This is a genomic window from Pseudomonas sp. 21LCFQ02 (assembly GCF_024129895.2).
Lineage (GTDB): Bacteria > Pseudomonadota > Gammaproteobacteria > Pseudomonadales > Pseudomonadaceae > Aquipseudomonas.
Window position 1 is genome coordinate 3723376 of the sequence record NZ_CM178749.1, and the last position, 446279, is coordinate 4169654.

Sequence of the window (446279 nt, forward strand, 5' to 3'; positions counted from 1 at the left end):
CCGGCGTCGGCTTTTTGCTTGGCAGCTTCGGCGGCGCAGCCATGGCCGCCATCCACCGGGCGATCAAGGCTGCTGACCTGTGGGCACTGATTCGTCAGAAGTTCGGCGGCGGTAACCGCTAAGCCAACACACCCCTTTCATCTGTAACACCCACCCGTACCCGCCTTCGAGCGGGTTTTTTCGTTATATGGAGAGTGAAACATGAGCAAAATGGCCAACGGCTCCGCCGTCGAGACCTACTACATCGAAGAAGTGAGCGGCGCGATTGCGGCCAATCCGGCCTGGAAGCCGATCCGCTTCGTCAGTTCCGGGCTGACCCCGAACATCAACCAGATCGACACCGCCGAAATGAACCAGTCCCGCCAGCGTCCGCCCAGCCGTGGCGGTACCTACAGCGTGGCCGGCGATATCGCGGTGGAGCTGTCCTTCGCCAGCTTCGATGACCTGATCCAGTCGTCTGTTATCTGGAGATCAATGAATGTCCCATATTCAACTGAGCAACACCGCACGTGCGCCTCCGCGCATACGTGTGCCCAAAAAAGCATCTGCTGGCTGTAATGGCCAAAGCAATCGATCACGCACCCGACTGGCGCTATAGTGGCACTTCTGACGACCCATCTTCATGTGCAGGAGCAGCCCTATCCCCGAACTCGCCAGTCTGTTTGCCTTTGCGCTCATTTGTCTGGTGATGGTGCTGACGCCCGGTCCGAACATGGTCTATATGTTCTGCGCCGCGCAGGGGATCACCGCACTGGTCATGGCGGTGCCTTATGCCTACGACGCTTTGCGCCTGGCGGGTGCCCTGTATCTGTTGTACCTGGTCTGGCAGTCGGTCAAGCCCGGCGGCCGCTCACCGTTTCAGGTCCGTGACCTGCCTAAAGACAGCCCGCGCAAGCTGTTCATGATGGGGTTCATCACCAGCCTGCTCAATCCCAAGATTGCCGTAATGTACCTGTCGCTATTGCCGCAGTTCATCGCGCCGGAAGGCCATGGCAGTGTGCTGGCGCAATCGTTGATCCTGGGCATCATCCAGATCATAGTCAGCATCAACGCGCTGATCGTGGTCATGGCTGGCGCCATCGTGCTCTTTCTTGGTGAGCGTCCGCTATGGCAGGTGCTGCAACGTTGGCTGATGGGCACGGTTCTGGCCGGCCTGGCGGTGCGGATGCTGGCAGAGGGGCGGCGCTGAGCGGTGGTGAGGTAGAGTCTCATGTGCTCTGCGACTTCCTGTTAAACTATGCGCCTTTCGTCAGGTGTCGTTTACGTCGCCTGATCTCGCTTTCTGACGTGCCGAACTGCAACCGTGACTATCCAGCCCGATACCGCCGCTTCTCTCAAACCCACCAAGCCCGAACCCTCCCGCCGCTTCTCCGTGGCGCCGATGATGGATCGGTTAGATTATGTGTTATGAGCGCCGTATTTGTTAGGATTAATCTGTTTTTACCTTGCGAATGTACCAACTTTTAACCAAACATTCGTAAGGCGTGAGACTGCATTACCCTGATCATTGGCTTGTATTTGACCTGGTAAAGCGCTTGCATCGGACGGGATCAGCCCAGAGATCGGCGCGATGCGGCCCTGATGCCGTCGGCTGCAATCGGCCGATTCTGTTGGAAAAGTTGGTTTCGGTTTCCATGGCAGAAAAGTAAGCATTTGAGATTGAAATCTGTGTTCTGCGCAGAAGGTTCAGGGCTCAGATTTCACGTAGCAGCGTGGAAAAAGTGCGCTTTCACCGCTCAGTGCATCGGTGCTCAGGCCGGGCTGGCTTTTTCAGCACGATCGGACAAAAGTAGTCGTTAGCAACTGCTTCCGATCACCGACTGCCCGGAGTCCAAGCAAACTGGCCGGTCCAGTCGATAGGTAACTCCTACTGGTGTATACGAAGAGCAGTTCGTGATGTCCGTTGACTCCGATTGTGATACCGTTTTGCCTTCAGCGTCGGAAGAGCCTCAAATGATCATTGACGATATTGTAGCGAAGATAGATGAAGGTGGGTCAAACAGTTATTTTGCTTTTGAAACTTTCATTATTAATCTATTAAAACACCACTTGGCACTTCAAAAAAAACCTCTGCTAATCACTGAATGGCAAGATCATCTTGGTGATGCGTTGGCTCCCGAAGGCATTGATGGCTTTGAAGGGCCAGTAGTCTTCGAGATTAAGCTAAATTTAGAAAGCAGCAGAAAAAAGTTTATTGATGCCCAAATATCTCGCTTTATAGACTACAATAAAATTAATTACTCTGAAGCGAGACCAAAAAACTTAATATTTATAAGTGCAAAGCCTTTATCGAAAGAATTTAGGTCCATAATGCCGGCAGGGTTTCAAGTCAGTGCTGATTATTATGTCGGAATAACGTATTGGGGTCCTGAGGATATAAATAAGATTGTAAGTCAGCACAGGGCGAAAACCACTGAAATAGTTAATAACCTTTTTTCACTTCGTATAGAAGCTACAGTTACTAAGAAAGCGTCAAGCTGGAATGCTGAAAGGGCGGGGATTTTAGCGAAATTGAAAGAGAGTTATAATCGAGGTCAGTTTACGCTATTTCTTGGTGCAGGGGTTTCTAGTAGTGCAGGGATGCCTAGTTGGGATAATCTTCTTAACTCGCTTTTCGTAGCCTACCTGACTCGGGAGTTTGACAAGGATAAAGCAATCGATGGCTCGGATATAAGTGAGTTGGTAAGTCGCTTAAATAAAGTTTCGGAATCTTCTGCGCTAATGGGGGCGAGATATCTTAGAAAAGGTTTGGCCGGAAATTCTGCGGAGACGCACAGTTTTGTGGATGCGATAACTAAAAGCTTATATGAGTTGCGAAGCAAAGATCTCTCTACAGACTCTCGATTACTTAAAGCAATTGCAGCGACCTGCATGCCTCGGCGGACTGGGGCTCGGGTACGCTCCGTTGTTAACTATAATTTTGACGATTTGTTAGAAAAGCAGCTTGCCAAAACTGGTATTGCGCATCGTAGCGTCTACACAGAAACGGAGATTTACGACCCGGATGAACTGCCTGTATATCATGTACACGGGTTCCTTCCTGAAGATCGCTCAAAATATAGCGCGCTAGAAAATTCTACGCTAGTCTTCTCAGAGGAAGGATACCATCATATATATACAAACGCTTATCACTGGTCGAATTTAGTACAGCTTAACTGCTTGAGAGAGAATAGCTGTCTAATGATCGGCTTATCTATGACCGATCCTAACCTAAGGCGGCTTATGGATATATCGGCACGTAGTCTTGAGCAAAAAAAGCATTTCGCATTTATGAAGCGCCTTTCTATCGATGATTTTTGTTATGACATTACTGAATCAGGTAAAAAAGCCGCAATACGGAATATCGATGGTGCAGAGAAATTTTTAGATACGCACCATGCACTTAATGAGTCATTGATGAGAGAGCTAGGCGTCACCATTCTCTGGTACGAAGGCTATGATGAAATTCCTGAGATTTTGGAGGAGCTTATAAAGTGAAGGTTTGTATGTCGCCCTATTAATTGGAATGTGACGTTAGGGCGATGACATGAAATACAATAAGAGAAAGGCTCTTTTCGGCGACGAATATATGATCGTTCAATCGGCAAGCACTTGAGCCGCTCCCGTATCTGTGAGAGTTTGAAGGCTGTTTTTGGCCGGCTTCAGTCGGTCGAGGGTGAAACTATTTTGGTTAAAATAAATGCGTCACTTGCTAAGCTTGAGCACAAATAGGTGGCCAGGTGCTGTTTTTCACTTGAACTTTTGCCGCATGAAAAACCCGCCTTCTAGTGTGGCGGGTTCGGAGTTAAGCAGCTCTTCCCATCAATTTGTTCTGCTCTTTTGCTGCCTTCTCTCGCTGTCGGTCGATGTAGTCGGCTAGGTCTTTCAGGTGGATGCCAAGCGCGGCCTTCTGGCTGTCAGCACCCAGGCGTACGACAGGAATATCGATTTCCCCGTCCAACCTTTTGCGTTTGAATTTTTCCACAGTCAGGTGCATATAATCAGCGCACACGCGGTCGAGGGGAATGACCGCTTGGCCTTCGTAGTGAGCCATCAGAAGAAACAATGTGTTCATGCTGCCTCTCCGGCCAGGTGCTGATTGATGGTTTGGGCTACTGCTGCGCGGACCACCGCGACGTTGCTGCGTGAGACGACAATCGGGTCAGTCACTCCATCCAGTCGCACAGTCGCAGGTTCTCTGATGCGCGCCTTCTCGCCTTGAAAGCTGAGCAGGCGGTCTCGGGCGATCAAGGTGTTTCTGTGGGCCCGCACAAACCTGTGGCCGTAGGCATCCTCCAGCGCTGTGGTGGGGGAGTTGAGCATAAGCTCACCACCGTCGTGGTAAGCGACCACGTACTTGCTATCTGCCTTGAAGTAGCTGACGTCCGCGATGGCTACTCGAACGATATCGCCCCGGTATGCCGACTCGATGTAATCCGCGTGCAGTGTTTCGTGCGTGTTCATGCGGCCTCCAGGGTCAACGTTAATTCGCCTTCGTCGCACAGGCCGTAGGCCGAGCTGCAGGCCGTAGCGTCGGTTGCGATCAGCAGGTCATACTGGATGCCCCCTCGGGCAGTCTTCGACCATTCGACGGCCTGGCGGATGCTCGCAACTTCCATGACCTCGAGGGCGGTCATCTCAGTAATCGGCCCCTTGGGGTGCTTGGTACTTGCTCCCGCAAAGAAGGTCGCTGCACCACGTTTGCTGGCTTGCTGTACGATTCGTTCCCACCGCTCAATACGCTCAATGACTTCCGGGAAGCGCAGGGCAATCGCCCGCAGTTCGGCCTTGTTGCAGTTGATGCATGGCATGCAGCCGACTCGGCTCATGCCTTGCGAGTAAAGAGGGTTGGGTTTGATTCCCATGTATGTGTGGGCCTCAAAGACTGTCGGGACGTCCCACTTGATGATCGGGCGATAATTGAACAGGCCGCCTCCTGCTTCGTCACACTCGGGGAGGTAGCGACGAACAATCGATTCATCAGCCCGGACGCCTTGCCAACTCATGATCATTGTCTCTGGGCCCATGAGCGGCAGCACAACCTGTTCCAGCATCGGGTCGCGCTTCAATTCCATGGTGCAGAACTGGGCGCGCCGGCTGGGAAAGCGGCCTTTCCAGATGCATAGATCGAGGAAGGGATTGCCGGTCGGTTGCAGCACCTCAAGCGCGGCGAGGACGACGAACTCATCCACCCCTTGCTCGCGCCACTTGGTCTCAATGAATCGCCGTTTTCCGGCGATCCGCGTGGTGAAGTCGGCTTGGACGCGGGTGATGCTTACCCCTGTGGCCTGTTCCAGGTAGTCGAGGTATTCGATTGTCAGTTCATGTTCGTTGCCCGTGTCAGCGAAGACGGCCTGTAGGTTTTCGGTTTCGAGAGCCAGTGCGAGCAGCAAGGTGGCGGTGCTGTCTTTTCCGCCGCTGACGCTCACGATGTTGTGAGTCGTCATGCCGCCTGCTCCTTTACTGTGGCCTGGGCGCGCTCGGACAGGCGCGTGTTCAGATCGGTCAGCTTCTGGTGCACGTTGCTGGCCTTGCGGGCTGTCGGTTCAACGCCTTTCAGTGGCGCCCAGGTTCTGTGTGCCAGCTCGATGATGTTGGCGGCCTGGATCAGTACACCGATCTCCTGAGGTGTGACGGCGACGATCTGGGCTTTTTCGGCCTTCAACTCGTCGATCACGGCGTTTGCAGTATCGAGTTGCTGCGTTGCCTGTGCCTTCTGCTGCTCCATCTCCTGGCTCATAAGGTCCAGGCGCTTCCACGCTGCATTGGTAGCGTCCAGCTGTTGCGATGCTTGAGCGCTCATCTGCTCCAGTTCTTGACTCAAGGTATCCAGGCGCTGGTTTGCGGAGCGAGTCGCGGCAGTTTGGTCAATCATCGCCATGTCATGATCGAAAGCGGCTGCGTTGCTCCCGGCTGCGTAGCCGCGACGGTGGGCTGTCGTGATTGCGCGATACAGGAAGTAGGTGAGCAGAGCGGCACCCAGTGCATAGAGGCTGAGCGTGATGACGATTTCGTTTTGCATACGTTGATTCTCTGTGTGGCCGCCGGTGTTGTGCCCGGCGGCGGTGATTAGGCTGCTTTTCCGATGCTGTCGAGGTACGTGGCCAGGTCGTTGAGGTACACCACTGGTAGTCCTTGGCGGCTACCGCCGGTGCGGGTGACCTTGAGGTGGATCTGTCCGCGATTGATCCGCTGTAGCAGTGCGCGGTTGTTGCCAAGGTGCGAGAAATAGCGCTCCCGTACTGCGCTCAGTGTTGGGCAGGGGGTCGCGAACTCTTTGCGCAACAGTTCAAGCGTCTCGCTCACTGAAGATCCTCCCCGGCCCCCGCCGGGTTGGGCCTGGCCAACTGCATTCGTATCAGTTCGGCCAGCCCTGCTGCCGACTTGCCTACCGCAGTGGCGACCAAGCGGCCTTTGCCATCAGCGACGACTGCGCCGTATGGATGCTCAGGGCTTTTCGTCGGGGTCACGTAAGCGGTTTGCCCTTCATGCACGGCGGCATCGACCAAGCGGAATACCTCGGCCAGCTCGCTGGTGACGGCTGGCAAGCCTTCGAGCATTGCCAGTGCTTCGCTGGTGGCGCCGATCACAGTTGAACGGCTGACGATGGTCGGGTGGTTCAGATGCATCGGTACAAGCTTGAGCGCGCCGATGGCATGAGTGATTACGGTCTGTTGAGTCATGCTGCACCGTCCTTGGATGTGTCTGTGATCGTGATGCCCAGTTGCTTTGCCAGCCACTTGACTCCGGCCTCGGTGACCATGACGACCGAGTAATGGGTGTAGGTGCGGATGGCAGGATTCCAGCGGCTGCGGGGATCGGCGAACAGGTGCCCTTGACCAATGTGTCGGGCTGCCAGATCGCCGGTTTGGGTCAAGATCCCGCGTTTGCGGAGTTCCTGACGCAGGGTGCGGGGCTTGATGCCCAGCACCGCTGCGGTTGCGTCGAGGTTTCGATTCATGGATGGCCTCAGGCTGCGTGCTGTGCTTGATTGCGCAGGGCGCTGAGGACGCTATCCAACTGCGCGAACAGATCGGCAAAGTCCGCATCGTTGTTGATCACGACGTCACAGGGCTGCACGGCAACTCCCAGCTCGCTGACGTGCGGGTTGACCGCTGCGGCGTCGGGGCGCTGGACGTGAATGATCAGCCCGCCACGCTGGCGAACGAAGTCGGCTTCGTTCTCGAATCGCACGTCACTGATCACGAAACCAGGTGCCTCGGGGTACAGCTCGGCCAGGTTGCCGAGGTTCTGTTCGGCAAGGTCGAGCCAGATTGAGGCGCTGATCATGTCGCGGCCCCACTCAGTTCCGAGGAGTTGCATCAGTTGGCGGGGGGAGCGCCCGAGCCAGTCGATAGGCTGTTCTTTGCCGGGGCCTTCGATGTCTTCGATGCTCAGGTTGAACATCGCTGCGATGCCTTCCTTGAGCGGTGTCATGAAGGCGTAGGTTTCGAAGCTGTGTTCGGTGGCCAGGTGGCTGGCTGCGGTGGATTTGCCGGAGCGGGCAAAACCGGTGAGGCCGATGAGGATCGGTTTCATGCTGCGTCACCTCCCCATGGACCAGTTGGGGCTGGTGCAGCAAGTGCGGCACGGCGCTTGGGGCTGACGAGAACGACCAGGCCGGTGCTGGCCTGGATCGCTGCGATGGTGAGGGGGTTGGCTGCTGCCGGGTGTAGGTACACCGGGCAGCGGCTGTGGGGCTTTGTTGTTTGCATCACAAGTACTCTTGGTGAGAGATGTGATGCAAAATTAGCAAAAGCTAAATTTATGCGCAATAGCGTTTGCTAATTTGCTGCGTCAATCTTTCTGAGGTACCTCCCAATGGACCTTGGCGCCGCCATCATCCTGAAAAACCACATGCACCCCATCTGTATCATTGATCGCGTCAATGATTTGGTCCCAATCCTCTTGCATCTCTTCAGGGGCCTTGTAAAGAACTGCACAGCGGTTCTTCTGGGCACTCGGTGAATTGATGACTTTCTGAAGTCGAGCTCCGAGCAGTTCGATGGAACTCGGCAATCTCTGTGTCTGTGATTGGGGCTTGGCCATGGGGTACTCCCTTTATACTGTATTTATATACAGTAATTAAGAGTCCGACGAATGGCAAGATAGCCACATGGAAATTCTTGCTAATCCAGGCACATGAGTGGAGTAGCTACTGCGTGATATCATTGGGGCATCATTCAGACAGGGAATACCAATGAAACGGACGTTTGCTGCGCTTTTTTGCCTTGGATTAGCTCTGAACGCTCATGCCGAAAAAAAGCTCGAAGTCATCGACCTAGCGCCTGATGCGCCCGAGAGTGCCGAGGCGGCTGAACGTGGCCGCAAGTACGTGGAAGCCCAAGAGGCTGCGGCAAAGATCACTCCAGATCAGGCAATGCAGTTTATGCAGCGCTTAAGTAAAACTGTCGACCAAGGACACGCACAGGCGAAGTCGGGAGCCATGGATGGAAAGGCGATCCGTAACCAGGCAATTGCTTTGAACAAGCTTCAGGATGAGGGCTCACGCTATCGTGTGATGTTTGCCCGATTCAAAAGCTGTGGTGATGCCTCGACGGATGCGGCCTTTTCTTGGCAGGGGTTGGTCGGCAACAACTCTGCACAGTTTGTTGAATACCACCAGAAGTACATTGCAGCCGCCACGGAGTGCATTCAGGCCGCTCAGCTCGCATCGACTAAAGGCTGAGCTAGGCATGAAAGGCTCGTCTTGTAAGACAGGACGGCCTCTTGCTTTCGCGTCCAGGGCATGAGGGTTTGCGAATCCATCGGTTCTGAAGAGTGAGGCTTAGAGATTAATAGGTGGGAGTCAGTCAGTTCAAAGCTTTCTGGCGTTCCATACGAGCAGTACTCGCGCTTGGATGTGTACCTTTTCCAAGTCCGCACCTTCCAACGTAATCGGCTTATACGCTGGATTATCGGAGATCATCAGCAATGATCCTCGGGTCATCCGCTGGAGCCTTTTGATGAATAGCTCTCCGTCCAGTGTGAAGACGTATATCGCATCAGTCTTTATCGTGGTGATACCGCGGTCGACTAGAAGAGAGTCGCCATTGCGGAAGGTGCCCTCCATGCTATCGCCGTCACCGGTGATAATTGCCAGATTATCAAGGTTGGTGAAGGCCAAGCCTTGGGTTTTCAGCCAGTCATAGTGGACGGTGATGTCACGAATCACCTCTACCTGATGTTCAGGGATGCTGCCATGGCCCATTGAGGCAGCGACGTTCAGGTGCGGGATTGTGATGAACCCTAGTGTTTCCATCAGCTGTCGCTTGTCGAGCAGTGGTTTGGGCACAGGCTCACGGTTTTGCTCGCGTTCGCTCTCGGAACTCGGAGTGACCAGACTCCCTGAGGGAAGGCCGATCTTCACTTCGAGTGAAGCCGCAGCCTTCTCACCAAGATTGCGGTGTCCGTTCAGTAACTGGGACAGATAGGACGCATCCAAACCATGTAAGTTGGCGAAATCTTTTTGGCTTAGGTCGCCCATTGAATGGCGGAGCGCCTTGATACGAAGCTGTTTGATATCCATCCCCCAATCATCGTCATCTGTTAGCAAACAGTAAATTACGGTTTGCTATTGCGATTAAAATTAGCAATTGCTAATCTTCTGGCTCGATAGGAGGTGCACATGACCCTGTACGAGTATTTGAAAGGCTTGGATAAGCCATCTGCTGATGCATTTGCCGAGCGTTGCAGGACCACATTTGGACAATTGCGTCAGGTTGCCTATGGCAATCGCCGGGCCAGCGCAGGATTGGCTGTTGATATTGAGCGTGAGTCTGGTCGAGCTGTCATTTGCGAGGAACTTCGCCCGGATATTGACTGGGCATATTTGCGCAGTTCAGACGCAGCTTGAAGCTGCCACGCCAGGAACCTCCGCAGGCCACCTGGCATGGCATTGACAGCGACAAACGCTGTCAGCACCGTCGATCAGGATCTCTCACCACAAGTTACCTGGTCGGCTCGAACGAAACGCCGTGCCTACTTAGCACGCAAACACAACTTTCGGTCGTGGCTGAAGGATAGGGCGTGCCTTGCTCCTTGGCTACACCGTTAACCAGGAATTAACGGTATGAGTCGTACAGACCTGTTGCCGGATGCAGGGCCGGTTCTCCCCCTGCGGCAAGCGCTTTACCGCGCGGGCCGCGACTACAAGGGCGGGCTTACCGCTTTGGCTTTCGCGCTCGTGATGGACACCGATGCTATCCAGAAGAAACTCCACCCGACTGAAGAGCGCCGCTGGCCCACGCCGGATGAGCTCGAAGAAATCATTCGTGAGACGGCTAACCCTCTGTTACTTGATGCGTTGGTGCGGCCAGCGGGTGCAGTTTGGTACAAACCTGTACCGGTGCCAGCTACCCAAGAGGCGCTGAAGGCCGTCGGTGCGATGCTCGCTCGGGCCGGTCACTTCGTTGGCACGATGCACGCCGGTGCTGCTGACAATGTGTGGGAGGCGCATGAGGTCGCTGCCCTGGAGAAGGCTGGCAACGACGTTATGCGCGAAGTCCTCGGCATCATTGCCGGTGCGAAGGCTGCGATGGAGGCCACCGACAATGGCTGATGAAGTCGACCAAGCAAACGATCAGGTTGAATACCTTGTCCGCGTTGCCCTGCACCGCAGGCCTGCTCTGTCTACCGCTGTAAGTGCGACAGAGTGCGAGGATTGCGAAAGCCCCATCCCGGAAGCTCGTCGCGCAGCGGTCTCGGGCTGCATGACATGCATTGATTGCCAATCGCTCCGGGAGCGACGTGGATGATCGACGCGGCCGCTCCAATCTCTTCCTTTGCCCGCTACTACATCGAAACTCTCAACATGGCCTTGGTCCCGATCTCACCCGGTGAGAAGGGGCCGAAGGGCCAGCGCTGGAATCAGCCTGGCGGGTACTTCGTGGATGCCGCTGCCGCTGAAACATTCTGGCAGGAGAATCCAACCTACAACATGGGCGTGGTACACGCACCCAGCCGGGTCTGTTCGCTGGACGTCGATGACGTGCGATGGACACGTCAGGTGCTGTCCGATCTGCTTGGCCTTGATCTGGATGCTATGGCTTTGGTGTATCCGACGGTGGTCGGTAACCCCGAGCGCTTCCGCATCATGTTCCAAGTACCTGACGGGGTTGAGCTGAATAGGTATGCGCTTGCGTGGCCTAATGAGAAAGACCCGGACGGGTCGAAGCATAAAGACCTGCTGCGTAAGGCGCGTGAGGCAGGAGTAGCAGGTGACAGTCCGCGTGAAGCTCTGTATCGCGCCGAGGCGCAGCAATACGCCCGGCTGACGGTGTTTGAGCTGCGCGCCGGCCTGTCTCAGGACGTCCTGCCGCCGTCGATCCATCCTGGTACAGGCAAGCCCTATTTCTGGCGTACTGCACCAGATGCAGACGGCCTGCCGGTCCTGAATGTCGATCTGCAAAACATCTGGGCAAACTGGGACATCTTCAAGCGCGACGCTGAGGCCGCATGCCCTTGGGCGCCCAAACAGAAAGAGCCTCCTGCCAAGAAGCGCCGGCCGGTCAAGCCGACTGGCGACAAACCTTCGGTGATTGATGAGTTCAACCGCAGCCATAACGTCACCGAGCTGCTGCGTGCGCACGGTTACACGCGCAAGGGCAGCAAGTGGTTGTTTCCGGGCAGCGGCACTGGGTTGCCGGGCATCACGGTTGACACCGATGAAGGCCGGGTCTACTCGCACCACGCAGCGGATCCGCTGGCAAACGGACACAAGAATGACGCCTTTGAGGTGTACTGCATCCTTGAACATGGCGGTGATCAGGCGAGGGCAGTGAAAGAGGCTGCGCGGTTGCTGGGTATCTCGAACAGCACCTCGGTCTCCAGTCCCAACCCACCGCCGCTGGGTGAGCTTCCCCCGACCCCAACCGACAACGGCGAACCGAGCCCTGCCGGCGACGCGCCTGAAAGCGGGGGGCAGGGGGAGGCGTTCCCGCTGGAACAGGTAGTGCGGCGGTTCGCATTGATCGAAGGCACCACGTCTGTATGGGACGTCGACAAGTCGATCCGTATGAAGAAGACGGCATTCGAGGCGTTGATCAGCAAGCCTACTGCGAAGGCGTGGCTAGACGATCCGAGTCGCAAGTTGATTGGTGATGACCAGGTCAAAGAGCTGGAGCGCGCGCGCAAGAACGCTGGCAAGAAAGCGGGTGCGCTGGGTATGTCGCCTACGGATCGCTATGTCTATATCGACGGTACCAAGGACGTCTGGGACCGGGAGAAGAAGCGTCGTATCCCTGAAGGCGCGCTGAAGATGGCCTTGGGCGACTTCTATCAGATGTGGCTGAACAGCCCGGATCGGCGGGTCGTTGACGTCGATCACATCGTGTTTGATCCGACTCTGACAAAGGATCCAGCCGTCTACATCAACACATTCGAGGGGCTACCCCTTGAGCCGATAGACGACCCGGCAGCCTGCGAAAATATCCTGTGGCTGATCAAGTCCCTCTGCAACCATGAGGATGAGCCTTGGCAATGGTTGTTACGTTGGCTTGCCTACCCCTTGCAGCACGTTGGCTCGAAGATGGATACCGCAGTGCTAATGCACTCAACCATGGAAGGCTCGGGTAAAAGCCTGATGTTCGCTGACATCATGGGCCGCCTGTATGGGCAGTACGCTGCGACGGTTGGCCAAGCCCAGCTTGAGGGTAACTTCAACGTGTGGCAGAGCCGCAAGTTGTGGGCGGTCTTTGAAGAGGTCGTGTCACGGGACCAGCGTTACAACCAGGTGGGCAAGATCAAGCATCTGATCACCGGCAAGACCGTGCGCATGGAGTCGAAGTTTGTGAACGGCTGGGAAGAGTCGAACTTCATGAATGCAGTGTTTTTGTCGAACGAGATCCTGCCGTGGCCGATCAGCGACAGTGACCGGCGGCAGCTGGTGGTTTGGCCCCTTGAAACACTGTCGGTTGAGAGACAGAAGGCTATCGGGCGTGAGCTGGATGGCAATGGCGTTGCCGCTCTGTACGGCTGGCTGTTGAAGGTCGATCTGGACGACTTTGATCAGCGGACCCGGCCACCTAAGACCGCTGCGCGTCAACGACTGGTGGCGCTGAGTCGCTACGCTTGGCAAACATTCCTGCACCTTTGGCGCACCGATGAGATTGGGCAGAACATGTGGGGTGCATGTTTATCCAGCGACCTGTACGCGTTGTTCCTGGAGTGGTGCAGCAGAGGCAAGGAGGGATCAGTAACTCAAACCAAGTTTTCCGAGTTCATCAGTGCTGATGTGCCGAAGACTGATAGGGGTGTTCCGTGGACGGATGGCAACACGCGGCGACACGGTGTCTTCTTTTTCCCCGATGACGAAAAGGCTTCCCTGCCCCCATCAATGAGGGCGGCCGATCTAGGTCAGTGCGTGGCCGCTTGGCGAGCTGCTGCGAAGCTTGCGGGTTGGAACGTCGACCACTGGGATCACGTCAAGGCGGTGGCCGCATGAATACGTCTGTAAGTGTGTTGGGTGTGCAGGGTTGTGTAGGGTTTGTGTTGACTGGTCTGCACAAGGAACATCCGCTGTTTTCGCGGCCTGCCGGGGTCTGTGTTGGGTGTGTAGGGTTGTCGCGCGCACGCGCGCATGCGCACGAAATTTATCCGGCAAATCAGCCTGCAAAAAAATCTCCATGCGAACCCCAAAAAGCCTGCACACCCTACACACCCTGCACAATATTGGTTAATTCATTGAATTTATTAGGTTTTAAGTGTGTAGGGAGTGTGTTGGGTTGGGCTGTTTGTGTGTTGGGTTGGGATATGCTGGGGGGGGGCAGGTCATGAATGCTGAGATTGAGGGACTGATGCAGCATTGGGGAGAGCAGCGCAACCGGCTCGGCCAAGGTTCTGGCGTAGGTAGCCAGATGGGTTCGATCATGGAATGGAAGGGTCTGCCGCCAAGCGGTACACCTGGTTCGCGGATCCTCAAGAGTGGAACCGGGATTGACCACATCGCCAGTGAAATTGAGGCGGCCATAGCCGAACTGGAGCGTCGGCCTGCAAAGTCTCGCGGGCCGCGACTTGCTCAACTGGCACGCAGCCGTTACCTACATCGCATGACCCAGCGTCAGCAAATGCAAGAGGTGGGTATCGCCGAGGGCCAAGATCGGACCTTGCGCAACTGGGTAACTGCCCTGCATCAAGAGGTGCTTGCGTTTCTGGTGCTGCGCAACGGGCCGAATCGACGCGCTGCTGGCCGGCTACAGCTCAAGCTTTCGGCGACCGGTCATGACCGTTCGTCTGAGTGAAATGCACAACTCGGGTACAAGTGATGCACAACTGATGCACAACTCGATCCAACCGTTAAATGACCCTTTTCGGTTTTTCCGAACACGGGTACAAAGTCGCCACTATCTGCGAAATCCGCTTTGGAACGCTGGTTGTGAAGTGAAGTAGCCATCGCCTGAGTTTGGTCACCCAGGCATTAAAAACCCTGCCACTCGGCGGGGTTTTCTTTTTCCAGCATTCCATGAGGTCGCCATGACTGACGAACAGCAGGCTCTGGCAGAGATGCCGATTTGGTTGGTGATTGTTCTTGCCCTAGTGGGCGGTGTGTCTGGTGAGATGTGGCGTGCTGACAAGGACGGTGCACGAGGCTGGGCATTGGTTCGTCGACTCGCGTTGCGTTCCGGTGCTTGTGTTGTCTGCGGACTTGCCGCGCTGATGTTGCTCTATGCGGCGGGGGTATCGATCTGGACTGCCGGGGCCATCGGCTGTCTCACCTCGCTGGCCGGTGCGGATGTGGCCATCGTTCTCTACGAACGCTGGGCTGCCCGCCGGTTGGGCATCCCTCCAATTCAGCCAAGTGGCGGAGAAACTGGCCAGTGATGGCCGGCCCGTCCCGAAAAACCGGGGGGACCCTGGCGGTTTCTGGGTGGTACGGGTACGGGAACTCGCGGGAAAGCGTTAGCGAAGGGTTCACCAGCTTAGTGAACTGGAGTTAACAGGTGAACAGATTCAGGTTTACCCGGTGAACTGGAGCAAATCCATGACTGTTATGAGTAAGTCGGAGTTCGCGGCGCGCCGGGGCTGGAGCAAGTCCTACGTCTCAAAGCTGGCCAGTCAGGATCGGCTGGTGCTGACGCCTGACGGCAAGGTCGAGTTGGAGGCCACAGAGGCTCTCTTGGCTCAGTCCGCCGACCCCAGCAAGGCCGCTGTTGCCGCCAGGCACGAAGATGAACGGATTCAACGCGGTGTCAGGGACCATGTTGCACCGCTGGCCGACACGTCGCCGGCCCTTCCTGCTCTCCAGGTTGCCGGGGGGCAGGGGGCAGATTTCCAGCGTGCGCGGGCTCACCGCGAGTATTACCTGGCGCAGTTGGCCGAGACCGAGTTCCTGAAAGTGCAGGGCGCCTTGGTCGAGGCCAGCACGGTTCGAATGGCTGCCTTTGATGCAGGCCGCATGTTGCGTGATGCCCTGCTGGGCCTGCCTGCACAGATTGCCGGCGAGCTCGCCTCGCTGACCGATCCGTGGGAGATCGAGCGCAACCTGACGACGGCATTGCGGCGAGTGCTCGATGACACTGAGCGCCTGGCCACCGCTGACCTCAACAAATCACTGACCACGTCGGACTAACCTTATGCAAACGGAAATACCTGATGGTGCAAAGGTGTACCGTGAGGAGTATTTCCGAGGCTTGAAGCCCGACCCTGATCTGTGGGTTGATCAATGGGCTGACGACTTCATGCGGATCCCTCGGGACACTGGTGCTGCCGAGCCTGGGAAGTACCGCACCGCGCGGACGCCCTACGCGCAAGAACCCATGCGCTGCCTATCGCCGGCGCACCCCTGCAAGCGGGTCATCACCATGGTGGCCTCCCAGCTCATGAAGACCCAGATCGCGCTTAACTGGATCGGTGGTCTGATCCACATGGTGCCGTCGAACATCCTTACGCTGTTGCCCAGCCTGGGCCTGGCTAAACGGGTTTCGTCGCGGATCAGCAAGACTATCGAGGTGGTGCCTGAGCTGAAAGAGCGGGTCGCTGGCACCCGCTCCCGAGACACCCGCAACACCCTGGACACCAAAGAGTTTCAGGGTGGCTCGCTGTACATCACCACCGCTGGCTCTGCGGCCAATCTGTCTGAACTCTCTGCCCGCTACATCTACGGCGATGAGGTTGACCGTTGGGACGTGGACGTCGGGGAGGAGGGCGACCCCATCGAGCTAGCCGAAGCGCGCGGCTCGACGTTCGGGCGCCGGGCCAAGTTCTACTTTTCTAGCAGCCCGACGATCAAGGGCGCGAGCCGCATCGCTGACCTGTTCGACACCAGCGACCAGCGGCACTACTACGTGCCATGCCCGACTTGTGGGCACATGCAGACGCTGGAGTGGGAGCGGCTGATCTACAGCCCAGGCTCCAGCCTCGTGCATTACCAGTGTGCAAACGCAGCCTGTGACGTGCTGATCGAAGAGCATCAGAAGAACGAGATGCTGGCACGTGGTGAGTGGCGGGCGCATGCCGTCGGTGACGGTGAAACCGTGGGCTTCACCCTCAATGCACTGTATGCGCCGCTGGGTTGGCAGGATTGGGACTCGCTCGTTAAGCAATATGAGCGTGCCAAGAAGAAGTTGGCTCAGGGCGACACTGAGCCCATGCAGGTGTTTTACAACACCCGGCTAGCCAAGGTCTGGGACAGTGCCATCGAGCAGACCAAAGCAGAGGTGCTGATGAAGCGCGCCCGGCTGGAGACCTATGGGTTGGGCTCAATGCCGGCTGGTGTGCTCATGCTCACCGGGTCCGTGGACGTTCAGGCCAACCGCTTGGAGTTCATGGTCATGGGCTGGGGCGTCGGGATGGAGCGCTGGGTGGTGGACTTCCAGGTGATCTCTGGCGATCCGGCAGACGAGCGCACCTGGGCGGCGCTGGATGAGCGCTTGAAAGCCAAGTACCGGCACCCTTGCGGTGTCAGCTTGGGCATCCTGGCCACGGGCGTTGACAGTGGTGGTCACCACACTGATGAGGTGTACCACTTCTGTCGCGTACGTCGCTGGCGCAACGTCTTCGCGCTCAAGGGGGCGAGCAAGCCGGGTCGCCCGGTGATCGCCCAGCGGCCGTCCATGGTCGATGTGACCTGGAAGGGCCAGACCGAAAAAAGCGGTGCTGAGCTCTGGTTCGTCGGTACCGACACGGCCAAGGACTGGATCTACAACCGCTATCCGTTCGAGGAAGGCCCAGGCGCGCTGCACTTTGCCAATGACTTGCCAGACGAGTTCTTTGCCCAGTGTGTGGCCGAGCGCAAGATCGCTCGCTACGTGCGCGGTCACAAGCGCGTCGAGTGGGTCAAGGGCAAGGCCGAGCGCAACGAAGCGCTGGACCTGATGGTGTACAACCTGGCCATGGCCCACTACTTGGGCATCAACCGCTACAACGAGTCGGACTGGACCCGAGTGCGCGGCGCGCTGGCTCAAGCCGGCCTGTTCGACGAACCCGCCGCGCCAGTCACAACGGTTACGCAATCCCCCCAGCCCGGCCTAGCGGCGGCACCCGCCGAAGCTGTGGCGGCTGCGCCGGTAGCCAAACCGGCGACAACCATCCCCCCACCGCGACGTACCACGCGAAGCGGCTACCTGAAGAGGCGCTGACATGTCCTTTACCACCAAGCACCTTGAGGCAGTCGAGGCGGCGATTGCTCGCGGCGAAAAAGTCGTTCGCTACGCTGACCGTACTGTCGAATATCGCGACGTCGATGACCTGCTCAGGGCCCGCGAAGAGATTCGCAGTTCCCTTGCCAGCAGTGGGCCGGCGCGTCCACGTGCGTTTCGCCTGCAGCATGGCGGCAGGGGGATCTGATGGCGCGCTACCCAACGCTGACCCGCCAAGGGTTCCTGCTGCCGTCGAACATCAAGGCCAGCTACGAAGGTGCCGGAGAAGGGCGCCGCTCGGCGAACTGGGACGCGCCTGATCACGGTATCAACAGCTTGCTGATGCCGGCGCTGAGCAACCTGCGGGCCCGCTCGCGCGCTGCACTGCGCAATGATCCCTATGCCTTCAACGTCATTGATCGTCGTGTCAGCAACCTGATCGGCACGGGGATCACGCCCAGGCCGCTGATTGCTGACTCCGAACAACGCAAGGCCCAGCAGGTGCTGTGGGCTGACTGGGTCGACGAAGCCGACGCGGATGACCGCAGCGATTTCTACGGCCTCCAGGCGCTGGTGGCCAAGACGGTCGAATCCTCAGGCGAATGCTTTGTTCGCCTGCGGCCACGGCTGCTCAGCGACGGTTACGCGGTGCCGCTGCAACTGCAGGTGCTGGCCCCTGAGTTTGTGCCGCACGACAAGTTCGAGATCGCCCGGTCGGGCAATGTGATTAAGGCCGGTATCGAGTTCAATGGCGTCGGCAAGCGCGTGGCTTACTGGATGTACCGCTCGCACCCTCGCGATGCGTCCTCGCTCAACGGCGGTTACAACCAAGTGGTGCGGGTGCCGGCTGCGCAGGTGCTGCACATCTTCGAACCCCAGGAGCCCGGCCAGTTGCGTGGGCTCCCGCGCTTGGCGCCGGTGCTGAAGCGACTGCGCAGCCTGGACAACTACGACGACGCAGTGCTGTTTCGGCAAGAGGTGGCGAACCTGTTCGCCGGATTCATCAAACGGCCCGCACCCGACATGGGGCCAGCGCCGCGCGACCCGATCACCGGCGCGCCACTGAACCTCGATGGTGATGGCTTCACGCCAATGGTGGCGCTGGAGCCTGGCACGATGCAGGAGCTGGCGGCCGGTGAAGAGGTGGAGTTCTCCACTCCGCCGGATGCCGGAAACAACTACCCCGACTTCATGCGGCAGCAATTGATGGCCGCTGCGGCTGGGGCCGGTATCCCTTACGAACTGCTTACAGGCGACATGCGCGGCGTTAACGACCGGGTCATGCGTGTGGTGCTCACCGAGTTCCGGCGGCGTCTGGAACAGCTGCAATTCGGTGTGTATGTCCATCAGCTGTGTCGCCCCGTGCGAGCGGCCTGGATGGATATGGCCGTGCTTTCCGGTGCGCTTGACCTGCCCGATTACGCGCAGCGGCGTCGTGAGTACTTGCGCACTCGTTGGATTCCGCAGGGTTGGGCCTACATCAACCCGGTGCAGGACGTTCAGGCGCGGATGATGGAGGTCAACGCAGGCTTTGCATCGCGTAGCGAAATGGTACTGCGCACCGGCTACGACGCTGAAACCGTCGACGACGAGAACGCGGCGGACGTCGCCCGCGCCAAAGCGCTGGGCCTTCAATACTCAACGCTCGTCACCGAGCAACCAGAACCCGAGGAAATCCCATGAGTAAAGCGGTCGCTCCGGTGTTGTACAACAACGCCGGAAAGAAGGTGCAGGTCAACGCTGAGCACTGGTATCAGATCCAAGCCTCGACCGAGGCTGGCCAGCCCATCGAGGTCTTTGTCTACGGCGAGATCGGCGGGTGGGGCGTCACAGCCAACCAGTTCGTGCAGGACCTGCGGGCTGTTGACGATGGCCTGTCTGAGGTCATTGTCGCGTTCAACAGCCCAGGCGGCGACCTGTTCGAAGGCCTGGCCATCCACAACGCCTTGGCGCGACTGGGTGAGCGTGGCGTCGGCCGCGTTGATGCGCTTGCTGCTAGTGCTGCAAGCGTGGCGGTGTGCGGCGCGCACAAGGTTGTGATGACTGCCAACGCCATGATGATGATTCACAACCCATGGACCTGGGCGGCAGGGGATGCCGATGACCTGCGCCACGTAGCAGGTGTGCTCGACCAGACCCTGGAGGCCATCGTCGCGGCCTATAAGGCCAAGGCGCCCAATATCGATGAGGCTGAACTGCGGCGGCTGATCGACGCCGAAACCTGGCTCACGGCCAATGAGGCCAAGGCGCTCGGGCTCGCAGACGAGGTTGGCAGTGGTGTTGAGGTCAAAGCCTGTCTCGGGCAGGGCCAGGCCATGAAGCGCTTTCGCAACACGCCCAAGTCTTTGAGCGAGCCCGCTGAGCCCAGTGGGCCGGATAAGCCAGCCGAGCCTGAAACCTCCCCGGTGCTGGCTCTGTTGGTGACTCAGACCTGCCGTGATGCGGGCATCAGCAATCTGGTTGATCCGATCATCAGCAATACCAAGCTGGCCAGCGAAGCGGTGGTCAAAGCAGCACTGACCCAGGCCAAGGAAGTGCACAACCTCTGCGTTGCCGCACGGCTGCCGGAGTTGGCCGCCGAGTATGTAACGGCAGGGCTGGACACTACCGCAGTCCGGGCGCGGCTGTTCGAGAAGGTCGTCGGCTCAGGCAAGGGCATTGAGATCGACAGCAGCCTGCCTATCGAAGATGACCCAGCTACCAAGCCTCAGGCGAAACAGCCTGACGTGCACAGCATCTACGCGGCGCGCCGGGCGGCACAGCCCGGCAATCAACAATCCAACCGAGGTTGACCAGCATGACCACCATCAAAGAATCGATCCATCCCGGCGAGTTTCTCCTGTCCGAAGGTGCCGGCAGCATTTCCCGTGAAGCCATCAACGTCGCGGCAGGTGAAGCCCTTCCAGCCGGCCAGGTCCTGGGTCTGGTCTCTGCCTCGGGCGAGTTTGCGCCCTACAGCCCCGCCGCCGAAGACGGCAGCGAAGTCGCGGTAGCGATCCTGTTCGCAGGCCTGGCCTCTTCCGACATCGTCCGTCGTGGCCGCGCGGTGGTACGCCTGGCCGAAGTCAGCGAAGCGCACCTGACTGGCCTGGATCTGGACGGCGAGAAAGCGCTCGGCAAGCAGTTCATCATCGTTCGTTAAGGCCAGCGTCGCCTTTCGCTACTGTTTCATCAATTCCCTACAGCCCCGCCTTTGCGGGGTTTTGCGTTTCTGGAGAAGGATCCATGGCTGAAATCAGCATTTTTGAAGAACTGGTGTTCGGCGTGCCGGCACTGACTGTCGCGATCAACGAGCAACCGTATCTGCCGGGGCGCATCGGTGCCTTGGGCCTGTTCCAAGAACAGGGTATTCAAACCCTGACCGTACAGATCGAAAAGGACGGCGACACGCTGGCCCTGGTGCCTGCGGGTGAGCGTGGCACTTCCGGTCTGGTGGTGGGTGCCAGCAAACGGGATCTGATCCCGTTCAACACCGTGCACCTGCCGCAGCGTTTCACCATCAAGGCCGATGAGATTCAGAGCATCCGCGCCTTCGGCAGCCAGACCGAACTGCAGGCGGTGCAGGATGTGGTCAATGCTCGTCTGGCCAGGGCCCGCCGTCAGCTCGATGCCACCCATGAGTTTCAACGCATGGGTGCGCTCAACGGCGTGGTGCTGGATGCCGACGGTGAGTCGGTGCTGCTGAACATCTACGATCGCTTCGGCGTTCAGCGACAAACTCTGCCGATGAACCTCAACGATCCGGCCACCGACGTGCGGGTTCGAACCGGTGAAGCGCTGGATATGCAAGAGGATGCGCTGGGGAACGTCACCAGTTCCGGTTCGCGAGCGTTCTGTGGCAAGAACTTCTGGAACAAGCTGATCGGTCACAAGTCCGTCAAGGAAACCTATATCGCGACCATCGCGGCGGCTGAGCTGCGTGGCGATGCCCGCGAGAGCTTCGAGTTCGGTGGCGTGATCTGGGAGCGCTATCGTGGCAAAGTCGCGGGCGTTTCGTTCGTGCACGATGACGAAGCCCGCCTGGTGCCCGAAGGTGTACCTGACCTGTACATCTCGGCGTTCGCGCCTGCCGACTACATGGAAACGGTCAACACCCTGGGCATCCCGTACTACAGCAAGTTGGAGACCCTGCCGTTCGGTAAGGGCGTTGCCGGTGAAGCACAGTCCAACCCGTTGCACCTGTGCACCCGGCCGCGTGCCCAAATCCGCCTGACGCTGTAGCCATGGCATTCCGTGATCTGATTGCTGACATCGATGAGGCCGTCTTCGACACGCTTTCCGATGCGGGCACCATTGAGGGTCGACCCGTCGCTGGAATGTTTTCGGTGCCCTGGCTGCAGCCGCGTATAGGGCGACAGCCCACTGCACTGCGTGAGCCTTCTTTCGTCATTCGGGTGAATGATGCAGATGGGGTCGAGAAGGCTCAGACGGTTGAGATCGACTTGCCTGTTAAAGACGGGGGTGGGCGGTACACCGTTATCGGCGTCGAGCCTGGCGGGGATGGTCTTGTCACCCTTGTACTGAGGATCAAACCATGAGCGTGGGATCGCATTTCCGCACCTCGGCCTCGACCGGGGAGATCACCATTCAGGCCACCAAGGCCGATCTGCAAGCCTTCTCTGCGTTTGTATCAGCGGTGCCAAAGGCTGCCGCCAATGCGCAGCGTCGAGCGATCAACAAGACCCTGGGCTGGTTGCGCACGCACATCGCCCGGGCCGTGGGTCAGAAGGAAGGCATTGCCATGAAGGCCGTGCGGCAACGCCTGCGTACGTACCTGGTTCGGGGCGGCACCATGCGCGGCAAGCTCTGGTTCGGCCTCAACCCCTTGGAAGCCTCGCGCACTGGTCGGGCACGACAGACCCGCACTGGCGTCTCGGTAGGGCGTCGTCGTTACGCGGGGGCGTTTTATAAGAAGGTGTATGGCGGCGCTCCTGACATCTGGATCAGGACGGGCAGTAAGCACTTCTCTGCTGACGACTACCCGGCCAGCGACGTGTCGGGTGCTGGTGGTCCCAGCTCTGGCTGGATCTCTGAGAACGACAGTCGCTTTCCGTTGGCGAAGGCCAAGATCGAGCTGGACGATGTGCTGCCTCTCTTTCGTTCCTGGACCCAGCAAGCGGAGAAGCGCTTCCTTGAATTGCTCAAGCAAGAGCTGAACTTTGAACTGCAGAAGCACAGGAGCAAGGGCCGTGGGTGACGACGAACCGCAACCGCTGGAACTCAACGCGCTGTACGCAATCATTGAGCAGGTCATCCGCGACCGGATCACGGGTTTGGAATTCGTCGAGTTCTGGCCGGCCGGGTTGCCCAGTATTCCGCTTCCGGCAGTTCTGCTGGAAATGCCGGAGTTTGAGCCTGGCATTGATGACGGCACAGGATGCACTGCCTTAGTGGCTCGCTTCGAGGCGCGCTGCGTTGTGGGTTCCGAGGTACATGAACCCGAGAAGCAAGCCTGTCATATCGCAACCCAGTTGGCGGTGTTGCTGCATGGCCAGTACTGGCAGGGCAGCGGGCTAGATGCTGCGGAGTTGGTGCAGGCCGTCCAAGACTGGACCAAGCCTGAACTGGACGGCTACATCGTCTGGCTCGTGGAGTGGACCCAGCCCATCAAGCTGGGCGAGGAGGAGTGGCCCTGGCCTGATAATCCTCCCGCCACATTGACCCTCGGGCCTGGTGACGATGCGGCAGACATCGCTGGGGTGTTTCCGTGAGTCGGGCGGTTGTCGGTGAGCATGACCGGATGATCGCGGCGATGATCATGTCGGGCAAGGTCAGCGCCGTCGACCTCAATGCCGGCAAGGTGCGGATGGTCGGCCAGGATGGCTGGGTATCTCCATGGGTGAAGTGGCATGGCCAAGCTGCTGGTAAAGCCCGCCACTGGCGGGCACCGACCGTTGGTGAGGGCGGTACGCTGTTCAATCCGAGCGGTGTACCTGGTGCTGGCACATTCGTGCCGGGGCTGTTCAGTGATGCGGGTACCGCTCCAGATAACCGCGATCATGTGGAAGTTTGGGAGTTCGATGATGGGGGCCGGATCGTCTACGACTGGAATGCAAAGACCTACGACATCAATCTGCCGACCGGCACCGTAACCATCAAGGTGGCCGGGTCGACGGTCACTGTGGCTGATGCCGGTATCACCCTTGAGGCACCGACGATCAAGCTTGTCGGGCCTACCGAAATTGATGGGACGCTGCACGTCACGGATGCGGTGACTGGCGCATCGACGATCATTGACGCGGCCGGTAACAGCAATAACCACAAGCACTGACGTGCGATACCGAACCATTCACTACCCGCGCTCTGCGGGTTTTTTATTGTCTGGAGAAACTGATGACGACTACGAAAATCGACAAGGCCGTCGAGGTCGGCGTTCTGGAGCCGGTCGAGGCAAGCCTGCCAGCGGCTACCCCGCTTGAGCCGATGCGCATGTTTCGTGACAAGGCTTACATGTCGCGCACGCTGATCATGCCTGATGGCCGTGGCCTCGATGTTCGCGGTGGACAGGTCGGTGCCTTTGGTGACGAACAGTTCGCTTTCCTGAACGCACACCCTGACCTCGAACGCATCGTGGAGTGACCTGATGATCGGAATGGATCGCCGAACAGGTAAGCCGCTCGCGGGTATCGACCACCTCCGGCAGTCCATCGAAGACATCCTCACGACTCGCTTGGGCGAGCGCCGGATGCTGCCTGACTACGGTTCCGGCCTCTGGCGCTTCGTCGACCTGCCGGTTACCGAAGGCTGGAAAAGTTCGGTACAGGCTGAGGTGGCCAGGGCGCTGGGCCGGTGGGAGCCACGTATCAAGCTGGAACGGGTGCAGGTCACCGCCGTGATGGACGGCAAGATCACGATGACCTTGACCGGCGAATACCTGGGTGACTCGGCTGTGATTGAGGTGAATGCATGAATCAGCTCGATCTTTCAAAGCTTCCGGTACCTGACGTGATTGAGACCATCGATTACGAAACGGAATTTGCCGCGGTGCTGGAGCGGTACCGGGTACTGATGGGTGACGACTGGACTGCGACCGTTCAGTCCGACCCGGTGATGAAGCTCCTGCAGGACGTGGCCTACGAGAAGATCACACTGCGTGCGCGTGTAAACGCGGCGGCCAAGGCGGTGCTGCTCGCTTCTGCGAATGGTGCTGACCTGGATCATGTGCTCTCGCTGGTAGGGGCTGAGCGGCTGGACGGTGAGTCCAATGATGCATTCCGCGAGCGCGGGCGTCTTGCTCCCTACGGGTTCAGCACAGCCGGCCCTGGCAATGCCTACCGCTATCACGCGCTCAGTGCGCATGACGACGTACTGGATGTCTGGGTCGATTCTCCAGAGCCGGGTGTCGTGCGCGTCACGGTGCTGAGTCGATCTGGCCAGGGTGTGCCGGGCGATGAGGTGCTAGCGGCTGTGCGTGAGCGGCTTAACGCTGAGGACGTGCGGCCGCTGAGCGATACGGTCCTTGTCGAGCCGGCGCAGGTCGTGCTCTGGGAACTGATCGCAACCTTGCACTTCCCCAGCGGTGCAGCAACGGAGCCGGCAGTTGCTGCGGCGCATGTGGCTGCTGAAGCCTACGCGACGGCGTCGCGGCGGCTTAACCGGCCGCTGCGGCGCAGCATGTTGATTGCTGCGCTGGGCGTTTCGGGTGTTATCGATGTCGAGCTGTCCAGCCTGGCCGATGACATCCCGGCCGGCGTGCAGGTTGCACCGTTCTGCACGGCGATCAAGCTGACCTCGGTGGTGGACTATGGCTAGCGTCTATCTCCCCAAGAACAGGACTGTCTTCGAGCGGGCGGTGGCGGATTCTGGTGCGTTCCGTGAGATCGATCCGGATGTCATTCGCACGCTGTACGACGTCGACCAGTGCCCGCCGGAGTTCCTGCCTTACTTGGGGTGGGCGCTGTCGGTGGACTTCTGGGAGCTGGCTGCCGACGACGATCAGCGCCGTGACTTGATTCGCAATGCGATCACCTGGCACCGCAAGCGGGGCACGCCTTGGTCCATCAAGGCAGCGCTGGCAGCCTTCGGTTATCCGGTTCTGGAGCTGATCGAGCAGCCTGAATACCACCGGCAATGGATCGCGGCGGGTGGCCGGGTGTTGGATGGGACCTGGCAGACCGATGGAGCGGTCACGCTCGATGCGCCGGGCACTGCAGTCACAGGCCAACTGGTGCGCCGAGTTGCCCTGAACCATTGGGCGGAATATGCCATCCGGCTGAATGCTGCGGTGGGCATCTGGACCCGCGAGCATCAGCGCAAGATTCGTATGGTCGCTGAATCGTTCGCCCCGGAGCGCAGCCATCTGGCTCGACTGATCGCTGGTGTCGCTCTGCAGTTTGACTCGCGGATCAGCATGACCGGGCCTTCACCCAAGCTGACCGTCTCATTCAACTGCTGCCAGCGCTTCAAGCCAGTTGAGCGGCTGATGCTGGACGGCTGCTGGAATCTCGACGGTGGGTACGTCCCCTTGGGGCTGGATGGCGGGTGGACGCTTGACGGGCGGGTCTTGAATGGCCGAAAGCCTGTTGGCCGGCCACTAGATCGCGGCCATCTTTCGTTCGGATCCACCATCCGCATGAGCCTTGGCATGCACATCGGCGGCTCCTTCAGTGAGCCGCTTGTAGTGCTCGGCAACTCATGGCGAAAGCTGGATGGACGCTGGCACCTCAATGACCCGCTCCTGCGCGGGTGGCCTCTGTCCGAGGGGCTGAAGCTCGGTGACAACCGGCTCAGCCGTTTAGCTATCCCTCACCTCGATGGTACCTGGCTGCTGGGAGGGCGGCGTGGTGGGCCAGGCATTCAGTTCGATGGCGTGGTCCGGGTTCGGAACGCGGGCATCACGACACAGGAACCTTTCATGAGTACGCCGCAAACAACCCCTGTTACCCATGCATATCGCAACCATGTTGCGACCGCAGCGCTTACGGGCGGAGCCATTTCGAAGGCCGCCTGGATGGCATTCAGCGAAAGCGATGCTCCGTATTCGCCCGAACAGGACACAGCCCTGCCGGGTGAATTTGTGAGGGTACCCATCGACGGCGCTGTCACCGGTCCGAACCTGAAAGCGGTGGGCCTGTTGACCGGCGAATTGGCGGGCGATCGCGTGGTGCGCGGCGTTGCTGTGTTCACCGATTCGGGGCTGCTGATGGGGCGCCGAGTGCTCAAGCCCAAAGAGCTGGAGCAGGGCAGCACCATGGAAATCGACATCACATTTACTTACTGAGGTGAGCTATGCCGCTGAATCCCAGCGATAACCCCGTGTTCAGTGAACAGCTGCCGAAGCTGGACGAAAATAGTACCAGCCATGCAGATACCTGGAACCAGGTGCATCAGCCGTTGCTCGATAACGACGTTTTCTTGCGTCGTTCTTTTCTGGACCTAAGCGAGAGTCTGGGGGGGCGGATGACTGATATGGACAGTCGCGTGGCGGGCATCGAATCGTCCAGCGCCGTGTCCGTTCAAAGCGCCGTCGCCTTGGACTGGCTGTATCGCGGCAACAACGTGCGCTTCGAGATGTTCGCCAATGGTTATACGCTGATCGACATGGCCGCCTTGGCGGTCATTCAGGGCGTCAACGGCGATGACTCGGTCGACGTTACCAGCACTGAGAACCTGCGCGCCGGTGACTTCTATGTCTTGAGCGACAAGGCGGCGCAGGTGTCCGCGCTGGTGCAGGTCAAAACGATCCTGTCGGGCAGCCGTATTCGTTTGGCTGCGAACCTGACTCGCGACTGGGGCGCAACCGCGACTCTGAGCCGTTGCAGCTTCGACGTGCAGGCAGCCAGTAAGGCATTGGCACTGCCAGGCGATATCTACCTTTCGCGCTCGATCAACATCGGCACCGACCAATCCGGTGGCGCTGTGGTGATTCGCCGAACGCTGAACTCGGGCTTGGCCCGTCTGTACTACCGCGACGGCTACCAGCCCGACTGGAAGGAGTGCGGCTGGTCTACCCGCCGCACCGCTGACGTTCCTGCGGGCCTTGCGGATTATGAGTACATCCTGCCGATGCGCGGTGATGGCTGGTTGCGGCTAAGCGTTGAAGGCGAGGGCATGACTATTGCCCACATCGTGGCGCTGGGTCAGGCGACGGGGCTGGGCGGCTTCATTAACCCGGAGCAGCGCCCGAACACGCCGGTAACGACGTCGCCTGTCAATGCGGCGGTAAACGTCATGGAGCGCCCGGCGCTCGCGCTGGCGTCTTACTCGACCCCAGCCGGTAATGCCCAGGCAGCGGTCCAGTTTCAGCTCGCGACGTCGGCCGCGTTTGCGGTGGTTCAGCATGATTCCGGCGCGCTGGCGGCTGGCCTGTCTTATACCCCGGCAGCAGGTGTGCTGGCAGCCGGGACAATGTACTACTGGCGCGGCCGTGTGCAGGACGTTGCGGGGCTGTGGTCTGAATGGTCGACAGTGTCGAGCTTTTCCACGGCTGCATCGTTCGTGTATGTGGCTCCTCCCACGATCACCGGCCCGGTCGCCAATTCCACGGACGTGCCTGAACAGCCCACTGTCACGCTGTCGGCCTTCTCGGTTATCGGTGGCGCTGACACGCACAGGTCCAGCCAAGTGCAGATTCGTTCGGCAGAGGGCACTTATGCCGCGCCGGTGCACGACAGTGGCGCGGATACGGTCAACAAGCTGAGTCAGGTTGTTCCGGCGGGTAAGCTCAAGGCGGGTTTGTCGTATTACATGCGTGCGCGTCAGGAAGGCACGAACCGCGGCTTTGGCGAGTGGGGGCCAGAAATAAAGATTACGACCAAGGCTCAGTTCGCGAACATTATCGGCTTAGCCTTGCTGAGTCAGGGTGGTGGTGCGGGAAGCTGGGCGAGGGTTGACGAGGTCGGCGCTGCAAAGGTTACAGACGCATCGTTTTTTAGCTCGCATGCTATTTACGGAGCAATTCAAGAGCAGGTGATTGACGGACAGTCGATGATTCGTGTTCCTGCTTTCTATGTAAAGCGAGGGGTTATCCTTTCTGGTCCAAACTCTGGGAAAAAGGCAATTTGGGTGTCCGATCAGCCTGCTGCCGGTTTTACATTACATCCAGCATTCAAAAGTGCTGAGCAGAATATTTCTCAGTTCTGGGTTGGTAAGTATCAGGCCACTGTAGAAGGGACTAAGCTCGGTTCAAAGGCTGGGGCGACATCGGCCATTCAGATGAATGCTGATGTTTTAAAGACACGAGCTGAAAACCGAAATGTATCGGGAATTACCGGGTTTTCTATCTGGTCGATCTATCAGCTCTCGGCTATCCAGACGCTCGCACTTGTAGAGTTTGGCGGCCCTGATGTGCAGGCACTTATTGCCCCAGGTAATGTTTCAGGTGGGCAAATGGAGGTCGTTGACGGGCCGTTGAATGCCAAGGCGTCATGGAGGGGCCTGACTGGTCTGTGGGGGAATGCTTACCAGCTTGTTGACGGATTGAAGACGTCTTCGACGAGCGAAATTTTGATCTGGGATCGGAACGGTAATAAAGGTTTTGTAAGTACAGGGCAATTTGCACCAAGTTACGGATACACGGTAACTATGTCTGATGCTTCCGGCGTCGGTTACGATCTTCAGGATGTGTTCGTGGGGTCTGCTACAGACAGCAATAAAGCAAATGGTACTTATGGTGATGATACTAATATTAGGCCTAATGCGATTGCGTACCACGGTGGCAGTGTTAACTCTACAACGGCCGCGGGTCTTTTCGCTTTGACTGTTTTCTTTGAGTCAAACTTCTCTGCCAGCGATATCACTAGCCGTTTGGCAAAGATTTAGTATTTCCACATTCAAAGGTGCTTGTCTTGAAAATCGAGAATGGAAAACTGACCGTCGATGACGGCCGGGTAATTGCGGTGCCTGCGATTCAGGCCGATGCCGTTGCCCGAGTGTGGGAGGTGCCGAAGGAATACCGCGACAACGGCCTGTTTGTTGCTGTGGTGTTGCCGGGCCAGCCGCCCGAGATTCCAGCGTGTGACCAGGCGGCGGCGATGTTTCTGGGTGAAGTCGAATACCCAGCACCGGAGTCTGGCAAGCTGGCCGCCGCAAAGGTCGCCAAGCTGATCGATCTGAATGCGGCCTGTGAGCGTGCATTGGGCGAGCTGTCCAGCGCGTATCCGCCGGCCGAACTACAGAGCTGGCCGCAGCAAGTTGCTGAGGCCGCCGGCTTGCAGCTCGATCCACCGGCACAGGCGCCGTTGCTGACGGCTATTGCCGAGGCGCGAGGTGTAGCGGTTGCCGAACTTGCAGGCCGGGTGCAGCAGAAAGCTTTGGCTTACGCTGAGTTCTCTGGGGTGATCATCGGCAAGCGGCAGCGGCTCGAAGATGAGCTGGACGCCGCTGAAACCCTTGAGGCTGTGAGTGCCATTTCATGGTAGCCGCCGTTCTTCTGCTGTTTGGATGGGCGTGGCGCGTTGGGCTCGGCCTGCTGTTGCTTCTGCTGTGTGCGCTGGCGGCGGGTGTTGGCCTGAGTTGGATGCTGATTGCAGTCATCTGCAGCAGCGCCCGAGCCTGGCGCCTTGCCGTGTCATTCGACCAGCTAGCAAATGTGGCCTTCGGCGGCCATGAAGACGAGACGATCAGCTCCAGGGCTGGCAAGGCCGCGAGACGTGGCAAGCGCTGGGGCTGCGTGTTGTGCAGGTTCCTCGACCTGTTCGAGCGCAATCACTGTGAGCTGAGCATCGAGCCTGATCGCGGTAAACCGCTGACCTGATTACCGCCTTCACTCAAAACCCTACCGGCCCGCACTGCGGGTTTTTCGTTTCTGGAGAATGCCTTTATGGCGAATAGCACTGACTTCTTCCATGGCGTCACTGTGACGGCCGTGAACAGCGGCGCCCGAACTATCGCAACACCGTCATCTTCGATCATCGGCCTGGTCGATACTTTCACGCCAGGCGTCGGCCTGGCTTTGCCGGATGTCGCCGTGATGGTGACCACCGAGCGCGAAGCGATTGCTGCCTGGGGTGAAACTTCTGCGATCACCCGGGCCGCCCAAGCGGTGCTCCTGAAAGCCAAGGCGATGATCGTTGGCGTGGGTGTGGCCAAGCTCGCTGACGCGGCTGCGCTCACCTCTGCGATCATCGGTGGCGTGAAGGCCGATGGTACGCGCACAGGCCTGCAGGCGCTGCTCGACGGCAAGAGCAAGTTCAACGCCCAGCCGCGATTGCTGGCGGCGCCGAAGCATTCGGCCACGCATGCGGTGGCGGCCGCAATGGATGTACTGGCTGAGAAGCTCGGGGCCATTGCGATCATCGATGGGCCTGGCGCGACCGACGAAGCCGCATTGGCCTACGCCGATCTGTTCGGCAGTAAGCGGCTCTTTATGGTCGATCCTGGGGTGCAGATGTGGGACACCGCGCTGAATGCCACGGTCGACCATCCAGCGTCGGCGTTCGTGGCGGGTATGTTCGCCTGGACCGATGCTGAGTATGGCTTCTGGGCCTCGCCATCGAACAAAGAGTTCGCCGGTATCACCGGTACCACGCGGCCTGTCGAGTTCCTCGACGGCGACCCTACCTGCCGGGCGAACCTGCTCAACCGGGCGAATATCGCCACCATTATTCGTGACGACGGCTACCGCCTGTGGGGCAACCGCACGCTGTCTTCCGATTCGAAGTGGGCGTTCGTTACCAAGGTTCGGACTCGGGACATGGTCATGGCCGCGTTGCTGTACGGCATGAAGCCGTTCGTGGACATGCCGATCAGTCGCGGCTTCGTGAAGAGCGTCACCGAGACTGTGTCTGGTTTCTTGCGTGACTTGAAGGCCAAGGGCGCCCTGATCAACTTCGAGGTCTACCCGGACCTTGAGTTGACCACGGCTACCCAGTTGGAGCAGGGCAAGATCTACTGGCAAGTCCGCTTCACCGATACCCCGCCTGCCGAAAACCCCACGTTCCTGGTCGACGTCACGAACCAGTGGATTACCGAAGTTCTGGACACTCGCTCTTAAGGAGGGCGTTTACCTATGTTGGCTCCTCAGACGCTGTACAACATCAACGCCTTTATCGGCGGTATCAGCTTCGCTGGCGACGTGCCGTCGTTCACCCTGCCGAAGCTGACCCTGAAAACCGAAGAGGTGCGTAACGGTGGCATGGATGCCCCCATCGACATGGATCAGGGCATGAACAAGCTCGACCTGAGCTGGACCATGACTGGTATTCGCAAGGACGCGCTGAAGATCTACGGCCTGGCCAGCGGCTCTTCGCTTGAAGCGGTGTGGCGTGGTTCGTTCAAGGCCGGTACCGAGCGCGTTGGGGTCATCGTCACCACGCGCGGGATGATCACCGAAGTGGACTTTGGTGACTGGAAGTCCGGCGAGAAAGCCGAGTTCAAGTACGCGGCCAACCTCAACTACTACAAGCTCGAAATCGACAATGCGGTGATGTACGAGATCGACATTCTCAACTGCATCCGAATCATCGATGGCGTGGATCAACTGGCGGTTGTGCGCGAGCACCTGGGCATTTAAGGAAAAAACATGAGCTACGAAGCAGCGAATATCCCCGACTGGATGACCATTGACCACGACAGCGTCACGATCCGATTGCGTCACCCGCGTGACCTCAGCGGTGTGAAGACCGACCGTATTCGCATGGTGTCGCCGAGCATCAAGGTGGTACGTGTCTGCCGAGCGGCACACCCTAAAGATGAGGAAGCCGAGGAACTGATGCTGTTTTCCAGCATGTCACAGGTTCCGGTGGAAGATCTGGAAAAGCTGGATATCAAGGACTACGGCCGCTTGCAGCAAGGCTATTTTCGCCTTCACACGGACGACGGGCTTTGATTACGGGCTGCTAGAAAAAGCCGCTCGGCGCCTGGCTCGGGAGACTGGGTTCACGCGTACCGAAATCGAAGAGATGACTCTGTTTGAAATGGCCTGGTGGTTCATCGAATGAATCGCCTCGCCTTGAGGTGGGCGCATGGCGAGCGAAATGAAAGTCGGCCTGGTGCTGGGCGGCGCGGTCAGCCCTTCGCTGGGTGCCGCGTTCAAGGACGTTGAGGGCAAGATCAAGCGGCTGGATGGCATCAAATCCAAGCCGCGCGCTCTGCAGTCCATGATTGGTGAAACCCGGCGCTTGCAACAAGAGTGGCGGCAAGCGCACCTCGCTGGCGCCGCTGGGGCTGATGGCCTTCGGGGTAGGTTGGAACGCAATCTCACTGTGCTGCGTAAGCAGGGCGTGGAGGTGCGTAACCTCGGTAAAGCGTACATGGATGCAGGCCGTCAGGCGCGTGCGCTGGAATTGAAGGCCGCCGGCAAGGAACAACTGCAGCAGGGCAAGGCTGGGTTCGCCCAAGCCGGTATGGTAGGGGCCGCTACCGTTGGGGTGGCGGCTGCAACAACCAAAGTCTCTGCAGAATACGGGGCAATTATCAGGGATATCGCGATCAAGGCTGGTATCGCTAACAAGCCCGAAGAGCATCAGATGTCTCGCACCATCATCGACACGTCGAAGGACACCGGGCTCGCTCGCAATGATGTGGCCGATGTTCTGAACTCCTTGGTCGGCGCCGGTATGGATTTGAAGCAGGCGCTGGAGTATGTGCCGGTTGCTTCGAAATTCGTGGTGGGTCAAGGCGCTGGCGGTGTCGATACGGCCAAGATGATCAACGCTCTCGGTCAGAACGCGAAGATCACTGATCCTGCGGAAATGCAAAAAGCCCTGGAGGCGATTGCCTACCTTGGCCAAGCCGGATCGTTCGAGGCGTCGGACATGGCCAAGTGGTTTCCTGACCTGCTCGCGCAGATGGGCAACATGGGGATCACGGGCACCGATGCCGTCACGCAGCTCGGCGCGATGCTTCAGGTGCAGATGAAGACGGCCGGGTCGTCGGATGAAGCGGCGAACAACTTGAAAAACTGGATCGGCAAGATCGGTTCTGGCGATGTCGTCAAGGCTTATAAGGACGCTGGCATCGACTATCAGAAGTCCATGAGTACGGGCTTGCAGAAGGGTAAGTCCACCCTTGAGACGTCTTTTGCATTGGCGCAGAAGTACGTCGAAGCAACGGACCCAAAGAAAGCCAAGCAGATGGCCGAGGCCATGGCCGGCATCAGTAAGGAAACTGATCCGAAGAAAGCCGAAAAGATGATCGTTGCCTTGGAAGGTGCGCTGCGCACTGGCGACTTGTTTGCTGACATGCAAGTGAAGGCTGCGCTTACTGGCTACATGCAGAACAAAAAACTGTATGAGCAGCAGAAGAAGGATGCCAGCGGTGCGGCGGGCATTCTGGACAAGAACCTGGCTGAGCGTCGAGAGACGTCAGCGCAGCGCTGGGCAGAGACGGGCCAGGCGATGAACGATGCGATGCGCAGTATTGGCGATGCATTGCGCCCCGTGACAGATGTTGTGGCCACGTCGTTGACCAAGGTCGCTCATGCCATCACGGCGGTCAGTGATGAGACGCCTGGCTTGGCGCTTGGCCTTGTCGGTGCTGGTACTGCTGTTGCCACCGTGCTGTCTGTTCTGAGTACGGTAAAGATGGGCAAGGGATTGCTCAGCCTGGGCAGGAGTGCCCTGCTGAAACGTGGCTATGGCGACGGTGGTGACGCTGATGATGGCGATAGCAAGGACAAGAAGGCTGACAAGGACGACGGCGATGACAAGCCCGGTAAAGCTGACGCGCTCAAGGGGCTGATGACTGCCGGGATCAGTGCCTATAAAGGAAAGGCGCTGAATGCTGCCAACGACGGTGCTGAGGGTGACGCGGCCAAGCCGGGCGAGTCACTGATTGATGCTGGCTTCAAAGTATTCGAAGCGTTCTCGGGTGGCAAAGAGGATGAAGGCGGGGAGGGTGGTGACAGCGATCCGCAGGAGGTCTTCGTTGTGAACGCCTCGGATATCGCTGGCGGTGCCGCTGGTGCGGGTGCTGGATCGGCGGGAAATGGCGGTGCTGCTGGTTCACGACGCAGACGTCGGCGCCGCCGTGGCGCTAATGGTGGTAACAACGCCGATGCTGGTGGTGCAGGACGGCCACCAGCTCGGCCGCCGGCCCCTCCACCTCCTCCAGCGCCGCCTGCCCCACCACCGCGAGTGGGTGCTATGGCTCGACTTGGCGGCGTTGCCACGGGTCTCGGTGCGCTTGGCAAGGCAATACCGGCTGGATCTTTGATTGAGGCCGGGACCAAAGCCTTTGACACATTCCAAAACGCTGAGACCCAGGATGAAAAAGCCGAGGGGTATGGTTCTGCGGCCGGTGGACTGGCCGGAACTATGGCCGGTGCAGCGGCGGGTGCGGCTATCGGGTCGGTTGTACCGGTGATCGGTACGGTTGTTGGTGGTGCTATAGGCGCGTTTCTCGGCGGAATGGGCGGTGAAGGACTGGGCGGATGGGCTGGCAAAAAGTGGTTCGGCGGTGATGAGCCAGAGGCCGCTGGTGCAGCAGCGTCGCCGGTGCCTGGAGCGCCTGCTGTTCCGGCGCTAGGTGATGTTGCGCGCTCCTTTGAAAGATCGAGCGGTACGACTACACCGTTGGTGGCTGTCACCCAGCCTGCGCCGGCTGCTGCCGCTACCCCGGCGCCTGTTCAGCAGCAGAATGTCCAGCTCTCTCCAAGCGTCAGTCTTGTGGTTCAGGGGGATGCCAAGGATCCAGACAGCATCCTCGACAAGCTCATGCCTCGGTTGGAGCAAATGATGCGTGATGTCGCCAGGCAGGCCGGGCGCAGCAGCATGTACGACGAAGCCCATGTGCAAGGAGGTTAAATGGAGTATGTAGACAAGCTCCAGAGTGGGCTGAAGTACATGGTCGAGGCGGGCGAAGCTGGGCGCAAGAACCTGGCCGGCATGGTCAGCCCAGTGGCTGGTGCGATCAGCTCGATCTCGTCTGCGGCTGACGACCTTGAAAGTCTCCCGTTCGTTGGGGGACTGATCGGTCAGAAGCTGCAGCGGGTGACCGGCGCGATCAGTGCCGCGCAGTCGACGATCAACAATGTGGTGTCGACCTACAACAAGGCCGCTACCGGGCTGACGCAGGTGCAAGATGGGATCGGTAAGCTGGAAGAGCAGCGTGCCCGTGCGGTTGCGGCGGTCGACAAGCTTGTCACAAAGCCAGGCACTAAGATGGAGGTCGTGCTGCCGACGGCGGCCATGGCCCCCAAAGTGACCCCGGCGCCGGAAACCGTTGGCGGGCATGCTCACCTGATGATCATGCAGTTCCTCGACACCAAGTCCGGTATCCAGCCGTACTACTTCAACCTCGACACCGCGGCTTTTGATGAGCTTCGGCGGTCGTCGCCTTATCGCTGGGCAGAGCAGGAGCGGCTGATGCGGCGACCTGCCCAGCAGGCGGTAGGGGTCGGTACCGAAAAGCTGAGCATCAAGGGTGCGATCTTCCCTGGCGTGCGCGGTGGGCTGAAGCAACTTGAGCGGTTGCGTAGCTTCGGCGAGCAACTGAAGCCACTCCTGCTCACCACGGGCTATGGTCTGGTGTTAGGCCATTGGTGCCTGCTGAACGTTGACGATGAACAAAGCGCGCTGCTAAGTGGCGGCGCGCCACGCAAACAAGGTTTCAGCCTGGAGTTCTCGCGCTATGGCGACGACATGCAGAACGTCTGATGGTGACATGCTCGACACCATCTGCAACCACTTCTATGGCCATCTACGCGGCACGGTCGAAGCGGTGCTGGCGGCGAACGAAGGTCTGGCGCGGGAGCCGCAACCGTTCCGTGCCGGGCTGTTGATCGTGTTGCCTGATATGCCTGCGGCGGTTGCCGCCGCGTCCATCGCGCTCTGGGACTGACCCGCAGCGATCTGATAGCCATCTCACACCAGCCCGCCCCGTGCGGGCTTTTGCATTTCAGGAGGATCGATGCGCCCTGTGCATCGCATTGTGGCAAACGGGCAGGACATCACTGACCTGCTCAATGACCGACTGTTATTGGCACGTACAGTCGACAAGCCTGGTATCGACTCTGACGAGTTTGAGCTGCGGATCGATGATCGTGACGGCGCTGTCGCGTTGCCCCGTAAAGGGGTCAAGATCGAGGTGTGGCTGGGCTGGAAGAGCGACAAGCTCACATTGCTCGGCACCTACACCGTGGATGAGGTCGAGGTGTCGGGGCCGCCCGATACAATCGTGATCCGCAGCAAGTCCGGTGAGACGCGGGGCAGCGCAAAAGAGACCCGGAATGGAAGCTGGGAAGGCGTCACCCTGGCCAGCATCGTTGCGGATGTCGCCAAGCGCAACAACCTGGAGCCGGTGTGCACCGTCGAAACCCTGGTTGAGCGTGCAGACCAACTGGGCGAAAGCGACATCAACTTCATCACGCGGCTGGCCAACCAGCACGGCTGCACTGCAAAGGTCGCAGATGGCAAGTTGATCGTGCTGCAGAAAGATGAAGGCAAGAGCGCAACCGGCAAGGATCTGCCGACCATTACGATCAACCGAACGGACGTCAGCCGCTGGCAGTTCAGGTTTTCTGACGAGGGTGTCAAGAAAGGCGCCCGGGCCGGCTACAAGGATGAGAAGGGCGACCTGAAGGTCATCGACGTCGGCAACGACAGCGCGCCTGCTGGTACCCCGCCTGTGCACACCGACCGCCACCTGCACCCCAACAAGTCCGCAGCCGAGGCCTCGGCCAAGGCCCGAATCGATGCTTTCAACCGCTCAACGGCCAGCGTTAGGTTGGACATGAACGGGCGCACCGACGTGTTCGCCGAAAGCAAGATCACTGCCCAAGGTTTCAAGGAAGGTGCTGACGGCACGTACCTGGTCGAGTCTGTCGAGCAGACATGGACCCAGTCAGGCTGGACCACATCTGTCGAGTGCAACGCCGGCAACAAGGGCAAGGCCGATGCCAAGGGCAAGAAGGAAAAAGGCCCGCTGAAGGTTATCGACGTCGGGTAATCACAACGATTCACACACCGCCGCGCATGTCGCGGCTTTTTTTCGCCTGGAGAAAACCAATGGCACTCTCTGAAAAGCAACTGTTGCAGATCCTCCCCAATGCTGGCCGACAGGCCGCTCTGTTCACGCCGGTGCTCAATGCTGCGATGGGCAAGTACGGGATTGTCGGTCGCTTACGTGTGGCCGCGTTCATTGCCCAGATCGGCCACGAGTCGGGTCAGCTGCGCTACGTGCGCGAGCTGGGCAGCGATGCCTACCTGGCGAAGTACGACACCGGTCGTCTGGCGGACCGCCTTGGCAATACGCCCGAGGCTGACGGTGACGGCCAGAAATACCGTGGTCGCGGCCTGATTCAGGTCACCGGCACCGACAACTACGAAGCCTGCAGCGAAGCGTTGTTCGGTGACAGTCGCCTGCTGGCCACGCCGGAGCTGCTGGAGCATCCGCTGTACGCATCGATGTCTGCCGGCTGGTACTGGCAGAAAGCCGGCTGTAACACCCTGGCCGACAAGGGTGACTTCCTGACAGTCACAAAGCGCATCAACGGTGGCACCAACGGTCTGGCTGATCGCCAAGCGCTGTACGAGCGTGCGCTGAAGGTGTTGCAGTGACTGCGCTGATGGTGGCCGGCACAAGTCGGCTCTGGCTGTGGCTGGCCGGCGCGGGGCTCGGACTGGCGTTGATCTTCGGGGCGTTGTGGCTGGCTTACAGCCACGGTCGGTCTGTCGAGAAAGGCGAGTGGCAGGCACTCTGGAATGATAGGGACGCCCGTGACGCCAAGGCCAAGCTGACCGCAACCGAGGTGGAGCGGGGAAAAGAGCAGGCCCATCAACGGGCCATCGACCAGGTGCAACAAGATGCTGAGAAACAAATCGATACGGTGCTCACCCAGGCTGCTGATGCTGCCACTGCTGCTGACGGGTTGCGTCAGCGAGTCAACCAGCTACTCGCAGCAGATCGAGCGCGCCGCAGTGCCTGCGCTACCGCCGGCAGCACGGCAGCCGAAAACCCCGGCAATCTGCTCGCCGTCGTGCTCGACAAATCTGTCGCAAGAAATCGAGATCTGGCAGCGCTCGCTGATTCTGCCCGAATAGCGGGGCTTGCTTGTGAGGCTGCGTACAACGCGATAAGGGCTTCGCCCTGATCAGGAGGGCGAACGACTCAGCAAGGCCAGGTACCTCCTTTCTATATAGCCTGCTTCCCAGGGGAGCGGGCTATCGGCCTGGGCCCTGTCGAGGCAGACCTGCGCCCAATGACGGCGGTCATAGACAGTGTCGTTACCCAGGCTGTCGATGTGCCCGATCAATGTGGCCAGGCTCAGGTCGGGGCGTAGCCGCATGATCTTCTCCGCAGACCGAATCACGTCGTCCATTTCATCAGCCATGGGTACTGAGTTCATTCTTCAGCTGTGCCCGCTCGACGTACATATCCGAAAGCTTCCTGCTCTGGTCTGAGACATCGCGCCGCAATGTGTCGCGTTCGTACGTGGCCAGGCGAAGCATCGTGATCAGCTTCGCCTGGTTCGCCCGGTAGCGTTCCACCTCCGCGCGCAACAGATCGTTCTCCGTTTCAATGAGCGACAGCTGCTGCCGCAGCATCTCTTCCGGTGCTGGGTTTCCGAACCAAGCTTCGGCTTCGAAATCAATGTCCATGAAGAGGTATCCAGTAACTGTTTTTATATACAGTATTTCGAGAATGGGTATCTGTATAGACCCTTGCGACAAAAGGAGCGACCCGTCCCGGTGCGTCAACACCGGGGCGGGCCGCCGAACCCGCAGACCCTTCCTGCAAGTCCAGCCGTGGCCCCTGCTTCGTGCACAAAGCGCCGCGAGCCTATCACCTGTTTATCCATACAGTAAAGACTTGCAATCTATGACATCTCCTATCGTTCCCTGGATGGGTGGTAAACGCCGCCTGGCCGACCGCTTGATCCCTCTCTTTCCCCCTCATGAATGCTACGTCGAAGTCTTCGCCGGCGGTGCCGCGTTGTACTTCATGCGACCCCAGGCAGCGCCTGTCGAGGTGCTGAACGACATCAACGGTGACCTGGTCACCCTTTATCGCGTGGTGCAGAACCACCTGGAGGAGTTCATCCGCCAGTTCAAATGGGCCTTGTCCAGCCGCCAGATCTTCGAGTGGCAGAAGATGACGCGGCCTGAAACCCTGACCGACATTCAGCGCGCTGCCAGGTTCTTCTACCTTCAGCAGCACGCCTTCGGTGGCAAGGTAAGTGGGCAAACCTTCGGTACCGCGACCACTGGCCCGGCGATCAACCTACTGCGGATCGAGGAAAACCTTTCAGCTGCGTGGCAACGCCTGGCCGGTACCTACGTCGAGAACCTACCGTGGCTGGAGTGTGCCGAGCGCTACGACCGTGCGCACACGTTCCACTACATGGACCCGCCTTACTGGCAAACGGCCGGGTACGGTGTCGGCTTCGGGTTCGACCAGTACCTGGCCATGGCCGACTTTATGCGCCGCTGCAAAGGACGGGTGATGGTCAGCGTCAACGATCACCCGGAGATCCGCCAGGCGTTTGAAGGGTTCCACTTCGAGACCCTGGATATTCGATACACGACCGGAAATCAGCGAACCAGCCAGGCCGGGGTGAGCGGTGAGTTGGTTATCACAAACTGGGAGCCCACTGTCCTAGCGCAACTGTTCTGAATCCAACGTGTGGCTAGAATCACGGCAGGTAATTTGGCGGTTACGTTGATTCGTGCGCGTGTTGAACGCTGAGAGGTGAACCCACATATTGAAAGAGTGATGGTGTTCTGATAGCGTCCTCTGCTTGAACAAGGAGTGGTCAAGTGTATATAAAATCTATTGCTTATGATGAATTTAAATTTAAGCCTACTGAGTGGCAAGTAGAGAAAATTGAGTTTGATCAGATAAATCTAATTGTTGGTAAGAACTCCAGTGGCAAAACGCGAGTAATAAATATAATCCAGGCCTTGGCATCGATGCTTGCCGGTAGAGGCGGAAATTTTGTAAGTGGTCACTGGCAAGCATCCTTTATTAGGAGTGTGGGTGCCGCTAAAGAAAAGCAAGAGTATCGTTTAAAAATTGACGATGGTGTGATTGAAAGTGAATTATTTAAAATAAAAGGGGGTATAATTTTACAGCGAGACTCGACAGGGTACGGCACTGTAGCTAAGAAAGCTGGAGCGAAAGTTGATTATAAGGTAGATAATTCCCAGCTGATGGCCGTTGTTCGAAGTGATCCTATTCAACATCCGCAGTTTGCCGATCTGCACGCTTGGGCGAGAGGCGTATGTATATATAGGTTTGGTTCTGAGTTTGGTAAGTCAAATTTCACTGGTGGTTATACCGCTCCGCCTGACCCATTGATGAAGCTTGATTGTAGTGTAATGCCTGATAACGTTTCTGGTGTATATTTAAATACTCATGAAAAATTCAAGGCTGAGTATAATTCACTACTAATTGAAGCAATGGCGGAGATCGGCTACCAGATTGAAGATGTCATGCTGATACCTGTGAATGAGTTTAATTTTCATGGGATGGCGCCACTTGCTATTGCGGTTAAAGAAAAAGGCGTTAGATGCTTTGTAAATCAGGGTGGCTTGTCTCAGGGTATGTACCGTGCACTTGCAATTTTGGTGCAGTTTTATGCAAATATTTTGTGGGCTAGGCATGCTTGTGGGGGGAGGCAGTTACAACTAGGTGATAGTCCTTTGATTTTGATTGATGATATCGGTGAGGGGCTTGATCACGAGCGTGCACGGAAGATGATAGGCTTGTTAGTTAGTGAGTCTCTTAAGTATAACATTCAGATAATCATGTCCTCGAATGATCGATATGTCATGAATTATGTTCCTCTTGAGAATTGGACTGTGCTTTCCCGAAATGGGTCGAAAGTCTCATCAATTAATTATAATAACTCCAAAGATGTTTTTGATGAGTTCTCGTACTCAGGGTTGAGTAATTTTGACTTCTTCTCGGGTGGTCATTATGTCAAGGAAGATGTCTGATGAGAAAAGTTGCAGTATTCGTTGAAGGGCAAACCGAGCTTCATTTTGTAAGCCGTTTGATTACTGAAATAGCTGGCTATGGCAGTGTTGCTATCGAACTCTGGTTGCATAGAGGCGGGGCCCTCAGCAAACTGAGGGCAGAGGGTGCTTCGCTTGAGGTGGCTGATGTCTTCATTATGATAGTGAATTGCTGCGGGGACGGCGTTAAAAGCTCTATAATTGAAAAGAAATCTAAGCTATTTGCTACAGGCTTCGATACGATTATTGGTTTGCAAGATTTGTACCCCAAGCCGCTGCAGGATTTACAAAAATTTCAAGCGGGCCTTGATAGAGGGCTTGCCGGTGAGGGGGAAAATGTCCAAATATTCTTGGCCGTCGGAGAGGTTGAGGCTTGGTTTTTGAATGAGTTCACTCATTTCGAGAAGCTTGATTCCAAGCTGAATGCTGCCTACATACAGCAGCAGTCCGGCTTCAATCCTGAAAGTCAAAATGCTGAGACGGATGTTAAGCATCCAGCAGGTAAGTTAAAAGAAATATATTCACTTGCAGGGATACGCTACCGTAAGAGGGAGGGTGATACCCATCGCCTTGTATCACATATAAGCTACGAAAATATCTATCTTTCGGTCAGAAGTGTATCGAATTCCTTGGATGCTTTTCTGACAGGTTTGGAAGGGGCTATATTTTGTTCTGCGGCGAAATAGTCTGTGCGCAAAAAAAAGACTGAAATTTTTTTGCTTGATGCGATACTGCCGGGCTCTAGGGTGTTTCTAAAGAGCACTTACGTCATCGCCGCAGCGTTGAAAACAGGCTCGGTTTGCTAATTTACTACTACAATCAGTAACTTCGCTTTCTTTCCTGTTTCGCCTCGCGCTCTATGTTTCGCCTGCTATTTTGCACATCCCTTGGCCAGATACCGTCAGGGCCGCGGGGTCAAAAATGGGGCAAACTGCACGCCAAACCATGCCATCTTGTGCCCTCAGCGCAATATTGCTGAACTCATAAAACTGGCCGGAAGTCCCTTTTAATGGGGACTTCCGGCTTTTTGGGCTGTCTACTGCAACACAATCGGGATATGTGGTGTCCTATTCCTCGTTGAACGTGTGACCGCAAGTCAGGCACTTAAAATTGTCGAGGACATGTTCATCAACAGCACGGCCCGCGATAGCTCCCACAGCTGCACCCGCAGTGCCTCCCGCCAACGCGCCGGCGATAGCTCCCGTGATAGCACCGATAGTCGCACCAGCGGCTATACCAACCGGGCCTGCTAGCGCGCCAATCGCTGCACCTGCTTGTCCTCCAGCGGCTGCTCCGCCCAACGCTGTTGCTGCGCCGCCTGCCGCGCCGCCAATACCACCGATAGCTGCACCCGCACGCTTTCCATAGTTGCGTTTATCGATATTTGTGGATTTACAGCTAGGGCACGTCGTCATAGTGAAGTACATCCAGATGATGGTCGGCATATCTTATCAAGTAAATTGCGCTGTGATCTGCCCCAGCCTCAAAGCGTTGTGCTTCTGCTTCTGCTATTTAGCCTATTGCCTGGAGCGATGGTCGGTCCACTGATCGCGCGCTCAATCCACTCCCAGTCCTGGTACTTGTCCCCGTCTCCTCTGAGGTGGGTGTATCGTCTCATGGAGTTCCAGTCTCTGTGCCCGGACACAGAGGCCGCTTTTGGGATATCCCATCCAATCTCAAAGAGCCGGCTTACACCGTCATGGCGCAGATCGTGGAAGTGCAGGTCATCGATCTCCAGAAAATTGCAGGCTCTGGTGAATGATGCGGATACTGACTTTGCGTTGTAGGGAAAGGGGCCATCCGACCCGCGCGGCATTGATTTCATTATCTGCCATGCTTCATCGGGAACATGACACCACACATCGTTGCCGTACTTCTGGCCTGGATTTTTCATGTCCGTGATGAGGACGCGCTGCCGGTTCTCATCCATCAAACTCCATTTAATGCGTGTGATTTCCTCTTGTCTCCTGGTTGAAAACAGGGCGAACAGCACGACCCTCACCATGTCGATTTCTTGCTTTCTTCGGTCCCGCATTTCCTCAAAGTAGTGCAGGATGCGGTCCAGCTCGTCCAGTGTTGGTCGCCGTTCGCGTTCTGCGCTGCGGGTTACCGCGCCCATCTTCCTCAATACCTTTCGTGCATCAGGCATCGCCATGGGGTCGATGATGTATCCCCACGCCGGCCTGGCCACAGCAAGTACGGCCCCTAGATGGGCCAGGTCATTGCCTACGGTTTGAGGTTGGATGCCGTCTCGCTCTATCCGGCCGAGCGCATATTCGACCAGCTTTTGGCTGGTTATCTGTTCGTCATTGAGGTCACCCAGCCACGTCTCCTTGATCGCATTCAAGGTTGCGCGTTTGGTTCGGCCTAGCGGTCTCAGCTTCTCGTACTCATCCAGGTACCGGTCTATCATCTGCCTGACGGTGGCACCTTTGCGATTGGCTCGCTCAATGGCCCCTGGTGCCGCCAGTTCGGTTTCCCGTCGCTTGATCCAGGCTTGCGCGACCTGCTTGCGGTCGAAGGTCTGGCTTTCCTGATAAACTGTTTGACCATCTTGATTGATACGGATCTGCGCAGAAAAGGCAATCGTGTTGTCGCTTCGCCTGCGTTGTCTGATTGTGCCCATTTTTGTGTTGGTACATTCGCAAATTGGATTGGTACATTGTACCAATCGTTTGTAAAAAACAAGCAAAAACGGGTAAAAACCGCTGTATATAAGATCAGTAAAAATGACTGTCGAAAAAACTGAAATCCCCGTAAATGCTGGTCTATCCCGGGCTGAGCCCTCCCGCCGCTTCTCCGTGGCGCCGATGATGGATTGGACGGATCGCCATTGCCGTTACTTCCTGCGCCTGCTCTCCAAACACACCTTGCTCTACACCGAAATGGTCACTACTGGCGCGGTGTTGTTCGGTGATCGCGAGCGGTTTCTCGGTCATCACGAAGCCGAGCACCCGTTGGCCCTGCAACTGGGCGGCAGCAATCCGGCGGATTTGGCGGCTTGTGCGCGTCTGGCCGAAGAGGCCGGGTATGACGAGGTCAACCTGAACGTCGGTTGCCCCAGCGACCGGGTGCAGAACAACATGATCGGCGCCTGCCTGATGGGCCATCCGGCACTGGTCAGTGATTGCGTGAAGGCCATGCAGGATGCCGTGGCGATTCCGGTGACGGTCAAGCATCGGATCGGTATTAATGGTCGTGACAGCTATGAGCAACTGTGCGATTTCGTCGGCCAGGTGCGTGAGGCGGGGTGCCGCAGTTTTACCGTGCATGCGCGGATTGCGATTCTCGAAGGGCTGTCGCCCAAGGAGAACCGCGAGGTTCCGCCGCTGCGCTACGACGTGGCTGCGCAATTGAAGACTGATTTTCCAGACCTGGAAATCATCCTCAATGGCGGTATCAAGACTCTGGAAGACTGCCATGCGCACTTGCAGACCTTCGATGGCGTGATGCTGGGGCGTGAGGCTTACCATAACCCTTATCTGCTGGCCGAGGTCGATAGCCGGCTGTTTGGCGTGCAGCAGCCGCCCATAAGCCGTGCCGAGGCCATGGCGGCGTTGCGTCCTTATGTGGTCGATTATCTTGGGCGCGGTGGCAACATGCACCATATCACCCGGCACATCCTGGGCCTGGCCGTGGGTTTTCCGGGGGCGCGGCGCTTCCGGCAGATTCTCTCTACCGATATCCAGAAAGCCGAACAGCCACTGGCGCTGTTTGATCAGGCGGCGCAGATTCTGGAAGGGCGTTAACCATGTAAGCCCGGTGTCGTCTTGTTGAGGCGGCACCGGGAAAACCGATTTACGCGCATGCATCAGCCATTCATTTAATACCACCCCTTAAGCTTGCGCGGCTCAGGATTCCATCCCTGCCTGAGTGCGCCCGGTCATCAAGTGGGGCGGGGCGCTAATAACTATATTTCACCCGCTGTTGTCCTGGATCAAGGCGGCGCCGGAACGCACTGGCTGCTGCTCGGGCATGGGGCTATGTTCAATACATACCCACTTGCAGGAGAGCAGTCATGCACAAGGTTCTGGTTCCTTTCGATGGTTCGGCCCACGCCCGGCATGCGCTGGACTATGTGATCAATCTGGCAGGCCAAGTCGCCCGGCCGCTGGAAGTCCATGTGCTCAACGTTCAGTCCAGCCCGATGGCTTATGGCGATTATCTGGCACCGGACATGATCGAAGGTGTGCGGGCCGGTTTGATCAATGAGGCCATGGGCGTGCTGAACAAAGCCAGTGCGCAGCTTAATGCCAGCGGTATCGCCCATGAGGTTCATGTCGATATGGGCAATGTCGCCGAGCAGATTGCCGATGCAGTCAAGAAGCTCGGGTGTGACACTGTGGTGATGGGCACTCGTGGGCTGGGCAGTTTCGGCGGTTTGCTGTTGGGCTCGGTGGCCAACCGGGTGATCCATGATGTCTCGGTCCCGGTGGTGCTGATCAAGTAGTCATTGCGCTCACTGCTGCACCGGCGTGCTGCGCGGGTGCAGCAGTTCGATATTTTCCGCCGGAATCAGCTGGCGCAGCCGGTTGTACAGCGCCCGGGTTTCCAGCAGGTTCCAGATCCGCAGCATGGTTTCCAGGGCATCGAGCGGTTTACTGATGAAGTCCCGGGCGCCGAGTGCCAGGGCGCGCAAGCGTGTATCGCGGGTCGCATCGGCGGTCAGGACCAGAATCGGCAGGTAGTGATTGGCCGGAATGCGCCGATTCAGCTGTTCCAGCACCGCGAAGCCGTCGAACTCCGGCATGTGCAGGTCGAGTATCACCAGGTCGGGCTCAAAACTGTTGAACAGGTCCAGGGTACGAAGCGGTTCGGTGCTGCTCAGCACGTTGCGCAGGCCTTCACGCGCGAGTAACTGTTCCATCAGATCGAGGTTAGGACGTTGATCGTCGATGATCAGAATTCGGAAATCTCCGTTCATGCAGGCTCCGGTAGATACTGGTCCAGGTGATCGAGAAACGCCGGGATGTGCAGCGGCTTGGTGAGAATCGCGCTGGCACCGGCGGCACGCAAGGCGCTTTGGGTCAGGTCGCTGGCATCAGCGGTCATCATCAGCACCGGCACATTGGCCGTGGCCGCCGACTGGCGCAGCCGCTGCAGAACTTCCAGGCCCTGCAGGTCAGGCAGGTTAACGTCCAGCAGGATCAGGTCCGGTGCATGCTGGCGTGCCAGGTCCAGGCCCAACTGGCCGAGCATGCTCGACAGCAACTGGATGCCGGGGCGGCGTTGCAGCAGGGTTTCGATCAACGCCATGCTCGACAGATTGTCTTCAATGCACAGTACCTTGCCGCGCACCGTTGCGGCAGTCGGTGTCGGTATTTCCTGGCGCAGGGCGGGCGGTTGTTCAATGGCTCGCTGTGGCGCTATCTGAGCGGCGGGCAGTTGCACAATGAAGCTGCAACCCTGGCCTGGCCGGTTGTTCACCAGCAAATCGCCTTGCATGGCTTGCAGCAGATTACGACTCAGCGCCAGACCCAGGCCGGTACCTTCTACATTAGGGTCGTTGCCCAGGCGTTCGAAGGGTTTGAACAGGCGATCCAGCCGCTCGACAGGGATCCCCGTGCCGGTGTCGTGGACGGTTATCGTCATGCAGCCGGGTTGTTGCGCCACCGTGATCCACACCCGGCCGGCGCTGCGGTTGTATTTGATGGCATTGGATAACAGGTTGAGCAGCACTTGAATCAGGCGTTGCCGGTCTGCTGTCACACCCCAGTCCCGAGGCAGCGCCGGTGGCTCGCTCAGCTCGATCCCGGCGTCGCTTGCCATGGGCCAGACCAGGCTCAGCGCTTCCTGCAACACCTCGGTCAGGGCAACGGGTTCAGGGTTGAGGGGCAGGCGTCCGGCTTCGATGCGGGCAATGTCGAGAATCTCGTTGATCAGGGTCAGCAGATGCTGGCCGGCACGCAGGATATGCCCGACCTGAGCGCGGTGCGCGGGGCTGGCATCCATGTCCAGCAGCTGCGCGAACCCAAGGATCGAGTTGAGTGGCGTGCGCAGCTCATGGCTCATCCGCGATAAAAACTCGCTTTTGGCCCGGCTGGCACTTTCTGCTTCCTCACGGGCCGTGCGCAGGGCAATTTCAGCGCTGCGCCGGTCGGTGATGTCGCGGGTAATCTTTGAGAAACCGCGCAGCACACCGCTACCATCGTATTGGGCGGTGATCACCACGCTGGCCCAGAAACGGCTGCCGTCCTGGCGGCAGCGCCAGCCTTCTTCCATGTAGTGGCCTTGGCGGGTGGCTTCGTTCAAGGCCATGGCCGGGTGATGCGGACGCTCCTCGGGCAGATAGAACAGCGAGAAGTGGCGACCGAGGATCTCCTGCTCGGTGTAGCCCTTGATGCGCTCGGCGCCGGCGTTCCAGCTGGTGACCCGGCCTTTGGTGTCCAGCGCGAAGATTCCGTAGTCCTTGACCCCGTCGATGATCAGGCGCAAGCGTTCTTCGTTGTCACGCAAAGCGCGTTCACGCTCGGCCAGTAACTGCCCGGCTTCCACCAGGCGGCTACCCAACTGGCCAATTTCATCGTTTTCAGGGGGCTGCGGATGCAGCGGTTGGCCGAGCGCCAGGCGCTGGGCATTGCCTTGAACCTGCTGGACCCGAGTGACGATACCGCGCGACAGTAACAGCACCGCGACGATCGCGCCGAACAGGCCGCAGCCGGCCGCCAACAAGGTCGACAGCAACAGCCGTTGGCGGGTGGCAGCCGCGTCGGCGGTGCGCTCGTCGAGCAGGGTGTCCTCGCGGGTACGCATCAGGCTGATGCGTTCGCGCAGCTCGTCGAGGATGTGCTTGTTCTCAACCAGAATGGCGGCAACGGCCTGGCCGTCGGCATCGTTGAGAGTGCGCAGCACGGCCAGGCCCTCAACCTTGGTCTGGATCAGCGGCTCGATGGCTTCAAGGTGGGCGCGGATCTGCGCATCGCGCACGTTCTGATCGAGCCGTTGCAAGGCGGCGTCTATCAGCGCTTCGGCACGCAGGTAAACCGGCAGAAAGTCTTCGCGGCGGGTCAGCAGGTAGCCGCGTACGCTGGCGGCGGCTTCGGCCAGTTGGGTGTGCACGGTCTGGATATCGCCCTGCACCAGCAGCACCCGGCGTACGTCTTCTTCGGCGCGGGCGGTCTGGCGTTCGGTGATGTAGATCAGCACCAGTGAACAGAGCAGCAGCACCAGCGGCAGGGAAATCGCCACCAGCGCCTTGCCGCGCAAGGGCAGGTCGGCCCAGCGACTGGCCGGGCTCTGTTTGGCCGCAGCAGGCGGTTTTATGTCCATTGGCTGGGCACCAGGCCGAGCGCGACACCGCGCACCGCCGCTTGGGTGCGGTCAGCCGCACCGAGTTTGCCGATCACCCGCTCGACGTGGGCTTTGGCCGTGCCGGTGGTGATGCCTAGGCGTTCGCCGATTTCCCGGTTGCTGCAGCCGCCGGCCACCAGTTCAAGCACCTGACGCTCACGGGCGGTGAGGGTTTCGAGCGTCGGAGCGGCCTGTGCGCCGCGCTCGGCCATGCGCCGCAACAAGCGGGCGCTGACCGCCCCATTGAGGGCCTCTTCACCACGGGCGACCCGCTGCAGGCTGGCAATCACCTCATCACGGCTGGCGTCCTTGAGCAGATACCCCACTGCGCCGGCAGTAATCGCCGCTTCCAGATGATCAATGCTGTCGTCCATGGTGAAAATCACCACCTTCAGCGCAGGCATGCGTTGTTGCAGCAGGCGCGCTGCCCCCAATCCATTGAGCACCGGCATGCGGATGTCGAGGATGGCAATGTCTGGTTGCAAGGCTTCGCACAGGGCTACGGCCTGCTGGCCATCACTGGCCTGGCCCACCACATCAAACTCCGGGTGCCCGGCCAGCAGCGCGACGAAACCGGTGCGGGTGACTTCGTGGTCGTCGGCCAGGACCAGGCGCAGGGGTGCAGTCATGAGTTTGCCTTGTTGTGATGGGTTAACGGAACAATGGCGCGTAATCGGGTGCCGCCCGCCGGGCGACTGGTACAGCTGAAGCGCCCGCCCAGCAGGCCGGCGCGCTCCTGCATGGCCACCAGGCCCAGCGACTGACCGCTCGCTGGCAGGTTGCTGTCGAAGCCACGACCGTCGTCTTCAAGCAGCAGTGCGACATGGCTCTGGTGCAGCTCCAGCTCCAGTTTGACGTTGGCGGCCCCGGCGTGCTTGAGGATATTGTTGATGCCTTCCTGGGCAATCCGAAACAGCGCGATCTCTACATGGCTGGGCAGGCGCGAAAGTGAGCGGGAAAACCAGTGCACGGTGATGCCGGCCTCGCGCAGCCGGTCGACTTCCTTGTCCACCGCCTGGAACAGGCCGAAGTCGTCCAGCACGCTGGGGCGCAGGCCGCCAATCAGGCGCCGGCCTTCGCCCACGCAATGCTGGGCCAGATCGAGAATGGCCTGCAGATCGTCGTCCAGCGGCGCGTTCAGCGGTGGGCAGCGCCCGGCAAAACCTTGCAGACGCTGATGCAGGCCGGCCAGGGTCTGGGCCAGGCCGTCGTGCAGGTCATAGGCGACCCGCTTGCGCTCATCCTCCTGGGCACTGAACAGCCGATTAACCAGCTCGGACATGCTGCGTTCGCGCACGATCAGCGTCTGCAGCAGGCGGCTGTTCTCCAGATGCGCAGCCAGCAAGGTAGCCAGCAGATGCAGCGATTCGATGTCTTCGCTGTCGGGGGCACCAATCGGTACGCTGTTGGCCAGCAACAGCATGCCGAACGGGCGGTCATCGGCGCCGCGCAACGGCAGGCACAGGACGTTGGGCAGGGCACTGTCGAGTCGCTCCAGCCAGCGCGGTTCCTTGGCTGAAGTATCGGCCTGGCCGGCCAGCTCGCTCAGCTGTTCCTGATTGCCCACGCTGGCAGTGGGTTGCACGGCCTCTTCAACATCCCATTCCAGCAACAGGCCGTGATCCATGGCGACAAACGCACAGGCGCGCTGGACCACTTGCTGGCGCATGGCCTGCGGAGCCAGCCGGGTCAGCTCCCTGCCGGTGTCGACCAGCAGGCGCAGTCGTGCGGCGCGGCTTTGTGACTGGCGATACTGGGTACGGATTGCCAGGGCACTGGCGGGGTCATGGGCTGAACTGTGCATGCAGAAGGCTCCGGAGGGGCGCCCGCCCGGGCGCCAGAGTGCTATTAGAACCCGGCTGGCAGGGTATTGCCCATCTGCCGAATGGCATAGGCAAATAACCCCGGTTGGCCGATGGCTGGCTCAGCGCGGCGCGGCAAAGTACAGCCCATACCAACCCGCAGGAATCACCGCGATGAAACTGAAAACTACTGTTCTGGCTCTGACCCTCGCCCTTGGCGCACCCTGGGTGTCTGCCGCTGACCCGATTGCTCCTTATGTGTACCGTACGGTGGCCGAGTTGCCGAGCAATGCCAAAGAGCGTGAGATCGCCAGCCTGTTCGATCAGTGGAACGCGGCCTTGAAGACCGGCAGCGCCCAGCAGGTGGTCAGCCTGTATGCCCCGGATGCGGTGTTGCAGCCGACCGTGTCCAACCAGGTGCGCAATACCCCGGCGCTGATCACCGACTACTTCGAGCACTTTCTGGCGCTCAAGCCGGTCGGCCGTATCAACTATCGGGAAGTGCGCCAACTGGGTAATGATGCGGCGATGGACAGCGGGGTCTACACCTTCACCCTGACCGACGCCAACGGCAAGACCCGTGAGGTGCAGGCCCGTTACACCTTCCTGTACGAAAAAGTCGGCGGCCAGTGGAAGATCCTCAACCACCACTCATCGGCCATGCCGGAGCCGCAGCCAGTGATGCACGCCAGCAAGTAAGGCAAAAAAAACGGGCGGCTCGCACAGCGAACCGCCCGTTGGCTTTTCAGTGCAGCGGTTCAGCCTTTGGTCAGCGCCTTGATGAGCTGTTCTACATCGCTCTGCAGCCCGGTCAGTGGATCTTCGGCTTCATTACCGAGCACCAGCAATTGACTGCCGGCGGCACTGATCGCCGCCTTGACGGCCTCTGGTGGCTCACGATGGTCAAGCACCACCGCCACCTCATTGTCCTTGAGTGTTGTGCTCAGGGTGTTCAGGGCCGCAGGCGTCCATTGGTCGTCAGCCAGCACCTGGCGGCCGACCTGCTCAAGGTTCAGGCCGCTGATCAGGTAGCCCAGCCGTTCGGAAAGGCTGACCACCGCCACACTGTCGGCCTGGGCCAGGCGTTTTTCGCTGTCGGCACTGAGTTTCAGTAGCTGCTGCTTGAGGCCTGCCAGATTGCTGTCGATCTTCGCCTTTGCCTCGGGTGCCAGGCGCACCAGGTCGGCGGCCAGTACGTCGGCCATGCGCCCGAGGTTGTGGCTGGCCAGCCACGGCTGGCTGTTCAGGCCATCGATGCTGTCGCCGGGTTGCAGGGCCACGCCGGGCAGGGCGCCGTCCACCGGGCGCGCCGCATCGATCTCGACGATGCGGATATTGCTGCGTCGGGCGTGGGTGTACAGCGGGTCTTCAGTCCAGATCGAGCGCAGGCCGATCACTGCATCGGCCTGGTTGGCCAGCTTATGTAGAGCCTCGGCGCCGCGACCGCTGAAGTAGGCGCTTTGCCGCGAGCCGGGCAGGTTGGCGGCGGCGGCGCGCTCCAGCACCACGCCGCTGTCTTTGAGCAGCAACTGACCGAGGCCGTAAGTGATCGGCAGGCTCGCCAGCACCCGCACCGGCTTGGCGGCCTGCTGCTGGGCCGGTGGCGGCGTAGCGGCCAGCAGGTGAGGGCTGAACAGACCGCCAAGCGGCAGTGCCAGGCTGATTGCGAGGCTGATTGCGGGGCTAAGGGTACGCAGGTTGGGCAGGTGCATTATCCGATGTTCCCTTTCAGGCTGGGGAGGGTGCCACGGGCGATGGCGGCCAGGGCGAAGGCCGCCCCGCAGACCAGAATGATGGCAGCGCCGGAAGGCACCGGCAGGTCGAAGACGATGGGCAGCAGGATCCCGCACAGGGTGCTGACCGTGGCGATCAACACCGAAATCCAGAAAAAGCCCTTGAGCGACTGGCTGAGCAGGCGGGCCGCCGCTGCCGGAATCACCAGCAGGGCGCCGACCAGAATCGCGCCGATGACTTTTACCGCCGCCACGGTGATCAGGGTTACCAGCACCACAAACAGATAGTCCAGCAGCTTGACCGCCACGCCGCGCACCGCAGCCAGTTGCGGGTTGAAGCTGGCCAGCATGATGCGGTTGTAGAGCGGCAGGCTCAACCCCATGACCAGCGCGCCGACCACGGTCAGCACCAACAGGTCGTTGCCATTGACGGTCAGCACCGAGCCGAACAGTACGTTTTCAAGGATATGCACGTTGATCTTGCCGGCCAGTACCAGCAGCAGGCTGGCGCCCATTGCCAAGGATACCGACAGAAATACGCCGATCAGCGTGTCTGGCGTCAAGCCGGTGCGGTTGCGCAAATAGTTGAGCACGATGCCGAACAGCAGGCAGTAGGCGAACAGGCTGCCGTACGGGCCGGTGTAGGGCTCGCCGAGCAGGATGCCGATGGCCACGCCGGTCAACGCGGCGTGGCCGACTGCTTCGGAAAAGAACGCGAAGCGCTTGACCACCACCAGGGTGCCCAAACCGCCCAGCACCGGACCGATCAGCAGGCCGGCCAACAGGGCGTTGACCACAAAACCATAGGCCAGTGCTTCAGGCAGATAGCCGGTGCTGGCGAGGTCCTGAACGAACAGGCGAAAGTTCTCGTAAGACATCACGCGTCACCCCCGCTGCTGCGTGGCTGGGCAGAAAACAGCGTGAGCAGCCGCTCCGGGGTCAGTGCAGTCTGCGCCGATTCATCGAACAGCACCCGGCGATTCAGCCCGGTGACCCGATCAGCCAGGCGCTTTACCGCGGCCAGATCGTGCTCGATCCACAGCACTGTGATGCCGCTGCGTCGCCAGTCGGCAAGCAGCCGTTCGAAGACCTGGATGCCCGGTTCGTCGAGGGCTGACATGGGTTCGTCGAGCACCAGCAGTTGCGGGCTGGGAATCAGCCCCTGGGCGAGCAGCACGCGCTGGCGCTCACCACCGGACAGCGCGCCCATGCGTCGCTTGCGTTTGTCGTGCATCCCGACTCGCTCCAGCGCCTCGCCGATGGCGGCGGCGTAATGCCTGGACAGGCCGAGAAAGGCCGGGCGGCGTTGGCACATGGCGGCCATGAAGTCTTCGACGGTCATCGGCAGGCCACGGTCGAACTCCAGCGCCTGGGGTACATAGCCGATCACGCCTTGCGCGGCGGGCCATTGCAGGCAGAGTTGACCCTGGTGCGGCATCTGGCCGAGCAGGGTTTTGATCAGCGAGCTTTTGCCGCCGCCGTTGGGGCCGACCAGTGCGTGGATATTGCCGGGTTCCACCGCGAAGCTGATACGGTCAAGAATCACCGTGCGGCCCAGGGTCAGGCTGACCTGGTCGAATTCGATGGCCGGGCCGTTGCGGGTCCGCTGGATCTGTTCGGCTGCGGTCATGCGCCACTCTCCTGAATGGCCCGGACCACGGTGTCGAGGTTGCCGGTCATGTCCTTTTCATACTTGTCGGCGGTGTACTCGCCGTAGGAAATGTGCGACAGCGGGTAGAGTTTCACACCGGACTCGCGCTGGATGGTATCGACATAGCTGGAAGGGAAATCCATTTCGGAAAAGATCACCTTCACGTCCAGCTCGCGCAGTTGGTCGATGGTTTTTTTCAGCTGGCTGGGGCTTGGTTCGATGCCGTGGGCCGGCTCGACCACTGCGGTGACCTCCAGACCAAATTCGCGCAGCAGGTAGTCGTAGGCGGCGTGCACCGTCGCCACGCGCAACTCGGCATTGGGTGCCTGGGTCAGCTTGGCCAGGGCGTCGGCACGCATCTGCCGCAGCCGCTTGGCGTAGGCCCGGGCGTTGGCGGTGTAGGTCTTGGCGTTGTCCGGGTCGAGCTTGCCCAGTTCACGGGCAATGTTATTGACCTGGGCGATCGAGGCGCTGATCGACAGGAAGGTGTGCGGGTTGACCACCTTGCCGGCGCCGCGGGCGGCAATACCGGTGGCGGCCAGTAGCGGTACGTCGGCGTTCGCTTCGATCACCGGGACCTTGGGATTTTCGCTGGCCTCGATCATGCGGTCAGCGAAATCGTCGTGGCCCACGCCGTTGAGCACGATCACGTCCAGCGAGCCGATCCGTTTGATATCTTCGGCGCGAGGTTCGTAGGCGTGCGGGTTGAAACCGGCCGGGATCAGCGGCACCACCTCGGCCTTGTCGCCGACGATGTTGCTGACATAGCTGTAGTACGGGTGCAGGGTGATGCCGATGCGCAGGCGTTTGGCAGCCTCGGCGCTGGCTAGTGATGGCAAAGTGATGGCGAACAGGCCGGCCAGCAGGACGCCCAGCAGAGGGCGACGGGGGAGCGAAATAGGCATGGTCAGGCGATCTTCTGTGCGATGAGTGCGTGGGTTCAGTGCCGATGCTGACGGGTGACACCCGCATCGAACTGGCTAACGACCTGCTTCCAGCCAGCGGCGATCAGGCTCGCGTCGCTCAGGTCGGAGGGGGCGCTGAGGCGCGCGTTACGGTTGATCCAGATGTCCGCCGGGGCGTCGGCAGTTTGCTCGGCGTGGCGCTGGTTGCGCAGCAGAAACGAGCCGGCCACCTCGCTGGCCTGGCTCAGGCCCAGCCAGGCGTCACCGGCCATCTGCCATTGATGCGCACCACGGGTGGTGGCGCTGACATCCTGCACGAACGGCGGCAGGCCTTCTTCAGCCAATTGCTCAACGCTCACCGGGGTTTGTTGCTCCTGGGCCAGCAGCCGCGCTTCATCGAGGCTGACCCGCAGGTCGGCATAGATGCCTTGCTCGGCGGCATTCAGGTCACGGCGGGCATCCAGTTGATGGCTGGCCACGGCCTCGGGCTCATGGCGTTCACCGCGCAGGCCGATCACCGCGCTGGCCACCGCGAGAATCAGCAGGCAGGTCAGCAGCACGTAGAGGGTTTCATGCCCGGCGCCGGCCGGGCGGACAATCTGGCGCGTCTGGGTACTCATCGGGAGGCGATATCCGCCTGGTCGATTTCCACCACGTGGCCGGGGCCTGCGTCAAACAGTACGTAGAACTCGGCTGCCGGCTTTTTGAAGGTCAGGGTCGAATCGTTGCCCAGTTTGCCGGGCAGCAGGATGGTCTCGTCATAGCCGATCACATCCAGGGTCACGCCAGCGGCTGCGCTGCCGTCGGAGAAACCGCCGGTGCAGCGGATGTTCTCGCTGTCGATCTGCTCGCATTCACAGATCGGGTTATGCGCCAGGGCCGTACCGCTGACGCCCAGAATCAGCAGGGCACTTGCCGCGACGCGGCGCAGGGAAAATAAACTCATTTTTTGGCTCCTTGGGTTTTCAGCCAGGCCACGGTTGCCGGAGAGGCTTGTGCAAGGGGGATGGAGGCTTGATGGACGGCACCGTCCCAGCCTTCCATGGTGATCCACAGCTCGGCATCAAGCGGGCTGTTCTCGGGAATCTGCATAAAGGCACCCATGCGATAAGCCGGGCCGAAGAAAATCGCGCCGGCAGTACGCAGGCTGCGCGGCTTGCCGATGCGCAGGTAGGTGGCTTTGACCTGCTCGGCGCATTCAGTGCACAGCGCGGCATTGAAGCTCTTCATGTAGCCGACCGGCGCATCCAGGCGCGGCGCTTCATCGCGCAGTTCGGCCACGCGCAGACTCCAGGGACCGACCTGGACCTGACCGATATCGCGCTGGCCAAGGCCGGCGTCGCCGCGAAACAGTGCCGCATCGGCAAAATACTTGGGCATGAACCCCAGCGGAATCAGGATCAGCAAAACATTGATGTGGAAGCGCCACTTATGCCAAAGACGGCTCAAGGGCGAGCGTTGCTGTTGCACGGTTGCAGCCTTGCTCACAGGGAAGTCTCCGCAGGTACGTGGGGCACGGCAGGCTCGGGCCTGGCCTTGGCCTGGTTGGCGGTCTTGGCCTCACGCTTGAGGGCGTTGAGGGTTGCCAGCGCGGTGCGCTTGCTCCAGATCAACAGGCCGCTGAGCACCATCATGCTCAGCACCAGGCCGAAAAACGCCCAGATCAGCTTGATCCAGATACCGCCGAAGTCGCCGGTGTGCAGCGGGCGCATCGACTCGGTGACGAACTCTATCTTGTTACGGTCCGACAGCAGATGGGTCGACGCCACTTCACCGGTGTAGGGGTTGATCTCTGCGGTCTGGAACATCAATGGGTACCAGCTGCGACCGGCGATGCTCATGTTGCTGTAGGCGTTGAGTGGCGGGCTGATGAAGCTGGCTTCAAGACCCGGAATATGCTGTTGGGCGATTTCCATCGCCTTGTCCAGGGAGATCATCGGGACTGGCTTGCCATCGGCGGTCAATGGCACCGACGCGTGTGGCAGGATCGAGGCTGCCGGTGCGCGGCTGGACAGGCTGATATTGTTATCGCCCAGAATGGCCTGGATCAGGAACCAGATACCGGTCACCGAAATGACCAGGATGAACCAGATCGACCAGATGCCGCTCAGGCGGTGGAAGTCGCCCCAGAAGATCCGTGCGCCGTGGTTGAAACGCAAGGTCGGCTTGAAAAAGCCTTTCCAGAATTTTTTGTAGACCACCAGGCCGGTGATCAGCGACACCAGCATCGGAATGCCCAGCAGCGATACCAGATACCAGCCCCAGGAGTAACCATTGGTGAACGGCACCAGCCACCAGCCATGCAGGGCGCGGGTGAATTGGCGGAAGTCGAACGACGCGGCAAAGCCCTGGATGGCCCCGGTGTAGGGGTTGACGTAGGCATTGGTGGTGCGACCCTCAGGAAAGGTAACCCGCACATTGAGGGCGAAGTAGTCCCCGTCGGGCTGCGAAATGAAGCCTACATTCAGGTTGGGTTCGTTCTGTTTGATGGTGTTGCGGATCTGTTCGAAACTCAGCCGCTGTGCGTCGTCCGAAGGTGCCGTGGCGCGAACCTCAGGGTAGGCCAGCCACACGATCTCCTTGCTGACCACGGCCAGGGTGCCGGTCACGCACACGATCAGGACAAAAAACCAGATAGGCAACGCCACCCAGCTGTGCACCAGGAACCAGATTTTTGAGCGGGATTTCTTGGACATTGGAAGCAGGTCTCGATTCACGGGTCGGAGCCTTCTGAAGCGAGACTCCGGTAGACGCCATTTGGCCGCAACGATAGCAAACGCAGCCGGTGTATCTAGATAAAGACGAATGAGAACGAAATACCCGCATCCAACATTGGCTGAAATATGTAAAAAAATATTTCAAGAAGGATGGGGTAGCCGCTAAATGGGCTGGCAAGGTGCCGCAGGCATCAATGGATGCCTGCGGGGAGGGAGGTCAACGGCAGTGCTTAAAGCACCTGGATAATCGCCTCGCACACCTGATCGATGTTCTTCTGGTTCAGCGCAGCGACGCAGATACGTCCGGTGTCCAGTGCATAGATACCGAACTCGTTGCGCAGACGCTGGGCCTGGGCGGCGGTCAGCCCCGAATAGGAGAACATGCCCTGCTGGCGAGCGACGAAACTGAAGTCCTGGCCGACCGGGTTGTTGGCCAGGCGCTCGACCAGCGCTTTGCGCATGTCTTTGATGCGTACACGCATTTCAGCCAGTTCTTCTTCCCACATCGCGCGCAGTGCCGGGTCGTTGAGAACGGCGGCAGAGATGATTGCGCCGTGGGTCGGCGGGTTGGAATAGTTGGTGCGGATCACACGCTTGACCTGCGATAGCACCCGGCCGGTTTCTTCTTTGGAGGCGGTGATGATCGACAGCGCGCCGACCCGCTCGCCATACAACGACAGGGACTTGGAGAACGAGCTGGAAGCGAAGAAGGTCAGGCCTGAGTCGGCGAACAGGCGCACGGCAGCGGCGTCTTCGTCAATGCCCTGGCCGAAGCCCTGATAGGCCATGTCGAGGAATGGCACGTGGTTTTTCGCCTTGACCACTTCCAGAACCTTTTTCCAGTCGTCCAGGCTCAGGTCGACGCCGGTCGGGTTATGGCAGCAGGCGTGCAGAACGATGATCGAGCGCTCTGGCAGGTTCTGCAGGTCTTCGAGCATGCCGACGCGGTTCACGTCGTGGTTGGCGGCGTCGTAGTAGCGGTAGTTCTGCACCGGGAAGCCGGCGGTTTCGAACAGCGCGCGGTGGTTTTCCCAGCTTGGGTCGCTGATGGCGACGGTTGCGCCCGGCAGCAGTTGCTTGAGGAAATCTGCGCCGATTTTCAGCGCGCCGGTGCCACCGACCGACTGGGTGGTCAGCACGCGGCCGGAGGCGATCAGCGGCGAGTCGGCGCCCAGCAGCAGTTTCTGCACCGCCTGGTCGTACGCGGCGATGCCGTCGATTGGCAGGTAGCCGCGTGGCGCATGCTGGGCGACGCGGATCTCTTCGGCCTTGGCCACCGCGCGCAGCAGCGGGATGCGCCCGTCTTCGTCACAGTAGACACCCACGCCCAGATTGATCTTGTTGGTACGGGTGTCAGCGTTGAATGCTTCGTTGAGGCCCAGGATAGGATCGCGTGGTGCCATTTCGACAGCGGAGAACAGGCTCATTGTTTGCGGCGGCTCTGAGTAGGAAGAAGAAAGGACGCACGCTCCGGTCCGAATGCCCCAGAGCAGTGCACAAACGGGGAATGAGTATAGTGAGCAACGCCGGATACGGCGACGGCATCCGGTGGGTTTTTTCCAAATATTTCGCTTTTTTGACCGTTACTTTTGTTGAACCACCGACAGCCACCGGCCTCAATCCTTTATCAGGGGTGCAAACGCTATCAGAGGGTGTATATCCTTACAGGTGCGGTCAAGCAGGCCGTGATATTTTTCGCAAGCGATCACCCAAGAGGCCGGTCATGTCTGAGTTCCAGCTCGTTACCCGTTTTCAACCTGCCGGCGACCAGCCTGAAGCCATCCGCCTGATGGTCGAGGGCATTGAGGCCGGGCTGGCGCACCAGACCCTGCTCGGGGTAACCGGCTCCGGCAAGACCTTCAGTATTGCCAACGTGATTGCCCAGGTGCAGCGCCCGACCCTGGTGCTGGCGCCGAACAAGACTCTGGCAGCGCAGTTGTACGGGGAATTCAAGGCGTTCTTCCCCAACAACGCAGTGGAATACTTCGTTTCTTACTACGACTACTACCAGCCTGAAGCCTATGTGCCGTCGTCGGATACCTTCATCGAGAAGGACGCCTCGATCAACGACCATATCGAGCAGATGCGGTTGTCGGCGACCAAGGCATTGCTGGAGCGCAAGGATGCGATCATCGTCACCACGGTGTCGTGCATTTACGGTCTGGGCAGCCCGGAAACTTACCTGCGGATGGTCTTGCACATCGACCGGGGCGACCGGCTTGACCAGCGCGAGCTGCTGCGCCGCCTGGCTGACCTGCAGTACACCCGTAACGACATGGACTTTGCCCGCGCCACCTTCCGGGTGCGCGGTGATGTGATCGACGTCTACCCGGCAGAATCCGATCTGGAAGCGATCCGCATCGAGTTGTTCGACGACGAGGTCGAAAGCCTCTCGGCATTTGACCCGCTGACCGGTGAGGTCATCAGCAAGTTGCCGCGCTTCACGTTCTACCCCAAAAGCCACTACGTCACGCCGCGCGAGACCCTGCTCGAAGCGGTCGAGGGCATCAAGGTCGAACTGCAGGAGCGGCTCGACTACCTGCGTGGCGCCAATAAGTTGCTGGAAGCCCAGCGCCTTGAACAACGCACCCGTTTCGATCTGGAAATGATGCTGGAGCTGGGCTACTGCAACGGTATCGAAAACTACTCGCGCTACTTGTCTGGACGTCCGGCCGGTGCGCCGCCGCCGACCCTCTACGACTACCTGCCGGCCGATGCCCTGCTGGTGATCGACGAGTCTCATGTCAGCGTTCCGCAGGTCGGTGCCATGTACAAAGGCGACCGCTCGCGCAAAGAAACCTTGGTGGAATACGGCTTCCGTCTGCCATCGGCGCTGGATAACCGGCCGATGCGCTTCGATGAGTGGGAGGCGATCAGCCCGCAGACCATCTTCGTTTCTGCAACGCCGGGGCCTTATGAAGAAGAGCATGCCGGGCGGGTGGTCGAGCAGGTGGTGCGACCGACCGGCCTGGTCGACCCAGGGGTGGAGATTCGCCCGGCGCTGACCCAGGTCGATGATCTGCTCTCGGAAATCCACAAATGCGTGGCCGTCGAGGAGCGCGTGCTGGTGACCACCCTGACCAAGCGCATGGCCGAAGACCTGACCGATTACCTGGGCGATCACGGGGTCAAGGTGCGCTACCTGCACTCGGATATCGACACCGTCGAGCGGGTCGAGATTATCCGTGACCTGCGGCTGGGCACCTTTGATGTGCTGGTGGGCATCAACCTGCTGCGCGAAGGTCTGGATATGCCCGAAGTGTCGCTGGTGGCCATTCTTGATGCTGACAAAGAAGGCTTCCTGCGCTCTGAACGCTCACTGATCCAGACCATCGGCCGGGCGGCGCGCAACCTCAATGGCCGGGCGATTCTGTATGCCGACCGGATGACCGGCTCCATGGAGCGGGCGATCAACGAGACTGAACGCCGCCGCGAAAAGCAGGTGGCGTTCAACGAGGCCCACGGCATTGTGCCCAAAGGTGTGTCGCGGGAAGTTGCGGACATTCTCGAAGGCGCGGTGGTGCCCGGTGCACGCAGCAAGAAACGCAAGGGCGCCGCCAAGGCGGCCGAAGAGCAGGCGCGGGCCGATGGGCAATTGCGCTCGCCAAGCGAAATCACCAAGCGCATCCGCCAACTGGAAGAGAAGATGTACCAGCTGGCTCGCGACCTGGAGTTTGAAGCGGCGGCGCAGCTGCGCGACGAAATCACCAAACTGCGCGAGCGGCTGTTGACCGTGTGACATTCCCTGTCATGCATCGGTAGGAGCGAGCTCGCTCGCGAAGCTTTTTTTCGCGGCTAAAGCCGCTCCTACGGTGTGCGCTGGAGCCACGAGGCTCCGGCCTGCTAATATCCCCGGTTTGATCGACCTGAACCGGAATTATCCATGACCACTGTCCGTACCCGTATCGCGCCGTCGCCTACTGGCGACCCTCACGTCGGCACAGCCTATATCGCGCTGTTCAACTACTGCTTTGCCAAACAGCACGGCGGCGAGTTCATCCTGCGCATCGAAGACACCGACCAGTTGCGCTCGACCCGTGAGTCCGAACAGCAGATCTTCGACGCCCTGCGCTGGCTCGGTATCGAGTGGAATGAAGGCCCGGACGTCGGCGGTCCGCATGGTCCGTACCGGCAGAGCGAGCGCGGCGATATCTACCGCCAGTACGCTCAGGAACTGGTCGACAAAGGGTACGCCTTCCCGTGCTTCTGCACGGCAGAAGAACTGGACCAGATGCGCGCCGAGCAACAAGCCCGTGGCGAGACGCCGCGCTATGACGGTCGCGCCCTGCTGTTGTCGCCTGAAGAGGTCCAGCGCCGCCTGGCTGCTGGCGAGCCGCACGTGATCCGCATGAAGGTGCCGAGCGAAGGCGTGTGCGTGGTGCCGGACCTGCTGCGTGGCGACGTCGAGATCCCGTGGGACCGCATGGACATGCAGGTGCTGATGAAGGCCGACGGCCTGCCGACCTACTTCCTGGCCAACGTGGTCGACGACCATCTGATGGGCATCACCCACGTGCTGCGTGGCGAAGAATGGCTGCCATCGGCACCCAAACTGATTCTGCTTTACGAGTACTTTGGCTGGGAACAGCCGCAGCTGTGCTACATGCCGCTGCTGCGTAACCCGGACAAGAGCAAGTTGTCCAAGCGCAAGAACCCGACCTCCGTGACCTTCTACGAGCGCATGGGTTTTATGCCCGAAGCCATGCTCAACTACCTGGGGCGGATGGGCTGGTCGATGCCGGATGAGCGCGAGAAGTTCACCCTGCAAGAAATGGTCGACAACTTCGACCTGTCGCGTATCTCGCTGGGCGGGCCGATCTTCGATATCGAAAAACTGTCGTGGCTCAATGGCCAGTGGTTGCGTGAACTGCCTGTCGAGCAGTTCGCGGCGCGGGTCCAGCAGTGGGCGCTCAACCCTGAATACATGATGAAGATCGCCCCGCATGTGCAGGGCAGGGTAGAGACCTTCAGCCAGATTGCACCGCTGGCCGGGTTCTTCTTTGCCGGTGGCGTGACACCGGATACAGCGCTGTTCGAAAGCAAAAAACTGTCGCCTGAGCAGGTTCGGCAACTGATGCAGTTGATCCTCTGGAAGCTTGAGTCGCTGCGCCAATGGGAAAAAGACGCCATCACCGCCTGCATTCAGGCGGTGGTCGAGCATCTGCAACTCAAGTTGCGTGATGCCATGCCATTGATGTTCGCCGCCATTACCGGCCAGGCAAGCTCGGTATCGGTGCTCGATGCCATGGAGATCCTCGGCCCGGACCTGACGCGCTTCCGTCTGCGTCAGGCGCTGGACCTGCTTGGCGGTGTATCGAAGAAAGAAAACAAAGAGTGGGAAAAACTGCTGGGTGCCATTGGCTGAGCGGGTTTGGCAATACCTGAACACGGCTGCCAGAGTTGTTTCTGGTGGCCTTGCGGTAAGCGGGTTTGTGGGGCGGGGCAGGGCAGGTAAGTGATTGTTCTGTCGAAAAAAGTTTTTGATTTTTCGCGAAAATAAATTTGACAGAACATTTAATCGCTCTTAATATGCGCCCCGTCCACTGATGTGGGGCTATAGCTCAGCTGGGAGAGCGCTTGCATGGCATGCAAGAGGTCAACGGTTCGATCCCGTTTAGCTCCACCAAATTAAAGGTTCAGAGTCATCCAGCAATGACTTTGAATCGATCGGCGCAAGCCGGTCATGAAGGTTTTGTCCCCTTCGTCTAGTGGCCTAGGACACCGCCCTTTCACGGCGGTAACAGGGGTTCGAGTCCCCTAGGGGACGCCAGTTTCATTGGGTCAGGCGCAAGTCGGGCTCCGCCGCAGGGCGTAAAATTCGGGGCTATAGCTCAGCTGGGAGAGCGCTTGCATGGCATGCAAGAGGTCAACGGTTCGATCCCGTTTAGCTCCACCAATTTGCCGGGTTCGCTCAATTGCGAATCTGACTGAAGGTTTGCGTCCCCTTCGTCTAGTGGCCTAGGACACCGCCCTTTCACGGCGGTAACAGGGGTTCGAGTCCCCTAGGGGACGCCAGATTTATAGATGAAGAGTTAATGAGTGAGGCGCAAGCCGAACTCCGCCGCAGGGCGTAAAATTCGGGGCTATAGCTCAGCTGGGAGAGCGCTTGCATGGCATGCAAGAGGTCAACGGTTCGATCCCGTTTAGCTCCACCAATTTGCCGGGTTCGCTCAATTGCGAATCTGACTGAAGGTTTACGTCCCCTTCGTCTAGTGGCCTAGGACACCGCCCTTTCACGGCGGTAACAGGGGTTCGAGTCCCCTAGGGGACGCCAGATTTAGAGATGAAGAGTTATTGGGTCAGGCGCAAGTCGGACTCCGCCGCAGGGCGTAAAATTCGGGGCTATAGCTCAGCTGGGAGAGCGCTTGCATGGCATGCAAGAGGTCAACGGTTCGATCCCGTTTAGCTCCACCAATTTGCCAGGGTTCGCTAAACTGCGAATCTGACTGAAGGTTTTGCGTCCCCTTCGTCTAGTGGCCTAGGACACCGCCCTTTCACGGCGGTAACAGGGGTTCGAGTCCCCTAGGGGACGCCACAATTTTCCGCTTATGCGGGCCCAAGGGTCATTCGAATGTTGAATGGCCCTTTTGTTTTTCTGGCGTCCCGATTTTCCTCCCGACGCCGTCTGCGGCTCTGGGCCGCGCTTACTACACTGCCTGCGATCAACGCCATTACCGCAGGAGCACGCATGGTCTGGGACCAGTCAACGCCCTTCATCATCGATCTGAACGTCGCCGCAGAAGATATCGACGGTCTGGGTCATGCCAATAACGCTGTGTACGTCACCTGGCTGGAGCGCTGCGCCTGGCGGCACTCTCAGTATTTGGGCCTGGATCTGACCGAATACCGTCGGCTCGATCGTGCCATGGCGGTGGTCCGCCATGAAATCGACTACCTGGCCAGTGCCTACGAGCATGACCAGTTGCAATTGGCGACCTGGATCGTGGATTGGGACAAACGGCTGAAAATGACCCGGCGCTTTCAGTTGCGTCGCCCGGTCGATGGCGTGACCTTGCTGCGGGCGCAAACCACCTTTGTCTGTATCGAGTTGTCCAGCGGGCGGCCCAAACGCATGCCGCAGAGTTTCATTGATGGTTACGGCGCAGCGATCCGCCAGGACGGCATTTCCAATCCCGGCGTTGACCAGTAAACTGCCGGACTTTTTTCGAGTGTGACCCATGCAAATTGCCCTGGCGCCCATGGAAGGGCTGGTCGACGACATCCTGCGCCATGTGCTGACCCAAATGGGTGGCATCGACTGGTGCGTGACCGAATTCATCCGGGTCACCGAACGGCTGATGCCCGCCGCCTACTTTCACAAGCTTGCCCCTGAACTGCACAACGGTGCCCGTACTGCATCCGGGGTGCCGATGCATGTGCAACTGCTGGGTTCTGACCCGGTGTGCCTGGCGGAAAACGCTGCGTTTGCCTGCGAGTTGGGCGCGCCAGTACTCGACTTGAACTTCGGCTGCCCGGCCAAGACCGTCAATCGTTCGCGGGGCGGTGCCATTTTGTTGCGTGAGCCTGAGCTACTGCACAGCATTGTCAGCCATGTGCGCCGTGCGGTGCCTGCCGATATCCCGGTCACCGCCAAGATGCGGCTGGGCTATGCCGACACCGATCAGGCTCTGGATTGCGCCAGAGCGCTGGTTGACGGCGGTGCGGCGCGCATTGTGGTGCATGCCAGAACCAAGGTCGATGGCTATAAGCCGCCGGCGCACTGGGAATGGATCGCCCGCATTCAGGAGGTGGTCAAGGTGCCGGTGGTGGCCAACGGCGAAATCTGGACCGTCGAGGATTGGCAACGCTGCCGTGAAGTCTGCGGTGCACAGGACTTCATGCTCGGTCGCGGTCTGGTGGCGCGACCGGATCTGGCGCAGCAGATCGTCGCGGCGGCCGCCGGTCAGCCCGTGCAGCCGATGAGCTGGGACGCGCTACAGCCCATGCTGCGCGAGTTCTGGGCGGCGTGTCTGGTCAAGCTGACACCCTTGCAGGCCCCTGGCCGCCTCAAGCAGTGGCTGGTGCTGTTGACCAAGAGCTACCCTGAAGCCACTGCGATGTTCGGCCTGCTGCGCCGCGAAACCGATTGTGCGCGTATCAGTGATCTGCTCGGTTATCAGCCTCAGTCCTGAGCGCTGTCAGGGTCAGCCCTCGGTGAGCGGCTGCAAATGGCCCTGCAGGCGTAGCAGGGCCTCGAAGGCCGGGTCTTCAAGCGGCTCGCTGAACAGATAACCCTGATACACGTGGCAGCCGGCCTCTTGCAGAAAGCTCAGTTGGTCAGGGTGCTCCACGCCTTCGGCGATGACATGCAGGGCCAGGCTTTGGGCCATGGCGATGATTGCGCGGACTATTTCGGCGTCATTGGGGTCGGTGGTGGCGTCGTGGACAAATGACTGGTCGATCTTCAGTGTGTCGATCGGCAGGCGCTTGAGGTAGGTCAGCGATGAATAGCCGGTGCCGAAGTCGTCCATGGCAAAACTGATGCCCAGTTTTTTCAGGCGCTGCATTTTGTCAATCGTGTCGTCGATATTCTGGATCACCATGCCTTCGGTGATTTCCAGCTTGAGCATGCTGCCGGTCAGTTGCCAGGTCAGCAGGTGGTGTTCGATACGCTCGACAAAGTCGCTCTGGTGAAACTGTCGTGGGCTGATATTAACGCCCATTTTGAAGCCATGGCGGTCGATCAGGCCGCGCCGCAACAACTGCGAGCAGGCTTTGCAGGCCTGTTCCAGCACCCGCCCGCCGACTTCCAGAATCATCCCGGTTTCTTCCAGCACCGGCACAAATTGCGCAGGGTTGAGCAGGCCGCGCTCAGGATGGTGCCAGCGCACCAGTGCCTCGGCGCCGATGATGCGCTGGCTGCGGGCATCGACCTGGGCCTGATAGCACAGGTAGAACTCGTTGCGCACCAGCGCTAGACGCAAATCATTTTCCAGTTGCAGGCGTTCTACCGCCGCTTGCTGCATGCGCGGGTGGAACAGCTGCGAGGTGTTGCGGCCCGAATCCTTGGCGCGATACAGGGCAATGTCGGCGCGCTTGAACAGGTCGGCTGAATGGGTGCCATGATCGGGAATCAGCGCAATCCCGATGCTGGGGGTGACTTGCAGGCGATGGCCATCGAGAAACATCGGTTCGGCGAGCAACTGGCGCAGCGCATCGGCCTGTTCGCGGATTTGCCGCGTCACCTGTTCACGGCTGCCTGCCAGGCCGCTGATCAACACCACAAACTCATCGCCGCCCAGCCGCGCCACCGTGTCTTCCTGGCGCACGCTGGCTTCCAGGCGTGCCGTGATGATTTTCAGCACGCTGTCGCCGACCGGGTGGCCCAGCGAGTCATTGATGTGCTTGAAGTGGTCCAGATCAAGAAACATCAATGCGCCGCGCAACTGGTGATGGCGCAACAGCGAAACCTGCTGGTTGAGACGGTCGGTGAGCAGTGCGCGGTTGGGCAGGTTGGTCAGCGGATCGTGGTAGGCCAGGTGCTGAATCTGCGCCTGGGCATTCTTGAGCTGGGCGATGTCCCGGGCGGTAACCAGCAGGCAATCGACCCCGTCGAGGATCATCGGCTCGACACACATGTCGAGGATCAGTTGTTCACCCAGTTTGTTGCGCCAGAGCATTTCCCGATGATGGATACGACCATGGTCCTCCAGGTAGACGATCATCTGTTGACGCTGCTCGGCGCTGCCCCAGACGTTGACTTGCGCGGCCGTACGTCCCAGCACTTCGTCGGGGCGATAGCCGGTCAACTGGCAGAAGCCCTCGTTGACCTCCAGATAGCGGCCGCTCTGACGTTCGGTGATGGTGATCGAGTCGGGGCTGGAGTAGAACGCCCTGGCAAAGGTATCCCGGGTGTTCTGCAAATCGCTTGCCGGGGCCAGCTCGCTGATGTCGCGCAAGATGCCCAGCAGCCGCAGCGGGTTACCCTCGGCATCGCGGTGCAGACGTATCCGCGTTTCCAGCCGGCGCGGGCTGCCGCTGGCCGATCGACACTGTAGGTGCTGAGCAACTGCGGGGTCTGAGCTTCGATCAGCGTACGGCAATCGTGCAGCAGGCGTTGTCGTTCGACTTCTGGCAGTGGTGCAAAGAACGTTTCGCAGGGCTGTGATCGCGTTTCGGCCGACCCGCCATGCAATTGTGCGGCGCGTTGGTCGGCTTGCAACTGGCCGCTGGGGATATGCCAGTCCCATAGACCAAGCTGCGCCGCCTCAAGGGCTAGCTGCAGTTGTTCGCGGGTCTGCCTGAGCGTCTCTTGCAGGGCTTCCCGGCTTGGGGGCTGCTCGGACAACTGCAACGCCATACTGTCCATTGGGTCGGGCATGAGATCACGAGCCTGTATGAATAAAGCTGGTAATTCGATCGTTCAGCGTCCGGTAGCCCTTCAATGAGGGCTGGCTTGTGCGTCGAGCAGGGCCATGAACGCTCTGGCGGCATTGGATAGCGTGCGCTCGGTGTGCAGGATGTAGCCTAGCTGGCGATTGAGCTGTATGCCCGGCAACGGGATGCGCGCCACTTGTTCGTCGAGCATGGTGCGCGGCAGTACGCTCCAGGCCAGGCCAATGGAGACCATCATCTTGATGGTTTCCAGATAATTGGTGCTCATGGCGATGTCCGGCTTCAGGCCGCGGGCCTCGCACAGGCCGCTGACAATATGGTGGGTAAAGGTGTTTCCGCCGGGAAACACCGCCGGATAGCGCACAATGTCTTCCAGGCTTACCGGCCCGCTGTTGGCCAGCGGATGTTCCGGGGCGGCGACGAAGTCCAGCGGGTCCTCCCAGACTGCGACCGCCCGCACCAGGGTGTGGGGCGTGGGTGCCAGGGTGATCACCGCCAGTTCCGCGCGGCCATGGAGGATTTCTTCGTAGGCGATTTCCGAGTCGAGAAACTGGATGTCCAGCGCCACCTGCGGATACAGCCGGGTAAAGGTGCGCAATACCGGCGGCAGACGGTGCAGGCCGATATGGTGGCTGGTCGCCAGAGTCAGCCGGCCGCTGATCTCGCCGGTCAGGTTGGTCAGTGCCCGGCGGGTATCGTCCAGTACATTGAGAATCTGATAGGCGCGGGGCAGCAGGGCGCGGCCGGCCTCGGTCAGGCTGACTTCCCGGCCGAGGCGGTCAAACAGACGGACGTCAAGTTGCTGTTCCAGTCCTGCGATGCGTTTGCTTATGGCCGGCTGAGTCAGGTGCAGGCGTTCACCGGCACCGGAAAAGCTGCTGGTTTCGGCCACAGCAATAAAAGCGTTGAGATTGGCGAGATCCATGACGACGGATTCCAGTTGGTTATCCAAAGCATAAAAATTATGAATTGGAGTTATTTAAGCACATTCCATAGCATTGTCCGCACAAGCCAAGGGGTCATCGAGCACGATCACCCAAGGGGCTTCTAAAACGCAGGTAGTTTTTAGAGGTGCCCTCAAGGCATAGAAAGACGTTGATGAGGATACCGTCCGATGGCTGGCAAAACGCTTTACGACAAGTTGTGGGATTCCCATGTGGTCAAAGAACGCGACGACGGCTCGTCGCTGATCTATATCGACCGCCATATCATCCATGAAGTGACCTCGCCGCAGGCGTTCGAAGGTCTGCGCCTGGCTGGCCGCAAGCCATGGCGGGTAGACTCGATCGTCGCCACCCCGGACCACAACGTACCGACCACCGCCGAGCGCAAGGGCGGTATCGAGGCGATTGCCGACCAGGTCTCGCGTCTGCAGGTCCAGACTCTGGACGATAACTGTGACGAATACGGCATCACCGAATTCAAGATGAACGACCTGCGCCAAGGCATCGTCCATGTGGTCGGTCCGGAGCAAGGGGCCACCTTGCCCGGCATGAGCGTGGTCTGCGGCGACTCGCATACCTCGACCCACGGCGCTTTTGGTGCGCTGGCCCACGGTATCGGCACTTCGGAAGTCGAGCACGTGATGGCCACCCAATGCCTGGTCGCCAAGAAAATGAAAAACATGCTGGTGCGGGTCGAAGGCACGTTGCCGTTCGGCGTGACCGCCAAAGACATCGTCCTGGCTGTGATCGGCAAGATCGGTACCGCTGGCGGCAACGGCCATGCCATTGAGTTCGCCGGTAGCGCGATCCGTGACCTGTCGATCGAAGGCCGCATGACCATCTGCAACATGTCCATCGAAGCCGGTGCCCGTGTCGGTATGGTTGCCACTGACGAGAAAACCCTGGCGTACGTCAAGGGACGTCCATTCTCGCCCAAGGGCCAGGACTGGGACCGTGCGGTTGAAGTGTGGAAAGACCTGGTGTCTGACGCCGATGCCGTGTTCGACACCGTGGTCGAGCTGGACGCAGCGCAGATCAAGCCGCAGGTCAGCTGGGGCACTTCTCCGGAGATGGTCCTGGCCGTTGATGACAATGTGCCGGACCCGGCGCAGGAGCCGGACCTGGTCAAGCGTGGCTCTATCGAGCGGGCGCTGAAATACATGGGTTTGAAAGCCAACCAGCCGATCACCGATATCAAGCTCGACCGTGTGTTTATCGGCTCGTGCACCAACTCGCGGATCGAAGACCTGCGCGCTGCTGCAGAAATCGCCAAGGGCCGCAAGGTTGCCGCCACGGTCAAGCAGGCCATGGTGGTGCCAGGTTCTGGCCTGATCAAAGAGCAGGCCGAGAAAGAAGGCCTGGACAAGATCTTCATCGAAGCCGGTTTTGAATGGCGTGAGCCAGGCTGCTCGATGTGCCTGGCCATGAACCCTGACCGCCTGGGCTCTGGCGAACACTGTGCGTCGACCTCGAACCGCAACTTCGAAGGTCGCCAGGGCGCCGGTGGGCGTACCCACCTGGTCAGCCCGGCGATGGCCGCGGCGGCGGCGGTGACCGGTCGTTTCATTGATGTTCGCGAATTGATCCAGCACTAAGGAGTCCAGCATGAAAGCTTTTACCCAGCTCAACGGCCTTGTGGCACCTCTGGATCGTGCCAACGTCGACACCGACCAGATCATCCCCAAGCAGTTTCTCAAGTCGATCAAGCGCACCGGCTTCGGTCCGAACCTGTTCGACGAATGGCGTTATCTGGACGTGGGCCAGCCTTATCAGGACAACTCCAAGCGTCCGGTCAATCCGGAGTTCGTGCTTAACCACGCGCGCTATCAGGGCGCCAGCGTACTGCTGGCCCGGGAAAACTTCGGCTGCGGCTCCAGCCGTGAACACGCACCGTGGGCGCTGGAAGAATACGGCTTTCGCGCCATCATCGCGCCGAGCTATGCCGACATCTTTTTCAACAACAGCTTCAAGAACGGCATGCTGCCGATCATCCTGACCGAGCAGGAAGTCGACGAGTTGTTCAAGCAGGTAGAGGCCGAGCCAGGTTATCAGTTGAGCATCGATCTGCAGACCCAGACCGTGACTCGTCCTGATGGCAAAACCTACAGCTTTGAAGTCGATGCGTTTCGCAAGCATTGCCTGCTCAACGGCCTGGACGACATCGGTCTGACCCTGGTCGACGCCGATGCCATCCATGCGTTTGAAGCCAGGCATCGTGCCAGCCAGCCGTGGTTGTTCCGCGACTGACAAAACCTGCAACTAATGTTCTGCCCCGTGGTAGGAGCGGCTTTAGCCGCGAAGAGCCATTCGCGGCTAAATCTATTCGCTGCTAAAGCGGATCGCCGCCCGGCCGCTCCTACCGCATTTCACCCAAGGATCCAGGCCATGACCCAATCCGTGCATACCCAGGTTGTCCAGCGTCAATTCGGCGAGCAGGCGTCTGCCTATCTGAGCAGTGCCGTGCATGCCCAAGGCAGCGAGTTTGCGCTACTGCAGGCCGAGGTGGCCGGGCGCAGTGACGCGCGGCTGCTGGATCTGGGTTGCGGTGCGGGCCACGTTAGCTTTAATGTCGCCGCCTCGGTGGGGGAAGTCGTGGCCTATGACCTCTCCCGGCAAATGCTGGATGTGGTCGCGGCGACCGCGCAGGATCGCGGTTTTAGCAATATCCGCACGCAACAAGGCGCCGCCGAGCAGTTGCCATTCGCCGATGGCGAGTTTGATTTTGTGTTCAGCCGTTACTCGGCGCATCACTGGAGCGACCTGGGCCTGGCCCTGCGTGAAGTGCGGCGGGTGCTCAAGCCGGGCGGGGTGGCGGCGTTTGTCGATGTGATGTCGCCGGGCAGCCCGTTACTGGACACCTATTTACAGAGCGTCGAAGTGCTGCGTGACACCAGCCACGTGCGTGATTATGCGGCGGCCGAGTGGCTGCGCCAGGTCAGCGAGGCCGGGTTGTTCACCCGCAGTCACAGCCGCCAGCGGCTGCGCCTGGAGTTCACTTCCTGGGTTGAGCGCATGCGCACCCCGCAGGCCATGCGGGTAGCCATCCGCGAGCTGCAACAGGCGATGGGCGCCGAAGTTCGCGAGTATTTCGAGATTGAGCAAGATGGCTCGTTCAGCACCGATGTTCTGGTGCTGTGGGCCGAGCGATAAGTTTTTGCCCGCCCGCAGCGTTTACTTAAGGCACGTTGCGCGGCGCACACTACCGAGGATGTTATGAGCAAGCAGATTCTGATTCTCCCAGGCGACGGTATCGGTCCGGAAATCATGGCCGAAGCGGTCAAGGTGCTGGAGCTGGCCAACGATAAATACAGCCTGGGCTTTGAGCTGAACTTCGACGTGATCGGTGGCGCGGCCATCGATAAGCACGGCGTGCCGCTGGCTGACGAAACCCTGGAGCGCGCCCGTGCGGCCGATGCAGTCCTGCTCGGCGCTGTCGGCGGCCCGAAGTGGGACACCATTGAGCGTGACATTCGTCCTGAGCGCGGCCTGCTGAAAATCCGTTCGCAACTGGGCCTGTTCGGCAACCTGCGTCCGGCCATCCTGTATCCGCAACTGGCCGAAGCGTCCAGCCTCAAGCCTGAAATCGTGGCCGGCCTGGACATTCTGATCGTCCGTGAGCTGACCGGCGGCATCTACTTCGGCGCACCACGTGGCACCCGCGAGCTGGAAAACGGCGAGCGTCAGTCCTACGACACCCTGCCATACAGCGAAAGCGAAATCCGCCGTATCGCCAAGGTCGGCTTCGACATGGCCCGTGTGCGTGGCAAGAAGCTGTGCTCGGTCGACAAGGCCAACGTTCTGGCGTCCAGCCAGCTGTGGCGTGAAGTGGTCGAGCAGGTTGCCAAGGACTACCCGGACGTTGAGCTGAGCCACATGTATGTCGACAACGCCGCCATGCAACTGGTGCGTGCGCCCAAGCAGTTCGACGTGATCGTCACTGACAACATGTTCGGCGACATCCTGTCCGACGAAGCCTCGATGCTCACCGGCTCGATCGGCATGCTGCCCTCGGCGTCGCTGGATTCGAACAACAAGGGCATGTACGAGCCTTGCCACGGTTCGGCTCCGGACATCGCCGGTCAGGGCATTGCCAACCCGTTGGCAACCATCCTTTCGGTATCGATGATGCTGCGCTACAGCTTCAATCTGACCGATGCCGCCGATGCCATCGAGAAGGCCGTCAGCGTAGTCCTGGATCAGGACCTGCGCACCGGTGATATCTGGTCGCAAGGCAAGCAGAAGGTCGGCACTCGTGAAATGGGTGATGCGGTAGTCGCGGCGCTGCGAAATCTGTAATCTCTCTGGCCCGCCGTTGTTTGCCTGGGGTAATGCGGCGGTCCCACTTTTAGTTAAGGTGTTGCGATGAAACGTGTAGGTCTGATCGGTTGGCGTGGCATGGTCGGTTCCGTGCTCATGCAGCGGATGCGTGAAGAACAGGACTTCGACCTCATTGAACCGGTGTTCTTCACCACCTCCAATGTGGGTGGTGAGGCCCCGTCGGTAGGCAAGGACGTGGCTCCTCTGAAAGATGCGTACAGCATCGAAGAGCTGAAAACCCTCGACGTCATCCTGACCTGCCAGGGCGGCGACTACACCAACGAGGTGTTCCCCAAGCTGCGTGAAGCCGGCTGGCAAGGCTACTGGATCGACGCGGCTTCGAGCCTGCGCATGCAGGACGACTCGGTGATCGTGCTCGACCCGGTCAACCGCAAGGTCATTGACCAGCAGCTCGATGCCGGTACCAAGAACTACATCGGCGGCAACTGCACCGTCAGCCTGATGCTGATGGGGCTGGGCGGTCTGTTCGAAGCCGGTCTGGTCGACTGGATGACGGCCATGACTTACCAGGCGGCTTCCGGTGCCGGCGCGCAGAACATGCGTGAGCTGATTCGCCAGATGGGCGGCATCAATGCGGCGGTCGCCGATGACCTGGCCAACCCGGCCAGCGCCATCCTCGACATCGACCGCAAAGTGGCCGAGGCCATGCGCAGCGATGCGTTCCCGACCGAAAACTTCGGCGCACCGCTGGCCGGCAGTCTGATCCCGTGGATCGACAAAGAGCTGCCAAACGGCCAGAGCCGCGAAGAGTGGAAGGCCCAGGCCGAGACCAACAAGATCCTGGGCCGCTTCAAGAACCCGATCCCGGTCGACGGTATCTGCGTGCGCATCGGCGCCATGCGCTGCCACAGCCAGGCGCTGACCATCAAGCTGAACAAGGACGTGCCGATCGCCGACATCGAAGCCTTGATCAGCCAGCACAACCCTTGGGTCAAGCTGGTGCCGAACCACCGCGAAGCCAGCATCAAGGAACTGAGCCCGACTGCCGTGACCGGCACCATGAGCGTACCGGTTGGCCGGTTGCGCAAACTGAACATGGGTTCGCAATACCTGGGCGCCTTCACCGTAGGCGACCAACTGCTGTGGGGCGCGGCCGAACCGCTGCGTCGCATGCTGCGCATCCTGCTGGAGCGTTGATACCCGGCTACGGCCCCGTATAAGCCAAACCCGCGCCCTGAAAAGGCCGCGGGTTTTTTTATGGGCGCAGATTCTCGCCGCCGCCGCCGCCGTTGCCGTTGCCGTTGCCGTTGCCGTTGCCGTTGCCGTTGCCGTTGATTTTGATCTTCGTACAGAGATGGCACAAACGACGCGAGTCGCGACTTGGGCGCTGGCCGAGGGTAGGCGTCGATTCGGGGGAGAAACCGGCAGGGAAGCCGGTTTCAGGTGCGCTGGGCAGGACGCCCATCGCGCCGGCCCCCGAATCGATGCCGGACGGAGGGAAGTTCGCCCGCAGGGCGGACCCAAGCCAGGAGCAAGCGGTTTTCCCCTATTTTGCCAAGCACAAAATAGGGTCGCCCGTCGGGGCGAAACCCGCAGTCCAGACAACCGCGGCAATGATCCTTGCACAAAACGAAAGACCAATTCGCGACCATTCCAAATCATTGCGGTGCAACGACTTAATCCCTATATATGGGATGTAAATTTATATATTGAGAATTTATCCGCTCCGGGTTTATAGTCCGCCTCGCAGTCACTTAGAAAAACAACAGGTGAAGCGATGCAGGCGCAACTCATAGCGCTCGACTGGGGAACCACTTCCCTTCGGGCCTACCGACTCGGCCACCAAGGCCAGGTCCTCGAACACCGCTCTCTGAGCGCGGGCATCATGCAACTGCCCAGCACGCCCCGGCAGATCGCCGGGCAACCATGCAGCAACGGATTCGAACTGGCCTTCGATCAGGCCTGTGGTGACTGGCTGGATGCCGAGCCGCACCTGCCGGTGATTGCCTGCGGTATGGTCGGCAGCGCCCAGGGCTGGCGCGAAGCCGCCTATCAGCCAACCCCGGCCAGCCTTGACGCCCTGAGCGCCACACTCACCACGGTGCGCAGCGTGCGGGGCGTCGACATCCACATCATTGCCGGGGTGATCCAGCACTCGGCACTGCCTAACGTCATGCGCGGCGAAGAGAGTCAGGTGCTGGGCATCCTCGCCGGGCAGGGCAATGCTCAGTCACTGCTGATCGGCCTGCCCGGCAGTCACAGCAAATGGGTCCGGGTCAGCGAAGGGCGAATTGTCCACTTCGATACGTTCATGACCGGCGAGGTCTACGCCGCGCTGTGCGCCCACACCTTGCTGGGCCGCACCATGCAGCCGGGCGGCGAGTTCAACGTGCAGGCCTTCGAGCAAGGCGTTGCGGTGGCGTTATCCAGTGCAGGCCAGGCCGGTCTGCTGTCGACCATCTTCAGCAGCCGCACCCTCGGCCTGACCGGGCAACTGGCACCCGGCGCCCAGCCTGACTACCTGTCCGGGCTGCTGATCGGCCACGAACTGGCGGGGCTTTGCGCCTCGTTGCGCCAGCAGCAGGCGCCGTTACCGGCCGTGGTGCTGGTGGGCAGCGACAGCCTGTGCCAACGCTACCGGCAGGCTCTGGCGCTGGCCGGTTTTTCCTCCGTGACGCTGGCCGAGCAGGCCACCGAGCGCGGTCTCTGGCAGGTGGCGCGGCAAGCAGGCCTGTTGAGCTGCGCCGATTCTGTTTTGCTCAAGGAGCTCTGACATGTTTTTGCAAGCACTCAACAGCAACGCCCTGGTCGCGATCCTGCGCGGCCTGCGTCCCCAGGAAGCGCCAGCCATCGGTGAAGTGCTGTACGAGGCGGGCTTTCGGGTCATCGAGGTGCCGCTCAATTCGCCATCGCCGTTCGACAGCATCAGCCTGCTGCGGCGCAGCCTGCCCGCCGACTGCCTGGTCGGTGCCGGCACAGTGTTGCAGCCCGCGCAGGTGCAGCAGGTCAAGGACGCCGGAGGCCAGTTGATCGTGATGCCGCACAGCGATGCCGCTGTGCTGCGGGCCGCTAAAGCGGCCGGGCTGTTCCTGTCGCCCGGTGTCGCCACGCCGACCGAAGCATTCGCCGCGTTGGCCGAGGGCGCTGACGTTCTGAAGCTGTTCCCTGCCGAGCAAATGGCGCCGGCGGTGGTCAAGGCCTGGCTGGCGGTGCTGCCGGCGGGCACCGTGTTGCTGCCGGTGGGCGGCATTACGGCGGACAACATGCAGCCCTGGCTGGACGCCGGTGCGCGGGGCTTCGGGCTGGGCTCCGGGCTGTTCAAGCCGGGCATGAGCGCCGCTGAGGTCGCCAGCCGCGCCCAGGCGTATGTCGCGGCCTGGGCACGCAGCAGCGCCGCTTAATTTTCTGGCGGGCGCGGTAGGCGCCCGCATCGATAACAAGAGAGATCACAACGATGAAAATCACCAAACTGACCACCTTTATCGTTCCGCCACGCTGGTGCTTCCTCAAGGTTGAAACCGACCAGGGTGTGACCGGCTGGGGCGAGCCAGTGGTCGAAGGCCGCGCCCACACCGTCGCTGCGGCAGTGGACGAGCTGTCCGATTACCTGATTGGCAAAGACCCGCGCAATATCGAAGACATCTGGACCGTGCTCTACCGTGGCGGCTTCTATCGCGGCGGTTCGATTCACATGAGTGCCTTGGCCGGTATCGACCAGGCGCTGTGGGACATCAAGGGCAAGGCGCTGGGAGTCTCGGTCAGCGACCTGCTCGGTGGTCAGGTGCGTGACAAGATCCGGGTCTACTCGTGGATCGGCGGTGATCGCCCAGCCGACACCGCTCGGGCAGCCAAGGAGGCGGTGGAACGCGGTTTTACTGCAGTGAAGATGAACGGCACCGAAGAGCTGCAGTTTCTGGATACTTTCGATAAGGTCGACCGCGCGTTGGCCAGCGTGGCCGCGGTGCGCGACGCGGTGGGGCCGAACGTCGGTATCGGCGTGGATTTCCATGGCCGGGTGCACAAGCCCATGGCCAAGGTACTGATGAAGGAGTTGGACCCGTTCAAGCTGATGTTCATCGAAGAGCCGGTGCTCAGCGAGCACTATGAGGCGCTCAAGGAACTGGCGCCGCTGACCAGTACACCGATCGCGCTGGGCGAGCGGCTGTTCTCGCGCTGGGACTTCAAGCGGGTGCTCAGCGAAGGTTACGTCGACATCATCCAGCCCGACGCCTCGCATGCCGGCGGCATCACCGAAACCCGCAAGATCGCCAATATGGCCGAAGCCTACGACGTGGCGCTGGCCCTGCATTGCCCGTTGGGGCCGATTGCCCTGGCCGCGTGCCTGCAGCTGGATGCGGCTTGCTACAACGCCTTCATCCAGGAGCAGAGCCTGGGCATCCATTACAACGAAAGCAACGACCTGCTCGACTACGTCAAACACCCGGAAGTCTTCGACTACGAAGCCGGCATGGTGAAAATCCCCAACGGTCCGGGCCTGGGCATCGAGATCAACGAAGAGTACGTGCGCGAGCGCGCGGCCGTCGGCCATCGCTGGCGCAACCCGATCTGGCGGCATGCTGATGGCAGTTTTGCCGAGTGGTAAGAGGCGACCTGTGCGGTACTACACAAACTCATACAACTCCAATAAGAGGCAAACCTCATGAGTTCCCGGGCATTCGAATCGGCGGCGTCGCTGGCCACGCCGACCCGCAAACGCTATTTCATCATGGTGCTGCTGTTCATCACCGTGGTCATCAACTACCTGGACCGCAGCAACCTGTCGATTGCCGCGCCGGCGCTGACCAGCGAGCTGGGTTTGACGCCGGTCGAGGTCGGCCTGATCTTTTCGGCGTTCGGCTGGACCTACGCGGCCATGCAATTGCCCGGTGGCTGGCTGGTCGACCGTGTACCGCCACGGATTCTCTATACCGTGGCGCTGATCTCCTGGTCGGTGGCGACGGTGATGCTGGGTTTTGCGGCCAGCTTCATCGCCTTGTTCGTGCTGCGTATGGCGGTGGGGGCGCTGGAGGCTCCGGCCTATCCGATCAATAGCCGGGTGGTGACCTCGTGGTTCCCTGAGCGCGAGCGGGCCACGGCCATCGGCTTCTACACCTCCGGGCAGTTTGTCGGCCTGGCATTTCTGACTCCGGTACTGGCCTGGCTACAGGCCCATTACGGCTGGCACATGGTATTTGTGGCCACCGGTGCAGTGGGTATCCTCTGGGGCGTGATCTGGTATCTGGTGTATCGCGAGCCGCGCGACTTCAAGGGCGCCAATAACGCCGAGATTGAGCTGATTCGCGAAGGCGGCGGGCTGGTGGATATCCAGGCTGATACCGCCAGGCAAAAAGCCGGGTTCAAGTGGGCCGATCTCGGCATCGTGCTCAGTCAGCGCAAGCTGTGGGGGCTCTATCTGGGGCAGTTCTGCCTGAACTCGACCCTGTGGTTCTTCCTGACCTGGTTCCCTACCTATCTGGTCAAGTACCGGGGCATGGACTTCATCAAGTCCGGGTTGCTGGCTTCGTTGCCGTTCCTGGCAGCGTTCGTCGGCGTGCTGTGTTCGGGGGTCTTCTCCGACTGGCTGATCCGCCGCGGCCACAGCGTGGGGCTGGCGCGCAAGCTGCCGATCATCACTGGCCTGCTGATCTCCACGACCATCATCGGTGCCAACTACGTGGACTCGACCGGGCTGATCATCGCCTGTATGGCGGTAGCGTTCTTCGGCAATGGCCTGGCGTCGATCACCTGGTCGCTGGTATCGACCGTTGCGCCGGCGCGGCTGCTGGGCCTGACAGGGGGCACCTTTAACTTCATCGGCAACCTGGCGGCCATTGCCACGCCGATCATGATCGGTTTTCTGGCCACCGGTGATTCGTTCGCGCCGGCCATTACCTACATCGCCTGCCTGGCGTTGTTGGGAGCGCTGTCGTACATCCTGCTGGTGGGCAAGGTCGAGCGGATCGAGCTTTAGTTGCTGGTTCTGAGGCGGCTAGATGCCCATAATGCTGCCAGCTTTTTTGACGGAACCAGACCTGATATGGACAAGGCTTCAATGGCAGACGCCGATAAAGAACCGGCGCTGGCGGGTACGCAAACTCTGGTACGTGGCCTGGCCGTGGTTCAGGCAGTCGCGGCAGGTGCCCGGGACCTCAAAGACATCGCCAAGGCAATTGGTACCACCCGCAGCACCACCCACCGGTTGGCCAGTTGTCTGGTGCTGGAGCGCTATCTGCGGGTGGTGCCACAGGTCGGCTATCTGCTGGGGCCCAAGTTGATCGAGCTGGGCTTCCAGGCTCGGGAAGAATTGCCATTGGCGATGCTGGCCAGGCCCTATCTGGACCGGCTTTCGGAACTGACCGGCGATACCGTGCATCTGGCTGTGCGCGACGGCGATGAGGTGCTGTACCTGCACAAGAATCCAGGTCGCAACGGCCCGGAGATGCGCTCGCGGGTCGGGCACCGCATGCCATTGGTGCGCACCGGGATCGGCAAGGCGTTGTTGCTCGACAGCGCCGAGCAGGAATGGCAGCGGCTGTTCGACATCAGCCAGCCGGTCGCTGGCCGTGCCTCGACATTGCCGGCTCATGAGCCGCAGACCTGGGAGCAGTTGCGCCAGCGCCGCGAGGAGTATGTGCAGGGCGGCTATGCCTTCGACCTGGAAGACAACGAGCCGTCGATCCGCTGCGTTGCGGCGCCGGTGCGTGACGCCAGCCGACAGATCGTGGCTGGCATCAGCATCGCCAGCACTGTGCCGTATATGCCGCTGGAGAAAATGGCCGAACTGGTGCCGCTGATCAAAGACCTGGCGGCGCAGCTGTCGGCCGAACTGGGCGCGGTGTGATCAGGCCTTGAGCGTCGCCATGTCGATGACGAAGCGGTACTTCACGTCACCGGCCAGCATGCGTTCGTAGGCCTGATTGATGTTGCGGATGTCGAGCATTTCGATATCGCAACGGATGTCGTGTTCAGCGCAGAAATCCAGCACTTCCTGGGTTTCGGCGATGCCACCGATCAGTGAGCCGGCCAGTACCCGGCGCTTCATGACCAGGTTGGCGGCATGTATCGGTGGGTCGATCGGTTCGATCAGGCCGACCAGAATGTGCACACCGCCGAAGGTCAGAGTGTCCAGGTAGGGATTGAGGTCGTGCTGCACCGGAATGGTGTCGAGCAGGAAATCAAAGCGGCCGGCGGCGGCTTTCATCTGTTCGGCATCGGTGGACACGATCACATGGTCGGCACCCTGACGGCGTGCCTCGGCCGCTTTGCTGGCAGAGCGGGTGAACAGCGTGACCTCGGCGCCCATCGCCTTGGCGAACTTGATCCCCATATGGCCCAGGCCGCCCATGCCCAGCACGCCGACCTTGTGCCCGGCGCGCACGCCATGGAGCTTGAGCGGCGAGTAGGTGGTGATGCCGGCGCACAGGATCGGCGCCGCGGCTGCCGCATCGAGTTGTTCCGGGATGCGTACGACGAAGTGCTCGCTGACCACGATGCTGCTGGAGTAGCCGCCCATGGTGTTGCTGCCATCGACCCGGTCCGGGGTGGCGTAGGTCATGGTCGGGCCTTCCAGGCAGTATTGCTCAAGGTCTGACTGGCAGGCGCTGCAGGTGCGGCACGAGTCGACCATGCAACCGACACCGACCAGATCACCGGTCTTGTAGCGGGTGGCCTGCGGACCGGTGGCAGTGACCCGGCCGACGATTTCATGGCCGGGCATCAGCGGGTAGACGGCAATCCCCCATTCATTGCGGGCCTGGTGAATATCTGAGTGGCAGACGCCGCAGTAGAGGATTTCGATGGCCACGTCGTCAGCGCGCAAGGCGCGACGTTCGAAGGTCATCGGCGCCAGCGGCGCGGTAGGGGATTGAGCAGCGTAACCGATAGCGGTGTACATCAGAGGGGCCTCGCAAATGACAAGCTGTTGAGGCGGTGCATTGTCGTGCGCTACGCCGCGCCCGGCGATGGCGAATTCTCCGTGATTCTTGCCTGATTCTCCGGCGTATGCTGTATCGCTGCTCAGATCTGCGATGATAGGCGTGTCTGTTTCTCTGTCAGTACTGTTTGATGCAATTGACTCGATACCTTGAAGCCAATACGACGCTTGTGGCCCTGATTCGCTCTCTGGCGCCGCAGCCGGGTTGGGCGTATACCCGTTTGCCGGACGTAAAGCTGATCAGCGCGTTCAGCCATATGGGCAGCAGCCCGCAGATCTACGAGCCGAGCCTGATGATCGTCGCCCAGGGCAGCAAGGTGGCGTTTCTGGGGTCGCGGACCTTCGAGTACGGCGCCGGGCATTACCTGATCCAGGCCTTGTCGGTGCCGTTCAAGTGCGAAACCTTCGCTGCGCCGGACATGCCGCTTTACGGTGTGTCAGTGGCGATTGATCGTACCGTGCTGGCCGAACTGGTGCAGGCCATGGGCCCGACGGCTGCAGGCGAAAGCCGGATGCAGACCCCTGAGTCGATGAGTTCGGTGCAGTTCGACGTGGGCATGCGTGAGAGTGTCGAGCGGTTGTTGCGTTGCCTGCACGATCCGCTGGAGTGTCAGGTGATGGGCCAGGCGCGGGTGCGCGATGTGCTGTACAGCGCGCTGCGCGGTCCGCAGGCGGGTGTGCTGCGGGCACTGGTCGAGCAACAGGGGCAGTTCGCCCGGGTCGCCGCGGCGGTCAATTACCTGCACGATCATTTCGCCGAGCCGCTGAATGTCGAGACCCTGGCGCGTTGCGCCAATATGAGCGTGTCGACCTTCCATGAACACTTCAAGCGCAGCACCTTGCTCAGCCCGGTGCAATACCTCAAGCGCCTGCGTCTGCTGCGTGCCCAGCAGATGCTGGTCAGCGACGCAATGGGTGTGGCTCAGGTGGCATTGCAGGTGGGCTATCAGAGTGCCTCGCAGTTCAGTCGCGAGTACAAGCGCTACTTCGAGCGCAGCCCGGGGCAGGAGAGAGGGGTTTAGCGTCACGGTAGGAGCAGCTTTAGCTGCGAAGCTTTCGCGGCTGAAGCCGCTCCTACGGTGCATTACATGTTGGGGTAGTTGGGCCCGCCTGCGCCTTCAGGTGCCACCCAGGTGATGTTCTGCGCCGGATCCTTGATGTCGCAGGTCTTGCAGTGCACGCAGTTCTGGGCGTTGATCTGAAAGCGTTTCTCGCCGTCTTCCTGGGTCACCACTTCGTACACGCCGGCCGGGCAGTAGCGCTGTGCAGGCTCGTCGTAGAGTGGCAGGTTCTGGCTGATCGGGATGCTCGGGTCTTTGAGCTTCAGGTGGCAGGGCTGTTCCTCTTCATGGTTGGTGCTGGAGAGAAATACCGAGCTGAGCTTGTCGAAGCTGAGCTTGCCGTCCGGTTTCGGGTAGTCGATCTTTTTGGAATCGGCAGCGAGCTTCAGGCAGGCATGGTCCGGCTTGGTGTCGTGCAGGGTAAAGGGCAGCTTGTTGGCGAAGATATTCTGCTCAAGGAAGGCAAAGCCGGCGCCGAGAATCGGGCCGAACTTGTGCATCGCCGGGCCGAAGTTGCGTGAGGCGAACAGTTCGTCGTGCAGCCAGCTGGCCTTGAAACCCTCGACATAGCCGGTCAGTTCGTCGCCGCCTTGGTTGCCCGCCAGCAGTTGCTCGGCCACCGCGTCGGCGGCCAGCATGCCGGACTTCATGGCCGTGTGGCTGCCTTTTATTTTCGAGAAGTTCAGGGTGCCCAGGTCGCAGCCGATCAGCGCGCCGCCGGGGAACACCATCTTCGGCAGCGAGTTGTAGCCGCCTTTGACGATGGCGCGGGCGCCGTAGCTGATGCGCTTGCCGCCTTCGAGGTACTGGCTGGCGACCGGATGGTGCTTGTAGCGCTGGAATTCGTCAAATGGCGACAGGTACGGGTTGCTGTACGACAGGTCGATGATCAGGCCGACCACCACCTGGTTGTTCTCCAGGTGATAAAGGAACGAGCCGCCCATGTTGGCGTTGTCCAGCGGCCAGCCGGCGGTGTGCACCACCAGGCCCGGTACGTGTTTGGCCGGGTCGATTTCCCACAGTTCCTTGATACCGATGCCGTAATGCTGCACGTCGGCTTCGCTGTCGAGTTCAAAGCGCTTGATCAGTTGCTTGCCCAGGTGGCCGCGGCAACCTTCGGCGAACAGCGTGTATTTGCCACGCAGTTCCATGCCGGGGGTGTACAGGCCGTCCTTGGGCTGGCCTTCGCGGTCCACGCCCAGGTCGCCGGTGATGATGCCGCGCACGATGCCGGCCTCGTCGAACAATACTTCCTGGGCGGTAAAGCCTGGGTAGATCTCGACGCCCAGGTTCTCGGCCTGCTGGGCCAGCCAGCGGCACAGGTTACCCAAAGAGATAATGTAGTTGCCTTCGTTGTGCATGGCTTTGGGCACAAAGAAATCAGGCACCTTGATCGAACTCTGCTCGCTGCGCAGGACATAGATGTCATCGCGCACCACGGGCGTATTGAGCGGGGCGCCCAGTGCTTTCCAGTCGGGGAACAGCTCTTCCAGGGCGCGGGGTTCGAATACCGCTCCGGAGAGGATGTGGGCGCCAACTTCGGAGCCTTTTTCAACCACGCAGACGCTGATTTCCTGGCCGGTTTGAGCGGCCTTCTGTTTCAGGCGGCAAGCGGCGGAAAGCCCGGAGGGCCCGGCTCCGACGATGACCACGTCGAATTCCATGTATTCGCGTTCCACAGGCTATCTCCTACAAATGGCTCACGGTGTCTTTATAAGCTCTGGCGATAAACGACAGCGGCAACAGTCGATTTCGCGGCTTCTTTCTAAGTTCAGGCAGTATATCTACACCATCGGCAAGGTCCAATACAAACGTTTGTTTGAATCGGTTGAAACCCTTATAAATCCTAGCGGCGGGACTCATGACTGGCCGATATGTCGTATTGACCGTCCGGGAGGTTGCAGTCAAGATACGGGCGGTTTGGTACTGGCTGCAGGTCGATAAAACTCGACCAGACCTGTAAAGGCGTGCGGCCGTGAAGTGTGGTTAAACACTTCGTGCCTGTTTGTGCGGCGCATTCTACACGGCCTTGCGGCCATTGGCCGGCTAAAAATCGGCCTTGTAATGCGTGTGCACGCCCCAGGATTGCTTGTTGAGGACGCATTCCAATCGCCTGGCCGTGTCCAGGCGGCTTCTATTCATCGGAGAGTAACGAGGAATCCATGAAGGTTCTTGTAGCTGTCAAAAGAGTGGTCGACTACAACGTCAAGGTTCGCGTCAAGGCGGACAACTCCGGCGTCGACCTGGCCAACGTCAAGATGTCCATGAACCCCTTCTGCGAAATTGCCGTCGAAGAGGCCGTGCGTCTGAAAGAGAAGGGCGTTGCCAGCGAGATCGTCGTGGTCAGCGTGGGTCCGTCCACCGCTCAGGAACAACTGCGCACCGCGCTGGCGCTGGGCGCCGACCGTGCCGTACTGGTTGAGTCCGCTGAAGAACTGACCTCGCTGGCGATTGCCAAGCTGCTCAAGGCGGTGGTCGACAAGGAACAGCCGCAACTGGTGATCCTCGGCAAACAGGCGATCGACAGCGATAACAACCAGACCGGCCAGATGCTCGCCGCGCTGAGCGGTTACGCTCAGGGCACCTTTGCCTCCAAGGTCGAAGTCAATGGCGACAAGGTTGCTGTGACCCGTGAGATCGACGGCGGTCTGCAGACGGTTGCGCTGAACCTGCCTGCCATCATCACCACCGACTTGCGACTGAACGAGCCGCGCTACGCATCCTTGCCCAACATCATGAAGGCCAAGAAGAAGCCACTGGAAACCCTGACCCCTGAAGCGTTGGGTGTTTCCACAGCCTCGACCAACAAGACCATCAAGGTCGAGGCGCCAGCAGTGCGCAGCGCCGGCATCAAGGTCAAGTCGGTGGCTGAACTGGTCGAAAAACTGAAGAACGAAGCGAAGGTAATCTAAATGACTATTTTGGTTATCGCTGAACACGACAAGGGTGCGCTGGTTCCGGCGACTCTCAATGCTGTAGCGGCCGCCCAGAAAATCGGCGGCGACATTCACGTGCTGGTCGCAGGTGCCGGCGTATCGGCGGTTGCCGAAGCGGCCGCCAAGATCTCCGGTGTGGCCAAGGTGCTGGCTGCCGACAACGCAGCCTACGCTCACCAGTTGCCGGAAAACGTCGCGCCACTGATCGTCGAGCTGGCCAAGGGTTACAGCCACGTGCTGGCGGCTGCGACCTCCAATGGCAAGAACATCCTGCCGCGCGTTGCCGCGCAACTGGATGTTGACCAGATTTCCGAAATCGTCTCGGTCGAGTCGGCAGACACTTTCAAGCGTCCGATCTACGCCGGTAACGCTATTGCCACCGTGCAATCGAGTGCAGCGGTCAAGATCATTACCGTGCGTACCACCGGTTTCGACCCGGCTGCCGCCGAAGGTGGCTCTGCTGCTGTCGAAACCGTGGCTGCCGCGCACAATGCCGGTACCTCGAGCTTTGTCAGCGAAGAGCTGGCGACCTCTGACCGTCCAGAGCTGACCGAGGCGCGGGTGGTGGTGTCCGGCGGTCGCGGCATGGGCAACGGTGACAACTTCAAGCACCTGTACAGCCTGGCCGACAAGCTCGGTGCTGCGGTCGGTGCCTCGCGTGCGGCCGTTGACGCAGGCTTTGTGCCTAACGACATGCAGGTCGGTCAGACCGGCAAGATCGTCGCGCCGCAACTGTACGTCGCTGTCGGTATTTCCGGGGCGATCCAGCATCTGGCTGGCATGAAAGACTCCAAGGTGATCGTTGCGATCAACAAGGATGAAGAGGCGCCAATCTTCCAGGTGGCTGACTACGGTCTGGTAGCCGACCTGTTCGAAGCCGTACCGGAGCTGGAAAAGCTGGTCTGATCCGGCATCCTGCCCTATAAAAGAACCCGCCCGGTTTGGTGACGAACCGGCGGGTTTTTTGTTTTCTGATACCAGGGGTTTTGCATGGGCGCCTTTCGAGTTCTCTGGCCGTGCGTGCTGGCGGGCTGGCTGATGTCACCCGCTATGGCCGCAGCGGCAGCCAAGTGCGAGCGGCTGATCGCCAGTGGCAGTCCGGATGCGCCACCGTACCTGTGGCGCGATCCGCAGGACCCCAGGCAACTGATGGGTGCCAATGCCGACCTGCTCCGGCAGGCCGCGCAGGAGTTGGGCATCACCGTAGAGATGCTCTACGCCGGCAAGCGCAGCCAGGCACAAGAGGAAGTGCGTAGCGGGCGGATGGATCTGCTGGTCGATGCCAGTCTGAATTCGGCGCAACTGGAGGCTTTCGATTACCTTCAGCCGGCCATCAGCCATAACGAAATCGTGCTCTGGACGCGTGCCGATTCCGGCCTGGCCGCGCAGAGTCTTGCTGATTTGCAGGGGCTCTCCGGGGTGCGCTCTCAAAGAACCCGGCTGACGCCGGAGTTCGAGGCGCTTGCCGGTGCGCAGCTACAGTTGCAAACCGTGGGCGGCCTGACTGCGGCGTTGCAGAAGCTGGCACTGGGTGAGGTCGACTACGCTCTGGCAGGGCGCTACGCAGGCCGGGTGCTGGTCGAGTCGCTGGGCCTGGCGGCTGACTTGCAGGCGCTGGGGCTGGTGGTTGATCGGCCGGGGTTTCATCTGGCGTTATCGTCCAATTCAGCCTGCAACGACCCTTGGTTGCGCGGACAACTGACGAAAAAGATGACAGAATCGGCAGCTTCGGGCCTTGCCGATGAGGCCATAAAACGCAATCTGGATCTGTGGAAACGCCAGTTGCAGCAGCCCGTTTCCAAACAGTAGGAATGGTTTAGTGAGTACTCGCTTTTTGGTCGCCGGCATGGCGGCTGTCATTGTGGCCGGGTGTGCGAACGATCCGGCGCCCACCGAACAAATGAAACTGACCGAGCAAGCCATTGCCCAGGCCAAGGCAGTAGGGGCCGAAGGTGAAGAGCTGCCGCAGATGCAGCAGGCCGAAGAGCGCTATGCCGCCGCGCGTGCCGAGCTGCTCAAACAGTCCTACAAGAATGCGCGCATGCAGGCCGAGCGGGCTGAGCTGGATGCCCGGCTGGCCGAGGCGCAAACCCTGACCCTCAAGAGTGAAGAGCAGCGTGCGCAACTCGAAGCTCGCCTTGAACGTCTGCGCAAGCAGTTGAAGGAGGCGCAATGAGTCGTCTGCCGCATATTCTGAGTGTCTGTGCAGTGCTGGGGTTGGCCGGCTGTGCCGGCCAGTACTCGGGCGATCAGGCTTTACACAAAGCCAGTGCCGATTTTCAGCGGGTCAAGGAAGATCCTGATGTGCTGCGCAGTGCGCCCAAGGATGTGATTCGCGCCGGAGAATCGCTGGGGCGTGCCGAGCGGCTGTCGAGCTATCTGGGCAGTGGCGCGGATGTTGCGCATTACGCTTACCTGAGCAGTCGCTACAGTGAAATTGCCCGTGAGCACACTAATCTGGCGCTGTCGCAAGAGCGTATGGCCAGGATGGAGCTTGAGCGTCAGCGGCTGCAACTGGGGTTGCGTGAAGCCAGGCTGGCCGGTGCCCGGCAGCAGGGCAAGTGGGTCGAAGAGCAGATCATGCTGGCCACTACCCAGAGCGATCGCGGTCTGGTCATGACCTTGGGCGATGTGTTGTTCGATCAGGGCGATGCGCAGTTGAAGAACTCCGCCAATCGTACCCTGCTCAAGATCGTCCAGTTCCTGCAACTGCACCCGCGACGTGTGGTACGCATTGAGGGTTACACCGACAACACCGGCGAGCGTCAGGACAATCTCAAGTTGTCCCGGGATCGTGCCCAGGCCGTTGCGGATGTGCTGATCGACCTGGGAGTGGAAGAAAAGCGTGTTGAAGTCATTGGCTACGGCGCGCAGTTTCCTGTTGATGTGAATGCGACAGAGCGGGGCAGGGCGCAGAATCGTCGGGTTGAAATCGTCTTTTCCGACGATAAAGGACGGCTCGGCATTGCCCGATAAACACAGGGTCCAAAAAAAGCCCGAGCCCGGTAGGGTGCTCGGGCTTTTTTTGGCCTTAAGACCGCTGCTTTTGGCATTTATGCCATCCAAATATTTCTGTCAGGGTGCACAATACGGCTTCTGTGCCAGAACTGTCCCAGTACAATTGCAAACTGTTACGGTTGTTTATCCTACAAGAACAAAATGCCGGTCGCTGTGAGGCCGCTTCATGACCAATCTTCTGTTGTATCAACGTATCGCCCAGCAGCTTGCCGAAGATATTCGCCGCGGCGTTTATCAGCCGGGTGAGCGTGTCCCGTCGGTGCGCAAGATGAGCCTGCAGCTCAATGTCAGCCATGCCACGGTGCTGCAGGCCTACGCCAATCTTGAGGATCAGGGGCTGATTCGCGCCCGGCCACAGTCAGGTTATTACGTCCACCAGACTCCGGCGCTGACCGCATCGACGCCTGATATCGCCCGGGTCGAGCGGCCCAGCCTGGTGACTCGTAGCACCATTATCCAGCAGGTTTTGGTTGAATCACGACGTGAAGGGGTATTTGCTCTGGGTGCGGCTGTGCCTCATGTCGATTATCTGCCGGTCCGTGCACTGCATCAGCAACTGGCCAAAGTGACCCGTTTTCAAAGCCCGCGAGCCTTCAGCTACATGTTCAGCCCAGGCTATGAGCCGCTGCGGCGCCAAGTGGCGATCCGCATGCGTGATGCCGGGGTGGTGGTCGATCCTTCTGAGGTGGTGATCAGCCACGGTTGTGTCGATGCGCTGCAGATGGCTTTACGAGTGGTGACACGGCCGGGTGATTTGATTGCTGCCGAGTCGCCGGCTTATTACGGTCTGCTGCAACTGGCGGATTTGCTGGGGCTGAAGGTCATCGAGATTCCCAGTGATCCGGTCACCGGTATCAGTCTGGAAGCCTTGCAGCTGGCGGCCAATCAGTGGTCGATCAAGGCCTTGGTACTGACTGCCAGGGTAAGCAACCCGCTGGGGGCGACCATGCCCGAGGAGCGGCAGAAGAGTCTGCTGCGGCTGGTTGGCGATTTTGATATCCAGGTCATCGAAGATGATATCTATGGCGAGCTCATGTTCGAAATCGGTCGCACCCGTGCGCTCAAAGCCTTTGATCGGCATGACCGGGTCATCTACTGCTCAAGCTTCTCCAAAACCCTGTCGCCGGGAGTGCGCATTGGCTGGATGATTCCAGGCAGCAAGTACCTGGCCGAAATCCAGCGATTGCAGACCTTCAGTACCCATTCGGCGTGCAGCGTGACCCAGATGGGAGTGGCGGCCTACCTGGAGAATGGTGGCTATGATCGCCATCTGCGGCATATCCGGATTGAGTACCGCAAGAACCTGAGCGCCTATCAATTGGCCGTGCAGCAGCATTTTCCCGAGGGCACCCAGATGAGCCGGCCATTGGGCGGTTTCATTCTATGGGTCAGTTTGCCCGGCAGGGTCAATACTCAGGAGCTGCATATTCGTGCGCTGGAGCAGGGCATCAGCATCGCCCCAGGGCTGATTTTCAGCAATACAGAGCAGTTCAATCATTGCATTCGTCTGAACTGTGGGATGCCGTGGAATCGCGAAGCGGAGCGCTCTCTGATGACGCTGGGAATGTTGGCGCGGCAGTTGTGTCATGAGGCGGCCGCAGGATTTTGACCTATAGGCATGCGCTCTTTTCGTCCGATATTGGTCTGCTGACTTGTCAATCGGGTTGTAAAGGGCCAGCATGTTTATTTCTGCCCAAATCATTGTTCGCTTATGACTGTCTTTCGCCTTGCTGGATTGTTAGTCGTCGTGTTGTTGTGCGGTTGCGATGCTCGGGAGCCGTCTGCGCCCAGACCCAAAACAGAGGCTGCCTCGGCGGCTGTTGCGGTGCCTGAAGCGCCTGCGCGGCCGGTTGCGCCATCGACTGCCGAGAAGCCCGTTGCGCAGGTGGTAAGCGGCGCTGTGGCGGACAAGCATGAGCCTGCGCCGGTGCACAGCCTGGCGCCCAGCGTGCCGGTCAAGCCTGTGGTGCTCGACAAGAATGATTTTGGTGTGGCCAGCAAGCCTGTCGCCGCGCATGCGCAGCCTGAAAAGGCGGCGAAGGCGGTTGCCGGTGCCGAGCCTGGCAAGCCAGGTGTCAGCAAGTCTTCGACCAAGACGGTTGCCAAGGCCGATCGCAAGGAGTTGAAGGCCAAGGGTGACAAGGTGCCGGCCAAGAATGTGCGCATTGGCAATGCCAAGCTGGATCTGAGCCTGCCGCAGGAGTTGGTGCGCGAGCTGGAGCCGCCAGCCAATGTTATCAGTGGTCGGCGCAAGCCACTGCTGCCGCCGATGTTTGGTGATAAGGCGAATTCTGCCGAGTCAGGCTCGTTCGAACTGGGTGGTCGGATTATCAGCAACGAAATGCAGCTGCAGATGCGCAACGACAACCGCCGGGATGTCGACGGCGCGGCGCTGGACTTCAAATTCAGGCAGTAACGCCCTGTCTGCCCTGTGCTATGGCAGTTACAAGCCTTTGTGGCTGCCGCTAATATCGCTACTCTTTTTTCGTATTCCCAAGGTGTATCGCTTCATGGACTGTCGTTCAGGTTGTGGTGCGTGCTGCATCGCGCCGTCTATTACTTCGCCCATCCCCGGCATGCCTGATGGCAAGCCCGCCGGTGTGCGCTGCCTGCATCTTTCTGTGGAGATGCTCTGTGGATTGTTTGGTCGTCCCGAGCGGCCTGACGTGTGTGGGGGCTTTGCGGCGGATGAGGAGGTCTGTGGTGTTGACCAGGCTGATGCGATTCGTCTGATTGGCTGGTGGGAAAGAGCTACCGCTACCACCTGAGTCCGGGTGCTGGCGGTTCTATCGTAAGCAGAGGAGTGGAACGATGAAATCGCTGTACCGCCTGGCTGTTGCGTGTGGTGTAACTGTACTGTTCACGGGCGTTGCACACGCCGAAGACTGGCAGTTGGCCAAGGATGAACAGGGTATCAAGGTGTGGCTCAGTGAGGTGCCGGGTTCGAAGTACAAGGCCTATCGTGGCGTAACCGTGATTGATGCCAGCTTCCAGCGACTGCGTGCCTTGCAGGAAGATGTGGCGGGCGCCTGCGCCTGGATTCATGAGTGTGAATCGCAGAAGCTGCTCAAACACGAAGGTGACAAGGCCTGGACCTACACCCGCTTCAAGACGCCTTGGCCGGTTACCCCGCGTGACTCTGTGTTGCAGGTCAGTACCGTTCAGCAAACCGATGGCAGCCTGAGGCGCAACCTGCTGGCACAGCCGCGCTACATTCCTGAAGAAAAAGGCTACGTGCGGGTGGCGAGTGTCGACGGGTACTGGCAATTGTCGCCGAAGGGGCCTGATCGTACCGAGGTGACTTACCAGGTGCACACCGATCCTGGTGGCAGTGTGCCGTCATGGTTGAGCAACAAGTTCGTGGTCGATGCGCCGTTCAACACCCTCAAGGCATTGCGGGAGAGGGCGCTAAAGCCTTGAGGGCTGGCTGCAAAAACAAAGGGCTGCCCTTGGGCAGCCCTTGTTCGTTGCGCTGAAGCTTACTTGCGATCCGGCAGCGAAGTGATATCGCGTTGCTGCTCGCCGGTGTACAGCTGGCGTGGACGGCCAATCTTGTACGGGCTGGAGAGCATTTCTTTCCAGTGCGAGATCCAGCCGACGGTACGGGCCAGGGCAAAGATCACGGTGAACATGCTGGTCGGAATGCCGATCGCCTTGAGGATGATCCCCGAGTAGAAGTCGACGTTCGGGTACAGCGAGCGCTCGATGAAGTAAGGATCGGTCAGGGCGATCTCTTCCAGGCGCATGGCCAGTTCCAGCTGTGGATCGTTGTGGATGCCCAGCTCGCTGAGGACTTCGTCGCAGCTCTGCTTCATCACGGTGGCGCGTGGGTCGCGGTTCTTGTAGACGCGGTGGCCGAAGCCCATCAGCTTGAACGGATCGTTCTTGTCCTTGGCCTTGGCGATGTACTTGTCGATATTCGACACGTCGCCAATTTCGTCGAGCATGGTCAGGACCGCTTCGTTGGCGCCGCCGTGGGCAGGGCCCCAGAGTGCAGCGATACCGGCAGCGATACAGGCGAACGGGTTGGCGCCCGAAGAGCCGGCCATGCGTACGGTTGAGGTGGATGCGTTCTGCTCATGGTCGGCGTGGAGGATGAAGATCCGGTCCATTGCCTTGGCCAGTACCGGGCTGATCGGTTTGATCTCGCACGGGGTGTTGAACATCATGTGCAGGAAGTTTTCTGCGTAGCTCAGGTCGTTGCGCGGGTACATCATGGGCTGGCCCATGGAGTACTTGTAGACCATGGCGGCAAGGGTCGGCATCTTCGCAACCAGGCGAATGGCCGAGATTTCCCGGTGCTGCGGATTATTGATGTCCAGCGAGTCGTGGTAGAACGCCGACAGGGCGCCCACTACGCCGCACATGACCGCCATCGGGTGGGCGTCACGGCGGAAACCGTTGAAGAAGGTCTTGAGCTGTTCGTGGACCATCGTGTGGTTTTTGACCACGGCAACGAACTGGGCCTTCTGTTCTGCGGTTGGCAGTTCGCCGTTGAGCAGCAGGTAGCAGGTCTCCAGGTAGTCGGACTGGCTGGCCAGTTGCTCGATCGGGTAGCCGCGGTGCAGCAGGATTCCCTTGTCACCATCGATATAGGTGATTTTCGACTCGCAAGAGGCGGTCGACATGAAGCCTGGGTCGAATGTGAAGCGGCCGGTGGCGGTCAGGCCGCGTACGTCGATCACGTCAGGACCAACAGTGCCGGTCAGAATTGGCAGCTCGACGGGGGCGGTGCCCTCGATGATCAACTGCGCTTTTTTGTCAGCCATATGGCCTCCTGTTTATGCTTCGAATCATCAGACAGGCCCCCCACGCAGGGCCCGCATCACTATAGTGAGATAAATTCTAAAGTCAATTTGCCTAAAGTCGTGTTCCAAAGCGGCTTTGGCTATCCATATTTTCGTATTATTCCGACTCCTTTACCCCTTTTGCGCAAGCTGTGCAATCCGCCGTAGGCGGGTGGTCTGCGCGTTGTCATTAGTGGCCTAACTGTCTATACTCGGCGTCCGAGCGCCATGGGCTTTGCAGCCAGTTTCAGGCGCTCGTCACTTCGTGGGTAGTGGGTACCTGACCAGTGCACTTCCCAACAACTTGCCCTGTTGTTCAAAGGGCTCTTCAGTGTGAAAAAAAGCCGTGAAAAGCCAACGACCTGTAAATCTAGACCTAAGGACAATCAAGCTCCCAGTCACTGCTTACACGTCCATTCTTCATCGTGTTTCCGGTGTCATTCTCTTCGTCGGTGTTGTCATCATGCTTTATGCATTGGACAAATCCCTGGCGTCCGAGGAAGGCTTCGGTGAAGTCAAGGCGTGTCTGACCAGCCCGCTGGCGAAGTTTGTCATCTGGGGCTTGCTGTCTGCCCTTCTGTATCACCTGGTGGCCGGCGTGCGTCACCTGATCATGGATGCTGGTGTAGGCGAGACGCTGGAAGGCGGCAAGCTGGGCTCCAAAATCGTAATCGTTGTTTCTGTGGTGCTGATCGTGCTGGCGGGAGTCTGGATATGGTAACCAACGTCACTAACCTTTCCCGCTCCGGCCTGTATGACTGGATGGCGCAACGTGTGTCGGCAGTTGTGCTCGCGGCTTATTTCATCTTCCTGATCGGCTACCTGGTGGCCCACCCAGGTATCAGCTACGCCCAATGGCACGAGCTGTTCTCCGCCACCTGGATGCGTATTTTCAGTCTGCTGGCCCTCGTTGCCCTTGGCGCTCACGCCTGGGTCGGCATGTGGACCATCACCACCGACTATCTGACGCCGATGGCGCTGGGCAAGTCGGCGACTGCGGTACGTTTCCTGGCCCAGGCAGTATGCGGCATTGCGATGTTCGCCTACTTCGTCTGGGGCGTGCAGATTCTTTGGGGTATCTGATTAATGGCTAGCACAAAAACTCTTTCTTTCGACGCCATCATTGTTGGTGGTGGCGGTGCCGGTATGCGTGCTGCGCTGCAACTGGCCCAGGGTGGTCACAAGACTGCTGTGGTCACCAAGGTGTTCCCGACCCGTTCGCACACCGTTTCGGCCCAGGGTGGCATCACCTGCGCGATCGCTTCGGCGGACCCGAACGATGACTGGCGCTGGCACATGTACGACACCGTCAAGGGGTCGGACTACATTGGTGACCAGGACGCAATCGAATATATGTGCCAGGAAGGTCCTGCTGCCGTATTCGAGCTCGACCACATGGGTCTGCCGTTCTCGCGTACCGAAACCGGCCGTATCTACCAGCGCCCGTTCGGTGGTCAGTCCAAGGACTTCGGCAAGGGTGGTCAGGCTGCCCGTACCTGCGCAGCTTCCGACCGTACCGGTCACGCGCTGCTGCACACGCTTTATCAGGGCAACCTGAAAGCCGGCACCGTGTTTCTCAACGAGTACTACGCCGTTGACCTGGTAAAGAATGGCAATGGCGATTTCGTTGGCATCATCGCCATCTGCATTGAAACCGGCGAAACCATGTACATCCGCTCCAAGGCGACCGTACTGGCGACCGGCGGTGCAGGCCGTATCTATTCGTCCACCACCAACGCCCTGATCAACACTGGTGACGGTGTCGGCATGGCGCTGCGCGCCGGTGTACCGGTGCAGGACATCGAGATGTGGCAGTTCCACCCGACCGGCATTGCTGGCGCAGGTGTACTGGTTACCGAAGGCTGCCGTGGTGAAGGTGGATACCTCATCAACAAGCACGGCGAGCGTTTCATGGAGCGTTACGCGCCCAACGCCAAGGACCTTGCCGGTCGTGACGTCGTGGCCCGTTCCATGGTCAAGGAAATCATCGCCGGTAACGGTTGTGGTCCTAATGGCGACCACGTGATGCTCAAGCTCGACCACCTGGGCGAAGAAGTACTGCACAGCCGTCTGCCAGGTATCTGTGAGCTGTCCAAGACGTTCGCTCACGTCGACCCGGTTCTGGCGCCTGTTCCAGTGGTTCCGACCTGTCACTACATGATGGGCGGCGTTGCCACCAACATCCATGGTCAGGCCATGACCCAGGATGCTGAAGGTAACGATGTGATCCTGCCGGGCCTGTTCGCTGTGGGCGAAGTGGCGTGCGTATCGGTTCACGGTGCCAACCGTCTGGGTGGCAACTCGCTGCTCGACCTGGTGGTATTCGGCCGCGCTGCCGGCCTGCACCTGGAGAAGGCTCTGGCTGACGGCGTTCAGTATGACGAAGCCACCGAAGCCGACATCAACAGGGCGCTGAGCCGTCTGGACGCGCTCAACGGCCGTACCGAAGGCGAAGACGTCGCGACCCTGCGCCGCGAGCTGCAAAGCTGCATGCAGAACTACTTCGGTGTGTTCCGTACCGGCGAGTACATGCTCAAGGGTATCGAGCAACTGGCCGAGCTGCGCCAGCGCATTGCCAACGTCAAGATCAACGACAAGTCCCAGGCCTTCAACACCGCGCGTATCGAAGCGCTGGAGCTGCAGAACCTGCTGGAAGTTGCTGAGGCCACGGCCATCGCAGCAGAAGCCCGTAAAGAGTCGCGCGGCGCTCACGCCCGTGAAGACTACGAAGATCGTGACGACGAAAACTGGCTGTGCCACACCCTGTACTACCCGGGTGTCAAAAAGGTCACCAAGCGCGCCGTCAACTTCGCGCCGAAGACCGTGCCAGCGTTTGAACCAAAAGTCCGGACTTACTAAGGGTGGCCGCTATGTTGAAAGTCGAAGTTTATCGTTACAACCCCGACACCGACTCGGCGCCCAAGACTCAGGTGTTCGACGTCGATACCGGTGGCAAGGATTTGATGGTGCTTGATGTATTGGCGCTGATCAAAGAGCAGGACGAAGGTTTCTCGTATCGTCGCTCGTGCCGTGAAGGTGTTTGCGGCTCCGATGGCATGAACATCAACGGCAAGAATGGCCTGGCATGCATCACGCCGCTGTCTGCCGTGGTCAAGGGCAACAAGCTGGTGCTGCGTCCGCTGCCTGGTTTGCCTGTCATACGTGACCTGGTCGTCGATATGAGCATCTTCTACAAGCAGTACGAGAAGGTGAAGCCATTCCTGCAGAACGACACGCCGGCTCCGGCCATCGAGCGTCTGCAGTCGCCTGAAGAGCGTGAAAAGCTCGATGGTCTGTACGAGTGCATCCTGTGCGCTTGCTGCTCGACCTCGTGCCCGTCCTTCTGGTGGAACCCTGACAAGTTCCTGGGCCCTGCGGCACTGCTGCAAGCCTATCGTTTCCTGGCTGACAGCCGTGACACTCGCACTGCCGAGCGTCTGGCGTCGCTGGACGACCCGTTCAGTGTGTTCCGCTGCCGCGGCATCATGAACTGCGTCAACGTTTGTCCGAAGGGCCTTAACCCTACCAAGGCTATCGGTCACGTGCGCAACATGCTGTTGGGTAGTGGCGTCTGATTTACTGCTGTAACCCGCTACATCGTTGCAACCGCTGCGGCGCAGACATACAGTCCGTGCTGCAGTTTTAACCAGGGCAGGGCTCGCAAGGCCAGTGCTCTAACTTTGAAGAAATGAGACCAGCAGGGGCATTCGGGCTGGTGCCCGGACTATCTGCGTGATCCTTAGTGGCTTGTTACGGTCGCTGCACACGACCGTCTCAGACTCGCTCTGTGTCTTCGCCGGTGGTGTCCCCTTACCGAGGGTGACCAAGCATGCAAGAAAGCGTGATGCAGCGCATGTGGAACAGCGCCCACCTTTCCGGTGGTAACGCTGCCTATGTGGAAGAGCTCTACGAGCTCTACCTGCACGACCCTAACGCTGTGCCAGATGAATGGCGCACCTACTTCCAGACGTTGCCGATTGAAGGTAGCGCTGTCACCGATGTATCGCATTCGACAATTCGCGACCATTTCGTGTTGCTGGCCAAAAACCAGCGCCGCGCACAACCGGTATCCGCCGGCAGCGTGAGCAGCGAACACGAGAAGAAGCAGGTTGAAGTGTTGCGGCTTATCCAGGCTTACCGTGTACGTGGCCATCAAGCGGCCCAGCTCGACCCGCTGGGGTTGTGGCAACGTCCCGTGCCGGCTGATCTGTCGATCACCCATTACGGCCTGACCAATGCGGACCTGGATACCGTGTTCCGTGCCGGCGACCTGTTCATCGGCAAAGAGGAAGCGAGCCTACGCGAAATCCTTGAATCGTTGCAGCAGACATATTGTCGCACCATCGGCGCCGAGTTCGCCCACATCGTGGATTCCGAACAGCGCAACTGGTTCATGCAGCGCCTGGAAAGCGTCCGTGGCCGTCCGGCGTTTTCTGCCGAGAACCAGGGTCACCTGCTCGAGCGCGTCACTGCGGCCGAAGGCCTGGAAAAGTACCTGGGCACCAAATACCCGGGCACCAAGCGTTTCGGTCTGGAAGGCGGCGAAAGCCTGATTCCGATGCTCGACGAGCTGATCCAGCGCTCCGGCTCCTACGGCGTCAAGGAAGTCGTGATCGGCATGGCCCACCGGGGTCGCTTGAACGTGCTGGTCAACACCTTCGGCAAGAACCCGCGCGAGCTGTTCGACGAGTTCGAAGGCAAGAAGATGGCCGAGCTGGGCTCCGGTGACGTCAAGTACCACCAGGGCTTCTCTTCCAACGTCATGACAGCAGGTGGCGAAGTTCACCTGGCCATGGCGTTCAACCCGTCGCACCTTGAGATCGTCTCTCCGGTGGTCGAGGGTTCCGTGCGTGCCCGTCAGGATCGTCGCAACGATTCGACTGGCGAGAAGGTCCTGCCAGTTTCCCTGCACGGCGACGCCGCCTTTGCCGGCCAGGGTGTGGTGCTGGAAACCTTCCAGATGTCGCAGACCCGCGGTTTCAAGACCGGCGGTACTGTGCACATCGTCATCAACAACCAGGTTGGCTTCACCATCAGCAACCCGCTGGACGCGCGTTCCACCGAGTACGCCACCGACGTTGCCAAGATGATTCAGGCGCCGATCCTGCACGTCAATGGCGACGATCCTGAAGCTGTGGTGTTCGTCACCCAACTGGCGATCGACTACCGCATGCAGTTCAAGCGCGACATCGTCATCGACCTGGTGTGCTACCGTCGTCGCGGCCACAACGAGGCCGACGAGCCAAGCGGCACCCAGCCGCTGATGTACCAGCAGATCAACAAGCAGCGCACCACCCGTGAGCTGTATGCCGAGCAGTTGATCAAAGCCGGTGTGTTCGACGAAGCGACTGTACAGGCCAAGATCGACGACTACCGTACTGCTCTGGACAACGGTCAGCACGTGGTCAAGAGCCTGGTCAAGGAGCCTAACCGCGATCTGTTCGTCGACTGGCGTCCCTACCTGGGCCATGCCTGGACTGCGCGTCATGACACCCGCTTTGACCTCAAGACCCTGCAGGAGCTGTCTGCTCGCCTGCTGGATCTGCCAGAGGGTCTGGTGGTTCAGCGTCAGGTCCAGAAAATCTACGAAGACCGCCAGAAGATGCAGGCCGGTGGCTTGCCGATCAACTGGGGCTACGCCGAGACCATGGCCTACGCCACGCTGCTGCATGAAGGCCATCCGGTGCGTATCACCGGTCAGGACGTCGGCCGCGGTACGTTCTCGCACCGTCATGCCGTGCTGCACAACCAGAAGGACGCCAGCGCCTATGTGCCGCTGAAGAACCTGTCTGCCGAGCAGCCACGTTTCGAAATGTACGACTCCTTCCTGTCCGAAGAAGCCGTACTGGCCTTCGAATACGGTTATTCGACCACCCAGCCTAACGCGCTGGTGATCTGGGAAGCCCAGTTCGGCGACTTCGCCAACGGTGCCCAGGTGGTGATCGACCAGTTCATCACCAGTGGCGAGCACAAGTGGGGTCGTCTGTGCGGCCTGACCATGCTGCTGCCGCACGGTTATGAAGGGCAGGGGCCGGAGCACTCCTCGGCACGTCTGGAGCGCTACCTGCAATTGTGCGCCGAGCACAACATCCAGGTTTGCGTACCGACCACACCGGCCCAGATCTACCATCTGCTGCGCCGTCAGGTGATCCGTCCGCTGCGCAAGCCGCTGGTGGTTCTGACGCCGAAGTCGCTGCTGCGCCACAAGCTGGCCATCTCGACGCTGGAAGATCTGGCCGAAGGCTCGTTCCAGACCGTGATCCCGGAAATCGACAGCCTCGATCCGGCCAAGGTCGAACGCCTGGTACTGTGCAGCGGCAAGGTCTACTACGACCTGCTGGAGAAGCGCCGTGCCGAAGGTCGTGAAGACATCGCCATCGTGCGTATCGAACAGCTGTATCCGTTCCCGGAAGATGACCTCATGGAGGCCATTTCGACCTACACCAACCTCAAGCATGTGGTCTGGTGTCAGGAAGAGCCGATGAACCAGGGCGCCTGGTACAGCAGTCAGCACCATCTGCGTCGCAGCATCAGCAACCACAACCGTAGCCTCGTTCTCGAGTACGCCGGTCGTGATGCTTCTGCCGCGCCAGCATGCGGTTACGCTTCGAAGCACGCCGAGCAGCAGGAAAAACTCCTGCAAGATGCCTTCACTGTTTAACGCCTTCGCGCATTAGAAACCGAATTAAGGAATTACAGATAATGGCTATCGAGATCAAAGCCCCCTCTTTCCCGGAGTCCGTTGCCGACGGCACCATCTCCAAGTGGCACAAACAACCGGGCGAGGCGGTAAAGCGCGACGAACTGCTGGTCGACATCGAGACTGACAAGGTGGTCCTGGAAGTCCTGGCCGAAGCTGACGGCGTGCTGGCATCGATCGTTAAAGGCGAGGGCGACATCGTCCTGTCCAACGAAGTGATCGCGACCCTGGACGCGGGTGCTACCGCATCGGCTGCTCCGGCTGCCGCTGCTGCTCCTGCCGCTGCACCAGCAGCAGCTGCTGCTCCTGCCGCTGCACCAGCAGCAGCTGCTGCCCCGGCTGCCGCTGCTGACGAAGACGCCATCGCTGCCCCGGCAGCGCGCAAGCTGGCTGAAGAAAACGGCATCAACCTGGCCAGCGTCAAAGGCACCGGTAAAGACGGCCGGATCACCAAGGAAGACGTGGTCGCAGCTGTTGAAGCGAAGAAATCCGCGCCGGCCGCTGCGCCTGCTGCCCAGCCGGCCGCTGCCGCTGCTGCTCCTGTGTTCGCTGCCGGCGACCGCACCGAGAAGCGCGTGCCGATGACCCGCGTGCGTGCCACCGTTGCCCGTCGTCTGGTCGAAGCCCAGTCGAACATGGCGATGCTGACCACCTTCAACGAAGTCGACATGACCGAAGTCATGGCACTGCGTTCGAAGTACAAGGATCTGTTCGAGAAGTCCCACAATGGCGTGCGCCTGGGCTTCATGTCGTTCTTCGTCAAGGCTGCTACCGAAGCACTGAAGCGCTTCCCGGCCGTTAACGCCTCGATCGACGGCAACGACATCGTGTACCACGGCTATGCCGACATCGGTGTTGCCGTTTCCAGCGACCGCGGCCTGGTGGTTCCGGTACTGCGTAACGCCGAGCACATGAGCCTGGCTGAAATCGAAGGCGGCATCGCCACCTTCGGCAAGAAAGCCCGCGACGGCAAACTGTCGATCGACGAAATGACCGGCGGCACTTTCACCATCACCAACGGCGGTACTTTCGGTTCGATGATGTCGACCCCGATCGTCAACCCGCCGCAGGCCGCTATCCTGGGCATGCACAACATTCTGCAGCGTCCCATGGCCGTCAATGGTCAGGTTGTCATCCGTCCGATGATGTACCTGGCGCTGTCGTACGACCACCGCCTGATCGATGGTAAAGAAGCTGTAACGTTCCTCGTTACCATCAAGAACCTGCTGGAAGATCCGTCTCGCCTGCTGCTGGACATCTGATCAAGGCAGCCCCGGGTGCCAGGCTTGAAGCTGCCATCATCAGCAGCGGGGAGCGGTGCTTGAGGCTGTAACCTTATCTGATTATCGTGTTGTAATGCCGGGCTGCGTCTACCGCAGCTCAGCTTGCAGCTTGCAGCTGATAGCTCGAAGCTAAAAAAGGAATCTTTTTATATGTCTCAGAAATTCGACGTAGTAGTGATCGGCGCGGGCCCTGGTGGCTACGTAGCGGCCATCAAGGCTGCCCAGCTTGGCTTGAAAACCGCCTGCATCGAGAAGTACCAGGACAAGGACGGCAAGCTGGCGCTGGGCGGTACTTGCCTGAACGTCGGTTGCATTCCTTCCAAGGCTCTGCTGGACAGCTCCTGGAAGTACTACGAAGCGAAGAAGAGCTTCAACGTTCACGGTATCAGCACCGGTGAAGTCGCCATCGACGTGCCGACCATGGTTGGCCGCAAGGCGACCATCGTCAAGGGTCTTACCGGCGGCGTTGCCAGCCTGTTCAAGGCCAACGGCGTCACTTCCCTGCAAGGCCACGGCAAACTGCTGGCCGGCAAGAAAGTCGAACTGACCAAGGTTGACGGCACCGTTGAAGTGATCGAAGCCGAGCACGTGATCCTGGCTTCCGGCTCGCGTCCGATCGACATCCCACCGGCCCCGGTCGACCAGAATGTCATCGTCGACTCCACCGGCGCCCTGGAATTCCAGCAGGTTCCTAAACGCCTGGGCGTGATCGGCGCTGGCGTGATCGGTCTGGAGCTGGGCTCGGTCTGGGCCCGTCTGGGTGCTCAGGTTACCGTTCTGGAAGCACTGGAAAAGTTCCTGCCAGCCGCTGACGACGCTGTTGCCAAAGACGCGCTGAAGACCTTCACCAACCAGGGTCTGGACGTCAAGCTGGGCGCCCGTGTGACCGGCTCCCAGGTCAACGGCAACGAAGTCGAAGTCACTTACACCGACGCCAACGGCGAACAGAAGATCACCTTCGATCGCCTGATCGTGGCCGTGGGCCGTCGCCCGGTGACCACCGACCTGCTGGCCGCCGACAGTGGCGTGACCCTGGACGAGCGTGGCTACATCTACGTTGACGACTACTGCGCCACCAGCGTACCGGGCGTTTACGCCATTGGCGACGTGGTACGTGGTCTGATGCTGGCTCACAAAGCTTCCGAAGAAGGCATCATGGTGGTTGAGCGCATCAAGGGTCACAAAGCCCAGATGAACTACAACCTGATTCCGTCGGTTATCTACACCCACCCGGAAATCGCATGGGTTGGTAAAACCGAGCAGACCCTCAAGGCTGAAGGCGTTGAAGTCAACGTCGGCACCTTCCCGTTCGCTGCCAGTGGTCGTGCCCTGGCTGCCAACGACACCGGCGGTTTCGTCAAGATCATCGCCGACGCCAAGACCGATCGCGTTCTGGGCGTTCACGTGATCGGCCCAAGCGCTGCTGAACTGGTTCAACAGGGTGCGATCGCCATGGAATTCGGCTCCAGCGCCGAAGACCTGGGCATGATGGTCTTCTCTCACCCGACACTGTCCGAAGCGCTGCACGAAGCGGCACTGGCTGTGAATGGCGGCGCCATCCACATCCAGAACCGCAAGAAGCGCTAAGGCACAAGAAACCTCGGCGCGCTGCCCGTCGTAAGACCTGTTCGCAGGTCGCACCGCGGAAAGCGCGTCGGACTCGACCTCTCAGGCGGCAGTGGGATTTCCCGCAGTCCACCCGGAGTAGCGGTCACAGGTGGTGCGGCACACATGCGGTGTGCAGCATCGAATGCGTAATGTCTAAACACAGACGGTAATAAGCATGAATCTTCACGAGTATCAGGGTAAGCAGCTGTTCGCTGAATACGGCCTGCCAGTATCCAAAGGCTTCGCAGTAGACACCCCGGAAGCAGCCGCAGAAGCTTGCGACAAGATCGGCGGCACAGAGTGGGTCGTCAAGGCTCAGGTTCACGCTGGTGGCCGTGGTAAAGCGGGCGGCGTAAAGCTGGTTCGCAGCAAGGAAGACGCAGCAGCTTTCGCTCAGCAGTGGCTGGGCAAGCGCCTGGTGACTTACCAGACTGACGCCAATGGTCAGCCAGTGACCAAGATCCTGGTCGAATCCTGCACTGACATCGCCAAAGAGCTGTACCTGGGCGCTGTAGTCGATCGTTCCAGCCGTCGTATCGTGTTCATGGCCTCCACCGAAGGTGGCGTGGACATCGAGAAGATCGCTCACGACACTCCTGAAAAGATTCTCAAGGCCACCATCGATCCACTGGTTGGCGCTCAGCCATTCCAGGGTCGCGAGCTGGCTTTCCAGCTGGGTCTGGAAGGCAAGCAGGTTGCTCAGTTCGCCAAGATCTTCACTGGTCTGGCCAAACTGTTCCAGGACCACGATCTGGCCCTGCTGGAAGTCAACCCGCTGGTGATCAAGGCTGACGGCGACCTGCACTGCCTGGACGCCAAGATCAATATCGACGCCAACGCCATGTACCGTCAGCCCAAGCTGAAGGAATTCCACGATCCTTCGCAGGACGATCCTCGCGAAGCTCACGCTGCCAAGTTCGAACTGAACTACGTAGCGCTGGAAGGCAACATTGGCTGCATGGTTAACGGTGCGGGCCTGGCCATGGGTACCATGGACATCGTCAACCTGCACGGCGGCAAGCCAGCCAACTTCCTCGACGTAGGTGGTGGTGCAACCAAAGAGCGCGTAACCGAAGCGTTCAAGATCATCCTGTCCGACACCAACGTGGCGGCAGTACTGGTCAACATCTTCGGCGGTATCGTTCGTTGCGACATGATTGCCGAAGGCATCATCGGTGCAGTGAAAGAAGTCGGCGTGAAAATCCCGGTCGTTGTTCGCCTTGAAGGTAACAACGCTGAACTGGGCGCTAAAGTACTGGCAGAAAGCGGCTTGAACATCATCGCAGCTACCAGCCTGACCGATGCTGCTCAACAAGTTGTCAAAGCTGCGGAGGGCAAGTAATGAGCGTTCTGATCAATAAAGACACCAAAGTCATCTGCCAAGGCTTCACCGGCTCGCAGGGTACTTTCCACTCCGAACAAGCCATCGCCTACGGCACCAAGATGGTTGGCGGCGTGACTCCAGGCAAAGGCGGTACCACCCACCTGAACCTGCCAGTGTTCAACACTGTGAAAGAAGCTGTAGCGGCCACCGGCGCTGACGCCTCGGTTATCTACGTACCGGCTCCTTTCTGCAAGGACTCGATCCTGGAAGCTGCTTTCGGCGGCATCAAGCTGATCGTGTGCATCACCGAAGGCATTCCGACCATCGACATGCTGGAAGCCAAGGTCAAGTGCGACGAACTGGGTGTTACCCTGATCGGCCCTAACTGCCCAGGCGTTATCACTCCGGGCGAGTGCAAGATCGGCATCATGCCAGGTCACATCCACTTGCCAGGCAAGGTCGGTATCGTTTCGCGCTCCGGCACCCTGACTTACGAAGCCGTCAAGCAGACCACTGACGCCGGTTTCGGTCAGTCGACTTGCGTCGGTATCGGTGGTGACCCGATCCCAGGCTCGAACTTCATCGACATCCTGAAGCTGTTCCAGGAAGACCCGAAGACCGAAGCGATCGTCATGATCGGTGAGATCGGCGGTTCCGCTGAAGAAGAAGCTGCTGCGTTCATCAAAGCCAACGTGACCAAGCCGGTCGTGTCCTACATCGCTGGTGTGACTGCCCCTCCAGGCAAGCGCATGGGCCACGCAGGCGCAATCATCTCCGGCGGTAAAGGCACTGCAGACGAGAAATTCGCTGCCCTGCAAGACGCTGGCGTGAAGACCGTTCGCTCCCTGGCTGACATCGGCAAGGCCCTGGCCGAGCTGACCGGTTGGGAAGTCAAGAAGTAAGCATCGCTTGCCTTGACTGAACACAACAAAGGCCACCTTCGGGTGGCCTTTGTCGTTACAGGAGTTTGGGTGGATGCGGGTTGTGGGCAGCAGATCATCCGCCGTCTCGGCGTCGCGCTGTCGCGCAGCAAACAGGGAACCTCGTAGGAGCAGCTTTAGCTGCGAAAGCTTCTTAGCTAAAGCCAAAACTGGTCAGTTAGACCGGTGGGAGCCAGCTTGCTGGCGAAGGCGGCGGCACATTCGCAGCAGATGTAGTGTTTTTACTGGCTTCTTCGCGACCAAGGTCGCTCCCACAGAGATTTGTGATGACTAAATGATCAGTACTGCAGCTAAGGCTGCTTCTACAGGCGGATCGCCGCCCGGCCGCTCATACAGAATTGTGCGTAATAATCGGGTTAGCTGCTCAAACCAAGTACAGAATCGCGACAAAGCAGTGCAAATCATCGGCTGGACGCCCTTTGCTAGTGCGTTTTGTGCGCAATTTGTTTAGCCTTGCTGCCTTCGCGGTGCAGCCCGGCTCCCACAAGGAACCCCAGCCCTGCGCCCCTGCTTCACAAGAGCGGCAGATCATCCTTTTCGTTCCTGATTCGGCAGTGTGGTTTTCTTAGATGAAAGTTTTGAAAGGCCAGGACATCCTGGCATTGGGCTTCATGACGTTCGCGCTGTTCGTCGGTGCCGGTAACATCATTTTCCCGCCTATCGTCGGCCTGCAGGCCGGCCCCCACGTATGGATCGCTGCATTGGGCTTTCTGGTCACCGCCGTGGGCCTGCCAGTGCTCACCGTGGTCGCCCTGGCCCGGGTGGGTGGCGCCATGGACAGCTTGAGCAGTCCCATCGGCAGAGTCGCCGGGGTTGTCCTGGCCACCGTCTGCTACCTGGCCGTAGGCCCATTCTTCGCCACGCCACGCACGGCAACGGTGTCTTTCGAAGTCGGTGTCGCACCGCTGACCGGCAACAGCCCGACCGCGTTGTTTATCTACAGCCTGGTGTATTTTCTGCTGGTGCTGATGGTCTCGCTCTATCCGGGCCGCCTGCTCGACACCGTCGGCCGGGTCTTGGGGCCGTTGAAGATCGTCGCCCTTGGCGCATTGGGCATCGCGGCCTTCATGTTGCCGGCCGGTGACATCGGCTCGGCCCAGCCTGCTTATGCCGCTGGTGCGTTCTCCAAGGGCTTTACCGAAGGCTATCTGACCATGGATACCCTGGGCGCTCTGGTATTCGGGATCGTGATCGTCAATGCCATCCGTTCTCGTGGTGTCGAGTCCCCGCAACTGATTACCCGCTATGCAATTATCGCCGGCCTGATCGCTGGGGTAGGGCTGGCGCTGGTGTATGTCAGCCTGTTCCGCCTGGGCTCGGGCAGTCATGTGATCGCCGCCGGCGCGAGTAACGGGGCAGCGGTGTTGCATGCCTACGTGCAATACACCTTTGGCTCACTGGGCAGTGGTTTTCTCGCGGTCCTGATTGCTCTGGCTTGCCTGGTCACGGCGGTGGGCCTGACCTGCGCTTGCGCGGAGTACTTCAGCCGTCTGCTGCCCCTGTCGTACCGCACCCTGGTGATCGGTCTGGCGGCCTTCTCGCTGCTGGTGTCCAATCTGGGGCTGACCCGCCTGATCGAGTTCTCGGTGCCGGTGCTGACCGGCATCTACCCGCCGTGCATCGTGCTGGTGGCGTTGAGCTTCTGTCAGGGGGCATGGCACAGCGCAACCAGAGTAGTCGCGCCGGTGATGCTGGTGTCGTTGCTGTTCGGCACTGTCGATGCGCTGAAAACGGCGGGTCTGACCGCCTGGCTGCCGGAGTCGCTGGCCAACCTGCCACTGAGCGCAGAGGGGCTGGCCTGGCTGGTGCCGTCGGTCATTACCCTGGCCGCTGCGGTCGTGGTCGATCGGATGATCGGCAAGCCGCGCGAAGTACTGGCATAACGATGAGTCATTTATAGGGAAGTGTAAGTTTTCGGCCTCCCCAACTGTAAGGCTTACATGACGCTACAAATAAATAAGGCCCGCATTGAGCGGGCCTTATTTATTTAAGCCGGGTAATTAAGGCTTGGTGCCGGTTTCCGGAGTGGTGGCCGGTGTCGGAGTGGTCGGTACCTGGCTTGCGTTTTCCTCTGCACGTTGCTGAGCGGCCTCGCTGTTCTTCTGGGCCGCTTCCTGGCTTTCCTTGGCCGCGTCATTCACTTTTTCCTGAGCCTTCTGCATCGACTCCTGGGATTGTTCGGCGGCTTTGTTAGCCTCTTGCTGAGTGTTTTCTGATTTTTTGTCGCAAGCAGCCAGGCCTACAGTGGCAGCCAGCATCAAGGCATAAGCAAAAGATTTACGCATGAGGTGTTTCTCCTTATTGAATACCTAACGTGGCTAAGAACGCGGTGTCACAAGGGAAGTTCCAACGCATTGTCAGAATATTAAAATGCTATGATCGGGGAACTTTCTCGTGTTTCCATTACTTTACAAACGCCGAAAATAGCGTCGCGCTGACAGTGTCTGGAAGCTGGTGTGCGCGGCCCTGTGTGCCCAGCTGCAATCTGCCCCTTGAAATCCTGCGCACCGCCCCCACCTAGATGACAACCCGCTGCCAGCCGTGGTGCTTCCGGCAGCTCGTACCATCTGATTGGAGTTAGATGACATGAGTGTGGAAACTCAAAAGCAAACCCTGGGCTTCCAGACCGAGGTGAAGCAACTGCTGCACCTCATGATCCATTCGCTGTATTCCAACAAGGAAATCTTTCTGCGCGAATTGGTCTCCAACGCTTCCGACGCCGTCGATAAACTGCGTTTCGAAGCCCTGGCCCGCCCTGAGCTGCTCGAAGGTGGCGCCGAGCTGAAAATCCGTGTCAATTTTGATAGCGACGCCAAAACCGTCAGCATCGAAGACAATGGCATCGGCATGAGCCGTGACGACGTGATTGCCCACCTGGGCACCATCGCCAAGTCCGGTACTGCCGACTTCATGAGCAACCTCACCGGTGATCAGAAGAAGGACTCGCACCTGATCGGTCAGTTCGGTGTTGGTTTCTATTCGGCGTTTATCGTTGCCGACAAGGTTGATGTCTACAGCCGCCGTGCCGGTGCCCCGGCCAGCGAAGGCGTGCATTGGTCGTCCAAGGGTGAGGGTGACTTCGAAGTTGCGACCGTGGAAAAGGCCGAGCGTGGCACGCGCATCGTTCTGCACCTGAAAAGCGGTGAAGAAGAGTTTGCCGATGGCTGGCGTCTGCGCAACATCGTCAAGAAATACTCTGACCATATTGCCCTGCCGATCGAGCTGCCCAAGCAGCAGGCTGCTGCCGCTGAAGGCGAACAAGCGCCGAGCGAAGAATGGGAAACCGTCAACCGTGCCAGCGCGCTGTGGACCCGTCCGCGTACCGAAATCAAGGACGAGGAGTATCAGGAGTTCTATAAGCACATCGGCCATGATTTCGAGAACCCGCTGAGCTGGAGCCACAACAAGGTCGAAGGCAAGCTGGAATACAACTCGCTGCTGTACGTACCGGCCCGTGCGCCGTTCGACCTGTACCAGCGCGAAGCGCCACGCGGCCTGAAGCTGTATGTACAGCGTGTGTTCATCATGGACCAGGCTGAGTCGTTCCTGCCGCTGTATCTGCGCTTCATCAAGGGTGTGGTCGATTCCAACGACCTGTCGCTGAACGTGTCCCGCGAGATCCTGCAGAAAGATCCGATCATCGACTCGATGAAGTCGGCGCTGACCAAGCGCGTGCTGGACATGCTTGAGAAACTGGCCAAGAACGAACCCGAGCAGTACAAGGGCTTCTGGAAAAACTTCGGTCAGGTCCTCAAGGAAGGTCCGGCCGAAGACTTCGCCAACAAGGAGAAGATCGCCGGTCTGTTGCGCTTCACCTCCACTGCAAGTGAGGGCGGCGAGCAAGAGGTGTCGCTGGCCGATTACCTGAGCCGCGCCAAGGAAGGTCAGGACAAGATCTACTACCTGACCGGCGAGTCTTATGCGCAGGTCCGTAACAGCCCGCACCTTGAAGTCTTCCGCAAAAAGGGCATCGAAGTACTGCTGCTCACTGACCGCATCGATGAGTGGCTGATGAGCTACCTCAGCGAATTCGACGGCAAAGGCTTCGTCGATGTCGCTCGTGGTGACCTGGACCTGGGCAAACTGGACTCCGAAGAGGACAAGAAGGCTCAGGAAGAGATCGCCAAAGACAAGGAAGGCCTGGTCGAGCGGCTGAAAACCGCACTGGGTGAATCGGTCAGTGAAGTGCGGGTTTCCCATCGTCTTACCGATTCGCCAGCGATCCTGGCCATCGGCGAGCAGGACCTGGGTCTGCAAATGCGCCAGATCCTCGAAGCCAGCGGTCAGAAAGTCCCTGACTCCAAGCCGATCTTCGAATTCAACCCGGCCCACCCGCTGATCGGCAAGCTCGATGGCGAGCCGGATGAAGACCGCTTTGTCGAGCTGTCGCACATCCTGTTCGACCAGGCGGCGCTGGCTGCCGGTGACAGTCTCAAAGACCCGGCCGCCTACGTGCGCCGTCTGAACAAGCTGCTGGTCGAACTGTCGGTTTGATGAGCGCTTAAAAAAACCCGCTTCGGCGGGTTTTTTTATGAATCCAGTAATCAGGAGTCAGTCATGAGCAAACTGAGTGTACGTTCCGTTATTTGGCACATCGAAGGCCAGGCATTTGAAGGGCGTCTGGTATATGACGCAGACGCCGCGCAACTGCAGCCGGGCCTGCTGATGGCGCCGAACTGGATGGGTGTCAGCCAGGGCGCTGAAGACATTGCCAGGCAGGTGGCCGGGCAGGGTTATGTGGTGTTGCTGGCCGACCTTTACGGGCAGGATGTGCGCCCGGCCAATGGCGATGAAGCCGGGGCGGCGATGATGCCGTTGAAGAATGATCGTGGGCTGTTGCGCCAGCGCATGCAGGCCGCGCTGGCGCAGTTGCTGGCCCAGCAGGATGTGCATCTGGACCCGCAGCGCATCGCCAGCTTCGGCTTCTGCTTCGGCGGCTGCTGCGCACTGGAGCTGGCCCGTAGCGGGGCCGATCTGAAGGCGGCGGTGTCGTTCCACGGCACGCTGGATACACCGAACCCGCAGGACGCCCAGAACATCAAAGGATCGGTGCTGGTGTTGCATGGCGCTGCCGACCCGTTGGTGCCCAACGAGCAGCTACCGGCGTTCGAGGCCGAGATGGACGCTGCCGGCGTCGATTGGCAACTGCTCAGCTACGGTGGCGCGGTGCATTCGTTTACTGACCCGGCGGCTAATGTGCCCGGCAAGATTATGTACGACGCCAGGACCTCGCGCCGGGCGTTTGCCAGCCTGTACAACCTGCTGGATGAAGTCTTCGCCCGCTGAGGCGCAGACTGGCGCAGGAATGGCTTGAGCCGCGAAGGCTCCCTGACGTTCGCAGCTAAAGCCAATACTGTTCAGTTAAGTACACAAATCTCGGTGGGAGGCAGCTCTGCTGGCGAAGACGGCGGCGCATTCGCTGCGGATGCTGGGACTTTACTGGCCTCTTCGCGAGCAGACCGGAGCGCCGGCCGGCTCTTCCCACCGGGTCCGCAGTGCTTATCTGAAAAGTATTGCAGCTAAAGCCGCTATCGGGGTAATTCGATCCGGCCGGTCTCGCCCGGCACCTGCGGCCAGTCTCCGGCGGCCCAGCGTTGCCGGGCGCGGTCGATCAGGGCGATGTCGCTGGCGACGAAGTTCCAGTTCATCCGGCGTGGCCCGTCCAGCGGCGCGCCACCGATCAGCGCCGCATGGCAATCACTCTCGGCGCACAGGTTGATGATCTGGCCCGGTGGCAGGACTGCCAGGGTGCGTGGCAGCAACGCTTCGCCGTCCAGCGAGGCCTCGCCGGCCAGCAGATACACTGCGCGTTGTTCGTGTTCGCAAGGGATGGCCAGTGTGGTGGCGGTGCCCAGATGCAGTTCGGCGTACAGTGTGGGTGACAGCACCGGGACCGGGGAGCTCAGACCAAAGCCGTGGCCGGCGATCAGTCGAATGCGAATGCCCATGGCGTCGCTGACAGGCAGTTCGGTAGCCCGGTGATGGCTGTAATGGCCGGCACCTTGTTCATGTTCTTTGGGCGATGCCAGCCAGACCTGCAGCCCGTGCAGCCGTGAGCCGTTGTGCAGGACTGCCGGCGGGGTACGCTCGACATGGGCGATGGCTGCGCCGGCAGTCATCCAGCTGACCTCGCCAGGCCCCACCGGCTGGTCGCTGCCCAGGCTGTCCTTGTGCTGCAGCTGGCCCTCGAACAGGTAGGTGAGGGTCGACAGGCCGATATGCGGATGCTGCAAGATGTCCATGCCGTTGCCTGGTGCATAGACGTGGGGCAGCATGTGATCGAAAAACACAAACGGGCCGACACTGCGGCATCCTGCTGACGGCAGCGGACGCAGGATGGGCTGGCCTTCGACGGTTTCAGGGCGTGGGGTTACGATCAGCATGGCGGCTTATCCGTACGGTTGAACATCGCCTGATTTCAGTAGGCCAGCGCGACTTCCACACCGGCCGGGGCCGCGTACTCGGCCATGCGTCGGCGTGACAGTTCGAAGTGGGCGCGCACCACTTGGGCGGCGGTGTCCGGGTCGCGCTGCTCGATGGCCTCGATCATCTGGTCGTGCTGGGCACAGGCCAGTTCCAGGTCCTGCTGCATGTCACGGGTGGTGGGGTGGCGGTAAAACGTCTTGCCCAGCCGTGCGTGATCGATCAGCAGGCGGCGCAGGCTCGGCATCAAGTAATCGTTGTGCGCCATTTTGCCGATTTCAAGGTGAAATTCATCGTTGTAGATGATGCGGTTTTCCACGTCCTTGTCTTCGATCGCCTGACGGAAATTTTCCTGGATGGTACGTAGCCGGGTGATCTCGGCAGGCGTGGCATGCAGTGCAGCCAGTTGGGTGGTGGCGATGTAGATCAGCGGCGCAGACAGGAAAAAACTGTGCAGTGACTCGTGGCTCATGGCCGCCACGCGAGGCGCGCGGTTGGCCTCCAGCTCGATATAGCCCTCGGCCGCGATCTGGCGCAGCAATTCACGCACGGGCGGGCGCGACAGGCCGAACTCGTCGCACAGAGCCAGTTCATCGACCACCGCGCCGGGGGCCAGCTCCATGCTCAAGATGCGCCGACGCAATGTATCGCCCAGTACCACTTTACGGTCCGGAGAAATGTCGCTGCCTGCGGGTTCGGCATCGGCATGGGCTTTGATCGCGGGTTTTTTGCTTGCCATGGTTTATTGTCTACTTTTTGTATTACGGATATTGAGAGCTGCCGGGTTGCCTGTCTAGCGTTTTTTTAAAGCGCATCCGGCCATCGTCGTCCGGGCGAGCAGGGCGGTATTTGAGCATATTCCGGCGATTGGCCGGGCAGGCTCATTGCAATGCCGGGTGTTTCAGATATCAAGGCCAGAAAAAGCATAAATAGATGTTGGTGAAAGCGACTGGATCATATCCATTAGCGACATGCCCGAGGCGGTTTTTTTCCACCCTAACGCCTTGAAAGCCATGAAAAATACAGCTTCTGATGTATTTGTGTTGAATTTAATAGGTATACACAAAGAATACATTCCCATTGACCGGCGTCGGTGCGCATGCGAGTCTCATCGCATCCGCCATCGGCAACGGCCTCTCGCAGCGCTCCACAGCATGCCCGCGCCTTGCCCATAGATGGCTGCGGCACCACGACAACAGGGTTGTGTTCTCTACACCGATCGTTGCTTCTCTGGGCGCTGATAATCGGGCGTAAGCCTTCGAGCAGAACAACAAGAATATGCAGAGCTGCGGCACCCGCGGGTCTGTTTTTGAAGAGCAGGGCTTAACGCATAAAAGCCCGGACAGCAGTGTGTCAACCAGAGGATGAACCATGAAACGTTTATTGAAGACGCTTTGTGCAATGACGGTCGTCGGCATGACGGTAACCACCGTCCAGGCCGAAGAAAAAGTCATCAACATGGGCACGATTTCTTATGAGGACGTGACCCCGATCACCGGGATTACCAAGAAGGTTCTGGAAGACTCTGGTTACACGGTCAAGGTCACCACCTTTTCCGAATGGGGCATTGCCTACGCGGCCCTGAGCAAGGGTGATATCCAGATCCTCGCTTCGCAGATCGACTACGTGGCCCAGGACTACTGGAACAAGAACAAGAACCGTCTGGAGAAAATCTCCCCGGTTTCCCACGGCCTGTACCAGGGTGTGGCCGTGCCGGCCTACGTTCCGGTCGACTCGCTGGAGCAGCTCAACGATAACGCGAACAAGTTCAATAACCGGATTGTCGGCATCGAGCCGGGTTCGGGTCTGATGAACGAGGCGAGCACTGCGGTCAAAGAATACGGCATCAAGCTCAACCTGATCGAAGGCAGCAGCTCGGCGATGAGCGCGGCGCTCAAGTCGGCTGTCGACCGCAAGGAATGGGTCGCCGTGACCGTCTGGGAGCCGTCGTGGATGGCCCAGAAATATGAACTTAAATTCCTTAAAGATCCCAAGGGTATTTTCGCCCCGCCACAAAGTTACTACTGGATTGGTCGCAAGGGCTTCTCGGCCGAGAACCCGCAGGCGCGTGAAACCCTGGCCGGTATCTATGTACCCCTGTCGGTGATCACCGCCATCAATGGCGAGGTCAAGGACGGCAAGACCATGGACCAGGCCGTCAAGGACTGGACTGACAAAAACGCCGACCTGATCAAGCGTTGGGAGAATATCAAGAAGTACTGACTGCGCCTTGCGCCTTGGCCTCTAGCTTTTTAGAGGCCTCTTAATCTGCCGAACTTGCTATCAATAATTAGACCAGAAGCTTCTGGTTCGACGGGTGTGAAATGAATACAGTCAAAAATGACACTGATGAGGTGTTGGTCAGCTGTCAGTCGGTCTGGAAAGTGTTTGGCGACAATGCCCAGACCGCCATGCAGGCTTATATAGAGCGTGGCTTGAGCAAGAAGCAGATCCTTCAGGATTTTGGCTGTGTGGTGGGGGTTTCCGATGTCAACATTCAACTGCGGCGTGGCGAGATTTTCTGCATCATGGGCTTGTCTGGCAGTGGCAAATCCACGCTGATCCGCATGCTCAACAAACTGATCGCACCCACTAGCGGACAGATTCTGGTCAAGGGCAAGGACCTGGCCAAACTCGATGGCGCCGAGCTGCGTGATATCCGTGCCCGGCACATCGGTATGGTGTTCCAGAGCGTGGCGCTGCTGCCGCACCGCACGGTGCTGGAAAACGCCGCCTTCGGTCTGGAGGTGCGTGGGGTTGCCAAGGCCGAGCGGCACAAAGTGGCCGAGCAGGCGCTGGCCAAGGTCGGGCTATCCGACTGGGCCAACCGTTACCCCTCTGAATTGTCGGGTGGCATGCAGCAGCGTGTCGGCCTGGCGCGGGCGATTACCTCCGATCCTGAGGTGATCCTGATGGACGAGCCGTTCAGCGCCCTTGACCCGTTGATCCGTCGCCAGTTGCAGGATGAGTTCCGCGAGCTTACCAAGTCGCTGGGCAAATCAGCGGTGTTCATTACCCATGATCTGGAAGAGGCGATCCGTATCGGTGACCGCATCGCGATCATGAAAGACGGCATGATCATTCAGGAAGGCACTGCTGAAGAGATCGTCCTGCACCCGGCCGACGATTACGTGGCCGAATTCGTGGCGGGTATTTCGCGGCTGCACCTGGTCAAGGCCGAGGCGGTCATGACGCCTATTGCAGTGTGGCGCGCCGCGCATCCGCAAACCGATCTCAGCAGCCTGCCGGTAGCGGACATCCAGGCTGACCTCGACGATCTGATCAACCTGCTGATTCGCAGCGATTGCGAAGCTCTGGCGGTGGCTGACGGCGGCGTTGTGCAAGGTGTCGTCAGCCAGCGTGATCTGCTGCGCGGGGTACAGGGCAGCGCCAACGAATTCCAGGACCTCGCCCATAGCCCGGCAGTGGAGTCGACGCCATGAATCCCGCCGATTTTGCCTCGGCGTTCGATGAGAAAGTCGACGCCGCCCTGGAATGGACGGCGGAAAACTGGTCGACCGCATTCGATGCCCTCAACGATGCCTTGAAGAGCTTGTATCAGGCGGTCTACTGGGCGCTGGCGGTAGCCCCCTTCTATGTGGTTGCAGCGCTGATCGGCGCGCTGGCGTGGCGTCTGACCGGCAGCTGGAAATTTGCCGTCGGCACGGCGCTGAGCCTGTGCTTCTGCGAGCTGATGGGGCTGTGGCCGGAAACCATGAGCACCTTGGCACTGGTCTTGACGGCCACCAGCCTGGCGCTGCTGGTCGGGGTGCCGGCGGGGGTGGCGGCTGGCTTGATGCCGGCACTGGATCGGGTGACCGAGCCGACCCTTGACCTGCTGCAGACCTTGCCGCCCTACATCTATCTGTTGCCGGCCATCGCCTTGTTGGGCTACGGCTCGGGCACCGCACTGGTGGCGACTTTCATCGTGGCCGTGCCACCGGTGTTGCGCCTGACGTGCCTGGGTATCCGGATGACGCCCCGCCAGTTCATCGAGCTGGGCGAAGCCAGCGGCACGACGGGCTGGCAGCAATTCTTCAAGATCCGCTTGCTGTTTGCCTTGCCGAGCATCATGGCCGGGGTCAACCAGAGCCTGATGATGGCGTTCGGCATGGTCGTGATTGCCGGCATCGTCGGTTCCGGCGGGCTAGGTGAAGCAATCTATGCGGCGATCCGGACCCTGGATATCGCCAAATCGATCAATGCGTCGATTGCCATTGTGGTGCTGACTCTGATTCTGGACCGCATGACCCAGAGTCTGATCCGTGGCGATGACGCTGGAGGCCGCCCATGAGCCTGTCCGATATCAGATTCTCTCCAGGTCAATACCTGGCACCGGTGGTGGACTGGCTGAACGCCAACCTGCACCCGCTGTTTGCTGCGATCAGCCGAGTGATCGAGTTCATCCTGGGTGGTTGCGAAGCCGCATTGCTGGCGCTGCCGGCCTGGCTGATCATGCTCGCCGTGGCCGGGCTTGCGTACTTTTTCATCAACCTGCGGGCGGCTTTGCTGGCGCTGGTGATGCTCGGCTTCTGCCTGATTTGCGGGCTCTGGACCGCGTCGATGCAGACCATCGCGCTGGTCACGGTGTCGGTGCTGATCTCGGTCAGCGTGGCGTTCCCGCTGGGTATCCTGGCGGCGCGCTACAAGCGCATGGACGCTGCGGTCGGCCCGTTGCTCAACGTCATGCAGACCGTACCACCTTGGGTCTACCTGATTCCGGCAGTCATGGTGTTCAGCCTGGGCAAGGTGCCGGCGATCATCGCCACCATCATCTACGGCGTGCCGCCGATGATGCGCCTGACCACGCTGGCCTTCAAACAGATCCCCAAGGACTTGCTGGAACTGGGCCAGGCCATGGGCGCGCCGCCCCGGGCGATCCTGTTCAAGATCGAGATTCCGGCGGCCATGCCGACCCTGCTGGTGGGGTTGAACCAGTGCATCCTGTTGTCGCTGGCGATGGTGGTACTGGCCGGCCTGGTCGGTGCCGGTGGCCTGGGGGCGGAAGTCACCCGTGGCCTGACCCGCATGGAAATGGGCCTGGGGCTGCGCGCCGGGCTTGCGATCGTGGCAGTGGCGCTGCTGCTTGATCGTCTATCACGCGGTGCGCTACAGCGTAGCAACATGTCGTCCGCAGACCAGTGAGTGTCGGCCAGCGGCGTATGATGCTGCGGGTCACGATCAAACAAAGCCGGGTAACCGGGCCAGTTGTGCCGGGCCCGGTTTTCATATGAATAACAAAAGTGTGTAGAGGCCGCGATTGGTCGAGAGAAGACAGTTCAGCGGAGGCATGCAAGGGCAGAACCTCCGCTACGTGGGCGAGAAGAGTGAAGCGCCACGCCAGGCTCGAATCGGTTTTCTGCTGCTTGAGCATTTCTCGTTACCGGCCTTCACCCAGGCGCTGGACACCCTGGTGACGGCCAACCTCATCAAGGCTGGCGTGTTCGCCACCCGAACCTTCAGCCTTGATGGAGAGTCAGTGACCAGCGACCTGGGCCTGGTGATCTGCCCGAACTCAATTGTCGACCCCGCCCAGGTGCAGGATCTGGACTTGCTGGTGGTGTGTTCCGGCTTGCGCACGCCATTGCGCGCCAATCCGCTGCTGACCCATGTGCTGCATTTGGCTCAGGACAAGGGCGTTGCCCTGGCCGGGCTATGGAGCGGCGCCTGGTTTCTGGGGCAGGCCGGGCTGCTCGATGGCTACAAATGCGCTATTCACCCTGAGCAGCGTGCTGCATTGGCCGAAACTGCCCGCGAGAGCCAGGTGACCAGCGAAAGCTACATGGTCGACCGCGACCGGCTCACCGCGGCCAGCCCCACCGGCGCCTTTAATATGGTGCTGGAATGGATCAATAAACTGCACGGCCGCGGTCTGGTGGATGCGGTCATCGATATCCTCGCCTTCGAAGAGTCGCGCTATCGCCGGGCGCGCCCGTCGCTGCACGAGAAAATGAGCGAGCCGCTGCGTGAAGCGATCAACCTGATGAGCGCCAATATCGAAGAGCCGTTGAGTCAGGACCAGCTGTCGACCTATGTCGGCCGTTCCAAACGGCAGATCGAGCGCCTGTTCAAGGAACAGCTCGGCACCACGCCGGTGCGTTACTACCTGGAACTGCGCATCACCGAAAGCCGCCGCCTGCTGCAGCATTCCGATCTGCCGATCGTGGAAGTCGGAGTCGCCTGCGGGTTTGTTTCACCCAGCCACTTCAGCAAGTGCTACACCTCGTTCTACGGCTACCCGCCGTCACGCGAAGTGCGCTTTGGCAACGTCAGCGGCTTGCGCACCGCCCGGCAGCGGGCGCTGGCCAAACAGGCTCAGTAGCGCTTATGCCGATCGCTTGACCGTAGGAGCGGCCGGGCGGCGATCCGCTTCAGCTGCGAAGCCTTTCGCGGCTAAAGCCGCTCCTACGCCGATCCCGTTGCCCTTGATTGTCGCCTGTGCCCGTGCTCAGGCCGCCGTGTCCAGATAACGCCCTACCGGTTTGCTGCCTTCGGTGTCGTAACGCTCACCGAGGGCGGCAATCATCCGGTTCAATGCCTGAGTGTCGAGCTGGCGGGTATTGCTGCTGTCAGCGTCGGCGGCCTGGTTTTGCGCGGGCGGCGGGCCGGCCGGTGGCTGCTGCGGTTGCAGGGCGGCGGTCAGTTCTTCGAGGCTGACTGTGCCGTCTTCGTTGCTGTCCAGGGCGCTGAACACTTTACTGCTGTCGGCGCTGCTGCCGGCATTGCTCAGCGCAGTGGTCAACTCATCATTGCTGACCGCGCCGTCGGCATCACTGTCCAGTGTACCCAGCAGGTCTGTGGCCAGGCTGGCGACATCGAAGCCTTCCCGGCCTGGCGGTGGTGGCGGGGTGAAAGCGGCCAGTTCCTCTGCGTTGAGGCTGTCGTCTGCGTCGCTGTCCAGCGAACTGAATGCCTGGCTCAGGCTGACACTGATACCGTCCTTGCTGTCGTTGCTCAGCGCGCTGCTCAGTTCATCCTTGCTGATACTGCCGTCTTCGTCGGCATCGAGTTTGGTGAGCAGCATTTCCTGAAAACGCTTGCTCGGGTTGCTGGCGACATTGCTGGTACTGGTGTAACTCGAATAGTTGTTGCTGATTGCATTGATCATCGGACTGACTCGCTCGGCTGATGGGCGCCGATAACCAGTTATCGGCCCATACAGGCTCAGCGATCCAGGTGTCGCCGCGATGTAGGCTGTGTATCGACGCTGCTACAACCGGCCTCAGGCGCGCGGCAGGTTCAGCACGGCAGTCAGGCCGCCGCCCGGTGTCTGGCTCAGTTGCAGGTCGCCGCCCATCCGCCAGGCCGCTTCGCGGGCGATGGTCATGCCCATGCCGACCCCGCCGGAATTGCGGTTGCGCGAGCCTTCAAGGCGATAGAACGGCTCGAATACGCTTTCAAAGAACTCCGGGGCGATACCGGGACCGTTATCGACCACCGCGATGCGTACCCGATCAGCCTCATCGAGGATGTCGACGTGGGCGCTGCCGGCATAGCGCAGCGCGTTGTCGATCAGATTGTGCAGGCACGAGCGCAGCGCCATCGGCTGGGTCTTCAGTGGGCGGCAGATGCCCTGATAGGTCACCTCGTCGCCGTTGTCCTGGGCGTTTTCGGCCAGCGACTCGATCAGTGCCTGCACATCGAACTGCTGCATGGCCTCGCTCTGGCGGTTCTGGTTGAAGTAGCTCAGGGTCGCATCGATCATGCCGATCATGTCGTTGAGGTCCTGGCTCATCTGATCATGCAGGCGCTGATCGTCGATTTGCTCGACGCGCAGCTTCAGGCGCGCCAGCGGGGTGCGCAGGTCGTGAGACACGGCGGCCAGCATGCGCGCGCGCTGCTGCAACTGTTCGCGGAGCTTTTCCTGCATCAGATTGAAGGTCTGCGCGGCCTGGCGCGCTTCGCGCGGCCCGGTGATGGCCAGTGGCGGGCTGTCGAGGTCGTCCGACAAACGCTCGGCCGCATCGCTCAGGCGCCTTACCGGGTTGGCCAGCGCTTTTGCGCCATACCAGGCAGCAATCACCAGGGTCACTAACTGAAAGACCAGCGGCACCACCGGCCCGCCAAACAGCGGCGGCTTGGGTCGCCCGGGCGGTGGCCTGGAGCTGCCATCATCGGCGCGTAGCTCGACAGTCGGCGCATCATTGCGCGGCGGCGGTGGCGGGCCGTAGTGGGTAAACCAGGCAAAGGCCAGCAGATGGGCCAGCAGGATCGCGGCCAGAGCCCCGCCAAACAGCCGGGCAAACAGCGTGTCGGCCGAACGGATCAACTCAGCTCCCGGGCGTCGAACAGGTAGCCTTCACCGCGCACGGTCTTGATCAGTTGCGGATTTTTCGGGTCTTCACCGAGTTTCTGGCGCAGGCGTGAGACCAGCAGGTCAATACTGCGATCGAAGGCTTCGATGGAGCGCCCACGTGCGGCATCGAGCAGTTGCTCGCGGCTCAGCACCCGGTGCGGGCGCTCAAGGAATACCCGCAGCAGCCGAAACTCGGCGTTCGACAGCGGCACCACCAGGCCATCTGGCGCAATCAACTGGCGCAGCACGCTGTTCAGGCGCCAGGCGTCGAACCGTATGGTGGTGCGTTGATCACTGCGGTCATCACGGATGCGGCGCAGCACGGTCTGGATCCGTGCCACCAGCTCACGGGGTTCGAACGGCTTGGCCATGTAGTCGTCGGCGCCCAGTTCCAGGCCGATGATCCGGTCAGTCGGTTCGCAGCGTGCGGTGAGCATCAGAATCGGGATGTCAGAGCTGCTGCGCAGCCAGCGGCACAGCGACAGGCCGTCCTCGCCGGGCAGCATCAGGTCCAGCACCACCACATCGAAGCTGCCATCGGCCAGGGCCTGGCGCATTTGCACGCCGTCGGTCACGCCAGTGGCCTGGATATTGAACCGTGCCAGGTAATCGCACAGCAGTTCACGAATTGCCACGTCGTCATCGACGATCAGGGCGCGGGTGGTCCAGCGCTGTTCGTTGGCTGAGTCGTCGGCGAGGCTGTCGGAGAGTGCTTGCATATGCGTTTGCTGCCTGAAAGGGCGCCTGAACAGGCGGCGAGTCATGATCGAGCGGCTGGCCATTATGGTGCCAGCGAGCGGTGCGCAAGCTTGCCGTCGGGGAATGTCTGGCGAATGTCGCCAATGTATCAGGCCTGACACATTTTGCCATGGCCAGCCAGCGCTATGTGCAGCGTCAAGCTGGCAGAACCGGGAGTGGGGCGCGCTGGCGCGGGCGAGTTAACTGTCAGGTCTGGCAGCCGCGGTGCTGCCTGGTTTTGTCGATACCTATCAGCAACCGCCCAGGAGGCACTGCCCATGGACACGGAACAGAAACGCAACGCCCGCAAGACCCGGGAAAACTACCTGCGCAACCGGCCGCTGCTGGAACTCGATGTGGCGCACATCGTCGATGCCATCACGGGCGATCCGGATGGCCTGATGCCGGTGGCCAAGCTTGGCGAGGCGATCCAGCTCGAGTTGAGCAACTGGATGGACACCATTCCGCCTCCAGGGCGTAGCTACGGGTTGAGGCTGTGGTGGCGGGCCGAGGGCGAGCTTGATCCGGTACTGCTTCATGAAGAAATCCTGTCGGCGCCGGTGCAATTCCCGGTCAAAGAGCAGATTCTGGAGGCACATTTCCGCGGCCGTGAGGGCCGGTTTACATTCTGGTACAGCGTACGCAACTGGAATGACACTCAATTCACCGATGCGCCGCAGCAGTTCATCACCCTCGATCGCACACCGATCTGGGGCCAGGATGACCCGCCAGCGGTGGAAGATCCTGGCCCGGTCAACGAGGCGGTGCTGGCCGCCGACGGCGGTGTGTGGCTGACCGTCCCGGCGTTCGAGGAAGCGAAAAAGGACAGCGTCAGGGTCTCGCTGGTCTGGACCAACACCGTTCCGGACCCCGATCAGCCCATCAGCCCGTCGATTGTCGAACTGCTGCCTGAACAAACCCGCCGCGTGCTGATGCCGCGCAATGTCATTGATGCGCTGGGCTCGGGCGATCACTACGTTGCCTATGAGCTGTACGACAAGGCCGGCAACCGCAGCCGGGTGTCGCGGGTACGTCCGGTCCAGGTGGTGCTGGGGCCGGTGCCGGAAAACCTCAAGCCGCCTTTCGTGCCGCTGGCCCCTGGCGGTGCCGATACGCTGATCGACCTGGAGGACGCAAACCTGGGCGTCACGGTTGAGATCGCCGAGTACACCGGCCACCAGCCCAATGACTATATCGTGGTCCAGTGGGGTGTCGGCGAGTTGCCTGCGCAGCGGGTCGGTGGCGGTAACCCGCTCCTGGTATCCGTACCGGTGCCCTGGGACCATCTGGACACCGAATACACCGACGACCCACTCGATCAGGTTACGCCGGTGACCTACACCATCCTGCGTGGCAGCGCGCCTTTTCCGTTGCCGACGGCTGATGCCATCAAGGTCGATGTCAATTTTGCCTACACCGGCCCCGAGAACCCCGACGAGCCGGACCCGGTAAATCCGGCGCTGGATCTGGTTGTGGTCAAGGGCGATTCCGGTCAGGAAAATCACCTGGTTCCCGGCGATGCCAACCTGCCGGCAACGGCCAGCTTCACCCTCTACGACCCCGTAACTGCCGGGGATGTCATCACCCTGTTCTGGAAGGGGGTCGCGGTGCAGCACGTCATCACCTTGGTGGGCAGTGAGACGCCAGGCACTCCCATGACCTTTGACGTGCAGTGGGATGAAATCGAGGGAGGCGGCACCGGGGTGGTCGAAGTGCATTACAGCTTGAGCAACCCTGCCTACCCCAACGATGTCCGTTCCAGGCCTACCGCTGTCACGGTGCATGCCATCCCGGTATTGCTAGATAAGCCGGAGTTCCCGGATATCGTTGATGTTGGTGGCCTGCCGATTCTCAACTGCTCGGCGCTGCGCCGCCGCAGCAGCGATGGCGCCATCGGTTATCGGGTGCAGGTGCCGCCGTCTGCCTATCTGGTGGCCGGCGAGCAAATCAGCTTGCGCTGGGTGTTGTATGAGTATGGAACGTCCACTGAAGTATCCGGCACCGAGCTGCTTGAAGACCTGACGATTGCCGCCGGCGCGGAGGTCGTTGGGGTGGAGTGGTTCGTGACCCCTTACGACCTGCACATTCTGCCGGCACGGGAGGACACCACTGAAGGCTACGCGACAGGTCATCTGGCTTACACGCTGACCATCAATGCTGCCCCAGTTATTTCTGAAGCGGCTGAAGAACTTGTTTCACCCGAGCAACTGGGTACGCCGGATGGAACTTGTGATCTTGGTGTAGTGCCGGGCATGCCATGAAGTAGCGAGTGCCACTAATGGCGAATTAGTTATCGATGAGGGGTTGTTTATTAATGGTCTCAACAGTAGGAATATTCCTACATTAGTTGCGGATTGATCTGATAGCTCGTGGAGTGGTGTCTTATTAGTCTTGGCGCCCCTTCGTAATTGGCCGGCTCGTTACAGTATCGAGCCGGCTCTTTCAATCTGGAGACGCCGTAATGTCCTTTCGCCCGCCCTTTCGCCGAGCGCCGCTTTCTGCTGCCCTGCAACTTTTACTCATGACGCCTTTGCTGCCCGCGCTGTTGGTCGCGCAACAGGCCCGCGCCGAAACAGTACGATTTGACAAGACTATTGACGCCTCGACGGCAATTACCGATTACCGGGTCATTAATGGCGCCACTTTGACAAGCAATGGTGCCAGCACTTCTGCGATCAAGGTCGAGCGTGACTCGGCACTGGTGTTGAACAACTCCAGTGTCACCAGCACGACGCAAGGTATCTATCTGTCTGCCGCCACTGCCAACGTGACTGGCAGCACCATCCGTGCCAGTGACACCGGCCTGTTCATGGGGCGTGACGCCACCGATGCCGAGGGCTCCACGGCCATTGTCCGTGACAGCATCATCCAGGGTGGCGACACCGGTGTCAGGGTTGGCAGCAAGAACACCTTTACTTCCTTCGACACCCAGATCAGTGGTGGCGCCTTCGGCCTGTGGATCAACAATGGTCAGGCTTCGGTGCAAGGCGGCTCGATTACCGGCGACATCGGGGTGCACTTCAATCCGGGCGAAGACCTGTCGCGGCCGGCCAGCCTGGTGCTCGATGGCGTGGCCGTGGAAGGCACCGGTGGCGCCGCCATCGAGGTCGGTGACTATGGCCTGGCCTCCAATCCGGTGGACATCCAGGTCAATAATGGTTCGACCCTCAAGGGGGCCAATGGCGTGCTGCTGAACGTCACCACCGGCGCCACTGCCAACATGAGTGTCAGCAACAGCCAATTGACCGGTGATGTCCACGCCGAGCAGGGCTCCACAGCCAACCTGAAACTGCACAATGCCGCCAGTCTGACCGGCAACCTGTACAACGTCGCCAGCCTGGCGGTCGACAGTGGCGCGCAATGGGTGATGGCCGGCGACAACCAGTTGGCCAGCCTGAGCCTGGACGGCGGCAGCGTGCGTTTCGGCCAGCCTGATGCGTTCCATACCCTGTCGCTGGGGGAGCTGTCTGGCAAGGGAACCTTTGCCATGCAGGCCGACTTCATTCAGGGCCGCAACGACTTTCTCGATGTGACCGGTCATGCCAGTGGCAACCATCAGTTGGCGGTCACCGCCAGCGGTCAGGACCCGCTCAAGGATGCCAGCCTGCACATGGTACGGATTGCCGGCGGTGACGCGCAGTTCAGCCTGCTGGGCGGGCCGGTGGACCTCGGTACCTGGTCTTATGACCTGCTGCGCCAGGGCAATGACTGGTATCTGGATAGCACCACCAAAGTCATCAGCCCGGGCACGGCGTCGGTGCTGGCCCTGTTCAATGCCGCGCCCACGGTGTGGTACGGCGAGCTGAGCAGCCTGCGCACGCGCATGGGCGAGCTGCGCCATAACCCTGGCCAGGCGGGCGGCTGGATGCGCGCCTATGGCAATAAATATGACGTCAGTACCGATGTGAGCTACCGGCAGACCCAGCAGGGCTTGAGCCTGGGGGCTGATGCGCCGCTGCCTCATGGTGACGGGCAGTGGCTGGTCGGTGTGCTGGCCGGTTACAGCCAGTCGGACCTTGACCTGCGCAAGGGCACCAGTGGCAGTGTCGACAGCTTCTACGTCGGTGGCTACGGCACCTGGCTGGATCAACAGAGCGGTTACTATCTGGACGCGGTGATCAAGTTCAACCACTTGCGCAACAAGGCCGATGTCGCCATGAGCGATGGCCAGCGCAGCAAGGGCAACTACCACAACAATGGCCTGGGCGCGTCGCTGGAGTTTGGTCGCCATATCAAACTGGACGATGGCTACTTCATTGAGCCTTTTGGTCAGTTATCGGCGTTGACTGTCAGTGGCAAGGATTACCGTCTGTCCAATGGCATGCGTGCCGAAGGCGAGCGCAGCGGCTCGGTGCTGGGCAAGCTCGGGGCCACCGCCGGGCGTGATTTCGATCTCGGCCAGGGCCGCACGGTACAGCCTTATGTGCGTGCCGCACTGGTGCATGAGTTCAATGACGACAATCAGGTGCGGGTCAACGACAACCGCTTCAACAACGACCTGTCCGGCTCGCGGGGCGAGCTGGGTGTCGGCCTCGCCATGTCGTTTGCCGAGCAGTGGCAGGTGCATGCCGATTTCGACTACAGCAACGGCAAACGCATCGACCAGCCATGGGGGGCCAACGTGGGACTGCGCTATAACTGGTAAGCGGTTGCCGTCGTCCATATAGAGTCAGTCTCAGAGCATTGGCAGCCAGCCTGATGGTTCTGCCAGTGCCGCACCTCGGTGTACAGCGGTTAAATGGTCTTCAGCCACCCCCGCACCGAGGAACCTCCAGCATGAGCCCGTCTGATCAAGTCCCGTCTGTGATCACCTTGCCGGCACCTGAGGTGCCGGCCTTGTTGCCCGACGACCCGCAATGGGATGAAACCGGCCTGCTGCCGGCGGCCGATGCCCAGGTAGAGGTGCCGGTAGAGGTGCCGGCCTGGCAGCACACCCCCATTTCTGGCAGGACCACCACCCTGCGCCTGTACTGGACCACCGGTATGAGTCACCATTTACTGGAGACGCGCCAATGGCCCAGCGACTCGTACCCGGACATTCCGCCGCAAGATCGGCTCTTTAAAGTGCCGGTAGTGCGGCTTGCCCAGGGTGAGCATCAGGTCTGGTATGAGCTGACCACCCCCAGCGAATTCTACCCCCACTCGCTGGAGCAGAAGGTCACCATTGACCTCACCGCGCCGGTACTGGGCAACAATAGCGGGCGGCTGATCTTCGACACCGACACCATTACCGAGCAGTACCTGATTGACAATGGCCAGCAGGTACTGGCGCAGGTGCCGGTTTACCAGTTGGCGGCGCCGGGTGATGTGATCACCTGGTACTGGAGCCTTGATCCGCAGCAGGTTGTGCCAACTGATGAAGTGGCCAGCCGGCCCTTGCCGCGTGGCACCGTCCAGCCCATCAGCCTGACGTTTGCCGGCCAGATGATCCGCGATCGCGGTGATGGTGAGCGCTATGCCTGCTACCAACTCAAGGATCGTGCTGGCAATACCACGCCCTATTCCAACCCTGTGCGCCTGACCGTGCGGGCCCAACCCGTGGGGCGTGTATTGCCGCCGCCGACGGTGGCCGAGGCTGTCGGGTCAGGCAGTCAGAGTTCGCTCAATCCTGACTCCGCGCGCAGCGGGGCCACGGTGGTGATTGCGCCTGAAGCGGTGCTCAAACCTGGCGATGTCATCGAAGTGTTCTGGGCCACGCCCGGCACCCATGGCGCCTACCAGACGGATGATGCTGAAGCCGAACGCCGCTACAAGGTGCCCGCCGAGTATGTGCCAGCCCACATGGGCAAGCAGATTGCGGTCTACTACCGGGTCAGTGGCAATGGTCCGGATGAAGAGTCGCTGCATCACACCCTGAGCGTGCAGCAAAAGGCCAGCGGTTGGCCGACCATCCAGTGCACCCGGCCCACTATCGCGTCAGGGCGTCTGAGCCTGGCCACGGTCACCGACCACGCCACCTTCCGGCTGCCGAAATGGATGTTCATGGCCCCCGACCAGCGTTTGACTATCAGCCTGCTCGCCAGCGGCACCACTCGGGTATTGCTTGATGGCTATAGCGTCACGCCAGGCGATGTCGATGCCGCTCATGTGTCCACCAATGCGCTCAAGAGCCTGCTGGAGGGTCTGCCGCTGGGGGCGCTGACAGTGCAGGTCAGGGTCAGCTTCGATGGCGGCAGCAGCACCGTCACCTTCCCGACCCTGAACCTGCAATTGGTGGCATGAGCGGTCACTGGTAGCTGATGGTGAAGCTCAGTGAGCCTTTGGCCTGGCCGGCCTTGACGCCATTGGCCTGAGCGGTCTGGTAATAGCGGGCACTGAGGTCAAGTACGGTATCGCCAGGGGTCAGGGTGGCGATCGGTACCTCTTGCTGCAAGGCAATCGGGGTGACGCCATCGCCGCGCAGAATCTGGACCGCGACGCCCTGGGCGGTGGAGTCGCTGTTCAGAGAAAAGGCCCCTTCCACCCCCGGTACCGGGGTCGAACCGTTGACGCCGTCCAGACGCACCGTGGCCCAGGCGAGATTGTCATCATTGGGGTCGCTGTCACAGTTGCTCAAGCGAATGCTGAACGGCGTGGGGGTAGTGGTGGTGCCCGGTGCGCTGAACTGCGTGGCGCGCCATTCACCGAGCTTGACCGGATCGTCACTGACTGCCGCAGCGTTGCACTGGGCCTGGATCACATTGGCGCGGATATGGAAGTCGATGGCGCGCGGCACCAGGCTGAACTGGCCATGAAACAGTGCGGTGTCGACCATGTGCGGCCCCGGCGCGATCGGGCCGGTCTTGACCAGTGTCACCTGGCCCTGCAATGGGGTGATCGGCAAGGCCGCAACATTCGCGCGCAGCAAGGCCATGAACGGCACCAGCGGCTCACCCTGCGGCTCAAAGGCGTCCGCCGCCAGGCCATCGAACGGATGGCCCAGGCGGATCACTGCACCGATGCCCGGCACACCGGTCTCGTACACCTTGCCATTGAAATCCTGGCCCAGCACCGGTGGCAGGCTGCCGGGGAAAATCGGTGCCAGCGAGCGGGTAATGAAGGTCAGTACCGACACGCCATCGTTCTGGCACTCTACATAGCGGCCCTCATTGGAGGTCAGGCCAAATGGCTGCTCGAAAATGCCAATAACACTGCCGGCGACCGCGTCCCTGGGTACATACACCGCGCCCAGATTAAGGTCGTAGGTCATGCCCGGGTTGTTATCGGGCCTGATCCAGCAGGTACTTTGCGCCATGGCCGGCTGGATCTGTAACGCGCCGACCAGGGCAAAGGCGCCCAAAGCGCCTCGTGAAACAGGTTTCATAGGGGCAATCCTGTAGAGCGCCAGGCGGTCCTGGCGCAGGGTAAGAAAGTCAGCCACGGCAGGTCAGCGCTTGCAGGCGATAGCCCTGGCGCTGCTGCATGGTCGCCGGGTCCAACTGCAACTGGCAGCGTTGCTGATGCTGTTCACCCCAGCGTACCTGTAAGGTCTGTGGCTGCTCGTGACTGACCAGCAGCACCTGGCCGCCCTGGCCGGCGCTACCCAGCAGCGTGCCCTCGGCATCGAGTACCTGGGCGCCGAATGGCAACGGCTGGCCGTTGTCCAGGCTCAGGGTCAATACGAAGCGGTTGACCTGACGGGCGCTGAAGGTGTTCTTGATGACCGCGCCCCGGCGTGGCACCACTTGCGCTGCACCATTGTCGATTTCCACGTCGGCACTCAGTGCGTCGGTATTCAGCGTCAGCTGGTTGACCCGGTAGGGTCGCAGGTGCGGCATCAGCGCGTAGCCTCGGGCATTGGTCCTGACCCCGGCCACGTTATTCAGACCGACGCCGGGGATGTCCGGCACATGGACCAGCGCGACGGTTTCGCCCAGGTGCGGGCCCAGCTCGATACCACCGCCATGCAGCAACACCGAGCCGCTGGCGTTGACCGAGGTACTGCGGTAATCGCGGCCTTGGGTGAAGCCGGCGCCCAGGCTGGCAAACGGTGCCTGCCAGGTGGCGGACAGCGAGCCTGACTGGCCGCTGTGTTGGTCATTGGCCAACGAGGTGGCGTAGTTCAGGCGCTGATCCATGGCGCTGCCGGTAAGGCGTGCGCTTTGGCTGTGGCGGCCGCCGCTGTCGAGGTGGCCCAGCGTGGCGCGGTTGGAGTGGCCCAGGTCCAGCGGGAACGACAGGGTTATGCCGAACTGACGGTCCTGGCCGGAGCGGCTGTCGTCTTGCAGGGCTTGCGAGGCGAACAGGTTGTAGCTGACCCCGCGATGCACATGGCTGAAGTTGAGCTGGAACTGACGCTGCTGGTAGGTGCTGTGCCAGAAGTCTTCCTGCGACAGGGTCAGGCTCAGGGTGCTGGCTTTGCCCAGATTCTGGAATACTGAAGCCTCCAGGCGACTGCGGCGGCTGCCGCGCCAGGTACTCTCGTGGCTGCGTTCGCGCACTGCCTCGGCAAAATCGCGGTAGCCCTCGGTGGAGTAGCGGTAGCCGGCGAAGCGCAGGCTGGTGTCGGTGGCAAACGCTTTACCGTATTTGAGCGCGTAGCTTTGGCCCGACACGCTAGTGGTGGCGCGGTTATCGATATCCGCCGCCGAATGGCTGACGTCCAGCGCCAGGGCGCCGAACTGACCCAGGTCGCGGGCCACGCCCAGGGTGGCGGCGCGATAGAACCCCGCACCTTGCAGGCCGCCGTACAGGGTCAGGTCCCAGGCGGTGCCCAGCGCCATGCTGGCTTGTGCCAGCAGCGGGTCGTCGAGCCTGCCCGCCGGGTTGTAGCGGCCCAGCGCCAGGCCGTAGCGCCACACCCCCTCGCGCATCAGGTTGCCAAGGGTCGAGTAGGGCTGGGTAAAGCGCCGCACCTGGCCGTCGGCTTCGGTCAGCACCACTTCCAGCTCGCCACTGCCGCCGCCGATGCTCAGGTCGTCGATCAGGTAGGGGCCGGCGCTGACATAGGTGGTGTAGATCGGATAGCCGTTGTTGAACACCTTAAGCCTGGCGCGGCTGTTGGCCACTCCACGGATCACCGGGGCGTAGCCTTGCAGCACGTCGGGCAGCATGGCCATGTCGGTGGCGATCACCAGGCCCTTGATCGGCAGGCTGCGGAACACGTCGCCGCCGGTCGAGGTCTCGCCCAGGGTCAGGTTGGCGTGGGTGCCCGGCAAGTCCCGCTGCGCGTAAGTGTAGGCGCGGGTCCAGTGGCGCTGGCCTTGAGGGTTCTGCCGCAGGGCCTGGCTGCTGCGCAACCGCCACTGGCCGAGGTTGAAGCCGCCATTGAGGTACAGGTCGTCGCTGTTAAGGCGCGCGCCGTTACGCCCGCTGCCTTGTTGCGCCGCCAACTGATAGTTGACGAACGCCGCATTGATGCCGCTGTCCCAGCGTGCCGGGTCGATCTGGCCGCTGACTTCGCGGCGCATCGCCACTTGCGGAATCGACAGCGCCAGGCTCAGGCGCTGGCTGTCGAACCGGACACTGGCCTGGGGAATCAGGCGCGGCAGGTCGATACAGGTGTCGGCAGTTGGCAGCGGCTCGGCCAGCGCCGCCAGGTTAACGCCGATGTCTTCTAGCAACTGCGCTGGCAGGCAGGCGGTCAGTTGCCCGTTGGTTTGATCGAGATGGAAATCCAGGCTGCGTTGCTCGAACGGCTTGAGGTTGACCGTCAGGCTGACCGGGTAGCGGCCCGGCACCAGAGGGCTGTGCCCGCTCAGGTTCGACAGCGCCAGTTGTGCGGCGGCCGCACCCTCGGTGCCGGCCTGGCGCATGAAGCCGGCCTGGAATTGGGTCGCGGCGGCGATGGGCGAGGTTAAACAAACACAACCGCCACTGACGCCCAGCAGTAATGTCAGGCGCAAGCGGGCGGTCAGACCCGTGGGTCCGATAAGCAAAAGCATGTGGGGATATTCCTGGCAGTACGGCTGGAAAGGCTCAGGGCCTGAACTGAAGTGCTGCGGTGTGATCGTCGCTGACACCGCCATAGTCATTGATTGCGGCGAACGTGACCTGCAGGCCACTGGCGGCCTTGATGCCCGGTAGCGGGTAGCTTTGCTGGCTCATGGGGGCGACCATCGGCGGGCTGTTCAGGCGCTGCTTATGGCCATTGCCGCTGATGTCCATGCGGGTGAACGACACATGGAAGGGGCTGGGGTTGTCGACCTGCAAGCGGGTCTGGCCGCCGACCTGCTGCACTGACCACTGCAGTTCTTTGAGCCGGCCGGTGGGCCCGCCCTTGAGCCCGGCAGGGCGATAGAACAGCTTCAGGCGGGTGCGCAGGGCGATGTTGAGCAGGTTTTGCGTGCCGGCGTCATGGGCCTGGGGAATTTCCTGGACATTGAAATAGAACAGCGACTCGCGGTCTGTGGGCAGTTCGTGAGGCAGCTTGTTGAGGATCAACTGTTGGTCTTGCCCAGAGTCGAGCCGAAACAGCGGCGGGGTGATCATGAAGGGCACGGCGGTGGTGGTGTCGTCGGCTGCGGTATTGACCCAGGTCTGCACCGCGAAGGTCTGCTCACTGGGGTTGGACACGATCAACGACACGCTGTTCTTGTCGCCGGGAAACACCACGCGGGTGCCACTGACCGTCAGCGCGGCGTGGCTGGCAGGAAGTTGACCGAGCAGCAAGGCACCGGCCAGCAGGGCGGGGCGGGCCCTGGCCATGAAAGACAAAGACATGGAAGTACCTGTGGAAGGTAAAAGACCTGGAGGCAGGCGGCGCCCGGCGCTGGCACGCCGGGCGGGCCCGGGCATCAGTTGATGGCTACCGAGAAGCGTACGTCAGCCTTGGTACCACCAGCGGTTACCGTGGCGCTCTCGGAGCGGTGGGCGACATGGAACACCATGTCGGTGGGCAGCGTGTCGTCCAGGTCGAAGTCACGCGATGGCTGGCCGTTGAGCACCGGATCACCCAGGTCGTCACGCAGGGCGGCCACCACGCCGCCGGCCGGGCTGTCGACCGGCATGAAGCGGAAGTAATTGCCGGTGGTGTCCTTGGTGCCGGTGAACGTGACGTTGGCGACCGCGCCCGGCGCCACGGTGCAGCCGCCACCCGGGGTCAGGCGCAAGCCGAAGCGGGCGTTGCCGATTTCCTGGCCGGCGGCGGTGAATTGGCTGGCCGAAACAATACCGATGTTCACATGGCTGCCGGTCGGGTTGCCGGTCACCGGGTCGATGATCTGGATCGGGCAGGTGGTGGCGGTGATGGCGCCGTTGAAGTTGATGGTGCCGGTGTTGGCCAGGGCCGAATTGGCGCTCACGCCCATCAGCAGAGTCAGTGGCAGGGCGAGTAAAGCACGTTTCATTGAATCTTCCTTTTGAGAGCTGAAGCCAGAACGCTGCGAACTAACGAAACGTCTGATTGCGCTTTGATATTGCGCGTGGATACCTGTAAGTGAATTACCAAACGGTTGTAAGTAACGTCCTACAGGGCGGCGCAAAGAGTAGACGTGGTGCGCGAAGGTTGATATAGGAAGGTTCCGCGCGAAAGTAGGAAAAATTCCCGTAATTGTGTAGGAGGTCGCTCGCCGCCTCGGCGCCGCGCTGCAAACTCGGAACCCCGTAGACCGGCTTTAGCCGTAATACTGTTCAATCAGGTACTGTATGCCCCCGGTGGGAGCGAGCTCGCTCGCGAAGAGGCCGGTAAAGTCACAGCATCTACTGCGAATGTGCGGCAGTCTTCGCGACCAAGGTCGCTCCCACAAAGGCATGCCACGCTTATCTGAACAGTATTGCGGCTAAAGCGGATCGCCGACTGGCCGCTCCTAGATATCCATTAAAAATCAATAGTCTGCATTTTGTTTGATGAGCGTTATATTGCCGCTAAAAGCCATTGCCTGATTGCATTCTGCTTTCATTTTGAATGCGCGCTCAGGATGGCTTTTGCTGGACAATCGTTAACCTCTTGAAGTGCTCTTGACGAGCAGATCTGATTGGCTCAGTGCTTTTTTCTCAGCGTGCCCGCCTTCATTACCGTATCGTTATTGCCGTACATGGTATGGCCGTATTTCATGTACTTGCCGACCCTCTCGTTAAGTGTGTTCCCTGCAGCAACCGGAGAAGGCGGTGGCGTCAGTGTGGGCGTTGGCGTCGGCGTCGCAATGGGCGAGGCGGCAGGGCTGGCTATCATTTGATCAGGGGACGATCCGAGTGCCGCATGTGCCGATCCTCCACGGGCGCTGGACGTTAGCGACGTCGAGCCCAGTGTCGATGCAGACCCGCTCCTGGGCCTATTCATGGAAAAAAGATCCAGGTCAACGTCCAATGGCCCGCTGGATCTTCCCGCGCGATGGGGCAGCGCCATCTGCTGGTCAAGTGAAAAGCGTTTGAACATCTGCGTATTGGTCGTCGCATCCATGACATCTGCTGTTGCCTGTGCTCCCACACTGCTCAGGCTTGTGCTCGACGCACGTCTGAACAACGTTTTGCCCATGCTTTGGAGCATGAACACTGCGCCGATAAGCCCCTCCAGGCGATGAGCGGCTGTAGCGACATCATTCAGGTTCTTGGCCTTTTTCGGGTCGCGCTCCAGCATGGCGGCAGTCATGAAGCCGGTGCCGATCACGCCGGCGCCGGCGCCGACGATGCTGATGGCCATGATGAACGGCGTGGCCGAGCCCAGGGTGCCGATGGCAAGACCTGTGAAGACCGCGCTGATCAGCAGGTTCAAGCCGATGCCGCCGACGTTGGGTTTGAACTGGCTGTATTCGAGCTGGCCGACGCTGTGGCCGCTGGGGTCCTGAAATGCCACCGGGTTGCCCAGGCAATAGGCATAGGGGTTCAGCCCGCCGGCGCCGAACGGGCTCAGGTTGTCGGGGCTGTGAAAGCGCATCAGCGCCGGGTTGTAGGCGCGGTAGCCCTGGCCCAGCAGGTAGCAGCCGGTCAGTGCATCCTGCGGTTCGCCGTTGAAGCCGGCGGTGCTGAGCAGCGGCTCGTCTTGCCCGCTGCTGCGCTCCCCCCAGGCGTTATACAACGCATGACGGTACTGCTGATCCTGCAGCTCGGCCACCACACTGTTTGCGGCGTTGCAGGCCAGCAACAGCGCCGGTTCGCTGTCGTTGCGCTGCTGCGCCAGAGGCGTGCCGCTCTCGCTGAGGTAATGGGTGTGGGTTTGCGCCTGGACGGTGCTGCCCAGCCCCTGTTCATCAAAGAAATGCCAGCGCGGCTCGGCGTTGTCTTCGGTGACGCTCAGCAGGTTGTTGTGACCGTCATAGCGGTACTGCCCCAAGGGTTCGCCGGCGGGGCCGTGCAGGTCCAGCAAGCGGCCCTGGCTGTCATAGTGCAGGCGGCGGCCGTGCTGGTCATTGAGCTGGTTGCCGTCGGCGTCGTAGGCGAAGTCGATGTAGGCCGGGTAGCTGGCGTGGGTGTGGGTGACCCGCTGCAAGCGGCAGGGGTCGTCGACCGCGTAGTGGTAGGTGGCACGGTCAGAGGTTGTGTCGGCAAACCGGCTGATGCTCAGGGTCGGGTTATCCAGCGCATCGAAGCGAAACAGCTGCTGCTCGATGCGGTTGCCCTGTTCGTCGGCGGGCAACTGGCTGCCGCTGCAGCGGCAGTCGATCAGCCGGCCACGGTTGTCATAGTTGAATGTTTCATGCAACAGGCTGGTACCGGCCTGCTGCAGATGGCGTTCAAGCAACTGGTCATCATTGCGCCAGGCCTGGCTCAGGGTCAGTGCCGATTGGCCTGCGGGGTAGAGGGTGCGCAGCACCTCGCGTGAGTGCTCGTCGTATTCCAGGCGGGTGTCCAGGCAGTTGTCCGGGCTGCTGGTGACAATTCGGCTGGGCCGGCCTAACGCGTCGTACTCGAACGCGGCCTGAATAGTGCCCTGGGTCAGTGATTGCAGCCGGCCTTGCGCATCATAGTGCCGGTCAGTGTACAAACCGTCGATGCCGCTGCTGTGCAACGCCCGGCCCAGCAGCGAGTGCTGGTACTCAGCGGTCCAACTGCCCTGTGCGGTGTGCCAGCTGGCTTCACGTAGTTGCCCGGTGCTGTCGTAACGGTAATGGCGGCTGCCCTGGCTGTTGCTGGCGCTGAGCAACTGCGCGCTGAGCCGGTCGTAGTCGAAGCTCACCTGCTCATCGGGGGCTTCGGTGCTCAGCGGCTCGACGGTCAGCCCCGGTGCGTAGCGGTAGTGAATCGACGCACCGGCGGCGCTGATCCGCTCGCTGGCCTGGGCCTGGCCGGGCGCATAGCGATACTGTTCGGTGCGCGTACCGGTCTTGAGCCGCACCACCCGCCCCAGGCTGTCGTAGTCCTGCTCGCCCACGTTAATCGCTGTCAGGCGTGCATTGGCCGGCAGCACTTGAAGCTGACTGGGCAGCTCGGCGCTGCTGTGCGCGGTGAACTGGCGCAGCACCTGGTCGCCATTGGGCAAGGTGGTGCACAGTAGCCGGTCAAAGGCGTCGTAGCGGTAGGATGTGGTGTAGCCCTGCAGGTCGACGCTTTGCACACAGCGGCCCAAGCCGTCATAGAAGTTCAGTTGCTGGCCCAGGCTTTGGCCGTTCAGGTCGAAACGCTCAATGCTGTGTGGCTTGCCAAAGGCATTAAGCTGGCTGATGGTCAGACTAAAGCGTTCATTGGTGGCGGCATTGGGTTGTTGCCAACTGAGCTGGGCCGGCATATAGGCGCCCTGCGGATCCAGCCAGCCAAAGGGCTCGTTCAGGCTGAAGCTGAGCACCCCATCGGGGCCGGTTTCGCTGACCGCCTGGCCCCAGTCGTCGTAGCCCAACCGGCGGGTCAGGGTCAGGTTACGGCTGCCCAGCCAATCGTGGTCGGTCTCGCTGGCCAGCCGGCCGCGGGCGTCGTACTGCGCGGCATAGGTACGCCGCAGGGCGTTGTCGCCGTCGGCGTCGCGGCGTTGTTCTTCGATGACCCGGCTCAGGCCGTCCAGCTCGCTACGCCGGGTCACCCCCTTGACGTCGGCGACTTCCTGCCAGGCCGTTTGCCCGCCAGCGCCCACCAGCCCATAGCGGTATTGGCGGCTCGCCTTGTACTGCGGGTCATCCGGGGCCACGGTCTCCAGGGTCACCCGTTGCAGGGCATCGTACTGGTAGCGGATCTGCACATCGTTGTCGGCCTCATGGGTCAACAGCAGCAAGCCACTGAGTAACGAATGCTCCAGGCTGATCAGCTTGCGCTCGGCATCCAGGCTGCTGCTGAGCGTCTGTTCGGTGTGCAGCACGCGCAGGTCCGGGCTTGTGCTGTAGCGGTAATCGGTGATGCGGGTCACGCCATTGAGGGTCAGGCGCTCCTGCTGCAGGCGGCCATGCCCGAAGCGGTCAGCCGGTGCGTCGAGGTAGCTTGATTCGATGCGTTGCAGCAGCGTCTCACCGCTTTGCTCCACTTGCAGCAACTGGTCTTCGCTCATCACCAGCCAGGGCTGGCCGGCGTCGGCAACGCTGGCCAGGGCCTGGTAGCGATAGCGATGGCGCAGCACCGGGGCGGCCTCGCCATGGCTGGATGACGCAGGGGTCACGGTGCTGCTGGCCAACTGGCGCACGAAGCCTTCAGGGTCGGCTGGGCACTGGCCGGGCTCACCGGTTGCCGGGTACCAGCTGCGGGTTTCGCTGAGGCCGCTGGCTTGCACCTGCTCAAGCAGGTTGCCAAAGTCGTCGTAGCGGGTTTTCACTGTTTCGCTGCGCACCCGGTTGGGGTCGTCGAGGTCGTACCAGCTGTCGGTAACGGTGTCGGGCAACTGGAAAAAGGCAGGTTGCCGGTCGAAATCCAGGTCGTCGCTTGCGTGGTAGCGCGTGGCGCTGCGGCGTACCTTGTGGCCTTGGGTGGTGAGCTGTTCGGTCAGCAGATGGAAGCGGTTGAAGGTGCGCTCGATGGTGCGCACCGGCTGGCCGCCCTCCAGCAGCACTTCGCTGCTGCCGTAAAGGTAGCTGCCGGTGATCTTGTACAGGTTGTCCAGGCCGTTGTCTTCCCACACCAACCCTGGGGCATTGAAGCCAAGAAAGTTCTGCATCGCCGGTACGTCACGGTTGCCATAGCTGTAACCCACTTCGATCGGTGGCTGACCCCGGCCAGGATCGGTGCTGTGCCCGGTCACCCGGCGCAGGTTGGGCCGCCCGGCGGAGCCGGGGAAGGCATGCCCGGCATCGTCGTAGCGCAGGCTTTCATGGGCGCCGCTGGGGGTCCAGACTTCGCTGACGTGCAGCAGGCCGCCCAATGCCTGGTATTGCAGGCGCCAGCCGGCCTGCTCAACGGTGGGCAAGCTGATGCGTTCGACCCGGTTGTCCGCACCGCTCAGGGTAAAGCTGAACAGCGCAGCACTGTGGTCCGGGTCCAGGCTCAACAGCACCTGGTTGCTGGTGCGTTGCAGGGTCAGCAGGCGCCGCCGCTGGTCACGCACCTCGGCCAGCAGCGGCTGGCCGTTGAAATACTCGTAGCTCAGGGTCACCTGGCGGCCATCGGCCGACTGGATCTTCACCGGCAGCGCAACCGGGCGCTCATCGCTGCCCATTTCCTGCAGGGTCTCGACCAGCCCGGACTTGTGGGCGATGCGGTACTGATTGCCGACTAGCTCGGCAGCATGAAAGCTGTCGAGCTTTTTCTCTTTCATCAGCATTTGTCCGCGGCCATCGACCTCGGTGACCTTAAAGGTCTCGCCGGTGCTCAGCGACAGGATCTGCGTATCGCGGTTGTAGCGGCTCAGTTGCAGGCTCCAGCCCAGGCCCAGGCCGGTGTCTTCGTTATTCAGCGGGCTGAAACCCAGCGCCAGCGGCACGGCAGGGCCGGCCAGATCATCGCTGTGCAGTTCTGGCAGGTTGACGCTGAAGGTATACAGCCCGGTGCGTGGGTCGACACCTCCTTCGATGAAGCTCATGAAGTTCAGAGCGTTGGAGTGCAGGGCAGTGGCCATGGCGGGCACCTCGCGGTAGGGGGCGGCTCAGGGCCGAGGTAAAGGGACGGAGGGCACCGGTGCATCGACCTCAATCTTGACGCAGGAGGTGCGGCGTTTCGGTGTGCTACCGGGTGGGTTCTGGTAGTAGTCGATCACTTGCACCCCGGGCGCGACCACCGAACCTCGAGGGGTGGCAACGATGTCGTCGAGATCGATGGGCGGCACGCTGACGTCTTCCTTGATGGTGCGCAGCATGATCCAGAAGTAATTGCCGGGATTGTCGGTGGTACAACCCGGCGTGCCGCTGACGGCGTCGTCGTCGGTGAGCAGAATGTTCGAGGCCGACGGCGCATGTTCCAGCTCGATGCCCACCGCCTGGTCGTTTTTGCACGGGGCACTGTCTTCGAAGCGGTACTCGGCGGTTTCGAAGTTCAGGGTGCAGTGGTTGGCGCCGTTGGCGCCTTCGAGGGTTAGCTTGGGGGGCGCTGCGGTTGCAGTGGTTTGAAAATCGATCCGGACGAACTCAATGTTGTCCGGATTGCTGGATGCGATGTATTCGTCGTAACCGATATATCTGACACCGGGAGCGACGACGCTACCGGCCGGCAATGTTCTAAGGTCGGCGATGGCAACGGGGGTGGTGATAGTGGTCGGCTCTTTGATGGTTTTGATTTGTCGCCTGTTATAAATACGCAGCCCCCAGTCGGTCATGAGTTGGTGGTAAAACTGAATCTGCACGGTGGAAGGTGCATGGGTGATTTTGAATGTACTGCCCCGTTGCAGATAGGCGCAGTTGTTATGCGAACTGCCTTCTTCAGCAAAATAGATATCGCGCGAATAAATCTCGAAGCTGCACTGTTGCGAGCCGTCGGGGTAATAGAACGTGATCGTTCCTTGTGAGCGTGGATCGGCTTGTGGCGCTTGTGCAAAGCTGTTCGCAGAGCCTGCCAGAAGCGCCGCCAGAATGAAGTTGCGCAGAAGTTTTATCGTACTTTTATTCATGGCGAGTACCGTCTGTTGTTTATCGGAACACTCATGGAACCAGACTTTAAATAGTGCACCGCAGAACACCACCTGCGGACTTTGCTAGGTAGAACTGCGCTGCTCTCTGGCTTACAAGTTCTGAACCATCAGCCAATGTCACGCGGCCACTGAGCCATGTCCTGGCTGCGCGATCAGAAGGAGCCGTCAGATGCAAAACACACTGCCAGTAGCCCAACTCAAGGAATCCCACGATCTGCACCTGGACCCGGACCTGCCCGGCGCCAGCTTCACCCTGGCCATCGCCCCCTATCCGCGCATGAGCAGCGGCGACCGGGTGACCCTGACCTGGCAAGGCTACTTCCACGATGGCAGGGAGGATCAGCCGTGGCAGCACACCCTGACGGTGACGCAGCCCGGCCAGGTGTTGAGCACCGGGCTGGACAGCACTTACGTGATATTTATTGCCGGTGGCCATGCCGAGCTGGGCTACCGGGTGCAATATGCCAACGCTCCAGACGGTAACGGGCAGCGCGACGAGGACCAGGCACCGATGCAGCGGCTCGTTATCACCGCGCCGGCTGCGCCGCTGTTGCCCGCCGCAAGCATCGACGGCCATACCGGCCCGGCTCTGGACCCGGAGGATTTTCCGCAGGGCCTGGTGCTGCGGGTGGCCGCCTGGAACGGCATGCAACCTGGCGATCAGGCATTGCTCTACGCCACCAGCAGCCGGGCCGGGCAGAGCCGGATCCTGGCGCAGCGGGTTGGTCAGGAGCAGATCGACGCCGGCGCGTTGCTGTTCAGCCTGGCGGCCGACTGGCTGACGGCGCAGCTCGATGCCAGCCTGAGCTTCACCTGGCAATACGCCAGGGCTGGTGCGGCCGGCTCCTCGCACAGCTTGCCAGTGGCGGTACGCGCTGCCTGGCGGCCGGCCGCGCCGATCGTCGTCAACGCGCTGCCGGAACTGAACGACCCACAACCGGGGCGTGGCTACATCGAGGCCATGCTGCTGCGCAGCGGCGCCAAGGTGCGCATCGCCAATGACGTCGAGCTGGAGCCTGGCGACCAGCTGCAGGTGCACTGGCAGGGCTTTGGCAGCACGGGCGATTACCTCGCCGAGCAGGCCGATGCCAGCGATCCGCGGCAGTTCAGTATTCCTGCCAGTGCGGTGCCGGCCAACATGGGCAAACGCCTGAATGTGCTGTACCGCGTGAGCCGTGCCGGCCAGCCGCAGGCCACCTCACGGCCCTTTGACCTGCGGGTGGTGGCGGTGCCCAGAACGCAGTTCAGCACTGTGCAGTGCGCCTGCGTCAGCGCCGGGCAACTGAGCCTGGCCTGCGTGCCGCCCGCCGGCGTGCAGGTCACCCTCAATCGCTGGATGTTCATGGCGCCTGGCCAACAGGTCACGATCGTGGCCGAGAGCAGCCGCAACGAGATGGTGCTGGACGCCGCCGTGGTGACCGACGAGCAACTGCAGGCCGGCAAGGTGCTGGCCACGCTGTCGCGCGCCTATCTGCTGGGTTTGGGCAGCGGTGCACGGTTGACCCTGCGCGTGCAGGTCAGCTTCGACGAAGGGCATTCCGAGCTTGAATTCCCTAGCCTGGTGTTGACCCTGGCTGCCTGACCCACGTCATCCATGCAATCAACAGGAGGCTGCAATGACCAGCCCGTCGACAAGCCGTCTGCTGGACCTGATGGGTACCGGGCCGCAAACCCTGGGCTGGGGCGCCATCCTGGCGTTCAGCCGCCATGACCTTGACACGCTGCTCGAGCAAAGCCAGCTGGCGCGCTACGGCCGGGCACTGCACCTTGCGCCGTTCGAGGGGTTTATCGGCGATCGCCAAATCGCCGGGCAGTACTTCGACGCCTGCACCTTCGGTGGTGCGCATGTGTCGTTAGAGGGCGCTGATCTGCAACAGGATGCGCCAGGCCTGCGGCTGAGCATGCAGCTGACCGGCGGTCGCCAACTGACCCTTGAACAGGTTCAAGGGCACCTTGAGGTGACCGGCCTGTGGCTCTTCGATGCGCTGCATGGGCCGCAGTTGAGTCTTGAGCTGGCGTTGCACAATGCCCTGCCGGATGCCAACCGTGCCGGGCAGGTGCTGCTCGACCTGCGTGAGGGCAGTGCCCTGCGGTTCGGGTTCAGCGACCTGCCGCAACAGCGCTTTATCGACACCGCATCCTTCGAATGCCTGTTCAAGAGTCTGGACGCTGTGCGAGGCACACTGCCGTTGGTGGGCATCGGTCGGGCCGCCGGGCAGGTGATCGAGCCTGCCCGCTTGAGTATCCGGACCCAGCCAGCGCCACCGGGTCAAGCGCAGGCGGGCGAAGGGGCGTTGCTGCTGTTGGTTGCCATGCACGGGCAGCCCGAGGGCGAGGCACCGGGCGCCGATTTTCCCTGGCTGCTGGCAGATGAAGCGGGCGCGCCGCGGGGCACCAGCCTGGTGTTGAGTAACCGGCTGCTGCTCGACACCCTGGTGGGTGCGCAATGGCTGGCCGCGACCAACGGTCAGGCCCGTTGGCAAGTGCTCAACCAGGCCTCGGGGTTTGTGCGTCTGCAGCCGACTGCGGGGTACTTCATGCTGCGGCCGGTGTTCTATCACGACCCGGTCGAAACGATGTGGGCAACCCCCGTGGTGTACCTGGATGCAGGCGCCCAGGCCTGGGCCGAGGTGTCTGAAGAGCAACTGTGCTTTGAGCTGATCGGTCATGTCACCCAGGCAGATACTTCGCTGAACCTGAAAAGCAATCAGCGTCTGTACGCGGCCCTGATTGCCGATTGGCACCTGCGGCTGCGCAGCGGGCTGGCCGTGGACCCGGTGCTGCGTGCGCTTGAACCGGTCTACCCGGCTGCGCCGCAGGTCGAACTCACTTGGCAGCTAGACCCCAGCCATCCCCATGACCCGCAGGCATTGCAGGCTGTAGCGCCCAGCGCGGCAGACCGCGATGAGCGGCTGCGTGAATTTCTGGCTTCGATTTGCACCCAGACCCTGGCCGTAGCTCCGGCACTGCAGACGTTTATCGAGCAAGTGCCGGCGTTTGATGCGCCGGCAGCGTTGCTGGCCGAAGAGCTGCTGTTGCCCGGTGATCTGCTCATGCGTGCCCGTGCCGGGCCGCCCCCGGCGCGCTTCTGGCTCGACCCGCCGCAATCGCTGCTGGGGCCCGGTGAACGCCTGCAACTGCGCACTACAACCCCGGGCTTGAGCGGCTTGAACTGGACCGTGCGCAACGTATTCGATAGCAGCGATGCGCCCGGCAGTATTTCCCCGGACGGCCTCTACACCGCCCCCGACCAACTCAGTGGCACCGGCCTGTCGGTCTGCGTCACCGCCCAGGCCAATGGCCACAGCGCCTCGGCGCTGATCCAGCTGGTGGCCAACGCCATCACCATCAACCCGGTGGTGCAGATTGTTCAGCGCGGCCAGCGCTGCCTGTTGTTGGCGGCGGCAAGAACGCCGGGGCCACTCACCTGGTCGCTGGCTGATGACAGCACTGGCGGCCGGCTGATACCCGGGCCAGAGGGAGTCTGTGCCTATCAGGCCCCCGACCGCTACCAGCTGCCGGAGTACAGCGTCGAGCAAATCATTGTGCGCGATGAACTGACCGGGCACAGCCAGTCGGCCTGGGTCATGACCCTGTTTGCATTAATGACCCACAGCATCGTGCCCGACTATACAGGTCAGCGTACCGCCCGGCTTGCACCCGGCCAGCTCAGGCTAGAGGTGCTGCACGGTGGCAACAGCCCGGTCCCCAGCCACCAACTGAGCTGGCAAGTGCTGGCCGGCGATGGTGAGGGCGTGGTGGTGGATGCCGACGGCATTTACACCCAGCCGTCGGTGCTGCGCCACCACTTCGTTTTGCTGCTGGCCACTCAGCGCCAACCCGGGCGGGTGTTCAACGGCTGTCTGCTGCTGCCATTGCCGTTGCTCAATCATCAGCAGACCCCTTCACCCGGTTTGAGATTCAGGGCGGTTTGAACCGGCCTTAACCTTGTCTGCAACAAGAGGACCGCCAACATGGCCGGCTTATCCAAAAGCGAACTGATCAACTGGCTCAAAGAGGGACCCAAGACCCTGAACTGGGGCGCGATTCTGGCGTTCAACCGCAGTGATACCAATACCGTGCTGCTGCAGGAGTACATCCAGCGCTTCAGCACCAACAACTACCTGCCACCGGTGCAGGGCTATATCGGCGACAGCGACACCGTCGGCCAGTACATCACCGACTACACCCTGGACTTTCCGCGACTGTCGTTCGAGATCGCCAACGTCGGCAGCAACAGCGCCGATGCCAAGCTGACCATGAGGGTGGTCGGCGGTACCCATATTACGTTCAAGGATGTTCCCGGCGGCCTGGAGCCGACCCGCGTCGAAGTGGTCGACCCACTCAACGGCCCTGAGCTGACCCTGGAACTGCGGTTGAATGATGTACCGGGTACGGTGACCCGCGCAGGGCAAGTGGTGCTGGACCTCAGGGACAGCTGGAATTTCAAATTGAACAATTCGCCGCACCTGCGTGAGCAGCGGCTGGGCGGGGAGTTCTTCGAGCGATTGTTCAAAGCACTGCCCAATGAAAAACGGGTGATGGTGATCAGTGAAATCAGTAAACCGGCCAACAGCACCATCAAGCCAGACAGCATCATTTTGCGCACCCAGGCCGCACCCGGCGCCAAGCTGCGCAATGCCGATAACTACGGCGACGGCGCGGTGCTGGTGTTCGTGGCCATGGAGGGGCAGGTCTGCGGCGGAGAACCGGATGAAAGCTTCAAATACCTGATTCCCAATGACCGTGACAAGAACTACAGCGCCACCTTGCTGCTGGGCAACAGGTTTCTGATGGAGACGCTGACCGAGGAGCTACTGGGCCGCAGCTACATTGGCACAGGCGCATGGAACTACCAGATCAATCCTGAAACCAGATTCTGGAAAATGAACCCTGACGGCGGCAGGTTGCCGGCCAGCAATTATCTCTTTCGCTGGGGTAGCGGCAGTTCCAATTCGGGCTCGTTCGACCCGCCGTTCAACTGGGAGCGAGGCCAGGGGCAGTACGTCCATTTCCAGATCAAAGATGGCGCGATTCGGGTTGATTACCAGCGTGACGCCACCAACCATTGCTGTGTCGCCCGCTGCTGGGCCGGTGCCGGGCCCATGGATGCCGGGGTGTATGCCGTTATCGATGCCCGGGTGTCCAGAGCTTACCGACTCAATAAGACCTCCCAAGTCATCGAGCCAGAACCCGTCGTAGTAGCGCCTGCCCAGCTTCAGCTCGGTATCGCCTCGGACTTTTCTAACCATGATCAGGCCGTCACCCTCTTCAACCAGGAGCGAGCAGCTTATACGGCGCAGAACCTCCAGGATCTACAGTTTTATTTTCCCAAGTTCCTCAGTTATGTGCCGCCCATCGACACCTTTGCGTTGCATTCGTTGCTGTTTCGCAACACCGATGCCGTGGTCCTGGACGATATCGCCCTGCCTGGCGATATGGCCTTGTTTGGCTGGGTAGGTCCGTCGCTGACCAAATTCAAGGTCAAGCCGTTGCAACCGCTGGTGGGTACTGGCGAAAGTCTGGAGTTCAGTGTCGAGCCGCTGGGCGCGCCGCAGGTGACCTGGAGCGTGCACAACATCCTGGGCAGCGACGAGCCTCCCGGCAACATCAACAGCGCTGGACGCTACACCGCACCGGCCACTGTCAAGGGGGCGTTTCTGCGGGTCAGGGTTACCGCCACCGCTGGCAGCTACAGCAGCTCGGCGCTGGTGTCGGTGGTGGTCAATGACATCACTGTCAGCCCGCTGGTGCAAACCTGCGACGGCGGGCATAGCCGCACCCTGTCGGCCGGCACCCGCTCAGGCACCCTGAGCTGGTCGCTCAAGACCCCGGCCAACGGCGGCCGGCTTGAAGCACTGACAGGTGGTAAATACCAATACACCGCACCCACCACGGTCGGTGACAAGGAATTCATCGTCGAAGAGATCGTGGTCCGCAATCAGGCGACCGGCAAGACCAAGTCGGCCTGGATCATGGTATCGCTGTTCATTCTGCCGCTGGCGGTCCAACGCGATCGTTCAGTGTCGCTGCCTGCCAACCAGACCAAGCTGCTGCTCAAGTCCGGGGCTCACACGATTCCCGAGGCTGAGGTGCAGTGGCAAGTCGTGACGGGTGTGGGTTCGATCAGTAATGGAATTTTTACCGCGCCGGCCACGCTGACGCAGCGTTTTGCCTTGGTGCTCGGCTCTGCCACGGCCTGGGGGGAAACCAAGTATGGCTTTACCGTGCTGCCGCTGCCGCTGTTCGACTACCCGCAAACCCATAGCTCCGGCTTGGCATTCATGGACGTTTGAGCCCTGCGCGCCACTTGATAGGAGAAATCAAAGATGAGCAACTCCAGGCAACAATTACTGGCCCGTATGCAGCAGGGCGAAACCACCCAGGGCTGGGGCGCGATTTCGGTGTTCGGAAGGGCTCGGCTCAACCGCCTGCTCGAGCAGCAGTTCGTGGCCGGTTTCGATGAATTCAGTTTCCTGCCGCCGTTCAGCATGGAGCAAATCTACCTCAGCGACGACCAGAGCGAGTGGATGCAATTGCACGCGGTGGTACTCAGCAAGCCGCTGCTGTCGTTCGAAACCGCCTCGCTCAACAACTCCAGCGCTACCCTGACCCTGGGCATCATGGCCGGTACGGTCACCACCTATTCCAAGCCCGTCGGCAAGCCCGTCACTCTGGTGTCCAGTTACACCCTGGCCGAGCAGCAGGGCTATAGCCTGATCATGAGCATCAACCTGTCGATGGTGGTCGGCCAGGTCGACCACCGCGGCCGGGTGACCCTCGACCTGCGTAACAGCCTGTCGTTCAAGTGCACCCTGGCCGAGCAGCTGCAGGCGCAGAACCGCATCGGTGAAGCCTTCGAGGGTTTTATCAAGGCGTTGCCACGCCACAAGCGGGTGTTCGAGCTGGGCACCCTGGACCTCAAGGGCTACAACCCCTTGACCCCCACCACCTTTTACGTGCGTACCCAGGCGGCGCCGGGGGCCAAGGATGCCAGGGCGGCGAACTACGGTGAAGGCGGGGTGCTGATTTTCATCGCCCTGCGCGGCAAGCCTTCACCTGGCTACTTTCCGGGTGAAGGCAGTGGCTTTCCGTACTTCATTCCGGATGACCGCGACGGCCAGGGCAATGATCAATATTCTGCGGCCCTGGTGCTGTCGCGGGACATGATCGAACATGTCGAGCAAGAGCGCCTCGATATCCTCAACAGCTTGCTGTTCCCTGGGGAAAACGTCTTCGTTGAAAGCTCGCGCCACGATCCCCATGACCTGATCGTGTTCGGCAATATTGACCCGGCCCTGACCAGCATCACCCTGGAGCCGTTGTTCAAGGTGCTGCAGGCCGGAAGCCGCCAGACATTCACCGTACGTCAGGCATCGCGCAGCCTTGATGCGGCCAGTGTGCAGTGGAGCGTGCGCAGCCTGAACACCTTGAACGCGGCCGGCAGCATCGCCAATGGTGCCTACACCGCCGTCGCGCCTCAGCAAATGGGGCGGCAAACCGTGCGCAATGTCGTGACTGCGGAGTATCGTGACCCGCAAACCGGTGAGCAGCGCCGGGCCAGTGCCCTGGTGTCAGTGGTGTTCGACGCGATCAGCCTGGCCCCGCAGGCCTCAATCCACTATGTGACGGGGGCCCCCAGGCCGATGCGCCTGGCGGCTGCCAGCCTGGGCGGTGGCGAGCTGTCCTGGACCCTGCTCGAACCTCGTTATGGCAGCCTCAGTGGCAGCGGTAACCAGGTGACCTACACGCCACCCACCGAGCTGTCGGGGGCCGAGGGCCTGGCTGTGCAGCGGATCGAGGTCAAGGACACCGGCAGCGGGCAGACAACCGAAGCCACGGTGTTGTTGCTGGCCTTTAACCAGTCACTGGCCGTCGATCCCCCGCATGTGAGCGGGGTGGGGCGCAGCGCCCAGGTGCAGCTGACTGCGCCGGCCAACATTCCGCCCGAGGCCTTGCGCTGGAGCATCGCCAGCGGCCCGGGCAGTGTGACCCCGCAAGGGCTGTTCAGTGCGCCGGCGCAATTGTCGGCGCCGACCAGCGTGGTGCGCTGCGAGGCGCTTAACAATGGCATCGTCTGGATGAGTGGCTACAGCATTATCAGCCTCAGCGACTTCGTCCAGGCGCAGTCGTGGCTGCGCCTGAAAAACTTCCAGCTCACCGCCGCCGCCAATCAGGTCCGCGCCACGGCCAACGGCTACCAGCAGATTGCCGTGGATGTGGAGATCGAAACCGAACCGGTCGACGGTGTCGACTATCCAGTGACCGAAGAAGAGCTGAGCAGCCTGACCCTCGTTCACCGTAACAGCGGCCAGGCGCTGGACTACCTGCCCCTGACCCAGGAAGGCATTGAAGGCGATGTGCATTACGACTGGGCGGTCAGTATCGAGGCCAATCGCTTCAACCGGCTCGACGCCATGGCAAGTGCTCAGGCTTTTGCCAGTTACCAGGTGCAGGGCGCCATTTCCCGGCGACAGGTGTTCGTGCACACCAGGGCCAGAGACCCGCAAGTGCTGCATGCCCGTTTCGCCGATGAGTGGGGTGGCGAGCACAACTCCAACAAGCACAGCAATCAGGTGCCCTACGTCATCGAGTTGGTGCCGGTGACCCCGCCGGCATTCGAAGCCCGTGACTATGCCTTTGCGCCCAGGCGGGTCGCCGGTGGCGGCAACACCCTGCCGCAGCAGGAAGACTATGACTATTTCCTGATCACCACCGACTACTGGTACCTGGAGTTCACTGGCAAGGATGGCAAGACCGTGCGCTTCATGCGCTGCGAGTTCGAAGCCAACCAGTCGCTGATTCAGTGGGAGAGCCGCCGGGTTAACGAAACCATGTTCAGCTACACCGGCTACCTCTTCAACGACGAGCAAAACCAGCAAGACCCGCGGCGGATGCTGTACGACGCGCGTCTGGCCAAGGTGATGCCCGGCAAGACCCTGGACTCCAGCATCATTGCCAGCGAAGAGGTGGGTGAAGGCCAGTTGCTGGTCAGTCTGTTTCGCACTGACGACGTGCGCTACATGGGGTCGGCCGACGCCAGTGCTCTGGAGCAGTCGCTAAAGGTCGACCTGCTGGACAAGAACGGCAACGCGCACCGGCTGGCCATTGCCTTTGCCCCGATGGAAGTCGCCGACAGTCGCAATACCCTGTTGCTTAGTGTTTTGTAACCCCATAAGGGCGCGGCCATGCAGTGGGGCCGCGTCATCGGCCATTGCTTTTGACCCGAGGTGCAGCATGACTGCCTCTACATCACTGCATTCCAATGCATTCAACTTCATGAGTTTCATCAATGGCGGCGTCGACCCACGTACCGGTTTGTACACGCTGTCGATCAGCCTGCCGGAGCTGCAAAGCGACGAGCTGGCCGGCCCTGCGCTGCCGCTGACGCTGGTCTTCAATCCGCTCAACAATCAGGACTCCGGCTACGGCCACGGCTGGAACCTGCAACTGTCGCAGTACCACCCGGCTTCGCAGATGCTCTCACTCAGCAGTGGCGAGAGTTTCAAAGTAACCGGGCACGCCAACGGTCAGATGCTGATGAAGGAGAAAAAGCTCGACAGCTTTCATGCTGCCGAACTGGTCGGCAATCAGTACCGCATCGCTCACAAGTCAGGCCAGCTGGAAATTCTGCAGGCCATGGGGGGCGACAGCCCGGCCTTGCCAGTGGAAATCCGCGCCGCCAACGGGCGTCGCATCAGCCTCAGCTACAGCTACTTCAATGGCCAGGCGCTGCTGGCCGAGGTGCGCGATAGCCAGCGCCGTTTGCTGACCCTGGAGCGCTCCGCCAGCGAGGTGGTGTTGACTCTGGACCCTGACCAGTCAGCCGCGAAATTCACCTTTACCTTGAGCGGTCACGATAACCGGGTGTCGCGTATTACCTTGCCCACTGCCGAGCAGGCCGGCTGGCGCCTGGGCTATCAGGAGCTTGATGGCCTGTTGCATGTGACCGAGGTCTGGACCCCTTCCGGCGCCCACGAGACCCTGCGCTACGATGACGCCGGGCATGCCTTCCCAGGCCAGAGCAGCCGCCCCAATCTGCGTCGGGTAACGCGGCACATCATTGACCCCAGTCCGGTCTCCGGGGCACCCCAGGCGCCACAGCAAAAACACCAGGCCACACGTCAGCCGCCCATCGAGGTGGGCTACAGCTATGGCACTGGCACGGTCAACCCGACGCATAACTTTCTGGGCCACAACGCCTCGGGCCTGGTGTGGGAGGACAACGGCCAGGACAACCTGTACAAGATCACTGGCAGCTACCTGTACGGCAGCAGCGAAGAGCTGCTGGAGGGCGGCCAGCCGGTACGCACCATCGAGCGCACCTTCAACCGCTTCCATCTGCTGACCGAGCAACTCACCACCCAAGGCCGCAAGGTCCGCCGCAGCGCCACGCGCTACCACGCAAGCGACGACCTGGACTTCGACGGGCAACCTGCCTTTTTCCAGTTGCCCGACACTGTGACCGAGAGCTGGTACGACCTCGACGACCCCAACCGGGCGCGCAGCGAAACGGTGAAAACCCGCTACGACGACTTTGGCAACCTGCTCGAAGAAATCAAAGCCAGTGGTATCACTGAAACCCGCAGCTGGTACCCGGCTGCCGGTGAGCCCGGCCAGTGCCCGGCCGACCCTGAAGGCTTCGTGCGCCAGTTGGCCAGCAGCACCGTGACCCCGGCCTCGTCCAGCCATGGCGAGGCCGCCCCGGTGCTGCGCCAGCGCTACCGTCATGAGGCCCTGCCGGCGGTGGGGGGGACTGGCCAGCCGTGGCTGGCGCAAACCGAAGAACGTCTGCTACAGGTGCACGGCAGCACTGAAACCTTGCTGCAAACCGGCGCCTCGCGCTATTACAACGCACCGACCGACAGCTTTAACCACGGCCGGTTGCTGCAACAGAGCGTCATCCTCAACGGCATCACCAACCTGACCGACTACAGCTACCGGGTCAGCACCGGCCGCGCCGGTGGCACGGTGTTGCACACCACCGAGACTCGCAGCAGCAGCCTGGATGCTGAGCGCAAGGTGATCGAGCTTGAGCAGTCGCTGGTCAATGGCCTGGCGCTGCTGACCCGTGACGACACCGACGTAGAAATTCGCTACCGCTACGATGCGCTGCAGCGGGTGCTGAGCGAGACCGTGGCGCCGGGCAGCGACTATCAAGCTGCCCGCCAGTACGCCTATGGGCTGGTGGCCGAAACCGGGCAGAGGGCCTGGCAGCAAGTCACGGATGTCAAAGGCGTGGCCGTGCGCAGCGAGCTTGATGGCTTGAGTCGAGTGGTTGCCGAACAGCGCCAGGATGCCGATGCCGACAATGCCTGGCGGCGTATCTATGCCGCGCAGTATGACCGCCGCGGGCAATTGAGCAGCGAGACCCTGTACGACTGGCTGGGTAGTGACGAGCGCACCCTGACCACCACCTTCACGTACGACGACTGGCAGCAGTCACTGAGCCAGACCGGCCCGGACGGCGTTGTGAGCTTCGAGCAGACCGACCAGGCCGCCAGCCCCAGCGGGCCGCTCAAACGCCAGTGGCGGCAGCGCTCGGCCAGCGACAACAGGCGCTATGAGTTGACCGAAACTCAGGTGAACCTGTTCGAAGAGCCTGATTATGTTCAGCGTGATACCCACGACGGGCAAAGCCTGGGCCGGCATCTTTACCACTACGACGGATTGGGGCGGCTGGCCGAAGAAATCGACGCGCTGAGCCATGTCACCGGCTACCGCTATGACGCTTTTGATCGCCAGCTTACGTTGATCCTGCCAGACCAGAACGAGGTGCGTCGGCGCTACGCCGCACACAGCCGCGCGGACTTGCCGGTGAGCATCGCCGTCAATGACGTGGAGCTGGGCCAGCAGGCATTCGACAGCCTGGAGCGCCGCTACCTGTTCACCGTCGGTGGCCGTGAGCAGTCGTACAGCTTCGAGCCGGGGCAAACCCGGCCCGCCGCAGTGTTGACCGCCAGCCGGCAGCGGATCGAATACCTGTATGTACCGGCGCTGGGTGAAGACCCGCTGGTGCGGCGTATTCCGGCCAGTAACGTCAACGCCAGCTACGAATATGACCCGCAAAACGCCCGGTTGCTCGATTGCACCGAACAAGGTCAAACGCTGAAGCGTACTTACTACAGCACCGGCGAACTCAAGAGTGAGCAGCGCATTGACGACACCGGCGAGTATCAGATGCAGTACCGCTACAGCCTGCAGGGCCTGCTGCTGGAATACATCGATGTACTGGGCCACACCCAGAGCCTCAGTTACGACGCCCATGCCCGCTTGCAGAGCACCGGCCTGGGCCAGACCACCGCGACCTTCAGCTACGACGATCTGGGCCGGCTGGCGCGCATCGATACCGTCGACGACCAGCAGCGTCTGGGCACCGGCCTGGGCTACGACGACCATGGCCGGGAGATCAGCCGTGAATTTGACCTCAATGGCGTGATCCAGACCCTGACCCAGGTGTATGACGACACCGACCAGCTCAAGCAGCGCACCCTCAAACAGGGCGATACACTGCTGCGTGACGAGATTTACGGCTACGACCGGCGCGGCCGGCTGACCAGTTACATCTGTGACGGCAGCCAGTGCCCGGTAGACCCCTACGGCAAAACCATTGCAACGCAAGGGTTTCGCTTCGATACGCTGGACAATCTGACCCTGGTACGCACCACCTTCGCAACCGGCAGTAACAACGCCGAGTATTACTATGATGGCGATGACCCGGTACAGCTGAGGCGCGTCACCAACAATCACGCCGATTATCCGGCGCAAATCCTGCTCAGCTACGACGACGACGGCAACCTGATCCGCGACGAACAGGGCCGTACCCTGAGCTACGATGCCCTCAACCGCTTGTTGCAGGTCAGCGGTCCTGCCGGTGACGGGCACTACCGCTATGATCCGCTGGACACGCTCAGTGCCCAGGATGACCAGCAGCGGTTTTACTGCGCCGGGCAACTGAGCACCGTCACCGATGGTCAGCAGGGGCAACACTGGTTATGGGGCGACGACAGGCTGCTGGCCCAGGCCGGGCAAGGGCCGCTGGCCACCGATACCGCCAACACCGTGCTGCAGGAAATCGACGCCAGCGGTGGGACCACCAGTGCCTACACCCCCTACGGCCACCGGAGCCTGCGCCCCCAGGCTGAAGGCGGGCCGGCGTTCAACGGACAGTACGCCGAGCCCGCCACAGGATGGCAACTGCTGGGTAATGGTTACCGGGCCTTCAACCCGGTGCTGATGCGCTTTCACAGCCCCGATAGCCTCAGCCCGTTTGCTCAGGGTGGGGTGAATGCGTATGCGTATTGCGAGGGCGACCCGGTGAATGCGAGTGATCCGACGGGGCATGGCAAAGGATTGCTAGGGCGCTTTTTTGCCTTTTTCAAACGTAAAGGCTCCAGTGCTGCCGGGATGGCGCAAGACAGTGGTGCACCACGATTAGTTGCCGTTGCAGGGGTAGCTGAGGTGCAGACATTACCGGGAAATCTGAAACAACATGGGAAGTACTTAAAGTCTCAACGGCAGCAGTTAAAGACAGATTTAAAATCCACTCAGAAGGAAATTAATAAACAAACCAAAGCCCATTTAAAGATAGATCCGTCGGGTGATATTGACGGCTTGCTTGCCAGAGAGTCGAGCATCGATGCTCTTAATTCACAGCACGCGAAGTTAAATCGGGAACTTCAAACAGTTCAGGGTAAGCTCAAGGCTGCCAAACCGAGTAAGCTGACCAGGCGCGAGGCTCTTGCGGCAGTGATGGATAAAGAACTGGGTAGATCGTCTTCAGGCCGGGCCGCTTATCAGGCTCGTGTCAGGACCCCGGCTGGCACTGTCGATTCACTCAAATCCATTCGCCAATCTGGGCAAATACATTACCTTGGCTCAAATCCGTAGCCATGGCATGCAGGGGCCTTTATTGAAGTGCCCCTGCGGCTTTTAAATGTGGGTCAACTGTTACCTTACCCCAACTCGACAATCCCCATTTCAATCGCCTTCACCAGTGCCGTCCGCATATTGCACACGCCGAACTTGCGGCGAATGTTGCCCTGATGAAAGTTGATCACCGCTTCGCTACGCCCCAGGATCCGGGCGATTTCCCAGGCGGTCTTGCCGCGTATCACCCAGTGCAGGGTCTCCAGTTCCTTGTGGGTCAGCCTGACGGGGAGGGGGGTGTCGCTAGCGCAGCCGTTTGGCGGTTGCTGATTACGGTTCATCGCAAGGTCCTCATCCATGGAAACCTGCGGCCCAGCATAGCGCTGATCATTGCATCTGAAACCTGACAGAAATGACACTGCCTGGTGTGCCAGCCGGTCCGCGGCGAAGGCGCTGGCGGGCGCGCTCGCCGCGCAGCAATCAGCCAGCCACAGCCTGCGCGAGCGGGCTCGCCGCGACCGATTGTGCCGCCGCCACTTCGCCAATCACCAGCACTGCCGGGCTTTGCAGGGCAAATGCCAATGCATCGCGCTGCATGTTGCCCAGGGTGCTGCGGCACTCGCGCTGGTGCGGCAATGAGGCGTTTTCGATCATCGCCACCGGCATGTCGGCACGCATGCCGCCGGCCAGCAACCCCGCGCAAATCCCGCTCAGGCGGGCCACGCCCATATACACCACCAGCGTGGTGCCGCCCTGCGCCAGCGCCTGCCAGTTCAACTCACTGTCATCCTGGGTATGCGCCGTCACCAGCGTTACGCCACGGCTGATGCCGCGCAGGGTCAGCGGGATATCGCATTGGGTGGCCCCGGCAAGGCCGGCGGTGATGCCGTTGACCAGCTCTGCTTCAACGCCGCGTTCACGCAGCCACTGCGCCTCTTCGCCGCCACGGCCAAAAATGCACGGGTCACCGCCCTTGAGCCGTACCACGCACTTGCCCTGCCGGGCATAGCGCAGCATCAGCCGGTGAATGAACGCCTGCGGCGTCGAGCGGCAGCCGCCACGCTTGCCGACCTTGATCACCCGGGCCGCCGGGCAGTGCTCGAGCACCGCCGGGTTGACCAGATCATCGATCATCACCACATCGGCGCAGCCCAGCGCCCGCACCGCCTTGAGGGTCAGCAATTCAGGATCGCCAGGGCCTGCGCCCACCAGCCAGACTTTTGCGCTCATCAGGTATTCCTCATTCAGGGTACGGCGACCAGATTGATCAGGCGTTTTATTTCCGGCACACAAGACCCGCATTGAGTCCCGCAGCCTAATTGTTGTTTGAGTTCATCGAGCCCCAGCCCGCGTTCGATCCCGGCGCTGATCGCGCTCTGGCTGACGTTCATGCAGTTACACAGAACCTTGTCGCGGTTCTGGAACGCGCTTTTGCCAGGCTCGCTGCTTAGCGGGGCGAGCATCCAGCGCCGCAGCGGCTGGTCGGCCCGGCCTTCGAGCCACAGGTTCTGCAGCCAGTGCTGAGCCAGGGTTTCGCCGGCCAGGCGCAGCGAGGTTATCCGGTTGTGCTCGATACGGACCCGTTTGCCGACGCCATGTTTGGGGTCGTCGTAGGCAATCACCGGGCCGTGGTCCAGGTTCAGCAGTTGATCGATCTGCGCCAGCAGCGCGGCATCTGGCGGCGCTGGATGCGCAGCGCGGATCACCAGCGCCGCACGCTCGCGGCCGATCAGGCTCAGGCTGGCGTAGCCGAACGCCTCACACAGCGGGCGCAGCGCCTGCAAATGGCGCTGCACGTCACCCTCGATCAGGGCGAACAAGCGCCACGGCAGGTTGGCTCGCTCCAGGCGCACGCCGGCGTGTTTCAGTTCCGGCTGTTTGGACAGCGGGTCATAGGCGGGCTGGGTCAACTGGTTGACGCCGCCTTTGAGGAACCGGTCGCCCCAGTGCATCGGCAGGTAGACGTGCCCGGCCCGCAGACTGTCGTCGGCGCTGATGGGCACCACCAGGCTGCCGCGCCGGCTATGCAGTTGCACCAGGTCGCCGTCCTGCAAGCGTTGGCGTTGCATGTCGTCGGGGTTGACGCTCAGTACCGCTTCACTGACATGGCCGAACAGCCGCGCTGCGGTGCCGGTGCGGCTCATGCCGTGCCAGTGATCGCGCAGCCGGCCGGTGTTGAGGGTCAGCGGAAACCGGGCGTCGCGGCGCTCGACCGGGGCTGCATAGGCGTCGCTGACAAAACGCGCCCGGCCTGTCGCGGTCGGGAATAGCCCATCGGCATACAGCCGCGCGGTGCCTGCCGTGGCACCCTCGGGAAATGGCCATTGCTGCGGCCCGAGCCGGTCGATCAGGTCGCGGCTGATGCCCGACTGGTCCAGATCGCGGCCACGGGTCAGTTGCTTGTATTCGTCAAACAGCGACTCGGGGGTCGGGAAGTCAAACAGCGGCGCACTGCCGGGCAGCAGCCGCGCTTGCAGACGGCGGGCGAAGTCGACAGTGATCGACCAGTCGGCCCGTGCTTCGCCTGGCGCGGCAATCGCTTTGCGCACGTTGGAGATGCGCCGTTCGGAGTTGGTCACCGTGCCTTGCTTCTCACCCCAACTGGCGGCCGGCAACAGCAGGTCGGCATAGTGTGCGGTTTCGGTGGTATGGAAAGCTTCCTGCAACACCACGAACGGGCAACTGGTGAGGGCCTGGCGAATCGCGGTCTGGTCCGGCATTGATTGCGCAGGATTAGTGCAGGCGATCCACAGCGCCTTGATTGTGCCGTTGCGCACCTGCTCGAACAGGTCCACCGCCGACAGCCCAGGGTTGGCCGGTAGCGCGTCGACGCCCCAGTACTCGGCGACTTCCCGGCGATGCTCGGGGTTGTCGGCTTCGCGGTGGCCTGGCAGCAGGTTGGACAGGCTGCCGGTCTCACGCCCGCCCATGGCGTTGGGCTGGCCGGTCAGCGAGAAGGGGCCGGCGCCGGGGCGGCCGATTTGCCCGGTGGCCAGATGCAGATTGATCAGCGCGCTGTTTTTGGCGCTGCCAGCAGTGGACTGATTAAGCCCCATGCACCACAGCGACAGGAACGCTGGCGCCTGGCCGATCAGCCGGGCGCAGCTGTGCAGGTCTTCGATGCTGATATCGCACAGGCGTGCCACCTGCTCAGGCGTGTAATCACGCACCAGGGCCTTGAGTTCGGCAAAGCCTTCGGTGTGCGCCTCGATATAGTCGCGGTCGATCTGCTCGTCCCAGATCAACAGGTGCAGGATGCCGTGAAACAGCGCCACGTCACTGCCACCCTGAATTGCCAGGTGCAGGTCGGCCAGTTCACAGGTGTCGGTGCGCCGTGGGTCGACGACGATGATCTTCATGTCCGGGCGCTGGCTTTTCGCTTGCTCCAGACGCCGGAACAGGATCGGGTGGGCGTAAGCCATGTTGCTGCCGACGATCAGCAGCGTGTCGGCCAGCTCGATGTCCTGATAGTTGCACGGCGGCGCATCGGCACCCAGGCTGCGTTTGTAGCCAACCACGGCCGACGACATGCACAGCCGCGAATTGCTGTCGATATTGTTGGTGCCGACCAGTGCGCGGGCCAGTTTGTTGAAGGCGTAATAGTCTTCGGTCAGCAGCTGCCCGGAAATGTAAAACGCCACGCTGTCCGGGCCGTACTCATGCAGGGTACGGGCAAACACCTGTGCGGCATGATCCAGTGCGCTGTCCCAGTCGGTGCGGCTGCGCGGCAAGCTTTTACCCAGGCGCAGCTCAGGGTACAGCGCCCGGGCCGACAGGTCGCCGGTCAGGTGCAGGCTCGAACCTTTGCTGCACAGCCGGCCGAAATTGGCCGGGTGCGCAGGATCGCCCGTTACACCGTAAATACGTTGGTCATCGTGCTCGATCAACACCCCGCAACCCACGCCGCAGTAACAGCAGGTCGAGGCGGTGGTGCGCACCGGCAGGCTGAGGTCGGTCATGGCTGCATCGCCTGTTCACCAAACATCAGGTGCTGACGGATCGACTCAATCCGGCTGTTGGTACGGATCTGCTCCATGTACCAACTGCCATCGCAGGTGTCGCCGTACAGGCAGGCACCGACCAGCATGTCGTCCTTGATCACCAGCTTTTTGTAGACCCCGCTGATCGGGTCTGAGTAGGTGATGCTTTCGGTGCCTTCACCACCGAGAAAGTCACCCACGGAAAACAGGTCGATGCCCGTCACCTTGAGCTTGGCTGAAGTCACCGAACCCTGATAACGGGCAAAACCCAGCTGGGCCAGATGATTGGCGCAGACCCTGGCCTGTTCGAACAACGGCGCGACCAGGCCGTAGGCGATGCCGCGGTGGCTGACGCATTCGCCGATGGCGTAAATGCGCGGGTCGAACGTCTGCAAGGTGTCATTGACCAGAATCCCGCGGTCACACGGCAGCCCGGCCTGTTCGGCAAGGGACGTTTCCGGGCGGATACCGGCGGCCATCACCACCAGATCGGCTGCCACCCGGCTGCCATCGGTGAAGCACACTTCACGAACCCGTCCCTGCTCGTCGCCCAGCAACTCGGCGGTGTGGGCGTTGAGGCAGAAGGTCAGGTTGCGTTGCTCCAGCGCTTTTTGCAGCAAGTCGCCGCTGGTCTTGTCCAGTTGCCGCTCCAGCAGGCTCTTGCCGTGGTGCACGACGGTCACCTGCATGCCGCGCATGGCCAGGCCATTGGCCGCTTCCAGGCCCAGCAGGCCGCCACCGATGATCACCGCGCGGCGATGGGTATTGGCAGTGTCGATCATCTGCTGAGTGTCGGCGATATCGCGGTAGCCGATCACCCCGTCCAGCTCGTTGCCAGGAATCGGCAGCCGGTAGGGCCGGGAGCCGGTGGCGATCAGCAACCGGTCATAAGCGGCTTCAGTGCCGTCGTCGGCAATCACCCGGCGCTTGACCCGGTCGATCTTCACCACCCGCCGGCCCAACAGCAGGTTGATGCCGTGACGGCTGTACCAGTCCAGGTCATTGAGCACGATGTCGGTGAAGTCCTGCTCGCCGGCCAGCACCGGTGACAGCATGATGCGGTTGTAATTGGGATGCGGCTCGGCGCCGAAGACCGTGATGTCATACAGCTCGTCACTGAGCTTGAGCAGTTCCTCAAGCGTCCGTACCCCGGCCATGCCATTACCGATCATCACCAGTTTGAGTTTTTTCATCGGGCCTCCGGGTTACCGCCTGAATGCGTATGAATCCATCGCAAACAAAAAAGCGCCCTCGCCAGTAGCCTGACGAGGACGCCTTTGTCCGCTCCCGTAAACCGGGAAATGCCGCCCTCGCCATTGAAGACCGCACGTAATGTGTGTGTTGTTCAGGTTAATGCAGGGGGCGTGCCATGTGTGCGTTGGCCGGTAAATCGGGGGCTTTCTGGAGTATTGGTCTATATGGCTGCACCGGCTTGAGGCGCTGTGCACGGATGCGGGGCGTCTTTGGATCTTTGAGTGCTCTCTGTTGGTTTCTGTGGTGTTCATCAGGCCGCCCTGTTTCGTCCTGGCGGACGACCCCCTTTGTTTCGCCGTTGCCGTTGATTTTGATCTTCGAACCGAGATGGCACAGACGACGCGAATCGCGACTTGGGCGCTGGCCGAGGGTAGGTGTCGATTCGGGGGAGAAACCGACAGGGAAGTCGGTTTCAGGTGCGCTGGGCAGGGATGCCCATCACGCCGGCCCCCGAATCGATGCCGGACGGAGGGAAGTTCGCCCGCAGGGCGGACCCAAGCCAGGAGCAATTGCCTTTGCCTACTTTGGGCAAAACCAAAGTAGGTCGCCCGTCGGGGCGAAACCCGCAGTCCAGACAACCGCGGCAATGATCTGTGTACAAAACGAAAGGCCTTCACGGCTGAAGCCGCGAAGGCCAAACCCCTCACCCATGCAACAGCACAATCGCCGCCACCAGATTGCCCAACAGCGACACCAGCGCCAGGGTCCGCCAGACCTTCAACGGCTCGCGCTCCAGCAACGGTCGGGGCCGTACCGTCATCACCTGCTGCTCACCCTGTTCCAGCTCCAGCAACCACTGCTCAGCCGTCTCATAACGCTGCTGCGGATCCGCCGCCAGTGCCTTGCCCAGATTGCGCTCCAGCCAATCCGGCACATCCGGCCGATACCGGCTGGCCGGCACCGGACTGGCAAAACGCGGCTGCTGAAACGCCTCCACCTCACCATAGGGATACTGCCCGGTCAGCAAGTAATACAGCGTCACCCCCACCGCATACAGATCCTGACGCGCTGAGGGCGCTGCGCCCTGAAACGCCTCCGGCGCCAGAAAACTCGGCGTGCCCGGCAACTCACCGGGCACCTGCGTGGACAGCCCCGGACAAAACGCCAGGCCGAAATCCAGCAGCCGCAACTCACCGTCATCATCGAGCAGCAGATTGTCCGGCTTGATATCCCGATGAATAATGTTGCGCCGGTGCAACAACCCGCTGGCGCGCAACAGCCGTAGCGCCAGATCCTGCCACTGGCCCAAGGGCAACGGGCCGGTCACGCTGAACAACTGCGCAAGCGTGCGCCCCGGATAACGGCGCATCAGGTAGTACAGATGCTGGCGCTGCGGTAATGGTGCCACTTCCGGGAAATGCCGACCGGCCACCCGCCGCAGGAACCACTCCTCCAGCAGCAGCGCCTGACCGGCACCGTCTTCGTCTGCGCGGCTGGCGGGCAGCGTCTTGAGCAACCAGGGCTGACCGTTTTCATCCAGCACCTGATAAAGCAGCGACTGCTGCGAACGGGCCACGAGCCTGTCGACCTGCCAGCCCTCGAACGACTGGCCAGGCTTGAGCTGCGGCGGCAGCGGCCATTGCTGCAACTGGCGCAAGGTGTCGCCAAGGTCGTCATGGCCCAGGCTGTCGACTTGAATCAGCAAAGCGCTGGCATTGTCCTGGCTGCCGGCCAGATGGGCACTGTTGACCAGCGCGGTGACGCACGCCTGCAATGGCTCTTGGTCGGCCAGGATCGAACGGATCCCGTTGTCGCCCAGCGTCGCCCACACGCCATCGCTGACCAGCAGCAGGCGCTCGCCCTCGCGCAGTTCGCCTTCCAGATAATCCATCACCAGGTACTGGTCCAGACCCAGCGCACGTTTGAGCACGTGGTTCATATCCGGCTGTTCCCAGACATGCTCTTCGCTGATGCGTTGCAGCGTCCCCGCGTGCCAGCGATAGACCCGGCAGTCGCCGACGTGGGCCAGGGTAAAGCGTCGGCCGCGCAACACCAGCGCGCTCAGTGTGGTCAGCAGGCCGTTGGCCAACAGCCAGCGGTTCTGCGCCAGCAGCAGACGGTCCAGCGATTGGGTGATGCCCCAAGTCTCCGGCGTTGAATAATAGTCCAGGGCCAGTGCCTGAAGCGTGGATTGAGCCGCCAGCGCACCATCGGCGCACTGGCTGACTCCGTCGGCCAAGGCAAACAAATGGCCCTTGCTGGCCGCCAGCGCCGGCACTGGCGTTACCAGGCGCAAAGCGTCCTGGTTTTCGCTGCGAGGGCCGCTGGCGCTGAACTGCGCACAACTCAATTGCAAGGGCATGGCGTGGCTTATACCCGCGCGGCGGTCACAGCGGCCGAACCCCAGGTGGTGCGCCAGCGGCGCTTGACATTGAGCAGACCAAACCAGGCCAGCACGGCAAGCCCGGCGAACAGCCACAGACCTAACTGGTATTCGCCAGTGTTCTGTTTGATGCTGCCAAGGCCGGCCGCCAGGAAGAAACCGCCGATCCCGCCGGCCATGCCGATCAGGCCGGTCATTACGCCGATTTCCTTGCGAAAGCGCTGCGGCACCAGTTGGAACACCGCGCCATTACCGGCGCCCAGGCCAAGCATGGCGGTAACGAACAGCGCCAGCGCTGCGACCGAGCTGGGCAGGTTGAAGCCCACTGCCGCAATGCCGATCGCCGCGACCATGTACATCGCCGTCAGCGTGCGGATGCCGCCGAAACGGTCGGCCAGCGCGCCGCCCAGCGGGCGCATCAGGCTGCCGCCGAACACGCAGGCGGCGGTGTAGTAGCCGGCGGTGATCGGGTCCAGGCCGTACTGGTCGTTGAAGTAGCCGGGCAGGGCGCTGGCCAGGCCGATGAAGCCGCCAAAGGTCACGCTGTAGAAGAACATGAACCACCAGCTGTCACGGTCGCCGAGGGCCTTGAAGTAGTCGGCCATCGACTTGGCTTTGGCGCGTTCCGGTGCATTGCGGGCCATCAGGCTGAAGGCGATCAGGGTCAGCACCAGCGGAATCAGCGCCAGGCCGAACACGTTGCCCCAGCCGAAACTGGCGGCCAGCACCGGCGCGATCAGCGCGGCCAGTACCGTGCCAGAGTTACCGGCACCGGCAATGCCCATGGCTTTGCCCTGATGCTGCGGCGGATACCATTGCGAGGCCAGCGGCAGCGCGACGGCAAACGATGCACCGGCCATGCCCAGGAACAGGCCCAGTAACAGCGCGTGCTCATAGGTATGAATGCCCAGTTGCCAGGCACACAACAGCGCGACGATCACGATCACCTGGCCGATGATCCCGGCGGTCTTGGGCGACAGTTGATCGGCCAGCATGCCCATCACGAAGCGCAGCACCGCACCCGCCAGAATCGGCGTGGCGACCATCAGGCCGCGTTGCTGGGTGGTCAGTTGCAGGTCAGTGGCGATCTGCACCGCCAGCGGGCCGAGCAGGTACCAGACCATGAAACTCAGGTCGAAGTACAGAAAGGCTGCGAAAAGGGTCGGTTTATGTCCGGCCTTCCAGAAACTTGTATCCATTGCACACCTCATCATCTGCCAGAAGGAGTTCGTCGAGGGTCTTGGCCGCGACGTGGAAGTTGTCAGGGGTGAGTGCGCGATTAGCCGGCGGCTCACCCAACCCCGTCACCGGGGCCTGAAGGGCACCTCTAAAAACTACCTGCGTTGCCATCGCGTTGTTGAAATCAGGCTCAAAATGCTCATTTACAACCCGTAAAGTCGTGCGCGACTCCGACCGTTTCTCGCCTGATTTCGCCTAGCGCTGACTGCCTCGCCTACGTTTTTAAAGGCACCCTGAACGCAAAAGACGCCGCATCTCGGTTCGCTGCGTAGCGAAGGGAGAGGGCGACGTCTTTGTCGTATGTAAGGGGGCAACCGCCGTTGGCTACCTGCACAGAGGTATTAGCAAGACCTGGGCCAAATCCATGAGCGCCCGGTAGGATCGGCTTGAGCCGCGAATAACGCTGTCTGTGACCTTTATTCGCGGCTCAAGCCGCTCCTACGGATGCTTAAACGCTCCATTGCAGCGCGTCGGGCGGGTGGTATGGTGCATTTCGGGTCGTAACTGCTCTTAGCCCAGCATCTCGCTCATGGCGATGATCTGTTCGGCGACCTGAATCAGCTTTTGCTGGCGGCTCATGGCCTGACGGCGCATCAGGGTGTAGGCATCTTCTTCGTTGCAGTGCTTCATTTTCATCAGCAGACCCTTGGCCTGTTCGATGCGTTTGCGTTCGGCCATCTGCTGGTCGCGGGCCAGTAGCTGGGCGCGCAGTGCCTGGTCGCTTTCGAAGCGGGCCATGGCCACGTCGAGGATCGGTTGCAGGCGCGGGGCATCAATGCCCTCGACGATATAGGCACTGACCCCGGACTTGATCGCCTGACGCATGACGCCTGGGTCGTGTTCGTCGGTGAACATCACGATCGGCCTCGGCTGATCGCGGCTGACCAGCACCACTTGTTCCATGACGTCGCGGCCGGGGGATTCAGTGTCGATCAGAATCACGTCCGGGCGTAATGCGTCGACCCGCGCCGGCAGGTCGATGCTCAGGCCGGACTCATCGATCACTTCGAAACCGGCCTCACTCAGCGCGGCCTTGAGGCGGCCGACTTTTTTGGCTGTGTCATTGATCAGCAGGATACGCAACATGCTCGGCTGCCTCTCAGTAAGCGGCGACGGCAGGGCTGCCATCGACCCTGGCGTGGAGGGCAAAGCTGCGGGCATAAGCGGCCGGGTCGCTGCCGTCCCAGACCCGCCCGTCGATCAACTGGCTGCTGCGCATCTGCGTGTTCGGCACGGCAATGTCCAGCGCTTCGGCGGCCTGACGGTAGAGGTCAAGGCGGTGAACCTGGCGGGCGATGGCCAGGTAGTCGGGGTCCTCGCGCAGCAGGCCCCAGCGGCGGAACTGGGTCATGAACCACATGCCATCGGACAGCCAGGGGAAGGTCACCTGGCCATTACCGAACAGCTTCAGCGGGTGGCTGTCTTGCCAGCTGTTGCCCAGGCCATCTTCATAATGACCGAGCAAGCGCGGCTCGATGCAGTCCACCGGGGTATCCAGATAGTCAGCATCGCTGAGCAATTGCGCGGTGCTGCGGCGATTCTCGACGCTCTGCTCAATGAAGCGGCTGGCTTCCAGCACCGCCATGGTCAGGGCGCGAGCGGTGTTGGGGTTACGCTCGGCGAATTCCTGGGTGCAACCCAGCACTTTGCCGGGATGGTCGGGCCAGATTGACTGACTGGTGGCCAGGGTGAAGCCCAGCTGTTGTTTGATCGCGCTGGCGCCCCACGGCTCACCGACACAACAGCCATCGATCCGCCCGGCCTTGAGGTGCTCGACCATCTGCGCCGGTGGCACCACCACACTGTCGACGTCTGCCAGTGGATGAATGCCCTGGCTGGCCAGCCAGTAATACAGCCACATGGCATGGTTGCCAGTAGGGAAGGTCTGGGCAAAGGTCATGCGCGCGCCATTATGGTGCGCGCGTTGTTCCAGTGCTTCAGGACTGGTCACGCCAGCCTGCTGCAACGCGCTGGACAGGTTGATGCACTGGCCGTTCTGGTTCAGCCCCATCAGGATCGCCATGTCGGCACTCGCGCCGCCGCTGATCCCCAGTTGCATGGCGTACACCAGGCCGTAAAGGCTGTGGGCAGCCTGCAACTGACCGCTGAGCAACCGGTCGCGCAGGCTTGCCCAGGACGGTTGGCGATGCAGGTTGAGGGTCAGCCCGTAAGGCTGGGCGAACCCCTGGGTCGCGGCCACGACCAGCGAAGCGCAGTCGGTCAGGGCCATGAAGCCTATGTCGATGCTGTTCATTTCCGGGGCATCGCTGCCCGCCACCCAGTCCAGGGCGTTGCTTGCTCGAGGGATCATCGGTCTTGCCTGCTCACACTTGCTTCCATCAAAAAAAGCCGCCACCTTGCATGTGGCGTGATCCGAAGAGGGGTGCAAGGCATGTGCCAGCGCCCGGCGATGCGGATTTCTCGCCTGCCGGGCACTCTGACGGCTATAATCGCCGGCTGATTTCAGCCGCCTGTGAGCCCGCCCGCCCATGTACAACCTGGCCCGCCAGTTACTCTTCAAACTTTCTCCGGAAACCTCTCATGACCTGTCGCTGGACCTGATCGGTGCGGGTGGCCGGTTGGGCCTGAACGGCTTGCTGTGCAGGGCGCCTGCTCAGGCACCGGTGACGGTCATGGGCCTGAGCTTTGCCAACCCGGTCGGGCTGGCAGCAGGCCTTGACAAGAACGGTGCGGCCATCGACGGTTTTGCCCAGCTGGGTTTCGGCTTTGTCGAGATCGGCACCATCACCCCGCGGGCCCAGCCCGGCAACCCCAAGCCGCGTCTGTTCCGCCTGCCCGAGGCTGAAGGCATCATCAACCGCATGGGCTTCAACAACCTGGGCGTCGATCACCTGATCAACCGGGTCAAGGCCGCAAAATACCGTGGTGTGTTGGGTATCAATATCGGCAAGAACTTCGACACCCCGGTCGAGCGCGCGGTGGACGACTACCTGATCTGCCTCGACAAGGTCTACGACCATGCCAGCTATGTGACCGTCAACGTCAGTTCGCCCAACACCCCGGGCCTGCGCAGCCTGCAATTCGGTGATTCGCTCAAGCAGTTGCTCGAAGCCCTGCAGTTGCGTCAGCAAGCGCTGACCCAGCAATACGGCAAGCGCGTGCCACTGGCGATCAAGATCGCGCCGGACATGAGCGATGAAGAAACCGCGCTGGTCGCGGCGGCCTTGCTCGAAACCGGGATGGACGCGGTCATTGCCACCAACACTACCCTGAGCCGTGAAGGTGTCGAAGGCCTGACGCATGCCGCTGAAGCCGGTGGCTTGTCAGGTGCACCGGTGCGCGACAAGAGCACCCATACGGTACGGATTCTGGCGGGGGAACTGGGCGGGCGTCTGCCGATCATCGCCGCTGGCGGTATCACCGAAGGCCGCCATGCGGCCGAGAAGATTCAGGCCGGGGCCAGCCTGGTGCAGATCTACTCTGGCTTTATCTACAAGGGACCTGCGTTGATTCGCGAGTCGGTGGATGCGATTGCCGCGTTGTCGCGTCACTGAGCCGGTAACCATGGACATAAAAAGGGGCTTCATGAAGAAGCCCCTGAGCCTGTGGCCCGCCGCCTGATGAGGCAGTAACGATGTTGATCGAGAAGTCAGACAAATTTTCAGATTGACTGGTCGGAATTACCTCATCCGACTGCGTGAAGTTCGTTGAGTCTGTGAATGCCCGCGGTGCCGGTCATACCGTCCCAGTTGTCGCCTCGTCCTTCGCGCCAGCCATTGATCCATGCCTGACGCACTGACGGTAGAGTAAATGGGCAAAGCTCACGGGATTTACCATTAACGCCGTATTGATATCCGCGTAAAAATGCTCTTTCCAACGGATCACGCTTAAGTCTTCTCATAGGGTGTTGCCCTCGTCTGTTGACTATGTAATGTCCATGAACCTCATGTCGAGGTTAGGCAGAAATCTTCTGCCTTGTCTGCCCGCTGCCGGCGTCACGGGCGTGGTGCCGACACCGTTGCGGTGACAGCCTGAGGAGATTTCTAACCAATGCGTTAACGGCTGTGAATGATCGATTTGTCATAAGCACGTCACATTTAGGACTGATGAGCGATAAGAACACCTGTGTTTCACCGGCGAAACAGTCAATAATCCTGCCCCCGCAAGGAGTTGCGTCGATCAACGGTAAACCGGGCCGGGCGATATAATGGCTGAATGCTTTTAGTTATTATTCGACGAAGGGTAAGAATGTGACTTTATATGTCCTCGAAACTCGGGCTCACTGGCACGGGGCGATATTTCCCCTTTTGCATAACTGTCGTTGAAGCCTACAACGCTTCACACGGTGGACCGGCACACGTTATGTGCCACGCAGGCGTTTGCTGAAAAGCGCCTGTATTGAATCTGGTCGGGCAATGCGTTGCCCGCCGCTGACGGCTCAGGCCCTGGAATACACATGTCGGATCGCTACGAACTTTACCTCACCTGTCCCAAGGGCCTTGAGGGCCTGCTGGCCGAAGAAGCCTGCGGGTTGGGCCTTGAAGAAACCCGGGAACACACCAGTGCCATTCGCGGCACTGCCGACATGGAGACCGCCTACCGGCTCTGCCTGTGGTCGCGCCTGGCCAACCGGGTGCTGCTGGTGCTCAAGCGTTTCCCGATGAGCAATGCCGATGATCTGTACGAGCAGGTGCTGCACGTCGACTGGCAGGATCATCTGGAGGCTGACGGCAGCATCGCCGTGGAGTTCAGCGGGCATGGCTCGGGCATCGACAATACTCACTTCGGCGCCTTGAAGGTCAAGGATGCGATCGTCGACAAGCTGCGTACCCGCGATGGCTTGCGCCCTTCGGTGGACAAGATCAACCCGGACCTGCGGGTGCACCTGCGCCTGGACCGTGGCCAGGCGATCCTCTCGCTGGACTTGTCCGGGCACAGCCTGCACCAGCGCGGCTACCGACTGCAGCAAGGCGCTGCACCGCTCAAGGAAAACCTCGCCGCGGCCGTGTTGATCCGGGCCGGCTGGCCGCGCATTGCCGCCGAAGGCGGGGCGCTGGCTGACCCGATGTGCGGGGTGGGCACCTTCCTGGTCGAAGCGGGCATGATCGCTGCCGACATCGCGCCCAACCTCAAGCGCGAGCGCTGGGGCTTTTCGGCCTGGCTTGGCCATGTACCGGCGCTGTGGCGCAAGCTGCACGACGAGGCACTGGCGCGTGCCGAAGCCGGGTTGGCCCGGCCAGCGTCGTGGATTCGTGGCTACGAGGCTGACCCACGGCTGATCCAGCCGGCGCGCAACAACATCGAACGTGCCGGTTTGAGCGACTGGATCAAGGTCTATCAGGGGGAGGTCGGCACGTTCGAGCCGCGCACCGACCAGAACCAGAAAGGGCTGGTGATTTGCAACCCGCCCTACGGTGAGCGGCTGGGTGACGAGGCCAGCCTGCTGTATCTCTACCAGAATCTGGGCGAGCGTCTGCGCCAGGCATGTATGGGCTGGGAGGCGGCAGTGTTCACCGGCGCACCGGACCTGGGCAAGCGCATGGGGATCCGCAGCCACAAGCAATACGCGTTCTGGAACGGCGCCTTGCCGTGCAAGCTGCTGCTGCTCAAGGTGCAGCCCGATCAGTTCGTTACCGGCGAGCGGCGCAGCCCCGAGCAGCGCCAGGCCGACGTCGAACGCCCGCCAACCCGCGACGAAAGCAAGCCGGCCGCGGTCGAGCAGGCACGCCTGAGCGAGGGCGGGCAGATGTTCGCCAACCGCCTGCAGAAAAACCTCAAGCAACTGGGCAAGTGGGCACGCCGTGAGGCGGTCGAGTGCTATCGGGTGTATGACGCGGATATGCCTGAGTATGCCCTGGCGGTCGATCTGTATCGCGATTGGGTGCATGTTCAAGAGTACGCGGCGCCCAAGTCGATAGACCCTGAAAAGGCGTCGGCGCGCCTGTTTGACGCGCTGGCGGCGATTCCGCAGACCTTGGGTATCGACAAGAACCGGGTAGTGGTCAAGCGCCGTGAACGCCAGAGCGGCACTCGCCAGTACGAGCGTCAATCGGCTCAGGGCCAGTTCCTGGAAGTCAACGAGGGCGGCGTGAGGCTGTTGGTCAACCTGACCGATTACCTGGATACCGGGTTGTTCCTCGACCATCGGCCGATCCGCCTGCGTATTCAGCGCGAGGCCGAGGGCAAGCGGTTTCTCAACCTGTTCTGCTACACCGCCACGGCCAGTGTGCATGCGGCCAAGGGTGGTGCGCGCAGCACCACCAGCGTCGATCTGTCGCGCACTTATCTGGACTGGGCGCGGCGCAACCTGTCGCTCAACGGTTTTTCCGACAAGAACCGCCTGGAGCAGGGCGATGTGATGAACTGGTTGCGTGAGTGCCGGGAAGAGTACGAGCTGATCTTCATCGACCCGCCGACCTTCTCCAACTCCAAGCGCATGGAAGGGGTGTTCGATGTGCAGCGCGACCAAGCGGAACTGATCGATCTGGCCATGGCCAGGCTGGCGCCGGGTGGGGTGCTGTATTTCTCCAACAACTTCCGCAAGTTCGTGCTCGATGAGCACATTGCCCAGCGCTACAGCGTGCAGGATATTTCGGCGCAGACCATTGATCCTGACTTCGCCCGCAATGACCGGATCCACCGCGCCTGGAAAATCACTCCACGCCAGGCATGATCGATCAGCAAGCGCCGCTATGCTCACGGCTGAAGCAGTACAGGAGCAGGATGCTCTGGCCATCCCGGACAACCGGTTCGGGGATGGCTCGATTTGTCCAAGTTATGTCTTTCATGGGCTAGGCAAATTAATGGCGAATAGCTATAAGGGAAGCACGGCCAGCTTGACGTCACAGCCTTGTTGGCGTCACGAGTCGTGAGTATGGCTGCAAAACAATCCAGACCCAGAATCCTCGGGTTCATCAGTGAACAGGCATCGGCATGGCTGGTAGCCAGCCTGGTACTGATGGCCGGGCTGGCCCTCACTGCATTGCTGGCGCTGAGCAACTACGAGTTGTATCAGCGCCAGTTGCGGCAGCGCTTCGACCTGTTGGCCAGCGAGCGCTTTGTACGTATCCAGGAGCGTCTCGACAGCCAGATCAGCCGGCTCGACAGCTTGCGGCGGTTCTTTCTGTATTCCAAAGACGTCTCACGTCACGAATACAATGGTTTCAGCTCGGCCCTGCTCGATGGCACTCGTGCCTATTCCTGGAGCCCGCGGGTTACCGATGCAGAGCGAGCCGACTTCGAAGCCAAAGTGCGCCGTGAGCAGGAACTTGCCGACTTCGCCATCCGCGAAAAAGGCCCTGATGGACAACTGCAAGTGGCCGGGCAACGCGAAGAGTACTTCCCGGTGCTGTTCACTCAGTCAATGAGTTCGCTGCCGCTGCCGTACGGCTTTGACATCAATTCCGAAACCCTGCGCCACCAGACCCTGGAGCGTGCGCGGATGCTTGGCTCGATTGCCGCGACACCGCGCATCGAACTGGTGGGTCTGGAACAGGATTACGCCTACGGCGTGCTGCTGGTTGCACCGGTTTTTGCCACGCAAAATCGGGATGCGGGCAGTACTGCGTTGCGTGGCTACGTGATGGCGGTCATCAGCGTCGGCGAGTTGATGAACGAAGGCCTGCCGACCCAGGACAATCTGGCGGTGACGATGCTGGACCTCAGTTCGCCCGCCGAACCCGAGTTGCTGTACCAGTCCCAGGCGCAGCCGGCCCAGGCTGATTTGCGGGTCAGTACCCTGCTCAGTCTGGGCGATCGCGACTACCTGCTTGAGGTGCGGCCAACCGAGTCATTTCTGCAAAACAACCAGTCCATGGCCGGCAGTGTCGCGGTGTTGGGCGGGCTGTTGAGCCTGATGCTCAGCGCCTTGCTGTTCAGCCTGATCGGCCAGCGCCAGCGGGCGCTGCTGCTGGTCGACCAGCGCACTGCCCAGTTGCGTCTGCGTGAACAACAGCTGCGCATTACCCACGGTCAGTTGCGCAACGTGCTCGATGCCTCGACGGAGGTCGCGATCATTGCCACCGATCTCAACGGGCTGATCAGCACCTTCAATGTTGGCGCGCAGAAAATGCTCGATTACCCCGAGGCGCAGGTGTTGGGCAGGGTCAATATCAGCGACCTGCATGACCCGGCCGAATTGCACGCCCACGCGGCCCGGCTCAGTGAGCGTTACCGGCGCGAGGTCATGCCCGAGCAGGCCATGCTGCTGGAGGCCGCCGAGCCCGATAGCCATCCGGCCCGCGAGTGGACATTCCGGCGCAGCGATGGCAGCACACTGACGGTCAATATGCTGGTGACGGCGGTGCGCGACGACCAGGATCAATGGATCGGTTACCTGGCGGTGTGTATTGATGTTACCGAGCGCAAGCAGATTCACGAGGCCCTGGCGGCTCGTGATCGCCTGCTTGAGCGCCTTGGCTCCCAGGTGCCGGGCGGTATTTACCAGTTCCAGCGCTCGGCCGATGGCAGCCCGCAGTTCAATTACATCAGCGTGGGGATGTGCCGCCTGTATGAGCTGACCGAGGCGCAAATTGTCGCCGATGCGTCGCTGGTGTTCGAGCGTACCTACGTGGAAGACAAACCGCGGGTCATGCGCGTGATGGCCGCCAGTACCGAACAGTGCAAGCCATGGCGCGACGAGTTTCGCCTGAACCTGCCCGAACGCGGAATCCGCTGGATACGCGGCGAGGCGACCCCGGAGCGGCTGCCTGACGGCGGGATTCTCTGGCATGGTTTTTTAAGCGATATCACTGACATGAAGCGCGTCGAAGATGAATTGCGCGCCTTGTCGATCACCGACGTGCTCACCGGTGCCTACAACCGGCGTTACTTCCAGGAGCGCCTGCAGGCTGAACTGCGCCGCACTGCACGTCATGGCGGCCAGCTATCGGTCATCATGATGGATATCGACCACTTCAAGCGCATCAACGACCAGTATGGCCACGCGGTAGGTGATGCGGTGTTGCAGGCGATCTGCCGCAGCATCAGCCAGCGTGTGCGTGCCGAGGATGTGTTCTGTCGGTTGGGCGGTGAAGAATTCATTATTCTTTGCCCGTCCACCCATCCAGAAGAAGCCGGCCAGTTGGCGACTCAACTATGGCAAAGCATGCGCAGTCAGCCGCTTGACACCGTTGGCCAGGTGACGGCCAGTTTCGGCATCGCCAGCTGGCGTCGGGGCGAGGGCGCCGACGCCTTGCTGCTGCGCGCCGACTCGGGGGTCTACGCGGCCAAGCAGGCTGGCCGCGACCGGGTGCAGCCCGAGCAGCCCTGAAACCTCAGGGCTGCTGGATCGACACGGTGGTGGCGTTCAGCTTGGGCTGGCGGTACAGATCGACCAGCACCTCGTCGAGCACCGATGAGGCGCCGAACGGGCGCGGGTCGTTGAGGATCGCCACCACCGCCCAGGTGTTGCCGTTGCTGTCGCGGCTGTAGCCGGCAATCGCTCGAACGGTGTTCAGGGTGCCGGTCTTGATATGCGCCTCACCCAGCAGCGGTGTGCGTTTGAGGCGTTTGCGCATGGTCCCGTCCATCCCGGCCAGCGGCATCGAGCTTGTGAACTCGGCGGCATACGGGCTGCGCCAGGCGGCTTGCAGCAGGACGGCCATTTCACGGGCACTGACCCGCTCGGCCCGCGACAGGCCAGAGCCATTTTCCATGACCAGATGCGGTGCGGTGATGCCCTTTTTGGCCAGCCACTGGCGAATCACCCGTTGCGCGGCCTTGGCGTCATCGCCATCGGCGCTGGTGCGGAACTCCTGGCCGAGGCTCAGGAACAACTGCTGGGCCATGGTGTTGTTGCTGTATTTGTTGATGTCGCGGATCACTTCCACCAGATCCGGCGAAAAAGCCCGGGCCAGCAACTTGGCACCCGATGGCACGTTACCGACCTTGTCAGCGCCCTGGATGCTGCCGCCCAGCTCTTGCCAGATCGCGCGCACGGCCCCGGCCGCGTAGGCCTGATGATCAAGCAGCGACAGATAAGTCTGAGAGTTGCAGCCTTTGGCCAACTGGCCGGTCACCTGTACCAGCAGGCTACCGTCGGCCTGCGGCACCGGGTTGTAACGGACATCGTCGCCGCACTGCTTGGCGGCGATGTTCTTGACCTGATTGTCGATCCGGATCGTGGCAATCGGCGGCTCTACCGCCACCAGAATGCGCCCGTCGTCGTTGCGGGTCACGAAGCGCAGGGCCTTGAGGTTGACCAGTAGCGAGTCAGGGCGGACCAGAAACGGCTTGCTGTGGTCGCCGCCGTCATCATCGAAGACGGGCAGTTGTGGCTGGACAAAATGACTGCGGTCCAGGATCAGGTCGCCGGTGACCTGCTGTACGCCATTGGCGCGCAGGTCGCGCATCAGCAGCCAGAGCTTTTCCATGTTCAGCTTGGGGTCGCCACCGCCTTTGAGGTACAGATTGCCGCGCAGGACCCCGTTGCTCAGGGTGCCGTCGGTGAAGAATTCGGTTTTCCATTGGTGGGTGGGGCCAAGGATTTCCAGGGCGGCGAAGGTGGTGACCAGCTTCATGGTCGAGGCCGGGTTGACCGACACATCGGCATTGAACACGGTGGGCGTGCCGGGGCCGGTGAGCGGTATGGTCACCAGCGATAGTGCGTCGTCGGTCAGCTTGCTGGCTTTCAGAGCCTGCTGGACCTTGGGCGGGAGGGTGGTGTTGACCGGTGCTGCATGGACCTGAAAAGCGAACGGCAGAAGAACGCTGGCCAGTAACAAGGGGCGCAAGGATCTGATCATCAATAAAACCCTGATGCAAAGATGAAAAGCCAGGTAAGGGTGAAAAAGCCCTCGCTGAACAATAAAGGCGCAGAGGTGGTGAGCATGCGCGGCAACAAGCTTGCATTATGCCCCAAGCGCACTGGGCTTCGGGCGCTGCGCCGGGAATTTTCATCTGCACAGGCCGATTCCAGAGCCTGCCGCTGTTCGCCGGGCTGTCGATTGGGCAAAAAAAAGCCATCCGCAAGGGATGGCTTGTTGATCAGCGCTCGGCAACTCTGAAGGATCAGGCCGCCGGATTGATCGGCTTGTCCGGATACCAGGCGTCCAGCAGCGGGCTGACTTCGACCTTGGTTGGCTCCGGGCGAGCCTTGAGCCAGGCTTCCACGGCTGCGCGCTGTTGTTCGTTGACCGAGCCGCGGTTGGCCAGGCAAACCAGGCCGTAGTCGTCACCGCCGACATAGTCCAGGCCATTGGCGTCCATGGCTTCGGTCAGGAAGGCGTCGAGGAAGGCGTCGATTGCTTCTTCGGACAGGTCTTCCTTGAATTCCAGGTTGAGTTCAAAACCCAGTTCCTGGAACTCATCCACACAGAGCTTCTTGCGCAGACGACGGGAGCGGTTAGTAGCCATGAAGCAATCCTCTTGAGTATTTTCGCCGCGCAGTCTAACAGCTAAGCCATGACAACGCTTGGTTGTCTTTAGAGGCCCCTTTCAGGCCCTTAGGGTGTATCCGTTCAGGCCGGGGTATCGCTCAGCTTTTGCGCAACTGCTCCTGCAGCTGTTTTTCCAGCGTCTGCATGACGGCATCAAGGTGCTGCTGGCAGGCTCTGACTTGGCCTGTTGCCGCGACCGGGGTGCAGGCCCGCTCCAGAGCTTCGCAGGCTTCGACCAAGGGGGTCGCACAGATGATCCGCGCTGCGCCCTTGATCCGGTGGGCCATGGCCTGGAGGTCCGGGCGCTGGTGATGCGGGTCGAGGCCGATCAGCGCCTGACGGTCCTGCTGGTTGCTGTCGAGCAACTGGCGCAGCAGTCGCCGGGTCATCTCGTTGCGTCCTGCGGTCAGCTTTTCGAGGCTGCCCGGGTCGAACAGCAGCGCTCTGGCACCGTGCTCTGGTGCCGCTGCAAGGCTTGCCAGTCGCTCACCCAGCACGCCCAGGCCGATCGGTTTGAACAGGCAGTCATCCATGCCGGCGTCCCGGCAGCGCTGGATTTCTTCCGGTTGAGCGTTGGCGGTGAAGCCCCAGATGATGCACGGCAAGCGTTGCTCAAGCAGCTCCTGATCGCGGATCGCAGCAGTCAGTTCATAGCCATTCATCACTGGCATGTTGCAGTCGACCATCAGCAGATCGAAATCGGTTTGCTGCCACAGCTGCAGGCCGACCTTGCCATGTTCTGCGCTCTGGCAGCGATGGCCGAGAAACTCCAACTGCTGGGTCAGCACCATCCGGTTGGCCGGATGGTCGTCGACCACCAGAATGTTCAGCGCACGTGTTGGGGGCGAAACGGCAGGCAATATGACGGACGTCTCCTGCGCAGCGGGTTGGTCAGTTGCCAGCCGCTCCAGCATCAGTTCGAAGGTCACACAGGTGCCTTGCCCTGGACGGCTTTGCAAGTGCAGCTTGCCGCCCATCATGGTGCACAGCGTGCGGCAGATGACCAGGCCCAGGCCGGCGCCGCTGCGCGGCATTTGTCCGTTGTTCTCAACCTGGGCGAAGGGTTCGAACAGGCGTTGCTGGTCGCTGGCGCTGATGCCGATGCCGCTGTCCTGAACGCTCAGTTTCAGGTCCAGGTGTTCATGGCTCGATTGCTTGCCGGCTTGCAGCGTGACGCGCACCTGGCCGGTCGCGGTGAACTTGATTGCGTTGCTGATCAGGTTGGATAGAACCTGCTTGAAGCGCAACGGGTCAATCAGCACGTCAACGTCGAGCCGGCTGTCGAATTCAAGTTTCAGTGCAAGGTTTTTCTGTTGCGCCAGGCCTTCGAACATGCGCACCACCGCGCCGCTGAGCAGGCGCAGGCGGGCGCGTTCAGGGTTGAGGCTCAATTGCCCGGCCTCGATACGCGCGATATCGAGAATGTCGCCGATCAGTTCCAGCAGGTCATTGGCCGAACTGTAGGCCACCTCGATGGCCGGGCGCTCCAGTTGTCCTTGGTCAGCGCGCTTGAGGGCCAGCTCAAGCATGCCGATCACGGCGTTCATCGGGGTGCGGATTTCGTGGCTCATGGTCGCCAGGAAGGTGCTTTTTGCCCGGTTGGCGTTATCGGCGCTGTCTTTGGCGGCCTGCAGGTCTTCGAGCAACTGACGCCGCTCGCTGATATCGATCCAGCCACCGATGATGCCTTGCATCTCACCCAGCGAGTCGTGAAATGGCAGGATCCAGTGATAGATGGTCAGCCGTCGCTGGCCGATGTGCAGAGGCCGGTCGGTGATCAGCGGCGTGCCGCTGGCCATCACCTGGCGATAATCCTCGGCGTACTGCCGTGCCTGGTCCGGGTCGCTCAGCACGCCCTCGGTGACGGTGTGGCCGATGACCTGGTCGCGCTGCGTTGCAAAGGTTTGTAGATAGCTGTCGTTGCACAGCCGCAGGCGGCCTTCGCGGTCGCGAACGTAGAGCGGATGCGGGGTGCCGTCGAGCATCGCGCCCATGAACTGCAGTTGATCGCTCAACGCGCGTTCGGCGGCTTTGCGCTGGCTGATCTGGCGGCGCATCCAGGCGTTCCAGGCCAGCAGCGCCAGAAGCGTCACGCCCGCGCCGAGCAGCACGCGGTAGAGCAGCGGCCGGTAGTCATGGTGATTGGCCGCGCTGCTCCAGGTTCGCCAGCGATCGTGGATGCTGGCCATTTCCTGTGGCGTGATGCTGACCAGCGCCTTGTTGATGATCGCGGCGAGTTCCGGGTTATTGCTGCGGCTGGCCAGGCTAATCAGGGCTGGGGCTTCACCGGCGGTGGCAGTGATGTGCAGACGATTTTCGAATTCGGGTGCCGATAGCAGGTAATTGGCGCTGAGCAGCGGCATGACCACCCCTTCGACCTGGCCGCGCATCAGCAGCGTCAGGGCCTGGTGTGCGCTGTCGTAGGGGGTCTGTTCAATCAGTCGATGGTGTTGGGCAAGCCAGGCTTGCAGGGTGTCGGAGCCGGCGACGGCGAGGCGCTTGCCGCTGAGTTGCTGCAACAGGGTTGGCTGATCCTCGCCCAGCCGGGTGACCAGTACAAAAGCGTTGTCCAGGTACGGGCGGCTGTAAGTCAGCTGTCCGCCAAGCGCTTGATCCGGCAGCAGAGCAGCGATCAGGTCAGCTTCCTCGCGGGCCAGTTGCTGGGCCATGTCTTGCGCGCTGCTGGCCGGGCGAATGTCGAACTGCAGGCCAGTGCGCAGGCGCAGCAGGTCCAGTACATCAGCGCTGACGCCACGCAGGTTGCCGGTGTTGTCGAAGAAGCTCAGCGGCGCATCGGCAGGGTCGACGACGACGCGCAGTTTTGGATGTCGGCTGATCCAGGCGTGTTCGGCGGCGCTCAGCTGCAGGCTCTGGTCTGACGGCGCGAGGTCGTCTGCGGCATTCCAGCGCCGCGCAATGTCGTTGCGTGTTTCGCTTGGGATGGCCCGCAGTGTGCGGTTGAGAATCTCCAGCAGGTCAGGATTGTCGTGGCGCACGGCAAAACCAAAGCCACTGGCTTCGTGCTTGCCGAAGCGCGCCATGCGGATGTTATTGAGATAACCGTGGTTGATCACGTAGCGGGTCGAGATGGTGTCGCCGAGAAACACATCGGCCTGACCGAACGCCACGGCGTTGATGGCACTGCGAAACGACGGGTAGGTCTGTAGTATCGCGCCTGGGTACTGGGTCTGGACCTCGTCGGGCGGCAGATAGTGATAGACCATGCTCAGGCGCAGACCCGCAAGGCCGGCGCTTAGTGGCCGGGTATCGTCGCTGTGGCTGACCAGCACCGGCTGATCCGTTGCGTAGGGCAGCGACAGGCTGATGCCGCTGTCAATCGCCTCGAAGCGGTTGGCGCTGCCCAGCAGGTCGATACGTCCCTGTTTAAGTGCGTCGATGGCTGCACTGCGGCTTTCGAAGCGCAGGGTCCGGACCGGCACGTTGAGCGCCTGGGAGATGACGCTGGCGTAGTCGGCGCTGATCCCTTCGTAGTCACGGCCTGAAACGCTGATGTCGAACGGCGGATAATCGGGGGCCGAGGTGCCAAGGACCAGCTCGTGGCGCTCGGCCAGCCAGCGCTGCTGATGGTTGCTCAGTGGCGGTGATATCGCCACCGGCCCGGTGCGCCCCAGCAAGGTGTAAGGATCGGGGTTGCCGAGCGCCGAGGTGGCCACCAGGATCAGTAACAGGCAGATGGCTGGCTTGGCAGGTTCAAGGCATCTTGATATCAGCATATTCATACCAACGAATTGCGTTTTGCCATGTCGATAAGTTCTACCAGGGTTCGGGTTCTGAGCTTCTGCATGAGGCGGGTTTTATAGGTGCTGACCGTCTTGTTGCTGAGAAACATGCCTTTGGCGATTTCCTTGTTGGAGCGTCCCTGGGCAAATAACTGAAGTACCATCAATTCGCGATCATTGACCAGTTTGAACAGTTCGATTTCGCTGGGCTTGCCATCTTCTCCGGGGGACGCACTAAGTGCCTGGCTGGGGAAGTAATTGTAGCCGGATAATACCGCTTTGACCGAGCTGAGCAGTTCGCTGAGGTCTTCCTGTTTGCACACATAACCGGCCGCGCCCGACTGCATGCAGCGGATGGCGAACAGACTGGGGGTCTGGGAGGTCAGGACCAGAATCTTCGAAGGCAGCCCCATGGCGTTGAAGCGGGCCAGCACTTCCAGGCCATCAAGCTTGGGAATGCTGATGTCGAGAATGATCAGGTCAGGCATGCACTCGCGGACCATCTGCATGGCGTCTACGCCGTTATCGGTCTCGCCGACCACTTCATAGTTTTCGTTTTCCAGCAGCATACGTACGGCCAGACGAATGACCGGATGATCGTCGATGATAAAAACTGAGTTCATAATTAAATCCATACAGGCAGCGAAGAAAGCGCGCACATTAGCTCAGATGTTTAGCGAGTCACATGAATGAATCCGGTCTGTTGATATATATAGGAAAGTTCCTACAGCAATTAAAGTATCGGCGTACGAAATGACCCCGATGTTCAGGGGATTGTTTAATGGCGCGTCAGTATCAGGGGGCTAAAAGATGGCTAGATAAGATCATCGTTTAATGCACTAAACAGCGTCTGGAAGTGAGGCGGAGTTGAGTGCTATGGGTCGTAATAAGGTTAGTGGCCGGCGAGGCTGTACCGCGCGGGTTGCTCAAGGTGCATCGAGCAAGCGGGCCAGATCGGCAGCGCGCAGCGGTTTGCTCAGGCAGCCCAGCAGCGGTAGCGCGCGGCGTCGGGCGGTGTGTTCGAGCTGCAGCAGGCCCTCTTCGGTCAGACCGCTGAAGATGATCGCCTGGCGTACCAGCCCTTTACGCCAGGCCTGGCCGACCAGCTCCAGCCCTGGCAGGTCGGGCAGGCGCTGATCGCAGAGCAGCAGGTCGTAAGGCGTGTGGCTGCGCTCAAGCGCGGCGAAGGCTTCGGCGGCGTTAAGGGCCGGCGTGAGCAGAAAATAGCCCTGATTGTTGAGCAACGCTTGGGTGGCGATCAACTGGAACGGATGATCTTCCACCAGCAGGATCCGCAGGTTGTGTCTGGGCATTGGTTTTCCGGGGCATTCTGGTACCGGCTGCCCAATGTTCAGGCCAGCTGTGCGGCAGGTGGGAACAGGGCATCTCTAAAAACTACCAACTGGCTGGACGCCTGCGGCGCTACGCGCGCCATCGCTGCGTTGAAAACCGGCTCAAAATGCTCATTTACAAGCCGTAAAGTCGAACGCGACTCCGACCGTTTTTCACCGGTTTTCGCCTTGCGCTGGCTGCTTCGCCTACGTTTTTAGAGGTGCCCAACAGTATTGAATGCCGGGATTATTCAGAAAACTTTGCTTACAGGGCGATAGGAGAATTCTGGTGGGTTTGTAGGAAACGTCTGAAGATGCAAAGCGGGCCGGGGTGATGCTGGATCCCCGGCCTGTTCCGCTCAGCGATGATGCCCCGCGCCGCCGGTCATTTCCTGAGCCATTTCGCTGGCATAGCTGTCGGTCATGCCGGCAATGAAGTCGATCATGCGCAGAAACGCGCTGTGCAGTGGGGCATCGGCTGCCGGCGCGCTGCTACCCAGCAGGTCGAGAATGCGCCGATGCTTGAACGACGGGGTGCGCCCGCCGAATTGCTCCACCGCAGCGCCACAGAAGGCATTGAGCAGCACTTCCAGGGTGGTGTAGGCGCCGATCTCGAGCAGGGTCTTGCGCTTGTCCTGGAAGATCTTCTTGCGTGCCATGTCCTTGGCATTGAGGACACAGCGTTTGGCCGGACCGTGCATATGCTCGACCAGATCGCCTTCCAGCGTGCCGTCAAGCAGCGCCTGTTGCTGTTCGACAAAGGCCTGGGCCGCCGCATTGGTCAGGTGCTCGATGGCCTTGCCACGCAGAATCGCCAGCTTGCGCCGCCGGGAGTCGTCGGCACCTAGTTGCCGATAGGTGTCGGGCAGGTCGTCACCGACCAGGTCCAGCAGCAGGGCTTCGACTTCGCTGTATTGCAGCAGGTCCATCTCCAGCCCGTCTTCCAGATCGATCAGGGCGTAGCAGATGTCGTCGGCCGCTTCCATCAGATAGACCAGCGGATGGCGCGCCCAGCGTTGATCTTCGACTTGCGGGATGCCCAGCTTGTTGGCGATCTGCTCAAGCACCGGCAGCTCGCTCTGGTAGCAACCGAACTTGTGTTTTTTATAGCCTAGCGAGTCGGCGTGGCGCGCGGTCCACGGGTATTTGAGGTAGGTGCCCAGGGTCGCGTAGGTCAGGCGCATCCCGCCATCGAACTGGTGATATTCCAGTTGGGTGAGCACCCGCAGGCCCTGGGCATTGCCTTCGAAGTTGAGAAAGTCCAGCCGCTCGGTGTCACTCATGCCATCGAGCCAGCCGCGCCCGGCCGCCTGTTTGAACCAGTTGCGAATGGCGTCTTCGCCGGAGTGGCCAAAGGGCGGGTTGCCGATGTCATGGGCCAGGCACGCCGACTGCACGATCATCCCCAGATCACTGGGTTCGCACCAGTCCGGCAGGCTGGCGCGCAGGGTTTCGCCCACCCGCATGCCGAGCGAGCGGCCCACACAGCTGACTTCCAGCGAGTGGGTCAGACGGGTATGGATATGGTCGTTGCTCGACATCGGATGCACCTGGGTCTTGCGCCCCAGACGCCGGAACGCGCCGGAAAAGATGATCCGGTCATGGTCCTTGTGAAACGGACTGCGCCCCAGTTCTTCGGGGCTGTGCAGCGGTTTGCCGAGTCGTTCGCGGTTAAGCAGGGTCTGCCAGTCCAAGGCCATTGCTCCGTCTGTTCACAAACCCCTAGCTTCCCGGTTCAAGGCGCAGGCTGCAAGGGGCAGGGCGCTCATAACCCGGCGGCATCGATGTCGATCAACAGCAAGCGCTGGCCGGCGTCGAAGAACTGCCCGGCGGTCAGGCAGTACTGGTTGCTGGTCGCGTCGCGATAGGTGGTAGAGAGAATCAGCCGGCGTTCTTCCCAACCCTCGGCCAGCAGGTGGTAGAAGTAGGGCCGCCACGACCAGTTATGCCCCACGTAGCGGCTATCGGCCTGCCAGGTGCCGTTGCGCCACTCCAGATTCGGGGTGAGCTGGGTGCCATGCCGGTCGCACTGATAAAAGCGCAGCAACCAAGGGTATTCTTCGGGGCGGGCCAGCTCGTTGAGTTCGCTGCCCGGCAGTTCGTTTAGCGTCCAGCGTTGCAGTGCGCTCATCAGTGCGGCCAGCTTGCGCCGCAGCACCATCAGCCTGGCGCGCTCGGCCACTTTAGCCAGCACGTAACGATCGCGCAGCACGGCAAAGGCGTTGACGAAACTGTCGGCAGCGAAGAAATCCGGTTCGGCGCGGGCGAACAGAAAGCCCTGCACATAGCGTGCACCGCACTCCAGGGCAAAATGCAGCTCGGCCTCGGTCTCGACACCTTCGGCAATGATCCAGCAGCCGGTTTTTTCGGCCATCTGCGCCAGCGCACGTACCACATCGCTGCTCGGGCCACCGCGGGCCGCCGCCTGAAACAGACGCATGTCGAGCTTGAGAATGTCCGGCTGCAGGGCCAGCACCCGATCCAGCTGCGAATAGCCGGCACCAAAGTCGTCGATGGCGATCCGTGCCCCGGCTTCGCGGTAGCGCCTGACGACCTCGCTCAGGCGCTGGATATCACCGCCCAGTTCGGTGATTTCAAACACGATCCGTTGCGCCGCCACGCCATGGCGCTGCAACTGCTCAAGGCTTGGCAGTGGCGCGCCGGGTGTCAGGCTGCTGATCCAGCGCGGCGACATGTTCAGGCTCAGAAACCAGTCCTGCGGCGCCAGATGCAAGCGGCTCAGCGCATCATCACGAATCAGTCGGTCCAGTTGGCGCAGGCTGTCGGCCGATTGGGCGGGGTCATTGAACAGTGGCCCTACCGAATGCAGTTGGCCTTGCTCATCGCGCAGCCGACCCAGTGCTTCGATACCGGCGATTCGCCCCGTAGCGGTGTCGATGAAGGGCTGGAAGCAGGCAATGGGTTGCCCCGTGATCACATGACACTCCTTGCGCACATAATAAAAAACCGCGCGGTGCAGATGCTGCGCAGCGCGGTCAATGTGATCGTGTGTTGCAAGACAGAGGCCAAACAGCCATCAGGGCTTGCGGGTACGGCTCTGGATCGCCAGTTTGATCAATGGCATCAGGGTTACCCCTAGACGTATCAGCCGAGCCAGGCCGCCGCCACCTTGGCGGGGTGGCTTGTTGGCGCCGCGACCGCCGAGAAACCCCAGCAGCGCGACGGCGCCCACGCCCCATAACGGCGCATGGCGAATCCCCAACGAGCCCGGCAACCCTTGAGCCATGCCGCGCACCCGGCGCAGCGGTTGCAGGACCTGTGTCGACTCGTGGCGGATTTCCTGACGATGCATTTCCATGCGCAGGCGTACCAGTGCCTTGCGCAGTTCCCGGCGGGTATTGCCTTGATGAGACTTCGGTTCACTCATGGCAGCAATCGCTCACGGTCGTTGGCCAGCTCTTCGAGGGTTGCGCTGAACGGCGAGGACTCGTCGAAGATCGCCGCGCGCAGGCGCAAGCCACAGAACACGGCGGCCAGGAAATAAAACACGCACAGGCCGATGATACCGACCAAGCGATAACTGTCCCATAGCACGATCAACAGCAGCGCCGAGAGACCGGTGAGCAGCAGCAGGCCGAATACCAGGGCGAGACCGGCAAACAGCAGCAGGCTCACCGTGCGGGCTTTCTGCTCTTGCAGCTCGATGCCGAACAGCTCGACATGACTGTGCAGCAAGCCTAGAAACGCGGCGCCCAGGCGCCGTGGCGCAGACCCCGGTTGCTCGGCCTGGGCGGCGGATTCGTTTTGCCCGTGCATGGCCTTAACGCCTGGAGGCCAGCAGGCCGATCAGAAAACCGACCCCGGCGGCGATGCCCACCGACTGCCAGGGATTGTTTTGCACATAATCTTCGGTCGCCTGCACCGCCGCTTCACCGCGCTGACGCAGCGAGTCCTCGGTCAGTTGCAGGGTTTCACGGGCGCGCTCAAGGCTGTCCTTAATCTGGTCACGCAATTGGTCGGCCTGTTCACCGGCCAGCGAGGCGGTGTGGTCAAGGAGTTTTTCGGTGTCGGCAACCAGGGTCTGGAAGTCGGCCAGCAGGATTTCCTGGGCGGTCTGGGCAGTACGGCGGGCCATGGTGTTCTCCGTGAAATGGCGTGTCTGGGTTCAGAGTATGGCGTGTTGCAGAAGGTTCATTTGAATTGAATCAGTGTGTTTTTCATAGCGGCTGGTACAGCTTTTGCTTCGTCATGGTGCGTCAACGCCGCTGGCTGCGCCAGATAGGCGCGCCTGCCAGGCGCAAACCTTACGCCAAACTTTAATAACCGGGAAACATCCTGAGCTTTTTTCGTTTCGTGCTCGTTATCAGAGCACGGCCTATGGATCGGGGAGTCCGTGCGCTGCTCCAGTTCGGTGCGCGCGGATGCAGAACGTCTCGCTTTGGTGCTTCCAAGAACTTGCAGGTCTGCCTTCGCAATGGAAAATTTGCACAGCGCCGTGGACACTCTGGTCCATAGTTCCAACACCTTGTTTCTGTTGCTCGGGGCCGTCATGGTCCTGGCCATGCATGCCGGGTTCGCCTTTCTTGAAGTCGGTACGGTCCGGCAGAAGAATCAGGTCAATGCCCTGTCGAAAATCCTCAGCGATTTCGCGGTATCGGCGGTGGCGTATTTCTTTATCGGCTACTGGATCTCCTACGGCGTGACCTTCATGCAGCCGGCGGCGGTGATCAATGCCGACCATGGTTACGGGCTGGTCAAATTCTTTTTCCTGCTGACCTTTGCCGCTGCGATACCGGCCATCATTTCCGGCGGCATTGCCGAACGTGCGCGGTTCGTCCCGCAGCTGTGCGCCACTGCGTTGATCGTGGCGTTCGTCTATCCGTTCTTCGAAGGCATGATCTGGAACGGCAACTATGGCCTGCAGGCCTGGTTACAAGCCAGCTTCGGTGCCAGCTTCCATGATTTTGCCGGCTCTGTGGTGGTGCACGCCATGGGTGGCTGGCTGGCGCTGGCGGCGGTGTTGCTGCTGGGTTCGCGTAACGGCCGCTATCGCGACGGTCGCCTGGTGGCTTACCCGCCGTCGAGCATTCCGTTTCTGGCCCTGGGTTCGTGGATCCTCATCGTCGGCTGGTTTGGTTTTAACGTGATGAGTGCCCAGACCCTGCCTGCAGTCAGTGGTCTGGTGGCGGTCAATTCATTGATGGCGATGGTCGGCGGCACCCTGGCGGCCTTGATCGTTGGCCGCAATGACCCGGGCTTTTTGCACAACGGCCCGTTGGCCGGGCTGGTGGCGATCTGTGCCGGCTCTGACCTGATGCACCCGGTTGGCGCACTGGTCACCGGCGCGATTGCTGGCGCGATGTTCGTCTGGTGCTTCACCGCCGCCCAGGTGCGCTGGAAGATCGACGATGTGCTGGGTGTCTGGCCGCTGCACGGCATCTGCGGCGTCTGGGGCGGTATCGCTTGCGGAATCTTTGGCCAGCAGGCACTCGGCGGGCTGGGCGGCGTCAGCCTGATCAGCCAGTTGATCGGCAGCCTGCTCGGTGTCGTGGTGGCGCTGGCCGGCGGCTTTGCCGTGTATGGCCTGCTCCGGTTCACCGTCGGCCTGCGCCTGAACCAGGAGCAGGAGTACTACGGCGCCGACCTGTCGATCCACAAGATCGGTGCGGTCAGCCAGGACTGAAACCGGCAATAGCTGCCAGCCTTGCTATGCTCTAGCCGCAAGATGAGGAGCGATCCTCGGCGAATCGGGTAGTGCATGAGGTGGGCATGGAGCGGCTGTTTTCCCTGCAAGGGCTCAGGGGCCTGGCAGTACTGGGCGTTGTGCTGTTTCACATGACCTCGGTCGAGGCCAAATACGCCGGTGGTGATCGTCTGCTGCCGGCGTGGCTGGATTTTTTCCAGTTGGGCGTTGACCTGTTTTTCGTGATCAGCGGCTTTGTGATGGTGATCGTCAGCCGCGGACGCTTTCAGGACCGTGTGCAGGCCCAGCGCTTTGTCTTCAACCGCGTGTCGCGGATCTACCCGACCTACTGGCTGTACTACTTCCTGACCCTGGCGGTGTTTCTCGCGCAGCCAGGCATGGTCAATAGCAGCCACGGTGAGTCCAACCTGCTGCTGTCGTTCTTGCTGCTGCCCAGTGACAAGGTGCTGCTGGTCATGGTCGCCTGGTCGCTGGTGTTCGAGCTTTGGTTCTATCTGGTGTTCAGCGCGTTGCTGCCCTTGCGCGAACGCTGGCTGCCCGCCGCACTGGCGGTCTGGGCGCTGATTCTGTTGGTGTTCAACAGCCTGCAGGACTGGCGGGACTACTCGCCGGCGGTACAAATCATGCTGCACCCGCATGCGCTGGAATTCATCGCTGGTGCAGCGCTGGCGCTGTTCTTTTACAGCCCGCACAGTGCGCGGCTGCCGGATCGACTGGTCTGGGCAATGCTGCTGCTGGCCACGCTGGTGGGCATGCCGCTTGTTGGCTATTGGCACCTTTACCAGAGTCATGGCCTGCCACGCATGCTGGCTGTAGCGCTGGTGTTCGGTGCGCTGGTGTTGAGTATGGTGCTGCTGGAGCGCCGTGCTCATTTGCGCTTGAGCACAGCGCTGGTGGCGGTTGGGGATATGTCCTACACCATTTACCTGTCGCACCTGCTGGTGCTCGGGGTGATCGGCCGACTGTGGGCGTGGCTGGGGCCGTGGCCGGGCAGCTATCTCGACAACGTCGGTTTTGCGCTGCTGATGATGGCGGCGGTGCTGTGTTATGGCTGGGTCGGCTATCGGTTGTTTGAAAAGCCGATCCTGGATCGGGCCAATGCGTACTGCAAAAAGCGTTTTGCGAGGCGGGCGCCGGTGGCTTCGGTTTAGCGGCAACTTCACTGATTATGGTGATCGTTCGGCCGCCTTTGGGCGCTTGCTCTGTCGATGTGCCACAGCATTCGTTGGCTTGCCGGGGTGCCGGACCACAGCGAAGACGGCGGCACATTCACAGCAGATGCTCGCCCCGCCAACCTCGACGCGTTCCCGGACCCGGCATAGAATAACGCTGTTCGCCGTATATCTTGCTGCTTGCAGGTACCTGTCATGCCTCCCGAATGTCAATTTTTAAGCACCCTCGGCTGCCACCTGTGCGAACTGGCCGAAGCCGAGCTGATGCCGTTGGTCGAGCACGGCCTGTTGGTCGAACTGCTGGACATTGCCGATGACCCGCAACTGGTCGAGCGCTACGGTCTGCGCATCCCGGTACTGCGCCGGATCGATACCGGCGCCGAACTGGACTGGCCCTTCGACACCGAGCAGATCGCCTTTTTCCTCAGCCGGCCGGCGTCGCGGTGAACATCGACACGCGGATCAAATACCGCCATCTGGTCTGTTTTCTCGAAGTCGCCCGCCAGGGCAGCCTGGCCAAAGCTGCCGATCAGTTGGCGATCAGTCAACCGGCGCTGTCCAAGGCACTCAAGGAGCTGGAAGGGCTGCTCGATGCCACGCTGTTTCTGCGCGGCAAGCATGGCGCCACGCTGACCGAGGCCGGGGTGGCCTTCATGCGTTTTGCCGGGCCCAGCGTCCAGGCGCTGCGCGAAGGGGTCAACAGCCTGCGCTCTGGCGAGCATGAAACCGCGACCGTGCGGCTGGGGGTATTGTCCACCGCTGAAAGCCTGCTGATGCCCGAAGTCATCGCTCGTCTGCATGAGCAGCACCCGGCCTTGATCGTCAGTGTCATGACCGGGCCCAGTGCCTACCTGCTGGCGCAGCTGCGGGTCGGTGAACTGGACCTGGTGGTCGGGCGGATGACCGATAGCCCGCAGATTCATGGCCTCAGTTTCGAGCATCTGTATAACGAGTCCATGACCCTGGTGGCGCGCCCGGCGCATCCATTGCTGGCGGCGCCGCTGCGCCGGGAAAGCCTGCAGGATTATCCGCTGGTGCTGCCTTTGGCCGGCACCACCATTCGCGCCTTTGCCGACAGCCTGTTCGTGCAGTACGGCATCCAGCCGCCGCGCCAGCGTCTGGAAACCCTGTCGTTGACCTTGAGCCGCTGCTACGTGGAGCGCAGCAATGCGATCTGGATCGCGCCGCTGGATGCGGTCTTGCAGGAACTGCGCAACGGCACGCTGGTGGAACTGGACCTGGGCATTCGCGAGCCGGGCGGCTCGGTGGGAATGTGCAGTAATCCGGCCGTGCCGCTGTCACGGGCGGCGCTGTGGTGCGTCGAGCAACTGCGGCAGGTCGGCGGGGCATACCGTGACGGGCTTTACGCCTGATTATCCATAACCAAAAGGTTATGGATTGCCCCAGACTTTTCAATTTTCGCAACCTTCGAATCGCGTGACACTGCGCCCAGCCTGATGCGCAGCCCATGGTTGTGCGTCCGATAACAACAACTTCAAGGACCCAAGCCATGTCTGTTGCCGACAACAGCCGCTTCGTCATTCGCGATCGAAACTGGCACCCCAAAGCTCTGACCCCTGACTACAAAACCTCCGTGCTGCGCTCGCCGCGCCAGGCCCTGGTGAGCATCGGCCAGTCGATCTCGGAAACCACCGGCCCGGATTTCTCCCATCTGATTCTCGGCCGTCACGACAATGATCTGCTGCTCAACTTCGACCATGGCGGCCTGCCGATTGGCGAGCGCATCATCGTCGCCGGCCGGGTGATCGATCAGTATGGCAAGCCGGTGCCCAACACCCTGGTGGAGATCTGGCAGGCCAACGCCGGTGGTCGCTATCGGCACAAGCGTGACAGCTACCTGGCGCCGATCGACCCGAACTTCGGCGGTGTCGGCCGGACCCTGACCGACCGCGATGGCAACTACAGTTTCAGGACCATCAAGCCAGGCCCGTACCCGTGGCGCAACGGTCCCAACGACTGGCGTCCGGCGCATATCCATGTCTCGGTCAGTGGTCCGTCGATTGCCACCCGGCTGATTACCCAGTTGTATTTCGAAGGCGACCCGTTGATCCCGCTGTGCCCGATCGTCAAGTCGATTGCCAATCCTGAGGCTGTGCAGAGCCTGGTGGCGCGGCTGGACATGGGCATGGGCAACCCGATGGATTGCCTGGCCTACCGTTTTGACATCGTGCTGCGCGGCCAGCGCCAGACCCACTTCGAGAATCGCTGAGGAGCTTGTCATGCCTGTTCAATTACTGCCGGAAACCCCGTCGCAAACGGCTGGCCCTTATGTGCATATCGGCCTGGCCCTGGAAGTGGCCGGCAACCCGACCCGCGAGCTGGAAATCTGGAACCAGATGGCCCGTCCCGGTGCTGCCGGCGAACACATTCTGCTGCTGGGGACGGTGCTCGATGGCAATGGCCAGTTGATGCGTGATTCCTATCTTGAATTCTGGCAGGCCGACCATCAGGGGCAGTATCACCGGACCTATGATCCGGCCCGGCCGTTCAACGGTTTTGGCCGCACCGCCACCGGTGATGACGGGGTCTGGCACCTGAAAACTGTCAAGCCGGGTGTGGTCAACAATGCCGCCGGGGTGCCGATGGCGCCGCACATCAACGTGTCGCTGTTCGCGCGCGGTATCAACATTCACTTGCACACCCGCCTGTACTTCGATGATGAAGCCGCCGCCAATGCCAATGACCCGGTGATCAACCTGGTCGAGCAGGTGCAGCGCCGCGATACCCTGGTGGCCAAGCGGTGCACGGTCGACGGGCAACTGGCGTACCGCTTTGACATCCGGGTACAGGGCGAGGGCGAGACGGTGTTTTTCGACTTCTAAAACCATCCTGCGTGCCTGACGCCTCCGCGTTCATTGAACCCGGAGGCTTTCCCATATAAGAACAAAAGGGAACTCATATGACGCTTGGTAAAAGCGCGAGCGGGGGCCAGACCCTCGATGTACAACGCTTCATCAATGACCAGCCGCTGTCGGCCTTCCAGTGGCGGGTGGTGATCCTGTGTTTTCTGATCGTGTTTCTCGATGGCCTGGACACTGCCGCGATGGGCTTTATCGCCCCGGCGCTGAGCCAGGAGTGGGGCATCGAACGCGCCAGCCTTGGCCCGGTGATGAGCGCCGCGTTGATCGGCATGGTCTTCGGCGCGCTGGGCTCCGGTCCCTTGGCCGACCGCTTCGGGCGCAAGCTGGTGCTGGTGGCTGCGGTGTTTCTGTTCGGGCTGTTCAGCCTGTTGTCGGCTTACAGCAGCAACCTCGATCAGTTGCTGATCCTGCGCCTGCTGACCGGTATCGGCCTGGGCGCGGCGATGCCCAACGCCACCACCTTGCTGTCTGAATACACCCCGGAGCGGCTCAAGTCGTTGCTGGTGACCAGCATGTTCTGCGGCTTCAACCTGGGCATGGCTTGTGGCGGCTTCGTCTCGGCGAAACTGATCCCGGCGCTGGGCTGGCACAGCCTTTTGCTGATCGGTGGCCTGCTGCCGCTGCTGTTGGTCCCGGCGCTGATGCTGTGGCTGCCCGAGTCGGCGCGGTTTCTGGTGGTGCGCAACCGCGGTAGCGCCAAGGTGCGCAAAGTGCTGGAGCCCATCGCCCCGGCCGCGCTGGTCGGTGTTACTGACTTCAGTGTGCCGGAGCAAAGCACCGTGAGCAGCCGCAACGTGTTCAAGGTGATCTTTTCCGGGACCTACAGTACCGGCACCTTGCTGCTGTGGCTGACCTATTTCATGGGCCTGGTGATCGTCTATCTGCTGACCAGTTGGCTGCCGACCCTGTTGCGTGACAGTGGCGCGAGCCTGGAGCAGTCGGCAGTGATTGGCGCGCTGTTCCAGTTGGGCGGGGTGCTCAGCGCAGTGGGGGTCGGCTGGGCCATGGACCGTTACAACCCGCACTGGGTGATCGGCATTGCCTACGGGCTGGCCGGGGTGTTTGCCTGGCTGGTGGGCAAGAGCCTTGACAGCGTGTTGCTGCTCGCCAGTCTGGTGCTGGTGGCCGGCATGTGCATCAACGGCGCGCAGTCGGCGATGCCGTCGCTGGCCGCACGCTTCTACCCGACCCAGGGCCGCGCCACCGGCGTGTCATGGATGCTCGGTATCGGCCGCTTCGGCGCGATTCTCGGCGCCTGGGCCGGCGCCACCCTGCTGGGGCTGGGCTGGAACTTCGAGCAGGTACTGACCGCCCTGATCGTGCCAGCCAGCCTGGCGGCGCTGGCGATCCTGCTCAAGGGCCGGGTCAGCCATGCTGATGCAACCTGATCTTTACCGGAGCGCTGAAATGAGCACCGCAAGCAATCAACTGTTCGATACCTACTTCACCCAGGCGCAGATGCGCGAGGTGTTTTCCGACACCGGTCGGGTGCAGGGCATGCTGGATTTTGAGGCCGCGCTGGCGCGGGCCGAGGCACGGGTCGGACTGCTGCCTCAGGCACTGCTGACGGATATCCAGAGCCAGTGCCGCGCCGAGCTGTTTGACTTCGACGCGCTGGCCATCGCCATCGGCAGCGCGGGCAACTCGGCGATCCCGCTGGTCAAGGCGCTGGGCAAGCGCATCGCGGCGGTCAATCCTGAGGCCGAGCGCTATGTGCATATGGGCGCAACCAGCCAGGACGCCATGGACTCGGGTCTGGTCCTGCAACTGCGTCGCGCCATCGAATTGCTGGAAGAAGATTTACAACAGTTGGGCGAAGCGCTGGCCGTTCAGGCCCAGCGCCATGCCGCCACGCCGTTGGCCGGGCGTACCTGGTTGCAACAGGCGACACCGGTCACGCTGGGCATGAAAATCGCCGGCTGGCTGGGCGCTTTGACCCGCCATCGCCAGCGCCTCGCTGAACTCAGGCCGCGTTTGCTGTGCCTGCAGTTCGGGGGGGCGTCCGGCAGCCTGGCGGCGCTGGGCGGGCAGGCGTTCGAGGTGGCTCAGGCGCTGGCTCAAGAGCTGGATCTGCAATTGCCCGAACAGCCCTGGCACACCCAGCGCGACCGCCTGGTGGAGTTCGCCAGCCTGCTGGGCATGTTGGCCGGTAGCCTCGGCAAGCTGGGCCGCGATATCAGCTTGCTGATGCAGACCGAAGTCGGCGAGGTGTTCGAACCTTCGGCGCCGGGCAAGGGCGGCTCCTCGACCATGCCGCACAAGCGCAACCCGGTGGGCGCTGCCGTGCTGATTGGCGCGGCAACCCGTGCGCCGGGGCTGGTGGCGACGATGCTCAGCGCGATGCCGCAAGAGCACGAGCGCAGCCTGGGCCTGTGGCATGCCGAGTGGGAAACCCTGCCGGATCTGTGCTGCCTGGTTTCCGGCGCCTTGCAGCAAGCATTGCTGATGGTGCCGCAGCTGCAAGTGGATGCGGCGCGGATGCGCACCAATCTTGATGCCACCCAAGGGCTGCTGTTGGCCGAGGCGGTGAGCATCGCGCTGGCGCGCTGCATGGGCCGTGATGCGGCCCATCACCTGATCGAACAAAGCTGCCGCCGGGCGGTGGAGCAGGGCGTGCATCTGCGCCAGGTGCTGGGCGACGACCCGCAGGTCAGCCACCACTTGTCGGCGGCGGACCTCGACCGGCTGCTCGACCCGGCGCACTACCTCGGCCAGGCCAGCCATTGGGTCGAACGCGCCGTCGCGCAACACACTACTTTCACTGAATCAAGGAACTGCAAATGAACGAGCAAGACCGTTACGACGCCGGCATGCAGGTGCGCCGCGCTGTGCTGGGTGATACCCACGTCGACAACAGCCTGAAAAAACTCACGCCGTTCAATGAAGAGTTTCAGGAAATGATCACCCGCCATGCCTGGGGCGACATCTGGACCCGCCCTGGCCTGCCGCGTCACACCCGCAGCCTGATCACCATTGCCATGCTGATCGGCATGAACCGCGAAGGTGAGTTGCGCCTGCATCTGCGCGCCGCCAAAAACAATGGCGTGACTCGCGACCAGATCAAGGAAGTGCTGATGCAGAGCGCGATTTATTGCGGCATTCCGGCGGCCAATGCGACCTTTCACATGGCCGAAGAGGTGTGGGACGAGTTGGGTGTCGAGTCGCTGGATCAGTAAGCGTGGATCAGTAAGCGTTGCTCAGGGCGCTTGCTGTACGGCGCGGATCACCGTGTTGAGCTGGCCGGCCAGCGCTTTGTCTTTGACCGAACTGCCCACCGCTTGCAACGCCAGGCGAGTGATATCCAGTTGCTCAGTGTTGCCACTGAGCATCGAGGACACCAGCTCGATGGCAATGTCATTGCCCACATTGGCTTTGATACCGCCGACACCCAGCAGGCTGCCGGCCAGTGAGCCGCCGCCTGGCTGAGCGGCGTCCAGGCCGCCACGGGTCACGGTGGTGGCGACTTCACCCAGGATCGACAGCGCGTAAAGCCAGCGCTTGCGCGACGCCTGCTCATCGAATTCTTCGCCGGCAATCTCCAGGTCGCGGCGCCGCTTGTTCTCCAGAATCGCCAGGTAGCCGGGGTCGGCTTTGAAGAACGTGACTTTCATCGCCGCTGCCGACTCACTGCTGACGTACAGCCCGTGTTCGCTCTCGTTTTCTTCCTCGTCCACCCGGTCGCCATAGAACACCCAGTAGCCATGGGTCCAGTGCCCGGCAGCCACACCCCGCGAGGGCAGGTACTGAAACCGGCCGCGGTACTGGATGCCGGTGCCGGTGTCGTACACGCCCTGGTCGATGACCGCCACGACACTGCGCACGAACGGATGCTCGATGCGTTTGTACGTGCCGCTGAAGCTGGGTACCACCTGGCCAATAACCCCAAGGCTGAGCGGGCTGTCGCCGCTGTCGAGCAGGCCATCGGCGCCATAGCGCTGGACAAACTGGCGCTCAGGCACCCTGGGCAGGGTCACGCTGTAGGTTTCTCCGGCAATCGTGCCGGCGTTCGACCAGCGCCCGCGCAGATCGACCCCCAGCAGGTTGTCACGCACGATGCCCTGACCCATGCGGCAGTCGCCCTGCAGGCAGCTGTAACGCTGCGGGTCACTGATGTCTTTGGCCACCGCTAGCTGGCTGAGCAGGCACAGCACTGTCCAGATAAGAGGCTTCATGTTCAGTTCGCCGGGCAGGGTGAGATCATGACCATCTGGCCATTCTGGAAACACTGGCGTTTTTCAATCAGGTCAACCCCGTTAAGGGTGACCTCTCTGGCGTTTTCCATGCCGGGAATTTTGTCCAGTTTCAGGTTGCTCTTTTTCGCAAAGTTGTCCATGTAGGTGATTTGCTCGCCGTGCGGCAGGCCTTCGCGGGTTGGCGTGATTGTCGTGAGTTTTTGATCGAGGTAGTTGCTGTGGCGGCCGCTCTGTTCAGTGGGATTTACGATGAACGAACTGAGTAACTGGATGCCGGCCGGGCCCGTGTTCATTTCTGTGAACGAGGCCAGCGTGCCGAATGCGCCCATGTAATTGACGCTGATGGTGGTCGACGGCTCGGGGTTCTTGAAGCCGAGCTTTTTGCTCATGGCGTCCATTTGCGGGTTGTCGTTGTCGGTGGTGATGATGGTCGTTGTGCGCGTGAAGTGGGCCGCCGCAAGGTTGTCCTTGCTGGCGTCGACCCGCTGCTCACTGCGTTTGACCACCTGCGAGCGGATGCGCGAAACCTGATTGCCACTGGCGGCGGCTATCCGGGTCTCCATCAGGCTGTCATAGGCGACCAGCAGCACCAGCTCACCGGACAGTTTGCCGGCGCTGCATTGCGCCTTGACCGGCACGATGCGGATGTTGCTATAGGTCGTCACCGGGATGCTGTCGGGCGACATGCCCTGGGCGCGGAACAGCTTGCGGGTCTGTTTTTCGATGTCCTTGCTCAGTTCAGGATGCGCCATGTTCAGCCCGGCCAGGCGGTACTGCTCGATCTGCGGCACCTCACATGGCCAGGCCGGTGTGCTGGCCGGAAAGGCGAACAGGTCGGGCGATGCCAGGCGCGGCCGGTCCTGCTTGTAACGAGCGATATAAAACTGCTCCAGCGGATCGCTGGTTTGCGGGAAGTCTATGGCGAATGCGTTCGCTGCCATCAGGCAGCCGATCATCACGGTCAGAGTGCGCATCAAGGTGGTGCTCCAGGGTGTGCGGCGGCGCAGGAAACCTTCTTGTGGGTGTTCGCTGCGAGGCGCCAAGTGTTGGGTCTGTCACATGGCCAGTATTTTTCCGGGGCAGTGGATTGCGCGCATCACCACAATTGGCTAAATGGTGGGGCGGATCGCTACCTCGGGGGGAGGTGGTCGATAGCCGCTCATCCGCTCAGGGGCTTACATGACAGACAGCAACGCGCAGGATCTGGGCGCGATGATCGGCAGCATCTATGAAGCTGCACTGGACAGTCGGCGCTGGAATCAGTTTCTGGCCATGTTCGCGGCGCGGCTCGGCTCGCATGCGGCGATGATCTGGGGCCATGACTTCAGTGATCGCAGTGCGCAGATCGACGGGCGCAGCGGCTCGATCGCCACTCATTACGGTATTGATCCGGCGGCCATGGAGTCGTTTGCCGAGTATTACTGCCAGCGCAATGTGTGGATGGACGACCCGCTGCGGCACAAGGAGGGGCAGATCGTCACCTCGGCCAGCCTGTACCCGGACGAGTTGCTCAAACGCACCGAGTACTACAACGACTGGTTGCGTCCGCAAAATATCTTCAACTCATCGGCGGCGATTGTCGCCCGGCAGGACGATCGCTCGCTGAATGTCACGGTGGTACGCAGTGAACAGGCCGGCTCTTACAGCCGCGAGGAGTTGCAGGTTATCGAGATATTGATGCCGCATTTGCAGGCCGCGTTCGCCCTGCATCGGCGCCTGCATCGGCTGGAGGTGTTGTCCGGCGCAACCATCGCCGCCCTGGAGGCCAGTCCGTTCGGGGTGGTGCTGATTGATGAAAAGTCCCGGGTGCTACACGCCAACAGCCTGGCCGAGCGCTTGACCGCGCGTTCGCCGCTGCTGCGCCTGGCCAGCCAGAACCGCCTGCAAGCGGTGTCGGTGCTGGACGATGCGGCCTTGCAGCGCTGCCTGGATAGCGCCGTGCAAACCGGGCGCGGGCAACCGGCGCAAGGTGCCGGTGCCGGCCTGCGGTTGCGCGGGCTCGATGGGGCCTGCCTGGAACTGGTCGTCGCGCCCTTGCCGGGTTGGGCCTCGCCGTTTGGTGAGCACACCGCTGCGGCCGTGTTCATCAGTAACCCGGATGCTGCGCCGGCCCCGCTCAGTGCCATGCTGCGCAGCCTGTACGGCATGACCCCGGCCGAAGCCCGGCTGACCGAAGCGCTGGTGCATGGCCTGACCCCGCAGGAGTATGCCGAGCGCCAGCAGTTGTCGCTGCATACGGTGCGGGTGCAATTCAAGGCGGCGGCGCACAAGGCCGGTACCAGCCGTCAGGCCGATCTGGTACGGATCGTCCTGACCGGCCCGGCGGTTTTGGGGGCGGGATATCGCTGGTAATCAGAGGATCGACAGCGGATAGCTGACGATCAGCCGGTTCTCGTCGAACTGATTGGTGCTGAAGTCGCGGCGCATGGTGGAGTTGCGCCACTTGATGCTCAGGCTCTTGAAACTGCCTTGCTGCACCACATAGGCCAGTTCCGATTCGCGTGCCCATTCCTTGCCGTCGGTGATGGCCCCGGTGTGCACGTTGTCGCCCTTGATGTAGCGGTTCATCAGGGTCAGGCCGGGTACGCCGAGGGCGCTGAAGTCGTAGTCATGGCGCAATTGCCAGGAGTGTTCCTTGGCGTTGTCGAAGCTTGAGTTGTAGCTGTCGTTGGCCAGCGTCCCGCCGCTGGTGCCATTGACCCGCATCCACAGGCTGTCGCCGCTGACTTTCTGCAGGCCGACATAGAAGGTGCTGGCCCCGTAACGCGCCGAAAGCATGGCTGAGGCGGTCTTGTTATCCAGGTTACCGGCCAGCGACTGGCCGTCATCCTTGCCCACGAAGTAGCCCAGGTTGGCGCCCAGGGTCCAGTCGCCCAGCGGTTGGCTGTGGACCAGGTTGTAATACTGCTGCTGGTAGATATCTTCGAGCTGCGCGTACCAGACCCCGACCAGGGTGCGTTTGTCATTGAAGCTGTATTCACCGGCGGCAAAATTGAACCGGTCGGAGGTGATGCCTGCCCGGCCGTTCATGTTCATGTCTTCCATGCTGGCGTCGTTACGCGGGCTGTTGCCACGGAACTGGCCGCCATACAGGGTCACCCCGTCGATTTCTTTCGAGGTGAGTTGTGCGCCCTGGAAGGTCTGCGGCAGCGAGCGACCGTCGTCGGAGCGCAGGATCGGCAGCACCGGCATCCACTCACCGACTTTCAGCTCGGTCTTCGAAAAGCGTGCCTTGCCCGCCACGGCCAGACGGCCGAAGTCATCGGCAGGCCGGCCGTCGCTGTGGATCGGCAGCAATTGGGTGCCGCCCGACCCGCCACCCCCATCGAGCTTGATCGAATACATGCCTAATACATCGACACCGAAACCGACCGTGCCCTGAGTAAAGCCGGAGCGGGCGTCGAGGATAAAGTTTTGCGTCCACTCCTGGGCACCGCTCTGGGCGTTGGCCGGATCGACGAAGTTACGATTGATGAAGAAGTTGCGCAGGTTCAGATTGACCTTGGCATCGTCGACCAAGCCGGCAGCCTGGCTGGTGGAAGGTACCAGGACAGTGGCGGTGACGAGCGCACAGAAGCTGCCCAGCGGAACGCGAGGATTGGAAAAGCGCATGGCGAATGCCTTTTTGTAGTTATTGGTTGAATGCGATACGTGCGATGTAACGCTTTGAAATAGTGCGGCGCATGTACGGGGTCTGCAATTGAGCGGAGGGGATAAAGGGCGATTATCGCACATTAATTAACCAGTTAGAACATTATTGGTTTGGTGGCTATCCGGCATCCGCGCTGCTTGCGGCAAGATACAAAGAAAACGGACTTGCAAGCAGGCCGCCGCTGGCCTGACCATGACCCAGCCAGTCGCTGACCGAATAAGGAAGCCCGATGAGCACGACCAGCACGCCCCTGTCCGGCGTCAATCATCCCCTGAAGGGGATCAGCTTCATCCTCCTGGCCACATTGTTGTTTGCCAGCCACGACACCCTGTCGAAGTACCTGTCGGGTTTCTACCCGGTGATGTTTGTGGTCTGGGCGCGGTATCTGGTGCATACCCTGCTGATGAGCTGCATCTTCATGCCATCGGCGGGGTTGCGCGTGTTGCGCACCAAACGTCCGCTGCTGCAAGTGCTGCGGGCGCTGGCATTGCTGGGCACCAGCCTGCTGTTCACCAGCAGCCTGCTGTTCATTCCCCAGGCCGAGGCCACCGCTGTCAACTTCCTCGCGCCGCTACTGGTCACGGCACTGTCGGTGCCGTTGTTGCGCGAGCATGTCACCCGTGGCCAATGGTGCGCGGTGATCGTCGGTTTTTCCGGGGTGCTGATCATCATCCACCCTGGCGGTGAGCTGTTTACCCCGGCGATTCTGCTGCCGCTGTCCTCGGCCCTGTGTTTTGCCCTGTATCAGCTGCTGACCCGGCTGGTCAGCCCCTACGACAGCCCGACCACCAGCAACTTTTTTGCCGGGCTGTTCAACACTCTGGTGATGAGCGCGCTGATGCCGTTCTTCTGGGTGACCCCGGAAATTCAGCACTGGCCGTTCCTGCTGATGCTCGGTGGTTGCGGGATGGCGGCGCACTTGCTGCTGACCCAGGCGTTTCGCTACACGGCACCGGCGATTCTGGCGCCGTTCAGCTATTGCCAGATCGTCTTTGCCGGCCTGTTGGGCTGGCTGGTGTTCAACCATGTACCGGCGCTGGATGCGCAGATCGGCATCGCGATCATCTGCCTCAGTGGCCTGGCAGCGGCCTGGCAGCAGCGCAAGCGCTGACAGGCATTACCTCGTAGGACTAATGCCGATCAGTTAAGGATCAACGCGGTCCGGTGGGATTTTGCCGACGAATGCTGCGGTACATCCACAGCAGATATGCCGGTTTTACTGGCCCTTTCGGGGTGCTCCCCCTCCCACCGGGACCGAGTTGAGCCGGATAATCGCTTAACTGATCGGCATTACCTCGTAGGAGCGGCTTTAGCCGCGAAAGGCTTCCTTCTGGCTTGCCGCTTGCCGCTGCTTAAAGACAAAGGCCCGGTGACGTGAGTCACCGGGCCTTTGCGTTGCTACCCTGGTCAGGCAGTCACTGCTTCAGATCAGGCACCTGGCGTGGCGCCATGAAGTACATCCAGGTCAGGGCGATGAAGTACATCGCTGGGATCAGCATGAACAGGATGCTGTAGTTGTTATTGGTCGCGGTCAGGATCGCGCCGACGATTTGGGTCATGAACATGCCGCCAATCGCTGCGCACATGCCGCCAAAGCCGAACACCGTGCTCATCAGGTGTTTGGGCGTGTAGTCCATCACCAGGCTCCAGATATTGGCCGTCCAGGCCTGGTGCGCACCGACGGCCACCGAGATGGCCAGTACCGCCACCCACAGGCCGCTGGCATTGGCGGCGAACACCACGCTGCAGATGGTCAGGGCGAAAATCAGCATCGACACCAGGCGTGCCTTGCTGGCCTTCATGCCGCGACCGATCAGCCAGGACGACAACACGCCGCCGCCAATGCTGCCGAAGTCGGCGGTCAGCCAGATCAGAATCAGCGGGATACCCATCTGGGTCACGCTGATGCCCAGGCTGTATTGCTGGTTGAGGAATGGCGGCAGCCAGTACAGGTAGAACCAGAACACCGGGGCCGTGATCGAGTAGGCCAGGGCAAAGGCCCAGGTGCCGCGCATTTTCAGGATGTGCGAGAAGGGCACCTTGACAGGCTCAGGCTCCGGGTCCTGGTTGATGTAGTCCAGTTCGGTTTTCTTGACGCTGGGGTGCTCTTCGGGGTTGTGGTAGTTGATCTGCCACATGACCAGCCAGAACAGGCCCAACAGACCCATGGCGATGAACGCCGCCTGCCAGCCCCAGACACTGAGGATCAGCGGCAGCAGGGCCGGGGTGATCATTGCACCGACGTTGGTGCCGGCATTGAAGATGCCGGTGGCCACGGCGCGCTCGCCGGCCGGGAACCACAGCCGGGTAGTCTTGACGCACGCCGGGTAGTTGGCCGCTTCGGTCAGGCCGAGAATGAACCGGCAGACCATGAAGCCCACCGCCGAGGTGGCCAGACCATGCGCGCCGGTGGCTAGGCTCCACAGCAGCACGGCGAGAAAGAACGCGCGCTTGACGCCGACCTTGTCGATGAAGCGCCCCTGCAGAATGAAGCCGACCGCGTAACCGACCTGAAACCAGAAGTTGATGTTCGCGTAATCCATCGTCGTCCAGCCCATTTCCTTGGCCAGGATGGGCTGCATGACGCCAAGGGCGGCGCGGTCGATGTAGTTCAGGGTAGTGGCCAGGAACACCAGGGCAAGCATGCCCCAGCGAGTCTTGCCCACTGCCATGGCGCCACGGATCTTGTCGCCGATGCCGGCGCGTGCGGCGCTGGCCAGAGGATTGGTTTGGGTGTTGAGCATGATGGTTCGATCATCCGTTCCAGGACTGCGCCAAGGGCGTCAGCCGGACTGAGTAACTACCCGCCGCAGCAAGAGTGTCAGGGGCATTCGCGGCGTTGCAGGCACAGGCATGCAAGGCGAGGCGCGGATTCTGACAGATTCGGATGCAGGTGGGCGTGCTTTGGGGTATCAGGCCACTTGAGTCCGCCCGGTCAAATGACCGAACAGGTTCGTTTGCTCGAAGTCCCAGTCCTGGAAAGCGTGCGTGCAGGAGATTCAGTGAAGGCGCGCATGAGTCGTTATCCTGTTTTTGAAATTGTTATTTAGGTTCATCAGTCTTAGCGACAGACAAGGCAGTTAAGGCGGACGCGTATTGTGGAATGTTTCGGCCTTGCAGAACAGATGGTGTGCGTTGAACAAAACCTCGTCAATCGAGCGAAATGAGTTTTGTGCGATAAACGAACGAAAAACTAACCAGTTCGTACATAACTGGTTGCCTGGACGCGCGTCCGGGGAAATACTGAGATCATGCCCACCCTGTACTTGAATCCTGCGCACAGGGCGGCGATTTCGCGGCGTCAAATAGCCGCGCTCGTCCAGGAGTACAATAATATGCAGCGTTCCATTGCCACCGTTTGCCTGAGCGGCACTCTGCCAGAAAAGCTCGAAGCCATCGCCGCCGCCGGCTTTGATGGGGTCGAGATTTTCGAAAATGACCTGCTTTATTACGACGGCAGCCCGCGTAACGTCCGGCAGATGTGTGCCGACCTGGGGCTGGCGATCACGCTGTTCCAGCCGTTTCGGGACTTTGAAGGCTGTCGGCGCGAGCGTCTGCAGCGCAACCTTGATCGCGCCGAGCGCAAGTTTGACCTGATGCAGGAATTGGGCACCGACCTGGTGCTGGTGTGCAGTAACGTGGCCGCCGACTCGCTGGGCGAACGCAACATCTTGCGCGATGACCTGAACCTGCTCGCCGAGCGTGCCGGGGCGCGCAAGCTGCGCATAGGCTATGAAGCGCTGGCCTGGGGGCGGCACGTCAATACCTGGCAGCAGGTCTGGGATCTGGTGCGTGAGGTCGATCATCCGGCGCTGGGCGTATTGCTCGACAGTTTCCATACCCTGTCGCTCAAGGGCGACCCGAGCGCGATTGCCGATATTCCGGGCGACAAGATCTTCTTTGTGCAGATGGCCGACGCGCCGCTGCTGGCCATGGATGTACTGGAGTGGAGCCGACATTTCCGCTGCTTCCCGGGCCAGGGCGAGTTCGACCTGCCGGGATTCCTGGCGCCGATCCTGCGCAGCGGTTACACCGGCCCGCTGTCGCTGGAGGTGTTCAACGATGGTTTCCGCGCCGCGCCGACCCGCGCCAATGCTGCCGATGGCCTGCGCTCGCTGTTGTATCTGGAAGAAAAGACCCGTGAGCTGATGGCCCGCGAGAATCAGCCTGTGGCGCCCGAGCTACTGTTCAATCCGCCGGCCGCCAGCCAGTTCGATGGGGTCGAATTTCTTGAATTTGCCGTGGACGAGAGCCATGGCGCCCGGTTGGGCAACTGGCTGGAGCGACTGGGCTTTGCCCGCCTGGGCACGCACCGCTCCAAGGCGGTCAGCCTGATGGGGCAGGGCGATATCCGCATCGTGCTCAATGCCGAACCCTATTCATTTGCCCATGGTTTTTTCGAGGCCCATGGCCCGTCGCTGTGTGCCACCGCATTGCGGGTCGATGACGCACAGCAGGCGCTGGAGCGTGCCCGGACCTTCAAGGGCCAGCCTTATCGCGGCCTGGTCGGCCCCAACGAGCGGGAAGTGCCGGCGGTGCGTGCGCCGGATGGCAGCCTGATCTACTTGGTGCAAGGCGCCGAGCCTGGCCAGTCGATCTATGACAGCGACTTCGTCATTGACCCGCAGGCAGTGGCCAGCGGCAGCCTGCAACGCATCGACCACATGGCCATGGCCTTGCCGGCCGACAGCCTGGACAGCTGGGTGCTGTTCTACAAGGGCTTGCTGGACTTCGAAGCCGATGACGAAGTGGTGCTGCCCGACCCTTATGGCCTGGTCAAAAGCCGCGCCTTGCGTAGCCGTTGCAGCAGCGTGCGGCTGCCGCTGAACATCTCGGAAAACCGCAACACGGCGATTTCCCATGCGTTGTCAACGTATCGCGGCTCGGGCGTGCACCACATCGCGTTTGCCTGTGAGGACATCTTCGCCGAGGTGCGCCGGGCCAAGGAAGCGGGGGTGCCATTGCTGGAAATTCCGCTGAACTACTACGATGACCTGGCGGCGCGGATGGACTTCGATGACGAATTCCTCAGCGAACTGGCTTACTACAACGTGCTTTACGACCGTGACAGCCAGGGTGGCGAACTGTTTCACGTGTACACCGAGGCGTTCGACGGGCGCTTCTTTTTCGAGATCATCCAGCGCAAGAATGGCTACGCTGGCTACGGCGCAGCCAACGTGCCGGTACGTCTGGCGGCGATGGCCAAGGCGCGCAGCGGCGCCGCACCGAAGGCGCGTCTGTAGCCGCAGTACGAGCAGTCAGTGAAACCGGATCGTCGTTTGCCGTTGCCGTGCATGCCTAGATGGCACAGACGACACGAATCGCGACTTGGGCGCTGGCCGAGGGTAGGCGTCGATTCGGGGGAGAAACCGACAGGGAAGTCGGTTTCAGGTGCGCTGGGCAGGGATGCCCATCGCGCCGACCCCCGAATCGATGCCGGACGGAGGGAAGTTCGCCCGCAGGGCGGACCCAAGCCAGGAGCAAATGCCTTTGCCTACTTTGGGCAAAACCAAAGTAGGTCGCCCAGCAGGGCGAAACCTGCATATCAAATCACGCGATGAAGGATTTTCCATTGCTCGAAAGGGCGTAGCGAACAGTTGCTCCCTTCCATCGTGCCGCCGCTGGGCCTCATAATTGGCGGTTCAACCGTGCTCGTGAGCCAACAATGAATACAATGACCGACTCTCCTGCGCTGCAGCCTGAAAAAACACTGCGCAAGAGCCGCAAGAACAACCCGGAAAAGACCCGCGACGACATCCTCCAGGCCGCCATCGCCGAGTTCGTGGCCCACGGCCTGTCCGGGGCGCGGGTCGATGCCATCGCCGAGCGCACCCATACCTCCAAGCGCATGATCTATTACTACTTCGGCAGCAAGGAGCAGTTGTACGTCGAGGTGCTGGAGAAACTCTACGGCGATATCCGCAATACCGAAGACCAGCTGCATCTGGTCGATCTGGAGCCCCACGCAGCGATCCGCCGGCTGGTGGAATTTACCTTCGATCACCACGACCGTAATGTCGATTTCGTGCGCATCGTGTGCAACGAAAACATCCTTAACGGCGAGAACGTCAAACAGTCCGAAAGCATCAGCGCCAAGAGTGAAAACATCATCAAGACGCTGGATGCCATTTTGCGTCGTGGCGAAACCAGCGGGGTGTTCCGTCAGGGCGTCGACGCTGTGGACCTGCACATGCTGATGACCTCGTTCTGCTTCCACCGGGTCTCGAACCGCCACACCCTGGGGGCGATTTTCAAGATCGATCTGGCTGACGAGCAGGTCAAGCAACGCCACAAGCTGATGATTTGCGATTCAGTGCTGCGCTACTTGCAGCGCTGAGCGAGGCCGACGATTCAGCATCTGGCTGAATCGTCACCCCGCCTGAGCTTCAGGCCGGCAGGCTGTGAAAGTGCGCCATCATGCGTTCGGCATCAGCACGCTGGCCGCTGAACAGTTCGAAGGCCTTGACCGCCTGGAACACGGCCATGGTGGTGCCGTCCAGGGTCCGGCAACCCAGGCTGCGGGCCTGGCGTAGCAGTTCGGTTTCCAGCGGGAAGTAAATGATATCTGCCACCCATAGCCCGCCATGCAGATATTCGGCCGGCAGCGGCAGGCCTGGCAGCTTGGCCATGCCCACCGGGGTGGTGTTGACCAGACCATCGGCCTCAGCCACTGCACCTGCCAGATCCAGCCCCAGCTGCGCGCGGCCGGCGCCGAAATGAGCATTGAGGTTGTCGACCAGAGCCTGGGCACGCTGCGCCTCGACTTCAAAAATCACCAGGCGCTCGACCCCGGCGTCCAGCAACGCATGGGCCACCGCAGCGCCGGCACCGCCGGCGCCCATTTGCACCACATAGCGGCGCGCAGCGCCTTGCAGGCCACGGGTGAAGCCTTCGGCAAAACCCAGGCAGTCGGTGTTGTGGCCGATACGCCTGCCGTCCTTGAACACCACGGTGTTGACCGCGCCAATGCCCCGCGCTTCGGCCGACAGCTCGTCGAGCAAGGGAATCACTGCCTGTTTGCACGGAAAGGTGATGTTCAAGCCGGTAAAGCCGCTGCTTTGTGCGCCGTCAAGCAGCCGTGGCAGGGCGCTGGGGTCAAGCCCGAGGGCGTCGATATCGATCAGACGGTACAGGTAGCGCAGGCCCTGAGCGTCACCTTCGTGTTCGTGCAGGGCGGGGGTACGGGAAGCCTGGATACCGGAGCCGATCAGGCCGGCGAGCACGGAAGGTCGTTGAGTCTGGGTCATCGGGAAATCTCTTGTTGTTGTGATGCGGGACGCTGTCGTGAAATGTACCAGATGGTTCAAAGTGCTGCATGAGCTGTTCCAGACGCTGCGCCTGAATGTGTTCGATGATCGCCCGGCGGCAGCCAGGTGAAACAGGCAGGTCGCGCCCGCTCCTGGGTTCGGGGATAATCCGTGTTTTTCAGTGGCCGAACCGCGCATGACCGAATCGTCTTTCAATCCTGCTCAGCATCAGGCCAGTACCCTTTGCCTGCCGCCCGGCGCCTGGACGACAGTGCTCCAGTGCCTGTGTGCGCGCTTTCCGGCGATCAGCCGCGAACAATGGCTGGACCGCATCAATCGTGGCCGGGTGCTCAACGCTGAGGGGCAGCCGATCAGTGTCGATCTGGCCTACCGCGAAGGCCTGCGTATTCACTATTTCCGTGAAGTGCCCAACGAGACACCGATTCCGGTGCTCGAAACCATCGTGCACATCGATGAGCATCTGGTGGTCGCTGACAAGCCGCATTTCTTGCCGGTGATTCCTACCGGTGAATACGTTGAGCAGACCCTGCTGCGCCGCCTGATTCAGCGCCTGGACAACCCGCATCTGGTGCCGCTGCACCGGATTGACCGGCACACTGCCGGGCTGGTGCTGTTTTCCGCCAACCCGGCCAGCCGTTCGGCTTACCAGGCGCTGTTTCGCAACCGCAGCATCGACAAGTTTTACGAAGCCATTGCCCCGGCGCTGCCGCAACTGGCGTTTCCCCGCGATCACGCCAGCCGGCTGGTCGATGGCGTACCGTTTTTTCGCATGCAGGAAGGTGAGGGCGCCGCCAACACCCTGACCCGGCTTGAGGTGCTGGAGCGGCAGGGCGATCTATGGCGTTATGGACTGTCGCCGGTGACCGGCAAGAAGCATCAGTTACGGGTCCACATGGCCGCGCTGGGGGCGCCGATCTGCAATGATCCGTTCTATCCCGAGGTCGTGGCTTCAGCGCCGGACGACTATCAGAAGCCGTTGCAATTGCTGGCGCGTGGGCTGCGCTTCAATGATCCGCTCAGTGGCGAGTCGAGGGCGTTCGAAAGTGCTTTGCGGCTGACGTTCAGCATGGCCGGCCAGTGACAGGCGGGCGCGAGGCTAGCGAAGCGCCGTATAGCGCGCTTCGCCATGGGTAACGCGGATTACAGGTCTTTGACGGTACGAACCTGATCCTTGTTCACGCGGGCTTTCTTGCCGTCGAGCTGTTCGAACTCGTAGAAGCCGGCGTCTTCGTCATATTCAGGGGTGTCGACGGTCTGGATTTCGCGGCCATCGTTAAGGGTGATCACTGTAGGTGAAGAGCAACCGGCCAGCGAGGCGAGGCCCAGAGCAAGCAGGAAGGCGGCAGGAAGTGTCTTGTGTTTCATGGCAGTGGCTCCGATGGATACTGATTACTGACGTCTAAGACGTGCAGCGTAGACGCAAGTTCCCCAAGCGGCTAATGGCCGGCGTGGGGATTGATCTGGCTCAACAACTCGGGGGTATTGAGGTTGGCCAGGCGCGGGTCACCCGCCAAACATTGCAGCGCCACCGGGTCCAGAGGCTGCAGGGCACGTCGCGGGCTGCGCTCGCCCTGTTGCCAGGCGGCTTCCAGCAGCGCGGCATGTTGCACTGGGATCACGCACAACAAGGGCTGCCAGTATTCGCCTTCGCGCACCATCACCGGTCGGCCGGGGTGCTGTACGGCGCAGTCGAGCAGCTCATTGAGCAATTGCGCCTCGAGCAGCGGAGTATCGCAGGGCAGCACCAGCAGGTAATCATGCTTCGCAATCGCCAGGGCAGCACGAATGCCCGCCAGCGGCCCCGGGAAATCACGGTCGTCATCCTCGACCAGGCGGTCGGCGTAAGCGGCGTAGCGGGCCTGATTACGGTTGCAGGAAATGATCAGGTCGTCGGTCAATGGCCGCAGCAGTGCATGCAAGGTGGCTACCAGCGGCTGGCCGCGCCACTCCAGCAGGCCCTTGTCGCGCCCGCCCATGCGCCGGCCCTGGCCGCCGGCCAGCAACAGGATCGAACAAGGAGGCAAGGGCGCTGTGGCAGGCATGTCGGTCTCAATAAGGTGGAACAAAGCGGGGCTGTGATATAACACCGGCCTGCCTCATTTCACAACCGGATCAAAGCCCATGAGCGTCAAACCTGATACTCCCTTCGTGCCCTTGAACATCGCCGTGCTGACGGTCAGCGACACCCGCACTCTGGAAACCGACAGCTCCGGGCAGATGTTCGTCGACCGCCTCAGTGCTGCCGGTCATGGCCTGATTGCCCGGGTATTGCTCAAGGATGATCTGTACCGGATCCGTGCCCAGGTCGCGACCTGGATTGCCGACGACGATGTGCAGGTGGTGCTGATTACCGGCGGCACCGGCTTCACCGGCCGTGACAGCACCCCCGAAGCGGTGGCCTGCCTGCTGGACAAGCAGGTCGACGGGTTTGGCGAGTTGTTCCGGCAAATTTCAGTCGCGGATATCGGCACCTCGACCATTCAGTCGCGGGCCCTGGCCGGCCTGGCCAATGGCACGCTGGTGTGCTGCCTGCCGGGTTCGACCAACGCGGTGCGCACCGGCTGGGACGGCATTCTGGCCCAGCAACTCGATTCGCGCTTCCGGCCTTGCAATTTTGTTGCCCACCTGAAAAAAGCCGAACCTTGCGGCACGCGGGGCTGACTGTCGATGATCGCTCTGGAACAAGCCCTGACCCGGCTGCTCGACAGCGCCGCGAGCACTCCGATTCTCGATCATGAGCAGGTCACTCTGGCCGATGCCAAAGGCCGGGTGCTGGCCGAAGACATCATCGCCAGCCTTGACCTGCCGCCCTGGCCCAACAGCGCCATGGACGGCTATGCCTTGCGCGTCGCTGACTGGAATGGTGAGCCGCTGAGCGTCAGCCAGCGGATTTTCGCAGGCCAGGCGCCACAGCCACTGCAGCCAGGCACTTGCGCCCGGATCTTTACCGGTGCGCCAGTGCCGGCCGGTGCCGATTGCGTCGAGATGCAGGAAAACGCCGAGCTGCTGGACGATGGCCGGGTGCGGTTCACCCAAGCGCTGAGCGCGCAGCAGAACATTCGCCCGCAAGGCCAGGAAACCCGTAAGGGTGAGACGGTATTGCAGGCCGGCACCCGGCTCAGCCCGGTCGAGCTGGGCCTGGCGGCATCGCTGGGCGTGGCGCAATTGCGCGTGGTGCGGCGGCCACGGGTGGCCGTGCTGTCCACTGGCGACGAACTGGTCGAGCCCGGTTTGCCGCTCGGGCCGGGGCAGATCTACAACAGCAACCGGGTGCTGCTGTGCAGCTGGCTGCAGGCATTGGAATGTGAGGTGGTGGACGCCGGCATTCTGGTCGATGACCTGCAGCAGACCCGCGCTGCCCTGGCGCGGTTGAGCCGGGTGGACCTGATCGTTTCCACCGGCGGCGTTTCGGTGGGCGAGGCGGATTTTCTCGGCCAGGTGCTGCGCGAAGAAGGTGAACTGGCGCTCTGGAAGCTGGCGATCAAACCCGGCAAGCCGCTGACCTTCGGCCATTACCAGGGCACCCCGGTGATTGGCCTGCCGGGTAATCCGGCTTCGACCCTGGTGACCTTTGCACTGCTGGCCCGGCCATACCTGTTGCGCCGTCAGGGCGTTGCGGCCGTCGCGCCGTTGCAGTTCCAGGTGCCGGCCGGTTTTGCCTGGAGCAAGGCCGGCAAGCGCCGCGAGTACCTGCGTGGCCGCCTGGAAAATGGCCGCGCCGTCCCTTACGCCAACCAGAGCTCCGGGGTGTTGCACAGCGCGGCTTGGGCGCATGGTTTGATCGAGGTACGCGAAGACCGGACCCTGGCCGAGGGCGAACTGGTGAACTTCATCCCGTTGAGCGAAGTGCTGGGCTGAATGGTTGAGTCGCACGGCATGAGCTACCCTCAGAGGCGATAACGAGTTGAGCGATGGATTACGCTCTGGAGTATTGTTATGCCGTCTTTGCGTGTGGCTTGTGTCATCCCGACTTATAACGGACGCCGGGACCTTGAGCGTCTGCTTGATTCGTTGCTTCACCAGAATGCCGCTTTCGATACCCTGATCGTCGACTCCAGTTCCACCGATGGCACCGGTGAGCTGGCCCAGGCGCGCTGCGCCAATGTGCTGGTCATCGACAGCAAGGACTTCAACCACGGTGGCACCCGACAGATGATGGTCGAGCGCTTCCCTGACTACGACGTCTATGTGTACCTGACCCAGGATGCCTACCTGGAACAGAGCGACGCGATTGCCAATATTCTCCTGCCGTTCGCCGACCCGAAAGTCGCTGCGGTCTGTGGTCGCCAGTTACCACACAAGGACGCCAACCTGCTGGCTCAGCATGCCCGGTTGTTCAACTACCCGCCGGTGTCGCGGATCAAGACCCTGGCCGATGCCGACAGCCTGGGCATCAAGACCCCGTTCATGTCCAACTCGTTCGCGGCCTACCGCCGCGAGGCGCTGCTGGCAGTGGGCGGTTTTCCCCGTCATGTGATTCTCTCGGAAGACATGTACGTGGCGGCGAAGATGCTGCTCGACGGCTGGAAAGTCGCCTACGAAGGCTCGGCGGTGTGTCGTCACTCGCATAACTACAGCCTGGTCGAAGAGTTTCGCCGTTACTTCGATATTGGCGTATTCCAATGCCGTGAGGCCTGGATCTACGACAGCTTTGGTGGCATCGCCGGGGAGGGCATGCGCTACGTGAAATCCGAGCTGGCCTACATCGGCCCGCGGCGCTGGTGGTGGTGGCCGATGTCGATTGTGCGCAATGCCTTGAAGCTGCTGGCCTACAAGCTCAGCCGTCAGGAAAAGCGCTTGCCGACCCGCTGGAAAAAGCGCTTGGGCATGTACAAGCGTTACTGGGATAGCCCCTATGCCTGAAATAACGCCAAGAGCAATCCGCGGGCTGTTACACATGCGTCTGATGCACTAATAAGCTGCCTAAATGTAAATTTTCTTTACCAGGCCGGCTGCTTAGACTTTTCCGGGTATTGAATGCCCGGATTGTTTGTTGATGACCTCCCTCGCTTCTCCTGCTGCGGCTGCGCCCGTTCAGCCAGCCGCTCCGGCATTCGGCCTTGAGCGGATCATCGGCCTGTTGGGCGTATTGCTCGCTGTGCTGGTTGCCGGTATCAACGATGGGGTGACCCGCATTGCCATGGCCGATATTCGCGGCGCGATGTTCATCGGTGCGGATGAAGCCAGTTGGTTGATCGCCTGCTACTCGGCCAGCTCCGTCGCGGCCATGGCCTTCGCACCCTGGTTTGCGGTCACCCTGTCGTTACGGCGGTTTACGCTCGGCGCGATTGCCGTCTTTGTCCTGCTGGCGCTGCTCTGCCCATTGGCACCCAATTACCCGAGCCTGCTGCTGTTGCGGGTACTGCAAGGGCTGGCGGCCGGTTGTCTGCCGCCGATGCTAATGACCGTCGCGCTGCGCTTTCTGCCGCCCTCGATCAAGATCTTTGGCCTGGCTGGCTATGCCTTGACCGCCACTTTCGGGCCGGGGCTGGGCACGCCACTGGCGGCGTTGTGGACCGAGTATTTCAGTTGGCAGTGGACCTTCTGGCAGGTGATCCCGCCGTGTCTGGTGGCGATGATCGCCATCGCCCATGGCATCGTCCAGGATGCCCCGCGCCTGGAGCGTTTCCGCACTTTTAACTGGCGCGGCCTGTTGCTGGGGCTGCCGGCGATTGTCATGACGGTCGCAGGCTTGCTGGAAGGCAACCGGCTGGACTGGTTTGAATCGTCGCTGATCTGCTTTTTGCTGGTTGGCGGGCTGCTGTTACTGGTGGCGTTTCTGGTCAGCGAATGGTTCGTCGAGGTGCCGTTCTTCAAGCTGCAACTGCTGGCCGGGCGCAATTTGTCCCACGCCTTGCTGACCCTTGGCGGGGTGCTGGTGGTGCTCACTGCCGTGGCCTCGATTCCTTCGGCCTACCTGGCCCAGGTGCATGGTTATCGGCCGTTGCAGACCGCGCCGCTGATGCTGCTGGTGGCCGTGCCGCAGTTGCTGGTGCTGCCGCTGCTTGCGCTGCTGTGCAACATCCGTCGGGTCGACTGCCGCTGGGTGCTGACCCTTGGTTTGCTGCTGCTGGCGGTGCATTGCGCGCTGGCCACGCAGATGACCTCGGCCTGGATCCGCGACAACTTTTACCTGCTGCAGGTGTTGCAGGTGTTCGGCCAGCCCATGGCGGTGCTGCCGTTGCTGATTCAGTCCACCAGCGGCATCGCCCCGCCGGACGGCCCCTTCGCTTCGGCCTGGTTCAATACCGTGCGCGGTCTGGCCACGGTGGTTGCCACGGCGGTCGTGGAGGCCCTGACCACGGCCCGTCAGCATTTTCACTCCAACACCCTGGTCGACCGGTTAGGCAATTCACCCTGGCTGAGCGACGGCGCCGAACCGGCCGCCTTGAGCCATCGCCTGCATGAGCAGGTCGTGGTGCTGACCAGTGCCGATCTTTATTACTGCATGGGCTGGCTCGCTGTGGCCCTGATTGTGTTGATTCCGATCATGCCGACGCGGGTTTATCCGCCGCGGGCATTGTCCTGATTTTCCGGAGAACAACGTTCATGAACATGACCTCGAAACAGACCCTGGCGCTGTGCGGCGCGGCGCTGTTGCTCGCCGCGATCGGGCTGTACGCACTGGCCGGTCAGGGCGATCGGCAGAGCACCGATGACGCCTTCATTGCGGCCGATTACTCGGTGGTCGCGCCCAAGGTCTCGGGCTTTATCAGTGAGGTACTGGTGGACGATAACCAACAGGTCAAGGCCGGGCAGTTGTTGGCGCGAATCGATGACCGTGATCTGCAGACGGCCGTTACCGCTGCCGAGGCCGAGGTGCAGGCGGCCACCGCCCGGCGCGATGAGGCCAGCGCCCTGTTGCAGCGCCAGGACTCAGTGATCGCCAAGGCCCGCGCCGCGTTACTGGCCAGCCAAGCGGCGCTGACCTTTGCCGGCCAGGAACGTACCCGCTATGAGCATCTGGCCGGCAGCGGCGCCGGCACTGTGCAAAATGCCCAGCAGGCACGCACCCGGATCGAAACCGCCAATGCCCAGCACAGCAGTGCAGTGGCATCGCTGGCTGCCGAGCATAAACAGGTCGACATCCTCCTCGCCCAGCAACACAGCGCTGAAGCCGCCTTGCTGCGCGCGACTGCGGCGCTGGAGCAGGCGCGCCTGCAATTGTCATACACCCACATCGTCGCACCGATTGACGGCACGGTGGGCGAGCGGGCCTTGCGGGTCGGTAATTACGTGGTGCCGGGCAGCCGCCTGCTGTCGCTGGTGCCGTTGCAGCAGGCGTATGTTGTCGGCAACTTTCAGGAGACCCAGTTGACCCACGTGAGCATCGGCCAGCCGGTGCAGGTGCGTGTCGACACTTATCCGGACCAGCTACTCAAGGGCCATGTCGACAGCATCGCGCCGGCCACCGGGGTGACCTTTGCCCTGATTAAACCCGATAACGCCACCGGCAACTTCACCAAGGTCGTGCAGCGCATCCCGGTGAAAATCGTCCTTGAGCCGGGTCAGCCACTGGCCCGGCAACTGCGGGTCGGCATGTCGGTACAGGCCAGCATCGATACCGAGGCGTTGCACGCCGCTGAGCAGGTGACGACGCGATGACCGGGTTACGAATCTGCGCGTTGGGTGTGATCGCTTGTGCGGTTTTGAGTGGCTGCCAGGTGGGCAAGGATTTTCAGCGGCCAGAGAGCGACAGCCGCATCGAATGGTTGCCGGTCAGTGGTGAGGCGGCGCCCAGCCAGCCGGTTGCTGCGCCGATCAATGCGCGCTGGTGGGAGGTGTTCAACGACCCGCTGCTGTCGTCGCTGATCGACCGCGCAACGCAGGCGAGCCTTGATCTGCGTATTGCCGCCACGCGTCTGGAGCAAAGCCGGGCGGCGTATCGGGTGAGCACTGGTGAGCAGTTGCCGCAGCTCGATGGCACTCTCGGCTACCAGCGCAAGCGCAACAGTGGCAAGGGCTTGAACGATCCATCCGGCCAGCAGGGCAGGGCGCCGTTTGAGCAGTGGGACAGCGGCCTGAGCGCCAGTTGGGAGCTCGATTTCTGGGGCCGGGTACGCCGCGAAGTCGAGGCTGCCGGCGCCCGGGTCGAGATGGCTGAGAGCGATCAGCGCGCGGCCTTGCTGGCCTTACAGGCCGAGGTGGCGCGCCAGTATCTGGCCCTGCGTGGCGTGCAGAGCTGCCATGAGGTGACCCGCCAGAATCTGGCGCTGGCGCGCAGCAGCCTTGAGCTGTCTCGCGAGCGGCTGCGCAACGGCGTCGCCACCGAGCTGGATGTGGCTGAAGCGGCGGCGCAAGTCGCGGCGGTGGAATCGCGCTTGCCGGTGCTGGAGCAGCGTCAGGCGCAGTTGATCAACGCCTTGGGCCTGCTGCTGGCGCAAGCCCCGCGGGCCTTGCAGCGCGAGCTGGAGCAGCCGGTACAAATGGCCGCCGTGCCGTTGCAGGTTCCGGTCGGCTTGCCATCGGAGCTGGCCGAACGGCGTCCGGACATCCGCCGCGCCGCCGCCCACCTGCATGCCGCGACGGCCAGCACGGGCGTGGCGCAAGGTGATTTCTACCCGCGCATCACCCTGTCAGGCAATGTCGGTCTGCAAGCGTTGCAGTTGTCCGACCTGGGCAGTTGGGGGGCGCGGCAATTCGCGTTCGGGCCGCAGCTCAGTCTGCCGATTTTCAATGGCGGGCGCTTGCGCGGCATGTTGCAACTGCGTGAGGCCCAAGAACAGGAGGCGGCGCTGGCCTACCAGCAGACCGTGCTGCGAGCCTGGCAGGAAATCGACGATGGCATGAGCCTGTACAACGCCAGCCAGTTGCAGCAGCGCAAGCTCCAGGAGGCGGTGCAACATAACCGGATGGCTCTGGCCGCCGCCAAACGCCAGTACGTCGAGGGTGTGGTGGACTTTCTCAATGTGCTGTCGGTGCAGCGGGCGTTGCTCAGTACCCAGCAGCAGTGGGTCCAAAGCTCCACCACCCAGGCCCAGGCCTTGGTCAGCCTGTATGCAGCGCTGGGCGGTGGCTGGTGAGGCCGCCACCGCCCACCACGCTCAGGGTTTGAGCGCAGCCTGCTCTTCCAGGCGGTCGGTTTCGAACAGTTGCTCAAGTTCCTTGCGCGCCTCGCGGGCGGTCTGCAGAACCTTGGCAGCGTCGTCGTAGACCTTGTGCTGTTCGGCCAGCACTGCTTCGTCATGGCACTTGAAGCGCTGGATGCGCGCCTGGGCCTGGCTTTCCGAGAGGCCCAGGCCAAGCAGGGTCTGGCGGCCCATTTCCAGGCTTGAGTGGAAGGTTTCGCGCACCGCATGGGCACCGACGTCGATCAGCCGGTGCACGTGCTGGCGGTTGCGCGCCCGGGCGATGATCTTCATGTGCGGGTAGAGCTTGCGCACCAGTTCGGCGGTCTTGATGTTGGTGTCCGGGTCGTCGGTGGCGATGACAAAGAATTCGGCGTCCTGGACCCTGGCGGCGCGCAGGATTTCCGGGCGCAGCGGGTCGCCGTAAAACACCGGCACATTGCCGAAGCTGCGGGTGAACTCGATGGTTTCCACCGACATGTCCAGGGCCACGAAAGGGATCTGCTGGGCACGCAGGATCCGCGCGACGATCTGCCCCATGCGGCCCATGCCGGCAATCACTACCCGCGGGTTGTCGCTGTGGATCTCACTGTACTCCTCGGGCACCGGGGCGGCGGCTTTGGGGCGCGGCTTGATCCAGCGTGCCACGGCCATGAACAGCAACGGGGTCATGGCCATCGACAAGGTGATGGTCAGCACCAGAATGTCGTAGACCCGTGGCTCGAACAGGCCATTGCTGCTGCCGAGCTTGAACACCACGAAGGCAAACTCGCCACCGGCAGCCAATACCAGCCCTAACTGAAATGCACTCTGGCGCTCCAGCCCGGCAGCCATGCGGCCGATGAACATCAGCAGCGGCAGTTTCAGGGCAATCAGCAGCAGGGTCAGGCCCAGCACAGTAACCGGAGCACTGAGCAGCAGGCTCAGGTTGGCACCCATGCCGACGCTGATGAAAAACAGGCCCAGCAGCAGGCCCTTGAACGGCTCGATCTGCGCTTCGAGCTCATGGCGGTATTCGGAATCAGCCAGCAGCAGGCCGGCCAGAAACGCGCCCAGGGCCATCGACACACCGACCAGCTCCATCAGCCAGGCGGTGCCGATCACCACCAACAGGGCGGTGGCGGTGGACACTTCCTGGATCTTGGTCCGTGCCACGATGCGAAACACCGGACGCAGCAGGTAACGCCCGCCAATCACCACGATCGCGATGCTGCCGACCACTTCCAGGGCGTGGGTCAGGCTTGCACCAGGGGCGAGGTCCTGATTGGCACCGGCCAGCACTGGCACCAGGGCAATCAGCGGGATGGCGGCGATGTCCTGAAACAACAGAATGGCAAATGCAGTGCGCCCGTGCGGGCTGTTGAGTTCTTTACGCTCGGCCAGGCTTTGCAAGCCGAACGCCGTTGAAGACAGTGCTAGGCCCAGGCCGAGCACGATCGCGGTGTTCAACGGCTGGTCGAACGCCAGCAGGGCGATGCCGCCAATCACCACGCCGCACAGCAGCACCTGCAGCATGCCGACCCCGAACACCGCTTTGCGCATGACCCACAAGCGCTTGGGCGACAGCTCCAGGCCAATGATGAACAGTAGTAATACCACCCCAAGTTCCGAGATGTGGCTGACACTCTCTGGATTCCCTATCAGGCCCAGCACCGAGGGGCCGATGATCACACCGGCGAACAGGTAACCCAGCACCGAGCCCAGTTGCAGGCGCTTGGCCAGCGGAACGGTGAGGACGGCGGCGAACAGGAAAACGACAGCGGCCTGCAGCAGGCTGCCTTCATGGGGCATGGTCAAACTCCTTTGCATAACAGCAGCATCAGGCCGTGCGCCTGAGCAGAGCGGCATTAAACACAGGCATTGTTGACAGGGCAATGTCGGCGGCGTTGCATCGCGCTCGCACAGGCGCCAGAGAAGGGCGCTGGATGGTTTATTGCGGTGCTGCTCTGCGCGTAACATAGGCGCGCCTGGCTGCTGCAATCGGGCAGCCCATGTTGAATTGACAGGAACCCTCATGAGTAACAAACAACGCTTGATCTATTCGCTGCTGATTGCCTTGGGCGTGCTGGCAATCATGCTTGGATTCACCCGTTTACAGGATACCGGTGTGATCAGCGAAAAAACCTTCCAGTACATTGCCATCGCGGTGGCGGTGCTGGTGGTGGTTCTCAACGGCATCATGCGCCGCAAGGTCAAGCGTTGAGCATTGCTGGTATCCGGTTCACTGGACTGGCTGGTCATCTTCCGTGTTCAGCCATTGCAGTGCCTTGGGATGCAAGGAGTAGGTCTTGTCGCTGGCCAGTACAATCACGCCTTCGTCACACAGCCGCTTGAGCACTTCGCGCACGCTGAGAAACGACAGCGGCACATCCAGGCGCAACAAGTGGCTGTGAATGCCGCGAACCCCCATGGGCTGACCTTCTTCGCCAGCAGCCAGCAGGGTGTCGAGTACTTTGAGCCGAACCAGGCTGGTACGCAGCCCGAAAGCTTTGAGCAAGGCTCTGATCTGTTCGTTGCCGCCCCGTTCGTGGTCGGCCGGCGCGGCGCTGGCCTGGGCGGCCATGGCCGTCTGCTTCAGGATGGAACGGGTGGTGATTCCTTGGCGGTTGAGCATGCGCAAACTCCCTTTCAGGCTTCAATTTTCTCGGTTTCCATCTACTAAGACGGATGAGCGCGAAAAAACCTCATCTGCCGGGCGAAATAATTTGCCGGCAGGCACTGTCGGGATGCTCAAAAAGCTCTCGCAGACCTTTATATCCGTGGCCTGCAAGGGATCATGAAGATTTTTTAAGGTTGCGTGTCGGGAGGTGAGCCCGATCAACTGCGCGGAGGCGTGGCGGGCTGGCGATACAGCACCGGGTTGCCCTGGGCGTTGGGGATGATCTGCACCGGCAGTACCTGTGGCAGTGCATTGACCAGTGCCGACATCTCTCGGGTGTTGTAATTGAGGCCCAGGCGCAGATCGCCGGTTGCACTGTCGGCGAGCATCACCGGTGTGCTCAGGTAGCGGTTGATCAGCGGCAGTGCCAGGCGCAGCGGCAGGTCATTGAACACCAGCTTGCCGTAACGCCAGGCCAGGCTGGTGTCGGCCGTGCGGGAGTGGCTGATGGTCGGTTGCGTATCACCGGCCTGGTAACCCGCCTGCATACCGGGCCTGAGCTGCACGCTGTGCTCGGGGTGGGCGCGGTCACTGACCACCTGGACCGAACCCTCGACCAGCATGACCTGCACCTGCTGCTGGTACAGCCATACGTTGAAGCGCGTGCCGGTGGCCTCGATGCTGCCCTGGCCGGCCTGCACGATGAAGGGATGCAGGGCATCGCGCGCCACTTCAAAGAACGCTTCGCCTTTATCCAGGCTGATGATGCGTCGGTCCCGGTAGCCGGTATAGGTCAGACGGGTATTGATATTGAGTTCCACCCGGCTGCCGTCGGGCAGTGTGACAATGCGCGTGTTTTTGTCGGCTTGCTGACTCTCGTACTGGCTCGGTATCCAGCCTTGGTGCCAGCCGACCAGTAATGCCATGGCACTGGCAGCGGCAAACAAAAAGACCTGCCGGTGACGTCTTGGTCGGCTGCCGGGGGGCGCGGCGTTGTCGGCCACAGGCGAGACTGGCGCTGTGATTGCGGGCTTGAGTCCTTCGCAGGCGGCCCAGGTGCCGCCCATGGCCTGGTACTCGCGGGCATGGCGTGGATCAGCGGCCAGCCACTGGGTGAACTGATGGCGCTCGACGTCCGTGCAATCGTCTTCCTGCAGGCGCATGAACCACTGCGCAGCGGTCTCGATGATCGCGTCGTCGCTGACTTGACTGGACGTTGTCTGGTGCATGGGTTCTCCGCTGTCGCCAGAAAGGATTCTACCTCTGGCTATTGACGAGTGAGAACCATGGATAACCAGTCAGGCTCATATCTGGTTGCATTTTTCTGTAAATGTCACACGCTCTCATTCATTTAGTCGAAAACGTGGTTTTTCTGGCGTCAGAAACGCTCTGGAGCGGCTTCTTCAGCTGTCACCTGCACCAATGTGGATGAATCTGCTGCCTGCGGTTCAGGCGGGGCGAAGATGATTCGCCGGTCGGCATCATGGGGGGCACACGCTACCGTTCGTCGTGGTCAGGCTTGCGGGGTTGTCATTATCCTAATACTGTACGCCCATACAGTATTTCGAGGTTGACGATCATGTTGATGGAGTCCGTGCAGAACAGCGTAGCGAATGTAGTGCGTCCTGGCGCCATGTTCGAAGAAATGCAGCGTGAGGATTTCCTGGCTCTGGCAGCTGCCTTGCGCCAGTTCAATCTCTACCAGCCGTTGGCGGCCGAGCGGGAGGTAACCTCCTGTTTCGATCGAGAGCCACGCCTGGCCTTGGTCATGGAATCCTGAGCGCGGGACATCCGTCACACTGGCAAAATAGGGTTTATGGTATGAGTGTCGACCTGGTTTGGGGGCACTCACATGGATACGTTTGCAACCCGTTTGAAACAAGAGCGCAAGACTCTAGGGCTGACCCAGCAGCAGTTTGCGAGCCTGGGCGGTGTGGAGGTTAATGCACAGGCGATGTATGAAAGCGGCGTGCGGGTTCCGCGATCTGCGTACCTGGTTGAACTATGGCAAAACGGCGTTGATGTTCTTTACCTGATTTCAGGCAGGCGCACGGCGCTTGACCTCGACAGGTTGTCTGCAACCGAGCGCGAGGTGATCACCAGTTTTCGTGCCATGGCGCCGGAAGACCGAGAGTCGATCAGTGCGCTGACGGCCTCTCTGTCTGAGCGCATGCGCAAACAGTAAATCAGGGCATGGCTTGTTTGTGAGTATATGAAACATATATGCTTCGTATATTCAACGCAGAGGGGCAAGCATGGGCCTGGTAAAAATTTCTGAACACATGCACGCCAATGTGCGTGCTGCCAGTGCGGCGCTAAGCCGCTCGATCAACGCGCAAGCCGAACACTGGATGCGGGTTGGGATGTTGGCTGAACTCAATCCGGCACTGACCTACAGCGAAATCTGCCAGTTGCTGCTCAAGGCTGAAAGTAATGGCGGCGCAGCGCTGGGTGTGCAGGTTCTGGACCTGCCAGCGGTCGAGAAGGTGGCTTCATGAGCCGTGGCATTACCATTAAAACTGCGCAGGATATCGAAGCGCTGCGCGTTTCCGGTCGGCTTGCGGCTGACGTGCTGGCGATGATCGCACCTTATGTCAAAGCGGGCGTCAGTACCGAGGCGCTGGATGACATCTGTAATCAGTACATCGTCAATGAGCTTAAGGTGATTCCTGCCAACGTCGGTTATCACGGCTTCACCAAGACCACCTGCATTTCTCCCAATGCCGTGGTTTGCCATGGTATTCCTTCGGCATCGGACATCCTCAAGGACGGTGATATCGTCAATATCGATGTGGCGGTGATCAAGGATGGCTGGTTTGGCGATACCAGCCGCATGTATCTGGTGGGTGAAGTCAGCCCGCTGGCCAGGAAACTGGTCGAGACCACCTATGAAGCGACCTGCGCCGGCATTCGTGCGGTTCGCCCCGGCGCGACGCTGGGTGATATCGGCCACGCCATCCAGACCGTTGCCCATCGTGATGGCTTCAGTGTTGTGCGTGAGTACTGCGGTCATGGTATCGGCCGGGTGTATCACGAAGAGCCTCAGGTTCTGCATTACGGCACGCCGGGCAAGGGGCTGCGGCTCAAGCCTGGCATGGTGTTCACCATTGAGCCGATGATCAATGCCGGCAAACCGGGGACCAAGACCCTGGCTGATGGCTGGACGGTGTTGACCCGTGATCTATCGTTGTCGGCGCAATGGGAGCACATGGTGGCGGTCACGGATGACGGCTTTGAGGTATTGACGCCCTGGCCTGATGGTCCGGGTGATTATCCCGCCATTTGAACCCGGCGGCCCGGTCTTTGACCGGGCTATTTGCGTGCCCGGCAGGCGTTCAGATTGACCGGCCCGACGAACTCGTTGCCACGGCCTGTTACACAGGCAATAAGCTGGTTACGCTGACGCTCCCACTCTTGAACCGGATAAGTCTTGTTCCAGGCCTGGAACAATTGCTGGTCCTGGCGCGACAGGCGCAGTTGGTAGCGTTTGCTCATGTACAAATGAGTGCGGGCGACCATGCCGCGAACTTGGGTGCGCGGCATGACCTTGCGGGCCTTGAAGTCTATCTGGGTCTGGCATGCGCCATACTGGCTCTGCCGCGTCGGCAGCCAGGCAAAGCTGAAGTTACTGCGGTCGGCGTTCACTTCGCCGATGGCAGGCACCAGATTGTGCAGGTCGGCTTCGGCAAGCTGAAACCGCCTGTCGTTGCGTGAGCAGTTGGCGCGGCCGCCGTTTTGCCAACACAGTCGTTGATGACCGATTTGCCAGGCCGACACGATATGCTCCCATTCGACGCGCCTGGCACGCTGCGGATTCTTGCGAGGTATGTACCCGCAACTGGCCAGGTCGATACGATTGCCCCTGTACTTGCAGCCACAGTAGAACTCGGTGGACTGCGCAGCATAGAGCGTTCTGGCGACTTTCTTGGCCTCGCTGAAGGTTCGCGGCGCTGCGGCCTGGGTCTGTAACGACAGGCCCACCAGCAGCACCGCACACCAGCCCGTGTAAAATCTGCCAGGCATGCCGTCAGTCTTCTTTCGGTACGGTCCAGAACAACTGCACACCGCCATCGTCGCGCCAGGCGAGGGTGACGTTGTCATTTTCGGAGATTTCTTCGAGCAGACGTGCCCAGTCCTCGTTCAGCTCGCCGGCCTGAGGCAGCAGCAGGGCGGTACGGGCTTTTTGCGCTGCCGGGGCATTGATGATTTTCTGGATGCGCATACCGAGACGCTCGTAAGTGCCGGGTGAGGCGGGCGCTGCATTTTGTTTTGCCACCTGAAGCATTCCTTGTTTTGCTGTATGCGCATACAGTATTTTAACTGGCGCGCTTTCGCAACAGGCGTGGCGATAGCGTAAATGACAATTCATTACCCGTTGTGCCCGGCCCAACGGTATTGAAGAAATGCCGGAACTGGCCGATTCCCTGTCAGCGATCTGAATTGAACAGGGAGGGAGCATGTCATTGTCAATCGCAATGGCTGGTGCATCGGTCAGGTTTGCCGGGGTGGCCAGCACGCCGACTGATGTCGCGGCCAGTGAGGCTGAGCGCGAAGAAGCGTTGGCCGGGTTACAGGTGCCTGATGATCTTTCGCCCAAGGCCGGCAAGAAGAGCGGCTCGGGGCAGGGGCAAGTGGTCGATACCTTGCTTGACCGGTTGTCAGAGCTGCATGAGCGTCTGCGGCGTTTGCGTCAGGAACTGCGTGCTGCGGTCAATTCGCCCAATCCGGACATCGTACGCTTGCCGCGTATCCTCAGCCTGCAGCGGCAGATCATGGTGACTAACGGCGACATCCAATTGGTATCGGGCCTGCTGATCAACGCATTGAACAGAACCACCGGCAGTGGCGTCAGTACCCAGGCTTGATGGCGATAGGTCATCAGGTTGACAAACCTTGAATGGTTTTCGATAGTGAGTGTCTCGCAAACGTTTGCGCGCCGCACAATAATCACAAGATCGGAGATGCATTCATGAAGCTGCCCTTTGCTGGCCGTCTGCTCGCTGTCGCTGTATTTGCCTCGCTCACCAGCCTTGTCCCCTTGTCATCGGCTTACGCTCAAACGGAACAAAAGCCCAAAGTCGCTCTGGTCATGAAGTCGTTGGCCAATGAATTCTTCCTGACCATGGAAGACGGCGCCAAGGCTTACCAGAAAGAGCATGCCGGCGATTTCGATCTGATCTCCAATGGCATCAAGGATGAATCCGATACCGCCAGCCAGATTCGTATCGTCGAGCAGATGATCGTCTCGAAAGTCGATGCGCTGGTCATTGCGCCGGCTGATTCCAAAGCGCTGGTGCCGGTGATCAAGAAAGCCGTGGATGCGGGTATCAAGGTCGTCAATATCGACAACCAGCTCGATGCCGCAGTGCTCAAGAGCAAGAATATCGAAGTACCTTTCGTCGGACCTGACAACCGCAAGGGCGCGCAACTGGTCGGCGATTACCTGACCGGGCAACTGCAAGCGGGGGATGAAGTCGGCATTATCGAAGGCGTGCCGACCACCACCAATGCCCAGCAACGCACGGCAGGCTTCCAGGATGCCATGCAGGCAGCGCAGATCAAGGTGGTTTCCGTGCAGTCCGGCAACTGGGAGATCGACAAGGGCAACGCCGTCGCGGCGGCAATGCTCAATGAATACCCCAACCTCAAGGCGCTGCTGGCCGGCAATGACAGCATGGCGCTGGGCGCGGTTTCGGCGGTGCGTGCGGCGGGCAAGGCCGGTAAGGTCAAAGTGGTCGGCTACGACAACATCAACGCCATCAAGCCGATGCTCAAGGACGGTCGTATCCTCGCCACAGCCGACCAGTTCGCTGCACGTCAGGCGGTATTCGGTATTGAGGCCGCGCTCAAGTCCCTCAAGGGCGAGCCGCTGGGCAGCGTCAACGGCGTGATCCAGACCCCGGTGGAACTGGTTACCCAGGCCAGGTAAGAGGTACAACCTATGTCAGCCTCTACAGAGGTCGTGCTCTCGGTGCACGGTATCGGCAAGCACTATGCTCAGCCGGTGCTCGCTGATATCGACCTGACTCTGCTGCGCGGCGAGGTATTGGCCCTGACCGGCGAGAACGGCGCAGGCAAAAGCACCTTGTCGAAGATCATCGGCGGGTTGGTGGTGCCTGGCACCGGGCAGATGCAGTTCATGGGGCAGGCTTATCAGCCGGCCAGCCGGACCCAGGCCGAGCAGCTCGGGGTGCGGATGGTCATGCAGGAGCTCAACCTGCTGCCGACCCTGACTGTGGCGGAAAACCTGTTTCTCGACAAGTTGCCGCGTCGCGCCGGCTGGATTGACCGCAAGCGGCTGCGCGCCATGGCCCGTGAGGCCATGGCGCGGGTCGGCCTGCAAGCGATCGATCCTGACACCCTGGTTGCCGAATTGGGCGTCGGCCATCAACAGATGGTCGAGATCGCTCGCAACCTGATCGGCGATTGTCGGGTGCTGATTCTTGACGAGCCCACGGCCATGCTCAGCGCGCGGGAGGTCGGCTTGCTGTTCGAGCAGATCGCCCGTTTGCAGGCACGCGGCGTGTCGATCATCTATATCTCGCATCGTCTCGAAGAACTGGCACGGATCGCTCAGCGCATTGCGGTGTTACGCGATGGCAGGCTGGTGTGTGTCGAGCCCATGAGTCGCTACGACAGCCAGCAACTGGTGGCGCTGATGGTGGGGCGCGAGTTGGGTGAACAGTTCGACATGGGACAACGGCACATCGGCGAAGTCGCGTTGGCAGTGCGCGGCCTGGGGCGCAAGGGCAAGGTCGACAATGTGTCATTTGAAGTACGCCAGGGCGAGATTCTCGGCATTTGCGGGCTGGTCGGCGCCGGTCGCACTGAGCTGCTGCGCCTGATCTACGGTGCTGACCGCGCCGACGCCGGGCAGATCGAGGTGGGCCAGCCATTGCGTGTGGTAAGCATTGACTCACCCAGTGATGCGGTGCGCCATGGCATTGCACTGATCAGCGAGGACCGCAAAGGAGAAGGGCTGCTGTTGTCGCAAAGCGTCAGTGCCAATATCGCTCTGGGCAATATGCCGGCCATCGCCCGTGGCAGCATCGTCAGTGCAGCGCGTGAGCGAGCCTTGGCGCTGCGTCAGGTCGAAGCGCTGCGGGTTCGCTGCTCCGGACCTGACCAGCAAGTCGGGCAGTTATCGGGCGGCAATCAGCAGAAAGTGGTAATCGGTCGCTGGCTGGAGCGCGACTGCCCGGTGATGCTGTTTGATGAGCCGACCCGAGGTATCGATATTGGTGCCAAATTTGATATCTACGCGCTGCTGGGCGAACTGACCCGCAAGGGGCGGGCGCTGGTGGTCGTGTCCAGCGACCTGCGCGAGTTGATGCTGATCTGCGACCGCATCGCCGTGCTTTGCGCCGGGCGCCTGATCGATACCTTTGAGCGTGCCACCTGGACCCAGGACCAACTGCTGGCGGCTGCGTTTGCCGGTTATCAGACCTCTACTGCGCAGCCCGTCGAGAGCGCTGCGGGGATTAACCAATGAATTCTTCAACCGATACTTCGGCCACATCGCTGGCGGCCCGCCGTGGCGCCCACTATTTCGGGCTGGGCACCTATCTGGGCCTGGCGGGCGCGTTGCTGGCGATGGTTGTGCTGTTCTCACTGCTCAGCGAACACTTTTTGTCTTGCCAGACCTTCAGCACCCTGGCCAACCAGATTCCTGATCTGATGGTTCTGGCCGTGGGCATGACCCTGGTACTGATCATTGGCGGTATCGACCTGTCCGTCGGGTCGGTGCTGGCCCTGGCCGCCTCGGCGGTCAGTGTCGCGATCCTCGGTTGGGGCTGGAGTGTTGTGCCCGCCGCGTTGCTGGGTATGGCGTGTGCAACCCTGGCAGGGGCGGTGACGGGTTCGATTACCGTGGCCTGGCGCATTCCGTCGTTCATCGTTTCGTTGGGCGTACTGGAAATGGCCCGTGGCCTGGCCTATCAGATGACCAACTCGCGCACGGCTTATATTGGCGACGCATTCGCCTGGTTTTCCAATCCGATCGCCTTTGGGGTCGCGCCGTCGTTTCTGATCGCGCTGTCAGTGATTTTCGTGGCTCAGGCGGTGTTGACGCGCACCGTGTTCGGTCGTTACCTGATTGGCATTGGCACCAACGAAGAGGCGGTGCGGCTGGCGGGCATCAACCCCAAACCTTACAAAATCATGGTGTTCGCTCTTATGGGGCTGCTCGCCGGGCTGGCGGCGCTGTTTCAGATTTCCCGTCTCGAAGCGGCCGACCCCAATGCTGGCGCGGGTCTTGAGCTGCAAGTCATTGCTGCGGTAGTTATCGGTGGCACCAGCCTGATGGGCGGGCGCGGGTCGATCATCAGCACCTTCTTTGGTGTGCTGATCATCTCGGTGCTGGCCGCCGGGTTGGCGCAGATTGGCGCCAGTGAACCGACCAAACGCATCATTACCGGTGCGGTGATTGTGATTGCCGTGGTGCTCGACACCTACCGCAGTCATCGCGCCAAACGGCAGGGCTGAAATGGCAACTATCAAAGACGTGGCCGCCCTTGCGGGCATTTCCTACACAACCGTGTCTCACGTGTTGAATAACAGCCGACCGGTCAGTGAGGCGGTGCGTCTCAAGGTCGAGGCGGCCATCGTTCAGCTCGACTACGTACCCAGTGCCGTGGCCCGCTCACTCAAGGCTCAGGCCACTGCAACCATCGGGCTGCTGGTGCCTAACGGCATGAACCCGTATTTTGCCGAGCTGGCCAGAGGCATCGAGGATCACTGCGAGCGTAACGGCTTCTGTGTGATTCTCTGCAACTCCGACGACGACCCGCAGAAACAGCGCAATTACCTGCGCGTACTGCAGGAAAAGCGCGTCGACGGCCTGATCGTTTCTTCCGTGGATGGCGATGCGGGAATTGCCGGCGGGTTAGCGGCGGTGCGCACTCCGACGGTGATTGTCGACCGTGAGCTGGCAGGCGTGGATGCCGATCTGGTTCGCATCGATCACGAGCAGGGTGCGTGGCTGGCGACCCGTCATTTGCTGGCGCTGGGGCATCGACAGATTGCTTGCATTGCCGGCCCGCAACACGCCGCCGTTACCGCCATGCGCCTGGCCGGTTACCGGCGCGCCTTGCAGCAGGCAGGTGTATCGGCCCGGCAGGAATGGGCGCTGTACAGCGACTTCACCAGCCCGGCGGGGCACCAGGCAGCCGCCGCCTTGCTGGCGGGTGAACGACCCACGGCGATTTTCGCCGGTAACGACATGATTGGCATCGGTGTTCTGCGTGCCGCGGCCGAGCGAGGTATCAGCGTGCCGCAAGCGCTGTCGGTCATCGGCTTTGACGATGTACAACTCAGTCGGTTCGTGTACCCGGCCCTGACCACGGTCGGCCAGTCGATCATGCAGTTGGGCGAGGCCGCTGCGCAGCGGCTGTTGCGGCGCATCGCCAACCCCGGTGAGCCTGTTGAAAAACTGCTGATCAGGCCTGACGTGGTGGTGCGGGAGTCCACCGCGCCAGTCGCTGCGCTTTAAATCTATCCGGTCAGCCGTTGCAGGCTGGCCAGCACAACAATCCGGTTTGGATGAGAGGCCAAGGCCACAATCATGCAAGAACAAGTAGTGGTAATCGGCAGCCTGAACATGGACCTGGTGGTGCGTACGCCGCGTCTGCCGCGTCCGGGCGAGACGTTGACCGGTCGTTCGTTTGTCACCGTAGCGGGTGGCAAGGGTGCCAATCAGGCGGTTGCTGCAGCGCGGTTGGGCAGTCAGGTGGCAATGATCGGCTGCGTTGGTGATGATGGTTATGGCAAGCAATTGCGCGATGCGCTGCTGGACGAAGGGATCGACTGTCAGGGCGTCTGTTGTGCGCCAGGGGTCAATACCGGCATCGCGTCAATCCTGGTTGATGAGCATGGCCAGAACGCGATTGTGATCGTGGCGGGCGGCAACGGCGAATTGCTCCCGGCCTCGGTTGAGCGTTTCGATGCTCTGCTGGCCTCGGCCAAGGTCGTTGTCTGCCAATTGGAAGTCCCGCTAGCCACTGTTGAGTACAGCCTGCGACGTGCGCGTGAGCTGGGCTGTACGGTGATTCTCAACCCCGCCCCGGCCAGTGAGCCGCTGCCTGCGCACTGGTACGGTCTGATCGACTACCTGATCCCCAACGAAAGCGAGGCTCAGGCGCTGAGCGGCTTGCCGGTTAGCTCGGTAGCCGAGGCCGAGGCCGCAGCAGGTGTTCTGCTGAGCGCGGGGGTGGCGAACGTGATTGTCACGCTCGGTGGGCAAGGGGTGTTGTGGGTCAACGAGTCTGGCGTGCAGCAGAGTGCCGCCCACCGCGTGTCGGCCGTGGATACCACGGCGGCGGGCGATACCTTTGTCGGTGGTTTTGCCGCTGCCCTGGCGCGGGGGCAGGCGCCGGAGCAGGCATTGCGTCTGGCGCAGGCGGCTGCAGCGCTGTCGGTGACCCGTGAGGGAGCCCAACCTTCGATTCCTGTGCTGGATGAAGTGAAGAGGTTCATGGCGTCATGAAGAAAACTCCATTGCTCAATATTGCCCTGTCACGGGTGATTGCGTCGCTGGGGCATGGCGATGTGCTGCTGATTGTCGATGCAGGCATGCCGGTGCCGCCAGGCGTTGAACTGATCGATCTGGCGCTGACCCGCGGCGTTCCGGACTTTATCGCCGCGCTGGATGTGGTGCTTAGCGAAATGCAGGTCGAGAGCCATGTGCTGGCACGGGAAATGATCGAGGTCCAGCCGCCGGCCTTGCAGGTCATCGAGACCTTGCAGATCGACGGCCAACTGGGTCGGCAGAGCTGGGTCAGCCATGAGGAGCTGAAAGTCTTGAGCCGCACGGCCAAGGCGATCGTGCGTACCGGCGAATGCCAGCCCTACAGCAATGTGGCGCTGGTCGCGGGTGTTGTTTTCTAGTGAACAAATGAGGAGTGATGCATGACAGGGATTTCAAGGTTCAAACAACTGATTGCAGGAGTAGCAATGCTGGCCATGCTCGGGGTAACCACTGCCCAGGCGGCAGAAAAGCGTGATTTGATCATCGACACCGACCCGGGCGCCGATGACGTGGTTGCGCTGTTGCTGGCTCTGGCGTCGCCTGAAGAACTCAACTTGCTGGCTATCACCACCGTGGCGGGCAATGTGCGGCTCGACAAAACCTCGCGCAATGCCCGGTTGGCCAGGGAGTGGGGCGGCCGCGAAAGTGTCCCGGTGTATGCCGGGGCGCCACGGCCGTTGGTGCGCCCGCCAATCTACGCAGAAAACGTTCATGGCCAGGAAGGCCTGCCCGGGGTTGAGGTTTATGAGCCGCAGGCCAAACTGGCCGAGGGCAATGCTGTCGATTACCTGATTCGCACGCTGAGCAACGCCGCGCCGCACAGTATCACCATTGCCATGCTCGGGCCGCAGACCAATCTGGCGCTGGCGTTGACCCAGGCGCCGGAAATTACGCAGGGCATCAAGGAAGTGGTCATCATGGGTGGGGCGCACTTTAATGGCGGCAATATCACCCCGGTGGCCGAATTCAATCTGTTTGCCGACCCCCATGCCGCACAGGTAGTGTTGGCTAGCGGCGTGAAGCTGACTTACATTCCGCTGGATGTCACCCACAAGATTCTCACCAGTGACGCGCGTATTGCTCGTATTGGCGGCCTGGGTAACCGGGCGGGCAAGCTGGTCAAGGATATTCTGCAAGCCTACGTGAAGCTCGACATGGAGCATTACGGCTTGCCCGGCGGGCCTGTGCACGATGCCAGCGTGATTGCCTGGTTGCTTAAACCGGAATTGTTTTCGGGCAGGCCTGTCAACCTGGCTATCGACAGCCGCGAGGGGCTTGGCTTTGGCCAGACCGTGGCAGACTGGTACGGCACCCTCAAGCAACCCGACAACGTGTTCTGGGTTGCTGATGGCGATGCTCAAGGGTTTTTCGACTTGCTCAGCGAGCGTCTGGCGCGCCTGAAGTGAATGCCGGTTTCAGGCTTCTATGGCCGGTGCAGCGTAGCGACTCAAGACCTGGCCGATAAAGGCTTGAGCGTTTTCGGTGCCCAGTTCCTTGATCAGCAAGTCGATGGCAATGATTGCCAGTTCTTCTGCGGAGCCGGGGCTGTGTGCGCACTGCCCCTGCGGCCAGCGGGCCTTGATGTCCGCTTCGATGGATACGATTGACATGTTTCTATGGTCCTGTGTGGTGTCCAGCTATTTGCAGCCCGTTCTGTTGGCTGAAAACGGGCGCGTGCAGTAAACCACTACCGCGCCTCTTTGGCACTTCGACTTACGCAGCGGATGACGGGTCACCACAAAGCACCTATTAACGTTTTGTGACGATTTGTCGACCCCGGTAAACTCTCGACTGGGGCAGACTCCCGCCCCACGGACGGCTATGTGCAACCAATACGCTTACGTGTGGTCGCAGAAGGTCTGATCCTGTTCATCGGTAAAGGAGGCTGTAATGCCCTGGAAATTCGCAACACTTGGTTTTGTCGCAGTGACATCGCTACTGGCAGGCTGCAGCACGACATCCGCGCCCGAGTCGCCATCCCAAGCGCCGAAGGCCGCTGAAGCGCCAGCGCGTCCAGCCGGTGATGGCCGTTGCGATGCCGGTGGCGCGCAGTCGGCGGTCGGCAAACAGGCCTCGCTCGAATTGCTCAATCAGGTTCGCAGCCAGTCCGGTGCGATGGATGCGCGCATCCTGGGCCCTAACGACATGGTCACGCTGGAGTACCGCTCGGAACGGGTCAACGTCAATACCGATGCCACTGGCAAGGTGATTCGCGTCAACTGCGGCTGAGCAGACGCTTCTCCAGGCATAAAAAAACCCCGTCAACATCAACGGGGTTTTTTATGCGGTGCCAAATCAGACAATAGTGACTTCTTCAGCTTGCATGCCTTTCTGGCCCCGTGCAGCGATGAACGAGACTGTCTGTCCTTCCTTCAGGCTCTTGAAGCCTTCCGCCTTGATCGCTTTGAAGTGTACGAACAGATCGTCGCCGCCGCCTTGAGGGGTGATAAAGCCGAAGCCTTTTTCATCGTTGAACCACTTGACGGTGCCGGTTTGGCGATTGGACATGGTGCATCTCCGGAAACATGAATTTCAGTAACGTGTCGCTCAGCCTGCTGGGCACACGCTGTCATGATAGTTCAATTGAGCGCGCCGGGGTGTTTTTCAAAACCGCCTGTAGCGATCACCGGTGCAGATTTTTGACCTGCATCACGGCGATCGTTCCTTTTGCAGGCGCGATGAGTCAGTTCTTTTTCGCGACACAGTTTTCGGCGACCAAGGTACGCAGCTTTTGGGTCAGCTGCGGGTCCGGGGTCTCGCCAGAGTTATTGAGCTTGGTGATCTCCGCCTGGCTGAAATGCCCATCGACCTGTTTGGCGCCGCAGTCGCAGTGAGCCTTGGCCGACTTCTCATCCAGATTCTGCGCCTTGGCAGCACTGACGCATTCGTTGATGAACGTGCTACGGGTCGTGTTGTCCATGGCCGCTTGCGCGCCCAGCGGGGCTGCCAGGGCGATGCAGGCGAGGAGGGCAGACGGGCTTGGAAGCTTCATGGTGTTCTCCTTGGTCAGACTTTTTACTGGCTTGCGTCTTGTGAGACGGTTTGAGGCGGCGGCGGTTCAGCCTGATAGAAGAAAAGGATCTAATTTCATGTCGGCAGGTATCACGCGCGCGGGTTGTGCTAGGATGCCGCTCCTGTCGCAATGGCGGCTTTCTCTATAAGCCCCCTGCAGGCAGACGTTTCGTACAATCCAGTTATCGGGTTCGGTCCGGTTGGCCTGAGGGCTCCTGCCACTGTGAGGCAGGCATACCACCGAATCGCTACTGGCTCATCCCAACCCACGTGACCTTTGGTAGGGGTCACCACTAGGAGAGGAGGCGCCATGCCCATCATTACTCTTCCCGACGGCAGTCAACGTTCTTTCGATAATCCGGTATCGGTCTACGATGTCGCACTGTCCATTGGTGCCGGTCTTGCCAAGGCTACCGTGGCCGGCAAGGTCGACGGCAAGCTGGTCGACGCATGTGATCTGATCAGCACTGATGCCAGCCTGCAGATCATCACCCCGAAAGATCAGGAAGGCGTGGAGATCATTCGTCACTCCTGTGCGCACCTGGTCGGCCACGCGGTCAAGCAACTGTATCCGACCGCCAAAATGGTGATCGGTCCGGTGATCGACGAAGGCTTCTATTACGACATCGCTTACGAGCGGCCTTTCACCCCGGATGACCTGGCGGCCATCGAACAGCGCATGCAACAGCTGATCGACACTGACTACGACGTTATCAAGAAGGTGACCCCGCGCGCCGAAGTGATCGAAGTTTTCTCTGCCCGCCAGGAAGACTACAAGTTGCGTCTGGTCGAAGACATGCCGGACGAGCAGGCCATGGGTCTGTACTATCACGAAGAATACGTCGACATGTGCCGTGGTCCGCACGTGCCGAACACCCGCTTCCTCAAGGCATTCAAGCTGACCAAGCTGTCCGGCGCCTACTGGCGCGGCGATGCCAAGAATGAGCAGCTGCAGCGCGTCTACGGTACTGCCTGGGCTGACAAGAAGCAGCTGGCGGCTTACGTGCAGCGCATCGAAGAAGCTGAAAAGCGCGATCACCGCAAGATCGGCAAGCGTCTGGGCCTGTTTCACACCCAGGAAGAAGCACCGGGCATGGTGTTCTGGCATCCGCAGGGCTGGACCCTGTATCAGGTGCTTGAGCAGTACATGCGCAAAGTGCAGCGTGACAATGGCTACCTGGAAATCAAAACGCCACAGGTGGTTGATCGCAGCCTGTGGGAGAAGTCCGGGCACTGGGCCAACTACGCCGACAACATGTTCACCACTGAGTCGGAAAGCCGCGACTACGCCATTAAGCCGATGAACTGCCCGTGCCACGTGCAGGTGTTCAATCAGGGCCTGAAGAGCTACCGCGAGCTGCCGCTGCGTCTGGCCGAGTTTGGTGCCTGCCATCGTAACGAGCCGTCCGGTGCGTTGCATGGCATCATGCGGGTGCGTGGTTTCACTCAGGACGATGCACACATTTTCTGCACCGAAGAGCAGATGCAGTCCGAGTCGGCGGCATTTATCAAGCTGACTCTCGACGTTTACGCCGATTTCGGCTTCAAGGATATCGAGCTCAAGCTGTCCACTCGTCCGGAAAAGCGCGTCGGTTCCGACGAACTGTGGGATCGTGCCGAGGCTGCGCTGGCATCGGCGCTCGACAGTGCCGGCCTGCCGTACCAGTTGCAGCCGGGCGAGGGCGCCTTCTACGGTCCGAAGATCGAATTCTCCCTGAAAGACTGCCTGGGGCGTGTCTGGCAGTGCGGTACCCTGCAGCTGGACTTCAACCTGCCGATCCGCCTGAGCGCCGAGTATGTGTCCGAAGATAACGGCCGCAAACACCCGGTCATGCTGCACCGCGCGATCCTGGGCTCGTTCGAGCGTTTCATCGGCATCCTGATCGAGCACTACGAGGGATCGTTCCCGGCGTGGCTGGCTCCGACCCAGGCGGTGATCATGAATATCACCGACAAACAGGCCGATTTTGCCCAGCAGGTCGAAAAAACTCTGCTCGAAAGCGGGTTCCGTGCCAAGTCCGACTTGAGAAATGAGAAAATCGGCTTTAAAATCCGCGAGCATACCTTGCTCAAGGTTCCTTATCTCCTCGTTATCGGAGATCGGGAAGTCGAAACGCAAACTGTCGCTGTGCGTACTCGCGAAGGCGCCGACCTAGGTTCGATGCCGGTCGCCCAATTCGCTGAATTCCTTACGCAAGCGGTTTCCCGGCGTGGTCGCCAAGATTCGGAGTAATTATTATTAAGCGTGATATGAGACAAGATAAACGAACTGCACCAAAGGCCCCGATCAATGAGAATATCTCGGCGCGCGAGGTTCGGTTAATTGGCGCTGATGGCGAGCAGATTGGCATCGTCTCTATTGATGAAGCGCTTCGTATCGCCGATGAGGCGAAACTGGATCTGGTAGAAATTTCTGCCGACGCAGTGCCCCCGGTTTGCCGTATCATGGATTACGGCAAATCGCTCTTCGAAAAGAAGAAGCAGGTCGCTGCAGCGAAGAAAAACCAGAAGCAGATTCAGGTTAAAGAAATCAAGTTTCGTCCAGGGACGGAGGAAGGGGATTACCAGGTAAAACTACGCAACCTGGTACGTTTCCTTAGTGACGGGGACAGGGCCAAGGTTTCCTTGCGATTCCGCGGCCGTGAGATGGCTCACCAGGAGCTGGGGATGGAACTGTTGAAGCGGGTCGAAGCTGACCTCGTGGAATACGGGACTGTCGAGCAGCATCCGAAGATGGAAGGACGCCAGCTTATCATGGTCATCGCCCCGAAAAAGAAGAAGTAACCACCAGGGCACGGCAGGCCTTGCGGTTATGTTTATCAATTGAATGCGGAGTATCCGAACATGCCAAAAATGAAAACCAAAAGCGGTGCAGCCAAGCGGTTTCTGAAAACCGCCAACGGCATCAAGCACAAGCACGCTTTCAAGAGCCACATCCTGACCAAAATGTCGACCAAGCGTAAGCGTCAACTGCGCGGTGCCAGCTTGCTGCACCCGTCTGACGTGCAAAAAGTCGAGCGCATGCTGCGCCTGCGTTAATTTTGATCAAGATTAAGAGGAAGTAACTCATGGCTCGTGTAAAGCGTGGCGTCATTGCCCGTAAGCGTCACAAAAAGATTCTGAAACTTGCTAAAGGCTACTACGGTGCGCGTTCACGCGTATTCCGCGTCGCCAAGCAAGCGGTTATCAAGGCAGGCCAGTACGCCTACCGCGACCGCCGTCAGAAGAAGCGTCAGTTCCGCGCTCTGTGGATCGCCCGTATCAACGCCGGTGCTCGTACCAACGGTCTGTCTTACAGCCGTCTGATCGCTGGCCTGAAAAAGGCTTCCATCGAGATCGACCGTAAGGTACTGGCCGATCTGGCAGTGAACGAAAAAGCGGCGTTTGCTGCGATTGTCGAGAAAGCTAAAGCCTCTTTGGCCTAAGTCCCCGACAGTCACTGGCCCGGATTTTCCGGGCTGGTATTGAACGTCATAAATAGGGGAAGAGCCTGGGCTCTTCCCCTATTTCGTATCTGGAGTCTGTACATGGAAAACCTGGACGCGCTGGTCTCCCAAGCTCTTGAGGCTGTGCAAAGCGCCGAAGATATCAATGCCCTGGAGCAAATCCGGGTTCACTACCTCGGCAAAAAAGGCGAGCTGACTCAGGTGATGAAGACCCTGGGCAACCTGCCGGCAGAGGAGCGCCCCAAAGTCGGCGCCCTGATCAACGATGCCAAGGAGCGTGTCACAGAGGTTCTCAATGCCCGCAAGGCGTCGTTCGAGCAAGCGGAACTGTCCGCCAAGCTCGCCGCCGAGTGCATTGACGTGACCCTGCCGGGCCGCGGCCAGACCACCGGTGGTCTGCACCCGATCACCCGCACTCTGGAACGTATCGAGCAGTTCTTTACCCATATTGGCTACGGCATTGCCGAAGGCCCGGAAGTCGAAGACGACTACCACAATTTCGAGGCGCTCAACATCCCGGGCCACCACCCAGCCCGTTCGATGCATGACACCTTCTATTTCAATGCCAACATGCTGTTGCGCACCCACACCTCACCGGTTCAGGTCCGCTCCATGGAGGCGCAGCAGCCGCCAATCCGTATTGTTTGCCCAGGTCGGGTGTATCGCAGCGACTCCGATATCACCCATTCGCCGATGTTCCACCAGATCGAAGGCCTGCTGGTCGATCGCGACATCAACTTCGCAGACCTCAAAGGCACCATCGAAGAGTTCCTGCGGGTGTTCTTCGAGAAAGAGCTGGCCGTACGCTTCCGCCCTTCGTACTTCCCGTTCACCGAGCCATCGGCGGAAGTCGACATGGAGTGCGTGATGTGCAGCGGCAACGGCTGCCGGGTCTGCAAGCAGACCGGCTGGCTGGAAGTCATGGGCTGCGGCATGGTGCATCCTAACGTGCTGCGCATGTCCGGTATCGATCCGGAGCAGTTCCAGGGCTTCGCCTTCGGCATGGGCGTCGAGCGTCTGGCCATGCTGCGTTATGGCGTCAACGATTTGCGCCTGTTCTTCGACAACGATTTGCGCTTCCTCGCGCAATTTCGCTAGGTCGTGCCGGTAAAGAATCTTTCAGGAGAACAGGATGAAATTCAGTGAACAATGGCTGCGTGGCTGGGTAAGCCCGCAGGTCTCCCGCGACGAGCTGGTGGCCCGTCTGTCGATGGCCGGTCTGGAAGTCGACAGCGTGGCGCTGGTCGCCGGTGTATTTTCCGGTGTTGTGGTTGGTGAAGTGCTCAGCACCGAGCAGCACCCTGACGCTGACAAACTGCGGGTTTGCCAGGTCAGCAGCGGTAGCGAAACCTTTCAGGTGGTGTGTGGCGCCCCTAACGTGCGCCCCGGCCTGAAAATTCCGTTCGCCATGATCGGTGCGCAACTGCCTGGCGACTTCAAGATCAAGAAGGCCAAGCTGCGCGGCGTCGAGTCCAACGGCATGCTGTGCTCGGCCGCTGAACTGGAACTGGGTGAAGGCAATGACGGCCTGCTGGAACTGGCAGCCGATGCGCCGGTGGGCGAAGACCTGCGCGTGTACCTGCAACTGGACGATGCCAGCATCGAGGTCGACCTGACCCCTAACCGTGGCGACTGCCTGTCGCTCGCGGGGCTAGCCCGTGAAGTGGGCGCGCTGTACGACGCGCCGGTCACTCGTGTGCAAGTGCCTGCCGTTGCGGCCAGCCATGATGAAGTACGCCCGGTCGACGTGCTGGCACCGCAGGCCTGCCCACGCTATCTGGGTCGGGTAATCCGTAATGTTGACCTGTCGCGTCCGACCCCGTTGTGGATGGTCGAGCGCCTGCGTCGCTCGGATATCCGCAGCATCGACGCTGCCGTGGACATTACCAACTACGTGATGATCGAACTGGGTCAGCCGCTGCATGCGTTTGATCTTGCCGAAATCAACGGTGGCATTCGGGTGCGGATGGCCGAGGAGGGCGAGAAACTGGTCCTGCTCGACGGCCAGGAAGTCACCCTGCGTGCCGACACCCTGGTCATCGCTGACCACCAGCGCGCCCTGGCGATCGCCGGCGTGATGGGCGGCGAACACAGTGGTGTGACCGCCAAGACCCAGGATATCTTCCTGGAAAGCGCATTCTTCGACACCATCTCGGTGGCGGGCAAGGCGCGTTCCTACGGTCTGCACACTGACGCTTCGCACCGCTACGAGCGCGGCGTTGACTCGCAACTGGCCCGTGAAGCCATGGAGCGGGCCACCGGCCTGTTGCTGGAAATCACCGGCGGTGAGGCGGGACCGATCATCGAGGCGGCCAGCGAACAGCACCTGCCGAAAGTCGAGCCGATCACTCTACGTGCTGCTCGTGTCGAGCAGATGCTGGGCCTGGCCATCGATGCGGCGCAGATCGAGCGCCTGCTCACAGGTTTGGGCCTTACCCCAAGCGCTGAAGGTGAAGGCCAGTGGCGTGTCGAAGTGCCAAGCCACCGCTTCGATATCAGTCTGGAAGTCGACCTGATCGAAGAACTGGCGCGCCTGTATGGCTACAATCACCTGCCGGTTCGCTACCCGCAAGCCCGACTGGCGCCTCAGGCCAAAGCCGAAGCGCGTGGCGATCTGCCGGAGCTGCGCCGTCTGCTGGTGGCCCGTGGTTACCAGGAAGCGATCACCTACAGCTTCATCGATCCTAAATGGTTTGAACTGTTCAGCCCAGGCGTACAGCCACTGCTGCTGGCCAACCCGATCTCCAACGACATGGCGGCGATGCGCTCCTCGCTGTGGCCGGGCCTGGTCAAGGCGTTGCAACACAACCTCAACCGCCAGCAGGACCGTGTGCGCCTGTTCGAAAGCGGCCTGCGTTTCGTCGGTCAGCTCGATGGCCTGAAGCAACAGCCGATGCTGGCCGGTGTGGTGTGCGGCAGTCGCCTGCCTGAAGGCTGGGCGCAGGCTCGTGATGCAGTGGACTTCTTCGACGTGAAGGCGGATGTTGAAGCGGTGTTGGGCTTCGCGGGGGCGTTGAACGCCTTTACTTTCAAAGCAGGCAAACACCCGGCACTGCATCCTGGCCAGACCGCGCTGATCGAGCGCGACGGTCGCGAAGTCGGCTACCTGGGCGCTCTGCACCCTGAGTTGGCCAAGCAGTTGGGCCTGGATCGCCCGGTGTTCGTGTTCGAGCTGGTTCTGGCTGAAGTTGCCGAAGGCCGTCTGCCGAAGTTCAGCGAGCTGTCGCGCTTCCCTGAAGTGCGCCGTGACCTGGCGTTGCTGGCTGATCGCGATGTTGCCGCCAGCGCGGTTCTCGATGTGATCCGCGAAAATGCCGGTGAATGGCTCACCGATCTCAGGCTGTTCGATGTGTATCAAGGTAAAGGTATTGATCCGCATAGAAAAAGCCTCGCTGTCGGCTTGACCTGGCAGCATCCATCGCGCACTCTTAATGACGATGAGGTCAACGCAACGACGCTTGCAATCCTCACCTCGCTTGAGGAGAGGTTAAACACCACGTTAAGGAAATGACGTATGGGGGCTCTGACGAAAGCTGAGATGGCCGAGCGTCTCTATGACGAACTGGGCCTGAACAAACGCGAAGCCAAGGAATTGGTCGAGCTGTTTTTTGAGGAAATAAGGCACGCGCTGGAAGACAACGAACAGGTGAAATTGTCCGGTTTCGGCAATTTCGATCTGCGCGACAAACGCCAGCGACCGGGCCGAAATCCGAAAACCGGGGAAGAAATCCCTATTACAGCCCGCCGTGTAGTCACCTTTCGTCCAGGGCAGAAGTTGAAAGCCCGAGTTGAAGCTTATGCTGGAACCAAGCCATAACCATGAGCTACCGCCCATTCCGGGCAAACGCTACTTCACCATTGGTGAAGTGAGCGAGCTTTGCGCGGTAAAACCGCATGTTCTGCGCTATTGGGAACAGGAGTTTCCTCAGCTCAACCCCGTCAAACGACGCGGGAACCGCCGGTATTATCAGCGCCAGGATGTGCTGATGATCCGGCAGATCCGTGGTCTGCTATACGATCAGGGCTTTACCATTGGCGGGGCGCGTCTGCGCCTCACCAGCGGCGAGCCTCAGGATGACACCCAGCAGTACAAGCAGATGATTCAGCAGATGATTGCCGAGCTGGAGGATGTTCTGGTGTTGCTCAAGTCCTGAGAAACAAAAAACCCAGAATGCTTCCATAATTCAAAAGCTTAGGGTATATTCCTCACCACTTCCGCAGCAGTGGAAGTGTTTCACCACCGGAGTCGGGGCGTAGCGCAGCCCGGTAGCGCACTTGCATGGGGTGCAAGGGGTCGAGTGTTCGAATCACTCCGTCCCGACCATTAAATCCCTAAAATCCAGTCACTTAGCGGTGGCTGGATTTTTTTATGGGCGAGTAATTTTGGCAATTTTGAAATTTGCCCCACTTTTTGCCCCACTATATTTCATCTGCTAATTTGCGCGTCACTTAGCGTTCTGTGCCGCTTAGCTGTGCGACGTTTTTCGAAGCTTTGGTGCCAGACCAGAGCCTATCCTCGCCCCTTCGCAGATTTCTGAGTCAGCTTCTAGGCTAAATTCAGGTTGCGATCAGTGGAAGGGGAATGCTTCCAGTCTCATTGCAAGGGTTGTCTGTGGCTATCAAGAAATCCGACCTTTACTCTTCCCTCTGGGCTTCGTGCGACGAGTTGCGCGGCGGGATGGATGCCAGCCAGTACAAGGATTACGTCCTGTTCATGCTGTTCATCAAGTACATCTCCGACAAGTACGGCAACTCGGATGACTTTGCGCCACCGGTGGCCATCCCGTCTGGTGCCAGCTTCAAGGACATGGTCGCCCTCAAGGGCAAGCCCAATATAGGCGACAAGATCAATACGCAGATCATCCAGCCTCTGATCGATGCCAACGCACGGCTGGCCCGCACTGACTTCCCCGACTTCAACGACCCGAGCAAGCTCGGCGAAGGGAAGGACATGGTGGAACGGCTCAGCAATCTGGTGGCCATCTTCGAAAAGCCCGAGCTGGATTTCTCGAAGAACCGCGCCGACAACGACGACATCCTCGGCGACGCCTACGAATATCTGATGCGCCATTTCGCCAGTGAAAGCGGCAAGAGCAAAGGGCAGTTCTACACCCCCTCCGAGGTCAGCCGCGTTATTGCCAAGATCATTGGTATCACGCCGGCCAATTCGGTCGGCGCCACCACGGTATATGACCCGACCTGCGGCTCCGGTTCGTTGCTGTTGAAGGTGGCCGACCAGGCTGGCAAGCCGATCACCCTGGAAGGCCAGGAAATGGACGTGACCACGGCCGGTCTCGCCCGTATGAACATGATTCTGCACGGCTTCCCGACCGCCAACATCCTGCAGGGCAGCACGCTGTCCTCGCCCAAGTTCAAGGACGGTGAACAGCTACGCACTTACGACTACGTGGTGGCCAATCCGCCGTTCTCGGTCAAGACCTGGAGCGTTGGCGTAACGCCCGGCAACGATCCCTACCAGCGCTTTGCCTGGGGCGAGCCGCCGGCCAAGCAAGGCGACTATGCCTTTTTGCTGCACATCATCCGTTCCATGAAAAACAGCGGAAAAGCCGCCTGCATCCTGCCCCACGGCGTGCTGTTTCGTGGCAATGCCGAGGCCGTAATTCGCGAGAAACTGGTGCGCTCCGGCTACCTCAAGGCCATCATCGGTCTGCCGGCCAACCTGTTTTATGGCACCGGCATTCCCGCCTGCATCCTGGTGCTGGATAAGGAAAACGCCGCCGCGCGCAAAGGCATCTTCATGATCGATGCCGCCAAAGGCTTTATCAAAGACGGCCCAAAAAACCGCCTGCGCGACCAGGACGTACACAAGATCGTCGATACCTATACGCGCATGGTCGATGTGCCGCGTTACGCGCGCATGGTCGGCTTCGACGAGATCAGCGACCCGAAGAACGGCTTCAACCTCAACCTGCCGCGCTATATCGACAGCACCGAGCCGGAGGATATTCAGGACATCGTCGGCCACCTGCGCGGCGGCATCCCCGAGCGGGATATTGATGCTCTGGGGCGTTACTGGTATGTGATGCCTGAGCTGCGTGCGGCGCTGTTCAAACCCGCCGGCCACCCCGGCTACTTCGAGCTGGTCAATCGCGACGTGAAGCCGGTGATCTTCGGCCATCCGCAGTTCTCGGCGTTCAAGGCCGAGGTGGACGTACTGTTCAAACAATGGCTGGCCAGCAGCACGCCGCTGCTCAAGGGCTTTGCGGCCGATGCCGCCAGTAGCCACCCCAAGGAGCTGATCTACAAACTCTCCGAAGACCTGCTCAGCGCCTTTGCCAAGGCGCCCTTGCTCGACCATTACGACATCTACCAGCACCTGATGGACTACTGGGCCGAGGCCATGCAAGACGACTGCTACCTGATCAGCGCCGACGGCTGGAAGGCGGGCGCGTCGGTACGTGAGCTGCATAAGGTGAAGGATAAGAATGGCAAGCTGGTCTGGGCCGAGAAACACGACTACAGCCAAGGCAAGCGCCGCTTCAAGTCCGACCTGATTCCGGTCGAGCTGCTGGTTGCCCGCTACTTCAGCGCTGAGCGTGAGGCCATTGCAGAGCTGGAAGCGCAACTGGCCAGCATCGAGCAAAGCCTGAGCGAACTGCTCGAAGAGCACAGCGGCGAAGATGGCTCGCTCAGCGAAGTGGTCGAAGGCGAAGGCGACAAGCAGAAAGTCACCGCCAAAGCCATCAAGACCCGCCAGCGCGAGATCGATAACGACCCGGACTATGAGGATGAACTCAAGGTACTGGCCGACTATGCCAAGCTGCTCGACCGGCAAAGCGCCCTCAAAGCCAAGCTGAAAAAGGCCGAGGAAGACCTCGGCAACGAGATCCACGGCAAATACCCGCAACTGAGCGAAGCCGAAATCAAAACCCTGGTGGTGGACGATAAGTGGCTGGCCACCCTGACCGTCGCCGTACAGGGCGAACTGGATCGTTTGTCGCAAACCCTGACTGGGCGTATTCGTGAGCTGAGTGAGCGCTATGCCACGCCGTTGCCGCAGCTTGTTGATGAAGTCGCCGTGCTGGCCAGCCGTGTGGACGAACATCTGAAAAAGATGGGGGCGGTATGGGAGTGAGGCCGGGCTATAAACAGACGGAGGTGGGATCTATTCCGGGGGATTGGAAGGTGAAGAGCCTGGATGCGATTACGGAGCAGCAGCGACCTATCTCGTACGGCATTGTGCAAACAGGTCCAAACGTCATGAACGGCATTCCATGTCTGCGCGTCTTGGATATCAACGACGGAAAAATCAATCGTTCCGACCTCATTACGACATCTAAACAAATCTCGGATGCATACAAGCGCACGGTCTTGAAGGAAGGAGACCTCGTAATGCCGCTGCGAGGCAAAGTTGGCGATGTAGGGATCATTGATCGTGGACTCGAAGGTGCAAATCTGACTAGGGGCGTTGCGCTAATTGCAGTCCAATCAGCATGGAGCGCTCCATTTTTCCGTCAGCTCATTTCTTGGTCAGCCACTCGAAGGCGGTTAGAGCAGACGATGAACGGTTCGGCGTTGCAGGAGATTCCCATCGCATCGCTGCGCTCATTTAAAGTTGGAATGCCTCCATCTCTCTCAGAGCAACGCGCCATAGCGACGGTGCTGAGTGATGTGGATGCGCTGCTGGATGCGCTGGAGCGGTTTATCGCCAAGAAGCGCGACTTCAAACAGGCCACCATGCAACAACTCCTCACCAGCCAAACTCGTCTCCCCGGCTTCCACGGTGAGTGGGAGGTGAAACGGTTGGGGGACATTTTGACTGTGAGGCATGGAAAGAGTCAGCACGAAATCATCGCGTCGGACGGTAGGTATCCAATCCTCGCGTCCGGCGGAGAAATCGGGAGAACTAACAACTTTATCTATGACAAGCCCTCTGTCCTTATCGGCAGAAAGGGGACGATTGATTCTCCGCAGTATGTGGATTCGCCCTTCTGGACAGTGGACACGCTGTTCTTCACCGAAATCGCAGACGAGGCTGACGCTAAATTCGTGTTTTACAAGTTCACGATGATTCGTTGGCGCAGTTACAACGAGGCTTCTGGTGTACCAAGTCTCAACGCCAAGACGATTGAGAACATCGAAATACCAATCCCACGTCTCCCGGAACAAACCGCCATCGCCACCGTACTGTCCGATATGGACGCCGAGCTAGCCGCACTGGAACAACGCTTGGCCAAAACCCGCGCCCTCAAGCAAGGCATGATGCAAGAACTGCTTACTGGAAGGACGCGTCTGGTATGACCGATCTGAGCATGGACGCCACTCAACGACCGCAGACGACCAAACTCTCCAGCACCATCATTAGCGTATATGACCTGCTCGCGGATCAGGCGCTGGAGATTCCCCAATACCAGCGCCCGTACAAGTGGACGGGCAAACATATCAACCAACTGTTCTCCGATATCTCCATCCATAAGGACAAGTCCGCTTACCGCCTGGGTACCATCGTGTTTCACCGGGAGGGTGAGAAAAAGAACATCGTCGATGGCCAGCAGCGCACTATCAGTCTGTTGCTGGCGGCGCGTGCGCTGATTCAGCGGTGCAAGGCGCAAGCGCTGGAGTGCCACGACCTGCACGAGCGCTTGATCGCGCTTGAGCCGCTAATGGTTGACCCCCGTTTTACCAGCGAGATTTCGCAGAAGAACATCCACAGTAATTACCTTGAGGTGGCGCGCATCGTCAGCCGTGCGGACTTTACCGAGGCGCATATCGACTTCTTTCTGCACCAGTGCCAGGTGGTGGCGGTGGAGCTGGCGGATGTGTCGGAGGCCTTCCAATTCTTCGACTCGCAAAACGCGCGGGGCCGTGATCTGGAACCGCATGATCTGCTCAAGGCTTACCACCTGCGCGAGTTCAGCCCGCGTGACGAGCATTTGAAGGTCACCACGGTGGCGCGCTGGGAAAGCACCAAGACCCAGGAGTTGGCCACACTATTTGCGCAGTACCTGTACCGCATCCGCAATTGGTCGAAAGGGGCGTCGGCGCGTTATTTCAGCAAGGACGACAGCGACCTGTTCAAGGGCGTGAATCTCGATACGGTAGCCAGCTACCCCTATGTGGAGCAGTTGCGCATTGCCCACCATTTTGTCGACCACTACAACGGCCAGTACGAGCGCAAGATTGACTCGCGGGAGATGGCTTTTCCCTTCCATCTGGATCAAATCATCATTAACGGTCGGCGCTTCTTCGAGCTGATCAGCCACTACCAGAACGAGGTGGCGCGGATCAGCGCCAAGTCCTGGAATGGGCATGAGCGAGTGAGGGATTCAGCGCTCGATGGCTACGCGGCCAAGATCATGGCTGTGCTCGACAGCTACCCGGCGAGAACCCGTACAGGTGATCGCTACGTGCGGGCGATGTTCGATTGTCTGTTGATCTACTATATCGACAAGTTCGGCCACGCCGAGCTGTCGCGGGCCATCGAGAAGATCTTTATCTGGGCTTACAGCCTGCGTTTGCAGATGCAGGTGGTGCAGCTTGCGAGCATGGATAACTACGTGCTGGCGAACAATCTATTCAGGTTGATCAAGGACGCTACTCGCCCGGCGGACGTTATCAATCAACCGCTGAAACCACTCACCAGCAGCAGTTCGACCAAGACCGAGGCAATCGAGGCGCTATTCAGGGAGATGAAATACCGTGAGTGAGGCCATCACCCAGCTTTCCATCAGGCAGCTACTCGGCGGCCGTGATGATTACGTTATCCCCATGTATCAGCGTAATTACGCCTGGGAGGAGGGTGAGATCACCCAATTGATCCAGGATGTAGTCGACTACCTGCCTGAGCCAGATAAGCCCGCGCGCAATTACTACATCGGCAGCCTGGTGGTGTATGAGCGAGCGGACGGCAAAACGCCCGTCTTCGAGACCATCGATGGTCAGCAGCGGCTGACAACGCTGTCGTTGCTGACCTCCTATCTGAAGAACAGCAAGGCTGTTGACCTCGATTGGTATGCAAACCTGAGTATCCACTTCGATAGCCGCGAGCATTCGCGGGCGACCTTTGCGGCGATCTTCGAGGGCCGTTTCAAGGATGACCCTGCCGAGGTGCTGGCTGAAAAGCAGATCAATACCGGCATCCTCAATGGCTATCGGCTGATCCATAAGGTCTTGCCGCACAAACTCAAAGAGAACGGGGTTTCAGCGCAGCAGTTCGCGGATTTCCTGTTTCGTTACGTGCAGATCATGCGCGTGAAGGTGCCGGCGGATACGGACCTGAACCATTACTTCGAGATCATGAATAACCGCAGTGAGCAGCTAGAGAAGCACGAGGTGCTCAAGGCACGGATGATGGAGACGTTGCAGGGCTGCCCGCATATCCAGAACTGTCTGCACACCGTATGGGAAGCCTGCTCGAATATGGAGCGCTACGTGCAGATGGGCTTTACGCCTAGCCAGCGCAGCAGCGTTTTTGCTGAGAAGAATTGGGGCCGGTTGGTGCCCGAGAACTTCGATGAGCTGACTGCTGCGCTGCAAAGTACGCAGGAGGTGGGCTACAAGGCGGGGGCCGAGTTGTCCCTCACGGACATCATCGGCAGGCCGCCGGTCACTGCGGAAAAAACCGATAACGGTGAAGAAGCGCCCGAGCGCTTCAATACGGTGATCAACTTCCCCAACTTTTTGCTGCATGTGCTGCGTGTCGATACGCAGGCGGATATTCCTCTGGATGACAAACGCCTGCTCGATCTCTTTGAAACCCATGTTCTGAAGCAGCAAGACCCGGCTACGGCAGTGAAGCGCTTTACCTTCAGCCTGCTGCGCTGCAAGTACCTGTATGACCAATACGTGATCAAGCGCGAGTTCAGCCAGGCCGCCGATGGTTGGAGCTTAAAACGCTTCAAGTGGAACGATGGCGGCAAAGCGGGTGGTGCGGGGCGTGGCAGTTATGTGAATACCTTCGGCGAGGAGGAGGGCAGTGAGGGCATCAATCGGCGTATCTTGATGCTGCTCTCGGCGTTGCATGTGTCCACGCCTACGCTGGTTTACAAGCACTGGCTCAATGCCGCGCTGCATTACCTGTTTCACGCCGAGCAGGTCGAGGCTCATGTCTATCTGCAGCAGATGGAGTCAGTCGCCAAGACCTTTGTTTTTGATCGTTTTCTGGCTGCCGAGGCGGGCTTGGAATACTTTAAGATCATCTACGGGAACAAGGGCGTCTGCCAGACCCGTCGTGAAGACGTCACCGCTGAGACGCTTTTGCCGCGCCTGCGCTTCGGCAATATCGAAAACAACCTAGTGTTCAACTTCCTGGATTACCTGCTGTGGCTTGAGCACGGTAAGAGTGAGCCGGTGAAGTCTTACGAATTTACCTTCCGCAGTTCGGTGGAACATTACTATCCGCAGAAGCCACTGCCAGGCATCGACCAACTGGCTGACGACGATCTCCACTCGTTCGGTAATCTTTGCCTGATCAGCCACGAGAAGAACTCACGCTTGAGCAATTTCACACCTGAGCAAAAAAAGGCGTTCTACCTGAAGAACACCCTCGACAGCGTGAAGCAGCACTTGATGATGCAGCCTGATACTTGGGATGTTCCCGCGATACGTAAGCATCACCAGCAAATGATCGACGTGCTGCTCAATAGCCTCCCCAGCCAGTATGAGACCGAGTGAAGACCGCAGGATGCCACAGATGACTCAACAACCTCGCTCCGAACGCCATACCCAGAACCGAGTGGTGGCGCTGTTTACCGACAAAACGCGGCCTGACTGCCTCGGTTACGACTATCTGGGCGAGTGGAGCAAGCGCGGGCACAACCGCAACATTGAAGCTGAGCTGTTGCAAGCCAACCTGAAGCAGCGTGGTTACAGCGATGTGCAGATATCGGCGGCGCTGCAAAAACTGATGGCTGCGGCGGATGCCACGGGCATCACGTTGTATCAGGCCAACCTGCGTACCTATCAGTTGCTGCGTTACGGCGTGCCGGTGCAGATGGCTGTTGGTCAGGCCCATGAGACGGTGCATCTGATCGATTGGGAAAATACTGATGCTAACCACTTCGCCATCGCCGAAGAAGTGACCTTGCGCGGGGGGCATGAGCGCCGCCCGGATCTGGTTATTTACCTCAATGGCATCGCCATCGGGGTGCTTGAACTGAAGCGCAGTTCGGTGGATGTGGCCGATGGTATCCATCAACTGATCAGCAACCAGGAGGCAATCTTCAACCTGGGGTTCTTCAGTACGGTGCAGATGGTGTTTGCTGGCAGCGATTCCCAGGGCTTGCGCTATGGCACTGCCACCACGCGCGCCGAGTTCTTTGTGGAGTGGAAGGCGGAGGGGGTAAAAGCCGAGTCGGTTGAGTTGAATCGTCTGCGTGAGATCCCGGCGAATTATCACGTTTTACCTGGGGCGGAGCTGGGGCAATCGGGTTATTTGCTGGATAACCCGTTGGCACAGATGTGCGAGAAGTCGCGCCTGCTGGACTTGACCCGCAATTTCATCATCTTCGATGCGGGTATCAAAAAGATGCCGCGTGCCCATCAATATGCCGCAGTGAAGGCCGCGCAGGAGCGAGTACGGCGTAAAGAGGGTGGGGTGATTTGGCATACCCAGGGCAGCGGCAAGAGCATCCTGATGGTGTTGATCGCCAAGTGGCTGCTGGAGCATGATCCGGACGCACGCATTCTGGTGATTACGGATCGCGACGAGTTGGACAAGCAAATCTCCGGGGTGATGCGCAATGCCGGGGTTATCGGCCCCGATTCACCTTCGCCGCGTATCACCTCTCGCGCTGATTTCGTGCAGAAGCTGTCTGCCACTACGCCGCGTTTGCTGTGCGCGTTGCTTCACAAGTTCGAGCCGGATCTGAGTGTGCCGCCGCCTGCCATGCATGGGCGGTTTTATGTCTTTGTAGACGAGTGCCACCGGACTCAGGGTGGCGATATGAACAGGCAGATGAAGCAGTGGTTGGCGGGGGCGCTGTTCATTGGCTTTACCGGCACGCCGCTTCTGCGCAAGGATAAACAAACCACCCGCGATGTGTTCGGTACCTATATCCACACCTATAAATTCCACGAGGCCGTCGCGGACAAGGTAGTGCTGGATCTGAAGTATGAGGCGCGTGATGTGCCGCAGCGTTTGACTTCGCGAAAAGCCATCGATGCCTGGTTCGAGCAGAGAACCAGGGGGCTGAACAATTACCAGAAGTCGATCCTGCGTAAGCGCTGGGCCACGATGGAGGCATTGATGAGTGCTGGTGAGCGCAAGCAGCGCATCATTGCCAGCATCATCGAAGACTTCAGTTTGAAGCCTCGGCTGAACAATGATCGGGGTACGGCCATTCTGGTGGCGGCGAGCATCTACGATGCCTGTCATTACTTTCGCTTGTTTCAAACCACCTTGTTCGGCACTTACTGCGGCATCGTCACTTCGTACGAGCCGAACCATAACGCCATCTCCCGTGAGCCGGCGCAGAGTGATGAGCGCTACAAGTTCGATACCTACACGCAGTACGTGCTCAAACAAGGCCAGAGCACTTCTGCTTACGAAGAAGAGACCAAGCGACGCCAGAGCACTTCTGCTTACGAAGAAGAGACCAAGCGACGCTTTATCGAGGAGCCTGCCAACCTCAAACTGCTCATCGTTGTCAGCAAACTGCTAACCGGTTTCGACGCGCCCAGTTGTTCGTATGTCTACCTGGATAACGAGCTGCGTGACCATAACCTGTTCCAGGCGATTTGCCGCACCAACCGACTCGACGGTGATGACAAAGACTTTGGCTATATCGTCGATTTCAAGGAGCTGTTTGGTGATGTTCAGGATGCCATTTCGGTCTACACTTCCGACGAGTTGGATGTCGATACGGGTAACGGTGGCAGCAATAACGTCGAGTTGAAGAACTGGCTGGTTGAGGGCAATAAGCAGTTGGATGCAGCTCGTGAGGCATTGAGTTATCTGTGTGCCCCGGTGGCTCCGCCGCGTGAGATTGAGCAATTCATCTATTACTTCTGCGGCATGGCTGCCGATGCCAATGGCCTGGATGAGAGCGAGCCGCTGCGGATTTCCTTCTACAAGGCCGTGGCCTCATTCGTGCGGACGTTTGCGGACTTGGCGCAGCATTTGACCGAGGCCGGTTACTCTGAGGCTGAAGCGGGTAGGCTGCAGACCGAAGTAAAGTTTTATGCCGAGTTACGTGAGGCAATCAAAAAGCACGCAGGTGAAGAACTGGATATCAAGCCATTCGAGGCGGATATGCGGCACTTGCTCAACACCTATATCCAGGCAGACCCCGCTGATCCTTTGAGTACCGTCGATAACTTCTCGCTGGTTGAGTTGATCATCCAGACGGGCGTTCACGATGCCATTGCCAAGAAACTCAATGCAAAGGGCAAGCTCTCCAAGGATGCGATTGCCGAAGGCATCATCAATAACGTACGTAAGACCATCATCCGTGAGCAATTGACCGACCCCAGGTTTTACGAGGGGATGTCGCGCTTGCTGGAGGATCTGATCAAGCAGAGTCGTGATGATGCAGCTGCTTATGAAGAGTTTCTGCGCAAGGCCGAAGCGCTGGTGCGGCAAATTGCACAGAAGGGCTCAGGTGGTTCCCCGACGGGCCTTAACGGTCGTCGCGAGGCGACTGTGCTGTTCAACAACCTCGATAGAATTGCCGCGACGACCTTTCAGTGCCCACACGATGAGGCAGAAAAAGTGCAGTTGGCTTTGGCGATTGATACTGCCATGCGCGGCTCGGCCCCGGCCGCCTGGCGCGGTGATCCTGCTCGTGAGGCGCAGGTGTTAAATGCGCTGTTCCCGCTGCTGGGGCGCGACCGTGAGGCAACCTTGGCCATTTTTGAAATCATCAAGAACCAATCGGGCTATTGATGCACGAGATAATTGAGCTGGGCGATATTTCCATTTCGGTGACCCGTAAGGACATCAAGAATGTTCACCTGACTGTGCACCCACCGCAGGGCCGGGTCACGCTAGTCGCGCCAGTCAACACGCGGCTAGAGGTTGCGCGGGCTTACGCAATTTCAAAACTGGGCTGGATTCGTGATCAGCAGAGTAAGTTGGACGCACAGGCCCGCGAGGAGCCGCGCCAGTTTGTGGAAAGAGAGAGCCACTACATCTGGGGGCGACGCTACCTGATGGTGGTGAACTACCAAGATGCCAAGCCAGCAGTGAAGCTCGATCACAAACGTATAACCTTAATGGTGCGTCCCGGTAGCGACATACTTAAACGCGCAGAGGTGATGCATGAATGGCACAAACAACAGTTGCATACTGTGGTACCTGCGCTGATTAAGAAGTGGGAACGCAAGCTACAGGTCAAGGTGGCTGGTTATTATCTTCAACGAATGAAAACCAAGTGGGGGAGCTGTAACCACAAAGCGGGCAACATTCGTTTGAATACTGAGCTGATCAAGAAGCCGAAAGATCTTCTTGAATACGTGATCGCTCATGAGATGGTTCATTTGCTCGAGCCCACCCACAATGAACGCTTTGTCTCCATCCTAGGAGAGTATTTTCCAACTTGGCGTGAGGCTCGAATTGAATTGAATGAGCTTCCACTAACAGCAGAAACTTGGAAATGATAGACGTGTGAGGCAGGCCTCGGGTCCTACTTTATCTGCTGCTTGCTATGACCCACGTAGCTCCTCCAGTCGAGCACGCCCGGCATCGGTGATCGCATGCTCCCCCTTATCACTGAGTCGATAGCGTCCCGATTCCAGGCGTGTGATTGTGATCCTTACCAAGCCGCTCCGGGAAAGGGCGTCACCGACTTCAAAGCTCATTGCGCGCTCCAGATCAAGAATCCTTAACTCTCCGATCTTGTAGCGGTAGAAGGCAATCAACGCTGCGTCTATCGCTTGCTGGTTGACCGCTTGACCATCTTGCATTTGACCTCCCAGGTCTGACTGCTTACTCCATGAGGTGCCGGGTCAAATCTGACTGAGCCAGTCTTGCCCTCGATTGGCGCCATTGTGCCTTTGATTGCCTCGCTGAGCGCAAATCCGAACGGCATTCGGATGCCGGTTAGCGCCCAAATATCTGTCTTGATCATCGGCCCGGCGGCATGACCGGTTGCTGGTCAATTGCGCTACCATTAGCGTTGTCTATAGTGGTCTGACGAGAAATCAGACAAGGAAAGCCCATGTATTCGAAAACCGAGTTGCAGCGTGTTCTTGAAACCGCCTTTCTGCCCAGCAAGTGCGAGTGCGGCCTGGCTCCCAATGACAGCCTGTCGGTGAAACTCATCAACCCGTCTTCGGGCGAGATCGAGCTGTATGTGGCAAGCATCCCTGTGTCTGACCTGAGCACCAGCCGAGCGATTGCCCAGGTCGTTCTTTCACTGAAAGAGCAACGGGATCTGATGGCGCAGATGACGCTGTCCATGCGGCGGCTGGCTTAGACCAGCCGCTTGAGCCCGGCCTGGTTGCGGGCGGCCGGCGCTTACCTTCCTTTTACGGCCCGGTTATGCCCCGGCCGTCTTGAACCCTGTCTGAAGCCCTACAGTCCTTGCGCAGAAAACCCGCGCAAAAGGCTGGTTAGCCATCGCTGAGCCTGCGCTACCGCGCTTCTTTACACATTCTTTATGCCCGCCGGGCTTCTTCGATCTCGTTCCTTTACGCCCCCCTTGCTGACAATTCACTCACGCGGCCTTTGCCGCCTGACTGTGGTCCGAGGGGAAATCAATGAGCGTTCTGGATGGGGTTTCACTGCTGCTGGGCATCGGCCTGATCGTTTACCTGCTGGTCGCGCTGCTGCGCGCCGATCGCCAGTAAGGAGCGGCCATGCACAGCTATGACTATCTGTTGATCGGCGCCTTTTTGCTGCTGTTGCTCGGCAGCGCGCCGCTGCTGGGACGGTTCTGGTACCGGGTAATGGAGGGCGAGCGCACCTGGCTTTCACCATTGCTGGGGCCGTTGGAGCGCGGCTGCTATCGGCTCGGCGGTGTCGACCCCAAGGCCGGGCAAGACTGGAAAACCTATGCGCTGGCCTTGCTGGCATTCAACGCCGCCGGCTTTGTGCTGCTGTTTGCCTTGCTGATGCTGCAAGGTGCACTGCCACTCAATCCGCAGCAACTGCCGGGCCTGGAGTGGACCCTGGCGTTCAACACCGCCATGAGCTTTGTTGCCAACACCAACTGGCAGGCCTACAGCGGCGAAGCATCGCTGAGCTACCTGAGCCAGATGCTCGGCCTGACCGTACAGAACTTCGTCAGCGCCGCCACCGGCATTGCCGTGCTGGCCGTGTTGTGCCGGGGCATTGCGCGGCGCTCGACCAATGACCTGGGCAACTTCTGGACCGACCTGACCCGCGCCACCTTGTATGGCCTGTTGCCGATCAGCCTACTGCTGGCGCTGCTGCTGGCGTGGCAGGGCGTGCCGCAGAACTTCGCCCATTATGTCGATGCCCTGACCATGCAAGGCAGTCAGCAGAGCCTGCCGATGGGGCCGGCGGCCAGCCAGATTGCGATCAAGCAACTGGGCACCAACGGCGGTGGCTTTTTCGGCGTGAACTCGGCGCATCCGTTCGAGAATCCTACGGCGCTGAGCAACCTGCTGGAATTGGTGGCAATCCTGCTGATACCGGCCGCATTGGTGTTCAGCTTCGGCCATTACGTCAAGGACCTGCGCCAGAGCCGGGCGATCCTGGCCTGCATGCTGCTGTTGCTGGCGATTGGCTCGGCGCTGGCGTTGTGGGCCGAGTATCAGCCCAACCCAACCCTGGCGTTCAGCGGCGTGGAACAGGCGCCGTCGCTGGAGGGTAAAGAGGCACGCTTTGGCGTGACCGGCACCACCTTGTGGGCGGTGGCGACCACCGCTGCTTCCAACGGTTCGGTCAACGGCATGCACGACAGCCTCAACCCGCTGACCGGGATGGTCGCGCTGATCAACATGATGGTCGGCGAGGTGATCTTCGGCGGCGTCGGGGTGGGCCTCAATGGCATGCTGCTCAACGTGTTGATCGCCGTGTTCCTGGCCGGCTTGATGATCGGCCGTACCCCGGAATACCTGGGCAAGAAATTGCAGGCTCGGGAAGTCAAGCTACTGGTCGCCAGCTTGCTGGTCATGCCGCTGGGCGTGCTGGTGCTGGGGGCCATCGCGGCGAGCGTGCCAGGCGCGGCCAGTGCGGTCAGCAACCCTGGCCCGCATGGTTTCAGCCAGTTGCTGTACGCCTACACCTCGGCCACCGCCAACAACGGTTCGGCGTTCGGCGGCTTCAGTGCCAACACCCCGTTCCATAACCTGATGCTCAGTCTGGCGATGTTCATTGGCCGCTTCGGCTACATCCTGCCGGTGCTGGCGCTGGCAGGCAGTCTGGCGCTGAAGCAGAGCGCGCCGCAGGGCAGCGACAGTTTCCCGACCCACGGCCCGCTGTTCGTGGCTTTGCTGACCGTGACCATCTTGCTGGTGGGCGGCCTGACCTTTTTGCCGACCCTGGCGCTGGGGCCGATTGCCGACCATATGAGCCTGGGTTTCTGACTGCGGCCTTCTGAGGATTGAACATGAATATGCTCACTGACAACCATCCGCCGGTCCAGGCCCATAACCTGCCTGCCGCGACCAGCCTGTCGGCCTTGTGGCGCCCGGCGCTGCGCCAGGCATTTATCAAGCTCGACCCGCGTCAACTGGTGCGCTCGCCGGTGATGCTGGTGGTGGAACTGACCGCCGTGCTTACCACCGTGCTGTGCCTGATCCCCGATGCGCAGGTGCCCACCGGTATTGCAGTACAAATCGCTCTGTGGCTGTGGTTCACCGTGCTGTTTGCCAACTTTGCTGAGGCGCTGGCCGAGGGGCGGGGCAAGGCCCGTGCTGATAGCCTCAAGGCCGGCAGCGAAGGGCTCAAGGCCCGCTTGAGGGACGAAGACGGCCAATGGCGGCTGGTGGATGCCGGCACCCTGCGCAAGGGCGATGTCGTGCGGGTCGAAGCCGGGGAGATGATTCCCGGTGACGGTGAGGTGATCGAAGGCATCGCGGCGGTCAACGAGGCGGCGATCACTGGTGAGTCGGCGCCGGTGATTCGTGAATCCGGCGGCGACCGCTCGGCGGTCACCGGCAACACCCGGCTGGTCTCCGACTGGCTGCTGGTGCGCATCCAGGTCAACCCCGGCGAATCGACCCTCGACCGCATGATTGCCTTGGTGGAGGGGGCCAAACGGCAAAAGACCCCCAACGAAATCGCCCTGGACATCCTGCTGATCGGCCTGACCCTGATCTTTTTGCTGGTGGTCATGACCCTGCAGCCCTTCGCCCGGTTTGCCGGCGGCAGCCTGCCGCTGGTGTTTCTGGTGGCGCTGCTGGTAACCCTGATTCCGACCACCATTGGCGGGCTGCTGTCGGCCATCGGCATCGCCGGTATGGACCGGCTGGTGCGCCTCAATGTCATTGCCCGTTCGGGGCGGGCGGTGGAAGCGGCGGGGGATGTGCATGTGCTGCTGCTCGACAAGACCGGCACCATCACCTTCGGTAATCGTCGTTGCGCCGGCCTGTACGCGGCGCCCGGTGTCAGCCCGCAGCAACTGGCTCAGGCCGGCTTGTTGGCGTCACTGACCGACGACACTGCCGAGGGTAAATCGATTGTCGAGTACCTGCGTAACCTGCACCCGATTCAGGCCCCGGCGCTGAGTGAAGTCACCGGCGTGCCGTTCAGTGCCGAGACCCGGCTGTCAGGGGTGGACTACCAGGGCAAGGTGTATCGCAAAGGTGCGGTGGATTCGCTGCTGATGTTTCTCGGCCAGACCCGCGCCGACCTGCCCGCGCCGCTGGTGCGGGAAATCGAGCGCATTGCCAAGTCCGGCGGCACGCCGTTGCTGCTGTGCGGCGATGGTCGCCTGCTGGGTGCAATCCATCTCAAGGACGTGGTCAAGCCCGGCATTCGTGAGCGCTTCGACGAGTTGCGCAAGCTGGGCATCCGTACGGTGATGGTCACCGGCGACAACCCGCTGACCGCCGCCGCCATCGCCGCCGAAGCCGGGGTCGATGATGTACTGGCCGAAGCCACACCAGAGAAAAAGCTTGAGCGGATCCGCTTTGAGCAGGCGCAGGGCCGGCTGGTGGCGATGTGCGGCGACGGCGCCAACGATGCGCCGGCGCTGGCCCAGGCCGATGTCGGGGTGGCGATGAACGACGGCACCCAGGCGGCTCGCGAAGCGGCCAACATGGTCGACCTCGACAGCGACCCGACCAAGCTGCTGGATGTGGTGCAGGTCGGCAAAGAACTGCTGGTGACCCGTGGTGCGCTGACGACCTTTTCCATTGCCAACGATGTGGCCAAGTATTTTGCTGTGCTGCCGGCACTGTTCGCCGCGATCTACCCGCAACTGGGCGTGCTCAACATCATGCAACTGGCCAGCCCGCAGAGCGCCATCGTCTCGGCCATCGTGTTCAATGCGCTGATCATCGTCGCACTGATCCCGTTGGCCCTGCGTGGCGTGCGCGTCCAGGCTGCCAGCGCTGCCCACCTGCTGCGCCGCAACCTGCTGATTTTCGGCGTCGGCGGGCTGATTGTGCCGTTTGTGGGGATCAAGCTGATCGATTTGTTGCTTGGTGCACTGAATCTGGTGTGACACAGCCTGACGGCGACTATGTATTTGTTGCTTCGGGGCTCAAGCCCCTCCTACAGGTAGTCAATTTTGCGAGGAGATGTACATGACAACCATCCTGCGCCCGGCGCTGAGCCTGTTGCTGTTGATGACCCTGGTCACTGGTGTGGCCTATCCGCTGGCGGTTACCGGCGTTGCGCAACTGGCGTTTGCCGAACAGGCCAATGGCAGCCTGGTGCGTGATGCCAGCGGCCAGGTCCGCGGTTCGGCGCTGATTGCCCAGCCTTTCGATGGCCCGCAGTGGTTCCAGCCACGCCCTTCGGCCGGTGCGTTTGCCACGGTGGCCAGCAGCGCCAGCAACCTGTCCGCCGCTAACCCGGCATTGGCCAGCCGGGTGGCTGAAACCGCCACACTGTTGAAAAGCCAAGGGCAGGGCGCAGTGCCAATCGCCCTGCTGACCACCTCCGGCAGCGGCCTGGACCCGCACCTGCCGCCTGACGCCGCCGATTGGCAGGTCGGTCGTGTGGCGGCTGCGCGTAATCTGCCCGAGCAACAACTGCGTGCGCTGATCGAGGCCCATACTGACCGGCCGTTGTTCGGCCCGCCGGTGGTCAATGTGCTGGCGCTCAATCGCAGCCTTGACGCCCAGGCCCGCGTGGCAAAAATGTAACTTTTGTGGTGATGTCTTCGCGATCACCCTCAATTGACCCTGACCGAGCAAGCCGACACGTGAGTGACTCCAGCCGAGCTGATGCCATCCTGGCCCAACTGCCCCGCGACGGTCGCGGGCGTCTGAAAATTTTTCTCGGTGCAGCGCCGGGGGTGGGCAAGACCTACGCCATGCTGCAAGCCGCCCACAGCCGCATGCGCCAAGGGGTGAACCTGCTCGCCGCCGTGGTGCAAACCCACGGTCGGGCCGAGACCGAAGCGCTGCTGGTCGGGCTGCCGCAATTGCCGATGCTGCGCCGCGAATACCGGGGCATGACCCTTGAAGAAATGGACCTCGACGGCGTGTTGCGGGCGGCGCCAGCGCTGGTGCTGGTTGATGAACTGGCGCACAGCAACGTGCCGGGCAGCCGCCATGACAAGCGCTGGCAGGATGTGCACGAACTGCTTGCCGCAGGCATTGATGTGTACACCACGGTCAATGTCCAGCACCTGGAAAGCCTCAACGACCAGGTACGCGCCATCACCGGCGTCCAGGTCCGCGAAACCCTGCCGGACTGGGTGTTGCAGGAAGCCTTCGAGCTGGTGCTGATCGACCTGCCGCCGCGAGAGCTGCTGGAGCGGCTACGCGACGGCAAGGTGTATGTGCCGGAGCAGGCACGGGCAGCCATCGATGCGTTTTTCAGCCAGACCAACCTCACCGCCTTGCGCGAACTGGCGATGCAGACCGCCGCCGCGCAGGTGGACAACGATCTGGCCCAGGGGTATCGGCAACGCGGCGAACAGGCACCGGCGGTGCGTGGCCGGCTGTTGGTCGGGATTGACGGCGATATCCAGGCCGACCTGTTGGTGCGCCATGCCAGCCGGGTCGCTGAACGTCGTCACCTGCCCTGGAGCCTGGTGCATGTCGACGCCGACCGGCCACTGGATGAGCAGGGCCGGGCTTACTTGCAGGGCGCCCAGCAACTGGCCGAGCGCCTGGGCGGCGAGGTGGTGACCCTGCGCGCCGGTGAGGTGGCCCGGACCCTGTTGCAGCATGCCGTCGAGCGTCGGGCCAGCGTGGTGATGGTCGGTCAGTCACGACACCTGTGGCGGCGGCGGCTGTTCGGTGGCGGGGTGGCCGGGCGTTTGTTGCGTGAGGCCCACGGTCTGGAAATCAGCGTGCTGGACAGCCAGGCCTTGCCCGACCGGCCTCGTCAGCGCGCCCCGATCAAGGGGCTGGACTACGCGCTGGCGGTGCTCGCGACCGCGCTGGCCAGTGGTGTGGCCTGGGGGATTGCCGGGATTCTGGCGTTACCCAATATCTCGCTGATCTTCCTCATGGCGGTGCTGCTGGTGGCGGTGCGCAGCAGTGTCGGGCCGGCCCTGTTCTGTGCATTACTGTCGTTTCTGGCTTATGACTTCCTGTTCATGCCGCCCAACTTTTCGTTGAGTATCCAGCGCGAGGAAGACGTACTGACGCTGGTGTTCTTTCTGCTCATGGCGGCACTCACCGGCCAGCTTGCCAGCCGCCAGCGCCGTCAGTTCAAGGCCTTGCGCGCCACTCAGGAGCAAACCAGTACGGTGCTCGACCTGTCGCGCAAGCTTACTGCCGCCACTGACCGTCAGGCGGTGCTCAGCGCCGCCGAGCAACACCTCAGTGGCTGGCCGGAGCTGCAACTGTGCCTGCTCGGCCGTGACCAGGACGCCAGTTGGGTGGTGGAGCTGGGCGGCCCGCTGACCTTCAGCGAGGCCGAGCGAGTAGCGGCTGATTGGGCCTGGCAGCACGATCAGGCAGCCGGGCTGGACACCGGTACTTTGCCGTCCGGACGCTGGTGGTGGTGGCCGGTGTCGGCTGAAGAAGGGCCGCTGGCGCTGCTTGGCGTCTGCCCTCGGCCAGGCCATCGCTTCACGGCCCAGCACCGGCGTTTGCTCAGCGCCCTCAGCCAGCCGCTGGCCCAGGCGCTGGCCCGTGCGCAACTGGTGCAGGATCTGGAATCGGCGCGCCTGCATGGTGAAACCGAACAACTGCGCAGCGCCTTGCTGGCCTCGGTGTCGCATGATCTGCGCACGCCGTTGACCGCTATGCGCGGCAGCATCGATAGCCTGTTGGCGCTGGGCGAAGCGATCCCGCTGGATGACCGCCGCGAGCTGCTTGAAGGCACCCGCGACGAGGCCGAACGGCTGGACCGCTATATCCAGAACCTGCTGGACATGACCCGCCTGGGCCATGGTTCACTGAAACTGGCTCGCGATTGGGTGGCCCCGGCCGACATCGTCGGCAGCGCGCTGGGCCGCTTGCGTGCGGTGTTGGCGCCGTTGCAGGTCGAGGTGCAGATGGCCGCTGAACTGCCGCTGTTGTACGTGCACGCGGCACTGATCGAGCAGGCGCTGGTCAATGTGCTGGAGAATGCGGCACGCTTTTCGCCAGTCGGCGCGGTGCTGCGCGTGCACAGCCGGGTCAGTGAGGGCGAGTTGCAGTTGCTGGTCAGCGATCAGGGGCCTGGGATTCCCGAAGCCGAGCGGGCGAAAATCTTCGACATGTTTTACACCGCAGCACGCGGTGATCGCGGTGGCCCCGGCACCGGCCTGGGACTGGCGATCTGTCAGGGCATGGTCGGCGCCCATGGCGGGAGGGTCACAGTGGCCGAGGGCATCGACGGGCTCGGCACTTGCATGACCTTGCATTTACCCTTGCCAGCCCAACCCCAGGCAGACTCAGAATGAGCGCGTATCCCCCACGAGATTACAGCCGGTGAGCACCCAGCAGACAGCGACCATTCTGGTCATCGACGACGAGCCGCAGATCCGCAAGTTCTTGCGCATCAGCCTGGCATCCCAGGGCTACAAGGTGCTGGAGGCGGGCGATGGCGCCGAAGGTCTGAACCAGGCGGCGCTCAACCGCCCGGACCTGGTGGTGCTCGATCTGGGCTTGCCCGACATGGACGGCCAGCAATTACTGGTCGAGCTGCGCGAGTGGCTGCGGGTCCCGGTGATGGTGCTCTCGGTGCGCGCCAGTGAGGCGCAGAAGGTCCAGGCCCTCGATGCCGGGGCCAACGACTACGTGACCAAGCCGTTTGGCATTCAGGAGTTTCTCGCCCGTATTCGTGCGTTGCTGCGTCAGCCTGCCGACACTCAGCAGGCCCAGGCAGTGCTGACCCTCGGCCCGCTGAGCATTGATCTGGCGGCTCGCCGTGTGCAACTGGACGGCCAGGACGTCGCGCTGACCCGCAAGGAGTACGCGGTGTTGGCCGCGCTGGCCCGCCATCCCGGCCGGGTCATCACCCAGCAACAGCTGCTCAGGGACATCTGGGGGCCGACCCACACCCAGGACAGCCACTACCTGCGCATCGTGGTCGGCCACCTGCGCCAGAAACTGGCCGATGAGCCGACCGCGCCGAGGTACATCATCACCGAGGCGGGCGTCGGCTATCGGCTCGCTAGCGATTAATCCTCAAGGTCTTCTTCATGCTTCAGCGCGGCGCGGGCGACCAGTTCCGCGAAGCTCGCCTGCACCACCTCGCTGTTGTCGCGGATTGTCGCCAAATGTTCATGGATGCGCGCCAGGCTGTGCGGGTCGCCTTGCTGGTCGATCCACAGGGCGATGTCCTCGACGGTCGCGACCAGCGCCGAGTTGTTCTGAATGAGCCGGTCCAGCAGCTTGACCAGCGGATCGTCGGGCAGATTCTCAGACATGGCAGTGACTCCTCAGATAGTCATCCTGAGCCTAGTTGAGGATTGACCGCTGCTGGCGTGTTGCTACATAAACGCTTACACATCTACCAGGCCGAATACAGGCACCTCACACTGCGCACCCGCTCGCCGCCCGGCCGGTCAGACGAATATGACCCCATGCGCCATTTTGCCGCACAGACACGCACGCCCGGCCAGCAGGCGCTTTGCTCCGGCTACCGGACACCGGTGACGCAATGAAGGTGTTCCCCCAGCCTGCGCAGTGGTAAATTCGCCGCCATGAAATTCGTCCGCACTCATCGCTTGCCGCTGGCCGTCCTGCTTGCCGGTCTGGTCCTTCTCGGCGCCCTGGCCTGCAGCATCGGCCACGGGCAGATGCTCAGTGCCTTCATGCCTGTTGCCATGAGCGATATCTGCGGCCCGGACGAGTCCGCCGCGCACAGTCCTGCCGCACACAGTCAGGACCAGACCGGCCACGGTCTGCTCATGCAACTGGCGCTGTTCGACTGCGCTTACGCCAGCAAACTGACCAGCGCATTGCTCGGCTTCGCAGCCCTGGGCTGGCTGGTGCGAACCCTGCGCCGCCGCGCCCTGATGCCCGAACGCCTGAGCTGGACATCGCTGCGCCACTGTTCACCGGGCCGTGTCGCTCAGGCGCCCTGATACCACCGCGTGGCATCTTTGTGCGGCCCACCGTGTACACGGTGCGCGCTGTCTGACAGTACGGGAGTGATCCCGTCCCGATCCTCTAAACAGGACCGCAGTGCATGAGTCATCACTTTTCCCGCCGCCAGGTGGTCGCCGGCCTGTCCATGCTGAGCATGGGCGGCCTGCTGGCCGGATGCGGCAACTCCAACGTCCTGCCGTTCAAGCACGGCAAGGACATGAGCAACCAGATCATCGGGCGCAATTTCAAATTGCGTGACGTCGACGGTAACCTCAAGACCGTGTCGAGCTTTCGCGGTTACATGCCGATGGTGTTCTTCGGCTTCACCCAATGCCCGGCGATCTGCCCGACCGCGCTGGCCCGTGCGGCGCAGATCAAGAAACTGATGGGCGCCGATGCGCCGATTTTCCAGGTGATCTTCATCACCCTGGACCCGGAGCGCGACACGCCGCAGATCATCGACAAGTACGTCAAGGCTTTCGATCCCGAGTTTGTGGCGCTGTCTGGCACCCTCGAAGAAACCGCCGCTACCGCCAAAGAGTTCGGCGTGTTCTTTGAGAAAGTCCCGCTGGGCGACAGCTACACCATTTCCCATACCGCAACCAGCTACGTGTACGACAGCCGCGGCGTGCTGCGCCTGAGCCTGGGCCACAAACTGACCGCCCAGCAATGCACCGAAGACCTGCTCACCCTTATGGAAGTCTGCTGATGAATACGCTGATGGTTAAATCGTTGAAGGTCGTTGGCTCCTGCGCGCTGTTGCTGGGCCTGAGCCTGCCTGCCCATGCCGAGACCCAGGTCAAGGATGCCTGGGTGCGCGCCACCGTCGCCGGTCAGCCGGCCACCGGTGCGTTCATGCAATTGACTGCCAGCAGCGACAGCAAGCTGGTCGGTGTCGCCTCGCCTGCGGCCAAGACCGTGGAAATCCACGAGATGAGCATGAAAGGCGAGGTCATGAGCATGAAACCGGTCAGCAGCGTCGAGCTGCCAGCCGGCAAGACCGTGACGTTCAGCGCCGAGGGCTACCATGTGATGCTGATTGGTCTGGTGGCTCAGGCCAAGGAAGGCGACCAGATCCCGCTGACCCTCACGGTGCAGGACGCCAAGGGCGAGCGCCAGAGCGTTGAAGTACAGGCCCAGGTCCGCGCGCTGAACACCAGTGACCATGATGCGCATGCCGGGCACGGTGCACACAGCGGTCATTGATCGGCGGTGGTGGGCCGCAGAGTCTGCAATGTGCCGAACGGTCCTGTCATGCAGCCTTCAGAGGTGTAAGGTAAATGATGCAACACACCCGTATCTCTGGAGGTGAACATGAGTACTGCGATGCTGCACAAGGTGCAAGTCAACGGCTACCAGGTGATCAGTGTGAACAACGGCCCCTGGCGGGTCTGCACCGACCACGACCGTCTGGCCATTTTCAACACCCGCGATGAGGCCATGGCCTATGCCGTGTGCCTGCCCACCCGGACCAGCAAGCCCGCCACCCACCATTGACCCCGCTCTTCAGGGCCGCACGAGGCGGCCCTGAATCTGTCGTGCGTTTCAGCCGTCTTTGAACAGGAAACTATAGGCATTGATCGCCGGCACGCCGCCCAGATGTGCATACAGTACGCGCGAGCCCTCCGGGAATTCGTTATTGCGCACCATCTCGATCATCCCGTGCATCGATTTGCCTTCGTAGACCGGGTCGGTCAGTACCCCTTCGAGCCTGGCGCACAGGCGGATCGCTTGCAGCGTACCGTCACTGGGCAGGCCGTATTCAGGACCGCCAAAGCGAGTGTCGAGTACCACGTCGTCGTCGTTGATTTCCCGACCCAGTTCGACCAGCTCTGCGGTATGCCGGGCGATGCGCAGGATCTGCTCGCGGGTCTGTTGCGGCTTGGCCGAGGCGTCGATGCCGATCACCCGCTGGGCGCGACCATCGACGGCGAAGCCTGCGATCATGCCGGCCTGGGTGCTGCCGGTCACCGAGCAGACCACGATGTAGTCGAACTTGAAGCCGAGTTGTTCTTCCTGTTGCCGCACTTCATCGGCAAAGCGTGCGAAGCCCAGGCCGCCGTACGGGTGTTCCGAGCAACCGGCCGGAATCGGGTAAGGCTTGCCGCCCTTGGCCTCAACGTCGGCCAGGGCGTTTTCCCAACTGGGGCGGATGCCGATGTCGAAGCCTGCGCTGTCCAGGCGCACATCAGCGCCCATGATCCGCGACATCTCGATATTGCCGACCCGGTCATACACCGCATCGGAGTAATTCACCCAGTTTTCCTGGACCAGCACGCACTTCATGCCCAGATGGGCGGCCACCGCCGCGACCTGCCGGGTCTGGTTGGACTGGATACCGCCGATCGACACCAGCGTGTCGTAGCCGCCTTCAATGGCTTCAGGAATCAGGTATTCAAGCTTGCGCGTCTTGTTGCCGCCGAAGGCAAGGCCGCTGTTGCAGTCTTCGCGTTTGGCGTACAGCTCGACCTTGCCGCCCAGGTGCTCACTCAGGCGTTTGAGTGGGGTGATCGGCGAGGGGCCGAAGGTCAGCGGGTAACGTTTGAATTTTCCCAGATTCATGGTGAGGCTCCATCAGTGCTCGAACGATGGACTCATCTTAAGAAAAGCGTGGAAATGACGGGTTGCAAAGAATGATCAGTTGACGAACTCAATGTTCGTGATTTCTATTTGAAGATCATTTTATTTCGTGAAATGGACCATGAAAGCAATAAATGAACACAGCAAAACCCGCCAGCCTGGCTCGCCACCGGTTCTCGACCGGATCGACAAGGCGATCCTGCGCAGCTTGCAGCGCGATGCGTCGATTTCCAATGTGGCGCTGGCCGAGAAGGTCAGCCTCAGCCCGCCGGCCTGCCTGCGCCGGGTCGAGCGGCTCAAGGAGGCGGGGATCATCAAGGGGATCGTCGCGTTGCTCGACGGCGAGGCACTGGAGGCGGGGATGGTGGTGCTGATTGGCGTGGTGCTGGACCGTTCGACGCCGGAGTCGTTTGCCCAGTTTGAAGCCGCCGCTCAGAAAATCTCCGGCTGCATGGAGGTGCATGTGGTTACCGGCGAGTTCGACTACTTCATGCTGCTGCGCACCCGTGACAGCCACAGTTTCAACAAACTGCACGCCGAGCAGTTGTTGTACCTGCCCGGGGTCAGGCAGATACGCTCGTTCATGGGCCTGCGCCAAGTGCTGTCGACCACCCAACTGGTGTTTTAGCCGGTCATCATGCTGCCGTGCCTGAGACACGGGACTTTGTAGGAGCGACCTTGGTCTGGGCGGCAGACCGACGAAGGCGGCGTGAAACCGATCGCTAATGTGCTGATTTCCGGCCCTTTCGCGAGCAAGCTCGCCTCTACAGATTTAGCGCATCATGGGGCTTGAGTGATCGGCATTATTGCTACGCCGGCGAAAGAAAGTGGTCCTGCAGATAGCCTCTGACCAGTTGCCCGGTGGTGTCGAGAATCTCCTCGATCTGGATATCCATTACGGCTTGCGCCTGTTCGGCGGCGTCCAGACCGAAAAAGTGCAGGCGGTGCCCGTACACCGATCCCAGCCAGGTCAGGTGCACGCTGTGCAGCATTTCGACGTCCAGCAAATGGCAGTTCTTGGGGATCTGGCCGAGCAACTCGCTGGCAACGCAGCGCGTTTGCTGGTGCGCATCGGGGTTGCTGGCTTCGGCGGCCAGCCATTGATGCTCCAGTTGCACCGGGTACGGGATATACAGGCACGCGACCTGGTCCCAATCGCTGATCCGGGCGACAAGGGTGTCAACCAGGTAGCAGGGCAGGTCACCGCTGCAAACGATGATGACCCCGGTGTCCTGAGTGGCAGGCTTGATCCAGCCGTGCAGTTCTGAATCCTTCAGCATGAACAGCTCCTTCTTGGTTCTGCACCGCAGGTGAGCGGGTGCGATGAGTAATGGCTATTCGCTCTGCGTTGTCAAAGCGCTTTTTGCCAGCGGCTGTGCAACGGCCTTGGCACAGGGCTCTGCGGACCGGCGCAGTATCCATTGGCTAAAAACTGCATATTTCTTTTGTGAATAAACAACGAACTAAATATTCCTTTCTGGCGTATAGGGTTTCGTAGATGATTGCCCTCAGCGAAAACCACTTTGAAGAAGGGTGACTGATACCAACAGAACCTGGATTTTTTTACCGAAAAAATGCAGGAGTGAATCAATGGGCAATGTCCAGACCGCTGCCAGTGCACATGAGGTGCCTTGGCGCCAGGCACCAAGCGGCGAGTTGGTCGACCTGGGCCGTCCTTACCGTGGCCCCTTGGCGCTGTCGCGTTTGCACAGCACGCCCAAGCGGGTTCTGGGCCGCCGGGAAGGCATTCTGTTGGGCGCCTTCGCCCTGGTGTTGCACGGCGCAGTGATCTACTGGGTCAGCCAGACACCAACCCCCGCGTTGCCGGTCGTACCGCCGGAAATTCCGCCGATGACCATCGAATTTTCCGCCCCGACGCCACCAGTGGTCGAGCCTCCGCCGCCGGAGCCGATCCCTGAGCCGGTGGTTCAGGAGCCGCCGCCACCGGTTGAAGACGAACTGGCGGTCAAGCCGCCGCCGCCCAAGCCCAAGCCGAAACCGGTGGTCAAGCCTGCGCCAAAACCTGTGCCCAAGCCGGTCGAGCAGCCACCAGCGCCAACGCCGCCGCCACAACCGGTCGCCGCGCCGGCACCGCCGGCACCACCCGCGCCTGCGCCGGTGACGCCGCCATCGGCCAGTGCCGGTTACCTGCGTAATCCGGCGCCGGAATACCCGTCGCTGGCCATGCGCCGCGGTTGGGAAGGCACCGTGTTACTGCGAGTGCATGTACTGGCCAGTGGTCGTCCGGGCGATATCCAGGTTCAGAAGAGCAGCGGCCGCGACCAGCTCGATGAAGCCGCCGTGACCGCCGTCAAGCGCTGGAGCTTTGTACCCGGCAAGCAGGGCGACAAACCGGTCGATGGCTGGGTCAGCGTACCGATCGATTTCAAGCTCAAGTAACGGCTTTATCCGGTTTTCTAACCAAAAATTGCGCTTTACCCCATTTCAGCGGGCGACCTGACAAAAGGAGCATCGCACACCCGACCTGATGCATCTGCACGAGAGTACCGAACATGAACCTACTGGCATCTCCATTCGAATCTGTTGAACACGCGGTCATCTGGCTGCTGATTGGCTTCTCCGTCGTGACCTGGGGCCTGGCCCTGCTCAAGGGCGTGCAGTTCTCACGCCTGAAGGGCCAGGACAAGGCCTTCCACAAGAAATTCTGGGCCGCCTCCAGTCTCGACTCCGCAGCCGAGCTGGCGCACAACAACCCAGGCTCCGCTGCCCGTGTCGCCCAGGCCGGTTACGCGGCCATCCAGGTACAGGAAAACGCCCAGAACGACCTGAGCCAGTCGATCAACCACCAGGACCGTCTGGAGCGCGCCCTGCGCCAGCAGATCGTCCGTGAGCGCCGCTCGCTGGAAACCGGCCTGGCGGTACTGGCCAGTATCGGCAGCACCTCGCCGTTCATCGGTCTGTTTGGCACCGTGTGGGGCATCATGTCAGCGCTCAAAGGTATCAGTGCGGCCGGTTCGGCCAGCCTGGAAACCGTCGCCGGGCCAATCGGTGCGGCACTGGTCGCAACCGGTGTCGGTATCGCCGTCGCGGTGCCAGCGGTACTGGTTTACAACTACTTCCTGCGTCGCCTGAAGCTGACCGCTGCCGACCTGGACGATTTCGCCCATGACTTCTACAGCCTGGCCCAGAAGCATTCGTTCCGCGTCCTGCTGCACCCGGTGCTCAAGTCCGGCGCCACTGCCAGTGGCCAGAAAGTGAAGGAGGCGTCCTGATATGGCGTTCTCGACCCAAGACAGTGATGAAGTGCTCAGCGAGATCAACGTAACCCCGTTGGTGGACGTGATGCTGGTACTGCTGGTGGTGTTCATCGTCACCGCACCGCTGCTGACCAATTCGATCCCGATCAACCTGCCCAAGACCGAAGCAGTAGCACCGGCCGAGCAGAAAGACCCGTTGGTGGTCAGTATCGACGGGCAGGGCAAGGTGTTTATCAATAAGGATGAGATCCAGCCTGATCTGCTGGAAACCAACCTGCAGGCGGCCAAGGCCAAGGACGACAAGGTTCGGGTGCAACTGCAGGCCGATAATGGCGTGAACTACGGCGAAGTGGCGCGGGCCATGGCCTCCATCGAACGCGCCGGTATTACCAAGTTGTCAGTGATTACCGCGAAATAGCAACTGCCCCTTCAAGACAGTGAGCTTCGGGTCATCCCGCCAAGGCATGGGGATGGCCCTTTTTTTGCTTGTACGGTGCCGCTCAACTGCAGGCTTCAGCCGCGATGTAGTAAGCCGTCGAATCTTCCACCACCGGCAACATGCCGCTCAATGGCTTGGCACTGTCCAGGCCTTCCAGGTTCTCAGCGGTACCCAGGAGCGAGACCGTGGCACGTTCGCAGTTGTAGACGTGCCGGGAGTACAACACACCCAGCGTGCCTTCACGTCGGGTCACTACCACGCGCTGCTGGGGGTGGCCGGACTTTTTCACCAGCGCGTGCTGAGCGCCCGGATCGTGCGGAATGTTGATCGGCTTTTCCGCAGCATGGACTGCCAGTGTGGGGGCCAAAAGGGCCAGCGCGAGTATCAGGGTTTTCATCAGTGCCTCCTGCGGATGATGCGACGCGCCTTGCGTACCTGCTCAAATTATGAAATCCAAAAGTGCTGGCATATAGCCGCCTGTCGGCTTGCACAGCCTTATTCCAGTGCCGATGCCGCACCTGTTACACATCTTGTTAGGGGTCAGGTACTTGCGGACGAGGCGTTGCTGTGCGCATGCCCATGACGGCGGTTTGTCGTCAGGCCGTTTCCGACCGGCGGTCTTGTCCGCTCGGCATGCCCGATGCCGACCATTCGTCAGGGCCGCCGATGACTGTGTTGAACACTAGGCGGTGCATGGGGGACACACAAAGACATCCCATGCAGAGGAAACCCTTCATGACTGACTATCCACGCCCACCGTTTCCTAAACAGACCCAGCCGGTGCCCGGCAGCCAGGGCCGCATGGACCCTTACCCCGACTGCGGCGAAGAAAGCTACACCGGATCGGGCCGCTTGCAGGGCAAGGTGGCGCTGATCACGGGGGCCGACAGCGGTATCGGTCGTGCGGTGGCAATCGCCTTTGCCCGTGAAGGTGCTGATGTGGCAGTGGCCTATCTGGATGAGCATGATGACGCTCAGGAAACCGCACGCTGGGTCGAGCGCGCGGGGCGCCAGTGTCTGTTGCTGCCCGGTGACCTTGCTGAAAAAGCCATGTGCAAGGAGATCGTCGACAAGACCGTGGCGCAATTCGGGCGCCTCGATGTGCTGGTCAATAACGCGGCATTCCAGATGACCCACCAGCGCTTTGAAGATATCCCGGACGAGGAGTGGGTGCGCACCTTCGATATCAACATCACCGCGATGTTCCGCATCTGCCAGGCGGCGGTTCCGCACATGCAGGCCGGTGCCTCCATCATCAACACCAGTTCGGTCAATTCCGACATGCCCAAACCGACGCTGCTGCCTTACGCGACCACCAAGGGTGCGATCGCCAACTTCACCGGTGGGCTGGCGCAGTTGCTGGGTGAGCGGGGTATTCGGGTCAACAGCGTTGCACCGGGGCCGATCTGGACGCCGCTGATTCCGGCGACGATGCCGGCAGAGGAGGTCGAGCAGTTCGGCAGCAACACACCGCTAGGTCGCCCCGGTCAGCCGGTCGAGGTTGCGCCGCTGTATGTACTGCTGGCCAGTGACGAAGGCAGCTACCTGTCAGGCGAACGCTTTGGTGTCACTGGCGGACGGCCGATTTTGTAATGCCGTGGTTGATCTGCGCGCAGACAGCCCCATGTAACCCATAGAGAGAAACGACAGACGGTTTTTATTCTAAGTTAGCCAATGGAGAGTCACGATGTATCCAGATGTGCAACTGTATATCGACGGTCAATGGCGCGCCGCACGTGACGGCCGCTCACAGCCGGTGCTGAACCCTGCCACTGGCCAGACCATCGGTCAGGTCGCCCACGCCGATATCGCCGACCTGGACGAAGCCTTGGCCGCCGCCGAGCGCGGTTTTGCGACCTGGCGGGTGACGCCGGCATTCGAGCGCTACAAGATCATGCGTCAGGCTGCGGTGCTGGTTCGCGAGCGAGCCGATACCATTGCCCGGATCATGACCCAAGAGCAAGGCAAACCGTTGGCCGAAGCCCGTGCCGAGGCACTGTCGGCCGCCGATATCATCGACTGGCTGGCTGAAGAGGGGCGCCGCAGCTACGGCCGCCTGGTGCCGTCGCGTAACGTGCATGTCGAGCAGAAAGTCATCAAGGAACCGGTCGGCCCGGTCGCGGCGTTCACACCGTGGAATTTTCCAATCAACCAGGTGGTGCGCAAACTGTCTTCGGCGCTGGCCGCCGGTTGCTCGATCATCGTCAAGGCCCCGGAAGAAACCCCGGCATCGCCGGCCGAACTGATCCGCGCCTTCCACGACGCCGGCGTACCGGCGGGTGTGATCGGCCTGGTTTACGGCGACCCCGCGCAGATTTCCGGCTACCTGATCCCGCACCCGGTGATCCGCAAGGTCACGTTCACCGGCTCGACACCCGTCGGCAAGCAACTGGCAGCGCTGGCCGGCCAGCATATGAAGCGCGCCACCATGGAGCTGGGCGGTCATGCTCCGGCGCTGGTGTTTGCCGATGCTGACCTGGATCTTGCCGCCCGCACCCTGGCGGCCAGCAAATTTCGCAACGCCGGGCAAGTGTGTGTCTCGCCGACCCGGATTCTGGTGCAGCGTGAGGTGTTCGATGAGTTCACTGAGCGATTCGTCGGCCTGACCCGCGAGGTCAAGGTCGGTTCCGGGCTGGACGCAGGCACCACCATGGGGCCGTTGGCCAACCCACGCCGGGTCCCGGCGCTACGGGAACTGGTTGACGATGCCGTCAGCCATGGTGCCCGTCTGGAAACCGGTGGCAAGGCGATTGAAGGCGACGGCTGGTTCTTCGAGCCCACCGTGCTGAGCGGCCTGACTACAGCCATGCGCATCATGAACGACGAGCCGTTTGGGCCGGTGGCCTTGCTGGTGCCGTTTGACAGTGTCGAAGAGGCGATCGCCGAATCCAACCGGGTGCCTTACGGCCTGGCATCGTATGCCTTCACCACCTCGATCAAGACTGCCCAGGCGCTGAGTTACGGTATCGAAGCCGGCATGCTGAGCATCAACCACCAAGGCATCGGCCTGCCGGAGGTGCCGTTTGGCGGCATCAAGGACTCCGGTTACGGTTCTGAAGGGGGCACCGAGGCCATCGAGGCTTACCTGAACACCAAACTGGTCACCCAGTTCGGTTGAGTCGCAATGCTCTCTGGTTGATGGTGGGAGCGAGCTTGCTCGCGAAGAGGGCGGTCAAACAGCACATTTGTTGTGAGTGTCACGCCATCTTCGCGACCAAGGTCGCTCCTACAGGGGTACGTCAGGCGCGCAATTACTCCTTGGCCTGTTGCAGGCCATTTTGCTTGATTGCCAGATTCTTCTCTTTCTTGTACTGCAATGCCACCGCGGGTACCGGGCCGCTCTGGCCGGTTTCCAGCCATTTGCGCAGCCGGCTGGCGTCGGCAAAGTGCGTCTGCTTGCCGAAGGCATCAAGAATCACCACCGACACCGGCCGCTTGGCCATGGTGGTCAGCAGCACCAGGCAGTGCCCGGCCTGATTGGTAAAGCCGGTCTTGGTCAGGCGAATATCCCAATTCTCCCGATGCACCAGATGATCGGTGTTGCGAAAGCCGAGGGTGTAATTGGGCTTGCTGAAGCGCACGGTCTTTTCTTCGGTCGCGCTCAACTCGCTGAGCAATGGATATTTACGTGCTTCCATCAACAGTTTGGTCAGGTCGCGCGCCGTCGATACGTTAAACACCGACAAGCCGGTCGGTTCCAGGAACGCCGTATGGCTCATGCCCAGCGCCTTGGCCTTGGCATTCATGGCTTTGATAAACGCCGGATAACCTCCTGGGTGACTGTGGGCCAGGCTGGCTGCCGCACGGTTTTCCGAAGACATCAGGGTAATCAGCAACATGTCACGACGATTAAGCTGGCTGCCCAGTTTGACCCGCGAGAACACCCCTTTCATTTCTTTGGTTTGGGAAATATCGACCGGGATCAGTTCGTCCATCGACAGCTTGGCGTCCAGCACGACCATGGCAGTCATCAGTTTGGTGACCGAGGCAATCGGCACCACCACATCCGGGTTATTGGCGTAGATGACTTTATTGGTTTGCAGGTCGACAACCATGGTGCTGCCGGAGGCCAGGTGCAGATTGGCCGGGTCACGATTGAACGGGGCAGGCTCATTGGCCAGTGCCTGAGTACCGATCAGCGAGCCTGTAAGTGCAACTAAAAGGCCCAGCGTACAAAGACGGATTTTCAAGAACAGTACTCACTCAATGGAAGGTGCGTCGGCACACGACAAAACAGGAAAAACAGCGCATTTTAGAAGCAGTTTTTGCCTAAAGTCGATGGGGCGAGTGGCGCATTTGTGCATTAAGTCGAGCCATTGGATATTTGTTCAGAGAGGGTTAAGTGACAAAACGGTATTGCCCGTAATATTCGTGGTATCTGTCACCTACACCGATTAGCATCCCACGTCATTCGAATGTCACGGGTTCAAGGAGTCAGGCAATGCCCAAGGGGTTGATCGGCAAGGATTACCTGTTACTGGTTGTCGTTGCTGCGGTAATTACAGTGGTTATGCTGGGCGCCGGTTTTCTGGCCAAGCCAGTAGACTGGGCCGGCTGGGTGCAGGCCACCGGGGTCATCGTGGCGTTGTTGCTGGCGGTGGCGGTGCCGGCCATCCAGCGCAGCCAGCAGGCGCGTGAAGCGCAGCGGCAATTGCGCGAGCGCGAAGTGGGCTACGCACGGCGCATCCAGTACCTGTGCGGTGAATTGAGCGAAATGCAGGGGCGCATCAGCCTTAATCTGTTGCACCTGCGCGCCAATGACCGGCATCGTCTGAAATTCACCTTGCAGGACTACCTGCACCGGTTGTTCGAGTCGCACAAGCATGACCTGAATGACGACCGGATCGTGGTCGTCCATGAACTGCGCCAAATCGCCAATGATGTAATCGATGAACTGGACAGCGGTCGCACTGATCGGGCGGTGTATACGGTTATTGAACGACGTTTGCAAAAGCTGGCGCAGCGTTGTCAGATCATCGTAGTGATCGCTGAGCGTCTTTGAGCAGCGGCTTCAGCCATTGAGCCTGGGCTTTTCCAATTGCTGGTACAGCGCCTGGGCGGCGGGCAGCGAGGTCAGCGGGCCGCTGACCGCCTCACCGTCGCGCATCAGATACCAGCACGCCAGCAGCCCTTGCTCGCGCAATTGCGCCGGGACTGCACTGCCTACCACCGACATGATATTGACCTTGTTCATGACTGCCTCCGTAACCGATGCAGTTCACTTTACTCACGCCCGGTGGCTGACAGAAATCAACGCTTTCGATAGTGGTCATTGATACCAAGGCCATAAACGACAACCCCGCCGTGGGGGCGGGGTTGGGTAAGTCTTACCAGCGGCCGCGCGGTGGGCCGTAGTACACCGGTTGTGGCGGTGGACCGTAGTGACGGTAGTAGCCTGGTGGTGGGCCGGGGTAGCGCTCGACCACTTCATAAACCGGTGCCGGGCGGTAATAAACCGGTGGCGGTGGTGGCGCGTAATACACGTTGCGTGGCTGCACGTACACGGGCTCACGCTGGATGTAGACCGGCTCGCGCTCTACATAAACGGTCCGGTCGCGGCTGCCGGCCACGGCGGCGCCCACCACGGCGGCACCGACTATTGCACCCGCTATCGCCGGACCTCCCCAGCCATGGCCACCGGCATTGGCTTGACCTGCCAGCGCCAGGGCACCTGCAAACAGGGCGATCTTGGAAAAATGACGAATCATGACGGTTGTTCCTCGGCTTTCGACCCGTTGTCGCAGGGCACCGTCTTTCAGTGCTGCCACGGGGTTAATACTAAGACAGCGGTTTTGTTCAAACTGCGAAGCCGCTGGGTAAAGTTTGTGTAAGGTGGAAGCCCTGACGACAGACGGCACTTTTCGAGCATTTGTCTGTCGCAACAAGTTTACGCCTGTTGTCCAGATTTTAGCCAATACCGTTCAGGAGATTCGCATGTCCATTACTGCCAGTCGGGACACCGTGTTATGCATGTCCCTGGCCGCCCGCCCCGGAAACTTCGGCGTGCGCTTTCACAACTATCTGTACCGTGAACTGGGCCTGAACTTCTACTACAAGGCTTTTGCCCCCAATGACCTGATCGGCGCCGTCACTGGCATGCGCGCGCTGGGCATTCGCGGTTGCGGTGTATCGATGCCGTTCAAGGAAGACTGCATTGCCCTGGTCGATGAGCTGGATGCGTCGGCGGCGGCCATTGAGTCGATCAATACCATCGTCAACACGGACGGCCACCTCAAGGCTTATAACACCGACTACATCGCCGTCGCGCAGTTGCTCGACAGCCACGCCGTGCCGCGTACTGCTTTTGCCTTGCGTGGCAGTGGCGGGATGGCCAAGGCGGTGGCCTGTGCGATGCGTGATGCCGGCTTTAGCGACGGGGTGATCGTGGCCCGCAACCGGCAGGCCGGCGAGCAGCTTGCGGCCACCTGCGGCTGGCGCTGGGTGCCGGAGTTGGGGGCTGAGAGGCCGGCCTTGCTGGTCAATGTCACGCCGCTGGGCATGACAGGCGCCCAGGCTGATGAACTGGCGTTCGACCGGGCGGCCATCGAGACGGCCCAAACCCTGTTCGACGTGGTCGCCACCCCGGCCGAAACGCCGCTGATCCAGGCCGGGCGCCAGCTCGGCAAACAGTTGATCACCGGCGATCAGGTGGCGGCGATCCAGGCGCTGGAGCAGTTCGTGCTGTACACCGGGGTGCGGCCCAGCGATGAGCAATACCAGCGGGCGGCTGCATTTGCCCGTGGCTGATCAGCCTTCCAGTTGCGCCAGCCGCGCTTCCAGCGCGGCGATACGCGCTTCGAGTTCATCGAGCCGGTCGCTGGAGGTCGAAGCGCTGCGTTCTGGCGCTTGCTGGCGGCTGTCGAGCAGGGCTTGCAGGTCGGCTTCGTTGCCCAGTTTGTGCATGTAGCGGTCTTCACGCTGACTGCCCTGGCGCGGCAGCAGTGACACCAGGCCGCGGGCGATCAGGCGTTCGAGCGTGTGCAGCACTTGCTCGGCGTCTTCGAAGTCATGCATGCGGTTGCTGCGGGTCAGCAGTTCATTGATGGTCTGCGGGCCGCGCAGCAGTAACAGGCCGGTGAGGATCAACTGCGCGGGGACCAGTTCCAGGTGTCTGTCGACCTTGTGTTCCCAACGGTCGGCGCGACTGCCCATCACCAGCTTGGCCAGCCCCAGGTTTTCCAGGCTGCGCAGGCTCTGGCCGATCTGGCCCTGGGTGAGGTTCATTATTGGCTCGCGGCTGGTCTTCTGATTGCAGGCCAGCATCAAGGCATTGAGGGTCAGGGGATAGCTTTCCGGGCTGGTGGCCTGTTTTTCAATCAGGCTGCCGAGAATCCGTACCTGCGTGGCATCGAGCAGCAGGGCTGAGGATTCATTGCTGGATTCGGGGGTGTCGGTCATGGTGTGCTCCCTGGACAATGGCAGGCGGCCAGACTAGGGCTTGTCAGGCACAATTGCCAGTGGGTAGGGACTGTTACCGGTTCATCACAATCGCGCCGAGGTCTGTTTTGTCGGCCTGTATAGGCTTCACCTGTTGGAATACGTGCGACAAAACAGCCACGGCCCTGCGGGTTGCGCCCCAAATCGCGCCATGCGTCGTTGAAGGACTTGAAAAGGGAGCGACCATTTCCTGCGCCCTTCGCCTCGCCTGACACGATTTGGCACTGCAACGCGGCCTGCGCTGAAACGGCAACAGCCCCTAGCGCAAAACCCGCAACAACATGCCAGCCCCGGCTGTCTATAATTGCCGCGCCTTTGTGAATCGCCGCATCTTTATGTCAGAGGCTTTTCGGCTTCTGTTTCACCCGACGGCCCGCATGCGGGGCGTATCGTTGTTGGAGTGTTCTGATGTTAGCTGTCTATCTGTTGTCTGCCGCCGGCTTCACGGTGGTGACCACGGAGTTTTTGATTGTCGGTTTGTTGCCTGCCATGGCCCGCGATTTGGGCGTTTCGATTTCTCAAGCCGGCCTGCTGGTGACCCTGTTCGCGTTTACTGTGGCAGCCCTTGGGCCATTTCTGACCGCTTGGTTTACGCGCTTCGAGCGGCGCCGGCTGTTTATAGGCGTGCTGGTGCTGTTCGGCCTGGCCAATGGTTTGGCCGCCGTGGCGCCCAATTATGGCGTGATGGCCCTGGCGCGGCTGCTGCCGGCGCTGGCCTTGCCGGTGTTCTGGTCGCTGGCCAGCGAGACCGTGGTCAATCTTGCAGGCCCGGAACACGCGGGCAGGGCGGTGGCGCGTTTCGGGGTCGGGATCATCCTGGCCATGGTGTTCGGCATTCCGGTCGGCACCCTGATCAGCGATGCGTTTGGCTGGCGCATGGCGTTCGCCGTGGTGGCGGGTCTGGCACTGCTCAAGGCTTTGTTGTTGTTCATCTGGTTGCCGGCCAGCCGCCCCGCTCACGCCGTATCGATGCGCGAGCAACTGGGCATTCTGCGCAGCCCGTTGATGCTGGGCCATGTGCTGCTCTCGGTGTTGGTGTTCAGCGGCATGTTCACCGCCTACACCTACCTGGCCGACATGCTTGAGCGTCTGGCAGGTTTCGACGGTACGGTGGTGGGCTGGTGTCTGATGGGCTTTGGCGCAGTGGGCCTGATTGGCAATGCACTGGGCGGGCGTATGGTTGATCGTCACCCGTTAGTGGCCAGCCTGACATTCTGTACCTTGCTCAGCGTCGGCATGCTGGCGGTGGTGCCCAGCGTGGGCTCGATTGCCGCGCTGATGGCGGCCCTGATCGTCTGGGGCATCAACCAGGCGGCGCTGTTTCTGGTCTGCCATGTGCGCTTGATGAAGGCCGCGCCCCAGGCGCCGGCCTTCGCCGCGTCGCTGAACGTGGCGGGCGGTAACCTGGGTATCGGCCTGGGGGCAATGATCGGTGGACGGGTGATCGACAGCCTGGGGCTGACCTATCTCGGCGTGGCCGCTGCCGCCATCGTCGGCCTGGCGATCCTGCTGGCCCTGGCGATGCTCAGGTTCGATCCGCTGCCGACCGCAGTCAGTCGCTGAACAGCTTGCTGCGTGCGCCCTCGGTGATGGCCACCACGCCTGGATGGCGGACCTTGCGCTCGACGGTAATGGCGTAGAACGACTCGGTCACCGCCTCGGTCTGGCCAATCAGGCGTACGCCATATTGCTCCTGGACCTCGTGGGCAATCACGCTGGGGGCGACGAATACACCGCTGCCGGAGCGCCCGAAGGCCTTCATCAAGGCACTGTCATCAAATTCACCGATGATCCGCGGGCGGATTTTCTGCTCGGCAAACCAGCGCATCAGCCTGGCGCGTACCACGGTGTCCTGGCCGGGAATCAGCAGCGGAGCGCCGTCCAGCGCCTGTGGAAACTCCATGGTCAGACGCTGCGCCACTTCTTCAGTGGCAAAAAAGCTGACCCCGCATTCGCCCAGTTTCTGGCTGTAGCCACGGATGTCGAGGTGCGGCGGCATGGGGCTGTCAGACACCACCATGTCCAGGCGCTGGATGGCCAGGTCGGCGAGCAGGCGTTCAAGTTTGTCTTCGCGGCAGGTGATGCGGATTGGCTCGTTGAGCTCCATGGTCGGAGCGATCAGGCGATAGACAATCGACTTGGGCACCACGTCGGCCACGCCGATCCTGAACAGCGTGTGCTGTTCACCGGGTTGTGAGCGCAGCACGCTTTCCAGTTCGTTACCGAGCTGGAACATTTGCTCGGCGTAGGGCAAGGCCAGCCGGCCTGCCTCGGTCAATTCCAATTGGCGACCGACGCGCTGGAACAGATCCACGCCCAGGCTGTCTTCCAACAGGCTGATTTGCCCGCTGATGGTTTGTGCAGTGAGGTTCAATTGCTCACCGGCACGCACGATGCTGCCGGTACGGGCCACCACCCAGAAATAGTGCAATTGTCGATAATTGAGCATAGCGATCGCATAGTTCGTAAAAACCGAAGTATATAACTTGTAAATACGAATTTTCCGGATGTTTCAGAGTCATTAGAATGCTTCCCAACGCCGGGCACATTTGAAGTTGCCGGCATCGCTCATTGAGGGAATCATGAAAAGCGCTATGTATGCTGCACTCTTGACCTGTTCGCTGGTTGTCATCAGTGGTTGTGATCAGGTTGAATCATCCGGCAAGCAATTGCTCGATACTGCGGCCAACTCGGCCAAACAAGCCATCGACGACACTCACAAGGCGGCCACCAAGGCGCTGGAAGAGGCCAAAGACGAATTGTCAGTGATAGAGCCAGCGCCCAAGCCCAAGGCTGAAAGCGAAAAAAACGGCCAGGAAATCTGATCTCATTAACTCTTGTATAAGCAGGGCATGACTATGGAATACCTGTTGGAACTTGCGACCAGCCCGGCGGCCTGGATCGCATTGGCAACGCTGGTGGTGATGGAAGTCGTGCTGGGTATCGATAACCTGATCTTCATTTCGATTCTGACCAACAAGTTGCCCGAGCATCAGCGCGAGAAGGCGCGCCGTCTGGGTATCGGCATGGCGTTGATCATGCGTCTGGGCCTGCTCGGTACGGTGGCCTGGATCGTGCAGTTGACCGAGCCGGTCATCGAGGTGTTGGGTCAGGCGTTCTCCTGGAAAGACATGATCCTGATTGCCGGTGGTCTGTTCCTGGTCTGGAAGGCGACCACGGAAATCCACCACAGCATGGACCATGCCGAGGAGAAAGAGGCGACTGTTGGCGGTAAGGTAGCGTTGAGCATGGGCGCGGCCATTGCGCAGATCCTGTTGCTCGACCTGGTGTTCTCCATCGACAGTATCATTACTGCGGTGGGCATGACCGAACACCTGCCGATCATGATCATCGCGGTAGTGACTGCGGTGGTGGTGATGCTGGTCGCTGCTGAACCGCTGGCCAAGTTTATCAACGATAACCCGACGGTGGTGATGCTGGCCCTGGGCTTCCTGATCATGATCGGTATGACCCTGATCGCCGAAGGCTTCGGTGCCCACGTACCGAAAGGCTACGTGTACGCCGCCATGACCTTCTCGGCGCTGATCGAGATGCTGAACATGATGGCCCGTCGCGCCAAACGCAAGAAAGCCGCTGCTGCCCAGTAACGGCGCTGCGGATAAAGCCAACGGCCGATCCCTGTGAGGGGATCGGCCGTTGGTTTTTGTGGCTTGGCAATGGCGGATGCAGCAGTGGCCGGGGCTCAGTGTGCGGCGGCAGGCTGGCTCTTGTGCTTGGCAAGCGGCTGTGACGGCAGGGCTGCCGGTCGGACTTGAGGTGGCTGGCGTAGCGGCTGATGATGGCGGCGGGCGATGCGCATGACGCCCCATAGCATGGCGCATGCAACGGCCAGCCAGGCGGCGATCAGCATCACGATGGTCATTTCCGGGCTCATGGTGTGCCTCCACGTATTCTCTAGTGCTCTCTAGATAACCGACAGTCTAGTCCGGGAAGTGTTGCGCCAAGTTGACCAATGGCGTTGTGCTTCGACCGTTTTGATCTATTGACCGCCGCAGACTGCGCCACCGGGCTATACCGACGCAGGGCAGGGCTCTATGATCGGCGTTCCCGTCAGGTCAGCGGTTGCCTGGCGTTCGAAAAAGTGAGGGAACATGCTGTCGGTATCTTTTCCATTGCAGGCGGCCAGGGGCGTGCTGGCCGTGCTCATGCTGTCGCTGCTGGCTGGCTGTGGCGCTTCAGCACATCGTCTGGCGGCGATACCGCCGGACCCACAAGGCTTGCCCGATCGGGTCGAACTCAAGGCCGTGCCGGTGTTTCGTGGCAATGCCTACCAGAGCGGGCCGGGCGCGCTGGCCAGCATGTTGGCCAATCATAAGGTTGGTACGACGCCGGGGTTGCTGGAAAAGAATCTGCAACTGCCGGGTGCCGAGGCGCAACTTGAACAGAACCTGCAGCGGGTCGCCCGCGAGTACGGATTTGTGGTCTACCCGCTGGACCAGAACTTTCGCGCGTTAATGACTCAGGTCGCGGCGGGCTATCCGGTGCTGGTGCGCTTCAGCGAGGGCGCGGTGCTGTGGAAGGAGCCGCGCTATGCCGTGCTCAAAGGCTACGACCGTTACCGCGACGTGGTGATTCTCCAGGCGGGCATGAACCCGCGTCAGACCATGAGCTTCAGCAGCTTCACTTCCGCCTGGGCAGATGCTGGCCACTGGGCGGTGCTGGTGCAGGGCGCACGGCAACTGCCGGCCAGGGTCGATCAGCAGCGCTGGTTGCAAGCCGCTGATGAGTTATCCCGAGCGGGCCAGGAGCAGGCCGCCGGTGAGGCGCGCAAGGCGCTGACCCGCCAGGCAGGGCAGTAACTGCCGCACGTGGGCGGGTCAACTTGGGCGGGTCAAAAGCCGAGCTTGTCGCGCAGGCTGTAATACCAGGCGCCGAGTGCCGTCAACGGAGTGCGCAGCATCTGGCCGCCAGGGAAGGGGTAATGCGGCAGGCCGGCAAACGCATCGAAGCGTTCGGCCTGCCCGCGCAGGGCTTCAGCCAGCACCTTGCCGGCCAGATGGGTATAGGTCACGCCATGGCCGCTGCAACCCTGGGAATAATAGATGTTGTCGCCCAGCCGACCGACCTGCGGCAGGCGCGACAGGGTCAGTAGGAAGTTGCCGGTCCAGGCGTAGTCAATCTTCACGTCTTTGAGCTGCGGGAATACCTTGAGCATCTTGGGCCGGATAATGGCTTCGATGTTGGCCGGATCGCGCGCGCCGTAGACCACGCCGCCACCAAAAATCAGACGCTTGTCGGCGCTCAGGCGGTAGTAGTCGAGCAGGTAATTGCAGTCTTCGACGCAGTAGTCATCGGGCAGCAGCGAACGGGCCAGCTCTTCATTCAATGGTTCGGTGGTGATCACCTGAGTGCCGCACGGCATGGACTTGGCGGCCAGCTCCGGCACCAGGTTGCCCAGGTAGGCATTACCGGCAACGATGACGAATTTGGCCCGCACCCGGCCCTGAGCGGTGTGCACGACCGGGTTGGCGCCGCGCTCAATGCGGGTGGCCGCTGATTGTTCATGGATTACCCCGCCCAATGCCAGCACTGCAGCGGCTTCGCCCAGCGCCAGGTTCAATGGGTGAATATGCCCGCCGCTCATGTCCAGCATGCCGCCGACATACTGGTCGCAGGCCACGACCTGGCGCATGCGCGATGCATCCAGCAGTTCAAGCTGGTTATGCCCGTAGCGTTCCCAGAGACGCTTTTGCGCTTCCAGATGGCCCATCTGCCGTGGGTTCAGTGCGGCGAACACGCCGCCGTCTTTGAGGTCGCAGTCGATGCCGTAGCGTGCCACCCGATCACGAATGATTCGTGCCCCCTCGAAGGCCATGTCCCCCAATAGCCGCGCCTGGTCGGCCGGCATGCTGCGTTCGATCACGTCGATGTCGCGGCTATAGCTGTTGACGATCTGGCCACCGTTGCGCCCTGAGGCGCCGAAGCCGACCCTGGCGGCTTCCAGTACCGTGACCTTGAAGCCGTGCTCCAGCAGGAACAACGCACTGGAAAGTCCGGTGTAGCCGGCGCCAATGATGCATACATCGGTCTGTGCCTCGCCTTGCAGGGCGGCATGTACGGGCGCAGGATTGGCTGAAGCGGCATAAAACGACTGAGGGTATGTGATGTTCGCCATTCGAGGGTTCCGTTTAAAATTATTGACGAATGAGCTGATCCTACCCGAGATTTTTGACACGCAACACCGGTTGCCCATAAAAAGTTTTCGATTTCAGTACGTTAGCGAAAAAAAACCGTTGACAGGGTTATGGTTATCCGTAGAATGCGCCCCACAGCAGGCACGTAGCTCAGTTGGTTAGAGCACCACCTTGACATGGTGGGGGTCGTTGGTTCGAGTCCAATCGTGCCTACCACATCAAATCCGCCCCTGCTGGCGGTATCAAAAAGGGTAACCCACTCGGGTTGCCCTTTTTGTTTTGTGCTTTTGATAATGTTCGTTTGATTCATGACTGTTCGCGCAAAGAGCATCATTGGCGTCCCTAGGGGCTGTTGACGTTTCAGCGCAGGCCGCGTTGCAGCGCCAAACCGTGTCAGGCGAGGCGAAGGACGCAGGAAATGGTCGCTCCCTTTTCAAGTCCTTCAACGAGCGGAGCGCCGCCCGAGCTGGCGCGATTTGGGGCGCAACCCGCAGGGCCGTGGCTGTTTTGTCACACACACTTCAGCAGAGTGAAGCCTATGCAGGCCGACAAAATAGACCTCGGCGCGGTTGTGATGAAACGTAAACGCCCCTAACGACCGTCCGGCGGCGCACTTTTAATTGCAGTACCTTTGACATCCTCCCCGGCCTGAAGGCCGGAGATTCCTACGGCGCTCAGGCGCGGCATCGGGCCGCCCCCGAGTCGCTTCGGTGGGTTCCTGCTGCTGGCGCCATGACCTCTGCGCTCACTTCACAGGCTAACCGGGCGTGTCCCGCCCTTAGTACATTGATCGCGCCAACCACATCGGCGTTGCCTTCGAAACCACATCCCACGCACCTGAACAGCGCTTGCGTCTGGCGGTTGGCCGCCGACACATGGTCGCAACAGGGGCACGTGCGGCTGGTATTTTGCGGCGGTACGGCAATCAGCCAGCCGCTGCGCCACGCCAGCTTGTAGTCCAGTTGCCGACGGAACTCGAACCAGCCCTGATCGAGGATGGCCCTGTTCAGGCCAGACTTGGCCCGAACGTTTCTTCCCGGCGCCTCGGCCGTACCTGCCGCCGACCTGGACATATTGCGTACCTGCAAGTCCTCGATACACACCATCGCGTGGTTTTGGCTGATCGTGGTGGAGCACTTGTGCAGGTAGTCGCGGCGGGCATTGCCGATTCGGGAATGAATGCGCTGGATGCGGGCTTTCACCTTCTTCCAGTTGCGGCTGAATCTGACCTTGCGGCTCATCGCCTGCTGCGCTTTGCACAGCGCGGTCTCATGGCGTTTGAAGCTGTTGAGGGGTGCGTAGAACGAACCATCCGAAAGCGTGGCGAACCGGGCAATGCCCATGTCGATGCCGACTGCCGCACCCTGCGCCGTGGGCTGCTCATCGATCTCGCGTTCGGTCTGGATACTCACGAACCACTTGCCACACGACTGGCTCACGGTGATGTTCTTCACCGTGCCAGGCACCTCGCGGCTGTTGCGGTAGCGCAGCCAGCCCAGCTTGGGCAGAAACAGGCGACTGTTGGTCTGGTCGAGCTTGATCTGTTTCGGGGCGGGATAGCGGAAACTATCGCGCTGCCCCTTCTTCTTGAGTCGGGGAAAGTCGGCTCGTCTGGCGAAAAAGTTGGCGTAGGCCCGCTCCAGATCCTTGAGGCCCTGTTGCAATGGGTGAACAGGCGCATCGGCCAGCCATGCGGTTTGCGGGCTATTGCGCCATTCGGTCAGCAACTTGCACAGGCCCGCATAGCCGAGCTTCTTCTCGCCTTGCTCGTGGCGTTCCTTCTGCAACGCCAGCGCCTTGTTGAAGACGAAGCGACAGGAGCCCGCAAAGCGGCGCATTTGCCGCTCCTGCCGGCCGTCTGGCATGAGTTCGTACTTGAAGGCTTGAAGTCGTTGCATGCTGCTCTTGAGCCATGAGCAATGAAGACGCCATTAGGCGCGGACGGCACGGTGCTTTCAAGGTGCATGCCCATGGGGTCTTTGTAACGAAATACCGCCGTAGAAGGGTATCTGTGTCGCCATGTTACTTCGCATAATCCTGTGGCGGTGCGTCCATCGAGCAGCAGCAGACACCCCACGGTAACCAGGGACGGCTACGCCGTCCGCGCTATCCTTCCCCGCCCTGAACGGCGGGGCTTGTCGCGCGCCCGATGGTCAGGCTTGCCATTGCGACAACAGTTGGCCAAGCTGAACGCGCATTTGCTTTCAGGTATTCAAGTGAAACGTGATCTTCACCTCGCCGTGGTGCTGTTATGTGTGGTGTGTTTTGCACTGACCTTCATTACCGGTTGGAAAGTGTTCACGGCACGTAAAGCGGCGCTCAATAATGTCTATGTCAACGGTGCGAATCTCGCGCAGGCACTGATCACTTATTCCGATGGTGTGGTGCGGCAGAGTTCAATGCTGCTCAACGGTCTGGTCGAGCGTCTCGAAACAGAGGGGTTTGGCGAGCATCAACTGGATCGCCTGGATAAATTGCTGCATGCCCAGCAGCAGGTCATGCCGCAACTCAACGGTTTGACCATTTACGATCATCAGGGTAACTGGCTGTTGTCTTCCACCGGCTTGCATGCACAAGGCCTTAACAGCGCTGACCGGGCGTACTTCATTCATCACCAGCGCAGTGCCTCCAGCGAAATATTCATTGGTCCGCCCATCCAGAATCGCTCGACCGATGTCTGGGTCATTACCATCAGTCGCCGGGTCAATGATTCGCAGGGTCAGTTCGCCGGCGTGGTGGCCGCTACATTGGGCATCAAAAACTTTCTCGACCTGTTTGGCAAAATTGATGTGGGTGACAACGGTACGATTTCACTGGCGTTTACCCACGGCCAATTACTGGTGCGTTATCCATTTCGCGAAGAAGAAATGGGGCGCGATTTTTCCCAGTCGCCCATTTATAAAAAATACTTCATGGGTCGCTCCTCGGGGAATGCGACATTTACTTCCAGTCTGGATGGTGTAGAGCGGATCTCGACCTTTCGCCAAAGTGACACGTTGCCGTTGTTGGTCAGTGTCGCCCGGGAGAAGAGTGAAGTTCTGCGCAACTGGCGTTTTGAAGCGCTGCTGTCATTGGCGGTATTGGCGGTGTTGATCGTTTTTGTCGTGGCTGCCGGCCTGGTCTTGTTACGGCATATCAAACGGCGCATTGAAAGCGAATCGGAGTTGCTGATTGCTCGGCAACAGTTATTGAGCAGTAATGAGAAGCTTGAACAATTAGCGTTGCAGGATCCATTGACGGGTCTGGCCAATCGACGCTGCTTTGATGAGCGTCTGCTCATGGAGTCTTCCCGCGCACAGAGAAATGGCACGACACTGGGTCTGTTGCTGGTCGATATCGACTTTTTCAAGCGTTTCAACGATAGCCTGGGGCATGTGGCGGGTGACCAGTGCCTGCAAGCGGTTGGCCAGACGATCGGCGGGTGCGTCAGGCGCGCCACTGACCTGGCTGCTCGTTATGGCGGCGAAGAGCTGGCGTTGATTCTGCCTGATACCGACAGCCAAGGCGTGTCGGAGGTGGCGGCCTTGATACTGCAGCGTCTGGAGGCGCTGAGTATCCCTCACCCTGCCAGCCCCTATGGGCGGGTCAGTGTGAGTATCGGCATGGCGTGCTTCAACGGCCAGCAATTGGCGGATGGTTCCATCGTCGAAGCGGCCGATGAGGCCCTGTACCGGGCCAAGGCGCAGGGGCGTAACCGGCTTGAGGCGTAAGCCTTGCGCTCAGGGGCGCTTGAGCAGGCTCGGGCTTGCCAGCAAGTTGGTCAGCCGGTCTGCATAGAGTGCAAGTTGCGAATAATCCATGGCCAGCTCGCCGCTGTCGTCCGGGGTGTTGCTGTCCATGCGGTTCATGCGGGTCGTGATTGCAAGCAGGGTGGCCTGCACGGTGGCCGAAGAGAAGTCCGTCTCGTCGATACCCAATGTCATTAGTGAAACCATGGCGGACCTCTACTAAAGTGTTAATACCATATGATGGCATTCTGGCGTCAAAAGCAAGACGCCCGATGATTATTCCATCGGATGTCATGTGCTTCTTTGAGCCGCTTGAGGCGCGAAGGGTTCACACAGAGGATTATAAAAATCCATCTTTTCAGTGGCTTAGTGAAAAAAACTGATTGACAGGGTTATGGATATCCGTAGAATGCGCCCCACAGCAGGCACGTAGCTCAGTTGGTTAGAGCACCACCTTGACATGGTGGGGGTCGTTGGTTCGAGTCCAATCGTGCCTACCAAATCAAATCCGCTTCTGCTGGCGGTAACAAAAAGGGCAATCCGCAAGGGTTGCCCTTTTTGTTTTGCGCTTGTTTCAGTTGTCGGTCATATGGCTTGCCAGCGATGGCTTATCTGAAAATCAGCACCGCCGCGCCGGCAATCACTAGCACCACGCCAAAGATCATCCGCGCAATCCATGGAGCGGTCAGCCACACACCCGTCGCACCGGCAATCTGGCCGATATTCTTTTCGCTGAGCAGGCGATTGCCCGGGCCTGCATTCATCGGGTTGCCGCACTGTGGGCAGGCATAGGCTTTATCGGAAATCCGCGCATTGCATTCAGGGCAGTCGATCAGGCTCATGGTTTTTCCGGCATCGGTTGTTTTCAATGCCGGTAAGACCTCGTCACCAAGGCGCGGTTCGCGCAGGGTTGTGAAGTTGTGCACTGCTTGGCAGTTGCTTTGCTGGATCAGTGGCGACGGGCAAGGTACTGGATGATGCGCCGGGTCGCATTGCTGGCCTTGCGTTGGCCTATTTCACTGTCGGCCAGCCATTGGCAATCGCTGATTTCATTGAGCGGGCGGGGTGTTTCGTGCTGTGGCACTTCGGTGATGAACACGTAATGCAGCACTTGATTGCCGGGATATTGAGCCAGATAGCGCAGGTCGAGGTCGTGCAGTCCGGTTTCTTCGCAGAGTTCCCGGATCGCGGCTTGTTGCGGGGTTTCATCGGCTTCTATCTTGCCACCGGGCAACGCCCAGCGGGATTTGGGTTTGCGTACGTACAGAATCTGGTTATCGCGCTTGCAGATAACGGTCGCTCTGGCTTTCATCGTTCTTACAGTTCCTGTCTGCGACGGATCGCTCCATTGCAGGCTTTGTCCCGTTTGTAGCGATAAAGGTTCAGAGTTTTCTGAACGTATGAAAAAGCCCGGCATGCCGGGCTCTTTCAACAATAATCAGAAATCCCCGGTCCCAGAGGCTGTGCTGACTTGCTGCGCCATTGCGCGATAGGTTCCGTCGTCCGTAGCGCCCAGCAATGCCCGGCCATCCTTGAGCGTCGCCAGAAAGGTGATTTCCTTTCCTTCGCCGCCCAGCATCATGCCTGCTGCTGCGCCCACCGCACCCAACACCAGCGCGCCGGCCAAGCCGCGTCCGAGAGTGCCTTCAAGGCTTCTATTATGTCCCTGGCTGGCGATTTCTACCGATTTGATGTCGCTGTGCCGAAAGCTGATACCCGGCCATGGAAACAACGGGGTGACAAGTGTGATGGTGCCCGAGCGATATTCGCCATCACCTTGAAGAAAATCCCCCGCTAAAACGTTGATCTTAGCCATGTTCATTTCTCCATTGTTTCAACCGGATAACCATTGCGCGCGCCTGTGAGCCGCGTGTCAACGGCCAGGAGACGAGCAGGCGGGTGCCCGTCGGCCGGCCTTGGCCATTTATGGCTATGTGCGATCAGTGGCGGTCGCTTAGAATAGCCAGCTTTTCTCCCAGCAGGATGCGGGACCTGACTCCACGTTTATGGATGTGCTGCTTTCATGAATGTTCCCATAGTGATCCACGATGCCCATCGCTCGCTGCATGACCCGTTGGCCAGGGCTGGCAGCCATCGTTCGGCGGCCATTACTGAGCTGCTTGACGCACTGAGAGCGGCGCATCCCGGGCAGCGCTGGGCGGCCTATCTGGCCGGTGAGCACAAGCATCTGCTCGGCTGCGATGGTCAGGGTTACGATTGGCCCGAGCGCATTGCCGGTAGCGATGTCGAGGCATTCTGTCGCGCCAGAGGCCTGCAGCGCCGGGTCGCCGGTATGGGCGAGGAACCTCTGGGCTGGGTGCTGGCTTGCGCATCGTGTGCTAACACTCCGTGGCTGGCGGATCTGGCGCTGCATCTGGGGTCGCTGTTACAGAGCGCGGCATTGATTCGCGCCCAGACCACCCAGCGAGTGCTATACGAAATCAGCTCGCTGGCCAGCTCCACTCGTGATCGCGGCACCTTCATCAAAGGCGTACACCAGCAACTGACGACATTGATCGACGCCGAGAATTTTTCTCTGGCGCTGTACGACCGCCTGCGGGCCAAGATTACCTTCCCTTACTACATCGACAACACTGACGAGCATGCGCCCGCCGCAGACAGCTATGAGTTTCTTGATCCAAAGCGGATAACCCTGACCGGGCATGTGCTGACCCGCGGCCAGTCATTGTTCGTCGATGCTCATGACATTGAGTTGGGCGAGGCGCAGGGGCGGTTCTTCTGCGCCGGCAAACGTCCCGAGTTCTGGATGGGGGCGCCGCTGAAAAACGCCGCCGACGAGGTGTTCGGCATGCTGGCGATGCAGGTCTACGACGCTTCGCGAATTTACAGCACAGAAGACCGCACGTTGTTCCAGGTGGTCGCGCAGCATGTGGGCATGGCGCTGGAGCGGCTGCTGCATCGCACCGACCTTGAGCAGACCGTGCTGCTGCGCACTCAGCAGTTGTCGGCGGCCAATCATGCATTGCGTCAGGAAGTGGTCGATCGTGAACGTGCCGAACATCTGCAGAGTGCCTTGTTCCAGATCACCGAGCTGGCCAGCCAGCAGGGTGATATGGATGCGCTGTTTCATGGCCTGCATGTGATTGTCGGTGAGTTGCTTGAGGCGCAGAACTTCTACATTGCTCTGTATGACAACGCGACCGGTGAAGTGGCGTTTCCGTATTTTGTCGATGAACGCACTGCGCGTCCCGGCACCCGGCGTGGCCAGCGGGGTTTTACCGAGTATGTCATCCGTCAACAGCGTCCTTGCCTGATTGATCGGGAACAAGCCCTGCGCCTGGAGGCCCAGGGCGAGATCGAGGCCCAGAAAGAGTCGCATCGTTCCTGGTCCTGGCTGGGCATCCCGCTGTTCGAGGGGGAGCAAGTACGCGGCATCCTGGTGGTGCAGAGCTACTCGCCCGAGGTGGGTTACACCTTGCGCGACCAAGAGCTGCTGACCTTCGTATCGCGGCACATCGATACCGCGCTGTCACGGCGCAGCGCCGCCGAAGCCATCCATACCGCCAACCTGCAGCTCGAAGCCAGGGTTAATGACCGTACCCGTGAGCTGGACCTGGCCAATGCCCAGTTGCAGTACGAGAACTCCCACGATGCGCTGACCGGTCTGGCCAACCGCAGCCATCTGCAGCAACGCCTGCAGGCGGCCTGGCAGCAGTTTTGCGACGACGACCGGCAGTTGATCGTGATGTTCATCGACCTGGACCGTTTCAAGCTGGTCAATGACACCCTCGGCCATCACTGCGGCGACGATCTGCTGATCCAGGCCGCTGAGCGCCTGCGCAGTTGCATGCGCAGTAACGATTTGTTGGCAAGGCTCGGCGGCGATGAGTTCGCGGTGCTGGCGCAAGGCGCGTCGCTGGAGATGGGCAGCGTGATTGCCGAGCGGATTCTGGTGGCCTTTGACTTGCCGTTTCAGATCGACGGCCATACGGTGTTTTCGTCGTGCAGCATCGGCGTGGTGGGGGCTGACCGGCAGTTCCATAAAGAACCTGACGACTTGCTGCGCGATGCCGATATCGCCATGTATCGGGTCAAGAACGCCGGGCGTGACAGTTTTGCGGTGTTCAACCAGCAGTTGCGTCGCGAAGTGTCTGATCAGATCGAGCAGGAAGGCGCGCTGCGCAATGCGCTCAAGCGTACTGACGAGCTGGTGCCGTATTTCCAGCCCATCGTCTGTGTGACCAGTGGCAAGCTATTGGCCCTGGAAGCACTGATTCGCTGGCATCAACCGGACGGTCGGGTGATTGCACCGGGCAACTTCCTGTCAGCGCTGGAAGGCTTGCGGCTGATCGGTCGTCTGGACCTGTACATGTTGCAGCGGGTGATCGAGATCCTCGCGTTACCGGAAAATGCGCACTGGCCAGCCGTGCATGTCAATTGTTCGGCCTACAGCATCACACGGGCGGAGTTCGCCGCCGAAGTGCTGGCGTTGTTGGCTGACCATGGCGTAGCGCCGTCGCGGATTTGTCTTGAGCTGACTGAAGGGGCTTTGGTGGCTGAGCCCGAGCGTGCCCGGCAGACCATGAAGCAACTGGCGGACAACGGTGTGTCGGTGGTTCTCGACGACTTTGGCGCGGGCTTCTCATCCTTGAGTTACGTGCACCAGTACCATTTCAGTGGCTTGAAGATCGACAAGTCGTTCATTTTTGAACTCAGTAGCAGTGCGCGAAGCCGGGCCATCGTCCGCGCCATTGTGCGCATGGCCGAATCACTGGATCTGACGGTAGTGGCCGAAGGTGTCGAAGATCCGGTCACCCTGGATCTGCTACGTGAGATCGGTGCAGGGCAGGCGCAGGGCTACCATTTTTCCAGACCGATGCCTGAAGCCAGTCTGATGCTGCCACTGACCAACTGATCGGCAAAGGCTTGCCGGGTCTGGCAAGCCATGGCCGAGCGGGGCGCAAGCTGAATCGCGTGCGCATTGGCCGACACCTTGTTATTCAAGGCCTCGCGGCAGTGGCACTTATCTTGCTGAACCTTCATCGGGGCCACAAAGCCCGCAACGGCAGGAGATCAATCATGTTTGTCAGCAACAATACGCTCGAAGGCCTGGCCTCCAGGTTCGTCAACGGGCGCAGAACGCTGGACGACCTGTCTCAGGAGTTTGGCGCCTTTGTGCCGACGATTACGCAGGCAGCGGCGGCGACGCTCAGCTCCGGCTCAGGCAGTGCCGCCTCACAAGGTAATGCTCAGGGCGACACCGGCTATAACGAGTCATTTGCCCGGATGATGCTCAACCTGAAGACTCAGGGGCAGTCATCGCTGTCCGCCTCTGTCGCCGACGGTGACAACGGAGTGTCGACCGAGCAGGGGTCGAACCTGACCTCGACGCAGCAGGCCTTCCTTGACTATATGCAGCAGCCGGCCAGCGAGCGCTTGCGTGAGCAATTGACGGGTGTCAGCAAGCAGCAGTACGAGGCGATGAGTCCTGAGCAGCAGAAGGCGGTCGATCAGAAGTTTACCGAGGCACTGAAGCAACAGCAGGAAATTGCCCAGCAAGACATCAACACCCGGATCAAGGCACTCAAGGCAGGACTGATCGCCTGATCCGCTCTACGACGCCTTCGGGCGTCGCTTTTTTTCCAGCCAGCACTCAAGGGCTGGCAGCGGCGGCCTGCTCGTTGGCTGGCTGCAGCGCGGCGCACCACTGATCTCGTCCACGATGCTTGGCGGCGTACAGAAATGCGTCGGCGCTTTTGATCATCAGCTGCGCAGTGATGTCTTCGCGGCGCGGTGCGTGGACTGTCAGGCCGGCGCTGGCGGTGACCTGACCGGCCGGGTGGTCGAGGTGTTCGATCGCCAGGCCGCGAATTGCCTCCAGCAGGTCACTGACGATCTTCGCCGCCGCTGCCGGCGACGTATCGGGTAACAGAATGGTGAATTCTTCGCCGCCGTAGCGCACTGCCAGGTCGGTTTCGCGCTGCAAGGTGCCTGCAATGGCCTGGCCGACCTGGCGCAGGCACTCATCGCCAGCCGAGTGCCCGTAGCGGTCATTGAAGCGCTTGAAGTAATCGACATCCAGCATGATCAGCGCCAGGCTGGTGTTCTGCCGCCGGGCCAGGGCAATCTCTTCGGCCAGTGCCAGATCCAGTCGGCGCCGGTTGCCCAGGCCGGTCAGGCTGTCGGTCAGGGCCATGTCCCGGACCAGCCCGTGTACCCGGCGCAGCTCGGTCTCCATGCTCATGCGTGCGCGCAACTGGCGGATCACGATAACCCCAAAACCGGCCAGTCCGGCAATCAGCAGCAACAGAATGAGGCCGGTCTTGAACAGGTCCTGGCGCCAGGGGGCGATGATCGAGCTACGCGAGATGCCGGCCTCGACCACCAGCGGGTAGCGGCTCAGTGCCCGGTAGCCATATAGGCGCCAGGTGCCGTCGACCACCGCGCGGACCTCGGCCACCCCGGCACTGGACCAGGGCAGATAGCGGGTGAATATTTCACTTTGCGACAGGCTCTTGCCGATGGTCGCGGCGACGAAGGGGCGGCGCACCAGAATTGTCCCGTCACGGATTGCCAGCACCAGAGCGCCTTTATCGTCGATCTTGAAGTCGCCGTAATAGTCGACGAAGTAACTGACCCGGACGGTGCCGAGCATGACCCCGGCAAATGAGCCGTCACGATTGTTGAGGCGGCGCGAGACAGGAATGATCAGTTCCTGGGTCGAGCGGCTACTGACCACCCGGCTGACCAGCACCGCACGGTCGGTATGGGTGCGGTGGTAGATAAAGTAATCGCGGTCGGCATTATTGGCTGAGTCAGGGGTAGCGGTCTTGTCGGTGACAATCCATTTGCCGTCGGCATCGTAGACAAACAGCCCGTGCAACTGCGGCATGATGCGGGTCTGCTCGATCATCAGCGCGTGCATTCTGCCCACGTCGATATTTTCCAGGCCATCACCTTCGATACGTTCGGCCAGCAATGAGGTCAGGATGTCGACCTGGCGAATGGCGTCTTCGGCGTGCTGGGCCGTCGCACGGGCCAGATTGTTCACCGAATTCTCGGCCGCTGCGAACGCCTGGCGGTAATCGCGCCAGGCGCGCCAGCCTTCGACAGCCATGAAGGTGCTGATCACCAGCAGCATGAATATGACGGTCAGGCGCAGCAGTTGGGTGGCGCGCTCACGGTCCTCTGGCAACGGGCCGGCGGCGGCACTGCTTGAATCGCGTGATGGACGTCCCTGCATTGAAATCTCTTCCCGTTCGACGCTGCTCAGCATACAGACAGTGATGGCCATTTGGCTTGCATAACAAGTGGCCGCCGCGGGCAGATCCGCCAGAGCCTCCTATGCTTGCCCGGCAGGTTCAGAACCTATACCCAGAGCGCACCGGAGGCTATCGGCAACGGCGTTAAAACCTTTGAACTTTCCATATGCAGGTCGTTCGGAATCTTTGCGGCCGCTGTCGCGCAGGTCCTGTTCAAGAGCGCAGCTAATTCAACTTCCACGGAGCGTCCCAGAGGCGTAAGGAGAGAGGCTCGATGAATCAACAGTCTTACGGTCCGGATGCCCAGGCCTTTGTCGTTTCGCAAGTCAATCGGCCGCTGTCACTGACCCAGGCGCTGCAACTGCCCAGGGTGGTGATTGAAGACACCGCGCCGGTGCTCGAAGCGGGGCGCTTCGCCGTCAAGGCTATTGTCGGCCAGCCGGTCCATGTGACCAGCAAGGTCTACGCCGACGGCCATGACAAGCTGGCGGTGCAATTGAGCTGGCGTGCCGAGGGCGATGAGCAGTGGCACAGCGTGCGCATGCGGGAGGTGGGTAACGATAGCTGGCAGGGGCGCTTTACCCCAGGCTCGGTCGACCGCTATGTGTTTCGGCTCGAAGCCTGGATCGATCAGTTCGCCAGCTATCGCTACGAGCTGGAAAAAAAGCATGCAGCCGGGGTGCCGGTCGAGCTTGAACTGGAAGAGGGGCGTATTCATCTGCAACACGCCGCTGAACGCAGCCAGGGCGCCTTGCGCGAACAGCTTCAGGCGCTGCTGCAGCGCTTGGAGGGCCAGGATGCGCAGCACCGGGTTGAGCTGTTTCTGCACAGTGAGACAGCGGCGCTGATGGCCCAGGCAGATAACCGTGGCTACCTGAGTATCAGCCCGCAATTTCCACTGGATGTGGAACGTGAGTTGGCGCAGTTTGCCAGCTGGTACGAGCTGTTTCCCCGTTCGATCACCGATGACCCACAGCGCCACGGGACATTCAATGACGTGCATTCGCGGCTGCCGATGATCCGTGACATGGGCTTCGACGTGCTGTATTTCCCGCCCATTCACCCGATCGGCCGCGCGCATCGAAAGGGACCGAACAACTCGCTGACCGCAGGCCCCGATGATCCGGGCAGCCCGTACGCCATCGGCAGCCCCGATGGCGGCCACGAAGCGATTCATCCGCAACTGGGCAGCCGCGAGGACTTTCGCGCTCTGGTCGCTGCGGCGGCAGAGCACGGGCTGGAAATCGCCCTGGATTTCGCCATTCAGTGTTCCCAGGATCACCCGTGGCTTGAGCAGCATCCTGGCTGGTTCAGCTGGCGCCCGGACGGCACCATTCGCTATGCGGAAAACCCGCCGAAGAAATACCAGGACATCGTCAACGTCGATTTCTACGCACCAGACGCCATTCCTGCGCTGTGGCTGGAACTGCGCGACATTATTCTTGGCTGGGTCGCGGAAGGTGTGAAGATCTACCGCGTGGATAACCCGCACACCAAGCCGCTGCCGTTCTGGGAATGGCTGATCGATGATGTGCGCCGCAAGCACCCCGACGTCATGTTCCTCGCCGAGGCCTTCACCAAGCCTGCGATGATGGCGCGGCTGGGCAAGGTCGGCTATTCGCAGAGCTACACCTATTTCACCTGGCGCAATAACAAGGCCGAGCTGTCGGAGTATTTCACTCAGCTCAACCAAGCGCCGTTGCGCGATTGCTACCGGCCGAACTTCTTCGTCAACACACCGGACATCAACCCGCATTTCCTGCATCACTCCGGGCGCGCCGGGTTTTTGATCCGCGCTGCGCTGGCCACCATGGGCTCGGGGTTGTGGGGCATGTACTCGGGGTTCGAACTGTGCGAGTCGGCGCCGCTGCCTGGCAAGGAGGAATACCTCGATTCGGAGAAGTATCAGATCCGCGTTCGTGACTTCAGCGCGCCGGGCAACATCATCGCCGAGATTGCCCAGCTCAACCGGATTCGTCGGCACAACCCGGCCTTGCAGACCCATCTGGGCCTGAAGCTGTATACCGCCTGGAACGACAACATCCTGTATTTCGGCAAGCGCACCGAGGACGGCAGCAACTTCATCCTGGTTGCGGTCAGCCTCGATCCGTACAACGTCCAGGAAGCGCATTTCGAGTTGCCGCTCTGGGAAATGGGGCTGCCTGACACTGCCGAAACCCAAGGCGAAGACTTGATGAACGGCCACCGCTGGACCTGGTACGGCAAGGTGCAATGGATGCGCATTGATCCTCACTATCAGCCGTTCGGTATCTGGCGGATCAGCGCGACGTAGTTCAAAGGGAGTTCGCCATGCCGAAGTCGAAGTCAAAGTCGCAGAAACCGCGGTCCGCCAGCTTTATCAACGACCCGCTCTGGTACAAGGATGCGGTGATCTACCAGGTGCACGTCAAGTCGTTCTTCGACTCCAACGATGACGGCATCGGGGACTTTCCAGGCCTGATCGCCAAGCTCGATTACATCGCCGGGCTGGGGGTCAATACCCTGTGGGTGTTGCCGTTCTATCCTTCGCCGCGGCGCGATGACGGCTACGACATTGCCGAGTATCGGGCTGTGCATCCTGACTACGGCAGCATGGCCGATGCCAAGCGTTTTATCAGTGAGGCGCACAAGCGCGGGCTGCGGGTGATCACCGAACTGGTGATCAACCACACCTCCGATCAGCATCCGTGGTTCCAGCGCGCCCGGCATGCCAAGCCCGGCTCCAAAGCGCGCAACTTCTATGTGTGGTCCGACACTGACCAGAAGTACGAGGGCACGCGGATCATCTTTCTCGACACCGAGAAATCCAACTGGACCTGGGACCCGGTGGCCGGTCAGTACTTCTGGCACCGCTTTTATTCTCATCAGCCAGACCTGAATTTCGATAACCCGCAAGTGATGGACGCGGTGCTCGGGGTGATGCGCTTCTGGCTCGACCTGGGTGTGGACGGCTTGCGCCTGGACGCCATCCCGTACCTGATCGAGCGCGATGGCACTAACAACGAAAATCTGCCCGAGACCCACCAGGTGCTCAAGCGCATCCGCGCTGAAATCGACGCCAATTATCCCGACCGGATGCTGCTGGCCGAGGCCAATCAGTGGCCTGAAGACACGCAGATGTATTTCGGTGATATCAAGGGCGGTGACGTGAAGGGCGGTGATATCAAGGGCGGTGACGTAAAGGGCGGCGACAGCAACGGCGCCGACGGCGATGAGTGCCATATGGCCTTTCATTTCCCGCTGATGCCGCGCATGTACATGGCGCTGGCTCAGGAAGACCGCTTCCCGATCACCGACATCCTCAGCCAGACGCCGGCGATTCCTGCCAACTGTCAGTGGGCAATCTTCCTGCGCAATCACGATGAGCTGACCCTGGAGATGGTCACCGACCGCGAACGCGACTACCTGTGGAACCACTATGCCGCTGACCGCCGGGCACGGATCAACCTGGGCATTCGGCGGCGCCTTGCGCCACTGGTGGAGCGCGACCGGCGGCGGATCGAGCTGCTCAACAGCATGCTGTTGTCAATGCCGGGCACACCGACCCTGTATTACGGTGATGAGCTGGGCATGGGTGACAATATCTATCTGGGCGACCGCGACGGGGTGCGTACCCCCATGCAGTGGTCGATTGACCGCAATGGCGGCTTTTCCCGCGCCGACCCGGCCAGCCTGGTATTGCCGCCCATCATGGATCCGCTGTACGGCTTTCAGTCGGTCAATGTCGAGACTCAGGACCGTGACCCGCATTCATTGCTGAACTGGACCCGGCGCATGCTGGCAGTACGCAAACAACAAAAAGCCTTCGGCCGTGGTGCGCTGAACCTGTTGTCGCCCAACAACCGACGGATTCTGGCCTACACCCGTGAATACACCGGCACCGACGGACACACCGAGATCATCCTGTGCGTTGCCAACATGTCCAGCGCCGCCCAGGCGGTGGAGCTGGACTTGTCGGCCTACGCCGGCATGGTGCCGGTGGAAATGCTCGGCGGCAGTGCGTTTCCGCCCATTGGCCAGCTCACTTACCTGCTGACCTTTGCCCCCTACGGGTTTCATTGGTTTCTACTCGCTGCGGAGAATCAAATGCCCAGTTGGCACGTTGAACCGGCGCAGAGCATGCCGGACTTCCCGACCCTGGTACTCAAGAAACGACTGGAAGAGCTGCTCGAACAACCGCTGCGCGGCACCATCGAAAACACTTCGCTGGCGGTCTACTTGCCCAAGCGGCGCTGGTTCGCCAGCAAAGACAAGCCCATCGACAAGGTCAATATCGCCCATGCGGTGCGCTTCTCTGACGGGCTGCGGCCGGTGCTGCTCAGTGAAATCGAGGTGACTGCTGGCGGCCAGACCGAGCGCTACCAGTTGCCGTTCGGCCTGTTGGCCGAGGACGACATCAGCAGCGCCTTGCCCCAGCAATTGGCCCTGGCTCGGGTGCGGCGCGGTGCTCAGGTCGGCCTGATCACCGATGCCTTTACCCTGGAGCCCTTCATCCGTAACTTGGTTCAGGCGATGCAGGACGGCACCGTGATCGACAGCGGCGAGGGCGACTTGCAGTTCAAGGCCACCGCCCGGCTTGAGCCGCTGGGCCTTGATCAGGAGTCGACCGTGCGCTATTTGTCGGCCGAGCAATCCAACAGCTCGGTGGTGGTGGGCGAGGCGTTGGTGCTGAAGATGATCCGCAAGGTCAGCGCCGGTGTTCACCCGGAACTGGAAATGGGCGCCTACTTGACGGCCGCTGGCTACCCGAACATTTCACCGCTGCTCGGCTCGCTGCAGCGCATCGGCACGGAGGGTCAGCCACACCTGCTGATGATCGCCCAAGGCTATCTGGACAATCAGGGCGATGCCTGGGAATGGACCCAGAACAACCTGGAGCGTGCGGTGCGCGACGAGCTGACGCGGCGCACCGCCAGCCAGGAGCAGGCTTATAACGCCTTGGCCGAACTGGCCGATTTTTCCCGTACCCTGGGTCAGCGACTCGGCGAGATGCATCAGGTGTTGGCGGCGCCGACTGACAACCCCGATTTCGCCACCGAAAACACGGGCACCAAAGAAGCGCAGGCCACAGCCAAACGGGTGCAGGCCCAACTCGACCATGCCCTGAAATTACTCGAGCAGCGCCGCGAAAGTTTGCAACCTGCCGATTGGCTGTTGGTCGAACAGCTGCTCACCCGTCGTAAAGCGCTGGATAAACACGTCCAGACCCTGGCCAAGGCCTCTGTGGGCGGGCTGCGCATGCGGGTCCACGGCGACCTGCATCTGGGTCAGGTGCTGGTGGTAAAAGGAGATGCATACCTGATCGACTTTGAAGGCGAGCCGGTGCGTGCGCTGGATGAGCGCCGTGGCAAATACAGCCCTTTCAAGGATGTTGGCGGCGTACTGCGTTCGTTCGACTACGCTGCGGCGATGGCCGTGCGCAGCGCGCAGAGCGCGGACACCTCGGCAGAGGCGATTGCGGCGCGTGAGCATGTGGCGAGTGAGTATCTGCGTCAGGCCCGCGAGTCGTTTCTTGAGGGCTATCGCAAGGCGACCCAAGGCCTGGCGCATGCCTGGCAAGACCCGCAGGGAGAGGCGGCAGCGCTGGAACTGTTTACGCTGGAAAAAACTGCATACGAAGTGATCTACGAAGCCGAGAATCGCCCGGATTGGTTGGCCGTACCTTTGCAAGGGTTATGGCAAGGGCTACGTGGGTTGCTGGAATTGAACGATGGAGAGTCGAAATGAATGCGTCTGACAAAAGCGGCGCGGGCCGCCAACCAATGCCCGCTGCCGTCGACACGGAAGCTTTGATCCGTGCCGAGCACCACGATCCGTTCGCCATTCTCGGCCCCCATGACGACGGCAAGGGCGGGCAGTTCATTCGTGCCTACCTGCCCGGCGCCCTGAGTGTCCGAGTGCTGGCCCGCGGCACTGAGCAAGAGCTGGGCGAGTTGCACATGGGCGAAGTGCCTGGCCTGTTCGTTGGCCAGTTCGCTGAAAAGCAGCCGTATCTGCTGAAAGTGCAGTGGGCCGGCGGCGAACACATCACCGAAGACCCGTACAGCTTTGGCCCGCAACTGGGCGAGATGGACATCTACCTGTTCTCGGAAGGCAACCACCGCGATCTTGGCGCCTGCCTGGGTGCTCAGGTAGTCAACGTTGATGGCGTACAAGGCGTGCGCTTTGCGGTCTGGGCACCCAATGCCCGGCGCGTGTCGGTGGTTGGCGACTTCAACAACTGGGATGGCCGCCGGCACCCGATGCGCGTGCGTCATCCGTCGGGCATCTGGGAGATCTTTATTCCGCGCCTGCAGCCTGGCGATGTCTACAAATACGAGATCCTCGGTGCCCACGGCATTCTGCCGCTCAAATGCGACCCGGTGGCGCGCGCCACCACTTTGCCGCCAGACACCGCCTCGAAAGTTGCCGCGCCGCTGCAATTTGACTGGCAGGACCACGATTGGCTGGCCAGCCGCGCCGATCGCCACTCGCCGGCTGCGCCACTGTCGATCTACGAGCTGCATGCCGGTTCCTGGCAGATGGAGCAGAACGAGGACGGCACGGCCTGGCGGCAATACAACTGGCGGGAACTGGCCGACCGCTTGATCCCTTACGTCAAGGAACTGGGCTTCAGCCATATCGAGCTGATGCCGATCATGGAGCATCCATTCGGCGGTTCCTGGGGCTATCAACTGCTGGCGCAGTTTGCGCCCACTGCGCGCTATGGATCGCCAGAAGACTTCGCGGCGTTCGTCAACGCCTGCCACCAGGCCGAAATCGGCGTGATTCTCGACTGGGTACCGGCGCATTTTCCTACCGACGAACACGGCCTGGCGCAATTTGACGGCACCGCGCTGTACGAGTACGGCAACCCGCAAGAGGGCTTTCACCAGGACTGGGACACGCTGATCTACAACCTGGGCCGTACCGAAGTGCACGGCTTCATGCTGGCTTCGGCGCTGCACTGGCTCAAGCAGTTCCATATCGACGGCCTGCGGGTCGATGCGGTGGCCTCGATGCTGTACCGCGACTATTCCCGCAAGGCCGGGGAGTGGGTACCGAACCGTTATGGCGGTCGGGAAAACCTGGAAGCCATCGACTTTTTACGCCACCTCAACGATGTGGTCGCAGTCGAGGCCCCCGGTGCGCTGGTCATCGCCGAAGAATCCACGGCCTGGCCCGGCGTTACCCAACACACCGAGCAAGGTGGCCTGGGTTTCAACTACAAGTGGAACATGGGCTGGATGCACGACTCGCTGCATTACATTCAGCAAGATCCGGTGCACCGCTCACACCACCATAACGAACTGAGTTTCGGTCTGGTGTACGCGTGGTCGGAGCGTTTCATCCTGCCGATCTCCCACGACGAAGTGGTACACGGCAAGCGCTCGCTGATTGACAAGATGCCTGGCGACCGCTGGCAGAAGTTCGCCAACCTGCGCGCCTACCTGGCCTTCATGTGGACCCATCCGGGCAAGAAGCTGTTGTTCATGGGCTGTGAGTTCGGCCAATGGCGCGAATGGAATCACGACGAGCAACTGGACTGGTATCTGCTGCAATACGCCGAGCATATCGGGGTGAAGAAGCTCGTCAGCGACCTCAACCGGCTGTACCGCGAAGAAAAGGCGCTACACGAGCGCGACGCCGAACCGATGGGTTTTCAGTGGCTGATCGGCGATGACCACGCCAACAGCGTCTACGCCTGGCTGCGCTGGAGCAAAGGTGGTGAGCCGCTGCTGGTGGTCTGCAACCTGACCCCTGTACCACGCGAGGGCTACCGGGTTGGCGTACCGTTCGAGGGGGCATGGCAAGAACTGCTCAACAGCGACTCGCAAATCTACGCCGGCTCCAATGTCGGCAACGCCGGCGAGGTTCAGGCTCAAGCGCAGGTCAGCCACGGCCAGGCGGCATCGCTGCTGCTCAACCTGCCGCCGCTCGGTGTAGTGGTGCTCAAGCCTCGCGGATAATTCGGGGGCTTTGCACTTGTAGCAGCGGCTTCAGCCGCGAACGCAGCACCAGGCGTTCGTGGCTGAAGCGGATGGTTGTGTAGCAGCGCCTGTCAGACCCGCCGCGACAGCCACCAGGTCAGTCCCAGCGCCAGCAGCGAGAGCAGGGCGCTGTAGAAGAAGATCAAACCATAGCCCTGGCCCAGGGCTATGGCCCCCATCACCGGGCCGGCGACCGCCATGGCCAGATCGAAAAACACGGCATAGGCACTCAGCCCCGCTGAACGGCTGGTGGCCGGCACGCGCTTGATCGCTTCAACCCCGAGCGCCGGATACACCAGTGACAGCCCCAGGCCGGTCAGGCCGGCGCCTGCCAGCGCAAAACCGGTATTGGGTGCCAGCCACAACAGGCCAAGGCCGACCACTTCCACGCCCATGCACAGCATCGCCGCCAGAAAGCCGCCCAGACGATTGATTGCGCCGATGAACAATAGCCGCGAAAGGATGAAGCACACGCCAAACAACGTCAGACACCAGGCCGCCCCCTCCCAGCCACGGCTGATGTAGAACAGCGTAATGAACGTCGTCAGGGTGCCGTAACCGATGGACGCCAGGGTCAGTGCCAGCCCATAGGGCGAAATACGGCTGAACACCGACCAGTAGGGCAGCCGTTCACCCTTGATGACCGGCACCGAGGGCTTGTGGCGAATCAGCAGCAAACCACTACCGGCCAGGACCAACAGCGCCACCCCCAGACTGTGAATACCGACCTGATCAATCATCAATACGCCCAGCGGAGCGCCAATGGCGATGGCACCGTACGACGCAATACCGTTCCAGGAAATCGAGCGGGCCGTGTGCTCGACGCCGACTTTGGCAATTGACCAACTGATGGTGCCCACGCCGATAAAACCCTGCGCCACCCCCATGATCATCCGCGCCACGATCAGCAGGCTCAGGCTGAGTGCTGGAATCGACTGGCTCAGCGTGCCGAACAGGGTCAGTGCGCCGCCGAGCACGAACCCCGCCAGGCCGTAGACGATGGTCCGCTTGCTGCCCAGATTGTCGGTAATACGCCCGGCCAGCGGGCGGCTCATCAGGGTGGTCAGGTATTGCGCACCAATCGCCAGCCCCGCGACGACGGCGCTGAAACCCAACTGGTCATGGACATAGCCGGGCAAGATTGCGATGGGCAGCCCAACGCATAGGAACGCGATGAAGGTGTACAGCACGATGCTGACGATTTGCAGGGTGACGGGCAGGGTGCCGGTTTGTGCGGGGGTTACAGGCATGAGACGGCTTCGCTGGCGGCTGGGTGGGCGTGGTTCATCATGGCGTGGGCAGGTGGCAAAGGAAAGCACCCTAACTATTTCATCAAAAGGGGATTGCCGTTGGTTGATACTTGGTCATAGGATGACTGATAACAATCAAAACAACAAAGGCGCCTTTCATGATCAAACCCCTGTTGTTCGCTATTGCAGCCGGCTTGAGCCTCAATGCCCATGCCGCGACTTTCGCCTATATCTCCAGCCCGGCTGATGGCCTGATCTCTCAATATCGCCTTGATGAAAGCAATGGCGCCTTGAGTCTGGTGCAGCAGATTCGCGCCGGTGAACAGGTCAATCCACTGGCCGCCTCACTCGATGGCAGCCGTCTGTACGCTGCCTTGCGCGCCAAGCCCTTCAAGGTGCTGGGCTACCAGATCGAGCCGGGCAGCGGCCACTTGAAAACGCTCTCTGAAGCCCCGTTGGCTGACAGCCTTGCTTACCTGTCACTGGACCACACCGGCCGCTACCTGCTGGGTGCCTCCTACGGTGCTGATCTGGTGAGCATCCAGCCGGTTGATAGCACAGATGCCGCGCAGATCAAGACTTACAAAACCGGCCTGCATGCCCATTCGCTGCGCAGCGACCCGAGCAATCGGTTTGCCTACGCTGGCAACCTGGGAGTCGATCATGTGTTGCAGTACCGTCTTGATACCGCGCAAGGCAGCCTGGTGCCCATCGGCAGCGGACAGGTCGATGCCAGCGTCAATAGCGGGCCTCGCCACATGGCATTCTCGCCAGATGGCAAGTTCGTTTATGTCGTTGGCGAAATGAGTGGCAGCGTTACCAGCTATGCGATTGATCAGACCAGCGGGGCGCTGAGCCTGATCAACGAAGCGGCAGGCATCCCCGAGCGGCTGAAGCTGGCCCACGGTGAAGTGCGCGACGCGCGTAATAACGACCTGAAGGACGACCCGACGCCGCGCATCTGGGCGGCCGACATCCGCATCACGCCGCAGGGCAACCTGTTGTTTATCAGCGAACGGGCCAGCAGCTCGGTTTCGGTATTCAAGGTCGACACCGCCACTGGCCGGGTCAGCTTCCTGGAAAACTACGCCGTGCAGGAAAAGCAGCCACGCAATATCGCCGTGTCGCCTAATGGACAATGGTTGCTGGTCAGCGGGGAAAAAAGTGACACGGTGGGCAGTTATGCAATTGGCCAGGAGGGCGAATTGAAGCGGGTCAGCGAAGCCCCATCGGGCAAAGGAGCGGTGTGGATCGAGATGGTTCGCGTCCCGCAGGCCTGAGCCTGTAACGCGGCGTTGAAATCTGGCGGCAGGGGCTGAACCGGACCTGCCGCCAGATGCTTCAAGGCTCCTTTTAGATGACTACACCCTGGCTGCGCAGATAATCATCGTAAGTGCCGCTGAAGTCGATCACGCCATCGGCTGACAACTCGATGATCCGCGTGGCCAGCGACGAGACGAACTCGCGGTCGTGGCTGACGAACAGCAGCGTGCCCGGATAGTTTTCCAGCGCCAGGTTCAGCGCCTCGATCGATTCCATGTCCAGGTGGTTGGTCGGTTCGTCCATCACCAGCACGTTAGGCTTTTGCAGGATCAGCTTGCCGAACAGCATGCGGCCCTGCTCACCACCGGAAATCACCTTCACCGACTTCTGGATTTCGTCGTTGGAGAACAGCATCCGGCCAAGGGTGCCACGCACCAGTTGCTCGCCGCCTTGAGTCCACTGACCCATCCAGTCGAACAGGGTGACGTCGTCTTCGAAGTCGTGGGCGTGGTCCTGGGCGTAGTAGCCAATCTCTGCCGAGTCGGTCCACTTGATGCTGCCGGCATCCGGCGTCAGCTCGTTGACCAGGGTGCGCAGCAAGGTGGTCTTGCCGATACCGTTGGGGCCGATGATCGCAACGCGCTCGCCGGCTTCGACGGTGAAGCTGAAATCCTTGAACAGAGTCTTGCCATCGAAACCCTTGGCCATGCGCTCGACCGTGACTGCCTGGCGGTGCAGCTTCTTGGTCTGGTCGAAACGAATGAACGGGCTGACCCGGCTCGACGGCTTGACCTCGGCCAGCTGGATCTTGTCGATCTGCTTGGCCCGTGAAGTGGCTTGCTTGGCCTTGGAGGCGTTGGCCGAGAAGCGGCTGACGAAGGTTTGCAGCTCGGCGATCTGTGCCTTCTTCTTGGCGTTGTCGGCCAGCAACTGCTCACGCGACTGGGTCGCAGCGGTCATGTATTCATCATAGTTGCCCGGGAACAGGCGCAGCTCACCGTAATCCAGGTCAGCCATGTGGGTGCACACGCTGTTGAGGAAGTGACGGTCGTGGGAAATGATGATCATCAGGCTGTTACGCTGGGTCAGGATGTTCTCCAGCCAGCGAATGGTGTTGATGTCCAGGTGGTTGGTCGGCTCGTCGAGCAGCAACACTTCCGGGTCCGAGAACAACGCCTGGGCCAGCAACACCCGCAGCTTCCAGCCTGGCGCGACTTCGGTCATCGGCCCGTTGTGCAGCTCGATACCGATACCCAGACCCAGCAACAGCTCACCGGCGCGCGATTCGGCGGTGTAGCCATCCATCTCGGCGAACTCGGTCTCAAGCTCCGCCACGGCCATGCCGTCTGCTTCGCTCATCTCCGGCAGCGAATAGATCCGATCACGCTCGGCCTTGACCTTCCACAGCTCTTCATGACCCATGATCACGGTGTCGAGCACAGTGAATTCTTCATAGGCGAACTGATCCTGACGCAGCTTGCCCAGACGCACGTTAGGTTCGAGCATCACCTGACCGCCCGAAGGCTCCAGATCGCCACCGAGGATCTTCATGAAGGTGGACTTGCCGCAGCCGTTGGCGCCGATCAGGCCGTAACGGTTACCGGCACCAAACTTGACCGAGACGTTCTCGAACAGAGGTTTGGGTCCGAATTGTTGGGTGATGTTTGCTGTAGAGATCAAGTGCCTTACCTATCAATAACTTAGCTATGTCCTGAAGCAGCCGATACCGATTTGATACCAATATCCAGCTTTTCCAGTTCGCTCCAGTCGGAGCTTGAATTAATCCAGCGGGCATACGTCGACAGCAGCATCTGCACGCTATGGCCGAGCTGCTGGGCTATAAATGCGGGGTTCATGCCAGACATTAAACATATTGTCGCATACGTGTGACGACAGTTGTATGGGGGGCGGTAGCCTATACCGAGATTACTAAGGGGTGGCTTTCAGGCCAAGCGTGCGAAGGGCACCATCATCATGCCCCAATAAAGTTGACCCGCCATCCATGCAAAGCTATACAAGCCGCCCAGCTAACAACTGAGTAAGCCCGCCATGCCCGCCGATGAAGATTACAAGCACGAGCCCGAACACGATCACCTGCTTGATCACGAGTTCGCCACGGATTCATTTGAGGAGGAGCAAGAGGGTGACGACGAATACGATCACGACCCGTTCGCCGACGAGATCGAGGACGATGAGTAGATCCTCGCCCATCGAGCGACCGCGCTAACCCATCAGGCCAATACCTCGGCATGCGGATAAAGCGCAGAGGGCTCGGCCCTCTGGCTTTCATCGATCCGCAGTGCCGCGCTACGCAGTGCCTGGGCCGATGACTCAATGGCTGCAATATGACCTCGCACGTCCAGCCCATCGACGTGCCCGCCACGCTGATTAAGGAAGATCAGGTGCCCGCTCATGGCAATGGAAAGACTCTCCAGATGCGTTGCGGTCTGTTCAAGATCACTCTTGATGGTATCCAGAGATTCCAGCATTGCTCGGCGCCTTGGTTGTGGGTGCGATCCAATCTTCACGACTGCAAAAGTCGTCAAATCCGTTTGTGTCCATTCCTGGCTAAGTGTGGTGCGAGATCACGAAGTCGCGTCTGTGCGTGACACGTTTCTGGCGTCGGATTTTTGCTGCCAAGCCCCGTAAATAAAGGCTCACAGCTTGGAATAACGGACAGGCAAAGTAAAGCGCGGTGACGTAAAAGCAGGAGATCGCGTCGTCCTTTGGTTGATAATGATTCCCGTTTGTGATGTTATGTTGTTGCATTTAAAGCCGAGGGTATATCTTATGAAAGTGTTGTCATCGCTCAAGGAAGCCAAAGCCCGTCACCGCGACTGCCAGATCGTCAAACGCCGCGGGCGAATCTATGTGATCTGCAAGTCCAATCCGCGTTTCAAGGCGCGTCAGGGCAACGCGAAAAACCGTAATAAGGGTTGATTGAGAAATAAAGACGGGCACCGGTTTTAGATCCGTTGCCCGTCAAGTCCTCATTCGACGCTGCAGATCCAGCGCTGATGATGTCGATAAGGCGCGCGAATAAAGGTGATATCCGCGATTCGTTCCAGACCTTGCTGCTGCAGAGCCAGGGTCAGTTGCACGAGGGTATCTGCTTCGATAGTCATTGCTGTCTCCTTGTCAGATGCTTCATTGCACAAGGAGTGTGACCGCAGACAAAAACGCCTTATTCAGTTTTTATCAGCAGCCACTTGCCCAGCGGTCACGACCGGTTTTTTCGCCCCGAGTTGCAAGAAAATCGCTGGCCGTTCAATCACATATCTTGTTCCTGCCTGCGTTCAATCAGCTGGACGACAATTTCATCAGCACCAGACCGCTGACAATCAGTACCGCTGCCAGTATCCGCAGGAAGGTCATCGGCTCGCCCAGCACGGTGATGCCAACCACGAACGCGCCTACCGCGCCGATGCCGGTCCAGATGGTGTAGGCGGTGCCCAGCGGCAGGCTGCGCATCGAGATCGATAGCAACACGATACTGGCGATCATGGCCGCTGCGGTGATGAGGGTAGGGGTGAGTTTGCTGAAACCTTCTGACTGTTTCATCGTAAAGGCCCAGACAATTTCCAGAATGCCCGCCAATACGAGGTATATCCAGGCCATGCCCGGTTCTCCTGTTCAAAGAATCGGGCCGTCCCGAAATGCTGTCCCGTCATGGGTGAGGGCGTCCTCAAGAGCCTCGCTTTATAACTCAAGAGCGAGCGCTACGAAAACGCTCGTCGTCATGCAGCCATCGAAGTGACCGCTTGCAGCTTCGCTTTGAACTGAGCGCACGCCGCAGCGGTCTAGCCACTGACTACCTTTTTCATTGGTCAGGAGTATTGCCCTTGAACATCTTCGAAGCGCTGCGCGAAAGCCACGATCGTCAACGCCGTTATGCCGATGCCATGGTTCAGACCCAAGGTGCCAGTGAAGAGCGGGCCGAAGCTTACCGGCTGCTCAAAGACGAATTGCAGGCGCATGAAACCGCTGAAGAGCGGCACTTCTACGTGCCGCTGATGCAGCACGACAATGGCGTAGACCTGAGCCGTCATGCGATTGCCGAGCATCACGAAATGGATGAGCTGATGGAAGAGCTGGACGCCACGGACATGTCCAGCCCGAGCTGGCTGGTCTCGGCGAAAAAGCTCAGCCACAAGGTGCATCACCATCTTAAGGAGGAAGAACAGAAATTCTTCCAGATGGCCGGCAAACTGCTGGACGACAAACAGAAGGAAGCGTTGGCGGGCAAATACGTGAAAGAGTTTGAAGAGCAATTGGCCGAGGATTGAAACCGGCTGGCAGTGTTAGACTCGGCGTTTTTCAGGGATAAGGGCCCGTCATGAAATACGCGATTCTGGTAATGGCGACCGTGCTGCTGGCCGGTTGCGCCGCGCCGTCGAATTCGGCGCGCTCCGATGGGCCGTTGAAAACGCTGGCCAGCGAGAAAACCAGCGCCGAGGTGGCCCAGTGCATTCAGGTGGCCTGGCAAGACGTCAAGCTGTTCGGCGATTCGGCAGATGTCTTTCTGGACCGCCAGGGTGACGGCAACTTTACGGTATTTACCACCCAGACCCGTTACTTTGCCGATGTCCTGCGCCAGGGCGGTGGTAGTGAAGTGCGTTTTTACGCGCACAAGGGCGGCGACCAGATTCAGTTGCGGGCTGCGGCAATCGCCACCTGCCTCTGAATCTTGAGTCAGTCGCGGTAGAACACCTGCACCAGGTGATAGCCGAACTTGCTTTTCACCGGCCCGTGTATGGTGCGCAGCGGCTTCTTGAAGATGATCTGGTCAATGGCACCGACCATCTGGCCGGGTCGCACCTCGCCCAAATCGCCGCCGCGTTTGCCGGAGGGGCAGATCGAGTGTTTGCGGGCCAATACATCGAAGGCTTCGCCCTTGGCCAGCTGCAGCTTCAAGCGCTCGGCTTCTTCGGCGGTCTTGACCAGGATGTGGCGGGCTTGGGCTTTCATGAGGCGCTGCTACCTGTCGCAAAAGGCTGTCATTATGCCTGTCTACTACGCTCAGCAGTGTAGCGGCCTTACTTTTTACCCCTGCGGTGTCGATTATGGATTTTCAGGCATTACTCAAGACCCTGGCCACTCAGGACGGCTCGGACCTTTATCTGTCTACTGGCGCGCCACCCTGCGCCAAGTTCAACGGCGTGTTGCGGCCATTGGGTACTGAAACGCTCAAGCCCGGTGAAGTGGCCAAGGTCGCCGATGCGATCATGGATGACGAGCAGAAAACCGCCTTCGAGCGTGAGCTGGAAATGAACCTGGCCGTGTCCCTGGCCGGGGTCGGGCGGTTTCGGATCAATATCTTCAAGCAGCGCAACGAAGTGTCGATCGTGGCGCGCAACATCAAGCTGGATATCCCCAAATTCGAAGACCTGCACCTGCCGCCAGTGCTGCTTGATGTGGTGATGGAAAAGCATGGGCTGGTGCTGTTTGTCGGCGCCACCGGTTCAGGCAAATCGACGTCTTTGGCGGCACTGATCGACTATCGCAACCGCAATGCCAGCGGGCATATCATCACCATCGAAGACCCGGTGGAATTCATTCACCGGCACAAGAAGTCGATCATCAACCAGCGTGAGGTCGGAGTCGATACCCGCAGCTTTCATAACGCGCTGAAGAACACCCTGCGCCAGGCACCGGATGTGATTCTGATCGGCGAGATCCGCGACCGGGAAACCATGGAGCATGCGCTGGCGTTTGCTGACACCGGGCATTTGGCCATTTCGACCTTGCACGCCAACAACGCCAACCAGGCGCTGGACCGGATCATCAACTTTTTCCCTGAAGAGCGCCGTGCGCAACTGCTGCATGACTTGGGCAATAACCTCAAAGCGTTCGTTTCCCAGCGTCTGGTGCGCACCCCGGACGGCAAGCGGCGCGCGGCGGTCGAGGTGATGATGGGCTCACCGACCATCCGCGATCTGATTCAGCGCAACGAGCTGACCGAGCTGAAAAGCATCATGGAGAAGTCCGGCAACCTGGGCATGCAGACCTTCGATTCGGCATTGTTCAATCTGGTGGTGGAGGGTGCGATCAGCGAAGAAGAAGCCATCAAGCATGCTGACTCGAAGAACAATGTGCGCTTGCGTCTCAAGTTGCATGGTGAGGGCGGCGTGACTGCCGCGCCGACCGCAGCGCCAGCGGCGCCGGTGGGGGTCGCCAGCCCGAGCATGACTCAGTGGGGCCTGGTGGAGGATGACGACGAATCCGGCACGACCCAGTCCTGAGCGAGCAAGGCCCCGCTTCAACCAGCGGGCGGGGCCGACACCGTGAACCACTGCACCAGCAGCACACCGACGAACATCACGGTGATACCGGCCAGGCGCCCCACGTTCGCCTCCTTGACGGCTAAGCCCATCAGGCCGAAATGGTCGATCAGCAGCGAGCTGAGCATCTGCCCGGCAATCACGCAGGCAATGAAGCCGGTTGCCCCCAGGCGAGGTGTCAGCAGCAGGGCGCAGGTGATGTAGACGACCCCCGCCACACCGCCCAACCACGCCCAAAGTGGTAGCGCCGCGGCCTGGCTCAAGGCGGGCAAGGGTGGCCGCGCGGCCAGCAGCGCTGGCACGACGACCAGCACGCTGATCAATAAAGACGCGACTGTCGCCCATAGTGGATGGCCCAGTGCGCGGCCCAGTGCGGCATTGCTGCCAGCCTGAAAGGGTATAAGCGCACCTGCCGCCAACGCAGTGGTGGCCAGCAGCGCTGCGGTCAATGACAGCGAACCATTCATGCTCGTCTCCTGGTTAATCCAGCTTGTGTCGGAGCAGAATCTTGATTAATTAGTTAGCTGAATGGAAATTCGGATTCAGGATAGGGTTCATTCTTGTGGTGAATAATCTGCGACGTATTGATCTGAACCTGCTGGTGACCCTGCACGCGCTGTTGATCGAGAAGCATATCTCTCGCGCCGCCTTACGCTTGCACAAGAGCCAGCCTGCGGTCAGTCATGCTTTGGCTCACTTGCGCCAGTTGTTCGATGACCCGTTGCTGGTCCGGCGCGGTGGCAAGCTGGAACTGACCTCCCGTGCTGCGGAGCTGTTTCAGCCGCTGACCGAGGCATTGGGCCAGCTCGGCACGTTGCTTGATACGCCGCAGTTCGATCCGTCCAGTACCCAGCGGGTGTTTCGCCTGGCGATGTCGGATTACGGTGCGCGGGTGGTGTTGCCTGGGCTGGTGCCGGAGTTGCGCGCTGCTGCCCCCGGCGTCGAGCTACGGATCAGTCAGTCCAGTCGTGAGGCAATGCTGGCTGATGTGATGGAGGGCCAGGTCGACATGGCGCTTGGCGTCTTCGCTGATCACGCACCCTCTGAGGTACATCGCCACACACTGTTTCGCGAGCATTTTGCCTGCCTGGCCGACGCTTCGACAGTGCCGGCATGCAGTGCGTTGAGCCTGCCTGACTGGCTGGCTCGACCTCACGTGATGCTGGCGATGCGATCAACAGCCGATAACGAGGTCGATCAGGCACTGGCTCGCGCCGGTCATCAGCGGCAGATTGCTGTGCAACTGCCGCATTGGGGCGTGGCAAGCGATTTGATTGCCGGCACCGATCTGATTCTGACCGTCGCCCGGCGCAGCCTGGACGCCGTCGCCCGCGACCCACGGTTATGCATCTTCGAGCCGCCGCTGTGCATCGAGCCCTTTGACTTCTCGTTGATCTGGCATCGACGCCGGGATGGCGATCAGGCTCACGGCTGGCTGCGACAGCTACTCATGGTTCATGCCGCCCGTTAATCGCCAGACCCGCTTATCCGGTGTGCGCGGCCGCCAGTAGCTCGCGGGTATAGGGGTGTTGTGGGGCATTGAACAGCGTTTCACTGCTGCCGTACTCCACCACGCGCCCATCTTTGAGCACCAGTACGTCGTGGGCCAGCGCGCGGACCACGCTCAGGTCGTGGCTGATGAACAGATAGGTGAGGTCATGTTTTTCTTGCAGGTCACGCAACAGGCTCACCACCTGCTTCTGGACTGTGCGATCCAGTGCCGAAGTCGGCTCGTCGAGCAGAATGAACGCCGGCTTGAGCACCAACGCGCGGGCGATGGCGATGCGTTGGCGCTGGCCACCGGAAAACTCATGAGGGTAGCGATGCCGGCTGGCCGGGTCGATCCCCACTTCCTGCAAGGCCCGGATCACCTGCTGGTCGCACTGCTCAGGGTCGAGTTGGGTGTGGGCTTCAAGGCCTTCAGCAATGATCTGCGCGACTGACAGGCGTGGGCTGAGGCTGCCGTAAGGGTCTTGAAACACCACCTGCATTTGCTTGCGCCACGGCCGCATCTGTTTATGGCCCAAGCCATCCAGGGTCTGGCCGCGAAACCGGATCGTGCCGCTGGAGTCGAGCAGGCGCAAAATAGCCTGGCCGAGGGTGGACTTGCCTGAGCCGGATTCGCCCACGATGCCCAGGGTCTTGCCGCGTTCGACGCTCAGGCTGATGTCGTCCACGGCCTTGAGGTATTCCTTATGACGGCCGAACCAGCCGCCGGCCAGCGAGAACCACACGCGCAGGTTTTCGACCTCCAGCAATGGTTCGCGAGCGGGGCGGGTGACGGGTAAACCTGCCGGCTCGGCGTCCAGCAACAGGCGGCTATAAGGGTGCTGCGGCTGCTTGAACAGGCTCTGGCATTCATTGTGTTCGACAATCTGCCCGGCCTGCATCACGCACACCCGCTGGGCCACGCTGTGGACCAGGTTCAGGTCATGGCTGATCAGCAGCAGCGACATGTTCAGGCGTTGCTGCAGGTCTTTGAGCAACAGCAGGATCTTGCGCTGGACGGTGACGTCCAGCGCGGTGGTGGGCTCATCGGCAATCAGCAGCTCCGGTTCACAGGCCAGCGCCATGGCAATCATCACCCGCTGACGCTGCCCGCCGGACAGCTCATGCGGGTAGGCCTTGAGGCGTTTCTGCGGCTCGCGGATGCCGACCAGTTCCAGTAGCTCAACGATCCTCTGCTGCGCCTCGCGTCCGCTGATGCCGCGGTGCAGCAGCAGGGTTTCGCCAATCTGTTTGGCTACGGTGTGCAACGGATTGAGCGATGTCATCGGCTCCTGGAAGATCATTGCGATGCGGTTGCCGCGCAACTGGCGCAGGGTTTTGGCGTCGGCGCCCAGCAACTGCTGGCCACGGTAGCGAATGCTGCCGCTGCACTGGGTGTCGGCTTGCGGCAGCAATTGCAGGATTGAATGGGCAGTGACCGACTTGCCCGAACCGGACTCACCGACCAGCGCCAGACACTCGCCGGGGCGGATATCCAGACTGAGGTTATGCACCGCTGGCTGGCCGTTAAAGGCGATGTTCAGGTCGCGGATTTCGATCAGATTATCCGGCATATCAAGACCTCGGGTCGAAGGCATCGCGGAGCGCTTCGCCAATGAACACCAGCAAGCTGAGGATCAGCGCCAGAGCAAAGAAAGCGGTCAGCCCCAGCCAGGGTGCTTGCAGGTTGGTTTTGCTCTGGGCAATCAGTTCGCCCAGCGATGCACTGCCGGCCGGCATGCCGAAACCGAGAAAGTCCAGGGCCGTGAGGGTGGTGATGGCGCCGGTAAGAATGAACGGCAGGTAACTCAGGGTGGCGCTCATGGCGTTGGGCAGGATATGCCGCACGATCACTCGCCGGTCGCTGAGCCCCAGGGCGCGGGCGGCCTTCACATATTCCAGCTTGCGCCCACGCAAGAACTCGGCCCGCACCACATCCACCAGCGCCAGCCAGGAAAACAGCGCCATGATTCCCAGCAGCCACCAGAAGCCCGGCTCGACGAAACCGGACAGAATGATCAGCAGGTAAAGCACCGGTAAGCCTGACCAGACCTCCTGCAGACGCTGGCCGATCAGGTCGGTCCAGCCCCCGTAATAGCCTTGCAGCGCGCCGGCAGCGATGCCAATCACCGCGCTGATCAGGGTCAGCGCCAAGGCGAACAGGATCGAAATCCGGGCACCAAAGATCACCCTGGCCAATACGTCGCGCGACTGATCATCGGTGCCCAGCCAGTTCTGCGCTGACGGTGGGCTTGGGGCCGGAACGCTCAGGTCATAATTGGGTGTGTCGGCGCCGAACGGGATGGGCGGGAACAGCATCCAGCCGTCGCCCTTGGCGATTTGTTGTTGCACGTACTGACTGCGGTAATCAGGCTGAAACGGCAACTCGCCGCCAAATGCCTGCTCGGTATAACGCTTGAATACCGGGAAATACAGCGAGCCTTTATAGCTGAGCACCAGCGGCTTGTCGTTGGCAATAAGTTCGCCGCCCAGGGTCAGCATGAACAGCCCGCAGAACAGCCACAGCGACCACCAGCCGCGACGGTTGGCGCGAAACCGCGCCAGCCGGCGTCGGGCCACAGGGGACAGGCGCTGCATCAGACAGTCCTCGCACTGAAGTCGATGCGCGGATCGACCAAGGTGTAGCAGATATCACCGGCCAGTTTGATCAGCAGGCCAAACAGGGTGAAGATGAACAGCGTGCCGAACACCACCGGATAATCGCGCGCCACCGCCGCCTCGTAGCTCATGCGGCCCAGGCCATCAAGCGAGAAAATGACTTCGATCAGCAGCGCGCCGGAAAAAAACACCGTGATCAGCGCCTGCGGGATGCCGGCCACCACCAGCAACATGGCATTGCGAAATACATGGCCATACAGCACGCGCCGTTCGCTCATGCCTTTGGCTCTGGCGGTGGTCACATACTGGCGGGTGACTTCGTTGAGAAAGGCGTTCTTGGTCAACAGGGTCAGGGCGGCAAAACCGCCGATCACCAGCGACGTGACCGGCAGCGCCAGGTGCCAGAAGTAGTCGGCGATCTTGCCGGTCAGCGATAGCTCGGCGAAGTTCTCCGAGACCAGCCCGCGCACCGGAAACCAGTGCAGCGCGGTGCCGCCGCAGAACAGCACCACCAGCAGCATGGCGACCAGAAAGGCCGGCAGGGCGTAGCCGATGATGATCAGCGTGCTGCTCCAGACATCGAAGTGGCTGCCGTGCCTGACCGCCTTGCGAATCCCCAGCGGGATCGACACTAGATAGGTCAGCAGGGTCGCCCACAGTCCTAGCGACAATGACACCGGCAACTTCTGCATGATCAGTTCAGTGACTGAGGCTCCGCGAAAGAAGCTGTTGCCGAAATCCAGCCGGGCATAGTGACCCAGCATCAGCCACAGCCGCTCATGCAGCGGTTTGTCAAAGCCATACTGGCGCTCGATTTCCTCGATCAGCTTCGGGTCCAGCCCCCGGGAGGCGCGGGATTGGCCGCTGTGCACCGATTCGACCGAGGTGCTGCCCACACTGCCGCCGCTAACCCCTTGCAGGCGTGCGATGGTTTGCTCCACCGGCCCGCCCGGTGCGGCTTGGACAATGAAAAAATTGACCAGCAGGATGCACAGCAGGGTCGGGATGATCAGCAGCAGGCGACGCAGGATATAGCCCGGCATTTACTGCATCTCCTTGACCAGCGCCGAAGCACCACGTCGTGCGGCGAATTCCTCGTCGGTCAGCGCCGTAGGGCTGACTTCCCACCAGGTTTCAATGGCTTCGCTGTTACGCGCCTGGATTTTGGGAATGCCGAAGCGGTTCCACCACACTGTAGAGCTGCCGGGCGGATAGTAGTTGGGAATCCAGTAGTAGCCCCACTGCAATACCCGGTCCAGGCTGCGGGCATAAGCGCTCATGTCAGCCTGGGTGGTGGCCTTGACCAGGCCATCGATCAGGCTGTCTACCGCCGGGTTCTGCAGCACCATGTAGTTGCTGGAGCCAGCATCGCGGGCCACCTTGGAGCCAAAGCTGTTGTACAGCTCCATCCCCGGCGAGTTGCTCACGGTATAGCCGATCACAATCATGTCATAGTCGCGGGCCATGACTCGGTTCAGGTACTGCGCGGCGTCGATGCGGCGGATCTCGAAGCGGATGCCGATCTGCGCCAGGGTACGCTTGTAAGGCAGCAGCAGGCGCTCCATCCCTGATTGGGCGTTGAGAAACGTGAAACTCAGCGGCTCGCCTTGGGCATTGACCAGTTGGTCGCCCTTCGGCTCCCAGCCCGCCTGCTTGAGCAAACTCAGGGCCTGCAGTTGTTTGTCGCGGATCAGGCCGCTGCCATCGGTGCGCGGTGGCTGGAATACCTGAGTGAATACTTCATCAGGCACCTGGCCGCGCAACGGCTCAAGAATTTCCAGCTCGCGAGGCGAGGGCAGTTGAGTGGCCGCCAGGGGCGAGTTGGAAAAGTAGCTGCTCTGGCGGATGTACATGTTGCGCATCATCTGCCGATTGGTCCATTCGAAATCCCACAGCATGGCCAGTGCCTGACGCACTCGCCGGTCCTGGAACATTGGTCGATCCAGGTTGAAAACAAACCCCTGGGAGTTCTGGATCGCGTCGCTGGCCAGATGCGCCTTTTGCAGGCGACCCTCACTCAAGGCCTGGCCGTTATAGCGAATGGTGTAGCCGGTGGCGGAGTATTCACGGTTGTAATCGTAACCGCCGCCGAGCAATACCTGACGCGCCACATCGGTGTCGCCGAAATACTCGATGCGAAACGAATCGAAGTTGTACAGGCCGCGACTGACCGGCTTGTCACGTCCCCACCACTGCGGGTCGCGCTCGAACGTAATGCTGCGCCCTGCATCGACCTTGCCGATCTTGTACGGCCCACTGCCGGGCGGCACTTCAAAGCCGGCGCCGCCAGCAAAGTCGCGGGTCTTCCACCAATGTTCGGGCAGTACCGGCAGCGACGCCAGTTCCAGTGGCAGGGTACGGCTTTCGTTGTTGCTGAAATCGAAACGCACTTGGCCGGGTGACTCGACTTGCACCCCCTTGACCGCCTCAAAGCGGGTCCGGTAATCGAGCTTGCCTTTGCTCATGAACAACTCGAAGGTGTACTTCACGTCATTGGCAGTGATCGGCGTGCCGTCGGCGAAGCGGGCATCAGGGTCAATATAGAAGCGCAGCGATAGTCCGTCGGCACTGCGTTCCATTTGTCGTGCTACCAGGCCATAGACGGTGAAGGGTTCATCCAGCGAGCGCACGGCCAGCGGCGCATACAGCAACTTGTCGACCTGCTCGACGCCCATGCCTTTGTCGACATACGGGATCAAATGATCGAACTGGCCGATTTCCTGCGCCGAGCGTCGCATACTGCCGCCTTTGGGGGCATCGGGGTTAACGTAATCGAAGTGCAGGAAGCCCGCTGGGTAACGCGGCGCTTCACCATAAACGGTCAGTGCATGCTGCGGCGCAGCCCACGTTGATTGCACGGTGCTCAGTAGGGCCAGTGATGCGGCAAACAGTGATAAACGAAGCAAACCCATGAGCGAACCACAAGCCAGAAACTGTTGTGTCGTTCTACAGGGAAAGCGCTACAGCGCCAAGGGCCAAAGCTACAAGTTTCGGCTCGTTAGAATGCAAACGGCCCATCATCAGGATGGGCCGTTTACCAGAATCAACTGCGCAGGATCAATCCTGACGGCTGGTCACTTCCAGCAGGTGGTAGCCGAACTGGGTCTTGACCGGACCCTGTACCACGTTGATCGGGGCGCTGAATACCACGGTGTCGAACTCCTTGACCATCTGGCCTGGACCGAACGAGCCCAGGTCACCGCCCTGACGGCTCGACGGGCAGCTTGAATTGGCCTTGGCGATTTCCGCGAAATCAGCGCCGCCTTCGATCTGGGCTTTCAGTTCGTTGCACTTCTCTTCGCTGGAAACCAGGATGTGGCGGGCAGTGGCTTTTGCCATGGGAACAGTACTCCTGTTGAAAAATACCAAGCCTACCGTAATGTGAAGGGCGCTGCCTGATTAAGTTCATGACCCTTGACTAATGCCGTGCGGCGCTGACCGGCCCGGCAATAGCGCGTAGACCGGCTTCGGCCGGGAAACGCAGCGACGCGGTCCCGGCCAAGGCCGATGTTCGCGCTGAGGTGATGGCTCAGCGGTAGCGCAGCCGCTCAACCGCCCCGCGCAGCAGCGCCTCGGTGCCGGACCAGCCCAAGCATGCATCGGTCACCGATACCCCGTATTTCAATGAAGGCCCCAGAGCCTGGCAGCCGTCGAACAGATGGCTTTCGATCATCATGCCCATCAGCGCGGTGTTGCCCTGCAGGCGCTGCTCCAGCACATCGTTGAACACCAATGGCTGACGGGCCGGGTCTTTGCCGCTGTTGGCATGGCTGCAATCGACCATGATCCGCGGGTTGGCCTGTTGTTTATCAAGCGCGGCACTGACCTTGGCGACCTGTTCGGCGCTGTAGTTGGGGCCGTGGTGGCCGCCGCGCAGCACGATATGGGTGTCGAGGTTGCCTGCCGTCTCGATAATGGCCGGATGTCCGTGCCGGTCCATGCCGAAATGCCGGTGCGGGTGAGCCGCCGAACGCATGGCGTCGCAAGCCACGGCGACGCCGCCATCGGTGCCGTTCTTGAAGCCGACCGGGATGCCCAGGCCGCTGGCCATTTCTCGATGGATCTGCGATTCAGTCGTACGGGCGCCGATCGCCACCCAGCTCAACACGTCATCAAAGTAACCGGCCGCCATTGGCTGCAGTACTTCAGTCGCGACAGGCAGGCCCAGTTCGAGCGTGTCACGCATCAGTTGCCGTGACAGGCTCAGTCCGCTCGCCATGTCATCACTGCCATCCAGATGCGGATCGTAGGCCAGGCCTTTCCAGCCGACGGTGGTGCGAGGCTTTTCGATGTAGGCACGCATCACCAGCAGCATTTGGTCGCTGACTTCACTGGCCAGCTCGGCCAGCCGCGCTGCGTATTCAAGTGCTGATTGTGGGTCGTGTAATGAACAGGGGCCGACCACCACCAGCAGGCGGGAGTCGCTGCCATCGAGAATCGCGCGAATGGCGCGTCGATGCGCTGCGACCTGACTGGTCAGGGAGGCATTCAACGGCAGGCGCTGTTTGAGCTCGACGGTGGTCGGCAGTCTTTGCGGATGGGATGCAGGGTCCAGACGGGTGACGGTGCTGGACGACAGTTCGGTGTTTTTCAGAGTGGCAGGCGCGTTCATGTTCTGGCTTCCTGGGCGGCGGGTTTTTCCCGCTCACGCCCTATAGGGGTGTTCGACAAGGTTGTGTAATAGACAAATTGCCACCAGGCAGTGACCGGACGGAGGCGGCAGGCTGTCCCGAACGGAGGCTGGTAAATCGCCAGGCGTAGACGTAGTTGCAGTAATCGGTGAAGTGGGTCATGTGCTGTGTCCTCTGGAAATCTGTTGTGCGTCGTTAAAGGTGCTTAAAAACAAAACCCCCGGTCGGGGAGCCGACCGGGGGTTGAGAATTCTCTGGTGGGCGTCCCGTGAGTCAGGGCGCCGATGTAGGGGTATCAGCGCCTGTGGCTAAACCAATACCCATAATAAAAATCGACCGGCAGACAGGCATTGGCCAAAACCCTTTCGCCAGCATGCGTCGCTACCTGGCACTCAAGGCCGGCAGGGCGAACACATTGGAGGGTGAGGGTAAGCGACATATGATGTCTCCGTGGAATGTTGCCGAGCATACTTCAGGCAGTTTTTAAAAACTACCCGTCTTGCGATTGATTGCGTTGCTCAAGTCAAATCGGTTTTTTAGGGGGGAGCAAGTCACCAGCGGTTGAGGCAGAATTTTATCGGGGGAGGTGCCGACGCGAATTGTCAGAAAAGGCGATTTGATCACTCAGATCAAACCTGCAACGGTGGACAGAACTATTCTTTACCTTGGCCGCTCAGCAGTGCTGTCAAACAACGTCAGAGGCTGGCGGGTTCTCCGGCGTGGAGATGATCCCGACCTTCATGCCCAGCAAAACCGCCACTTTATGGGCTTCGCCACGGCGACCTTTCTTGCGGCCGGCTAAAACCTGATAGGTCGTTGCAGCATCCACGTTGTTTTCACGAGCAAATTGTTGAACGGATTTTCCCTGTTGATCGAGCCAAGCCTTGGCTTGTGCAGCAGTGCGGATTACGGGCATAGTTTAAAACCGTTCAAATCAGTTTAATTTTGTCAGGATTTTACCATTCGTTAGAATGGGGTCAACAGGGTTGCGCATTCAAATGAGTGGAATTGGATACCGTCTAAGAAAAGAACGCGAGCGTCTGGGCTTGTCTCAGCGAGCTTTCGGGGAAATCGGTGGCGTGGAAGCCAATGCCCAAGGCAAGTATGAAAGCGGTGATCGTGCTCCCAAGGCCGATTACCTGGCTGCGGTCTCTGCCAAAGGGGTTGACGTATTGTACGTGCTCACAGGAAAAGCTACGCCAATCCCGCTCGATAATCTCAGCCTGGCCGAAGAAAAAGTGCTGGGCAGCTACAGGACCCTGCACAAGGAGGATCAGGACGCGATCCGGCGGTTGACTACCAGCATGGCGGAACTGTCCGCGTCGTCATTGATAGGCAGCAAGCTCTTTTCCAGCCCGTCCATCAGCGATGAGTCATCAGTTGAAGAGAGCTGATGGCGGTCGTCCTTTGGGTATATTTGTGAGTCGGCGCACATTTTTTTCTGGCACTGAATTCTATGAGTGATAGCGTGTGGTTAACGCTGTCCACCCAACAGCATTGAGTCAGAAACCGGGGGCGTGCCTGATTGAATTACCCGTATTGGCCATGGGATCTTGGGCATTGCCTTGCGAATCATGCTATAGCAGTCATTGAGGGCTGCTAGGTCGCGGTTCTCTGAGCTTCAGGGCGGCGCTCGACACTGTGTGACGAGTTCAAAGACCCTAGGTCTGGCTCCCTGTTTTTGTTATCGTGACACGCATTGCTATGACTGTTTCGCGAGGTGTCTCCTTGATTAAGGTGCTAGTTGTCGACGACCACGATCTCGTGCGCACAGGCATAACCCGCATGCTCGCCGACATCGATGGCCTGCAGGTCATCGGTCAGGCCGATTGTGGCGAAGAATCCCTGAAGAAAGCCCGTGAACTCAAACCTGATGTCGTGCTTATGGACGTCAAAATGCCGGGTATTGGTGGCCTTGAAGCCACCCGCAAGTTGTTGCGCAGCCACCCCGACATGAAAGTCGTGGCGGTGACCGCCTGTGAGGAAGATCCGTTTCCGACCCGACTGCTGCAAGCCGGGGCGGCAGGTTATATGACCAAGGGCGCCGGCCTGACCGAAATGGTCCAGGCCATTCGCATGGTGTTTGCCGGTCAGCGATACATCAGCCCGCAGATCGCTCAGCAACTGGCGCTCAAGTCGTTTCAGCCCGAGCAGAGTAACTCGCCGTTCGATCTGTTGTCCGAACGAGAAATCCAGATCGCCTTGATGATCGTTGGCTGTCAGAAGGTCCAGACTATTTCGGACAAACTGTGCTTGTCGCCGAAAACCGTCAACACCTACCGTTATCGTATTTTCGAGAAGCTTTCGATCAGCAGTGATGTCGAACTGGCACTGCTGGCGGTTCGTCACGGCATGGTCGATGCCAGCGCCTGAACATGACTGAAACCTTTGATCACAGTGCTTTTCTGGCCACTTGCAGTGGCCGACCCGGTGTCTACCGGATGTTCGATGAGCAGGGGCTGCTGCTCTATGTCGGCAAGGCCAAGAACCTCAAGAAGCGTCTGGCCAGCTACTTTCGCAAGACTGGCCATGCGCCCAAGACCGGTGCGCTGGTGGCGCGAATCGCGCAGATCGAAACCACCATCACTGCCAATGAAACCGAAGCGCTGCTGTTGGAGCAGACCCTCATCAAAGAGAGTCGGCCGCCCTATAACATCCTGCTGCGCGACGACAAATCCTACCCGTATGTGTTTCTTTCGGACGGTGCCTTCCCGCGGCTGAGCATTCATCGTGGAGCGAAGAGGGCCAAAGGGCGTTATTTCGGGCCTTATCCCAGCGCCGGGGCCATTCGCGAAAGCCTCAGCTTGTTGCAGAAGACCTTTCTTGTGCGTCAGTGCGAGGACAGCTACTACCGCAACCGCACCCGGCCTTGCCTGCAGTACCAGATAAAACGCTGCAAAGCGCCCTGTGTCGGCCTGGTCGAGCCTGAAGTTTACGCTGAGGACGTGCGCCATTCGGTGATGTTCCTTGAAGGGCGCAGCAACGCTCTCAGTGATGAACTCAATGCGGCGATGGAGCAGGCAGCCATGGCGCTGGAGTTTGAGCGCGCGGCCGAGCTTCGCGATCAGGTTTCCCTGTTACGGCGTGTCCAGGACCAACAGAGCATGGAAGGCGGCACCGGCGATGTGGATGTTGTCGCTGCCTTCGTCAATCCGGGCGGTGCATGCGTTCATTTGATCAGCGTGCGCGGCGGACGAGTGCTGGGCAGCAAGAATTTCTTCCCTCAGGTGGGTATAGAAGAAGAGGTCGGCGAAGTGATGTCGGCGTTCCTCGCCCAGTATTTCCTGGGGGGTGTTGATCGTGAGCTGCCCGGCGAGGTTATCGTCAACGTGATCAACGACGACTTTGCGAGCCTGATCGATGCGATTCATGAATTGCGCGGTCGTGAGCTGACCATTAGTCATCGGGTGCGAGGCACCCGGGCGCGCTGGCAGCAGTTGGCGGTCACCAATGCCGAGCAGGCCCTCGGCGCCAGGTTGGCCAGCCGGCAACATGTGGCGTCGCGTTTTGAAGCGCTGGCTCGTGAACTCAAACTTGATGAGCCACCGCAGCGCCTTGAATGCTACGACATCAGCCACTCCAGCGGCGAAGCCACGGTGGCCTCATGTGTGGTGTTCGGCCCGGAAGGGCCGATCAAATCCGATTATCGGCGCTACAACATCGAAGGCGTCACTGCAGGCGATGACTATGCGGCCATGCACCAGGCACTGACGCGGCGCTTCAGCAAGATCAAGGACGGCGAGGGCAAGTTGCCGGACATCCTGCTGGTGGATGGTGGCAAGGGGCAGTTGAATATGGCCCGCGACGTTCTCAATGAGTTGGCGGTGCCTGACCTCATTTTGCTGGGGGTGGCCAAGGGCGTGACCCGCAAGGCCGGTTTCGAGACCTTGTACCTCAACGATGTTAACCATGAGTTTACCTTGCCTGGCGACTCGCCGGCCTTGCACCTGATTCAGCAGATCCGCGACGAAGCGCACCGGTTCGCGATCACCGGCCACCGGGCACGTCGCGGCAAGACCCGGCGTACCTCGACCCTGGAAGGCGTGGCGGGCGTGGGGCCTACCCGGCGCCGCGACTTGCTCAAGCACTTTGGCGGTTTGCAGGAGTTGTCGCGCGCCAGCATCGAAGAAATCGCCAAAGCACCCGGTATCAGTAAAAAGCTTGCAGAGTCGATTTATGCGAACCTGCATAGCGAGTAGAATGCCCGCTCACCTCGTAGCCAGTTGTGCCGATGAATATCCCTAATCTGATCACCGTTTTACGCGTTCTCCTGATTCCGATCTTCATTCTGTTGTTCTATGTGCCTTATCACTGGAGCTACGCAGCGGCTAGCGTGGTGTTTGCGTTCGCGGCCGCTACTGACTGGCTGGACGGTTATCTGGCGCGCAAACTGCAGCAAAGCACTCCGTTTGGGGCCTTTCTCGATCCGGTGGCAGACAAACTCATGGTCGCGGTGGCGCTGGTTATGCTGGTGCAGACCCATGCCAACTTCTGGCTTACCCTGCCAGCGATGGTCATCATCGGCCGAGAGATCGTCATTTCCGCACTGCGCGAATGGATGGCCGAGATCGGTGCCCGCGCTCAGGTGGCGGTATCGAACATGGGCAAATGGAAAACCGCCGCGCAGATGCTCGCCCTGGTGATCCTGCTGGCCAATCCGGTGCAACTCAGCTTCTGGGTGGTCACGGGCTACGCGCTGCTGCTGGTTGCCGCTGGCTTGACCCTGTGGTCGATGATCCAATACCTCAAGGCCGCATGGCCTCATTTGAAAACCACTGTAGATAAAAAATAAGTTTTTTAGAATCAAGGGGTTGACGGATAGATTTGAATGTATAGAATGGCGCACATCAAATGACGCGGGAATAGCTCAGTTGGTAGAGCACGACCTTGCCAAGGTCGGGGTCGCGAGTTCGAGTCTCGTTTCCCGCTCCAATTTGATTGCGCAAGATGTTGTTAAGTGCAGCGTCAAGCGTTTTGAGGCCGAGTAGCAAAATGGTTATGCAGCGGATTGCAAATCCGTTAACGCCGGTTCGATTCCGACCTCGGCCTCCACATTCGAAAGCCCCGTAGATCAAGGTCTACGGGGCTTTTTTGTTGTGCTGAGAAAGGTGGATCATTTCCGCATCTATGGGTATCGTTTCCGCAACTAGTCGGTTGTTTCGGTCGGATTGACCACCTCGCCACGGCGTCGATATACCTGTTTGGTGATCTTTTCAGATGAGTGCCCGAGCAACTTCGCAGCCTGGCCAACATCCTCTATATCTGACGCAGCTCGCGGCCTTATGTCCATAAACCTGAACTCTCGAATCTTTGCGGCCAGGTCCTGATCACCTTGGAGTACTGCCTCGGTAATTGCCTGCTCCCGCGCTTCATTCCATCTGTTCGTGAGCATGGGTAAGCTCATCCGCATTCCGGAGGCGTTTGTGATCAAGCGCGTGCCGCGAATACCTGCAATGCGCCTGCGCTCAAGGAGCCCTTCAACGAACTTGCCAAGACTGGTGGGTTCCTCGCCGATGTAGAGCCGAATACGCAACTTCTTGTCGGTTTTCCCCTGCCTGAACTCAAGGAAGCCGCCGACAATGTCTGTAGCGCTGGCCTTAAGTGTGTCAGCGGGCCGCTGGCCGCACAGATATGCCAGGTCCATTGCATCACGTAGTTCCGGGACAGCGTGTTTGTAAACTGCATTCCAGACGCCCTCTGTGGCATAAAAGTCCCGAGGCTTTTCCTTGTTCCGACGCAGTCCAAAGCACGGGTTGGCCTTCTCTGTCAGGCCCCATTCCCGAGCGATTGTGAAAACATGAGAGAGCAGGGCAATCTCCCTATTGGCCCGCACCTTGGCCGTCCGGGCGTCGCGGTACTGGGCAACGATGGGGGTTGTGATGGAATCTATTGGCGCCTCCCCGAAGGCCTTTCTCAATATCTCCAGTTCCTTGAGGTTGTCCCGCTGGGTCCGCGGCGCTTTGGTGGGGATGATCGCGTCGCGGTATCGGTCAAACACCTCGCCCATCAGGCAGGCTGCCTTCGGTAGGCTGGTGCGCTCAAGTCGCGCCCACTCAACCCGGGCTTCGTTGAGGTCCGTGCCCAGCGGTATCTCCTTGCGTTTGCCGCCTTCATCCCTCCCGTCGTAGTAATAGCCCACCCAAACCTTGCCGCTTTTCAATGCCCGAACCCGCCGCAGCATTCGCGGCGGCAGGTCTCGGTTCGCTCCCTTCTTGCTGCGCATCAATTACCCCACGCGCGATAGGTCTAGTGTCCAGGTCTCCGCGACTGCGTTCGTAGCACTCGGCTTGACCCCTGCGAGTTTCAGGCGGGCGTACACCCGGCCCACTACTGGCCGGCGTGCTCCGGTAAGCGCGTATTGCCAACCGTTGCGAGCCAGCCAAGCGACTTGCTTGCTGGGCATCTGGTAGCCCGTGATTGCTGCTATTTCGTCTTCATCCAAGGTTTCGGTTTGGATTTCCATGATCATCTCCGGGCCGCGCACGGCGGCTGGGGCTAGGGAGGGATTAATCGACTTGGTAGTAGACGTAGCAGTCCACACCCTGGTCCTTGAGTGATTTGTGCATGGCCTGGACGCCGGCGCTGTGCCGGTTACCCTGGCCAGGCCACGGCGCGTCGAGGTGAATGCCTTGCCGGTGGTAGCCGTGCCGCTTTTGCAGATAGCCAGGCAGTCCATGGTCGGCGTCTGAGCGCATGCCCGGCACCGGGATCACCACGCGGTCGAGGTTTGCACTGCCGCCGTCGTTGTTGCACGACGCCGCTGCGGCTTTGCCAGCCTCGATGGCAATACGAACCTTCGGTGCTAGGGCAGCCAGTTCTTCTTTCGTCATGACAATAGTTCTCCACGCCCGCCGTGTGGCAGGCTGAGTTAAAAGAGGGAGGGATACCGGGTTGAGTCAGATCAATTCGGCGCGAAGTGCGTCGACCAGGCCAGGGCTGACCATTGTGATGGGCAGGGCATCCTGGCTCTGGCCGTCACTGATGATGATCCAGCCGTCATTGCGCAAGGTGCAGGTGTTGCCGCCCCACTGGATCTTTGCGATCGGCAGGCCGGGGAAGGGCAGCAGCCTATTCAGGCGGTAGATGAGGCGCATCATGGCTGCACTCCTTCCAGATATTGCTTGAATGTTTGCGCGGTAACGATGTGCTCCAGGTTGCCTTGGGCATTTGTGCAGAACTCACCCTTGGGAAGGAATACACGCTCAAACTCGCCGTGCCATCTGCCAATGTCCGGGTCGCATGCTGAACACAGCATCCAGGGTAGGCTGGGCACCCCGCGCCACTGGCCAGCCACGCGCCGCAAGGCAAAATTGGAGGTAGCCGTATTCTCTCGGCAGCCGCAGGCGTAGCACTGGAAAAGACTCATAGTGACACTCCTTTCATTTCGCCCTGCAGGGTTGCGGTTTCCTTCATATCCATAAGCATTGCTGCCGCATGCTCGGTGGAGATGGCGTACAGATAGCCGCAGAACACCCCGTCAGGTGTCTGGTAGTCGAACGTGAAGAGTCGCCAAGTACTGGAGCCGACTTGGCAACTGATCGGCAGCTCAACCTTTTTGACGAGATCGCTCACATCGAATACCTCTCATCAACACGCCGATCCGGCGCCTGGGTCTGTTTCGCGGATGGCTCAGGCTTGAGCTGGCTGTCCGGTACGCAGCTGATCCCGCTCTGGTTCATGCCATTGGAGTACACCCAGCAGGTCACATCGCGCCTGTCGTCGTGAATGACCGTGACGCCGGCGCCAAAGGTCATTCGTTCGATTTCCAAGCGCTTAATATCGGCATCAGGGGTTTCGGCTGCGCCGGCACCGGTGGCCAGCAGCATGAGGGTGAGGGCGAGGCGCGTCATGGCGTCACCACTCGGCGACCCCACCAGCACACTGGGCCGTCGTCACTGTCGTGGATGGCAAGACAGAACCAGCCCTCACCATCCGGCCGATCCGGCTCCCAGTAGCTGCAGTCCGGGGCCTCGGATTCGAAGTAACGGTCAGCGACGGCCTGGTCGCTGTGGTATTCGAGCTCGACCTTGGTAACTTCCAGTCCCTGCTCAGCGATCCAGGCCTTGCAGCGTTCGCCGTCGCCTTCGTCAAAGTCAGGCAGGTCGGGGTGCTGGAACATACCGTTTTCATCGCGCACAACAGGCGCCGGCTGGATCAGCTTCATTTCTTGAGGCATAGCAATTCCTTTGCCGCCGTCGCGGGCAGCATCAATAGAGGGGAGAGGGGTTAGATCAGCTCTGCATCAATAGCAGCGTCTGCGTCGTCGCCGGTGAGGACCGGGCAGTCATCGTAGGAATGGGCGAAGTGGACGATCTTGAGGTCGCTTTGGCCGGTGCGTAGATGCCGATACCGGGCAGCCTCAAGACGGATCTGCTGCTCGCTGCGCTGCTCGGCAGACTGCTCGACTGCGCGATCAACGCAGGCTTCAAGCTCGGTCCAGGTGCCGGGTGTGAGCTTCATGCCCTCACGGATCTGCTCGATTACCCACATCGGGAGGGTGACCGGCGTGGTATTCATGACTCTGGACCGACAGGCTGCGCGTTGAGCTGGGCTACTGCGTCAGATAGCGTCTCTGCAAGCAGCTCAATCTCATCACGCCCAACGGCTACTGTCTCGCCATCCGGCGTGAGTGCATCAATAAGCGGGAATGCCTCACCGTCATCGCCTTCCGTAAAGCTCAGACGGTGCACAGCCAGCGCCCCGAGGATAGCGTTTTGAATTGCGGCTTGGTCAGGCAGCCTCACCGCCCGTACCGGCGCAGCAAGAAACACAGGAAACGGCTTTTCCCACAAATCAGGTCGTTGCGATTGCTCGCATTCTGGCCCGTCAACCTCAATGAGTTGTCCGGCGCACGAACCTTTTAACACTCGCGAGTACCAGCGGAACGGCTCCTGCTCGCTCTGCACAGACTCAAGGGATGGCTTGCTGGGAATGCACAGGCATTGCCCATCTTGTACACACGCACAGTCAGGACAGTCTGGTATTGTGAAGCTCTGCACAGGCGCAGCGATGGCGGCGCGGGCAAGCCAGCCGGAAAGCCGCAGGTTTAGGTCGCTGGCGTCGGTTTCCTCGATGGAGCGACCATTCATTGACCTGTACCCCTTGCGGTCGCCGGAGTAGAAGACGCCTTCCTGCACCACAAAAGCGCGCTCAAACTTCGCCATCTCCGCATCTTCGTCCACCGCCTGGGCGGCAGTGTGCTCGCAGGTCCCGAGTGGCTGTTTGCAAATCCTGCACTGCGCATACTTACTCATACTCTTTGCCCTCGACCAGTGCTGCTTCGATGCGCTTTGCAACAGGGCCGCTCCGGCATACCAATTCCTCATGAGCCTCGCGCAGCAGCCCCTCAAGCTCAGCAGTGCGCCGGTTCAGCCTTGAGCACTCCTTTCCGAGCTCGGCATTGTCTTCAAAGTGCTTGGCGACCTCGGCCTGTAGCGCCTTCCGTGTTTCCTCGGCTGCTTCCATGAAGTCGTTCTTGTGCTGGCGCAATTGCGACACCTCGGCCTGTAGCCGGGTTACGTGAGCGCGAACAACATTACGGGTTTCTTCCACCTGCTCTTTAGTGCAACCTCGATAATCACTTTTGCCGTATCTAAAGCAATTCCACATGGCCTGTTCAACAGCGGCTAATACTTCCGGCTCCCCGCCAAGCGCTGGCGGCACTGGGGCTGCGGCGAGCATCAAAGCGTGGCGGCGGCGCACATCTGCCCCGTAAAGCTCCTTGTAGCTCTCCATGCTGGCGTGGTAGCAATCCGCTTTCTTTGCGGCTTCCCACATTTCCTCGGTCGGCTCGACCGGCACCAACTTCCACTTTTGTTCACTCATGTCGCTTTCTCCGCGCTCTGCGCATGTAGGGCCTGGCGCCGCTTCGAGCAGGCCCGGTGGTTTCCGTGGGATCTTGCTTGCCCGCACTGGTCGCAGATGCTTTTGATCGCATGCCAAGAGCAGGGGATCGGACTGTCTGAGGTGCTGCGGCTGTGGCCCTTCATGCGGCACGCTCGCCAATTGCTCGCACATCGTCGATGACGCCCTGCACGCCGCGGGCGAATGACGCAGGCTTGCCGCGCAGGCCGCGCTCCAGGTACGCGATCAACTGGCGGTGCTTGTCGTTCTTGCCCGCCAACTCACGAAGCTGGCCGATTGAATCCAAGGCCCACTGGCGGCCTTCACGTTCGAGAACCTTGCACATTGGAATGCTCCGGGCCGGGGTGTGCCCGGCGGTGAGTTGGTTATGCGGCTGCCAGAAGCGCTTCGATGATTCGCTGGCCGGCGAGGGGTGGAACTGCGTTGCCGGCCATGTGCATGGTCAGCCGGTGGCTTTCAGGTCGCAGGGTGTCGGCCGGGAATGACATTGCAGCCAAGGCTTCGCCGGCACTGAGCATGCGCATTTCATCGCCACGAACCAGCGCCCAGCGATCACGGGTAGTGATCGTGCCAATCGGGCGCTCGATAGAACGGCCGGTAAGCCCCGAGCCCTTTCCGTAATAAGGCATTACGAACTGATCCCCGAATCTCTGGCGACCGTTTCGAATGCGATTGAGGGTTGCCGGGGCGCGTCCAGGCCTTACGATTGGCGACCACTTTCCTGCATTGAAGTCGAGGAAACTTCTCGCTGGTACGTGCTGACGCTTATGCAACTCAAGCATCAGAGGAGCTCGGCTGCGTGTGATGACCAGGAACAGACGGACCCGATGCTGCGGCACTCCAAGATCCGCACAATCAACTATGTGAGGCGCGACTTGGTAGCCGAGAGCTTGAATTGCTGCCACCCAGGCTGGATAGAGCGCCCATTCAACGAACTCAGGCACGTTCTCTACCAGCCCGCCATCCGGGCGGTGAAACTCTAGCGCTGAGACTACTGCCCAGGCGGTGGAGCGCGATGAGTCATGCTGGGGATTGCCACTTGCCTTGCCTCTTGCTCTTGAGTGGCCCTGGCAACAAGGCGAAGCCAGCAGCAGGTCGTGCGCCGGAACATTCTCCCAGCGCGCTTGATGCAGATCCTGGCAGACGTGCTCAGTGTTGCGGTGATTGGCTGCGTGCCATTTCACGGCCTCTGGCCAGTGGTTGGCGGCCCATAGAACTTGTACGCCTGCCTCTGTTGCACCGGTAGTCCATCCGCCGTATCCGGCGAACAAATCAATTGCTGTAGTCATAAAGGGGCCTCGCAGCCGCAGTTGCCTGGGCCGACATGATTTTGAAATTGGGTGGTCAGAAGGCGGCGGACCCATGCAGGCCCGCCTGGTCAGTCAATTGGGGCGCATGTGCAGGTAAATGATGAAAATCAGAGCGAACAGGATGATTCGGCCGATCAGCATGATGGAATGTCTCCTTTATTTGAGCTGAATTGCTCATATTTATAGTGGGAGGCGCGAGGGCACTGATTTGGCGGTTTTGTAGCGGAAGAACTGTTTTTTTCTCAATCGCCGCAGAAGCAGTCGATAGTCTCATCAACCTCTGCAAACAGGTCGTACTGCAGCTCTGCGTAGTCGATCATCTGCTGGTAGCTTGGGCGATCTTTACGGAAGCGGGCGCCGTCTCCGGCGAACATGCCAGTAGATTCGGTGCCGGCCTCCATCGCTGCCCACCATTCTCCCTTGTCGCGGTCAGTGGCGATGATTGAGTAGACCTGGTTCATCGGCTTAAGGAAGCAGAGGTCGCAGTTGCCTTCGAGTGTTCGGCCGTTGACCGTGGGTAGTTGAAGGTTGAACGGCTGCGATAGCCAGAAAGCCCCTACGTCATGAACTGAAACCCCGGACTCTGCGAGCGGCATAAGCATGTGCTCCTTCGGGGTTTCAGTGCTGGTGCCCCGGGCGCGTATCTTGCTGACTCGGCGCTGCTCATCGGCTCGCAGGCCGACCATCTGGTCCCATTCGCCATCCTCGTTTGTCCAGCCGATGTGCTTGAGGTAGCGGTGCATGGTTCTGATTTTCAGCTCCACGGTACAGAATCTGGTAACCGGGTTGGGCAGATACTTGCGCTTTCGGATTACCGCTTCGAACGGCTCGCCATTCCGACTACAGGTGTCGAAGTCGACGACGGCAAACCCAGGTTCGGTATCGCGGTACTCAACCCAGGTGATAGGCACGGACCAGTTTTCCGCGCATGCGCGGACAAATTCCAGAGTAGCAGGGTGTTCTTTACCAGTGTTTGCGAACAGCACCAGAAGGTCGCTGCGATCTTCGTTCGCATCCAGCACCTGGCGCAGCATGTAGGCGCTGGTCCGACCGCCTGAAAAGCTCAGTACGGTTTTCCCGCGCAGGCGGTAGGGGTTCATAAATGCTCCAGGCAGCCGGGCATTGCCGGGCTGGCGTGATTTGAAAGTGGGGAGGGTGGGTCAGGCTGTTACGGGCGGTTGTCTGCGCCGCAGTTGCGGCAATTGGATATGAACCGACCTTCATCGCTGATGAACCGGCCGCAGCCGTGGCAGTTGAACATCATCATGCGCGGGCGCTTGGGCTTCGGCAGCTTGATGCCGGTGCCTCGCAGGGCTTCTTTGATGTTCACGTCATCACGCTCGACCAGGCGCCGACTGTGCGTGTCGATGTAGGCGCAGGGCCAGGCGATGCAGCCGGTCTGGCCGCAACGTCCGATCATGTTGATGGTGTCTGCCCGGGCGACGCGCACAGCCTTGCTCAGGTCGCTCGTGAAGCCGCCATCGGCCTTCAGCCAGATCAAGTTGTTTCCGTTCCAGGCCTTCGGCTTCTGCATGTAGAACTCAGAAGCGTCAGGATGCTGGTCCAGCGCCTCTCGGATCTCGACATACTGGCAATCGACGCCGATCCGCACCCTGGCATCGACGTAGTCCTTCGGCCAGGGAATGTCGGTCTCTCGGTGACCGGCGGCCTGCTCCAGGGTGAACAGCTCGGCTTTGGCCAGATCGGTGACGTAGCCTGCGCCTTTGACGCCCCAGAACGAAAGGCCGTCGCCGACGTAGGCGTGGTCGCGGCTGTCTTGCAGATAAAACTGGCTCATGGCGTTTCTCCATGCATGCACCACCCTCCGCTATCCGTGGTGGCAAATTGGTTGTAGGTGGGCTATAGATGGTGGCCGGCATGGGGCCGGGTCAAAGGAGTGCTATATGGCTCAAAGTCTGAACATGTTCATGGATGATTACCGCGACCACTCATTTGCAGTGGACTTCACCCAGCATCAGCACGGAATCACCATTCGATACCGGATTGATGATCTACCTTGGCGCGCCGACAGCGACCATTCTTGGCTTGACTATGAGCAGGCAAAAAAGGCGGGCATCGCGACTTGCAAAGCGATCATCGACAGAATGGCGAGATAACCTCATCCCCCGGATCCTGCTGAATCATCAGCAGGCTCTTTCGATCAAAAGCCAGCGCCACATTTCGCGACAGTACGATTTCGTGGCGCGGCACCTCAAGAAACCGCATGGCGCCGCTCGGCCCCAGCGCGTGCAAATGGTGAATCATCAACGTCATGGCCTCGCCCTGTTCTTCGATTCCTGCCCAATCCATCAGCTCGGCCAGGGCCTGATTGGTGCCAGGCCTGACCCGTAGCCTCAGTTCCTTTTCGCCTGCCGCCTTGCGCTTTGCTGCTGTTTTGGCTGATCGGTCCTGCTGCGAGGCGGCCATCACAGATCCCCATTCCGCAGAAATCGCTCGCCCGGGTAGATGCTTTGCAGATCGCACACGCGATCAATGATGCGTAGGGCTACATCGAACACCGAGGCATCATCTTTTTCGCGGCTCAGGCGACGCATGCTCGGCTGATGCTCCAGGCACACCTTCTCAACCAGCTCATGAGCCAGTCTGCGAAGCTTGTCCGCGCTATCGTGCTCCCGGAGGCTAAGCGCGAATGCAAGCGCAACATCGTCAGGCCGGTATTGGCCGCCGCTCCGGGTGTTGTAGAGCTTCTTTACGGCTGTCATCCAGCTCGGCAGGGTGACGTGCCCCGATGGCATCTTGTTCATCTTTGGATTCCTGCAGGCCGCTGGGCGGCAGGTGGAATTGTTCGGCCCGCCTGCGCTGGCGGACCAGGTTGTTGATGCGCTTCATGCAGCGCCGGCCATTTCCAGCTCTTGGTCGATATCGGCCATTTGCTGGGTGAGGTTTTCGATGGTGGCTGCGCCGCGGGTGCGATCTGAACGGCTCCAGGTGTCGCTGCGCTCGTAGAGCAGGTCCAGACTTTCGGCCAGTTCATTGCGTCGCTGCAGGAGCTCGTCTGTGGTCATGAATGTCATGTCAGGCTCCAGAGCTTTGCTTGTTGAGAGCCTTGCGCAGATACGGATCAATGTTGTCCTGGCGCAGAAGCCAGGATTTGTAGTCTGCAGGGATGTCGGCAATTGCTGAGCCGGCGTGTTTTCCGAAACGGATGATGCGCGGCAGGCGGGCATCTTCGGACAACTCCCATAGCTCATCCCAGCTTGCGACTTGACGACCCAGGCGAGCTGCCAACGCATCCATGATCTTGATCAGCAGCAGGCGGCAGTTCTGAACATCGTCCAGCGCTGCATGAGCGTTGCGGAGGAGACCTGGCGCCTCGGAGCGGTAGTGCAGATAGATCATGGCCGATTGCGAGTGACTGTCGGCGGTCGGCCAGAGCAGGCTGCTGAGGGCCTTGGTGCAGATCCGCTTGATGTCAGGCTGACCAATTACGCCCCAGTCATAGTCGACGTTATGCCCGATCAGATACTGGATGTCGGCTGGAAGGGCGAAAGAGTCGTGCGGCGGGCAGTCGGCCAGTTCCTCATCAAGGATGTGGCTCGTCGCCAATGCGCCCAGCTCGATCGGTTTGGCCGGCTTGTAGCGGGCCAGAAATTCATGGGTGACTTCGAGGGTGCCGATATCGGCGAGGCGGAGCCAGGCGGCCTCGACCAGTTGCGGATCGTTGAGTCCAGTGGTCTCGGAATCAAAAATGTAAGCGGTCATCGCGTGCATCCATCTGCAAGTTGAGGGCGGCGACCCGCTGTCAGGCCGCCGGCGAAAATTAATCAGTCGAAAGGGATGTCGTCCGAGAAGTCGGGCGGCGCGCCGTAGTCGTAGTTGTCTGCCTGGTAGGGCGCAGCGGCGCCCTGGGCTGATTTTGGGCGCCTGTCATAGATAGGCTTCTTCATCAGTTGCTGGACCATCTTTTCCAGCTTTGCCGGGGCAGTGCAACGCGGATCGAGGATCTCGGAAGCTGTCTTCTCCGACTCGGCGCTGAACGGTGCGTAGATGGTTGGGCGGGGCATCCCGTTCTGGCTGTCCTTCTCGATCTCCATCTGGATCAGGAGGCCGATGGGCTTCTTCAGCAGCTCAGGAAATCCAGGTGCGGTGACCTGCTCACGCTGGCGGGTTTCACTGTTCCACTTTTCGAATTTGATCGGCTGTGGCGCCCCTACGGTGCGTAGCTGCAGGCAGGCCATGATGGCGTTCATCATTGCGTAGCCGCCTTCGTTGCGGGTGCCATGCTGGTAAGTCAGGTTGAGGTAAAAGCTGGCCTCTGCGCCGTCGCGAGTTTTGAAGGTCAGGCCGATACCGGTTGAGCCGGTATCCTTCTTTTCCATGTATTCGGCTCGCTGGAACTCGCCAATGCACTTGCCAGCCTCGTCGATGAAGGCTGATTTATTGTCGGCGGACCGAGCCGCGTTTGCGTCCAGATTGAACATACAGAAGGCTCCTATGCGGCCTGGGTGGTGTCGGTGAGGTCGTAGTACGCGCAGATCGCGGCGTCTACCGATGCGAGGTCGTTGTCGATCAGCGCCTCGTTGAACATGCCCATCGGGGCTTTGGTGGTGTCCGAACCATTGTTTCTGGTACTGAACAGGTGCTGGCCATCGCTCACAACCGAGCGCAGAACGATGGTCACCATGCCTTCCAGCGTGATCTTCTCGTCCAGCATCTTGCCGATCGTCTTCATCTTGATCTGGCCGCCTTCCGTCTCCTCGGTGTGGCTGAGGACGTAGACCCGGACGTCATCAGGAAGCCCGAGCAGGGCCTCGAAGATGTTCCAGGTGTGCCGGCCGATCTCGGTGAACTTGTCGAAGCCCTTTTCCTCGCTCCGGCGCATAAACTCGTTGGCCAGGATGTACTGGAAGTCGTCGATGACGATCACCTTGCGCCGGGTCTGACGGCAGGCGCCGATGACCTTGACCCAGTTGTCAGTGACGTACGATTTCCAGGCCTTGGAGCCAGGGAAGGGCAGTGGCTTCTTGATGACCTGCACCAAGGCCACGTCATCAGGTTTGAAATTGCGCAGTGAAGCGCTCTTTCCAGCCCCGGACTTGCCGAGGATCAGGGTCACGGTTGCCATCTGGCACCTCAGTCCGGTTGGTTGTCCCATTGCCGCTCAATGCGTGCGGCTTCGGCTTCGTACTCGCGGCGCTGGTCGCCCTGCAGTTGCTCAGGGTCGAAGGCGCCGATGGCTGCCCAGTCTTGCTGGGCCAGTTCTTGCGGGGAGATGTTCATGGGTTCGACCTTTGGCAGGTAGGTGATCTGACCGGCATAGGAACTGGCGAGAATCCACAGTGCAGAAAGCAAGAGGGTGACAGCGGCGCCTCGCCAGATGCCGACGCGCCGCGCGCGCTGATAACGGCTCACCCCCAGTTACCTATCGGCTTACGCTTGAGCCATGCGGCGCGCACCGGATGCTTGAGGTCGCACACCTTCATGTCGCGCGGGAAGGTGAATGTTCCCTGCACCTGAGCAGCAGGCTGGGTGTCCTGCGGGCGCTGGGCAGTCTGAATGCTCATGCTGCGCTCTCCTTGGGCGGACAGATCCGCTCCATCTGCGTGATTGCGATTCCGATCCGGCGGGCCAGACTTTTGCGCCCTGCGGCCTCCCGAGCTTTCCGAGCTGCCACGTCGATTGGGTTGTCGTAGTTGTGCACGAAGTCGGTGATTGGCCGAATGGGGTTGCCCCAAGCATCAGTCGGAGCTGACTGGCGCCTGACCGACTGCATGCCTTGGTAGCTGTCCTGGTATCGTTCAAGGTCAAGATCGGTCATGCGCAGGACCTCACCGGCTCGGTGTAGAGCTTCTTGATGCACTCAGCACGAGCTGCATCGATGTGGCGATGTAGGATCTTGTGCTGGTCATGCGTGATATCACCCGCGAGGAAGGCATAAGCCAAGATTCCAGAGGCGACGCCAAGCTCGGCTTCGACGCCAATCTGGCGGTTTGCTGGCATGGCTAGAGCAGCCTTGATGCGGCCAGTAAAGAACTCTTCTGCTCGTTCATTCAGCATGGTCGCCTCCTGGGCTATTCGGTGGGTGGCGCGGGAAGTGGCTGCCAATGAGTTGGTTTGATCTTGTGGCCCCGGCCAACGGTGACGTACCAAATTTCGTCGAAGTCCGTGCTTGCCGGGTCGGAGCAGCGCTTCTGGTGATTAAGCTCTGCTGTGGTGATCTGCTGGGTCTTGAGCACAGTCTCAAAGCACACCAGCACGTTCTGGTTGTACTCGGGCAGCCTGTCGCTGCACTTGATCCAGACACCGACCTTGGCCTGTTCCAGTTCAACCTCAAACCGTGCGATGGTCGAGTAGGCCATCTCTTCGCGCTGCGTGAGCTTCTTCATGGCTTCACTCGTGCGGCGAGCATTGCGTCGGCCAGCTTGTAAGCTGTGCTGGCGGTTTCGTTCTCGCATCCACCCATGCCCAGGAGGCACGGAGCGCCTGCGGTTGATATGAGGCCCTGCAACGCCTTGGCGGCGAAGTAATCGCGCAGGCTCATGCCGTTGAAGTCTTCATCGTGTTGCAGGCCGGGAATGGGGAATGCTGGGCCGCCGTGTAATCCTGTGTGCATGATTGATCCTCTGGACCGCATTAGTCAGATGCCAGGCACCGGTGACCAAGCCGGGCGTGAAAAGCCAGCCTGGCACCTGCTGATGCGGTCGAAATTGAAGGGAAGGGGATGCAGGCGCCGGGAGCTGCCCCGGTGAGCATCTGGACTGACCGGGTAGGTCCCGGATTCGCCTGCGGTTGAAGCGATGCAGATGGCCGGTCGCTACTCCGGCTATCCTCATTAGGCCGACAAAGCCTTTCTCTCAAGTTCCGGCTCTAGCCCCAGCAGGCATACCGGACGTCGCTCAAAGTGGCTGGTACTGCAGGCAGTTTTTCAGGTGGGCGCCTATCCGTTGCCCTGCGTGTCTGCTTTCCACGCCGCATCTGCATCGGTAGAGCGCCTGCCTGACGTTTGCCGGTCCATTGCTCTCGCGCTGGACGACGGTACTCAGGCGCTCTCCGATGAAGACGAAACCCGCATGTGCGGGAATGCCCGGGGCGCGGCTTAAGCCGCTGGGCGTCGTGTAACGGATGCAGGGGGCCGCGTTGCGCGGTGCAGAAGTCGTCCGCATCGGAAGTGGCAATCCAGGCCGCACCGGTGATCGCCTTTCGGCTTGCGGAATCGAACCGCTCAGCGGGATTGCCACCTCCGATGCGGCCTGCGATTGCGCCGCAGGGCATCGGGCAGTTAACGACAGGCTGTCGCTGGCGCTGGTTGTTCAGTTCGAGAGATTCCTGTCATCGCCGCCGTGCGACAGGAACTCATCGATCTTGTCGAGACCGATATGCTCCAAGGTGTCGTCCGGATCGCTATTGGATAGCAGCCACGTGCGCACTTCCTCTTCGCCGATTTGCTCCAGCAAAGTGGTCGCGCCTACTTCGCTGACTATGTCTACCGGGTCGAGGTCGTGAAGGCGGTCATCCAGATCAAGCTGGGCGGCGATCTCTCGGCCGTTGCCGACCACCGTGATGCTGATTCCGCTGCTGTGATAGCTGCTGTCGATGCTGACGCTATCTGCTGGAAAGGTGATTTCCATGCTGTGACTCCTGTGTGATTTCCCGATGCCACCTCGCGGAAGTGGCATGAGGAAAGCGTCAGGCGGCGCGGTCCAGCTCAATTTGAGCCAGAAGCTCAGTCACAGCCTCGGCCGGTGTGCAGCCATCGGCGTAAAAGTCATGCAGGTCGCTTTCTTCCTGCGAGCCCAGCGCGACCTGATGGCCGAGCAGCTCGGAAGCCTTGTCGATCCAGCGGTAGTAGGTGCGCTCTTCTGCGTCTGCGCGGCATTCATCAGCCGCCATGGTTGCCATGTTGAACATTGCGATGCCCTCCGGGCAGTTGGTTTTCCGGATGCCCCTCGCAAGAAGGGCACCGAGAAAATCTGGTGTTGTGGTCACTTCAAGCGCCTATAGATGCCCTTTTGTCTGGACCTTTCAGGGAGACGGTTTGAAGCGCAACCCTCGGTCCGTCTTGCGCGGCCAACCCTGTGTTCCCTGGCTGACTGGCGTTCGTCGTGACGTTGAGCAGGCGAAGGCTCACTTCGCAGTAGCCAGTTCCAGAGCTGGCATGGAGATCGAAATTTGTGTTTCGCGCTGTACCCGTTGCCGGGGATCGATCCGCGAAGATTCCTCACTGTTAAAGAGCGGTCAGGCCCGTTTGAGGCCCTGTCCGGCTTGCTTGTGTTTCTAATGCAAGTCGGCTTGCATTAATAAAAGCATGCTTGTGATTCGAGTGCAAGCAAGCTTGTGAAAAAATATCGATACTGTATGGATATCCAGTAACAAAAATGAGACTGCTATGACAGGGAAATCGAAGAAGGAAGCGAAGACAGATGCACAGCCAATGACCGGCGTAGAGCGCTTGGGGCTACGCATCTCGAACATGATCAATTCGCCGAGGGCACAGGAAAGATGCTCAGCACTGATTCATCAGCTCGACACGGACACGGACGAAGCTTGGGATGAGGTCATGGGGATGCTTGGCGATACAGACGGGTTCACCCTGACGTTCCAGGATGAGGGGGATGTGTTGGTCGAGTGGGAGAGGCCCACTGATGAGGACAGGGTGCTGGAGACGGGGGAGATTGAAACTGTCGAAGAGGAAGCATCGCTCTGATCGAAAGCGCGGGCAGCTCATGGTGAGGTGGATGATTCCGGGGCTGATAGGGCAAACGAGACCACCTCAAGAGTGGACAGCCGGACATCAATGCCTCTGTCACCGGTCCGTATCTGCTTGTTTATTGACTTCTTGGGGTTTTCAATGGTGAAGCGGTTCCAGTCAGGTGCTGAGTTTTTGGGGCTTCTGAACAAGTTGGTGAGGCGTCATGGAACGTATGGATCAAGAATGCTATAGCTGCACTCTGGTTGCAGTATTTTCTGCCGCGCTTAAGCTTGGACTAAGTCCTGACGCCTTGGCTGACAACGCTAAGAAAGAGCTTGAGGTTTTTTCTAAGATTCACTCGACTCAACTTCGAAAGATTGAAAGTGTGATTGATGAGTCTTTGCGTATTGCGAGGATTCTGCATCCCTATCATTAGAATGCAATCCTCTTTATCTGGAGAGGTTTCATGCAGGGCTTATACTTGATTGCAGTGCTTGTTGCCTTGCTGGGGCTTGCTATTTTTCTATCTCAGCATGCGTACTGATTCCTTGGTGTTTTAGGGTGGTTCACTGTCTAAAAGTGATATGGATACATCAATAAGATTGTCGTCATGATCCATCGTGTCCAGTATTCCCTTTACAGTCTCCGCCGTTTTTCGAGATCCGATCGTCTCTGCCCATAATGCCAATTCGTCTATAGCAGCTGCAATGGCTATCTGATTTCTGTGTAATGCTTTTAGTATCGATAGCTCTAAGTCACCGGTTTTCATTGTGATCACCATGGTGAAAAAAACAGAGGACCCTCAGGGATTAAAGGCCCTCTGCATATTGCCAGACAGCGCTCTTGGCAATTATTTTTGAGGTGCTTCGACATGATTTCCGATACGTCGATAAACACTTTCATCGGCAATACAGGTCAAAACCCTTCCGTCTCTGAAGCGTGCCGTGAATGTGGTCTTCCGCTCCAGGGGCGATAGACCTGCAAGAGCTAGATCATGGTCATCGCCAGCGGTTTCTAATTTTTCAATGTCACTCGCCGAGAGGTCCAGACCCGGCCAAGGGTAAAGGGACGTCTCGATATGGATTAATCCTTGCCTGTAGCAGCCTTCTCCTTTATGAAAGTCACCTGCCAAAATCTGGAGTATGGCCATTCAAAAAATCCTGACTGATAGCGGTGTGACGGTGAAATTGCGCGCTTTAAGTTTATTTGAGTCAACCGTTCTTCGACAAAGGGTCGTATTGAACAAGAAATTAGATAGAAGTGTTAGGTGAGTGAAACACCGCGTGCCGTAGGTCTGTTTTTTGAGGGTTTTTTGGAATCAGTCCTTGAACTGCCTAGGTGCCTGTACTTGACTCATGTGGCTGCCATCTTGGCAAAAATCAAAGGGAAGGTTTGGGTTGTAAAAACTACATGGAAGAAGCTATGTCAACTATCACTGAAAGTGTCTACTCGAATATTATTGTCGCGATGTTTGAGGCCGCATTCAAGCTTGGGTTTGATCCGTATGCTCTCGCGCTCCAAGCAAAACTTGATGTGGCGCGACACATGGACTCTCCACTGGAAGACTATGCTGCTCGCGCCGAACAAACGATCAATGAATCACTACTTGTCGCAAAGCTGATAAGCCGAAGTAGGTCTGATTTACTCTCAGGGGCCCAGGATGAACAATATGACCGAAGCGCACAGTCTGGTGATGATGGCGCTACTGGCCGGGGCAGCGCTCATTGGATTGGCGGCGCTCCTAATCCAAGACGATGAATAGGGCGTAGGTATGAAAAAAGCCCGGCGCTGGGCCGGGCTGAGTGACTTGGTGCGGCGGAACTTTGAAGCTCGCTTTTCACCAAGGCAGATTGGATATGGTGTATCTGGGTCGGCCTTTACCTACGGTTCGAGCGCTCACTTTTATCGTGAAAGTACGGTTCAAGTGCGCATTGATTATTGCCGGGTCTTCGATGTCGGCAGAGATCCGCCCATGAATGACCATGCCGTCCTGCGTCATGAATTCAAATCTTCGCTCCGCTGGGAAAGCCCCTAGGAACTGGCCGGTGAAATCTACGTTTTTCTCACTGATATTTTCTATGCTCAAACGCGAACGGCTTATGCGAACCTGGTCCACGCTTGAGAAAGAGAAGGTGTGGCTGCCCGTAGAGACCGAGCAAAACGCTTCGTAGGCAATCAACTTATCCAGGTATTCAGAAACCATGGTAATGGCCCGCGTTCCCAGCCTTGAAGCGGGCTCAGAAAGCTCCTCATCGCTTTTGGTTGACGCCTCGAGCAGTTCGGCAACGAGCTCAAATGCTTGAGAAACAGCCGTGGTCCCATCCAGTGGGAGCTGCGCCTCGGCGCTTGGCGCCTCTTCAAATTCAAAGCCAAAGGATCCCAGCGCGGTTCCCGTTATCAATATCTGATTCTGGGACTTATTAGGAATGGGGCCGAAATCGTTCAGCACTCCACTGATCGATGCAGCTACGGCGGCAACCGCATCTGAGAATTTTGCCGTAGCCACTGAGCCAAACTCGGCGACGATCCCGTGCACTCCGCGCACAGGAGCGCCACGGTAAGTGACGATCGCTTTCGCGGGGGAGTAGGCTCCTCTGCCAGGATCTCGCAGGCCCGCGTTTACCTGATTCTTGCGTGATTGCAGCGAGAGGCGAGCGAGATTGCTCAAGCCAGGCTTTTGCGCAATACGATCCAGAAAGCCGATTTCTGCCTGAGCATGGGTGAATTCAGTTCTGTTCATTCTGGATCTCCTGCCTGCGAATCCTCAAAAGGTCCGATGCTTCTTGGTCGAACGCCGGCTCGAGTCTTACGCTAAGAAAGCCTTTCCACTGTAGAGACCTTCTATGTGACCACATACTGTACCAGTAAGCCGATAACTCAATTAAAGTTTCCGGTGGCTCCGACAGGGTGAAAGCGTAGAAATCCACCTTGTAGTTCGCTTTGATCCATGGATTATCCACCAGAATCTGAATATCCAGGGGCTGAAGGGCTTGCTCTACGACGGGCGGTACGTCGGCAAACATCACAACATCCATATCATTCGGCGCGCGGCCAAGCAGCATTTCCACATCTTCCATGAAGCTTCCATCAAGCCACTGGAAGCCTGTGTTTATTCCCATTCTGTGGATTTCGGCGCGGTGCTTAAGAAACCCTTCCAAAATATCGCACCTTTCGATGGTCGTAGCGTATCGGTCCACGACCTGCCTGACATCGGTAGGGTAGGGCGAGCGAACCGGGGACGTCGGGTCACTCTCATCTATCGGCGGAATGATTCCTTGGTGACTCCAAAGCGGTATCAAAACCACCTCCATGTGGGTAAATGTTAGATTTGTACAGGCTATGAATCCTCACGACATTGTCAGTGCGTGTGCAATGACGCAGTGTCGCCTCAAGCCTTCCGCGCATTCCAGATCAGCAGCACCTTGGCGTGAATCGTCACATCGCCCACCGGCACAACCCGGTCCTTGTGATTTGGATGATCCGAAATTATGTCGAAGTGCTCGGCGTCATGCATTTGCAGGCGCTTGATGTACAGCATGTCGTGCCAGGTGATCACGTATACGCCGTCGCCGATGAACTCGTTCACTCCGCGATCCACGATCACTGGGTCTTTGTCGTTGATCGTGCCTTCCATGCTCTGGCCCCAGCCGGTGATCATCGCCAGAGAATGAGGGGAGGTGTAGGTCACGCCTTTTTCGCGTAGCACGTCCTCACGAATGATCAGGTTTCGGATCACGTCGTTGTAGTCAGCTGGAACTTGGCCGTGCCCCATTGAGGCGCGAATGTCGTACTGGCGGATCACGATCTCATCGGGTTTGGCTTTGAGGCTGGAGAAGTCAGCCTGGATCACCTTGCCCTGAGCCTCGCCGGCCGCCGTGAGAGCTGCAGCGGCGATCTTCTCCTGAGCATCAGTGTCCAGGCTCTTGCCCGCATGCTTGCGAATCATCTCCATAACCTTTTCGGCAGCGCTGCTGCTGACTGCCACCTCTGCTGGCGTGCTTAAGCCATTCCTTCGCGGCGGCTCGCCCTTGCCAGACAGTAGCCAGTCCACCGTCGTGTCGTACTTGTCGGCCAGCAAAACCAGATTTTCATTCTTAATATTGCCGGTATCACCGGCATACCACTGGCGCACAGCTTCGTAGCTGATGCCGCAGGTAGTAGCGATATCGCGCTTCAAGCCGCGTGCGCCGACTTCTGGCTTTCTCGCCAGAACCAGTTTTGAGATTCGATCAGTGATTTTCATGCGAGCAATCTACAAGAGAGCTTGTCAAGCATGCTTGCCTTGCAAATACAAGCATGCTTGAATATGTTCTAAGCAAAGGAGGTCGACATGACCAAATCACAAGCAATCCAGCATTTCGGTTCGGTCTCGGCGCTGGCAAAAGCTCTGGGGCTGACCTACGAAGCGGTCCGCCAATGGAGCGTCGTGCCCGAGTTGCGCCAGTACCAGATCGAGAAGATCACCAAGGGTGCGTTGAGGGTTGAGCAACCTCAAGTCGCTTAGCCATGTCGCGCCTCCACCAAATCAAAACTCATCAGCCACAAGGAAGACCCCTATGGGATTCAAAGATCCGCTCACGCAGCGCCGCGACCTGGCCCGCAAGGTCCGCCTTTACCCGCTGCTTGATCGACAACTCCAGCGCGCAGCCCACAAGGCTCGCCGGGAGTACGCGACCTACCTCTTCGAAATGCTGGAGTGGGCCGCAGTAAACGGCGGGATTGAAGCCCTGATGCCCGAAGACATGAAGGATATCGCGGGCTAGAGGCCCTCAGGAGGGCACGATGGAATTTTGTGAAGAAAACGTGCCGCCAGATACCAGAGCCAAGATTCACCGCCTCATGGAAGCCCGAGGCTGGACATTCGAGGAGGCCGTAAACGAGGTCTTGCTTGAAGCAATTACGTCCGGTGCAACGGTGTTCGTAGGAAGGCGGAAGGCCCCGGTTCTGGAGCTGGTGGGACTGAAGAGACCCTCTACCGGATAAGTGAGGGTCTCACACAGGGCCTGAAGAGGCCCTCAAAACGCAGACACAAAAAAGCCGGTGGCTAGACCGGCTTCTTCAACAGCATTCAACGAGAACGATTATGGCAGCCCTACATGCGATAAGCAAAGGTCGGTTGAGGATGCAGCTCACAGAGTTGGCAGGTAGCGCTGTTGCCGTGTATCCGGCATTCAGGCGCGTATTGGGCCTGAGCGCTGCTGCGGCTCAGTTTCTTTCCCAGGCGGTGTATTGGACCGAGAAGACCGAAGATGGCTGGTTCTACAAGACGGAGAACGAGTGGCTTTCCGAGGTCGGCCTTGCTGCTGACGAAGTGCGCGACTCTCGCAAAAACCTTAAGGCAATAGGCGTGCTGGACGAACAGCGCAAGGGTATTCCGGCAAAGATGTTCTACCGCATCAACGTCGAAACCCTGTTCGAGGCGCTTGAGGGCAACATCCAGGCAATCACGCTGGAACAGCTTTTCGACCTGTACACCCCCAAGCTCGGGCAGCTTTCAAAGGCCGGACTGATGCGGGCCAAGAAGGCCGGTGTTGAATGCGAGTTCGTGGATTATGCCGAAGTCGTCAGAAAGCATGGCCTGGTGTGTGGCTGCTGCGGAGGCGTGATTGATCGAGGTCCAGGGAAAACAGGCACCCACTTGTCATTCGATCACATCAAGCCTTTGGCCGCAGGCGGATCTCATGTATTCGAGAACCTCCAGCCAGCGCATGCGAGCTGCAATGCCGCCAAAGGCGCATGCGTGACTTACCAAAAGCCAGCAAGTCCTCTGGCTGTAGAAGGGGCAAGAGTCCTTTCTGTAATTTCAACAAGTTCTCTTAGCAAAGAACAACTGGTGCCTTTAGCCAAAGACAACCAGTGCGTCACGGACAAGACAACTATTACAGAGACTACACAAGAGACTACGCAGAAGACTACGACAGTGGTGCAGCTCGCTCCGGCCAAGCCGAAGCGCGCCGCCAAGCCGAAGGACGAGACCGAGCAGGCCAAGCAGGAAGCCTGCCGAGGAATCTGGTCTGCCTACTTCGCCGCCTACCAGCACCGCTACGGCACCGCCCCAGTCCGTAACGCCAAGGTCAACAAGCAGGTTGTGGATCTGTGGAAGCGCCTAGGCCAGGAGGCCGCCCCGGTGGCTGCCTACTTCGTCAAGATCGACGACAGCTACCTGATCCGCAACTGCCACGACTTCGGCTCCCTGCTGACCAAGGCTGAGGCCTATCGCACCCAGTGGGCCACCAATCGCCAGATGAACGCCACGACTGCCCAGCAGATTGAGCGCAAGCAGGCGAACAGGTCCGCCGGCCAAGAGGCCGCCGACCGTATTCGCAGCCGTGAGGGGAGGGCGAAGAATGAATTCCTCTGACCGCATGGACCCCGAGCAAGTGGCCCGGCTGGCCTTGGCCATCTGCGCCACCGCCGAATCGCTGGGCTACACCCTGAGCGCTGACGCCGCCGAACTGATGGCTGATGACCTGTCCAGCTTCCCGGCCCATGTCGTGGCTGGCGCCCTGAAATCCTGCCGCCTGGAGCTGACCGGCAAGCTGACCACTGGCGCGATTATGCAGCGCATCCACGCCGCCGATGGCCGCCCAGGCAAGGACGAAGCATGGTCAATTGCCTTGGCCGCTGGCGACGAGAGCGACACCGTGGTGATGACCGCCGAGATTCGCCAGGCCATGACCGCCGCGCAGCCGATTCTGGCTGGCCGTGACAAAGTGGGTGCTCGCATGGCGTTCCTGAGCGCTTACGAACGACTGGTTGCTCAGGCCCGCGCCGAAGCTCGCCCTGTGAGCTGGAGCGTGTCGCTTGGGTTCGATTCTGGTCGCCGGGTGGCAGCCATCGAATCCGCCGTCCGCTCGAAGCTGATCACCCAAGAGGCCGGTCAGCAGTACCTGGCTGACCTGCGTATCGCCCCCATCGGCCAAGACGGCCAAGCCATTGCCGGGTTGCTGACTGGAGCTGTCGTGCAGCCCTCCGAAGCCAACCGCGCCCGCTGGCAGCAACTTCGGGCTGATCTGCAGCAGAGTCGCCGCGACAAAGAGGCCAAGCGCCTGCGCGAAGCCCGCGCCGAGCGCCGCCACCTCAAAGGCCTGAAGCTTGTTCACAGCGCCAAGGCAGAAGAACTGATTCGCAAGGAGTCCGCGGAATGACCGATGCTCAGCGCATTACCGTAAACCGGCTGATCGATGCCGGATTCAAGATCGTTGCTCAGTCCTCTGAGATCGTTCGCGTAACCCGTGGCTCAGACCGCCGCATCGTGATGGCTGATGGCAGCCAGAAGCGTGCGCACCACCAGGAGGCTGCCCAATGACCAGCTCCCGCCAGCAGTTTGAAGCCCGCTACCCAATCCCTACAGGAGTTGAGTGGAGCGAGGAAGAGGGTCGTTACCAGCCTGTCGATGGAAAGTACGTCGCAGGTTTCTCGATTCGCCAGTACGAGGCGCACATCGGTGCCTGGGGCGTGTGGAAGGCGAGTCGGGAGGATGTGGTGGTGAAGCTGCCAGAGCCGCAATCCTGCGACGACGGATGGGGCTGGATCGACTACGAAGATGCGTGCACTGCGGTGCAGGCTGCCGGCCTGAGGGTTTCGCCATGACCGACACCAACAAAATGCGCGGTGAGTTTGAGGCTTGGGTAAACAAAAACATCGGCCATGGCTGGCTTCGCCGTCACGACAGCAGAGGCGATGAGTATCTTGATAACAACATTCAGATCCTGTGGGAGTGCTGGCAGGCCAGCCGCCAGGCCGTTGTTGTTGAGTTGCCCGATACCGTGGCGAACACCGGAACGCTGACCAGTAACGCTGTGCTGAGCTACAAGCGCGAATGCAAGGAAGCCATCGAGGCCGCCGGCCTGCGCTGCGAGGTGAAGCTTTGAAAACTCATTATTGCCCGCGCCCGCAAGATGATGAATGCGAGGAACAGGCCGCTTGCGGCACTTGGCTTGGTGAGAGCAGCAGCCTGTCCGGTGACTGGGCTCTTGTGGACTGTCGGCGCTGCATCAAGGGCAAAGAAAAAATCACTCAGTCAGTCGCCACAGAGGAAGCTGCAATCGTTCAGCAGATGGGTGATATGGCGAATTTCATGCGCGAGGTGAAGCCATGACCATCGACAAGAACCGACTCAAGGCGCTGGCTGAGGCCGCTACTCCGGGTCGCCATTACGATCGCCTCGACTCTGCTGGTGGTGGCATCAAGTACGAGTGCAAAGGCGACGATGGCTCTCTGGTGCTCAAGGTTGACCACAAGAACGACGAGTTCGGCTTTGTTGGCGACAACGGCGAGGCTGATGAGGCGTTTTTCCTTGCGTGCACCCCGGCCAAAATCCTGGCCCTGCTGGGTGAGATAGAGCGGCTGGAGCGCAAGAACGCCAATCAGGTGGAGAGCATCCGCGAGTATCAAGACCTGGCCGCAGGCGGCGAACGACTTGGCGAGCTACGCGCTGACCTTCGTGTGACGAAGGGGGAGCGTGACGAGCTCAAGGCCGAGAACGAAAAGTTCGATGAGGGCATGCGTTCGCTTGCCTTCCAGCTCAGCGCCGGCGGCTACAACGCAGAAACCCTGACCGCCGAGCAACTGGTGGGCAAGGTCACTGATGGCCTGGCTTCGTTCGCTGAGTCTTCCGGGCGCTTGCTGGATCAGGTGCGAGCTGAGCGCGACGCCCTGCGCAGCCAAGTCGCAACCTTGCAGGCCGAGCCGAACAGCTACCAGTCAGGCTATGACGCCGGGCGAGCAGCAGAGAAGGCGCATGCCGATAACTGGCGAGCCGAGGCTGAGGGGATGCGGAAGGATGCGGAGCGGTATCGGGCTCTACGCGTGCCGACAGCCGAGAAGATTGGGGTTTCGTCGCCGTTCGTTCTTGACGCACTGGTCGATGCGGCAATTGCCAGGGAGCAGAGCCATGACTGACGTTATCGCAAAACCTCGACACTTCTGGTCATCCGGCCCGAGCCGTGTCCGTGAGGTATGCCGCCTGGCGTACCTCTTCGCCACTGAGCTGGCCGTGGTCGGCGCAATCGAGATCATCGTCCGCCCGGTCAAGTCCCGTCGCACGCTGGAGCAGAACGCAAAGCTGTGGGCAATGCTGGCCGACATTTCCCGCCAGGTGGAATGGCCGGTCAACGGAGTCATGCAGAAGCTCGACAGCGAGGACTGGAAAGCACTCATGACTGCTGCTGCCCGCCAGGAGGTGCGCATGGCTTCCGGCATCAATGGCGGAGTGGTGATGCTGGGTGTCAGCACCCGGCGCATGACCGTGGCTGAGCTGGGCGACGTGATCGAGTGCATGTATGTGTTCGGTGCCGAGCGTGGCGTCCGCTGGAGCGAGCCGAAAGGGCAGATGCCTGAGCAGTGGGAGGCGGCAGCATGAGCCATCAATTCAAGCCGGGCGATTTTGCGCTGATCACTGGAAGCAAGAGCGGGAGCAGTCCGAACGTGGGTCGCTGTGTTGAGCTTGTCACGCTTCTCAACCCCGGTGAAATAACTGTATCGCCAACCGGGCACAGGCTCTTTCAATCGACAGATGAACCAAAATGGATCGTTCAGTCTCAGGGCCTGCTGATTAATACCGAGCAAAATGGCTGGGTGGATAGGGGTGGCATCGCAATGGTCAGTCCGCGATACCTGATGCCCCTGCGCGGCGACTTCACCCCTGAGCAGCAGAAGTCGAAGGCGGTGCCAGCATGAAGCGAACGCCAATCCAGCGCAAAACCCCGCTCAAGCCACGATCCGAACGAAAGAAGCGCTGCCCATCGTGCCGGGCGCTATTCGCGCCGCTGCGCCCATCACAGGCCGTCTGCGGCGATATTGAATGCGCGCTCGCGCATGGCAAGTCGGAGCAGGGGCAGGAGAAGGCCCGCAAGGCGCTGGCCGATATCGAGCGCCAGGCGATCAAGGTCCGCAAGGAGAAGCTGAAAAGCCGTTCGGACCACCTCAAAGATGCCCAGGCCGCGATCAACGAGTTCGTCCGCCTGCGTGACGCGCACCTGCCGTGCATCAGCTGCGACTCGGCTCCGAACGATTCGGACTTGCTGACCGGCAGCCGCTGGGACGCCGGCCATTACCGATCCGTAGGTGCCTGTCCCGAGCTGCGGTTCGAGCCGCTGAACATCCACCGGCAGTGCGTGAAGTGCAATCGGAACCTTTCCGGCAACGCTGTCGAGTACCGCATTCGTTTGGTCCAGCGCATCGGCGCCGATCAGGTGGCCTGGCTGGAAGGGCCTCATCAGCCCCGCAAGTACACGGTCGACGAAATCAAAGCCATCACGGCGCACTACCGGGCCAAGGTCCGAGAACTGAAGAGGACAGCAGCATGATGAAACTCAACAGCGCCCGTGCTGCCTGGCACGACGCCCTGTACACCGCACGCGACAGCCAGGGCGCAGTGATGCAGGAAATGGGCATGCTGGGTCGGATGATCCAGAAGACCGAGCGGTCCACAAATGCCCGACACGCGGCGCACCAAGCAATCGCCGGCCGGGTGCAGCAGGCCATTGACAAGTTGCCGGCCAGTCTCCGGGCGTTCGGCAACTGGATGTACAGCCCCATTGCGAGCGTCGATGAGAAGGAAGAGGCCGAAGAGCTGGTGTTTCTGGCTGCCTACAAGGCTGGTCCGAAGATGTACGCCAAGAAGTTTGAGAAGGCCCGCCATGTTGCCGCTGGCGTGCTGTACCGGTATCGCCGCATGCACCAGGGCGGGCAGAGCGAAGGGGTTGATCCGTGCCTGACGCCTGAGTCGTTCCGGGTGTGGCTTGATGCGATCTATGGCCTTGAACTGCAATCGACCCAGTGGACCAGAGAGTGGGGCGAGTTCATCGACGCCTGCTTTGCAGCGTGCAATGATCTAGACCGGCAGGCATTAGTTCCTGTCAGCCAAATGATCAGAATAATGAAGGAGGCTGCATGAGCAGGGTTGGAGTTTTGCTTGAGGCACTAAGAATCTCGATGGCAGAGCGCGCGCCGGCTATACCGGACAAGATCATTGTTACCAGTGAATACTTCAGGTTGTCCTGTGAGCCGGATTTTCGCACACATACAACGATGCCTCCGGGCGGTTCAGGGCTGCTATTCGCGGGCGTACCGATTGAGTCGGTGAGCGGAGGCGAGGAAGGGTTTTCGTTCAGAATTGAATATTCTGAGCAGCAGGAATAACGCTTTATTATTCCGCTTGACCAAATGTCCGGGTGAAGGCATCATTTCGCCATGTTTAGAGTTTTGCCTTCGGCAAACTTATATAACGATACAGACTTTTCAGCGTTTTTTTGCATGAGGCAATTGCTTTGGAAAGCCCGGAAATTACTGAGAATGACATCGGCATGATGCGCGATATGCTTAGATTTATGGAAAGCATGTCAAAAATGCCTGTTGGAAAGTTCTTGGATCATCTCTATCCAAAAAGACATGAAGATTCTGAGGCGGCTAAGTTTTCAGATCAGTTTCTGGCGCTCATGCAGAGCGAGCATGGGGAGGCCTTGTTTCGAATGGACACGCCCGTGACCGAGAGCTCTACTATCTACGGCATGACCGATCAAGGGCTGACCTTCTACAGTCTCACGCTGAACTCCCTGAGAGCCGGGGCGCGATTCAGTCTCTGAAAGCTCGGGTGATCCACCCAGGTGAACGCCTGAAGCGATAATGCCCGCCCGTATCGATAATCCACTGCAACGGGCGGTTCGGCATCAAACCCAGCTCTCAAGGCTGGGTTTTTTATTGCCAGCCTGAAAGACATTAAGCACGGCTATCTATGCATATTCGTGCTTGATGCGCATGGAATATTGATGTACTGTTTATTCATACAGCTATGGCGGAGCTTAACCCGCCACTGATAGGACGAGAGCCTCTAGCTGCAGATTGCCTTTGAGCGACGTGAATGCGGAATCCTCCGCGACCAATCATTCGACTTAAAAGGTAATGCCCATGGCAATTTACTATCCTGAGAATCCTCAATATTTCACCAGCGTTGGATCTCCATATCTGCCTCCGCTACAAGTGATGACTCCGGGTCAGTTCCTTCTGTCTCCAAATGGCAATTACAAGTTGCTGCTTCAGGATGATGGGAACCTGGCCATCTACGATCAAACCAATGGGGCCACTGCCTGGATCGCTGACACCAACCAGCCTTATAGCACCACCGGGTCGCTGAGGGATTTCCCGACGCATGTACTGATGAATGCCGGGCTGTATCTGTATGACCCGTCGCGCGGCCGGGTCTGGTATACAAACAATCCCGCCATTCCTGCCAACGTGGAGAGCATGCATCTGTCGCTCCAGAATGACGGGAACCTCGTAGTCATTGATGTAAAAGCGCTCTGGTCGAGCGACACGGGTGCAAATTTCACTCCGGTAGCTGCTGATGCGACTGTGCTGAACCCGGACCAGGCTATGGTTGTAGGTGCCTCCTACCCGGCCGGTGCTTATCAGCTGATTTTCCAGGCTGACGGTAACCTGGTCGTCTACGATCAGAGCATGACCGCTGTCTGGCACTCTCACACATTCAACAGTGGCGCGACCCAGGCAGTTATGCAGGCCGATGGCAACTTCGTTCTTTACAACGCTGCTGGCGAGGCGGTTTGGAACACTGGCACTTATGGCAACCCTGGAGCCTATGCACAGCTGCAGGCTAATGGCGCGTTTGTCATTGTGAAAAACACGCCAGTCTGGGCGCGCTTCGGGTGGCAACCTACTCCGGTTCGTCCGCCTCGTCGTGTGTTTTACCCTGATCACAGCAAGGGGCCGCTGCCGCTTTTCGGCGGAATCGGTTGGGATTTCTAATAAGTGGTGATGATGGCCCGGCTTAGATGCCGGGCTTTCTTTAGCGGGTGGCGCAGGTCTCTATTTAGTTATCCAGGCTGATGATCCGGGTTCGACCCCCAGCATCCGCACCATATCCGCCTCCACATGCCAGCGGGTCAGACTGCTGGCCCTTTTATTCAATGGCTCGCCCGAATGGCGGGCCTTTTTTTGCTCAACGGAGTCGAGCGCATGGATTCATTTCACCGCTGGCTCACTAACGCTGAGTGGGCCATCGCCGGCTTGATTGGCGCCGTGGTTGCAAGTTGGTGGCACCGGGACGACCTGACAAGCGTCAGGGCCTGGGTCATTTTCTTGGTGACCGGGGTTGCCTGCGCCGTGTACCTCACAGGTATGGTCAGTAACTACCTGGCCATCACTGAGCCGAATAACGTGGCCGGGGTAGGGTTCCTTCTTGGCGCATTCGGCGGCTCGCTGATGGCCGCCATTCACAGAGCGATCAAAGCCGCTGATCTGTGGGCTCTGATCCGGCAACGCTTCGGGGGTAACCCATGAGCAGCCTTCAACTTGTAAGCACAGTCAGCATTGGGATCATCACAGCGTGGGCCTTGTGGTCGATGCTGAGCTTCCGGGTCAACGACGGGATTGTGGGGAAGGTCATCTACTTCACGATTGCGGTAGCCGGGTACGCGATGGCCACACGAGGCGAGTGGCCCTATGTCACGCCCACGGTTGCCGGGGTCACCTTCCACGTTGCGCTGGCCTGCGCTGGCGTCCGGCACTGGTTCGTGCGGACCTATTGGATGCAGGTCAAGACCTGGCTGTGCCGGCACCTGCACTGCGAGCACTGCCTGACCGATCCGCGATTCGGCTCAGATCCGGGCAAGACAGACCGCCGCCGCTCCTGAGGCGAAGGATTACCGCTGTTGCTCGATAAAGTGGCGCAGATGCTGGTTCTGTGAATGGGCCTCGGCCCAGACTGGATAGTCCGCAAGGATCATCGGGAAGTACTGGTTGGGGCCACATGACCGGCCATGACTTGAGAAGTCGTCAGGAGCCTGGAAACTCCGGCCCAGAGACGCAAGCTGGAACTTGCCGTGTTCGTTGTCATTGCCGATTGATCCGTTTTCGATCCTGTAGCCTGTTTCTGACACTCGCTTGGCCATCTCAAGGTTCTCGCCAGCAAGGGCAAGCTCTTCCGGCGTGGCCTTGTCAGGGTTGGCCATCACGAATGACGCAGCCACATAAGTCGCCAGCATCTTATCCACCCATTGAAAATTGATCACTGGCCTTACTCCTTAGGGAAAGCGGCGAGTGTGTGCCAAGCGGCATGACCTTACAAGTTGCCGCCACAAAATCGATAGCTGCCATTTCGTGGCGCGAACAACCCAGGCCCCGGCATCCGCTGGGGCTTTTGCATTCTGGAGAAAGCTATGGACAACCAGCACAAGAAGATCACCGGCTACCGCGACCTGAGCCAGTCCGAGATCGACGGTATGAACTCGATCAAGGCCTTGGAGGCTGATGCGGGCGAGCTGTTCAAGCAAATCGGACAGATCGAAGGCGTTGACCCGCGCCTGTTGGCTCTGGCCAAGACCAACTTGCAACAGGGTTTCATGTGGTTCGTGCGCTCGATTGCCCAGCCTGCAGACCCTTTCAGTTGAAAAAGTCCTGGCTTGTCCATGCGCCTGGCTACCCGCCGTTCCCCATGATCCATCACGAAGACCTGACCCCGGTTGATGCGCTCGCTCTGGTCCGGGGTATCTGGCCTCTCGCAATCGTAGAGTGACAGCCGATGAAAGTCGTCGAGTTCAAGCGCGAAGGGTGGCGTGATGCCGCCGCAACGCTGCGCAAGGTGGCGGATCAACTGGAGTCGGGAGAGCTGGAGCCCTGTGCGATAGGCGTCCTTGCTCTGCGATCACAAAACGGCAGAGTCGAGGCTTTCGCGTTCGGACCTGCCGCTGATGACCTCCAGGCGCTCGCCCTGTTCAGGCTGGGTGAGCGGAAGCTGGTGGATGTGCTGCTTGATATCGACTGAGGTGCTCCATGGTCCGGCCAGTGCCGCCAGCAAGCCTGCTTGAATCGGTATTCCTCACGCTCACCCCGGCCCCCGAGGTCTGGGAATGGATATCCACCGAGATCCTTGCCGACACCGGCAGCATCCACAACGAAGACCACGCCCACCTGATAGGCGCCAACATCGGCGTCCTCTGGGCATCCGAGTCGTTCGCCAAGCGGGGAAGGGTAGTCCTTGGCCAGGCCGAACAGGTCATGCACCGCGCAGGTGGCTGGCATAAGGCCCGGATGGAGCAGCAGATGCGTGACTGGTTCGGGGACGAGCCCGAATTCATCATCACGCTGGCCGCTGACTACTGTGCCCAGTGCAGCGATGCCGAATTCTGTTCGCTTGTCGAACATGAGCTCTATCACGTAGCCCACAAGCCAGACAAATACGGTGCCCCAGCCTTCACCAAGGAAGGGGTGCCCAAGCTTGAGATGCGCTCACACGACGTAGAAGAGTTTATCGGCGTGGTCCGCCGCTACGGTGCCAGTCAGGACGTTCAAGCACTGATCGACGCAGCAAGCAAGCCGCCAGCGGTGGCAAGAATCAACATTTCGAGGGCGTGCGGGACCTGTCTGCTCAAGTCTGCCTAAACCCTGACAGACCCAAGACGGAAGAATCCCTATGGCGACCCTGAATAACGAGGTGCGAGCGTTCATCGTTCAGGCTCTGGCCTGCTTCGATACGCCCAGCCAGGTTGCAGCGTCTGTCAAAGAGGAATTCGGCCTTGAGCTGACCCGCCAGAAGTGTGAGGCGCATGACCCGACCAAGCGTGCCGGGCGCGACCTGGCCGCCAAGTGGGTGACCCTGTTCCACGACACCCGAAAACGCTTCCGCGAGGAAACTGCCGAGATCCCCATCGCCAACCGTGCGTACCGTCTCCGTGCGCTAGGCCGCATGGCTGAGAAGGCAGAGACGATGCGAAACATGGCTCTGGCCGTGCAGATCCTTGAGCAGGCGGCGAAGGAGTGCGGCGATGCGTATGTGAACCGCAAGGTGGAGCCTGATAAGTCCCTCGACGACGAAATCAAGCGCCTGAACATCCAGAAGCTGCAACGGGAGTTGGCCGACCCTGATAAGGATGTGCCCGAGCCCAAGCAAGTGATCATCGGGGTTGAAGATGCAAGCGACCCTGAAGCTGAATAAGCCGCAGTTCGAGTTCATCAGTCACCCCAAGAAGTTCTCAGCGTTCGTTGGCGGCTACCGGAGCGGCAAGACGTTCGTTGGTTGCGTCCGGCTTTGCATCAACGCCCTGGAGCACCCGCGCATCCCTCAGGGCTACTTTGCCCCGACGTACCCGCACATCGCGGACATTTTCTACGACACCATCCCGGTGGTGGCTGAGGCGTTCGGCCTAGTGGCTGATATCGTGCCCAGCAACAAGCGGGTGCACCTGCGAGACCGGCGCGGACGGCTTCTGTCGACGATCATCTGTAAGAGCATGGAGCACCCCCACAAAATCGTGGGTTTCAACATCGCCCACGCCTTGGTCGATGAAATCGACTGCATGCCGATCAAGAAAGCGGACAGCGCCTGGAAAAAGATCATCGCGCGGATGTCGACGGTCTGGCCAAGTCGACCTGAAAACACTATCGATGTGACGACCACGCCTGAGGGCTTCAATTGGGTCTACCGCAAGTTTGTGAAGGAGCTGGCCAGCCACCCGGCGCAGAAGGAGTTCTACGGCATCGTCCACGCTTCGACGCGGCAGAATGCCAAGAACCTGCCTAAGGACTACATCCCGTCCCTGCGCAGATCGTACCCGGCCAACCTGGTTGAGGCCTACATCGACGGTTTGTTCGTCAACCTGACCTCCGGCAGCGTGTACCCGAATTTCAACCGGTTTGCGTGCCACACCAATGAGACGATTCGGCCGGGCGAGCCGCTGCACGTCGGCATGGACTTCAACATCAACCGCATGGCAGCGACGATCCACGTCATCCGGGACGGCCAGCCGTTACTGCTGGAAGAGGCGACCGGCCTGTTTGATACGCCAGCCATGATTGTTGAGCTGAAGCGCCGCTTCCCTGGCCGTCAGATCATTGTTTACCCCGACGCCAGCGGCAAAAACCGCAAGAGCGTCAACGGTAGTGAGTCAGACCATGCCTTGCTGCGGGCCGCAGGCTTCATCGTCATGGTCAACCCGTCCAGCCCACTGGTTCGTGACCGGGTCCTGGCGGTGAATGCCATGCTCCTCAACGGTGAGGGTCAGCGGCGGTATCTGGTCAACACCGACAACTGCCCGGTCACCACCCAGGTGCTGGAGCAGCAGGCATACACGGACAAGGGTGAGCCGAACAAGGACGGCACGGAAGACCCTGTAGATGCGTTGGGCTATTTCATTGTCCAGCGCTATCCGATCAACCAGAAAATCTCCACCAGCACACCTCTCAGGATGTAACCCATGGCCACAAACGACAGCCCGGACGTTGTGCTTGGCGCAATCGCGCTCATGCAGGACGACTGGACCCTGGTGTCAGCGCTGCTCGGCGGTACCAAGGCGATGCGCGCCGCTGGCGTGGCGTATCTCCCCAAATGGCCGAAGGAAGAACCTGATAGCTATCAAGATCGATTGAACCTGTCCACGTTGCTGCCGGCCTACGCCGAGACGGTGAAGAACATGACAGGCAGGGTATTCGCTCGCCCGATTACGCTAGGGGACGAGGTGCCTGACGATATCGCAGCCTGGTGCAATGATGACGTTGACCTGCGCGGCAATAATCTGGATGTGTTCGCGTCCGAGTGGTTCAGGATTGGGCTGGGGTATGGCCTTGCTCACTGCCTGGTGGACTTTCCACGTGCTGAGGGCATAAAGACCAAGGCTCAGGAGAAAGACGCTGGGGTCAGGCCTTATGCGGTCATGGTCAAGCCGACCCAGGTGCTTGGTTTTCGGTATCGCTTCGTAAATGGTCGGCCAATCCTGACCCAGTTCCGCTACATCGAGCAGATCGAAGAGGAGAGCGGAGAGTTCGGCACAGAGCTGATCCAGCAGATTCGCGTCATCGAGGAAAAGCGCTGGCGCATCTACCGCAAGACCGAAGGATCTGGCTGGGTCATTCATGAGGATGGCGTCAACACCCTTGGCAAGGTGCCGGTGGTGACCTTCTACACCGGCCAGACCGGAGTGATGACTGCGAAGCCGCCGTTGCTGGAGCTGGCGCACCTCAACGTCACGCACTGGCAGTCTCAGAGTGATCAGCGCAACCTGCTCCACGTTGCCCGGGTGCCGATTCTGGTGGCGATCAACGCAGGCGACTCGCTTGGCCCGGACGGAATGCCTGTGCCGTGGGAAATGACGGTTGGCAGTTCGGCGGCAACCCGACTTCAGGGCGAAGGCGCCGATCTCAAGTACGTTGAGCATGGCGGCCAAGCGATCAATGCTGGTCGTCAGGACCTGCAAGACCTGCTTGAAGAGATGCGCATGGCTGGCGCTCGGCTGCTTAGCCGGGTTGATCAGGCGGTGAAAACGGCAGCCCAGGCCAATGAGGAAGCGGCCGAGAAGATCAGCGCCTTGGAGGCGATGGGGAATAACTTCGAGGATGCCGTTGATCAAGTGCTGCAACTGTTCGCTGACTGGACCAAGCAAGCGACCGGCGGGTTCGCCACCATAGAAGGCAACTACGACGCGGACTACGCGCCAGAGGTGAGTCTTCCAGTCCTCAAGCAGATGGCAGACGCAGGTTTCCTGAGCCAGGAAACACTGTTCAACGAGGTCAAGCGCCGGGGCGTCATCAGCGACTCGCTCAAGTGGGTAGACGAGAAGGCCCGGATCGAAGAGCAGCGGGGCAGGATCGACGCCCAGGTGCTGGCGCAGCTCATGGTGGCCAAGGCTGGTAAGAACATCAGCGAGCAGAGCCTGTGGGACTACATCAGCAACGGTCGCATCCCAGGCGTTCCGTGGCTCACTGAGGCCGCAGGAATCGACGGTGCGATAACCGGTGACCTGAATGGCGACGAATGAGCAGAAGAAGGCCGAGGCGGCCCTGGTTGATGCCTTCGGGCAGCACAAAAGCTACCTTTACCGCCTCAGCACTGCGGCAGCGTCCGAACTGACCAGCGAAGCCGACAAGGTGGCGCTGGCGCTCTGGAGGCAGCTCGGCGAAATGCTCGACGGTCTGAGCGATGCGGAAAAGGCATCGTTCTCGGCCGGCAAGTACAACACGCCAGAACTGCGCGAGATGCGTGACGCGATCACTGCCGCGACAAGTCAGATCGGCGCCGTTGTTGCGACTGGCTTTGCCGTTGGCGCTGCGTCACTGGCCGCTTACGAGACTGGCTACGCAGCCGCGGCTGTATCGAAGATGATGGACGTTAAGCCGGCGTCGATCAGTTCGGAAAAGATGCTCAAGCAGGCTCTCAATAGCCCGTTGGCTGGTGGTCGCCTGGTGCACGAGATGCTCGACAGCATCGCGCCTGACACCAAAGATAAGATCCTGCTCACTATACGGGCCGGGATTGCCAGTGATAACAGCAACTCGCAGATCATCCGCGCACTCCGTGGCACCAAGGCGCTTGAGTACCAAGACGGCATCATGCAGGCCACCAAGGTCGAGATCGAGCGGGTCGTCAGGACGGCAAGAAACCACGTCAGTGGCGTGGTCTATGAAGAGACCTATGAGGCTCTAGGCGTGCCGTACGTGATTCGCTCTGCGGCGCTGGAAGGTCGAACCTGCGTGGTTTGCGCCTCCCTAGACGGCAAGGTTTACAAGATTGGCCAGCCCAGGCCACCGGCCACGCTGCACTACAACTGCCGTTGCCAGTACATCCCAAGCATGACTGGCGAGCTTATGGGTGAGCGGCCCTTTTCGATCAGTCTCAAGGTCAAGGGGCGCGACGGCGAGTCGACTTTCCGTAGTGTCGGCGACATGACCAAGAATCAGCGCGAGAAGGCCGACCTCAAGCAGGGGCGGGTGAAGGCTGATACGTCGTTCTCGACCTTCTTTGCCCGCCAGGATGAAGCCTTCAAGCAGCAATGGCTCGGGCCTTCCCGGTACAAGCTGTATGCCGAGGGAAAGCTGAGCCTTGACCGGTTCGTCGACCCCCAGAACAAGATGTACACGCTTGACGAGTTGCGGTTGCGGGACGCCGAGACGTTCCGAGCGCTGTTCGGAGAGTAGCGCCAAAAATCAAACAGGCCGCCCCAGGCAACTCGGGCGGCTTTTTCATGCCCGCAGCTCGGACGAGCAGGGCGCCAATGGCTGGATAGCCAGTAGCGGGGCGGATGCCCAGGAGAAGCACCTTGAAACTCAAGCTCGACGACAACGGAAACGTAGTTTTGCAAGACGGCCATCCGGTCTACATCCACGCTGACGGTAAAGAGTCACCATTCGACGCCGCCGCTGCCGTGACCAAGATTTCAGCGCTGAACCGTGAGGCACAGGGTCATCGCGAGGCGAAGGAAGTGGCTGAGGCGCGCTCCAAGCTGTTCGAGGGCATTGAAGACCCCGAGTCCGCTATCAAGGCTCTGGAGACCGTGAAGAACCTCAAGGAAGGCGATCTGGTCACCGCCGGCAAGGTGGAGGAGATCAAGTCTGCCGCCAAGCGCGCGGCGGAAGATCAGGTTGCTGCCGCAGCCAAAGCCGCCGCCGAGCGTGAAAAAACGTTGCAGGGCGATCTGGAAAAGCTCCAGGGACAACTGCACAGCGAGCTGATTGGCGGCAGCTTCAGTCGCTCCAAGCTCATCTCTGACAAGTTCGCAATCCCGGGGGACCTGGTACAGGCCCGCTTCGGTCAGGCATTCAAGATCGAAGAGGGCAAGGTCGTCGCCTACGACCAGGCCGGCAACAAGATTTTCAGCCGCGCCCGTCCTGGAGAGCTGGCTGACTTCGATGAAGCGCTGGAAACCCTGGTTGACCAGTACCCGTACAAAGATCAGATCCTCAAAAGCAACGGCCAGTCTGGCGGGGGTGCGACCAATGGTGGCAACCCATCCGGCGGCAACCAGCCCAAGGGCAACTTCGGCGGCTCCCGCGATGATCGCGTAGCGGCGATTCGCTCTCAATTCCCCGACTTGGCCAACGGCTGATCGCGGTCTAGCTGTACTCCCGGATGGGACGCGGCGCACTGAGGCGGATGCCTCGAAAACCATTACTTTCCCGCCCGTCCGGGCAACAGTTATAGGAGTTCCACCATGGCGCTTTCCGATATGGAAGTGTTCAATACCTACTTCATGCCAGCGACCATCGAGACGCTTGCCCAGATGGTCGAAAAATTCAACGCTGCAAGCGGTGGGGCGATCCTGCTGACCACTGACGGTTTCGATGGCGACTTCCTGCAAACCAGTTTCTACGCTGGCCTTGCTGGTGCTCGCCGCCGCGTTGACCGCTACGGCCCCAACAACACCGTGACGCCTGTCGACCTGACCCAGATCAAGCACAATACAGTCAAGGTGGCTGGCGGCTTCGGTCCTGTGCGTTACGAGCCGGGCCAGATGACTTGGCTGCGCAAGCCGACTGCCGAGGGTATCGAGGTGGCCTCGCGCTACTTCGCTGAATCCCTGCTGCAAGACCAGCTCAACACCGCGATTGCTGCGCTGGTAGCAGCGATCAGCAACCAGGGCGCGTCTGCAACTGTAGACGTGTCTGGCAGCAAGAAGGTTGACTACATCGCCGTCAACGACAGCCATGCGCTGTTCGGCGATAACTCCAGTCGTTTGATTGCCCAGGTAATGGATGGCGCTCAGTTCCACGCCTTCGTGGGCCAGAACCTGACCAATGCTGAGCAACTGTTCAAGTCTGACAGCGTTCGGGTGGTCGACATCCTTGGTCGCCTGGTGGTGGTTACTGACGCCCCCGCACTGTACAGCGCCGCCACCACCACTCCGACTGCCCCGGCCAAACGTCGAGTCCTGTCGCTGACTCAGGGCGCAGCCACCGTGCATGACACCCGTGACCTGATCTCGAACATCGACACCAGTAACGGCGGTGAGCGCATTTCGACCACGCTGCAGATCGATTACACCTTCGGTGTTGGTCTGCGCGGTTACGCCTGGGACACCGCCAATGGCGGCGCGTCCCCGACCGATGCGGCACTGGCCACCGGCTCGAACTGGGACAAGGTGGTCGATTCGGTCAAGCACACAGCCGGCGTCTTGGCTATCGGTCAGGCCTGATCCAGTCCGGGGCGTCCATGGCGCCCCGGCTCATCATTCCAAGAGGACAAGGCGATGTCGAAAGACCGCGAAGTGATTTACGAGCTGCACCCGGTAACCCCGGAGCGCAAGAAGGAACTGGTAAGCCAGGGCTATCGCATCATCGATGTGCAGTTCGCGCCCGAGGCCTACAAGGCAGCCATGGCTGACGCGACAGATCCGCGGGGCCGTGAGGCGCTTGATATTGCCCTGGCTGCGCTGCCCGGCGACCAGAACGACCCTGATTACGTTGTTAGCAGCATGCGCATCCACTTCGGCGACCTGTTCACCCAGGAAGACGAGGATCGCGTGCTGGAACTGGTCAAGGCTCCGGCCAAGAAGCCATCGCACGGCCTACGCATCGACGACATCAAGGCCAAGCTGGCCGAGAAGGGCGTCGAGTTCAATCCCGAAGCAGAGCGCGGCGAGCTGGCCAAGCTGCTGGACGACACCCAGGAGTAACCCATGAAGGTCTACATCACCGCAGAGCAGGTGGACGGCCTGCAGGGCGCTGACTGGGCGCCAGAAGACAAGAAGCCGCGAGCGGTGATGATGGCCAACGTGTGGATGACCAACCGCAAGCTTCCCGACATCGATCCGATGCCGGTGGAATGGGAGCAGGCCGCCTCCGAAATCGCTATAGATGCAGCCAATGGCCGACTGTACGGCGCCCGGGAAACCGGCGTAACCAGTAAGTCGGTCAAGGCTGGTGAGGTGTCCAGCAGCAAGACCTTCCGGGACGGCGCAACAACCTACACCTCTGGCGAGTCATTTGCCTTAGCCCTGCTGTCGCCATGGCTTCAGCCTGCTGGCGGCGGCATGAGTCAGTTCAAGATGGTCAGGGGGTGACATGGGGCTGCGAGATGACCTGCAGGCCGATCTGGCTGACGCATTCGACACCGACCTAGCTGATGCTGTAACCCAATTCACCGGCGCCAGAGTTGTAGGGCAGGGGCCTTACGATCCGATTACCGAAACCCGGCCAACCACCACCGAGACCTACACCGGTCGGGGTGTGTTCGGCAGCTTCAGTCTGCGCCTGGTGGACGGTATCAACATCCTGGCAACTGACATAAAGCTGACCGCGCTGCAATCCGAAGTAACCGACACCCCGAGAGTCGATGACGCAATCAATGGCTACCGGGTGATCGGACCAATCTCGCAAGACCCCGCGAAAGCGACTTGGGTCATTCAGCTCAGGAAGGTGTGACATGGCCGGAGGATGGAGTAACGGGCCGCTGGAGTTCATCAAGGTGTTCGAGGCGGACCTTGTGAAGCATCGAAACGAGATAGCCGCAGACGCCCTGCAGATGGTAGTCCACGGATCGCCGGTTGATACCGGGGCTTACAAGGGCAGTCACCGGATCAGCGTCAATCACGAAGACCTATCGGCGCCGATCACGCCCGACACTGGTGGGGCCAAGACCATTGCCGCTGGCATGAAGATCATTGCCTCGGCCAAGCAGCCTTTCTCGATGATCCTGATCCAGACCAACCTGCCTTATTCGGAAAGTCTGGAGAACGGCCATTCCGGGCAGGCTCCTGCCGGCAATTACGGCCCTGCATTCGCCTCGCTCGTTGCCAAGTATGGGGGTGGCTGATGACTTTCGAGCAGATCCGGCTGGCCATCGTTGATCGGATGAATGCCTTCCAGGGCATCGCACAGGACCGGATTGAGTACCCGAATCCTGATGAGATCTTCCAGAAACCGTCCGAAGGCGTCTGGTGCCGACTCAGTATTCAGGGCGGCACCGCTTTTTTTGCTGGGGTGGGCGACAAGCCGCATGCCCGCCGGCCTGGCCAAGCCGTTATCCAGTGCTTCGACCGTAAGGGCGTAGGCACCGGCGCGGTCACGCGGCTTGCTGATGCGCTGTCCGACCACTTCCAGTTCTGGAGGCAAGGCGACCTTGAGTGCTGGGAAGCATCGATGCATGGTGCCGGCGAGAGCGGCGGATTCATTCAATTCAACGTCGTCATCCGGTACGTAGCCGGGTAAACGAGCAATACCCCGACCCACCCGCCTTGAGCGGGTTTTTTTATGCCCGCACAAGGAGGCTCTCATGAGTTCCGGCGCCAAGATCGTTACGCACTACATCAAGGAGGTCACGCCTGGCGTCACCCCCGCAAGCCCTGCCGCTGGCGCGTGGAAGACCGCACGCCTGACCGGCAATACCCTGTCCCCGACACCAGACACGGAAGTGTCGGACGAGATCACCGATAGCCGCATCAGTCAGGGCTCGGTTGTCACTGGCCTGACCATCGGCGGTGACCTGACCGGCGAGCTGTCATTCGGCACATTCGATGACTGGCTGGAGGCTCTGTTTTACGGATCCTGGACCAACAACGTCCTGACTGTTGGCGATGTCCGCAGCACATTCAGTGTGCAGAAAGGCTTTACCGATGTCAGCGTGTACTCGCTGTTCAAGGGTGTTCATGCTGCAACCGGCTCTATTGACGTGCCGGAGCAGGGCAAGGTCATCCTGACCATCGGCGCCCAGTGCCTGGACTACGAGGATGCCGAAACCAGCTTCGTGACCGGCGCCGCGGCTCCGACCACCGCCCCATTCATGTCCAGCCTGGCAATCGGCGACATTCTGGTCGATGGCGTCTCGCTGGTCGGCCAAGCCTGTGTGTCGGCCATCAATATCGCTATCGACAACACCGTGCAGGTCCAGCGCTGCTTGGGCAACGGTAAGCTCGGCCCCGGCGCGATCATCGCTACCGAGGCGGCAATCACCGGAACTCTGACGCTGGCGTGGTCCAAAGCGGCATGGCTGATCTGGAAAGAGCAGCTGACCCGCAAGCCATTTCAGGTGCAGTTCCCGATCAAGGACAGCCTGGGTAACCAGTACCAGTTCGACTTCCCTAGTATCGAGGTGGATGGCGAGCTGCCTAATGGTGGAAAGCGTGATCTGGTGCAGGTGACTTTGAACTTCACCGTGGCAAAGGTCGCACCGACCATCACCCGTGTGCCATTCGTGCCGGTGACCAGCGTTTCTGTGGCCCCGACCACTGCCTCCATCGCCGTTTCTGCAACCCGCCAGCTTACCGCCAGCGCCCTGCCGGCCGAGGCTGCACAGAACGTCACCTGGTCCAGTTCGGCTCCTGGCATCGCCACTGTATCAGGCTCTGGCCTGGTCACCGGCGTTGCTGCTGGTTCTGCAGTTATCACCGCAACCAGCGTCTCCGACACAACCAAGACCGCTACGTCGAGTATCACTGTCACGGCGTAACACCGCATCGCTCCTTTGGGTCGCTCCGGAAATAACGTCGTCCGGAGCGGCCATTTTTATGACGTGACGTGAGGATTCAACAATGGCTTTGAAAAAACAGAAGCAGGTCAAGCACACCGACGCAAAGTGGGTCGACTTCGACGAGGACACCAAGATCCAGATCGCATCCATCGACAACCCGGCGTATCAAGTGGCCCTGGCCCGCGCTCGTCGCGAGATCAACCGCAACGACTCGAACTTCGGTATCAGCGCCCCCGGCATCATTGAAGGCGAGAAAGCAGAATATGATGTTCAGTGCCGCCTTGTCGGGCATCACATCATCCGTGACTGGTCCGGTGTATTGGATGAGGACGGAAACCCACTGCCTTTCAGTCTCGACAACGCCGAAGCACTGCTACTTGGCACGCCGGAAGCCTTCCTGTTCGTGTTCAAGGCTGCGCAAGAGTACGCCACCGAACTGCGCGGCGAGCTGGAAGAGACGCTGGGGAAGTCGTCGCCCGCTGGGAGTGGCAAGCCGAGTTCGGCGGCGAAAAAGCCGACAAGCAAAGGCTGATCTACCAAGCGTTGCGCATGGCCGTGCCGGATGAGCCTGAGCTTGATCCGGTAACGGCGTATTTGCTGAACGTGTTTCGCAACGTTTGCCGAGGCAGACAGTACATCGCATCCGTGTCTGGAGCATTTCCAATGAGGCTGGGCTACCGGGAGATCAACGACTTCCTGGCGGCCCACCCATCGCCATTGCCAAGGCATTTTGTGGATGAGGTAGTGTTTGCGCTGGATGACATCGTGATGACCGAAGAGCGGGAGAAGTGACTATGAGTGCGGACGAAGCGGAAAGGGCTGTGGGTAGCGGCAGCGGAAGACATATGGATGTTGCTGCCGAGCTTAAAGGTCACCTGGGCGCTGTTAAGGCGCATATGGAAGATCTTTGTCGTCGAACTGGCGAGATGTCGGCCAGGCTTGGCCAGGCCGAACGGGGCGCAACTAATCCTGCTCGCCTGCGATATTGAGCAGTGCTTGCATGGCATTCTGACCAGTCTCGGATCGTGAAAGCTGGCCCTCCAACGGGCCGGCAGCAAGATGCTTCAGCTCTTTGGCAAACACCTCACAATCAAGAGCGCCCGATCTGCGCATGGCTGTCAAAAGAGCCACAAGACCTGCATGAGTAACCATCGCTATGTTGGAGGTCTCTTTCGCCAGCTCAACCAGCTCGTTATCTAAAGCGTCCATTTATGCATCTCCTGGGTAACTGCGGCGACTGAAGGTATCGGCGCCAAAAAAAGGGCAGGGCAATTCAGCTCACTTTGTCTGCGTCATAACGATGAGCTGCCACAGCACTTCGACTGCGCCGTCACTATGCTGGTGCTTGTTTTGAGGAGGGAATGGATCGCGCGCGTTGGACGTTATTTCGTGTCCGCACCCTTGGCATCGATAGATCCCGGAGACAGGCACTTTGTCTCCGATCTCATAAAGGGTGTTCCAGTGCTCGTTGCCGGGCTGGCTTGTGGCTTTTATGAACCGTCTTGTCGAATCAGTGACCAGAGCCATTTCTCATTCCTTGGATTGGGCTTCATGAAGGCGCAACGCTACTACGGTTCGCCTTGAGGTATGAACTGAGCATTTCACCAGGCTGTACGGCTGGACAGTCTCAAGCTGTCCGGACCTTTTTTGTGTAGATCTTGGCCTGTCGTAAACCGCTGCTACGCTCCTGATGTGGCTATCTGCCACTCACAACAGGGAGTTGAGCATGAAACAGATATTTCTCGCCGTTATGGCAATGGGGCTGGTCGGGTGTTCGGGGCACGTGGTTACGTATCAGGGTGAGAGGCAAGCTTGTAAGGACGGAAAGTGTGAGGGAATCCCATTTCGTAAAGTGGAGCCGGCTATCGCGCAGCGGACCCTAAACACCATTCCTGCAAGCGCTGACAGCAAAGCACGATATTCGAATAAGACTGGGGATGAAGGCTGCGTCGAAGTGCTTGACGTCACGATTGTTAATGCTGCGTCAAAAGACGTCAGCTATATCAGCTATCAGCCGGGTCTTTTTGAGTACGCGGAGTTCAGTGTCGACCTAAATCCAAATGGAACGCTCTCTAAGGTGGGCGTTGTCCCTGTTGCAGGTCTTAAGGAGGCTGCAGAGTCGGTAGCCTCGATTGCATCGGCGTACAAACTAGTCAATGAGGCGAATGCTCTTAGCGTGAAGAGCGCCGGCCTTCCGAAATGCACTCACGTCAATTCATGAGTCTCAAAACCATCTGAGGCATGGCATCTCCGCTGTGATGCTCAGGCTCTAATTTTTACTACTTAAGCTCTGGACGCACCCGCGATCCGGGGCTTTTTGTTTCTGCCGCAAGGCAAACCCTACACGCAGCCTAGACCCGTACAGTCGAACGGTGGATGTTCGTTCATCCGTCCGCCCCGGCTGCGTACCTTTTCGCCTGATGGACGAGATAACGCCCATGAACGCAAGCAATGTGATTCCCTTTCATTACCAAGGCCAGCCAGTGCGCTTTAACAGCGACGGCTGGATTAACGCTACTGACGTCGCCAGCCGGTTTGGCAAACGACCGGTGGACTGGCTAAAGCAGGCGGAAACAAAGCAATACCTTGCCGTCCTGGCCGAAGCTCTCGGGCTGGACACCAAAGTGACTCAGGATCACTTTGGTCTGGTGCGCACCGCTCGTGGCGGCAAATCGCCGGGGACGTGGCTTCATCCGAAACTGGCGGTAGTTTTTGCTCGATGGCTGGATGTGAAGTTCTCGGTCTGGTGTGACTTGCACATCGACGCACTGTTGCGCGGCGAGCTGGACGAGAAACTCCAGTTTGACCGGGCCTACCAGAACATGGATCGTTCGCAATCCGAAGCCAGCCAGGGCGCCAGGAAGATGGGTCAGCATCGCTGGGCAAAGCCGCGACTGCAGGAGCAGGTCGAATATTGGCGCGGGCAATTGCAGATGACTCTGGGGTTGGATGATCCGCTTGATGCAAGGGTGGCATCAAACTGATGCACCCTTTGCTTGGGCGGGTAAACGAAAACCCGCTGATGTGGATAGGCAGATCCGGTGCCGGGTGGCGCATGAAGAGTGGCGCGTAAGGATTGACTGAAACGATCTCCGAAGCGGCTTGTGAAAACGATGCCGAATTCCGACGTGAAAAATGCGGTGAAGAAAACCGGCGGTAAGAAAACGGGTTCGAAAATCGTTAGGCCGTTGATCAAATATGAGCAACGCTTATACACTTATAGTGTGTTAGCAAAATGCTAGCTCTTTTCTCGCACCGTTTTTGGTGCCGCATAGGAGTGCAAATGAAAATGCTCAGCTTCAAAACCGTGCGACTGGTGCTTTCGGGTGCGTTGCTTGGCGTGGCTGCGGCAAACGCATTTTTCGGCGTGAATTTCCCTGGCGAAATTGTTGCTGGTGTATTGGGGGCTGGCGGTGCGTTGGCTCTGATGAAATTGACTGCAATCGTCTAAGTGGTCACCGTTTACGGGCATACGCTCGGTTTCGAAGGTATTACGATCATCCTTGCTGCTGTCTGCGTTGCTATCAATGCAGTGCAACAGTGGTGTCACAGGCGTCGGGTCCGCAGCGGCGATCTGGTCATGGCGCTTTTGAACGGGGCTTCGATTTTTCCGTTTTGCGCCATGGCAGGAGCTGTTTTCTCCGAAGAGCTTCTCAAAGCGGCGTCATCGTCAACGTCATCTCTGGCATTGGCTGGATGCGTCGGGCTGGTATTCGTGACCGGGGAGGTCTGCTCGCCTTCAGGTCTGAAGAAATCATCGGACCATGATTAGATGGTTCATGAAGCAAGCCCAGCTACCCGCTGGGCTTTTTGCTTTCTGGACGCCTTCGTTCTGTAGCTTAAGCTATGGTCGTTTCCTCAAGGTCAGGGCTCGACGTTAGCTCAAGCAGCATCTGGTCATGCTGGTCTCGTGTAGCTAGGTAGAACATTCCTTTGCCGAGCAGGAAGGTCTTCATCGTTTTCGCTGAGGTGATCTGTCTTGGAGTGACCGAGATGCGCTGCGTGTTGTCGCTGCGGGTCTCTGTGGCCTCCAAGTGGAAGAGTTTGATGAGGCCATCTTCGCCCTTGGTGACACCAAGGCGTTTGAACGTGACGGTTGGTTCTTGCATTGCAGGCTCCGAGGAGGGCGGAAGGTGTATGCAATTTCCCGCATTCTATCCCGTATAGAATGGGGAAATGCGTATGTGCGCCTGAGCAAAGTGATCGGCCCGGGCTGTCAGGAGGGCGGCGATGTTCTGGAGGGATGCTCAGCCAAGGCGGCCAGAACGTATTCCTTGAGGGTCAGGCCGCTCTCGTCGAATTCGGAAAGAAAAACGACTTTCCCGCCAGCCTTGTAGGCGTCTTGTATAGGTCCTTTCTTGGCGTCTAACGTGAGTACAACGTTGTGCAGAGATCGTGCGGCGATCGCTTTGTCAGCCTCGCCTCGGTAGAGTCTAGTTTTTTCGTTGAGCCGCTTGCCGAGCGGGGTGCGCTGCAGTTTTGCGAACTCGATCATTTCTTCGCTTGCAAAAGAACCGCGATCAAACCCGGCGACGCGCTGCTCGCCTGGAGGTAGGTCAGGGTTCCCGAAGCCGAAAAGCGCAACGGTGACGACCCCCTCTTTGATCGTGCGATCGATGTATGCCTTGAGTTCGGCCTTGTCGTCCGGGATGGGCGGGATCTCAAACTCTGCCTCGCGCGTCATGGCTAGGCAGAATTCCGGCTTTGGAAGCTCTTCGTGAAGCTCCAGCCCTCGCTCGAACAGGAAGTCCCAAACGTTGTTGTCTATATAGACGCCGATCATGAACGAAGCTCCTTGCTGCCGAGAGCGATCAAGAGAAAGCCCGCTGATGCGGGCTTTGTTGTGCGCGGGCCTTCAGCTCTGATGAGACCAGCGGTTCGCCAATTCAGTTAGTCAAGCTTGGACTTCAGCATAGTGAGCATGCTCGCCTTGGCCCGTGCGACGAATTCATCTTCGGACTCGTCCGTATTTGGAAGACCGATCTCGGACTCCAGCTCGTTCATGAAATCATCGCTAGTCACAAGGGTGGCTGCGCTATTAGAAAATTTCTGAGATTTCGTTGCGCCTAGAGTCGCCCCGAGAACAGCCGCGGTGGCCACACCCATCTGCACCCTGGTGGTTGACGCGATGGATTTGCTTGGCTCGCCTTCATGAAGCAGATCTATCAGCTTTTTCATTGGGCGGCTCCAGAATTGGCACGGTAATACGCACGAAACAGACCATCCATGAGATCAACAAAGGCTTTGCAGATTTGATATTTCTGCTCATCTGAAAGCGACGAGAAAATCATGACTAATGATTTGAGGATATTGAAAAGCATTTCAAACATTGTTGATTCCTACCTGAATATGGCTGAGCGGGAGGCTGTTGTTCGCAGCGCATAAACTACTCAGAAGAGGCGGCTGCTGGGAGTCGCTCATGAGTTCAAGGATCTGGTCCTAGACCATGCGGCCGCTTTTGCGTTTGATTTTGCCTCTGAGCTTAAGAAGCAGAGTCACATTCGAGGATGCGTTGAGCCAGGCAAACTCCAGAACCAGCATCGGAATGCCAGTGAACGACATGTAGAGCGCTGATGCGAGCTTGTCTTGGTGGATGACCGGCGGGGCGAACGCTAGACTTGCTGGCATGGCACCAATACTCACGATGAACAGGCCGAGCAGACAGTAGCTCAGCGCAATCTTTCGATAGATCTGAGCACTATCAAATCTGATAGCCTTTGCTGCCTTCAATGCTTTGTAGCGCCGCCCTCTGGCAAACTCTTTGATTCGCCCTTTGGCGCCGGATAGAAGCTTGTACACCGGAGCTTTGGCTCTAGCCAATAGAAATGTGATAGCCATCCCTACCAGGCCAGACACAATGCTGCTGGCCCAGAACTGGGAACTGTTGATCCAATCATCCATTGATAAATTATTCCTTCGGGCAGCGCTTGCGGGGCGGAGGTGGTCAGACTTCGCTGCTCACACAGTCGCCGTAAAAGGTTTGAGTGTCGTTATCCCGTGCGCCTACCAAGACGCTGATTGGCATCCTGAATGAGAAGATGAAGCTTTGAGCTCCAATGGTAGCGTTCATCAGGCTGGACCCAATGTAGAGAGGCACAGGCTTCGCGTCACCCACTTGGAGCGTGTTGTCTGATGCGCCCATGCCGCCCCGGGCAACCAGCAGCATCAGCGGAAGTCGCTCGAATTTGCAGGCTGTGACGGTGGCAGCACTCGCTGGCGCAGACGACATCATCAGGCTGGCAGTGGCGGCCACGGGCAAGAAAATCCTGATCAGGCTCATTTTCATCCTTGAATCTGTAGGTGACGGTCAGTCGTGTTGCTTGGGGTGGCGCTTGCGGGGCTTGGGGCCGGTATTGTCGCCGCTGATCAATACTCCAGAGTGAGAGAATGTGTGCCGTCTTGGGCCACCTTGTACCCCCTCTCTTCTAGTCGCCTGACGATGCGGTCCATGACCTCCATGTGCTCGGGGCGGTCGTAGATTAGCCCGAGCCCGAGCAGAGATACGAAAATCGGCGAATGACCTTCAATGGCTCCGTGAGCGATTGAGCGCTGAATCAGGTCATGAACCTTCTTCTCGATATTGGTGTCTGCCAGTGTCGCTAATTCTCGTGCCTGCTCGGCGCTAATGAAGTCCCTGCTCCTGTCGTCAGCAACCAAGCTCAATTCAAGCCGGGTGACTATCTCTGCATTAAGGGAGCGCTTGCTATCCCGCGCGGACTCTTCTACCGCCTCTCTGAGGCTGGCAGGCATACGTAACTTGAATTGGGAATCTTCTCGGCTCATCCGCAAATAATGGACCACCGTGGTATTGACGACAATGGGACCACCGTGGTTTTATGTGGGCATGGATCACGGTGATCCCGAAAGGAGCAATCGATGCGCAACTACCCCCAAGTCAAATACCGCTTGCCGGAGGAGCTCAAGGCATGGCTGGAAGAGCAGGCGAAGAAAAACCACCGGTCCAATACGGCCGAATTGATTCACAGGCTTTCGGAAGACAAGAAGCGGGAAGAGCAGGCGGCAGCCTAAAAACGAAGAAACCCCAGTGCGGGAACACTGAGGCTTCGGGAAACGAGATCAACTTCGGAGAAGAAATCGTCATGAGCAAGAATACCACAGCAGTATCGAATGTCATCCCGTTCCGCTCGGCCAAGCTGTTGCTGGTCGACTTTGGAGGTCAGCCGTTTGTGCCGATGAAGCCAATCGTTGACGGCATGGGCTTGGACTGGAAAGGTCAGTACGACAAGCTTCAGTCGGGCCGCTTCAATTCAACCATGGTGATTATCCCCACGGTTGCCTTGGACGGGAAAGTGCGCGATATGTCCTGCCTACCGCTGCGCAAGCTGCCGGGCTGGCTGATGTCCATCCATGCGAGCAAAGTCCGCCCTGAGTGCCGCGAGGACGTTCTCGCTTATCAGAACGAGTGCGACGACGCACTGTGGGCGTACTGGAATGACGGCGTGGCGACTCGCAAGCACGACCGTGACCTGTTGAGTGTTGTAGGCGAACTGGTCGGCGTCACCGAGTTGATCGTGCTCAAGGGCTTGATCCGCGATAAGGCCAAGGCTGTTCCAGCGGAGCAGCGCCAGAGCTTCCAGCTCACCATGCACAAGCGGCTCCATACCCGCTTCAACGTACCGCGCACCGAATTGATTCCTGCTGGCGAGTTTGATGCAGCGTGCAACTTCATCGGCGCCTATGCGTTGGAAGGTGAGTTTCTTGGCCGGGAAGAACCAAAGCCGCAAGGTTTGAACATCCACTGCCCGGTTGAGGCGCTGGCCAAGCGTCGACATGGGATGCTAACTGACGGAGGGCCTTACAAGTCCTGGCTGGACGTGACACTGGACGACTTGAGAGATATTCGCGGCGAAGGTACGCCTTGCGAGGAAATCCTTTGGGAGCTGGATCGCGCCGGCTATCAGGTCGAAGGAGCTCTCTGTGAATTGCGCACCTATCGCAACAAGCTCCGTGAGTTTCAGTCCTGGGCTGCAGGACTGGGGGTCATGCTGACTGGGCCGAAGCGTTATGCGGTCAAGTTGGGGGATGCGGCATGAGCGTAGTGATCCCGTTTGATTACGAAGGGCAGCCGGTTCAGTTCAATGCTGACGGCTGGCTCAACGCAACCCGGATCGCTTCCAGGCTAGGAAAGGAGCCGACAGCCTGGCTTCGCCAGATTGACACCCTGGAGTACATCTCCTTCATGGCCGAGGCTCTTGGGCTCAATTCTGTCCCCAGGACAGAATTAGATGAGATCAAGGCCTTGGGCACTTCGGCTCCAGGCATCAAGAATCGAATCCTGACTCTCGCGAAAAGCACCGGCCTGGTCAAAAGCCGGGTTGGTGCCGGCGGCGGGACATGGCTGCATCCAAAATTGGCCGTTGTCTTTGCTCGCTGGCTCGATACCAAGTTCGCCGTGTGGTGCGACCTCAAGATTGACTCGATCCTGCATGGAGACATGAGTGTTCGCGAGCAGCTAGAGCAAGCGCTGAAGACCCTTTCCGGTCGCAAGGCCTTGGCCAGCGAACACGGCAAAGGTCTTTCTGCATGGCGCTGGGATAAGCCAGTGCTGGAGAACAGTGTTCAGTTCTGGATCGGCCAAGTTCAGTTGTCGCTTGGCTTCGACGAGGCGGCGTAGGGGAAGGGCATGAGTGATGTTGTTTCTATCCGGCAGCGCAGGCCTGGCGGAGCGGTAACTCCTGAGATTGTCGCTATGGAGCGGGTTCATGCGGGAAATGCCTGCGAGCAGGTGCTGGCGCTGAACCAAAATGCGCTTGAGGCCATCCGTTCGTCTCTGGACAGTCTTCTGGATGCTGCTATGGCGCGCCGAAGCCTGGCGGATAACACCATGGATCAGATCGAGGCGCTGGGCGGCCTGGATCATGAGTCGGTGTTTGATTTGGCGTTTACTGTGCACTTCGAGATCAGCGCCGCGATTGAGGCGACAAGGCTATTGCGCACGGTCGTCATCCCGAAGCGTGGATAGCCATGGGCCGCAAACGGCACAGATAGGCACCTTCGGGTGCCTTTTCTCGTTACGGCTTGCACGCCTTCTGCAGGATAGCTTCTGCCTTGGGCAGAGAAATCTTCAATGCTCGCGATAGCTGCATTGGTGTCTTCGGCCCCGTCAGTGAGATCAGTTTCTCTGCTTCGAACAGGAGGATCGCATCTTGATCTTCCACCACCGGAACAGGTGGCGGCGCCCGGTCGACGACCACGGCATCTGGCAGTCTGTTGTGGGCCTCTTGAATTTCTCGGCTCCTCTCGGCCCAGTATTTCGCCGGGTCAGCTTGCTGCCTCCTGCGATCAGCAGCCTTCATTGCGAGCCGGATCGCCAGGCATAGTGCTGGAATGCCCACCAAGGCGACCAACAGCCACGGCGCTTTTGCTGCCAGGAAGACGAAGGCAACAACGAATAGGATAATGACAAGCCCCAGTAGTGCGTCCTTGAGGGTGGCCTCTGGGGCGGCTTGGCTGGAGCCGGCACTGCCAGCCTTGAACAAGTGAGAGGCTGATAGCCCAGTCCCAGGCAGTCCGACAGTTACGCGAGTGCCTCTTTTGCTTACGTTGATCATTGCTCCTCTGCGACCTATGGAGGCACTGACTCCTTTGGTGCTGATGTTCAAGCGAAGCCCTGGTGCAATTTTCACGCTTTTTCGAAAGCGAATAGCCATATCAAATCCCTTTGGCGTGCGGCGAAGACTACAAACATAGCTCTTTGCCCTCATGGGTGGAACTGGCGGCATGTACAGCCCGTAGCTACCCCGCTTTGCCATCGAATGTTAGATTGCCGGCACAAATCGCTGGAGATTTAGCCAATGGCACGAAGCAAGGAAGAAATCGAAGAGCTGGCCAGGATTGCGGCAGAGCAGTTTATGGCTGATTTGTCGGCCACTGGGGCAGGGGGCGGTGATCTTAAGGCCGTATCCCGCAGGCATTCCTCTATACATGAGGAGCTGCTGAGCGGCTGGAGCAGCGAAGATTGCATCATATTTCACCGCCGATACTCGGATGACGTTGAAAGGCTGGTCGATTCGCCGAGCGAGCAGCCGAGCGGATATCTTTACCTGCTTCCGGCTCAGGCAGGATCCAAGATTGATCGCGCCGCAATCAGGGAATATGTGCGCCGTGATGGAGAGGCGCTACTCGCGGCAGCCAAGAAGGGCCTGAACGTTCATCAACTGGCACTGGATCAAAAGGACATTGTCGATGGGCATGTCGTGTCACTGCCGCCAGAGCAACTGGATGCGTTCAACAGGATCTATCTTGAAGAGATGGAAGCCAGCACTAAATTCATGAATTCAGAGACTGAAAAAGCCTTACGGAAAGCCGAGGCCTCAACTCAGCCCGCCGGTTCGGTAGGAAAGATCGGCGGAGTTTTCATTTTCATCTGCCTAATTATTATCTTGATGGCGTTCCTTAAAAAATAGCGCATAGCTTTCAGCATCCACACCAACCCGCTTCGGCGGGTTTTTTATTGCCCGGAGAAAAGTCATGGCGATGACCTCGCGCCTTTCAATCGAAATCGATAGCCGCAGTGCGGAGCAAAAAGCCGAAGACATGCGCCGCGCGCTTCAAGGACTCAGCGATGCCGGGCTGCGGGTTAATCCGGCGATGGGTAGCGCGGCCGGAGGCATGAACTCAGCCGGTCAAGGCGCTCGCTCTGCGCAGACCCAGGTACAGGCTCTTGAGCGCCAGATCAAATCCTTGGCAGGAATGGCCATGGGCGTGGCTGGACCGCTGGCTGCAGCATTCAGCGCCAAGGCTCTCTATGACGCGGCCGAGGCGTACACCTCGCTCAACAGCCGCATGAAGCTGGTAACTGAGACTGGTGCGCAACTTGCCGAAGCCCAGCAAGCTGTGTTCCAGATTGCGCAGAGCTCGTATCAACCCCTCGCAGCAATGGGCGAGTTGTATCAGCGAATCGCGCAAAACCAGAAAGAGCTGGGCATCAGCAGCAAACAGGTTGTCGGTGTGGTTGGGACCATCTCCAAGTCCCTTGCCGTGTCCGGCGCATCCGCATCCGCTGCCAATGCCGCGCTTGTTCAGCTTGGCCAGGCATTCGCATCCGGGACCTTGCGCGGCGAAGAGCTGAATTCGGTCATGGAGCAGGCCCCGGCGCTCGCTCAGGCCATCGCAAGAGGTATGGGCATCGGCGTCGGCCAACTCCGTATGCTTGGCCAGGAGGGTAAGCTGACCGCCGAGGCTGTCATCAAGGCCCTTGAGTCGCAGGAGAAGGCTGTAGCCGATCTTTTCGACAAGACCAACGTCACGATCGGCAACAGCTTGACCTCGCTGGGCAACTCCGCCACCCGATTCATTGGCGAGATGGATCAGTTCACTGGTACAAGCGCCGCGCTGTCCGCTCAGATCGTCTCTCTATCGAAGTCCATCGATTCCGCGCTGCCTGGTGCCCTAGACACAGTGGCAAGTAGCTCAAGCACACTTGAGCAGATCATGACTACCGGCCTGTACGCGGCTATCGGTCGGGTCGTCGGCGGGCTTGCTCAGCAGGCTGGGAGCGCTGGATATGCTGCTGCACAGAGCCAAAAGCTCGCCAGCGAGACGGCAAAAACTGCGTCCACCTTCAGCGCGTATGCTGATCGCGAGCGTGAAGCAGCGAAGGCCGACCTCGAAAAGGCAAGAGCGGGAGTTTCTGCTGCTGAAATGCAGGGCGCGGCGAATAACAAGGCGGCAGCCGATGAACTCAAGCGCCGGCAGGCAACTTTGCAAAGCATTGAGGCAGAGCGCGCCCAAGCGCAGCAGCGCGTCCGCAATGCATTGAGCGAAGAGGGGCGCATTAACGCCCAAGCCAAGCTTGACGATGTAAATCGCCGCCGAGTTGCAGCTATATCTCAGGTAACCCTTGCCGAGCAAAACCTAGCTAGGGTGACCCAAGCCAGCACCGCTCAGATTCAGGCCTCACTTGATCAAAGGAAGCTTGCAGCAGGCTCATACGCTTCTACCGTGTCGGCTGCAAATCTATCTGCTGCAGCCTCAGAGAAAGCTGCCGCTGGCGCCAGCGCCTTCGCAAGATCAGCAGCTGCAATGAGGGCGGGAGTTCTCTCTCTGACCGCAGCGTTGGGCGGCCCTGTCGGTCTAATCATCACGGCCGCTGCGGTTGGCGCGTCGTTCATCGATTTCGGCAGCACGGCGGACCAGGCCACCAAAGCACTTGACCAACAGGGTCTAACCGTCGACGAGATTGTCAGAAAGTACGATGCCCTGAACGCATCGCAGCAGAGGATCAAGCGCCTAGAGTGGATTGATGAGCAGAAGTCATCGCTTGCATCTGCCAGCCAGGCCTTGAGTGAGTACATCGACCGAATTAACAACAGCACTCTTCAGGGCGCATTTGCGGCCAAGGGTATTGGTGATCTATCCGGCGAATTCAATAAAATGATCGCAGAAGTGAAGGCCGGTCAGCGCGATCTAGACAGCGTGAACCAGTGGCTCAAGGAATCGATTGAGCTAACCCCGCAGCACGAAAAGATCCTCGCCAAGACATCTGCTGAGTACACAAGGAATGCCCAGCGCAGCAAAGAGCTTGAGCAGGTCCTCGGCCTGGTAAACAAAACCCAGAAAGAGGCAGCTGTAAGCGCCGGAGCTCTGGCTGCCGCTCAAGAGGGTAGCGGCAAGCAAACCAAGGCCCAGACAGCCGAAATCGACAAGTATCTGACCAAGCTGCGCGAGCAGGTAACCCTCTACGGCGCCAGCAAGCAGAGGCTTGCCGAGTACGAAGCTTCAAAGCTGAACATGAATGATCAGCAGCGTGAAGAGGCTCGCATTCTTGGGCAGATCCAGGACAAGCAGGAGGAGTACCGGGAAGCGCTCAAAAAGAACGACAAGGCGCGGATGGAGTCGCTCAAGGTAGAGCTGACGGCGCTTTTCACCCAAAAGGACGCGAGCGAGGAATTTGCCAGGAAGTCGGTAGAGACGGCTCAAAAGGCCGTTACCTCTATCGAGAAGATCCACTGGGCCTCTGATCAGGCGATGGGCGAGAGCTTTAAGCGCCGGACGCAGGAGCTGGTAGCTTTCTCCAATCTAGCCACGACGCTTCAGGCAAAGCCGAACTTCCTGACCGGTGAGAGTGGAAATCCGCTGAGCCTGCAGGGCAACAGCATGCGCTTGCCTGAGTCATGGAAACCAAAGGGCTATGTCGAGCCGGTGTCTGTAGTGGCGCCGATAAAGAAAACCGTGGCCCAGCAAGTTGCTGACGCTATTGGTCAGATAACTGAAACAACTGACGCCGCGAACAGGGCGGCGAAGGCCTACACCGAGTCGGCCGGCCAGAAGATGCTTAATCAGGCCAGCGAACAGGCAGCCGTACTGCGCGAGCAGAGCCTGATCTACGACAAACAGGTCGGACAAGTCGAGAAGATCGGACCAGAGCAGCAAAAGCTGATCAAGTGGGAGCAGGAGCTGGCGGACATCAAGTCCAAACAGACCCTGACCGCTGATCAGAAGTCGCTGCTGGCGAATCAGGAGCAGATCACCGCGGCTCTCAAGGCCAATGCCGCAGAAGAGAAGCGCATCCAGACCAAAGAGCGCCTGTACGAGCTGGACAAGAAGTCGGCCGAGATGTTGAAGAACATCAATGCCGAGCTTGCGCTGTCGCAGCAGGAGCTGAACAACGACTTGGCCGGTATTGGTCTGGGCCAGGAAGGCCGCCGCCGCTTGCAGGAAGATCTGAAAATCCGTCAGGACCATCAGAAAAAGGTCAACGACCTGCAGGACCAGCTCAACAAGGGGGAAATCGACAAGGCGACCTACGACAAGCAGACCGGCTACCTGGCTGATGCTCTGGGCCAGCGCCTGAAGATGCAGCAGGACTACTACCGCCAGCTCGAAATCCAGCAGGCGGACTGGTCCAACGGAGCGAATGCCGCCTGGCAGGACTACGTCGAGTCGGCGCGGGATGTTGCCGGGCAGACCTATGACCTGTTCAGCAACGCATTCCAGGGCATGGAAGACGCCCTTGTCGATTTCGTGATGACCGGCAAGCTTAGCTTTAAAGAGCTGGCTAACTCGATCATTGCGGATATAGCGCGAATCCTGATCCGCACCAAGGTTGTTACACCGATCCTGAATTCGCTGTTCGGCGGGGCTGGCGGTGGCGGCGGAATTGCCTCTGCGGTTGCTGGCGGCGGCTCTGGTGGAGGTTTCAACCTTGAATCCGCCTGGAACACAGTCAGCGGCGCCTACAGCGTCGCCACGTCAGGATTCGGCTCTGCGGTGAGTGCCGGCTGGACTGCCGGGGAGGGATTTCTTGGCGGTGTGCAGGGCGCTTTCAAGGCTGGGGCTGGCTATCTCAGTTCAAGCATCGGCGGCCTGTTCGCCGGGTCGAGCGGAACTATGGTAAATGGCGTTTACCAGTTGGGGGCAAGCGCAGCGCCTGCCACTGTGGACCTTATCAGCAACACCGTCACAAACAGCGCAACAGGGGCCGTAACAGGAACTGCAACGGGTGCGACTACTGCTGCAACAAGCGGCTTGGCCGCCTCCAGTGCGCTGATGTATGGCATCGGTGGAGCTATCCAGGGCTACCTCAAGGCGGGCGTCAAAGGCGCTGTAGCGGGTGCTGGTGGCGCGGTGGCAGGGGCATATGCTGGCGCCGCAATTGGCTCCGCAGTTCCGATCATTGGCAACGTGATCGGCGCTGCTATCGGTGCCGTGCTGGGCGGCCTGTTCGGTTCGTCGTTGTTCGGCGGAGACTGGATCACCAAGGATGAAGGCTTCCAGCTCGGCGTAACCGATGGCGATCTTGAATCCTACAGCTTCGAGTACCAGAAGAAGAAAGGCGGGCTGTTCAGCAGCAACAAGAAACGCACCCGCCTGACCGCAATGGACGAGGAGATGCAGGCAGCCCTGGACTCAACGTACGCAACTACGCTCGGCTCGGTAATCGGGCTCTTCGACAGTCTGGACGTAACCCTCAATGATGCAGTGCTGGACGGGCTGAACGTTGCGGCCACCCAGATCAGCACCAGGGATAAGACCGCAGAAGAGATCCAGAAGGAGATCGCTGACTGGTTCACCGTTCTTGCAGATGCGGCCGTGGGTGAAGTAAACAAGGTTACCGGCTCAGGCCTTGATGGCTTCAACTTCGAGAGCCTGACCACCTTTGTCAGCAACCTGTACAGCGTAAATACCTCGCTCGATATGATCGGCGTGAAGATGGTCGACTTCAATATTGCGGGCGGCCGGGCGGTTGAGAATCTGGTTTCACTTGCCGGAGGCATTGAAAACCTCAATAAGAACATGACCACGTTCTACGACAACTTCACGACAGACACTCAGAAGTCCGCCGATGTTCTTGATGGGGTGCGCGCTCAGTTTTTGTCTATGGGACTGACGCTTCCTGCCACGCGAGAGGCTTTTGCTGAGGCCGTGAAAGGTCTCGACATGACGTCAGAAGCTGAACGAAAAATCTTCAACTCGATGACGGCCAATGCCGAGCAGGCTGCTGCGGCATACACGATCCTGGAGGCTCGCCAGCAGGCTTACTACTCGGCGTTCTACAGTGAAGCCGAGAACACTGCTCGCTCACTGAATGCAACCATTGCCCAGATTGAGGCGCTCGGTATCACATTGCCTGCGACCCGCGCCGGGTTCCGGAAGATGGTTGAGGCCCTGGATCTCACAACCGAAAAGGGCCGGTCAACGCATGACTCGCTCATGAGTCTTGCCGGCGCGGTGGGGGCCGTGTACGACAGCGCTGAGCAGCAATTGCTTGGCAACGCGAACGCCGCTTTCGCAGCAGTACAGCGCTCTGTCAACGCTCAGAAAACGTCGATCAACGACATGATCACGACTGCGCGTGAAAGCGCCTCGGATCTGACGTCGATCAGCAACGCGCTGAGTAATGCGATGAAGGTTCTGCGCGGCGACAGCGATGAAGCGGTGAAAATGCTTCGCGCCCAGGCGCAGGCAACAGTCGTATCTGCTCTTGCAATTGCCAAGGCTGGCGGGTCGCTCAGCGGCTTTGAAGGGCTTGAGGATGCCCTGTCGGTAATCAGCGACAACGACACCTCGCTCTATGGAAGCCTGGAGGACTTCAACAGGGAGCAGGGCCGCAACGCGAACCTTGTTGCAGAGCTGAACGGCCTGACTGGCAAGCAGCTCACGGCGTCCGACAAGACAATCAAGGCACTGGAGGATCAGCTCAAGGGACTGGATGAGCAGCTTCTGTTTGCGCAGTCGCAGCTCGATGCCCTGAACGGTGTGGACAACAGCGTCAAGACCGTCGCTCAGGCCATCGCGGACATGAATGCCGCAGTCGTCGCTGCAATCTCGACGATCAGCGGCAAGTCCACTCCAGCCAACGCCGGGGTTCTGGTCGACAGCATCTACAAGGATGTGCTCGGCCGGGACGCTGACACCGGGGGCAAGCAGTACTGGGTGGATCAACTGGCCAGCGGTGCGCTTAACAACCAGAACATCGTTGGTGCCATCACGAACGCGGCAGCAATCGAAGCCGCTTACAAAGCAGCGGGCATCGCCATGAATGATGGCGCCTCGTACTGGGCTACCCAGCTCACCACCGGCGCACTCACGCTCTCGCAGTTGCAAGAGGCTGTTCGTAACGCTGCCGGTGCAAACAAATCGGTCCCGGCATTTGCCATGGGCGGCATGCACACGGGCGGCATCCGCTTGGTAGGTGAGAAGGGGCCAGAGCTGGAAGTTACCGGCCCGGCCCGGATCTTTAACGCAAGCCAGACTGCAGCAATGCTGAAAGGCGGCGGAGGTTCGGCCGAGGTCGTTGCAGCTATTCAGTTGGTCCAGCAGTTGCTTTGGCAGATCAGCAAAAACACCGGCAACTCGGACACAACCCTGCGGAGGGTCGTTGACTCCGGCGTGCCGATCGTTGGAACGGTTCAGGTCTCTGGCACCGTTAAAACCGAAGGAGCTACAGCATGAAGGTCGTCCCGCCAGTCGAGATAACCCAGGCAAGGATCGTCAGCTACAACGTGCCAGAGAATGACTACCCGGAGTGGGCGGCAGGCACGTTAACCAAGGGCACGAAGCGGATTATCGCGGCCAATCACCTTATTTATGAGGTGCTGGCCGAGTCGACCGCTGACAGCCCAACGGACGGACTCGCCAAGGCGACGCCCACATGGATGATCGTCAGCCCAACCAACCGCTGGAAGATGTTCAACAAGCGCCGTGGCAATACATGGATGATTGGCACGGCGACAACCAACCCGGAAAGCATCGACATTACCCTTCGGCCAGGCCAGCGGATCAACTCCATTGGTCTTGTCGGAGTTGTCGCCGCAACCCTGCGAATCCAGATGATTGTGGATGGCCAGGTGGTCTATGACGAAACCCAGATAATGTCGAACAAGGACAGCGGGTCGTCCTGGTACCAGTATTACTTCGGCCCGTTCCTCACCCGCGACAACTTCGCTCGGTTCGATCTGCCGGCATACGCCAACGCCGATATCCGGGTGCTGGCAAGCTCGCCGGGCGGAACAGTGCAGATCGGCATGCTGGTTATCGGCTGGGCCAGGGATATCGGCTGGGCGAGGTGGGGCACAAGCCTGGGTTTCGACAGCTACTCATCCGTCAAAGAAGACGACTTCGGAAACATCACGATCACCCCGCGTGGCGGGCGTGATTCCGTCGATTTTGACGTGGCCGTCTTCAACACCCAGGTATCAAGTACGAAGCGAGTTCTCGCAGAACTCAAAGACACAGCCGCGCTGTATATCGGCAGCGAGGATGTGGACTCAACAATCATTGTTGGCAGGTTTGACCGGTTCCAGCTGGTACTGCCCAACGTCACTTTTTCCGAGTATTCGCTCGAAGTCAGGAGCCTCATGTAATGGCAGTCACAGCCCCAGTTATTACGCCGTTGCCGAACCCGCCATTACCGACCGATCCGCCTGCCACGTTCGACACAAAGGCGGGCGCCTCGCTACTTGCCCAGCAGGCAATGGTCCTGGAGCTAAATCTCTCGCTGACGTGGATCGAGACGCAAACCAACGCCACGGAAGGCTATAAGAACGCAGCAGCTACAAGCGCGAGCAGCGCTGCGAACTCCGCGACGTCGGCGGACCAGTCCCGGACTGCGGCCCAGGCTGCTGCTGCGGCTGCCGGATCGTCTGCCGGGTTGCCGAGCCTTGCGGGTAACGCTCGTCGGCCGCTTGGTGTTCTTGCAAACGAATCAGGCGTGTCCTGGCTCACACAGATCAAGTCCCTGTTCATCGAGCCACTGCTGAAAACGAACGTTACTGGCTCATATGCGCTGGGCGTAGGCACATCTGGCTTCTTCAATCTGACGCTCACCGGCAACACCACGCTGAGCTTTTCCGGCACCCCGACCTTGTCGGCTACTGAGGCTTTGGTGTTGGTGGTCAGAATCAATCAGGGCGCAACGGCCTACAGCCTCACGTTCCCGGCCTCGATCATCTGGGTGTCGTCTGGCGGAATCTCACCCGGTGCGCCTGCCGCAAACAAGACCATCGAATACCTGTTCACGTTCGAAGGCTCGCAAATCTTCGGCCGCAAGGGATCTGGCACATGACAATCAAAAAGATGCTGCTCAGCTCAGAAGAGATGCAGGCGGTCGGGCAGACGACGCTCACCAGCACCCAGACCTGGATCGTGCCGAACGATGTGTATTCGATCTCGGTGCTTGGCGTTGAGCCTGGCCAGAACGGCACGAACGGTGCCGGACAGAGCAATACCGGATCTGGCGGCCCCGGAGGTCTTGGAGGGAGCGTCCGCTATCTGAACGACATCGCCGTTGTGCCTGGCCAGGCGATATCGGTCAGCATCGGTTCTGGCACATTCTCCTTCGGTAGCGTTCTGACTGGTACGACTGGCGGCGTTTCGCTGGGCCGCGCAGGCGCGGGCGGAACAGGCGGAACAGGCGGTAACTTAGGTGGCGCTGGTGGTGGCAGCGGAGGTGGGGCGCTAAGCATCTCTACACCTTCTCGTCTAACGCCGGGGCAGAATGGCATCAATGGATCAGGCCTCGGACCTACTACCTCGGGCGGACCTGGGGGCGCAGGCATGTTCCCCGGCGGAGGCGGCGGCGGAGGCGGCGGGTCTGGCTCTGATGGGACTGCGGCACCCGGTCCTGGCGGGCAGGGCGGCCTAGGCGGTGGTGGCTGCGTACGGATCATCTGGCCGGGTACCCAACGATCATTTCCATCGATCAGAACGGCAGATGAAGTGCCTGGTGAAATTTCTTGGAGCTTAATAGACAACCCGCTCGGCTCAATTGCTGGCACGCCTGCGGCGCTGGTTACTGATGGGGCTGGTATCTGGCTGATGCTTAGGCCTCAATCCGAAACAACTGATTTCTTTCTAAGCACTGACAACGGAAGAACATTCACCACCAAATCTTTCGGGGTTTCCACTCAAGGGACCATTAACTGCGCCGTGCATTGCGACGGTGTATTCATTGTTGGAACTCAGAACGGAACAATTCTGAGAAGTACTGATGGCTGTCAAACGTGGACAGTGGTCAACGTACTAGCAAGCAACCAAGTCAGAACTATGACATATAGTTCTGGCGTTCTTATTCTTGGCCTTGGAAAGACGATACGTCGAAGCCTCGACAAAGGACTTACTTTTACAACTCCAACTTTTCCATCGATATCTGGGTTTACTCTAAACTCGGCTTCTGGGAATGGGGTCATCTTGGTATCAGACAGCACTGGATACCCCAAGAGGAGCGTGGACGGCGGAGCAACTTTCACATCGCCAAGCATTGGGCAGCCTGGGGCTATTGTCGATATTATTCCTACCTTCGCTGGTGGTATATTTCTTGCCGCAGAAGGTAGGGCTACTGGAGCGGGGGTGTATGTCAGTAATTCCGATGCCAGTATTTTTACGCAGCGTCCGCTACCAAATGTAGCTGGCGCGACAGTGAGAAAGATGAGCAGAACTGCCGGTAGAAATCTGATAGCAACTGCCATGTCCAGATTCTTTGAAATGAAAGACAGCACAACAGACTGGGTTGTGCCGTCTACGATTACCAACAATCTTGTAAATCCTAACCTCAACGTGGCTCTAGTTGAGCATGACGGCTTCGGAATAACCTTGGTTGTCGGCAACTACGGACTGATGATGCGTGGAGAACTTAAATGACTGTACTTGTTAATACTGAGACTCTTGTCGCTCTAACTCTAGATGAAGTGAAAGCCCGCAATCCCGGCTGGTCGCCGCCCATCCCGCCGAGCCCTGAAAGTCTGGAGGACAGCGGCTGGGCAATTCTTGAGTACGACCCGGCTCCGGCTGGTGAGTATGTTCCCGGCGACATTCGCGAAGAGGATGGCAAGTACATCCAAGGCTGGCGCGCTGCCGAGCTTTCGCCTGAGCGCTGGGCGGATCTGATCGCTACTCGACGCTACCAGGCCGAGACAGCAGGCATCACAGTCAACGACATGGCCGTGGCCACCGACGACCGCAGCCAGGCCCTGATCACCGGTGCAGCACTGCAAGCGCTGATCGATCCTGAGTACAGCTTGCAGTGGAAGACGGCCGCAGGCTTCGTGCAGCTCACCGGGCAGCAGATCCTTGCGCTGGCCTCGACCGTTCGCGCGCATGTGCAGGCCTGCTTTGACCGCGAGGCCGAATTGCAGGCCGCCGTGGCTGACGGCTCGATCAACGCCGAACTGTTGGAGCAGGGCTGGCCCTGATACACGGCGAACGGAAATATTTCCTACAGGTATGCTGTGATGGCAGAATGAATCTCCATCCAATCAGCAGCACCAAGGAAGGCTTCATGGCTACTCTCGATAATTCCCAATCCATTACCGCACTCTACATTGCTGCTTTCGGCCGAGCGCCTGACAAAGGCGGCCTGGCCTACTGGACTGCGCAGATGGAAGCGGGGCTGTCTTTCGATAGCGTAATCAGCAGCTTCCTGAACAGTCAGGAAGCCGCGTCCCTTGTTGGCCAAGGGGTGAGTGATCAGGCCTTTTTGAACACGTTGTATAGCAATGTGCTGAACCGTGCCCCTGATACTGGCGGCGCGCAATACTGGCAGGGTCGCCTGGATAATCTTGAAGATCGAGCTGCTTTGGTGAAGGAATACATCTCCTCTATCAGTGACAGTACTGGTAACGATACCAAGTTGCTGCAGAACAAGATCGTGATTGGGCAGAAGTTCGCGGCTTCGGTATCAGGCGATAATACTATTTACGCCAAAGCGATGATGACTTATGTGACTAGCGAGACTGATGCTACGGTTCTGGGTCAGAGCTTGAACGATATCTTCGATGGTCAACAGCCTGTTCAATCACCGGTAGTCATTACGCCAAAATATGTTCTGCATGAGGACACTGGCGTGTCAGCGACCGATGGCATCACCAAGAACGGCGTCATTGATGTCACAATTCCCACTGGCGCGACTTGGGAATATACCTTCGATGGCGGACAGATTTGGCAAGCTGGGACCGGGAGTAGCTTTGAGCTAAGCGAAAATACTTACAGTGCAGGATCGGTAAACGTCCGATATACGAAGGGTGGAGCCACGACTGAGATCGGGGAGACCGAATATACGATCGTGGTTGATCATACTGCACCAACGGTAACAAACTTCACCACTGGCGGCGGAGGATTTGGTCCTAATGGCCATATGTACTTCGCTTCTGCGCAATTCAGCGAGAAGATTGCAGAGAACGGAGCCTATATTGGTGTAGATCCGTCGTTTGAGTATCAATCGCAGTCCTCTCCCATCGCCATTAACTTTGTTTCCAATACTAATGCTTCTCTGGAAGTTGATTTTCCAAGTGGTGGGCAAAAAGTCGGAAGCGTTATCTTGCCTGTAGGCGTATTCATTGACCTTGCTGGTAATGAATCTGAAGCCTATACAAATAACAACGTAACACTTACAGATCCTTTCTAAGGTTAGTTTTATTAGTACGCATAGACAAACTTAAAGTACTTGTAGCCCAGCCAAGCGCTGGGCTTTTTTTCGCCCAAAGGAAAGTGAAATGGCACGAATCGATGCAACACAGGCTGGCGGCAAGAACGTCCTGGCCTTCCTTGACATGTTGGCGTGGAGCGAAGGCACGTCCACGATCAAAGCCTCTGACGACGGCTACAACGTGCTGGTCGGCGGCAAGCTGTTCAGCGATTACAGCGCGCACCCGCGCGTGCTTGTTGACCTGCCGCGCTACAAGATCAAATCCACCGCGGCTGGCCGGTACCAGTTTCTGGCACGCACCTGGGACGCGATCGTGAAGAACTACGGCTTCAAGGGCCGGTTCATTCCCGAGGCCCAAGACCTGGCCGCGATCAAGCTGCTGATCGAGTGCGGCGCGATGCCGTTCATCAAGGCCGGTGATATCAAGGCGGCTATCCAGAAAGCGGCGCCGATCTGGGCCAGCCTGCCCGGTGCCGGTTATGGCCAACGTGAACACAAGCTGGCCAACCTGCTGGAGATCTACGCGGCGGAGCGTGCCCAGGAAGAGGTGCCCGAGCCAGACCTGCTTGCCATGTACTCTGCTTGCGGCGGGGTGATGGCATGAAGCGCCTGGCCCTGATGATCTGCATCGCCGGGCTGCTCCAGGGCTGCGCAGTGCAAGCCCTGAGCTACGCGGCCAACGCCTATTGCTCGGTGCCGGAACCGGCACGCCTGGCGAACCGCATCTTGGTCAACGCCTCAATCGCGCCCAACCGGGCTGAAGTGACGTGCGGCGGCGCGCCATGACCGGCCGCTTCCCTGATCCTTTGGTACTCCAGGCCTACGCCAGAGGCGAGTGGGTGCTGATGCAGGACTTCCGCTACCAGTCGGCTGACGGCGAGACCTACACAGCGCCGAAATACTTCATCACCGATCTGGCGTCCACACCCTGGATTGTCAGGCCATTGCTGACCGGAATTGAAGATCGTGCATGCGGTGTGATCCATGATCTTCTTTATTGCGTAAATCAGTTGTCCCGAGCTGTATGCGATGCACTTTTTTACGAAATGCTGCTCGTGGCCGGTGCCGATCAGCGTCGGGCGGGCCTGATGCACTGGGGATTGAGGGTCGGCGGGGGGGCGCGCTATAGCGCTTGCGCAGGCGGGATGAAAGTTGAGGATCTGGCGTTTGAGCTGATGAGCGAGGCTGAGAGGATGGCGTGGCGGGCGAGGCTCAAACCGAAAGACATGAGAGCCCCAGGTTGATACTGGCGAAATGGAGTTAAAAAATTATCGCGGTGTCAGGCTAATGCTATAGCGTGCGTTCGATAGGGGGCAGATAATTTTCGTTCCTGACAGCGCGTCGTATTATTCCGCCCCCTCGCAGCGTCGAAGCTCGGATAACATGGAGATTTTGTATGGATACTTCCCTTGTAGGCATGAATGCATACGGGACGAACGGCGTGCATCTTGGGCAAATGTGCAGTGATAGATGCATACGCAAGGATGGTGTTGTGATCTTCAGAATCATTGATTTTAAGGTCTATTCGATGCATTCCCAGTGCCTGGGACGTTACGCAAACGGAGTTGGAACGCATTGGGGAGGGGCTGTGATTTTCTCGCTTTTGGAGGATGACGATCTGAACAGCAATGCCGGCTGGTCATAAAATCAGCTCATTCTCCGAAAAAAGATGGCAACCAGCTATCTATCAGATAATTTGATGCCCAAATGTATCGCAAGGTGAGCGGCATGAACGGCATCGGCAGGCGATTGAAATATGAGCGCATCAGGCTTGGTTTTACTCAGGCCCAATTCGGGTCTGTCGGTGGTGTGGCAACTAATGCACAAGCGCACTACGAAAGCGGTGTGAGGGTACCTCGAGCAGACTATTTTGCGGGTGTCGCGGCAGCGGGCGCGGATGTCATGTATGTGTTATCAGGCGGCCGCTCCAGGCCCTGCGGGGTACCTCTGCCTGAGCATGAGCGCTTTTTCATCGAAAGCTATAGATCGCTGCCTGGTAGTGGGAAGCATCTGATTCACCAGATGCTTGAGATGCTTCGTGATGAGCGTCTCGTTCGGTGCTTGATGTGTCATGTCCAGCACGTTGGCTCTTGTGGGTATGACACTCAAAATGCAATGTCGCCTGACTGATTTTTTTGAGGGGGTTTTGTGTCGGCAGAACGCCGGTGAAAGGCCCGAAATCACTTCCGCAACCTTTGAGTGGGTGCCCGGTTTTCAAGGGCTGTAGTGAGGGTGATACGAGAAGATAGCGGAAACTATTTTAAGATAACTCATTGAAAATTAAGGATGTTATCAAGGGATTGCAAATCCGTTAACGCCGGTTCGATTCCGACCTCGGCCTCCACATTCGAAAGCCCCGTAGATTAACCTCTACGGGGCTTTTTTGTTCGTCTACCGGATTTTTCAAATCGTGCATTTGGGGCAAATTTGGGACGCCGCAAAAATTGCATGTCCAAGTGCCCACGGCAAAATCCGGTGCATGGCTACTTTCGAACAGCGCCCTAATGGCGTTCGCGCCCTGAGCGCTGGCGACGGGCTCGACTACCGCAAACGCACCACCGAACTGATCACCCAGGCCCGCCTCGACGCCGGGCTGGCGCTGCTGGCCGACGACGATGACGATGATTCACCGCTGCCCGTCGGCTTTTCGGCCGCCGCACTAAACGCCTTCGTCCTGATCCGCATCCTACCTACACAATGCACCGAGATGATCGCTTATCGACGTTGCGCCTTATTGTCTTCAACAGTTGAAGTCATCCGTCGTAATGCCCGTACCCGCGGGCCTTTTTCCGTCCGCGCATGCCCACACACGAGCTCAGCAGGGTGTTACTTGAAGACTTGAAGCTGCTCGCTCAAAACGGCGGTGACTCAGAGTAAGTCTGTTTTGTGAATGCCTCATCGAAGTGATTTTGGGTGGCTTGTTCAATTTCAAAATCCATGGGGTTATTGAGGGTTGAGTCGATGGTTGAGTTGTGACTGGCAAACCACTTGTATGCGATGGGTATGGCTGACCAATTTGTCGTAGAGAAAAATTTTTTCCGGGCATCAATGGCTTGATCTTTGAGCGCTCTGTTGATGTCCCGAGTAAATTCTGCCACTTCACGCTCGAGCTCTACGAGCAAGGTGGGTTGAAGGATGGATATACCTTTTTTGTAGTTTTCGGCAGCCTCGGCCAAAGTGTTATGAACTGTTTTTTTTCTTTAAGGCAAATGCGTCAAGCATACTTTTCGCAGTATCACAGTAAAGTGTTATGTTCGCTGAGGTTATGCATGGAGTATTTGATGTGTTTGAAAACGTATGGTGGTGCATGTTTCGATGCACTTGGTCAATGACTTTATCAGGGCCAAGGTTGATGGGCTGTGGTAGCCAACGAGTGTCCCGACAAAAACTAACGCATCTTGAGTACAGCTCATTCATGATTGGGTCGTATGTGCCGAGTCTCTCGCACGTACTGGTGAAACCCTTGGCGAGACCTAAATTGTTCATGTGGGCGGCATCCATGCTGTCCCACCCTGTCGCACTTAAATCGTCTGGCTGAACCGAGTCTTTCTCAAATGGGTTGCCAGTCTTCAGCCGGGCACCCGTATCAACCTGATGGGTGGCGTGATCTACGATGGCTGAATTAGGATCGATGAATTCGCCGTGAACCTCTGCCAGATAATCACAGGCAATTTTGATATGAAAGCAGAACATAAAATAATAACGCATGCGGTCTGCAGAGTGTCTTAGCAGAAGCATGTTCAGCGCGCCGCTTTCCATAGGAGCCGTAGGAGAACGATCTGACATCTGTCGAATATTTTTTCTTCCGCTGAATGAGCATGGATATGAGCGCGTGCCTTCAGCAAGGCCATGTCAGCCGCTATTGGAGCGTCAATTTTTTCAAAGGGTTCGTGGTGCTGGCGCTTTACAGCTCTGGCCGTGCTGGCTCAAGTCGGCATCGCCGGGTCTGGCGACACAAAATTGCTCCGTAACCACACTCAGTATCAGACGCGTACACTGAGGAATTTAGTAAAACTTTGTCCAGCTCATTTATCAAAGGTCGCTGTGCCTATGCCATAACAGCTTTACGATTTTCTAACCTGTCCCGGGTTTATTTTATCTGCTCTCAGCTTGTCGAGAGGCAGCCAATAACCGCAGAAACGCGTTCCCATCAAAAGTTTTCGGATATCTAGCATCCTGCGGACGGAAGATCGGCTATCGAACAAACTTTTCTTGCGCAGGGTAAAGACATACGGCGATGTGCAGTACGCCAGCGGGCTTTGGAAAAGCATAAGAAAGGCAGGCAATGTTCAGGAAGAATTTCAGTTTTTGGTCACGCCGGACGAATCGATATTTGAAGGCTCTTTTATCGGTTCGTCCTACTTACATGTGATGCTGCACACCTCTAATCCGCCGCTTCAATCTTTCCCTGATGCCTCATCAGGCCAAAGAGGTCCTAGGACTACTGCCTCTGAGACTAGGCTTGAGGCTTTCCAGTCGAGGATCGCACGGGCACGACAAGGGGGCTGGCAGAGTTGGCGACCAATCCCTCTTGGGATTTGCCATGGCCATACGACAAAATAACTAGCCGGGGGCAAGCGAAGTGCCGCTTCGGCAGGACCCCGGAAATGGGCTGCGTATCGATTCCGACCTCGGCCTCCACATTCGAAAGCCCCGTAGACTAACGTTTACGGGGCTGTCTGGTTATCCAGTCGAACAGGCGTCGGGCTGTTGGTGAAATACCCCGTGTATTGCTTAAAAATCTCCAGCCGTTGTGCAGATTCTTCTTCCTCTAGAACGCCATGGCGCAAGATCGCATCGACACGCTTAACGCAAGACCCTGTCAATTTGCCGCATCAACCCGCTGCAACTTTTTCTCATCTGGTGATAAAGTCGCCGCCATGAAAATGGCCCGCACAGACCGAACCCTGATTGCATGGATGCTTTACGCCAGCGTCCTGTTCAGTCTGTTCGCCTGCAGCATCCACCACGGCCAGATGGCCGGGTTGGCGCTGAGCGGTTTGAGCGGTGGTTACTGCGCCATGGATGCCAGCGGCGGCATGGGGCAGGGCAGTGACGATGCGGGTCAGATGCAGAATGCTGCGGCGCAGTTTTCCTGCCCGCTGTGTTCGACCTCCGGTATGGCCCTGGTGATCAGTTCCATGGGCTGGCAAGTTCCGGTCATGGCGCAAGGAGCGCTGTCGCCGGTCGTGCAGCGCAGTTGGGCGCAGCCACCGCCGCGCTATCTATGGCCCTCACTCAATCCCCGCGCTTCCCCCTCCTTTTTCCCCGCAGTGAATCCAACCGTCTGATTCCGTCAGGCTGCGCGCTTTTGCAGTCGGAATCGGCTTCACTTGTTCGCGTGGAAACCGTTGCACATGAAAATTCGAAACACCTCACTGGTGCTGCTGTTGGGCACCTGCAATTTGTCTTGGGCGCAGGATGCGGCGCTGCAAATCGACCCCCTGACGATCCAGGCCGATCAGGAGCAGCCATCCGGTTTGAGCCTCGACCAGCCGATCAAGACCGCAAGCCAGCTTGGCCTGAGCGCGCGCGAAACGCCCGCCTCGGTGAGCGTGGCCGACCGGCAGGTCATAGAGGCTCGTGGTGCCAGGGACACTCAGGACATCATCAACGGCATGACCGGTGTAAACGCCTCGGCTAACCCCGGCTATGGCGGCTTTGTGGCTTATCGGGGCTTTACCCAGAATCAGGTCACGCAGCTCTACAACGGCATCAATCTGGGTTACAGCAGCGCGACACGCCCGGTGGATGCCTGGTTGGTCGACCGGGTGGAACTGATCGGCGGCCCTTCGAGTTTCCTGTCGGGGGCCGGCGCCGTTGGCGGATCGATCAACACCATCAGCAAACTGGCCAGCCGCGATGCGCAGTTGTTTGAAGGCCGGTTGCGTTACGGCAGCTTCGATGAGTCGGAAGTCGCGCTGGGCTTCAATCAGGCGTTGGGGCGGCCGGGCGCTGATGTCGGGCACTATCTGCGCATGGACTTCAGTCGCGGTGGCAGTAATGGCTATATCGATCGCAATAAACGCGAAACCAATAGTTTTGCGCTGTCCCTACTCAGTGATCTGAGCCCCGACCTCAGCCATACCCTGGCGCTTGAGTACCTCCAAGACCAGGAAGACAGTCCTTACTGGGGCTCACCGATTCTCAACCCGGTTGGCAGCACCATGAAGATCGACAAGCGCCGCCGTTTTGAGAATTACAACTCGGCCGATGGCCGTTATGAGCAACGGGTGCGTTGGCTGCGCTCGATCCTCGACTACCGGCTCACAGCAGACACCAGCCTGCAGAACACGCTGTATCACTACGACGCGCAACGCGACTACCGCAACCTGGAGAACTACCGCTACAACGCCAGCAATACCCAGGTCATTCGGTCGGCTCCCTACCTGCAGCGCCATGAGCAACAGGTCTTGGGTAACCGCCTGCAATTGCGCCACGACCAGGCGTTGCTTGGCCTGCCGAGCCAGTGGGCAATGGGCCTGGATTATTCGGTGATGCGTCAGGATGTCTACCCTACCAGCGGCTCGGCCTCCGATAGCGTCGATCCGGATCAGTTCGATGCCGGCAGTTTCTACGCGATTGCAGGCATGGGCGCAGGGCTCAAGAAGCAGCGCAAACATGAAATCAGTACGCGTTCGGTGTTTGTCGAAAACCGCCTCGAACTGACCGAAAAACTGGCGCTGCTCACCGGCCTGCGCTACGACCATCTGGACATGGAGGTCACCAACTACGGCGCAGTCTCGGCCACCAGCCCGGCCTGGTTCGAGCGTCGCTGGGAACCGCTCAGCGGCCGGGTAGGGCTGTTATATGCCTTCAGCCCCAGCGCCAATGTGTACCTGCAATACAGCACCAGCGCTGACTTGCCGGCTGGATCACTGGCCGCCGCCACCTATTCCAATGTCGGCTTGTTCGACCTGTCCAAGGGCGAGCAATGGGAGTTGGGCAGCAAGTTTGATTTCCTCGACGGGCGAGGCTCGGCAACGGCGGCGTTGTATCAGATCGTGCGCCGGGATTTTGCCGTACGCGACTCGGTCAACCCCAACCTGACCGTACAGGCCGGGCAGCAAACCTCACGCGGTATTGAACTGGCAGGCAAGCTGCAAATCACGCCGCAGTTGCTGGCAGAAGCCAATTACACCTACGTGGATGCCAAATACGATGAATTCAACGAAGCGGCAGGTGGCGTTTCGGTTTCCCGCAAGGGCAATAACCCGATCAATGTCCCGGACAGCGTTGCCAACCTGTGGCTGACCTGGAGTCTTGACGAAGGCTGGCAGGTCGGTGCCGACAGTCGCTATGTAGCCTCGGTGTATGCCGATAACGCCAATACCCTCAAGGCTCCGGCCTACACGCTGTTCGGCGCGTTTGTGCGTTATCGGCTGGACCGGCAGACCAGCGTCACCGCACGACTGCGCAACCTGACTGACGAGGTCTACGCCAAGCAGGCTTATTCAAGCCAGTACTACATGGGCGCGCCACGAACCTTCGATGTGACCCTGGACGTACGTTTCTGATCGCCTGCCGCCCGGCAGGTGCCGGGTTGGCTACCGCTGCATTTCTCAAGGACTTTACAATGCCTGTCTACGCTTCTGAATACACGCTCAACACCCGCTTGCGTCTGCTTGACGTGCGCAGTCGCCCGCTGCTGATATCCGCTCTGTTTGCCCTGTCACCCTTGAATCAGGCGCTGGCTGATGCCTCGACTGCCGGTGCGTCACTGGTCACCCTCGGCGCCGTGACGGTGACCGGTGATCAGGCCGGCCCGCTGGCCAGTCGCAGCATCCTCAGCTCGGTGGATGTGGTCGGTGCCGACCTTCTGGAAAAGCAACCCGTGCAATACAGCTGGGAGCTGTTCAACAAGGTGCCGGGGGTGATGCTCACTCAATTCAACCAGGGCACGACCTCAGGCAAGTTGTCGTTCCGTGGTTTCAATGGTGAGGGTGAGGTCAACGCGGTCAAGCTGTTGATCGACGGCATCCCGAGCAACACCAATGACGGCAACATGCCGTTTATCGACATGGTTTTTCCGCTGGAAATCGACAGTATCGAAGTGGTGCGCGGCACCAACGACCCGCGCTACGGCCTGCACAACATTGCCGGCAACGCCACGATCAACACCCGCCAGGGCGGTAACGACGGCAAGCTGCGCGTGCGCTACGGCAATTTCGATACCCGTGAGGTGCAACTGGTCAAAGGCATCGAGTCCGGTAATTGGAGCCAGAACTACGCCATCAGCTATCAGGGCAGTAATGGCTATCGCAGCCATGCCGATGCTGAACGCATGAGCTTTGCCGGCAAGTGGTTTTACACCGCTGATGACGGTGCCTGGCGTGCGGGCCTGATTGCCCGGCATTACAAGGTCGATGCCGACGAGGCCGGTTACCTGAGCCGCACCGACAGCCGCGACCGGCCGCGCCAGTCCTATGCCAATAACGCCACCGACACCGGCGAGCGGGAAATGAACCAGCTCAGCCTGCACCTGGATGCCAGCCTCACAGAAGACCTGAGTTGGGCAACCAAGGCGTATGTGAACACCTTCGAAGACCGTCGCTGGACTCAGTACTGGCGCACCAGTGCGCAGCAAGAGCGTTATAGCGATGAAACCCAGTACGGCGCCTTGAGCAGCCTGACCTGGCGGCCCCAGGTCGATGTGCTGCACGGCTTTGCCCTGGAAGGCGGGGCCGAGGTGCAGCGCCAGGAAAACCAAAGCCTGCGCTATCGTACCTTGCTGCGCAGCCGCACAGCGCAGACCCGTGATCAGCAGTTCGATCTCAACATTTATGGCGCTTATGTACAGGCGGTGATCGAGCCGATCGAATCACTGAAGATCATTCCGGCCTATCGGGTCGACAAACTCTACGGTGGCTACGTCAACGGCCTGAGCGGCGAGCATGCTGACGTCAACGACTATGGCTTGATTCGTCAGCCCAAGATCAGCGTGGTCTGGTCGCCCTGGGAGCAGGCCAGCCTGTACGCCAACTGGGGGCGCAGCTATCAGGTGGGTGTCGGTTCTGCGGCTTATCGTCTGGCGACTCAGGCCGATGACCTCAAACCCTCGATCAACGACGGTTGGGAAACCGGCATCAAATTCCGCCCGGCGGCCTGGATCGACGGGCGTATTGCCTACTGGGAGCAGAAGGCGTCTGATGAGGTGCAGCGCAAACTCAACGACGCGGTGGGCGACGCCGAGAACGTCGGCCAGACCCTGCGTAAAGGCTGGGATGTGCAGGTCAATTTGTATCCCACCGAGACCACCAGCCTGTGGCTGGCGTACTCGCGGCAGTTCTCCGAGATCCTCAAGCCCAACCCGAACCTGCCCGCCAGCAAGGGGCAGGAAATGGACCATGTGCCACATCACCTGTACTCCGCCGGCTCGACCTGGCAGGTCACCCCGAAGCTGCAGCTGTCGGCTTGGGCCAACGGCCAGAGTGACTACTACCTGGAGCGTACCAACAGCACCGGCACGTTCGGCGCCTACACCTTGTTCAACCTGGGTGCGAGCTACCAGATCACGCCAACCCTGAGTGTTGATCTGCAAGCCAAGAACATCACTGATCGCTACTACGAATACGCCTGGTACGACGACAGTGCCGGCGTTCGGCAGTCGCTGCACGCCCCGGGTGATGCTCGTTCACTCTATGCCGGCCTGACGCTGGATTTCTGACCCTGTATGTCCACCGCGCGCTGCGCGGTGGACGACCATGATTCAGATGACCGTAAACTTCATCTGTCAGACATCGGCACTCGCCATCACTGGGCCGCGAGGTAATCGTCCACAGATTTGACCCTGGCGTAACCGAACTCAAAGGCCGCCATCATTGCCGCGTGGGTTTGTGCTGCTGGCACGGTTACACCGCCAAAGGTCAGGTCCAGCGTGGCGCAGGCATCATGCAGCACGGTCACTGGATACCCCATGTCGGCGGCTGCGCGCACCACAGCATCGATGCACATATGACTCATCGCACCGATGACCAGCACTTCCTGCACGTTCGCGGCGTCCAGTTGCTGTTTGAGATTCGTCTCTCTGAAGGCGTTGATGTGGTGTTTAACAATGACCGGTTCATCGCCTTCAGGGGCGACCGCCGACTGGATCTGCACGCCATTGGAGCCCTCGGCGAAGATGGGAGAGGCCTCATCCTCGGACTCGTGCCTTACGTGAAAAATCGCAATACCTATATCACGTGCATGGCTGATGACCCGCCCGGCATTGGCGACAGCGGCTTCGATACCGGTCAAAGGCAACTTGCCGGTGGGCAGGTATTCGTTTTGCAGATCAACGACTATAAGGCCTTTTTTCATGAGCTGGCTCCGGCAGGATGGTCAGGGTGACGCTGTTGTCAGTGGCATCATTGTTGATCAGCCCCTTGGCGGTGCCCAGTGGCCTGAATGACATTAATCGATATAATCGGGCCAATCTGTTACCCGGCATGCCTGTGTAGAAGCGGCTCTAGCCGCAATACATTCACTTAGGTGCTTTATGCCTCGGTGGGAGCGAGCTTGCTCGCGAAGAGGCCGGTAAAGTCACAGCATCTGCTGCCAAGCATCGATGAGAGGAAAACATGCAATCGATCCGTGTTGCCGTTCTGGCATTTGATGGCGTGAGCCTGTTCCATCTCTCAGTGCCGGGAATCGTGCTGGGCACCGCTCAAAGTGCCGTGGGTGAAGCTGGTTACGAGGTTCGTTACTGCGCAGAGAAGCCAGGCATGGTGAATACCGATCAAGGCGTTGGCCTGGCGGTCGCTCATGGTCTGGAGCTGATGGAGACTTCTGAGGTCATTGTGATTCCGGCATGGAGCGATCAAGCGGTCGCAGCCTCGGCAGCACTTGTCAGCGCGCTGCAACGTGCCGATACCGAAGGCAAGCTCATCATCGGACTCTGTCTTGGCGCCTTCGTGCTCGCAGAAGCCGGCCTGCTCGATGGCAAAGAAGCAACCACTCACTGGGCGTGGCGCGACGAGTTTGCGCGGCGTTTTCCTGAGGTTCGGTTCAGGCCCGAAGTGCTATATGTCAGTGCCGACAACATCCTGACCTCCGCAGGAACCGTGGCTGCAATTGACTGCTGCCTGCATTTGATCCGCCAGCGTCTTGGGGCCGATGTGGCTAACCGCACCGCGAAAATGCTGGTCACGCCGCCACACAGGCAGGGCGGCCAGGCGCAGTACGTTGAGCATCCTGTGCCGCAACTGCCCAGCGAGACTCATTTGTCTGACGTATTGGCCTGGGCGCGAACGAACCTGAGCAGTGATCTGTCACTCGATGCGTTGGCCGGGCGGGCGAGAATGAGCCGGCGCACCTTTACTCGCAAGTTCAGGGAGGCGACTGGCAGTACCGTTTCTAAATGGCTGAACGCCGAGCGGGTTGCCAGAGCGCAAGAGCTGCTGGAAACCACTGACTTGTCTATTGAGTGCGTGGCCGGTGACTCTGGCTTTGGAACGCCGTTATCACTGCGGCAGCAATTCGCTATTCATCTCGGTACGTCGCCTTCTGAGTATCGGCGTGCGTTTTTTCGCGAGATGCATCCGGGACGTGAGGTTAACGCCGGTTAGTCAGTAAACGGTTAGCGGGCGCTGGCCTTGACGAACGAGGCACGAATTTCAGGCAAAGAAAAGCCCGCGATGGGGGAGCGGGCTTAAAAGAACACACTTGGATTCGCAGTTACTGTAACCGGGGGGTTGTGAAAAACCTGTGAACGCGATGAGGCACTGAGCGATTATTTGGAGCAACGAGCTGGAAGATAGAGATTGGCAGAACGCCGGAGGAGGGGTAAAAACTGGAATTGCGGCACGATCTCAGAATTGCGGCAATTTTCTTTCCGTTGCAGATCAGAAAATTATGCCTGAAACCCTTGTGTTATCTATGGTGCCCCGAGCCGGGGTCGAACCGGCACGTCCAAAGAACGAGGGATTTTAAGTCCCTTGCGTCTACCAATTTCGCCATCGGGGCATAACGACAAGAGCAGGGAATATATACATCAAGGCCCTGCGAAGCAAGCCTGTCGGGTGCCGAGATGGCACAAGATGTTGCATTTCAGGCAAATTAAAAAATCTCGACAAATCATGGGCCTACAAAACAACGCTGAAATACGGCTTTAGCGTTCGGACGGTCTCACAGGCGTCTGAACGTGATCACCCACACCAGCGGGTTATCGCTCCAGGATTGCTCTCGGTGTGAAACCTGCCACCAACTGGCGAAGGCGATCACCGGGGTGGGACTGAGACCGGTGTGCGGGGCGGGCAAATGATTGGCGAAGTACACCTGGATACTGTCATTCACAGGGTAAAAACCTTCAGCCTGTGCCTGCTCATCGGTGATGTCGTGCAGTTGCTCGGTACTGATACTGATGACTTCTATCAGGCCGCGTGAAGCTTGGCGGGGCATCGAGCGGCTGGGGAGGTGCCACCAGGCGGGATGGTCGGCGGGCGCTGCTGCGCTATTGAACGCCTCGGGAGGTGTGTGCTGATAGCTCTGCCCGGATTGCAGGGTCATGTCCACGAAGTGTTTGAGTTGACGATGCCTTGTCAGGCTGTATCTCGATTCCCAGAGGCCATAGGCGTAACAATCCTCTTTGAGCCACAAGCGTGTGCCGGGCGGCCCGTAGGGGCAGGCCGGTGGGGAGCGGGCGGTGATCGTGCGACGAGTGACCGTCTTTCTGTCTGCCAGAATGGCATCGACCATTGTTGTGCTGAATAAAATAGAGCGTTCCATGACAATTAGCCTCACTGAATCGAATGTTCACCTCATTACAACACAGCCCGAGGCCAAGGCGAGGCCTGTCAATGGGCTTCAAGTGCCTAACCGATGAAGCGTCGTCAGGAACGGCTCCGGCATTCAGTAAAGACAGCCGCAGCCCCGAATTATCGAGGCTGCGGCAATCATTTAGAACGAGTAGTTGGCCGACAGAATGGCCGCGCGCGAATCACCGTATTCGATGGCTGACGAACGCGCAGCAGTACCGTTCTGCTGACGCACGCGCTCTACATAGTCTTCGTCGAACAGGTTGTTGACGTTGAGTTGCAGGTCGAAGTTCTTGTTGACCTGATAGGCCAGCATTGCGTTGTGCACCCAGTAATCATCCAGCTTGGCTGTAGTGCTGGAGCTGACGTTACGCTCGCTGACATAGCGGGCACCGTAGCCGACAGTGAAGCCTGCTGGCAGTTTGTAGGTGGTCCACAGGTTGAGCGAGCGCGGCGGGGTGTTGCCCAGCGCCTGGCCTTCACGGGCAATACCGGCAGCGGTGTCGGCGGCCTTGAGGGTTTCGCTGCTGAGGATGGTGTAGTTGGCGAACACATCCCACTCTTTGCTGATGTGGCCAGTCACGCCGAACTCGATACCGTCTACACGCTGCTCGCCAGCCAGTTGCGTCGAGCCATCAGCCATGGTTTCCCGGGCGTTGCTCTTCTCGACGCGAAAAATGGCGGCATCGAGTTGCAGGCGCTTGTCGAGCAGTTCCCACTTGGTGCCCAGTTCCCAGGTTTCGTTCTTTTCCGGGTCCAGATTCTCGGTGGTGGCGCTCAGGCCGCCGCCGCTGGAGGCCAGGCTTTCAGCCGACGGGTTGAAAGAGTTTCCCCAGGCCAGGTAAATGCGACCGTTTTCGACGGGTTTGTAGACCAGGCCTGCACGGCTGCTGACTTTGTCGTCGCTCGATTTGAAGCGGCTGGTGCGGACCTTGGCGGGCGAGAAACCGTCGGCTTCGCCTTCAAAGTGATCGTAGCGCACACCCAGGTTCAGGTCCCACTGCTCGTGCAGCGCGATGGTGTCGAAGGCATACAGCGCGTGGTTGGTCAGCTCGGTTTCGGTGTAGGCCGTAGTGGCCTTGGCGGTTGGGCCGGCCCAGTAGCCCGGCGGGTTGCTCAGCGAGTAACCGGCGGCCGGGTAGTTGCCAATGCCGTAGTTGTAGGTCTTCAGATCCAGCGTCTCGCGAGAGATCTCGGCACCGGTCACCAGGTCGTGGCGCATGCCCAGCAGGTTGAAGTTGCTGATCAGGTTGGTCTGGTTGATCCACATTTCGGTGCTGGCGTGGCGGCCATAGGCTTGCGGGCCGGCTGGCAGGTAGCGACCGGCAGGCAGCCCGGCAGTGTTGACGTGGGACGCCGAGACTGTGGTGTCACGGGTGATGTGACTGAACCGGGTCAGGTTCTGCAGGCGCAGATTGTCGTTGAAGTCGTGCTCGAAATTGGCGGTGAAGGCGTTCTGCTCGATCTTCTCTTTATCGAGGTTTCTCCAGCCGAAATAATCTTCACGGCTGACCCCGGCCAGCTTCTTGCCATCAAGCGCCGGCACGCCGTAGTCCGGGGTGTTGTCGTCGGTCTGGTGGAACGCGCTGAGGGTCAGGCGCGTGGAGTCGCTCAGGCCCAGGCGTAGCGACGGCGCGATGCCCCAGCGTTCACGCTCGATCACGTCGCGGCCGGCCACGTCATTCTTGTGGCCCATCAGGTTCAGGCGAAACGCGCTGTCGGTGCCCACCCCTTCCAGCGGCTGGTTGGTGTCGACAGTGGCGCGGTAGTAGCTGTCGGTGCCGAGACTGCCGCCCAGACGGGTGAAGGCACGATCCATTGGCTGCTTGCTGATGATGTTGATGCTGCCACCGGTGGTGCCGGCGCCGCCGAATACTGAGTTCGGGCCTTTGATGACCTCGACCTGATCGATGTTGAACGTATCGGTACGGCTGGTCTGGGCGCTGTCACGCAGGCCGTCGATCTGGATGTTGCTGTTGGCCGAGAAGCCGCGAATGTTGATGCTGTCGCCGGAACCGCCGCCGCCTTCACCGGCGTTGAAGGTGATGCCGGACACGTTGGACAGCACCTGGCGCAGGCTGAGGGCTTGCTGCTCCTGGATCACCTGGGCGGGAACCACGGTGATGGTCTGTGGGGTGTCGACCAGTTGCGTGGTGATCTTGCTGGACGCCGAACGTTCGGTCTTGTAAGCGCCTTCGCCGGCAGCATCGACATTGATGTTGTCCAGTTGGACAGCCTTGTCGCGGGGTTGCTCGGCCAGCGCGTGTCCGGCGCAGGAAGCAACAGCCAGGCCAAGGGCGGAGAGCATCAGCGGGTTGGCTGAGCGGGTAGGGGTAAGCTTGCTAGTCATGAACAACGCTACCTTTGAGAATCCAAGTCGTGTTTTTTTTGATAGTTATTTGCATTTCTGCGGCCGCGAATATTGCTGATAATCATTGTTATTTACAATAGTTTGTAATGAAATGTTTTCTGTGTAAGCTTTTCATTACAAATGAGCGGTTTTCCCGGCGCCGATCTGGCAAAGCAGAACGGACAGTTTCGGCAATCCCGCGGAGGGAGGCAGTCAGGCCCAGGCTCCGCGATGGCCAGAGCCTGACGACAAAATGTGCAGGAAAAGGCCGTCAGGCCAGTACGGCGACGCTCTTGATCTGCGCCCACAGCGGCTGACCGGGCTGCAGTTGCAGCAGGTCGCGGGAGTAGCGGGTGATCCGCGCCAGCAGCAAGGTGCCACCGGCATCAAGCTGGACCATGACATGCGCCGGGTGGTCCGCCGCGACCTCTTTGATCACCACCACCGGCAGGCGGTTGAGGATGCTGCTGTGTTCGTCGGGTTGCCGGGTCAGGCTCACGTCGCGGGCCTGCACCTTGAACCGCAGGCGGCTGCCGACCGCCTGCGGGGCATGGGCGATGCGCATTGTCTGGTTGCTGCCGGGCAGGTTCAGGGTCAGCAACTGGTACTCAGGGTCATAACCGCCAGTTACGCCCTCAATCACTACCCCGGCATCCGCTTGCATGGCGATCGGCAAGTCAAGACGCGCCAGGGTTTGCTGCAACGGGCCGCTGGCGATGGCCTGGCCTTCGCTCATCAGTACCAGATGGTCAGCCAGCCGCGCGACTTCGTCTTGAGAGTGGCTGACGTACAGCATCGGGATGCGCAGTTCGCTGTGCAGGCGCTCCAGATACGGCAGGATCTCCGCCTTGCGCTTGCCATCGAGCGCCGCCAGTGGCTCATCGAGCAGTAACAAGCGCGGGCTGGTCAACAGGGCGCGGGTAATCCCCACCCTTTGCCGTTCACCGCCAGACAGTTTGTCCGGTTGCCGGTCCAGCAAGTGACCGATGCCCATCAGTTCGACTGCCTGGTCCATCTGCACGACGCGCTGCGTGGTCGCCACGCGTTTCTGGCCAAATTCCAGATTGCCGCGCACGCTCAAATGAGCGAACAGGCTGGCCTCCTGAAACACATAACCCAGCGCGCGTTTGTAGGTGGGCACGAAAGTGCGCCGTGCCGTGTCGTGCCAGACCTCGCCATTGACCTGGATGAACGCGCTGGCGGCCTGTTCCAGGCCGGCCACGCAACGCAGGCAGGTGGTCTTGCCCGAGCCTGAATGCCCGAACAGTGCGGTAACGCCCTGGCCAGGCAGGTCGAGGTCTACATCCAGGGCGAAGTCGCTAAACGCCAGCTTCAGGCGAATCTGCAAGCCGTCGCTCATCAATCAACTCCAGACGCTTTTGTTCTTGCCGCTGGAGTAAAGCGCCAACAGAACCAGGAAAGAAAACACCAGCATGATACCCGCCAGCCAGTGGGCCTGTTCATAAGCCATGGATTCGACATGATCGAAAATCTGTACCGATACGACACGGGTCTTGTCCGGAATATTACCGCCGATCATTAATACCACCCCGAACTCTCCAACCGTATGCGCGAATCCTAAAATTGCGCCCGTCAGGTAACCGGGTTTGGCCAGTGGCAGGATAACGTGAAAGAACGTGTCCCACGGCCCGGCGCGCAGCGTCGCGGCCACTTCCAGAGGGCGTTTGCCCATGGCTGAAAACGCATTCTGTAGCGGTTGCACGACAAAGGGCAGCGAATACACCACCGAGCCGGCCAGCAGACCGGCAAAACTGAAGGTCAGGGTGCCAAGCCCCAGGCTCTGGGTCAGTTGCCCGACATAGCCGTGCGGGCCCATCAGCAATAGCAGATAAAAGCCGATCACCGTGGGTGGCAGCACCAGAGGCAGGGCCACCACAGCACCGATCGGGCCCTTGAGCCACGAGCGGGTATGCGTCAGCCACAGTGCGATGGGCGTGCCGACCACCATAAGAATCAGGGTGGTCAGCGAGGCCAGCTTGAAGGTCAGCCAGATCGCGCCCAGATCGCTGCTGTCTAGCGGCATTTACAGCTCATATCCGAATGATTTGATCACCGCTGCGGCTTTCGGGCCTTTTAGGTACTCGACCAGCGCCTTGGCGGCGGCGTTGTCCCGGCCTTTGGTGAGGATCACCGCATCCTGTTTGATCGGCTCATGCAGGTTGGCCGGTACGATCCATGCCGAGCCGCTGCTCAGCTTGCCATCCTTGTAGATCTGCGACAGCGCGACGAAACCGATCTCGGCATTGCCGGTGGAAACGAACTGATAAGCCTGGGTGATGTTCTGGCCTTCGACCAGTTTGGCTTTGGTCGATTCGCTCAGGTTCAGCTTGGCCAGGACCTGGGTGGCCGCCAGGCCATAAGGAGCCGTTTTCGGGTTGGCGATGGACAGGTGTTGCCAGCTATTGGCCTTGAGAATATCGCCCTTGGCATCGACGTAACCTTCCTTGGCCGACCACAGTGCCAGGGTGCCGATTGCATAGGTGAAGCGCGAGCCTGTGACGATGTCGCCTTCTTGCTCAAGTTTTGCCGGGGTGCTGTCGTCGGCGGCCAGGAACACCTCGAACGGCGCGCCGTTTTTGATTTGGGTGTAGAACTGGCCGGTGGAACCGAAGGCCGCAACCAGCTTGTGCCCGGTGTCTTTTTCGAAATCCTTGGCGATCGCCTGGATCGGAGCGGTGAAGTTGGCGGCGACCGCTACCTGGACTTCATCGGCGTAGGCCGGCATCGCGCCCCAGACTACAGCGGCCACAGCAAGGGACTTGAACGCGACGCGCAACGCAAATGCACTCATCAAACAGCTCCGGCAAAAAGTAGTGTGGGTGTGGCTCGAATCAGTTCAGGGTTTTCGCTATAAGCAGAAATATATAGCGATAACTCATAGGCAGGGAAGTGCTGATTTCAAAGTGACAGCTCAGCAAATGCTCTCGAAACAACCTGATTGACTTTTAAAACGCTCAGTCTAATATCTATTCTCATGAACGAACCCATCATCAAGCCCCGGCGTCCGGGGCGTCCGCCCAAGCTCGATCGCGATAACCTCGAAACCCGCGAGGTCTTGATCCGTCGCGGTCTTGAGGTGCTCACCGAGCAGGGCTTTACCGCCACGGGGCTGGACTTTCTGCTCAAGCAGGTTGCCATTCCCAAGGGCTCTTTCTATAACTACTTCCCCAGCAAGGAAGCGTTTGTCCTCGTGGTGCTTGAACACTACGCCGACTATTTCGCCCACCTGCTCGATCAGCACTTGCTCAACGATGCCTTGTCACCCTTGGAGCGGCTGGTCAGTTTTGTCCAGGCCGCCAAGGCCGGCATGGCGCGTCACGATTACCGGCGAGGCTGCATGGTCGGTAACCTCGGTCAGGAAATCAGCGTGCTGCCCGAGAGCTTCCGGCCGCTGCTGGAGCAGATTCAACTGGATTGGCAGGCTCGCCTTGCGACGTGCCTGCGCAGTGCACAAACGGCCGGTGAGTTGCCGCGCAGTGCCAATTGCGACGAGCTGGCGGCGTTTTTCTGGATCGGCTGGGAAGGTGCGGTACTGCGCGCCCGGCTGGTAAAAGGCGACGCACCCTTGAACACCTTCATTGCCGGGTTCCTGCGCGGCTTGCCGCAGTGACCCTTCGACGTATTTAAAACGTTCGGTCTAATTCGGAGGCGACATGGCAGATGAATCATTCAAAGGCATCCTGATCGACAAGGATGACACCGGCTACCACGTCAGCCTCCGCGAGCTGCATGAGCAGGCGTTGCCTGAGGGGGATGTGACGCTGCAGGTCTCCCATAGCACCCTGAACTATAAAGACGCCCTGGCCCTGACCGGCAGCAGCCCGATCATCAAGCGTTTCCCGATGGTGCCGGGTGTAGACCTTGCCGGTAGCGTGATTGCCAGCGACAGCCCGGACTTCAAGCCGGGCGACAAGGTGCTGCTCAATGGCTGGGGCGTCGGTGAAAGCCATTGGGGCGGTCTGGCTCAGCGTGCGCGGCTCAAGGGTGACTGGCTGATTGCATTGCCTGAGGCCTTTACCTGCGCTCAGGCGATGGCGATCGGTACCGCCGGCTATACCGCGATGCTCAGTGTGATTGCCTTGGAGAAACACGGCGTTAAACCCGCCGATGGTGAAGTGCTGGTCACCGGCGCCAACGGTGGCGTGGGCAGTTTCGCGGTGGCGCTGCTGGCCCGGCTGGGCTATCAGGTGGTGGCCTCCACAGGGCGGCCGCAAGAAAGCGACTACCTCCAGCAACTGGGCGCCGCCGCGATCATCGACCGCAACGAACTCAATCAGCCGGGGCGGCCGCTGCTCAAAGAGCGCTGGGCGGCGGTGGTCGACTCGTTGGGCAGCCATACTCTGGTCAACGCCTGCGCCGCGACGCGTTATCGCGGCATCGTCGCGGCATGTGGTCTGGCCCAAGGCATGGATTTTCCCGGCAGCGTCGCACCGTTCATCTTGCGCGGCGTCACCCTGGCCGGTATCGACAGCGTCAATCGCCCCAAACAAGACCGGATCGAAGCCTGGTCACGGCTGGCCCGCGACCTGGACCCGACGCTGCTGCCGCTGATCAGTCATGAAGTGGGCCTGAGCGAAGTCATCGACCTGGCGCCGCGGCTGATCGCTGGTGAAGTGCGTGGTCGGGTGGTGGTCGATGTGAATCGTTGAAAGTGCTAAACCCTTTTCCAGTGGGCGATCGCCCGCCGCCTCGGCGCCGCGCTGTCGCGCAGCAAACACGGAACCCCGTAGGACCGGCTTCGGCCGGGAAGCCTTCGCGGCTGAAGCCGCTCCTACGGTGTACTCCTTGCAAATCAAAAGGTTGTGGCCTTGTTTGACGAGCGTTGGCTTGCCAACGAATGCAGGCAAAGCAGCTTCCGTGACCTTGCAGGTGAGCGACATCCACCAGAAAACCATTGTGAAATAAAAGAAGACTTCAGCCGTGACCGACCAGCCTGCTACCTCCCTTGCGCTGCCTGACATCAGCAATCCGCTGCGTCTGTACATGGCACGCCTGGCTCCGTCGAGCCGGCAAACCATGCGCTACGTGCTGCAGGACGCTGCTGACCGGCTGGGGCTGACCGACGCCGACATCTTCGAAGTGCCCTGGCACACCTTGCAGCCAGGGCACATCACCGCCCTGGTAGCGACCCTGCGTGACGATGACTACGCGCCCAATACCACCTCGCTATACGTCAATGCCATTCGCGGGGTGATGAACGAGGCCTGGCGCCAGGACTTGATCAGCCATGATCAGTTGCTGAAAATCCGCTCGGTCAAACCCATGGCCGGCAGCCGCCTGAGCCGCGGCAGCAACATCCGCCGTAATCTGATTCGCGAGTTGATGGACGTCTGCGCCGCCGACCCGCGCCCGCAAGGTCGGCGCGATGCGGCAATCATCGCCATTCTGTATGGCTCGGGGATGCGCAAGTCAGAGTCGGTGAACATCGACCTCAACCAGGTGGACTTTGAGCAGCGTTGCCTGCGCGTGCAAGGCAAAGGCAACAAGCAACTGATCAAGTACGCCCCGGCCTGGGCCTTCGAGGCGCTGCAAGGCTGGCTGGCACTGCGCCGCGAGCAACTGCCGGCCGGCCAGGCAGACGACGCCTTTCTGTTCAACCGCATCCGCCGTGGCAGCCACATCACCCGCGAGCGCATCACCAAGCACGCCATTTACTTCATCGCCCGCCAGCGCGGTCGGCAGGTGGGCGTGAACATCATGCCCCACGACTTCCGGCGCTCGTTCATCACCCGGGTCATCGAAGAGTTCGACCTGTCCATCGCCCAGAAACTCGCCCACCACACCCACATCGCGACCACCGCCAGTTACGACATGCGCAGCGATAACGAGCGGCGGCGGGTGGTGGATCATCTGGAGCTGTAGTCTGCTTTTTTGCAGGCAAAAAAAGACCACCGCACTCAAGGTGAGGTGGCCGAACAGATCTAACCAAAGGATGATGAATGGAGCACGCGCCCGCCGCCGGAGCTGGCGACGGGCCGTAAATCATCGGGGCGCACGGTAGCATCCTCACGCGCGAAAGCATCATCGCTATTATCAATAGTGACTATCGTTACGCATTGTTTGGCGCCGCAAGCCGCTGCGGGCGCGACTTTCAGTCCTGTAACGGACCCACAGAAGGCTCTAGGTCGGCTGTTTTCACAAGTCTTGAGCTGGCTTGGCAAACTGCCCGCTAGCAGAACTACTGGCGAAAATGTGTCCGCTATGTCAGGAACTCCAGCGTAATTGTCCCGTGCCGACAGGGCAGTGAAGATAACCGCCCGTCTTCGATCTGACCCAGGCACGCCCGATATGACGTCATCTACCGCTGCTACCAGCAATACCCAAGCTGCCGACCGACTGCCGCTCGGTTCGCTGCTGGCCCTGGCCGGGTTTATCACCATCCTTACCGAAGCCTTGCCTGCCGGGCTGTTGCTTGAGCGGGTGGGCACCGGCAGCTTTGCCCCGGCGATGCTGGGGTTGTTGCTGATTACCCTGGTTGCCGCGTGGCCTCGTCGGGATGGCTATTGAGGTTGAGCGTACAGACGCGACTAGTGCTTGGCTGGCCGCTGGTTGACCGGGTTGGGCGTTGACGTAAAATCGCCGCCCCGGAAAAACGGCGTGTACTGCGAGAGGGAGCTTCGATGCAGCGGGTGATGATTATTGGCCAGCCTGGATCGGGCAAAAGCACGTTGGCGCGTAAGCTCGGCCTGCTCACAGGCTTGCCTGTCGTTCATATAGACACTATCCACTGGCAGCCCGGGTGGGTTGAACGAAGCCCGGACCAGAAGACCCGGCTTTGTCATGAGGTCGAGGCCCGTGAGCGCTGGATATTCGAAGGGGGCCATTCAGCTACTTGGGAAAATCGGATAGCCCGCGCCGATCTATTGATATGGATTGATCGCTCGGCGACGCTTCGATTCTGGCGCGTGCTGCTAAGAACGCTGCTCCAGCGCGGCCGGTCTCGTCCCGACTTGCCGGAGAACTGCCCTGACCTGTTGGCGAAGCTGCCAGAGTTTTTCGGGTTCATGTGGCGTACGAAAAAAACAGCGCGGATGAAGATGCAGCAACTCGTGGCGACTGCACCCTCAACATGTCGCGTCGTTCGGCTGCGCTCCAACCGGGATACCAGGGTTTTTCTGACGAGCATTGGGTATCTATCTGCCCAAGCTCGGCGAGATTGATCAAACGTTGGCTGCTTCGGGCGTAAACGGCTGACCAGGCGGCAACGATCAACGCAGAACCTTAAGCCCCACGCTACGTGGTCATGCCGATCAGTTGAGGCGGTTTAGATACGTTTCACTGTCTTGTTGCCGCCCTGTGGGGGCGAGCTTGCTCGCGAAAGGGCCAGTAAAAACTCTACATCTGCTGTGAATGTGCCGCCGTCTTCACCAGCAACCGGCGCTCGGGTTGCTCGCGCAAAGAAAGACTGCACCTGCCTCAACCATGCGACGAGCAGGTCTCACTCAACCGTTTGTAGTGCAACTCATGCTCCACGCCCTGGCTGTCCATGTAAACCATGCTCGCCACCACCGGCTCACACAGGTCGGACTCGGGTGCCTCAATGCTCACGACTTTTTTGATATCCAGATTCTGGCCATAGCCATATTGCTGAACAACCGGCTGCTCGACAGCAGCAGTCTGGTCATTGGCTGAGGCCATCAGGCTGGCCAGCGACAGGGCGGCAAACAGAACGTATTTCATGACAATCTCCACACTTATCAGGTTGCAAAGTCGCGAATGCGCTTTGCCTATGGCCATCATTTTAAGGAGGCCCCCTGATTCCCGGAAATGGTGGCTGTCGATACACAGAATCAACGAAACCGATGGCGTTCAGTACTGGCGACCGAAGGCTATCAATCAAATTCATTGATGCGTCGCCCCTGAGCTATCCGGCGATCCGATAGCGGCTTTGCGCCAGCAATTTCATGCTTGACCCACTTCAAACAGGCGGGTCAGCGCATGGAAACCTTCGACATTTACCGGAAAACCCGATTTGACGCCCTCGTGCACGAATACGGCCTGGACGGCAGCCGGTTGCTGCCCTGGGCAGGCTATCCGATGCCGTTTGGCGGCGGCTGGTGCGTGGTGCGCCCCGGCACCACTACGCAAACCCACACGCAAATCGATCAGGAGCTGTTCATCGCCATCGAGGGCAGCGCCCGGCTGGTGATCGGTGACCAGCAGATGCCGTTCAGCAAGGGTGACATCGCGGCCATCCCGAAACACACCCACCACTACGTAATCAACGACTCGGCCGAGGACTTTCATTTCTACGTGATCTGGTGGGACCTGAATCACGTAAACAACTTCCTTGCCCAGCACAACGACACCACCGGGTGCCTGGCATGAGCCGCTTCATCGTCACCATCACCCCGCCAACGCCCAATGGCGACCTGCACATCGGCCATATCGCCGGCCCATTTCTGGGCGCCGACGTGTTCACTCGGGTCCAGCGCCAGCGCGGTCATGATTGTGTGCTGCTGTCTTATTCCGACGACTACCAGTCCTACATGCTGCGCAAGGGCCTGGAGCAGGGCGTCGACCCCGTGGAACTGGCGCGGCGCAACAGCGACCGTATCGAGGCGTCGCTGGCGGCAGTGAATATCCAGCCGGATAACTGGATGCGTCCGTATGACAATCGGTTTTTCAGGCAGGCGGTCAGCGAGGTATTTGCCAAGCTGCAACAGGCCGGCGCCATCGAATTTCGTGATAGCCAGGAGGCGTACTGCCCGGACTGCGACAAATGGGGCTATGAAGCCTTCGCCCGCGGCCTGTGCAATTACTGCGGCCATGACTCGGACCCCAGTCAGTGCGAGCAGTGTGCCCAGGCGCCGGATGCCGTACTGATGAGCGGGCTTTACTGCAAGCTGTGCCACAAGGCGCCGCAGTTCAGGAGCACCCACCGGGCGTTTCTCAAACTGGCCGACTTCAAGGCGCCGCTGCGTGACAGCCTGCTGGGCCGACAGTGGCGTGCGCCGCTCAACGCCTGGCTGCGCGACACCCTTGAACACTTGCACGACTGGGGCGTGACCCGGCCCCACGACGCCGGGCTGGACCTGGCCGCCGACGGCTCATGCCGGGTGCACACCTGGTTCATGGGCCTGGCCGGCTACATCGCGGCGTTTCGCGAGTATGCCGAGCGCATTGGCCAGCCGGAGCTGTTCAACCAGTACTGGCGTTCGGGGCAGGGCACGCTGGTGAATTTTCTAGGCTTCGACTGTGTCTTCAGCCATTGCATCGTTTACCCGGTGCAACTGGCGGTGCATGACGAGTTGCGGGTCCGTCAGCACTTCATGCCCAACCAGTTTCTCAAGCTCGACGGGCTCAACCTGTCCACCAGCCGCAACCACGCAATCTGGGTCGGCGATCTGGTGCGCCAGGCCTGTGCCGACAGTGTGCGCTTGTACCTCGCCAGCGTTGCGCCGGAGCAGAGCGAAGGCGACTTTCGCCTGCAGCACTTTCAGCGCTGGCGCCAGGATGTGTTCCTGGACTTTGTCCCGGCGCTGCTGCAAGCCGGTCCCGATCAGCGTGAGCACGGCTGGAACGGCTTTAACGGCGCCGATGCCGGGCTGCTCGAAGCGCTGCGCCTGCAATGGTGCAAGGCCACCGAGCTCAAGCAGTTTTCGATCCGTGGCATGGCTCAGGTGCTACTCGACACCATCGCGATTACCCGTACGCGGCTGGAGGCGGGCCGCCCGGTCAGTCACTTCGCCGCGCTGATTGCGGTGTTCGGCAAGGCGCTGGTCCCGCAAACCGCCGCCGACATCGTCAATGCCTACGCACTGCCCGAAGCACGGCTGAACGCTGTCGTGTTCGGCGGTCCGGCCCCTGACTATTCGATCTGAGCGGCCAGCGCATGAACATGGATTATCAAGCCGCGGTGATCGGTGCCGGCATTGTCGGCGCGAGTATCGCCGCCCGCTTGCTGCACCTGGGCCTGAGCGTGGTGCTGCTGGAGCAGGGCAGCGTCGCCAGCCTCGGTGCCAGCGCCTGTTCCGGCGGGTTGCTGCGTTTGTACGACGCGGACCCACTGTTGATGCAACTGACTGCGCATTCGCTACGGGTCATGGCTGAGGCGCCGTTTGCCGACACCTACACCCGAGCGCTGCGGCGTAGCGGCGTGCTGTATCGCGCCGATATCGCGCATGAGAGTGCACTGGAGGCAGCGATCGAGCGCTACGCCAGCGCGGAGTATCCGCTGCGCAGAGTCCAGGGTTTCGGTCCCTGGTCGGCACGTGCGGATCGCGCTGAGCTCTACGAACCGCATGCCTGCGTCGGCGATGTGCGCGGTGCCACCGCGCGGTTGTGCCAGCGTGTGCGCCGCGACGGGCTGCTGATCGAGCATTGCCGGGTCGAGCTCATCGACTGGCAGGCCGATGGTTCGGCCCACATTCAACTGGGAGAAGCGCGCCTGGATTGCCAGACCGTGGTGCTGGCCAGTGGCGCGTGGACGCATCGGTTGTTACCGGAGCTGGCGCTGCAAAGCCGCGCGATTCCGTTGGCCAGGGTCCAGACCGAGGCCGCCTGGCCGCTGCCGTTGATCGACGCGGTCAGCGGCAGTTATGCCATCCCGCTGGGGCCACATCTCGTGCAGAGCGGTTGCGGGCTGCGTGACCGGGCGCTGTTGCCGGAGCGACTGGCGCGGCCGGATGCCCGGCATATCGAGGATGCCCGGCAACGGGTCAGCCAACTGGCCGGCGGCGGGCGGGTCAGGGTGCTGGATGTGGTGCCGGGCTTTGACAGCTACAGCGCCGATGGCCGGCCACTATTAGGCTTCGTGGATGAGCCGCGCGGTTTGTACGTGGCTTGTGGGCTGTCCGGGGTGGGCTTCAAATTCGCGCCGGGTATTGCCGACCTTGCCGCCCGGCAGATTCAAGGCTACTTGCATGACGGGCAGCGGTCGGTTGACCCGCATTGGGCCGGGCTGGACGCGCGACGGGGTATGCCGTCATGACGCCAACCGCCATGAAAGTCGGGATCAGCGCGGTGTTCGACCCGGCTGTCACTCCCCATGCACGGACCTTTCTGCGCGCGTTGGCAGCAGGCCGCAACCTGATACCGGGGCTGGCCGGCGTGCAGTGGCACTGGCTCGACGACGGGGCCGACCCCCGGCAGGCCGCCATGGTGGCGCAACAGATGGTCGAGTGGGGCGCCGATCTGGTGCTGGGCCATTTTTCGTCCGACGCCGCGCTGGCCGCCGCGCCGCTGTATGCCCGCCACCAGATTGCGCTGCTGACACCGGCGGCTACGCTGCAAGACTTGACCCGATTCCCCACCGTGCTGCGCGGTTGCCCGTCGGATCGGCAACTGGCCGGCGAGCTGTTGGCCTGGGCCATCAGCCGCTTGTGGCAACGCCTGTATGTGCAGGCTGATGACAGCGCACACGGCCAGGCACTGGCGGCGGCGATCCGGCACAGTGCGCTGGCCCATGGTCTGCAACCGGTAACCGACCGCGAGCAAGCCGACGCCGAGGTGTTTGCCGGGCGCCTGAAATCCAGCTGCGCCTACCTGCAGGCTCGACGCCGGGCCGGTTGCAGCCGACCGCTGATGTTTACCGATGACGCCGTTTCACCGTCTTTCGGCACTGGCCAGCCGGTTGGCGACCAACCGCAAGCCACTTGGGTCATCGGCTTTCACCCAGGCCCCGAGGATTGCCCGGCGGCCCGCCAGCACCGGCAGTGGTTCGCCAGCCCGGCGCAGACCTATTACCGCGAGAGCCTGCGCCTGCTGCATGGCATCGGCGCGCTCGCCCAGCGCCACTGGCCGAGTCGCCGTGCCTTGCTCGACGCCTTGTGCAACGAGGCGTTGGCCACCCCGCTGGGGCCGCTGGCTTTCTCGCAGAACGAAATACGCGATGCCACCACCCAGCTCTGGCACCTCGGGCCGCACGGCCTGCAACCGGTCACCCCGACCTTTTAACCCCGCTATTCAATCAAGGACAGATTCCTGATGAGTCTTGCAACCACCACCGTCGATGCGCTGTGCATCGGTTTCGGCCCTGCCGGGATTGCCCTGGCCTGCGCTTTCGAAGATGCCCGCGAACAGGGCCTGCCATTGGGCCGCGTGGACATGCGCTTTGTCGAGGCAGCCGCCGACAGTCAATGGCACCCTGAGCTGTTGCTGGCCGGCACCGACATCAATCACCACGTGTTCCGTGATCTAGTGACGCCGCGCAACCCGCGCAGCCGTTTCTCGTTCGCCATGTACCTCAAGGACAAGGGTCGGTTGTTTGATTTCGGCCTGCTCGGGCGCCCGGCCAGCCGTCATGAGTGGTCCGATTACCTGGGCTGGGTCTCACGCCAGGTCGATGCACGCACCTGCTTCGATACGCGTATTGACGAGGTGCTACCGGTGATTCGTCATGGTCGGTTGTGTGAGCTGCGGGTCGAGACGGCGCACGGCGCGTTCGAAACCCGCAACCTGGTGCTCTCCAGCGGTAGCGCCGCGTACATACCGGAACTGTTCCAGCCCCTGCTGGGGCCGAAGGTGTTTCATACCTCAGGCTTTGTCAGCCATATGCAAGCCTTCGCCAGTGAGCGGCCCAAGCGCTGGCTGGTGCTCGGCTCCGGGCAAAGCGCCAGTGAGTCGGTGCTGGAACTGATCGGCCGCGATCGGCAGGTCGAGATTCACTCGGTGCACCGCACCGCCGGCTTCAAACTCACTCAATTGGGGCAATTCCCCAACCGGGTCTTCGGCCCCGAGCATGTCGATTACTTCCATAGCTTGGACGCTGGCGCCCGCCAGCAGTTTCTCGCCTATAGCCGCGCCACCAACTACGCCGGCATCGACCCGGATGAAAGCCAGAAGCTGTTCTCGCTGATCTACGAAGACACCGTTGCCGGTCGTCAGCAGCTTCACACCCATCACTACCAGCACGTCACTGGCGTGCAGCTGTGTGGTGATGCGTATCAGGTCACCCTGACCGACCGTTTCAGCCAGCAGACCCGGCAACTGGAGGTGGAAGGCATCGTCCTGGCCACCGGCTATCAGCAGTACCGCGTGCCGCCGCTGCTCGCCGGCCTGCAGCCATGGCTGGCCGCCGATGAGCAAGGCGCGCTGGTGGTCGATCGCGATTACCGCATCCACACCCAGGGCGCCTGCGACGTGCAGCTATGGAGCAACGGCTTGTCCGAACGCAGCCATGGCATCAGCGACAGCCAGTCGTTCTCGATGCTGGCCCTGCGCGCCGGGCGGATAGCCAGCGCCTTGCACCAGGCATCGACCCGCCCGGTCACAGCTGCCGGCTGCAAAACTACCCTGGCCTTGAGCGAGTGACCGGTATGTATGACAGCATCGGCGACATCATTCATGACCAGACCTTCCTCAAAGTCAGCGGCCTGGGCGCGGACTTTCATCTGAAGATGGAATCGCTCAACTCGGCCGGTTCGATCAAGCTCAAGACCGCCCGCGGGTTGATCGACGACCTGCAGGCGCGGGGCCTGATCCAGCCCGACTCGATCCTCATCGAGTCGTCATCCGGCAACCTTGGTGTGGCACTGGCCATGCTCTGCGCCGCCCGCGGCCTGCGCTTTACCTGCGTGGTCGACCCCAACACCGCCAGCCATAACCTGCGCCTGATGCGCAGCTATGGCGCCGAGGTCATGCAGGTAGAACTGCCCGATGCCAACGGCGGCTTTCTCGGCACGCGCATCGAGTTGATCCGCCAGTTGCAGGCCAGCGACCCGCGTTACCTGTGGCTTAACCAATACGCCAATGCCGCCAACCCCAAGGCCCATGCCCGGACCACGGCCCGCGCCATCGCTGAACACTTTGCCCAGGTCGATTATCTGTTCGTCGGGGCCGGGACCACCGGCACCCTGATGGGCTGCGTTGAGTATTTTCGTCAGCACAGCCCGCGCACCAGAATCATCGCCGTCGACAGCGTCGGTTCGGTGACCTTCGGCACGCCGGCCAGTCGGCGTTTCATTCCAGGTCTGGGCACCAGCCAGCGCCCGCCGATCTTCGACGCCGAAGGCATTCATGCGCTGGAAATGGTCCCCGAGGCCCACACGGTGGTCATGGCTCGGCTGCTGGCGCGCAGTCGCGGGCTGCTGGTGGGCGGCTCGACGGCCACGGTGATCAGCGCCGTGCATGCCTGGCGCGAGCGTATCGAACCTGGGGCGGTGGTGGTGGCGGTGTCGCCGGACTGGGGCGAGCGTTACCTCGACACCCTGTATGACGACACGTGGGTTGAGCAGCGCTTTGGTCGCGAGGTGCTGGCGATGACCCTGGCGGACCTGGGACGCGAGCCTGCACGCACCACCTGGTTGCCCACCCCACAGGCGGATTTTCATGTGCTCGACGGGCAATGTGTGGCGCAGATTCTGGCGGCTGACCCGCTGGCCTGTATCGATGACGTGCGCCAGGCCTATCTGGATCACGAAGCCGGGCTCAGCATCAACCCGGACAGCTATTTTCTGCGTTTTCCCAGGCAACCGGCCAACCGCATCATTGCCTTGCCGGCCAGCCTGGAGGGTGAGCAGCCGGTCACCGGAATCAAGTGGATTTCCAGTTTCCCGGCCAATATCGACAACGGCCTGCAACGGGCTTCGGCGGTATTGCTGCTCAACCGGCCCGACACCGGCTATGCCTATGCCTGCCTGGAAGCCTCACGGATCAGCGCCATGCGCACCGCGGCCTCGGCGGTGCTGGGCGCCTGGTGGAGCAATGGCCAGCGGCGTACAGCCGACCATCTGGCGCTGGTCGGCGCAGGGTTTATTGCCCGCAGCATTGTCGACCTGTTGCTTGCCGATGGCTGGCGCTTCCAACGCATCACGGTGCATGACCCGCATGCGCCGTCGGCAGCGGCCTTGGTCGGCCATCTGGCCGAACAGCACGGGCTGCAAGCCGAGCAGGTCGAGCTGGCGGCCAGTCTGAGCGCCGACCTGTTGGTGTTTGCCACCACCGCGCCGACGCCTTACGTGCATGAGCCGCTGCTGCGTGCCGGTCAGGTGGTGCTGAATATCTCGCTGCGTGACCTGGGGCCAGCAGTGATCGCCCAGGCCAACAACCTGTTCGATGACGTCGAGCACTGCCTGAAGGCCGGCACCTCGCCGCAACTGGCGGTCGAGCACTATCAGCAGCGCTCGTTCATCAGCGGCAGCCTGGCGCAATTGATGCTCGGCCAGATCAGCCTTGATCCGGCCAAACCGACCATCTTCTCGCCATTTGGCCTCGGCGTGCTGGACCTGGCGGTAGGCCGGCGCGTGTATCGCCGGGCGCTGGAGCAGGGCCGAGCCTTGCCGGTGCCGAACTTTTTCTTTGAATCCAATCGCTGGTGACGACCATGTACACAATCGCCATTGTCGGTATGGGCTCGCGCGGGCTGAGCCTGCTGGAGCAGTTCATTGCCCTGAGCCGCGCCAACCCGCATCTGCCGCTGCAACTGGACCTGTTCGATCCCGGTACTCCGGGCAGTGGCCTGCACCTGAGTGACCAGCCCGATTACCTGATGCTCAACACCATGGCCGGGCAGATCTCTGCGTTCTGCACCGCCCACCCGGCCACCCAACCGCCGGGGCCGAGCTTCCTGCAGTGGTGCCAAGCGCGAGATCTGCGCCTCGACGCCCGCGGCCATGTCGACCCCAGCGGGCAGGGCCGGCCGCTGGCCTTCGCTGACTTCGTGCCGCGTCGTTTGCTGGGGCTGTACTTGCAAGACAGCTACCGCTGGCTGCTGGGGCATTGCCCGGCACAGTTGCAGGTGCGTCACTACCCGCAGCGGGTGAGCCGTGCCCTGCCTGCGGCCGGTGGTTCGGGGTGGCAACTGACCACCCAAGAGGGCACTTGTCATCACTACCACGGATTGTTCATCACCAGCGGCCATGCGCCGGCCACGCCGCTGCCGGCCGAACCCGGCGCACGGGTGGCGATCGAGGGCCTGGGCCTGAGCGCCATGGATTGCATCGCCGAACTGACCCAAGGCCGTGGCGGCCGCTACGTGGCTGATAACGGCCTGGCCGGTTGGCGCTACCTGCCCAGCGGCCGCGAGCCGCAAATCTACCTGTATTCACGCAGTGGCTTGCCGTTTCATGCCCGGCCAAGCGGTTTTGACGCGCCGTGCCAGCCCTGGCCACGGCTGTTCTTCACCGCCGAGGCCATCGAACGGCTGCGCGCAGAGTCTGGTTGCGCGCAGCTGGACTTCGCCCGCGATCTGCTGCCGTTGATCACCGATGAAATGCGCGCGGTGTTCTATCAGGCCAGCGTCAGCCTGGCCGAGCCGCAAGGGTTGCCCGCAGTCCAGCAGGCCTTGCGCGAGACAGCGCAGCGCGATGAGTTGTTTGCGCAACTGGCCCGGCAGTGGGGGGCTTTCGAGCCGCTGCACTGGATGCCGATGCAGCCGTGGACGGGCGACGATTACCCGCAGTGGCTGCGCCGCTGGCTTGAGCAAGACCTGATTCGCAGCCGCCTGGGCCGCCGCGCCAGCCCACTGACCCAGGCTCTGGAAGTCTGGCGTGACTACCGCGACCTGCTGCGCCTGGCGGTTGACCACGACGGCCTGCTGGCGCACTCACGGGTGGATTTTTACCGCCGTTTTGCCGGGCTCTCCAACCGTCTGGTCGGCGGCCCGCAGCAAGAGCGCTACGAAGACCTGCTGGCGTTGCTCGACGCCGGCGTGGTGCACCTGCTGGCCCCAGGTCAGGTGCCTGCGCAACTGGACTGCATCGTTCGGGCACGCAATGCCCACAGCGGCCTGAGCCTCAATGCCAGCGGTTTGCTCGGCGACCTGCAACGTCAGGGCCTGATCCGAGCCGCTCAGGCGTTTCCCGCCGACGGCGTGTTGGTCAACGACCAACACCGCGCCATCCGCGCTGATGGCTGCGCACATTCGCGGCTATGGCTGCTGGGGCCAGTGGTGGAAGGCAGCACCTTTTACAACCACTACGTACCGACCCCCGACCCGCATTGCCTGGCGCCGCTCCAGGCGCGCCGGGCGGTGCAGGACTGCCTGGGCGCATTGGCCTCGCCGTGCGCCGTGGCCTGTTGACCCCGTTTTCTCACTGACAAGGACCGACCCCATGTACTCGATACCCTACGAACTGACCCTGCTCACCGCGCTGGCCGGCGCCTTTATCGTGCTGATCATCAGCCCGGGACCGAATTTTCTGGTCATCACCCAATTGTCCTGCAGCCAGTCGCGCCAGCAAGGCATCTGTGCCGGTCTTGGCGTGGCCTCGGGCAGTATCATCTGGGCGCTGCTGGCCGTCACCGGCCTGGGCCTGATGTTCCAGCAGTTGCCTTGGCTGCAGCCGGCCCTGCAACTGCTTGGCGGCGTTTATCTGGGCTGGCTGGGAATCAAAAGCCTGCGCAGCGCCGGCAACCCGCCGGCCCCTCGCGATATCAACACACTGGGCATTGCCAGCCTGAGCCGCGCCTACCGCTTCGGCCTGCTCACCAACCTGACCAACCCCAAGGCGTTGGCGTTCTATACCAGCGTGTTCACCACCGTCGCTGCACCGGGCCTGCCCATCTGGGTGCGCAGCGCCGGGGTATCGATCATCGCGGTGTTGGCCATCTCTTGGTTCGTACTGCTCGCCACCCTGTTCTCGATCCCGGCCATCCAGGCCCGCTACCAGCGCATGAAAAAAGCCATCGACATCATCACCGGGCTGTTCATGGTCGGTTTTGGCCTGCGTTTGCTGGTGGGGTTGCTCTGATTCTCTCCAAATCTCTGATTGTTAATGAATATCTCGTAGGAGCGGTCGGGCGGCGATCCGCTTTAGCCGCGAAGGCTTTTACTGATGCAGGAGAGCACCATGCACACCAGCAACTGGCATTACCCCACCTCCATCCGCGTCGGCGCCGGGCGCGTCCGTGAGCTTGCCGACGCCTGCCGCAGCGCCGGCATCCAGCGTCCGCTGTTGATCACCGACCGCGACCTGGGCAGCCAGCCGATGATCCAGCAAGCCCTAGACGACTGCCGCCGCGAACTCGGCCAGTGCGTACTGTTCGACCAGGTCAAGGGCAACCCCACCGGCAGCAACGTCGCCGCAGGCCTTGAGCGCTACAAAGCCGGCCAGCACGACGGGGTGATCGCCTTCGGTGGCGGCTCGGCACTAGACGCCGCCAAGGCCGTGGCTCTGATGTCCGGCCAGCACCGCCCGCTGTGGGATTTTGAAGACATCGGCACCAACCACCTGCGTGCCGACCCCGACGGCATTGCGCCGCTGATTGCCGTGCCGACCACCGCCGGCACCGGTTCGGAAGTCGGTCGCGCCGCGGTCATCACCGACGAAGCGGCACGGGTCAAACGCACCATCCTGCACCTGCGGATGATGCCCAAAGTGGCGATTCTCGATGCCCGGCTGACCCTCAGCCTGCCACCGGCACTGACCGCCGCCACCGGCATGGACGCGCTGACCCACTGCTTCGAAGCCTGGTGCTCGCCGGTCTGGCACCCGATGGCCGAAGCCGTGGCGGTCAAGGGCCTGCAGATGATCCGCCAGCACCTGCCACGGGTGGTGCGCGACGGCCAGGACCTTGAGGCCCGCGAGCAAATGCTGGTCGCCTCCTGCCTCGGCGCAGCGGCGTTTCAGCGCGGGCTGGGTGGCGTACATGCCATTGCCCAGTCGCTGGGCGCGCTCTACGACCATCACCACGGGCTGCTCAACGCAATCGTGTTGCCCTATGTGCTGCTGGCCAACGAGGCGGCGCTGCATCAACCCATGAACGAGCTGGCCCATGACCTGCGTTTGCCCAAACCGGGCTTCAATGGGGTCATGGACTGGTTACTGCAATTGCGCCACGACTGCGGCATCCCGCACACACTGGCGGCATTGGCTATTGATGAGCGTGATGCCGAATTGATCGGCCGGATGGCCTTCAAGGATGGCTGCTCGCACACCAACCCGGTGCGTCACAGTGCCGAGGGCTATCAACGGATTTTCAGCCATGCCGTGCAGGGGATGTGAGGGTGCAGCAGCTCAATGACTTCTGGCTGCGGCAGGTCGACAGCGGGCGGATTGTCGGTGGGGTGTTGTTGCTGGCCGAGGCCGGTGAACTGCGCTATGCCAGTGCTTGTGGCTGGGCTGACCGCGAGGCGCAACGACCCATGCAGCGCGACACCGCCATGCGCCTGGCGTCGCTGAGCAAATTGCTGACTTCGGTCGCCGTGCTGCATCTGTGCGAAACGGGCGTACTGGACCTGAACGGGCCTGTCAGTGACTGGCTGGGGTATTTTCGCCCACGCCTCACCGATGGTCGCGAGGCAGTGATAACCCTGCGCCAGTTGCTGTGCCATACTGCGGGGCTGGGCTACGGTTTTGAATTAGCGCCGGGCAACGCCTACCAACGGGCCGGGGTGTCCGACGGGCTGGATGACCCAAGCCACAGCCTGCAAGACAACCTGCGGCGTCTGGCACAGGTGCCGTTGTTGTTCGAGCCGGGTACGGCGTGGCGCTACTCGCTGGGCACCGATGTGCTGGGGGCGGTCATCGAGGTGGCCTGCGGTCTGAATCTGGCTGAGGCGATCAACCGCTATGTCACAGGTCCATTGCAGATGCGCAGCACCGGCTTTACTGCCTGCGACTCTCTGGCCCGCGCCTACAAGGACGCCCCGACGCTGCCACAACCGATCAGCGATCATGATCGTCTGCCGCTGGATGGCGGGGTGGCACTGCTCAGTGCCCGCCGGGCGTTCAACCGCCAGGCTTACGCCTCAGCCGGCGCCGGGTTGGTCGGCACCGCCGATGATTACCTGCGCTTGCTTGAGTGCTTGCGCCTGGGCGGTGCGCCGCTGCTCAGCCCGGTCAGTTGCGCGTTACTGACCGCCAACGCGTTGGGCGAGCTGCCCATGACCAGTCGCGGCGCTGGCTGGGGCTTTGGCCTGGGGCCGGCGGTGCTGCTTGACCCTGTGGCTGCCGGCCAGCCGCAAGGGGCGGGTAGCTGGGGCTGGTGCGGGTTGTATGGTTGCCACTATTGGGTCGACCCGCAGGCCCAGCGCAGCCTGGTGGTGCTGACCAATACCGCAGTGGCCGGCGCCTGGGGCGAGCTGGCAGACGGGATCGTGCAGCACATCTATTGATGAGCGGCCACAGGGTATGGCTAATGAACGCGGCGGTTCTGGCTAGCGTTGGCGTTTGTTTGCCGGTTTGCTGCGTACCGGTTGCGCCGGCATCGGCGCAAAGATCGCCCTGATGCCCCTGCATTGCGGATAGTCCGCACAGCCCCAGAAGTTGTCGCCAGCCTTGGCGCCGCTACGCGCCACTTTCATGACCATGGTCTTGCGGCAATGCGGGCAGGCCGGGGCATGTGTCTTCGCATCGGGCGGCGGGGCGGCAGGCTTGGCTTTTCTGGCCTTGGGCCGGGCGGTTGTGGTTTTGCTGGTCGGCGCGGGCCGCGCCTCTTGGGCCACCGGCGGTGCGGTGTCTGGCAGACTGTCGGGGTCTGCCAGTCGCTTGCGCTCGGCAAGTGCCGTGACAAGTACGCTGATAAAAGGCAGCTTTCTGGTGAGCCTGAGCAGCAGGGAAGGCGATTGGTGTGTCATGGGGGCTGTCGTAAAAGTGAACCGCGTGGACGCCATGCAGGTGGCGGCCGGAGTCTGATGTTAGCGCAACCCTAGCGTGGTGATTGACAGGTGTCAGGCTGCTGGGCAGTCTGATGGCCTTACGACATTTGGGATGAGGGGCATCATGGACAACGAAGCACTCAGAAACAAGCTCAACGTCATGATTGCCGAGCAACTGGGCATTTCAGAGCAGGAGGTCAGCCGCGGCTATGGCGGTTACGGTCACACCCTGGAAAATCTGGGTGCAGATGAGTACGACATCATCAGCCTGCTGATGGCGCTGTCTGGCGAGTTTGGCATCAGCATCTCGGATGAAGACGCACAGACTCTGGATACGCCGAAAGCGATTTACGAGTACATACTCAAGCAGACTAAGGGCTGACCTGAATACTGTTCACTCAAGCACTTTATGCCCCAGGTGGGAGCGAGCTTGCTCGCGAAGAGGCCCGTAGAGCCACAGCATCTATTGCGAATGTGCCGCCTTCGCGAGCAACCGGAGCGCCGGCCGGTTGCTCCCACCGATCCGCACGTTGCGCGTGATCGGTGAGCAAAGCGGCCACAAATTTACTGAGCATTGATCCAGATGGTCTTAAGCTCGGTGTACTGATCATGCGCCCACTGCGACTTGTCGCGACCGCCAAAGCCTGACTCGCCGTAGCCTCCGAACGGCGTCGAAGCGTCGCCTTCACCGAAGCAGTTCACAGTCACAATACCGGCGCGAATCTCCCGGGATAGACGGATCGCGTTGCGCAGGTTGCTGGTGTAGGCCGAGGCCGCCAGGCCGTAAACGGTGTCGTTGGCCAGGGCAATGGCTTCATCAATGGTGTTGAAGGTGGTGACGCTCAACACCGGGCCGAAGATCTCTTCGACGAACAGTTTGTCGCCGGCGTTGACGCCATCAACAATGGTCGGCTCGATGAACACGCCATCACGGGTGTTGCCGCCTTCGACCACTTTAAGTTGCGCCTCGACGGCGTGTTCCAGGTACGAGCGAACCTTCTCGAAATGCGCTTTGCTGACCATTGCGCCCAGGCGGTTGGCCGGGTCCAGCGGGTCGCCCAGTTGCCAGTCGCGCACGTGCACCTTGATGCGCTCGAGCAGCTTGTCTTTGACGTCGCTGTGCACGATCAGCCGCGAGGAGGCCGAGCAGTTCTCGCCCATGTTCCAGAACGCACCGGCCACCAGGTACTGGGCCACTTCGTCGAGGTCTTCGACGTCGTTCATCACCACCGCCGGGTTCTTGCCACCCAGCTCCAGCACCACACGTTTGATGTTCGACTCGGCCGAGTACTTGAGGAACAGCCGGCCGGTGTCGGTCGAGCCGGTGAAGCTCACCGCCGCGATGTCCATGTGCCGGCCAATCGGCTCGCCGACTTCGCGGCCGCCGCCAGGCACGATATTGAACACGCCCGCCGGCACGCCGGCCTGATGCGCCAGTTCTGCAACGCGCAGGGCGGTCAGGGTGGTTTCCTTGGCCGGCTTGACCACGATCGAGCAACCGGCGGCCAGCGACGGGCCGATTTTCCAGGCCAGCATCAGCAGCGGGAAGTTCCACGGCAGCACCAGACCGACCACCCCGATGGCTTCACGCACCACGGTGGTTACCGCATCGGCGCCGGTCGGGGCGCTGAAGTCGTAAATCTTGTCGATCAGCTCGGCATGCCAGCGCAGGGTGTGGATGGTCTCCGGCACGTCGACGTTCTGGCATTCGCTGACCGGCTTGCCGCTGTCCAGGCTTTCCAGCACCGCCAGTTCATGGGCGTGGTCTTCCAGCAGTTGGGCAAAATCCAGCAGGATGTGCTTGCGCGCCGCCGGCGCCAGCTTGCTCCAGCGACCGTCTGCGAAAGACTCTTTAGCGGCTTTGACCGCCAGATCGACGTCGTCGCTGTTACCGGCGGCGATGTTGGCCAGCAACTCGCCAGTGGCCGGGTTAGTGGTGGCGAAGGTATTGCCCGACAGCGCATCGCGGAATTCACCGTTGATGAATGCCTGGGTCGGGAATTTCAATTCAGCGGCCAGCGCCTTGTATTGGTCTTTGCTCAGCAGTTCAGCCATTGGCGTGTCCTTGATGATGGGTTCAGGGGGAGTGGAGGCGAATCAGACTTCATGCCGGACTTCACGCGACGGCGGATAACCGAACACGTCGCTGTAGCACTTGCTGAAATGGCTGCCTGACACAAAGCCGCAGGCAATCGCCACTTCGAGCATCGAAAAGGTTGAGTTCTGAATCAGCCGGCGTGATTCGTTCAGTCGCAGTTGCAGGTAATACTTTTGCGGCGAAGTCCCCAGTTGCTCGCGGAACAGCCGCTGGATCTGGCGCTTCGACAGGCCGGCATAGTGCGCCAGTTGCTCCGGCTCCAGCGGCTCTTCAAGGTTGGCTTGCATCAGCGTGATCAGTTCGCGCAACGGCTTGCAGAGCTTGCGGCGCGGTGACTCACTGGTGCGCTGAAAACGGCTATGGTCGTAGTCGAGCAGGCTGGTCACCGCCTCGGCCAGGTCCGGTTCGCAGGCCTTGGCCAGCCACTTGCGCATCACCTCGAAGGCACCGGCCGGGGTGGCGGCAGTGAGGCGGTCACGGTCGAACACCATGCTATCAAGGCTTACATTGGCATTGGGCGAGCGTTCCGAAAGGGCAGTACGCTGTTCGGAGTGAATCGCGCACCGGTAACCATCGAGCAGCCCGGCCCGGCCCAGATACCAGGCGCCGTTCCACAGCCCGCCCAGAGTTATGGGAAAACCGGCGAGCTTTTTCAGCAGGCTGACCAGCCAGTCCGGCACCTGGCGCGGGGTGCGCAGGCCGCCACAGACCATCATCAGGTCGAGATCGGCGATGCGGATGTCGGTCAGTGGCGTGTTGGGCCGGATTGGAATGGCCAAGTCGCTCATGACCTCGCTGTTGCGGTAGCCGAACGTATGGACCTTGACTGAACCAGGGCGGATCAGGTTCGCGGTGGTCAGCACGTCCAGCGCCTGGGTGAAACAGGGCAGGGAGAAATTGTCCAGCAACAGAAAGCCTATGTTCGCGGTTCGCTGGGCCGCGTGCGTTGCAGGTCGGTGCTGCGCTGCCGACGTTGCAATCGTCTCGCACCAGCCATTGTCTATCGCCGTGGTCATGATGGGCATTGTTGCGTGCCAGTGTCTGAAAGAAAGCTGTCCTCAAACGGATAATGGGTCAGCAGCTCATAACCGGTGTCGGTCACCAGCAGTTGGTTCTCCAGCTTGATACCGTCACGTCCGCCGACTTCCCCTACATACGCCTCCACGCACAGCGCCATCCCCGGCTCCAGCACGCCTTCGTAGCCGTAGGACTCCAGGTCTTCCGGATAACGGATGCACGGGTACTCGTCGCACAGGCCGACACCGTGGAACATCACCCCGTAACGCTGCGCACGGCAGCTCTCAGGCAGGCGGTGGCCGCGGCTGGTCAGCTCGGTAAAGCGCACGCCGGGTTTGACCATCTCGATATTGCGGGTGATGTGCTCATGGGCGATACGGTACAGGCGCTTTTGTTCAGCGGTCGGTTCGAGGTCGCCACAAATCCAGCTGCGCGACATGTCGACACACATGCCATAGACGCCGATCAGGTCGGTGTCGAAACTCAGCAGATCACCGTCGCTCAGTACCCGCGGGCCCGATTCCTGAAACCAGGGGTTGGTGCGCGGCCCGGAGCTGAGAATGCGCGTTTCGATCCATTCACCGCCACGGCGGATATTGCCGGCATGCAGAGCGGCCCAAACGTCGTTCTCGGTGGCGCCAGCACGCATCGCCAGGCGCATCTCGGCAATCGAGGCCTCGCAAGAGGCCACCGCGCAGCGCATGGCGAGGATCTCGTCCGGGCCTTTGATGGCACGGGCGAACTCGGTGACTTCCTGACCACTGCACACTTGCACGCCAAGGGCATCAAGGGCGCGCAGCCCGGCCACTTCGATGCGATCCACCGCCAGCCGGCGATTGCTGCCAGCATGGCTGCGCAGCAGCTCATCGACTTGCCCGGCGAAGCGGCGGGCGTGCTGTTCGGTGTGTTCACCGGTCTCGAAGTAGAAAAACGAAGCGCCGCTGCGCAGCTCGCTGACCAGCGGCAGGTGCGCCGACAGGTGATCGCAGCCGTGAAAATCCCACAGCACCACATGGCCACTGGCGGCGACGAAACAGGCGCGGGCCGGGTTGTGGGTGGTCCATAACTGCATGTTGGTGGTGTCGGTGGCGTAGCGGATGTTCAGCGGGTCGAACAGCAGGATGCCGCCCAGGTCGCGCTTGACCAGTTGTTCGCAAATCCGTTGCAGGCGGTATTGGCGCATGCTCGGCAGGTGCGGGGCTGGCAGCCCCAGGCTGGCCCATTCGGCGAAGGCCAGCGGGGTGGGGCCGATCTCGACGCGATCGTTATTGTCCTCTGAACCATCGGCTTTGAGGGCGGCCCGTGGTCGGGCCGGGTCGATGCGGCGGGCGTGGCTGGGGATGGAAAAAGGGCTGCTCATGACGGTCCGGGCTCACGGTTATTGTTATGAAACAGGCTGCTGTACGGCTGTAGGAGCAGCAGGAACCTTTGCAAAAGCTTCGCAGCTGAAGCTGCTCCTACGGGCCAATGCCGATCAGGAAGTCTTCGCGGCTAAAGCCGCTCCTACGGGGCCGGCAAGCAGGCTTATTGTTTGGCGGCGTCGCGTGAGGCCTGCAGCCACTGGTCGAACTGCGCACGGTGCGCGGCGACCCATTCCTTGGCGTGGCGGGTGACGTCTTTGGCCTTGTTCTCGCCTTGCTGCATTTTCAGGTTCTGGGTGCTCTCGTCATCGGTGCTGATTTGCACCAGCGACAGGAACTTAAGTGCTGCGGGGTTCTTGGCGGCGAAGTCCTTGTTGACCACGGCAACCACCTTGTCCACGGCAAAGCCCAGATTCTTGCCCTGGTACATCGTATCTACGCTGTTGTTGCCGCCGGGCAGGTCGGTCTTGGGCACCGGCAGCCAGACCACGTCCTTGCCTTCGACCAATACGCCCGAGATCCACTGCGGTACCCAGGTGTAATAGAGGATCGGTTTACCGGCCTTGTAGCGGGTGATGGTGTCGGCCATCAGGGCGAAGTACGAGCCGCGGTTGACGTTGACGGTCTTCTCCAGACCATAGGCTTTCATGTGGTGATCGATGGTCAGCTCGCAGCCCCAGCCGGGGTTGCAGCCGGTCAGGTCGGCCTTGCCGTCACCGTCTACATCAAACAGCTTGGCGATTTCCGGCTTTTGCAGGTCGGTCAGGCTGGTGATGTTGTGGGCTTCGGCGGTCTTCTTGTCGATCAGGTAACCCTGCAGCACGCCGGGCAGAATGTCGCCTGCCTTGACCAGGGTCTTGTCGCCACCGGCCTTCTGGTAGAAGGTGTCGTGCAGGGTGTTCCATAGGTGGACGGTGAAGTCGGCATCGCCGTTGGCCAGGGCAACCATCATCACGGCATATTCGGTTTCCTTGGGCTCCTGGATCTTGTAGCCCAGCTCACGCAGGCCTTCCATGGCCACTTCGCCGCGAAAACGCTCCTCGGCAATCGGCGGGAAGATCGGTGTGACCTTGACGCCATCGCCGGGTTTCTCGGCAGAGGCCGAGGCACACAGCGAGGCGATGGCCAGCGACAGCGCGGTCGCACACTGCACAAAACGCCGGGAAACGTGGATCTTGTTCATCGTTGCTTACCTTCTTCTGGTTTTTATCCAAGGGCGGCAGATCAAAAAGAGCGAGTCATCAGGCGGTCTTGCGCCGACCTGTAGAAGGGTTGGAACCCAATATTCGCAGCACCAGGCCGACCGGGCCGGTATGGAACCAGCGCCGGCCAGGCTCGGCGGCGGTTCTTTCACCCATCGCCTGGGTCAGGCGGTCGAGGAAGATCGCCAGCAGTACCAGGCCGACCCCGCCGACGGTGGCCAGGCCCATGTCCAGCCGGCCGATGCCGCGCAGGACCATCTGGCCCAGGCCGCCGACGGAAATCATCGAGGCGATGACCACCATCGACAGCGACAGCATCAGGGTCTGGTTCATGCCGGCCATGATCGTCGAGGTCGCCAGCGGCAACTGGACGCGGGTCAGCATCTGCCGGGGCGTGCAGCCAAAGGCGCGGGCGGCTTCGATCTTGTCTTCCGGCACCTGGCGAATACCCAGGTTGGTCAGCCGCACCAGCGGCGGCAGGGCAAACACAATGGTGACCAGCACGCCAGGCACGTTACCGATGCCGAACAGCATCACCACCGGCACCAGGTACACAAAGGCGGGCAGGGTCTGCATGGCATCGAGTGCCGGACGAATGATCTTTTCCAGCCGGTCACTGCGGGCGCAGAGGATGCCCAGCGGAATACCGATCACCGCACAGAAAAACACCGCCGTCAGCACCAGCGCCAGGGTGGTCATCGATTCTGACCACACGCCGATCAAGCCCAGCAGGGTCAGGGTGACAAAGCACAACAGGGCCATGCGCTTGCCCGCCAGTTGCCAGCCGAGCAATGACGACAACAGGATGCCGATGCTCGGCGGGATGCTTTGCAGGATGTATTCGGTGCCGTTGAGCACCTGATCGATGGGCCAGCGGATGGCGCGGAACACTTCGCGGAAGTTTTGTACCAGGTAATTGAGAGCGGCTTCTACCCAGTCACCCAAGGGAATGGTGATCGACTGGAATGGATCGAGAAGGCTGAATTCGGACATGGGGGCTACCTCTTTTTGGCGTGGGCGCTTAGTCGCGGCTCAGGGTCTGGAGCAACAGGGTCTTGGAAATCGTGCCCTTGAACGCACCGCCACGGTCCAGTACCGGAACCGGGTAGGGCAGGCGGGCGACGATGCCGAGCACTTCGTGCAGCGGGGTGTCGGTGTACACCGGGTTCTGCTTGTGCTGGTCATGGCTGGAACCGGCAACGTGGGGGCTTACCGCGCCCGAGGCATCGATATCGACGACGCCAAGTAACTGGCCTTTCTCGTCCACCAGATAACCGTACGAACCGCCGCTGCTGAATTGGGCGGCTTTGCCGTTGACCTTGCACACGCTGGCCGGATCGAATTTCGCCACGTCACCGGCCTTGAGCACCCGCGAGCTGTCGAAGCCCTTGAAAAAGGTCCGTACGTAGTCGTTGGCCGGCTGATTGATCAGCTCTTGCGGGGTGCCGATCTGCACCACCCGACCGCCTTCCATGATCGCGATGCGGTGGCCGATCCGAATGGCTTCTTCGATGTCATGAGAGATGAAAATGATGGTGCGTTGCTGCTCGGCCTGCAGGCGGATCAGTTCACCCTGCATCTCGTGACGAATCAACGGGTCGAGGGCCGAGAAGGCCTCGTCCATCAGCAGGATCGCCGGGTCGTTGGCCAGCGCGCGGGCCAGGCCGACCCGTTGTTGCATACCGCCAGACAGTTGATGCGGGTAACTGTATTCGTGACCGGCCAGGCCCACCTGACGCAGCGCTTCACTGGCCCGGGCATGGCGCTCTTGCTCGGATACGCCGGAAATTTCCAGGCCGAAGGCGGTGTTTTCCAGCACACTCATGTGCGGCATCAGGGCAAAGGATTGAAACACCATGCCCATGTCCTTGCGGCGCACGTTAAGCAGGTCCTTGTCCGACAGCCCGGTGATTTCCTTGCCGTTGAGATGAATGCTGCCGGAGGTGGGTTCGATCAGCCGGTTGAACAGCCGCACCATGGTCGACTTGCCCGAGCCGGACAGGCCCATGATCACGAAGATCTCGCCACGCTTGACTGAAAAGCTGGCATCGAAGACCCCGACCACGTGGCCGGTCTTGTTGAAAATCTCATTCTTGTCGGCGCCCTGGCGCAGCATGTCCATGGCCATGTTCGGGTTGGGACCGAACACCTTGAATATATTGTTGACCGAAAGAATTTCGTCCGCTTGGCTCATACGACCCTCTTGTTATCGTTATGACCAATTAATCAAACATGCGCAGGAAGATCCTTTCGCACACTCAGGTAAATTGGCAGTCCGTTCAAATTGAACGTGAGTCAGTTCGGTACGCAGATACTTCTGTTGTAAGGGAAGTGGATCCCTTCACAGCTACGCACCGGGGCTAATATTGTAGTTATTGGGTGATGCGTTATTGCCTGATTCCAATCGTCTCATCGCCCGTAGGAGCGGCTTAGGTATGGCTCAGACGATACGGTTGTTACCCGCTTCGCTCAGGCGGCGGATCATCAGTTCGCTGTACCAGTCGACGAACTGGCAGACGCCGTTTTCCACCAAGGGCGAATACGGGCCGGGCTGATAAGCCGGGGAGGTCACGCCGACCTGCGCGCCTTCCACCAACATGCGATCCTGGTCATTGGTCGCCATCCAGACTTTGGTCAACCGCTCGATCTCGTAGTCCACGCCCTCCACGGCGTCTTTGGGCACCAGCCATTTGGTGGTCACCACGGTCTCACCAGGCCCCAGCGGCAGCACCCGGAAGCTCAGCGCGTGGTCACCCAGGAAGTGGTTCCAGGTGGAGGGGTAGTTGAAGTACAGCAGCGCACCGATGTTGTTCACCCCACTGCGATCCAGGCGCCGGGCCACGGCCGGTTTGCCGTCCATGGTGTAGCTGCTGGCGCCATGATTGAGCGGAATGCGGGTCATGCGGAACTGGCCATTGGGGTCCATATTGATCCGGCTGGCCAGGCCTGCGGCTTCACAGGTGTTCCAGTGTTCGGCCAGTTCCAGATCCTCTTCGCCGCCCAGACCCTGGACCGAAACGTTCTCAACGAAAGAGTTGAGCAGTTCCGGGTGGGTGCCGTCGCAGTGGTAGCACTCGCGGTTGTTTTCGAAGACCAGCTTCCAGTTGCCTTTTTCCACCAGACTGGCTTCGAAAGCGACCTTGCAGTCTTCCAGGTAGTGCGGGCCAATGAACGGCGAAACGGCACTGCGGAATTTTTCGAAATCCGGCGCGACCTTGGCCACGCATACATAGATATAGCTGTGCACCACCTCGCAGTGCGCCGGGTTCAAATGGTGATCAGCGGGGTTGAAGTCCGGGCCCATGTGGCCGGCGTACAGCAGCTTGCCGTCCAGCTCGAAGGTCCACTTGTGATAGGGGCAGACCATTTTGGCGACCTTGCCCTTGGCCTCGGTGCAGACCTTCGAGCCGCGATGGCGACAGGCGTTATGGAAGGCCCGGATTTCGCCATCTTTGCCGCGAATGACCACGATCGGATAGCTGCCAATCTGCAGGGTCAGGTACTGGCCGGGTTTTTCCAGTTCGAAGGTATGCCCGGCAAAGATCCATTCACGGTGCCAGATTTGCTCAAGATCTTGCTCATAAACAGCCGGGTCGTTATAAACCGCACCAGGGAGTGCATGTTGCGCCTTGCGTTGTTTGATCAGGTCTAATACAGCGTTGATGCGGGACATTATTATGTGCACTCCAAATAAGCTGAGGCTCTTATTGCGTGGGCCGTTTATTGCACGCAGGGCGGATTCCTGAATTAATCTGTTCAAGGTTTCAGGTAATTGAGCTAGGCTCTGGCGAAATCTTGCGCTGCTATCGCTGCTGCTTGCGATCAGTCTAGGGCGAGGCATCAGGTATAAAAATCAAATTTTTCTATAGTCAATTGATTACCTAAGGTTATGGTCAAACACACCGAGCCCGATCAGGCACTGATCAAAATGCCCTCCCTGCGGGCGGTCAAAGCCTTTGTGGCAGCGGCCAAGTATCAGAGCTTTACCCGTGCCGCCGAGGCGCTGTGCGTGACCCAGGCGGCGATCAGCCGACAGATCCGCGAGCTGGAAGAACACCTGGGCGCCGCGCTGTTCAATCGCGCCGGGCGCACCGTGGAACTCACCGCAGCCGGGGCGATTTTCTTCGATGCGGTGCAGTTGTCGTTTACCAATATTTCCCAGGCCGCTGACCGCATTCGCAGCAGCGAGAACCCCAAGCAGGTGGTAACGCTGTGTTGTTCTTCGGCCTTTGCCAATTTCTGGCTCGGTCCACGCTTGCCGGCGTTTTTCGAGGCTTACCCGGAAATCGACATCAATCTGGTGGTGACCCAGAACTTTCTGGTGATGGAGAACGGCGTCAACCCGGACATCATCATCTGCAAGATCGCCAAGACCCACGAGGGCTATTACAGCCAGCCGCTGGTCTGTGATGTCATCTACCCGGTGTGCACCCCGCAATACCTTGAACAACACCCGCAACTGCGCAGCCTGACCGGCATTCGCGATGGCGCGCTGTTAAACCTCAGTCCGTTCGGCCGTTCGCAGATTGCCGAACATGTCGACTGGGGCGTGTGGTTCGCCTACCAGAGCATCGATATCAAGACCCGCGCCAGCGATGCGCCGCATTACTTCAACTCCAACGACTACAACCTGCTGATCCAGTTGGCCCTGGCCCATCAGGGCGTGGCCCTGGGCTGGAACTATCTGGTCGAGCCGTATCTGCAAAAGGGTCTGCTGGTGCGCCCGGTGGCTGAACAATTGGTGCACCGTGAAACCCGGCATTACCTGAGTTTCAACGAGGCCAAAAGCCGCGACCTCAGTTGTTGCGTGTTACGCGACTGGCTGCTGGAACAGTTCGCCAGTGATAGGCCAGACGAGTTTATTGAAGCCAATGCATAACGCCAGCTCATCAATTGATGGGCATAAATGTCGCTGTAACCCTCTGCTGTTCGTAATTACTCTTTAACTCAGCCCGCGCAGGCCATTTACTTGCTGAAGCGGGGTTATTTGCAACTTCCTCACCTGCGTTATCGAGGCTCAGCCACCAGGTTTGCAACGGGCATTGTCGATCTCTCGACAGCGTCTGCTGGCTGCCTGCGGCCTGGTTTTGGCTGACCTGCAACGACATCACGAACAACAAGAGGCGCGACTCAATGTCTGCATTCCAGTTTTCCGGTATCAACCTGGCCATCACCACTCCATTCGATGCTCAGGGCAAGATTGACTATGCCCGTTTCGAGCAACTGATCGAGCGCTATCTCGCGGCAGGTATTCAGGGTTTCGTGCTTAGTTCCGGTACCGGCATGCATGTGTATCTGAGCAAGGATGAGTCCAGGGAACTGGTAGCGTTTGGCGCCAGGGTCATCAATGGCCGTGCCCGCATCATTGCCCAGACCTCCGCACTGCTGGCTGACGAGGTGGTCGAGCGCACCCGGCACGCGGCCAGCGTCGGCGCTAATGGCGTGATGGTCTTGCCGCCGTTTTTCGAAGGCCCGACCGATGACCAGGGCATTATCGATTTCTACTCCACCGTCAGTGAGGCCGGGCTGCCGATCATTGGCTACAACGTGCCACAGGCGGTGGGTGTGGAAGTGACGCCTTCGCTGTTCAAACAACTGAGCGAAATCCCCAACTTTGTCTCGGTCAAGGACAGCAGCGGTGACCTGGCGGCCCAGGCGGCGCTGATCCGCACCGGTCTGCCGACCATGAACGGTGCTGACCCGCTGGTGCCCTACGCGCTATATGCCGGTGCGGCCGGGCTGATCTGGGGCGGAGCCAATATTGCGCCGCGCACCTGTGTGGCGCTGGTCAATGCTGCGCTGGAAAAACAATGGGACCGCGCGCGGGAAATCTGGCGTGAGCTGGAGCCGCTCATGTCGCTGATCTGGCAGGGTGATTATGTGCAGTCGGTGTATGCCGCCGCCGAAATCACCGGTTACGCCGCTGGTAACCCGCGCCGTCCGCTGGCCCGTTTGTCGGCCGACAAGCTGCAGCACCTGCAGGCGGTGGTCGCACCGCTGGCCGCTTATGAAACCAGCCTGGCCTGACCGTCGCGGAGCAGCAGCTATGTACGTGGCATCGAAGTTTCCCAAGCACAACAGCCTGTCGGGCTGGGTCGCCATGCTCGCGCAGCGCAAGCCGGCTCCGTCGTTGAGCAGCGTGGTCAGTGTCGATGTGGCGATCATCGGCGCCGGCTTTGCTGGCCTGTCTGCCGCCCGGCGCCTGTCACAACTGGACCCGACCCTCAAGGTCGCGGTGCTGGAAGCCGGTGTGGTCGGCGAGGGCGCCACCGGGCGCAACTCGGGGTTCATCATCGACCTGCCTCACGAAGTCAGTTCCGAAGACTTCGGTGACACCTCCACCGAGCGCGCCCGGCGCGACATTTTCCTGTACCGCACGGCCATTGGGCTGGCCACCGACATGGCCGACGAGTTTGGCTGGGGACGTGAGGTTCTCGACCGCTGCGGTCGCTACAGCGTGGCGATCAGCGCCAAGGGCGATGAGCACATCCGCAGCTACGCCAGACAGCTCGACGGCCTGGGCGAGGCGCACCGCATTCTCGACGGCGACCAGATCCATGAGGTCACCGGCTGCCCGATGTACACCTCAGGGCTGTTCATGCCTGGCACCGTGATGGTTCAGCCGGCAGCGTATATCCGGGCGGTGGCCGATGGGCTGCGCGCGCCGGTGAGCGTGTACGAGAATACCCCGGTGCAGCGTTTCGAGAAGACCGGCAGCACCTGGCAATTGAAGACCCCGCAAGGCACGGTCAGCGCTGGCAAGATCATTCTGGCCAACAACGGTCATGCCGAGAGCTTCGGGTTGTTCAAGGGCACGTTGCTGCACGTGTTCACCTACGCGTCGCTGAGCGAACCGTTCGATCCCAGGCGCCTCAGTGGCCAGCGTGACTGGGCCGCCACACCAGCCTTGCCGATGGGCACCACGGTGCGGCGGATCAGCAGCGAGCAGGGCGACCGGCTGCTGATTCGCTCGCGGTATTCGTACCACGCGGGGCTGGAAATCAGCGAAAGGCACATTCGCGCGGCGGGCAGGGTCCACGACCAGAAGTTCGCCACACGCTTTGCGGGCCTGCCGGATGTGCAGATGCAATACCGCTGGGGTGGGCCGATGGCGCTGACCGTCAACAGCGTGCCGGTGTTTGGCGAGGTCGAAAACGGCTTGTACGCCGCCATAGCCTGCAACGGCCTGGGTGCGTCGAAATCCACCGCGGCCGGTATTGCGGCGGCAGAGAATGTGCTGGGTCTGGATTCGCGGATGGTGCAGATCCTCAGCGGTTACGAGCAGCCGAAGAAACTGCCGCCCCAGCCGCTATTGAGCATCGGTGCCAAGGCCAACCTGCGCCTGCGCGAGTGGCGCGCCGGACGGGAGTAGGGCGGTCGTGGCCGGTAAAATCGGTCATCGGCCATTGGCCCATTTGCCATACAGCGCCTAACCTGATTCATGAGCCCCCGCAACGGGGGCTCTTCCACACGAGGGTGGGCAACAGCCCTACCAGGGATCAGGAGGCGTCGATGTCCAGACACAACGTAATCGAGAGTCTGTACGCATGGCTGATGATTGTGGCGATCATCAGTGTCTTCAATATCCAGTACCTGATAAACGCGCTGCTGATCGGGGTCCTGATCAGCCTGGCGTACTTGCCGGCCTACAAGTTTCTCGGCGACAGCGTGCGTTCGGTGAATCGCAATGTCCTGCTGCGCTTTGTCGGCATCGGCTTTGCCATGGCGCTGGCGGCGCTGTGCGTGCTGGGCGACGAGTCCAAGGGCAACGCCATGGTCGCGGCGATCCTCGGTTACGTGGCCGCTCGCCCGGCACGGATGATGGTCAGCACCTACCTGGTGGCTGAAGACTGACCGACAGCAGGCCGGGCCGGACAACCGCCCGGCCTGCCAGATCGTCGGAAACGACCTGTGCATACCTGATTGCGTCCGATGTCCGCCATAGACAATTGGCTATCCGTTGCCTGGCTTATACCTGCGGCATCTTTCGACTGGATGCAGCCACCCTCATGCTCACCACCGCTGACAACCCGCCTGTCAACCGCACCCGCCTGGGGATCGCCCTGTGCCTGTTATCGATGCTGATCTTCGCCAGCCAGGACGGTATTACCAAGCTGCTGATCCGCGACCTGCCCGCTGCGCAACTGGTGATGATGCGTTATTGGGTCTTCGTGCTGCTGGCACTGGTGCTTGCCTGGCGACAAGGTGGGCTGCGGGTGGCCGCCCGCAGCAGCCATCGGGGCTTTCAGATACTGCGCAGTCTGCTGGGCGTTATTGAACTGGCCCTGTTTGCCCTGGCCCTGCGCTACCTGGGCCTGGCGGAAACTCATGCGTTGTATGCAGTATTCCCGCTACTGGCCATCGCCCTTGCGGTGATCTTCCTGCGCGAGCGGGTCAGCCGCCGCCAGATCGTCGCGGCGGTGATCGGCTTTGCCGGCACCCTGGTGATTCTGCGCCCTGGCGCTGCTGCCTTTGATCTGGCCGGGCTGATCCCGCTGGCCGCGGCGTTGTGTTTTGCGGTGTTCAACGTGCTCAGCCGCAAGATCGGCGGCACTGACAGTTTTGCGACCAACACCCTGTACATGGGCGTGGTCGGCGCACTGGCCTCCAGCGGTTTCGGCCTGGCCAACTGGGTTGAACCCAGCCCTGTGCAGTGGAGCCTGATCGGCGTGCTGTGCGTCACTGGCGTCAGCGCGCAACTGCTACTCATCCAGTCGCTTAAATACGCCGAAGCCTCGACCCTGCAACCGTTCAACTACTCCTTGCTGGTGTTTGCCACTCTGGTGGGCGTGTTCGCTTTTGCCGAAGTGCCGGACAGGTGGGTCGTGGGTGGATCGATCATGGTCGTGCTGGGCGGGATGCTGGCGTTCAAGAGCGGCAAAAGATGATGGTCTGCGCCACTTGCCGGGCCGGCCTCAGGTCCGAGCATGCAGAATATTCAGCAAATACCGGCAGCCCCGAGCATCAGACGCTACAAAGCTCACCGGCTGATCCACCGCGAAATCCAGGTGATCACCGCTTTGCAATTGATAGACCTGCTCGCCATAGGTGACCTGCAGTTCACCTTCCAGCAGCCATAGCCGCTGCCGATACGCATTGGCCTGCCAGCGCGGATAGTCGATGCGGCTGCCGGCCGGCAGGTCGATCTCGACCAGTTCACTGCCGCTGGCCTCATCAAGCTCCGCTACCTGTCGGCGCAGATAGCCGGTGGACGGATCGCGCCAGGTTTCCTGCTCGTCGCGCCGCCTTAGCCGCGATGCATCATCGGGCGTGTCGTCGGCCAGCAATTCGGTCAGGGCTATGCCCAGCCCGGCGGCCAGCTTGCCCAGCACCACGGCGGTGGGGCTGCTTTCCAGGCGTTCGATTTTGGAAATCATCGCCTTGCTGACGCCGGAACGTTCTGCCAATTGCGCCAGGCTCAGCCGTTGTTGCGTGCGCAGGTGAGCAATACGCCGGGCGATCAGATCATCAATGCTGGGTGGGCTGGCCGTCATCTTGGCGTCTCGGTTGGGCTTCTCATGATTTAAAATCCACTATAGGATACGAATCGTCTCTAATTGTGTTTTAGCCGGGAAGCGTCATAAATGCAAATGATCGATTGCACAGAACAGCACCATGCGCAGGCCATCCTGGACATCTTCAACCACGAAATTCGCCATTCTACTGCGCTCTACGACTACCAGCCCTGGGATATCAGCGTCATGAAGGCGTGGTTCGAAACCAAGCGCGCCGGCAACTTTCCGGTCATCGGTGTGCAAGGCGAGCAAGGTCAACTGCTGGGCTTTGCCACCTACGGCACCTTCCGCACCCGCGCCGCGTACAAGTACAGCGTCGAACACTCGGTGTACATCCACCCGGATCATCGCGGTGCCGGGTTGGGTAAATACCTGTTGGGCAGCCTGATCGAACAGGCACGCTCACGCGGTGTGCATACGCTGGTTGGCGGTATCGATCTGGGTAACCAGGCGAGCATTCACTTGCATGAGCGGATGGGCTTTGAACGCAGCGGAGTGATCCGCGAGGCGGCTTACAAGTTTGGCCAGTGGCTGGATCTAGTGTTTTATCAGAAGGTGCTGGATACGCCGCTGGTGCCGAACGAGGATTGATGCTGTTTGGACTAGCGAAAAAACGTACATGGCGGCATACCGACGTGCCTGTTGGCGCCATTGGCCGAAGGTCATGCCGATACTTCTGCAGCGTATAACCAGTGTGCGCCTTGACCATCGAGGCGCGACAAGCCCCGCCGTTCAGGGCGGGGAAGGATAGCGCGGACGGCGTAGCCGTCCTCGGTCGCAGTGGGGGCTGCTGCTGTTCGATGGATGCACCGCCACAGGATGATGCGCAGTAATACGGCGACACAGTATGCCCCTCTACAGCGATCTTTCGTTACAAAGACCCCATGGGCATGCATCTTGAAAACACCGTGCCGTCCGCGCCTAATGTCGTCTTCATTGCTCATGGCTCAAGAGCAGCATGCAACGACTTCAAGCCTTCAAGTACGAACTCATGCCAGACGGCCGGCAGGAGCGGCAAATGCGCCGCTTTGCGGGTTCCTGTCGCTTCGTCTTCAACAAGGCGCTGGCGTTGCAGAAGGAACGTCACGAGCAAGGCGAGAACAAGCTCGGCTATGCGGGCCTGTGCAAGTTGCTGACCGAGTGGCGCCATAGCACGCAAACCGCATGGCTGGCCGATGCGCCCGTTCACCCATTGCAACAGAGCCTCAAGGATCTGGAACGGGCCTATACCAATTTCTTCGCCAAGCGAGCCGACTTTCCCCGGTTCAAGAAGAAGGGGCAGCGCGATAGTTTCCGCTATCCCGACCCGAAACAGATCAAGCTCGACCAGACCAACAGTCGCCTGTTTCTGCCCAAGCTGGGCTGGCTGCGCTACCGCAACAGCCGCGAGACGCTGGGTACTGTGAAGAACATCACCGTGAGCCAGTCGTGTGGCAAGTGGTTCGTGAGCATCCAGACCGAACGCCAGATCGATGAGCAGCCCACGGCGCAGGGTGCGGCAGTCGGCATCGACATGGGCATTGCCCGGTTCGCCACGCTTTCGGATGGTTCGTTCTACGCACCCCTGAACAGCTTCAAACGCCATGAAACCGCGCTGTGCAAAGCGCAGCAGGCGATGAGCCGCAAGGTCAGATTCAGCCGCAACTGGAAGAAGGCGAAAGCCTGCATCCAGCGCATTCACTCGCGCATCGGCAATGCCCGCCGTGACTATCTGCACAAGTGCTCCACCACGATCAGCCAAAACCACGCGATGGTGTGTATCGAGGACTTGCAGGTACGCAATATGTCCAGGTCGGCGGCGGGCACGGCCGAGGCACCGGGAAGAAACGTTCGGGCCAAGTCTGGCCTGAACAGGGCCATCCTCGATCAGGGCTGGTTCGAGTTCCGCCGCCAACTGGACTACAAGCTGGCGTGGCGCGGCGGCTGGCTGATTGCCGTGCCGCCGCGAGATACCAGCCGCACGTGCCCGTGTTGCGGCCATGTGTCGGCGGCCAACCGCCAGACGCAGGCGCTGTTCAGGTGTGTGGGATGTGGTTTTGAAGGCAACGCCGATGTGGTCGGGGCGATCAATGTACTAAGGGCGGGACACGCCCGGTTAGCCTGTGAAGTGAGCGCAGAGGTCATGGCGCCAGCAGCAGGAACCCACCGAAGCGACTCAGGGGCGGCTCGATGCCGCGCCTGAGCGCCGTAGGAATCTCCGGCCTTCAGGCCGGGGAGGATGTCAAGAGTATGCGCAGCAGGAGGGCGCCTATGCCCAGAACCTGATGATTGCTTTGTGGTATCTGCTGTCGTTCGCTCATGAGCCAGACCCCGAGCTTTTACAGGCGGCGGCCAATGCTGCGCTAAATAATGTCGACCTGCTGAACCATGAACTGGACGAGCATTACGACGAGCCTGCGGTGGTAGCTCGGGAAGTAGTGGTCGTCAGGCAGATGCTGCGCCGCATGCGCGCGGGCGCTGCCTGCTCAGGGGATGTTGCGGTGGATATTGCAGATTTGGCTGGCGGTCTGGCGCTTTGAGCGCTGCATTGGTGGATTGTTGCATCCAGCTTGCTCGACTGAAGACTTTGATATTGAACTCAAAAATGGCCATCGGCATCACTGGCGGCTTGAGCAATCAAATCGTGAGTCTCAACGGTTACCGCAGGCTCACCTTGCCGAGACTTCACAATTTCAGCAAGACGCATATTGTCGATCAACTCCAGCATGGCTGCGTAGCGAGCTGGGGGCACAGCGTAAAACGCTGGTTTGTTTCGGTTGAGAATGACAGTGCAGATAAGCACCGCCGCCCCGGAGAGAGTGGCCGCTCGGCGCTCCGTTTGTCGGAGTGCTGAGCCACAACGAAGAGGGCGGCACATTTGCAATAGATGCAAGAACATTACCGGCCTCTTCGCTACCAAGGTAGCTCCCACAGAGGTATGCAGGGTGTCACCGAACAGTATTGGGCTTAGCGACGGTCATCAGACCGCAATGACCCGAGCACCCAGTTCCATAAGCCGGGCTTGCGGACGGGCAGGTGAGGCAGCACCTGCGGCATATCTTCCCAGCGCACCCAGGACTTGTCGCGCCAGTGCAGCATCAGCAGCGAGCTGCCCAGCCAGTTCAGGCGGGTCAGGCACGGTTCGTCACCCGAGCCGTCATCCAGGCGGCGCAGTTGCGGCAGCACTTCATGGGCCAGCCATTGGCGCAAGGCGCGGTTTTCGGGGATGTAGTGGTGAATCAGCAGGGCATAGACGCCCGATTCGCTGACCAGTACGCACTTCTCCAGACGGCCATGGGCCTCTACCCAGCCCATGCGGCGCTGGTCGGGATCAAGCTTGACGGTAGCCCGCTCATCCAGCCGGGCGCCCATCATTCGCGAGATATCGGGCAGACAGAACCACGCCTGGGCATCGCGGTAGACGGCGCGCAGCAGACGGTGGTGGCGGAAGAAGAGGACGGCTTCGAAATGGTCATGGCACGGGGCCATGGGATCTAACGTATGCATTAGTAAGCTCTCATTTATTCAGTTGGAGAGCCACCGCCTACCGTCGCCAAACAATAAGGGTGGCAGCTGTGTGAGGGTTGGCGAACCGGGGCAAATGAGAAACCCGGCAGACCCGAAGGCCTCCCGCACACAGCCGCCATAACGCATGGCAACGCGCGCAACAAGACACCGACATGTCTCATGCCGGTGTTGTTGAATCTCAAATGCTTGAAGGGTCGCCAAACCCGACTCACCGATTTGGCGGCGAGCGGCGCGCAGGTTAGCTAAACACGAGGGATAAGAGCAAGTGCTGGCCAAGTGGGCCGGCCAAGGTATCGCTGCTGAAACCAATCCTGACGGGATAAGGACCGCGCACCCGTCGGCAAGCCAACCCCCACCGAGTACGCGTGATACTCCAGTAGTGGCTAATACGCCGATTTGGTGAGCGTCGTCGGCCAGTGCTCCGTTACCCAGCGAGGGCTATGGCATGCCCACAGACAAACCGAACGACTTGCAGGGCCCCATGGAGCCGCCTACCGGCCTACCGAACAGTTTTATGTTTAAACCTCAAGCCCGCGCAAACTGCTTCCTGTAACTGGTCGGGCTGACCCCGACCAGGTTGCGAAAATGCCGTCTGAACGACTCTTCCGATCCAAACCCGGTCTTTTCCACCACTTCACTGAGCCGCACCCGCGATGACTCCAGCAGTTCCTTGGCATACGCCACGCGCTCGCCCAACAGCCAGTCATACGGGGTCAGGCCGGTGCAGTCCATGAAGCTGCGGTGCAGGGTGCGGGTGCTGACCGCGGCTTTGTCGGCCATGTCTTTAATGGTGATGGGGCGTTGCAGGTCGCTGCGGATCCAGTCCATCAGGTTGGAGATCGGCGCGTCGCTGGTGCTGACCAGTTGCCGGGTGGCGTACTGTGACTGGCCACCCTCGCGGTGTGGCGGGATGACCATGCGCTGGGCGACCATGTTGGCGACCTTGGCGCCGTGGTCCTTGCGGACCAGGTGCAGCATCATGTCCAGGCCAGCCGCAGAGCCGGCGGCGGTGACGATGCTTTCTTCGTCGACATACAGCTCGTTGGGCTGGATGGTCAGTTCCGGGTACATGCTGGCCAGCAGATCGGTAAAACGCCAGTGGGTGGTGACCCGGTGGCCGTCGAGCAAGCCTGCAGCGGCCAGCACGAAGGCGCCGGTACAGATCGAGCAGATCCGCGCGCCGCGCGCATGGGCGGCCTGCAACTGGTCGATGAGCTTTTGTGGCACTTCGGACTCAACCCCGCGCCAGCCGGGCACGATGATGGTGTCGGCATTTTCCAGCAACACATCGCCCGCCGTCGGCGTGATGGTGATACCGCCAGCAGCGGTGATCGGCCCTTCGTCCACGGCGTAGGTGGCGAACTCGTACCAGGTTACGCCCAGCTCCGGGCGCTTGAGGGCGAAAACCTCAACCGTGCAGCCGAATTCGAAGGTGCACAGCTGGTTATAGATGAGTGCGACGACGAGATGATTCTTCATGGCGCGATGTGACCGGATATTGGCGTTACCGACAGTAGTTGCGTCTGATGCTACTCAGTAATCTGGCCCCTGTCACTGCTGTGCAGTTTTTACCAAGGGAGCCCGCCTCACATGACACTCAATATCGGCATCTACGTGTTCGACGACGTCGAAGTCCTGGACTTTGCCGGTCCCTACGAAGTGTTTACCACCGCGACCCGCATGCATAGCCGCAACAGCCGCGACGACAAGCCGCTGTTCAACGTGTTCACCGTCGGTCGCAGCACCGCGCCGGTGCGTGCCAGGGCAGGGCTGAAGGTCGACCCGGACTACTCGATCCATGATCACCCCGGCATGGACTGCCTGATCGTGCCAGGCGGGGTCATCACCGCTGAGCTGGACAAGAAAGACGTGATCAACTGGATCAGCGATCAGGCGATTCCCAGCCGCCTGGTGGCGTCGGTGTGTACCGGTGCATTTCTGTTGGCACAGACGGGCAAGCTGAACGGTCGGCAGGTTACCACCCATTGGGAAGATATCGCTGACCTCAAGGAAATGTTTCCTGCCGTCGATGTACTCAGCACCCTGCGCTGGGTCGATGAAGGCGCGTTCATTACCTCGGCCGGTATTTCTGCCGGTATCGATATGAGCCTGCACCTGGTTGAGCGCCTGCACAACCGTGCCCTGGCCGAGCGTACTGCGCTGCAGATGGATTTCGACTGGACCGAGAACGACTGAAACGCTCACTTCCTGCCCGGCGCCGCCGGGCAAGCTCGCGCCATCTGCTACAGACTCTCGCGGATTAAGCTCGCACGCTCTGGCCTGCTCGCCGTTGTCACGACTTCGTCCGGGGCGCGGGTCACTCAGCCAGCTTCCTTACCCATTGCCTGATTACAGGCCTGCGTCCCCTTGCCATGCAGAGTGCAGGAACCATGAAAACCCATTTCTTCAAGATCGTCCAAACCGTCGCGCAGCATGGCTCGTTCTCGGAAGCCGCCGCTATCCTCGGTTGCAGCCAGTCGAACATCAGCTACGCCATCAAGGAAGTCGAAGACTACTTCGAGAAACGCCTGTTCATTCGCAGCCGCACCGGCTGCACCCTGACCCCGGAAGGGCAGATCATCACCCAGAACCTGAGCAATATGCTGGCGACTCTGGAGCAGCTAAAAAAAATGGAGTCAGTGGCCGTGTAGCCATCCATTACAGCACCCATGTCCAGGAGACCAACCTCGGCGCATCTCTGGATTTTCTCGCCCGCAACTACCCCGATATCCAGTTGAGCGTGTTGCATAGCAACGACCCGCATCCCAGCCTTGACCCCTTGCAGCGTGAGCTGGCCGATATCCTGATTCTGCCCAGCACCGTGCTTGACGAGCAGCACATCGAACACCATCGCTGGTCCGACCACTACGTGCTGGTCATCGCCCGCCACCTGTGTAAAACCGCGCCGCCCTTGAGCGATCTGGCGCGCTCGGTGCGCTATGTCGCCTGGCGCCATCCCGGCCAGGAGCGGCTGCACAGCCAGATGGCCAGCGCGCAGTTACGCCTGAGCCATCGCGGCGAACTAAGCTGCCTAGACACGTTGCTGGATCTGGTGATCAAGGGCCACTGCCTGACCGTCTTGCCCAGTGCGCTATTGCCGGTGCCCAACCCCGGCCTTGAATACCTGACCTTGCCGGTGCCGGTCACGCGGCGAATCAGCGTGGTGGCGCGGCCCACCTCATTGCTGTCCAGCGCGGCGACAGTGGTGATCGACGCATTGAAAAAGTCTTCGGTGTTTCAGGCGCGCGGCAAGCAGACGGCAGACGCGGTCTGACAAACCCGATGCAACGAATACTGCCGACAGGGCTCATACACAGTAGGCAAGATTTCATGGGGCCGACGGCCCTGGTCATACCACTTTGAACGGACCAATGGACGCCATGACGAAACCGGACAAGCAGTATGTGGACTGGCTGGTCGACCAATCGATGCTCAATGCGGCACGCCAACGGGCCAAGACCTATGGCGGTCAGGGCCGGCTCTGGCAGCGGCCGTTTGCCCAGGCCCGGCCACGCGACGCCACGGCGATTGCTTCAGTATGGTTCACCGCCTATCCGGCCTCGATGATCACTCGCGACGGCGGTTCAGTGCTTGAAGCCTTAGGCGATGAGTCGTTGTGGCGGGCGTTGTCGGAGATCGGTATTCAGGGCGTGCATAACGGGCCGTTGAAGTTGTCGGGGGGCTTGCAGGGTTATGAGCGCACCCCGAGTGTCGATGGCAACTTCGACCGTATCAGCTTCGGTATCGACCCGGACCTGGGCGATGAAGCGCAATTGCTCAATCTCAGCCGTATTGCCGCCGCGCACAATGCCGTGGTGGTCGATGATGTGATTCCATCGCACACCGGCAAAGGCGCGGACTTTCGGCTGGCCGAGATGGCCTACGAGGATTATCCCGGCCTTTACCACATGGTCGAAATACGCGAAGAGGACTGGCCGCTGCTGCCCGACGTGCCTCAGGGCCGTGATGCAGTCAACCTACTGCCCGAAACCGTCGATCTGTTACGTGACAAGCATTACATCGTTGGTCAGTTACAACGGGTGATCTTCTTCGAACCGGGGGTCAAGGAAACCGACTGGAGCGCCACTGATGTGGTGGTCGGGGTCGACGGCAAGGCCCGGCGCTGGGTGTACCTGCACTACTTCAAGGAAGGCCAGCCATCACTGAACTGGCTTGACCCAAGCTTTGCCGCGCAGCAAATGATTATCGGCGATGCGCTGCACGCCATCGATGTGATGGGCGCGCGGGTGTTGCGGCTGGATGCCAACGGTTTTCTCGGGGTAGAGCGCAAGCTTGAAGGCGGGGCCTGGTCGGAAAGCCATCCGCTGTCGATCACCGGTAACCAATTGCTCGGCGGCGCGATCCGCAAGGCCGGCGGTTTCAGCTTTCAGGAACTGAACCTGACCGTCGATGACATTGCGGCGATGTCCCATGGCGGCGCCGACCTGTCTTACGACTTCATCAACCGCCCGGCCTACCAGCATGCCTTGCTGACCGGCAGTACCGAATTCCTGCGTCTGATGCTGCGCCAGGTGCATGCGTTCGGCATCGACCCGGCCTCGCTGATTCATGCCTTGCAAAACCACGATGAGCTGACTCTGGAGCTGGTGCATTTCTGGACCCTGCACGCCCACGACACCTACCACTATCAGGGCCAGACCTTTCCGGGCAACATCCTGCGTGAGCACATCCGTGAAGAGATGTATGAGCGCCTGGCGGGTGAGCATGCGCCGTACAACCTCAAGTTCGTCACCAACGGTGTGTCCTGCACCACGGCGAGCATCATCACCGCGGCGCTGGGCATTCGGGATCTTGAAACCATCAGCGAGGACGATATTCGCCAGATCCAGCACATCCATCTGCTGCTGGTGATGTTCAATGCCATGCAGCCCGGCGTATTTGCGCTGTCAGGCTGGGACCTGGTCGGCGCGCTGCCGCTGGCTGCCGAACAGGTCGAACACCTGATGCGCGATGGTGATACCCGCTGGATTCATCGTGGCGCCTATGACCTGGTGGACCTTGACCCGCAGGCCGAGCAGTCGCGGGGCGGGATGCCCAAGGCGCGGACCTTGTACGGCAGCCTGGCCGAGCAATTGCAACGGCCAGACTCGTTTGCTTCGCAACTGAAAAAAATCCTCGCGGTGCGCCGCGCCTACGACATTGCGGCCAGCAAGCAGATTCTGATTCCCGATGTCGAACACCCCGGCTTGCTGGTCATGGTCCACGAACTGCCCGCCGCCAAGGGCACCCAGATCACGGCGCTGAACTTCAGCAACCAGCCGATCACCGAAACCCTGCACCTGCCGGCAGATATCATTCCTGGACCGGTGGTGGACATCATCAACGAGCGGGTCGAAGGCGACCTGACCGAGCAGGGCGAGTTCACCATCAATCTGGATGCCTATGAAGGTCTGGCACTGCGGGTGGTGAGCAATCTGGTATGAGGATGCGGTGCAGCCGGGGATTCGTGATTTAATACCCGGCTCTGATCAATTGTTTCCAGAAAAGGCGGTTATGGACACAGGCGCACGACTCAAGCTGGTTCGCGAAAGCCACAAACTGTCACAACGCGAGCTCGCCAGACGCAGCGGCGTGACCAACGCGACCATCTCGCTGATCGAGCAGAACCGCGTCAGCCCCTCGGTCAGTTCACTGAAAAAACTGCTCGAAGGCATTCCCATGAGCCTGGCGGAGTTCTTCACCTTCGATCAGCCGCCGGGGCAGGTCAACGAGCGTTATGTGTTCCGCGCCGGTGACCAGCCCGACCTGGGCCGCGACGGCCTGCGTTTGCTGTTGATCGGCGCCACCCTGCCAGAGCGGCAAATGCGCCTGCTGCGCGAACTCTACGCGCCCGGCGCAGACTCCGGTGACGAACCGATCGTGCATGCCGAAGGCGAAGAGTGCGGCCTGGTAACCCGCGGCACCATCGAGCTGACCATTGACGGCCAGATCCACACCCTCGGCCCCGGTGACGGCTACTACATCCCGACCACCTTGCCCCATCGGTTTCGCAACATCGGTCAGGACGAGGCCGAAATCATCAGCGCCAACACGCCGGCGAATTTCTGATTTCTGGTTTTCCAGCGGACGTGTGCCGTGCTCAAAAAGCAGCTACGACGCCAGCTCGCCGGGAGATCACCCGTCGCCCGGCGCCGCGCTGTCGCGCAGCACAATCAGATCGAGGGGCTTTCCCTGAACCATCGATCCATTTCCATTTGCCAGCCTCCTGTCGGCTGGTTACTGTGCAGCCATCCAGTGTCTCCTGACCGCCCCGCACTCCGGTAGCCGCGCTTGAATTCCGCCGTATCTCCAGCAAATCCTGTTCCCGCCAGCAGCACTCGCTACAGCGTCGCGGTACGTGCCTTGTGTGAATTCACCGCCAAGACCGGAGACTTGGACCTGCGCTTCACACCATCACCCACCGCCCAGGAAGGGATTGTCGGCCATCAGAAAGTAGCCGCCCGGCGCGGCGATCGCTATCAGACCGAACTGAGCCTGAGCGGCGACTACGGCGCGCTTACAGTACGCGGCCGCGCCGATGGCTATGACCCGGTGCTGCGTCAGCTCGAAGAGGTCAAGACCTACCGTGGTGATCTCGCCGCCATGCCCGATAACCACCGGCAATTGCACTGGGCCCAGGCCAAAGTGTACGGCTGGCTGCTGTGCCAGCAACTCGACCTGCAGCAGGTCACGGTGGTGCTGGTGTACTTCAACGTGGTCAGCGAAAAAGAAACCCCGATCCGTCAGGTAATCAAGCGCAAAGAGCTGCAGGCGTTCTTTGAGCACCAGTGCCAGTTGTTCATCGCCTGGGCCGAACAGGAGCTCCGGCATACGGCCACCCGCAATGCGGCACTGACCGCGCTGACCTTTCCTCATGCCGAGTTTCGCGCCGGGCAGCGGGTATTGGCCGAGTCGGTCTATAAAGCCGTGAGCACTGGCCGCTGCCTGATGGCCCAGGCGCCTACCGGCATTGGCAAGACGCTGGGCACACTGTTCCCGCTGCTCAAGGCGATGCCCGGCTGCGGCACTGAAAAACGCGGGCTGGACAAGCTCTTGTTCCTCACCGCCAAGACCCCCGGCCGGCAGTTGGCGCTGGACGCGCTCAATACCTTGCAACGGCACACGCCGCAGTTACCGCTGCGGGTGCTGGAACTGGTGGCCCGCGACAAAGCCTGCGAGCACCCGGACAAAGCCTGTCATGGCGAGGCCTGCCCGTTGGCCAAAGGCTTCTATGACCGGCTGCCTGATGCGCGGCATGACGCACTGCAACAGCCGTGGCTGGATCAGGCCGGGGTGAGGGCGGTGGCGCTGGCGCATCAGGTTTGTCCCTATTACCTGAGCCAGGAACTGGCGCGCTGGGCCGATGCGGTGATCGCCGACTATAACTACTGGTTCGACCTCAATGCTCTGCTGTTCGGCCTGGCCCAGCTCAATGGCTGGCAGGTGGCGGTGCTGGTGGACGAAGCTCATAACATGGTCGAGCGTAGCCGGGGCATGTACAGCGCCAGCCTGGACCAACACATGCTGGCCGAGGTGACGTCGAGCGCGCCGGACAAGGTCAAAAAAGCCCTGCAACGGCTCAACCGTCAATGGAATGCCTTGAACAAGGACCAGCTCGCCGCGTACCAGGCCTATGAGCAACCCCCGGTGAAGTTTCTCACCAGCCTGACTGGTTGTATCACCGCCCTGAGCGAGCACTTCAACGACAACCCGCAACTGGCGGTCGACGCTAAGTTACAGAACCTTTATCTGGAGCTGATTGGCTTTGCACGTATCGCCGAGCTGTTCGATGAGCACTTTCTGTTCGATATCACCCGCCGTGACATTGGTCGCCAGCGCAGCCGCTCGCGACTGAGTTTGCGTAACGTGGTGCCGGCGCGCTTCATTGGCCCGCGCTTGCAGGCGCCGCGCAGCACGGTGATGTTTTCTGCAACCCTCAGGCCGCAGTCGTTCTATAGCGACCTATTGGGTTTGCCGACCGGGACGGTGTGGATCGACGTCGAGTCGCCATTCGACCCCGACCAGTTGCAGGTGCAGATCGTCAGCCGCATTTCCACCCGCTACAACCATCGCCAGGCATCACTGGCGCCGATCGTCGAGCTGCTGGCCGAGCAGTATCGGGCACGGCCTGGCAATTACCTGGCGTTCTTCAGCAGTTTCGACTACCTGCAACAGGTGCTCGAGCTGCTGCGCACGCTTCATCCGCAGTTGCCGGTGTGGAGCCAGGCCAAGGGCATGAGCGAGGCCGAGCGTCAGGCTTTTGTGCAACGCTTCACCCCGCACAGCCAGGGCATCGGTTTTGCCGTGCTCGGTGGCGCGTTCGGTGAAGGCATCGACCTGCCAGGGGCACGCCTGATTGGCGCCTTTATCGCCACCTTGGGGCTGGCCCAGCTCAACCCGGTCAACGAGCAGTTCAAACAGCGCATGGCTGCCTTGTTCGGCGCGGGCTACGATTACACCTACCTGTATCCGGGGCTGCAAAAGGTTGTGCAGGCGGCCGGGCGGGTGATCCGCACCCGTGACGACCGCGGCGTGGTGATGCTGATCGACGACCGCTTTGCCGAGCCCCGCGTGCAACGGTTACTGCCGGATTGGTGGCGGCTCAATTAACTCAACGGTTTGGTGAATCAAAACCGAGCAAGCCAGTCAAAGTGCCAGTAAACTGCCGCTTGCTATTGTTACTGCGGCACCTTGTAGGACCGGCTTTAGCCGGGAAGGCTTCGCAGATGAAACACATCCCCTAGTCGCTCCTACAAAATTGCAGATATCTACCCTTTGGAGGTTGCATGAGTATCAGTCCACTCGCCGGCAAGCTGGCGCCCGAGCACCTGCTGGTCGATATCCCGCGGCTGGTCACGGCCTATTACACCGGCCAGCCAGATGCCTCGGTAGCCACCCAGCGCGTGGCCTTCGGCACCTCCGGGCACCGCGGCAGCTCCTTTGAACTGAGCTTCAACGAATGGCACGTTCTGGCCATCAGCCAGGCGATCTGTCTGTACAGGCAGAGCAAGGGCATTGACGGCCCGCTGTTCCTTGGCGCTGACACCCACGCACTGTCGACCCCGGCCGCTGCCACGGCGCTGGAAGTGCTGGCCGCCAACGGCGTGCAGGTGATGATCTCGCACAACGACGAATACACCCCGACGCCAGCGGTGTCCCACGCGATTCTTTGCTACAACCGCGGGCGCAGCAGCGGCCTGGCTGACGGCATCGTCATCACCCCGTCGCACAACCCGCCGCAGAGCGGCGGCTTCAAGTACAACCCGCCCAATGGCGGGCCGGCCGACAGCGACGTGACCAAGTGGATCGAAAACAAGGCCAACGAGCTGCTCGCCGAGCGGGTGGTGGGGGTGTCGCGCATCAGCCATGAGCAGGCACTGCGCGCCGACACGACCCATCGCCATGACTACGTCAACACCTACGTGGCGGACCTGAGCAGCGTTATCGACCTGCAAGCCATCCGCGATGCCGGTCTGAAGCTGGGCGTTGACCCGTTGGGCGGCGCTGGCGTGCGTTACTGGCAGGCGATTGCCGAGCATTACCAACTTGATCTGGACGTGGTCAATCCGCATGTGGACGCGACCTTCCGTTTCATGAGCGTCGACTGGGACGGCCAGATTCGTATGGACCCGTCGTCCAGCCACGCGATGCAGAGCCTGATCGGCCTCAAGGACCGTTATCAGATCGCGTTCGCCTGCGACCCGGACCACGACCGCCACGGCATCGTGACCCCGACGGGCGGCCTGATGACCCCCAACAGCTATCTGGCCGTGGCCATCGACTACCTGTACCAGAACCGTCCGCAATGGCGCGCGGATGCCGCCGTGGGCAAGACGGTGGTCAGCAGCGGCCTGATCGACCGGGTGACGGCACGTCTGGGCCGCCAACTGTACGAAGTGCCGGTGGGCTTCAAGTATTTCGCTGACGGTCTGTTCAACGGCAGCCTGGGCTTTGGCGGCGAAGAGAGCGCCGGCGCGTCGTTCCTGCGCCGTGACGGCAGCGTCTGGAGCACCGACAAGGATGGTCTGATTCCGGCCTTGCTGGCCGCCGAAATGACCGCCCGCAGCGGCCTGGACCCGAGCCAGCGTTACGCGGCGCTTACCGCTGAGCTGGGTGAGCCGTTCTCGACCCGCGTCGACGCCAAGGCCAATCCGCAGCAAAAAGCCGCGCTGGGCAAGCTGGCACCCGAGCAGGTCAAGTCGACCGAGCTGGCCGGCGAGCCGATCCAGCAGGTCCTCAGCCATGCGCCGGGCAACAACCAGGCCATCGGCGGCCTCAAGGTCATGACCGCCAACGGCTGGTTTGCGGCACGCCCGTCGGGCACTGAAGACATCTACAAAATCTACGCCGAAAGCTTCATCGGTAACGATCACCTGCAGCGTCTGGTCGGCGAAGCCCAGGCCTTGGTCGACGAGGCCATCGCTGTACGATGAGGTGAAGTTCGGGCGGTGCGGCCCATACCGGGCCGCCCGCCAGACATTCATTCAGTGCATCAACCCCCACAAGGCCAGCAACGGTGCGTCTTCCGACTGCATCGAATGCACCACCGACGGGGCATTCCATAGCATCCCGCCCATTCCGGGCTGCCACCAGCCATCGCCCTGGCGATACCATTGCCCTTCAGACAGCACGATGTAGAACTCCTGCGGCGGATGCTGATGAAAGGGGTAGCGGGTTTCGGGCGCCATGACGGCCAGGCCCAGGGTCAGGGTCGGGCACGCCACCGGGCTGCCGTTGCCCAGCAGCAGCGCATGACGAGGGCGTTCGACAAATGCGGGGTCTTCGCCATGCGCCGCGCTGCGTTTGATCCAGCGGGCATGCGCCAGCAGCGCTTGCAGGGCGTCCAACAACGGATGGTCAACTGCCGGGTTGTGCCTGGCCAGCGCCAGGCTGGTGGCCAGCCAATGCTCAATGACGCCAGGGTCTTCCTGCTCAGGCACAGGCCGGCGCGCCAGGCTCAGTTGCGCATCGGCCGTGAGCTGGCCGCTGGCCTTGATCTGCTCGGCATGCCGCTCGCCCTGATAGCCGGTCAGCAGCCGGCTGATGGCGAATGTGAGCGCTGCTGCGTGGGTCAGGATTTCAGAGTCATGCATGGCGTCGGTTCCTATGCTTAGATGAGCCGAGTCTGACGCCGGACCGTTGAGCCTGCCATCCCAGGAGCGACACATAACGTACTGAGTAGTGGCACACAGCCAAGGCTGGAGCTTGCGCGTGTTTTTAGCCACCATAGGCGGCATTTTAGCCACCCCACGGAAAACCGCGTGTCTGACCACCTGCCTTCTGCAATGCCCCCGCAACTGGATATCGACCTGCAAGCCTGTGAGCGGTTGCCCTGGCTCAAGCGTGTCTTGGCCCGCGCCCTGGGCCGTGGCCTGAACGGTCTGGGTGCGCAACACCAGGCGTCCTGGGCGCAGGGGCATACCGACGGTTACCTGGCCGGGCACGGCGAAGGGGTCAATGAAGGCTACGCCGAGGGGCATCTGGACGGGATCGAGAAGGGCCGGCGCATGCTGTTGATCCGCGATACCCGGCCTGAAGCGCATCGCGGCCCGCAGGTCGAGGATCACCTGTTTGAAGATTGGCGCTTACCGCTGAGCGCCGAGCTGATCAAGCGCATCAAGGCCGACGTGGCGCAAAAGCTGCCGAGCCACGCCCAGCCCAGCGCCGCCCAGTGGAAGATGATCCTCAGCGATACCCCGGCGACTTGCGTGATCGCCGGCGCCGGGGCAGGCAAGTCGACCTCACTGGTGCTGCGCATTGTGCTGCTCACCCACTACCTGGGTTTTGAGCTGGACAGCATGACCGTGGTGACCTTCACCCGTGAGTCGCGCAAGGACTTCATGACGCGGCTGATCGACGTCATGGCGCTCTGGGGCCATGCGCTGACTGCCCGTCAGGCGCGCGAGCTGGTCCGCACCTTTCATTCACGCATCCTGCCGCTGGTGCGCAGCCTGCCAGGCTTCGAGCATCTGCAAGCCTTCGAGACGCTGGGCAGCCAGAGTTCTGGCGTTGAAGAGATCGATAGCAACCCGTTTGATCTGCGCATCAACGATGCCCAGCGCGAGCAACTGAACCTGTGCTATCGCGACCTCTACGCTGCTGAGCCGCGCTTTCGTGAGGTCATCGCGCCGTTGTGTCGCCAGGCCCGGCAACTGAAAGAGATCGACCGCGACCACCCGGATGTGCAGAAGCGCGCCGCAGTGACCGAGCTGTCGGCCAAGCGTGACAAGGACTGGTGCGACACTGTCGAGACACAATGGCGGCGTGCCGGCGCCTGGCCGATTGCGGGGATCACACCGCAGCGCGAGAGCCTGCAGGTCAACGGCCATGCCTTTCACGTGCATGGTTACGCCGCCGAGCTGGACGCCTGGGTGATACTCGGTTGCGATGAGCGCGAAGATCGCGACTTCAAACGCCCCGGTGCCAAGCTGCCGCTGTGGGCCGAGGGAGTGATCAAGCGCACGCTGTTTCAGGCGTTTTGCAGCAAACCGGTGATCTGGCTCGAGAGTTATCAGGCGGGCAGCCAGTTATTGCACAACCTCACTGGCAGCGCGTTGGCCGGGCCGGGGTTTGAGTACAAGGTCAAGGGTGAGCTGGCCAGCGCACCGCTGCTCGACTGTTTTGTGCTGGTCGCCGGTTTCATCGAAAACCTCGGGCTTGACGTGTCGGCGGCAGTGGCGCAGATGAGTTTTGCCAGTCATGACCCGGACCGGTTTTTCTTCGAGGCCCTGAGTCTGTTCTGGAAACGCTTCGAGTCGCAGTTGCTGGACCAGACCCCGCCGGTGATGACTTACAACCGAATGTTCGC

The 446279-nt window shown here is 60.3% G+C and carries 452 protein-coding genes, 14 tRNA genes and 2 pseudogenes (2 of these 468 only partly in view); 290 read left to right on the forward strand and 178 right to left on the reverse strand.

Annotated elements, in window-relative coordinates; genetic code table 11:
* The 4 genes from NJC40_RS16760 to NJC40_RS16775 form a co-directional block, all read left to right on the forward strand.
* Positions 1-122, forward strand: the 3' portion of a protein-coding gene (locus NJC40_RS16760; RefSeq protein WP_253140355.1) for an MFS transporter. 205 nt of this gene lie to the left of the window's left edge; the window shows 122 of its 327 coding nt (coding positions 206-327); its start codon lies off the left edge, out of view; its stop codon occupies positions 120-122.
* 79 nt (positions 123-201) lie between these two features.
* On the forward strand, positions 202-558 hold the full coding sequence (locus tag NJC40_RS16765) for a phage tail tube protein (protein WP_253140356.1): 357 nt from the start codon (positions 202-204) through the stop codon (positions 556-558).
* Between the two features lie 82 nt (positions 559-640).
* Positions 641-1189, forward strand: coding sequence for a LysE family translocator (locus NJC40_RS16770; RefSeq protein WP_253140511.1), 549 nt, complete (start codon positions 641-643; stop codon positions 1187-1189).
* A 764-nt stretch (positions 1190-1953) separates the two neighbouring features.
* Positions 1954-3477, forward strand: a complete 1524-nt coding sequence (locus NJC40_RS16775) for an SIR2 family protein (protein ID WP_253140357.1) — start codon at positions 1954-1956, stop codon at positions 3475-3477.
* A gap of 307 nt (positions 3478-3784) precedes the next feature.
* On the opposite strand, the gene NJC40_RS16780 is transcribed toward NJC40_RS16775, so the two are convergent.
* From NJC40_RS16780 to NJC40_RS16820, 9 genes are all read right to left on the reverse strand, one after another.
* Entirely contained in the window at positions 3785-4054 is a 270-nt protein-coding gene (locus tag NJC40_RS16780) for a pyocin activator PrtN family protein (protein WP_253140358.1), read from the reverse strand.
* Entirely contained in the window at positions 4051-4443 is a 393-nt protein-coding gene (locus NJC40_RS16785) for a LytTR family DNA-binding domain-containing protein (protein WP_253140359.1), read from the reverse strand. Before NJC40_RS16785 ends, NJC40_RS16780 begins: the two co-directional genes overlap by 4 nt.
* The gene (locus tag NJC40_RS16790; protein WP_253140360.1) at positions 4440-5426 is read right to left on the reverse strand and encodes a phosphoadenosine phosphosulfate reductase domain-containing protein; all 987 of its coding nucleotides are present in this window, start codon (positions 5424-5426) and stop codon (positions 4440-4442) included. Before NJC40_RS16790 ends, NJC40_RS16785 begins: the two co-directional genes overlap by 4 nt.
* On the reverse strand, positions 5423-6001 hold the full coding sequence (locus tag NJC40_RS16795) for a hypothetical protein (protein ID WP_253140361.1): 579 nt from the start codon (positions 5999-6001) through the stop codon (positions 5423-5425). Before NJC40_RS16795 ends, NJC40_RS16790 begins: the two co-directional genes overlap by 4 nt.
* A 47-nt stretch (positions 6002-6048) precedes the next feature.
* Complete coding sequence (locus NJC40_RS16800; RefSeq protein ID WP_253140362.1) at positions 6049-6285, reverse strand: pyocin activator PrtN family protein; 237 nt, start codon at positions 6283-6285, stop codon at positions 6049-6051.
* Entirely contained in the window at positions 6282-6662 is a 381-nt protein-coding gene (locus NJC40_RS16805) for a hypothetical protein (RefSeq protein ID WP_253140363.1), read from the reverse strand. Before NJC40_RS16805 ends, NJC40_RS16800 begins: the two co-directional genes overlap by 4 nt.
* Positions 6659-6940, reverse strand: coding sequence for a phage antirepressor KilAC domain-containing protein (locus NJC40_RS16810; protein ID WP_253140364.1), 282 nt, complete (start codon positions 6938-6940; stop codon positions 6659-6661). The genes NJC40_RS16805 and NJC40_RS16810 overlap by 4 nt, the downstream gene beginning before the upstream one ends.
* Positions 6941-6948: 8 nt before the next feature.
* Positions 6949-7518, reverse strand: a complete 570-nt coding sequence (locus tag NJC40_RS16815; protein ID WP_253140365.1) for a deoxynucleotide monophosphate kinase family protein — start codon at positions 7516-7518, stop codon at positions 6949-6951.
* A gap of 258 nt (positions 7519-7776) precedes the next feature.
* Positions 7777-8028, reverse strand: a complete 252-nt coding sequence (locus NJC40_RS16820) for a DUF1654 domain-containing protein (RefSeq protein WP_253140366.1) — start codon at positions 8026-8028, stop codon at positions 7777-7779.
* A gap of 151 nt (positions 8029-8179) precedes the next feature.
* On the opposite strand from NJC40_RS16820, the gene NJC40_RS16825 reads away from it, so the two are divergent.
* The gene (locus NJC40_RS16825; protein WP_253140367.1) at positions 8180-8668 is read left to right on the forward strand and encodes a hypothetical protein; all 489 of its coding nucleotides are present in this window, start codon (positions 8180-8182) and stop codon (positions 8666-8668) included.
* Positions 8669-8797: 129 nt separating this feature from the next.
* On the opposite strand, the gene NJC40_RS16830 is transcribed toward NJC40_RS16825, so the two are convergent.
* A complete protein-coding gene (locus tag NJC40_RS16830; protein WP_253140368.1) occupies positions 8798-9508 on the reverse strand; it encodes an XRE family transcriptional regulator in 711 nt (236 codons plus the stop codon).
* 99 nt (positions 9509-9607) lie between these two features.
* On the opposite strand from NJC40_RS16830, the gene NJC40_RS16835 reads away from it, so the two are divergent.
* From NJC40_RS16835 to NJC40_RS16995, 33 genes are all read left to right on the forward strand, one after another.
* Positions 9608-9835 (forward strand): transcriptional regulator, encoded by a 228-nt coding sequence (locus tag NJC40_RS16835; RefSeq protein ID WP_253140369.1) that lies wholly within the window; start codon positions 9608-9610, stop codon positions 9833-9835.
* Between the two features lie 216 nt (positions 9836-10051).
* The gene (locus NJC40_RS16840; RefSeq protein WP_253140370.1) at positions 10052-10540 is read left to right on the forward strand and encodes a phage regulatory CII family protein; all 489 of its coding nucleotides are present in this window, start codon (positions 10052-10054) and stop codon (positions 10538-10540) included.
* Positions 10533-10736: a TraR/DksA C4-type zinc finger protein gene (locus tag NJC40_RS16845; RefSeq protein WP_253140371.1), complete on the forward strand. Its 204-nt coding sequence runs from the start codon at positions 10533-10535 to the stop codon at positions 10734-10736. Before NJC40_RS16840 ends, NJC40_RS16845 begins: the two co-directional genes overlap by 8 nt.
* On the forward strand, positions 10733-13423 hold the full coding sequence (locus NJC40_RS16850) for a DUF5906 domain-containing protein (RefSeq protein WP_253140372.1): 2691 nt from the start codon (positions 10733-10735) through the stop codon (positions 13421-13423). The genes NJC40_RS16845 and NJC40_RS16850 overlap by 4 nt, the downstream gene beginning before the upstream one ends.
* A 328-nt stretch (positions 13424-13751) precedes the next feature.
* Positions 13752-14219 carry a hypothetical protein gene (locus NJC40_RS16855; protein ID WP_253140373.1) on the forward strand — a complete coding sequence of 156 codons (468 nt, stop codon included), beginning with the start codon at positions 13752-13754 and terminating at the stop codon, positions 14217-14219.
* Between the two features lie 232 nt (positions 14220-14451).
* Entirely contained in the window at positions 14452-14799 is a 348-nt protein-coding gene (locus NJC40_RS16860) for a phage holin family protein (RefSeq protein ID WP_253140374.1), read from the forward strand.
* 160 nt (positions 14800-14959) lie between these two features.
* Complete coding sequence (locus tag NJC40_RS16865) at positions 14960-15547, forward strand: terminase small subunit (protein ID WP_253140375.1); 588 nt, start codon at positions 14960-14962, stop codon at positions 15545-15547.
* Between the two features lie 4 nt (positions 15548-15551).
* Positions 15552-17555: a phage terminase large subunit family protein gene (locus NJC40_RS16870; RefSeq protein ID WP_253140376.1), complete on the forward strand. Its 2004-nt coding sequence runs from the start codon at positions 15552-15554 to the stop codon at positions 17553-17555.
* Between the two features lies 1 nt (position 17556).
* The gene (locus NJC40_RS16875) at positions 17557-17763 is read left to right on the forward strand and encodes a phage head-tail joining protein (protein ID WP_253140377.1); all 207 of its coding nucleotides are present in this window, start codon (positions 17557-17559) and stop codon (positions 17761-17763) included.
* On the forward strand, positions 17763-19238 hold the full coding sequence (locus tag NJC40_RS16880; protein WP_253140378.1) for a phage portal protein: 1476 nt from the start codon (positions 17763-17765) through the stop codon (positions 19236-19238). The genes NJC40_RS16875 and NJC40_RS16880 overlap by 1 nt, the downstream gene beginning before the upstream one ends.
* A complete protein-coding gene (locus tag NJC40_RS16885; protein ID WP_253140379.1) occupies positions 19235-20347 on the forward strand; it encodes a head maturation protease, ClpP-related in 1113 nt (370 codons plus the stop codon). Before NJC40_RS16880 ends, NJC40_RS16885 begins: the two co-directional genes overlap by 4 nt.
* 5 nt (positions 20348-20352) lie before the next feature.
* Positions 20353-20697, forward strand: a complete 345-nt coding sequence (locus tag NJC40_RS16890) for a head decoration protein (protein ID WP_253140380.1) — start codon at positions 20353-20355, stop codon at positions 20695-20697.
* Positions 20698-20780: 83 nt separating this feature from the next.
* Positions 20781-21776: a major capsid protein gene (locus NJC40_RS16895; RefSeq protein WP_253140381.1), complete on the forward strand. Its 996-nt coding sequence runs from the start codon at positions 20781-20783 to the stop codon at positions 21774-21776.
* A gap of 2 nt (positions 21777-21778) precedes the next feature.
* Complete coding sequence (locus tag NJC40_RS16900) at positions 21779-22093, forward strand: head-tail joining protein (protein WP_253140382.1); 315 nt, start codon at positions 21779-21781, stop codon at positions 22091-22093.
* A complete protein-coding gene (locus NJC40_RS16905; protein ID WP_253140383.1) occupies positions 22090-22752 on the forward strand; it encodes a phage tail protein in 663 nt (220 codons plus the stop codon). The genes NJC40_RS16900 and NJC40_RS16905 overlap by 4 nt, the downstream gene beginning before the upstream one ends.
* Positions 22745-23266, forward strand: a complete 522-nt coding sequence (locus NJC40_RS16910) for a hypothetical protein (protein ID WP_253140384.1) — start codon at positions 22745-22747, stop codon at positions 23264-23266. Before NJC40_RS16905 ends, NJC40_RS16910 begins: the two co-directional genes overlap by 8 nt.
* A gap of 29 nt (positions 23267-23295) precedes the next feature.
* Positions 23296-23826 (forward strand): phage baseplate assembly protein V, encoded by a 531-nt coding sequence (locus tag NJC40_RS16915; protein WP_253140512.1) that lies wholly within the window; start codon positions 23296-23298, stop codon positions 23824-23826.
* 62 nt (positions 23827-23888) lie between these two features.
* A complete protein-coding gene (locus tag NJC40_RS16920; protein ID WP_253140385.1) occupies positions 23889-24134 on the forward strand; it encodes a hypothetical protein in 246 nt (81 codons plus the stop codon).
* Between the two features lie 4 nt (positions 24135-24138).
* On the forward strand, positions 24139-24465 hold the full coding sequence (locus NJC40_RS16925) for a GPW/gp25 family protein (protein ID WP_253140386.1): 327 nt from the start codon (positions 24139-24141) through the stop codon (positions 24463-24465).
* A gap of 35 nt (positions 24466-24500) precedes the next feature.
* Positions 24501-25307, forward strand: coding sequence for a baseplate assembly protein (locus tag NJC40_RS16930; RefSeq protein WP_492180356.1), 807 nt, complete (start codon positions 24501-24503; stop codon positions 25305-25307).
* Positions 25300-26775 carry a phage tail protein I gene (locus tag NJC40_RS16935; protein ID WP_253140388.1) on the forward strand — a complete coding sequence of 492 codons (1476 nt, stop codon included), beginning with the start codon at positions 25300-25302 and terminating at the stop codon, positions 26773-26775. Before NJC40_RS16930 ends, NJC40_RS16935 begins: the two co-directional genes overlap by 8 nt.
* An 8-nt stretch (positions 26776-26783) precedes the next feature.
* Positions 26784-29315: a glycoside hydrolase family 78 protein gene (locus NJC40_RS16940; RefSeq protein WP_253140389.1), complete on the forward strand. Its 2532-nt coding sequence runs from the start codon at positions 26784-26786 to the stop codon at positions 29313-29315.
* Between the two features lie 26 nt (positions 29316-29341).
* The gene (locus tag NJC40_RS16945; protein WP_253140390.1) at positions 29342-29914 is read left to right on the forward strand and encodes an HI_1402-related protein; all 573 of its coding nucleotides are present in this window, start codon (positions 29342-29344) and stop codon (positions 29912-29914) included.
* Positions 29908-30249, forward strand: a complete 342-nt coding sequence (locus tag NJC40_RS16950; protein ID WP_253140391.1) for a hypothetical protein — start codon at positions 29908-29910, stop codon at positions 30247-30249. The genes NJC40_RS16945 and NJC40_RS16950 overlap by 7 nt, the downstream gene beginning before the upstream one ends.
* Positions 30250-30315: 66 nt before the next feature.
* Complete coding sequence (locus NJC40_RS16955; RefSeq protein WP_253140392.1) at positions 30316-31488, forward strand: phage tail sheath subtilisin-like domain-containing protein; 1173 nt, start codon at positions 30316-30318, stop codon at positions 31486-31488.
* An 18-nt stretch (positions 31489-31506) separates the two neighbouring features.
* Positions 31507-32007, forward strand: coding sequence for a phage major tail tube protein (locus NJC40_RS16960; RefSeq protein WP_253140513.1), 501 nt, complete (start codon positions 31507-31509; stop codon positions 32005-32007).
* Between the two features lie 9 nt (positions 32008-32016).
* Entirely contained in the window at positions 32017-32322 is a 306-nt protein-coding gene (locus NJC40_RS16965) for a phage tail assembly protein (RefSeq protein ID WP_253140393.1), read from the forward strand.
* A gap of 136 nt (positions 32323-32458) precedes the next feature.
* Positions 32459-35239: a phage tail tape measure protein gene (locus NJC40_RS16970; RefSeq protein ID WP_253140394.1), complete on the forward strand. Its 2781-nt coding sequence runs from the start codon at positions 32459-32461 to the stop codon at positions 35237-35239.
* Positions 35240-36091, forward strand: coding sequence for a phage tail protein (locus tag NJC40_RS16975; protein WP_253140395.1), 852 nt, complete (start codon positions 35240-35242; stop codon positions 36089-36091). It abuts the gene before it with no gap.
* A complete protein-coding gene (locus NJC40_RS16980; protein WP_253140396.1) occupies positions 36066-36275 on the forward strand; it encodes a tail protein X in 210 nt (69 codons plus the stop codon). Before NJC40_RS16975 ends, NJC40_RS16980 begins: the two co-directional genes overlap by 26 nt.
* A 69-nt stretch (positions 36276-36344) precedes the next feature.
* Positions 36345-37382: a phage late control D family protein gene (locus NJC40_RS16985; protein ID WP_253140397.1), complete on the forward strand. Its 1038-nt coding sequence runs from the start codon at positions 36345-36347 to the stop codon at positions 37380-37382.
* Between the two features lie 59 nt (positions 37383-37441).
* Entirely contained in the window at positions 37442-37993 is a 552-nt protein-coding gene (locus NJC40_RS16990) for a glycoside hydrolase family 19 protein (RefSeq protein ID WP_253140398.1), read from the forward strand.
* Positions 37990-38526 carry a DUF2514 family protein gene (locus tag NJC40_RS16995; RefSeq protein ID WP_253140399.1) on the forward strand — a complete coding sequence of 179 codons (537 nt, stop codon included), beginning with the start codon at positions 37990-37992 and terminating at the stop codon, positions 38524-38526. Before NJC40_RS16990 ends, NJC40_RS16995 begins: the two co-directional genes overlap by 4 nt.
* Here NJC40_RS16995 and NJC40_RS17000 read toward each other — a convergent pair whose 3' ends face one another.
* Both NJC40_RS17000 and NJC40_RS17005 read right to left on the reverse strand, forming a co-directional pair.
* Positions 38527-38721 carry a hypothetical protein gene (locus NJC40_RS17000; protein WP_253140400.1) on the reverse strand — a complete coding sequence of 65 codons (195 nt, stop codon included), beginning with the start codon at positions 38719-38721 and terminating at the stop codon, positions 38527-38529.
* 37 nt (positions 38722-38758) lie between these two features.
* Positions 38759-39034, reverse strand: coding sequence for a hypothetical protein (locus NJC40_RS17005; protein WP_253140401.1), 276 nt, complete (start codon positions 39032-39034; stop codon positions 38759-38761).
* Between the two features lie 220 nt (positions 39035-39254).
* Here NJC40_RS17005 and NJC40_RS17010 point away from each other — a divergent pair, with 220 nt between their 5' ends.
* From NJC40_RS17010 to NJC40_RS17020, 3 genes are all read left to right on the forward strand, one after another.
* Positions 39255-40049: a DNA adenine methylase gene (locus tag NJC40_RS17010; RefSeq protein ID WP_253140402.1), complete on the forward strand. Its 795-nt coding sequence runs from the start codon at positions 39255-39257 to the stop codon at positions 40047-40049.
* Positions 40050-40192: 143 nt separating this feature from the next.
* Complete coding sequence (locus NJC40_RS17015) at positions 40193-41374, forward strand: ATP-binding protein (RefSeq protein WP_253140403.1); 1182 nt, start codon at positions 40193-40195, stop codon at positions 41372-41374.
* Positions 41374-42078 carry a DUF4276 family protein gene (locus tag NJC40_RS17020; RefSeq protein ID WP_253140404.1) on the forward strand — a complete coding sequence of 235 codons (705 nt, stop codon included), beginning with the start codon at positions 41374-41376 and terminating at the stop codon, positions 42076-42078. Before NJC40_RS17015 ends, NJC40_RS17020 begins: the two co-directional genes overlap by 1 nt.
* Positions 42079-42875: 797 nt before the next feature.
* Here the strand turns inward: NJC40_RS17020 and NJC40_RS17025 are convergent.
* Positions 42876-44018 (reverse strand): site-specific integrase, encoded by a 1143-nt coding sequence (locus tag NJC40_RS17025; RefSeq protein ID WP_253140405.1) that lies wholly within the window; start codon positions 44016-44018, stop codon positions 42876-42878.
* A 103-nt stretch (positions 44019-44121) separates the two neighbouring features.
* On the opposite strand from NJC40_RS17025, the gene dusA reads away from it, so the two are divergent.
* Both dusA and NJC40_RS17035 read left to right on the forward strand, forming a co-directional pair.
* Positions 44122-45141, forward strand: a complete 1020-nt coding sequence (dusA, locus tag NJC40_RS17030; protein WP_253140406.1) for a tRNA dihydrouridine(20/20a) synthase DusA — start codon at positions 44122-44124, stop codon at positions 45139-45141.
* A 269-nt stretch (positions 45142-45410) separates the two neighbouring features.
* Positions 45411-45842, forward strand: a complete 432-nt coding sequence (locus NJC40_RS17035) for a universal stress protein (RefSeq protein WP_253110443.1) — start codon at positions 45411-45413, stop codon at positions 45840-45842.
* Positions 45843-45851: 9 nt separating this feature from the next.
* On the opposite strand, the gene NJC40_RS17040 is transcribed toward NJC40_RS17035, so the two are convergent.
* Genes NJC40_RS17040 through NJC40_RS17055 form a run of 4 tightly spaced genes read right to left on the reverse strand, consistent with a single transcriptional unit; the run spans position 45852 to position 50486 of the window.
* Positions 45852-46316: a response regulator gene (locus tag NJC40_RS17040; RefSeq protein ID WP_253140407.1), complete on the reverse strand. Its 465-nt coding sequence runs from the start codon at positions 46314-46316 to the stop codon at positions 45852-45854.
* On the reverse strand, positions 46313-48661 hold the full coding sequence (locus NJC40_RS17045) for an ATP-binding protein (RefSeq protein ID WP_253140408.1): 2349 nt from the start codon (positions 48659-48661) through the stop codon (positions 46313-46315). Before NJC40_RS17045 ends, NJC40_RS17040 begins: the two co-directional genes overlap by 4 nt.
* Positions 48652-49311 (reverse strand): response regulator, encoded by a 660-nt coding sequence (locus NJC40_RS17050; RefSeq protein ID WP_045490053.1) that lies wholly within the window; start codon positions 49309-49311, stop codon positions 48652-48654. The genes NJC40_RS17045 and NJC40_RS17050 overlap by 10 nt, the downstream gene beginning before the upstream one ends.
* Positions 49308-50486, reverse strand: a complete 1179-nt coding sequence (locus NJC40_RS17055) for a sensor histidine kinase (protein ID WP_253110447.1) — start codon at positions 50484-50486, stop codon at positions 49308-49310. Before NJC40_RS17055 ends, NJC40_RS17050 begins: the two co-directional genes overlap by 4 nt.
* Before the next feature lie 172 nt (positions 50487-50658).
* Between NJC40_RS17055 and NJC40_RS17060 the strand changes: the two genes are divergently transcribed.
* A complete protein-coding gene (locus NJC40_RS17060; protein ID WP_253140409.1) occupies positions 50659-51183 on the forward strand; it encodes an SgcJ/EcaC family oxidoreductase in 525 nt (174 codons plus the stop codon).
* Between the two features lie 59 nt (positions 51184-51242).
* Here NJC40_RS17060 and NJC40_RS17065 read toward each other — a convergent pair whose 3' ends face one another.
* The 9 genes from NJC40_RS17065 to NJC40_RS17105 all read right to left on the reverse strand — a co-directional run bounded on the left by NJC40_RS17065 (position 51243) and on the right by NJC40_RS17105 (position 58917).
* Positions 51243-52190 carry a metal ABC transporter solute-binding protein, Zn/Mn family gene (locus tag NJC40_RS17065; RefSeq protein ID WP_492180573.1) on the reverse strand — a complete coding sequence of 316 codons (948 nt, stop codon included), beginning with the start codon at positions 52188-52190 and terminating at the stop codon, positions 51243-51245.
* Positions 52191-52195: 5 nt separating this feature from the next.
* The gene (locus NJC40_RS17070) at positions 52196-53095 is read right to left on the reverse strand and encodes a metal ABC transporter permease (RefSeq protein WP_253140411.1); all 900 of its coding nucleotides are present in this window, start codon (positions 53093-53095) and stop codon (positions 52196-52198) included.
* On the reverse strand, positions 53095-53847 hold the full coding sequence (locus tag NJC40_RS17075; protein ID WP_253140412.1) for a metal ABC transporter ATP-binding protein: 753 nt from the start codon (positions 53845-53847) through the stop codon (positions 53095-53097). The genes NJC40_RS17070 and NJC40_RS17075 overlap by 1 nt, the downstream gene beginning before the upstream one ends.
* Positions 53844-54773 (reverse strand): metal ABC transporter substrate-binding protein, encoded by a 930-nt coding sequence (locus tag NJC40_RS17080; protein ID WP_045490060.1) that lies wholly within the window; start codon positions 54771-54773, stop codon positions 53844-53846. Before NJC40_RS17080 ends, NJC40_RS17075 begins: the two co-directional genes overlap by 4 nt.
* Positions 54774-54808: 35 nt before the next feature.
* Entirely contained in the window at positions 54809-55393 is a 585-nt protein-coding gene (locus NJC40_RS17085) for a DUF6162 family protein (protein WP_253140413.1), read from the reverse strand.
* Positions 55390-55719: a hypothetical protein gene (locus tag NJC40_RS17090; protein WP_045490065.1), complete on the reverse strand. Its 330-nt coding sequence runs from the start codon at positions 55717-55719 to the stop codon at positions 55390-55392. The genes NJC40_RS17085 and NJC40_RS17090 overlap by 4 nt, the downstream gene beginning before the upstream one ends.
* Positions 55716-56261, reverse strand: a complete 546-nt coding sequence (locus NJC40_RS17095; protein ID WP_253140414.1) for a PA2404 family protein — start codon at positions 56259-56261, stop codon at positions 55716-55718. Before NJC40_RS17095 ends, NJC40_RS17090 begins: the two co-directional genes overlap by 4 nt.
* Entirely contained in the window at positions 56258-57469 is a 1212-nt protein-coding gene (locus NJC40_RS17100) for a PepSY-associated TM helix domain-containing protein (protein WP_045490068.1), read from the reverse strand. The genes NJC40_RS17095 and NJC40_RS17100 overlap by 4 nt, the downstream gene beginning before the upstream one ends.
* A gap of 251 nt (positions 57470-57720) precedes the next feature.
* On the reverse strand, positions 57721-58917 hold the full coding sequence (locus NJC40_RS17105) for an amino acid aminotransferase (protein WP_045490070.1): 1197 nt from the start codon (positions 58915-58917) through the stop codon (positions 57721-57723).
* Between the two features lie 296 nt (positions 58918-59213).
* Between NJC40_RS17105 and uvrB the strand changes: the two genes are divergently transcribed.
* From uvrB to NJC40_RS17165, 12 genes are all read left to right on the forward strand, one after another.
* On the forward strand, positions 59214-61229 hold the full coding sequence (gene uvrB / locus NJC40_RS17110; RefSeq protein WP_253110475.1) for an excinuclease ABC subunit UvrB: 2016 nt from the start codon (positions 59214-59216) through the stop codon (positions 61227-61229).
* A gap of 144 nt (positions 61230-61373) precedes the next feature.
* The gene (gene gltX / locus NJC40_RS17115) at positions 61374-62855 is read left to right on the forward strand and encodes a glutamate--tRNA ligase (RefSeq protein ID WP_045490074.1); all 1482 of its coding nucleotides are present in this window, start codon (positions 61374-61376) and stop codon (positions 62853-62855) included.
* A gap of 185 nt (positions 62856-63040) precedes the next feature.
* Positions 63041-63116: transfer RNA gene (locus NJC40_RS17120), tRNA-Ala, on the forward strand.
* Positions 63117-63184: 68 nt separating this feature from the next.
* A tRNA-Glu gene (locus NJC40_RS17125) sits at positions 63185-63260 on the forward strand.
* A 50-nt stretch (positions 63261-63310) separates the two neighbouring features.
* A tRNA-Ala gene (locus NJC40_RS17130) sits at positions 63311-63386 on the forward strand.
* A 43-nt stretch (positions 63387-63429) separates the two neighbouring features.
* A tRNA-Glu gene (locus tag NJC40_RS17135) sits at positions 63430-63505 on the forward strand.
* 64 nt (positions 63506-63569) lie between these two features.
* Positions 63570-63645, forward strand: a tRNA-Ala gene (locus NJC40_RS17140).
* A gap of 43 nt (positions 63646-63688) precedes the next feature.
* Positions 63689-63764 (forward strand) — tRNA-Glu (locus NJC40_RS17145).
* 64 nt (positions 63765-63828) lie between these two features.
* Positions 63829-63904: transfer RNA gene (locus NJC40_RS17150), tRNA-Ala, on the forward strand.
* 45 nt (positions 63905-63949) lie between these two features.
* Positions 63950-64025, forward strand: a tRNA-Glu gene (locus NJC40_RS17155).
* Between the two features lie 153 nt (positions 64026-64178).
* A complete protein-coding gene (locus NJC40_RS17160) occupies positions 64179-64640 on the forward strand; it encodes an acyl-CoA thioesterase (protein ID WP_045490077.1) in 462 nt (153 codons plus the stop codon).
* A gap of 28 nt (positions 64641-64668) precedes the next feature.
* Positions 64669-65622 (forward strand): tRNA dihydrouridine synthase, encoded by a 954-nt coding sequence (locus tag NJC40_RS17165; protein WP_045490080.1) that lies wholly within the window; start codon positions 64669-64671, stop codon positions 65620-65622.
* Between the two features lie 12 nt (positions 65623-65634).
* On the opposite strand, the pseudogene NJC40_RS17170 reads toward NJC40_RS17165, so the two are convergent.
* Together NJC40_RS17170 and NJC40_RS17175 are read right to left on the reverse strand one after the other, a co-directional pair.
* Positions 65635-67811: pseudogene (locus NJC40_RS17170) on the reverse strand (putative bifunctional diguanylate cyclase/phosphodiesterase).
* Positions 67812-67871: 60 nt separating this feature from the next.
* Complete coding sequence (locus NJC40_RS17175) at positions 67872-68750, reverse strand: LysR family transcriptional regulator (protein WP_045490084.1); 879 nt, start codon at positions 68748-68750, stop codon at positions 67872-67874.
* A 189-nt stretch (positions 68751-68939) separates the two neighbouring features.
* On the opposite strand from NJC40_RS17175, the gene leuC reads away from it, so the two are divergent.
* The 5 genes from leuC to asd all read left to right on the forward strand — a co-directional run bounded on the left by leuC (position 68940) and on the right by asd (position 74244).
* Entirely contained in the window at positions 68940-70364 is a 1425-nt protein-coding gene (gene leuC / locus NJC40_RS17180; protein ID WP_253110487.1) for a 3-isopropylmalate dehydratase large subunit, read from the forward strand.
* Positions 70365-70374: 10 nt separating this feature from the next.
* Entirely contained in the window at positions 70375-71016 is a 642-nt protein-coding gene (gene leuD / locus NJC40_RS17185; RefSeq protein WP_045490090.1) for a 3-isopropylmalate dehydratase small subunit, read from the forward strand.
* Between the two features lie 138 nt (positions 71017-71154).
* Positions 71155-71919, forward strand: coding sequence for a class I SAM-dependent methyltransferase (locus NJC40_RS17190; RefSeq protein WP_045490092.1), 765 nt, complete (start codon positions 71155-71157; stop codon positions 71917-71919).
* A 63-nt stretch (positions 71920-71982) separates the two neighbouring features.
* A complete protein-coding gene (leuB, locus tag NJC40_RS17195) occupies positions 71983-73065 on the forward strand; it encodes a 3-isopropylmalate dehydrogenase (RefSeq protein ID WP_253140415.1) in 1083 nt (360 codons plus the stop codon).
* Positions 73066-73131: 66 nt separating this feature from the next.
* The gene (gene asd, locus NJC40_RS17200) at positions 73132-74244 is read left to right on the forward strand and encodes an aspartate-semialdehyde dehydrogenase (protein WP_045490095.1); all 1113 of its coding nucleotides are present in this window, start codon (positions 73132-73134) and stop codon (positions 74242-74244) included.
* Positions 74245-74302: 58 nt separating this feature from the next.
* On the opposite strand, the gene NJC40_RS17205 is transcribed toward asd, so the two are convergent.
* The gene (locus NJC40_RS17205) at positions 74303-74512 is read right to left on the reverse strand and encodes a hypothetical protein (RefSeq protein WP_253140416.1); all 210 of its coding nucleotides are present in this window, start codon (positions 74510-74512) and stop codon (positions 74303-74305) included.
* Positions 74513-74824: 312 nt separating this feature from the next.
* Here NJC40_RS17205 and NJC40_RS17210 point away from each other — a divergent pair, with 312 nt between their 5' ends.
* From NJC40_RS17210 to NJC40_RS17230, 5 genes are all read left to right on the forward strand, one after another.
* Entirely contained in the window at positions 74825-75820 is a 996-nt protein-coding gene (locus NJC40_RS17210; protein WP_253140417.1) for a 2-dehydro-3-deoxygalactonokinase, read from the forward strand.
* Position 75821: 1 nt separating this feature from the next.
* On the forward strand, positions 75822-76448 hold the full coding sequence (locus NJC40_RS17215; RefSeq protein ID WP_253140418.1) for a 2-dehydro-3-deoxy-6-phosphogalactonate aldolase: 627 nt from the start codon (positions 75822-75824) through the stop codon (positions 76446-76448).
* Between the two features lie 53 nt (positions 76449-76501).
* Positions 76502-77650, forward strand: coding sequence for a galactonate dehydratase (gene dgoD / locus NJC40_RS17220; RefSeq protein WP_253140419.1), 1149 nt, complete (start codon positions 76502-76504; stop codon positions 77648-77650).
* Between the two features lie 57 nt (positions 77651-77707).
* The gene (locus NJC40_RS17225) at positions 77708-79018 is read left to right on the forward strand and encodes an MFS transporter (RefSeq protein ID WP_253140420.1); all 1311 of its coding nucleotides are present in this window, start codon (positions 77708-77710) and stop codon (positions 79016-79018) included.
* Positions 79019-79084: 66 nt separating this feature from the next.
* On the forward strand, positions 79085-79888 hold the full coding sequence (locus tag NJC40_RS17230; protein ID WP_253140421.1) for an IclR family transcriptional regulator: 804 nt from the start codon (positions 79085-79087) through the stop codon (positions 79886-79888).
* Here NJC40_RS17230 and NJC40_RS17235 read toward each other — a convergent pair whose 3' ends face one another.
* The gene (locus NJC40_RS17235) at positions 79889-80941 is read right to left on the reverse strand and encodes an NAD(P)-dependent alcohol dehydrogenase (RefSeq protein ID WP_253140422.1); all 1053 of its coding nucleotides are present in this window, start codon (positions 80939-80941) and stop codon (positions 79889-79891) included.
* A 170-nt stretch (positions 80942-81111) separates the two neighbouring features.
* On the opposite strand from NJC40_RS17235, the gene NJC40_RS17240 reads away from it, so the two are divergent.
* Complete coding sequence (locus NJC40_RS17240; protein WP_253110501.1) at positions 81112-82002, forward strand: AraC family transcriptional regulator; 891 nt, start codon at positions 81112-81114, stop codon at positions 82000-82002.
* 62 nt (positions 82003-82064) lie between these two features.
* Here NJC40_RS17240 and NJC40_RS17245 read toward each other — a convergent pair whose 3' ends face one another.
* The gene (locus NJC40_RS17245) at positions 82065-83720 is read right to left on the reverse strand and encodes an electron transfer flavoprotein-ubiquinone oxidoreductase (RefSeq protein ID WP_045490113.1); all 1656 of its coding nucleotides are present in this window, start codon (positions 83718-83720) and stop codon (positions 82065-82067) included.
* Positions 83721-84203: 483 nt separating this feature from the next.
* Here NJC40_RS17245 and NJC40_RS17250 point away from each other — a divergent pair, with 483 nt between their 5' ends.
* From NJC40_RS17250 to NJC40_RS17290, 9 genes are all read left to right on the forward strand, one after another.
* Entirely contained in the window at positions 84204-84953 is a 750-nt protein-coding gene (locus NJC40_RS17250) for an electron transfer flavoprotein subunit beta/FixA family protein (protein WP_045490115.1), read from the forward strand.
* Entirely contained in the window at positions 84954-85883 is a 930-nt protein-coding gene (locus tag NJC40_RS17255; protein ID WP_253140423.1) for an electron transfer flavoprotein subunit alpha/FixB family protein, read from the forward strand.
* Between the two features lie 84 nt (positions 85884-85967).
* Entirely contained in the window at positions 85968-86786 is an 819-nt protein-coding gene (locus NJC40_RS17260) for a substrate-binding periplasmic protein (RefSeq protein WP_253140424.1), read from the forward strand.
* A gap of 10 nt (positions 86787-86796) precedes the next feature.
* Positions 86797-87153, forward strand: a complete 357-nt coding sequence (locus NJC40_RS17265) for a DUF4398 domain-containing protein (protein WP_144403282.1) — start codon at positions 86797-86799, stop codon at positions 87151-87153.
* A complete protein-coding gene (locus NJC40_RS17270) occupies positions 87150-87953 on the forward strand; it encodes an OmpA family protein (protein ID WP_492180357.1) in 804 nt (267 codons plus the stop codon). Before NJC40_RS17265 ends, NJC40_RS17270 begins: the two co-directional genes overlap by 4 nt.
* Before the next feature lie 208 nt (positions 87954-88161).
* Positions 88162-89604: an aminotransferase-like domain-containing protein gene (locus NJC40_RS17275; protein WP_045490124.1), complete on the forward strand. Its 1443-nt coding sequence runs from the start codon at positions 88162-88164 to the stop codon at positions 89602-89604.
* Positions 89605-89706: 102 nt separating this feature from the next.
* A complete protein-coding gene (locus NJC40_RS17280) occupies positions 89707-90411 on the forward strand; it encodes a hypothetical protein (RefSeq protein ID WP_045490127.1) in 705 nt (234 codons plus the stop codon).
* A gap of 94 nt (positions 90412-90505) precedes the next feature.
* Complete coding sequence (locus NJC40_RS17285) at positions 90506-90763, forward strand: YkgJ family cysteine cluster protein (RefSeq protein ID WP_084710027.1); 258 nt, start codon at positions 90506-90508, stop codon at positions 90761-90763.
* Positions 90764-90806: 43 nt separating this feature from the next.
* Positions 90807-91415, forward strand: a complete 609-nt coding sequence (locus NJC40_RS17290) for an START domain-containing protein (RefSeq protein ID WP_253140425.1) — start codon at positions 90807-90809, stop codon at positions 91413-91415.
* A 59-nt stretch (positions 91416-91474) separates the two neighbouring features.
* On the opposite strand, the gene gltA is transcribed toward NJC40_RS17290, so the two are convergent.
* A complete protein-coding gene (gene gltA, locus NJC40_RS17295) occupies positions 91475-92764 on the reverse strand; it encodes a citrate synthase (RefSeq protein WP_045490133.1) in 1290 nt (429 codons plus the stop codon).
* A gap of 364 nt (positions 92765-93128) precedes the next feature.
* On the opposite strand from gltA, the gene sdhC reads away from it, so the two are divergent.
* The 10 genes from sdhC (at position 93129) to brnQ (ending at position 106521) form a co-directional block, all read left to right on the forward strand.
* Positions 93129-93503, forward strand: a complete 375-nt coding sequence (gene sdhC / locus NJC40_RS17300) for a succinate dehydrogenase, cytochrome b556 subunit (protein ID WP_045490135.1) — start codon at positions 93129-93131, stop codon at positions 93501-93503.
* A complete protein-coding gene (gene sdhD / locus NJC40_RS17305; RefSeq protein WP_045490137.1) occupies positions 93497-93865 on the forward strand; it encodes a succinate dehydrogenase, hydrophobic membrane anchor protein in 369 nt (122 codons plus the stop codon). The genes sdhC and sdhD overlap by 7 nt, the downstream gene beginning before the upstream one ends.
* A gap of 3 nt (positions 93866-93868) precedes the next feature.
* Positions 93869-95641, forward strand: a complete 1773-nt coding sequence (gene sdhA / locus NJC40_RS17310; RefSeq protein ID WP_045490139.1) for a succinate dehydrogenase flavoprotein subunit — start codon at positions 93869-93871, stop codon at positions 95639-95641.
* 11 nt (positions 95642-95652) lie between these two features.
* Positions 95653-96357, forward strand: coding sequence for a succinate dehydrogenase iron-sulfur subunit (locus NJC40_RS17315; RefSeq protein WP_045490142.1), 705 nt, complete (start codon positions 95653-95655; stop codon positions 96355-96357).
* Positions 96358-96611: 254 nt separating this feature from the next.
* Positions 96612-99443 (forward strand): 2-oxoglutarate dehydrogenase E1 component, encoded by a 2832-nt coding sequence (locus tag NJC40_RS17320; protein ID WP_253140426.1) that lies wholly within the window; start codon positions 96612-96614, stop codon positions 99441-99443.
* 41 nt (positions 99444-99484) lie between these two features.
* Complete coding sequence (odhB, locus tag NJC40_RS17325) at positions 99485-100744, forward strand: 2-oxoglutarate dehydrogenase complex dihydrolipoyllysine-residue succinyltransferase (RefSeq protein WP_253140427.1); 1260 nt, start codon at positions 99485-99487, stop codon at positions 100742-100744.
* A gap of 171 nt (positions 100745-100915) precedes the next feature.
* A complete protein-coding gene (lpdA, locus tag NJC40_RS17330) occupies positions 100916-102352 on the forward strand; it encodes a dihydrolipoyl dehydrogenase (RefSeq protein ID WP_253140428.1) in 1437 nt (478 codons plus the stop codon).
* A gap of 196 nt (positions 102353-102548) precedes the next feature.
* The gene (gene sucC / locus NJC40_RS17335) at positions 102549-103715 is read left to right on the forward strand and encodes an ADP-forming succinate--CoA ligase subunit beta (RefSeq protein WP_045490151.1); all 1167 of its coding nucleotides are present in this window, start codon (positions 102549-102551) and stop codon (positions 103713-103715) included.
* Positions 103715-104599: a succinate--CoA ligase subunit alpha gene (gene sucD, locus NJC40_RS17340; protein WP_045490153.1), complete on the forward strand. Its 885-nt coding sequence runs from the start codon at positions 103715-103717 to the stop codon at positions 104597-104599. The genes sucC and sucD overlap by 1 nt, the downstream gene beginning before the upstream one ends.
* A 608-nt stretch (positions 104600-105207) precedes the next feature.
* Positions 105208-106521, forward strand: a complete 1314-nt coding sequence (brnQ, locus tag NJC40_RS17345) for a branched-chain amino acid transport system II carrier protein (RefSeq protein WP_045490155.1) — start codon at positions 105208-105210, stop codon at positions 106519-106521.
* A 117-nt stretch (positions 106522-106638) separates the two neighbouring features.
* Here the strand turns inward: brnQ and NJC40_RS17350 are convergent, their stop codons facing one another.
* Complete coding sequence (locus NJC40_RS17350; RefSeq protein WP_253140429.1) at positions 106639-106923, reverse strand: hypothetical protein; 285 nt, start codon at positions 106921-106923, stop codon at positions 106639-106641.
* 301 nt (positions 106924-107224) lie between these two features.
* On the opposite strand from NJC40_RS17350, the gene htpG reads away from it, so the two are divergent.
* Positions 107225-109132, forward strand: a complete 1908-nt coding sequence (gene htpG / locus NJC40_RS17355; RefSeq protein ID WP_045490159.1) for a molecular chaperone HtpG — start codon at positions 107225-107227, stop codon at positions 109130-109132.
* A gap of 63 nt (positions 109133-109195) precedes the next feature.
* Positions 109196-109924, forward strand: a complete 729-nt coding sequence (locus tag NJC40_RS17360; protein ID WP_253140430.1) for a dienelactone hydrolase family protein — start codon at positions 109196-109198, stop codon at positions 109922-109924.
* Between the two features lie 242 nt (positions 109925-110166).
* Here the strand turns inward: NJC40_RS17360 and NJC40_RS17365 are convergent, their stop codons facing one another.
* Complete coding sequence (locus tag NJC40_RS17365; RefSeq protein ID WP_253140431.1) at positions 110167-111021, reverse strand: pirin family protein; 855 nt, start codon at positions 111019-111021, stop codon at positions 110167-110169.
* 35 nt (positions 111022-111056) lie between these two features.
* Entirely contained in the window at positions 111057-111800 is a 744-nt protein-coding gene (locus NJC40_RS17370; protein ID WP_253110546.1) for a GntR family transcriptional regulator, read from the reverse strand.
* A 632-nt stretch (positions 111801-112432) separates the two neighbouring features.
* Between NJC40_RS17370 and NJC40_RS17375 the strand changes: the two genes are divergently transcribed.
* The 5 genes from NJC40_RS17375 to NJC40_RS17395 all read left to right on the forward strand — a co-directional run bounded on the left by NJC40_RS17375 (position 112433) and on the right by NJC40_RS17395 (position 117383).
* Positions 112433-113284 (forward strand): glycine betaine ABC transporter substrate-binding protein, encoded by an 852-nt coding sequence (locus NJC40_RS17375; protein ID WP_045490169.1) that lies wholly within the window; start codon positions 112433-112435, stop codon positions 113282-113284.
* A gap of 101 nt (positions 113285-113385) precedes the next feature.
* Positions 113386-114504 (forward strand): quaternary amine ABC transporter ATP-binding protein, encoded by a 1119-nt coding sequence (locus tag NJC40_RS17380; protein WP_253140432.1) that lies wholly within the window; start codon positions 113386-113388, stop codon positions 114502-114504.
* Positions 114501-115355 (forward strand): ABC transporter permease, encoded by an 855-nt coding sequence (locus NJC40_RS17385; protein ID WP_253140433.1) that lies wholly within the window; start codon positions 114501-114503, stop codon positions 115353-115355. The genes NJC40_RS17380 and NJC40_RS17385 overlap by 4 nt, the downstream gene beginning before the upstream one ends.
* Positions 115352-116206, forward strand: a complete 855-nt coding sequence (locus NJC40_RS17390; RefSeq protein ID WP_045490178.1) for an ABC transporter permease — start codon at positions 115352-115354, stop codon at positions 116204-116206. The genes NJC40_RS17385 and NJC40_RS17390 overlap by 4 nt, the downstream gene beginning before the upstream one ends.
* Before the next feature lie 145 nt (positions 116207-116351).
* Positions 116352-117383: a GlxA family transcriptional regulator gene (locus tag NJC40_RS17395; protein ID WP_231906445.1), complete on the forward strand. Its 1032-nt coding sequence runs from the start codon at positions 116352-116354 to the stop codon at positions 117381-117383.
* A 126-nt stretch (positions 117384-117509) separates the two neighbouring features.
* Here the strand turns inward: NJC40_RS17395 and xopAW are convergent, their stop codons facing one another.
* From xopAW to NJC40_RS17410, 3 genes are all read right to left on the reverse strand, one after another.
* Positions 117510-118169: an EF-hand domain-containing protein gene (gene xopAW, locus NJC40_RS17400; RefSeq protein WP_253140434.1), complete on the reverse strand. Its 660-nt coding sequence runs from the start codon at positions 118167-118169 to the stop codon at positions 117510-117512.
* Between the two features lie 114 nt (positions 118170-118283).
* Positions 118284-119330: a sensor histidine kinase gene (locus tag NJC40_RS17405; protein ID WP_253140435.1), complete on the reverse strand. Its 1047-nt coding sequence runs from the start codon at positions 119328-119330 to the stop codon at positions 118284-118286.
* Positions 119327-120076: a response regulator gene (locus NJC40_RS17410; protein ID WP_045494595.1), complete on the reverse strand. Its 750-nt coding sequence runs from the start codon at positions 120074-120076 to the stop codon at positions 119327-119329. The genes NJC40_RS17405 and NJC40_RS17410 overlap by 4 nt, the downstream gene beginning before the upstream one ends.
* A gap of 297 nt (positions 120077-120373) precedes the next feature.
* Between NJC40_RS17410 and NJC40_RS17415 the strand changes: the two genes are divergently transcribed.
* The 3 genes from NJC40_RS17415 (at position 120374) to NJC40_RS17425 (ending at position 126317) form a co-directional block, all read left to right on the forward strand.
* A complete protein-coding gene (locus tag NJC40_RS17415) occupies positions 120374-122356 on the forward strand; it encodes a hypothetical protein (RefSeq protein ID WP_253140436.1) in 1983 nt (660 codons plus the stop codon).
* A gap of 260 nt (positions 122357-122616) precedes the next feature.
* Complete coding sequence (locus NJC40_RS17420; RefSeq protein WP_253140437.1) at positions 122617-124740, forward strand: autotransporter outer membrane beta-barrel domain-containing protein; 2124 nt, start codon at positions 122617-122619, stop codon at positions 124738-124740.
* A 131-nt stretch (positions 124741-124871) separates the two neighbouring features.
* On the forward strand, positions 124872-126317 hold the full coding sequence (locus NJC40_RS17425; RefSeq protein WP_253140438.1) for a hypothetical protein: 1446 nt from the start codon (positions 124872-124874) through the stop codon (positions 126315-126317).
* Between the two features lie 4 nt (positions 126318-126321).
* Here NJC40_RS17425 and NJC40_RS17430 read toward each other — a convergent pair whose 3' ends face one another.
* The 6 genes from NJC40_RS17430 to NJC40_RS17455 all read right to left on the reverse strand — a co-directional run bounded on the left by NJC40_RS17430 (position 126322) and on the right by NJC40_RS17455 (position 137904).
* Complete coding sequence (locus NJC40_RS17430) at positions 126322-127398, reverse strand: fimbrial protein (RefSeq protein ID WP_253140439.1); 1077 nt, start codon at positions 127396-127398, stop codon at positions 126322-126324.
* Positions 127399-127447: 49 nt separating this feature from the next.
* The gene (locus tag NJC40_RS17435) at positions 127448-129958 is read right to left on the reverse strand and encodes a fimbria/pilus outer membrane usher protein (RefSeq protein WP_253140440.1); all 2511 of its coding nucleotides are present in this window, start codon (positions 129956-129958) and stop codon (positions 127448-127450) included.
* 34 nt (positions 129959-129992) lie between these two features.
* Positions 129993-130736 (reverse strand): fimbrial biogenesis chaperone, encoded by a 744-nt coding sequence (locus tag NJC40_RS17440; protein WP_492180359.1) that lies wholly within the window; start codon positions 130734-130736, stop codon positions 129993-129995.
* A 74-nt stretch (positions 130737-130810) separates the two neighbouring features.
* Positions 130811-131362: a fimbrial protein gene (locus tag NJC40_RS17445; RefSeq protein WP_253140441.1), complete on the reverse strand. Its 552-nt coding sequence runs from the start codon at positions 131360-131362 to the stop codon at positions 130811-130813.
* Positions 131363-131994: 632 nt separating this feature from the next.
* A complete protein-coding gene (locus NJC40_RS17450) occupies positions 131995-136920 on the reverse strand; it encodes an RHS repeat-associated core domain-containing protein (protein ID WP_253140442.1) in 4926 nt (1641 codons plus the stop codon).
* Between the two features lie 27 nt (positions 136921-136947).
* The gene (locus NJC40_RS17455; protein ID WP_253140443.1) at positions 136948-137904 is read right to left on the reverse strand and encodes a hypothetical protein; all 957 of its coding nucleotides are present in this window, start codon (positions 137902-137904) and stop codon (positions 136948-136950) included.
* 190 nt (positions 137905-138094) lie between these two features.
* Between NJC40_RS17455 and NJC40_RS17460 the strand changes: the two genes are divergently transcribed.
* The 5 genes from NJC40_RS17460 to NJC40_RS17480 all read left to right on the forward strand — a co-directional run bounded on the left by NJC40_RS17460 (position 138095) and on the right by NJC40_RS17480 (position 151815).
* Positions 138095-139507, forward strand: a complete 1413-nt coding sequence (locus tag NJC40_RS17460) for a hypothetical protein (RefSeq protein WP_253140444.1) — start codon at positions 138095-138097, stop codon at positions 139505-139507.
* A 34-nt stretch (positions 139508-139541) separates the two neighbouring features.
* A complete protein-coding gene (locus NJC40_RS17465) occupies positions 139542-141860 on the forward strand; it encodes a hypothetical protein (RefSeq protein WP_253140445.1) in 2319 nt (772 codons plus the stop codon).
* 39 nt (positions 141861-141899) lie between these two features.
* Complete coding sequence (locus tag NJC40_RS17470; protein WP_253140446.1) at positions 141900-144221, forward strand: hypothetical protein; 2322 nt, start codon at positions 141900-141902, stop codon at positions 144219-144221.
* Positions 144222-144254: 33 nt separating this feature from the next.
* Entirely contained in the window at positions 144255-147095 is a 2841-nt protein-coding gene (locus NJC40_RS17475) for a hypothetical protein (RefSeq protein ID WP_253140447.1), read from the forward strand.
* Between the two features lie 67 nt (positions 147096-147162).
* On the forward strand, positions 147163-151815 hold the full coding sequence (locus tag NJC40_RS17480) for an RHS repeat domain-containing protein (RefSeq protein ID WP_253140448.1): 4653 nt from the start codon (positions 147163-147165) through the stop codon (positions 151813-151815).
* Between the two features lie 65 nt (positions 151816-151880).
* Here NJC40_RS17480 and NJC40_RS17485 read toward each other — a convergent pair whose 3' ends face one another.
* The 8 genes from NJC40_RS17485 to NJC40_RS17520 all read right to left on the reverse strand — a co-directional run bounded on the left by NJC40_RS17485 (position 151881) and on the right by NJC40_RS17520 (position 162901).
* The gene (locus NJC40_RS17485; RefSeq protein WP_253140449.1) at positions 151881-152135 is read right to left on the reverse strand and encodes a helix-turn-helix domain-containing protein; all 255 of its coding nucleotides are present in this window, start codon (positions 152133-152135) and stop codon (positions 151881-151883) included.
* A gap of 139 nt (positions 152136-152274) precedes the next feature.
* Complete coding sequence (cobA, locus tag NJC40_RS17490; RefSeq protein WP_045490210.1) at positions 152275-153024, reverse strand: uroporphyrinogen-III C-methyltransferase; 750 nt, start codon at positions 153022-153024, stop codon at positions 152275-152277.
* 14 nt (positions 153025-153038) lie between these two features.
* Positions 153039-155753 (reverse strand): nitrate reductase, encoded by a 2715-nt coding sequence (locus NJC40_RS17495; RefSeq protein ID WP_253140450.1) that lies wholly within the window; start codon positions 155751-155753, stop codon positions 153039-153041.
* Complete coding sequence (locus NJC40_RS17500; RefSeq protein WP_253140451.1) at positions 155750-156967, reverse strand: NAD(P)/FAD-dependent oxidoreductase; 1218 nt, start codon at positions 156965-156967, stop codon at positions 155750-155752. The genes NJC40_RS17495 and NJC40_RS17500 overlap by 4 nt, the downstream gene beginning before the upstream one ends.
* Positions 156968-157671: 704 nt before the next feature.
* A complete protein-coding gene (locus NJC40_RS17505) occupies positions 157672-159330 on the reverse strand; it encodes a bifunctional protein-serine/threonine kinase/phosphatase (RefSeq protein WP_253140452.1) in 1659 nt (552 codons plus the stop codon).
* An 8-nt stretch (positions 159331-159338) separates the two neighbouring features.
* Positions 159339-160550 (reverse strand): nitrate/nitrite transporter, encoded by a 1212-nt coding sequence (locus tag NJC40_RS17510; protein WP_045490216.1) that lies wholly within the window; start codon positions 160548-160550, stop codon positions 159339-159341.
* Between the two features lie 550 nt (positions 160551-161100).
* Positions 161101-161676: an ANTAR domain-containing response regulator gene (locus NJC40_RS17515; RefSeq protein ID WP_045490221.1), complete on the reverse strand. Its 576-nt coding sequence runs from the start codon at positions 161674-161676 to the stop codon at positions 161101-161103.
* 13 nt (positions 161677-161689) lie between these two features.
* Positions 161690-162901: a CmpA/NrtA family ABC transporter substrate-binding protein gene (locus NJC40_RS17520; RefSeq protein WP_253110618.1), complete on the reverse strand. Its 1212-nt coding sequence runs from the start codon at positions 162899-162901 to the stop codon at positions 161690-161692.
* A gap of 178 nt (positions 162902-163079) precedes the next feature.
* On the opposite strand from NJC40_RS17520, the gene NJC40_RS17525 reads away from it, so the two are divergent.
* Positions 163080-164105, forward strand: a complete 1026-nt coding sequence (locus NJC40_RS17525) for a quinone-dependent dihydroorotate dehydrogenase (RefSeq protein WP_253140453.1) — start codon at positions 163080-163082, stop codon at positions 164103-164105.
* Positions 164106-164236: 131 nt separating this feature from the next.
* On the opposite strand, the gene rmf is transcribed toward NJC40_RS17525, so the two are convergent.
* A complete protein-coding gene (gene rmf, locus NJC40_RS17530) occupies positions 164237-164452 on the reverse strand; it encodes a ribosome modulation factor (protein ID WP_010448881.1) in 216 nt (71 codons plus the stop codon).
* Positions 164453-165007: 555 nt separating this feature from the next.
* Here rmf and rlmKL point away from each other — a divergent pair.
* Positions 165008-167224 (forward strand): bifunctional 23S rRNA (guanine(2069)-N(7))-methyltransferase RlmK/23S rRNA (guanine(2445)-N(2))-methyltransferase RlmL, encoded by a 2217-nt coding sequence (rlmKL, locus tag NJC40_RS17535; RefSeq protein ID WP_253140454.1) that lies wholly within the window; start codon positions 165008-165010, stop codon positions 167222-167224.
* Between the two features lie 201 nt (positions 167225-167425).
* Positions 167426-169822: a sensor domain-containing diguanylate cyclase gene (locus NJC40_RS17540; RefSeq protein WP_253140455.1), complete on the forward strand. Its 2397-nt coding sequence runs from the start codon at positions 167426-167428 to the stop codon at positions 169820-169822.
* Between the two features lie 4 nt (positions 169823-169826).
* Here the strand turns inward: NJC40_RS17540 and dacB are convergent, their stop codons facing one another.
* From dacB to NJC40_RS17590, 10 genes are all read right to left on the reverse strand, one after another.
* Complete coding sequence (dacB, locus tag NJC40_RS17545; RefSeq protein WP_253140456.1) at positions 169827-171296, reverse strand: D-alanyl-D-alanine carboxypeptidase/D-alanyl-D-alanine endopeptidase; 1470 nt, start codon at positions 171294-171296, stop codon at positions 169827-169829.
* 265 nt (positions 171297-171561) lie between these two features.
* Entirely contained in the window at positions 171562-171906 is a 345-nt protein-coding gene (locus NJC40_RS17550) for a YggL family protein (RefSeq protein ID WP_253110629.1), read from the reverse strand.
* Positions 171907-172027: 121 nt separating this feature from the next.
* Positions 172028-175669: a transporter substrate-binding domain-containing protein gene (locus NJC40_RS17555; protein WP_253140457.1), complete on the reverse strand. Its 3642-nt coding sequence runs from the start codon at positions 175667-175669 to the stop codon at positions 172028-172030.
* Entirely contained in the window at positions 175666-176292 is a 627-nt protein-coding gene (locus NJC40_RS17560) for a response regulator transcription factor (RefSeq protein ID WP_253140458.1), read from the reverse strand. The genes NJC40_RS17555 and NJC40_RS17560 overlap by 4 nt, the downstream gene beginning before the upstream one ends.
* A gap of 303 nt (positions 176293-176595) precedes the next feature.
* Entirely contained in the window at positions 176596-176982 is a 387-nt protein-coding gene (locus tag NJC40_RS17565; protein ID WP_253140459.1) for a response regulator, read from the reverse strand.
* Positions 176983-177359: 377 nt separating this feature from the next.
* Complete coding sequence (locus NJC40_RS17570) at positions 177360-178694, reverse strand: deoxyguanosinetriphosphate triphosphohydrolase (protein WP_253110638.1); 1335 nt, start codon at positions 178692-178694, stop codon at positions 177360-177362.
* Positions 178695-178765: 71 nt separating this feature from the next.
* Positions 178766-179938: an EAL domain-containing protein gene (locus tag NJC40_RS17575; RefSeq protein WP_253110641.1), complete on the reverse strand. Its 1173-nt coding sequence runs from the start codon at positions 179936-179938 to the stop codon at positions 178766-178768.
* A gap of 99 nt (positions 179939-180037) precedes the next feature.
* Positions 180038-180388 carry a hypothetical protein gene (locus NJC40_RS17580; protein ID WP_045490246.1) on the reverse strand — a complete coding sequence of 117 codons (351 nt, stop codon included), beginning with the start codon at positions 180386-180388 and terminating at the stop codon, positions 180038-180040.
* Positions 180385-180777, reverse strand: a complete 393-nt coding sequence (locus NJC40_RS17585; RefSeq protein WP_045490247.1) for a phage holin family protein — start codon at positions 180775-180777, stop codon at positions 180385-180387. The genes NJC40_RS17580 and NJC40_RS17585 overlap by 4 nt, the downstream gene beginning before the upstream one ends.
* 4 nt (positions 180778-180781) lie before the next feature.
* Positions 180782-181096, reverse strand: coding sequence for an ElaB/YgaM/YqjD family protein (locus tag NJC40_RS17590; RefSeq protein WP_045490249.1), 315 nt, complete (start codon positions 181094-181096; stop codon positions 180782-180784).
* Positions 181097-181435: 339 nt separating this feature from the next.
* Here NJC40_RS17590 and NJC40_RS17595 point away from each other — a divergent pair, with 339 nt between their 5' ends.
* The 9 genes from NJC40_RS17595 to pcaC all read left to right on the forward strand — a co-directional run bounded on the left by NJC40_RS17595 (position 181436) and on the right by pcaC (position 189895).
* Positions 181436-182644, forward strand: a complete 1209-nt coding sequence (locus tag NJC40_RS17595) for an ammonium transporter (RefSeq protein WP_045490252.1) — start codon at positions 181436-181438, stop codon at positions 182642-182644.
* A gap of 86 nt (positions 182645-182730) precedes the next feature.
* Positions 182731-183816, forward strand: a complete 1086-nt coding sequence (locus NJC40_RS17600) for an acyltransferase family protein (protein ID WP_045490255.1) — start codon at positions 182731-182733, stop codon at positions 183814-183816.
* Positions 183817-184032: 216 nt separating this feature from the next.
* The gene (locus tag NJC40_RS17605; RefSeq protein ID WP_045490256.1) at positions 184033-184284 is read left to right on the forward strand and encodes a glutaredoxin family protein; all 252 of its coding nucleotides are present in this window, start codon (positions 184033-184035) and stop codon (positions 184282-184284) included.
* Positions 184281-185210 carry a pca operon transcription factor PcaQ gene (gene pcaQ / locus NJC40_RS17610; protein ID WP_253140460.1) on the forward strand — a complete coding sequence of 310 codons (930 nt, stop codon included), beginning with the start codon at positions 184281-184283 and terminating at the stop codon, positions 185208-185210. Before NJC40_RS17605 ends, pcaQ begins: the two co-directional genes overlap by 4 nt.
* Positions 185211-185347: 137 nt before the next feature.
* Complete coding sequence (gene pcaH / locus NJC40_RS17615) at positions 185348-186067, forward strand: protocatechuate 3,4-dioxygenase subunit beta (protein WP_253110665.1); 720 nt, start codon at positions 185348-185350, stop codon at positions 186065-186067.
* 10 nt (positions 186068-186077) lie between these two features.
* On the forward strand, positions 186078-186680 hold the full coding sequence (gene pcaG, locus NJC40_RS17620; RefSeq protein WP_253140461.1) for a protocatechuate 3,4-dioxygenase subunit alpha: 603 nt from the start codon (positions 186078-186080) through the stop codon (positions 186678-186680).
* 77 nt (positions 186681-186757) lie between these two features.
* Entirely contained in the window at positions 186758-188107 is a 1350-nt protein-coding gene (pcaK, locus tag NJC40_RS17625; RefSeq protein WP_045490265.1) for a 4-hydroxybenzoate transporter PcaK, read from the forward strand.
* 19 nt (positions 188108-188126) lie between these two features.
* On the forward strand, positions 188127-189503 hold the full coding sequence (locus NJC40_RS17630) for a 3-carboxy-cis,cis-muconate cycloisomerase (protein WP_253140462.1): 1377 nt from the start codon (positions 188127-188129) through the stop codon (positions 189501-189503).
* Positions 189500-189895 carry a 4-carboxymuconolactone decarboxylase gene (pcaC, locus tag NJC40_RS17635; RefSeq protein ID WP_253140463.1) on the forward strand — a complete coding sequence of 132 codons (396 nt, stop codon included), beginning with the start codon at positions 189500-189502 and terminating at the stop codon, positions 189893-189895. The genes NJC40_RS17630 and pcaC overlap by 4 nt, the downstream gene beginning before the upstream one ends.
* 21 nt (positions 189896-189916) lie before the next feature.
* Here pcaC and NJC40_RS17640 read toward each other — a convergent pair whose 3' ends face one another.
* Entirely contained in the window at positions 189917-190891 is a 975-nt protein-coding gene (locus tag NJC40_RS17640; protein ID WP_253140464.1) for a hypothetical protein, read from the reverse strand.
* A 2-nt stretch (positions 190892-190893) separates the two neighbouring features.
* Positions 190894-191886 (reverse strand): hypothetical protein, encoded by a 993-nt coding sequence (locus tag NJC40_RS17645; RefSeq protein WP_253140465.1) that lies wholly within the window; start codon positions 191884-191886, stop codon positions 190894-190896.
* 205 nt (positions 191887-192091) lie between these two features.
* Between NJC40_RS17645 and NJC40_RS17650 the strand changes: the two genes are divergently transcribed.
* Positions 192092-193264 (forward strand): helix-turn-helix transcriptional regulator, encoded by a 1173-nt coding sequence (locus NJC40_RS17650; protein ID WP_045490277.1) that lies wholly within the window; start codon positions 192092-192094, stop codon positions 193262-193264.
* On the opposite strand, the gene NJC40_RS17655 is transcribed toward NJC40_RS17650, so the two are convergent.
* Complete coding sequence (locus NJC40_RS17655) at positions 193265-194524, reverse strand: OprD family porin (protein WP_253140466.1); 1260 nt, start codon at positions 194522-194524, stop codon at positions 193265-193267.
* Positions 194525-194793: 269 nt separating this feature from the next.
* On the opposite strand from NJC40_RS17655, the gene NJC40_RS17660 reads away from it, so the two are divergent.
* Positions 194794-195675, forward strand: a complete 882-nt coding sequence (locus tag NJC40_RS17660; protein ID WP_253110705.1) for a DMT family transporter — start codon at positions 194794-194796, stop codon at positions 195673-195675.
* A 304-nt stretch (positions 195676-195979) separates the two neighbouring features.
* On the opposite strand, the gene NJC40_RS17665 is transcribed toward NJC40_RS17660, so the two are convergent.
* Positions 195980-197308 (reverse strand): MFS transporter, encoded by a 1329-nt coding sequence (locus NJC40_RS17665; protein ID WP_045490286.1) that lies wholly within the window; start codon positions 197306-197308, stop codon positions 195980-195982.
* Positions 197309-197899: 591 nt separating this feature from the next.
* Here NJC40_RS17665 and quiC point away from each other — a divergent pair.
* Both quiC and NJC40_RS17675 read left to right on the forward strand, forming a co-directional pair.
* A complete protein-coding gene (gene quiC, locus NJC40_RS17670) occupies positions 197900-199807 on the forward strand; it encodes a 3-dehydroshikimate dehydratase QuiC (protein ID WP_253140467.1) in 1908 nt (635 codons plus the stop codon).
* A gap of 422 nt (positions 199808-200229) precedes the next feature.
* Positions 200230-200901: a TetR/AcrR family transcriptional regulator gene (locus NJC40_RS17675; RefSeq protein WP_045490290.1), complete on the forward strand. Its 672-nt coding sequence runs from the start codon at positions 200230-200232 to the stop codon at positions 200899-200901.
* Between the two features lie 49 nt (positions 200902-200950).
* Here NJC40_RS17675 and NJC40_RS17680 read toward each other — a convergent pair whose 3' ends face one another.
* On the reverse strand, positions 200951-201811 hold the full coding sequence (locus NJC40_RS17680) for a shikimate dehydrogenase (RefSeq protein WP_045490294.1): 861 nt from the start codon (positions 201809-201811) through the stop codon (positions 200951-200953).
* A 196-nt stretch (positions 201812-202007) separates the two neighbouring features.
* Between NJC40_RS17680 and NJC40_RS17685 the strand changes: the two genes are divergently transcribed.
* Positions 202008-202913 carry an RluA family pseudouridine synthase gene (locus NJC40_RS17685; protein WP_045494623.1) on the forward strand — a complete coding sequence of 302 codons (906 nt, stop codon included), beginning with the start codon at positions 202008-202010 and terminating at the stop codon, positions 202911-202913.
* 59 nt (positions 202914-202972) lie between these two features.
* Here NJC40_RS17685 and NJC40_RS17690 read toward each other — a convergent pair whose 3' ends face one another.
* The gene (locus NJC40_RS17690) at positions 202973-203197 is read right to left on the reverse strand and encodes a YgdI/YgdR family lipoprotein (RefSeq protein WP_045490304.1); all 225 of its coding nucleotides are present in this window, start codon (positions 203195-203197) and stop codon (positions 202973-202975) included.
* A 71-nt stretch (positions 203198-203268) separates the two neighbouring features.
* Entirely contained in the window at positions 203269-203874 is a 606-nt protein-coding gene (gene mobA, locus NJC40_RS17695; protein WP_253140468.1) for a molybdenum cofactor guanylyltransferase MobA, read from the reverse strand.
* 79 nt (positions 203875-203953) lie between these two features.
* On the opposite strand from mobA, the gene moaB reads away from it, so the two are divergent.
* The 6 genes from moaB to NJC40_RS17725 all read left to right on the forward strand — a co-directional run bounded on the left by moaB (position 203954) and on the right by NJC40_RS17725 (position 210855).
* Positions 203954-204493 carry a molybdenum cofactor biosynthesis protein B gene (gene moaB / locus NJC40_RS17700; protein ID WP_045490309.1) on the forward strand — a complete coding sequence of 180 codons (540 nt, stop codon included), beginning with the start codon at positions 203954-203956 and terminating at the stop codon, positions 204491-204493.
* Positions 204494-204499: 6 nt separating this feature from the next.
* Positions 204500-205690, forward strand: a complete 1191-nt coding sequence (locus NJC40_RS17705; RefSeq protein WP_253140469.1) for a molybdopterin molybdotransferase MoeA — start codon at positions 204500-204502, stop codon at positions 205688-205690.
* 78 nt (positions 205691-205768) lie between these two features.
* On the forward strand, positions 205769-206695 hold the full coding sequence (locus tag NJC40_RS17710; RefSeq protein WP_045490313.1) for a glycosyltransferase family 2 protein: 927 nt from the start codon (positions 205769-205771) through the stop codon (positions 206693-206695).
* A 133-nt stretch (positions 206696-206828) separates the two neighbouring features.
* Positions 206829-208361: an MFS transporter gene (locus NJC40_RS17715; RefSeq protein ID WP_253140470.1), complete on the forward strand. Its 1533-nt coding sequence runs from the start codon at positions 206829-206831 to the stop codon at positions 208359-208361.
* A 20-nt stretch (positions 208362-208381) separates the two neighbouring features.
* A complete protein-coding gene (locus NJC40_RS17720) occupies positions 208382-209437 on the forward strand; it encodes an HlyD family secretion protein (protein ID WP_045490318.1) in 1056 nt (351 codons plus the stop codon).
* The gene (locus tag NJC40_RS17725) at positions 209434-210855 is read left to right on the forward strand and encodes an efflux transporter outer membrane subunit (protein WP_253140471.1); all 1422 of its coding nucleotides are present in this window, start codon (positions 209434-209436) and stop codon (positions 210853-210855) included. Before NJC40_RS17720 ends, NJC40_RS17725 begins: the two co-directional genes overlap by 4 nt.
* A 21-nt stretch (positions 210856-210876) precedes the next feature.
* Here the strand turns inward: NJC40_RS17725 and NJC40_RS17730 are convergent, their stop codons facing one another.
* Positions 210877-212691 (reverse strand): monovalent cation:proton antiporter-2 (CPA2) family protein, encoded by a 1815-nt coding sequence (locus NJC40_RS17730; protein WP_253140472.1) that lies wholly within the window; start codon positions 212689-212691, stop codon positions 210877-210879.
* A gap of 223 nt (positions 212692-212914) precedes the next feature.
* On the opposite strand from NJC40_RS17730, the gene NJC40_RS17735 reads away from it, so the two are divergent.
* Positions 212915-213103, forward strand: coding sequence for a hypothetical protein (locus tag NJC40_RS17735; RefSeq protein WP_253140473.1), 189 nt, complete (start codon positions 212915-212917; stop codon positions 213101-213103).
* 18 nt (positions 213104-213121) lie between these two features.
* Here the strand turns inward: NJC40_RS17735 and NJC40_RS17740 are convergent, their stop codons facing one another.
* Both NJC40_RS17740 and NJC40_RS17745 read right to left on the reverse strand, forming a co-directional pair.
* Positions 213122-213514 (reverse strand): Fe2+/Zn2+ uptake regulation protein, encoded by a 393-nt coding sequence (locus tag NJC40_RS17740; RefSeq protein ID WP_045490330.1) that lies wholly within the window; start codon positions 213512-213514, stop codon positions 213122-213124.
* A gap of 203 nt (positions 213515-213717) precedes the next feature.
* A complete protein-coding gene (locus NJC40_RS17745) occupies positions 213718-214728 on the reverse strand; it encodes a FecR family protein (protein WP_253140474.1) in 1011 nt (336 codons plus the stop codon).
* Positions 214729-215078: 350 nt separating this feature from the next.
* On the opposite strand from NJC40_RS17745, the gene NJC40_RS17750 reads away from it, so the two are divergent.
* The 4 genes from NJC40_RS17750 to map all read left to right on the forward strand — a co-directional run bounded on the left by NJC40_RS17750 (position 215079) and on the right by map (position 216785).
* Positions 215079-215279, forward strand: a complete 201-nt coding sequence (locus NJC40_RS17750; protein ID WP_144403288.1) for a hypothetical protein — start codon at positions 215079-215081, stop codon at positions 215277-215279.
* A 72-nt stretch (positions 215280-215351) separates the two neighbouring features.
* Entirely contained in the window at positions 215352-215684 is a 333-nt protein-coding gene (locus NJC40_RS17755) for a helix-turn-helix domain-containing protein (protein WP_045490334.1), read from the forward strand.
* A gap of 70 nt (positions 215685-215754) precedes the next feature.
* A complete protein-coding gene (locus NJC40_RS17760; RefSeq protein ID WP_045490335.1) occupies positions 215755-215997 on the forward strand; it encodes a ParD-like family protein in 243 nt (80 codons plus the stop codon).
* A complete protein-coding gene (gene map, locus NJC40_RS17765; protein ID WP_045490338.1) occupies positions 215994-216785 on the forward strand; it encodes a type I methionyl aminopeptidase in 792 nt (263 codons plus the stop codon). Before NJC40_RS17760 ends, map begins: the two co-directional genes overlap by 4 nt.
* 26 nt (positions 216786-216811) lie before the next feature.
* Here the strand turns inward: map and NJC40_RS17770 are convergent, their stop codons facing one another.
* Both NJC40_RS17770 and NJC40_RS17775 read right to left on the reverse strand, forming a co-directional pair.
* The gene (locus NJC40_RS17770) at positions 216812-217522 is read right to left on the reverse strand and encodes an endonuclease (RefSeq protein ID WP_045490341.1); all 711 of its coding nucleotides are present in this window, start codon (positions 217520-217522) and stop codon (positions 216812-216814) included.
* 4 nt (positions 217523-217526) lie between these two features.
* A complete protein-coding gene (locus NJC40_RS17775; protein ID WP_084710253.1) occupies positions 217527-217775 on the reverse strand; it encodes a DUF1654 domain-containing protein in 249 nt (82 codons plus the stop codon).
* Positions 217776-217956: 181 nt separating this feature from the next.
* On the opposite strand from NJC40_RS17775, the gene NJC40_RS17780 reads away from it, so the two are divergent.
* From NJC40_RS17780 to NJC40_RS17815, 8 genes are all read left to right on the forward strand, one after another.
* On the forward strand, positions 217957-218364 hold the full coding sequence (locus NJC40_RS17780; protein ID WP_253140475.1) for a hypothetical protein: 408 nt from the start codon (positions 217957-217959) through the stop codon (positions 218362-218364).
* Positions 218365-218468: 104 nt separating this feature from the next.
* Positions 218469-219428, forward strand: a complete 960-nt coding sequence (locus NJC40_RS17785) for a sugar ABC transporter substrate-binding protein (RefSeq protein WP_253140476.1) — start codon at positions 218469-218471, stop codon at positions 219426-219428.
* Between the two features lie 12 nt (positions 219429-219440).
* A complete protein-coding gene (locus NJC40_RS17790) occupies positions 219441-220991 on the forward strand; it encodes a sugar ABC transporter ATP-binding protein (RefSeq protein WP_492180363.1) in 1551 nt (516 codons plus the stop codon).
* Entirely contained in the window at positions 220988-221983 is a 996-nt protein-coding gene (locus tag NJC40_RS17795; RefSeq protein ID WP_253140479.1) for an ABC transporter permease, read from the forward strand. The genes NJC40_RS17790 and NJC40_RS17795 overlap by 4 nt, the downstream gene beginning before the upstream one ends.
* Before the next feature lies 1 nt (position 221984).
* Positions 221985-222989 carry a LacI family DNA-binding transcriptional regulator gene (locus tag NJC40_RS17800; RefSeq protein ID WP_253140480.1) on the forward strand — a complete coding sequence of 335 codons (1005 nt, stop codon included), beginning with the start codon at positions 221985-221987 and terminating at the stop codon, positions 222987-222989.
* A 72-nt stretch (positions 222990-223061) separates the two neighbouring features.
* Entirely contained in the window at positions 223062-223982 is a 921-nt protein-coding gene (gene rbsK, locus NJC40_RS17805; protein ID WP_253140481.1) for a ribokinase, read from the forward strand.
* Complete coding sequence (gene rbsD, locus NJC40_RS17810) at positions 223979-224383, forward strand: D-ribose pyranase (RefSeq protein WP_253140482.1); 405 nt, start codon at positions 223979-223981, stop codon at positions 224381-224383. Before rbsK ends, rbsD begins: the two co-directional genes overlap by 4 nt.
* A gap of 21 nt (positions 224384-224404) precedes the next feature.
* Complete coding sequence (locus NJC40_RS17815) at positions 224405-225430, forward strand: nucleoside hydrolase (protein ID WP_492180364.1); 1026 nt, start codon at positions 224405-224407, stop codon at positions 225428-225430.
* 9 nt (positions 225431-225439) lie between these two features.
* On the opposite strand, the gene NJC40_RS17820 is transcribed toward NJC40_RS17815, so the two are convergent.
* The gene (locus NJC40_RS17820; protein ID WP_045490369.1) at positions 225440-225634 is read right to left on the reverse strand and encodes a hypothetical protein; all 195 of its coding nucleotides are present in this window, start codon (positions 225632-225634) and stop codon (positions 225440-225442) included.
* Positions 225635-225914: 280 nt separating this feature from the next.
* Between NJC40_RS17820 and NJC40_RS17825 the strand changes: the two genes are divergently transcribed.
* The gene (locus tag NJC40_RS17825; RefSeq protein WP_253140483.1) at positions 225915-226253 is read left to right on the forward strand and encodes an I78 family peptidase inhibitor; all 339 of its coding nucleotides are present in this window, start codon (positions 225915-225917) and stop codon (positions 226251-226253) included.
* A 66-nt stretch (positions 226254-226319) separates the two neighbouring features.
* Here the strand turns inward: NJC40_RS17825 and NJC40_RS17830 are convergent, their stop codons facing one another.
* Together NJC40_RS17830 and NJC40_RS17835 are read right to left on the reverse strand one after the other, a co-directional pair.
* A complete protein-coding gene (locus NJC40_RS17830) occupies positions 226320-226532 on the reverse strand; it encodes a cold-shock protein (RefSeq protein WP_045490374.1) in 213 nt (70 codons plus the stop codon).
* 175 nt (positions 226533-226707) lie between these two features.
* Positions 226708-227016: a hypothetical protein gene (locus NJC40_RS17835; RefSeq protein ID WP_045490376.1), complete on the reverse strand. Its 309-nt coding sequence runs from the start codon at positions 227014-227016 to the stop codon at positions 226708-226710.
* 330 nt (positions 227017-227346) lie between these two features.
* Here NJC40_RS17835 and thrS point away from each other — a divergent pair, with 330 nt between their 5' ends.
* The 15 genes from thrS (at position 227347) to NJC40_RS17910 (ending at position 246040) form a co-directional block, all read left to right on the forward strand.
* Positions 227347-229269, forward strand: coding sequence for a threonine--tRNA ligase (gene thrS / locus NJC40_RS17840; RefSeq protein ID WP_045490378.1), 1923 nt, complete (start codon positions 227347-227349; stop codon positions 229267-229269).
* Positions 229269-229820 (forward strand): translation initiation factor IF-3, encoded by a 552-nt coding sequence (gene infC / locus NJC40_RS17845; RefSeq protein WP_173426720.1) that lies wholly within the window; start codon positions 229269-229271, stop codon positions 229818-229820. The genes thrS and infC overlap by 1 nt, the downstream gene beginning before the upstream one ends.
* Before the next feature lie 60 nt (positions 229821-229880).
* Positions 229881-230075 carry a 50S ribosomal protein L35 gene (gene rpmI, locus NJC40_RS17850; protein ID WP_045490380.1) on the forward strand — a complete coding sequence of 65 codons (195 nt, stop codon included), beginning with the start codon at positions 229881-229883 and terminating at the stop codon, positions 230073-230075.
* A gap of 29 nt (positions 230076-230104) precedes the next feature.
* Positions 230105-230461 carry a 50S ribosomal protein L20 gene (gene rplT, locus NJC40_RS17855; protein WP_045490382.1) on the forward strand — a complete coding sequence of 119 codons (357 nt, stop codon included), beginning with the start codon at positions 230105-230107 and terminating at the stop codon, positions 230459-230461.
* 102 nt (positions 230462-230563) lie between these two features.
* On the forward strand, positions 230564-231580 hold the full coding sequence (gene pheS, locus NJC40_RS17860) for a phenylalanine--tRNA ligase subunit alpha (protein ID WP_253110793.1): 1017 nt from the start codon (positions 230564-230566) through the stop codon (positions 231578-231580).
* Between the two features lie 34 nt (positions 231581-231614).
* Positions 231615-233993 carry a phenylalanine--tRNA ligase subunit beta gene (gene pheT / locus NJC40_RS17865; RefSeq protein ID WP_253140484.1) on the forward strand — a complete coding sequence of 793 codons (2379 nt, stop codon included), beginning with the start codon at positions 231615-231617 and terminating at the stop codon, positions 233991-233993.
* A gap of 3 nt (positions 233994-233996) precedes the next feature.
* Entirely contained in the window at positions 233997-234299 is a 303-nt protein-coding gene (gene ihfA, locus NJC40_RS17870; protein WP_045490388.1) for an integration host factor subunit alpha, read from the forward strand.
* Positions 234280-234636 carry a MerR family transcriptional regulator gene (locus NJC40_RS17875; RefSeq protein WP_045490390.1) on the forward strand — a complete coding sequence of 119 codons (357 nt, stop codon included), beginning with the start codon at positions 234280-234282 and terminating at the stop codon, positions 234634-234636. Before ihfA ends, NJC40_RS17875 begins: the two co-directional genes overlap by 20 nt.
* 93 nt (positions 234637-234729) lie before the next feature.
* Positions 234730-234806: transfer RNA gene (locus NJC40_RS17880), tRNA-Pro, on the forward strand.
* A gap of 258 nt (positions 234807-235064) precedes the next feature.
* Entirely contained in the window at positions 235065-237578 is a 2514-nt protein-coding gene (locus NJC40_RS17885; RefSeq protein WP_253140485.1) for a type I restriction-modification system subunit M, read from the forward strand.
* A 50-nt stretch (positions 237579-237628) separates the two neighbouring features.
* On the forward strand, positions 237629-238744 hold the full coding sequence (locus NJC40_RS17890) for a restriction endonuclease subunit S (protein WP_253140486.1): 1116 nt from the start codon (positions 237629-237631) through the stop codon (positions 238742-238744).
* Positions 238741-240150, forward strand: a complete 1410-nt coding sequence (locus tag NJC40_RS17895; RefSeq protein ID WP_253140487.1) for a DUF262 domain-containing protein — start codon at positions 238741-238743, stop codon at positions 240148-240150. The genes NJC40_RS17890 and NJC40_RS17895 overlap by 4 nt, the downstream gene beginning before the upstream one ends.
* On the forward strand, positions 240143-242116 hold the full coding sequence (locus NJC40_RS17900; RefSeq protein ID WP_253140488.1) for a DUF262 domain-containing protein: 1974 nt from the start codon (positions 240143-240145) through the stop codon (positions 242114-242116). Before NJC40_RS17895 ends, NJC40_RS17900 begins: the two co-directional genes overlap by 8 nt.
* A gap of 64 nt (positions 242117-242180) precedes the next feature.
* Entirely contained in the window at positions 242181-245327 is a 3147-nt protein-coding gene (locus NJC40_RS17905; RefSeq protein WP_253140489.1) for a type I restriction endonuclease subunit R, read from the forward strand.
* Positions 245327-246040: a M48 family metallopeptidase gene (locus NJC40_RS17910; RefSeq protein ID WP_253140490.1), complete on the forward strand. Its 714-nt coding sequence runs from the start codon at positions 245327-245329 to the stop codon at positions 246038-246040. The genes NJC40_RS17905 and NJC40_RS17910 overlap by 1 nt, the downstream gene beginning before the upstream one ends.
* 45 nt (positions 246041-246085) lie before the next feature.
* Here NJC40_RS17910 and NJC40_RS17915 read toward each other — a convergent pair whose 3' ends face one another.
* On the reverse strand, positions 246086-246346 hold the full coding sequence (locus tag NJC40_RS17915; protein ID WP_045490391.1) for a hypothetical protein: 261 nt from the start codon (positions 246344-246346) through the stop codon (positions 246086-246088).
* Positions 246347-246600: 254 nt separating this feature from the next.
* On the opposite strand from NJC40_RS17915, the gene NJC40_RS17920 reads away from it, so the two are divergent.
* The 7 genes from NJC40_RS17920 to NJC40_RS17950 all read left to right on the forward strand — a co-directional run bounded on the left by NJC40_RS17920 (position 246601) and on the right by NJC40_RS17950 (position 255091).
* Positions 246601-246858 carry a DUF1652 domain-containing protein gene (locus tag NJC40_RS17920; protein WP_045490393.1) on the forward strand — a complete coding sequence of 86 codons (258 nt, stop codon included), beginning with the start codon at positions 246601-246603 and terminating at the stop codon, positions 246856-246858.
* A 283-nt stretch (positions 246859-247141) separates the two neighbouring features.
* A complete protein-coding gene (kdpF, locus tag NJC40_RS17925) occupies positions 247142-247231 on the forward strand; it encodes a K(+)-transporting ATPase subunit F (protein ID WP_253110809.1) in 90 nt (29 codons plus the stop codon).
* 9 nt (positions 247232-247240) lie between these two features.
* On the forward strand, positions 247241-248935 hold the full coding sequence (kdpA, locus tag NJC40_RS17930; protein ID WP_253140491.1) for a potassium-transporting ATPase subunit KdpA: 1695 nt from the start codon (positions 247241-247243) through the stop codon (positions 248933-248935).
* 23 nt (positions 248936-248958) lie between these two features.
* Entirely contained in the window at positions 248959-251019 is a 2061-nt protein-coding gene (gene kdpB / locus NJC40_RS17935) for a potassium-transporting ATPase subunit KdpB (RefSeq protein ID WP_492180365.1), read from the forward strand.
* Between the two features lie 82 nt (positions 251020-251101).
* Positions 251102-251665, forward strand: a complete 564-nt coding sequence (kdpC, locus tag NJC40_RS17940) for a potassium-transporting ATPase subunit KdpC (protein WP_253140492.1) — start codon at positions 251102-251104, stop codon at positions 251663-251665.
* Between the two features lie 59 nt (positions 251666-251724).
* Positions 251725-254367 carry a DUF4118 domain-containing protein gene (locus NJC40_RS17945; RefSeq protein WP_253140493.1) on the forward strand — a complete coding sequence of 881 codons (2643 nt, stop codon included), beginning with the start codon at positions 251725-251727 and terminating at the stop codon, positions 254365-254367.
* Positions 254368-254395: 28 nt separating this feature from the next.
* Positions 254396-255091 carry a response regulator gene (locus NJC40_RS17950; RefSeq protein ID WP_253140494.1) on the forward strand — a complete coding sequence of 232 codons (696 nt, stop codon included), beginning with the start codon at positions 254396-254398 and terminating at the stop codon, positions 255089-255091.
* On the opposite strand, the gene NJC40_RS17955 is transcribed toward NJC40_RS17950, so the two are convergent.
* Entirely contained in the window at positions 255088-255336 is a 249-nt protein-coding gene (locus NJC40_RS17955) for a hypothetical protein (RefSeq protein WP_045490408.1), read from the reverse strand. The genes NJC40_RS17950 and NJC40_RS17955 overlap by 4 nt on opposite strands.
* 276 nt (positions 255337-255612) lie before the next feature.
* Here NJC40_RS17955 and NJC40_RS17960 point away from each other — a divergent pair, with 276 nt between their 5' ends.
* The 4 genes from NJC40_RS17960 (at position 255613) to NJC40_RS17975 (ending at position 257497) form a co-directional block, all read left to right on the forward strand.
* Complete coding sequence (locus NJC40_RS17960; RefSeq protein WP_253140495.1) at positions 255613-255996, forward strand: hypothetical protein; 384 nt, start codon at positions 255613-255615, stop codon at positions 255994-255996.
* 104 nt (positions 255997-256100) lie between these two features.
* Positions 256101-256709 carry an SCO family protein gene (locus NJC40_RS17965; protein WP_253110821.1) on the forward strand — a complete coding sequence of 203 codons (609 nt, stop codon included), beginning with the start codon at positions 256101-256103 and terminating at the stop codon, positions 256707-256709.
* Positions 256709-257206, forward strand: coding sequence for a copper chaperone PCu(A)C (locus NJC40_RS17970; protein ID WP_045490417.1), 498 nt, complete (start codon positions 256709-256711; stop codon positions 257204-257206). Before NJC40_RS17965 ends, NJC40_RS17970 begins: the two co-directional genes overlap by 1 nt.
* 108 nt (positions 257207-257314) lie before the next feature.
* On the forward strand, positions 257315-257497 hold the full coding sequence (locus NJC40_RS17975; RefSeq protein WP_045490420.1) for a hypothetical protein: 183 nt from the start codon (positions 257315-257317) through the stop codon (positions 257495-257497).
* A 48-nt stretch (positions 257498-257545) separates the two neighbouring features.
* Here NJC40_RS17975 and NJC40_RS17980 read toward each other — a convergent pair whose 3' ends face one another.
* A complete protein-coding gene (locus tag NJC40_RS17980) occupies positions 257546-258562 on the reverse strand; it encodes a 1-aminocyclopropane-1-carboxylate deaminase (RefSeq protein ID WP_253140496.1) in 1017 nt (338 codons plus the stop codon).
* Between the two features lie 139 nt (positions 258563-258701).
* Between NJC40_RS17980 and NJC40_RS17985 the strand changes: the two genes are divergently transcribed.
* Positions 258702-259208, forward strand: a complete 507-nt coding sequence (locus NJC40_RS17985; protein ID WP_253140497.1) for an Lrp/AsnC family transcriptional regulator — start codon at positions 258702-258704, stop codon at positions 259206-259208.
* 181 nt (positions 259209-259389) lie between these two features.
* Here the strand turns inward: NJC40_RS17985 and NJC40_RS17990 are convergent, their stop codons facing one another.
* Entirely contained in the window at positions 259390-259860 is a 471-nt protein-coding gene (locus NJC40_RS17990) for a transketolase (protein ID WP_253140498.1), read from the reverse strand.
* 310 nt (positions 259861-260170) lie between these two features.
* On the opposite strand from NJC40_RS17990, the gene NJC40_RS17995 reads away from it, so the two are divergent.
* From NJC40_RS17995 to NJC40_RS18005, 3 genes are all read left to right on the forward strand, one after another.
* Complete coding sequence (locus NJC40_RS17995) at positions 260171-260980, forward strand: energy transducer TonB (protein ID WP_253140499.1); 810 nt, start codon at positions 260171-260173, stop codon at positions 260978-260980.
* A 113-nt stretch (positions 260981-261093) separates the two neighbouring features.
* Positions 261094-261813 (forward strand): MotA/TolQ/ExbB proton channel family protein, encoded by a 720-nt coding sequence (locus tag NJC40_RS18000; RefSeq protein ID WP_045490438.1) that lies wholly within the window; start codon positions 261094-261096, stop codon positions 261811-261813.
* Position 261814: 1 nt separating this feature from the next.
* Positions 261815-262216, forward strand: coding sequence for an ExbD/TolR family protein (locus NJC40_RS18005; protein ID WP_045490441.1), 402 nt, complete (start codon positions 261815-261817; stop codon positions 262214-262216).
* Between the two features lie 82 nt (positions 262217-262298).
* On the opposite strand, the gene NJC40_RS18010 is transcribed toward NJC40_RS18005, so the two are convergent.
* Positions 262299-262634 carry a hypothetical protein gene (locus tag NJC40_RS18010; RefSeq protein ID WP_253140500.1) on the reverse strand — a complete coding sequence of 112 codons (336 nt, stop codon included), beginning with the start codon at positions 262632-262634 and terminating at the stop codon, positions 262299-262301.
* Positions 262635-262972: 338 nt separating this feature from the next.
* Here NJC40_RS18010 and NJC40_RS18015 point away from each other — a divergent pair, with 338 nt between their 5' ends.
* Positions 262973-263830 (forward strand): SDR family oxidoreductase, encoded by an 858-nt coding sequence (locus NJC40_RS18015; protein ID WP_253140501.1) that lies wholly within the window; start codon positions 262973-262975, stop codon positions 263828-263830.
* Between the two features lie 94 nt (positions 263831-263924).
* Complete coding sequence (locus tag NJC40_RS18020; protein ID WP_253140502.1) at positions 263925-265355, forward strand: NAD-dependent succinate-semialdehyde dehydrogenase; 1431 nt, start codon at positions 263925-263927, stop codon at positions 265353-265355.
* A gap of 133 nt (positions 265356-265488) precedes the next feature.
* Here the strand turns inward: NJC40_RS18020 and pbpG are convergent, their stop codons facing one another.
* Entirely contained in the window at positions 265489-266427 is a 939-nt protein-coding gene (gene pbpG / locus NJC40_RS18025; protein ID WP_045490452.1) for a D-alanyl-D-alanine endopeptidase, read from the reverse strand.
* A gap of 251 nt (positions 266428-266678) precedes the next feature.
* On the opposite strand from pbpG, the gene NJC40_RS18030 reads away from it, so the two are divergent.
* Positions 266679-267239, forward strand: coding sequence for a hypothetical protein (locus tag NJC40_RS18030; RefSeq protein ID WP_253140503.1), 561 nt, complete (start codon positions 266679-266681; stop codon positions 267237-267239).
* Between the two features lie 9 nt (positions 267240-267248).
* Here the strand turns inward: NJC40_RS18030 and NJC40_RS18035 are convergent, their stop codons facing one another.
* Positions 267249-267431, reverse strand: coding sequence for a hypothetical protein (locus NJC40_RS18035; RefSeq protein ID WP_045490458.1), 183 nt, complete (start codon positions 267429-267431; stop codon positions 267249-267251).
* Between the two features lie 133 nt (positions 267432-267564).
* Positions 267565-267945, reverse strand: a complete 381-nt coding sequence (locus tag NJC40_RS18040; protein ID WP_045490460.1) for a hypothetical protein — start codon at positions 267943-267945, stop codon at positions 267565-267567.
* A gap of 226 nt (positions 267946-268171) precedes the next feature.
* On the opposite strand from NJC40_RS18040, the gene NJC40_RS18045 reads away from it, so the two are divergent.
* Entirely contained in the window at positions 268172-268984 is an 813-nt protein-coding gene (locus tag NJC40_RS18045) for a shikimate 5-dehydrogenase (protein WP_253140504.1), read from the forward strand.
* Here NJC40_RS18045 and NJC40_RS18050 read toward each other — a convergent pair whose 3' ends face one another.
* Positions 268985-269635, reverse strand: coding sequence for a YceH family protein (locus NJC40_RS18050; protein ID WP_253140505.1), 651 nt, complete (start codon positions 269633-269635; stop codon positions 268985-268987).
* 447 nt (positions 269636-270082) lie between these two features.
* On the opposite strand from NJC40_RS18050, the gene NJC40_RS18055 reads away from it, so the two are divergent.
* A complete protein-coding gene (locus NJC40_RS18055; protein WP_492180366.1) occupies positions 270083-271237 on the forward strand; it encodes an MFS transporter in 1155 nt (384 codons plus the stop codon).
* Here the strand turns inward: NJC40_RS18055 and nhaR are convergent.
* Positions 271227-272123 (reverse strand): transcriptional activator NhaR, encoded by an 897-nt coding sequence (gene nhaR / locus NJC40_RS18060; protein WP_253140506.1) that lies wholly within the window; start codon positions 272121-272123, stop codon positions 271227-271229. The two genes, NJC40_RS18055 and nhaR, sit on opposite strands and share 11 nt — an antisense overlap.
* Positions 272124-272256: 133 nt before the next feature.
* Here nhaR and NJC40_RS18065 point away from each other — a divergent pair, with 133 nt between their 5' ends.
* Both NJC40_RS18065 and NJC40_RS18070 read left to right on the forward strand, forming a co-directional pair.
* Positions 272257-272499, forward strand: coding sequence for a hypothetical protein (locus tag NJC40_RS18065; RefSeq protein WP_045490469.1), 243 nt, complete (start codon positions 272257-272259; stop codon positions 272497-272499).
* A 33-nt stretch (positions 272500-272532) separates the two neighbouring features.
* Positions 272533-273282: a TerC family protein gene (locus NJC40_RS18070; protein WP_045490471.1), complete on the forward strand. Its 750-nt coding sequence runs from the start codon at positions 272533-272535 to the stop codon at positions 273280-273282.
* Between the two features lie 95 nt (positions 273283-273377).
* Here NJC40_RS18070 and NJC40_RS18075 read toward each other — a convergent pair whose 3' ends face one another.
* Complete coding sequence (locus NJC40_RS18075) at positions 273378-273569, reverse strand: hypothetical protein (RefSeq protein WP_253140507.1); 192 nt, start codon at positions 273567-273569, stop codon at positions 273378-273380.
* A 217-nt stretch (positions 273570-273786) separates the two neighbouring features.
* Between NJC40_RS18075 and NJC40_RS18080 the strand changes: the two genes are divergently transcribed.
* On the forward strand, positions 273787-274494 hold the full coding sequence (locus NJC40_RS18080; protein ID WP_492180367.1) for a peptidase C39 family protein: 708 nt from the start codon (positions 273787-273789) through the stop codon (positions 274492-274494).
* A 32-nt stretch (positions 274495-274526) separates the two neighbouring features.
* Here NJC40_RS18080 and NJC40_RS18085 read toward each other — a convergent pair whose 3' ends face one another.
* Positions 274527-275810, reverse strand: a complete 1284-nt coding sequence (locus NJC40_RS18085; protein ID WP_253140508.1) for an NAD(P)/FAD-dependent oxidoreductase — start codon at positions 275808-275810, stop codon at positions 274527-274529.
* 158 nt (positions 275811-275968) lie between these two features.
* On the opposite strand from NJC40_RS18085, the gene NJC40_RS18090 reads away from it, so the two are divergent.
* Positions 275969-276045 (forward strand) — tRNA-Val (locus tag NJC40_RS18090).
* 458 nt (positions 276046-276503) lie between these two features.
* Here NJC40_RS18090 and NJC40_RS18095 read toward each other — a convergent pair.
* The gene (locus NJC40_RS18095) at positions 276504-277727 is read right to left on the reverse strand and encodes an RNA-guided endonuclease InsQ/TnpB family protein (RefSeq protein ID WP_253139821.1); all 1224 of its coding nucleotides are present in this window, start codon (positions 277725-277727) and stop codon (positions 276504-276506) included.
* Between the two features lie 318 nt (positions 277728-278045).
* Here NJC40_RS18095 and NJC40_RS18100 point away from each other — a divergent pair, with 318 nt between their 5' ends.
* Positions 278046-279539, forward strand: a complete 1494-nt coding sequence (locus NJC40_RS18100; protein ID WP_253139819.1) for a sensor domain-containing diguanylate cyclase — start codon at positions 278046-278048, stop codon at positions 279537-279539.
* Positions 279540-279548: 9 nt separating this feature from the next.
* On the opposite strand, the gene NJC40_RS18105 is transcribed toward NJC40_RS18100, so the two are convergent.
* On the reverse strand, positions 279549-279764 hold the full coding sequence (locus tag NJC40_RS18105; RefSeq protein ID WP_144403290.1) for a hypothetical protein: 216 nt from the start codon (positions 279762-279764) through the stop codon (positions 279549-279551).
* A gap of 216 nt (positions 279765-279980) precedes the next feature.
* On the opposite strand from NJC40_RS18105, the gene NJC40_RS18110 reads away from it, so the two are divergent.
* Positions 279981-280057 (forward strand) — tRNA-Val (locus tag NJC40_RS18110).
* A gap of 108 nt (positions 280058-280165) precedes the next feature.
* On the opposite strand, the gene NJC40_RS18115 is transcribed toward NJC40_RS18110, so the two are convergent.
* The 3 genes from NJC40_RS18115 to NJC40_RS18125 form a co-directional block, all read right to left on the reverse strand.
* Positions 280166-280399, reverse strand: coding sequence for a zinc-ribbon domain-containing protein (locus tag NJC40_RS18115; protein ID WP_045490480.1), 234 nt, complete (start codon positions 280397-280399; stop codon positions 280166-280168).
* Between the two features lie 107 nt (positions 280400-280506).
* Positions 280507-280869, reverse strand: a complete 363-nt coding sequence (locus NJC40_RS18120) for an NUDIX hydrolase (RefSeq protein WP_045490481.1) — start codon at positions 280867-280869, stop codon at positions 280507-280509.
* Positions 280870-280995: 126 nt separating this feature from the next.
* Positions 280996-281373 (reverse strand): hypothetical protein, encoded by a 378-nt coding sequence (locus tag NJC40_RS18125; RefSeq protein ID WP_045490483.1) that lies wholly within the window; start codon positions 281371-281373, stop codon positions 280996-280998.
* Positions 281374-281580: 207 nt separating this feature from the next.
* Between NJC40_RS18125 and NJC40_RS18130 the strand changes: the two genes are divergently transcribed.
* Entirely contained in the window at positions 281581-284433 is a 2853-nt protein-coding gene (locus tag NJC40_RS18130) for a bifunctional diguanylate cyclase/phosphodiesterase (protein WP_084710040.1), read from the forward strand.
* 164 nt (positions 284434-284597) lie between these two features.
* Positions 284598-285125: a type 2 periplasmic-binding domain-containing protein gene (locus NJC40_RS18135; RefSeq protein WP_045490484.1), complete on the forward strand. Its 528-nt coding sequence runs from the start codon at positions 284598-284600 to the stop codon at positions 285123-285125.
* A 46-nt stretch (positions 285126-285171) separates the two neighbouring features.
* On the opposite strand, the gene NJC40_RS18140 is transcribed toward NJC40_RS18135, so the two are convergent.
* Positions 285172-286761 carry a sensor domain-containing diguanylate cyclase gene (locus NJC40_RS18140; protein WP_253139817.1) on the reverse strand — a complete coding sequence of 530 codons (1590 nt, stop codon included), beginning with the start codon at positions 286759-286761 and terminating at the stop codon, positions 285172-285174.
* A 293-nt stretch (positions 286762-287054) separates the two neighbouring features.
* Here NJC40_RS18140 and NJC40_RS18145 point away from each other — a divergent pair, with 293 nt between their 5' ends.
* The 3 genes from NJC40_RS18145 to glgB are packed head-to-tail and all read left to right on the forward strand — an operon-like array spanning position 287055 to position 294729.
* Positions 287055-289073: an alpha-1,4-glucan--maltose-1-phosphate maltosyltransferase gene (locus NJC40_RS18145; protein ID WP_253139815.1), complete on the forward strand. Its 2019-nt coding sequence runs from the start codon at positions 287055-287057 to the stop codon at positions 289071-289073.
* Between the two features lie 17 nt (positions 289074-289090).
* The gene (locus NJC40_RS18150; RefSeq protein ID WP_253139813.1) at positions 289091-292507 is read left to right on the forward strand and encodes a putative maltokinase; all 3417 of its coding nucleotides are present in this window, start codon (positions 289091-289093) and stop codon (positions 292505-292507) included.
* Positions 292504-294729 carry a 1,4-alpha-glucan branching protein GlgB gene (glgB, locus tag NJC40_RS18155; RefSeq protein WP_253139812.1) on the forward strand — a complete coding sequence of 742 codons (2226 nt, stop codon included), beginning with the start codon at positions 292504-292506 and terminating at the stop codon, positions 294727-294729. Before NJC40_RS18150 ends, glgB begins: the two co-directional genes overlap by 4 nt.
* A gap of 92 nt (positions 294730-294821) precedes the next feature.
* On the opposite strand, the gene NJC40_RS18160 is transcribed toward glgB, so the two are convergent.
* Positions 294822-296000, reverse strand: a complete 1179-nt coding sequence (locus NJC40_RS18160; protein ID WP_045490488.1) for an MFS transporter — start codon at positions 295998-296000, stop codon at positions 294822-294824.
* 158 nt (positions 296001-296158) lie between these two features.
* Between NJC40_RS18160 and NJC40_RS18165 the strand changes: the two genes are divergently transcribed.
* A complete protein-coding gene (locus NJC40_RS18165) occupies positions 296159-297280 on the forward strand; it encodes a lactonase family protein (protein WP_253139811.1) in 1122 nt (373 codons plus the stop codon).
* Positions 297281-297353: 73 nt separating this feature from the next.
* Here the strand turns inward: NJC40_RS18165 and NJC40_RS18170 are convergent, their stop codons facing one another.
* Both NJC40_RS18170 and NJC40_RS18175 read right to left on the reverse strand, forming a co-directional pair.
* Positions 297354-298943, reverse strand: coding sequence for an ABC-F family ATPase (locus NJC40_RS18170; RefSeq protein WP_253139809.1), 1590 nt, complete (start codon positions 298941-298943; stop codon positions 297354-297356).
* 20 nt (positions 298944-298963) lie between these two features.
* Positions 298964-299203, reverse strand: a pseudogene (locus NJC40_RS18175) (site-specific integrase); the annotation flags it as partial.
* Positions 299204-299312: 109 nt separating this feature from the next.
* Here NJC40_RS18175 and NJC40_RS18180 point away from each other — a divergent pair.
* Positions 299313-299462: a hypothetical protein gene (locus NJC40_RS18180; protein WP_253139807.1), complete on the forward strand. Its 150-nt coding sequence runs from the start codon at positions 299313-299315 to the stop codon at positions 299460-299462.
* Positions 299463-299494: 32 nt separating this feature from the next.
* Here the strand turns inward: NJC40_RS18180 and NJC40_RS18185 are convergent, their stop codons facing one another.
* On the reverse strand, positions 299495-299752 hold the full coding sequence (locus NJC40_RS18185) for a hypothetical protein (RefSeq protein ID WP_253139805.1): 258 nt from the start codon (positions 299750-299752) through the stop codon (positions 299495-299497).
* A 301-nt stretch (positions 299753-300053) separates the two neighbouring features.
* Between NJC40_RS18185 and ykgO the strand changes: the two genes are divergently transcribed.
* A complete protein-coding gene (gene ykgO, locus NJC40_RS18190; protein ID WP_045490502.1) occupies positions 300054-300203 on the forward strand; it encodes a type B 50S ribosomal protein L36 in 150 nt (49 codons plus the stop codon).
* A 50-nt stretch (positions 300204-300253) separates the two neighbouring features.
* Here ykgO and NJC40_RS18195 read toward each other — a convergent pair whose 3' ends face one another.
* Both NJC40_RS18195 and NJC40_RS18200 read right to left on the reverse strand, forming a co-directional pair.
* Positions 300254-300388, reverse strand: coding sequence for a hypothetical protein (locus NJC40_RS18195; protein WP_290447573.1), 135 nt, complete (start codon positions 300386-300388; stop codon positions 300254-300256).
* A gap of 175 nt (positions 300389-300563) precedes the next feature.
* Entirely contained in the window at positions 300564-300881 is a 318-nt protein-coding gene (locus tag NJC40_RS18200) for a DMT family transporter (protein WP_045490504.1), read from the reverse strand.
* Between the two features lie 224 nt (positions 300882-301105).
* On the opposite strand from NJC40_RS18200, the gene NJC40_RS18205 reads away from it, so the two are divergent.
* Together NJC40_RS18205 and NJC40_RS18210 are read left to right on the forward strand one after the other, a co-directional pair.
* Entirely contained in the window at positions 301106-301549 is a 444-nt protein-coding gene (locus NJC40_RS18205; protein ID WP_253139803.1) for a hemerythrin domain-containing protein, read from the forward strand.
* A 50-nt stretch (positions 301550-301599) separates the two neighbouring features.
* Positions 301600-301947 carry a 2-oxoacid ferredoxin oxidoreductase gene (locus tag NJC40_RS18210; RefSeq protein ID WP_253139801.1) on the forward strand — a complete coding sequence of 116 codons (348 nt, stop codon included), beginning with the start codon at positions 301600-301602 and terminating at the stop codon, positions 301945-301947.
* An 8-nt stretch (positions 301948-301955) separates the two neighbouring features.
* Here the strand turns inward: NJC40_RS18210 and NJC40_RS18215 are convergent, their stop codons facing one another.
* Positions 301956-302231 carry a peptidylprolyl isomerase gene (locus NJC40_RS18215; protein ID WP_253139799.1) on the reverse strand — a complete coding sequence of 92 codons (276 nt, stop codon included), beginning with the start codon at positions 302229-302231 and terminating at the stop codon, positions 301956-301958.
* 95 nt (positions 302232-302326) lie between these two features.
* Here NJC40_RS18215 and NJC40_RS18220 point away from each other — a divergent pair, with 95 nt between their 5' ends.
* A complete protein-coding gene (locus NJC40_RS18220) occupies positions 302327-303505 on the forward strand; it encodes a PilT/PilU family type 4a pilus ATPase (protein ID WP_253111094.1) in 1179 nt (392 codons plus the stop codon).
* Positions 303506-303522: 17 nt separating this feature from the next.
* Here the strand turns inward: NJC40_RS18220 and NJC40_RS18225 are convergent, their stop codons facing one another.
* Complete coding sequence (locus tag NJC40_RS18225) at positions 303523-304011, reverse strand: DMT family transporter (protein WP_253139797.1); 489 nt, start codon at positions 304009-304011, stop codon at positions 303523-303525.
* A 98-nt stretch (positions 304012-304109) separates the two neighbouring features.
* Here NJC40_RS18225 and NJC40_RS18230 point away from each other — a divergent pair, with 98 nt between their 5' ends.
* The gene (locus tag NJC40_RS18230) at positions 304110-305015 is read left to right on the forward strand and encodes a LysR family transcriptional regulator (protein WP_253139795.1); all 906 of its coding nucleotides are present in this window, start codon (positions 304110-304112) and stop codon (positions 305013-305015) included.
* A 13-nt stretch (positions 305016-305028) separates the two neighbouring features.
* On the opposite strand, the gene NJC40_RS18235 is transcribed toward NJC40_RS18230, so the two are convergent.
* The 7 genes from NJC40_RS18235 to NJC40_RS18265 form a co-directional block, all read right to left on the reverse strand.
* Positions 305029-306606: an ABC transporter ATP-binding protein gene (locus tag NJC40_RS18235; protein WP_253139793.1), complete on the reverse strand. Its 1578-nt coding sequence runs from the start codon at positions 306604-306606 to the stop codon at positions 305029-305031.
* Position 306607: 1 nt separating this feature from the next.
* Positions 306608-307630: an ABC transporter permease gene (locus NJC40_RS18240; protein WP_045490516.1), complete on the reverse strand. Its 1023-nt coding sequence runs from the start codon at positions 307628-307630 to the stop codon at positions 306608-306610.
* Positions 307630-308694 carry a microcin C ABC transporter permease YejB gene (locus NJC40_RS18245; RefSeq protein WP_253139791.1) on the reverse strand — a complete coding sequence of 355 codons (1065 nt, stop codon included), beginning with the start codon at positions 308692-308694 and terminating at the stop codon, positions 307630-307632. Before NJC40_RS18245 ends, NJC40_RS18240 begins: the two co-directional genes overlap by 1 nt.
* Positions 308695-310563: an extracellular solute-binding protein gene (locus NJC40_RS18250; RefSeq protein WP_253139789.1), complete on the reverse strand. Its 1869-nt coding sequence runs from the start codon at positions 310561-310563 to the stop codon at positions 308695-308697.
* A 145-nt stretch (positions 310564-310708) separates the two neighbouring features.
* On the reverse strand, positions 310709-310990 hold the full coding sequence (locus NJC40_RS18255) for a peptidylprolyl isomerase (RefSeq protein WP_039589523.1): 282 nt from the start codon (positions 310988-310990) through the stop codon (positions 310709-310711).
* 190 nt (positions 310991-311180) lie between these two features.
* Positions 311181-312263, reverse strand: coding sequence for a 3-deoxy-7-phosphoheptulonate synthase (locus NJC40_RS18260; RefSeq protein WP_253139787.1), 1083 nt, complete (start codon positions 312261-312263; stop codon positions 311181-311183).
* A 704-nt stretch (positions 312264-312967) separates the two neighbouring features.
* Positions 312968-313198 carry a DNA-binding protein gene (locus tag NJC40_RS18265; RefSeq protein ID WP_253139785.1) on the reverse strand — a complete coding sequence of 77 codons (231 nt, stop codon included), beginning with the start codon at positions 313196-313198 and terminating at the stop codon, positions 312968-312970.
* Between the two features lie 82 nt (positions 313199-313280).
* Between NJC40_RS18265 and NJC40_RS18270 the strand changes: the two genes are divergently transcribed.
* The 6 genes from NJC40_RS18270 (at position 313281) to NJC40_RS18295 (ending at position 317334) form a co-directional block, all read left to right on the forward strand.
* Entirely contained in the window at positions 313281-313676 is a 396-nt protein-coding gene (locus tag NJC40_RS18270; RefSeq protein ID WP_045494646.1) for a helix-turn-helix domain-containing protein, read from the forward strand.
* Between the two features lie 334 nt (positions 313677-314010).
* Positions 314011-314655, forward strand: coding sequence for a response regulator transcription factor GacA (gacA, locus tag NJC40_RS18275; RefSeq protein WP_045490520.1), 645 nt, complete (start codon positions 314011-314013; stop codon positions 314653-314655).
* A gap of 2 nt (positions 314656-314657) precedes the next feature.
* Entirely contained in the window at positions 314658-316481 is a 1824-nt protein-coding gene (uvrC, locus tag NJC40_RS18280; protein ID WP_253139783.1) for an excinuclease ABC subunit UvrC, read from the forward strand.
* 32 nt (positions 316482-316513) lie between these two features.
* Positions 316514-317074: a CDP-diacylglycerol--glycerol-3-phosphate 3-phosphatidyltransferase gene (pgsA, locus tag NJC40_RS18285; RefSeq protein ID WP_045490524.1), complete on the forward strand. Its 561-nt coding sequence runs from the start codon at positions 316514-316516 to the stop codon at positions 317072-317074.
* Positions 317075-317138: 64 nt separating this feature from the next.
* A tRNA-Gly gene (locus tag NJC40_RS18290) sits at positions 317139-317214 on the forward strand.
* Between the two features lie 46 nt (positions 317215-317260).
* Positions 317261-317334 (forward strand) — tRNA-Cys (locus tag NJC40_RS18295).
* A 94-nt stretch (positions 317335-317428) separates the two neighbouring features.
* Here the strand turns inward: NJC40_RS18295 and NJC40_RS18300 are convergent.
* From NJC40_RS18300 to NJC40_RS18370, 15 genes are all read right to left on the reverse strand, one after another.
* Entirely contained in the window at positions 317429-318505 is a 1077-nt protein-coding gene (locus tag NJC40_RS18300; RefSeq protein WP_253111133.1) for a site-specific integrase, read from the reverse strand.
* 3 nt (positions 318506-318508) lie between these two features.
* Positions 318509-318745 carry a DUF4224 domain-containing protein gene (locus NJC40_RS18305; RefSeq protein ID WP_253111135.1) on the reverse strand — a complete coding sequence of 79 codons (237 nt, stop codon included), beginning with the start codon at positions 318743-318745 and terminating at the stop codon, positions 318509-318511.
* Positions 318746-318788: 43 nt separating this feature from the next.
* The gene (locus tag NJC40_RS18310) at positions 318789-319112 is read right to left on the reverse strand and encodes a hypothetical protein (RefSeq protein WP_253139781.1); all 324 of its coding nucleotides are present in this window, start codon (positions 319110-319112) and stop codon (positions 318789-318791) included.
* Positions 319113-319178: 66 nt separating this feature from the next.
* Positions 319179-319379, reverse strand: a complete 201-nt coding sequence (locus NJC40_RS18315; RefSeq protein ID WP_253139779.1) for a hypothetical protein — start codon at positions 319377-319379, stop codon at positions 319179-319181.
* Positions 319376-319648: a hypothetical protein gene (locus NJC40_RS18320; protein ID WP_253139777.1), complete on the reverse strand. Its 273-nt coding sequence runs from the start codon at positions 319646-319648 to the stop codon at positions 319376-319378. Before NJC40_RS18320 ends, NJC40_RS18315 begins: the two co-directional genes overlap by 4 nt.
* Complete coding sequence (locus NJC40_RS18325) at positions 319645-319854, reverse strand: hypothetical protein (protein WP_253139775.1); 210 nt, start codon at positions 319852-319854, stop codon at positions 319645-319647. Before NJC40_RS18325 ends, NJC40_RS18320 begins: the two co-directional genes overlap by 4 nt.
* Positions 319851-320132: a hypothetical protein gene (locus tag NJC40_RS18330; RefSeq protein WP_253139774.1), complete on the reverse strand. Its 282-nt coding sequence runs from the start codon at positions 320130-320132 to the stop codon at positions 319851-319853. The genes NJC40_RS18325 and NJC40_RS18330 overlap by 4 nt, the downstream gene beginning before the upstream one ends.
* Positions 320129-320458, reverse strand: a complete 330-nt coding sequence (locus tag NJC40_RS18335) for a hypothetical protein (protein WP_253139772.1) — start codon at positions 320456-320458, stop codon at positions 320129-320131. The genes NJC40_RS18330 and NJC40_RS18335 overlap by 4 nt, the downstream gene beginning before the upstream one ends.
* Positions 320459-320508: 50 nt before the next feature.
* Positions 320509-320799: a hypothetical protein gene (locus NJC40_RS18340; RefSeq protein ID WP_253139770.1), complete on the reverse strand. Its 291-nt coding sequence runs from the start codon at positions 320797-320799 to the stop codon at positions 320509-320511.
* Positions 320796-321536 (reverse strand): hypothetical protein, encoded by a 741-nt coding sequence (locus NJC40_RS18345; RefSeq protein ID WP_253139768.1) that lies wholly within the window; start codon positions 321534-321536, stop codon positions 320796-320798. Before NJC40_RS18345 ends, NJC40_RS18340 begins: the two co-directional genes overlap by 4 nt.
* Positions 321529-322107, reverse strand: a complete 579-nt coding sequence (locus tag NJC40_RS18350; protein ID WP_253139766.1) for a hypothetical protein — start codon at positions 322105-322107, stop codon at positions 321529-321531. The genes NJC40_RS18345 and NJC40_RS18350 overlap by 8 nt, the downstream gene beginning before the upstream one ends.
* A 160-nt stretch (positions 322108-322267) precedes the next feature.
* The gene (locus NJC40_RS18355; RefSeq protein ID WP_253139764.1) at positions 322268-322471 is read right to left on the reverse strand and encodes a hypothetical protein; all 204 of its coding nucleotides are present in this window, start codon (positions 322469-322471) and stop codon (positions 322268-322270) included.
* 40 nt (positions 322472-322511) lie between these two features.
* The gene (locus tag NJC40_RS18360) at positions 322512-323435 is read right to left on the reverse strand and encodes a DNA cytosine methyltransferase (RefSeq protein WP_253139762.1); all 924 of its coding nucleotides are present in this window, start codon (positions 323433-323435) and stop codon (positions 322512-322514) included.
* A 263-nt stretch (positions 323436-323698) separates the two neighbouring features.
* Complete coding sequence (locus NJC40_RS18365; protein ID WP_253139760.1) at positions 323699-324556, reverse strand: phosphoadenosine phosphosulfate reductase domain-containing protein; 858 nt, start codon at positions 324554-324556, stop codon at positions 323699-323701.
* A gap of 68 nt (positions 324557-324624) precedes the next feature.
* A complete protein-coding gene (locus NJC40_RS18370; RefSeq protein ID WP_253139757.1) occupies positions 324625-325254 on the reverse strand; it encodes a hypothetical protein in 630 nt (209 codons plus the stop codon).
* A gap of 106 nt (positions 325255-325360) precedes the next feature.
* Between NJC40_RS18370 and NJC40_RS18375 the strand changes: the two genes are divergently transcribed.
* Positions 325361-325573 (forward strand): hypothetical protein, encoded by a 213-nt coding sequence (locus NJC40_RS18375; protein ID WP_253139755.1) that lies wholly within the window; start codon positions 325361-325363, stop codon positions 325571-325573.
* Here NJC40_RS18375 and NJC40_RS18380 read toward each other — a convergent pair.
* The 14 genes from NJC40_RS18380 to NJC40_RS18445 form a co-directional block, all read right to left on the reverse strand.
* The gene (locus NJC40_RS18380) at positions 325551-325883 is read right to left on the reverse strand and encodes a hypothetical protein (RefSeq protein WP_253139753.1); all 333 of its coding nucleotides are present in this window, start codon (positions 325881-325883) and stop codon (positions 325551-325553) included. The genes NJC40_RS18375 and NJC40_RS18380 overlap by 23 nt on opposite strands.
* Positions 325883-326221 (reverse strand): DUF7740 domain-containing protein, encoded by a 339-nt coding sequence (locus NJC40_RS18385; protein WP_253139751.1) that lies wholly within the window; start codon positions 326219-326221, stop codon positions 325883-325885. Before NJC40_RS18385 ends, NJC40_RS18380 begins: the two co-directional genes overlap by 1 nt.
* 81 nt (positions 326222-326302) lie before the next feature.
* Positions 326303-326491: a hypothetical protein gene (locus NJC40_RS18390; protein WP_253139749.1), complete on the reverse strand. Its 189-nt coding sequence runs from the start codon at positions 326489-326491 to the stop codon at positions 326303-326305.
* Position 326492: 1 nt separating this feature from the next.
* A complete protein-coding gene (locus NJC40_RS18395; RefSeq protein ID WP_253139748.1) occupies positions 326493-327179 on the reverse strand; it encodes a 3'-5' exonuclease in 687 nt (228 codons plus the stop codon).
* Between the two features lie 62 nt (positions 327180-327241).
* On the reverse strand, positions 327242-327898 hold the full coding sequence (locus tag NJC40_RS18400) for a hypothetical protein (RefSeq protein ID WP_253111192.1): 657 nt from the start codon (positions 327896-327898) through the stop codon (positions 327242-327244).
* 11 nt (positions 327899-327909) lie between these two features.
* Positions 327910-328542 (reverse strand): DEAD/DEAH box helicase family protein, encoded by a 633-nt coding sequence (locus NJC40_RS18405; protein ID WP_253111195.1) that lies wholly within the window; start codon positions 328540-328542, stop codon positions 327910-327912.
* A gap of 8 nt (positions 328543-328550) precedes the next feature.
* Positions 328551-328829, reverse strand: a complete 279-nt coding sequence (locus NJC40_RS18410) for a hypothetical protein (protein WP_253139746.1) — start codon at positions 328827-328829, stop codon at positions 328551-328553.
* Positions 328826-328981, reverse strand: a complete 156-nt coding sequence (locus NJC40_RS18415; protein WP_253139744.1) for a hypothetical protein — start codon at positions 328979-328981, stop codon at positions 328826-328828. Before NJC40_RS18415 ends, NJC40_RS18410 begins: the two co-directional genes overlap by 4 nt.
* Positions 328978-329235 (reverse strand): hypothetical protein, encoded by a 258-nt coding sequence (locus tag NJC40_RS18420; RefSeq protein ID WP_253139742.1) that lies wholly within the window; start codon positions 329233-329235, stop codon positions 328978-328980. The genes NJC40_RS18415 and NJC40_RS18420 overlap by 4 nt, the downstream gene beginning before the upstream one ends.
* Positions 329232-329474, reverse strand: coding sequence for a hypothetical protein (locus tag NJC40_RS18425; RefSeq protein ID WP_253139740.1), 243 nt, complete (start codon positions 329472-329474; stop codon positions 329232-329234). The genes NJC40_RS18420 and NJC40_RS18425 overlap by 4 nt, the downstream gene beginning before the upstream one ends.
* 14 nt (positions 329475-329488) lie before the next feature.
* Positions 329489-329803, reverse strand: a complete 315-nt coding sequence (locus NJC40_RS18430; protein ID WP_253139738.1) for a DUF551 domain-containing protein — start codon at positions 329801-329803, stop codon at positions 329489-329491.
* Positions 329800-330030, reverse strand: coding sequence for a hypothetical protein (locus NJC40_RS18435; RefSeq protein ID WP_253139736.1), 231 nt, complete (start codon positions 330028-330030; stop codon positions 329800-329802). The genes NJC40_RS18430 and NJC40_RS18435 overlap by 4 nt, the downstream gene beginning before the upstream one ends.
* A gap of 697 nt (positions 330031-330727) precedes the next feature.
* Positions 330728-331045: a hypothetical protein gene (locus NJC40_RS18440; RefSeq protein WP_253139734.1), complete on the reverse strand. Its 318-nt coding sequence runs from the start codon at positions 331043-331045 to the stop codon at positions 330728-330730.
* Between the two features lie 58 nt (positions 331046-331103).
* Entirely contained in the window at positions 331104-331325 is a 222-nt protein-coding gene (locus NJC40_RS18445; protein ID WP_253139732.1) for a hypothetical protein, read from the reverse strand.
* Between the two features lie 478 nt (positions 331326-331803).
* Here NJC40_RS18445 and NJC40_RS18450 point away from each other — a divergent pair, with 478 nt between their 5' ends.
* Positions 331804-332121, forward strand: coding sequence for a DUF1654 domain-containing protein (locus NJC40_RS18450; RefSeq protein ID WP_253139731.1), 318 nt, complete (start codon positions 331804-331806; stop codon positions 332119-332121).
* An 835-nt stretch (positions 332122-332956) separates the two neighbouring features.
* Here the strand turns inward: NJC40_RS18450 and NJC40_RS18455 are convergent.
* Positions 332957-333256: a hypothetical protein gene (locus tag NJC40_RS18455; RefSeq protein ID WP_253139729.1), complete on the reverse strand. Its 300-nt coding sequence runs from the start codon at positions 333254-333256 to the stop codon at positions 332957-332959.
* Between the two features lie 272 nt (positions 333257-333528).
* On the opposite strand from NJC40_RS18455, the gene NJC40_RS18460 reads away from it, so the two are divergent.
* Complete coding sequence (locus tag NJC40_RS18460) at positions 333529-333864, forward strand: hypothetical protein (RefSeq protein ID WP_253139727.1); 336 nt, start codon at positions 333529-333531, stop codon at positions 333862-333864.
* Between the two features lie 79 nt (positions 333865-333943).
* Here NJC40_RS18460 and NJC40_RS18465 read toward each other — a convergent pair whose 3' ends face one another.
* From NJC40_RS18465 to NJC40_RS18475, 3 genes are all read right to left on the reverse strand, one after another.
* Positions 333944-334846 (reverse strand): hypothetical protein, encoded by a 903-nt coding sequence (locus NJC40_RS18465; RefSeq protein WP_253139725.1) that lies wholly within the window; start codon positions 334844-334846, stop codon positions 333944-333946.
* A complete protein-coding gene (locus NJC40_RS18470; RefSeq protein WP_492180370.1) occupies positions 334833-335417 on the reverse strand; it encodes a DUF6932 family protein in 585 nt (194 codons plus the stop codon). Before NJC40_RS18470 ends, NJC40_RS18465 begins: the two co-directional genes overlap by 14 nt.
* Before the next feature lie 77 nt (positions 335418-335494).
* A complete protein-coding gene (locus tag NJC40_RS18475; RefSeq protein WP_253139721.1) occupies positions 335495-336349 on the reverse strand; it encodes an XRE family transcriptional regulator in 855 nt (284 codons plus the stop codon).
* An 87-nt stretch (positions 336350-336436) separates the two neighbouring features.
* Between NJC40_RS18475 and NJC40_RS18480 the strand changes: the two genes are divergently transcribed.
* The 17 genes from NJC40_RS18480 (at position 336437) to NJC40_RS18560 (ending at position 345758) form a co-directional block, all read left to right on the forward strand.
* Positions 336437-336610: a Cro/CI family transcriptional regulator gene (locus tag NJC40_RS18480; RefSeq protein ID WP_253139719.1), complete on the forward strand. Its 174-nt coding sequence runs from the start codon at positions 336437-336439 to the stop codon at positions 336608-336610.
* Between the two features lie 52 nt (positions 336611-336662).
* Positions 336663-336869 (forward strand): hypothetical protein, encoded by a 207-nt coding sequence (locus NJC40_RS18485; RefSeq protein ID WP_253139717.1) that lies wholly within the window; start codon positions 336663-336665, stop codon positions 336867-336869.
* Between the two features lie 359 nt (positions 336870-337228).
* Positions 337229-338467: an HNH endonuclease gene (locus NJC40_RS18490; protein ID WP_253139715.1), complete on the forward strand. Its 1239-nt coding sequence runs from the start codon at positions 337229-337231 to the stop codon at positions 338465-338467.
* Entirely contained in the window at positions 338454-339254 is an 801-nt protein-coding gene (locus NJC40_RS18495) for a hypothetical protein (RefSeq protein ID WP_253139713.1), read from the forward strand. Before NJC40_RS18490 ends, NJC40_RS18495 begins: the two co-directional genes overlap by 14 nt.
* On the forward strand, positions 339251-339415 hold the full coding sequence (locus tag NJC40_RS18500) for a hypothetical protein (protein WP_253139712.1): 165 nt from the start codon (positions 339251-339253) through the stop codon (positions 339413-339415). Before NJC40_RS18495 ends, NJC40_RS18500 begins: the two co-directional genes overlap by 4 nt.
* Positions 339412-339699 (forward strand): phiTE_015 family protein, encoded by a 288-nt coding sequence (locus NJC40_RS18505; protein WP_253139710.1) that lies wholly within the window; start codon positions 339412-339414, stop codon positions 339697-339699. Before NJC40_RS18500 ends, NJC40_RS18505 begins: the two co-directional genes overlap by 4 nt.
* Positions 339696-339980: a phiTE_015 family protein gene (locus NJC40_RS18510; protein WP_253139708.1), complete on the forward strand. Its 285-nt coding sequence runs from the start codon at positions 339696-339698 to the stop codon at positions 339978-339980. The genes NJC40_RS18505 and NJC40_RS18510 overlap by 4 nt, the downstream gene beginning before the upstream one ends.
* Entirely contained in the window at positions 339977-340207 is a 231-nt protein-coding gene (locus NJC40_RS18515; protein WP_253111240.1) for a hypothetical protein, read from the forward strand. The genes NJC40_RS18510 and NJC40_RS18515 overlap by 4 nt, the downstream gene beginning before the upstream one ends.
* A complete protein-coding gene (locus tag NJC40_RS18520; protein ID WP_253139706.1) occupies positions 340204-341010 on the forward strand; it encodes an ead/Ea22-like family protein in 807 nt (268 codons plus the stop codon). The genes NJC40_RS18515 and NJC40_RS18520 overlap by 4 nt, the downstream gene beginning before the upstream one ends.
* Positions 341003-341470, forward strand: a complete 468-nt coding sequence (locus NJC40_RS18525) for a recombination protein NinB (protein WP_253139704.1) — start codon at positions 341003-341005, stop codon at positions 341468-341470. Before NJC40_RS18520 ends, NJC40_RS18525 begins: the two co-directional genes overlap by 8 nt.
* Positions 341467-341787 (forward strand): hypothetical protein, encoded by a 321-nt coding sequence (locus NJC40_RS18530; RefSeq protein WP_253111249.1) that lies wholly within the window; start codon positions 341467-341469, stop codon positions 341785-341787. Before NJC40_RS18525 ends, NJC40_RS18530 begins: the two co-directional genes overlap by 4 nt.
* Positions 341784-342416, forward strand: coding sequence for a recombination protein NinG (locus tag NJC40_RS18535; RefSeq protein ID WP_253139702.1), 633 nt, complete (start codon positions 341784-341786; stop codon positions 342414-342416). Before NJC40_RS18530 ends, NJC40_RS18535 begins: the two co-directional genes overlap by 4 nt.
* A complete protein-coding gene (locus tag NJC40_RS18540; protein WP_363321677.1) occupies positions 342413-343006 on the forward strand; it encodes a hypothetical protein in 594 nt (197 codons plus the stop codon). Before NJC40_RS18535 ends, NJC40_RS18540 begins: the two co-directional genes overlap by 4 nt.
* A 373-nt stretch (positions 343007-343379) precedes the next feature.
* The gene (locus tag NJC40_RS18545; RefSeq protein ID WP_253139700.1) at positions 343380-343694 is read left to right on the forward strand and encodes a hypothetical protein; all 315 of its coding nucleotides are present in this window, start codon (positions 343380-343382) and stop codon (positions 343692-343694) included.
* 322 nt (positions 343695-344016) lie between these two features.
* The gene (locus NJC40_RS18550) at positions 344017-344871 is read left to right on the forward strand and encodes a putidacin L1 family lectin-like bacteriocin (protein ID WP_253139698.1); all 855 of its coding nucleotides are present in this window, start codon (positions 344017-344019) and stop codon (positions 344869-344871) included.
* A 210-nt stretch (positions 344872-345081) separates the two neighbouring features.
* Positions 345082-345405, forward strand: coding sequence for an MFS transporter (locus tag NJC40_RS18555; RefSeq protein ID WP_253111272.1), 324 nt, complete (start codon positions 345082-345084; stop codon positions 345403-345405).
* Entirely contained in the window at positions 345402-345758 is a 357-nt protein-coding gene (locus tag NJC40_RS18560; RefSeq protein WP_253139696.1) for a hypothetical protein, read from the forward strand. The genes NJC40_RS18555 and NJC40_RS18560 overlap by 4 nt, the downstream gene beginning before the upstream one ends.
* 9 nt (positions 345759-345767) lie before the next feature.
* Here the strand turns inward: NJC40_RS18560 and NJC40_RS18565 are convergent, their stop codons facing one another.
* Positions 345768-346136 carry a hypothetical protein gene (locus tag NJC40_RS18565; protein ID WP_253139694.1) on the reverse strand — a complete coding sequence of 123 codons (369 nt, stop codon included), beginning with the start codon at positions 346134-346136 and terminating at the stop codon, positions 345768-345770.
* 147 nt (positions 346137-346283) lie between these two features.
* Between NJC40_RS18565 and NJC40_RS18570 the strand changes: the two genes are divergently transcribed.
* From NJC40_RS18570 to NJC40_RS18650, 17 genes are all read left to right on the forward strand, one after another.
* Entirely contained in the window at positions 346284-346514 is a 231-nt protein-coding gene (locus tag NJC40_RS18570; protein WP_253139692.1) for an Acb2/Tad1 domain-containing protein, read from the forward strand.
* Between the two features lie 131 nt (positions 346515-346645).
* Positions 346646-346888, forward strand: coding sequence for a hypothetical protein (locus tag NJC40_RS18575; protein ID WP_253139689.1), 243 nt, complete (start codon positions 346646-346648; stop codon positions 346886-346888).
* An 8-nt stretch (positions 346889-346896) separates the two neighbouring features.
* Positions 346897-347505 carry a putative metallopeptidase gene (locus NJC40_RS18580; RefSeq protein WP_253139687.1) on the forward strand — a complete coding sequence of 203 codons (609 nt, stop codon included), beginning with the start codon at positions 346897-346899 and terminating at the stop codon, positions 347503-347505.
* Between the two features lie 31 nt (positions 347506-347536).
* Entirely contained in the window at positions 347537-348058 is a 522-nt protein-coding gene (locus tag NJC40_RS18585; protein WP_253139685.1) for a DUF2280 domain-containing protein, read from the forward strand.
* Entirely contained in the window at positions 348033-349313 is a 1281-nt protein-coding gene (locus NJC40_RS18590) for a terminase large subunit domain-containing protein (RefSeq protein ID WP_253139683.1), read from the forward strand. Before NJC40_RS18585 ends, NJC40_RS18590 begins: the two co-directional genes overlap by 26 nt.
* Positions 349314-349316: 3 nt before the next feature.
* Positions 349317-350873 (forward strand): DUF4055 domain-containing protein, encoded by a 1557-nt coding sequence (locus NJC40_RS18595; protein ID WP_253139682.1) that lies wholly within the window; start codon positions 349317-349319, stop codon positions 350871-350873.
* Positions 350860-352029, forward strand: coding sequence for a minor capsid protein (locus tag NJC40_RS18600; protein WP_253139681.1), 1170 nt, complete (start codon positions 350860-350862; stop codon positions 352027-352029). Before NJC40_RS18595 ends, NJC40_RS18600 begins: the two co-directional genes overlap by 14 nt.
* A gap of 122 nt (positions 352030-352151) precedes the next feature.
* Positions 352152-352937, forward strand: a complete 786-nt coding sequence (locus NJC40_RS18605; protein ID WP_253139679.1) for a DUF6651 domain-containing protein — start codon at positions 352152-352154, stop codon at positions 352935-352937.
* 105 nt (positions 352938-353042) lie between these two features.
* The gene (locus NJC40_RS18610) at positions 353043-354023 is read left to right on the forward strand and encodes a major capsid protein (protein WP_253139677.1); all 981 of its coding nucleotides are present in this window, start codon (positions 353043-353045) and stop codon (positions 354021-354023) included.
* A gap of 54 nt (positions 354024-354077) precedes the next feature.
* Positions 354078-354503 carry a hypothetical protein gene (locus NJC40_RS18615; RefSeq protein ID WP_253139675.1) on the forward strand — a complete coding sequence of 142 codons (426 nt, stop codon included), beginning with the start codon at positions 354078-354080 and terminating at the stop codon, positions 354501-354503.
* A gap of 3 nt (positions 354504-354506) precedes the next feature.
* Positions 354507-354890, forward strand: coding sequence for a hypothetical protein (locus NJC40_RS18620; RefSeq protein WP_253139673.1), 384 nt, complete (start codon positions 354507-354509; stop codon positions 354888-354890).
* A gap of 1 nt (position 354891) precedes the next feature.
* Positions 354892-355251: a hypothetical protein gene (locus NJC40_RS18625; RefSeq protein ID WP_253139671.1), complete on the forward strand. Its 360-nt coding sequence runs from the start codon at positions 354892-354894 to the stop codon at positions 355249-355251.
* A gap of 1 nt (position 355252) precedes the next feature.
* Positions 355253-355642 carry an HK97 gp10 family phage protein gene (locus tag NJC40_RS18630; protein ID WP_253139669.1) on the forward strand — a complete coding sequence of 130 codons (390 nt, stop codon included), beginning with the start codon at positions 355253-355255 and terminating at the stop codon, positions 355640-355642.
* Positions 355642-356037: a phage tail terminator-like protein gene (locus tag NJC40_RS18635; protein WP_253139667.1), complete on the forward strand. Its 396-nt coding sequence runs from the start codon at positions 355642-355644 to the stop codon at positions 356035-356037. Before NJC40_RS18630 ends, NJC40_RS18635 begins: the two co-directional genes overlap by 1 nt.
* Positions 356038-356101: 64 nt before the next feature.
* Entirely contained in the window at positions 356102-357274 is a 1173-nt protein-coding gene (locus NJC40_RS18640) for a phage tail tube protein (protein WP_253139666.1), read from the forward strand.
* Positions 357275-357356: 82 nt separating this feature from the next.
* Positions 357357-357827, forward strand: a complete 471-nt coding sequence (locus NJC40_RS18645; RefSeq protein ID WP_253139664.1) for a phage-derived protein YdaY family protein — start codon at positions 357357-357359, stop codon at positions 357825-357827.
* A 17-nt stretch (positions 357828-357844) separates the two neighbouring features.
* Complete coding sequence (locus NJC40_RS18650) at positions 357845-358087, forward strand: hypothetical protein (protein ID WP_253139662.1); 243 nt, start codon at positions 357845-357847, stop codon at positions 358085-358087.
* Between the two features lie 171 nt (positions 358088-358258).
* Here the strand turns inward: NJC40_RS18650 and NJC40_RS18655 are convergent, their stop codons facing one another.
* Entirely contained in the window at positions 358259-358504 is a 246-nt protein-coding gene (locus NJC40_RS18655; RefSeq protein ID WP_253139660.1) for a hypothetical protein, read from the reverse strand.
* A 69-nt stretch (positions 358505-358573) separates the two neighbouring features.
* Complete coding sequence (locus NJC40_RS18660; RefSeq protein ID WP_253139658.1) at positions 358574-358822, reverse strand: protein L; 249 nt, start codon at positions 358820-358822, stop codon at positions 358574-358576.
* 199 nt (positions 358823-359021) lie between these two features.
* On the opposite strand from NJC40_RS18660, the gene NJC40_RS18665 reads away from it, so the two are divergent.
* From NJC40_RS18665 to NJC40_RS18675, 3 genes are all read left to right on the forward strand, one after another.
* Positions 359022-359516: a hypothetical protein gene (locus tag NJC40_RS18665; protein WP_253139656.1), complete on the forward strand. Its 495-nt coding sequence runs from the start codon at positions 359022-359024 to the stop codon at positions 359514-359516.
* Between the two features lie 217 nt (positions 359517-359733).
* Positions 359734-360279 carry a KilA-N domain-containing protein gene (locus NJC40_RS18670; RefSeq protein ID WP_253139654.1) on the forward strand — a complete coding sequence of 182 codons (546 nt, stop codon included), beginning with the start codon at positions 359734-359736 and terminating at the stop codon, positions 360277-360279.
* A gap of 299 nt (positions 360280-360578) precedes the next feature.
* Positions 360579-360746 carry a hypothetical protein gene (locus NJC40_RS18675; protein ID WP_253139652.1) on the forward strand — a complete coding sequence of 56 codons (168 nt, stop codon included), beginning with the start codon at positions 360579-360581 and terminating at the stop codon, positions 360744-360746.
* 388 nt (positions 360747-361134) lie between these two features.
* Here the strand turns inward: NJC40_RS18675 and NJC40_RS18680 are convergent, their stop codons facing one another.
* The 7 genes from NJC40_RS18680 to NJC40_RS18710 all read right to left on the reverse strand — a co-directional run bounded on the left by NJC40_RS18680 (position 361135) and on the right by NJC40_RS18710 (position 364045).
* Positions 361135-361404, reverse strand: a complete 270-nt coding sequence (locus NJC40_RS18680; RefSeq protein ID WP_253139648.1) for a hypothetical protein — start codon at positions 361402-361404, stop codon at positions 361135-361137.
* Between the two features lie 107 nt (positions 361405-361511).
* Positions 361512-362078, reverse strand: a complete 567-nt coding sequence (locus NJC40_RS18685) for a hypothetical protein (protein ID WP_253139646.1) — start codon at positions 362076-362078, stop codon at positions 361512-361514.
* A 107-nt stretch (positions 362079-362185) separates the two neighbouring features.
* Positions 362186-362473 (reverse strand): hypothetical protein, encoded by a 288-nt coding sequence (locus NJC40_RS18690; protein WP_253139644.1) that lies wholly within the window; start codon positions 362471-362473, stop codon positions 362186-362188.
* A complete protein-coding gene (locus NJC40_RS18695; RefSeq protein ID WP_253139642.1) occupies positions 362470-362625 on the reverse strand; it encodes a hypothetical protein in 156 nt (51 codons plus the stop codon). Before NJC40_RS18695 ends, NJC40_RS18690 begins: the two co-directional genes overlap by 4 nt.
* A gap of 109 nt (positions 362626-362734) precedes the next feature.
* Complete coding sequence (locus tag NJC40_RS18700; RefSeq protein WP_253139640.1) at positions 362735-363196, reverse strand: hypothetical protein; 462 nt, start codon at positions 363194-363196, stop codon at positions 362735-362737.
* A 43-nt stretch (positions 363197-363239) separates the two neighbouring features.
* Entirely contained in the window at positions 363240-363575 is a 336-nt protein-coding gene (locus tag NJC40_RS18705) for a hypothetical protein (protein WP_253139638.1), read from the reverse strand.
* Between the two features lie 86 nt (positions 363576-363661).
* Positions 363662-364045, reverse strand: coding sequence for an Arc family DNA-binding protein (locus NJC40_RS18710; protein ID WP_253139636.1), 384 nt, complete (start codon positions 364043-364045; stop codon positions 363662-363664).
* A gap of 126 nt (positions 364046-364171) precedes the next feature.
* Between NJC40_RS18710 and NJC40_RS18715 the strand changes: the two genes are divergently transcribed.
* The 4 genes from NJC40_RS18715 to NJC40_RS18730 all read left to right on the forward strand — a co-directional run bounded on the left by NJC40_RS18715 (position 364172) and on the right by NJC40_RS18730 (position 366278).
* On the forward strand, positions 364172-364324 hold the full coding sequence (locus NJC40_RS18715) for an Arc family DNA-binding protein (RefSeq protein ID WP_253139635.1): 153 nt from the start codon (positions 364172-364174) through the stop codon (positions 364322-364324).
* A 71-nt stretch (positions 364325-364395) separates the two neighbouring features.
* Positions 364396-365349 (forward strand): phage antirepressor N-terminal domain-containing protein, encoded by a 954-nt coding sequence (locus tag NJC40_RS18720; RefSeq protein ID WP_253139633.1) that lies wholly within the window; start codon positions 364396-364398, stop codon positions 365347-365349.
* Positions 365346-365930 (forward strand): KilA-N domain-containing protein, encoded by a 585-nt coding sequence (locus tag NJC40_RS18725; protein ID WP_253139631.1) that lies wholly within the window; start codon positions 365346-365348, stop codon positions 365928-365930. Before NJC40_RS18720 ends, NJC40_RS18725 begins: the two co-directional genes overlap by 4 nt.
* Before the next feature lie 9 nt (positions 365931-365939).
* Positions 365940-366278, forward strand: coding sequence for a hypothetical protein (locus NJC40_RS18730; RefSeq protein ID WP_253139629.1), 339 nt, complete (start codon positions 365940-365942; stop codon positions 366276-366278).
* A gap of 49 nt (positions 366279-366327) precedes the next feature.
* Here NJC40_RS18730 and NJC40_RS18735 read toward each other — a convergent pair whose 3' ends face one another.
* Entirely contained in the window at positions 366328-366966 is a 639-nt protein-coding gene (locus NJC40_RS18735; protein ID WP_253139627.1) for a DUF4236 domain-containing protein, read from the reverse strand.
* Between the two features lie 144 nt (positions 366967-367110).
* Between NJC40_RS18735 and NJC40_RS18740 the strand changes: the two genes are divergently transcribed.
* The 13 genes from NJC40_RS18740 to NJC40_RS18800 all read left to right on the forward strand — a co-directional run bounded on the left by NJC40_RS18740 (position 367111) and on the right by NJC40_RS18800 (position 382023).
* Positions 367111-367722, forward strand: coding sequence for a hypothetical protein (locus NJC40_RS18740; RefSeq protein WP_253139625.1), 612 nt, complete (start codon positions 367111-367113; stop codon positions 367720-367722).
* 64 nt (positions 367723-367786) lie between these two features.
* Positions 367787-374212, forward strand: a complete 6426-nt coding sequence (locus NJC40_RS18745; protein ID WP_253139623.1) for a phage tail tape measure protein — start codon at positions 367787-367789, stop codon at positions 374210-374212.
* Complete coding sequence (locus tag NJC40_RS18750) at positions 374209-375123, forward strand: hypothetical protein (RefSeq protein ID WP_253139621.1); 915 nt, start codon at positions 374209-374211, stop codon at positions 375121-375123. Before NJC40_RS18745 ends, NJC40_RS18750 begins: the two co-directional genes overlap by 4 nt.
* Positions 375123-375824 carry a hypothetical protein gene (locus NJC40_RS18755; protein WP_253139619.1) on the forward strand — a complete coding sequence of 234 codons (702 nt, stop codon included), beginning with the start codon at positions 375123-375125 and terminating at the stop codon, positions 375822-375824. Before NJC40_RS18750 ends, NJC40_RS18755 begins: the two co-directional genes overlap by 1 nt.
* Complete coding sequence (locus tag NJC40_RS18760) at positions 375821-377398, forward strand: WD40/YVTN/BNR-like repeat-containing protein (RefSeq protein WP_253139616.1); 1578 nt, start codon at positions 375821-375823, stop codon at positions 377396-377398. The genes NJC40_RS18755 and NJC40_RS18760 overlap by 4 nt, the downstream gene beginning before the upstream one ends.
* A complete protein-coding gene (locus NJC40_RS18765) occupies positions 377395-377949 on the forward strand; it encodes a DUF4376 domain-containing protein (RefSeq protein ID WP_253139614.1) in 555 nt (184 codons plus the stop codon). Before NJC40_RS18760 ends, NJC40_RS18765 begins: the two co-directional genes overlap by 4 nt.
* 86 nt (positions 377950-378035) lie before the next feature.
* Positions 378036-379160 (forward strand): DUF4214 domain-containing protein, encoded by a 1125-nt coding sequence (locus tag NJC40_RS18770; RefSeq protein WP_253139613.1) that lies wholly within the window; start codon positions 378036-378038, stop codon positions 379158-379160.
* Between the two features lie 88 nt (positions 379161-379248).
* The gene (locus tag NJC40_RS18775; RefSeq protein ID WP_253139611.1) at positions 379249-379785 is read left to right on the forward strand and encodes a glycoside hydrolase family 24 protein; all 537 of its coding nucleotides are present in this window, start codon (positions 379249-379251) and stop codon (positions 379783-379785) included.
* Positions 379782-379967, forward strand: a complete 186-nt coding sequence (locus tag NJC40_RS18780; protein WP_253139609.1) for a hypothetical protein — start codon at positions 379782-379784, stop codon at positions 379965-379967. The genes NJC40_RS18775 and NJC40_RS18780 overlap by 4 nt, the downstream gene beginning before the upstream one ends.
* Positions 379964-380425 carry a DUF1353 domain-containing protein gene (locus tag NJC40_RS18785; RefSeq protein WP_253139607.1) on the forward strand — a complete coding sequence of 154 codons (462 nt, stop codon included), beginning with the start codon at positions 379964-379966 and terminating at the stop codon, positions 380423-380425. Before NJC40_RS18780 ends, NJC40_RS18785 begins: the two co-directional genes overlap by 4 nt.
* Positions 380426-380577: 152 nt before the next feature.
* On the forward strand, positions 380578-380826 hold the full coding sequence (locus NJC40_RS18790; RefSeq protein WP_253139605.1) for a hypothetical protein: 249 nt from the start codon (positions 380578-380580) through the stop codon (positions 380824-380826).
* 83 nt (positions 380827-380909) lie between these two features.
* Positions 380910-381311, forward strand: a complete 402-nt coding sequence (locus NJC40_RS18795) for a helix-turn-helix domain-containing protein (RefSeq protein ID WP_253139603.1) — start codon at positions 380910-380912, stop codon at positions 381309-381311.
* A gap of 349 nt (positions 381312-381660) precedes the next feature.
* Positions 381661-382023 (forward strand): hypothetical protein, encoded by a 363-nt coding sequence (locus tag NJC40_RS18800; RefSeq protein ID WP_253139601.1) that lies wholly within the window; start codon positions 381661-381663, stop codon positions 382021-382023.
* Between the two features lie 10 nt (positions 382024-382033).
* Here the strand turns inward: NJC40_RS18800 and NJC40_RS18805 are convergent, their stop codons facing one another.
* Both NJC40_RS18805 and NJC40_RS18810 read right to left on the reverse strand, forming a co-directional pair.
* The gene (locus tag NJC40_RS18805; RefSeq protein WP_253139599.1) at positions 382034-382357 is read right to left on the reverse strand and encodes a hypothetical protein; all 324 of its coding nucleotides are present in this window, start codon (positions 382355-382357) and stop codon (positions 382034-382036) included.
* A gap of 4 nt (positions 382358-382361) precedes the next feature.
* Positions 382362-382967 (reverse strand): hypothetical protein, encoded by a 606-nt coding sequence (locus NJC40_RS18810; protein WP_253139597.1) that lies wholly within the window; start codon positions 382965-382967, stop codon positions 382362-382364.
* 1094 nt (positions 382968-384061) lie between these two features.
* Between NJC40_RS18810 and NJC40_RS18815 the strand changes: the two genes are divergently transcribed.
* From NJC40_RS18815 to NJC40_RS18825, 3 genes are all read left to right on the forward strand, one after another.
* The gene (locus NJC40_RS18815; RefSeq protein WP_253139595.1) at positions 384062-384472 is read left to right on the forward strand and encodes a DUF2946 domain-containing protein; all 411 of its coding nucleotides are present in this window, start codon (positions 384062-384064) and stop codon (positions 384470-384472) included.
* Between the two features lie 66 nt (positions 384473-384538).
* Positions 384539-386698, forward strand: coding sequence for a TonB-dependent receptor (locus tag NJC40_RS18820; RefSeq protein WP_045490604.1), 2160 nt, complete (start codon positions 384539-384541; stop codon positions 386696-386698).
* 59 nt (positions 386699-386757) lie between these two features.
* Positions 386758-388848 (forward strand): TonB-dependent receptor, encoded by a 2091-nt coding sequence (locus NJC40_RS18825; protein WP_253139593.1) that lies wholly within the window; start codon positions 386758-386760, stop codon positions 388846-388848.
* Between the two features lie 86 nt (positions 388849-388934).
* Here the strand turns inward: NJC40_RS18825 and NJC40_RS18830 are convergent, their stop codons facing one another.
* Complete coding sequence (locus tag NJC40_RS18830) at positions 388935-389483, reverse strand: cysteine hydrolase family protein (RefSeq protein WP_253139591.1); 549 nt, start codon at positions 389481-389483, stop codon at positions 388935-388937.
* A 260-nt stretch (positions 389484-389743) separates the two neighbouring features.
* On the opposite strand from NJC40_RS18830, the gene NJC40_RS18835 reads away from it, so the two are divergent.
* Positions 389744-390730, forward strand: coding sequence for a GlxA family transcriptional regulator (locus NJC40_RS18835; RefSeq protein WP_253139589.1), 987 nt, complete (start codon positions 389744-389746; stop codon positions 390728-390730).
* A 311-nt stretch (positions 390731-391041) separates the two neighbouring features.
* Here the strand turns inward: NJC40_RS18835 and NJC40_RS18840 are convergent.
* The 6 genes from NJC40_RS18840 to modA form a co-directional block, all read right to left on the reverse strand.
* Positions 391042-391127: transfer RNA gene (locus tag NJC40_RS18840), tRNA-Leu, on the reverse strand.
* A gap of 162 nt (positions 391128-391289) precedes the next feature.
* Positions 391290-391889, reverse strand: coding sequence for an ASCH domain-containing protein (locus tag NJC40_RS18845; RefSeq protein WP_253139587.1), 600 nt, complete (start codon positions 391887-391889; stop codon positions 391290-391292).
* Positions 391890-392060: 171 nt separating this feature from the next.
* Entirely contained in the window at positions 392061-394268 is a 2208-nt protein-coding gene (locus tag NJC40_RS18850) for a TonB-dependent receptor (protein ID WP_253117142.1), read from the reverse strand.
* A gap of 271 nt (positions 394269-394539) precedes the next feature.
* Positions 394540-395628 carry a molybdenum ABC transporter ATP-binding protein gene (modC, locus tag NJC40_RS18855; protein ID WP_045490652.1) on the reverse strand — a complete coding sequence of 363 codons (1089 nt, stop codon included), beginning with the start codon at positions 395626-395628 and terminating at the stop codon, positions 394540-394542.
* Between the two features lie 3 nt (positions 395629-395631).
* Positions 395632-396312, reverse strand: a complete 681-nt coding sequence (modB, locus tag NJC40_RS18860) for a molybdate ABC transporter permease subunit (protein ID WP_045490654.1) — start codon at positions 396310-396312, stop codon at positions 395632-395634.
* Entirely contained in the window at positions 396313-397014 is a 702-nt protein-coding gene (modA, locus tag NJC40_RS18865) for a molybdate ABC transporter substrate-binding protein (RefSeq protein ID WP_253140037.1), read from the reverse strand. It abuts the gene before it with no gap.
* Positions 397015-397263: 249 nt separating this feature from the next.
* Between modA and acuR the strand changes: the two genes are divergently transcribed.
* From acuR to NJC40_RS18890, 5 genes are all read left to right on the forward strand, one after another.
* On the forward strand, positions 397264-397899 hold the full coding sequence (gene acuR, locus NJC40_RS18870) for an acrylate utilization transcriptional regulator AcuR (RefSeq protein WP_045490658.1): 636 nt from the start codon (positions 397264-397266) through the stop codon (positions 397897-397899).
* 43 nt (positions 397900-397942) lie between these two features.
* Positions 397943-398938: an acrylyl-CoA reductase (NADPH) gene (acuI, locus tag NJC40_RS18875; RefSeq protein ID WP_253139585.1), complete on the forward strand. Its 996-nt coding sequence runs from the start codon at positions 397943-397945 to the stop codon at positions 398936-398938.
* A 334-nt stretch (positions 398939-399272) separates the two neighbouring features.
* On the forward strand, positions 399273-400151 hold the full coding sequence (locus NJC40_RS18880; protein ID WP_084710255.1) for a site-specific integrase: 879 nt from the start codon (positions 399273-399275) through the stop codon (positions 400149-400151).
* A gap of 426 nt (positions 400152-400577) precedes the next feature.
* Positions 400578-400796: a hypothetical protein gene (locus NJC40_RS18885; RefSeq protein ID WP_253139583.1), complete on the forward strand. Its 219-nt coding sequence runs from the start codon at positions 400578-400580 to the stop codon at positions 400794-400796.
* Between the two features lie 113 nt (positions 400797-400909).
* Positions 400910-401449, forward strand: coding sequence for a P-loop NTPase family protein (locus tag NJC40_RS18890; RefSeq protein WP_253139582.1), 540 nt, complete (start codon positions 400910-400912; stop codon positions 401447-401449).
* Between the two features lie 256 nt (positions 401450-401705).
* On the opposite strand, the gene NJC40_RS18895 is transcribed toward NJC40_RS18890, so the two are convergent.
* A complete protein-coding gene (locus tag NJC40_RS18895; protein ID WP_045490686.1) occupies positions 401706-401969 on the reverse strand; it encodes a DUF2790 domain-containing protein in 264 nt (87 codons plus the stop codon).
* Positions 401970-402227: 258 nt separating this feature from the next.
* Between NJC40_RS18895 and NJC40_RS18900 the strand changes: the two genes are divergently transcribed.
* From NJC40_RS18900 to NJC40_RS18945, 10 genes are all read left to right on the forward strand, one after another.
* On the forward strand, positions 402228-402617 hold the full coding sequence (locus NJC40_RS18900; RefSeq protein WP_253117168.1) for a cupin domain-containing protein: 390 nt from the start codon (positions 402228-402230) through the stop codon (positions 402615-402617).
* Positions 402614-404113, forward strand: coding sequence for a methionine--tRNA ligase (locus tag NJC40_RS18905; RefSeq protein ID WP_253139580.1), 1500 nt, complete (start codon positions 402614-402616; stop codon positions 404111-404113). Before NJC40_RS18900 ends, NJC40_RS18905 begins: the two co-directional genes overlap by 4 nt.
* An 11-nt stretch (positions 404114-404124) precedes the next feature.
* On the forward strand, positions 404125-405222 hold the full coding sequence (locus NJC40_RS18910) for an NAD(P)/FAD-dependent oxidoreductase (RefSeq protein WP_492180372.1): 1098 nt from the start codon (positions 404125-404127) through the stop codon (positions 405220-405222).
* On the forward strand, positions 405219-406187 hold the full coding sequence (locus NJC40_RS18915) for an ABC transporter substrate-binding protein (RefSeq protein ID WP_253139576.1): 969 nt from the start codon (positions 405219-405221) through the stop codon (positions 406185-406187). Before NJC40_RS18910 ends, NJC40_RS18915 begins: the two co-directional genes overlap by 4 nt.
* Before the next feature lie 30 nt (positions 406188-406217).
* Positions 406218-407543 carry a SidA/IucD/PvdA family monooxygenase gene (locus NJC40_RS18920; protein ID WP_253139574.1) on the forward strand — a complete coding sequence of 442 codons (1326 nt, stop codon included), beginning with the start codon at positions 406218-406220 and terminating at the stop codon, positions 407541-407543.
* 5 nt (positions 407544-407548) lie between these two features.
* Positions 407549-409549: a 2,3-diaminopropionate biosynthesis protein SbnA gene (sbnA, locus tag NJC40_RS18925; RefSeq protein ID WP_253139572.1), complete on the forward strand. Its 2001-nt coding sequence runs from the start codon at positions 407549-407551 to the stop codon at positions 409547-409549.
* A gap of 5 nt (positions 409550-409554) precedes the next feature.
* Positions 409555-411252 (forward strand): FAD/NAD(P)-binding protein, encoded by a 1698-nt coding sequence (locus tag NJC40_RS18930; protein WP_253139570.1) that lies wholly within the window; start codon positions 409555-409557, stop codon positions 411250-411252.
* Positions 411253-411283: 31 nt separating this feature from the next.
* On the forward strand, positions 411284-411922 hold the full coding sequence (locus tag NJC40_RS18935) for a LysE family transporter (RefSeq protein WP_253139568.1): 639 nt from the start codon (positions 411284-411286) through the stop codon (positions 411920-411922).
* Between the two features lie 99 nt (positions 411923-412021).
* The gene (locus tag NJC40_RS18940; RefSeq protein WP_253139567.1) at positions 412022-413176 is read left to right on the forward strand and encodes an iron-containing alcohol dehydrogenase; all 1155 of its coding nucleotides are present in this window, start codon (positions 412022-412024) and stop codon (positions 413174-413176) included.
* 2 nt (positions 413177-413178) lie between these two features.
* The gene (locus NJC40_RS18945) at positions 413179-414288 is read left to right on the forward strand and encodes a serine hydrolase domain-containing protein (protein WP_253139564.1); all 1110 of its coding nucleotides are present in this window, start codon (positions 413179-413181) and stop codon (positions 414286-414288) included.
* A 42-nt stretch (positions 414289-414330) separates the two neighbouring features.
* Here the strand turns inward: NJC40_RS18945 and NJC40_RS18950 are convergent, their stop codons facing one another.
* Entirely contained in the window at positions 414331-414750 is a 420-nt protein-coding gene (locus NJC40_RS18950; RefSeq protein WP_253139563.1) for a topoisomerase, read from the reverse strand.
* 145 nt (positions 414751-414895) lie between these two features.
* On the opposite strand from NJC40_RS18950, the gene NJC40_RS18955 reads away from it, so the two are divergent.
* A complete protein-coding gene (locus NJC40_RS18955) occupies positions 414896-415153 on the forward strand; it encodes an acyl carrier protein (protein WP_045490707.1) in 258 nt (85 codons plus the stop codon).
* 182 nt (positions 415154-415335) lie between these two features.
* Here NJC40_RS18955 and NJC40_RS18960 read toward each other — a convergent pair whose 3' ends face one another.
* From NJC40_RS18960 to NJC40_RS18990, 7 genes are all read right to left on the reverse strand, one after another.
* Positions 415336-416826: an aldehyde dehydrogenase gene (locus tag NJC40_RS18960; protein ID WP_492180375.1), complete on the reverse strand. Its 1491-nt coding sequence runs from the start codon at positions 416824-416826 to the stop codon at positions 415336-415338.
* A gap of 42 nt (positions 416827-416868) precedes the next feature.
* Positions 416869-417894, reverse strand: coding sequence for a GlxA family transcriptional regulator (locus NJC40_RS18965; protein WP_257107533.1), 1026 nt, complete (start codon positions 417892-417894; stop codon positions 416869-416871).
* Entirely contained in the window at positions 417882-419246 is a 1365-nt protein-coding gene (gene dddP / locus NJC40_RS18970) for a dimethylsulfonioproprionate lyase DddP (RefSeq protein ID WP_253143005.1), read from the reverse strand. Before dddP ends, NJC40_RS18965 begins: the two co-directional genes overlap by 13 nt.
* A gap of 164 nt (positions 419247-419410) precedes the next feature.
* A complete protein-coding gene (gene proX / locus NJC40_RS18975; RefSeq protein ID WP_253143004.1) occupies positions 419411-420430 on the reverse strand; it encodes a glycine betaine/L-proline ABC transporter substrate-binding protein ProX in 1020 nt (339 codons plus the stop codon).
* Positions 420431-420488: 58 nt separating this feature from the next.
* On the reverse strand, positions 420489-421442 hold the full coding sequence (gene proW / locus NJC40_RS18980; protein WP_045490716.1) for a glycine betaine/L-proline ABC transporter permease ProW: 954 nt from the start codon (positions 421440-421442) through the stop codon (positions 420489-420491).
* A 28-nt stretch (positions 421443-421470) separates the two neighbouring features.
* Positions 421471-422643: a glycine betaine/L-proline ABC transporter ATP-binding protein ProV gene (gene proV / locus NJC40_RS18985; protein WP_045490718.1), complete on the reverse strand. Its 1173-nt coding sequence runs from the start codon at positions 422641-422643 to the stop codon at positions 421471-421473.
* Positions 422644-422889: 246 nt separating this feature from the next.
* Positions 422890-424122, reverse strand: coding sequence for an aromatic ring-hydroxylating oxygenase subunit alpha (locus tag NJC40_RS18990; protein ID WP_253143003.1), 1233 nt, complete (start codon positions 424120-424122; stop codon positions 422890-422892).
* 216 nt (positions 424123-424338) lie between these two features.
* Here NJC40_RS18990 and NJC40_RS18995 point away from each other — a divergent pair, with 216 nt between their 5' ends.
* The 5 genes from NJC40_RS18995 (at position 424339) to NJC40_RS19015 (ending at position 429337) form a co-directional block, all read left to right on the forward strand.
* Positions 424339-425328, forward strand: a complete 990-nt coding sequence (locus NJC40_RS18995; protein WP_253143002.1) for a LysR family transcriptional regulator — start codon at positions 424339-424341, stop codon at positions 425326-425328.
* Positions 425329-425582: 254 nt separating this feature from the next.
* Positions 425583-426476, forward strand: coding sequence for a dihydrodipicolinate synthase family protein (locus NJC40_RS19000; protein WP_253143001.1), 894 nt, complete (start codon positions 425583-425585; stop codon positions 426474-426476).
* Positions 426477-426495: 19 nt separating this feature from the next.
* Entirely contained in the window at positions 426496-427821 is a 1326-nt protein-coding gene (locus NJC40_RS19005) for an NAD(P)/FAD-dependent oxidoreductase (RefSeq protein WP_253143000.1), read from the forward strand.
* A gap of 140 nt (positions 427822-427961) precedes the next feature.
* Entirely contained in the window at positions 427962-428303 is a 342-nt protein-coding gene (locus tag NJC40_RS19010) for a hypothetical protein (protein ID WP_045490728.1), read from the forward strand.
* 155 nt (positions 428304-428458) lie between these two features.
* Positions 428459-429337: a DMT family transporter gene (locus tag NJC40_RS19015; protein WP_253118148.1), complete on the forward strand. Its 879-nt coding sequence runs from the start codon at positions 428459-428461 to the stop codon at positions 429335-429337.
* Positions 429338-429364: 27 nt separating this feature from the next.
* Here NJC40_RS19015 and NJC40_RS19020 read toward each other — a convergent pair whose 3' ends face one another.
* Complete coding sequence (locus NJC40_RS19020; protein ID WP_253142999.1) at positions 429365-429943, reverse strand: helix-turn-helix domain-containing protein; 579 nt, start codon at positions 429941-429943, stop codon at positions 429365-429367.
* 90 nt (positions 429944-430033) lie between these two features.
* On the opposite strand from NJC40_RS19020, the gene NJC40_RS19025 reads away from it, so the two are divergent.
* The 3 genes from NJC40_RS19025 to NJC40_RS19035 all read left to right on the forward strand — a co-directional run bounded on the left by NJC40_RS19025 (position 430034) and on the right by NJC40_RS19035 (position 432483).
* Complete coding sequence (locus NJC40_RS19025; protein ID WP_253118146.1) at positions 430034-430555, forward strand: GNAT family N-acetyltransferase; 522 nt, start codon at positions 430034-430036, stop codon at positions 430553-430555.
* Between the two features lie 367 nt (positions 430556-430922).
* Positions 430923-432146: an RNA-guided endonuclease InsQ/TnpB family protein gene (locus tag NJC40_RS19030; RefSeq protein WP_492180381.1), complete on the forward strand. Its 1224-nt coding sequence runs from the start codon at positions 430923-430925 to the stop codon at positions 432144-432146.
* Positions 432147-432228: 82 nt separating this feature from the next.
* Positions 432229-432483: a hypothetical protein gene (locus tag NJC40_RS19035; RefSeq protein WP_253142899.1), complete on the forward strand. Its 255-nt coding sequence runs from the start codon at positions 432229-432231 to the stop codon at positions 432481-432483.
* 59 nt (positions 432484-432542) lie between these two features.
* Here NJC40_RS19035 and NJC40_RS19040 read toward each other — a convergent pair whose 3' ends face one another.
* The 3 genes from NJC40_RS19040 to ftrA form a co-directional block, all read right to left on the reverse strand.
* Positions 432543-432671, reverse strand: coding sequence for a hypothetical protein (locus tag NJC40_RS19040; protein WP_290447788.1), 129 nt, complete (start codon positions 432669-432671; stop codon positions 432543-432545).
* Between the two features lie 239 nt (positions 432672-432910).
* A complete protein-coding gene (locus NJC40_RS19045) occupies positions 432911-433450 on the reverse strand; it encodes a BRO-N domain-containing protein (RefSeq protein ID WP_253142898.1) in 540 nt (179 codons plus the stop codon).
* A gap of 546 nt (positions 433451-433996) precedes the next feature.
* On the reverse strand, positions 433997-434950 hold the full coding sequence (ftrA, locus tag NJC40_RS19050; protein ID WP_253112986.1) for a transcriptional regulator FtrA: 954 nt from the start codon (positions 434948-434950) through the stop codon (positions 433997-433999).
* Between the two features lie 111 nt (positions 434951-435061).
* Between ftrA and NJC40_RS19055 the strand changes: the two genes are divergently transcribed.
* From NJC40_RS19055 to pgm, 7 genes are all read left to right on the forward strand, one after another.
* On the forward strand, positions 435062-435667 hold the full coding sequence (locus NJC40_RS19055) for a DJ-1/PfpI family protein (protein WP_253142897.1): 606 nt from the start codon (positions 435062-435064) through the stop codon (positions 435665-435667).
* Positions 435668-435861: 194 nt separating this feature from the next.
* On the forward strand, positions 435862-436122 hold the full coding sequence (locus tag NJC40_RS19060; protein WP_045490755.1) for a LysR family transcriptional regulator: 261 nt from the start codon (positions 435862-435864) through the stop codon (positions 436120-436122).
* Between the two features lie 2 nt (positions 436123-436124).
* Positions 436125-436745: a LysR substrate-binding domain-containing protein gene (locus NJC40_RS19065; RefSeq protein ID WP_253142905.1), complete on the forward strand. Its 621-nt coding sequence runs from the start codon at positions 436125-436127 to the stop codon at positions 436743-436745.
* Between the two features lie 106 nt (positions 436746-436851).
* Positions 436852-438915: a maltose alpha-D-glucosyltransferase gene (gene treS / locus NJC40_RS19070; RefSeq protein ID WP_253142896.1), complete on the forward strand. Its 2064-nt coding sequence runs from the start codon at positions 436852-436854 to the stop codon at positions 438913-438915.
* 70 nt (positions 438916-438985) lie between these two features.
* Positions 438986-439540: a cupin domain-containing protein gene (locus tag NJC40_RS19075; RefSeq protein WP_045490757.1), complete on the forward strand. Its 555-nt coding sequence runs from the start codon at positions 438986-438988 to the stop codon at positions 439538-439540.
* 222 nt (positions 439541-439762) lie between these two features.
* The gene (locus NJC40_RS19080; RefSeq protein ID WP_253142895.1) at positions 439763-442081 is read left to right on the forward strand and encodes an ATP-dependent DNA helicase; all 2319 of its coding nucleotides are present in this window, start codon (positions 439763-439765) and stop codon (positions 442079-442081) included.
* A gap of 176 nt (positions 442082-442257) precedes the next feature.
* Positions 442258-443904: a phosphoglucomutase (alpha-D-glucose-1,6-bisphosphate-dependent) gene (pgm, locus tag NJC40_RS19085; protein WP_045490760.1), complete on the forward strand. Its 1647-nt coding sequence runs from the start codon at positions 442258-442260 to the stop codon at positions 443902-443904.
* Positions 443905-443955: 51 nt separating this feature from the next.
* Here the strand turns inward: pgm and NJC40_RS19090 are convergent, their stop codons facing one another.
* Positions 443956-444564: a dimethylsulfonioproprionate lyase family protein gene (locus tag NJC40_RS19090; RefSeq protein ID WP_253142894.1), complete on the reverse strand. Its 609-nt coding sequence runs from the start codon at positions 444562-444564 to the stop codon at positions 443956-443958.
* Positions 444565-444732: 168 nt separating this feature from the next.
* Between NJC40_RS19090 and NJC40_RS19095 the strand changes: the two genes are divergently transcribed.
* Positions 444733-446279, forward strand: the 5' portion of a protein-coding gene (locus tag NJC40_RS19095) for a UvrD-helicase domain-containing protein (protein ID WP_253142893.1). Its footprint extends 919 nt past the window's final position; the window shows 1547 of its 2466 coding nt (coding positions 1-1547); its start codon is at positions 444733-444735; its stop codon lies beyond the right edge, outside the window.

Bases quoted from the DNA above. Each gene is read 5' to 3' on its own strand.
- NJC40_RS18960 (WP_492180375.1), bottom strand. From the start codon at position 416,826: ATGGCTGAACTGCTGAGCAAAGACCAATACAAGGCGCTGGCCGCTGAA.
- NJC40_RS16990 (WP_253140398.1), top strand. From the start codon at position 37,442: ATGGCACTCTCTGAAAAGCAACTGTTGCAGATCCTCCCCAATGCTGGC.
- acuR (WP_045490658.1), top strand. From the start codon at position 397,264: ATGAACGAACCCATCATCAAGCCCCGGCGTCCGGGGCGTCCGCCCAAG.
- NJC40_RS18120 (WP_045490481.1), bottom strand. From the start codon at position 280,869: ATGAAAGCCAGAGCGACCGTTATCTGCAAGCGCGATAACCAGATTCTG.
- NJC40_RS18130 (WP_084710040.1), top strand. From the start codon at position 281,581: ATGAATGTTCCCATAGTGATCCACGATGCCCATCGCTCGCTGCATGAC.
- NJC40_RS18835 (WP_253139589.1), top strand. From the start codon at position 389,744: ATGCAATCGATCCGTGTTGCCGTTCTGGCATTTGATGGCGTGAGCCTG.
- NJC40_RS17835 (WP_045490376.1), bottom strand. From the start codon at position 227,016: ATGAAGCTTCCAAGCCCGTCTGCCCTCCTCGCCTGCATCGCCCTGGCA.
- uvrB (WP_253110475.1), top strand. From the start codon at position 59,214: ATGTCTGAGTTCCAGCTCGTTACCCGTTTTCAACCTGCCGGCGACCAG.
- NJC40_RS17500 (WP_253140451.1), bottom strand. From the start codon at position 156,967: ATGAAAAAACTCAAACTGGTGATGATCGGTAATGGCATGGCCGGGGTA.
- NJC40_RS17800 (WP_253140480.1), top strand. From the start codon at position 221,985: ATGGCAACTATCAAAGACGTGGCCGCCCTTGCGGGCATTTCCTACACA.
- NJC40_RS18845 (WP_253139587.1), bottom strand. From the start codon at position 391,889: ATGGAACGCTCTATTTTATTCAGCACAACAATGGTCGATGCCATTCTG.
- NJC40_RS18250 (WP_253139789.1), bottom strand. From the start codon at position 310,563: ATGGGTTTGCTTCGTTTATCACTGTTTGCCGCATCACTGGCCCTACTG.
- NJC40_RS18955 (WP_045490707.1), top strand. From the start codon at position 414,896: ATGGACAACGAAGCACTCAGAAACAAGCTCAACGTCATGATTGCCGAG.
- NJC40_RS17005 (WP_253140401.1), bottom strand. From the start codon at position 39,034: ATGGACATTGATTTCGAAGCCGAAGCTTGGTTCGGAAACCCAGCACCG.
- NJC40_RS18525 (WP_253139704.1), top strand. From the start codon at position 341,003: ATGACTGACGTTATCGCAAAACCTCGACACTTCTGGTCATCCGGCCCG.
- NJC40_RS18330 (WP_253139774.1), bottom strand. From the start codon at position 320,132: ATGACGCGCCTCGCCCTCACCCTCATGCTGCTGGCCACCGGTGCCGGC.
- NJC40_RS18715 (WP_253139635.1), top strand. From the start codon at position 364,172: ATGCGCAACTACCCCCAAGTCAAATACCGCTTGCCGGAGGAGCTCAAG.
- NJC40_RS17235 (WP_253140422.1), bottom strand. From the start codon at position 80,941: ATGTACACCGCTATCGGTTACGCTGCTCAATCCCCTACCGCGCCGCTG.
- NJC40_RS18645 (WP_253139664.1), top strand. From the start codon at position 357,357: ATGGCTTTGAAAAAACAGAAGCAGGTCAAGCACACCGACGCAAAGTGG.
- NJC40_RS18755 (WP_253139619.1), top strand. From the start codon at position 375,123: ATGGCAGTCACAGCCCCAGTTATTACGCCGTTGCCGAACCCGCCATTA.
- NJC40_RS18480 (WP_253139719.1), top strand. From the start codon at position 336,437: ATGACCAAATCACAAGCAATCCAGCATTTCGGTTCGGTCTCGGCGCTG.
- NJC40_RS17475 (WP_253140447.1), top strand. From the start codon at position 144,255: ATGAGCAACTCCAGGCAACAATTACTGGCCCGTATGCAGCAGGGCGAA.
- modA (WP_253140037.1), bottom strand. From the start codon at position 397,014: ATGCCGGCCTACGCCGATGAAGTCCAGGTAGCGGTCGCCGCCAACTTC.
- kdpA (WP_253140491.1), top strand. From the start codon at position 247,241: ATGCACAGCTATGACTATCTGTTGATCGGCGCCTTTTTGCTGCTGTTG.
- NJC40_RS18040 (WP_045490460.1), bottom strand. From the start codon at position 267,945: ATGATTCGTCATTTTTCCAAGATCGCCCTGTTTGCAGGTGCCCTGGCG.
- sdhA (WP_045490139.1), top strand. From the start codon at position 93,869: ATGGCTAGCACAAAAACTCTTTCTTTCGACGCCATCATTGTTGGTGGT.
- NJC40_RS18010 (WP_253140500.1), bottom strand. From the start codon at position 262,634: ATGAAAACCCTGATACTCGCGCTGGCCCTTTTGGCCCCCACACTGGCA.
- NJC40_RS17165 (WP_045490080.1), top strand. From the start codon at position 64,669: ATGCAAATTGCCCTGGCGCCCATGGAAGGGCTGGTCGACGACATCCTG.
- proW (WP_045490716.1), bottom strand. From the start codon at position 421,442: ATGTCCGAATTCAGCCTTCTCGATCCATTCCAGTCGATCACCATTCCC.
- NJC40_RS18675 (WP_253139652.1), top strand. From the start codon at position 360,579: ATGAAAATGCTCAGCTTCAAAACCGTGCGACTGGTGCTTTCGGGTGCG.
- NJC40_RS18420 (WP_253139742.1), bottom strand. From the start codon at position 329,235: ATGACCGATCTTGACCTTGAACGATACCAGGACAGCTACCAAGGCATG.
- NJC40_RS17090 (WP_045490065.1), bottom strand. From the start codon at position 55,719: ATGAGTTTATTTTCCCTGCGCCGCGTCGCGGCAAGTGCCCTGCTGATT.
- NJC40_RS17665 (WP_045490286.1), bottom strand. From the start codon at position 197,308: ATGCTCAACACCCAAACCAATCCTCTGGCCAGCGCCGCACGCGCCGGC.
- uvrC (WP_253139783.1), top strand. From the start codon at position 314,658: ATGACTGAAACCTTTGATCACAGTGCTTTTCTGGCCACTTGCAGTGGC.
- ihfA (WP_045490388.1), top strand. From the start codon at position 233,997: ATGGGGGCTCTGACGAAAGCTGAGATGGCCGAGCGTCTCTATGACGAA.
- NJC40_RS18905 (WP_253139580.1), top strand. From the start codon at position 402,614: ATGAGCCGCTTCATCGTCACCATCACCCCGCCAACGCCCAATGGCGAC.
- NJC40_RS18655 (WP_253139660.1), bottom strand. From the start codon at position 358,504: ATGGACGCTTTAGATAACGAGCTGGTTGAGCTGGCGAAAGAGACCTCC.
- NJC40_RS16795 (WP_253140361.1), bottom strand. From the start codon at position 6,001: ATGCAAAACGAAATCGTCATCACGCTCAGCCTCTATGCACTGGGTGCC.
- NJC40_RS17260 (WP_253140424.1), top strand. From the start codon at position 85,968: ATGGGCGCCTTTCGAGTTCTCTGGCCGTGCGTGCTGGCGGGCTGGCTG.
- NJC40_RS18235 (WP_253139793.1), bottom strand. From the start codon at position 306,606: ATGCCGGATAATCTGATCGAAATCCGCGACCTGAACATCGCCTTTAAC.
- NJC40_RS18800 (WP_253139601.1), top strand. From the start codon at position 381,661: ATGGCTACTTTCGAACAGCGCCCTAATGGCGTTCGCGCCCTGAGCGCT.
- NJC40_RS16940 (WP_253140389.1), top strand. From the start codon at position 26,784: ATGCCGCTGAATCCCAGCGATAACCCCGTGTTCAGTGAACAGCTGCCG.
- NJC40_RS18195 (WP_290447573.1), bottom strand. From the start codon at position 300,388: ATGACTATCGAAGCAGATACCCTCGTGCAACTGACCCTGGCTCTGCAG.
- NJC40_RS18210 (WP_253139801.1), top strand. From the start codon at position 301,600: ATGAAATACGCGATTCTGGTAATGGCGACCGTGCTGCTGGCCGGTTGC.
- NJC40_RS18105 (WP_144403290.1), bottom strand. From the start codon at position 279,764: ATGGTTTCACTAATGACATTGGGTATCGACGAGACGGACTTCTCTTCG.
- NJC40_RS17210 (WP_253140417.1), top strand. From the start codon at position 74,825: ATGCAGGCGCAACTCATAGCGCTCGACTGGGGAACCACTTCCCTTCGG.
- NJC40_RS19025 (WP_253118146.1), top strand. From the start codon at position 430,034: ATGCAAATGATCGATTGCACAGAACAGCACCATGCGCAGGCCATCCTG.
- NJC40_RS17370 (WP_253110546.1), bottom strand. From the start codon at position 111,800: ATGGCAAGCAAAAAACCCGCGATCAAAGCCCATGCCGATGCCGAACCC.
- NJC40_RS18950 (WP_253139563.1), bottom strand. From the start codon at position 414,750: ATGACACACCAATCGCCTTCCCTGCTGCTCAGGCTCACCAGAAAGCTG.
- NJC40_RS17205 (WP_253140416.1), bottom strand. From the start codon at position 74,512: ATGGGCGTCCTGCCCAGCGCACCTGAAACCGGCTTCCCTGCCGGTTTC.
- NJC40_RS18575 (WP_253139689.1), top strand. From the start codon at position 346,646: ATGAAAGTCGTCGAGTTCAAGCGCGAAGGGTGGCGTGATGCCGCCGCA.
- NJC40_RS17495 (WP_253140450.1), bottom strand. From the start codon at position 155,753: ATGACCGACCTCAGCCTGCCGGTGCGCACCACCGCCTCGACCTGCTGT.
- NJC40_RS18790 (WP_253139605.1), top strand. From the start codon at position 380,578: ATGGATACTTCCCTTGTAGGCATGAATGCATACGGGACGAACGGCGTG.
- NJC40_RS17995 (WP_253140499.1), top strand. From the start codon at position 260,171: ATGGGCAATGTCCAGACCGCTGCCAGTGCACATGAGGTGCCTTGGCGC.
- NJC40_RS18880 (WP_084710255.1), top strand. From the start codon at position 399,273: ATGGCACGCCTGGCTCCGTCGAGCCGGCAAACCATGCGCTACGTGCTG.
- NJC40_RS17720 (WP_045490318.1), top strand. From the start codon at position 208,382: ATGAACATGACCTCGAAACAGACCCTGGCGCTGTGCGGCGCGGCGCTG.
- NJC40_RS18360 (WP_253139762.1), bottom strand. From the start codon at position 323,435: ATGACTACAGCAATTGATTTGTTCGCCGGATACGGCGGATGGACTACC.
- NJC40_RS18245 (WP_253139791.1), bottom strand. From the start codon at position 308,694: ATGCCGGGCTATATCCTGCGTCGCCTGCTGCTGATCATCCCGACCCTG.
- NJC40_RS18690 (WP_253139644.1), bottom strand. From the start codon at position 362,473: ATGAAAAAGCTGATAGATCTGCTTCATGAAGGCGAGCCAAGCAAATCC.
- dddP (WP_253143005.1), bottom strand. From the start codon at position 419,246: ATGAGCAGCCCTTTTTCCATCCCCAGCCACGCCCGCCGCATCGACCCG.
- NJC40_RS17075 (WP_253140412.1), bottom strand. From the start codon at position 53,847: ATGACCGCAGCCGAACAGATCCAGCGGACCCGCAACGGCCCGGCCATC.
- NJC40_RS17350 (WP_253140429.1), bottom strand. From the start codon at position 106,923: ATGCGTAAATCTTTTGCTTATGCCTTGATGCTGGCTGCCACTGTAGGC.
- NJC40_RS17510 (WP_045490216.1), bottom strand. From the start codon at position 160,550: ATGGATACAAGTTTCTGGAAGGCCGGACATAAACCGACCCTTTTCGCA.
- rpmI (WP_045490380.1), top strand. From the start codon at position 229,881: ATGCCAAAAATGAAAACCAAAAGCGGTGCAGCCAAGCGGTTTCTGAAA.
- NJC40_RS18680 (WP_253139648.1), bottom strand. From the start codon at position 361,404: ATGCAAGAACCAACCGTCACGTTCAAACGCCTTGGTGTCACCAAGGGC.
- NJC40_RS18625 (WP_253139671.1), top strand. From the start codon at position 354,892: ATGGGGCTGCGAGATGACCTGCAGGCCGATCTGGCTGACGCATTCGAC.
- NJC40_RS17425 (WP_253140438.1), top strand. From the start codon at position 124,872: ATGAGCCCGTCTGATCAAGTCCCGTCTGTGATCACCTTGCCGGCACCT.
- NJC40_RS18630 (WP_253139669.1), top strand. From the start codon at position 355,253: ATGGCCGGAGGATGGAGTAACGGGCCGCTGGAGTTCATCAAGGTGTTC.
- NJC40_RS18910 (WP_492180372.1), top strand. From the start codon at position 404,125: ATGAACATGGATTATCAAGCCGCGGTGATCGGTGCCGGCATTGTCGGC.
- NJC40_RS18930 (WP_253139570.1), top strand. From the start codon at position 409,555: ATGTACACAATCGCCATTGTCGGTATGGGCTCGCGCGGGCTGAGCCTG.
- proV (WP_045490718.1), bottom strand. From the start codon at position 422,643: ATGAGCCAAGCGGACGAAATTCTTTCGGTCAACAATATATTCAAGGTG.
- NJC40_RS18660 (WP_253139658.1), bottom strand. From the start codon at position 358,822: ATGGCTCTGGTCACTGATTCGACAAGACGGTTCATAAAAGCCACAAGC.
- sdhD (WP_045490137.1), top strand. From the start codon at position 93,497: ATGGTAACCAACGTCACTAACCTTTCCCGCTCCGGCCTGTATGACTGG.
- NJC40_RS16880 (WP_253140378.1), top strand. From the start codon at position 17,763: ATGGCGCGCTACCCAACGCTGACCCGCCAAGGGTTCCTGCTGCCGTCG.
- NJC40_RS18570 (WP_253139692.1), top strand. From the start codon at position 346,284: ATGGACAACCAGCACAAGAAGATCACCGGCTACCGCGACCTGAGCCAG.
- NJC40_RS17580 (WP_045490246.1), bottom strand. From the start codon at position 180,388: ATGAGTGAACCGAAGTCTCATCAAGGCAATACCCGCCGGGAACTGCGC.
- NJC40_RS16985 (WP_253140397.1), top strand. From the start codon at position 36,345: ATGCGCCCTGTGCATCGCATTGTGGCAAACGGGCAGGACATCACTGAC.
- NJC40_RS17830 (WP_045490374.1), bottom strand. From the start codon at position 226,532: ATGTCCAATCGCCAAACCGGCACCGTCAAGTGGTTCAACGATGAAAAA.
- NJC40_RS18785 (WP_253139607.1), top strand. From the start codon at position 379,964: ATGACCGGCCGCTTCCCTGATCCTTTGGTACTCCAGGCCTACGCCAGA.
- NJC40_RS17970 (WP_045490417.1), top strand. From the start codon at position 256,709: ATGAATACGCTGATGGTTAAATCGTTGAAGGTCGTTGGCTCCTGCGCG.
- NJC40_RS18780 (WP_253139609.1), top strand. From the start codon at position 379,782: ATGAAGCGCCTGGCCCTGATGATCTGCATCGCCGGGCTGCTCCAGGGC.
- NJC40_RS18305 (WP_253111135.1), bottom strand. From the start codon at position 318,745: ATGGAAATCCAAACCGAAACCTTGGATGAAGACGAAATAGCAGCAATC.
- NJC40_RS18115 (WP_045490480.1), bottom strand. From the start codon at position 280,399: ATGAGCCTGATCGACTGCCCTGAATGCAATGCGCGGATTTCCGATAAA.
- NJC40_RS17735 (WP_253140473.1), top strand. From the start codon at position 212,915: ATGAGTAACAAACAACGCTTGATCTATTCGCTGCTGATTGCCTTGGGC.
- NJC40_RS18590 (WP_253139683.1), top strand. From the start codon at position 348,033: ATGCAAGCGACCCTGAAGCTGAATAAGCCGCAGTTCGAGTTCATCAGT.
- NJC40_RS18815 (WP_253139595.1), top strand. From the start codon at position 384,062: ATGAAAATGGCCCGCACAGACCGAACCCTGATTGCATGGATGCTTTAC.
- NJC40_RS17915 (WP_045490391.1), bottom strand. From the start codon at position 246,346: ATGCAAGATGGTCAAGCGGTCAACCAGCAAGCGATAGACGCAGCGTTG.
- NJC40_RS18940 (WP_253139567.1), top strand. From the start codon at position 412,022: ATGCACACCAGCAACTGGCATTACCCCACCTCCATCCGCGTCGGCGCC.
- NJC40_RS19045 (WP_253142898.1), bottom strand. From the start codon at position 433,450: ATGCATACGTTAGATCCCATGGCCCCGTGCCATGACCATTTCGAAGCC.
- NJC40_RS18640 (WP_253139666.1), top strand. From the start codon at position 356,102: ATGAGTTCCGGCGCCAAGATCGTTACGCACTACATCAAGGAGGTCACG.
- NJC40_RS17045 (WP_253140408.1), bottom strand. From the start codon at position 48,661: ATGGACATAAAACCGCCTGCTGCGGCCAAACAGAGCCCGGCCAGTCGC.
- NJC40_RS16905 (WP_253140383.1), top strand. From the start codon at position 22,090: ATGAGCGTGGGATCGCATTTCCGCACCTCGGCCTCGACCGGGGAGATC.
- NJC40_RS16970 (WP_253140394.1), top strand. From the start codon at position 32,459: ATGGCGAGCGAAATGAAAGTCGGCCTGGTGCTGGGCGGCGCGGTCAGC.
- NJC40_RS17430 (WP_253140439.1), bottom strand. From the start codon at position 127,398: ATGAAACCTGTTTCACGAGGCGCTTTGGGCGCCTTTGCCCTGGTCGGC.
- NJC40_RS18440 (WP_253139734.1), bottom strand. From the start codon at position 331,045: ATGGAAATCACCTTTCCAGCAGATAGCGTCAGCATCGACAGCAGCTAT.
- NJC40_RS17745 (WP_253140474.1), bottom strand. From the start codon at position 214,728: ATGCACCAGACAACGTCCAGTCAAGTCAGCGACGACGCGATCATCGAG.
- NJC40_RS18140 (WP_253139817.1), bottom strand. From the start codon at position 286,761: ATGCAGGGACGTCCATCACGCGATTCAAGCAGTGCCGCCGCCGGCCCG.
- NJC40_RS18470 (WP_492180370.1), bottom strand. From the start codon at position 335,417: ATGGAGGTGGTTTTGATACCGCTTTGGAGTCACCAAGGAATCATTCCG.
- NJC40_RS18350 (WP_253139766.1), bottom strand. From the start codon at position 322,107: ATGAGTGAACAAAAGTGGAAGTTGGTGCCGGTCGAGCCGACCGAGGAA.
- NJC40_RS18770 (WP_253139613.1), top strand. From the start codon at position 378,036: ATGGCTACTCTCGATAATTCCCAATCCATTACCGCACTCTACATTGCT.
- NJC40_RS17315 (WP_045490142.1), top strand. From the start codon at position 95,653: ATGTTGAAAGTCGAAGTTTATCGTTACAACCCCGACACCGACTCGGCG.
- NJC40_RS17395 (WP_231906445.1), top strand. From the start codon at position 116,352: ATGCAAGGGCAGAACCTCCGCTACGTGGGCGAGAAGAGTGAAGCGCCA.
- NJC40_RS17320 (WP_253140426.1), top strand. From the start codon at position 96,612: ATGCAAGAAAGCGTGATGCAGCGCATGTGGAACAGCGCCCACCTTTCC.
- NJC40_RS19030 (WP_492180381.1), top strand. From the start codon at position 430,923: ATGCAACGACTTCAAGCCTTCAAGTACGAACTCATGCCAGACGGCCGG.
- ykgO (WP_045490502.1), top strand. From the start codon at position 300,054: ATGAAAGTGTTGTCATCGCTCAAGGAAGCCAAAGCCCGTCACCGCGAC.
- NJC40_RS17010 (WP_253140402.1), top strand. From the start codon at position 39,255: ATGACATCTCCTATCGTTCCCTGGATGGGTGGTAAACGCCGCCTGGCC.
- NJC40_RS17100 (WP_045490068.1), bottom strand. From the start codon at position 57,469: ATGTCCAAGAAATCCCGCTCAAAAATCTGGTTCCTGGTGCACAGCTGG.
- NJC40_RS18610 (WP_253139677.1), top strand. From the start codon at position 353,043: ATGGCGCTTTCCGATATGGAAGTGTTCAATACCTACTTCATGCCAGCG.
- NJC40_RS16900 (WP_253140382.1), top strand. From the start codon at position 21,779: ATGGCATTCCGTGATCTGATTGCTGACATCGATGAGGCCGTCTTCGAC.
- NJC40_RS18255 (WP_039589523.1), bottom strand. From the start codon at position 310,990: ATGGCAAAAGCCACTGCCCGCCACATCCTGGTTTCCAGCGAAGAGAAG.
- NJC40_RS16965 (WP_253140393.1), top strand. From the start codon at position 32,017: ATGAGCTACGAAGCAGCGAATATCCCCGACTGGATGACCATTGACCAC.
- NJC40_RS17225 (WP_253140420.1), top strand. From the start codon at position 77,708: ATGAGTTCCCGGGCATTCGAATCGGCGGCGTCGCTGGCCACGCCGACC.
- gltA (WP_045490133.1), bottom strand. From the start codon at position 92,764: ATGGCTGACAAAAAAGCGCAGTTGATCATCGAGGGCACCGCCCCCGTC.
- NJC40_RS18370 (WP_253139757.1), bottom strand. From the start codon at position 325,254: ATGAGCCAGTTTTATCTGCAAGACAGCCGCGACCACGCCTACGTCGGC.
- NJC40_RS17025 (WP_253140405.1), bottom strand. From the start codon at position 44,018: ATGGGCACAATCAGACAACGCAGGCGAAGCGACAACACGATTGCCTTT.
- NJC40_RS17965 (WP_253110821.1), top strand. From the start codon at position 256,101: ATGAGTCATCACTTTTCCCGCCGCCAGGTGGTCGCCGGCCTGTCCATG.
- kdpC (WP_253140492.1), top strand. From the start codon at position 251,102: ATGACAACCATCCTGCGCCCGGCGCTGAGCCTGTTGCTGTTGATGACC.
- NJC40_RS18670 (WP_253139654.1), top strand. From the start codon at position 359,734: ATGAACGCAAGCAATGTGATTCCCTTTCATTACCAAGGCCAGCCAGTG.
- NJC40_RS19020 (WP_253142999.1), bottom strand. From the start codon at position 429,943: ATGACGGCCAGCCCACCCAGCATTGATGATCTGATCGCCCGGCGTATT.
- NJC40_RS16915 (WP_253140512.1), top strand. From the start codon at position 23,296: ATGATCGCGGCGATGATCATGTCGGGCAAGGTCAGCGCCGTCGACCTC.
- NJC40_RS17410 (WP_045494595.1), bottom strand. From the start codon at position 120,076: ATGCAAGCACTCTCCGACAGCCTCGCCGACGACTCAGCCAACGAACAG.
- NJC40_RS18705 (WP_253139638.1), bottom strand. From the start codon at position 363,575: ATGAGCCTGATCAGGATTTTCTTGCCCGTGGCCGCCACTGCCAGCCTG.
- sucD (WP_045490153.1), top strand. From the start codon at position 103,715: ATGAGCGTTCTGATCAATAAAGACACCAAAGTCATCTGCCAAGGCTTC.
- NJC40_RS17690 (WP_045490304.1), bottom strand. From the start codon at position 203,197: ATGAAACACAAGACACTTCCTGCCGCCTTCCTGCTTGCTCTGGGCCTC.
- NJC40_RS17605 (WP_045490256.1), top strand. From the start codon at position 184,033: ATGCCTCCCGAATGTCAATTTTTAAGCACCCTCGGCTGCCACCTGTGC.
- NJC40_RS18260 (WP_253139787.1), bottom strand. From the start codon at position 312,263: ATGAACGCGCCTGCCACTCTGAAAAACACCGAACTGTCGTCCAGCACC.
- NJC40_RS18310 (WP_253139781.1), bottom strand. From the start codon at position 319,112: ATGACGAAAGAAGAACTGGCTGCCCTAGCACCGAAGGTTCGTATTGCC.
- NJC40_RS16950 (WP_253140391.1), top strand. From the start codon at position 29,908: ATGGTAGCCGCCGTTCTTCTGCTGTTTGGATGGGCGTGGCGCGTTGGG.
- proX (WP_253143004.1), bottom strand. From the start codon at position 420,430: ATGAACAAGATCCACGTTTCCCGGCGTTTTGTGCAGTGTGCGACCGCG.
- NJC40_RS17390 (WP_045490178.1), top strand. From the start codon at position 115,352: ATGAGCCTGTCCGATATCAGATTCTCTCCAGGTCAATACCTGGCACCG.
- NJC40_RS17780 (WP_253140475.1), top strand. From the start codon at position 217,957: ATGTCATTGTCAATCGCAATGGCTGGTGCATCGGTCAGGTTTGCCGGG.
- NJC40_RS16780 (WP_253140358.1), bottom strand. From the start codon at position 4,054: ATGAACACATTGTTTCTTCTGATGGCTCACTACGAAGGCCAAGCGGTC.
- cobA (WP_045490210.1), bottom strand. From the start codon at position 153,024: ATGAGCGCAAAAGTCTGGCTGGTGGGCGCAGGCCCTGGCGATCCTGAA.
- NJC40_RS16885 (WP_253140379.1), top strand. From the start codon at position 19,235: ATGAGTAAAGCGGTCGCTCCGGTGTTGTACAACAACGCCGGAAAGAAG.
- NJC40_RS17560 (WP_253140458.1), bottom strand. From the start codon at position 176,292: ATGAACTCAGTTTTTATCATCGACGATCATCCGGTCATTCGTCTGGCC.
- NJC40_RS17380 (WP_253140432.1), top strand. From the start codon at position 113,386: ATGAATACAGTCAAAAATGACACTGATGAGGTGTTGGTCAGCTGTCAG.
- htpG (WP_045490159.1), top strand. From the start codon at position 107,225: ATGAGTGTGGAAACTCAAAAGCAAACCCTGGGCTTCCAGACCGAGGTG.
- rplT (WP_045490382.1), top strand. From the start codon at position 230,105: ATGGCTCGTGTAAAGCGTGGCGTCATTGCCCGTAAGCGTCACAAAAAG.
- NJC40_RS18200 (WP_045490504.1), bottom strand. From the start codon at position 300,881: ATGGCCTGGATATACCTCGTATTGGCGGGCATTCTGGAAATTGTCTGG.
- NJC40_RS18775 (WP_253139611.1), top strand. From the start codon at position 379,249: ATGGCACGAATCGATGCAACACAGGCTGGCGGCAAGAACGTCCTGGCC.
- NJC40_RS17440 (WP_492180359.1), bottom strand. From the start codon at position 130,736: ATGTCTTTGTCTTTCATGGCCAGGGCCCGCCCCGCCCTGCTGGCCGGT.
- NJC40_RS17480 (WP_253140448.1), top strand. From the start codon at position 147,163: ATGACTGCCTCTACATCACTGCATTCCAATGCATTCAACTTCATGAGT.
- NJC40_RS16855 (WP_253140373.1), top strand. From the start codon at position 13,752: ATGAATGCTGAGATTGAGGGACTGATGCAGCATTGGGGAGAGCAGCGC.
- kdpB (WP_492180365.1), top strand. From the start codon at position 248,959: ATGAATATGCTCACTGACAACCATCCGCCGGTCCAGGCCCATAACCTG.
- NJC40_RS17290 (WP_253140425.1), top strand. From the start codon at position 90,807: ATGAAATCGCTGTACCGCCTGGCTGTTGCGTGTGGTGTAACTGTACTG.
- NJC40_RS17550 (WP_253110629.1), bottom strand. From the start codon at position 171,906: ATGGCTACTAACCGCTCCCGTCGTCTGCGCAAGAAGCTCTGTGTGGAT.
- pcaH (WP_253110665.1), top strand. From the start codon at position 185,348: ATGTCTGTTGCCGACAACAGCCGCTTCGTCATTCGCGATCGAAACTGG.
- NJC40_RS17875 (WP_045490390.1), top strand. From the start codon at position 234,280: ATGCTGGAACCAAGCCATAACCATGAGCTACCGCCCATTCCGGGCAAA.
- NJC40_RS18445 (WP_253139732.1), bottom strand. From the start codon at position 331,325: ATGTTCAACATGGCAACCATGGCGGCTGATGAATGCCGCGCAGACGCA.
- NJC40_RS18685 (WP_253139646.1), bottom strand. From the start codon at position 362,078: ATGATCGGCGTCTATATAGACAACAACGTTTGGGACTTCCTGTTCGAG.
- NJC40_RS18475 (WP_253139721.1), bottom strand. From the start codon at position 336,349: ATGAAAATCACTGATCGAATCTCAAAACTGGTTCTGGCGAGAAAGCCA.
- NJC40_RS18225 (WP_253139797.1), bottom strand. From the start codon at position 304,011: ATGAATGGTTCGCTGTCATTGACCGCAGCGCTGCTGGCCACCACTGCG.
- NJC40_RS18665 (WP_253139656.1), top strand. From the start codon at position 359,022: ATGAAACAGATATTTCTCGCCGTTATGGCAATGGGGCTGGTCGGGTGT.
- NJC40_RS18885 (WP_253139583.1), top strand. From the start codon at position 400,578: ATGACGTCATCTACCGCTGCTACCAGCAATACCCAAGCTGCCGACCGA.
- NJC40_RS17485 (WP_253140449.1), bottom strand. From the start codon at position 152,135: ATGAACCGTAATCAGCAACCGCCAAACGGCTGCGCTAGCGACACCCCC.
- NJC40_RS17035 (WP_253110443.1), top strand. From the start codon at position 45,411: ATGCACAAGGTTCTGGTTCCTTTCGATGGTTCGGCCCACGCCCGGCAT.
- NJC40_RS16925 (WP_253140386.1), top strand. From the start codon at position 24,139: ATGATCGGAATGGATCGCCGAACAGGTAAGCCGCTCGCGGGTATCGAC.
- NJC40_RS16765 (WP_253140356.1), top strand. From the start codon at position 202: ATGAGCAAAATGGCCAACGGCTCCGCCGTCGAGACCTACTACATCGAA.
- NJC40_RS18050 (WP_253140505.1), bottom strand. From the start codon at position 269,635: ATGACCGACACCCCCGAATCCAGCAATGAATCCTCAGCCCTGCTGCTC.
- NJC40_RS18485 (WP_253139717.1), top strand. From the start codon at position 336,663: ATGGGATTCAAAGATCCGCTCACGCAGCGCCGCGACCTGGCCCGCAAG.
- NJC40_RS16975 (WP_253140395.1), top strand. From the start codon at position 35,240: ATGGAGTATGTAGACAAGCTCCAGAGTGGGCTGAAGTACATGGTCGAG.
- NJC40_RS17600 (WP_045490255.1), top strand. From the start codon at position 182,731: ATGGAGCGGCTGTTTTCCCTGCAAGGGCTCAGGGGCCTGGCAGTACTG.
- NJC40_RS17990 (WP_253140498.1), bottom strand. From the start codon at position 259,860: ATGCTGAAGGATTCAGAACTGCACGGCTGGATCAAGCCTGCCACTCAG.
- kdpF (WP_253110809.1), top strand. From the start codon at position 247,142: ATGAGCGTTCTGGATGGGGTTTCACTGCTGCTGGGCATCGGCCTGATC.
- pheT (WP_253140484.1), top strand. From the start codon at position 231,615: ATGAAATTCAGTGAACAATGGCTGCGTGGCTGGGTAAGCCCGCAGGTC.
- NJC40_RS19015 (WP_253118148.1), top strand. From the start codon at position 428,459: ATGCTCACCACCGCTGACAACCCGCCTGTCAACCGCACCCGCCTGGGG.
- leuC (WP_253110487.1), top strand. From the start codon at position 68,940: ATGGCTGGCAAAACGCTTTACGACAAGTTGTGGGATTCCCATGTGGTC.
- NJC40_RS18895 (WP_045490686.1), bottom strand. From the start codon at position 401,969: ATGAAATACGTTCTGTTTGCCGCCCTGTCGCTGGCCAGCCTGATGGCC.
- NJC40_RS17070 (WP_253140411.1), bottom strand. From the start codon at position 53,095: ATGTCTTACGAGAACTTTCGCCTGTTCGTTCAGGACCTCGCCAGCACC.
- NJC40_RS17785 (WP_253140476.1), top strand. From the start codon at position 218,469: ATGAAGCTGCCCTTTGCTGGCCGTCTGCTCGCTGTCGCTGTATTTGCC.
- NJC40_RS18720 (WP_253139633.1), top strand. From the start codon at position 364,396: ATGAGCAAGAATACCACAGCAGTATCGAATGTCATCCCGTTCCGCTCG.
- NJC40_RS18355 (WP_253139764.1), bottom strand. From the start codon at position 322,471: ATGTGCAAGGTTCTCGAACGTGAAGGCCGCCAGTGGGCCTTGGATTCA.
- pgsA (WP_045490524.1), top strand. From the start codon at position 316,514: ATGAATATCCCTAATCTGATCACCGTTTTACGCGTTCTCCTGATTCCG.
- NJC40_RS16865 (WP_253140375.1), top strand. From the start codon at position 14,960: ATGACTGTTATGAGTAAGTCGGAGTTCGCGGCGCGCCGGGGCTGGAGC.
- NJC40_RS18540 (WP_363321677.1), top strand. From the start codon at position 342,413: ATGATGAAACTCAACAGCGCCCGTGCTGCCTGGCACGACGCCCTGTAC.
- NJC40_RS17540 (WP_253140455.1), top strand. From the start codon at position 167,426: ATGGCTGCAAAACAATCCAGACCCAGAATCCTCGGGTTCATCAGTGAA.
- NJC40_RS18745 (WP_253139623.1), top strand. From the start codon at position 367,787: ATGGCGATGACCTCGCGCCTTTCAATCGAAATCGATAGCCGCAGTGCG.
- NJC40_RS18300 (WP_253111133.1), bottom strand. From the start codon at position 318,505: ATGCGCAGCAAGAAGGGAGCGAACCGAGACCTGCCGCCGCGAATGCTG.
- NJC40_RS18335 (WP_253139772.1), bottom strand. From the start codon at position 320,458: ATGCCTCAAGAAATGAAGCTGATCCAGCCGGCGCCTGTTGTGCGCGAT.
- NJC40_RS18725 (WP_253139631.1), top strand. From the start codon at position 365,346: ATGAGCGTAGTGATCCCGTTTGATTACGAAGGGCAGCCGGTTCAGTTC.
- NJC40_RS18740 (WP_253139625.1), top strand. From the start codon at position 367,111: ATGGCACGAAGCAAGGAAGAAATCGAAGAGCTGGCCAGGATTGCGGCA.
- NJC40_RS18450 (WP_253139731.1), top strand. From the start codon at position 331,804: ATGACAGGGAAATCGAAGAAGGAAGCGAAGACAGATGCACAGCCAATG.
- NJC40_RS17160 (WP_045490077.1), top strand. From the start codon at position 64,179: ATGGTCTGGGACCAGTCAACGCCCTTCATCATCGATCTGAACGTCGCC.
- NJC40_RS17790 (WP_492180363.1), top strand. From the start codon at position 219,441: ATGTCAGCCTCTACAGAGGTCGTGCTCTCGGTGCACGGTATCGGCAAG.
- NJC40_RS19090 (WP_253142894.1), bottom strand. From the start codon at position 444,564: ATGCATGACTCTGAAATCCTGACCCACGCAGCAGCGCTCACATTCGCC.
- NJC40_RS16895 (WP_253140381.1), top strand. From the start codon at position 20,781: ATGGCTGAAATCAGCATTTTTGAAGAACTGGTGTTCGGCGTGCCGGCA.
- NJC40_RS17985 (WP_253140497.1), top strand. From the start codon at position 258,702: ATGAAAGCAATAAATGAACACAGCAAAACCCGCCAGCCTGGCTCGCCA.
- NJC40_RS18160 (WP_045490488.1), bottom strand. From the start codon at position 296,000: ATGCCTGTAACCCCCGCACAAACCGGCACCCTGCCCGTCACCCTGCAA.
- NJC40_RS17255 (WP_253140423.1), top strand. From the start codon at position 84,954: ATGACTATTTTGGTTATCGCTGAACACGACAAGGGTGCGCTGGTTCCG.
- NJC40_RS16840 (WP_253140370.1), top strand. From the start codon at position 10,052: ATGAGTCGTACAGACCTGTTGCCGGATGCAGGGCCGGTTCTCCCCCTG.
- NJC40_RS18600 (WP_253139681.1), top strand. From the start codon at position 350,860: ATGGCGACGAATGAGCAGAAGAAGGCCGAGGCGGCCCTGGTTGATGCC.
- mobA (WP_253140468.1), bottom strand. From the start codon at position 203,874: ATGCCTGCCACAGCGCCCTTGCCTCCTTGTTCGATCCTGTTGCTGGCC.
- NJC40_RS17675 (WP_045490290.1), top strand. From the start codon at position 200,230: ATGAATACAATGACCGACTCTCCTGCGCTGCAGCCTGAAAAAACACTG.
- pcaC (WP_253140463.1), top strand. From the start codon at position 189,500: ATGAACGAGCAAGACCGTTACGACGCCGGCATGCAGGTGCGCCGCGCT.
- NJC40_RS18820 (WP_045490604.1), top strand. From the start codon at position 384,539: ATGAAAATTCGAAACACCTCACTGGTGCTGCTGTTGGGCACCTGCAAT.
- NJC40_RS16935 (WP_253140388.1), top strand. From the start codon at position 25,300: ATGGCTAGCGTCTATCTCCCCAAGAACAGGACTGTCTTCGAGCGGGCG.
- map (WP_045490338.1), top strand. From the start codon at position 215,994: ATGAGCCGTGGCATTACCATTAAAACTGCGCAGGATATCGAAGCGCTG.
- asd (WP_045490095.1), top strand. From the start codon at position 73,132: ATGAAACGTGTAGGTCTGATCGGTTGGCGTGGCATGGTCGGTTCCGTG.
- NJC40_RS18550 (WP_253139698.1), top strand. From the start codon at position 344,017: ATGGCAATTTACTATCCTGAGAATCCTCAATATTTCACCAGCGTTGGA.
- NJC40_RS18080 (WP_492180367.1), top strand. From the start codon at position 273,787: ATGCTGTCGGTATCTTTTCCATTGCAGGCGGCCAGGGGCGTGCTGGCC.
- NJC40_RS17820 (WP_045490369.1), bottom strand. From the start codon at position 225,634: ATGTCAATCGTATCCATCGAAGCGGACATCAAGGCCCGCTGGCCGCAG.
- NJC40_RS17280 (WP_045490127.1), top strand. From the start codon at position 89,707: ATGACTGTCTTTCGCCTTGCTGGATTGTTAGTCGTCGTGTTGTTGTGC.
- NJC40_RS17660 (WP_253110705.1), top strand. From the start codon at position 194,794: ATGAGCACGACCAGCACGCCCCTGTCCGGCGTCAATCATCCCCTGAAG.
- NJC40_RS17460 (WP_253140444.1), top strand. From the start codon at position 138,095: ATGCAAAACACACTGCCAGTAGCCCAACTCAAGGAATCCCACGATCTG.
- NJC40_RS18495 (WP_253139713.1), top strand. From the start codon at position 338,454: ATGAATTCCTCTGACCGCATGGACCCCGAGCAAGTGGCCCGGCTGGCC.
- NJC40_RS18810 (WP_253139597.1), bottom strand. From the start codon at position 382,967: ATGTCAGATCGTTCTCCTACGGCTCCTATGGAAAGCGGCGCGCTGAAC.
- NJC40_RS18760 (WP_253139616.1), top strand. From the start codon at position 375,821: ATGACAATCAAAAAGATGCTGCTCAGCTCAGAAGAGATGCAGGCGGTC.
- NJC40_RS18000 (WP_045490438.1), top strand. From the start codon at position 261,094: ATGAACCTACTGGCATCTCCATTCGAATCTGTTGAACACGCGGTCATC.
- NJC40_RS16845 (WP_253140371.1), top strand. From the start codon at position 10,533: ATGGCTGATGAAGTCGACCAAGCAAACGATCAGGTTGAATACCTTGTC.
- NJC40_RS17470 (WP_253140446.1), top strand. From the start codon at position 141,900: ATGGCCGGCTTATCCAAAAGCGAACTGATCAACTGGCTCAAAGAGGGA.
- acuI (WP_253139585.1), top strand. From the start codon at position 397,943: ATGGCAGATGAATCATTCAAAGGCATCCTGATCGACAAGGATGACACC.
- NJC40_RS18490 (WP_253139715.1), top strand. From the start codon at position 337,229: ATGCAGCTCACAGAGTTGGCAGGTAGCGCTGTTGCCGTGTATCCGGCA.
- dusA (WP_253140406.1), top strand. From the start codon at position 44,122: ATGACTGTCGAAAAAACTGAAATCCCCGTAAATGCTGGTCTATCCCGG.
- NJC40_RS18340 (WP_253139770.1), bottom strand. From the start codon at position 320,799: ATGAATACCACGCCGGTCACCCTCCCGATGTGGGTAATCGAGCAGATC.
- NJC40_RS19040 (WP_290447788.1), bottom strand. From the start codon at position 432,671: ATGCTGGAGTTGATCGACAATATGCGTCTTGCTGAAATTGTGAAGTCT.
- NJC40_RS16890 (WP_253140380.1), top strand. From the start codon at position 20,353: ATGACCACCATCAAAGAATCGATCCATCCCGGCGAGTTTCTCCTGTCC.
- NJC40_RS17975 (WP_045490420.1), top strand. From the start codon at position 257,315: ATGAGTACTGCGATGCTGCACAAGGTGCAAGTCAACGGCTACCAGGTG.
- NJC40_RS17215 (WP_253140418.1), top strand. From the start codon at position 75,822: ATGTTTTTGCAAGCACTCAACAGCAACGCCCTGGTCGCGATCCTGCGC.
- thrS (WP_045490378.1), top strand. From the start codon at position 227,347: ATGCCCATCATTACTCTTCCCGACGGCAGTCAACGTTCTTTCGATAAT.
- NJC40_RS18035 (WP_045490458.1), bottom strand. From the start codon at position 267,431: ATGAACAAGGTCAATATCATGTCGGTGGTAGGCAGTGCAGTCCCGGCG.
- NJC40_RS18620 (WP_253139673.1), top strand. From the start codon at position 354,507: ATGAAGGTCTACATCACCGCAGAGCAGGTGGACGGCCTGCAGGGCGCT.
- NJC40_RS18915 (WP_253139576.1), top strand. From the start codon at position 405,219: ATGACGCCAACCGCCATGAAAGTCGGGATCAGCGCGGTGTTCGACCCG.
- NJC40_RS17760 (WP_045490335.1), top strand. From the start codon at position 215,755: ATGGGCCTGGTAAAAATTTCTGAACACATGCACGCCAATGTGCGTGCT.
- pcaG (WP_253140461.1), top strand. From the start codon at position 186,078: ATGCCTGTTCAATTACTGCCGGAAACCCCGTCGCAAACGGCTGGCCCT.
- NJC40_RS16850 (WP_253140372.1), top strand. From the start codon at position 10,733: ATGATCGACGCGGCCGCTCCAATCTCTTCCTTTGCCCGCTACTACATC.
- NJC40_RS16785 (WP_253140359.1), bottom strand. From the start codon at position 4,443: ATGAACACGCACGAAACACTGCACGCGGATTACATCGAGTCGGCATAC.
- NJC40_RS17645 (WP_253140465.1), bottom strand. From the start codon at position 191,886: ATGCGCACTCTGACCGTGATGATCGGCTGCCTGATGGCAGCGAACGCA.
- nhaR (WP_253140506.1), bottom strand. From the start codon at position 272,123: ATGCTCAATTATCGACAATTGCACTATTTCTGGGTGGTGGCCCGTACC.
- NJC40_RS18735 (WP_253139627.1), bottom strand. From the start codon at position 366,966: ATGGCTATTCGCTTTCGAAAAAGCGTGAAAATTGCACCAGGGCTTCGC.
- NJC40_RS16830 (WP_253140368.1), bottom strand. From the start codon at position 9,508: ATGGATATCAAACAGCTTCGTATCAAGGCGCTCCGCCATTCAATGGGC.
- NJC40_RS17525 (WP_253140453.1), top strand. From the start codon at position 163,080: ATGTACAACCTGGCCCGCCAGTTACTCTTCAAACTTTCTCCGGAAACC.
- rbsK (WP_253140481.1), top strand. From the start codon at position 223,062: ATGCAAGAACAAGTAGTGGTAATCGGCAGCCTGAACATGGACCTGGTG.
- NJC40_RS18385 (WP_253139751.1), bottom strand. From the start codon at position 326,221: ATGAACAAGATGCCATCGGGGCACGTCACCCTGCCGAGCTGGATGACA.
- dgoD (WP_253140419.1), top strand. From the start codon at position 76,502: ATGAAAATCACCAAACTGACCACCTTTATCGTTCCGCCACGCTGGTGC.
- NJC40_RS18595 (WP_253139682.1), top strand. From the start codon at position 349,317: ATGGCCACAAACGACAGCCCGGACGTTGTGCTTGGCGCAATCGCGCTC.
- NJC40_RS17050 (WP_045490053.1), bottom strand. From the start codon at position 49,311: ATGACTGCACCCCTGCGCCTGGTCCTGGCCGACGACCACGAAGTCACC.
- NJC40_RS18065 (WP_045490469.1), top strand. From the start codon at position 272,257: ATGAAAAGCGCTATGTATGCTGCACTCTTGACCTGTTCGCTGGTTGTC.
- NJC40_RS18465 (WP_253139725.1), bottom strand. From the start codon at position 334,846: ATGAACAGAACTGAATTCACCCATGCTCAGGCAGAAATCGGCTTTCTG.
- rmf (WP_010448881.1), bottom strand. From the start codon at position 164,452: ATGAGAAGACTTAAGCGTGATCCGTTGGAAAGAGCATTTTTACGCGGA.
- NJC40_RS17770 (WP_045490341.1), bottom strand. From the start codon at position 217,522: ATGCCTGGCAGATTTTACACGGGCTGGTGTGCGGTGCTGCTGGTGGGC.
- NJC40_RS18890 (WP_253139582.1), top strand. From the start codon at position 400,910: ATGCAGCGGGTGATGATTATTGGCCAGCCTGGATCGGGCAAAAGCACG.
- NJC40_RS17175 (WP_045490084.1), bottom strand. From the start codon at position 68,750: ATGGATCTCGCCAATCTCAACGCTTTTATTGCTGTGGCCGAAACCAGC.
- NJC40_RS17445 (WP_253140441.1), bottom strand. From the start codon at position 131,362: ATGAAACGTGCTTTACTCGCCCTGCCACTGACTCTGCTGATGGGCGTG.
- NJC40_RS16825 (WP_253140367.1), top strand. From the start codon at position 8,180: ATGAAACGGACGTTTGCTGCGCTTTTTTGCCTTGGATTAGCTCTGAAC.
- NJC40_RS18990 (WP_253143003.1), bottom strand. From the start codon at position 424,122: ATGTCCCGCATCAACGCTGTATTAGACCTGATCAAACAACGCAAGGCG.
- NJC40_RS17020 (WP_253140404.1), top strand. From the start codon at position 41,374: ATGAGAAAAGTTGCAGTATTCGTTGAAGGGCAAACCGAGCTTCATTTT.
- NJC40_RS16805 (WP_253140363.1), bottom strand. From the start codon at position 6,662: ATGACTCAACAGACCGTAATCACTCATGCCATCGGCGCGCTCAAGCTT.
- NJC40_RS18530 (WP_253111249.1), top strand. From the start codon at position 341,467: ATGAGCCATCAATTCAAGCCGGGCGATTTTGCGCTGATCACTGGAAGC.
- NJC40_RS18505 (WP_253139710.1), top strand. From the start codon at position 339,412: ATGACCAGCTCCCGCCAGCAGTTTGAAGCCCGCTACCCAATCCCTACA.
- leuB (WP_253140415.1), top strand. From the start codon at position 71,983: ATGAGCAAGCAGATTCTGATTCTCCCAGGCGACGGTATCGGTCCGGAA.
- NJC40_RS17060 (WP_253140409.1), top strand. From the start codon at position 50,659: ATGAAACTGAAAACTACTGTTCTGGCTCTGACCCTCGCCCTTGGCGCA.
- xopAW (WP_253140434.1), bottom strand. From the start codon at position 118,169: ATGATCAATGCAATCAGCAACAACTATTCGAGTTACACCAGTACCAGC.
- sucC (WP_045490151.1), top strand. From the start codon at position 102,549: ATGAATCTTCACGAGTATCAGGGTAAGCAGCTGTTCGCTGAATACGGC.
- dacB (WP_253140456.1), bottom strand. From the start codon at position 171,296: ATGATCAGATCCTTGCGCCCCTTGTTACTGGCCAGCGTTCTTCTGCCG.
- NJC40_RS18425 (WP_253139740.1), bottom strand. From the start codon at position 329,474: ATGCTGAATGAACGAGCAGAAGAGTTCTTTACTGGCCGCATCAAGGCT.
- NJC40_RS18030 (WP_253140503.1), top strand. From the start codon at position 266,679: ATGCCCAAGGGGTTGATCGGCAAGGATTACCTGTTACTGGTTGTCGTT.
- NJC40_RS17270 (WP_492180357.1), top strand. From the start codon at position 87,150: ATGAGTCGTCTGCCGCATATTCTGAGTGTCTGTGCAGTGCTGGGGTTG.
- NJC40_RS18695 (WP_253139642.1), bottom strand. From the start codon at position 362,625: ATGTTTGAAATGCTTTTCAATATCCTCAAATCATTAGTCATGATTTTC.
- leuD (WP_045490090.1), top strand. From the start codon at position 70,375: ATGAAAGCTTTTACCCAGCTCAACGGCCTTGTGGCACCTCTGGATCGT.
- NJC40_RS18935 (WP_253139568.1), top strand. From the start codon at position 411,284: ATGTACTCGATACCCTACGAACTGACCCTGCTCACCGCGCTGGCCGGC.
- NJC40_RS17365 (WP_253140431.1), bottom strand. From the start codon at position 111,021: ATGCTGATCGTAACCCCACGCCCTGAAACCGTCGAAGGCCAGCCCATC.
- NJC40_RS17685 (WP_045494623.1), top strand. From the start codon at position 202,008: ATGACCGAATCGTCTTTCAATCCTGCTCAGCATCAGGCCAGTACCCTT.
- NJC40_RS17565 (WP_253140459.1), bottom strand. From the start codon at position 176,982: ATGCCCAGACACAACCTGCGGATCCTGCTGGTGGAAGATCATCCGTTC.
- NJC40_RS18185 (WP_253139805.1), bottom strand. From the start codon at position 299,752: ATGCTGGAATCTCTGGATACCATCAAGAGTGATCTTGAACAGACCGCA.
- NJC40_RS17230 (WP_253140421.1), top strand. From the start codon at position 79,085: ATGGACAAGGCTTCAATGGCAGACGCCGATAAAGAACCGGCGCTGGCG.
- NJC40_RS17710 (WP_045490313.1), top strand. From the start codon at position 205,769: ATGCCGTCTTTGCGTGTGGCTTGTGTCATCCCGACTTATAACGGACGC.
- NJC40_RS16955 (WP_253140392.1), top strand. From the start codon at position 30,316: ATGGCGAATAGCACTGACTTCTTCCATGGCGTCACTGTGACGGCCGTG.
- NJC40_RS17240 (WP_253110501.1), top strand. From the start codon at position 81,112: ATGCAATTGACTCGATACCTTGAAGCCAATACGACGCTTGTGGCCCTG.
- NJC40_RS18005 (WP_045490441.1), top strand. From the start codon at position 261,815: ATGGCGTTCTCGACCCAAGACAGTGATGAAGTGCTCAGCGAGATCAAC.
- NJC40_RS17555 (WP_253140457.1), bottom strand. From the start codon at position 175,669: ATGAATATGCTGATATCAAGATGCCTTGAACCTGCCAAGCCAGCCATC.
- NJC40_RS19055 (WP_253142897.1), top strand. From the start codon at position 435,062: ATGACACTCAATATCGGCATCTACGTGTTCGACGACGTCGAAGTCCTG.
- NJC40_RS18585 (WP_253139685.1), top strand. From the start codon at position 347,537: ATGGCGACCCTGAATAACGAGGTGCGAGCGTTCATCGTTCAGGCTCTG.
- NJC40_RS18215 (WP_253139799.1), bottom strand. From the start codon at position 302,231: ATGAAAGCCCAAGCCCGCCACATCCTGGTCAAGACCGCCGAAGAAGCC.
- NJC40_RS18055 (WP_492180366.1), top strand. From the start codon at position 270,083: ATGTTAGCTGTCTATCTGTTGTCTGCCGCCGGCTTCACGGTGGTGACC.
- NJC40_RS18750 (WP_253139621.1), top strand. From the start codon at position 374,209: ATGAAGGTCGTCCCGCCAGTCGAGATAACCCAGGCAAGGATCGTCAGC.
- NJC40_RS17960 (WP_253140495.1), top strand. From the start codon at position 255,613: ATGAAATTCGTCCGCACTCATCGCTTGCCGCTGGCCGTCCTGCTTGCC.
- NJC40_RS17730 (WP_253140472.1), bottom strand. From the start codon at position 212,691: ATGCCCCATGAAGGCAGCCTGCTGCAGGCCGCTGTCGTTTTCCTGTTC.
- odhB (WP_253140427.1), top strand. From the start codon at position 99,485: ATGGCTATCGAGATCAAAGCCCCCTCTTTCCCGGAGTCCGTTGCCGAC.
- NJC40_RS17435 (WP_253140440.1), bottom strand. From the start codon at position 129,958: ATGCTTTTGCTTATCGGACCCACGGGTCTGACCGCCCGCTTGCGCCTG.
- NJC40_RS16835 (WP_253140369.1), top strand. From the start codon at position 9,608: ATGACCCTGTACGAGTATTTGAAAGGCTTGGATAAGCCATCTGCTGAT.
- NJC40_RS18020 (WP_253140502.1), top strand. From the start codon at position 263,925: ATGTATCCAGATGTGCAACTGTATATCGACGGTCAATGGCGCGCCGCA.
- NJC40_RS18265 (WP_253139785.1), bottom strand. From the start codon at position 313,198: ATGCCCGTAATCCGCACTGCTGCACAAGCCAAGGCTTGGCTCGATCAA.
- NJC40_RS18995 (WP_253143002.1), top strand. From the start codon at position 424,339: ATGGTCAAACACACCGAGCCCGATCAGGCACTGATCAAAATGCCCTCC.
- NJC40_RS17505 (WP_253140452.1), bottom strand. From the start codon at position 159,330: ATGCCCTTGCAATTGAGTTGTGCGCAGTTCAGCGCCAGCGGCCCTCGC.
- NJC40_RS19060 (WP_045490755.1), top strand. From the start codon at position 435,862: ATGAAAACCCATTTCTTCAAGATCGTCCAAACCGTCGCGCAGCATGGC.
- NJC40_RS17250 (WP_045490115.1), top strand. From the start codon at position 84,204: ATGAAGGTTCTTGTAGCTGTCAAAAGAGTGGTCGACTACAACGTCAAG.
- NJC40_RS18180 (WP_253139807.1), top strand. From the start codon at position 299,313: ATGCCCGCCGATGAAGATTACAAGCACGAGCCCGAACACGATCACCTG.
- NJC40_RS18730 (WP_253139629.1), top strand. From the start codon at position 365,940: ATGAGTGATGTTGTTTCTATCCGGCAGCGCAGGCCTGGCGGAGCGGTA.
- NJC40_RS16820 (WP_253140366.1), bottom strand. From the start codon at position 8,028: ATGGCCAAGCCCCAATCACAGACACAGAGATTGCCGAGTTCCATCGAA.
- NJC40_RS17105 (WP_045490070.1), bottom strand. From the start codon at position 58,917: ATGAGCCTGTTCTCCGCTGTCGAAATGGCACCACGCGATCCTATCCTG.
- NJC40_RS17795 (WP_253140479.1), top strand. From the start codon at position 220,988: ATGAATTCTTCAACCGATACTTCGGCCACATCGCTGGCGGCCCGCCGT.
- pgm (WP_045490760.1), top strand. From the start codon at position 442,258: ATGAGTATCAGTCCACTCGCCGGCAAGCTGGCGCCCGAGCACCTGCTG.
- NJC40_RS17450 (WP_253140442.1), bottom strand. From the start codon at position 136,920: ATGGCCACTGCCCTGCACTCCAACGCTCTGAACTTCATGAGCTTCATC.
- NJC40_RS18580 (WP_253139687.1), top strand. From the start codon at position 346,897: ATGGTCCGGCCAGTGCCGCCAGCAAGCCTGCTTGAATCGGTATTCCTC.
- NJC40_RS18395 (WP_253139748.1), bottom strand. From the start codon at position 327,179: ATGACCGCTTACATTTTTGATTCCGAGACCACTGGACTCAACGATCCG.
- NJC40_RS17630 (WP_253140462.1), top strand. From the start codon at position 188,127: ATGAGCACCGCAAGCAATCAACTGTTCGATACCTACTTCACCCAGGCG.
- NJC40_RS16920 (WP_253140385.1), top strand. From the start codon at position 23,889: ATGACGACTACGAAAATCGACAAGGCCGTCGAGGTCGGCGTTCTGGAG.
- NJC40_RS18220 (WP_253111094.1), top strand. From the start codon at position 302,327: ATGGATTTTCAGGCATTACTCAAGACCCTGGCCACTCAGGACGGCTCG.
- NJC40_RS17465 (WP_253140445.1), top strand. From the start codon at position 139,542: ATGACCAGCCCGTCGACAAGCCGTCTGCTGGACCTGATGGGTACCGGG.
- NJC40_RS18165 (WP_253139811.1), top strand. From the start codon at position 296,159: ATGATCAAACCCCTGTTGTTCGCTATTGCAGCCGGCTTGAGCCTCAAT.
- NJC40_RS18825 (WP_253139593.1), top strand. From the start codon at position 386,758: ATGCCTGTCTACGCTTCTGAATACACGCTCAACACCCGCTTGCGTCTG.
- NJC40_RS16815 (WP_253140365.1), bottom strand. From the start codon at position 7,518: ATGAAACCGATCCTCATCGGCCTCACCGGTTTTGCCCGCTCCGGCAAA.
- NJC40_RS17360 (WP_253140430.1), top strand. From the start codon at position 109,196: ATGAGCAAACTGAGTGTACGTTCCGTTATTTGGCACATCGAAGGCCAG.
- NJC40_RS17190 (WP_045490092.1), top strand. From the start codon at position 71,155: ATGACCCAATCCGTGCATACCCAGGTTGTCCAGCGTCAATTCGGCGAG.
- NJC40_RS18270 (WP_045494646.1), top strand. From the start codon at position 313,281: ATGAGTGGAATTGGATACCGTCTAAGAAAAGAACGCGAGCGTCTGGGC.
- NJC40_RS17000 (WP_253140400.1), bottom strand. From the start codon at position 38,721: ATGCGGCTACGCCCCGACCTGAGCCTGGCCACATTGATCGGGCACATC.
- NJC40_RS17705 (WP_253140469.1), top strand. From the start codon at position 204,500: ATGATCGCTCTGGAACAAGCCCTGACCCGGCTGCTCGACAGCGCCGCG.
- NJC40_RS16860 (WP_253140374.1), top strand. From the start codon at position 14,452: ATGACTGACGAACAGCAGGCTCTGGCAGAGATGCCGATTTGGTTGGTG.
- NJC40_RS17750 (WP_144403288.1), top strand. From the start codon at position 215,079: ATGTTGATGGAGTCCGTGCAGAACAGCGTAGCGAATGTAGTGCGTCCT.
- NJC40_RS18240 (WP_045490516.1), bottom strand. From the start codon at position 307,630: ATGCAGCGCCTGTCCCCTGTGGCCCGACGCCGGCTGGCGCGGTTTCGC.
- NJC40_RS17920 (WP_045490393.1), top strand. From the start codon at position 246,601: ATGTATTCGAAAACCGAGTTGCAGCGTGTTCTTGAAACCGCCTTTCTG.
- NJC40_RS18400 (WP_253111192.1), bottom strand. From the start codon at position 327,898: ATGTTCAATCTGGACGCAAACGCGGCTCGGTCCGCCGACAATAAATCA.
- NJC40_RS18555 (WP_253111272.1), top strand. From the start codon at position 345,082: ATGGATTCATTTCACCGCTGGCTCACTAACGCTGAGTGGGCCATCGCC.
- NJC40_RS18460 (WP_253139727.1), top strand. From the start codon at position 333,529: ATGTCAACTATCACTGAAAGTGTCTACTCGAATATTATTGTCGCGATG.
- NJC40_RS17885 (WP_253140485.1), top strand. From the start codon at position 235,065: ATGCTTCCAGTCTCATTGCAAGGGTTGTCTGTGGCTATCAAGAAATCC.
- ftrA (WP_253112986.1), bottom strand. From the start codon at position 434,950: ATGAAGAATCATCTCGTCGTCGCACTCATCTATAACCAGCTGTGCACC.
- NJC40_RS17715 (WP_253140470.1), top strand. From the start codon at position 206,829: ATGACCTCCCTCGCTTCTCCTGCTGCGGCTGCGCCCGTTCAGCCAGCC.
- NJC40_RS18365 (WP_253139760.1), bottom strand. From the start codon at position 324,556: ATGAACCCCTACCGCCTGCGCGGGAAAACCGTACTGAGCTTTTCAGGC.
- NJC40_RS16875 (WP_253140377.1), top strand. From the start codon at position 17,557: ATGTCCTTTACCACCAAGCACCTTGAGGCAGTCGAGGCGGCGATTGCT.
- NJC40_RS18500 (WP_253139712.1), top strand. From the start codon at position 339,251: ATGACCGATGCTCAGCGCATTACCGTAAACCGGCTGATCGATGCCGGA.
- NJC40_RS18765 (WP_253139614.1), top strand. From the start codon at position 377,395: ATGACTGTACTTGTTAATACTGAGACTCTTGTCGCTCTAACTCTAGAT.
- NJC40_RS18345 (WP_253139768.1), bottom strand. From the start codon at position 321,536: ATGAGTAAGTATGCGCAGTGCAGGATTTGCAAACAGCCACTCGGGACC.
- NJC40_RS17910 (WP_253140490.1), top strand. From the start codon at position 245,327: ATGCACGAGATAATTGAGCTGGGCGATATTTCCATTTCGGTGACCCGT.
- NJC40_RS17415 (WP_253140436.1), top strand. From the start codon at position 120,374: ATGGACACGGAACAGAAACGCAACGCCCGCAAGACCCGGGAAAACTAC.
- NJC40_RS18455 (WP_253139729.1), bottom strand. From the start codon at position 333,256: ATGGCCATACTCCAGATTTTGGCAGGTGACTTTCATAAAGGAGAAGGC.
- NJC40_RS17585 (WP_045490247.1), bottom strand. From the start codon at position 180,777: ATGCACGGGCAAAACGAATCCGCCGCCCAGGCCGAGCAACCGGGGTCT.
- NJC40_RS17755 (WP_045490334.1), top strand. From the start codon at position 215,352: ATGGATACGTTTGCAACCCGTTTGAAACAAGAGCGCAAGACTCTAGGG.
- NJC40_RS18560 (WP_253139696.1), top strand. From the start codon at position 345,402: ATGAGCAGCCTTCAACTTGTAAGCACAGTCAGCATTGGGATCATCACA.
- pheS (WP_253110793.1), top strand. From the start codon at position 230,564: ATGGAAAACCTGGACGCGCTGGTCTCCCAAGCTCTTGAGGCTGTGCAA.
- NJC40_RS18405 (WP_253111195.1), bottom strand. From the start codon at position 328,542: ATGGCAACCGTGACCCTGATCCTCGGCAAGTCCGGGGCTGGAAAGAGC.
- pcaK (WP_045490265.1), top strand. From the start codon at position 186,758: ATGACGCTTGGTAAAAGCGCGAGCGGGGGCCAGACCCTCGATGTACAA.
- glgB (WP_253139812.1), top strand. From the start codon at position 292,504: ATGAATGCGTCTGACAAAAGCGGCGCGGGCCGCCAACCAATGCCCGCT.
- NJC40_RS17520 (WP_253110618.1), bottom strand. From the start codon at position 162,901: ATGATCCCTCGAGCAAGCAACGCCCTGGACTGGGTGGCGGGCAGCGAT.
- NJC40_RS18920 (WP_253139574.1), top strand. From the start codon at position 406,218: ATGAGTCTTGCAACCACCACCGTCGATGCGCTGTGCATCGGTTTCGGC.
- modB (WP_045490654.1), bottom strand. From the start codon at position 396,312: ATGCCGCTAGACAGCAGCGATCTGGGCGCGATCTGGCTGACCTTCAAG.
- NJC40_RS17740 (WP_045490330.1), bottom strand. From the start codon at position 213,514: ATGCTCAACCGCCAAGGAATCACCACCCGTTCCATCCTGAAGCAGACG.
- NJC40_RS18415 (WP_253139744.1), bottom strand. From the start codon at position 328,981: ATGAGCATTCAGACTGCCCAGCGCCCGCAGGACACCCAGCCTGCTGCT.
- NJC40_RS18070 (WP_045490471.1), top strand. From the start codon at position 272,533: ATGGAATACCTGTTGGAACTTGCGACCAGCCCGGCGGCCTGGATCGCA.
- NJC40_RS16790 (WP_253140360.1), bottom strand. From the start codon at position 5,426: ATGACGACTCACAACATCGTGAGCGTCAGCGGCGGAAAAGACAGCACC.
- modC (WP_045490652.1), bottom strand. From the start codon at position 395,628: ATGAGCGACGGCTTGCAGATTCGCCTGAAGCTGGCGTTTAGCGACTTC.
- NJC40_RS18615 (WP_253139675.1), top strand. From the start codon at position 354,078: ATGTCGAAAGACCGCGAAGTGATTTACGAGCTGCACCCGGTAACCCCG.
- NJC40_RS18085 (WP_253140508.1), bottom strand. From the start codon at position 275,810: ATGGCGAACATCACATACCCTCAGTCGTTTTATGCCGCTTCAGCCAAT.
- NJC40_RS17385 (WP_253140433.1), top strand. From the start codon at position 114,501: ATGAATCCCGCCGATTTTGCCTCGGCGTTCGATGAGAAAGTCGACGCC.
- NJC40_RS17420 (WP_253140437.1), top strand. From the start codon at position 122,617: ATGACGCCTTTGCTGCCCGCGCTGTTGGTCGCGCAACAGGCCCGCGCC.
- NJC40_RS18795 (WP_253139603.1), top strand. From the start codon at position 380,910: ATGAACGGCATCGGCAGGCGATTGAAATATGAGCGCATCAGGCTTGGT.
- NJC40_RS17515 (WP_045490221.1), bottom strand. From the start codon at position 161,676: ATGTTGCGTATCCTGCTGATCAATGACACAGCCAAAAAAGTCGGCCGC.
- NJC40_RS18375 (WP_253139755.1), top strand. From the start codon at position 325,361: ATGGCTCAAAGTCTGAACATGTTCATGGATGATTACCGCGACCACTCA.
- NJC40_RS17640 (WP_253140464.1), bottom strand. From the start codon at position 190,891: ATGAAGCCTCTTATCTGGACAGTGCTGTGCCTGCTCAGCCAGCTAGCG.
- NJC40_RS18380 (WP_253139753.1), bottom strand. From the start codon at position 325,883: ATGGCCGCCTCGCAGCAGGACCGATCAGCCAAAACAGCAGCAAAGCGC.
- NJC40_RS17725 (WP_253140471.1), top strand. From the start codon at position 209,434: ATGACCGGGTTACGAATCTGCGCGTTGGGTGTGATCGCTTGTGCGGTT.
- NJC40_RS17040 (WP_253140407.1), bottom strand. From the start codon at position 46,316: ATGAACGGAGATTTCCGAATTCTGATCATCGACGATCAACGTCCTAAC.
- NJC40_RS17595 (WP_045490252.1), top strand. From the start codon at position 181,436: ATGGAAAATTTGCACAGCGCCGTGGACACTCTGGTCCATAGTTCCAAC.
- NJC40_RS17815 (WP_492180364.1), top strand. From the start codon at position 224,405: ATGACAGGGATTTCAAGGTTCAAACAACTGATTGCAGGAGTAGCAATG.
- NJC40_RS19010 (WP_045490728.1), top strand. From the start codon at position 427,962: ATGTCCAGACACAACGTAATCGAGAGTCTGTACGCATGGCTGATGATT.
- lpdA (WP_253140428.1), top strand. From the start codon at position 100,916: ATGTCTCAGAAATTCGACGTAGTAGTGATCGGCGCGGGCCCTGGTGGC.
- NJC40_RS16775 (WP_253140357.1), top strand. From the start codon at position 1,954: ATGATCATTGACGATATTGTAGCGAAGATAGATGAAGGTGGGTCAAAC.
- quiC (WP_253140467.1), top strand. From the start codon at position 197,900: ATGCAGCGTTCCATTGCCACCGTTTGCCTGAGCGGCACTCTGCCAGAA.
- NJC40_RS18095 (WP_253139821.1), bottom strand. From the start codon at position 277,727: ATGCAACGACTTCAAGCCTTCAAGTACGAACTCATGCCAGACGGCCGG.
- NJC40_RS18635 (WP_253139667.1), top strand. From the start codon at position 355,642: ATGACTTTCGAGCAGATCCGGCTGGCCATCGTTGATCGGATGAATGCC.
- NJC40_RS17980 (WP_253140496.1), bottom strand. From the start codon at position 258,562: ATGAATCTGGGAAAATTCAAACGTTACCCGCTGACCTTCGGCCCCTCG.
- NJC40_RS18520 (WP_253139706.1), top strand. From the start codon at position 340,204: ATGACCATCGACAAGAACCGACTCAAGGCGCTGGCTGAGGCCGCTACT.
- NJC40_RS19005 (WP_253143000.1), top strand. From the start codon at position 426,496: ATGTACGTGGCATCGAAGTTTCCCAAGCACAACAGCCTGTCGGGCTGG.
- NJC40_RS18900 (WP_253117168.1), top strand. From the start codon at position 402,228: ATGGAAACCTTCGACATTTACCGGAAAACCCGATTTGACGCCCTCGTG.
- NJC40_RS17955 (WP_045490408.1), bottom strand. From the start codon at position 255,336: ATGTCTGAGAATCTGCCCGACGATCCGCTGGTCAAGCTGCTGGACCGG.
- rlmKL (WP_253140454.1), top strand. From the start codon at position 165,008: ATGTCGGATCGCTACGAACTTTACCTCACCTGTCCCAAGGGCCTTGAG.
- NJC40_RS17455 (WP_253140443.1), bottom strand. From the start codon at position 137,904: ATGAATAAAAGTACGATAAAACTTCTGCGCAACTTCATTCTGGCGGCG.
- NJC40_RS17375 (WP_045490169.1), top strand. From the start codon at position 112,433: ATGAAACGTTTATTGAAGACGCTTTGTGCAATGACGGTCGTCGGCATG.
- NJC40_RS18535 (WP_253139702.1), top strand. From the start codon at position 341,784: ATGAAGCGAACGCCAATCCAGCGCAAAACCCCGCTCAAGCCACGATCC.
- NJC40_RS18390 (WP_253139749.1), bottom strand. From the start codon at position 326,491: ATGACATTCATGACCACAGACGAGCTCCTGCAGCGACGCAATGAACTG.
- NJC40_RS18435 (WP_253139736.1), bottom strand. From the start codon at position 330,030: ATGCACACAGGATTACACGGCGGCCCAGCATTCCCCATTCCCGGCCTG.
- NJC40_RS17055 (WP_253110447.1), bottom strand. From the start codon at position 50,486: ATGCACAGTTCAGCCCATGACCCCGCCAGTGCCCTGGCAATCCGTACC.
- NJC40_RS18135 (WP_045490484.1), top strand. From the start codon at position 284,598: ATGTTTGTCAGCAACAATACGCTCGAAGGCCTGGCCTCCAGGTTCGTC.
- NJC40_RS18850 (WP_253117142.1), bottom strand. From the start codon at position 394,268: ATGACTAGCAAGCTTACCCCTACCCGCTCAGCCAACCCGCTGATGCTC.
- brnQ (WP_045490155.1), top strand. From the start codon at position 105,208: ATGAAAGTTTTGAAAGGCCAGGACATCCTGGCATTGGGCTTCATGACG.
- NJC40_RS18430 (WP_253139738.1), bottom strand. From the start codon at position 329,803: ATGAAGAAGCTCACGCAGCGCGAAGAGATGGCCTACTCGACCATCGCA.
- NJC40_RS18075 (WP_253140507.1), bottom strand. From the start codon at position 273,569: ATGAGCCCGGAAATGACCATCGTGATGCTGATCGCCGCCTGGCTGGCC.
- NJC40_RS17680 (WP_045490294.1), bottom strand. From the start codon at position 201,811: ATGACCCAGACTCAACGACCTTCCGTGCTCGCCGGCCTGATCGGCTCC.
- NJC40_RS18145 (WP_253139815.1), top strand. From the start codon at position 287,055: ATGAATCAACAGTCTTACGGTCCGGATGCCCAGGCCTTTGTCGTTTCG.
- NJC40_RS18710 (WP_253139636.1), bottom strand. From the start codon at position 364,045: ATGCCTGCCAGCCTCAGAGAGGCGGTAGAAGAGTCCGCGCGGGATAGC.
- NJC40_RS16810 (WP_253140364.1), bottom strand. From the start codon at position 6,940: ATGAATCGAAACCTCGACGCAACCGCAGCGGTGCTGGGCATCAAGCCC.
- sbnA (WP_253139572.1), top strand. From the start codon at position 407,549: ATGTATGACAGCATCGGCGACATCATTCATGACCAGACCTTCCTCAAA.
- NJC40_RS17655 (WP_253140466.1), bottom strand. From the start codon at position 194,524: ATGCGCTTTTCCAATCCTCGCGTTCCGCTGGGCAGCTTCTGTGCGCTC.
- NJC40_RS17085 (WP_253140413.1), bottom strand. From the start codon at position 55,393: ATGAGTACCCAGACGCGCCAGATTGTCCGCCCGGCCGGCGCCGGGCAT.
- NJC40_RS18965 (WP_257107533.1), bottom strand. From the start codon at position 417,894: ATGCCCATCATGACCACGGCGATAGACAATGGCTGGTGCGAGACGATT.
- NJC40_RS18830 (WP_253139591.1), bottom strand. From the start codon at position 389,483: ATGAAAAAAGGCCTTATAGTCGTTGATCTGCAAAACGAATACCTGCCC.
- NJC40_RS18015 (WP_253140501.1), top strand. From the start codon at position 262,973: ATGACTGACTATCCACGCCCACCGTTTCCTAAACAGACCCAGCCGGTG.
- rbsD (WP_253140482.1), top strand. From the start codon at position 223,979: ATGAAGAAAACTCCATTGCTCAATATTGCCCTGTCACGGGTGATTGCG.
- NJC40_RS18150 (WP_253139813.1), top strand. From the start codon at position 289,091: ATGCCGAAGTCGAAGTCAAAGTCGCAGAAACCGCGGTCCGCCAGCTTT.
- NJC40_RS17590 (WP_045490249.1), bottom strand. From the start codon at position 181,096: ATGGCCCGCCGTACTGCCCAGACCGCCCAGGAAATCCTGCTGGCCGAC.
- NJC40_RS17650 (WP_045490277.1), top strand. From the start codon at position 192,092: ATGACAGACAGCAACGCGCAGGATCTGGGCGCGATGATCGGCAGCATC.
- NJC40_RS19035 (WP_253142899.1), top strand. From the start codon at position 432,229: ATGATTGCTTTGTGGTATCTGCTGTCGTTCGCTCATGAGCCAGACCCC.
- NJC40_RS18650 (WP_253139662.1), top strand. From the start codon at position 357,845: ATGGCCGTGCCGGATGAGCCTGAGCTTGATCCGGTAACGGCGTATTTG.
- NJC40_RS18125 (WP_045490483.1), bottom strand. From the start codon at position 281,373: ATGGCTAAGATCAACGTTTTAGCGGGGGATTTTCTTCAAGGTGATGGC.
- NJC40_RS16870 (WP_253140376.1), top strand. From the start codon at position 15,552: ATGCAAACGGAAATACCTGATGGTGCAAAGGTGTACCGTGAGGAGTAT.
- moaB (WP_045490309.1), top strand. From the start codon at position 203,954: ATGAGCGTCAAACCTGATACTCCCTTCGTGCCCTTGAACATCGCCGTG.
- NJC40_RS18700 (WP_253139640.1), bottom strand. From the start codon at position 363,196: ATGGATGATTGGATCAACAGTTCCCAGTTCTGGGCCAGCAGCATTGTG.
- treS (WP_253142896.1), top strand. From the start codon at position 436,852: ATGACGAAACCGGACAAGCAGTATGTGGACTGGCTGGTCGACCAATCG.
- gltX (WP_045490074.1), top strand. From the start codon at position 61,374: ATGACCACTGTCCGTACCCGTATCGCGCCGTCGCCTACTGGCGACCCT.
- NJC40_RS19075 (WP_045490757.1), top strand. From the start codon at position 438,986: ATGGACACAGGCGCACGACTCAAGCTGGTTCGCGAAAGCCACAAACTG.
- NJC40_RS19000 (WP_253143001.1), top strand. From the start codon at position 425,583: ATGTCTGCATTCCAGTTTTCCGGTATCAACCTGGCCATCACCACTCCA.
- NJC40_RS18045 (WP_253140504.1), top strand. From the start codon at position 268,172: ATGTCCATTACTGCCAGTCGGGACACCGTGTTATGCATGTCCCTGGCC.
- NJC40_RS17080 (WP_045490060.1), bottom strand. From the start codon at position 54,773: ATGCCTATTTCGCTCCCCCGTCGCCCTCTGCTGGGCGTCCTGCTGGCC.
- NJC40_RS17285 (WP_084710027.1), top strand. From the start codon at position 90,506: ATGGACTGTCGTTCAGGTTGTGGTGCGTGCTGCATCGCGCCGTCTATT.
- NJC40_RS17825 (WP_253140483.1), top strand. From the start codon at position 225,915: ATGCCCTGGAAATTCGCAACACTTGGTTTTGTCGCAGTGACATCGCTA.
- NJC40_RS18315 (WP_253139779.1), bottom strand. From the start codon at position 319,379: ATGATGCGCCTCATCTACCGCCTGAATAGGCTGCTGCCCTTCCCCGGC.
- NJC40_RS17895 (WP_253140487.1), top strand. From the start codon at position 238,741: ATGACCGATCTGAGCATGGACGCCACTCAACGACCGCAGACGACCAAA.
- NJC40_RS18320 (WP_253139777.1), bottom strand. From the start codon at position 319,648: ATGAGTCTTTTCCAGTGCTACGCCTGCGGCTGCCGAGAGAATACGGCT.
- NJC40_RS17275 (WP_045490124.1), top strand. From the start codon at position 88,162: ATGACCAATCTTCTGTTGTATCAACGTATCGCCCAGCAGCTTGCCGAA.
- NJC40_RS16980 (WP_253140396.1), top strand. From the start codon at position 36,066: ATGGCGACGACATGCAGAACGTCTGATGGTGACATGCTCGACACCATC.
- NJC40_RS18510 (WP_253139708.1), top strand. From the start codon at position 339,696: ATGACCGACACCAACAAAATGCGCGGTGAGTTTGAGGCTTGGGTAAAC.